The sequence below is a fragment of the Streptacidiphilus alkalitolerans genome, from assembly GCF_042511045.1.
GTDB lineage: Bacteria > Actinomycetota > Actinomycetes > Streptomycetales > Streptomycetaceae > Streptacidiphilus > Streptacidiphilus alkalitolerans.
The window spans coordinates 56589-512746 of record NZ_JBHEZX010000001.1 but is presented as its reverse complement, the minus strand read 5'-3'; the positions used below and the strand labels follow the sequence as shown (position 1 = coordinate 512746).

Below are 456158 nucleotides of genomic sequence, written 5' to 3'. Positions count from 1 at the left end.
GCTGATCTCCGGCACCGACATGGGCGCCCGGGTCGACCAGCACCGGGCCGTGATCGAGGCCGCCAAGGCGGCCGGGGTCGGCCTGATCGCCTACACCAGTGTGCTCGGCGCCGACGACGCCACCTTCGGCCTGGCCGACGACCACAAGGCCACCGAGGCGGTGCTGCGGGCCTCCGGTGTCCCGTTCGTCCTGCTCCGGCACGGCTGGTACACCGAGAACTACACCGCGCAGCTGGACACCTTCCTGCAGTACGGCGCGGTCACCGGGAGCAGCGGCGACGGCCGGGTCTCCACCGCCTCCCGCCGTGACTACGCCGAGGCGGCGGCGGCCGTGCTGACCACCGAGGGCCACGAGAACACGGTGTACGAGCTCAGCGGCGACACCGCCTGGAGCTTCAGCGAGCTCGCCGCCGAGATGGCCGCGCAGTCCGGCAAGCCGGTGGTCTACCAGGACGTGCCCGCCGACCAGCATGTGCGGATCCTGCTCGGCGCGGGGCTGCCGGAGCCGGTCGCCAGGATGCTGGTCGACGTGGACGCCGGCATCGGCCGCGGCGAACTGGCCGGCACCCCCGGTGACCTGGGCCGGCTGATCGGCCGCGGCACCACGCCGCTGGCCGACTCGGTGAAGGCCGCGCTGGAGTCCTGACCCGCGGGCCGGTGACCGGCACCTGCGCCATCCGGGGGAGCATGCAGCGCGGCAGAGGGGCACCGCCGGAAAGTCAGGTGATACTCCGAACCATGGAGTGGATCAAGCACCTGTTCAAGGAAAGCCCCGAGATCCAGCTGTTCGTCTGCCTGGCCCTCGGATTCGCCATCGGGCGGGTGAAGCTCTGGAAGATCTCACTCGGCGGTGTGGCCGGCACGCTGATCGTGGCGATCTTCGTCGGCACCATCGGGGTGGCCCTGGACTCCCAGGTGAAGAACATCGCCTTCGCGCTGTTCATCTTCACCCTCGGCTATATGAGCGGGCCCTCGTTCTTCGCCAGCCTGAACCGCAACAGCCTGCGCTACGCGGTGTTCACCGTGATCGAGGCGGTGGCCGTGCTCGCGGTCACCGCCGTGGCGACCGTCACCATGAACCTGGACCAGGGCACCGCGTCCGGGCTGATGGCCGGCGGGGCCACCGAGTCCGCGGTGGTCGGCACGGCCACCGACGCGATCGGTAAGCTGAACCTGCCGGCCAAGGAGATCTCCACGCTGCAGGCCAATGTCGGCACCGCCTACTCGATCTCCTACATCGTCGGACTGATCACCATCGTGCTGATGACCAGTCAGATCTTCCCCTCGCTGATGCGGATCGACATCCGCGAGGAGGCCGAGAAGCTCTGGGCCAAACTCGGCGGCGGCTCCACCGACGAGGGCTCCGCGCCCGCCCTGCCCGAGCTGGTCGGCCGCGCGCACATGGTCACCCACGCGGACGGCAGCACGGTCGGCCGGATCGAGCAGTCGATGGGCGAGGACGTCACCGTCGAGCGGCTGCGCCGCGGCGGTGAGGAGGTCGACCTGACGCCCGACACGGTGCTGGTGCTGGGCGACATCCTGCTGCTGGTCGGACGGCGCGAGTCGGTGCTGCCCGGCGACAAGCGGATCGGACCCGAGGTCTCGCCCACCACCGGCATGGACCTCGACCTGGACACCGCCGACGTGGTGCTCACCGCCAAGGAGGGCAGCGGGAAGACCATCGGCGAGCTGCGCACGATGATCCCGGTCGAGCAGCGCCACGGCGTGTTCCTGACCGGCATCACCAGGATGGACCACGCGCTGCCGATCCGGTCCGGCACCGTCGTCAACAACGGCGACACCATCCACCTCTCGGGCACCAAGCGGGACCTGGCCTCGTTCGTCCCCAAGGTGGGCTTCCGGATCGACCCCGGGGTCAAGGCGGACCTGGTCTTCATCTCCATCGGCATCGTCCTCGGCATGCTGATCGGCAAGATCACCATCAATCTGGGCAGCGTCCCGCTGTCGCTGGGCACCGGCGGCGGCTGCCTGCTGACCGGCCTGGTCTTCGGCTGGCTGCGGGCCAGGAACCCGAAGTACGGGCAGTACCACCCGGCCGCCGCCCAGGTGGTCAAGGACCTCGGCCTGGCCACCTTCATCTGCGCGGTCGGCCTCAGTTCAGGACCGCAGGCGGTCACCCTGATCAAGCAGTACGGGGTCTCGCTGGCGGTCGCCGGGCTGCTGGTCACCCTGATCCCGGCCTGCATCTCGATGTTCGTGGCCTGGAAGGTGATGAAGCTGCCGGCCCCGCTGGCCCTCGGCGCGGTCTGCGGGCAGCAGTGCAGCACCCCGGCGATCACCGCCGTGCAGACCGCCGCCGGGAACACCACCCCGCTGATGGCCTACACCATCGTCTACGCGCTCTCCAACGTGGTGCTGCCGCTGCTGGGCCCGGTGGTGGTGGCGATGACCGGGGCACTGGTGTGACCGGCGGGACGGGGCCCCGGCGGGAACGCGACAGGGCTGAACTGTCCACCGTAGTCGGGTCGGCCCCGGCCGCGAGCGAGTGCGCCGAAAATACCTCTCAATGAGTGCTGTCCGCGTGCGCACCGGGCGGTCGGGGCAAGGACCGGGCTAGCGTGCCACAGGTGACCTCCACGCCAGAGCGCGAAGGCGCTGCGGGCGAAAAGGCCCGGGGATACCCCCTGACCGCGACAGCGGGCCGTGACTACTGGCGTGCCTCCGGGCTGGACCGGGAACTGCGCGCCGTCAGCGCCCGGATCTCCGGCTACCGGGGCCGACGCCGGGTGGACCCGGTCCGGCTGCGGGCCGAGCTGAACCGCACCCTGTTCCAACTGGAGGACACCGAGCGGCAGTTGCGGGCCTGCCTGCGGGTGCTCGAGGTCCGCGCCGACCGGGCCGCGGAGACCGGCCGGGCGGCGCTGCGCCGGCTGGACACCGTCTGCCGGATCACCGCGCTGCTGGTGGATGAGCGCCAGGGCGGCGAGGCGGCGCTGCTGGACGGCGCGGTGCGGCTGCTCGCCGAGGAGTTCGGCGCCCGGGTCTCGGCCTTCCTGGCGGACGGGACGGTGGACGGCGCAGCGGGGGAGGAGGCACCGCACGAGGTCGCGACCGCCGGACGGGAGGGCGGTCTGCGGCAGGTGCTGACCGCTGCCGCGTCGGCCGCCGACCGGGTGCACCGGACCGGCCGGCCGCTGCTGCGGCCGGGAGCCGTGCTCGGCGTCCCGCTCTGCGCGGGCGGGCGGACGATCGGTTCGCTGATCATGCTCAGGTCGGACGACTTCGTCATCCAGGAGCTGGGCCTGGTCCAGGAGTTGGGCCGGCAGCTGGCCCTTGCCCTGTGGTCCGAGCGCCGGCGTCGGCAGCAGGCCGACGCGGCCCAGCTGCTGCAGTCCAGCCTGCTGCCCGCCGCGCTGCCGTCCGTCCCCGGCGTGCAGGTGGCGGCCGGCTACCTGCCGCCGCGCGGGGGCGCCGCCGTGGGCGGGGACTTCTACGACGTCTTCCCGGTCAGGGACGGCTGGGGCCTGCTGCTCGGCGACATCTGCGGCAAGGGGGAGGAGGCCGCCGCGGTGACCGCCGTGGTCCGGCACGGCACCCGGGCGCTCAGCGTCTGGGAGCCCTGCCCGGAGCGGGTGCTCGAACAGGTCGGCCAGGTGATGGCGCTGCAGAACACCACCGACCGCTTCGCCACTGCGGTCTTCGCCCGCCTGCGCTTCGAGCCGACCTGCGGTCCCGGCGCGGTCCGGCTCGGCGTGGCCAGCGCGGGGCACCTCCCCGCCGCCGTGGTCCGCGCCGACGGCGAGGTGTCCTTCCTCAAGGGCGGCGGCTGCCCGATCGGCATCGCCGGACTGTCCGAGGTCGCGGTCGAGGAAACCGTCCTGCAGGCGGGGGACGCGCTGCTGCTCTACTCCGACGGGGCCACCGAGGCCCGGGACCGGGAGGGGCGGTTCTTCGACGAGCGCGGGCTCGCGGCGGTGCTGGCGGAGACCGCCGGGATGTCGGCGGAGGCGCTGGTCCGGGCGGTGGAGCAGCGGGTACTCGACTTCGCCGGCGGTGCGCCGCAGGACGACATGGCGCTGCTGGCGGTCCGGGTGGACCCGGACCCGGCTGATCCGCAACCGGCTGATCCGAAACCGTTGGATCCGGGGTGACGGCGCGGCATAGGGTGGCGGGATGACCATCGAACGGGTCGGCCCGTCCGCCACCGCCGGAGAGCGCCGGATGCTGCGCGAATTCCTCGACTTCCACCGCGCCACGCTGGCGGTGAAGTGCGAGGGGCTGTCCGACGAGGACCTGCGCCGGCAGTCGATGCCGCCCTCCACGCTGTCGCTGCTCGGCCTGGTGCGGCACATGGCCGAGGTCGAACGCGCCTGGTTCCGCCGGGTGTTCGACGCCGAGGACGTGCCGCTGGTGTGGTCCGACGCGGGCGACTTCCAGGTGGCCTACGACGTCAGGGAGGCCGACGGCGCGCAGGCGTTCGACGCCTGGCAGGCGGAGGTGGCCCGGTCGCGGGAGATCGAGCGCGCGGCGGAGTCGCTGGACGTCACCGCCTGGAGCGAGAGGTGGGAGGAGGACGTCTCCTTGCGGATGGTGCTGCTGCACATGATCCACGAGTACGCCCGCCACAACGGCCACGCCGACTTCCTGCGCGAGGGCATCGACGGCGCGGTCGGGGTCTGATCCGGCCGGACCGGACCGCCGCCGTCAGTGGGCGGCCGTGGCCGCGTCGATCAGCAGCGCGGCGATGCCGCGGGCGGTGGCGGCGGCCCCGGGGTCGCGGTCCATCCGGGCCTTGAGGCCCGCGCCGTCGTAGAGCACCACCAGTTGCTGGGCCAGCTGGGCCGGGTCGGCCGCGCCCGCAGCCGTGCCGAGGTCGGTGAACAGCTCCCGCACCCAGCGCCGGACATCGTCGCTGACCTCGGTGATCGAGCTGTCCGGACGGGCCTCCGCGCTGGCGTTGGCGAAGGCGCAGCCCCGGTAGCCGGGCTCGGCGAAGGCCTCGCCCAGGGCGTCGAAGACGGCGAGCAACTGCTCCCGAGGCGTGTCGTGCCGGGCCACAGCCTCGGTCAGCCGGCGGCGGCGGAGCTCGTGCCGGACCGACAGATAGGCCCGGATCAGCTCGTCCTTGCTCCCGTAGGCGCTGTAGAGGGTCGCTTTGGCGACCCCGGCGCGCTCGATCACCCGGTCGATGCCGACGGTGTGGACGCCCTCCTCGTAGAAGAGCTCATTGGCAGCGGTCAGCAACCGCTCGCGGGCGGTGGGTCGCTCCGCTGTCGTCCTGGTAGCCATGACTTGACAGTACCAGACAGATCTGTCTACTGTCAGGGCTACTAGACAGACCGGTCTGACTGTGGCCCGGCCCTTGAAGCCGTTCGGCGAAAGAAGCCCTCCGATGTCCTCCGTGCCGACCTTCCCCGTCACCGACCCCTTCGTCCGCCGAAGCCGGCGGCTCCCCTCAGGTGTGGCCTTCTACCTCCAGGCGTCGATCGTGGTGGCCTTCCTCGCCGCCTCCAGTGCGCCGACCCCGCTCTATGCCGTCTACCAGGGCGAATGGGGCTTCTCGCCGATCACCACCACCGTGGTCTTCGGGGTCTACGCCCTGGCCGTGCTCGCCGCGCTACTCACCGTCGGATCGCTCTCCGACCACATCGGGCGGCGTCCGGTCCTGCTCACCGCGATCGCGCTGCAGGCCGTCGCCATGATCGTGCTGACCACGGCAGGCGGGGTCGACGAACTGCTGATCGCGCGGGTGGTCCAGGGCCTGTCGACCGGCGCGGCGGTCGGCGCGGTGGGCGCCGGGATGCTCGACCTGGACAAGGTCAAGGGCACCCTGGCCAACGCCGTCGCCCCGATGACCGGCACCGCCACCGGCGCGCTCGCCTCCGGACTGCTGGTCCAGTACCTGCCGGCCCCGACCCACCTGGTCTATCTGGCCATCCTCGCGGTGTTTGTGCTCCAGGGCGTCGGAGTGGCGCTGATGCGGGAGACCTCGGCGCCCAAGCCCGGCGCGCTCGCCTCGCTGCGCCCCCGCTTCGGCGTCCCGAAGGCGGCCCGCGGACCGCTGCTGCTGGCGGCGCCGGTGCTGGTCGCGGTCTGGGCCCTGGCCGGGCTCTACGGCTCGGTCATCCCCGCGGTGGTGCGCAGCGTGCTCGGCTCGAACTCGCTGCTGCTGGGCGGCCTGGCCCTGTTCGTCCTGGCCGGAAGCGGCGCGGTGACCGTACTGCTGCTGCGCAAGGCCGCGCCGGGACGGGTGATGCTGTTCGGCACGGTGGCGCTGATCGTCGGCGTGGGTGCCACCCTGCTCTCGGTCGACCACGGCTCGGCGGCCGGATTCTTCCTCGGGACGGCCGTGGCCGGGGCCGGCTTCGGCGGCGGCTTCCAGGGCGCGATCCGCACCGTGGTCCCGCTGGCCGCGCCGCACGAGCGGTCCGGGCTGCTGTCGACCATCTATGTGGTGTCCTACCTGGCCATGGGCCTGCCCGCGGTGATCGGCGGCTTCCTGGTGGTGCACGGCGGCGGCCTGCTGCCGACGACCCGGGAGTACGGCGTGGCGGTGATGGCGCTGGCCGCGGTCGCGCTGCTGGGCCTGGCCGTTCCGCGGCGCGGGGCCCGGTCGTCGGTGCTGGTGGCCGGCAATGTGCCCGCGGTGCGCGAGCCGGCCCCGGCCTCCGCCCCGGCCGCCCCGGCCGCCCGGGCGGAGTACGCCGAGCGCTGACGGTCCTTCAGGCGTCGATCGGGAAGGACGCCTGGAACGCCAGCCGCTGGTCGGCCCCGTCGCCGATGTGGGAGAGCAACTCGTCGAGGGCGAGGAACTCCTCCCACATCGGCTTTCCGCTTGCCCCGGCCAGTTGGGCCACGACCAGGTCCTCCAGTTCGGGGACCCGCTTGTTCTTCCAGACCTTGTCGGCGAGGCTGACCAGCAGGTCGTTCGGGCCGACGCCCGGTGCGGACCAGGACGCATGGGTCGCGGCGAAGCGCGCCAGCTCAGGGCTGAAGCCGTGCTCCAGCAGCAGGGCCTCCCCCGCCTCCTCGTGCGCCGAACCGGGGTCGGAGAGCTCGCCGCGGTGCACCGTCTTCCCGATGTCGTGCGTCGCCGCTCCGAAGAGCACCGCGTCACGGTCGAGGACCACACCGGGGTGGTGCTGTTCCACCCAGTCGACCAACTGGTGCGCGACATCGTGGACCGCGCGCAGATGGGCCGCGAGCCGCGGTGGACTGTCCAGCTCCGACAGCAGCACTGCGACCTGCTCGGGCAGCGGCAGCAGCGGCGGGTTGACGGTGTCGGCCAGGGCCTGCGACAGGGGGGTGTCGGTCTTCACCGCGCCAGGTTACCGACCGTGCGACGCGCCGGTTCGGGTTCCGCGTGGGCCGGACGCCTGCCTGCGACGATGTTGTCCGACCAGTGGCCGTGCACGACATCGCCCCAGGAGCCCGCAGATGACCATCGCCACCGACAAGCTCTCCGACCCGACTGTCCGTGCGCTGGTGGCGGCGATCAACGCCAATGACCGGGCGGCCTTCCTCGCCCTGCTCACTTCGGACGCGACCATGTCGGACGACGGGACGGACCGCGACCTCGCCGAGTGGATCGACCGTGAGATCTTCTCCGTCCACGGGCACATCGAGGTGCAGACCGAATCCGCCGGCGGGCAGGCCCTGGTCGCCGACTACCGCAATGACACCTGGGGCGAGATGCGCACCGCCTGGCGGTTCACCGTCGACGGCGGCAGGGTCAGCCGCTTCGAGACCGGCCAGGCCTGACCGCCCCGCGCCCGGCACAGCCGGAGACTCGGCTGTGCCGGGCGGGTCGTGGACCCCTCAATCCACGATGACGGTCGCGTGCAGCCGACGGGTGTGGTCGACCGCCCGGACCGGACCGGTGAGCGTGAGCGGGACGCTCAGCCGGGTGTCGGTGCTGGAGGCGGCGATGCCGAGTTCCAGCGCCCCGGGTTCGACGATGCGGTGGCCCTCGCGTCCGGTGAAGGAGGCGAGGTCGGCCGGAACGGTGACCCGGACCCGCGCCTGCTCGCCCGGCGCCAGCCGGATCCGCCGGTAGCCGATCAGCCGCTGCACCGGCTGCACCACCGAGGCCACCGGGTCGTGCAGATAGAGCTGCACGACCTCGCTCCCCTCCCGGTCGCCGCTGTTGCCCAGGGTGAATTCGAACCGGAACTCGCCGTCGGTGCCGGTGCTGCCCTGCTCCACCCGGAGGCCGGACCAGTCGAAGCTGGTGTAGCTCAGGCCGTGGCCGAAGCCGTAGGCCGCGGTGGGATCGGTGCTGGACACCTCGCCCGCCTGGGCCAGTCGGGCCGCCAGATAGCTGGACGGCTGCACTCCGGGTCGACCCGGGACGCTGACCGGCAGCTTCCCGGACGGGTTGACCCGTCCGCTGAGCACCCCGGCGACGGCCCGGGCACCCTCCTCGCCCGGGAAGAAGGACTGCACGATGCCGGCCGCCTCGTGCACCGCCCGGCCGAGGGCGTAGGGTCGGCCGGCCAGCAGGGTGACCACCACCGGCGTCCCGACGTCGAGCAGGGCGTCGAGCAACTGCTGCTGCACGCCCGGTAGTTCGAGCAGTTCGACGTCGCAGCCCTCGCCGCTGGTGCCCCGGCCGAAGAGCCCGGCGCGGTCGCCCAGGGCGAGCACCACGACGTCGGCGCCGCGGGCGAGTTCCACCGCCTCGGCGAAGCCGGAGGTGTCGGTCCCGTCGACTGCGGCCCCCGCCACCGCGACCAGCTCGCTGTCGGCCAACGCGGCAGCCAACTCCTTGGCCAGCGTCGGCAGTTCTATGCCGAGCGGGACATCGGGATGCTGGTCGCCGACATGGACCGGGAAGGCGTAGCAGCCGAGCAGGGCGCGCACGGTGTCCGCGTTGGGGCCGATCAGGGCGATCCGCTGACGGTTCGTCAGCGGCAGGGTGCCGTCGTTGCGCAGCAGCACCACGGCCTGTTCGGCGAGTTCCCGGGCCAGCGCCCGGTTCCCGGCGCGGTCGAGGTCGATGCTGCCCCGCAGTGCCTCCGGATCCTCCAGGTGCTCCGGGTCCCGACCGGCCAGCGCGGTCGGCACCGGGTCCCAGTCCGGGTCGAGCAGACCGAGTTGGGCCTTCTGCACCAGCACCCGGCGCAGCGCCCGGTCGATCAGCTGCTCCGGTACGGTGCCTGCGGCGACGGCGTCGAGCAGCGGCTGCCCGAAGGTCTTCACCGTGGGCAGTTCCACGTCGACGCCGCTGGCCAGGGCCAGTGCGGCGGCCTCGGACCAGTCCCCGGCCACGCCGTGCAGCAGCTTCAGGAAGGCGATGCCGAAGTAGTCGGCCACCACCGTGCCGGTGAAGCCCCAGGTGTCCCGGAGCAGCCCGGTGAGCAGGTCCGGGTCCGCCGCCGAGGGGAGCCCGTCGGTGTCGGTGTAGGCATGCATCACCGACCGTGGGCGGCCCTCGCGCAGCGCCATCTCGAACGGCGGCAGGATCACGTCGGCGCGTTCCCGCGGCCCCATGCTGACCGGGGCCAGATTGCGGCCGGCCCGGGACGCCGAGTACCCGGCGAAGTGCTTGAGCGTGGCGATGATCCCGGCCGACTCCAGGCCCTGCACATAGGCGGTGGCCACGGTGCCGACCAGGTACGGGTCCTCGCCGATGGTCTCCTCGACCCGGCCCCAGCGGGCGTCCCTGACCACGTCCAGCACCGGGGCGAGGCCCTGGTGGACGCCGACCGAGCGCATGTCCCGGCCGATCGCCGCCGCCATCGAGCGGACCAGGTCCGGATTGAAGGTCGCGCCCCAGGACAGCGGGACCGGGTAGGCGGTGGCGCCCCAGGCGGCGAAGCCGGCCAGGCACTCCTCGTGCGCCAGCGCCGGGATGCCGAAGCGGTTGGCTTCCACGATCCGGCGCTGGGTGCGCAGCAGCGACAGCGCGCCGAGCGCGGGGTCGACCGGGACGGTGCCGAACGGACGGGTCAACTGGCCGAGCCCGTACGGCAGTAGGGCGTCCAGGTCGACCGGTTCCTCCAAGTCGTGCTGGTGCGGCGCGACTTCGCCGCCCTCGTCGGAGGCGCCCACCCAGACGCCGACCAGTTGGGCGGTCTTCTCCGGCAGGGTCATCGCCCGGATCAGGGCGTCGGCCCGGGCGTCGGCGTCGAGTGTGGTGTCCTGCCAGAGCGGGGTCATCGGTTCTGTCCTCACTTTCCGCCGACCCCCATCAGGCCCTGGACCAGGGTCCTCCGGGCGAACAGGTAGACGATCAGGATCGGCAGCATGGACAGGACGACGGCGCTGAGCAGCCCGGGAGCGTCCACGCCGTGCTCGGTCTGGAAGTTGTAGAGGCCCAGGGTGATCACCTTGGTCGAGTCGGACTGGGTCAGTACCAGCGGGAAGAGGAAGCCGTTCCAGGCCTGCAGCGCGGAGAACACCACCACGGTGGAGATCCCGCCCTTGGACAGCGGCAGCACCAGTTGCAGGAACACCCGCCAGGGGGCGGCCCCGTCCACGGCCATCGCCTCGTAGAGCTCCGAGGTGATGTCCCGCATCGCGCCGGTCAGGATCAGGGTGCAGATGGGAAGGCAGAAGGCGGCGGTCGGAAGGATGATGCCGACCAGGTTGTCGTAGAGCCCGGCCTTGCTGATGACGTAGAACATCGGCACGATCACGGCCTGCGCCGGGATGGCGAGGCCGAGCAGGAAGGTCCGGAAGATGCCGGTCATGCTGCGGTTGCGGCTTCTGACGATGGCGTAGGCCAGCGGCGGCACCAGCAGCAGCACGATGCCCACCACGCAGGCGGTGACGATCAGGGTGTTGAGGAAGTCCTGCCCGAAACCGTTGGAGAAGTCGTCGAAGTAGTTCTGCAGGGTGAACTGCGAAGGGAAGGAGAGCGGCCCGCCGGTCGAGTAGTCGGACTGGGTCCGCACGGTGGTGATCAGCAGCACGTACAGCGGGAAGCCGACCAGGACCAGCCAGACCAGCGAGCCGAACCCGGCCAGGTAGTTGGGACGTCGGCGCATCAGAGTCCCTCCGCCGTGCTGCGCATCTTGTCGTAGCCGGACAGCCGGACCACGACCAGTGAGATCAGGGTGGAGATCACCACGAGCACCAGGGCGATGGCCGAGGCGCCGCCGAAGTCGAAGCCCTTGAAGGCCTGTTGGTACATGTAGTAGGCGCTGATGGTGGTGTCCGTACCCGGGCCGCCCTGGGTCAGGATCAGCACGGTGTCGAAGGTGGTCAGCCCGCCGACCACCATCAGGATCATCGAGGTGATGATGGTGTTGCGCAGCTGCGGCAGGGTGATGTGGAAGAACTGCCGGACCGTGCCGGCCCCGTCGATGGACGCGGCCTGGTAGAGCACCTGCGGGATGCCGCGGGCGCCGCCCTGGTAGATCAGGGTGTGCAGCGGCGTCCACTGCCAGGCGCCGACGAAGGCCAGCACGCCGATCGCCGAGCTCTGCGAGCCGAACAGGTTGCCGTCGCCGAACAGCCAGCTCGCCTCGGAGGGAACCCCGAAGTTGGGGTCGAGCAGCGCCCGCCACAGCACCGAGACCGCGGTCGCCGACAGCAGCAGCGGAACGAAGTAGATCGCGGACAGCACCGCGCGGTTGCGCTGGTGCCCGGCCGCCCAGACCCCGAGCAGGATGCTGATCGGGGTCTGGATCGCCACGCCGAGAGCGGTGAGCAGCAGGCTGAGCCACAGGCTCTTGATCATGACCGGGTCGTGCAGCAGCGCGGTCCAGTTGGACAGGCCGCTGTACTGCGGTGTGCCGAGCCCGTTCCAGGTGGTGAAGGAGAGCACGGCGACCAGGACGAGCGGGACGATCGCGAAGAGGGTGAAGAAGAGGGTGGCGGGTACCGCCCAGGCCAGGCCTGGGCGGGTGACCCCGATGCCGCTCCGGGCCGCGCGGCGGCGGGACGCCGCGGCGGGGACGGCGGTGGCGGTGCTGGTCATGTCTGCATCCGAACTCACGAGGTGGGCAGGCCCTGCATGGCCTTGATGAAGCCGTCCGCGTCGAGCTTGCCGTCGAAGAACTCCTGGACGGCGGTGTGCATCGCGGTGGTGGCGGCCGGCGGGTAGGCCTGGTCCCAGGAGAGCTGGAACGACGGCGCCTGCTTGACCAGGTTGTACTGGAAGTTCGAGTAGTCCGGGCTGGCCGAGGTGGACAGGAACTGCTGGGTGTTGGTGGTGGTCGGCAGGTTGCCGATGGCCAGCTGGGCCTTCACGAACTCGTCCGAGTACATGAGCTTGAGGAAGGCGGCGACCGCGTCGGGGTGCTTGGTCTTCTTCAGCACCGAGTAGAAGTTGTTGGTGTTGCCGACGATGTCGTTGGGGTCGCCCTGGCCGCCGGCGATGCTCGGGAAGGCGCTGTAGCCCAGGTCGGTCTTGGCGAAGTCGGGGCTGTTGGACTGCTGGGTGGAGTACTCCCACGAGCCCATCAGCTCGAAGGCCGCCTTGCCCTTGGCCAGCAGCGCGGGGGAGCCGCCGTCGGTGAACTTCACCGAGTCGAAGTTGCTGCCGAAGGCGCCCGCGTCGATCAGCTGCTTGAGGGTGCTGAGCGCCTTCTTGCTGCCGTCACTGGCCCAGGCGCTGGTGTCGCCGTTCAGGGCCTTCTGGAACACGTCCGGGCCGGCGATCCGGTCGAAGACGTACTCGAACCACATCAGCGTGGGCCACTGGTCGCCGCCGCCGAGCGCGATCGGGGTGACGCCCTTGGCCTTCAGCTTGGTCACATCGGCGAGCAGCTCGTCCCAGGTGGTGGGCGGGGTGACGCCGTCGGCGGCGAGGACCTTCTTGTTGGAGAACAGCAGCACCGGCTGGGTGCCGCGCATCGGGACGCCGTAGGACTTGCCGTCGATCACCGCGGTGTTGAACACCGACGGCAGGAAGTTGGCCTTCAGCGCCGGGTCCTTGGCGATGAAGTCGTCCAGCGGCAGCAGGAGGCCGGCCTTGACGAAGGGCGCGATGCTGCCGCCGCCCCAGTTGAAGAAGACGTCGGGGGCCTGCGGGGTGTTGATGATCGTCTGCAGCTTGGTCTGGTAGTCGGCGCCGGGGATGGTGTCCAGCACCGCCTTGACCTTGGAGGTCTTGTTGAAGGTGTTGACGATCTGCTTCTCCACGGTGTTGCCTGCGTCGCCGTAGACCAGGACGTGGATCGTCCCGGAGTCCGAGGCGGACGTGGTGCCGCCGCTGGACCCGCACGCGGCGGTCATGGCCATCACGAGTGCGGACGCCGCGGCGATCGCGCCGAGTCTGTTGCGGGACGCGCCATGACGGACAGCGGACAGAAGGGGTCTCATGGTCTGCCTCGATCGATTGTTTCGGAGATATTGCCGAATGTCGTGGGGAAATCTAGGTGCGCCCCCGGGGGGCGTCAAGGGGCTGGACCGCCCGGTCTCTCGACCCGGCACCCTGGTCAAGGGGCTACCATCCGTGCCGTGAGCTCTTCGGTGGCAAGGAATCCGCAGGCACGATCGACAGAGGAGGACCCGGTGACAGTGGCTGCGACGTTGGCCGAGATCGCACGCGAGGCGGGAGTTTCGGCGCCGACCGTTTCGAAAGTGCTGAACGGACGGGCCGATGTGGCACCCGCGACCCGGGAGCGGATCGAGGAGCTGCTGCGCCGGCACGGCTATCAGCGCCGCCGCGGCAACCAGTCCACGCAACTGCTCGAACTGGTCTTCCACGAGCTGGAGAGCTCCTGGGCGATGGAGGTCATCCGCGGCGTCGAGAACGTGGTCCGCGAGGAGGGGCTGACCGTGGTGCTCTCCGAGTCCTCGGGACGGCTGAGCCTCGGGCAGTCCTGGATGGAGGGGGTGCTGGCCCGGCGTCCGACCGGGGTGGTGCTCGTGCTCTCGGGCCTGGACCGCACCCAGCAGACACAGTTGACGAGCCGTAATATCCCGTTCGTGGTGATGGACCCGGCCGGCGACCCGGGGGAGGACGTGCCCGCGGTGGGCGCCACCAACTGGCACGGCGGCCTGGCCGCCACCCGGCACCTGCTGGAACTCGGCCACCGCCGGATCGCGGTGATCGCCGGTCCCAGCAAGATGATGTGCAGCCGGGCCCGGGTCGACGGCTACCGGGCCGCGCTGGAGACGGCCGGGATCGTCTTCGATCCCGGGCTGGTCCGCGAGGGAGACTTCCACCACGAGGCCGGATACACGGCCGGCCTGGAGCTGCTGCGGATGCGCGACCGTCCGACCGCCGTGTTCACCGGCAACGACCTGCAGGCCCTCGGCCTGTACGAGGCGGCCCGTGAGCAGGGGCTCCGCATTCCCGAGGAGCTGAGCGTGGTCGGTTTCGACGACCTCCCGCTGGCCCGCTGGGTCGGACCGCCGCTGACCACGGTGCGCCAGCCGCTGACCGAGATGGCCGAGGTGGCCGCGCGGATGGTGATCGACCTGGCCCGGGGCAACCGGCCCAGCACGCTCCGGGTGGACCTGGCCACCAGCCTGGTCGTGCGCAGCAGCACCGCCCCGCCGCAGACCGCGGGGTAGCGGGGCCCGGGAGCGAGGACCCGGGAGCGAGGACCCGGGGGCGAGGGGCGGGCTCCGGGCTCCGGGTGATCACTCCGTGCAGCTGTCGCCGTGCGGAGTGTTGACGACCCGTCGCGTCCGGCCTAGGGTCACCGCTGGCGTTCGACAGTCCGATCGAAACTTTCGGAGTAGCTGCCCCAGGCATTGTCATGCCCATGCGGGGTCCTGTCGCCGCGCCCGCACCACCGCACGTCCGCCTTCCGCATCCACCCTGAGGAAAGGACAACCACGGTGTCAATCGACCCACGCCGTACCCGCCGGGGCGCCCCCGGCCGTGCCCGGAAGGGCCTGCTCGCCGGAGCTGCCGCTCTCGCGGCCGGAGCACTCCTGGTCACCGGCCTGAGCGCGCAGGCCGGCGCGGCCGGTACCAGCCTGAAAGCCCTGGCCGAGGCCAAGGGCATCTACTTCGGTACCGCGCTGACGCAGGGCAATCTGAGCAACTCCGCGCTCACCGCGGTGGCCAGCAGCCAGTTCGACATGGTCACCCCGGGCAACGAGATGAAGTGGGACACCACCGAGCCCTCGAATGGAACTTACAATTTCGGGCCCGGCGATCAGATCCTCTCCTACGCCCAGGCGAACGGCATGCGGGTGCGCGGCCACAACCTGGTCTGGGACAGCCAGTTGCCGTCCTGGGTGAGCAGTCTGCCCAGCAACCAGGTGCAGGCCGCGATGGAGAGCCACATCACCACCGAGGTCACCCACTACAAGGGCAAGCTCTACGCCTGGGACGTGGTCAACGAGCCCTTCAACGAGGACGGCAGCCTCAAGCAGGACGCCTTCTACAAGGGGATGGGCAGCGGCTACATCGCCGACGCGCTGCGCACGGCGCACGCCGCCGACCCCACCGCCAAGCTCTACCTCAACGACTACAACATCGAGGGCACCGGGGCCAAGAGCAACGGCATGTACAGCCTGGTGCAGTCGCTGAAGTCGCAGGGCGTGCCGATCGACGGCGTGGGCTTCGAGAGCCACTTCATCCTCGGCCAGGTCCCCTCGACGATGCAGGCGAACATGCAGCGCTTCGCCGCACTGGGCGTGAACGTCGCGGTCACCGAACTGGACGACCGGATCCAACTGCCCGCCACCAGCGCCAACCTGGCCCAGCAGGCGAGTGACTACGCGACCGTGGTCAACGACTGCCTGGCCGTCAGCGGCTGCGTGGGGGTCTCCCAGTGGGGCGTCGGCGACGCCGACTCCTGGATCCCCGGCGCCTTCTCCGGCCAGGGCGCGGCGACCATGTACGACAACAACTACCAGCCCAAGCCCGCGTACAACGCGGTCGTCACCGCGCTCGGCGGCAGCAGCACCGCACCGCCGACGACCACTCCGCCCACCACGACCCCGCCGACCACCACGCCCCCGACCACCGCACCGCCCAGCACCGGCGCGGCCGGCTCCTGCCGGGTGACCGACGCGGTCAACGCGTGGAACACCGGCCTCACCGAGAACATCACCGTGACCAACACCGGCAGCACGGCGGTCAACGGCTGGTCACTGGTCTTCACCCTGGCCGGCGGCCAGACCATCACCTCCGGCTGGAACGCCGGCTACACCCCGTCCACCGGCCGGGTGACCGCCACCAACCTGAGCTACAACGGCACGCTGGCCGCCGGGGCCAGCACCAGCATCGGGTTCCAGGCCACGCACACCGGCAATGCCGCGGCCCCGAGCTCCTTCACCCTCAACGGCGTCACCTGCACCGGCTGAGCCGACAGCCACCAGCGGCGCACATCCGCACCGGGCCGCGTACCGGCCCGGTGCGGACGTGCGTCGGATGCGCGTCCGAGCGCGGCTAGCGGATGCCCGGGGTGGCGGACGGTGCGGTGCGCGTCGCGCCGGGGCTGCTGTCCTGCGTCGGGCGCCGGGTGTCGCGTGCCGCCACGCCGCCCGTGGTGCGCGGAGCCGCACTCGCGGTCGCGGTCGGGACCTGGGTGGCGGTCGGGGTCGGCCGGCCGGCCCTGCTCACGGTCGGCAGCGGACCCGGCGTCGGGCGGACGGTGCCCTGCGCCGAGTGCGACGGGGCCGGGGCGCCGGTCGCCGCCGGCGCCAGTGGCGGCACCGGCCGGACCGTGCTGGCCGGGGTTCCGGACAGCAGCAGCGGCGCCGCGATCGCCGCGGCGGCGGCGAGGGCCAGCCCGCCGCCGAGGGCGGTCCGTACCCGGCGCCGCCTGACCGCGCCGCGCCGAATGAGGTCGAACGAGCCGGGCCGCGCGGGCAGCGGTGTCTCGCCGCCCGGGCGCAGCAGCGTGACCAGCAGCTCGTCGTCGAGCCCGTCCGCTTCGTCGAACAGGTCGAACAGGTCCGTGGGCCGGTGCGGACCGCCGTTGCCGTCGGGGCTGTCGGGGCTGTCACCGTGTCCGATCAAGGCGTCCTCCCAGTCTGGCGCGCAGCAGTTCCCTGGCCGCGTGGAGATCGGCCTTCACCGTGTTCTCGTTCCGTTGCATCAGCATCGAGACCTCCCGGACCGGCAGGTCCGCGTAGTAGTAGAGCAGGACCGGCGTGCGCAGCCGCTCGGGCAGGGACTGCACCAGCAGCCGTACGCTGCCGTCCGGGTCCTCGCCCTGCCGCCGGACCACCGCCTCCGTGGTGGCGCGGCGCATCGCCCGGCGCTCGCGCTCCAGCTTTCGCCAGTGGTCGCGGACCAGGTTGGCCGCCGTGACATAGAGGAATCCGCGCGGCTCCTCCACCTTGGTCCAGCGCGCCCACAGGCGGGTGAACGCCTCGGAGGCGACCTCGTGGGCGGTGTCGTCGTCGTCGACCAGACGGCGGCACCAGCCCGCGAGGCGCGGATAGAGCGCGGCGAACAGCTCGGAGGCGTCGCTGTCGTTCGACCTGCTCAATGCGTGGTCCCCGCGGCGGGGGCGGCAAGGGAGGCGTACACCACCACATTGTCGAGGTAGCCGCTCCCGTCGCTGTTACGGGGGCCGCCGCAGGTGATGAGCCGCAGCTCGGGCCGGTCGACGTCGCCGTACACCGCGCTGGTGGGGAAGTGCGCCTTGGCGACGGTCTGCACCCGGTCCACGGTGAACGCGGCCGAGGCCCCGTCGGCCAGCCGGGCGACGATGCGGTCTCCCGGCCTGAGCCGGGACAGGTGCAGGAACACACCGTCCCCGTACTGGCCGACGGTCACATGCGCCAGGATCACCGAGGGACCGACCTGACCGGGCGTCGGCGACCCCTGGTACCAGCCGGCCGGGGCGTGCGCCTCGATCGGCGGCACCTGCACGCTTCCGTCCGCCGCCAGCCCCAGCTTGACCACCGGGGTGTCCACCCCGATGGCCGGGATCTCCAGCCGGACCGGGACGGAACGGGCGAGCGGACGCGGCGGCTTCGCCGGGGACGTGTTCCCGGACGCGCTGCCGGACGTGCTGGGCGGGGCCGCGGCGTTCACGTTCACGACCGGCTGAGGCGCAGTAGCGGAAGTTGATCCTCCGCTACTGGATCGGCAGCCGGCCAGCAGCAGGGCTGCGGCGACCAGGACGGTCAGCGGCCGAAGCAGACGTCCGGTTCCCTCGGTTGCTCCTGGCAAGGGTCAGCCCCGGACCTTGGACCTGCGGCGCAGCATGACCGCACCGACCGCGCCGAGCGCCGCGGCGCCCGCCGCCGAGCCGCCGATGACGGCGGTGTCACTGCCTCCGCCGCCGGCGACCGGCGGCACGCCGGTGTCCGGCGCACCCTGCGGCACGGCGGTGACCTGGCCGTCGCGGGCCGGCGCGGCGGTCGGCCGGGCGGACTGGGCCGGGGCGGCCGAGGTGGTGGCGGTCGGCGTCGGGGCGGGCCGGGCCGACGGCGTCGCGGTGGCGGCGACCGCGGGCGCCGCGGCGAGCAGCAGCGCGCCGCAGGCCACGGCGAGGGGGAGCAGGGGGTTTCGACGCATGGAGCAGCTTCTCTCTCCTCGGCCCGCCGTCACCGTGTGGCGGCGGGCACTGGTGTGAACGTGCGGAGAGACGAGGCAGCCCGGCGTCAGGTTGCAAAGGAATGGCAAAGCCTCAAGAGCTACGCGAATCCGACCACCGAGCGGGGCTCGTACGGCTGCTCCAGCTGCTTGACCTCGTCCTCCGTCAGCGTCAGCGACTCCGCCGCGATGGCGTCCTCGAGGTGCTCCGGCTTGGTCGCGCCGACGATGGGGGAGGTGACGACCGGATTGTGCAGCACCCAGGCCAGTGCGACCTGGGCCCGGGTGACGCCGCGGGCCTCGGCGACCCGGGTGACGGCGTCGACGATGGGACGGTCGTTCTCGCCGTACAGGGTGCGGCCGAACTCGTCCGTCTCGCTGCGGGCGCTGGTGGCGTCCCAGTCGCGGGTGAGCCGGCCGCGGGCCAGCGGGCTCCACGGGATCACGCCGATGCCCTGGTCCGCGCACAGCGGGAGCATCTCCCGCTCCTCCTCGCGGTTCAGCAGGTTGTAGTGGTTCTGCATGGTCGTGAAGCGGGTCCAGCCGTGCCGTTCGGCCAGGTAGAGGGCCTTGGAGAACTGCCAGGCGTACATCGAGCTCGCCCCGATGTAGCGGGCCTTCCCGGCCTTCACCACATCGTGCAGGGCTTCCAGGGTCTCCTCGATCGGGGTCCGGGCGTCCCAGCGGTGGATCTGGTAGAGGTCCACGTAGTCGGTGCCGAGGCGGCGCAGGCTGTTGTCGATCTCGCTCATGATCGCCTTGCGGGACAGCCCGCCCCCGTTCGGGCCCGGGCGCATCGTCCCGTGCACCTTGGTCGCCAGCACGATCTCGTCCCGCCGCCCGAAGTCGGCCAGGGCCCGCCCGACGATCTCCTCGCTGCTCCCGGCCGAGTACACATTGGCGGTGTCGAAGAAGTTGATCCCGGCCTCGATCGCCCGCCGGATGAACGGCCGGCTCCGCTCCTCGTCCAGGCTCCACGAGTGGTTCCCCCTGGCGGGATCGCCGTAGCTCATGCAGCCGAGGCAGATGCGGGAGACATCGAGACCGGTCGAGCCGAGCTTCACATACTTCATGGCTAAGAAGTCCTCAGGGTCGGAGGGCGCTGGTCAGGCGTGACGTTCCAGCACCGACCGTATGCCTGAGGAATCACCATGTCGACCGGGCCGCGGTCCGGAGCGGCGGTCCCGGCGGGGTAGCGTGGGCGGGGAGCGCCGGGAGGGTGTGTTGGGCGGAGTGCAGCGGGTGACGGCGCGGAACGCGCGGTTCCAGCAGTGGCAGGCGCTGCTGACGAACCGTAACAAGCGGTCGCGGGCACGGGAGTTCCTGGTGCAGGGGGTCCGGCCGATCACGCTGGCGCTGGAGCACGGCTGGCCGGTGCGGGTGCTGTTGTACGACGCGGAGCGGTCGCTGTCGCACTGGGCGGGCCAGTTACTGCGGGACAGCACCGGCGTCGAGCGGCTGGCGATGGCGCCCGAACTGCTGGCCGAGCTGGGTGAGAAGAACGAGACGCCGCCGGAACTGGTCGCGGTGGTGGGGATCCCGGCGGACGACCTGGACCGGATCACGGTCGGGGACGGCTTCCTCGGGGTGCTGTTCGACCGGCCGACCAGCCCCGGCAACATCGGGTCGATCATCCGCTCGGCCGACGCCTTCGGCGCGGACGGGCTGATCGTGACCGGCCACGCGGCCGACGTCTACGACCCCAAGTCGGTGCGGGCGAGCACGGGTTCGCTGTTCGCCCTGCCCGCCGTGCGGGTGCCGTCCCAGCGGGAGGTGGAGGTCTGGCTGGACCGGGAGCGGGCGGCGGGCCGTCCGGTCACCGTGGTCGGCACCGATGAGCACGGGGAGACCGCGCTCTACGACTTCGACTTCACCGGCGGGCCGGTGCTGCTGCTGATCGGCAATGAGACCACCGGGCTCAGCTCCGGCTGGCGCGAGCGCTGCGACCGCACGCTGAGCATCCCGATGTCCGGCAGCGCGAGTTCGCTGAACGCGGCCAACGCCGCCACCGCCGTGCTGTACGAGGCGGCGCGGCAACGGGCTTTGCAGGCAAGGGAGTCGGGACGGGTGGTGCTGCCCGGCCAGGCCGGTCAGGCTACCGGGCCGCACCACTGACGGAGGGTCAGTTCGGGACGGTGTCGGTGAAGTGGGTGCCGGCCGCGTAGTAGCCGTTGACCACGCTGGTCACGGCTGCCGGGGTGAGCGTGTTGGTGCTGTAGTAGACCCAGTTGACCTTCTCGTCCCAGGTGCGGGCGCCGTTGAAGGGCAGGTCGATGAACCACTCGTTGAAGTCGATGGTCATCTTCTCCCGCGGGTAGTACTTGCCGCTGCTGGAGAAGACCTGGGTGCCGTCGATGTAGTAGGTGACCGTCCCGCCGGAGACCGTCTCGACCAGGGTGTGCCAGCCCTGGAGGCTGCCGATGGTGTCGTTGGTGACCCGGTCGAAGGCGTCGGAGCTGTACCAGCTGGTGGTGTACATCGAGTTGGCCGGGCCGCCCCAGCCGCCGTTGGGCAGGTACTCGAAGTCGTCCTCGCTGTAGAGGGAGTCGTCCGGGGTGATGGTGTAGAAGGTCTCGTTGACGTGGTCGCCGTTCTGGCCGGTGGTCGGGGCGTCGTTGAAGTAGACCCGGGCGGCGTAGGTGCCCTCGAAGAACTTCCTGCCGGTGGTGTCGATCTCGGCCTGCTTGGTGCCGGCGCTGGTGCCGTCCGTGCTGGCGGTGAGGTCCATGACCTTGCCGCCCTGCGCGGTGGAGTCGCTGGGGAAGCTGAAGGTGCTGGCGGACCAGGTGTCCGCGACGCCCGGGCCGCCCGCGCCGGTGCGGATGGCCCAGCCGTGCGCGGCGATGTTCGGGTCGCTGGCGCCGGTGTAGTGGAAGTCGTCGAACAGCGCGGCGCCGGACGGTGGCGGCGAGGTGGGCGGGGGCGAGGTCGGGGGAGTGGTCGTGGGCGGAGCGGTGGTCGGGGGCGTGGTGGTCGGCGGGGCGGTCGGGTTGCCGCCCGGGGCGGTGCCGGAGACGATCGCGCCGTCGACCGAGACGGTCACCGCGGTGTTCGGGCCGTAGCTGGTCTGCCCGGCCTTGAACGAGTAGTCGTCGGCCTGGTTCACCGACTGCCAGTCCTGCCGCCACAGCCGGAGTTGCAGGTCCTGGGTGGAGGCGCCGGGGGCGAGCGTCCCCGCGCCGGAGCCGAAGTCGACCTCGAGGTAGTGGTCCGCGGTCGCGGTCGGGCTGGCCAGGGCGACCACGTGGCCGGTGACGTTGGAGCAGCCCACCACCGCCCAGGCGCAGGAGAACTGGTACGGCGAGCTGCCGTCCGCGGTGAAGTAGTAGCGGATCGCCACCCGGGACAGCGCCAGCGGTGAACTGCCGGTGTTGCTGACGGTGAACCAGGGCTCGGTCTCGTCGGCCGTGGCTCCACCGGTCGTGGTCTTGTACTGCAGCGCGACGGTCGGTGCCGCCGCCTGGGCGGTGCCGATCAGGCCGGCCGTGGTGAGGCCGCCGGCGACCAGACCGAGGGCGGCGATCAGGGCGGCCCTGCGGCGGGTGGGGCGCGCTGGGCGTTGCGAGGCATGCATGGGGGATCTCCTAGCCGTGACATTGGGGGCGTGGAGCAGCGGGTCGTGGAGCAGAGGGCAGCGGGCAGCGGCAGCTACGGTCCGTGAGCGTGGGGAGGTGGACCCGGCGGTGCCGGTGACCTGCTGCGTCGGGCACCGGACGCGGCTCCCAGCCTCCAGGGGGCTGGGCGACCGCGCCCGGCGCGATCGGATCGACGTGGCCTGCGGGACGCCGGTGGCACCCGGATTCGGTTGGTCAACTCCGAGAGAGCTAACCACCGGTTAAGTCTCAGGCCGGTCGGGGTCCAAGATGAGGCTCCGCCCGATTCTTGTCAAGGACTCAGTTACCGCAGGCCAGTTGGCAATGTTTACAACAATCGCACGGTTCGTCGGCGATCCGCTGATCCTGCATCAGGAGCCATTGACATGACCAAAGGTAAGGTGCCAGCATCTGGCCACACCACAGCGGGCCGGTTCGATCCGACCGTGCACCCCGCCCTGTCGAGGAGGAACGCCATGCACAGACGTACCTGGACCGCAGTCGCCGTAGGACTGGCACTGGCCTGCACTGTCACTGCCTGTAGCAGTGGCGGGGGCAGCGCGACCAAGGCCGGATCGGCCGGCACGGCCGGCTCCGCCAAGGCGAGGACGCTGACGGTCTGGTACATGGACGGGGACCTCTCCGACAAGGCCGTGGCCGCGATCAACGCGGCGTTCACCAAGGCCACCGGGGCGCAGGTGAAGGTCCAGATCCAGGAGTGGGACAACATCAACACCAAGCTGACCACCGCACTGGCCGGGGACAACCCGCCGGACGTGCTGGAGATCGGCAACACCGACGTCCCGATGTTCGCGGCCGGCGGCGGGCTCACCGACATCACCAGCCAGGTCCCGGACATGTCGGCGGGACAGACCTGGCTGCCCGGCCTGATCGGCCCGGCCACCGTCGACTCCAAGGTCTACGCCGCACCGCTGTTCGCCGGGAACCGGGCGGTGGTCTACAACAAGACCATCTGGGCCAAGGCCGGGGTCACCGCGCCGCCCACCAGTTTCGCCGAGTTCACCGCCGACCTGGACAAGGTCAAGGCGGCCAACCACGCCGCCGACTTCTCGGCGATCAACATGCCGGGCAAGTACTGGTACAGCGCGCTGCCCTTCGTCTGGGACGCCGGCGGCCAGATCGCCGTCAACAGCGGCGGCAAGTGGACCGGCGCACTGGATTCGCCCGCCGCGCAGCAGGGCCTGCAGGCCTGGAAGACCTTCCAGAACACCTACTCGGCCGCGTCCTCGCGCGACGTCAACGACCGTACCCCGGACCAGAACGCGCTGTTCGCCTCGGGCAAGACCTCGGCGATCGTGGTCACCTCGATCAACACCGCGGTCAAGGACAACCCGGCGATCAAGGACCAGATCGGCACCTTCCCGTTCCCCAGCACCACCCCCGGCAAGACCCAGCCGGTCTTCCTCGGCGGCTCCGACCTGGCCGTCGCGGCCAAGAGCAAGAACCAGGACCTGGGCCTCGCCTACCTCAAGGCCGCCACCAGCACCGCCGTGCAGACCAGCGCCATCGTCGGCATCGACGGCTGGACCCCGGCCTCCACCCAGTTGCTGGACCAGACCGTGTCCAGCCTGCCGCCGACCTCGCAGGCCTTCTTCACCGCCGCCAAGAACAGCGTGGCCACCCCGGCCACCCCGGGCTGGGGCACCATCGAGGCCGACGACTCGATCAACAGCTTCCTGGCCGACATCGCCACCGGGCGCAAGTCCCCGGCCGCCGCCGCCAAGGCCTTCGACGCGCACCTCGACCAGGCGCTCAACGCCACCCAGTGACCATGGCGACCGACACAGGGCTCGAACCCGAGCTGAACCCGGAACCCGCACCGACGCCGACGTCGACGTCGATGCCCACGTCGGCTCAAGCGCCGACCCCGGCGTCGACGTCCGGACGCCCACGAGTCCCGCGCCGGCCTGGCCGCTCCGCGCTGCCGTACGCCCTGCTGGCGCCGGCCGGGCTGATCCTGGCCCTGGTGATCGGCTATCCGCTGGTGCGGCTGGTGATCATCTCGCTGCAGGACTACGGCCTGCGCGCCCTGTTCACCGGCACCACCCCGTGGATCGGCCTGGCCAACTACCGGGCGGTCTGGAACGACGACCAACTGGTCCCGGTCCTGGTCCGCACGGTGGGGTTCTGCGCGGCCCTGGTGGTCGGGACGCTGGTCATCGGGATGCTCACGGCCCTGATGATGCGCGCCCTCGGACCCGGGCTGCGCACCGCCGTCACCCTGTCGCTGATCGCGGCCTGGGCGGTGCCCAACGTCGCGGCGACGCTGGTCTGGGAGTGGCTGTTCCAGCCCACCTACGGGGTGGTCAACTGGCTGCTCACCGAGGCCCGGGTGTTCGGCGACTTCCAGCAGCACAACTGGCTCTCCCAGTCGCTCTCGGCCTTCGGCGTGGTCTGGACCCTGGTGGTGTGGCAGTCGGTGCCGTTCGTGGCACTGACCCTCTACGCCGGGCTGACCCAGATCCCGGACGAGTACTACGAGGCGGCGGAACTGGACGGGGCCGGCTACTGGAGCCGGTTCCGGGTGATCACCGTGCCGTTCCTGCGGCCGATCCTGCTGCTGGTCGGGATCATGTCGGTGATCTGGGACTTCAACGTCTTCAACCAGATCTGGATCATGACCAAGGGAGGACCGGTCAACGGCACCACCACGCTGGGCATCTGGTCCTTCACCAAGGCGTTCGCCGGCCAGTCGTACGGGCAGGGCGCGGCCATCGCCGTGGTCTCGGTCCTGCTGCTGCTCAGCCTGACCGTCTACTACGTGCGCCGTCTGGTGCGGTCGGGAGAAGAACTGTGACGAGCCGTCAGACCACCGGAGCCAGGCGCGGACTGCTCAACATCGGCGCGGTGCTGTTCTGCGCGGTGTGGGCCTTCCCGGTCTACTGGATGCTCAACACCGCGTTCAAGCCGCAGGGCGACATCCTCAGCTCCACCCCGCACTTCCTGCCCTTCCCGTTCACCCTGGGCAACTTCTTCACCGCCGTGCGGCGCCCGCACTTCGGCACCGACCTGCTCAACAGCGCCCTGGTCACCTGCAGCGTGGTGGTGGTCGCCATCGGCCTGGCCTTCCTGGCGGCGACCGCGCTGACCCGGTTCCGCTTCCTGGGACGGCGCGGGTTCCTGATCATCGTGCTCGCGGTGCAGATGGTGCCGCAACCGGCCCTGGTCATCCCGCTGTTCCTCGGTCTGAAGAGCCTGCACATGCTCAACACCCTGATCGGCCTGTCGCTCACCTACACCGCGTTCGTACTGCCGCTGACGATCTGGGTGCTGCGCGGGTTCCTGCAGGGCGTCCCGGTCGAACTGGAGGAGGCGGCGATGGTGGACGGGGCCGGCAGGCTCACCGTCATCCGCCGGATCCTGCTGCCGCTGGTGATGCCGGGGGTGGTGGCGACCAGCGTGTTCGCCTTCATCACCGCCTGGAACGACTACACCTACGCCTACGTGATGATGGACGACCAGGCCAAGTACACGCTCCCGGTCTGGCTCGCCTCCTTCAGCACCGCCGTCGGCACCGACTACGGCGGGCTGATCGCCGCCACCAGCCTGTTCGCGATCCCGGTGATCGTGTTCTTCATGCTGGTGCAGCGCCGGCTGGTCGCCGGAATGACCGCGGGGGCCGTCAAGGGCTGATCCGTCCCGTGTCACCCGCGTTGAACGCCACCCCACCGTTGAACCGTGTCCCCGCCCCGGAAAGGCCACAGTGATCATCCCCCGCCCCGCCGCCGTCGAGCGGCACGCCGGCCGCTTCACCCTCGACCAGGGGGTGCGGCTGTCGGTCGGCCCCGGCGCCGAACGACCAGCCGCGCTGCTCAGGGAGTACTTCGGCGTCCAGAACGAGACCGGAGACGACACCGGAGGCGACACCGCAGGCGTGGACACGACGGCGCCGACGTCGACGATCCGGCTGGCCCTGGTCCCGAACCAGGCCGGCGGCCCGGAGCAGTACACCCTCACCGTCCGCCCCGAATCGGTGACCCTCACCGCGCCGACCGCGGCCGGACTGTTCCATGGAGTGCAGACACTCCGCCAGCTGCTGGAGGACGAACACCACTGGCCCGCACTCACTCTGACGGACCATCCGCTGCTGCCCTGGCGCGGCTTCATGCTCGACGTCTGCCGGCACTTCATGCCGCTGCCGTACCTGCGCCAGCTGGTCGACCGGATCGCCTTCCACAAACTCAACGTGCTGCACCTGCATCTGACGGATGATCAGGGCTGGCGGATGGAGATCGAAGGACACCCCCGGCTCACCGAGGTCGGCGCCTGGCGCACCGAGTCGATGGTCGGACCCGCCGGCAGCACCCGCTACGACGGTGTCCCGCACGGGGGTTACTACACCCAGCGCGAACTGCGCGACCTGGTCGAGTACGCCGCCGACCGGGGCGTCACCGTGGTCCCCGAGATCGAGATGCCGGGGCATGTCCGCGCCCTGCTGGCCGCCTACCCGGAGTTGGGCAACCATCCGGAGCACCCGCAGCCGGTGTGGACCGGGTGGGGCGTCAGCGAGGACATCCTCGGCGTCAGCGACGCGGCCCTCGACCTCTGCCGGGAGGTGCTGGACCAGGTGCGACAGGTGTTCCCTTCCGAGTACATCCACATCGGGGGGGAGGAGTGCCCGACCGTGCAGTGGGAGCGGAGCCCCGCCGCGCAGGACCGGGCAAGGGAGTTGGGGCTGGCCGAACCGGCCGAGCTGCGCAGTTGGTTCCTCAAGGAGATGCGGGACTTCCTCGCCACCCGGGGCCGGCGCAGCATCTGCTGGGACGAGAGCGGCCACGCGGTCGGCTCACTGCCGCGGGACATCACCGTGCTGCCGTGGCGCGACGCCGCCCACGGCGCGGAGGCGGTGCAGCGCGGACACCGGGTGATCATGGCCCCGCACCGTTTCACCTACCTGGACTACCAGCAGCACGACCACCCCGAGGAACCGCCGGGGCAGCCGGGCTACCGGGTCACCCTGGCCGACATCCACGCCTTCGACCCGCTCGACGGCGGCCTGCCGGTCTCCGACGGCGACAGCCCCGGAGTGCTGGGCGCGCAGGCGCAGTTGTGGACCGAGTTCGCGCCGACCCCGGCGCATGTCGACTACCTGCTGTTCCCCCGGCTCTGCGCGTTCGCCGAGGTGGCCTGGAGCGGGAACGGCGACTACACCGAGTTCCTGGGACGGCTGCAGCCGCACTACGCACGGCTGCGGGCGCTCGGCATCCGTCCCGCGGCGGTGGAGTGGACCGAGCGCCCCGAACTCGCTGGGAGAATGCAGCGGTGACCACCACCGACACCACCGATCCCGCCGACACTGCTGATGCCTCGCGACGTCCCACCGCCAAGCGGGACCGGGTCCGGCAGCACCTGCTCGACGTCATCGAGAACGCGGGACCCGGCACCGGCCTCGCCTCCGAACGGGACCTCGCCGAGGAGTTGGGGGTGTCCCGGCCCACCATCCGCGCCGCCATCGACGAACTGATCGGCAGCGGCCACCTGGTGCGCCAGTGGGGGCGCGGTACCTTCACCAGCCCGGAGAAGGTCACCCAGGAACTGAGCGACGGCCCCTCCGCCGCCTTCGCCGTCCCCCCGGCGGAGGGCGCGTGGACCAGCCGCGTGGTCGAGTTCCGTACCGCCGAGGCCGGACTGCGGGCGGCACGGCTGCTGATCGAACCGGACGAACCGGTGCTCCGGGTGGTCCGGCTGCGGCTGGTGGACGACGAGCCGATGTCGATCGAACGGCTGGAGCTCCCGGCGTTGCTGGTACCGGACCTGACCAGGGACGACATGGAGGACGGCAACTTCTACCGACTGCTGCGCGAGCGCTTCGAGATCGTCGTCTGCGACGCCGTGCAGACCCTGGAACCCGCGGTCGCCAACCCGGACCAGGCCGACCTGCTGGACATCCCGGTCTACGCCCCGATCCTCCAGGTCGAACGCACCACCAGGGACACCACCGGCCGCACCGTCGAATTCGCCCACGCCGTCTACCGCGGCGACCGCTACCGCATCACCTCCCACCTCCGCTTCGACACCACCTCGGGCTAGCGGAACTGTCCGGCCGACCTCCGGATAGGTAGTCTCGGCCCGTGATCGATCACGGGACAGCCCTGCCCCACTACCGCCTCCATATCGTGCCCGCGGTCGTGGCGTTGGCCAGCCCGACCTGGCAGCGCGAGGTGTGGTTGGATCCAGGGCGGTTCGAGGATCTCGACCACACCGTGCACGTGCTCTTCGACGACTTCTGCGATGCGGACAATCCGCTGCCCTGGCTGGGACAGTCCCTTCGCACCGAGGAGGAGGTCGAGCTGATGGCGCGTCTTGGTGCTGCGTACGGCGCTGTCCAGGACGCGGTCGGTGCCGACGCCCGTGACGAGGTCTACCTGGACGCGCCGGGCTGGTCCGCCGTGGTCGCCGCGGCAGCGCGGCTGGCCCAGGTACTGGTGTCCAATGACCAGAGGGCCCTGAGCAAGCTGCATGACGCCGGCCATCGTTGGCCGCCGCAGTAATGGAGCCGAGGCACACGCGGCCGTCGTGGTCTAATCGGCGGATGGTGATCGAGGAGGAGTTGGTTCGGCGTTGGCAGCGTGGCTGGAGCGCGGCGCGCGGGCTGGCTGCGGCGGACGAGGTCGAGGGCGGGCTGCGGATCAGGTGTGAGCAGCCCAGTCGGGAGGTCGAGGTGCTCGCGCTGCACGCGGACCAGGATCCCGGCTCCGTGGCCGGGCTGGCCGAGGATGTCGCGGCGGATCCGCTGTACAGCTGGCTGACCGTGCCGACCCACCACCCCGACCGGGTCGCCGCCACCGTCGAGGCGGCGGGCCTCCAGGTGCTGCTGCGGTCGGAGTCACTGATGCTCAGCGACCTTGCTCAGCACCCGAGTTGCCCGCTCGCCGCGCCCTACCGGAGCGAGCTGCGGCAGGACGGGCCGGTGCTCACGGTGACGCTGCACCACCCCGACTCGTCCGAGCCGGCCGCCCGCGGCACCGTCGCGGTGGTCGGCGCCGACGCGATCGCCGACCGGATCGAGACCGTGCCCGCCCACCGCCGCCGCGGCCTTGGCCGGGCGCTGATGAGCCTGCTGGTCGAGGCGGCCAGGACCGCAGGGGCGGAAACCGGCCTGCTGATCGCCAGCACCGAGGGCCGGCAGCTCTACACCTCCCTCGGCTGGCAGCACTACGCCGACGTGGTGGTCTCGCACGCGCCGGAGAAGCGCCCCGGCGGCGTCCGGGAGGGCTGACCATGGCGACGGTCCTGGTCGGGGACGCGGAGTTCGGCTACGACGAGGCGGGCAGCGGTCCCGCCGTGCTGCTGGTGCACGCCGGGCTGGCCGACCGGCGGATGTGGGACCACCAGTTCCGGGCCCTGTCCGCGGACCACCGGGTGATCCGCTACGACTGGCGCGGCTACGGCGGGTCCGCCGACGCCCGCGGCGAGGTCGCCCGGCACGAGGACCTGCTGGCGCTGATGGACGCGCTCGCCGTGGACCGGGCGGCGCTGGTCGGCTGCTCCTACGGCGGCGCGCACGCCCTGGACGCCGCGCTGGTCGCGCCCGACCGGGTGCGTGCGCTGGCCCTGGTCTGCTCCGGGCTGTCCGGCTACACCTGGTCCCCGGAGACGGTGGAGCTGATGCGGCGAGGCGTCCGGGCGGCGGTCCCGGCCGAGCGGCTGCGGGCCTATGCCGACCGTACGGCCGAGCGGGTGGATCCGGCCGACGTGGCGGCGGTCGCCGAAGCCAATGTCCGGCTGATGGTGGTCGGCCCGGACCGGGATCCGGCCGAACTGGACCCCGGCGTCCTGGAGCGGGCCCGGACCATGTGCCGCGGGGTGTTCGCCCGGGAGTGGAACGGCCCGGCCTTCACCGAGCGCGAGCCGCAGCGGCCGGCCCTGGGACGGCTGGCCGAGATCGGGGCGTCGACCCTGGTGGTCAACGGGCTGGCCGACCTGCCGGCGATCCAGGAGATCGCCGGAATCCTGGCCGGGGGCATCGCCGGCGCCCGCCGGATCGACCTCCCGGCGACCGGCCACCTGCCCCCGCTGGAGCGGCCGGAGCAGGTCACCGCGGCACTGGCGGACTTCCTGCGAGGACTCCCGCGATGACCGACGAAGGACTGATGACCGAGGAAGGGGTGCTGTCCGTCCTGGCCCTGCTGCGGGAGGCCGGGACGGAGGTCTGGGTCGGCGGGGGCTGGGGCATCGACGCCCTGCTGGGGCGGCAGACCCGTCCGCACCGCGACCTCGACCTGATGCACCGCCGGGAGCAGGAGCCGAGCGTGCTCGCGGCCCTCGCGGCGGCCGGGTTCACCGAGACGCTCGACTGGCGCCCGGTGCGTTTTGTGCTCACCCGTGCCGACGGCCGCGAGATCGACCTGCACCCGCTGGTCTTCGCCCCGGACGGCTCCGCGGAGCAGTCCTCGCTGGAGCCGGGCAAGCCGTTCCACTACCCGGCGCGCTGCTTCGTCACCGGGACGATCGCCGGCACGGCCGTGCCCTGCCTGTCGGCCGAGCAGCAGGTCTACTTCCACCAGGGCTACGAGCCGACCGAGCGGGACCGCCAGGACATGGCACGGCTGCGCGCGGCCTTCGGCGTGCAGACCCACTTCTGAGCCCTCCTTCTGGTATCAGGGCTCACGCGCGGGGCAGGGATCAGATGCACGAATCCGGACGAATGGATCGTGTCTGAGCCCTGAGAGGAGCGCGCCGCTATGCCCATCGCCAGCGTCAACCCCGCCACGGGGGAGACCCTCGAAACCTTTGAACCGCTGGACGCGGACGGCGTCGAGACCCGCGTGGCCCGTGCCGCGACCGCCTTCGCCGCCTACCGGACCACCGGTTTCGCCGAGCGCGCGGCGCTGCTCCGCGCCGCCGCCGACCTGCTGGAGGCCGAGCGCGACGACACGGCGCGGACCATGACCCTGGAGATGGGCAAGCCGGTCGGTCAGGCCGCCGCCGAGGTCGACAAGTGCGTCAAGACCATGCGCTGGTTCGCCGAGCGCGGGGCGGCGCTGCTCGCCGACGAGCGGATCGACACCGCCGACACCGCCGACGCCGGGGCGGAGGCCGCCGTGGCCCGCTACCGCCCGCTCGGCCCGGTACTGGCCGTGATGCCGTGGAACTTCCCGCTCTGGCAGGTGGTCCGCTTCGCCGCGCCCGCGCTGATGGCGGGCAATACCGCGCTGCTCAAGCACGCGTCCAACGTCCCGCGCACGGCGCTGCTGCTGGAACGGCTGTTCGCCCGCGCCGGATACCCGCAGGGCTGCTTCCAGACGCTGCTGGTGGCCTCGGACGCGATCGAGGCCGTGATCCGCGACCCCCGGGTGGTCGCGGTGACCCTCACCGGCAGCGAGGCGGCCGGACGCTCGGTGGCCGCGATCGCCGCCGACGAGGTCAAGAAGAGCGTGCTGGAGCTGGGCGGCAGCGATCCCTTCCTGGTGCTGCCCTCGGCGGACGTGGCCAGGGCGGCCAAGGTCGCGGTCACCGCCAGGGTGCAGAACAACGGCCAGTCCTGCATCGCGGCCAAGCGCTTCATCGTGCACGAGCAGGTCTACGAGGCCTTCGCGGCGGCGTTCGTGGAGGGGATGGCCGCGCTGCGGGTCGGCGACCCGCTGCGGCAGGGCACCGACGTGGGCCCGCTGTCCACCGAGAGCGGACGGGCCGACCTGGAGGAACTGGTCGACGACGCGCTGCGGCGCGGGGCCAAGGCCCAGTGCGGCGGACAGCGCCCGGCCGGGCTCGACGCCGGGTGGTACTACGAGCCGACGGTGCTCACCGGGATCACCCCGGAGATGCGGATCCACCGCGAGGAGTGCTTCGGCCCGGTCGCCACGCTCTACCGGGTCGCGAGCCTGGCCGAGGCGGTGCAGCTGGCCAATGGCACCCCGTTCGGCCTCAGCTCCAGCGCCTGGACCACCGACCGGGCCGAGCAGCTGGTGCTGGAGCGGGACCTGGAGGCCGGCGGCGTCTTCTTCAACGGCATGACCGCCTCGCACCCGGCGCTGCCCTTCGGCGGCGTCAAGCGCTCCGGCTTCGGCCGCGAGCTGTCCGGCCACGGCATCCGTGAGTTCTGCAACGTCACCACGCTCTGGTACGGACCGGGCTCGCACCTGCACAGCGAGGGCTGACCAGCCCCGGCCTAGCTCTCCGGGTCGTCGACGAGGTGCATGGCGGCTTCCTCCGCGGAGGCGGCGGAGCCGTCGATGCCCACGTCCGAGCCGATCATCCCGTCGTGCTCGTCGTGGGCGCCCTCGCCGGGGGCGACCAGGCGGCCGGAGCGGTGGCCGCCGACCTCGCCGTCGCGCAGCTCGCCGTCGGTGTCCGAGGTGTCGCCGAGGCCGTCGTCGTCCTCGTCCGCGTCGAAGGAGTCGTCCGGGACCTCCTCGGCCAGGCGCTGGTCCAGGCTCTCGCCGCGGTGCTGCTCGTCCGCGGTGATGCCGTAGTGCTCCACGCCGAGCGGCCGCTCCGGGGGCGAGTAGCCCTCGTCCAGGGCCTCGTCCACGCCGCGGTCGAGCAGGGTGTCCTCCGGGTCGAGGACCCCGGAGTCGTCGACCGTGTCCTCGCCGGGATCGGGCTGGTAGACGTCGTCACCCATGGTCTCGTCGCTCATGGCCATTTCTCCTTGCGGTGCGGTCGTGGTGGTGCGGTCGTGCGGTGGCTACTGGGTACCTCTGCCCCTTTTGGGATTATCGACTCCCCGTGCCCCGGTGCGTCCCATCTTCGCCCTGTCGATTGATTGCTGAGATTTAATCGGTATTTGCAAAGCTCTCCCTGTTTTTCTCTCGCTGGCGCAGACTGTGCATCGGTTCCGGCATCGGTTCTGACAACGGCACAGGGGGAGTCGCGTGGCGCGGAGACCGACCGGCGGAACGGCCCGCAGGGCGCTGCCGCCCGCTGTCCGCGGCTCAGTGCACCACGGTCTGGTGCTGGCCGCGACCGCGGTCACCGTGCTGCTGGCGAGTACCGTGCTGGCCGCGCTCGCCGCGCTGACCACCAGCTCCGTGGACGCCGGCGCCGCGGCCCGGCTGCTCGCGGACCCCAGGGCCGAGGTCGGGGTCAGCGCCACCTACGGCGCGGCCGGCCTCCCGGCCGCCGACCGGGCGGTGCGCGGCAGCCTCGCCGCGGTGTTCGGCAAGCTGCCGGAGCAGACCTACCTGGCCCTCTACGGCCTGGACCCCCTGGTCTCCAAGGACGCGGGCCCCGGCACGGCCGCCGCCCAGCTCCAGCTGCATCCGGCGGCGCTGCAGGGCGCCGCCGCCCACGCCCGGCTGGTCTCCGGCACCTGGCCGGACGGCGCCGCCGACCCGCCCGACGCGCGGTTCACGGCAGCCGCGACCGCATCCGCGCCCACGACCGAAGCAGCCGCAGAGGTCGCGGTGGATGCCGCGATCCCGCAGGCCCTGGCCGGACGGCTGCGGGCCGGCCCCGGCTCGCAGCTGAGGCTGGCGGACTCCCTGGGCCGGGCCGTCACCGTGCGGGTCACCGGCGTCTACGCCGCCACCGGGGCGCCCGGCTTCTGGCCCGGCGCGGTGGGCGCGGCCACGGACGGCGACACCAGGGCCGGAAGCCTCCTGGTGGTCTCCCCGGCCGCGCTGCTCGGCCAGGCCTCCTTCCGGGCGGAGGTCCAGGTCTCCTGGAGCGCCCTGCCGGATCTGGCCCGGCTGCGGGCCGACCAACTGCCGGGCCTGAGCCGACGGGTGGGCGACTTCTCGGCCAGCGACACCGGCAGCTCCGTGTTCCACGGGCAGCAGCCCCCGCTGGACCGCCTGGTGGCGGCCTCCTCGCTGGCGGACGCGGTGGACGAGCTGGCCGTGCCGATGGTGGTGGCCCGCTCCGCGCTCTACCTCCCGTCCGCACTGCTGGCCGTACTCGCGCTGGTGGCACTCATTCTGACGGCACGTCAACTCACGGCGCACCGGCGGGACGAGCTGGTGCTGCGGCAGACCAGGGGAGCCGGGACCGGGCGGCTGCTGGCAGCGGCGGCGGGGGAGTGGGCGGTGGTCGCGCTGCCGGCCGCGCTGGTGGCGCCGTTCCTGGCCGGGCCGTTGCTGCACGGGCTGCACACCACCGGCCTGGTGGTCGCCCAACCGCCCGCGGACGCCCTGGTCACCGCCGCCTGGGCGGCCGTGGCGCTGACCGTGCTGATCCACGCCGGGGCGACCCTGCTGCCGGTGCTGCTCGCGGTCACCGGGGGTGACGCGGTGTCCAGGCTGCGGTTGCGCGGAACGCGCGGCGCGGCAGCGCAGCGGATCGGCGCCGATCTGGCCCTGGCCGTGGTCGCCGTCCTCGGCTACCTCCAACTGGCCCACTACCGCACCACGGTGAGCAGCTCGGGGACGGACGGCGTGGCCGACGTGGACCCGGTGCTGGTGCTGGCACCCGCGGTGGCGACCCTGGCGGCGGCCCTGCTGCTGCTCCGACTGCTGCCCCCGGCCTCGTTCCTGCTCGACCGGTTCGGACGGTCCCGCCGTGGGCTGGTGCTGCCGCTGGCCGCCTGGCAGTTGGGACGGCGGTCGGCCCGCAACGCGGGCCCGGTGACGCTGATGTGCCTGGCCGTCGCGGTCGGCGCGCTGGCCACCACGGCGCTCGCCGGGTTGAACGAACTCGCCACCGACCAGGCCCGGTTCACGGTAGGCGCAGATGTGCGGGTGAGCCAGCAGGACGCCCTGAGCGCCCCGCCGGAGGCGCTGCGCAGCGCCTTGGCCGCGCTGCCCGGGGTCACCGCGGTCACCCCCGTCAGCGACACCTCCGCCAACAACGCCGACAGCCAACTCGACCAGATCGTCGGTATCGACACCCGGCCGCTCGGCAACGGCACGGCCCCGCCGCCGGTCCCGCTGCTGCGCTCCGACCTGGCCGGCCCCGGCTTCCAGGACCGGCTGGCCGCGCTGGGCAGCAGGACCCCGCCGGACGGCCTGGTGTTCACCGGACGCCCAAGCGCGCTGCGCCTGGACGAGACCCTGTCCAGCAGCGGCAACCCCGCGCCGCCCCAGCTGGCCCTGACCCTGGAGGACCCCGCCGGGATCGACTCCACGGTCACCGTCCAGCTCCCGCCGGCGGACGGGGCCCGGCACCTGGTGGAGGTGCCGCTGATCGTCCCCGGCGGTGGCGGGACGCGCAGTTATCCGCTGAAGCTGACCGGCATCTCGGTCCTGGTCCCCCCGGAGCAGCAGCGGGCCCGGCTGACCCTGACCATCCATCGGATCGGCGCGGTGGGGCCCGCGGCCTCCGCCGCCCCGACCTGGTACAGCACGCTGCCGACCGGGCTGATCTGGGCGGACCGCACGCTCCAGGCCGCCTACGCGGTCGAGGCGGACTGCACCGCCGACGACGGGTCCGGCGGCTCCTTCACCGTGCAGGGCCCGGCGGTCTGCGCCCTGCACCGCGGCGGCACCGACCTGCTCTCCGCAGAGATCGGCACCGCGCCGCACGACCGGCTGACCCAGGGCGGCACCGCCGCGCTGATCACGCCGGTCCTGGTGGGACCCCCCTTGATCGTCCCGGCACTGGGCGACACCGCGGCCATGGCGGAGGGGCAGCAGCAGGTGGGGGACGAGGTCGCGCTGGACCTCGGCGACGGCCATGCGCTGATGCTGCACATCGTCGGCACCATCGACGCGGTCCCCGGAACCGATCTGACCCAGGGTCACTATCTGGTGGACCAGCGGGCGTTGGCCGCCGCCGAGGCGGGGATCGGGGAGCCGCAGACCGCTCCGGTCAGCTGGTGGCTGAGCAGCAGTGAGCCGGAGGCGACCGCGGCGGCGGTGGCGCGCGATCCGTCGCTGGGGACGGCGCAGACGGTGGGCCAGGTGCGGGCGCACCTGCTGGACGACCCGTTCCGGGCCGGGATGCGGGCGGTGCTGGCGCTGTGCCGACTGCTGGCACCCGGCTTCGCGGTGATCGGCTTCACCGTCCACGCGGTGGTGACCACCCGGGAGCGGCGGCGGGAGTTCGCCCTGCTGCGGGCGATGGGGGTGCGCCGGGGCGGACTGTCCACGCTGCTGTGGGCGGAGCAGTTGAGCGTGGCCCTGTTCGCCCTGGTGCCGGGGGCGTTGCTGGGCACCGGACTGGCGGCGCTGGTGCTGCCGCTGGTGACGGTGGACGACACGGGGGCCGCGCCGTTCCCGTCCCTGGTGCTGACGGTGCCGTTCCCGCGGGTGGCCCTGACGGCGCTGCTGACGGCGGGGGCGATCTGCGTGGTGGTGATGTCCCTGGCGCGGTTGCTGGCGCGGGTGGACCTGGTACGGGTGCTGCGAGCGGGGGAGGGGACATGAGCGGGCCGGAGCCGACGCCCCGTCAGCAGGGCGGTGGTACGGGACCGGGCCGTGCTTCACGGCCGGGCGGTGGCACCCGGCGGACGAGGCCGTGGTTCGGCCTGGCGGTGCGGGAGGCACGGGGCGACGTCCCGCTGCTGGTCTGCCTGGCGCTGCTGGTGGCGGTGCTGACCGGGCTGAGCGCGCTGGTGCCGACCCTGGTCGCCGCGCGCCAGGACACCGCGCTGCGGCAGCGGATCGCCACCGCGCAGCAGGCCGCGCCGCTGATCACCCTCGGCGCGGCGGTGGTCCCGCCGGCGTTCGGGACGAACGACCCCTCGCAACTGCTGACCACGGGCCTGGCGGTGGCCGGCCCCCGGCTGGCCGCCGACGCGGCCCCCGCGCTGGCCAGGTCGCTGCACTACAGCAGGTCCGAAGTCGACTATGTCTTCGGCCAGTTGACGGACGGACCGGCCGCCCCCGATCCGCAGATCGCCAGCAGCGTGGGCGCGTTCTCCTATGTCAGTGACGGTCCGTCACATGTCCGGATGGTCGCCGGCGCCTATCCGGCGGCGGCCACCCGGTCCCGGGCGCCGACGCCGTTCGCCGTCTCCCAGGCCACCGCGCGGCTCCTCGGCCTGCGGGTGGGGCAGCCGGTCAGCGTGTTCTACGCCTCCGACGACGGTGTGGCCACGACCCGGATGGTGCTGTCCGGCATCTACCTCCCGAGGCTGACCGGCGACAGCTTCTGGAACGACCACGCCGCCCTGGACCGGCCGCAGCGGTACCCGCTGCAGACCAGCGGCCAGGACCAGGTCTCCTTCCACGCGCTGATCGGCGCGGACGGTCCGCTGCACCTGGCCGACGACGGGGTTCCGCTGCCGACGCTCAGCTGGCAGCTCCGGGTGACCCCGGACCGGGCCGCCGTGGCGCAGGCGGCGCAACTGCCGCACGCGCTGGCCGGCTACGGCAATGCGCTGCGTCGCGGACAGTGCCAGATCGCCGACGGCGATATCGACGTCGGCACTGCGGCCGAGCCGAGTTGCTTCGCCGGCGACTGGCCGGTGCTCGCCTTCACCTGGACCGACGGGCTCTCACCGGTGCTGGACTCGTTCGGCCTGGAGCGGCGGCAGGCGGACGCGGTGCAGTCGTTCGCGCTGGCCTCGGTCGGCAGTGTGCTGCTGGCCACGGTGTTCGTGGCGGTCCGGCTGCTGCTGCGGCGCCGCGAGGCGCAGCTGCGCTTGCAGCGGGCGCGGGGGGCCTCGGCGGCCGGCCTGGTCCTGCTGCGGTCGGTGGTGGCGACACCGCTGGTGGCGCTGGCAGCCGCCGCCGGGTGGGTGGTCGGCGAGCGCCTGGGCGAGACCGGCACCTCCGGGTCGCCGCAGCCGCTCTGGGCCTTCGGCTCGGCCGCCGCGGCCTGGCTGCTGCTGCCGCTGCTGACCTGGGGGGCGGTACGCGAACCCGCTCCGCGGCGGCGTCGGCCGCGCCGGGGCCGGGGTGGACGCGGAGCCGGGTTCGGGGCCGGGGCCAGTTTCGGGCGTCGGGAGGTACTGGAGGGCACCGCGCTGCTGCTGGCCGTGGCCGGGGTGGTGTCGCTGCGGCAGCGCGGCGCCGCGCCGACCCAGGGCGTGGACCTGTCGATGAGCGCCGTCCCGGTACTGGTGGCGGTGGTCGGGGTGCTGCTTCTGCTGCGGGTCTACCCGCTGCTGCTGCGGCTGCTCGCGGCCCGGGCCCGCCGGGGACGCGGGGTGCTGGCCTTCGTCGGCCTCGCCCGGGCCGGACGAGACGCGACGGCGACCGGGCTGGCCATGTTCGTGCTGGTGCTGACGCTGGGGACGGCGGTGTTCGGCGGGATGGTCGCGCGGACCGTCGCCGACGGGGTGACCACGGGGGCCGCCTGGAGCACCGGCGGCGACGCCGTGGTGACGAGCGGGGGTAACCCGGTGCCGACGGCGCTGCCCGCGTCCTCCCCGGTACGGGCGGTCGGCGAGCAGTCGCGCTCGCTCACCCTGACCGCCGACCGGGACGGGACGACGCTGTCCGGCGCGGTGCTGATCACGGTCGATGCGGCCCGGCTGGCGGTCGCGGAGCCCGGCTCACCACTGGCGAGAGCACTGCTCTCCAAAGCGAGCAGTGCTCCACTGAAGCGCCAGGACGGATCGGTCGAGATCCCGGTCCTGGCCGGTGCCGCCCTGCTCGCCAGGGAGCCCAGCGGCGACCTCACCGCGGCTGCCTTCACCAACACCGACCGGACCCACCGGGTACGGCTGCGTCCGACGGCACCGCTCGGCACCGCCCCGCTCCAGGACCCGGCCCTCGGCCCGCTCACCAGCACCCTCCCGCCCGGAACCCCGCTGCTGGTCGCCGACATCGCGGCAGAACGCTTCCTGGCCCCGCAGGCCGCGGGCGGCAGCGCGGTCCTGCTCTACGGCCACGGCTCCGCCGCGCTCCGCTCGGCGGGAAGCACCGCCCTGGGCGCCCTCGCCGAGGTCCGGCTGCGCGCCGACGTCCTGGCGGCAGCGAGGAACGACGGCCTGGTCAGCGAGCTGCGCCGGATCTACGCCCTGAGCACCGTGCTGACGGTCGGATTCGGACTGCTCGCGGTGGCCCTGGAGCTGGTGCTGACCGCGCGCGAGCGCGGCCGTACCAGCTCCTACCTGCGGACCCTGGGCCTCGGTTCGAGGCAGGCCGCGGCGCTGCAACTGCTGCAGCTGCTGCCGTTCGCCTGCGCGGCGGCGGTCGGCGGGGTACTGCTCGGCGTGGCCGAGCCCAGACTGCTGGGCCCCGCCCTGAACCTGCGCCAGTTCACCGGCGGCCCGGCCCAACCGGCCCTGCACACCGACTACCGCCTGACAGCGGCCCTGGGCCTGGGCCTGGCCCTGCTGGTCCTCGGCGCAGCAGTGCTGGAGACCCTGGTCTCCCGCTGGCGCCGGCTCGGGGCGGTGCTCAGACTGGGGGAGATCTGACCAGTCGTCATATCGCCTGGTGGGGTGGATCGATGGGCTTGCGGGCCTCGATCAGGAAGCGGGTGGTGTGAGCGACGAAGGGGCCCTCGGCGAGGATCTGCTTGTGGAGTTCCTCCAGTCGGTCCCGGTACTGGGCGACGGTGAACCCCGGCACCATCCAGATCACCTTGCGCAGGAAGTAGACCACCGCGCCGATGTCGAAGAACTCGGTCCGCAGCGACTCCGCGCGCAGATCCAGCACCTCCAGGCCGGCGGCCTCGGCCGCGCGGCGGGCGGCGTCCGGGTGGCGGCCGTTCCTGGACGCCTCGGGCTGCGGCCCGAGGAAGTACTCGACCACCTCGAACACACTCGCCGGGCCGACCTGCTGCGAGAAGTAGACGCCGCCGGGCCGCAGCACCCGGGCGATCTCGCTCCACCAGGTGGTCACCGGATGCCGGCTCACCACCAGGTCGAACGCCTCGTCGGCGAAGGGCAGCGGCGGCGTGTCGCCGGTGGCGACCACCACGGCGCCGCGCGGGTGCAGCAGCCGGGTGGCCTTGGCGATATTGGGCGGCCAGGACTCGGTGGCCACGGTGACCGGGGCCAGCGTCGGCGTCGACCCCGCCAGCACCTCGCCGCCGCCGGTCTCCAGGTCCAGCACGGCGGACGCCCGGGCGACCCGTGCGCCCATGGCCCGCTGGTAGCCCCAGGACGGGCGCTGCTCGGTGGCCCGCCCGTCCAACCAGGAGAAGTCCCAACCGTCCACGGAGACGGCCTCGGCCTCGGCGACGAGTTCGTCAAAGGTTCGCGACATGGCTCGAGCCTGGTCGGCGGCGGCGCGAACCGCCAGCGAATATCCCTTCGCGGATGCGAACGGCCCGGCCACCGGGGGAACCTCCGGTGGCCGGGCCGTGTCGACTTTCAGCTGGTCAGGGCAGGGGTGATCAGCTGCGGACCGAGGCGATGGCGGTGCCGAGCGCGTCCTTGATGCGCGGGCCCAGCCGGGCGAAGCCCAGCTCCTTCATCGCCGCGCGCAGCAGCTCGTCGTCGCTGCGCTTCACGCCGTCGCTGTCGATCCAGTCGACGACCGAGACCAGCTCCTCGGCGGAGTACGCGGTGACCGGGCGGCCCGGCGTGAACGCCGGCTTGCGCGGACGCCGGCCCTCGCCCACGGGCTCGCCTGCGGCGGGCTCGGGGGATGCGGGGGTGGCGGTGGCAGTCGGGGTGGCCTGGGCGGCGGGGGTGGCCTTGGCCTTGGCGGCGGCGGCCTTGGATGCCTTCGCCTTCGGCTTGGCCACGACGGGCGTGACAGGGGCGGCCGGCGCGACCTCAACCACAGCAGCTTCGGCGGCGACGGCCTCGACAGGCGCGGTCGCCTCAGCGGCGGTGACGACCTCAGCCTCGGCGAGGGTGACCGCCTCGGCCACGGCCTCAGCCTCAGCTTCGACCACGGCCTCTGCCTCAGCGACTACCTCGGCCTCGACCACGGCCTCAGCAACAGCCTCCGCCTCGGCGACGACCGCGGCCTCGGCGACGACCTCGGTTTCGCTGGGGGTGGTGACCTCGGTGATGGTCACCTCCTCCTCGCGCGGAGCGGGGACGAACCCCTGCGCGGGCGCCTCCACCGGGACGGGAGCCGCAGTCGCGGCCACAATCGCAGCAGCCTCGGCTTCGGCCTCCTCCGCGACGTCGACGTCCACGTCGCCGGCGCCCGCGCCCGCGGACTCCGCCTCCGCCTCCGCCTTGACGGAGTCGACCGCCCCGAACTCGCGCGCGACCGCCTCCGCCACGGCATCGGCGTCCGCCCGTGCCGCGGTCAGCTCCGCGACCAGCTCGCCGTAGCCCTGCTCCTCCAGTGCCGCGCGCAGCGCGTGCAGCGCGGGGAGGCGGTGCAGGGTGCCCTCGTCGGAGGCGAGCCGGTCGACCAGTCCGGTCAGCTCGTCCAGCGACAGCGCGGCCGGGTTGCTGTCGACCCGGAGCCGGCCCAGCTCGGCCAGCGCCGCGCAGGCGTCGTCCACGGCCTGGACCGCGGCGTCGAGGAACTCCAGGTCGGCGGGCAGGACCGGGCGGCTGCCGGTGGGCGACAGCGCCGCCCAGTCGGTGCGCTCCGAGGCCGCCGCGACCAGCGCCGCGTGCAGCGCGCTGCGGCGCGGGCGCTTGGCGAGGGCGAGGCCGCGTGCGGCCCGGCCCAGGTTGAGGCGCTGTCCCAGGGTCAGCTTCGCGTCCTGCGCCTTGCGCCACTTGCCGCTCGCGGTCGCCGCGGCGAAGGCGCCGAGCTGCTCGGACTCGTACGCCGCGGGCACCAGCACCTGGAGGGTGGAGCGGACCCGCAGCGTCAGCGCGAGCGCCTTGCCCACCGCGACGACGGTGTCGAGCTCGCCCAGGGTGGTGTCCTCGGCGAGGCGGTTCGCGGCCTCGCGGGTCGCCGGGAGGTCGCGTCCGCGCAGCTCGGCGAGGACGGTGGAGGCGGCGCGGGCCTCCTCGGGGCTGTCGACGGTGTCGACGGCCGCGTACCAGGCGTGGGTCTCGGCGGTGAGGGTGAAGCCGCCGAGGGAGGCGTAGTCGATCAGATTCTGGCGGGCGTCCGAGGATGCGTCACCGGTGCTGGCCGGTGTCGTGTCGGCGAGTGTCTGGATGTCGAGTGCGGTCATAGTGAAATCCGATTCGTGGCAGGGGGCGCTGCGGCGTCGGGTCGTGCGGAGCGCCTCAGGATTTGACCGTCCGGCGCGGTATTCCGTACGCGCGAGCGCCCACGATACGGGTGAGCCAGGCCGCTGTGCACGCACCCCCGGCTTCACCACGCGATGTGGCCCCCGGTCGGCCCAGTGCGACGGGCTGCGCACTGCCTGCGGAAACGTTCGCTCCGACCAGGGTGCCCTAGGCTGTTCGCGGCCGTCCGTTCCTTCTGCCGACGGCTGTGACCAGCACATCCGCCCCGTCCGGAAGTTCCCGAACCGTGTCAGAGAACCGCGCGTCCGCAGATCCGTCCGCAGGCCCGTCCGCAGACGGTGAGCTGCGGGCCGACTGCGCCAACTGCTTTGCGCTCTGCTGTGTTGCCCCGGCCTTCGCGGCCTCGGCGGACTTCGCGATCAACAAGAGCGCCGGTCAGGCCTGCCCGAATCTGCGGCAGGACTTCCGCTGCGGTATCCACACCGGGCTGCGGGAGAAGGGCTTTCGGGGCTGCACCGTCTACGACTGCTTCGGCGCGGGGCAGAAGGTCTCCCAAGTCACCTTCGGCGGCCAGGACTGGCGCCGGGCCCCGGACACGGCGCGGCAGATGTTCGAGGTCTTCCCGGTGATGCGGGACCTGCACGAACTGCTCCACTACCTCACCGAGGCGCTGCGCCTCCCGGCCGCCGCCGAGGTCCACAACGAGCTGCGCGCGGCCCTGGACCGGACCCGCGCGCTCACCCTGGAACGCCCCGAGGCACTGCACGGCACGGATGTGCCCGCGCTCCGTTCGGAGGTCAACGTGCTTCTGCTGCGGGCGAGCGAACTGACCCGCGCCGAGCCGAGGGTGAAGGGCCGAGGGAAGCGGAAGGACCACCGCGGGGCCGACCTGATCGGCGCCAAGCTGCGTTCCGCCGACCTTCGCGGCGCCAATCTGCGCGGTGCGTATCTGATCGGCGCCGACCTGCGGGACGCGGATCTGCGCGGGGCCGATGTGATCGGCGCGGACTTCCGCGGGACGGACATCAGGGGCGCGGATCTGACCGGTGCGCTGTTCCTGATCCAGTCCCAGGTGGACGCGGCGGTCGGCGACGCCGCGACCCGACTGCCGTCCGGACTCAGCCGCCCGACCCACTGGTGAAGCGCTTCGACAACATCAACAGTCCTGTCGTGCACGCGTCTTGACAGTCCATCGGCTACTGCCGGAGTCTCCATAACGGAGCAAAGGGGCTGCCCATGGAACGTACGGTCATGGTCACGGAGACGGCCAGGCCCACCCTCGCCGAGGTCGCCCGCAGGGCGGGTGTGTCCACGGCGACGGCGTCCCGTGTGCTCAACCGTTCGGCCAAGGTCAGCGCGGCTGCCCTGGCCAGGGTGGAGTCTGCGGTGACCGAGCTCGGATACGTACGGCACCGGGCCCACCATGCCCACAACGTCCCTGGTCGGGCTGCCGGTGCGATCGCGGTCGTGGTCTTCGAGGACATGATCCACTACCAGTCCGACCTCTTCTACTCGCGTCTGCTGCTCGGGGTCGAACGGGCACTCCAGTCCGCCGACCGGGAGTTGGTGGTGCTCACCGCCTCGCGCCGGTCGCAGCGGCCCACCCTGGTCCGCTACCTCTGCGGCGGCCATGTCGACGGCATCCTGCTGGTCGGCCCCTGGGGCGGCGACGCGCTGCCGCGGCTGATCCAGGCGGCGGGCGTGCCGGTGGTCTCGGTGGGCCGGTTCTCCGGCGCCGGCGACATCCCCAGCGTGGACGCGGACAACCACGGCGGCGCGGTGCTGGCAGTACGCCACCTGCTGAACTCCGGCCGGCGCGCGATCGGCACCATCGCCGGGCCGCCGGACATGGCGGTCGGCGCGGACCGGCTGGCCGGCTACCGCAGGGCGATCAGCGAGGCGGACACCCCGGTCCCGGTGCGCGAGGCCGTCGCCTACGGGGACTTCACCGTCGCCTCCGGCGAGCACGCGCTGCTCCGCCTGCTCGACCTGCGGCCCGACCTGGACGCGGTCTTCGCCGCCTCCGACCTGATGGCGGCCGGCGCGCTGCGCGCCCTGCACCGGTTGGGGATCTCGGTGCCGGACGGCGTGGCGGTGATCGGCTTCGACGACGACGCGGTGGCGCGGCGCACCCGGCCGCAACTGAGCACGGTGCGGCAGCCGGTGGAGGAGATGGGGGAACGGGCGGTGGCCGAGCTGCTGGCGGCGCCGGTCTCCGGGGCTGGAGCGGACGGAGTGACCGGGGCGGAGTCCGGTGAGCGGGTGGTGATGGCCACCCAGCTGCTGCTGCGGGAGTCGGGCTGATCCGGCCGGAGCGCATGTAGGTTTCACGGACCTTGACGCACTTCCGGTGCTGGGACCAGCGAAGCGCTTCCGCGCCGCCGGAAGCAGTGTTGACGTTCCGTCAGCAGGGTGGCTGCATGACTGCGCACGCGCCCCCACCCGCTGAGGAGTCCACCCGATGCTCCGTCCAGTCCTGCCCGCACGCCTGCGTCCGGATGCCCGTCCACGTTCCCGTCCCCGCTTCCGTCCCCTGGACCGTCCCGGTGCGCGGGGCCTTCGCTCCCGGCCGCTGCTCACCGCGCTGGCGGTGGCCGCCGCTGCGCTGGTTCCGGCCCTGGCCACCGTGGGCCTGGTCCCGGCGGCTGCCGCGCCCGCCGGACCCGCTGCCGCGACGGCCGCCAGCCAGCCCTACACCTGGAGCAATGTGCAGATCGGCGGCGGCGGCTTCGTCCCCGGGATCATCTTCAACCAGGGCAAGTCCGGCCTGGTGTATGCGCGGACGGACGTCGGCGGCGCCTATCGGCAGGATCCGACCAGCAAGAAGTGGATCCCGCTACTGGACTCGGTCGGGTGGAACGACTGGAACCTGACCGGTGTCGCCAGCCTGGCCACCGACGCCGTCGACCCGTCCCGGGTCTATGTCGCCGCAGGCAGTTACACCAACAGTTGGGACCCTGACAACGGCGCCATCCTCCGTTCCACCGACCAGGGCGCGACCTGGCAGCGCACCGTGCTCCCGTTCAAGGTCGGCGGCAATATGCCCGGGCGGGGGATGGGCGAGCGGCTCGCCATCGACCCCAACAACGACAAGGTGCTCTACTTCGGCGCCGAGAGCGGCAACGGGCTCTGGCGCAGCACGGACTACGGCGTGACCTGGGCCAAGGTCGGCTCCTTCCCGGACGCGGGCACGTACGCCCCCGACCCCACCGACACCTCCGGCTACCAGAGCGACACCGAGGGCGTGCTCTGGGAGGTCTTCGACAAGGGCAGCGGCACCGTCAACGGCGTGACGAAGACGGTGTTCGTCGGCGTCGCCGACAAGGCCCACAGCATCTACCGCTCCGACGACGGCGGCACCACCTGGACGGCCGTGGCCGGCCAGCCCACCGGCTTCCTCCCGCACCAGGCGGTCCTGGACGCGACGGGCGGCAACCTGTTCATCGCCTACAGCGACACCGGCGGTCCGTACGACGGTGCGCACGGCGACCTGTGGAAGTACGCCACCTCGACCGGGGTCTGGACCAACACCAGCCCGGTGCCGTCCAGCGACAGCAGCAACAACTACTTCGGCTACAGCGGACTCGCCATCGACCGCGAGCACCCCGGCACGCTGATGGTCACCGCCTACAGTTCCTGGTGGCCGGACACCCAGATCTGGCGCAGCACCGACAGCGGAGCCACCTGGAAGCCGTTCTGGTCCTACAACGGCTATCCGACCCGGGCCGACCAGTACACCCTGGACATCTCCTCGGTGCCCTGGCTGACCATGGGCGCCAACCCCTCGCCGCCCGAGGAGACGCCCAAACTGGGGTGGATGACCGAGGCGCTGGCGATCGACCCCTTCAACTCAAACCGGATGATGTTCGGCACCGGCGCCACCCTCTTCGGCAGTTCGGACCTGACCGACTTCGACGCCGGGAAGAAGATCAGCATCACCCCGGTGGTGCAGGGTCTGGAGGAGACCGCCGTCAACGACCTGATCAGCCCGCCGACCGGGGCACCGCTGCTGAGCGCCCTCGGCGACCTGGGCGGATTCCGGCACACCGATGTCACCGCGGTCCCGGCGAAGATCTTCTCCTCGCCCACCTTCACCACCTCCACCGCCATCGACTACGCCGAGACCACTCCCAGCGTCATCGTCAGGGTCGGTGACACCGCGTCAGGGTCGACCGACAAGCACATCGGCTACTCCACCGACGACGGCGCCGACTGGTTCGCTGCCTCCAGCGAGCCCAGCGGCGTCACCGGCGGCGGCACGGTCGCCCTGGCGTCCGACGGCAGCGCCACGGTGTGGAGCCCGGCCGGAGCAGGGGTCTACCACTCCACCGGGTACGGCAACGCCTGGACCGCGTCGACCGGGATCCCGGCGGGCGCGACGGTGTCCTCGGACCGCACCGACCCCAAGACCTTCTACGGCTTCTCGGCCGGGACCTTCTACCGCAGCACCGACGCCGGCGCGACCTTCACCGCCACGGCGGCGACCGGACTTCCGGCCACCGGCCCGGTCCGGTTCAAGGCACTGCCGGGGGTCAAGGGCGACATCTGGCTGGCCGGCGGCACCACCGGCACGGCGGCCGGCGCGACGTACGGGCTGTGGCACTCCACCAACGGCGGCGCGAGCTTCAGCAAGCTGACCGGGGTGGACGCGGCCGACACCATCGGCTTCGGCAAAGCCGCCCCCGGCAGCAGCTACCCGGCCCTCTACACCAGCGCCCAGATCGGTGGCGTGCGCGGCATCTACCGCTCGGACGACGCCGGCACGAGCTGGATCCGCATCAACGACGACCAGCACCAGTGGGGTTGGACCGGCGCCGCGATCACCGGTGACCCCCGGATCTACGGCCGGGTCTACGTCAGCACCAACGGCCGCGGCATCGTCTACGGCGACACGGCGGGCACCGCGACCGGCACACCGACCCCGACCCCGACGCCCACGCCGACCCCGACGCCCACCCCGACCGCCACCGCAACCCCGACGCCAACTCCCACCTCCACGCCCACGGTTGGTGCCTGCGAGGTCGACTACACCGTCAGCAGTCAGTGGGCCGGCGGCTTCGGTGCCAATGTCACCGTCGTCAACCATGCTGCGGCTGCGGTGAACGGGTGGACCGTCAGCTGGTCCTTCCCCAGCGGCCAGAAGATCACCCAGCTGTGGAACGGCAGTTACAGCCAGACCGGCGCCGCCGTCACCGTGGCCAACCTCTCCTACAACGCGGCGATCCCCGGCTCCGGCGGATCGGTCGCCTTCGGCTTCAACGGCAGTTGGACCACCGCCGACACCCCGCCGTCGGCTGCCACGCTCAACGGCACGGCGTGCACGGTGAAGACCGGCTGAGCCTGCTGCGGGAGTCCGCGCCCACGGCTGGGATGAGGCCCGTGGGCCGCGGACTCCCGTCAGGCGATCTGGGCGGCCTGGAGGCCCGCGTAGGGGCCGCCGTTGCGGAGCAGGCGGTCGTGCGGGCCGATCTCGGCGATCCGGCCGTCGTCCAGGACGACGATGCGGTCGGCGCCCTTGATGGTGGAGAGCCGGTGCGCGACCACAAAGACGGTGCGGCCCTGGATCAGCCGCCCCAGGGCCTGTTGGACCAGGGCCTCGGAACGGGAGTCCAGTGAGGAGGTGGCCTCGTCCAGGATCAGCACCCGGGGGTCGCGGATCAGCGCGCGGGCGATGGCCAGGCGCTGCTTCTGGCCGCCGGAGAGCCGGGCGCCGCGCTCGCCGACCACGGTGGCGAGTCCGTCCGGGAGCCGGTCGATGAACTCCAGCGCGTTGGCGTCCCGCAGGGCCGTGCGCACCCGCTCCTCGGGGACGTCGGTCAGGCCGTAGGTGACGTTCTCCTGGATGCTGCCCTCGAACAGGATCGACTCCTGCGGCACCACGGAGAGGAAGGTGCGGTAACTGCGCAGGTCCAGCGCCTCCATGTCCTGGCCGTCGAGCAGGATCCGGCCCTCGGTGGGGCGGAGGAAGCCGATCACCAGGTTGAGGACGGTGGACTTGCCCGCGCCCGAGCCGCCGACCAGCGCGATCGTCTCGCCGGCCCGTACGTCCAGGTCGAAGCCGGTGACGGACGGACGGTCGGCGCCGGGGTAGGTGTAGCCGACCTGCTGGAAGGTGACCCGGCCGCGGATCTCGGCGACCTCGGCCTTGCCCGCGTTGTCCTCCAGGTCGGGGGCCTCCAGCACCTCACCGGCCGAGCGGACCGAGGCCAGGCCCTTGCCGATGATCGGAGTGAGCGTCATCAGACTGGTGACGGAACTGGTCAGCGCGGTGAAGTAGGCGCTGAGCATCACGACTTGACCGGCCGTCACCGCGAACCAGCCGTAGTACGCGACCAGCGCAGAGCCGACCAGGCAGCCCACCCCGATGGTGTTCAGCAGGATCCAGGCGAGCGCCCCGAACAGGCCGTTGAGCAGGTCGAGGCGCAACCCGGCGGTGAGGACCGACCCGAGGGTCCGGTCGACCCGCTTCAGCGCGGTGCGCTCCAGGGCGTGGGCCCGGGTGATCGGGATCAGCGTGGTCATCTCGATGACACGGGACGAGAGTTGCTCCACCTGGCGGCGGAAGGTCTCGTTGTCGGTGCGCAGCCGTGCGCGCAGCCGCACCACCAGTGCGGCCGAGGCCGGCACCAGGACCAGGAACACCGGCAGGAAGAGGGGAGTCTGCACGCCGATCACCACCAGGCCGCCGAGCAGGGTCGCCACCGCGGCCAGGCCGTTGTCGGCGGTCTGCTGGGCGGCGGTCTCGATGCTCTCGACGTCCCGGATCACCTTGGCCTGCAGCACGCCCGCGCTGACCTGGGAGTGGTAGCCGATGGACAGCTGCTGCATCCGGTGGCACAGCGCCGAGCGCAGCCTGGTCCCGGTGCGGCGGATACTGCCGTGCATCCAGCGGACGTAGAGCAGGTGCATCGGCAGGTTGAGGGAGAGGATCACCAGCAGGACGCCGGCGTTCCACCAGAGCGCGGACACCGGCTTGTGCTGCACCACCACGTCGATGACATTGGCGGTGATCAGCGGCAGCAGCCAGACCGGCGTGTGCTTGGCGAAGTAGGCGGCGACGGCCTGCGCGAATTTGCGCCGGTCCGGTTCGAAGAGGTAGACGAGGGTGCGCAGCGGATGCTCGCCCCGGTAGCGGTGACTGAGCGGACCGTTGTGCGGACTGGTGGCGGAGGCCGAGGCCGATGCCATGGGACGGCTCCTGGGGAGGGAGGCGAGGTGGGGCGGGAACCATCCTTACAGCGGTTGATCAGTACCCGGAAGGGCGGCCGCCGGTCGTCTCACCCCCTGGTCCCCGCCCGCCGCCCTCCGCCCGCCCGCTACGGGATGAGCACCGTCTTGCCCACCGTGGCCCGGGAGGTGATCGCCTGGTGCGCGGCAGCCGCGTCGGCGAGCGGGAAGGTCCGTCCGACCAGCGGCTTCAGCCGTCCGTCGGCCGCTGCGGTCAGGGCCTCGCGGGTCTGCCGCAGCTGCTCCTGGGGGCTGCGCGGGCCGGTCGGCGGCCCGAAGTAGGCGGGGGTGAGGATGCCCCGCTCGGCCACCAGCGCCGGGTCGAGCACGGTCATCGCGCCGCTGGAGAAGCCGAAGATGACAAACCGTCCGCCCGGTGCCAGCAGGTCGAACGCCCGGCTTCCGGTCTCCCCGCCGACGGCGTCCAGGACCACGGTCACGCCCTCCGGCGCAGCCGCCCGTACCTGCGCGGGCCAGGTCTCGTCGGTGTAGTCGACGGCGGCGTCCGCGCCCAACTCCCTTACCAGCGCCAGCTTCTCCTCGCCGCGGGCGAGGCCGATGATCCGCTCGGCCCCGGCCGCTCGGGCGAGCTGGATCACCTGGGCGCCGACCGCGCCGGCGGCGGACTCGATCAGCACGGTGTCGCCCTTGCCGATGCCCGCGGTCTCGACCAGCCCGACCGCCGTCCGGCCGGTGCCGAGCAGGGCCACCGCCTCGGTGCTGGGCAGGTGCTCGGGCAGCGGGTGGGCCCCGGCGGCGGTCAGCACGGCCAGTTCGGCGTAGCCGCCCTGGGTCGCGGTCTGCCCGGCGACCCGGCGGCCGACCAGCTCCTGGTCCACCCCCGCGCCGACGGCCCGGACCACCCCGGCCACCTCGCGTCCCGGCGTCCAGGGCAGCCCGGCCGGGGCGACCGGCGAGATGCCCTGCAGCCGACCCGTCCTGACCTGGGTCTCGATGAACTGGATCCCTGCCGCTTCGACTTCGACCAGTACCTCGCCCGTCCCTGGGACGGGATCGGGCACCTCCTCGATCCGCAGCTGCTCCGGTCCGCCGAACTCCCGCACAACGATGGCACGCATGGGCGTGCCCCCTTTCCCCTGATCCACGATTCGCCTGTGCCCCCGACCGTATGCGGCCCACGCCGTCGGGACCTCGGACCAGGGGACTACGCCGCCTACGACTTTGGAACGGAGGCCAGGCGTCTGTATCCGGAATCTGTAACAGATCCGGGCGCTGTGTCCGGGAATCGCAACAATGCTCAAGGCAAGAGCGTAAAGCCAACTCTTACCGTGCATAGACGCAGAGTCGGGCCGTCGGCTTGGCGTACGCGAAGACACACGGGGGACCACCATGCGCAGCACCATGAGCAGTTGGAAGACCTATACCGGCGGGGCGGTGGCGATCGCCGCGCTCCTCACGTCCGCGGCCTGCAGCCCGGATGGTAAGAACAGCGGGGCGGGCGCCGCGGCGTCCACTTCCGCTACCGCTTCCGCGTCCTCGTCCGTCGAGCCGGTCACCGCGACGAGCAAGCCCAGTCCCACCGCCATAGCCGCCTGCAGCACGGCCGACCTCGCCTTCTCCGCCACCAGCGAGGACGACAAGGGCCAGCCCGTCCGGCACATCCTGCTCACCGCCACCAACACCGGCCGGACGACCTGCAACGTCTACCGCTACCCCTACGTCAAGCTCGGTTCCGATGCCCAGGGGCTGGTCCCGGTGATCAAGGACAGCAGCGACCCGATGGCGCTCTCCACCCTCGCTCCGGGCCAGAGCACCTACGCTGCGCTGCTCGCCACCGGCGGCCAGATGGACGAGTACGACGCACACACCCTCACCGTCGCGGTGCAGAGCGACAAGCTCGGCAGTCATGCGAGCAAGCCGGTCGACGTCGCCCTGCCCGGCGTCGACTCGCTGGCCGCCGACGACGGGCAGCGGGTCACCTACTGGATGACCGCCCAGGGCCTGGCGCTGCGCTTCATCATGTCCCGCTGACCGCGCGACCCGAGACCAGTTTGCGGGCCGCCACCTGGACCGGGTCCCACACCGGGCTGAACGGCGGGGCGTAGCCGAGGTCCAGCGAGACCACCTGGTCGACGGTCATGCCCGCGGTGAGGGCCACCGCGCCGATGTCCACCCGCTTGGCCGCGCCCTCGCGGCCGACGATCTGCAGGCCCAGCATCCGGCCGCTGCCCCGTTCGGCGATCATCTTCACCGTCATCGGGGCGGCGCCCGGGTAGTAGCCGGCCCGGCTGGTGGCCTCGATGACGGCCCGGTCGAAGCTCAGCCCGGCGGCGGTCGCCTCGCGCTCGCGCAGCCCGGTGCGGGCGATCTCCAGCTCGCAGACCTTGCTCACGGCGGTGCCGACGACGCCGGGGAAGGTCGCCCGGCCGCCGCCGATGTTGGTGCCGATCACCAGGCCGTGCTTGTTGGCGTGGGTGCCGAGCGCGATGTGCTGGTGCTGCCCCGAGACCAGGTTGAGCACCTCCACGCAGTCGCCGCCGGCCCAGATCCCCTCCGCGCCCTCCACCCGCATGGAGGAGTCGGTCCGCAGTCCGCCGGAGTCGCCCAGCGCCAGCCCGGCCGCCCGCGCCAGCGCCGTCCGGGGACGGACGCCGAGGCCGAGCACCACGACGTCGGCCGGGTGCTCGCCCACGGTGGTGAGCACGGCGCGGGGACGGCCGTCGGCGTTCAGCAGCACCTCCTTGGCCTCCGCGCCGGGGACGACCTCGATGCCCATGCCCTCCATCGCCACCCGGACCAGCCGGCCCATGTCGGGGTCCAGGGTGGCCATCGGCTCGGCCGAGCGGTGCACCACGGTCACCTGCAGCCCGCGCTGGATCATGGCCTCGGCCATCTCCACGCCGATGTAGCCGCCGCCGACCACGACCGCGCGGCGGACGTCCCGCCGCAGGGTCGCCAGCAGCGCGGCACCGTCCTCCAGCGTCTGCACCCCGTGCACGCCGGGCGCGTCGAAGCCGGGGAGCGGCGGGCGCAGCGGCTCGGCGCCGGTGGCGATGACCAACTGGTCGAAGCCGGTCCACTCCTCCGGCCCGCCGGAGCCGCCGTCACCGCTGGTCCCGCCGCCGCTGTCGCCGTCCGTGCGGCGGCTGCGGACCCGGCGCCGGTCGAGGTCGATCTCGGTCACCCGGGTGCGCAGCCGCAGGTCGATCCCGCGCTCGCGGTGCTCGGCCGGCGTCCGGGCGATCAGCGAGTCGCGGTCGGGGACCTGGCCACCCACCCAGTAGGGGATGCCGCAGGCGGAGTAGGAGGTGAAGTCCCCCTGCTCGAACGCGGTGATGCGCAGCTCGTCCGGGCCGCGCCTGCGGCGTGCCTGCGAGGCCGCCGACATTCCGGCGGCGTCCCCGCCGATGACCACCAGATGCTCCGTCACTCCGTACCGCCCCTGGTCCGATCGGCTGAAGACGCCCGGGCTTCCCCCGGACACCTCCGACCCTACCCAGGCGCGGCTGCACACCGCTCGCCCGCCCGCGGGCCGTCCCCCGGACGTATGCTGCCGTGCATGACCACGCGCTACGGGACCAGACCGACCATGAAGGACGTCGCGGCCCGGGCCGGCGTGGGCCTGAAGACGGTCTCGCGGGTCGTCAACGGCGAGGCGGGCGTCACCTCCGACATGACCGCGCGGGTCCAGGGTGCCATCGCCGAGCTGGGGTTCCGCCGCAACGACAGCGCCCGGCTGCTGCGCAAGGGCCGCACCGCCAGCGTCGGCCTGCTGCTGGAGGACATCGCCGACCCCTTCTCCGGCCAGCTCAGCCGCGCGGTCGAGGCGGTGGCCCGGGCGCACGGCTCGCTGCTGTTCACCGGGTCCAGCGGCGAGGAGGCCCGGCGCGAACAGGAACTCGCGCTGGCGTTCTGCGCCCGCCGGGTGGACGGCCTGGTGGTGGTCCCGGCCGGGGACGACCACCGCTACCTGCTGCCGGAGCTGGCCGCCGGGATCGCCGCCGTGTTCGTCGACCGCCCGGCCCAGCTGATCGACGCCGACGCCGTGCTCACCGACAACGTCGGGGGAGCGCGTGACGGGGTGGCGCACCTGATCCGCCACGGCCACCGCCGGATCGCCTTCCTCGGCGACCTCCCGCACATCCACACCGCGGCGGAACGCCTGAGCGGCTACCGGCAGGCGATGGCGGCGGCGGACCTCCCGGTGGACGAGGACTGGGTGGTGATGGCACCGACCGACCCGTCCGTCGTGGCCGCCTCGCTGGACCGGGTGACCGGCGGGCCGGCGCCGGTCACCGCGGTGCTCTGCGGCAACAACCGGATCACGCTGGGGGTGCTGCGCCGACTGCCGTCGATGGTCCGCCGCCCGGCGCTGGTCGGCTTCGACGACCTGGAGCTCGCCGACCTGCTGACCCCGGGGCTGACCGTGGTCGCCCAGGATCCGGCGGCGCTCGGCCGCGCCGCCGCCGAGCTGCTGTTCCACCGCCTGGAGGGCGACCACGCCGCGCCGCGCCGGGTGGTCCTCCCGGCGCGGCTGATCCCGCGCGGCTCCGGCGAGACCGCACCCTGACGGGCCGTCAATCCCGGTTCGCCCGGAGCTGTTTCGTTCAGCCCCGGTAGGTCTCCAGCAGGCGCAGCCAGACCTCGCTGATGGTCGGGTACGAGGGGACCGCGTGCCACAGCCGCGACAGCGGCACCTCCGCGGTGATCGCGATCGTCGCGGAGTGCAGCAGCTCGCTGACCGCCGCGCCGACGAAGGTCGCCCCGACCAGGACCTCCCGGTCCAGGTCGACGACGATCCGGGCGCGGCCCTGGTAGCCGTCCGCGTAGAGGCTGGCCCCGGCGACCCTGCCGATCTCGTAGTCCACCGCGCGCACCCGCAGCCCGGCCCGCTCCGCCTGCGCGGCGGTCAGGCCCACGGCGGCGACCTCCGGATCGGTGAACACCACCTGCGGGACGGAGGCGGCGTCGGACGTGGCGGTGTGGCTGCCCCAGGGCGTGGTGTCCAGCGGACGGCCGGCGGCGAGGGCGCCGATGGCGTCGCCGGTGATCCGACCCTGGTACTTGCCCTGGTGGGTCAGCAGGGCCCGGTGGTTGACGTCCCCCACCGCCCACAGCCAGCCGTCGGCCACGGCCGTCACCCGGCAGCTGTCGTCCACCTCCAGCCAACTGCCGGGCTTCAGGCCCACGGTGTCCAGCCCCAGGTCCTCGCTGCGGGGTGCGCGGCCGGTGGCGAACAGGATCTCGTCCACCTCCAACTCGCTGCCGTCGTTCAGGGTGAGGGTGACCGGCCCGTCCGGATCCGGGCGGTGCAGTTCGGTGACGGACGCCTCGGTGCGGACGTCCACGCCCGCCTCGGTGAGACCGGCGGTGACCAGGTCCCCGGCGAACGGTTCCAGGTTCGGCAGCAGGCCGGCGCCGCGCACCAGCAGGGTGACCTCGGAGCCGAGCGCGTTCCAGGCGGTGGCCATCTCCACCCCGACCACCCCGCCGCCGACCACCGCGAGCCGTTCCGGGACGACCGAGGACGAGGTGGCCTCGCGGCTGGTCCACGGCCCGGCCTCGGCGACGCCCGGCAGATCGGGCACCACGGCGCGGCTGCCGGTGGCCAGGACCACGGCATGACGTGCCGTCAGAAGGGTTTCGCTGCCGTCCGGTTGGGTCACCGTGACGCGGCGGGGGCCGTCCAGGCGGCCGTGGCCGCGGACCAGTTGCGCGCCGATGTCCTTGACCCATCCGGCCTGGCCGTCGTCCTTCCAGTGCGAGGTGAACGAGTCGCGCCGGGCCAGCACCGCGGCGGCGTCCAGCCGTCCGGTCACCGCCTCGCGCGCACCGGGCAGCCGGCGCGCCTCGGCCAGGGCGACGACGGGCCGCAGCAGCGCCTTGCTCGGCATGCAGGCCCAGTACGAGCACTCGCCGCCGACCAGCTCGCTCTCGACGAGGGCCACGGTCAGGCCGGCGGCGCGGGCCCGGTCCGCGACGTTCTCGCCGACCGGGCCAGCGCCGACGACGATCACGTCGTAGGCGGTGCCGTCCTTCTCCTGCGGAGTGCTCGTCATGTGCTTCCCGTCCTCTAGGCAGTAGGTCGATCCTGCCCGAGTTCCACTCCGCGCGCCCGGATTCCACGCGCCGGGCGGGCAAAAACGGGTCGCCCGGGTCCCGCTCGGTCGGTTGCCCCGGCCGGTTCAGTCGCCCAGGTGCGGGACCACGCGGTCCGCGAACAGGTGCAGGCTCTCCCAGCCGGCGTCCACCGGCAGGCCGCCGCAGAGCGGGTGCAGCAGCAGGGTCCCCATCGGGCCCTCGGCGCGGGCGATGGCCAGGCACTCGTCGGGGGTGAGGCAGGCGTAGATGCCCTCGGCGCGCAGCTGCTCCGGGGTGGTCGCGGTGCTGGCCATCGCGGAGGAGATGTCCGCGGTCTGCCAGTCGGCGTAGGTGCGGGCCTCGTGCAGGAAGCAGTGGCCGTACTCGGCCCACGCCTTGTCCGGGTCCTCGGTGCAGAGGACCATCGCGGTGCGCTCGGGGGGCAGCGTGGCGAAGCCGCCCTCCAGACCGGCCTCGGCGGCCAGCGTGTCGTAGTACTCGACCAGCTCCGGCAGGTAGGCGGCGGTGAAGAAGGGCAGCCCCAGCCGCACCGCCCGGCGCACCGCCGCGCGGGAGGACCCGCCGGCCATCAGGCCGGGGTGCGGCCGGGACAGCGGCGGCGGGGTGACCCGCACGGTCCGTCCCTGGTAGTCGAAGGGCTCGCCGGTCCAGGCCTTGAGCAGGGTCTCCAGCACATGGTCCTGGAGCTTGCCGCGCTGCTTCCAGTCCTTGCCGAGGGCGGTGTACTCCTCGGGGCGGTAGCCGAGCCCGGCGACCAGGGTCAGCCGTCCGCCGCTGAGATGGTCGAGGACGGCGACGTCCTCGGCCAGCCGCAGTGGCTCGTAGAGGGGGGTGAGCAGGGCGCAGATGATCACCCCGATCCGTTCGGTGGCCCCGAACACGGCCGCGGCGGTGGTCAGCGGGGACGGGCTCCAGCCGTCGTCGGCGCCGTGGTGCTCCTCCAGGGTGACCAGGTCGAACCCATGGCTGTCGGCGAAGGCCGCCATCTCGACGGTGGCGCGGTAGCGGGCGGACACCTCGCGGCGGTCGAGACCGGGGGTGACCTGGTTGAAGCGCAGGGTGGTGATGGTCATCGGGACCTACCTCCAGTAGCTGACGAAGCGTCAGATACCGGCATGCCTACCACCCCGGGGCGGCGACCTCAAGGCATGTGTACCGACCGCTACTCGGGGACGGTCGACGTCGTGGGCGGCGTCGTGGGCGGGGTCGCCGGTGCGTCCAACTCGCGGACGAGCAGGGTCGCGCCGGCCACCGCGCCCGGCATGGCGAACACGGCCACCAGCGGGATCAGGAACAGCAGCGCCAGCGGCACGCCGAAGCCCAGGGCCAGCGGCAGCCGGCCGCGCAGCTGGCGCACCCGCTGACGGAACGTCAACCCGCGGCGCTGGAAGGCGAGAGCGGTCAGCTGCTCGGCGAGGAAGAAGCCGGACACGCAGATCCCGACGGCCGGGACCACGGTCTGGCCCACCACCGGGATGAAGCTGAGCACAAACAGCACCAGGCCGATACCGGCCACCAGCAGCACCGAGGCGAGGGCGTCCCGCAGACCCCAGAGCAGTTGGCGCCACCAGGACATGCCGAGCGGGGGCGGTCCGCCGCCCTCTATCTCCTCGACCCGCTCCGAGAGCGACTCGTAGAACGGCTCCCCGATCAGCAGGGTCACCGCGGTGAAGGTGACCACGGCCAGCATCAGCCCGCCGCCGATCAGCAGCAGCGCGGTGACGTCCCGGACCAGCGAGCGCAGGCCCGAGGACCAGTGGTCGGCGAACGGGGTGAGCCAGTCGGCGAGGTCGCCGCCCCAGGTGATCAGCGCGGCGAGGGCGGCCAGGTAGAGCAGCAGCGAGACCAGGCCGGGCAGCAGCCCGAACCCCCACCAGCGGCCGTGCCGGGCGGCCCAGCGCTGGCCGTGCAGCAGGTGGCGGAAGCCTTGAATCAGTTGACGCATGGGAGGCAGTCTGACGTACGGCGCCGCACACGGATGATGGGGGTGCGGCCCGGATTCGGCGCGGCTTCGGTCAGCCGGCGGGTACGGCGGTCGCGTAGGCGGCCAACCCGGCCTCGGCACAGGCGCGTTCGATCGCGGCGGACGGGTACGGGGTGTCCCGGCTGTCCTGGCGCAGGCTGCGGTAGAAGCCGCCGGTGGCGAGGCCGACCGGGGCGAGCCGCTGCGCGGTGGCACGAAGCGGCTCGGGGAGGCGGCCGGGGTTGCCGCCGGCTCCGTACTCACGGACCAGCGCCTCCTGGTCACCGGTCTCCTCGATCGAGACCAGGGCGTTGAGCAGCCGGGCGGCCACGTACGAGCTGTCGTAGCTGCGGTGCCGGCGGAGGAAGTCGGCCTCGGCCCCGGTCAGGTCGAAGCGGTCGCTCAGGGCGAGGCCGAAGTCAGCGAGGTAGATCTGCTGACCGTCCGTCAGGACATTGTGGAAGTGCGCGTCGAAGTGCTGCAGCCCGCGGGAGTTCATGGTGTCGACGGCGGTGGTGAGCTCCCGCTCCACCATCGCGAAGGCAGCCGCTGCCGCCTCCCCGCCCTCGGCGAGCCGCGGCGGCAGCCAGTCCCCGAGCCGGTACGGGATGTGCTCCAGGAAGAGCACCACGCTCGCCGTCGACCCCTGGAGCGCTTCCAGCCGGGTGCGGACGGCCGGTGCGCCCTCCCAGTGCGCGACCAGGAAGTCGATTTCGTCCTGCTCCTGCCGGGTGGGCGGAGCGGCGGCGTCCTCGGTGAGCACCCGCCAGTGGTGCAGCAGCGGGAAGCCGTCGGCCTCGCCGGTCAGCACCCAGGTGGTGGTCATCAGCTGGGCCGCCAGTTCGCGCCAGGCCCCGAAACCGCTGGACCCCACCCCGTACTGGTAGAACATCGGGAGCCCGAACAGGTTCGCGGTGGAGCGGGCGTTCTCCGGGAGCCGTTCCAGCGCGGTCAGCCGCACCCGCTTGGCGAAGACCCGCACGCCCGCCACGTCCAGCTGCGCTACCGTCCCGCCGATGCCCCGGCCGAGCGGCACCGCCGCCTCCAGGCTGCTGCGCAGCTGCTCGTCGCTGAGCAGGGCGAGCTCGGTGGAGACGGCGCTGTGCTGGGCCAGGCGTACGGGTCGGGAGGACATGGTCGATCATGCTAGCCGCGGCGGGCGGGGTGCCAGGAGCGCGGGGTCACCAGAGCGAGGAGTGCGTCTCCATGTAGGACTTGGCCCGCTGCACCAGCTCGGGATCCGCGGCCGGGGCCTGGTCCGGATGGGTGTCGGCCCAGTGCTTGAGATAGGGGCAGAGCGGCACCACCGGGCGGCCCTCGGCCGCCACGGCGCGGTAGAACTCGACGGCGAGCCTGCCGCCGATGCCCTGGCCCTCGTGGGAGGGGTCGACCACCGTGTGCACGCCGACCCGGGCGGCGGGGGAGTCCCCCTCACCGTCCAGGAGGAAGTAGTCGATCCGTCCGGCCTGTCTGCCGTCGATCAGGACCTCCAGCAGGCTGCGGCCGTCGTCCTGCAACCGGGTGCCGTCCTTCTCCACGCTGTCCACGCTCTCCTCCTCAGCTCTGCCCCAGTCGCAGCACCGCGCCCAGGCGGCGCCCACGCGCGACGGCAGTCTCCACCACCGCCGCGCCGAGGACCAGCAGGGCCAGGCCGGCCCCCAGGGCCAGGGTAAGCCGGTAGTCGGTCCGTAGCGCGGGTTGGATCGGACCTCCGGTGAACTGACGCAGATTCAGCGCGTCGCCCATCAGCCGCGGCTCCAGCAGGCCGAGCAGCGTACCGCCGAGGGCGGCGGCCAGCGCGAGCGGAACCAGCTGCAGCAGGTGCAGCGTTCCCGCCGCCCGGTTGCCCAGGCCGAGGGTGCGCAGGAACGAGGTGGTGCGGCTGCGCTCGGCGGAGGTCAGCACCAGTTCCAGGGCCACCGCCAGCAGCCCGAACAGCACGGCCAGTGCGGTGCAGACGTGGTAGACGGTGCTGACGCCGTGGGTCAGGCCGTCCTGGCGCAGGGCGGCCAGCACCTCGGAGCGGACCTGGATCCGGGCCAGCGGGCCGAGCGCCTGCGCCCCGGCGGTCCGCAGTGCTGCGGCCGAGGCGTTGCCGGCCCCGGCGGCGGCGTGGAGCAGGACCACGGTGCTGCCGGAGGACTGCTGCGGCAGCAGTCGCTCGGCGGCGGCGGTGGTGAGCAGCAGCGGGGTGCCGGGGGCGAGCTGTGCGGTGATCGGACCGAGCAGCGGGTCGCGCAGCTCGGCCGCGGTGAGGGTGCCGGTCGGCTCCAGCTTGAGGTGGATACTGGGCTGCCCGTACGCCTGGAAGGACGCGGTGAAGCCGCCGCTGCGCTCCCGGGCCCGCAGCGCGGGGGTGGCCACGAACGGGAGCCGGTAGCTGCTGTCGGCGAGCTTCTGCGGAGCGGTGCTCAAGGACGAGAGCAGTGCTCTCGCAAGGGGTGAGCCGGGTGCGACCGCCGCCAACTGGCGCGGATCCAGGGTGATCACGGCGACCGGGGCGATCCCGGCCCCGTCGGCCTCGCCGACCAGGTTCAGGGTGTGCAACTGCTCGACGGCCGCGCGGATCCCGGTCCGCGCGTCCTGCTGCGCCCCCAGCGTCGGCGTGGTGTTGCCCACCGTCTGCGCGGAGGCGTCCGCGCCCGTGCTCCAGGCGGCGCCCGCCGCCGCGCCGTCCGTGATGGTCCGCTGCACCAGGCCGCCGAACACGGCCGTGCCCAGCGTCAGCACCAGGACGAACAGCGCCAGCCCGGTCGCCGAGGCGTCCCGCGCGGCCCGGGACAGGCCGACGAACGCCAGCAGCCCCGGTCCGCGCCGGGTCTGGCGCGCCAGCAGCCGCAGCACCAGCGGATACACCCGCAACAGCAGCAGCACCGCGGCCAGCGCCACCAGCACCGGTACCGCGCTCAGCTCCCCGTCCGCCCCCTGGCTCCGCAGTGCGAGCACACCCGCGACGGCCGCCAGCAGCACCGTCAGCTCCAGCACCAGCCGCCGGCCCCCGGTCGCCCCGCCCGAGGGACGGGAACTGCTCGGTGTACGCGGCTCCCGTACCGCGAACCAGGTCAGCAGCGGCACCAGTACCGCCGCGGTCACGGCGGCGGCCAGGGCGGGCAACGGCTGCGGGCTGCCGGAGGTTCCGGTCGGGGCCGGCCAGAGCCCGAGAGCCCAGCCGAGCAGCGCGCTGACCAGCACCACCGGCCAGGCCATCGCGCTGCGCAGCAGCACCAGCCGGGTGGCGGACGCGCCCCGGGCCCGCTGCAACCGCAGTTCCACCGCCCTGCGGCGCAGCAGCAGCCGCACCGCGACGGCGGCGGTGGCCAGCGCCACCGCCGCCAGCGAGGCGACGGCGAACGCGCCGACCGTCCTGGCCTGGTCGTCCTCGGCGGTGAAGGCGGCGAGCAGCGGGGTCAGTCCGTCCGACACCAGGAAGGCGCCGGTCTGCTGCTTGCCGACGTAGCAGGACGGGTTGCCGGTGTTCTGGTCGGTGCCCTTGCAGAGCGCCGCGTTGAGGCCGGCGCCGTAGTCGGCCAGCGGCCCGGTCAGCGCGCGGGCGCGGTCCACCGCGGCCCGGCCCGGGTCCGCGTGCAACTGCCAGGTCACCAGCGGGGCCGGCACTCCGGCCCGGGTCAGCAGGTCCGCGGTGTCGGCGCCGACCAGGCCGCGTGCGGCGAGCACCGTGCCCGATGTGTTCTGCTCCGGGTACTGCAGCGGCTGGACCAGCGAGGACTGGGCGTCCCAGAAGCCGTCGCCGGACTGCGTCGGCTGGAAGATCCCGCTGACGACCAGGGCCGTGTCGGCGGGCGGCTCCATCCCGAACTCGCTCTGGTTCACAAAGCGCAGGCTCAGTCGGCTGCCGGTCCGGACACCGAGCGCCTGCGCCGTGGCCTGGGACAGGGCGATCTGCGGCACGCCGCCGGAGGGGGTGCGGTCGGCCGGGGCACTGCCGCTGAGGTACTGCAGATGTCCTGCGGCATCCGGGAGGTGACTGATGGTCAATTTGGCTTCGGTGACCGTGCGGTCGGGTGGCCGGGGTGAACTGAGGCCGGCCGCCTCGTAGTCGTAGCTGCCGCCGGTGGCCAGGGGCACCACCGCGCCCGCGGGGCCGCCGAGCCGGCCGGTCAGCTGTCGGCCGGCGGCCAGCAGCGTGGACATCGGCAGCGCGGGTGCCACATGCGGGTCGTCGCTGGGCTCGGGGAAGACCGGCACGGTGCTCACGGTCAGCAGCGGGGCCTGGGCCTGAGCGGCGTCGATCCGCTGCCGCAGCGCCCGGTCCTCCTGCCGGCCGACCAGGGCCGGGCCCAGCGCGCACAGCGCCGTCAGCACGGCGACCAGCAGCGCCAGGCAGGCCAGCAGCGGCAGATCGCCGCGCGCCTCCCTGCGGACCAGCCGAAGCGTCACCGATCCGCCGCGCGCCGGTGTCGACTCCTCTTGCCGGCTCATCCGCCCTCTCCCGCCCGCAGCACTCGCACCAGGTCCACCCGGGCCAGCAGCCGGGCCAGCGCCATCACCACCACGCTGATCGCACCGGCCGTGACCAGCGCGGTCAGGCCGACCCTGGCCCAGGGCAGCACCACCCGCAGCGGCGGATACGGGGCCTGGCCGCTGTCGTCCACGGTGATCAGCGGCAGTACCGCCGCGGCCAGGGCCGTGCCCATCAACGCGCCGGGCACCACCGCGAACAGGGCGATGCTCAGCTGCTCCGCCCCCAGCAGCGTGGACAGCGTGCGGGAACGGATACCCATGGCTCTGAGCAGGGCGAACTCCCGCCGCCGCTCCCGGCTGGAGATCACCGCGTGGACCGTGAAGCCGACCACGGCGAAGCAGGGGGCGAGGATCCGGCTCAGTTCCAGCACCTTGCGCAGCCCGCTGCGGAAGGGGTCCGACCGCAACCCGGCGGCCACCTGGGCCTTGGTCTGCGCACTGCCCAACGCCGGCTGCCCGGCCACCGCGGCTGCCGTCCCGGCGCTGTCGCGGCTGGTCAGCCACCAGAACGCGGGGTCCTGCTGCTGCGCCCCGGTGACCGTCATGATCGAGGCCAACTGCCTTTGGTCGGCGACCAGATGACCCTGCCCCCGGCCCAGGCCCGGCAGCGAGTCCAGCTCGCCGACGATCCTGGCCGGCACCCCGCTGCCGGTGCCGAGGTCCAGGGTGGTGGTGCTGCCCACGGACAGGTGACTGTCCCTCAGCGCGAGCGCGTCGGCGCGCACCGGCAGCGGCGCGGGCTTGCCGGACGGGACCGCCACAAAGTCGAGGTGGCCGTTGGGCTGGGTGTCGACCGCGTCCATGCCGGGGAAGGCGCCCCCGTCGGCCGGGGTGCCCCGGAACCCGGTGCTGATACTGGTCCGCAGCAGGTCCGCGCCGCCGGTGGCGAGCGTGCACACGCCGGGGGTGCCGTAGTTGTAGCTGCCGGTGAGGCTGCCCTTGCAGGCACCGGCGGTGGCGCTGGCCGCATCGTCGGTGTGGTCGGCCCAGCTCTGGTTCGCGGCCAGGGCGGATGCCCAACTCACGTCGCTGGCACCGGCTCCGGTGGCCGTTCCGGTGGCCGATCCGATCCGGTGCAGGGCCAGGTCGAGCCGGGCCGGGTGCACATCGGGCTGGGGGAGGACGGTGATCGCGGTGACGGCCAGCGGATAGCTGCGGGTGTGGCCGCCGCTGAACGAGAGGTCCAGCGGGACCCGCACCGTGTGCCGGGCGCCGTCCGCGGCGGGAAGCAACGTCGACACCGTGCTGACCAGGCCGGACGCGTCCTGCACGGTCAACTCCAGACTCGGGGCCGCGGTGCTGCCGTCGCTGCGCAGCGTCTCGTCCAGCAGCAGCGCGGTCGGACGGCCGGGCAGCACGGCGCCGAAGGCGGCGGGGTCGGGCGTGGCCGGCGCGGGGCCGCCGATGGTGCCGACCACACTCTCGGTGGCGCCCCCCGGCACATTCGCCGTGGTCTCGGTCACCGGCGCCACCGACGTCACACCGGGCAGCGCGGCATAGGCGCTGCGCAGCACCGGGACCGGGTAGCTGCCGCTGCCGGTCGGGTCGGTCCTGACGTCCGCGCCGACGCTGAACGCGGCCTGGTCGGCGGCGAGTCCGTCCAGGCAGGCCAGGGCCGTGGTGGCGAGCGCGCTGACGGAGACGGCGAGGCACATCAGCACCACCGGTCCGGCATTGCGGGCCGAGCGCCGGCTCAGCTGCCATCCCGCCAGTGGCAGCACCAGGCCCCGGCTGCGGCGGCCGAAGAGGTCGAGCAGCCGGGAGGTCAGCGGCAGCAGCCGGAGCAGCAGCAGCGCGGCGGCCCCGCCGGCCAGCACCGGAACCAGCACCAGCACCGGGTCCACCGACAGCCCGCCGCCCGCGTTCGAGGCGACGATCGAGCGGTGCCGCCGCAACTCCAGATAGCCGAGCCCGGCGACGGCCAGTAGGGCCAGGTCGGCGCCCATCCGCTGCGCGGCGGCGGCCCGTGCCCCTCGGGCCGTCCGCAGCCGCAGCGGCGGCAGCACCGGCAGCAGCACGGACCCCCCGTACACCAGCAGGGTCAGCCCGACCGCGGCCCAGGCGGCCGGACCGAGCGCGTCGGGCTGGAACAGCCCGGCCAGGAACGGCGCGGCCACGGCGGCCGGGATGCCGGTGACCGCCCACTCGGCGGCGGCTCCGCGCAGCAGCCGTGCTGTGCCGGCGCCCCTGGCCTGCTGCAGCGCGAGTTCGCTGCGCCGGTGCACGGTGAGTTGACGTGCCGTCAGTACCAGTGCGGTGAGCGCGAGGGCGGCCAGCAGCGCGGTCGGCAGATAGAGCGCGGACCGGGCCACCACGGTCGGCACGGCCAGGGCGTCGATCGCCTGCGGCAGGCCGGAGACCACGGTCAGGCCGTCCAGCGGCGGCTGCTTTCCTTGGAACACCGAGAGGCCGGTCTGACTGCCGGAGAAGGCCCGGGCCCGGTCGTGCAGCCCGGCGAGGCGGCTCGCGTCGAGATGGGAGAAGTCGGGCTGCACACTCCAGTGCGCGATGAGCTGCCCGTTCAGGACGGCGCTGCCGTTCAGCGCGGCGGGGGAGACCACCAGCAGGTTCTGGTCCGTCCCACTGGCGCCGGACAGGTCGCCGGCCAGGCCCGGCCAGAACCCGGTCGCGCCGGTCGCCTGGTAGACACCGGCGATCCGCAGGGTCATGGTGCGGCTGAAGGCGTCCTGCAACTGCAGGGTGGAGCCGGGCTTCAGGCCGAGCCGCTGGGCCAGCGGCTGCGGCACGGCGGCGTCGACCGGGGCGGTGGACCCGGTCGCCACCCGGACGCCGGGCAGCGTGGTGAAGGCGTCGGCCGTGGCGTCGCCGACTCCGGCCGGCCATCGTCCCGCGACCAGGCGCCCGAAGGTGGCCGCGCTCTGCACGGCGATCGGGTGCAGCGCGGCGCCGCCCGGTCCCACCGCTCCGCCGGTGGCCCCGCCGACCCGGGTCACCGACACCGGCGAGGTGTCCAGCAGCCCGAGGTAGGTCCGCTGCGGCACGTCGCCGAAGACCCGTCCGGTGGCGGCCCGCACCGCGCGGTCGGCGGCGGCCATGCCCGGAGCCTGGAAGTTCGCGGTGACCAGCACCTGGGCGCCCGGTGTCGCGGCGAGCCGCTTGGCGGCCCCGTCGTTGACGGAGGTGCCCGCCAGGGCGGTGAGCGCGGCCAGCACCGCCCCGGAGAGCAGCACGGTCAGCGCGACGGCGGCGAGGATCAAGCCGTGGTGGGCCGAGCGCCGCACGGCGGTGGGCAGCCGGTGCCGACGGGGGTTGCGGGCAGGCGGACGCTGGTGCGGTGGTGGTGCGACGGCCGTAGCGACCACGTGGGTCCCCCCGTGGTCTGGATCATGGATTGGTCACGGTGCGTCACAGTCTTACTGGGCGTGGACAGTGGGTGCAAGGAATATCCGATATTGCCTCCGGTTCCGGAACCGGCTTTCGGGGGTGTCCGGGCGTCTTCCGGGCGCCTTCGGGACGTCCTCGGGGCGCCGCCCCGACTACACCGGCAGCCGCTTCAGCCACTCCAGTGACGTCAGCTTGACCGCGCTGTCCGGCGAGCCGTCCCACTCCGCCCGCAGCCCGGCCGCCGTCAGTTCGGCGACCACCTCGGCGCCGATCTCGGCGGGTGTCGGGCCGACGGTGCCGGGGTTGGCGGTGGTGGAGTCGGCGCCGCCGGGGTTGGCGAAGTGGCCGTAGGAGAGCCACAGCGGGCCGCCGTTCGCCGCGCCCTCGGTGGCCTGGCGATGGAAGAAGACATAACCCCGGGCGCCCTCGGGTGCCTCCGCGCCGATCTCGCCGCGTCCGCAGGAGCCGCAGCAGGCGAAGTTCATCCGCGCGGTCACCCCGCGCGCCTCGAGCGCGGCGAAGGCCGTCGCCAGCCGGTCCGGATCGGTGACCACCGGCCAGGACTCCTGCTGCTGCGCCCGCTCCTGCCACGGCCCGGCCACGATGCGGCTGGCCTGGTCCGTGCTGAGCTGCAGCTCCTCGGGATCGAAGTGCTCCTGGACGGCGCGCACCACGTCCCAGTAGCCCTCGAAGCCGCAGCGGATCAGCGACCGGGCGAACTCCTCCGCCTCGGCCCTGGCCGACTCCTCCAGCGCGGGCGTGGAGGTGAGGTCCAGCGGCGTCCAGTCCACCGCGGCGGCCCAGCCGTCCCCGTCCCCGACCCAGTCCAGGAACAGCTCGGCGACCCGTTCCGGGCTGCTCAGCTCGGCCCCGAAGTGCCGCTCCGGCGCGCCGTCCCGATGCTCGACCTCGTACACCCCGTCGTCCCGCCGCCAGGCCTGGACGAACACCTGGTTCTGGCGCGGATCGGCGTCCCGCTCGACGACGGCGTACCGGTTACCGTCCGTGCCCAGACCGGCGAGTACCGCTGCGAGCACGGCCTCGGTGGGGCCGGAGCGCACGTCCCCGTCCTCGGTGGTGAGCAGGATCGGCAGCGGAGTGGAGACGTCAGGTGCGGTGTCCATCCCTGCATCCTGCCAGCCCGGGCCGACAGCGACTGCGGATCCCGCCCCGGTCACCCTCCAGTCACCCTCTGGTGCTCGCGCCCGGTCGGGCTCAGCTGCACGGTGATGCGGCGATTGCCGGCCGTGGAGATCGTCAACCCGCCTCGGAAGGGGGCGCGGCAGCGGTAATGTCCGGAGGATGGGACGTGCACTGCTCCTGACCGGAACCGTGGGCGCGGGCAAGACGTCGGTGGCCGAGGCCGTCGGCGACCTGCTCGCGGAGGCGGAGGTCCCGCATGCCGTCATCGACCTCGACTGGCTCCGCCGCTCCTGGCCGGCGCCGCCGGGCGACCGCTTCAATGTCGCGATGGAGCTGCGGAATCTGCGCAGCGTCGCCCACAACTACCTGGAGGCCGGGGCGGACCGGCTGGTGCTGGCCGGTGTGGTCGAGACCGGGGAGCAGGTCCGGCAGTGCCATGACGCGGTCGGGGTCGACCTGACGGTATGTCGACTCAAGGTCGAGCTCGGAGTGGTCCAACGGCGGCTCGCCCGGCGGCACATGGGCGACCACGAGGCGCTGCGCCGACACCTGGACCGCTCGGGGGAGCTGGACCGGATCCTGGACGACGCCAAGGTCGCGGACGTCACCGTCACCACCACCTCCGGCACGCTGCGCGAGGTCGCGGCGGACGTGCTCGGCGCCGTCGGCTGGGAGTGACGGGACGGCAACGTCCCTTCGCGGGAGGCCCTGTGGCGGTCCGTCAGCTGGGTGGCCCGCCATATCGCCTCGAACAGAAGAGAGGTCGACAAATTGACCATAGGGAACATTCAAATGGATATGCAAGCTTCTTCCGGGGGCCCCCGGAACCCCTTGACTTGCGCCCGGCGTGAACTCTAAGGTTTGCAAGTAGATCGACGGCAAATTTTACCGCTGATTTCGTTTACGGAATCGGTGGTGGTTTCCCTTGCTCCTGTTCCATTGTGTGGAATAGGAGCCCGATCGAGCGGTAAGAGGCTGCCGGTCCTGGTCGGCGCGCAGATACGTCTGCCCGTCAGGGTCGGTTGGGCAGGTGCGTTCATCCCCCGGGCGCGCCAGGCAATTGCGCGCCGCCGCGCGCGGTTGCTGCCCCAAGTCGTCGTCATCTCGTATGCGCCCGCACCGCCCGGAATTCACCGCGGCGTGATTTGTCAGTATCGGACCGGCCCCCAGGGAGCCGGTGCCGGACGGCATGTGACGTGCACGATTGTCCCCGGTTGCCGCATCCTCCTATTGTGTCCGCATGATGGGGGCGCACAAACCGGTGGCCGGGATAAGCGGAGCGACGGGTATCGCATTCGGCGTGCGCGCACTCGAAATGGCGCGCACCCCGGCCGGACAGCAGACCCGGGCCCACGCGACCGACCTGTCGGCGAGCCCCGGACCTGCCGGGCAGCTGTCCCCGACCTGCCCCCGTCGGGACGAACTGACCACCGCAGACGCCGAACGACCACGGCCCACAGGGGGATTGTTGTGAAGCACTTGAAGAGCCTGCGTGAGTTCATCGACGAGCTGGAGAAGATCGGCGACGTCCAGACGATCGACAAGGAGGTCGACTGGAACCTGGAGGTCGGTGCGATCATCCGGCGGTGCTACGACCTGCGGGCCCCCGCACCGCTGTTCACCAACCTCACCGGCTACCAGGGCACCGGCTTCCGGCTGTTCGGCGCGCCCGGCGCTCTCAGCAGCTCGGAGTACCCGCTGGCCCGGATCGCCCTCGCCCTCGGCCTGCCGGCCGCCGCGACCGGGCAGCAGATCGTGGAGCAGCTGGTGGCCGCGCGTTCGAAGCCCGGGATCCCGCCGGTCGTCGTGCCGTCCGAAAGCGCGCCCTGCAAGGAGAACATCATGGTCGGTGACGCCATCGACCTGCTGGCGTTCCCGACGCCGCTGATCCACGGCAACGACGGCGGACGCTACATCCAGACCTACGGCATGAACATCGCCAAGACGCCCGACGGGTCCTGGACCAACTGGTCCGTCAACCGCATGATGATCGCGGGCAAGGACACCCTGGCCTGCCTGATCCCCGGCCCGCAGCATCTGGGTGTCATCCGGTCGAAGTGGACCGAGTTGGGCAAGCCGATGCCGATCGCCCTGGCCATCGGTGTGGAACCGGGCCTGCCGTTCGTCGGCGGCATGCCGCTGCCCGAGGGCGCCGACGAGTCGCACTTCCTCGGCGCACTGTTCGGCGAGGGCCTGGAACTGGTGCCCGCCGAGACCGTCGACCTGCTCGTCCCGGCCAGCGCCGAGATGGTCATCGAGGGCTACATCTCCCTGGACGAGACGGTGGTGGAAGGCCCGATGAACGAGTTCCCGGGCTACAACGCCACCGAGGCCTCCCCGAAGCAACTGTTCAAGGTCACCGCGATCACCTACCGGGACGGGGCCCTGCAGGCGATCGTCGCGGCCGGGCCGCCGGTCGAGGAGGACCACACCATCATCGGCACCACCAGCGCCGCGGAGATCCTCTACCTGCTGCGGGAAGCAGGACTGCCCGCAGCCTCGGCCTGGTACAACTTCGAGGCGGCCGTGCACTGGTTGACGGTGTCCGTCCGGCGCGACTGGCACGAGACCCTGGGGATCTCGTCCACCGAGCTGATCGACCGGATCGCCGGGGTCATCTTCGCCGGCAAGCCGTCGGTCAACGCGCCGAAGATCCTCGTGGTCGAGGACGACATCGACATCACCGACCTGAGCGAGGTCGTATGGGCGTTCGCCACCCGCTCCCACCCGGAGCGCGGGGAGTTCCACTTCCCCAACAAGCTCAGCATGCAACTCGCGGTCTACCTCTCCGAGGAGGAGTCGCACACGTTCAAGGCCGGAAAGGTCATCTACAACTGCCTGCTGGCCGACCTCTACCCGGCCGGCAGCCGCCCGGTGAAGGGCAGCTTCGAGAACGGCTGGCCGACCGAGATCCAGGAGCGCGTCCTGGCCAACTGGGGCGCGTACGGATTCTGAGCCCACGACAGTTTCCTTGGCTTTCGGGCGTGTTCGGGGGTGGGGCGCGCTATACAGAGGGGGCGTCACGTGACGTTGCGTGGACGTGATCGCCAGGGGGGTGGGTGCGGGATGTCGGGGAGTTCCGAGCGGATCTTCATCAGCTATGCGGGTCCGGACCGGGAGTGGGCCGAGTGGGTCGGCTGGCACCTGCAAGGGGCGGGCTGTCAGGTGGAGTTGGCCGCGTGGCACTGGGGTGCGGGGGATGACTTCGTCAAGAGGATGAGCCAGGCGCTGGCGAACGCGTCCGCGGTCGTCGCGCTGTTCTCGCCCGCGTACTTCGCCGCGGGGCGGTTCACCGAGGAGGAGTGGACGGCCGCGCTGGCCCGCAGGGACCGTCTCATCCCTGTGGTGATCAAGCCCCTGGAGGAGGGTGACCTGCCGCCGATCCTGGCCCCGCGGATCTGGCGCGAGCTGTACGGCCTGGACGAGACCACGGCGATCGCGACCCTGGTGGAGGCCGTACGCGGCCCCACGCCCCCCACCAGTGCCCCCGCCTTCCCGGGCGGCGGTCCCGCATCCACCGTGCCCGCGTCCGCCGCGGCTCCCCGCTTTCCGATCAACGCCGGGTTGCCGGCGGTATGGGACGTGCGGCGAGGCGATCCGCACTTCACCGGCCGTGAGTCGGTCCTTGATGATCTGCGCAGCAAGCTGCTGGCCGGGCGCCGTACTGCTCTCCAGGCGCTGCACGGGATGGGCGGTATCGGTAAGACGCAGGTGGCGCTGGAGTACGCGCACCGCTTCGCGGGTCAGTACGACGTGGTGTGGTGGGTGGATGCCGAGCAGGTCGAGCAGGTCCCGGTGCGGTATGCGGAACTGGCCGCGCGCCTGGGCGTGGCCAGGGCTGACGCGGGGGTCGAGGCCAACGCCCGTGCTGCGGTGCAGTCCCTGCGGGAGCGGGAGCGGTGGCTGATCATCCTGGACAATGCCGAGGACCCCAAGCAGGTGAAGGCCTGGGTGCCCGAGGGGCCCGGCCACGTCCTGGTCACCTCCCGCAACCCGGCCTGGACCACGATCCTGCCGGGCCTGCGCCTGGACGTGTTCTCCCGGGAGGACTCCGTCGCCTACCTGGCCAGCCGCCTGCCGGACCTGACAGCGGAGGACGCGGACACGCTGGCCGAGGCGCTGGGAGACCTCCCGCTGGCCCTGGCCCAAGCGGCCGGCGTCCTGGCCGAGGGCATGCCGCTGGAGCGCTACCGGGATCTCCTGGACAGCAACACGTCCCGTCTTCTGGCTCAAGGCGAAACCCCCGGGTACCAGACTTCCCTGGCGGCGACCGTCACCATTGCCACCGACCGCCTGCAGAGCGACCACTTGGACGCCTTGGCCCTGCTGCGGCTGGCGGCCTTCCTGGGCCCCGAACCGATCCCCACCGCCTGGCTGGCCGACGCACGGGCCCAACTCGCCACCATCCCGGGCGCCCCCGACGACTTCATGTGGCCGCAGACCGCTATTGCCCCGTTGGCGCGCTACGGCCTGGTCAGCGTGGGTCGCGGGACGATCCAGATCCACCGCCTCACCCAGGCCGTCCTACGCCACCAGATCGACCAGCATGACACCGACACGATCAGGGCCGATCTGGTGGCACTGCTGACCACCGCAGATCCCGGGGACCCCGACCTCCCCGGACTCTGGCCGCAATGGGCTCCGCTCACCTCACATCTCACCGTGGCCTGGCAGACGGTAGGCGACCAACCCGGGCTGCGACCGATCCTGATCCGAGCCGTGCACTACCTCGTACGCAGCGCCCAGCCGCAGGCGGCCCGCGAACTCGCCCAACCCCTGCATGCGACATGGTCTCATGCGCTGGGCGAGGACCACCTCGACACCTTGAGTGCTGCCTACATGCTGACCTGGGCACTCGACGGTCGCGGCGCCCACGCCGAGGCGCTTCCGCTCGTCCAGGACACGTTGGCGCGGCGTACGCGGGTGTTGGGCGAGGATCATCCCGACACGCTGCGCTCCGCTCACGACCTCGCCGCTACCCTGGGCAAGCTGGGTCAGCATGGCGAAGCGCGTCGTTTGGACGAGGATACGTTGGCGTGGCGTACGCGGGTACTGGGTGAGGACCACCTCGACACGCTGCGCTCCGCCAATAGCCTCGCCACCAGCCTGGGCGAGCTGGGTCAGCATGAAGAGGCGCGCCGTTTGGGCGAGGATGCGCTGGTGCGGCGTACGCGGGTGTTGGGCGAGGATCACCCCGACACCCTGCAATCTGCCCGCAGCCTCGCTGTCACCGTGGGCAAGCTCGGTCAAGACGGCGAGGCGTTCCGTATGCTCGAGGACACGTTGGCGCGGTACAAGCGGGTGTTGGGCGCGGATCATCCCGACACTCTGCGCTCTGCCCACAGCCTCGCCGTCGCCCTGGATCACCTGGATCGGCATGGCGAGGCGCGTCGTTTGGACGAGGACACGTTGGCGCGGCGTACGCGGGTGTTGGGCGAGGATCACCCCGACACCCTGGACTCCGCCCACAGCCTTGCCGTCACCCTGGGCAAGCTGGGTCAGCACGCCAAGGCGGAACAACTATTGCAGGACACTTGGCACCGCGTTCGGCGTGTCCTGGGGGATGCCGATCCACTTGCCGGTGCTGTTAGGGAAACTCTCGCCGCCACGCTTTTTGCGTTGGGTAAGCCGTTCAAGGCCCAAAAACTGTTGGCAGGTCCCAAGGGTGGCGGTAAAGGCAAACGCAAAGGTCATTAGGTGCGAAGGTCACTGCGCAGCAAGTTCCCCTGCCATAAGGTCATATGACGCTTCGTCAAAAGCAATGAGACGCACGGCCTGCACCGCGGTGGGAGTAGACCTGAGCGTGTGTACGGCGATTCGGGCGGCTTGCTCGGCTGGGTAGCCGTAGATGCCGGTGGCGATGGCGGGGAAGGCGATCGAGCTGGCGCCGAGTTGGTCGGCGACCTCGAGGCAGCGGCGGTAGCAGGAGGCGAGGAGTTCGGGCTCGCCGTGGTCGCCGCCCTCCCAGATCGGGCCTACGGTGTGGATCACGTGGGCGACCGGCGGCCAGAGGTCGAAGGCGGGTGTCGCCATCGCGTCGCCGGGTGCGCACGGGCCGAGAGCCGCACCGGCGCGGGCGAGTTGGGGGCCGGCTGCGCGGTGGATCGCACCGTCCACGCCTCGACCGCCCATCAGTGACTCGTTGGCGGCCGTGACGATGGCGTCGGTGCGTTCGCTGGTGATGTCACCCAGCACGACGGTGATGGTGGTCATGCGTCGATGATTCCATCCGGCCCGGGGGTTGGGGTGGATCGGCGGACGGGCGGCTCGGCGCCGGTTCAGCTGTCGGTCGTTGGGTCCGCCTCGGCTGCCGCCGGCTCCGACGCTGCCGCTGCCGCTGCCCCGGTCCCGGCACCCGTCCCGGCCCCTGCCCCGGCCCCCGCCGGTCGCTCCTGGAGGGGGAAGGCCATCAGGGTGATGCCGACCGGGGCGGTGCCCGGTGTGTGGGCGGGGCGGGCCGCGGCGTGGAGTTCGTCGGTGAGGGCGGCGAGGCGGGTGCGGATGTCGTGCCAGGTGGCCGGGTCGACCCAGAGCTCGCCGTCGGCGGTGACGCCCTCGCTGTCGGGCGCCCGGCGCGGAGCGCGCTCGCGCAGGGCGTGGGCGAGGGTCTCGGCGAGCAGCGGATTGGCGTCCCGCTGGTCGGAGAGCGGGGAGCCGTGGACGGTGCGGTAGCGGCGCTCCCTGCCGCCGCGGTGGGTCCGCTCCTCGGCCAGTTCGACCAGGCCTACGCCGTCGAGCCGACGCAGGTGCTGGCTGGCCAGGGCGTGCGAGACGTCGAGCTCGCGCGCGAGTTCGGCGGCGGACATCGGGCCCGGCCACATCAGCGTCAGCATCCGTAGCCGCAGCGGGTGGGCCAGGGCGCGCAGCACGGGATCGGTGTCCTTCACATCCGCCAGTAAACCGCATGGTGGGACGCCCGGCGCCGAGGAAGGGCTACCCCCAATCAAATGATTGGGAGTAGGGTGACGCCGTCACGCAGGGGGAGTCGGGGAGGAGGGGCCGGGACATGGCCTGGGGCACGGTGAAGGTCCTGCGGGACCGCAATGCGCGGATCTACCTCGGCGGGGTGATCGTCTCCGGGTTCGGCAACACCGCGATGTCGCTCGCCGCCGGAATCTGGATCAAGACCCTCACCGGTTCCAACAGCCTTGCCGCGCTGGTCGCTTGCTGCGCCTGGCTGCCCAGCCTGGCCGGTCCGGCGATCGGGACCCTGGCCGACCGGGTACGTCGCCGTCCGCTGCTGGTGCTCACCAACCTGGTGCTGGCCGTCGTCATGACCGCGCCGCTCGCGGTCCGTTCCGGCGGCACGGTCTGGGTGCTGTTCGTCGTGCTGACCCTGGTCGGCGCCGGCTCGGTGCTGACCGACGCCGCCGAGACCGCGCTGATGGCGGCGGCCGTCCCGGAGCGGCTGCGCGGGGACTTCAACGGCCTGGTCCGCACCGCGATCGAGAGCATGAAGCTGCTGGCCCCGCCCGCCGGGGCCGGCCTCTTCGCCGCGCTGGGCGGCCCTTCCGTGGCGCTGCTGGACGCGATCACCTTCGCGCTCGCCGGGGTGGCCTTCGCCCTGCTCCGCATCACCGAGATCACCGAGGCCACCGAGATCACTGAGGCCGAGAAGACCCGCGAACCGGTCGCGGACGGGCCGATGGAGACGCCGCCGGGACGGGCGGCCTGGTGGACGGAGACCGCTGCCGGGATCCGCTTCCTCTGCGGGCATCCGCTGCTGCGCGGGCTGGTCCTGGCGGCGGGGGCCGCGATGGTCGCGTCCAGCCTCAGTAGTACCGCGACCTTCGCCATGCTGGACGCGGGGCTGCACCGTTCGCCCGCCTTCGCCGGGGTGTTGACGCCGCTGCAGGGGCTGGGCTCGGTGGTGGCCGGGCTCGCGGCCGGGTCGCTGCTCCGCCGGGTGCCCGAACGGGCCTTTGTCGCGGCGGGGTTGCTGCTGTTCGCGCTGGGGGTGCTGGCCCGCGCGACACCATTCCTCCCGGTGGTGCTCGTGGGCCAGTTGGCGGTCGGCCTCGGCCTGCCCTGCCCGCTGATCGCCGCGATGACCGCGGTCCAGCGGGAGACTCCGCCGGAGTTCCTGGGCCGGGTCGCGGCCACCGCCAGCACCATGATGTTCGCCCCCACCGGCCTGGCGCTGCTGGTGGGTTCGGGCCTGGTCGCCGGCTTCGACTACCGGGTGCAGCTGGTCGCCGCCGCCGCGCTGGGCCTGTCGGCGGCGGCCGGGTTGCTCCGCGGGTCGGCCCGCTAAGCCGAGTGGGATGCAGGTGCGGCGGAGCCGGTGCGGGCCCCGGTGGCCGCGGTGGACGGGGCGGGCACCGGCTCGGACCAGTTGATGCGGTATTCGTACTGCCAGGCCATCTTCTCCGGCTTGACCAGCTTCATCGCCAGCGGCATCACCGCGTCCCGTACGACCCGTCCGACCGGGCCCGGCGTCTTGTTGCTGTTGGTGCGGGCGGCGGCCTTGATGATGCGTTCGACGCGCGGTCGGCGCAGTTGCTCATAGGCCGTCAGAGCCTGATGCTGCGGCAGGTCGCGCAGGCAGCGGGCGAGTTGGACCGCGCTCTCGATGGCGAGGGACGCGCCCTGCCCCGAGCTGGACGACGCGGCGTGGGCCGAGTCGCCGAGCAGCACCATGCGTCCGCGGTGCCAGACCGGGACCTCGGGCATGCTCTCCATCGGCCCGGTGATCAGCAGGTCGGCCGGGTCGGTGCGGCGCAGCAGGTCCAGCGCCGGGCTCCGGTCGTCGGCGAAGGCCGTTGTGAGCACTCGCAGCCACTCCTCCGCGCCCACGGCATGCGCCTCGGCGGCGGTCATCGGCTCGGTGCGGGGGAGGTTGGCGAACCATACGGCGGTGCCGTCCCGGTCCGAGCCGTCCCGGCGCGCGCCGTCTCGGCCCGTACCCTCCGGTTCTGTGGTCCACCAGCCGAAGAACGCCCGTTTGCCGAAGCTCATCAGTGTCCGGCCCTCGGTGGAGGCGAGCCCGCTGTCCCTGACCTGCGCGCCGAAGCTGACCAGGCCGGCGTAGCGGGGCTGCGGCGCGGCCGGGTCGATGATCGAGCGGACGGTGGAGTGGATCCCGTCCGCGCCGACCAGCAGGTCTGCGCCGGCGCTGCTGCCGTCGGCGAAGTGGGCGGTGACGCCCTCCCCGTCCTGTTCGGCGCGGACCAGGCGTTTGCCGTGGACGATGCCGACTCCGTTGGCCACGGCCTCGGCGTAGAGGGCGCGGTAGAGCTCGGTGCGCCAGACGAACTGCATCGGCGCGACGCCGGGCGGGGTGCCGAACTCGGCCAGCTGCTTGCCGTTCCAGCTGTGCAGGACGATCGCGGTCATCGGGCTGCCGATGTCGCGGACCAGGTCGGCGGTGCCGATCGCGTCGAGGGCGTTGAGGCCGTTGGGGGCGAGGGTGAGGCCGCCGCCGATGCCGTCGGCGGTGCTGTCGTACGCCTCGTAGACGGTCGCTTCGATACCGGCCCGGCGCAGGGCGAGGGCGGCGGTGGCACCGGCGATGCCGCCGCCGATGACCAGGGCGGTGCGGGTGCGGGGCTGGGGCTGGAGCGTCATCTGAGAAATCTCCTTGTTTCCTGCTTCGCGGGCTTCGATGAGTTGATAGTTGCAGTGAAACTAGTTGCTAGTCAACCAGTTTCTCTGTGGGTAGTATCGGGATCATGGCCACCACCACCGTTCGCAGCTCCCCGCTCGCCCTGACCGTGCTCGCCCTGCTGCACTACAAGCCGCTGCACCCCTACGGCGTCCAGCGGCTGATCCGACAGTGGGGCAAGGACCAGGTGGTCAACGTCAGCCAGCGGGCCGGCCTCTACCGGACGATCGAGCGGCTGCTCGCCGGCGGTCTGATCGCGGTCCGGGAGACCGGGCGCGACCAGCTCTACCCCGAGCGCACCGTCTACGAGGTCACCGAGGCCGGCCGGGAGACCGCCCGGGCCTGGCTGCTGGAGATGCTGGACACGCCCAAGCAGGAGTTCCCCGAGTTCCCCGCCGCCCTGTCGCATCTGCTGCTGCTCGAACCGGCGGAGATCGAGGACGCCCTCGCCCGCCGCGCGAGCGCCCTCACCGCGACCCTGGCCGGGCTGGAGGCGGGCCTGGAAGCGGCGGAGCAGCGGCAACTGCCGCGGATCACCGCGCTGGAGAGCGAATACCTGCGCGCCGTGACCGCCGCCGAGCTGGCCTGGGTCGAGGCGGTCGCCGAGGATCTCAGGGAAGGGCGGCTGACCTGGTCGAACGAACGACTCCTCGCCTTCGCGGAAGGCGGCTCCGAGGACGGCCCGAGCGACGACCCGAGCGACGACCCGGCCAACGACCCGAGCGACGGCCCGGACAACGACCCGAACCGCTCCGGGTAATTCGAACCCGGTTCGACAACCCTCGGCGAAACGACCACGTTTGAGTGACAATGCCGGGCAACGCCCGGTCCCCGGTGATAGATCTTCGGATTCGACGTCCGCGATCGTGGGGAGCCACGTATGTCAATCGACACAACCTCAGTGGCGCAGATGCTGCTTGACGCGCCCGCGGTTGTGGTGAGCGAGCACAGGCTCACCTTCGACGGCTTCGAGTACGTGGCGCGGGTCGCCCGGCAGGGGGCCGGAGTCACCGCGCCGCTGGTCATCCTGGGTGGTTCGTCCCAGGACCGTTTCTCCTGGGCCCGGCACGAGACCGCGCTGCTGCCGCTCTGCGACGTGATCACCGTCGACCTCCCCGGCTACGGTGAGGCGGACCCGCTGCCGGAGCGGTACGGCATGGACTTCCTGGCCGCCGCGACCCGGCACATGGTGGACGCGCTCGGCCTCGGCGAGATCAACCTCTTCGGCGGCTGCTTCGGCGGGGCGATCGCGCTGCGCTTCGCCCAGCACTACCCGGACGCGGTGGAGCGGCTGATCCTGGTCGGGATGACCACCTTCGTGCCGCCCGAGTACGAGCAGGCCGCGAACCGCTGGCTGGCGATGCTGGACCAGGGCGACTACGCGGCGATGGCGGAGGAGCTGGTGGTCCGCTTCATGGCTCCGCCCGGCACCGGGACGATCCGCCGCCACGCCGCGATCGGCCGGCTGATCCACCGCCAGTTCATGGAGCAGACGCCCCGTCAGTTCGGGATGGCCGTGGCCGACCACAACCGTCGGCTGATGCGCCACGAGTGGTACCGCCCCGAGCCGGTGCCGCCGGTCCCGGCGCTGGTGTTCACCGGCGAGCACGACTCGCTGACGCCGCCCCCGATGGGCCGTCACCTGGCCGCGCTGCTGCCCGGGGCGGCGTTCACCACCGTCCGCGACGCGGACCACCTGGTGCACATGGAGCGGATCGAGGAGTTCACCGATCTGCTCGGCCGCTTCCTGACGGACTGTCCGATCGACGATCTGCCCTACTGCAACGGCATGGAGTACCCGGGTTCCCCGGGCGCGGTCGACCTGCCCAGGTAGGTCAGCGGACCGGCGTTCGGTACGTCGATCGGGTGGAAGCCCAGCCGGTCGTAGAAGGCCCGCGCCTTGGTGTTGCTGGTGACCATGCCGAGGTGCACCGCGGGCACGCCCTTGGTCTGCAGCGCGGCCAGGAAGGCGGTCATCAGCTCCCGGCCGTGGCCGGCCCGCTGGTGTTCCGGCAGCAGGTCGATGTGCAGGTGGGCCGGGTAGGCGGCGAGCTCCGGCACCAGCATCCGTTCCGGCCAGTGCATCAGCCGGACCATCACCTCGCTGGGCGTGGACGGCTCGCCGGTCGGCGCCGGATAGCGGGCGGTCAGCGTCGGCAGCCACTCGGCCCGGAAGCGCTTGACGAAGGTCTCGGTGTCGGCGGTCCCCAGCACGTAGCCGACGGCCCGCTCGCCGTCGTCCACGACAAAGGTCAGGTCGGGTTCGAGCACCGCGTACGGCGCGGCGAAGATGCTCGGCATCAGCTGCAGGTCGGGGTAGACCTCCCGGGAGTCGCCGCCGCCATCGGCGGTGCGGACGCAGATGTCGTCCAGCGCGGCGCGGTCCTCGGGGCGGTAGGGGCGGACGGTGGGGCGGCTGTCTTGGCGCCCGGGGCGGTGGGTGGTGTCGGCCATGGGGTGATCGTGGTCCATCTGAGAGCGCTCTCACAAGGGTTTTGCGGAGCCGCTCGGCAGCGGACCGGGCATAGGGTGGTCGTCATGCCCTCACAGACCGCCCTGGACCTCCTCGGCTCCGGCAAGTACCTCCTGGTCACCACCTACCGCAAGGACGGTCGCACCGTCCCGACCCCGGTCTGGGCCGTCCGCGACGGGGATGCCCTGGGCATCTGGACCGTCGCCGACTCCGGCAAGGTGAAGCGCATCCGCAACCGCGGCGACGTGCTGCTCGCCCCCTGCGACGTCCGCGGCAACCGCAAGGGCGACGACGTCCCCGGCGTCGCCGAGATCCTCCCGGCCGAGGAGACCGGCCGCTACCGCGACCTGCTGAAGAAGAAGTACGGCCTGGTGGGCCGGCTCACCCTGCTGGGCAGCAGGCTGCGGCGCGGTGACACCGGCACCGTGGCGATCAGGATCACGCTCCGTTAGGAACCCGTCTGAGCGGACCCCGGCTCCGGCTTCAGCTCCGGCTTCGGTTCCGGGGCAGGAGCACGGCCACAGCTCATTTCGAGGGCGGGCTGTCCCAGGAGTAGAGGTCGGGCATGTTGTGCCTGCCGCCGGAGTTCTGGTTCTGGATCTCCGCGTCGGCCGTGTAGGACGTCCCGTCCTTGAAGACCACCTGGCAGCGCAGATGGGCGGTGGCTCCGCGCATGGTGTCGTGAACGTGGGGGGTGCAGGCCACCGAGGCGACCGGCCGGTGGTCCGTGTCGGTCATGTGGGAGGTCATCGCGTTCTGCAGCTCGACGTAGGCGTCCGTGCTCGACGACCCGCAACCGACCGCGCCCCCAGCCACAACGGCCGTCAGCGCGAGAAGCCCCGCACCCTGCCGCCCCAGGCGGGTCATACCCATCGCCACACTCCTCGGATTGATCGAAGAGCCAGAGCATAGTGGGGACGGAAACAGCGGGACAGCAGTGGCTCAGGCCCCCTGGCGCAGCGCCCGGTGCTGCGTGCGGGCCTGGGCCAGCTCGCTGCGCAGCTGTTCCAGCGGCCTGCCCGGCGGTCGGCCTCTGCCGCAGCAGGGATCGCGGTGGCAGGCGCAGTGGTTGGTGCAGTCGTAGGTGCCCGGAGCGGTGTCCCAGCGGGCGAGGACCTCCCGGGCGCGGTCGTCGCCGTGCCGGCCCACCAGCGGCCAGGCCCGGTTGGCGGCGCTGAGCACCGCCAGCTCCCAGCTGTCCTCGCAGTAGCCGCATACCGAGGGGACGGGTTCCGAGCAGGCCGCGAGGAACGCGCGTACCGCCTCGGCGGTGAGGGCGGGCAGCAGCCCGGAGTCGGCCTGGCGCCGCAGCAGGGCTGCGCCGTCGCTGCGACAGGCCGGGTCGTACCAGTGGATCAGCAGCGCCGCCGCCTCCAGGCACTCCTGGCCCGACCACAGCTGTGCCCGGCACAGCAGCTGGTCGTCGCCGCGGGTCTCGTGCCGGTGCGGCCTGCGGCGGACCTCCCAGTCCAGCAGGTAGCGCGGATCGCCTGCGCCGTCGTGCGGCTCGATCGGGAGTTCGTAGGTGCAGCTGTGCTCCGTGGTGGTGACCACCGGTACGGGTTCCTGCTCGACTGTCCCGTGGTCCGCGGTGTCGCGCAGCAGCCGGACCCGGACGACCGGCCGCAGCAGCGGCATCACCAGTCGCAGCACCGCTCCCTCGGCGGGAACCCCCGGCCGCACGCGCAGCAGCGACTGGCCGCCGTCCGCGCCGAGCGGGAGGTGCATCCCCTCCATGACGATCCGTTCCCCGTTACCCGCCACGAGATCCAGATTACCGTCGCCGGGCTGACCGAAGGTGTCGATCGGGCAGGTTCTGGTTCGACGTAGAGGTGAAGGCACAGTCCGACCGGCGCGACCCGCGCCGGACCTCGGTCCTGTGCGTCCACCAGCGCACCAGGAGAGCTGATATGACCGGCACCCGCCAGCCCGCCCAGTCCACCACGTCCTCCCCCTCCACCCTGTCTTCGCCCTCCACGCCGTCCTCCACCGCCCCGCCGAGCGTCCCCCGTGTCCGCCCGGCGTCCCGTCGCCGGGCCGGCGCCATCGGTGCCGCCGTCCTCGCCACGGCCGCGGTCTGGCTGGTCGCCGACGCCCTCGGCGCGGACTTCGTCCTGACCGACTCCACCGGCACCGCGACCATCTCCCTGCCCGTCACCGCCGTCTTCACCCTCGTCTTCGGGCTGCTCGGCTGGGGCGCCCTCGCCGCGCTGGAACGCTGGACCCGCCACGCCCCGCGGACTTGGCGCTGGCTCGCAGCGGCGGTCACCCTGCTCTCCCTGATCCCGCTCCTCGCCGAGCACGCCACCGGCGGCACCAAGGCCGCGCTGGCCCTGATCCACCTCACCGTCGCCGCCGTCCTCGTCCCGGCCCTGCCACGCACCACCGCGAGGCGTTGACGCCCGTGGCCAGCGACCGGAGCCGGCGCCGACCGCGGTAGCCGCCGCCCTACCGGCGGCCTGCCCGGCCGGGGTCGTGACGGTGGGCCGGACCTCCGAACAGCAGCTCCCTGGTCACGTCCCGGTTCACCCGGACGTGCTCCAGGGCGCAGGCCCGGGCCCGCTCCGGGTCGCCGGAGGCGATGGCGTGCAGCAGTTGGCGGTGCTCGCCCAGGAGCTGGTCCCAGTGCTCGTTCTGCCGGGTGAGCCGGCGCAGTCGGCCCTCCAGGGGCTCCAGCGCCGCCGCGAGCAGGCTGTTGTCCGCCATGGCCAGGATGCGGTCGTGGAAGCGGGTGTTGAGGTCGGTGATGTCCTCGGCCGCGCGCTTCCCGGTGGCCAGCGCGGCCTGGTCCAGCAGCTGTTCGAGCGAGCGCAGGTCGGCCGGGGTGGCCCGCTGCGCCGCGAGTCCGGCCGCGAACACCTCCAGCGCCTCCCGCAGCTCGAACAGCTCGTCCACGTCCTTGGGCGTCAACTCGCGGACCACGACCCGGCGCGGGGACAGGGCGACGACGAAGCCCTCGGCGGTCAGGGTGCGGATGGCCTCGCGCACCGGCACCCGGGACACGCCCATGGCCTCGGCCAGCTCGCGCTCGACCAGTCGGCTGCCGGGCGGCAACTGCCCGCTGACGATGCGTTCCCGCAGCTCGGCCTGCACTCGTTCGCGCACGGCGGCCAGCGGCTGCTGCGGGTCTGCTGCGGTGGCCACGGCCTGCTCCCGAGTACTCGTGATCGTCCGGCCCCAGCCTAGGGCCTGTCCGGCCCGGTCGGCCGACCGGTGGCCGTAACCCACAATTCACCGGGTGAACAAGGACGTAACACAAGGAGCGTTGCCCGCCCCCGCGCCGCGGTCCCATCCTCGGAGGGACAGCTTTGGTATACCAAGCATGCGTCCCCCAGGGAGGCGACCGTGACCGTCACGTCCACCACCGAGGTGCCCGGGAGACCGGAACTCGGGAACCCCGACCCCCGGCTCCACAACAGCGACCTCGCCCCCGCCGAGGAGCGCAACTGGAAGGTCTTCGACCTCTTCGCCATGTGGATGTCCGACGTCCACAACCTCGGCAACTACACCTTCGCCGCCGGGCTGCTGGTCCTCGGCATGAGCGCCTGGCAGATCTTCAGTTCGCTGCTGCTGGGCTTCGTGATCATCTACTTCGGCATGAACCTGATGGGCCGGATCGGCCAGACCACGGGCGTTCCCTTCCCGGTGGTGGCCAGGATCAGCTTCGGCGTCTGGGGCGCCAACATCCCCGCGCTGATCCGGGCCGTGATCGCGGTGATGTGGTACGGCATCCAGACCTATCTGGCCTCGGTCGCGGTCGACGTGCTGCTGCTCACCGCGGCGCCCGGCCTCACCTCCTGGACCCACCACAGCTTCCTCGGCCTGAACGCGCTCGGCTGGGTGTCCTTCCTGGTGCTCTGGGTGGCCCAGGCACTGATCATCAGCCGGGGCATGGAGTCCGTCCGCAAGTTCCAGGACTTCTGCGGGCCCGCGATCTGGCTGGTCATGGTCGCCCTGGCGATCTGGATCCTCAGCAAGGCGCACTGGAGCATCCCGCTCACCACCTCGTTGAAGCACGTCTCCACCGGTGAGCAGGTGCGGCAGTGGTTCGGGGCGGTCGGCCTGATCCTGTCCACCTACGGCACGCTGATGCTCAACTTCTGCGACTTCTCCCGCTTCGCGCCCGACCGGAAGACCGTCAAGCGCGGCAACTTCTGGGGCCTGCCGATCAATTCGACCGCCTTCGCGCTGCTGTCGGTGGTGGTGACGGCGGGCAGCCTGAAGGTCTTCGGACGTGCCATCACCGACCCGGCCGAGCTGATCGCCAAGGTCGGCAACACCGCGGTGCTGGTGATCGGCGCGCTGACGTTCGCCGTCGCCACCATGGGCGTCAACATCGTCGCCAACTTCGTCTCGCCCGCCTACGACCTGGCCAATGTCTGGCCCAAGCGGATCACCTTCAAGCGCGGCGGCATGATCAGCACGGTCGCCGCGCTGGTGGTGCTGCCGTGGAACCTGTTCTCCAACCCAACCGTGGTCAACTACTTCCTCGGCGGCCTCGGGGCCTTCCTCGGCCCGCTGTTCGGGATCATGATCGTGGACTACTACCTGGTCAAGCGGCGGGCGGTGGACGTCGCCCAGCTGTTCTCCGCCGACGAGAGCTCCCCGTACTACTACCGGAAGGGCTTCAACCCCAAGGCGGTGGCGGTGTTCGTGCCGACCGCGGCGATCAGTGCGGTGATCGCCCTGGTGCCGGCGTTCTCGCAGGCGGCGCCCTACTCCTGGTTCGTCGGCACGGCGGCCTCCGCGCTGCTGTACCGGCTGGTGGCGGGCGGCGGGACGGCTCCGGTTCCGGTCTCGGCTCCGTCCCAGGCTCCGTCCCAGGCTCCGGCCGAGGCCGGCTGAGCGGATGCGGATCCTGGTCACCAACTGCAACACCACCGAGGCGATGACCGAGGAGATCTGCCAGGGTGCCCGGAGAGCAGCCGCTCCGGGCACCCTGATCCACGGCCTCACCCCGAGCTGGGGTCCCGAGTCGGCCGAGGGCTGGCTGGACAGCTACCTCTCCGCCGCGGCCGTGCTCGACCTGCTCCGCGGCGAGGCGGAAGACGCCGCCGCGGGCGGCGAGCCGTTCCACGCCGTGGTGATGGCCGGGTTCGGCGAGCACGGCCGCGAGGGCGCGCGGGAGCTGCTGGACGTCCCGGTGGTCGACATCACCGAGGCCGCCGCCCATCTCGCCTGCCTGCTCGGCCGCCGCTACGCCGTGGTCACCACCCTGGACCGCACCCGCGGCCAGATCGAGGACAGCCTGCACACCGCCGGCGTGGCCGGGCACTGCGCCGCCGTGGTCGGCACCGGCCTCGGCGTGCTGGAACTGGACGACCGGAGCCGCTCGCTGGCCGCGATGGGCACGGCGGCCGGGCGGGCCCGCGCGGCGGGGGCGGAGGTGCTGGTCCTCGGCTGCGCCGGGATGAGCCAGTGGGCCGACGAGTTGGCGGCGCGCACCGGGATGCCGGTGGTGGACGGCGTGGCGGCGGCGGTCAAGCTGGCCGAGGCGCTGGTCGGGCTGGGGCTGAACACCAGCCGGGTCGGCTCCTACGGGCGTCCGCTGCCCAAACGGCGGCTCTGGTCCCGCCCGGAGGCGGCGCCGCCGGTGCCGGAGGCAGCGCCGCAACCGGCGGACTGACGCCGTCGCATGTGCCTTGACTTCTCTATGACAAGGTCCCAGCTTGGCATCTGACGTTCCGTCAGTTCTGATGTCCGGAGGACCCAGCCATGGACCCGACCAGCAGTCCTACCGCCCGCCCCACCCGCCGCGCGGTCCTCGGCGGCGCGGTCGGGGCGCTCGCGCTCGGCGCGGTGCAGTGGAAGCCGCTCGGCCGGATCCCGGCCGCCAGCGCTGCCACCACGCTGGCCCAGCCACCCGCCTTCCCGGCCGGGATCAGCCTCTACCAGCAGACCTTCCAGAACTGGTCGGAGGAGGTGACCGTCAACGGGCTGTGGAGCTGCGCCCCGGCCACCGCGCAGGACGTGGTCACCCTGGCCAACTGGGCGCACGCCCAGGGCTGGCGGCTGCGCCCGCTGGGCGGCGGCTACAGCTGGTCGCCGGTCGTGGTCGACCCCGGCACCCCGGCGGCGAACACCCTGCTGGTCGACTGCAGCCAGCACCTCACCGCCGTCACCGTCCACCCCGGATCGCCCGCCTCGGTCACCGCCCAGCCCGGCGTCACCATGGACACCTTCCTGGCCACCCTCAAGGCGGCCGGCTACGGCCTCACCGCCTTCCCGGTGCTGGGCGCGGCCACCCTCGGCGGCGTCCTCGCCACCGGCGGCCGGGGGACCGGCGTCCCGGCCGTGCACGAGACGCCGCTGCCGGGCCACGGCTACGGCTCGGTCGGGAACCTGGTGGTCAGCCTCACCGCGGTGGTCTGGGACAGCTCCGCCTCGGCCTATGTGCTGCGCACCTTCCAGCGCACCGATCCGCAGATCCAGGCGCTGCTCACCAACGTCGGCCGGGCCTTCGTCACCGAGGTGGTGCTGCGGGTGGGCGCGGACCAGCGGCTGCGCTGCCAGAGCTGGTTCAACGTCAGCGCCGCCAGCCTCTTCGCCCCGCCGGCCAGTGCCGGATCGCAGTCGCTGGCGAGCTATGTCAGCAGCTCGGGACGGGTGGTCTGCATCTGGTTCCCGTTCACCAGCTCGCCCTGGCTGCGGGTGTTCACGCCCTCGCCGAGCAAGCCGTGGACCAGCCGGGCCGTCAGCAGCCCCTACAACTACCCGTTCAACGACATCATCCCGAAGAACATCTCCGACCTGCTCTCGCAGATCATCGGCGGCAACGCCTCGGTCACCCCGACCTTCACCGGGGCGCAGATGGACGCCATCAGCGCCGGGCTGATCGCCACCGGCAGCTGGGACCTCTGGGGCTGGTCCGCCGACATGCTGTCCTACGTCCGGCCGACCACCCTGCGGATCACCTCCACCTGCTGGAACGTCATCACCAGCCGGGCCAATGTGCAGCGCGCGGTGAGCGAGTTCTTCGCCGCCTACAGCGGCAAGCTGGCCGCCTACCAGGCCCAGGGCCGCTTCCCGATGAACGGCCCGCTGGAGATCCGGGTCACCGGCCTGGACAACACCGCCGACTGCCAGGTCCCCGGCGCGCTGGGGGCACAGCTGTCCCCGCTGCGGCCCCGCCCGGACCACCCCGAGTGGGACACCGCCGTCTGGTTCGACATGACGACGATCCCGGTCACCCCGTACGCGCACCAGTTCAGCGGGGAGATGGAGGCCTGGATCCGGGGCAACTTCACCGGCTCCTACGGGCAGGTGCACGCCGAGTGGTCCAAGGAGTGGGCCAACACCCCGGCCGGGGCCTGGACCGACAGCGCGGTCATCGCCGGTGACATCCCCGACTCCTACCGGGCCGGCCAGGCGGCCGGCGACGGCTGGGACGCGGCGGTGGCGACGCTGAACGCGCTGGACCCGGGGCGGGTGTTCAGCAGCGCCTTCCTGGACTCGGTGCTGCGCTGAGGCTCGGCGCCTGGCCGAGGGCCGCCACACCGAGGGCGGCGGTGTCGGCGGCCAGGCCGGGCGCGGACGGCGGCGCCGCCGGAGCCGCCTCCGGCGCGGTCGGCTCCGGCGGGCACGGCTGTGCCAGCAGGCAGCGGTAGGTGGCCAGGGCGGTCCTGGCCTGGTGGTCCACCTGGCGGGCGACCGGGATCCAGGAGGCCCGCAGGTCGCTCACATAGGCGTGGCTGCGCCGGACCAGCATGGCGTCCAGCTCGGCGTGCAGCCGGACCGCGCGCGGGTCCGTCGCGCCGTCCAGGAGCTGCAGCAGCATCGCGGTCGCCCGGAGCGGGATGCGGTGCGCCAGGGCGTCGAGCGAGGAGATCCGGGCGCAGGTCAGCGGGGCGGGCGGGACGTCGGCCGGATGCCGGCGGGCCGGATCCCAGTCGTCGGCCAGGCCGGGGCAGACCTGGACGGCGCGTTCGGCGGCGCGCAGCAGCGGGCCGTCGCCCTTGGGCCCGACCGCGGCCGGTGCGAAGAAGGGTCGGCCCTGGTCCAGCAGCCGGGCCAGCTGGACTCCGCTGCGGCGCAGCGAGTCCGCGCTGCCGTGCAGGGCGGACCAGGCCGCCGGGTGCAGGGTCTGATCGCTCATCAGCGAGCTGCCCCACATCGGGACCTCGACCACCGCGGTGACCCCGCCGTAGCGGTGCGGGTAGTACCAGGTCGACTGGGCCGCGGTCTCGGACTGGCTGGCGAAGCCCTCGGGGACCCCGGGCGGCGGCATCACATAGATGCCGGGCCCCGGGCTGGGCCAGTACATGGCGTCGCAGCTGCCCACCGAGACCGGGATGCCCAACTCGGCCGCGGAGGCGGCGAAGGGGCGCGCGAGGCCGGGGATGTCGCGGGTGAGCTGGACCCAGCTGCCGTCCACGTCCGCGCCGTGCAGCGAGAACTGCAGGAACGGCCGCAGCTCGTGGATGAGGTCGGTCAGCGCGCGGGTCTCCGGCAGCGCCTCGCCGGGGGAGCGCAGCGACGGGGCCCACTCGGGCTGCTCGTCGGTGACCGGGCGGAAGAAGTGCCGGTGGTGGTCGTAGAGGCTGCGCCGCATCCGCAGGCCGCCCTCGTGCCGCAGCGCCCCGTCCGGGTCCAGGCAGAGCAGGAAGTTCCAGGCGACGGCGCCGGACCAGCCGCCCGGGGCGCCGGTGCCGAGGGTGCGGTCCTGCAGCACCCGTTCGGCCAGCGCGAGCACGGTCGCGCCGCCGAGCGGCTCATTGGCGTGCGGGACGGCGACGACCAGGACGTTGCGCCCCTCCGTGCCCGTCGACCGGCCGATCGACAGCAGTTCCAGCGGCCGTCCCTCCCGGGAGCTGCCGATCCGGCGCAGGCGACAGCGCCCGGGGTGGGCCGCCGCCAGCGCCCGCGCGGACCAGCTCACCTCCGCGACGGTCGGACAGCGGTCATGCAGGAGATGGTCATTGCCGCCGCGCACGATATGTCCGCCTCCCACTTTCAGGGCCATCCGCCTGATTCTGCCGCTTCAGAGGGGTGGTTTGCGAGGCTGTTGGCAACTGCAGAGGTGCCGCCCGGCGCGATAACGGGAGTGAAGTGGTTGATGAAGATCGTGAAAACCCGGTGAGGAGCAGTGGTAAAGACGGATGACACCACCCCGCACCCCAGGTCCGGCCGACCCTGCGCGGCGGGACGACCGGTCGCCGGGTCCGGGTCCAGGGCGTGGGCGGCGACGCCGCGGCGGGCCGGTACGATGAGAACCGGAGGCTCCTCCGCTGGGCCTTGACTCCAAGCGGATTCTCCTCCGCTTGCAGCCGAACCGCCCGTCCCGCATCGTCCCCGAGGAGCCACCGTGTCGGCCGCCGGACCCAGTACCGCCCGTCCGCTGCGCGCCGACGCCCAGCGCAACCGGGACCGGCTGCTCGCCGCCGCCGTCCAGGCCTTCTCCCAGGACGGTCCCGAGGCCACCCTGGACGCCATCGCCAAGCAGGCGGGCGTCGGCATCGGCACGCTCTACCGGCACTTCCCGACCCGCGAGGCCCTGGTCGAGGCCAGCTACCGGAACGAGCTCGGCCGGCTCTGCGACGCGGCCGGGGAACTGCTCCGCACCGAGCCGCCGGACCTGGCCGTCCGGGCCTGGATGGACCGCTTCGTCGCCTACATGACCACCAAGCGCGGGATGGCCGACGCCCTGCGCCTGGTCATCGCCTCCGGCGGCAACCCCTTCGCCCAGAGCCGGGACCGGATGCTCGCCGCGATCGGGGAGCTGCTCCGGGCCGGGGCCGAGGCCGGCGCGGTGCGCTCCGACGTGGACCCCGGCGATGTGCTCACCGGCCTCAGCGGGATCACCCTCGCGGCCGGCGACCCGTCCCAGCGGGACCAGGCCCGGCGCCTGCTCGACCTGTTGATGGACGGCCTGCGGTATCGGGCCTCCGCAGAACAGAACTGACGGGCCGTCGGCCCTTCTCTTCTCCGGACTTCCTGCCCACACTGCTGTCTGACGTTGCGTCAGTTAAGGGGTGCGCATGCTGTCGTTGCAGGAGCTGTCGGACCGGATCGAGATCCAGGACCTGCTGGTCCGCTACGCCCACGCCGTGGACACCCGCGAGTGGAAGCTGTTCGCCGAGCTCTTCACCGAGGACGCGGTGGTCGACTACACCGCCTTCGGCGGCCCGCGCGGCACGGTGGAGGAGGTCACCGCCTTCCTCTCCTCGGTGCTGCCGATGTTCTCAGCCACCCAGCACCTGGTCGCCAACAGCGCGGTCACCCTGGACGGCGACCGGGCCACCGCCCGCACCATGTGCCACAACCCGATGGCCCTCCCGGGCGAGGAGGGCGAAGCGGGCCTACTGCTGTGCGGCCTCTGGTACGTGGACGAACTCGTCCGCACGCCGGACGGCTGGAAGCTGCGCCGGCGCTCCGAGGACAAGGCCTACTCGATCGTCCTCAAGCCCCCGGAGGCATGAGGGCGGGCCGAGCGAGAAATCGGTCCTTCCGCCAGGGCATGATTCGCTGTCACACTCGCCTCGTGCCCGAATTCGACATGCTTGTCATCGGATCCGGCCCGGGGGGCCAGAAGGCTGCGATCGCTGCGGCCAAGCTCGGTCGCCGGGTCGCTGTCGTCGACCGTCCCGACACGGTCGGCGGCGTGTCCATCCATACCGGCACCATCCCCTCCAAGACCCTGCGCGAGGCGGTCCTCTACCTGACCGGCCTGACGCAGCGCGACCTCTACGGCCAGAGCTACCGGCTCAAGGACGAGATCACCGTCGCCGACCTGACCGCCCGCACCCAGCACGTGGTGGGCCGCGAGGTGGACGTCATCCGCAGCCAGCTCTCCCGCAACCAGGTCACCCTGCTGGCCGGCACCGGCCGGTTCACCGACGACCACACCGTCGCGATCCGGGACGCCACCGGCCAGGACCGGCTGGTCACGGCCGAGAACATCGTCATCGCCACCGGCACCCGCCCGGCCCGTCCGGGCCTGGTGGAGTTCGACGAGCGCACCATCCTCGACTCCGACAACGTCATCAACCTGGAGAAGGTCCCGCGGTCGATGGTGATCGTGGGGGCCGGGGTGATCGGCATCGAGTACGCCTCGATGTTCGCCGCCCTGGGCAGCAAGGTCACCGTGGTGGAGCAGCGCGACCGGATGCTCGACTTCTGCGACCTGGAGGTGGTCGAGTCGCTGAAGTACCACCTGCGCGACCTCGCGGTCACCTTCCGCTTCGGCGAGAAGGTCGCGGCCGTGGAACGGCATCCGCGCGGCACGCTGACCGTCCTGGAGAGCGGCAAGAAGATACCCGCCGACGCGGTCATGTACTCCGCGGGCCGCCAGGGCCTCACCGACGAGCTGGACCTGGCCAGGGCCGGCCTGACCGCCGACGCCCGCGGCCGGATCGAGGTGGACGAGCACTACCGCACGTCCGTCCCGCACATCTACGCCGTGGGCGACGTCATCGGCTTCCCGGCGCTGGCGGCCACCGCGATGGAGCAGGGGCGTACGGCGGCGTACCACGCCTGCGGCGAGCCGGTGCACCCGATGCTCGACCTGCAGCCGATCGGCATCTACACCATCCCGGAGATCAGCTACGTCGGCCGGACCGAGGACCAGCTGACCGACGAGAGCATCCCGTTCGAGGTGGGCGTGGCCCGCTACCGCGAGCTGGCCCGGGGCCAGATCATCGGCGACTCGCACGGCATGCTGAAGCTGCTGGTCTGCCCGGACACCCGCAAGCTGCACGGGGTGCACTGCTTCGGCACCGGGGCGACCGAGCTGATCCACATCGGGCAGGCCGTGATGGGCTGCGGCGGCACCGTCGACTACCTGGTCGACGCGGTCTTCAACTATCCGACCCTGGCCGAGTCCTACAAGGTCGCGGCGCTGGACGCGACCAACAAGATCCGGCAGATCGACCGGCTGCGCGACTGAGCGGCCCCCGGGGGCTGTCAGACCTTGGGCGACGGAAGTTCGCTGGGCTGGATCACGACCTGCCCGGTGCCCTGGAACGACAGCTCCCAGCCCTCGGTCGCGGTGCCGTGGCGGCGCAGCGCCTGGGTGTTGGAGCTCTGCGACTGGAGCTGCACGTCCAGGGCCGAGGACCAGGCCACCACGGCATCGGCGTCCGCCGAGGCGTACTGCTGCGGTCCGACCGGCAGCGCCAGCGGACGGCCCGAGGTCATCAGCACCACCTGGCCCGGGCCGGTCAGCTCCAGGCACCAGTTGCCGACCCCGGCGATCCGCTCGCCGCCCTCGATGTTGACGGTCCGCCACCTCACGGAGTGCTCCATGGCGAGGAGGTAGGCGCTGCTCAGGGTCAGCCGCTCGCCCTGCTGGAGCGTCAGCACGTGCAGGTGCTGGGCCAGGTTCGCCAGGAACACGGTGCCGGTTCCGGTGCAGCTCATGAGGAGGCCCTGCGCCCCGGCGGCGTGCTGCTGCATCCGGGCCTGGCCCGAGAACTGGCCGTGGCCCTGGTACTGCCCCGGTCCCACGTACTGGCGGGGCGTCTGCTGCTGGAGCAGTTGCCGCACCTCCTGCTCGTCCCTGCCGATCTCGGTGAAGGTCGCGCGGCCCTGGAAGGCGACCATCGAGCCGCTGCGGGCCAGCACCTCCCGGTGGCCGTCCAGGGCGACCCGCAGCATGTGGTCGTTCTGCAGGGTGAACACATCGGCGCCGGTGGCGGCGGTGTGGTGGAGCAGTGCGCTCTGCATCGGATCTGGTCCCCTTCTCCGGCCTCAGCCGCGGATCTTCAGCCGGTCGCCGGTGTCCTCGCTGGGCTGCACCACCACGAACCCGGTCCCCTTGAAGCCGATCTGGAGCGCCTCGCCGCTGCCCCGTCCGATCAGCGAGCCCATCTTGACGCTGCGGTGCGGGCGCAGCGCGAGGCCGCCGGACCAGGCGACCAGCGCGTCCGGGTCCACATAGGTCTCCGCCTCCGCGCAGTCCAGCACCACCGGCACCCCGTTGGTGCTGACCGCGACCCAGCCGGTCCCGGAGACCACGGCGTTGAAGAGACCGCCCCCGGCGGCCAGCGCCACGCCCTTGATCCGCTCCACCCGGCACTGGAGCTGGGCGTCCATGGCGAGCAGGTGCGCGCCGTTGACCGACAGCTCCTCCTCGGCCAGCCGCAGCACCAGCACGTCCGCGCCCTGGTCGGCGAGGTAGAGGTCGCCGTCGCCCTCCCAGGTCAGCAGCGGGCTGCGCTCGCCCGAGGCCCACTCGCCCATCGCCCGGCGCAGCGACTGGGTGACCGGCTGGTAGGCCAGGAAGCCGGTGTAGGCGACCATCGCCCCGGCCTTGGCGTGCACCGGGGTCCGGGTGTCCACCCTGACCCGGCACATCGCCGAGCCGTGGTTGGACATCCGGGCGTCGCCCGACTCCGGGGCGTACCCGGCCAGCAGTTGCCTCTGCACCGACGGAACCTCCTCGTACCTGGATGTCAGGCTTCGTACGGCTGGACGATGACGAAGTTCCCCGGGCCGCCGCGGAACTGCAGGGTGCAGGTCTCGGCGGAGCGGCCGGCGACCCCCGAGCGGCGGATCCGGACCGGTGCGGTGGTGATCACCTGGGAGCCCCTGGTCCAGGCGACCAGGGCGTTGATGTCCACCTGGGTCTCCGGGGCCGGTGTCACCTCCAGCACCACCGGGGTCCCGCTGGTCTTGACGACCAGGGTGCCGTGGCCGGAGAACTGGAGGGTGTGGAAGCCGCCGCCCGGCAGCCCCTCGCCCTCGATCCGGCGCACCTCGATGTCCAGGCCGGCGTCGAAGGCCAGGATGCGGTCCGCGCCCACGCACAGCGACTCGCCCTCCAGCCGCACCACGTGCAGCTGGGAGGCCCCGTCCGCGAGGAAGACCTGCCCGTCGCCGCGCACCCGCATCAGCTTGAGCTGCTGGCCGGTGAGGTTGCCGATGAGCTTGCGCAGCACGCCCGAACTCTCGTGGGAGAAGTCGGCCTCACCCTGGTAGGCCACCATGCTGCCCTGGAGGGCCAGCACCTCGGCGTTCTTGGCCAAGGTGAACCGCACCAGCTGCGGGTTCTGCTGGAGCCAGCCGGTCTGCTCCGGCAGCTCGGCGTACTTCAGCAGCGACACCCGCGCGCTGGCCGGCTCGGCGGCGGGGGCGGGTGCGGCGGCGACCACCGGTACAGGGGCGGCGGGTACAAGGGCGGGGGCGGGCGCGGCTGCGGGGTCCTCCTCCAGCACCTCCCCGCCGTAGTTCTCCAGCAGCGCCTGCAGGCCGCCGTCGAAGCCCTGCCCGACCGCGACGATGCTCCACGCGCCCGCGCGGCGGTAGACGTCGGCGAGCATCACCGCCCGCTCGGTGCTGAACTCCGTGCCGGTGAAGGAGTAGCGGACCACCTCCTGGCCGCCCGCCAGCAGCCGGACGTGGCCCGAGGAGACCTGGGCCATCGTGCCGTCGCCGTCCAGCGTCGCGGTGAGCGCCATCCGGTGCACCTGGGCCGGGACGGAGTCCAGCCGCAGCCGGAAACTGGCCTGGTCGCCGTCCTGCGGGGACAGCAGTTCGATCGCGTTCTCGGGCGACGCGGGCTGGTTGAAGAAGACGAAGTAGCGGTCGTCGCTCAGCCGCTCGTCGGCGTCGAGCCCGAACACGCTGAAGTCGAAGGCGACCCCCGGCGCGTCCAGGGTCACCCCCAACCGCAGTTCCGAGTCACCGGTCAACTCACTCAGCCGAACCCGCGCGCCCTTGGCCAGATCCCGGCTCATGACGTGACAACCCCTCCCGCGTACACCGACGGTGCCCGCACCTTATCCGACAGTTGGGACCGTCGGACCAGGTCCGACGGTTCCGCGGGAATTCTTCCGGCGCTGGTGTCGAGAGTGTCGCTGCGGCGCCGACCTCTCTGTGAAAGGCTCCCCACCAGGGGGACCGGTACCGCAGGGAGACACCCCATGAAGTTCATGCTGATGATCTACGCCAACCAGGAGACCTGGGACGGCCTCTCCGCCGAGGAGATGGGCAAGGGCATCGCCGAGCAGGACGCCTTCAACCGGACGTTCTTCGAGACCGGCGAGCTGATCAGCGCCTACGGGCTCGCCGACGCGGCGACCGCCCGTACCGTGCGGGTCAGGGCCGGCGCCGCGGCGGTGACCGACGGGCCGTACCTGGAGACCAAGGAGTACCTGGCCAGCTTCTGCCTGCTGGACTGCCAGGACGAGACCAGGGCGCTGGAGATCGCCGCGCGGATGCCCTTCGCCGCGTTCAACGCGGTCGAGGTGTGGCCGGTCATGCACGAGGCGGTACCGCAACTGTGACCTCGGAGCCCTCCGGGTCCGACCCGCGTGTCGAGGACCTGCTCAGGCGTGCCGCGCCGCAGGTCCTCGGCGCGTTGGCGCGCCGCTACGGCCAGTTCGACGCCTGCGAGGACGCGGTGCAGGAGGCGCTGCTCGCCGCGGCCACCCAGTGGCCGGAGAGCGGGGTGCCGGAGAATCCGCAGGGGTGGCTGCTCACCGTGGCCTCGCGGCGGCTGATCGACCAGATCCGCAGCGAGAGCGCCCGCCGGGACCGCGAGCAGCGGCTCGCCGCCGCGGTGCCCCCGGCCGAGCTGCTGGCCCCCGCGCCGGGGGAGCAGCCCGGGGCGGAGGAGCAGGACGACACGCTGACCGTGCTGTTCCTCTGCTGCCACCCGGTGCTGACCGTGCCCTCGCAGATCGCGCTGACCCTGCGCGCGGTCGGCGGCCTCTCCACGGCCGAGATCGGCCGGGCCTTCCTGGTCCCCGAGGCCACCATGGCGCAGCGGATCAGCCGGGCCAAGCAGAAGATCCGGGACGCCGGGGCCACCTTCACCATGCCCCCGCCGGAGGAGCGGGCCGAACGGCTGAAGGCGGTGCTGCACGTGCTCTACCTGATATTCAACGAGGGCTACAGCGCTTCCTCCGGCGACCGGCTGCAGCGCGGCGACCTCACCGCCGAGGCGGTCAGGGTGACCCGCCAGCTGCGCGCCTTGCTGCCCCGGGACGGCGAGGTGACCGGGCTGCTGGCGCTGATGCTGCTCACCGACGCGCGCCGGGCCGCCCGCAGCGACGACCGGGGCAATATCGTCCCGCTCGCCGAGCAGGACAGGTCGCGCTGGAACCGGGACCGGATCGCCGAGGGCGTCGACCTGCTCACCGGGGCACTGACCAGCACCCGGCTCGGCCCGTACCAGGTCCAGGCGGCGATCGCGGCGGTGCACGACGAGGCCCCGAGCGCGAAGGACACCGACTGGCCGCAGATCCTGGCGCTCTACGCGACCCTGGAGCAGCTCACGCCCAACCCGATGATCACGCTGAACCGGGTGGTCGCCCTGGCCGAGGTGCACGGCCCGCAGGCCGCGCTGGAGCTGCTGGCGACCCTGGACGGCGAACCCGCGCTGGCCCGGCACCACCGGCTGCACGCGGTACGGGCGCATCTGCTGGAGGCCGCGGGCGACCGCGACGCGGCCAGGGAGGCCTTCCGGCAGGCGGCCAGGCTCACCCTCAGCCTGCCGGAGCAGCGCTATCTGGACGCCAGGGCCCGCGCGCTGTCGGCCTCCGACCCGGGGACGCCCGGCAACTCGTAGCGGCTCAGGACTGGCCGGTGCCGGGGAGCGCCTGCTCCAGCGCCTCGCTGCCGTCCTCGGACGGCCGGCGCTGGGCCGGGACGTTGGACAGCGTGGCGACCGTCGCCGCCTCGGAGGCCGGGATCCGGCTTCCGCCGCGCAGCCGCCGGCTGACCCGGGCCGAGAACCGCAGCAGCGGGTCCGTGCCCCACAGGCCGAGCAGGGCCACGGTGGCGCCGGCCACGGCGTCCAGGAAGTAGTGGTTGGCGGTGCCCATCACCACCAGCGCGATCACCATCGGGTACACCAGGCCGAGCACCCGCACCGTCCGCGACCGCGCGTGCCGCCACAGCAGCACCCCGCACCACACCGCCCAGCCGACGTGCAGGCTCGGCATGGCCGCGAACTCGTTGGTGACGTCGCCGAGCCCCTTGGGGGTGCCGCCGCCCCCGCCCCACCAGCCGATATTGGCGTGCTCGGCCAGGGTGTCCACGAAGTCGTCGGCCGGGCCGAGCATCCGCGGCGGCGCGGTCGGGAAGGTGACGAAGCCCACCAGGCCGAGCATCGTGGTCAGGCCCAGCCAGGTGCGGGCCTGGCGGTAGTGGCCGCGGTGGTAGCGCCACAGCCAGAACAGCACCCCGACGGTCAGGATGTAGTGCAGCGTCGCGTACAGGTAGTCGGCGGGTATGCCGAGCCAGGCGTGGTCGTAGAAGGTGTGGTTCAGCCAGTGCTCGGGGCTCAGGTGCAGCCACCGCTCCAGCGAGAGGATGTCCCGGCCGTGCTGCATCGCCCGGCCCTCGGCCCCGTGCACCAGCAGTCGGCTGCCGTCGTACACGGCGTAGACCACCAGCAGTAGCTCCCAGCTCCAGGTCGTCTTCCAGCGCCAGTGGAACCTGCGCGGGCCCCGGGAGGGCGCAGGAGCGGAGTCGGCGGCCGCGGCGAAGGGGCGCGCCGGGGGCGCGCTCTCCCGCGAGTTCACCAGAGCTTCATCGGGGCCGGGAGGTACCGGCAGGTTGGTCGACACCGGGTCATCCTCTCCTGAGGTGCTTACGTGATTCACATCTGGGTGCTTGTTGCGAGCAAATCTTTACCTCATCCCTATCTGGATCTCTGCGCCATGATGAGGGTAGGAGCCCGTACGAGGACGGACGACGACGGACGACGAAGGAGCCACGCATGGTGCACGAGCGCGCCGGACAGCAGGCCCAGCCCACCGATCTGGTGGATGTGGCCCGACTGGTGACCTCGTACTACACGCTCACCCCGGACCTGGCCGACCCCGGCCAGCGGGTCGCCTTCGGCACCTCGGGGCACCGCGGCTCCTCCCTCAGCACCGCCTTCAACGAGGCCCATATCGCCGCGACCAGCCAGGCGGTCTGCGAGTACCGGGCCCGGCAGGGCACCACCGGTCCGCTGTTCCTGGGCATCGACCCGCACGCCCTGTCCGAGCCGGCCCAGGCCACCGCCCTCGAGGTACTGGCCGCCAACGGCGTCACCGTGCTGATCGACAGCCGGGACGGCTACACGCCCACCCCCGCCGTCTCGCACGCCATCGTCACCCACAACCGGGGCCGCACCGCCGACCTCGCCGACGGCATCGTGGTCACCCCCTCGCACAACCCGCCCGGCGACGGCGGCTTCAAGTACAACCCCCCGCACGGCGGCCCGGCCGACTCCGCCGCCACCTCCTGGATCCAGGACCGCGCCAACGACCTGATCGAGAAGGGGATGACGGAGGTCCGCCGGATCCCGTACTCCCGGGCCCTGGCCGCCGACACCACCGGGCGCTTCGACTTCCTCGGCTCCTACGTCGCCGACCTGCCCGCGGTGCTCGACCTGGACGCGGTCCGCTCGGCCGGGGTCCGGATCGGCGCGGACCCGCTCGGCGGCGCCTCGGTCGCCTACTGGGGCCGGATCGCCGAGCAGCACCGGCTCGACCTGACCGTGGTCAACCCCACCACCGACCCCACCTGGCGGTTCATGTCCCTGGACTGGGACGGCAAGATCCGGATGGACTGCTCCTCGCCGTACGCCATGGCCTCGCTGATCGACCAGCGGGCCGCCTACCAGGTCGCCACCGGCAACGACGCGGACGCGGACCGGCACGGCATCGTCACCCCGGACGCCGGGCTGATGAACCCCAACCACTACCTGGCCGTCGCCATCTCCTACCTCTACAGCCACCGGGACGGCTGGCCGCAGGGTGCGGGGATCGGCAAGACCCTGGTCTCCTCCTCGATGATCGACCGGGTCGCCGCCGACCTCGGCCGGACCCTGGTGGAGGTCCCGGTCGGCTTCAAGTGGTTCGTCGACGGCCTGGTGGACGGCACGGTCGCCTTCGGCGGCGAGGAGTCGGCCGGGGCGTCCTTCCTGCGCCGCGACGGCGGCACCTGGACCACCGACAAGGACGGCATCCTGCTGGCGCTGCTCGCCTCCGAGATCATCGCGGTGACCGGCCGCACCCCCTCCGAGCACTACGCCGACCTGACCGCCCGCTTCGGCGCCCCCGCCTACGCCAGGGTGGACGCCCCGGCCGACCGCGCGCAGAAGGCCGCCCTGGCGGCGCTCTCGCCGGAGCAGGTCACCGCGGGGGAGCTGGCCGGGGAGCCGATCACCGCGGTGCTCACTCGGGCGCCCGGCAATGACGCGGCCATCGGCGGCCTCAAGGTCTGCACCGAAAGCGCCTGGTTCGCGGCCCGTCCGTCCGGCACCGAGGACGTTTACAAGATCTACGCCGAGAGCTTCCAGGGCGAGGCCCACCTGGCCCGGGTCCAGGACGAGGCCCGCGCCCTGGTCGGCACCGTCCTGGGCTGAGCGGCCCGGTAGGTGCCGGACGCTCTAGGCTGTGTCCTCGCCGGCACGGCCTGAACAGGCGTGGGAACAAGGGGGAGTGGTCACGTGGAGATCGGACTGTCGGACGCGGTCGCGGCGGTGCGGGACGAACTGCTCGAGGCGGTGGCGCGCGGGGCGGGCCAGCCGATCGCGTTCGCGGTGGGCCCGGTGGAGATGGAGTTCGAGGTCGAGCTGCGGGCCGACGCCAGGGCCAAGGCCGGTTTCCGGGTGTGGGCCGTCACCGCGGAGGCCGAGGCCGGAGTGGCGCGCGGACGCACCCACCGGGTGAAGTTCCACCTGACGCCGAAGAGCCCGCAGGGCGGTGACCTGCTGGTGCACGGTGCCGCTCACCGCCCCGCGGGTCCGGGGGACCTGAGCGGTCGTCTGGAGGACTGACCGGTAGTCAGCTGCACGCGGACGGGGCATGGACGGTAGTGGAGCGGGCACGTGTGGTCGCGGTGCAGGGCGAGGGCGGGTCGGGCTCGGGGTATGTGGTCGGTCCTCGACTGGTCCTCACCTCGGCCCATGTCGTCGTCCGCCCCGGTGCCGCCGTGCGGCTGTTCCGGCCCGGGCGGGAGGCGCGGTTCGACGCCCGGGTGGTGTGGTGCGGGGAACCCGGCGGGCGTGACGACGCGGCTCTGGTCCACATCGGCTCGCCGGCCTGGGAGGCGTGGGCGGGAGGAGTCCGGTGGGGGCGGCTGGCCACCGACACACCGGGCCGGGCCGGTGAGACCTGGGGCGTGCCGGACGTGGCCCAGCGGGCCGGCCGGGCGGTGGAGGCCAGGCAACTGCTGGGCTCGGTGAACCCGGGCAGCGGTTTTGTCGCCAACCGGCACGTCCTGGACCTGGGCCAGCATCCGCCCGACTGGTCGACCGGGGGCTCCTCGCCCTGGGGCGGACTGTCCGGAGCCGCTCTGTTCTGCGGCGATCTGCTGACCGGCGTCATCGCCGCCGACCCCGCCCATTCGGCCCATGCGGCGCTGGAGGCGGTGCCGGCCTACGTCCTGCACCGTGACGCGGGCTTCCGCGCAGCCCTGGCGGCACACGGCGCCCATGCGGTGGCGCTGGAGGCGGTCGAGTTCCAGGAACTGGCGGAGACCGCGGAACTCAATCCGCCGGGCCTGCTGGGTTCCCCTGCGGCCCTGCTGCAGGCCGGGCGCCAGGTGGTGCCGTTCCACGGCCACGCCGGTCTGCTGGACCGGCTGCGGGCCTGGCGCGGGGCGAGCGGCTTCGGCGCCTGGCTGCTGCACGGTCCCGGTGGCCAGGGCAAGACCCGCCTGGCCCACCATATGGCCGCCGAACTGGCCGGCGAGGGCTGGGCGGTGCTGTGGCTGCGCGCCGACTCCGCGCTCCAGGACCTGGACGCTCTCCGGCAGGCGGCGAAACCGCTGCTGGTGGTGGTCGACTACGCCGAGACCCGTACCGCGCAGATCGCCGCGGTGCTGCAGGCCGTCGCCCGGCACCCCGGTACGACGGCCTTCAAGATGCTGCTGCTGGCGCGGACCGCCGGCGACTGGTGGAACAGCGCCCAGGCGACGTCCCGGATGACCGAGGACCTCCTGGACGGCACACCGGTGGTCGCGCTGCGGTCCCTGGAACCGGATCCGGCCACACGGGCCGAGGCCTACCGCAGGGCGGCCGAGGCCTTCGCCCGTGCCCTGCCGGGTGTCCGCGGACACCAGGGCACGCACTGGACCGCCCTGGCCGCGAACCTGCCCGCCCCGGTGGTCGACCGGGCCGGGCTGGACAACGCGCTCACCCTGCACATGGCGGCCCTGGCCGACCTGCTGGACGCCTACGACCACTCCGGCGCCGCGCCGGCGGCCCCGGCCGGGTCCTCCACCGAGGTGGAGGACCGCCTGCTGGTGCACGAGTACCGCTACTGGCAGCAGACGGCCGCCGCGCGCGGCATCAGCCCCGGGCTCACGGCCGGCACCCTCCAGGACGCGCTGGCCGCCGCGATGCTGTTGGGCGCGGCCGACCGTGAGCAGGCGGACCGGGTCCTGCGTGCGGTCGAGGCGCTGGCGGACCAGCCGCGCGACCGGCGGGACGCCGTGCTGGAGTGGATCGCCGCCCTGTACCCGCCGACGGCCGCCGGCCCCTGGGGCAGTCTGCAGCCCGACCGGCTCGCCGAGCGATTCATCGGACGCCGCCTCGAAGCGGACGCCTCGCTGGCGCACCGGCTCACACCGGGCTGCGACAAGGCGCAGGCAACCCGACTGCTGGCCGTCTTCAGTCGGGCCGCCGCCCACTCCGCCTTCTGCGGACGCCTCGACGCGGCGCTGACCGAGCTGTGCGTCCGCAACCGCGCGGTGCTCGCGCTGGCCGCCGTCGACACCGCCTCCCGGGCGGAGTACCCGGCTCCGCTGATCACCGCACTGCGGCTGATCACCGATGATCCCGGCATTCCGCTGCCCGATCTCCAGCGGCTCAGCGACCACCTGCCCGGATCGAGCCAGCGTCTCGCCGACTGGGCCGGCGACCTCACCAGATGTCTGACGAACCGTTACCGCGCCCTGCCCGAGGACGACCAGGACCGGCTGCCGGCCCTGGCCGGCAGCCTGAACAACCTGTCCATCCGGCTGGGGGCGCTGGGCCGGGTGGAGGAGGCACTGGCCGCCATCGACGAGGCGGTGCACATCCGGCGGGCGCTGGCCTTCGACCGCCCCCTGGTCCATCTGCCGGACCTGGCCGGGAGTCTGAACAACCTCGCCAACCGGCTGGGGGCGCTGGGGCGGGCGGAGGAGGCGCTGGCCGCGGTCGAGGAGGCGGTCCGGATCCGGCGGGTCGTGGTGGTCGACCGCCCGGACCTCCACCTTCCGGACCTGGCCGGCAGTCTGAACAACCTGGCCACCAGGCTGGGCGCGCTGGGGCGGGTGGAGGAGGGGCTGGCCGCCGTCGACGAGGCGGTCCGGATCCGGCGGGCGCTGGCGCACGCCCGCCCCGACCTCTACCTCCCCGACCTGGCGCGCAGTCTCAACAACCGGTCCAACCGGCTGACGGCGCTGGCACGGCACAAGGAGGCGCTCGAGGCCGTGGAGGAAGCGGTCGCCATCCGCCGGGTCCTGGCCGGGACCCGGCCCGATGCCTACCTTCCCGACCTGGCCGGCAGTCTGAACAACCTCTCCAACCGGCTGGGAGTGCTGGGCCGGGTGGAGGAGGGGCTCGCCGCCATCGAGGAGTCCGTCGCCGCGTACCGGGCGCTGGCTGTGGTCCGGCCCGACGCGCATCTCCCCGATCTCGCGCGGAGCCTGAGCAACCAGTCCAGCCGGTTGACCGCGGTGGGGCGTGAGCAGGAGGCGCTGGCGGTGATCGAGGAGGCGGTCGGCATCCGCCGTGCGCTGGCTCTGGCCCGCCCCGGCGCGTACCTCCCCGGGCTCGCGCGGAGCCTGGGCAGCCAGTCCAGCCGGTTGACCGCGGTGGGGCGTGAGCAGGAGGCGCTGGCGGTCGCCCAGGAGGCCCTGGGCATCCGCCGGGTCCTCGCCGGCGCCCGGCTCGGGCCGGACGGACCGCCCGCACCGCTGTAGCCGGCGTCAGCGCGGGGTGCCGTCCCCCTCGCCCGCGAGCAGGCGGCGGTGCAGTTCCGTGGTCATGGCGTGGATCGCCCGGGTCAGCTCGGTGTTGGTCTTCAGCTCGAGCTCCTGCTCCACGAAGTCGTGGTCGGCCTTGGCCTGCTGGAACGCCGCCTGGCGGTTCTGGCCGATCATGACGAAGGTGGAGAGGAAGATCGCCTCCAGCGAGACCACCAGGGTCAGCGTCGGCCAGGGGCTGCCCTCGACCAGGAGCATCCAGACCGCGAAGCCGACCGCGTGGATGTAGACGAAGAGCATCGAACCGGCGAACTTGGTGATGGCGTCGGCGATACGGACCTGCAGGTCCGCGGACTGCCGGGCGAGGTGGGCGTCGACCACGGGGTGGTGCAGGGGCTGCGGTGGCGACTGCGGCTGGGTCATGGGTCGGGCCTTCCCGGCGGGTCAGGGGCGGATGCTGCTTGACGAGGCATCATCCCTGATCCGGGGAGTCGGTGCGGACCCCGCCGTCCTTCCGCCGTCACGGCCTCGCAGCAGCGAGGCCAGGGCGGCGACCACGGCCATCGCGGCGGCGGCGATGAAGACGATGGTGAGGCCGTGGTGCAGCGGCCCGGAGATCAGGTGCGGGAAGAACTCGGTGCCGGTCAGGGTCGAGGCGTTGTGGGCCGGGAGGGTGTGCAGCACGCCGGAGGGCGCGAGCAGGTGGCCGACCGGGTTCTGACCGAGGAAGGCGGCGAACAGGGTGGATACCGGGGGCAGCGAGGACACCGTCCCGGCCACCCCGGCCGGCACGCCCTGGGCCTGCAGCCCCGAACTGAGGGTCTGCGGCAGGTCGCTGGCCAGTCCGGTGACCATCAGTGAGAAGAAGATGCCGATCGACAGCGACATCCCGGAGTTCTGGAAGGTCGCCCGCATGCCGGAGGCCGCACCGCGCCGCTCCGGCGGCACACTGCCCATGATCGCCGAGGTGTTGGGCGCGGAGAACATGCCCTGCCCGATGCCGTTGGCGAAGACGACCACCGCGAAGACCGGGTAGGAGAAGTCGACCGGCAGGAACAGCAGCCCCACGAACGAGCCGGCCATCAGCAGCAGCCCGCCGGTGGCGAAGGTCCTGGCCCCGAAGCGGTCCGAGAGGTAGCCGCTGATGGGACCGGAGATCAGGAACCCGGCGGTCAGCGGGATCAGCGCGATCCCGGCCCAGAGCGGGGTGTCCTCGTAGGCGTAGCCGTGCAGCGGCAGCCAGACCCCCTGCAGCCAGATGATCAGCATGAACTGCAGCCCGCCGCGCGCGATCGCGGTGAGCAGCGAGGCCGCGTTCCCGGCCGCGAAGGCGCGGATCTTGAACAGCCCCAGATGGAACATGGGCTCGGCCACCCGGGTCTCGACGATCGCGAAGACGACCAGCAGCCCGACCCCGGCTCCCAGCGCCGCGAGCACCGCCGGGTTGGTCCAGCCGGTCGGGTGGCCGCCGTAGGGCTGGATGCCGTAGGTGATCCCGGCCAGCAGCGCCAGCGCCCCGAAGGTGAAGGTGAGGTTCCCGGCCCAGTCGATGCCGGCCGGCCGGCTGGCGCCGATCTCACGGAGGCTGCGGTAGGACCAGAGGGTGCCGACGATGCCGATCGGCACATTGATCCAGAACACCGCCCGCCAGTCGACGGTGGCCAGCACCCCGCCCGCGATCAGGCCGAGGAACTGCCCGGAGAGCCCGGCGATCTGATTGACGCCCAGGGCCATCCCGCGCTGCTCGGCGGGGAAGGCGTCGGTGAGGATGGCGGCGGAGTTGGCCATCAGCATCGCGCCGCCGACGGCCTGCAGGATGCGGAAGCCGATCAGCCACAGCGCTCCGCCGGCCCCGTGCATCGGGTCGAGCGACAGCGCCAGCGAGGTGAGGCTGAAGACGGCGAAGCCCAGGTTGTAGATCCTGACCCGGCCGTAGATGTCGCCGAGCCGCCCGAGCGCGACCACCAGGACCGCGGTGACCAGCAGGTATCCCATGATCAGCCACAGCAGGTAGCTGATGTTCCCCGGTGCCAGCGGGTCGAGCCCGATGCCCCGGAAGATGGCGGGCATGGCGATGATCACGATGGAGGCGTCCAGCGTGGCCATGAAGACACCGAGGGTGGTGTTCGACAGAGCCACCCACTTGTAGCGCGGGCTCGGGGGCGACTGCGGCGAGGACTGCTTGGCTGTGGCACGCACTTCGCCATCCTAAGAACCTTAGTTGGCATAAGCAATAGTGCCCGGATGCCGGGCGGCCCCGGCGTCCGGTCCCGGAATGTCCGACCCCGGGTCTACGCTGAGCCGCGCCGAACGACGATCCGGGGGAGCAATGAGCACCGCACCGTACGATCCGCAGCGCCCCCACCCCGGCCGCCGCAGCCGCGAAGTGCTGCGGCGCGCCACCGAGCTGCGCGGCAGGGCCAGGAGCCTGCTGGCCGACCACGAGCAGGCCAGGAACGCCGTCGAACAGGCGGTCGGCCCGGTCCGGGGCGCCCTGGTCGGCGCCGCGCTCGAGAGCATGCCGGTGGCCGAACTGGCCAGGACCACCAGCGGACAGCTGCGGGTGGACGCGCTGGAGCAGGCCGGCCTCGGCAGCGTCGGCGCGGTCCTGCGCACCTCGCCGGAGGCGCTGCGCCGGCTGCCCGGCGTCAGCCGGCTCAGCGCTGACCAGGCCCTGGCCGCAGCCCAGCAACTGGCCGAGGCCGCCGGACACGCCATCAGCGTCACCCTGGACGTCGACCGCCAGGACGCCCCCTCCACCGCGCTGGTGCTCGCCCTGAACCGGCTGGTCGTCGCCGGACCGGACGCGGACCGGGCCCGCGAGGCCGCCACCCGGCTGGACCGGGCGATCACCGCACTGCTCGCCGAGGCCGCCCCGGCCCGCTCCCGGCTGCGGCACACCCTGGCCGGCAGCAGGCGGCGGACGCCCGCGCTGACCGCCGTCGCCGCGCTGCACACCCTGCTGGCCGAGGCCGCGGCGGACGAACTGCCGCTGCTGTTCAGCCAGGCCGGGGTGGACCTGCTGCGCCCGAGCCCGTCCCCGGCCGAGGCGTGGATCGACTTCGAGCTGCGCGCCGCCGACCACTACAGCGTGCTGGACCGGATCGGCGGACCCGACCCCGACCCCGAGGCCGCCACCGGGCACCTGCCGTCCGACCTGGTCGGCCGGATCAGCGGCCAGGAGCTGGACCGCTCCCAGCTGCGGGTCTCGCTGCGCGGCTACCAGGCCTTCGGCGCCCGCTTCGCGCTGGCCCGGCGGCGGGTGATCCTCGGCGACGAGATGGGCCTCGGCAAGACCGTCCAGGCCATCGCCGCGATGGCGCACCTCAGGGCCAGGGGCGGCACCCACTTCCTGGTGGTCTGCCCGACCGGGGTGATGGTCAACTGGATGCGCGAGCTGGAACGCCGCAGCGTGCTGCCCGCGGTCCGGGTCTACGGGGACGACCGCCAGGACGCGCTGCGGGCCTGGCAGCAGCACGGCGGCGTCGCCGTCACCAGCTACGGGATGCTGCGCTCGCTGCCGCGGCCGGAGCGGACGGCCGCTCTCGCCATGCTGGTCGTGGACGAGGCGCACCTGGTGAAGAACCCGAAGACGCAGCGCTCCCAGCAGGTCGCCGAATGGGCCGCCGGGGCCGAGCGGGTGCTGTTCCTCACCGGCACCGCGATGGAGAACCGGGTGGGTGAATTCACCTCGCTGGTCGCCCAGTTGGGCGTTCCGCCGGAACTGCTGCGCGACATCGGCGCGGTGGCCCGCGCGGACGACTTCCGCAAGGCCGTCGCCCCGGTCTACCTGCGCCGGAACCAGCAGGACGTGCTGGCCGAACTCCCGGGCACGGTACGGACGGACGAGTGGGCCGAGTTCTCCGCCGACGACCTGAGCGCCTACCGGGCCGCGGTCGAGTCCCGCAACTTCATGGCCATGCGCCGAGCTGCCTACCGGCACCCGGAGCAGTCGGCGAAACTGGTCCGGCTGCGCGAACTCGTGGCCGAGGCAGCGGCGGACGGGCTCAAGGTCATCGTCTTCTCCTCCTTCCACGACGTCCTCGCCGCCGTCGGCACCGCGCTGCGCGACCAGGGCACCCCCTTCTTCGGCCCGCTGGACGGAAGCACCCCGGCGCTGGACCGGCAGCGGCTGGTGGACGACTTCGGCGCCGCGCCGGGACATGCGGTGATGGTCAGTCAGATCCAGGTCGGGGGACTGGGGTTGAACATCCAGGCCGCCTCGGTGGTGATCCTCTGCGAGCCGCAGATCAAGCCCTCGCTGGAGAGCCAGGCGGTGGGCCGGGTGCACCGGATGGGCCAGGTGCGACGGGTGCGGGTGCACCGGCTGCTGGCGGCGGACAGCATGGACCAGCGGCTGGTGGAACTGCTCAACCGCAAGGAGCGGGCCTTCGACGCCTACGCCCGCCGCAGCGAACTCGCCGAGACCGAACCGGAGGCGCTGGACATCTCCGAGGAGTCGCTGGCCCGGCAGCTGGTCGAGGACGAGCTGCTCAGGCTGGCCGCCCCGGCATGAAGCCGGGGGCCCCTCCCGATGGAGGAGCCCCCGGCCGTCATCCGCGCACCGCTACGGGTTCACAGTGATCGTGAACGTCGAGGTGGTGTTCTGGATGTTGATGAAGTTGTTGCTCTCGGTGAGGTGGTTGAACACGGCGGTTCCGACCGCCGGTCCCTGGCCCGCCTCGGGCAGCTGGTTGGCCCAGATGCCGTAGCCGGACTTGGCGTTGTAGGCGTCGCCGCTCTGCTGCGCCCCGGTGATGGACACATTGGTGAAGATGGTGTCGGTGACCGGGTACTGGGCGGTGCTGCCGACGTAGTCGGTCTGGAACATGATGCCGGAGTAGGTCGGGTCGGTGATGTCCACGCTGTTGACCCGGATCCCCTGGAACGGCTGGGTGGCGGAGAAGACCCAGATGGCGGGGAAGACCTGCCCGCTCCAGAAGTGGCCGCCGTCGCGGACGAGGGAGACGTTCTGGATGGTGGTGGGCTGGGTCCCGAAGCCCTGGAAGGGATAGCCGAAGTTCAGCGAGCTGATGGTGATGCCCGCGTAGGTCAGCGTGTCCGCCACATAGAGGTTCTGCATGATGTTGTTCTCGCCGCCGTAGACGGCGATGCCGGCCGCGCGCCACGGGGTGACCGCGGTGAGGTTCTGGAAGGTGTTGTTGGTCAGGTCGGAGGAGTTGTGGTCCTGGGCGGCGAACAGCGCGAAGCTGTCGTCACCGGTGGACCTCGCCTCGTCATTGCTGACCAGGTTGCCCGAACTGCCGTTGGTGAGGTTGATGCCGTCCGCGAAGGTGTCGCGGATGCGCATGTTGGTGGCGGTCAGACCGGTGACGTGGGTGCCCCAGATGGCGACGACCGTGTGCTCGACCCAGATGTTGTCGATGGTCAGGTTGGACACGTCGGTCAGGTCGAAGACCTTGCCCGGGCCGTCGATCCGGGAGGTGTAGTTCCCGAAGAAGGCGAACCCGCTGAACGTCGACCCGTTGGCACTGGACTGGACCGAGAATCCGGCGTCGGTGTTGGCCTGGGTCTGGTCGGTGCTGAACTGGGTGTACCAGGGTCCGGCGCCGACGACCTTGATGGCCTTCTGGCCGACCTGGAACTTGCCGGTGGTCTGGTACTGCCCGGCGGGCAGGTAGACGCCGGTGTAGGTGCTGGAGTTGGCGACGGTGGTCAGGGCGTTCTGCACGTCCTGCTGGCCGAAGCCGGCCGGCACCAGGTACTTGGTCGGGTCCGGGTTGGCGACCGGGGCGACCTGCTCGGTGTTGATGTAGTCGATCGCGTACTGCGAGGTGTTGGCGGCGTCCTTCTGCAGCCGGATCACGCTGTTCGCGGGAACCGGGGTGTTCAGGATGACATGGGCCTCGTCGTAGATGTGGCGCGGTCCGGCGGCCGACGGGTCGTTGCCGGGCCCGGTCTCGGCCCCGTAGAGCCAGGCGTACTTGGAGTTGAGGGTGATGGTCTGGGCGAAGGTGCCGTTGACGTAGACGTCCAGGGTGGCGGTGGTGCCGCCGCCGCCCGCCGCGTCCGGGATGGAGAAGCGGGTGACCAGGGTGTTGGTCGGGTCGGTGGTGTTCCACTGGACGTAGGAGCCGGTGGAGTTGAGGGTGACGGCCTTGCGGCCGGAGGCCTCGCCGGCCAGGTCGCCGATGGTGCGGTTGGGACCGACCACGGCCGCCCCGCCGCCGATCATGCCGTCCTCGGCCTCATAGGAGTCGTAGGGCATGTTCGCCCCGCGGCCCACGAAGAACGAGGTGTCGGAGGTGTTGTTGCCCTGCTTGATCGGCAGTTCGTTGGCGTCCACGGCCACCTGCGTGTGCAGGGTGTACTTGCCGTTGGCCGCCGTCCAGGAGCCGAGCGCGACCGGGCCGCTGCTCGCGCCGGACGCCAGGCTGCCGGAGTAGCTGCCGGTCAGGGTCTTGACCACGCTGTTGTTGCTGTCGAGCAGGGTGAGTGTGATCGCGTGCGCCCCGGAGGCGGTGGCGACCGTGCCCTGGTTCTTCAGCGTGACGTTGAAGTTGACGGTATTGCCCGCGGCCGGGGTGCTGGGGGACCAGGTGACCGCGGAGGGCACCAGGTCCGAGCTCTGCACCGGGGTCACGACCAGGTTGGTCGGGTTGGTGTAGGAGTTGTTGGCGTCGTTCAGCTCGACGACCGTATTGGCCTCGTCGACCTTGGCGGTGAGCGCGTAGCTGCCGGCGCTCTGGGTGCCGATGCTCGCCGAGACGGTGCTGCTGGCACCGGCGGCCAGGGCGCCCACGGCGGCCGTGCCGACCTTGGTGGTGCCCAGGTAGAAGTTGACGTTGGTGGCGCCCGCAGCCGCGGTGCCGGTGTTCTTGACGGTGGCCGAGGCGGTGATCGAGTCGGTCTCGATCGGCGCGGTCGGCGTCCAGGAGGAGGCGGTGACCGTCAGGTCGGGGTTGGGCGCGGGCACGCCGATCACCTGGAACTCGGCGGCCTGGCCGCCGGGAGCACCGGTGTTGCTGGTGATCGACAGCTCCACGTCGGCGACCCGGGCGGTGACCGGGATGCTGACGGTGTTTCCGGTGGCCGGGTTGAAGGTGTACGCCGTCGCCGGCGAGATGCTGGTGAAGCCGGTCGCGCTCTGCTCACGGCCCAGCACCTGGATGGTCTGGGTGCGGGTGCCCCAGGAGGCGTCCGGGTTGAGCTTGACCACGATGGAGGACACGTCCGCGTTGGCACCCAACTGCACGGTGAGCTGCGAGGGGTAGGAGGCGCCCTCGAAGTACGTGGTCACATCGTTGTCGTTGGCGTTGGTGGCCACGAAGGTGAAGGTGGCCGGGGTGCCGGTGATCGGCTTGCCGATCGCCAGGTTGGTGCCGGGACCGCCGCCGCCGGAACCGGTGCGGGTGACGGTGTTGCTCGCGGCGGACTGGTTCCCGGCCGCGTCATGAGCCTTGACGTAGTACGAGACCGTGGCCGTGTCCGGCTGCGAGTCGGTGTAGGTCAGCCCGGTGACCGTGGTCGCCAGCGATCCGTTGCGGTAGATGTCGTAGCCGGTGACGCCCACGTTGTCGGTGGAAGCGGTCCAGCTCAGGGCGATCTGGCCGGAGGCCGGGGAGGTGTAGGCCAGGTTGCCGGGGGCGGTCGGCGGAGTGGTGTCCACCGGGGCGCTGCCGGTACGGGTCACGGTGTTGCTGTTGCCCGACTGGTTGCCCACCGCGTCATGGGCCCGCACGTAGTACGAGACCGTGGCGGTGTCCGGCTGCGAGTCGGTGTAGGTCAGCCCGGTCACCGTGGTGGCCAGCACGCCGTTGCGGTACAGGTCGTACCCGGTCACCCCGACATTGTCGGTGGACGCGTTCCAGGTCAGCTTGATCTGGCCGGAGGCGGGCGAGGTGTACGCAAGCCCGGTCGGCGCGGACGGCGGAGTGACATCGCCGCTGGTGGGCCCGTAGACCTCGAACTCCGAGATCTGACCGGCCGGCCACCCGGTGTTGGCGGTGATCAGCAGCCGCAGATAGCGCGTGGTGGCGGTGGGGACGGTGATGGTGACGGTATTGCCGGTGGACGGGTTGAAGCTGTAGCCCGCCGAGGCGACCAGGGTGGAGAAGTTGCTGTTGTCGGTGCTGCCCTGGACGGTCAGGGTCTCGGTCCTGGTCGCCCAGGAGCTGTCCGCCGGGAGCTTCAGCACCACCTGGTTGACGCTCACCGACGCGCCGAGGTCGACCTGCAGCCACTGCGGGAAGGCGTTGTTGGTGCTCTCCCAGTAGGTGGCCTGGTTGCCGTCGTTGGCGTTGCTCGCGGCATAGGTCTGGCTGACCCCGCTGGAGCTCATGGTCTTGCCCAGCGCCAGGTTGGCGGAGGTGCCGCCGCCGGTCGCCCCGTAGAGCTCCAGCTCGGACAGCTGCGCCGCCGCCCAGCCGGTGTTGGCGGTGATGTTGATCCGCAGGTAGCGGGTGCTGGTGGCACCGAAGTTGATGGTCACCGTGTTGCTGCTGTTGGGGTCGAAGGTGTACCCCGCCGAGGCCACGATGGTGGAGAAGGTCGATCCGTCGGTGCTGCCCTGCACGGACAGGGTCTCGGTCCGCGCCCCCCAGCCGGTCGGGAGCTTCAGCACGGCCTGGTTGACGGACGTGGCCGAACCCAGGTCGATCTGGGCCCACTGCGGGAACGCGCCGGTGCTCTCCCAGTAGCTGGCCTGGTTGCCGTCATTGAGGTTTCCGGTGACGTACTGGCCGTTGCTGCTGCTGGCGGTGGCGGTCTTGCCCAGGGCCAGGTTGGTCCCGGCGGCCGACGCCGGAAGCATGTTCAACACCGGGAGCATGGCGACGAGCATCCCGATCAGTGCCAGGACGGCCGTCCTGAGGCTCGGGGTTCTGGCTCTGTCATGACGTGTGCTGCGCTGACTGCTGCTGCTTGTGAGCATCCTCTTCCTCTGCTTCTGCGACTGCATGGAGGGCACGCCGGGTCGTCGGATCCGACCGTCGGGCGGTGCGCGGCAGTGTGCAGCTGAGAAAGACATCACGTGCCTCTCCGGGGTGGCGGAGTGAGCCGTAAATTGCAGACCGCATCTTGGCGATTACCGCCATGATGATAGATATTTGCAGCTACCGGGCAGGAAGTTACAGAGCCCCCATGGCGACGTCAATGGATCGCGCAGACTTCGCTGCACGGGCAATCGAGGGCATTGGCGACGCTGCAGGCCAAGGGAAGTGACACTCGGTCAGCTCGTTGCAGGCGATGCATACTGATCAAGCATCAGTACGTCGCCAAGTTGCGAAGCTCCGCCTAGGGGCGCAGCCGCGCCGTCGCCCCGGAGTTGGAGGCGGGCAGTGCGAAGCGCGCGGGGGCCTCGGCCTTGCCGAGGACCAGGTCGGCGGTGAGCCGTCCGATCAGCGGGGCGTACTTCCCGCCGTGCCCCGAGCAGGGCGACACGATCACCAGTGAACCGGCCCGGTCCAGCACGAAGTCGCCGCCGGGGGTGCTGGTCCGCAGGCTGGTGGCCGCCGCGAACGGCTCCGGGTCCAGCTCCGGCAGCCGCTGCCGTACGTATCCGCTGACGGCCTGGCGCGAGGCCGGGTCGACCACGCCGCTCCTGGTGCCGGCCGTGGTCACCCGGCCGTCGTCGAGCAGGCTGAGCTTGAACGCGCCCAGCACGCCGTCGGTGCCGCCGTCGGCCCCGGAGGGCAGGCCGAGCACCTGCTGTTCCCCCCGGTGGACAAAAACCGGCCAGCCCGGACGCGGGCCGGGCTGCTCGCGCCGGCGGAAGTGGAACACCTGCTGCTGGGTGACGGTGAGCGGCGGCAGTCGGACCGGGAGGCCGAGTTCCGGCAGCCAGGCCCCGGCGGCGACCACCACCAGCTCGGCCCGGACCGGTGCCGCGTCCAGGCCGGGACCGCGCAGCGCGACCTCTCCCGAGCGCAGCTGCTCGATCCGGGCCACCCTGACCCCGGTCCGCAGCTCGGCGCCATGGGCCACGGCCCGGCCCACGCAGGCGGCGACGGTGGCGTCGGGATCCAGCCAGCCGCCGTCCGGGTGGTACAGCACCGGGCCCGGGTCGAACCGCAGCTGCGGCCAGCGTTCGGCGGCCTCCTCGGCCGCCAGTAACTCGTGCGGCACCCCGGCCGCGCCCAGCCGTGCCGCCAGCCGGACCGGATCCCGTCGCGCGCCGAAGTCCAGCGCCCCGGTCCGGTGCCGCAGCCGCGTCCCGGCGTCCGCCTCCAGCTCCAGCCAGCAGGCCTCGGCCTGCCCGGAGAGCTCGACATAGAGGCTGTCGGCGCTGCTGCGGGCGTAGAGCTGCGAGCTGCCGTGCGAGCTGCCCTGCCGGTGCCCGGGGCGGTAGGCCTCGACCAGGGCGGTGGAGATCCCGCGCCGGGCCAGCTCCCAGGCGGTGGCCGCGCCGGCCAGGCCCGCGCCGATGACGGCGACCTGGTAGCGGTCGGCGGGGTCGCGGGCGGTCATGGCACCCCCAGGGCGGCCTGCTGGAAGGGCATCTGAACAACAGTCAGTCCGCACCAGTACAGCGCTGTCGTATTGCCGACAGATTTCCTGGAAGCAACCTCTTGGTCCGAGCCCGCCGAGTGCACCGGAATCCGAACGCCAGTGTCCGCTGATGCTCTGGTCATCGGTCTAGTTAGGAAGGGTTCTTGACAGTTCCTCGAATGCCCGCAACCCTCTACCCAACATCACTTAGTAAAACTCCCTAACTAACACTCGGCCACGGAGCGAAAGGCAAGACCCTCATGCCCAGCATGTTGAGAGGCACCTCCAAGAAGAGAGTCAGGGCGCTCGGCGTGACCGCCGTGGTCGCGTCCGCGCTGCTGGTCAGCGCCTGCGGGTCCGGCGGGTCCGCCGGCAAGGGCGGCGACAGTGCGGGCGGTGGCAAGCGCGGCGGGGTGCTGACCATCGCCAACGTCCAGGGCGGCCTGTGGACCTGCGCGTTCAACCCGTACAACAACTCGTCGAACTTCCTGTCGGCAGGCACCGTCTACGAGCCGCTGATGTTCGTCAACGCGCTGCAGAGCGACAAGACCACGCCGTGGCTGGCCACCAAGTTCGCCTGGAGCAACAACAACAAGACGCTGACCTTCACCATCAGGGACGGGGTGAAGTGGAGCGACGGCCAGCCGATGACGGCCGACGACGTGCTCTACACCTTCAACCTGCTGAAGGCGAACCCGGCGCTGGACCTCAACGCCATCTGGGCGGTGCTCTCCTCGGTCAAGAAGGTCGGCAGCGACCAGATCGCCGTGAACTTCAACTCGCCCGCGCTGCCGTACTTCTACTACATCGCCGACCAGGTCCCGATCGTCCCGCAGCACATCTGGTCCACCATCAAGGACCCGGTCTCCTACAAGGACGACAAGCCGATCGGCACCGGCCCGTACGTGATCAACCCCTGTACGCCGCAGAACATCACCTACACGGCCAACCCCAAGTACTGGCAGCCGGGCCTGCCGAAGGTCACCACGGTCAAGTACCCGGCCTACACCAGCAACGACCCGGCCAACAACCAGCTCGCCACCGGCCAGGCCCAGTGGGGAAGCCAGTTCATCCCCAACATCGACAAGTTCTACACGCAGCGCAGCAAGGACAACCACACCTGGTCGCCGCCGATCACCCAGGTCTCGCTGTTCCTCAACGAGAAGGTCGCCCCGCTGGACAACCCGGTGGTCCGCAAGGCCCTCGCCTACGCGACCGACCGGCAGAAGGCGTCCACCATCGGCGAGGGCGGCCAGGAGCCTCCCGGCCACCAGATAGGCGTCATCCCGGAGACCTACCCGGACTGGGTGGACCCCTCGGTCAAGGCGGACGACGACTACAGCTACAACCCGCAGAAGGCGGACCAGCTGCTGGAGGGCATCGGCGCCAGGAAGGGCCCCGACGGCATCTATGTGCTGAACGGCAAGAAGCTCAGCTTCTCGGTCGTCAACCAGGGCGACTACGGCGACTGGGTGGCCACCCTGCAGGTGGTCGCGCAGGGCATGAAGGCCGCCGGCATCGGGCTGACCATCGACAACCTCAGCTCCGACGCCTACGACAACAAGCTGTTCAACGGGACCTACGAGATCGGCTACTACGGCGAGACCGGCGGCCCCAACCCGTACTACGAGCTGCGCCAGTGGCTGTACTCCAAGAACAGCGCGCCGATCGGCAAGCCGGCCGCGACCAACTTCGAGCGCTACAGCAACCCGGCCGCCGACCAGCTGTTCGACCAGTACGCGGCGACCTCGGACCCGGCGCTGCAGAAGAACATCATCGGCCAGATCGAGAAGCTGATGATCAACGACGTCCCGGTGATCCCGGTGACTGAGTCGGTGGCCTGGTACCAGTACAACACCGCGAAGTTCTCCGGCTGGCCGACCAAGGCCGACCCCTACGCCGTCCCCGCGGCCTTCAGCTACCCCGACATCGGCCAGGTGCTGCTGCACCTCCAGCCCAAGTAACCAGAGAAACAAGAGAAGAGAGGTCCACAGGGTGAGATTTCTGATCCGCCGCCTGGGGTTCTTCGTGCTCACCCTGTGGGCCGCACTGACCATCAACTTCGCCATCCCGCACCTGCTGCCCGGCTCGCCGGTCACCGCGATGATGGCCCGCTACCACGGCCACCTCACCGGCAAGTCGCTGGAGGCGGTCGAGACCGCCCTCGGCATCAACACCCATGCCAGCCTGCTGTCGCAGTACTTCACCTACCTGGGGAACTGCGCCACGCTCAACTTCGGCACCTCGGTGCAGGAGTTCCCGGCCTCGGTCACCAGCATCGTCGGGGCGGCCATCCCCTGGACGCTGGGCCTGGTCGGGGTCACCACCGTGCTCGCTTTCCTGCTCGGGACCGGGATCGGCGCACTCGCCGCCTGGAAGCGCGGGAGCAGGCTGGACAGCTTCCTGCCGCCGCTGTTCGTGGTCGGCACCGGGCTGCCGTACTTCTGGGTCGCCATCGTCCTGATCATGGTGTTCGCCGACATCAACCCCTGGCTGCCGTCCGCCTTCGGCAGTGACAGCAGCTATGTCCAGGGCTGGAACAGTGACTTCATCGGCTCGGTGCTGCAGCACGCGATCCTGCCGGCCGTGTCGATCCTGATCACCTCGGTCGGCGTCTGGGTGCTGACCATGCGCAACACCATGGTCACCACCCTGGCCGAGGACTACATCCGGATGGCCAGGGCCAAGGGCCTGTCCGGCCGCCGGATCATGATCGACTACGCCGCCCGCAACTCGATCCTGCCGAACCTCACCGGGTTCGCCATGTCGCTCGGCTTCGTGGTCAGCGGCGCCGTGCTGGTCGAGTACGTCTTCGACTACCCCGGCGTGGGCTTCCAGCTGGTCCAGGCGGTGAACAACGAGGACTTCCCGGTCATGCAGTGCCTGTTCCTGGTGATCACGGTGGCCGTGCTGGTCTCGGTGCTGCTCGCCGACATCGCGACCGCCCTGCTCGACCCCCGAACCCGGAACGCCAGGTAGCTCCCCGCACGGGAGCCGCCGGCAGAGCGCGAGGTAACAACCCCTATGGCAACCCTGTTCAGAGCGATCCGGCACAACGGCAAAGCCGCCGCCGGACTGCTGATCCTGCTTCTCTTCGTGATCATGGCCGCCGTGCCCAACCTGATCGTGCCGGGCAATCCGGGCACCATCACCGACCAGGTCTCCCAGGGCAGTTCGGGCAAGCACCTGCTCGGGACCACCGCCCTCGGCCAGGACGTCCTGGTCCAGGTCGTACACGGGGCCCGACCGGCCCTGCTGATCGCCGTCGTGGCCGGCCTGCTGGCCACGGTGATCTCGGTGCTGATCGGCATCTCCGCCGCCTACCTCGGCGGCGCCTGGGACGACGGACTCAACCTGTTCACCGACGTGGTGCTGGTGATCCCGACCCTGCCGCTGGTGATCGTGATCGCCGGCTACTTCTCGCACCACAGCATCTTCGTCCTGGTGATCGCCCTGGTGGTGACCGGCTGGTCCTACGGGGCCCGCCAACTCCGGTCGCAGGCACTGTCCCTGCGCAACCGGGACTTCCTGGAGGCGGCCCGGGTCCGCGGCGAGCGCCGCTCGTACGTGATCTTCTTCGAGCTGCTGCCCAATATGACCTCGCTGATCGTCGCCAACTTCCTCGGTTCGGCGCTCTACTCCATCCTCACCGCCTCCGGCCTGGAGTTCCTCGGCCTGGGCGACACCAGCAACTCCGACTGGGGCACCATGCTCTACTGGGCGCAGAACCAGTCCGCGCTGCAGACCGGCCAGTACATCTGGGCGGTGGCCCCCGGGCTCTGCATCGCCCTGCTCGGCACCTCGTTCGCGCTGCTCAACAACGCCTTCGACGAGATCAGCAACCCCGCCCTGCGCCCGGTGAGGAGGCTCCGTGTCGCCGCGTCCTGACTCCCGTGACGTCCCGCTGCTGGACGTCCGCGACCTCACCGTCGAGTACGCCACCGCCAAGGGCTCCGCCCTGGCCGTGGACAAGGTCAGCTTCACCCTCCGCCGGGGCGAGTTCCTCGGCATCGTCGGCGAGTCCGGCTGCGGCAAGTCCACGCTGCTGTTCGGCATCGCCCAACTGCTCAGCCCGCCCGCCGGAATCACCGGCGGCAGCGTCGAGTTCAAGGGCCGCAACCTGGTCACCATGACCGAGAAGCAGCTCAACACGGTCCGCTGGTCCGAGCTCTCAGTGGTCATGCAGAGCGCCATGAACGCGCTCAACCCGGTCACCACCATCGGCGCCCAGTTCCGCGACGTGCTCAGGGCCCACAGCTACGACACTGATATCAACGCCCGCTCCCGGGAGGTGATGGAGCTGGTCGGCGTCGACCCGGTGCACCTCGGCAGCTACCCGCACCAGCTCTCCGGCGGAATGCGGCAGCGGGCGATGATCGCCATGGCGCTGCTGTTCACCCCCGACCTGATCATCATGGACGAGCCCACCTCGGCCCTGGACGTGGTGGCCCAGCGCTCGCTGATGGTGCAGATCAAGCAGCTGCAGCGGGAGTTGGGCTTCGCCATCATCTTCGTCACCCACGACATGTCGCTGGTCAGCCACTTCTCCGACCGGCTGATCGTGATGTACGGGGGGCAGATCGCCGAACTCGGGGACACCCGCACCGTGTTCGACACCCCCAGGCACCCCTACAGCCGGGGCTTGCTGGACGCCTTCCCGTCGATCCGCGGACCGCGCGTCCCGCTGCTCGGCATCCCCGGCTCCCCGCCCGACCTGGCCGAACTGCCCACCGGCTGCCGCTTCGCGGCCCGCTGCCCGCAGGCCATGCCCAGCTGCACCGAGGTGGAGCCCGCACTGTACGACGTCGACCAGGTCCTGGTGCGCTGCCTGCTGCACGCCCCGGACCGGGTCGGTTCGAAGGAGACCCCGGTATGAGCCAGCCGCAGCAGTCCTACCCGGTTCCGTTTCCGTCCCAGGTCCCCGACGATGTCCCGCTGCTCCGCACCGAGGGGCTGACCCGGCACTTCCAGATCGGCGGCATCTTCTCCAAGAAGAACCTGCACGCCGTCGACGGGGCCGAACTCAGCATCGGCCGGGGCGAGATCGTCGCCCTGGCCGGGGAGAGCGGCAGCGGCAAGTCCACCGTCGCCCGGCTGCTGGCCAAGGTGTACCGGCCGACCGCCGGCGAGATCTGGTTCGACGGCAAGCCGCTGTCCCAACTGCGCTCCCGCACAGATGTGCTGGCCTACCGCAGCCAGGCGCCGATGGTGTTCCAGGACCCGTTCAGCTCGATCAACCCGGTCTACCGGATCTCCCACGGCATCCTGCGCACCCTCAAGCTGCACCGCCCCGAGCTCAACGCCGAGCAGCGCACCGCGGAGGCCGAGCGCCTGCTCACCGTGGTCGGGCTGACCCCGGCCGACCAGTACCTGCAGAAGTTCCCGTACGAGATGAGCGGGGGACAGCGGCAGCGGATCGGCTTCGCCCAGGCGCTGGCGTCCAACCCCAAGCTGATCATCGCGGACGAGCCGGTCTCCATGCTGGACGTCTCGATCCGGATCGGCCTGCTCAACCTGATGACCGAGCTGCGGGACCGGCAGGGCGTCTCCTTCCTGTACATCACCCACGACCTGGCCAGCGCCCGCTACGCCGCGGACCGACTGATCGTCATGTACGCCGGGCACATCGTGGAGCAGGGGCCGATCGAGGAGATCCTGGCCGCGCCCAAGCACCCGTACACCCAGCTGCTGCTGGCCACCGTGCCCGACCCGCGCGCCCCGCTGGCCGACCTGGCGGGCGCCGACAAGGGGGAGCCGCCGAAGGTGGTCGACCCCCGTCCCGGCTGCCGGTTCCGGGCCCGCTGCCCGGTCGCCGTGGCCCAGTGCGCCACGGTCACCCCGGAGCTGCGGCTGCTGGGCGACCGGCACCAGGCCGCCTGCCACGTCGCCGTGCCCGGCTCGGCCGCCACCTCCGGCTCGGCCGCCACCTCCGGCTCGGCCGCCACCTCCGGCGCCGCGTTCGGCGCGACGTCCGGTGCTGCGTCCGGCGCGACGCCCGGCGCCAGGCCCGGCACGCCCCTCACCGCCCCCACCCGGGCCATACCGACTCCCAGGGACCCCGCATGAAGCTCACCATCGTCGGCGGAGGATCGACCTACACCCCGGAGCTGGTCGACGGAATCGCCCGGCTCCGCGACCGGCTGCCGGTCACCGAACTGGTGCTGGTCGACCCGGTAGCCGACCGGCTGGCCCTGGTCGGCGGCCTGGCCGCGCGGATCATGGCCGCCCAGGGCCACCCCGCCCCGGTCCGCTGGACCAGCGACCTCAAGGACGGCGTCGAGGGCGCCGGCGCGGTGCTGCTGCAACTGCGCATCGGCGGCCAGGCGGCCCGGCAGCGGGACGAGACCTGGCCGCTGGAGTGCGGCTGCGTCGGCCAGGAGACCACCGGCGCCGGCGGCCTGGCCAAGGCGCTGCGCACGGTCCCGGTGGTGCTGGACATCGCCGAGCAGGTGCGTCAGCACGCCGCCCCCGACGCCTGGATCATCGACTTCACCAACCCGGTCGGCATCGTCACCCGCGCCCTGCTGGACGCCGGCCACCGCGCCGTCGGGCTGTGCAACGTCGCCATCGGCTTCCAGCGCCGCTTCGCCGCCGGCGCCGGGGTCGCCCCCGAGCGGGTCGCCCTGGACCACTTCGGCCTGAACCACCTCACCTGGATCCGCGGCGTGCGGATCGACGGCGAGGAGGTGCTGCCGCAGCTGCTGGAGCAGCGTCTGGACGAACTGGCGGAGGAGATCGAACTGCCGTCCCCGCTGCTGCGGCGGCTCGGCGCGATCCCGTCCTACTACCTGCGCTACTACTACCAGCACGACGCGGTGGTGCAAGAGCAGCGCGGCGCCGAGACCAGGGGCGCCGCGGTGGCCGCGATGGAGCGTCAACTGCTGGCCATGTACGCCGATCCGGCCCTGGACCACAAACCCGAGCTGCTGGCCCAGCGCGGCGGGGCCTTCTACTCCGAGGCCGCGGTCAACCTGCTGGCCTCGCTGGTCGCCGACACCGGCGACGTCCAGGTCGCCAATGTGCGCAACAACGGCACCATGCCGTTCCTCGGCGACGACGCGGTCATCGAGGTCCCCGCCGTGATCGGGGCCGGCGGCGCGGTGCCGCTGCCGCTGGCCCCGGTCCCGGCCCGCTACGCCGGGCTGATCGCCCATGCCAGCGCCTACGAGGAACTGGCGCTCGACGCCGCACTGCACGGCGGCCGGGACCGGGTCTTCGATGCCCTGCTCACCCACCCACTGGTCGGCCAGTACGACCAGGCCGAGAAGCTCACCGACCTGCTGCTGCGCGAGAACAAGGACTACCTGGAGTGGATCTGACGCAGCATCACCACACGGGGGCTGCCGGCGGGGCGGGGGCTACGGGGGCCGGGAAGGGCCGTCTCCCCGCGGTGCTCGCCATCGACGGCGGCAACAGCAAGACCGACCTGGCCCTGATAGCCGACGACGGCAGCCTGCTCGCCAGCGTCCGCGGACCGGGTTCCACCGCCCCCAACGGCAGCACCCTCGCGCCCATGGTCGCCGCACTGGCCGCCAAGGCCGGATTGGACCCGGCCGCGGGCCCGATCGCCCGGCACACCTCCGCCTGCCTGGCCAACGTCGACCTGCCGGAGGAGGAGGCCGCGCTCTCGGCCCAACTCGCCGAACTGCGCTGGACGGACACCTCCCAGGTGCTCAACGACACCTTCGCGCTGCTCCGTTCGGGCACCCACCGCCCCTGGGGTGTCGCCGTGGTCTGCGGCGCGGGCATGAACTGCGCTGGCGTCGCCCCGGACGGCCGGACCGCCCGCTTCCTGGCCCTCGGCCACTTCACCGGCGACTGGGGCGGTGGCCGCTGGCTCGGCAGCGAGATCATGCACGCCGCGATGCGCGCCGAGGACGGACGCGGCCCGGAGACCCTGCTCCGGGAGCGGGTCGCCCGCTACTTCGGCGAGTCGACCATGCACGACGTGGCCGTCGCCGTGCACCAGGGTCGGCTGACCGACGAACAGGTGATCACCCTCACCCGGGTGCTGTTCACCGCCGCGGACGAGGGCGACCCGCTGTCGGTCGCCCTGGTGGACCGTCAGGCCGACGAGGTGTTCCTGATGGCCCGCTCGGTCCTGGACCGCCTCGACCTGGCCGGCACGGAGGTGGAGGTGGTCCTCGGCGGCGGCATCCTGGCCAGCGGGCACCCGCTGATCACCGAGGGTGTCGAGACCAGGCTCAAGGAGCACGCCCCGGCCGCGCTGCCCCGCTACGCCGACGTCCCCCCGGTCGCCGGCGCCGCCCTCCTGGGCCTGGACCACCTGGGCGCCCCGCCGGAAGCCCTGGCCCGCCTCCGCACCAACTACTGACCGGGGGTGGGTCGGGGTGCGGACCCCGCCGGGGGCACCCACGCGCGTGCGTTGACGGCGCCCGCCGTACCTCCGTTCCCCGGAACGGAGGTACGGCGGGCGCCGTCGGTTCACACCCGCCGCGCACGGAGCAGGGCACCGCCGCCGCGCCGCCGCTTCCGCCCCTGTGCCGGTCGCGGTCAGACCCGGCCGCGCTGGGTGCGCCGCCCGAAGGACCTGGCCGTGTGCACGACGCCGGCCGGCAGCACCGCGCCGAGCACCGCGCCGAGCAGCGGGGCGGAGAGCAGGGCCAGATCCTCCAGCACCTGGCCGACCGGGACCGCCTCGTCCGTGAACAGAAACGCCCAGGGCAGCACCCCCAGTGCTATGCCCAGAGCCCGCAGCCGGTCCGGACGCCGTGCTGCGAGCACCACCAGGACTGCGATCGCCACCGCCATCAACAGGTTGAGGCCCGCCGCGCCGGCCGGCGCGAAGGGCGCGGCCCCGGCGACGAACCGAGCCGGGTGCGCAGCCGCAGCGCGTGCGCCGCCAGGCTGGCGCGCTCGCGCAGCAGCGGAAGGCCGGAGAGCCCGGCCGTGGACAGCGGCTTGCTCGGCCCGGGGACGGTGACTGCATGACGGGACTGGACCCGGCCGCTGGATCCGGTTCTACCCGCGCCGCTACCGCGCCGCCTACGGCGACGAGATCGCCGAGGTCCACGCGCCGTACCGGCGACCGGACCCGGGCGCCGTACGCGCGGAGTGCGCGAGGCGCCGCTGCGCCTCCTCCACGGTCCGGCTCAACCGCTCGGTCTCGGCCACCAAGACGTCCCGGCCGGTGTCGGTAAGCACATAGCTGCGCCGCAGCCGACCGCCGACCCCGCGGAGCGTCGGCCAACGCGGTCAGCACAAGCCGCGTCGGCTCCGGGAGTTGACGTTCAGTTATAGCCCGAGCATGGGACGCCTTATCGACATATGTCGATGATCTGCCTATTCCCATCCCCAGCCGCCGCCACCACCCAACCGAACCGCGCCCCGAGCCCTCGCCCTGACCCGGTGACCCCGCGACCCCTTCTCGCCCCCGTTGCCGCCGGTACCCGCACGCCGATCGCGGCCGGTGTCGACGGCCTGTACGTGAGCCGTTCGGCGTTGATCATCTATTCCAGGACGGGAATACTCTCATTGCGGCATAGACGCAGTTGCCGCCGCCCCATAGCGTCGTTGGTGAGGCCGGGAAGCCCCGGACTCGACAAGGGGGTTGACCATGTCAGAGAAGACCGGCCTTACCCGGCTCACGGGGCTACTCGGCGGCCCGAACTGCGATGACGACGACTGCCCAAACGTGTACCGCACCGAAGCCGGGAGCTTCGTGGTCCAGGGCGCTGCCTTCGACGGCTTCCAGCCGCCGGACGGCGAAGGACTGGTGGAGATCCCCGAGCACACCCTGAGGGAGGCTGTCCGTGCTCTTGGATGGTGAGAGGTGGCGTGAGGTATTCGACGCCTTCGAGCACGATGCATGGCGCTTTGAGGCGCAACCAACCTACACCATGCCCAATGAGAGCGAGAGCCTTGCTCGCTTTCTTCGGGGAGACCCCAAACCTGTGGACCACAATGTGCGTTGGCACCGGCGAGTGCGTGCATACAGGGCTGCAGGGAGGACGGTAGGCCGAGTTCGGATGGTTCGGCGGCCATTGACGGACTATCAGCGCTACCAATTTGCATGGGGTATCCCTGGGAACATCGACGCAGGGGAAGACATCCGTATCCTGGATGCGACTCAAACCGATTACGGATTGCCGCTGACCGGCCGCGATTGGTGGATCTTCGACGACGCCACGGTCGTTGATCTCAATTTTCGCCCCGACGGAACACAGATCAGCCGTGAATTGCTTGAGTCTCCGGATATCTCCCAGTATCTTCGATGGCGGAGTGTTGCCATGGAGCACTCAGTACCTTTCGCACAGTATCTGAAAGAGAATGGGTGACGTTCGACCCCGACGAGCTGGGGCGCTCGAAGCAGGACCTGGCAGAAAGTCTGAGAGAACTGCGCAAGCGGGCTGGCCTCACCGGTGAGGGGCTAGCCCGCCTTTGCCATGTGTCGCAGTCCAAAATCTCGAAGATCGAGACCGGGAGGGTCACGCCGAATCTGACCGACGTGGAATGCATCCTCCGGGCTGTCGGCGCACCTGCGGAGCTGGTGGGGGAGATAACCGCGCTGGCCCGGCTTGCGTCCACGGAGTGGCAGGACAAGCGTTCCTCATGGCGCAGGGGAATTGAGAGACGCCAGGCTGAGCTGGCGGCGCTCGAAGCCGGTGCTACTCGGCTGCGATATTTTCTACCCGCCATGATTACCGGCCTCCTTGCTACTCCTGAATACATCCGGGCAAGCCTGGCCCATGCCCCGGGCGGCATCGCGGGCACGGTGGCACGCAAGATCGAACGTCAGGCAATTCTCTATGACGAGGGGAAGCACTTCACATTCATTCTCAGTGAGCAGGCAGTCAAATGGCCCATGTTGCCGGCGCGAGTCATGGCGGTCCAGGTCGACCGCCTCGTTTCATTGTCGCATCTGCCCAACATTGAGCTGGGGGTAATCCCGTACGGGGCCTTTTCTACTCGCGGCCCCATGAACACGTTCACCGTCTACGATGAGCGCCTCGCTACGGCGGAAACTTTCACGGGTCGGTTGGTGTTCCAGGATGCGCGCGATGTACGGCAGCATCTAGAAATATTCGCGCTTTTCGAGACTGTGACAGTCTTCGGCGACGCTGCCCGCGAATCCCTCGGTGAATGGGCGCGTACATATCGCGAGTGATCCTTTATGCAACCACAGGAATTATTGTGCTCGCCACCCGATTTCGCTTCTAGCCTTGGAGTAGCCGAAGGAATTGCAAGCTGACGGAGAGCGATATCCATGACGACGCAGCAGGATCTCCAGAACGACCCCTATCGGTTGGCTATTGTTGCCGCCGAACGGCTCCGTGCGGCGCTCGCCGTCCATGGCCTTGCGATTCCCTCGCTGCGGGGTGGGCATCCGGCCGTCAGCACGCCGATGGTGGAACTGGGCGGCTGCTCCGCCGACGTGGCTGAGGCCCTTGCCGCCGTGTTGGAGAGGGTGGACCCGGCGTGAGCGCAGACCCGCAGGGGGACAGCCACTCTCCGCCGGACTTCGACTACGGGTTTGCGCCCCGTGCCCCTCAGCCGGTCGGTGATTGCCCCATGTGTGCTGACCTGTCGGGCCGCAGGGCGAGTGCGAGGGCCGCGCACAACCTGAGCGCTGTCTCCGACATCAACGTCATGCTTCGAGGGCACCTCGGGACGCACGACAGGCGGAGGGCGAGCGCATGACGACGTCGGTCGTAACTGAGCACGCTCACGTGTTCTTCGACCGGGCGGCCCAGATGTGGGGCGTAGAGCACGGAGAACAGGACGCTTCTGGCTTCATCGGCCCCGAACAGCGCTGGTACAGCTTCAACAGCGCATACGACGACGCCGAGGCGATCAACCGGAAGCGGTTCGGCATGATTGGCGGCTGGTCGTTTGTGATCGGGGGACCCGGGTGGTCTGCCGGGCGCCCCCGGTGACAGCTGTCTCAGTCCAGGCAGAACTCGTTGCCTTCGGGGTCGGTCATCACGATGTGGCCCGCGCTCATCGGGGGAGCGGGCTCGTCGCGACGTACCCGGGTGGCGCCCAGGGCGACGAGGCGGGCGGACTCGGCTTCCAGCGCGGCCATCCGGGCCTCTCCCTGCAGGCCGGGAGCCGCACGGATGTCGAGGTGGACGCGGTTCTTGGCGACCTTGTCCTCCGGCACCTGCTGGAAGAACAGCCGTGGGCCGTGTCCGTCCGGGTCCTCGATGGCCGACCTAGTGTTGCGCTGCTCCTCCGGCACGCCGATCCGGGCGAGGAAGTCGTCCCACGCAGCCAGCGGGTCGGCACCCTCGGGCAGGTCGACTCCGGGCGGGCCGGGGTGGACGTAGCCCAGTACGTCGCGCCAGAAGGTCGACAGGGCCTGTGGGTCGCGGGCGTCGAAGGTGACCTGGAGGTGGCGGCTCATCAGTTGCTCCGTTCGTGGCGGGTGTCAGGTGAACGATCTCACCTGCCTGGGACACGGAGCTTCGACGGTAGAACAACGCACGTCGGCCCGGCGGGAACAGGGCCGCCGGGCCGACGCGGAACTGCGGTTGCGCTGAGGTGACGTTGAGTCAGACGACGATGCGGTCGAGGTTGGGGGCGCCGGCGGAGGGGTTGGAGAATTCGATGGTGTTGGTGTTGCCGGCGTTGAGTTGGACGGTGATGGTTTTGGTGACGACGGTGTTGTAGTCGGGGGTTTCGGGGAAGCTGACGGTCTGGTTGACGCCGTTGGCGGTGACGGTGGCGGTGCGGGCCTGGCCGACGCTCATGAAGTAGATGGTCAGGGTGTAGCTGCCGGCGGCGGGTTCGGTAATGCCGGTGAAGGTGGCGGTGCCGCCGTTGCCGAGGTAGCTGAGCTTCTTGCCGCCGCTGCAGTGGGCGCAGCTGGTGATCGTGGTGCCGCCGGCCAGGGTCGCCGCCTCAGCCTCGTAGGAGACATTGCCACCGGTCGGGGGCGTGGTGGTCGGCGGGGTGGTCGTGGGCGGAGCCGTGGTCGGCGGGGTGGTCGTCGGCGGGGTGGTGGTGGGGGGAGTCGTGGTCGGCGGGGCCGAGCTGTCGGTCGGGTTCCAGTAGTCGCCGGCCATCACGATGTAGACCAGGGTCTTGATGGTCTCGCCGAAGTAGCCGTCGCCGAACGGGTTGGTGGCGAGCTGGTTCCAGATCGCGTCGGTCCAGGCCTGGTCGCCCGCGGCCATCGCGGCCGGGCCGACCGAGTCGCCGGCCTCCTCCGCCTGGTCGCTGGTGGAGTAGGGGGTGCAGTCCAGCTTGGTGTGCGGGTAGACCTTCTGCGGGTTGCCGCCGGACTCGCCCTTCAGGCAGGCCGACTCCTTCTTCGCGGTCGCGTACGACGCGGAGGCGGTGCTGCTCCCGTACAGCAGGGCGTCGGTGCCCAGGTGCCACGGCACCCGGATGGAGTTGTAGCCGACGATGTTGTCCGGCTGGTCCTCCTGGAAGTTGGCCGCGGCCGGCTTGGGGCTGGTGGTGTTGGCGTTGCGGATGAAGTCCGACATCAGCCCGCCGGTGGCGGAGTACCCGGCGGTGAACTCGGTGATCAGCGACTCGGTCTTGTCGACGACCTTGTTCCAGTCGTGCGCGGTGTCGTACGCGGCGAAGGCCCGCAGGTGGTCGACCATGTAGTCGGACGGACGCGAGTCGTCGGCGTAGCTGTCGTCGTCCTCGGTCTTGAGATGGCCGTCCGAGGCGACGTCGTGGGCGTAGAAGTTCGCCAGCCAGGTCTTCGCGTCGGTGGTGTAGCCGCCCCACTGCTTGTCGGCCAGGATCAGCCCGTAGCCGATGTCGAGGTCGCCGTCGGTGGCGGCGTCGGGGGTGCCGCTGTCGGCGTACTTACAGGTCTTGCCGTCCAACGTCCACTGCATCAGGCCGTCGGCGTCCTCGTGGTCCTTCACCAGCTGCCACAGCCCGTTGAACTCGGTCTGCGCGGCGGCGTCGTAACCGGCCATCAGCGGCACGATGTTCATGCCGTAGCCCTGGCCCTCGGAGACCGGACCGTTGTTGGGTGAGTCGCCGTCACCCTTGGTCGAGACGTAGTACTCGTTCGAGGCGCAGCCCTTGACCAGGTACGTCGCCTTCCAGGAGTCGTACTCCTTCTCGACGGCGGCGTCCCTGCTCGCCTGCGAAGCGGTGGGGAGAACGCCGACCTTATACGTCACATGCGTGGGGAACGGAAACGCTGTCGTAGCCGCGCTCGCGGTCGGCCCCTCGATGGCGACGAATCCAAGCGTGGCAGTGGCGAGGGCGGCGACGCCGGCTATCGCCCGGGTGAGTCTCTTGGCCATGTGCGCGGGTGCTCCCTTGTCTGTGGGGGTGGGGAGTGCGTATTAAGTTAGGCAGGTTTCCTAACTCGCGTACGACAGTCAGGGTCTTCTCCTGAAGGGACCGTGTCAAGACAGTCGCGGCTCCCGGTGTCCCGGTGCCTGCGGCACCCCACAGGCGGGGCGCTAATGACCTGCGGCGACGCTGATGCGGTCACGGCGGAATCCGGCGGAGTCCGGAGGGTCCGGCGGCGTCCGGCCAAGGGCGCGGAACTGGCTACCCTCCCGCCGGGGGTGTGCCCAGCCCCGACGCCCCACGAGGCGGCCCCGCGCCGCACTCACCGCTAGGCCTCAACTGCGCACTCAATCACGGTAGTTGGCAGCCGTGCGGCGAGGAGTGGGGGCGCGGAACCGGCCTGCCTATCCCTCCTAATCCCTCCTATCCCTCCTCGACCTCCTGGTCGATGGCTTCGTTGGCGCGGTCGATCTCGGCCATGTGCTCCTCCGCCCAGTTCCGAAGCCCCGCAAGCGCGGCTTCCAAGGACAGTCCGAGTCCGGTGAGTCGGTAGAAGACCCGCGGCGGCACGGTCGGTTCGACCCGACGGGACACCAGCCCGTCGCGGGTCAGGCTTCGCAGCGTCACGGACAGCATCTTCTGCGACACGCCGGGCATCCGGCGTCTCAGCTCTGCGAAGCGCACCTCGTCCGGTGCGGCATCGGCGAGCGTTTTGACGGCCATGGACGTCCACTTCGTACCGATGCGGTCCAGCAGCTGCCGCGTCGGGCAGAGGGGATCGAACAGATCGCCGCGTGCCCCACGACCGGCGGCCCGGGCTCCTGGGGTGGTCACCTGCGGCTCACCACCTTCCCTGAAAGTGCCGTCTAGGAAGCGGCCGGACAGTTACCTATCGTTCTGTGGTCACCAATGGTAACCACTCGGAGGAGCCGTCATGCCCGTCACCACCGCACACCACCTGCGCCGCATCACGACGAACGGCGTCCAACTCAACGTCGCAATCGCCGGTGACGGCCCTGCGGTCCTCCTCTTGCACGGCTTCCCGCACACCTGGCAACTCTGGAGCGGCATCATGGGCCGACTGGCCGGACGGTACCGGGTCATCGCCCCGGACCTGCGAGGCTTCGGCGCCAGCGAGCGTGCCGTCGAGGGTTACGACGCAGGCACCCTGGCCGCCGACGCCGAAGGGCTGCTCGACGCACTCGGCGAGTCCTCGGCAGCGGTGGTCGGCATCGACGCGGGCTCCGCCCCCGCCGTCCTGCTGGCGCTGCGTCGGCCCGGCCTGGTCCGGCGCCTGGTTGTGATGGAGGCACTGCTTGGCCGCTTGCCCGGAGCCGAACACGTCGTCGCGGGCGGCGCCCCGTGGTGGTTCGGCTTCCACGCCGTCCCCGGCCTCGCCGAGACCGTCCTGGCCGGCAACGAGGCCCCGTACATCGACTGGTTCCTCGACTCGGGGACGCTCGGGCGAGGAGTGCCCGACGACATCCGTGCAGCCTTCGTTCACGCCTACACCGGGAGCGAGGCCCTGCGCTGTGCGTTCTCCTACTACCGGGCCCTGCCCACCAGCGCGCAGCAGATCCAGGACGCCGTCGCGACGGCTCGGCTGACCATGCCCACCATGGCCGTCGGCTCCCACCCCGTCGGCACCGGGCTCGAACGCCAACTCCGTCCCATAGCCGATGACCTGATCGGACACCATCTCCAGGACTGCGGCCACATCATCCCCCTCGACCGCCCCGACGCGTTGTTCGCGCTCCTTGCCCCGTTCCTGTCCGCCGATCTGCCGAAGTGACGGGAACGGGACCACGGCCGACTCCGCACGGCTTCCGCGTAGTTGGCTGCTGTGCGGCGGAGCCGCGAGACGGCGCCGGGGCCGCCTGTACGGTGAAGGCCGACCCCACCCGCGTTGCGTTGCCGGAGGAAACGCCCTCGGATGGCGCGGCGCCTATCTCACCGCGCCTACCTCACGGGGTCGGCCGGAGGCTCGGGTGGTCGGCCACGACGGTGCAGGAGCCGGGGGCGACCTCGGTGAAGCCCGCGTCGCGGACCATCGGCAGGTCCGTGGCGGCCAGCGCCGCCCACCGCTGTGCGTCCGCGGTGCGGACGGCGAGTGGGAAGCCGGCCTCGCGCCACGCGTCCCGCTGGTCGGGGGAGAGCGCCCACCAGGCGAGCTGCGCGCCGTGCCCGGCCTGGGCCATGGACTTGCCGGTGGACATCGGCACCTCCGGGTTGAACCACAGCACCGGGACGCCCGGGTCGGGCGCGGCCAGCGGCTCGGGGTCGTCCAACTCGGTGCCGGAGACCTGTAGCTTCGCCAGCTCCTTGGGCCAGCCGTCCAGCGGCACCGGCGGGAAGACCCGTACCTCGGCGGACTTCCCGGTCAGGGTGATGCCGGGCAGTTCCCCGGCCCTGCGCCACTCCCCGCCCCGGGCTCGGCGGACGACCTTGCGGATCCGGGCGTCCTGCCAGGCGTGCACGGCCTCCGCCCACTCCCCGTCCGGCTCGGTCGTCCGCGCGTCCGAGAGCAGGGTGAGGACGGCGCGGGCGGCCGTCTCCAGTGCGTCGGTGTGCGTGGGCGGGTCGATGCGCTCGATCCGTACCACCAGGGGCAGGACGAACTGGGGTGCGGCGTCACGGTCGGCCGCGCGGTCGGCGAAGGGGCTGCTGGTCACGTCCCCCATTCTCGCAGCCGCCCGAACCCCGGCCGGGTCCCGGCCCAGCTGCAGCCCCTCACAGCCCCACGATCAGCTGGATACAGATGATCTTCACCAGGATCGCCAGCGCGAACAGCGTCGAGTACCCGGTGTTGATCCGGCTGTCGCGGACCTGCGCGTTGGCGTGCGCCGTCAGGGCCGGGTTGCCGACGTAGCCGGCGAGCAGGCCCATGGCCCGCTCCCGGCTCTGTCCGAGCAGTCGGCAGACGACCAGCAGCAGCGAGTAGCTGAGCACCGCGCCGACCAGCAGCAGGGCCACCAGCTTCAGTCCGAACAGCGAGAAGGCATTCACCCGGAAGGCATAACCCGAGGTCAGCCCCACGATGGCGAGGAACAGCAGCAGGCCGATCTGACGCAGGGTGAGGTTGGCCCGGGTGGGCAGCGTCCAGACCAGCGGTCCGGTGCGGCGGCGCCAGCCGAGGAACATGCCCATCAGCAGCGGCCCGGCCGCCGCGCCGAGGGCGAGCTTGGTCGAGCCGACCGTGATCGAGGGGATGCCGATCAGAAAGCCCAGGCAGAGCCCGAGCCCCAGGCTGACCGCGCTCACCTCGCTCGCCGAGCCCTCCCTGTCGCCGAGGTAGCGGTTGATCTTCTCGGCCTCCCCGCGCGGAGCGACCACGCGGATCCGGTCGTCCAACTGCACCACCAGGTCGTCGTGCACCAGCAGGTCCACGTCCCCGCGCCGCAACCGGGACGCCTTCGCGCCGAAGCGTTCGCCGAGGCCGAGTTCCGCGACGGTGTGCCCGGCCAGCGCCGGGTTGGTGACCAGGATCCGGCGGTAGTCGACCTGTTCGCGGGTGTCCAGCAGGTGGTGCGCGGCGCGGGCGCCGAGGAACGCGACGCCGATGGCGACGTCCTCCTCGCCGCCGACCAGGACGACCTGCTCACCCGGGTGCAGCAGCTCCAGGTCGAGGGCGACCGCCGTCTGCCCGCCGACCGGCTGGTAGGCGCTGACCAGCAGCCGTCCGGCCGCCACGCCCGGCACCTGGCTCAGCCGCACGCCCCGCTCGACGACCACGGTGACGGTCGCCAGCCGGTCCGGCAGGCCGTTGCCCGGGTCCCTGCGGGCAGGCCACGGGCGACGCTTGGCCAGCACGGACAGGAAGAGGATGGTCACGATGATCGCCAGCGGGTAGCCGATGGCGTATCCCACCGCCGGTTGGGTCGGATCGTCGGATGCGGCCTGGGCGGCGGCCAGCCCGGGTGTGGTCGTCCCGATCCCGGCGTAGCCGCCGGCCAGGAAGGGTCCGCTGATCCCGAACAGGGCGTGGCCGCCCCAGCCCACCGCCAGCGCGGTGACGACCAGGGCGACGATCGCGCCCAGCATCACCGGCAACTGCCGTCCGACCTCGCGGAAGAAGGCGGGCCCTGACTCCAGGCCCACCGTGTAGACGTACAGGGCCAGCCCCTCCACCGACAGGGCGGTGGGGACGGCGGGTCCGACGCCCTTGTCGAGCGCGCCCACGGCCAGTCCGGCGAACAGGACCCCGGCGGCCCCCAGCCTGACCGGCCCGAACTTCACCAGCCCGAGCAGTGACCCGAGGGCGATCACCCCGAAGAGCGTCACATACGGGTAGTCGATGAGGAACTGACGCACGGTGCTGAAGCACCTCTTTCGCTCGTCCGGCGGACGCGGGCGTTGAGAAGCCAACCATCGGTACGAGCGCAGTGAGCGACGACACGGAGCGGCGCAGCCGAACGGAGCAGCGGCGTCATCCGTGCGCGGCGTCCCGCCGAGGAACGGTCGCGTTAGGGAGCGTCCACGTCAGGAGAAGCGTCCAGGCTAGGAAGCGGTTTCGCAGACCCAGTGCAGGGCTCCGGCCAGGTGCTGCCTGAAGTCCGGGTCCGCGTAGGCGGCGATGTGGTGGCCCAGCGAGGTGTAGAAGGACCGGCCGCCGTCCCGCGGCTCCTGGCACCACACCAGTGGATGGTCCGAACCCATCAACCCGCCCTGGTAGCGGCTCTCGTCCACCGACGCCAGGACGCGCACGCCCGCGTCGCGCGGGTTGCTGCGAAAGTCGTACCACTCGTCGTCCCAGGCCCACTGCTCGGGCAGGTGCGCGGTGGCCGGGTGGGTACGGTCCAGGACGGTGACCACGGCGGGCTGCGGCGCGGGGTGGCTGCGGAAGCGGGCGCCGAGGAGGGTGCCGTAGTAGGGCCAGTCGTACTCCGTCCCGGCGGCGGAGTGGATTCCGAGGAAGCCGCCACCGGTGGCGTGGAAGGACTCCAGCGCCTTGCGCCCGTCGTCGGTGAGCACCTCGCCGGTGGTGGAGAGGAAGACCACGGCGCGGTATCCGGCGAGGTTCTGCTCGCTGAAGGCGTCGGGGTCCTCGGTCGCGGTGAGCTCCAGCCCTGCGGCTGTGGCGAGTTGGCGCAGCGCCTCGATCCCGGCGGGGATGGAGTCGTGGCGGAAGCCTGCGGTCCGGGTGTGGAGCAGGACGCGGGGGAGGGGTGGCATGACAGGTCCCGTGGCTTGGAGAGCGCTCTCCAAGGGAGACTAGGTGGCGCCGGCCCGACCGGTCAAGACCGGGCCGTATGCCCGGTGCTCGCCCGAAGCGCGAGGCCGACCGGCAGAGTCAGAACACGAACGGCCCCGTGCCCGGTGGTTGCGGTGGTTGCGATGCCCACGGTCGCGGTTCCCGCAGCGGCGGTGCCCGCGCCGGCGGTTGCTTCCGCGACGTCGGGTCCTCCCGCCGCGGTGCTCGCGGCGCCGGCGCCCTCGGCCACCGCGGTGCGCTCCGTGCGCCGCGCCGCGCCTGCCGTGCGCGGCGTGTTCGCGGCGCCGTCAGCGCGACCCGCCGCGCCTGCCGCGATTCCGGTGCCAGCAGTGACCGCCGTGCCTGCCGGAACTCCTGTGCCTGCCTGGAACGCCACGCCTGCCGAGCCCCCAGTCGCCGCAACCGAGCCGCCCGCCGCCGCTCCCGCGCCGCCCGCCGCCGCTCCCGCGCCGCCCGCCGCCGCTCCCGCGCCGCCCGCGTCCCGATGCTCGCCCATGGCGAGGCGGATGGCCGCTGCGCCCATCTGTTCCAGCGGCATCCTGGCCGTCGTCAGAGCCGGGGCGAGGTCCGCCGCCAGCGGGATGTCGTCGAAACCGGCGACGGCGATCTCATCGGGGACGCTGATCCCGCGCTCCCGCAGTTCGGCCAGCACACCCACCGCGCACACGTCGGACAGCGCGAGGATCGCCTGCGGGCGCTCGGGCCCCGGCCCCCGACCCCGCCCTCGCGCGGAACCCGCCCCGGACCCCGGCCCCCGCTCCAGCAGTACCCCCGCCGCCCGGCGCCCGCCATCGCGGCTGAACTCGGCCTCGGCGACCCGCTCCTGACGTAGCGTGATCCCCTCCTCGGCGAGCGCTTCCCGTACTCCCGCGAGTCGTTCCGCGGAGACCCGGAACCTTGCGGGCCCGGTGACGACCGCGAGGTCGCGGTAGCCGGCGGCGAGCAGTTCGCGGGTGAGCGCCGCCGCGCCGCCGCGGTTGTCCGGGAGGACGGTGTCGTACCCGTCGCCGTGGTCAGTGACCGCGGCGACCACGCCGCCTTCGGCGCGGTAGGCCGCCAGCGCGGCGTCGATCGCGGCGGTGGCCGCCGGGTCGGTGTAGCCGGAGCCGGCCAGGACGATCGCCCGGACCCGCTGGGCGTGCAGCATCCGGATGCAGCGCAGCTCCGTCGCCGGGTCGCCGCCGGTGTTCAGCACCATGGTGAGCAGCCCGGCCTGGGCGGCCGTGTCCGTGGCGCCCTTGGCCAGCGCGCCGAAGTACGGGTCGGCGATGTCGTGCAGCAGCACGCCCACGGTCGCGGTGCTGGAGCGGGCGAGGGCCTGGGCCGGGGCGTTGGGCAGGTAGCCGAGCTCCTCGGCGCTGGCACGGACCCGTCCGGCGAGCGCGTCGCCGACGGTGCGGGCCGAGCCGTTGAGCGCGCGGGAGGCCGTGGCCAGGGACACCCCGGCATGGCGTGCCACTTCGCCCAGGGTCACTGCCATCGCCGCCCCACCTCCTGCTCTGTCACTCTGCCGATTTGTCGCTCTGCTGCTAGGCCGCTTTACCGCTCCGCCGCTTTACCGCTTCGCCGCTTCGCAACGCTGCCGCACCGCCGCCCGGCTCGCTCCACCGTCGGGGCAGGTTATCGCGCCGTCGCACGGCCTCCCCCTTGACCGACCTGCTGGAAGCGTCTAGGTTCACGCTCTGGAAAGCGCTTTCCATCAGCAGCCCACTCTACCGGAGGGACCACACCGATGACCCGTAGGACGATCGGTATCGCGATGAACGGCGTCACCGGGAGGATGGGCTACCGCCAGCACCTGCTGCGCTCGATCCTCGCGATCCGCGCCGACGGCGGCATCGACCTCGGCGGCGGCGAGGTGCTCTGGCCGGAGCCGATCCTGGTCGGACGGGACGAGCACCGGGTGCGCGCCATCGCCGAGCGGCACGGACTGGAGCGCTGGACCACTTCCCTGGACGACGCCCTCGCTGACCCGCTCACCGAGGTCTACTTCGACGCCCAGGTCACCCCGGCGCGGGAGAAGGCGCTGCGCGCCGCCATCGCCGCCGGCAAGCACGTCTACACCGAGAAGCCCACCGCCGAATCGCTCGACGGCGCGCTCGAACTGGCCCGGCTCGCCCGCGACGCCGGGGTCCGCACCGGCGCGGTCCAGGACAAGCTGTTCCTGCCCGGCCTGCTCAAGCTGAAGCGACTTGTCGACAGCGGCTTCTTCGGCCGGATCCTCTCCGTGCGCGGCGAGTTCGGATACTGGGTGTTCGAGGGCGACTGGCAGTCCGCCCAGCGGCCGTCCTGGAACTACCGCGCCGAGGACGGCGGCGGCATGATCCTCGACATGTTCCCGCACTGGCGCTACGTCCTGGACGAGATCATCGCCCCGGTCCGCTCGGTGTACGCGCACAGCACCACCCACATCCCGGTCCGCCACGACGAGCAGGGCGCCGAGTACCGGGCCACCGCCGACGACGCCGCCTACGGGATCTTCGAGCTCGACGGCGGGATCGTCGCCCAGATCAACTCCTCCTGGGCGGTCCGGGTCGACCGGGACGAGCTGGTGGAGTTCCAGGTGGACGGCACCGAGGGCAGCGCCGTCGCCGGGCTGCGCGAGTGCCGCTTCCAGCACCGGGCCGCCACCCCCAAGCCGGTCTGGAACCCCGACCTGCCGGCCACCGAGGACTTCCGCACCCAGTGGCAGCCGGTGCCCGACAACGGCGAGTTCGACAACGGCTTCCGGGCCCAGTGGGAACTGTTCCTGCGCCACGTCGTGACCGGCTCCCCGTACCGCTGGGACCTGCTCGAAGGCGCAAAGGGCGTGCAGCTGGCCGAGTTGGGCCTGCGCTCCGCCCGCGAGGGCCGCCGCCTGGACGTCCCGGCCCTGGAGCTCTGAGATATGACGATCCCTCAGCCGTTCACCTCCCGCACCGCCTACGCCGCCGCCCATGTCGTCGCCGACCCGGACGGGGGCAACGCGCCGGGCGCGCCGGCTGCCGTCGACTGGGACGCCACTCTCGCCTTCCGGCGCCACCTCTGGTCGTTGGGCTTCGGTGTCGCCGACGCGATGGACACCGCGCAGCGCGGCATGGGCCTGGACTGGGCCGCCACCAGTGAGTTGATCGCCCGCAGCGGGGCCGAGGCCGCGTCGGTCGGCGGCCTGCTGGCCTGCGGCGCCGGTACCGACCAACTCACCGGACTCAAACCCACCCTGACGGACATTCAGCATGCCTATGAGCAGCAGCTGGAGACCGTCGAGGCAGCCGGAGCCCGGGTCATCCTGATGGCCAGTCGCCAACTCGCCGCCACTGCAAGGGGTCCGGAGGACTACCACCGCGTCTACGGCGAGCTGCTGCGCCAGGCCCGCGAGCCGGTCATCCTGCACTGGCTCGGCGACATGTTCGACCCCGCCCTCGCCGGATACTGGGGATCGTCCGACCTGGACGCCGCCGCGGACAGCGTGCTGACGCTGATCAAGGAGCACGCCGACCGCATCGACGGCATCAAAGTCTCGCTGCTGGACGCCGACCGCGAGATCGCCCTGCGCCGCGCGCTGCCGCCGGGCGTCCGGCTCTACACCGGCGACGACTTCCACTACCCGGAGCTCATCCGGGGCGCGGACGGCCACCACAGCGACGCCCTGCTCGGTGTGTTCGACCCGATCGCCGTCCCGGCCGCCGCCGCGTTGCGCGCCCTGGACGCGGGCGATGTCGAACGCTATGACGCGCTGCTCGCACCCACCGTCCCGCTGGCCCGGCACCTCTTTGCCGCGCCGACCTTCCACTACAAAGCCGGCATCGTGTTCCTGGCCTGGCTGGCCGGGCACCAGCAGCACTTCAGCATGGTCGCGGGCGCGCAGAGCGGTCGCTCGGCGACCCACCTGGTCGAGCTGTACCGGCTCGCCGTGGCCGCAGGGGTGCTTCAGGACAAGGACGAGGACCTCGCCGCCGCCAGGCTGCGCCAATTCTCCGCCGTGACCGGGGTGACGGTATGAGCGGAATCCAGCGGCTCTCGCTGAACCAGATCACCACCCGCGGCTGGACCCTGGCCGAGGCCGCCCGGGGCTGTGCCGACGCCGGCATCCCGGCCATCGGCCTCTGGCGGGACAAGGTCGCCGAGGCCGGGGGCGCCGCCCGCGCGGCCGAGTTGGTGCGTGACGCCGGGCTGGTGGTCAGCAGCCTCTGCCGGGGCGGCTTCTTCACCGCGCCGCTCGGCAGCAGGGCCCGCACCGCCGCCCTGGACGACAACCGGAGTGCGATCGAGGAGGCCGCCGTCCTCGGCACGGACACCCTGGTGCTGGTCTGCGGCGGGCTGCCCGAGGGCAGCCGGGACCTCCCCGCCGCGCGCGAGCGGGTCCGCGACGCGCTCGCCGAGCTGGCCCCGTTCGCGGGCGCGCACGGGGTGCGGCTGGCGGTCGAACCGCTGCACCCCATGTTCTGCGCCGATCGGGCGGTGGTCTCCACCCTCGGCCAGGTCCTGGACCTGGCCGAGGAGTTCCCGGTGGAGCAGGTCGGCGTTGTCGTCGACAGCTACCACGTGTGGTGGGACCCGGAGTTGTACGCGCAGATCGCCCGGGCCGGTGCCCGGATCGCCGCCTACCAGGTCTGCGACTGGACGCTGCCGCTGCCGGCCGACGCCCTGCTCGGACGCGGCCATGTCGGCGACGGTGTGATCGACTTCCCGCCGCTCAGCCGCGCTGTGGCCGCCGCCGGGTACACCGGCTGGATCGAGGTGGAGCTGTTCAACCAGGACGTCTGGGACGCCCCGGGTGAACGGACCCTACGCGAAGTGATCGAGCGTCACCTCAAACACATAGCCGTCAGTTGAGGGGGTTCGTCGAAAGGACGGAATCGTTCAGCCGGCTGTTGATCCCGCCCATCAGGCCGCCCAGGGCGTTCGGGTCGAAGGCGACCGCCCGGGTCGGGGCGGGCGTGGAGGTCAAATCGATACCGCCGATACCCGAGCGGTATGTTCCCTGGCTCTTGACCGTTCCCCGCCCTGGTCACTACCGTCCTCGATTAATCAAGTAAAGAATGTTAACCAGCCGTTCGGCCCGGGTCGGGCGGCCCCTGAGGAGACCTGCATGGGATCGTCGGCTCGCCGAGCAGCGACAGCCGTGGCCGTGAGCGCCGGGCTCGCCGCCGCCGTCATACCGCTCACCAGCGCCCAGGCCGCGGCGGTCAGGGGCGAGCTGCGGACCGACCAGGTCGGCTACGCCAACCATGACACCAAGATCGCCTACCTGATGACCGGCGCGGCGGTGTCCGGCGAGACCTACCGGGTGCTGGACTCCCACGGCAGGACCGCCGCGAAGGGCCGGGTCGGCAAGGTCAGCCGCGGCTCCTGGAACGCCGCCTACCCGGACGTCTACCCGGTCGACTTCTCCCGGGTGACCCGGACCGGAACCTATCGGATCGTCACCAGTGGTCCGGTGAAGACCAGTTCGGACACCTTCAAGGTGGAGTCGGGCTCCGCGCTCTACGGCACCCTGGTCGCCGACGGGGTGAACTTCTACCAGAACCAGCGCGACGGCGCCCACGTCCTCAAGGGCCCGCTGAACCGCAAGCCGTCCCACCTCAACGACGCCCACGCCACCGTCTACAAGCTGCCTGCCTTCGACGAGAACAGCGACAACGGCGACATCATCAAGGGCTCCGGGCTGACGAAGGTCGCCGGGAGCAGCCCGGTGGACGTCACCGGCGGCTGGTTCGACGCCGGCGACTACCTCAAGTTCACCTTCACCACCGCCTACGCCGACGACCTGCTGTTCGCCTCCGCCCGGGCGCTGGGCCGGAACGCGCCCGCGTCGCTGAGCGCCGAGGCGCAGTTCGGCAACGACTGGCTGAACAAGATGTGGAACCCGGCCACCAAGACCCTCTACCTGCAGGTCGGCATCGGCAGCGGCAACGCCGCCGGCACCTTCTTCGGCGACCACGACCTGTGGCGGCTGCCGCAGGCCGACGACACCGACAACGCCGCCGCCGACCGCTACGCGGCGAAGAACCGCCCGGTCTTCGAGGCCGCGGCGCCCGGGGCGAAGATCTCCCCGGCCATCGCGGGCCGGGTCGCCGCCTCCTTCGCCCTGGCCTCCCAGGCCGACGCCGCGGCCGGACGTACGGCCAAGGCCAGGACCGAACTGGCCGACGCCACCTCCCTCTACGCCCAGGCGGACACCCACCCCAAGGGCGACCTGGTCTCCGCCGCGCCCAGCAGCTACTACCCCGAGTCCATCTGGCACGACGCGATGGAGCTGGGCGCGACCGAGATCACGCTGGCCGAGCAGGGCCTGCACCGGCCCCGCGCCGAGTACCGGACCTATCTGACCCAGGCCGCGACCTGGGCCAAGGACTACCTCGCCACCGACTCCGGCAAGGACACGCTCAACCTCTACGACGTCAGCGCGCTCGCCCACGCCGACCTGGCCACCGCGATCGGCCGGGCCGGCCGCCCGTCCGGGCTCGCGGTCACCCGCGCCGACCTGGTCGGCGACCTCAAGGCCCAGGTCGCCTCGGCGGCCAAGACCTCCAGCGCCGACATCTTCCGCGCCGGCGGCGACTACACCAACTTCGACGTCGACTCGCACAGCTTCGGCTTCATCTCCACCGAGGCCCTCTACCGCAAGGCCAGCGGCGACCGCAGCTACCAGGCGTTCGCCGGGGAGCAGCGGGCCTGGCTGCTCGGCGGCAACGCCTGGGGCACCAGCTTCATGGTCGGCGCCGGCACCACCTTCCCGAACTGCACCGGCTCGCAGATCCCCAACCTCTCCGGCTCGCTGAACGGCAAGGCCCCGCTGGACGTCGGCGCCGTGGTCAACGGCCCCAACAGCACCGACATCTTCAGCGACGGCCTGGGCGACCTCCAGGACGGCACCCGGAAGTGCGAGCAGGACGCCTTCACCGCCTTCACCGGCCACGGCAGCGAGTACGTGGACGACGTCCGCTCCTGGCAGACCAGCGAGGAGGCCCTGGACATGACCGGCAGCGCGATCCTCGCCGGCGCGCTGCAGTCCTCGGTGCGGTAGGAGAGCCCGGGCCTCACGCCTCCCGGGTCAGGTTGGACAGCTTGTCGGGGTTGGTCACGGCGTAGATGCCGCTGATCTGCTCCCCGTCCGGGGTCAGTTCCAGGACCATGGCCGCGACCGGTGAGTCCTCGCTGAACAGCACCGCCGACGGGTCGCCGTTGACCTGCCGGTAGCGGACGTCCATGCCGCCGGGACGGCGTGCCGCCCGGCGCGACAGCAGCCGGGCGACCAGCTCGCGCCCGTGCACCGGCCGCGGCCCGGCGGCCGGTGCCTTGCCCCCGCCGTCGACCCAGGCGGTGACGTCGGGGGCCAGCAGCCGCAGCAGCGCGTCCATGTCGCCGCCGAAGACCGCCGCGAGGAAGCGCTCGGTGACCTGCTGGCGCACTCCCGGGTCGGCCCGGTAGCGCGGCCGGCGGGCCTGGACGTGCTGCCGCGCCCGGTGTGCGAGCTGCCGTACGGCGGCCGGGCTGCGGTCGAGGATCTCGGCGATCTCGGTGTGCGGGTAGCCGAACACCTCGTTGAGCACGAACACCACCCGCTCCAGCGGGGTGAGCGTCTCCAGTACCACCAGCATCGCCAGCGACACCGCCTCGGCCCGTACTGCGGGATCCGGTTCGAGCGGGGTGGCCAGCGGCTCCGGCAGCCACGGTCCGACGTAGTCCTCGCGCCGCCGCCGGATCGCCTCCTGCCGGGCCAGCGCCCGGTTGACCGCGATCCGCACCAGGTACGCGCGCGGGTTGACGATCTCCTCGGCGCCGGGCGTCCCGAGGCGCGCGGCCCAGGCCAGCCAGGTCTCCTGCAGCACGTCCTCGGCGTCGGCGACGCTGCCGACCATGTTGTAGACGATCGAGAACAGCAGTTCCCGCTGCGCCAGGAACACCGCCGTCCCGGCGTCCCCCGCGTCCCCGGCGACCTCGCCGCTCACGCTCCCGCTCGCTGTCGCGTCCGACATCCCCTGCTCGCCTCCGTGGTCGGTCGTCGGCCTGTTCCGCCGCCTTCACCCCGTGAGAGCGAAGCAGACCCGCGGAGTGTGACATCGCCCCACCCGGATCCCGCTCAGGCCCGTGCCTCAGGCCCGTGCCTCAGGCCCCGCCGAGCCGGTGCCAGGCGCGGGCGCCCGCCGGGGCGGCCCAGCGGGCGACGGTGCCGCCGAAGCGCACGGCCTCGGCCAGCGCCGGGGCCGGGTCGTCCCGGCAGAGCCAGGCCCGCTCGGTGCCGCGCCGCGGCAGCAGGTCGGACGGCCGACGCCGCTGCTGCCAGGCCCAGACCGCGGCCGAGGGCAGGTCGAGCTGGCCCAGCGCGAAGCCCCGGGCCAGCCGCTGCGCCGTGCGCGGCACCGGACGGCCGGTCAGGTCCAGGTGCAGGGCGCGCACCACGTCCAGTCCGTCGACGGTCTCCATCAGCCGGAACTGCGCCCCGGTCCTGGGGTTGAAGTCGACCAGTTTGTACTGCCCGTCGCGCCGGTCGAGCCGCCAGTCCAGGTCGGCGACGCCGCGGTAGCCGACCCGGCGGCAGAACTCCGCCGCCTGCTCGGCGAGGACGGGGTTGGCCAGCGCCCGGGCCCGGGTGGTCACCCCGGCGTTCGGCGGCCAGGAGCGGATCTTGAGCCCGGTGAGGACGATCGGGGGGCCGCCGTCCGCCGCGCAGTAGAGGTGGGTGATCCAGTCCTCGGCCTGCCCGGCCGGGATGCACTCCTGCACCAGGACCGAGGGCGCGCTGCCCGGCGGACAGGCCGCCAGCAGCTCGCGCTCGTCGTGGACCACCGTGGTGTGCCCCACGGCGGGGGACCGCAGCCTGGTCCAGGCCGCCAGGTTCTTCAGCACCAGCGGATAGCCCCAGTCCCGGCCGATCGCCACCAGCGCCTCGTGGTCGCCCGGGGCCCGGGAGCGCGGCGTCGGCACGCCGTGCTCCAGGCAGAGCCGGTGCAGTGCCGCCTTGTCGGCCAGCCGCCGCGGCAGCCCGGTCGGTACCGGCGGCAGCAGGAAGTGCTCGGCCAGCCGGTCCGCGTGCTCGGCCAGCAGCAGCGCGGCCTCGTCGTCGGTGGGGACCGGGACGCTGCGGCGGCCGATGGACCGGCCGATCGCAAGCAGCAGCCGCACCAGCTCCTCGGGCTGTTCCAGCCCGGTGGTGGGGTGGACGAAGCGCCCGGCCGTGTAGCGGGACACCGCGGCCGGGGTGAGCCGGTCCTCCACCATCGCGTGCACGGGCACCCCGAGCCGGCCCAGCGTCCGCAGCACTCCGACCCCGCCGGCGTGCTGCGGGTAGCGGCCGACCTTGACCAGCAGGGCCGGAACCGTACGGTCCAGGCCGGGACCGGATCCACGCATGGCGACCTCGTTTTTTGCCCCGATAGGCGAGCTAATGTCCTTATTATCCTGGAACATGGTGTGCGTAGGGGGAAGACCCGCGTCGAGGAGGACCGCTGATGGCCGCGACCCGCTCCCAGGCAGTACCGGTCACTGTGATCGGCGCCGGGCCGTACGGTCTGGCCACCGCCGCGCACCTGCGGGCCCGCGGGGTGCCGCACCGGGTCTTCGGTGAGCCGATGGACAGTTGGCGCTCGCGGATGCCCGCCGGGATGTTCCTCAAGTCCACGCCCTCGGCCTCCAGCATCTCCGACCCCTCCGGCGCCTGCTCCCTGGACCGGTTCCGGGCCGCCGAGGGACGCCGCTCCCAGGGCGACCTGCACCCGGTCCCGCTGGACGAGTTCGTCCGCTACGGACTGTGGTTCCAGCAGCAGTGCGTCCCTGACCTGGAACGGACCGTGGTGCGCCGGATCGAGGCCAGGGCCGGGCAGTTCCAGGTCACCCTGGAGTCGGGCGAGGACTACATCAGCCGCTCGGTGGTGCTGGCCACCGGCCTCGGCCCCTTCGCCCACATCCCGCCGGAGCTGGCCGACCTGGCCCGGGAGGGCCTGGCCTCGCACCCGGCGGAGCACGCCGACCTGGGCCGCTTCGCCGGACAGCGGGTGGCGGTGGTCGGGGCCGGCCAGTCCGCCCTGGAGAGCGCCGCCCTGCTGCACGAGGCAGGCGCCGTGCCCACGGTGCTGGCCAGGACCCAGGAACTGCTGTTCGGCACACCCCCGAGCAGCGACCTCCCGGCCGAGCGCCCGCTCTCCCGACGCCTGGTCAAACCCGCCTCGCCGCTGGGCCCCGGCTGGTCGCTGCGGGCGTTCAGCGGCATACCCGGCAGCTACCGGCACCTGCCGGCGCCGGCCCGGGAGCACTTCCTGCGCACCGTGCTCGGCCCCTCCGGCGCCTGGTGGCTGCGGGACCGGGTGCACGGCCGGGTGGACGTGCTCACCGGCCGCTCGGTGCGCTCCGCGGTGCCCGCCGGCGGGGGCGCGCGGCTGACGCTGGCGGACCGGGACGGCGGCACCGCGGTGCTGGAGGCGGACCACGTCCTCTCCGCCACCGGCTACCGGGTCGACCTGGACCGGATGGAGCTGCTCGCCCCCGGCCTGCGCGGCGGGCTGTGGCGCAGCGGCCGGGCCCCGCACCTCTCCGCCGGGTTCGAGTCCTCGGTGTCCGGCCTGTACTTCACCGGCCTCCCGGCCGCGGCCACCTTCGGCCCGGTGCTGCGCTTCGTCTGCGGGACCGGCTTCGCCGCCGGACGGCTCAGCCGGGCCGTGGCGGCGCGCGGATGACCGTAGCGTCGGCGCCCGCGGTCGCGACCCGGTCCGCGGCACGGGACCGCTGGTACCCGCTCGCCGCGCGCACCGCGCTGCCGCTGGCCCTGCTGCTGTGGCTGCTCTCGCTGCGGCTGGTGGCCCCGCTGGACCGGATGGGGGACCTCGGCCTGCTCCAGGTGCTGCCGCCGCTGTACTGGGTGGCCGTACTGCTGCTCACCGTCGGCTTCGGCCTTGCCCTGTACGACCGCCGGGTGGCCCCGGGCTGGCTGGCCGGCTACGTACTGGGACTGGTCGCGGTCATCCACGCCACCCCGGCCCTGCTCTACCCCACCCTCCGCTACGCCTGGGCCTGGAAGCACCTCGCGGTGATCGACGCGATGCTGCGGCACGACGGCTCGGTGCCGCACGCCGGGGTGCTGGACATCTACAACCAGTGGCCGGGCTTCTTCATGCTGAACGGGCTGCTGCAGCGGGCCGCCGGGCTGCACTCGCTGCTCGGCCTGGCGTCCTGGACCCCGGCCCTGGTCAACGCCCTGCTGCTGGGCCCGCTGCTGCTGCTGTACCGGTCGGTCACCCGGGACCGGAAGCTGGTCTGGGGCGCGGCCTGGATCTTCTACGCCTGCTCCTGGGTGGGACAGGACTACTTCTCGCCCCAGGCCTTCGCCTTCCTGCTCTACGTGGTGGTGCTGGCCCTGGTGTTCCGGCAGCTGTCGGTTCGGCCGGAGTCCCCGGAGCGGGGCTGGGCGCCGACCCGGCTGCTGCTGGTCCTGGTGCTGGAGGCGGCGATCGCCTCCTCGCACCAGCTCACCCCGCTGATGCTGGTCAGCGTGCTCCTGGTGCTGTCGCTGCCGCGCCGCAACCGGCGGGTCACCCTGCCGCCGCTGGCCGGCGCGGTGGCGCTGATGCTGCTCTGGGACCTCACCGCGGCCCGTCCCTACATCACGGCCAATCTGAGCAGCTTCGGCACGGCGCTGCTCACCCCGGACGGCAACGCGGTCTCCGGGCTGGCCGGGCTCGGGGCCGCCGCGCCCGGCCAGGTCCTGCTGGCCTGGATCGACCGCGGCCTGTCCGCCACCGTCTTCCTGCTGGCCCTGCTCTGCCTGGTCCGACGGCCGTGGGTACGGCGCACCGGCCTTCCGCTGGCCATGTTCGCACCGCTGCCGCTGCTCGCCGCCAACAGCTACGGCGGGGAGATGATCTTCCGGGTCTATCTGTTCGCGCTGCCGGCCACCGCCTTTCTGATCGCCGCCCTGGCCCTGCAGCCCGGCCCCCGGCCGAGGCTTCGGGCGCTCGGCGCCCTCGGATTGGTGCTGACCCTGCTCTGCGGGCTGTTCTTCGGCTACTACGGGAAGGAGAAGATGAACCACTTCACCACCGCCGAGGTCGACGCCGCCCGCTACGTCACCGACAGCGCGCCGCCGGGGTCGGTGATCGTCGCACTCACCGCCAACGTCCCCGGCTTCTACCAGCACTACGACCAGCATGTGCTGGTCCAGCTGAGCCAGGAGGCACCCCAGGACACCGCGCTGCTGGTCCGCGATCCGCTGGCGGGCCTGCGGCTGGCGGTGGATCAGACGGGCCCGGGGGTGCCCGCGTATCTGATCCTCAGCCGGGGGCAGCAGGCCGAGTGCTACCTCACCGGGGTGCTTCCGGCGGACACCATGGCGCGGCTGCAGACCGAGGTCCAGGCGACCCCCGGCTTCGCCGAGGTCTACCGGAACCCGGACGCGGTGGTCTACCGGTTCGTCCCCTCGGCGGACGGTGCCCGATGAACGGGCAGTGGCGGCAGTGGCGGATCGGGGTCGGGCTCGGGCTGTCCGGGTGGGTCGCGCTGGCCGCGACCGCGCTGCCCGCCTCACCGGCGGTGCTCGGGTGGCTCCGGGTGCTGGTCGTCGCCTGCTTCCTGGTGGCCGGGCCGGGAGGGGCAGCGGTACGGGCGGCGGCCCGCGCCCCGGACCGCAGGGGGCGGGGGTGGGAGCGGCTGGAGGCCGCGGTGCTCACCGTGGCACTCAGCCTCTCGATCAGCGCGGTGGTCGCCGAAGGCTTCTCGCTGGCCCACGGCTTCAGCTCGGCGCGGGTGGTCGGCACGCTCGCCGCGGTCACGACGGCGCTGGCACTGCTCGGTCACCACCGGCCCCGGAGCCCGGGCCGGAGCCGACGCCCGGGGTCGGCCCCCACCGCCGAGAGCGGAGCCTCCGCGGCGGGAGCAGGGTCCGGCTGGCCCGCCGAGCCGGGCCCGGCCGGGCAGGCCAGGTGGGGGTGGCACCCCGGGGTCCCCCGGGCCGGGTGGCCTGGGTGGGGGCTGGCGCTTGGCGCCGGACCAGGGCCCCAGGCTGGCCCCGGGTCGCACCCCGGGCTGGGGCGGCGGCAGGCCGGGCAGACCAGGCGAGGGCTGGGGCCGCGCTTCGGGGTGGGGCGGGTCGGGCGGGGGGTGGCTGGGTTGGCGTTGTTGGTGACCGCTGCTGCCTGCGGAGGGCAGGGCGCCCCGGCGTCGTCCGGCCCGTCGTCCGGTTCGTCGAGATCCTCCGCCGCGTCGGCGCTGGCGCTGGCGTCGGCGCCGGCTGCGCCGGGGCCGTGGCACACGGTGTTCCAGGACGACTTCAATGGCACCGCCCTGGATTCGACGGCCTGGACCACCTGCTACGACTGGAATCTGCGCGGCTGCACCAACGGCGGGAACCACGAGCTGGAGTGGTACCAGCCCGGCCAGGTGACCGTCGGCGGCGGTCGGCTCAGCCTGACCGCGCAGCGCCGGACCACCGCCGGGTCCGACGGCCACAGCTACCCGTGGACCTCGGGGATGGTCTCCACCGGCCGGGACTCCTGGGACGCGACGCCCCGTCACACCTTCACCTACGGCTACTTCGCGGCGTCGATCCAGGTGCCCGCGGGCATGGGCCTGTTCCCGGCGTTCTGGATGATGCCGCAGACCCGCTCCGCCCCGCCCGAACTCGACATCGCCGAGTTCACCCGGGGCGCGCAGTCGGTCCTGATGACGGTGCACTGGGCCGGGGCCGGCGGCAGGGACGCCCACCTGAGCAAGCGCTACGGTCCTGTGGACTTCCCGGCCGGCTACCACGTCCTCGCGCTGGACTGGGAGCCGGACTCGCTGACCTGGTACGTCGACGGGGTGGCCCGGTTCACGACCACCGCGCACGTGCCGAAGGTGCCGATGGAGGTCCTGCTCGACCTCGCCGTGGGTTACCCGGAAGCGCCGCCCGCCTCGATGGACTCGGCCGTGATGAAGGTCGACTGGGTACGGGTCTGGCAGCGCTGAGGCCCAAGAGCAGCCGCGCCCCACATACGGGTCCGACCGGCCAGGTCAGTCCGTGGGCGGGCCGCCGACCGGCCGTCCCAGGCGGGCCCGGAGCCGGCGGTAGGCGCGCCAGCCCCTGGTCCGCAGCTGCTCCGGGAGCGGCGCCACCGGGGCGCCCCGGCCCTCGGTCCAGGCCCGGAACAGCTCCGGCGGGGTGTCGGCCCTGACCATCAGCCGGGAGATCCGCAGCGCGTGGTCGTTCGGCGAGCTGAAGGCGTAGCCGACCCCGCAGGCCGAGGACCAGCCGGCCTTCTGCACCTTGCGGCGCACCGAGGGGCTGGAGTAGCCGTGCGGGTAGGCGAACGCCTCCACCGGGTGGGACAGCAGCTGCTCCAGGTCCTGCTTGCAGCCCGCCACCTCGTCGCAGAGCCGTCGGCCGGACTGGGTGTCCAGCTGCGGATGGGTGCGGGTATGGCCGCCGATCTCGATCCCGCAGGCGTCCAGGGTGGCGATCTGACGCCAGTTCAGCATCGCGGCCGGGGGCAGCAGGCTGCCCCGGGGGGTGCCGCCCGGGGCGTGCACGGCGCCGGTGGTGACGTAGAGGGTGGCCGGCAGGTCGCGGTCGGCCAGGGCGGGGGCCACGGTCCAGTAGAAGTCGGCGAATCCGTCGTCGAAGGTGAGCACGGCGGAGCGCGGCGGCAGCGCCGGGCCGCCGCGCAGCGCGGCGACCAGGCGGCGCAGCGGCACCACGGTGAGCCCGGCGTCGGCGATCCGGTCCAGCTGCTCGGTGAAGACCCGCGGCGTCACCGTGAACGGCGCGATCCAGCCCGGTGGGTCCTCCACCACCGAGTGGTACAGAAAGACCGGTACCGGGTTCACGGCCCGCCTCCGGCGGCGCCGCGGAGCCGCCCGGCGGCGTAGCCGACCAGGGTGGTGCCGGCCCCGGTGACCAGCGCGGGCACGGTGCCGGCGGCGGTGCCCGAGCCCGGCCGCAGCCCGCGCAGCAGCGCCCGCGGCAGGGTCGAGCGCAGGTAGCCGCGCTCGCTGGCCAGCGCCGGTCCTGAGCCGGCGTGCCGGGCCACCGCGGCCTTGGAGAGGCCCTCGGCGTAGCAGCGGGAACGGAAGTAGGCCCAGCGGGTGCGGGCCGGCGGGACGTGGTGGCGGACCACCGCGGCCGGTTCGTAGAGCAGTACGCCGTCCGGCCTGCGGGCCGCGATCCGCAGGCACAGCTCGGTCTCCTCGCAGCCGAGCGGGCGGCTGCCGACCCGGCCGAGATCGGTGCGGAACCCGCCGGCGGCCAGCAGTTCGGCCCGGCGGAAGGACATATTGGCGCCGATGAAGTTGCGTACCGGGGACCGCTGTTCGGGCATGCCCCGGTAGCAGCAGCCGACCACCCAGTCGAACTCCGCCGGGAACCAGCCGGGTCGGCCGGACTCCCAGCGGGGCAGCACCAGGCCGCCGACCCCGAGCACCGCCGGGTCGCGGTAGCCGTCGAGCAGTCGGCCGCTCCAGTCCGGCTCGGCGGCGGCGTCGTCGTCCAGGAAGGCGACCAGCTCGCCCCGGGCGGCGGCGACCCCGGTGTTGCGGGCGCCGGAGAGCCCCCGGCGCTCCCGGTTGCCGAGCACCCGGACGCCGGGCAGGCGCAGCCGGGCCCGGGCGGCGAGTTCCGGGCAGTGGTCCACCACCAGCAGCAGCTCGTGCACCGGCCGGCGCTGGGCCCGGACCGAGGCGATGGCGGCCGACAGGTCCTCCCAGCGGTCCACGGTGTAGGCGCAGACGACCACGGAGAGCGTGGGTTCCGGGTTCATCGCGTACTCCTCTCCCGGGGCAGCCAGCGCGGCAGCGTCAGCAGCAGCGGCAGGCCGAGCAGGCACTCGGCGGCCAGCCAGGCGACGCCGACCCCGGTGACCCCGAGCAGCGGCAGCAGCCAGCCGCTCAGGCCGAGCACCAGCACGCACAGCGCGGCCTGCAGCGCCACCACCCAGGCCAGCCTGCGGCGGGCCCTGGCCACGTCGATGGCCACCCCCAGCAGCAGGTTGGGCAGCGCGGACAGGGCCAGCAGCCGCAGCAGCGCGGTGCCGTGCTCGGCGTACTGCGGGCCGAACAGGGCCAGCAGCCAGGGGGCCGACACCACCAGCAGCAGCGCTGCGGCGGCCAGCAGCACGGTGTTGTGGCGCAGCACCTTGCGTGCGTGCTCCTCCAGCCGCTCCGGCGCCCGGGCGGCCTCGACGATCAGCGAACTGCCCATGTTGTAGGCGACCAGGAAGAGCGTGTAGGCGATCACCCAGGCCAGCGAGAAGTACGCGCTGCCCTCGTCGCCGAGCTGGTTCAGCACCAGCAGCGGCACCACGTTGTACGCGGCGAGCCGGAACAGCGCGCCGACGTAGTCGGCCGCCGCGTAGCCGAGCAGCCGCTGCGGTCCGGCGGCGTCGCACCGGTCCCGCCGGTGTTCCGGCACGGCGTGCCGGAACAGGAAGACATTGGTGACCACCAGGGCCACCAGCAGCGCCCCGACCCAGGAGGCCAGGATGCCGGCGCCGAGCGCGAGGATGCCGCAGAGGGCCAGCAGCCCGGCCTTCACCGCGGCGAAGAGCGCGTTCTCGCCCAGCACCCAGCCGGTGCGGCGCAGCCCGGTCAGGGCTCCGTCCTGCAGTACGAAGATCGAGTAGCCGACCGCCCCGGCCACGAAGCAGACCGCGGGCACCGGTTCGCGCAGATAGCCGAGGCCGGGCGCGACCGCCGGCACCAGCAGCAGGAAGGCCACCGCCACCACGGTGCTGCACAGGGCGCTGGCGGCGTAGCAGCGCAGTGCCAGCCGCCCGGCGTGCCGTCCGGCCGCCGGGACGAAGCGCACCAGCACATCGGCCAGATTGAGCTGCCCGACCCCGGACAGCAGCATCACCGCCGAGAGCGCGGCGTAGCTGCGGCCCACCGTCGCGGTGTCGTACCAGTGGGTGGCGAGCACCCAGAAGGCCGCGCCGAGGGTCGCCGCGAGCAGCGAACTCAGGGTCAGCACATGGCCGTTGCGCAACAGCGGCCCGGCGTCCAGGGCCGCCCTGGCCCGGAGCAGGGCGCCGTGGCCGCGCGTCCGGAACGGCCCGGCCGGTGCCTCCACCCGTGTGGTCATCCGTACTCAACTCCCGTCCGGGGGACGGTGGGTGCGGTACCGGCTGCGCAGATAGCCGAGCGGCCCGTACAGCAGCCCCTGGACTTCGAGCAGGGTGAGCCGTCCGGACCAGCCGCCGTCCGGGCCAGCCGCTCCACGGCGCCGGGTGGCGGCGTAGTGCACGCCCCGGGGCAGCCGGCGGGCCAGCGCCGGCAGCATGCCCGGCTCGTTGGCGACCGCGGCGGCCAGGAAGGCGCCGAAGCCGGCGCCGTACCCGAACGCCTGCGCGGGCAGCGCGCCCCGGCTGCGGCTGGGACGGTGCCAGACGATCGCGTCCGGCTGGTAGGCCAGGGTGGCCCCGGCGACCAGGGTCCGGAAGAAGCCGAGCAGGTCGTCGCCGCCGCGGGCGGCGGTGCCGGTGCCGGTGGCCGGGTCGAAGCCGCCGATCCGGCGCAGCAGGGCGGTCCTGAACGCCATATTGGCCCCGGAGCCGAACCGGCCCGCGTTGAACGGGAACAGCGGGTCGCAGGGCGGGTCCGCCAGCGACCAGGCGCGGGCGGTGAAGCCCTTGTCGTAGCCGCCGTGCCGCTGCAGGTCGGCCTGGCCCCGGGTCTCCAGCTCGGCGGGCAGGATCAGCCCGGTGACGCAGCCGATCCGGTCGGAGGCGGCGAACGCCTCGGCGATCGCGGCCGGCCACTCCGGGTCGACCAGGGTGTCGTCGTCGGTGAAGGCGATGATCCGCCCGGTGGCCTCGGCCAGCGCGCGGTTGTGCGCCCGGGCCAGGCCGGCCACCGGCTCGCGCAGATAGCGCACCCGCCCCTGGTAGCGGCCGCGGACCAGCGCCTCGGCGCTGTCGTCGGCCGGGGCGTTGTCCACCACCAGCACCTCCAGGTGCGGATAGCCGGTGCGCAGCAGCGAGTCCAGGCAGTGCCGCAGCGCTCCGGCCCGGTTCCGGGTGGCGACCACCACGCTGATCGCGGGCGGGTCGCGCAGCACCCGGGCCCGGGGCAGCCGGCACGGGCGGGCCCCGGCCGCGTCGCCGCCGGGCAGTTCGCCGTCGGCGAGCTCACGGGCGGCCAGCTCGCGGGCGTCGGCGGCGCGGTGCCCGGCCACGGCGCCGGCCAGTTCGCGGTGCACGGCGTCGACCAGCGCCTGGCGCAATCCGGCGGCGTCGCCGGGTCGGCCGGTCACGGTGACCACTCCTAGCGGGTGCCCGTGCAGTCGCGCCAACGCCAGCACGCGCCCGTCCGGCTCGATCGGCCCCGGACCCCCGGGGGAGCGCAGCTCACCCGGTTCGTCCAGGTCCAGGTCGACCACCCGGACGGCGGTGTAAGGCGATTCGCGGGCGACGAGGCGGGGGCAGGCCGGTTCGGTGCGCCGGTCGTAGCCGTTCATCGCTCCGCCGCGGCAGCAGGCGCCGCGGACCGGGCGCCGGGGCGCTCGGCGAGCAGGGTCCGCAGCACCCGGCGGCCGTCGGAGACGGCGTGCAGGTGCGAGCGCCCGTTGCGGCGGGGGAGTTCGAGGCTCGGGACCTCGGCGATCCGCAGTCCCGAGCGCAGGGCGTGGGCCACCATCTCGGCCTCGATCTCGAACCCGGTGGAGCGCAGGTCGAGTTCGTCCAGGAAGCTGCGGCGGAAGGCGCAGTACCCGTAGCAGAGGTCGGTCAGCATGGTGTCGTAGAGCCGGTTGACCACGGTCAGCAGGGCCCGGTTGCCCAGCGAGCGGATCCGGGTGAGGTCGAGCGAGCCGCCGCCGGCCACGAACCGGGAGCCCTTGACGAAGTCGTAGCCGTTGTCGAGGAAGTGCAGGTAGTGCGGGATCTCGCCGGGCCACATGCTGCCGTCGGCGTCCAGCATGACCACGTACTCGCCGGTCGCCGCGCCGAAGCCGGTCCGCAGCGCGCTGCCCTTGCCCGGCCCGCGCTGCGGGACGCTGCGCACGGTCGGCAGGCAGTGCGCGGCCATCCGCAGGGTGGCGTCGCTGGAGTCGCCGTCGACCAGGATCACCTCGTCCACGCAGCGGGGGATCTGCTCGAAGACCCAGGGGATGTTGCGGGCCTCGTTGTGGGCCGGCACCACCAGGCTGACGGTGGGTCGGGTGCGCACCCGGTCGTCCTCGCGGCGCAGCGGATGCGCGTCGGGGCCGCGATCGGGGCCGCGGTCGGTGCTGCGGCGGCCGCCCGGGGCGTCCGGGCCCCGGCGGGTGCTGTCGGTGCCGATTCTGCGTTCGATTCGGGGCAGGGTGGAGCTCATGGCGAACGACCTCTCCGGAGGTGACGGGAGCGTCCGGTGCCACGGGCGCGCCGCGCGGGGCGAGGGCGCAGCGCGGACCACTCCCTCGGGAGGAAAGTTGAACGACCGACTGGGGCAGCGGGCCCCGGAGGGGCGGTCTGCCACGGACGTCAGGGACGCCGCTCGATCTCGGACGCCGAAGCGCCAACTGGGTACTGGCAAATGTGCGGTGCCAGGAATTCATCATCGGCGGATGCTCACGCAGAGTCAAGTTTTCATGGAAATTTCCTACTTATGTGATGAAATGCCTCATTCCAGCTACGGATTGCTACCGAGGGTAGCCGTCGGCGGCGATCCGGCGGGAGATCTCCTCCGGCCGCACCGGGCGGCCGTAGTACCAGCCCTGCGCCCAGTCGCAGCCCATCGCCCGCAGCCGCTCCGCATGGGCCGCGGTCTCCACCTCCTCGGCGGTGACCGTCAGTCCGAGCGTGTGCGCCAGCGAGACCACGGCGCCGACGATCCGCCAGCCCAGCGCCTCGTCCAGGGTCGGGTCGTGCAGGTCCGCCACGAAGGAGCCGGCGATCTTCAGCCCGGACACCGGCAGGTCCCGCAGGTAGGAGAGGTTGGACCAGCCGGTGCCGAAGTCGTCGACGGCGAGGGAGACCCCCATGTCGACCAGCGAGTGCAGGGTGTGCAGCGACTCGTCCTCGCGGCCCACCACGGCGCTCTCGGTGATCTCCAGCTGCAGCAGCCGCGGGTCAAGGCCGGTGCTGTGCAGGATCCGGGCGACATCGGGCACCAGGCCGGCGTTGCGGGTCTGCCGGACCGCCAGGTTGACGTTCATCTGCGGCGCGGCCGGGCCGAACCTGCGGGCCCACTCCGCCGCCTGGCCGCAGGCCTGCTCCAGCACCCAGCGGCCCAGCGGCATGATCACGCCGGTCTCCTCCGCGGTGGCCACGAACTCGTCCGGGCCCAGCACCCCCAGCTGCGGGTGCCGCCAGCGGACCAGCGCCTCGACCGCGACCAGCGAGCCGTCCGGCAGCGCGCAGAGCGGCTGGTAGTCGATGAAGAACTCGCCCCGGTCCAGCGCCGTCGGCATCCGCACCGACACCGCGTAGCGGTTGACGGCACGGGCGTTGCGGCCCGGGTCGAACAGGGTCCAGCGCCCGCGCCCCTCCTCCTTCGCCCGGTAGAGCGTCAGGTCCGCGGCGCGCACCGCGGCCATCGGGGTGGTGGTGGCCACCGTCCGCTCCAGCACGCCGACGCTGGCGCCGACCGAGAGCTGGTGGTCGCCGACCAGCACGGGTTTGGTCAGGGCGTCCAGCACCGTCCTGGCGACCGCCACCGCCTGCTGCTCCCCGCTGGAGTTCTCCAGCAGCACCACGAACTCGTCGCCGCCGAGCCGCGCCAGCAGATGGCCCATCGGCGCGAGCGCCGCGGCCAGCCGCTCGGCCACCGCGGCCAGCAGCTGGTCCCCGGCCTCGTGGCCGAGGCTGTCGTTGACCACCTTGAACCCGTCCAGGTCCACGTAGCAGAGCCCGATCCTGGCGCCCGGGGACGGGTCCTCGAAGAGCGCCTCCAGCCGCTCGAAGAACGCGGCCCGGTTGGGCAGGCCGGTCAGCGGGTCGTGGGTGGCCTGGTGCCGCAGCCGCTCCTGCAGCCGGTAGCGGTCGGTGATGTCCTCCAGCATCGCCACCTGGTACTTGGGCGCGCCGTCCTCGTCCCTGATCAGCGAGACGGTGAGGTGGGTCCAGACCACCTCGCCGTCGGCCCGGTAGTAGGGCTTGTCGAACTGGAACCGGTCCCGCTTGCCGCTGATCAGCTCCCCGTACGCCTCCCACACCCCCGGGGTGTCCTCCGGGTGCACCAGGTCGTCCACCCGGCGCCCCTCCAGGTCCTCGGGGCGCGCGCCGAACAGCTCCACCAGGGACGGGTTGACCTCCAGGATCCGGCCGTCGATGTCACCGATGCCGATGCCGATGGCGGCGCTCTCGAACAGGGCCCGGAACCGGGCCTCCGAGGCGTGCAGCGCCCGCTCCGCGCTCTCCCTGGCGGTGTCGGCGGCCAGCCTGATGCTCTCCTGCTCGTGCAGGGTCTGCTCGCGCAGCGCCCCGGCCCAGCCGGCCGCGAAGGCCCCGGCCAGGGCCGGCCCGCGGCCGTCGCCCAGCGGCGGCTCCTGCACGACGGCCACCAGCCGGGCGAACATGGCCGGGTCGGTGTAGTGGGCGTGCACCAGCACCGCCCCGGCCTCCTCGGCCGGGGCCGGGTCGAAGGGGTCGTCGTTCCTGGCCCGGTTCAGCAGCGCCGTGGTCCTGGCCGCCAGCCGCCGCCTGGTGCCGGTGGTGAGCGTGCCGCCGTGGCCGCTGTGCAGGAGTTCGGTCCACGCCCGGCAGAAGCGGTCGGCGGCGCCGGCCTCCGTGGGCGGGGAGGCGTTCACGGGCGGCGCCCCACGCCCACCAGTCCCGCCATCCGCTCCGGGTGCGGCTCCACCGCGTCCGGGTTCTCCGGGTGCCACTGGCCGAAGTAGACCACCCCGGGATCGACCAGGTCGAAGCCGTCGAACATCCCGGTGATCCGCTCCTTGCTGCGCATCGTCAGCGGGGTCGGGGTCCGCGCGTAGAGGTCCTGGTGCGGGCCGGCCTGGTCCGGGCGGCCCTCCAGGCCCGCGTGCGAGAGCACCAGGATGCTGCCCGGCGGCATGGCGGCGCGCAGCAGCCGGATGATCCGCTCCGGGTCCTCGGCGTCCGAGATGAAGTGCAGCACCGCGACCAGCAGCACCGCCACCGGCTCGCCCGCCCCCATCAGTGCGGCCACGGTCGGGTGGGCGAGCAGGTCCTCGGTGTCCCGCATGTCCGCCTGCACCACCTCGCTCAGCGGATCGTCCTTGAGCAGCAGCCGGCTGTGCGCGACCGCGACCGGGTCGCGGTCCACGTACACGACCCGGGCCTCGGGGGCGATCTCCCGGGCGATCTCGTGCACGGCGCCGAAGGTCGGGATGCCCGAGCCGATGTCCAGGAACCGGGTGACGCCCTGCTCGGCGACGTACTGCACGGCGCGGCGCAGGAAGGCCCGGTTGGCCCGCATGATCATCGGCAGCTCCGGCCAGAGCTCCATCGCCTTGCGGGCCATCTCCCGGTCCACCGCGAAGTTGTGCGACCCGCCCAGGTAGTAGTCGTACACCCGTGCCGCGTTCGGCTTGTCGAGATCCGTTCCCGCGGGCACCCACTTCGGTCGCGACATGGAGGTCCTCTTCGAGTTCCGGAAGCAGACAACGGCCAGTAAAAGCCTCCTACCCATCCATACCTCCTGCAACTCGCCGATCTCCGTCAACAGGCCCTACGCGGGGGCGAGGGTGTCGAGGGTGGTGAGTTCGGGCGGGGTGAGCTGGAGGGCGGCTGCGGCGAGGTTGGCGGTGAGGTGGTCCGGGTTGCCGGTGCCGGGGATGGCCAGGACGTGCGGGCCGCGCTGCAGCGTCCAGGCCAGCCGGACCTGGGCCGGGGTCGCGCCGTGGGCCTCGGCGACGGCGAGGATCTCCGGATGCTCGGCGGCGCTCGCGCCGTCCTCGCGGCCGGCGCCGGCGATGGCGAAGAACGGTACGAAGGCGACGCCCTGCTCGCCGCAGGTGCGCAGGAACGCGTCGGCCTCGGGCCGCCGCGAGTCGATGCTGTAGCGGTTCTGCACGCAGACCACCGGCGCGACGGCCTGGGCCTCGGCCAGGTGCTCGGGCCTGGCGTTGGAGATGCCGAGGTGGCGGATCAGCCCGGCCTCGCGCAGTTCGGCCAGCGCGCCGAAGTGCTCGGCGATCGGGCCGGGGCCCTTGAGCCGCAGGTTCACCACGTCGAGGTGGTCCCGGCCGAGCTGCCGCAGGTTCTCCTCGACCTGTCCGCGCAGCTGGTCCGGCGTGGCCCAATACCACGCCCCGGACGGGTCCCGGCCTGGGCCGACCTTGGTGGTGATCACCAGCCCGTCCGGGTACGGGCCGAGGGCCCGGTTGATCAGCTCATTGGCGGAGCGCAGCGACGAGAAGTAGAACGAGGCGGTGTCGATGTGGTTCACCCCGAGCTCGACCGCCCGGCGCAGCACGCCGATCACCCGTTCGCGGTCGCTGGGCGTGCCGACGTCGAAGGCCCCGCTGCCGGTCAGCCGCATCGCGCCGAAGCCGATCCGATGGACCGTCAGGTCCCCGAGCCGCCAGGTGCCGGACGCCGCCGCGGTGATCGTTTCTGAAGTCATGGGAGGGGAGTCTTCCACACCCGGGTGAGCGGGGATTCCTGTGAATTGGGCAAACGGGAGCTTTCGCTCAGCCCAAGGCTTGGCCAGATTTGTCCCACAATTAACCTCCTCGGGCGTTTCGCTCCCAGTCAGAGCTATCCCCTCCCCGCAGGCTCGGAGCATGGCGACAACCGCGACCCTCATCCCCGAAGTCACCCGTCCGCGCACCCGTACCGAGCCCCGCTACGCCCGGCCCGCACTGATACTGATCACCGCCGTCGCGGCGCTGCTGTTCGCCTGGGACATCGGGCAGAGCCAGTACCACCCCTTCTACGCCGACGCGGTGCGCAGCATGGCGGGCAGTTGGAAGGCGTTCGCCTACGGGTCGTTCGACCCGGGGAACACCATCACCCTGGACAAGCTGCCGGGCTTCCTCTGGCCGCAGGCGCTGTCCGCGCGCCTGTTCGGCTTCCACGCCTGGGCGCTGACGCTGCCTCAGGTGGTCGAGGGCGTGCTCAGCGTCCTGGTGCTGTACCGCGCGGTGCGGCGCTGGGCCGGGGTGGACGCGGGGCTGCTCGCGGCCGGGTTCCTGGCGCTGACGCCGGTGGTCGCCGGGCTGTTCCGGACCTCGGTCGAGGACCCGGCGTTCCTGCTGCTCCTGCTGCTCGCCGCCGACGCCACCCAGCGGGCCGCCCGCGAGGCGCGGCTGCGGACCCTGCTGATGGCCGGCGTCTGGGTCGGGCTGGCCTTCCAGGCGAAGATGCTGGAGGCCTTCGCGGTGCTGCCCGCGCTGGCGCTGGTGTACCTGGTGTCCGCGCCGACCGCGCTGCGGCGCAGGACCGTCCACCTCGCGCTGGCGGGGGCGGTGACCCTGGCGGTGTCCGCCTCCTGGATGCTGCTGGTCACGCTGACCCCGGCGGCCGACCGTCCCTATGTGGACGGCAGTACCAACAACTCCGCCGTGAGCATGGTGGTCGGCTACAACTTCCTGAACCGCTTCTCGGCGGTGGGTATGGACGCGGCCGACACCGGAAGCGTGTCGGCGGTGCAGGGCGGCGGCGGAGCCCACGGCGTGGCCCAGGGACACAGCGCGGGCCGGGCCCAGGCGCACGGGCGGACGGCGCAGCGGGCGGGCGGCTGGGGCGGCAGCGACGGCGGCTGGACCAAGCTGGTGGCCGGCCCGATGGCGGCCGAGGCCGGATGGTTCTACCCGCTGGCCCTGGCCGCCCTCGGCCTCGGGCTCTACCAGCGCCGCCGGATGCCCCGTACCGATCCGCTGCGGGCCGGGCTGCTGCTCTGGGGCAGCTGGTTCGCGGTGTTCTTCCTGGTGCTGAGCGCCGGGAGCGTCGGCGGCCACACCTACTACATGGGTGTCATCGCCGCCCCGCTGGCGGCGCTCGGCGGCGCCGGGACGGTCCTGCTCTGGCGCGCCTACCGCTCCGGCGGACGGACCGCCTGGGTGCTGCCGGCCACCGTCGCGGTGACGGCGGGCTGGGGCGCCTCGCTGGCCGCGGGCTACCCGGCCTTCCTGCCGCTGCTGGCGCCCGCGGCGCTGCTGCTCGGGCTGGCCTCGGTGGTCCTGCTGGGCCTGCCGCTGCTGCGCGGCAGGGGCATGGGCGGCGCCCGGGCCGGACTGGCGGTGGGCCTCGCGGCGATGCTGGTCGCCCCGGCGGCCTGGACCGCGTCCGTGCTCGACCCGGCCTACGGGCACTCGGCGATGGGCGCGGTCGGCCCGCCGGCCCGGCACCTGATGGGCTTTCTGCCGACGTCGGCGACCTCGGCGACGGCGGCGACGGGACGTCAGGGGGCCGCCCGCACGCCGGCCGCAGTCAACGCCTTCGCCTCCGCGATGCGCGCGTCCGGCACTCTGACGGACAGTCAGGAAGCGCTGCTCGCCTACACCCGGGCGCACCGGGACGGGGCCCGCTACCTCTTCGCCACCACCAACTGGGCCCTCGCCTCCCCTTACATCCTGGCGACCGGGGATCCGGTGCTCCCCATCGGCGGCTTCACCAACCAGGCCCCGTCGCCCACCCTGGGCGCGCTGCAGCGCGAGGTCGGGGCGGGGGCGCTGCGCTACGTCCTGCTCGGTGACGGGACGTCGGGCCTCTTCGGCGGGCGCCCGGCCGGTGGCTCCGCGACCACGGCTGCCGCACGGGCCACCGCCTGGGTCAGCGGCAGCTGCCAGCCGGTGCCGCCGAGCGCCTACGGCGGGGGAGTGGCCGGTACCAAGCTCTACCACTGCGTCTAGACAGCAGTGCGGGCGGCGGCTCCCGTTGGAGCCGTCGCCCGCACTGACGCAGGATCAGATCAACTGCCAGTCCGGCTTCGCCGCGTAGGTCGCGCGGAAGTAGTCGGCCAGCTTCAGCCCGGACGCCGCGGCCTCGTCGACGACTACGGTCGCGTGCGGGTGCAGTTGCAGCGCGGAGGCGGGGACCAGGGCGGAGAGCGGGCCCTCGACCGTCGCCGCCACGGCGTCGGCCTTGGCCTCGCCGGTGGCCAGCAGGACCAGGTGCCGGGCGTCCAGGATGGTGCCGATGCCCTGGGTGATGACGTGGTGCGGGACCTCGTCCAGGTTGTTGAAGAACCGGGCGTTGTCGACCCGGGTCTGCTGGGTCAGGGTCTTGATCCGGGTCCGGGAGGCCAGCGAGGAGCAGGGCTCGTTGAAGCCGATGTGGCCGTCAGTGCCGATGCCGAGCAGCTGCAGGTCCACGCCGCCGGCCTCGGCCAGCGCCCGGTCGTAGGCGAGGCAGGCGGCGGCGATGTCCTCGGCGCTGCCGTCCGGGCCCATGAACGAGGACTCGGTCAGGCCGAGCGGCTCGACCACCTCGCGCAGCACCACCGAGCGGTAGGACTCGGGGTGGCCCTGCGGCAGGCCGACGTACTCGTCCAGCTGGCAGATCCGGGCGCGGGTGACGTCCAGGGCGGTGTCGCGGGCCCGGGCGGCCAGGGCCTGGTAGATCGGCAGCGGAGTGGATCCGGTGGCCACGCCGAGCAGCGCGTCCGGCTTGCGGGTCAGCAGGTCGGCGATCGCCGCCGCGATGAGCTCGCCGCCTGCGGCGGCGTCGGGAACGATCACAATTTCCATGCTGGACCCATTCGTTCTGAGGTGCGTCTGATCAGCACATCGTGGTATAGACCAATTTAGCAGAAAGGGCCTGCCGCCCGCCGCTATGACCGTACCTCGGACACTTGTCCGCGCCCGTGAACTGATCGCCCGAGGTTTTCAGCCATCGCATTTTTGCCATGTCCTCTACCGATCTGTGAAACAAACCGTCACGCTGTTCACCAGACGCACATGCGGGCACACGTTGAGCACACATGAGGAGGGGGAGCGCCCATGGGCCGGAGGCCGCGTACGGCCGTCACGCTGCTACGGGCGCTCGCCAGCCTGGTCCTGCTGGCACTGCTGCTCCTTGCCCTGCCCATCACCCTGCTGTACGGGACGCTCGCGCTGGCGGGGCCGGGCGGGCTGCACCTTTCGGCCAGCCTGTCCGGCCTGCTCAGCGGGCCGGACCAGGGCCAGCTGGTGGTCTGGGTGCTGGCCGCGATCGGCTGGCTGGCCTGGGCGATGTTCGCGCTGAGCGTGCTGGTCGAGCTCGGGGCCCGGCTGCGCGGCGGGGCCGCGCGGCGGCTGCCCGCCCTCGGCTGGTCCCAGCGCGCCGCCGCGCTGCTGCTGGGCGCGGTGTTCGCGCTGCTGCCCGCCGCGGGCGCGTTCGCGGCGCCCTCGGTCGCCCCGCCCCCGGGGATCACCGCGCCGGCCTCCGCCCCCTCGGCTGCGACCACCGCCGAGGCGGCGGTGGCCCACCCCAGCTACACCGTGCGGGCGGCCCGGCCGGCCGAGACCCTGTGGACCATCGCCGAGCAGCAGCTCGGCAGCGGCGCACGCTGGAACGACATCGCCGCGCTCAACCAGGGCCGGGTGATGGACGCCAGGGGCACCGTGTTCCACCCGGACACGGCCCTCGCCCCCGGCTGGAAACTGCTGCTGCCGGCGTCGGCCGGGGGAGCGGAGACGGTCACCGTCCACCGCGGCGACACCTTGAGCGGCATCGCCGCCGCGCATCATGTGCACGGCGGCTGGGAGTCGGTGTACACCGCCAACCGGAAGGTGATCGGGGCGGACCCGGACGTGATCCAGCCGGGCGAGCGCCTGCGGCTGCCGGGCGCGGTCGCCGTACCGTCCCCGGCCAGGACCGTCGCCCCGGCCGAGCCGGTGCCTGCCGAGCCCGTGCCGTCCGTGCCGCAGCAACTGCTGCCGGATGCGCTCACCCCGGTCCCCTTACCCACCCCCGCGCACGCTGCTTCCGGCCCGCGCGCCGAGGCGTCCGACCCGGTGCTGCTGCCCGCCGCCATCGGCGCGGGCGCGCTGCTGGCGGCCGGCCTGGTCGCCCAGCTGACCCGCAGTCGGGTGCTGCAGCAGCGCCGCCGCCCGCCCAGACGCCGGGTCTCCATGCCCGGTGTCGAGGAGCAGCTGTACGAGACCTTCCTCCGGGCCATGGCCGACCCCGCCGGGCTCGACCTGCTCGACCGGACCCTGCGCACCCTCGGTATGGCCTGCCTGGACACCGACGCCGAACTGCCCGTGCTGGCCGCCGTCGCGCTGCGTCCCGGTGGGAGCGTCGACCTGCACCTGGTCGACCCCGCGCCCGCGATCGCCCCCTTCGTCGGCTCGGCCGACGGCCGGCTGTGGCGCTGCCACGCCCCCGACGCCGCGCTGCTCTCCGCCGAGCGGGCCCGTGACGTTCCGGCGCCCTACCCGGCCCTGGTCACCCTCGGCCGCACCGTCGACGGGGTGCACATCCTGGCCGACCTGGAGACCGTCCGGCACCTGCACCTGGACGGCTCCCCCGACGAGGTCGCCGCGGTGAGCCGGGCCCTGGTCGCCGAGCTGGCGGCCAGCCCGCTGGCCGGACGGATGAAGCTGATCACCCTCGGCAGCGCCGCCGCCCTGGTCGGCCGCCTGGTCCACGGCACGGACGGCGAACGGCTGGTGACCTGCGCCGGTCCGGAGCAGGCGCTGGCCGATCTGGAGAGACATCGCGGCCTGGTCGAGAAGACCCTGACCGACTGCGGAACCGAGCACCCGCGCGCGGCCCGCTCCCAGGGCGTCGCCGTCGATGCCTGGGCCCCGGCCCTGCTCTGCACCGACCAGATGGTGACACACAGTCAACTACTGGCGCTGGACCGGGTACTGGCCGGTCCCGAGCACCGCTGCGTCGCCGCCGTCACCCCCGCTGTGGCGGGGGCGCCCGGCTGGCACCTGGACGCCCGGCCCGGCCACCACCCGGTCGCCGCCGGACTCCCCTTCGCGGTGGAGCTGCAGCGGCTCGGCGAGGAGGAGTTCGCGGCGGCCATCGCCGTCCTCTCGGCCGCCCAGCAGCCCTCCGACCTGCCGGAACCGGCCTGGACCGACCACCGCCCGGACGAGCGGGAGCCGGAGCCCGACCCGGACGGCGATCCCTTTGTCATCCCGGTCCTCGCCTCCCACTCCCGCGCCACCGGCGGCGCCCCCGCCGCGTCGGCGACCTCGGTCCCGCTGCTGGCCGCGGACCTGCCCGGCGGTGGCGGCGGAGAGCGCGGCAGCGCCGGGCCGGGGAAGCACGGCGGCAGTCTGCTGCCGGTCCTCGGCGCCGGCCGTCGTGCGGCCGAGGCCGCCGGGTTCAGGTCGGGGAGCGCCGAGGCCGCGTTCCCGCCGCGGATCCTGATGCTCGGTCCGGTCCGGGTGATCGGCGCGGCCGGGCCGACCCCGGCCGACGCCGCCGAGACCAGCCGGCTCACCGCGGTGGCCGCGCTGCTGATCACCCACCCCGAGCCCGACCCCCGGCTGCTGGACGCGGTCCTCGACCCCGTCCCCTATGCCACCGACCGGCTGATGGCCGCCCGCAGCGCGCCCCGGGTCCGGATCGCGGCGATGGACCGGCTCCGCACGTGGCTGGGCGCGGGCCCTGACGGCACCCCGTGGCTCTCCGAGACCGCCTGGCGGCTGCACCACGCGGTCAGCTGCGACTGGACCGACTTCCAGGAGCTCTACCGGCTCGGCATGAACGCCCGGGGCCCGGCCGAGGACGCGGCCCTGCGGCGGGCCCTCGACCTGGTCCGCGGCGGCCCGTTCCTCGGGGCCCACCAGCTCTACCCCTGGGCCGAGCCGTTCCGCCAGGACATGATCTCGGCCGTCATCGACGCCTCGCACGAGCTGGCGAAGCGCTGCTTCGCGGCGGGCGACCTGCCCGGCTGCGAGGCCGCCCTGCACCGGGGCCTGGCCGCCGTCCCCGAGGCCGAGATCCTGCACCGGGGACTGATCCGCCTCTACAGCACCGCCGGGTACCGCGACCATGTCGCCGCGTCCATCACCCGGCTGGCCCAGGTCAACGACGCCCTGGGCTGCCTCGACTACGAACCGGAGACCCTCCAGCTGTTCAGCATGATCTCAAGCCGCCGCAGCAGACACTGACTGTCAGTCAGAAGGCAGAAGGAGCTATCGAGATGACCCTCGCCAACGGACGCCACCGCCGACCGCAACCCCCCGGTGCCGCAGGGACCACCCTGGCCAGAGCCGCGGGCGCGACCGCCGTCGGCGCCGCCGCGCTGCCGGTGCTGGCCTCGGGCCAGGCGCATGCCGCGTCCTCCTCGGTCTGGGACAAGGTCGCCGCCTGCGAGTCCAGCGGCGACTGGCACGTCAACACCGGCAACGGCTACTACGGCGGGCTGCAGTTCTCCGCGTCCACCTGGGCGGCCTACGGGGGCACCCACTACGCGGACACCGCCGACCGGGCCACCCAGGCCGAGCAGATCACCATCGCCCAGAAGGTGCTGAAGGGGCAGGGCGCCGGCGCCTGGCCGGTGTGCTCGGTACGGGCCGGGCTCACCCGCAGCAACGGCGCGGCGGCGGCGAAGCCGGCAGTCGCCAAGTCGACGAAGGCCAAGGCCCCGGCCAAGGCTCCGCTGAAGGCCAAGGCCCCGGTGAAGGCTCCGGTGAAGGCCGAGGCTCCGGCCAAGGGCCACGCCGTGGAGCACACCGTCCGCCACGGCGACACCCTCTCGGGCATCGCCGAGGCGCTGCGGATCCCCGGCGGCTGGGAGCCGCTCTACGCCGCCAATCGCCCCATCGTCGGCCCGAACCCGAACCTGATCCTCCCCGGCGAGCACCTGACCTGGCACAGCCCCGCCCCGGTCAGGACCGCCCCGGTCAGGACCGGGGCCAAGGCCGCCCCGGCGAAGCCCGCCGTGGCCAAGGCCAAGGCCAAGCCCAAGGCGGCGCCGGCCAAGGCCCATGCCTCGGCCGCCTTCGTCAAGCCGATCAGCGCCCACTACTGGATCTCCGAGGGCTACGGCGTGCCCGGCCCCTGGCAGGCCGGCCACCACACCGGCGTGGACATCGCGGTCCCGGTCGGCACCACCGTGCACGCGGTCGGCGCCGGCACCGTGGTCAAGGCCGAGTGGGGCGGCGACTACGGGAAGATGGTGATGGTCCGGCACGAGGACGGGCGCTACAGCCTCTACGCCCACCTCTCCAAGTTCGACGTCCACGCGGGCGAGCAGGTCTCGGCCGGGACGACCCTCGGCCTGTCCGGCGCGACCGGCAATGTCACCGGGCCGCACCTGCACTTCGAGGTCGACACCACCGAGAAGTACGGCTCCGACATCAACCCGCTGACCTGGCTGGCCGGACACGGCGTCTCGCTGACCTGACGGAGACGGGTCCGCTTCCCCGGCATCGCGTATCGTGATCGTCCTGCCTGCTCCTCCGGCCGCGGCGATACGCGTGCCGATCGGAAGGACGTCCTGTGCGGCCCCTGCTCGGACTGCTCGGTGTGCTGGTGGTCCTCGGCACGCTCTCCTCGGTGGTGCGGACCCTGGTGATCCCCCGGCCCTCCCGCTCCAGCTTCACCCGGGTGGTCAGCGGCGCCCTCTACATCCCGTTCCAGGCGGTCGCCGACCGCTGCCGCAGCGTCGAGCGCAAGGACAAGGTGCTCGCCCCGGCCGCGCCGCTGTCGCTGCTGCTGACGCTGGTCCTCTGGCTGGCGGCCTTCATGCTCGGCTACGCCCTGCTGGAGGCCGCGGTCAGCGATCTCGACGCCAAGGCGGCGATCGGCGAGGCCGGGTCCTCGCTGTTCACGCTCGGCTTCCTGAGCAGCCACCGCAGCGCCCTCACCGCGGTCGACTTCTGCGCGGCGGCGACCGGACCGATCGTGATCGCCCTGCAGATCGGCTATCTGCCCTCGCTCTACGCCGCCTACGCGAGCCGCGAGGCCGAGGTGACGCTGCTTCAGTCGCGGGCCGGCAGCCCGCCCTGGGGCCCGGAGATCCTGGCCCGCTACGCCCAGGCCGAACTGCTGGACTCGCTGCAGGGGCTGTTCGGCAACTGGGAGCGCTGGGCGGCGCAGGTCAACGAGAGCCACACCACCTACCCGGTGCTGATCCTGTTCCGCTCGGCCCGGTCCAGCCGCAACTGGCTGGTGTCGCTGCTGGCCGTGCTGGACGCGGGCGCGCTGCAGCTGGCGTTCAATCCGTCCAGCCCGCAGACCCAGGTGCGGATGGCGCTGCGGGCCGGCTTCGTCTGCCTGCGCGACCTGGCCGAGGTCCGCGGCATCGGCTACAACGCGGACCCCTCGCCCGAGGACCCGCTGGACCTCAGCTACGAGGACTTCCTCGCGGGCGTGGCCCGGATGCGGCAGCAGGGCTTCCCGATGGAGCGCACCCCGGAGCAGGCCTGGCCGGACTTCCGCGGCTGGCGGGTCAACTACGAGGCGCTGGCCTATCTACTGGCCCATCACATCGACGCGGTCCCGGCCGCCTGGTCCGGGCCGCGGCGGACCCCGTCGGTCATGATCACCCCGACCACCCCGCAGAACCGCCGTCCGGCGGCGCACTGACCCGGCGTCACGTCCGCCAGTCGGCTGCGACCAGCTCGGCGGCCACCAGCTCGGCCGCCCGCTGCGGATCGCCGCCGGCCCGTTCGAGCAGCGCGGCCGTGCTGTAGCGCAGGGTGGCGGCCGGGAGGCCGGAGCCGAGCTTCAGCCCGTGCTCGAAGCGGTCCTGGTAGAGGACCGGGTCGAACTCCGGGCAGAGCCGGTGCACCGCGTGCAGCAGCTCCCAGGCGTCCGCGTCCTGCCGCTCGCGCAGGGCCGGGTCGCAGGCGGCGACGGCCTCCGGCACGCCGAAGCTGTCCGGCTCGTACTCGTCGAGGTAGGGGAGCAGCTCGGATACGCCCAGGTACTGCGCCGCCGCGAAGGTGTGCCAGTGAGCTCCTTCGTCCGCGTGCAGCAGTTCGGCCACCAGCGGGACCGCCCGCAGGTCGTGCCGCCGGGCCAGTCCGCGGATGCCCTCCTCGCGGGCTTCGCCGTAGGGGTCCGTGGTCCGCTCCCAGAGCGCGGCCCGGATCTCCGCCGAGTCCACCTCCAGTTGGAAGCCGAGGACGAAGGCGGCCCAGTTGCGGACCTCGTCGTCCTCGTCCCGGGTCAGCCGGATCAAGGTGCGGACGGCGACCCCGTCCGGCTCGGGGCCGGTCAGCGGGGTGAACGAGTTGGGGACCATGACCCGCACCTCCGGATCCGGGTGCCAGGACAGCTCGGCCAGGACCGGGATCGAGCGCGGGTCGTCGAGGTACTCCAGGGCGCGGGCCAGCCGGGCCAGGACGCAGCCCTCCTGCTCCCGTCCGGCCAGTGCCACCAGCGCGGTCGCCGCCTCGGTGCGCACCTCGGCGTGCTGGTTGCCGGCGTCGCCGAGCAGGTCGCAGCCGGTCGCGCGGTCCTCCGGGTCCTCGGCGCCGAGCAGCTCGACCCCCAGCCGCAGCGCCTGCTGCGCGCTTGTCTCCATACGGGCAGTCTGAACGATCGTGAGTGCTGCCGCGCCTGGTTTTTGTGCGGAACATTCACGTCCGGGTAATAGATCGTCAACTGTCCCCACGCGGCGTGGTGTTAGGTGGGAGCATGTGCGACGCTACAGGGGTGGGCAGGGGGAGTACGGAGAGGCAGGGCAGGGTTGTGATGGAACTCGATGCTGCTGACGACATCGATCTGAACAACGGCGATCCGCGCGGGCTGTTCGCCGGCTACCTGGACGCGGTGGGGCAACGCCGCGAGCAGCCGTTCACCGCCTTCCGCGCCGGGGAGGTCGTCCTGCCGGACGGCGTGCTGCTCCCGGCCGACCCGGCCCTCCCGGTGTCGCCGGAGTTCCCGGCGTCCGGCCTGCCGACCGGGCGGCACCCGGTGTGGATCCGGGTCGAGCCGGACGCCCAGGGGGACCCCGTGGTGGTGCTGGCCGTCGTCCCGTTCGGGGAGCAGCCGGCCCTGCGCTGGGTCGCGGACCGGGGTCTGGACTGCCCGATCCGATCGGACCTGCTCTGCCTCGGCCCGGCCGCGGCCGATCCGCGCGCCCGGCAGCACCTGCTGGCGCTGGCCCGCCCGGAGATCGCCCGGCGCGGCCGGCGCCGTCCGGAGGCCGCCGGGCTGCCCGCGGTCACCCCGCTGCCCGGCGCCTTCCGCAAGGGCTGGCAGGTCCTCGCCGACCCCGTCACCGGCGCTGACCTGGTCGGGCTGCTCACCGCTGCCCGGCACGGGGTGCAGGCGATCGGCCGCGCCGCGGACGGCACCGTCGCGGCCTATGTGCTGGACCTGACCGGCTGAGCCGCTGACCGCCTGAGCCGCTGACCGCCTGACCGGTCAGGCCGGCAGGTCGGGCGCGTCGAGCACCGGCTGCACATGGATCGGCATGTTCAGCGGGCGTCCGCCCGGGCCGGGGGCGGTGGAGATGTAGGCGGCGAGTTCGTAGACCGACTCGGGCGACGGCAGGTCGACCACCCAGTAGCCGGCCAGGAACTCCTTGGTCTCGGAGAACGGGCCGTCGGTGACCAGCGGCTCGCCGCTGCTCCCGGCCCGGACGATCCTGGCCTTGTCCGGCATGTCCAGGCCCTGGGCGTCGATGAGCCGCCCGGTCTCGGAGATCCGCTTCTCGACGCCGCCCATGAAGGCGATGTGCGCCTGGAGCTCGTCCTTGGTCCAGTCGGTGATGGGCGGGAAGCCGGCCGACTCCTGGCTGAACTGCATCAGCAGCATGTACTTCATGGCGTGCTCCTCGGGTCCTGGTCTCGGGTGCGCCGGTGCTCCGGCGCCCTCGCCCATCAGTCGGAGCCGCACGCCGGTTCTCTACACGCCGACGGTAGTTCTTCGGGAGCAGTTCTCGGCGGAGGCGGCGGTCCGCGCTCCCGTGCGCCCCGGGCGGGCACCAGTGCGCTGAGATGGATAGATGACAATTGCATCTAATCTTGAGAAGGTTGTAGGCAGCAACCAGTGAAACGAGGACAAGCCCATGGCCGGCGATACCGCGCCCTCCCTGCCAGCCGCTGATCCGCATGCCGAGCACGGTCCCCGCTACAAGTGGATCGCGCTGTCCAACACCACGCTCGGCATGCTGATGGTGATGATCAATCAGTCGATCGTGCTGATCGCCCTGCCCGACATCTTCAAGGGCATCAAGCTCAATCCGCTCGACCCCCACAACACCAGCTACCTGCTGTGGATGATGATGGGGTTCATGGTGGTGACCGCCGTGCTGGTGGTCTCCTTCGGGCGGTTGGGCGACATGTTCGGCCGGGTCAGGATGTACAACCTCGGCTTCGCCCTGTTCACGGTCTGCTCCATCCTGCTCTCGCTCACCTGGGGCAGCGGCAGCCAGGCCGCCCTGTGGCTGATCGGCTGGCGCGTGGTCCAGGGCATCGGCGGTGCGCTGATCTTCGCCAACTCCACCGCGATCATCACCGACGCCTTCCCGGTCAACCAGCGCGGCACCGCGCTCGGCATCAACGTCATCGCCGGTATATCCGGCGGCTTCATCGGCCTGATGCTCGGCGGTGTGCTCGGCCCGGTCGGCTGGCGCTGGATCTTCCTGGTCTCGGTCCCGGTCGGCATCTTCGGCACCGTCTGGGCCTACCTCAAGCTCAAGGACACCGGCCACCGCAACCCGGCCAGGATGGACTGGTGGGGCAACCTCACCTTCGCCGTCGGCCTGATCGCGATCCTGGTCGGCATCACCTACGGCATCCAGCCCTACCACGGCGCCAGCACCGGCTGGGGCAACCCCTGGGTGATCGGCTCCATGGCCGGCGGGGTGATCGTGCTGGTCCTCTTCGGCTTCATCGAGACCAGGGTCGCCGAACCGCTGTTCAACCTCTCGCTGTTCCGGATCCGGGCCTTCGTCGCGGGCAACCTGGCCAGCCTGCTGACCGCGCTCGGCCGGGGCGGGCTGCAGTTCATCCTGATCATCTGGCTGCAGGGGATCTGGCTGCCGCTGCACGGCTACAGCTTCAGCAAGACCCCGCTCTGGGCCGGCATCTATATGATCCCGATGACGGTCGGCCTGCTGATCGCCGCGCCGATCTCCGGGCTGCTCTCGGACCGCTTCGGCTCCCGGCTGTTCACCGTCGCCGGGGCGCTGCTCAACGCGCTCAGCTTCGGCCTGCTGATGGTGCTGCCGGTGAACTTCTCCTACCCGGTCTTCGCGGTGATCCTGATGCTGAACGGCCTGGGCGCCGGCCTCTTCGCCTCGCCCAACCGCGCCGAGATCATGAACTCGGTGCCCGCCAACCGGCGCGGGGTCGGGGCCGGGATGACGGCGACCTTCCAGAACTCCGCCATGGTGCTCTCCATCGGCGTCTTCTTCAGCCTGATCGTGGTCGGCCTGTCGACCCATCTGCCCAGCGCCATGTACAGCGGTCTCGCCGCCCAGGGCGTGCCCGATGCGACGGCTCATCAGATCTCCCAACTGCCGCCGCTGGCCGTGCTGTTCGCCGCCTTCCTGGGCTACAACCCGATGCAGCAGCTGCTCGGCCCGCAGGTGCTGCAGAACCTCCCGTCGGGCAAGGCGGACTACCTGACCGGCCGCAGCTTCTTCCCGCACCTGATCACCGGCCCGTTCCAGGACGGCCTGGCCGTGGCCTTCTGGTTCGCCCTGGGCGCCTGCCTGATCGCCGCGGTGGCCTCGGCGCTGACCGGCGGCATCAAGCCGGTGCGGGCCGGGGTGCCGGACCAGCCCGAGGAGTTCCCCAGCCCGGCGGTCGGCGACGAGCCGGTCTCCGCGGCGGACGTCCGCGAGGCGCTGCGCGAGAACTGATCCGAAGGGGCCGGGGGCGTCCGCCCCCGGCCCCTGATCTCTGCTCCCCGGCTGCTGGGAGCGCTCCCGTGAGTTACTTCAATAATTGAACGCAGCAGCCCCTCTTGACGGCGTGTCAGCCCGCTGACTTCATGTCCTGTGAACGATTCGGCCCACCCGCTGAAAGGTTTGGTGCTCGTTTTCATGGTAGCGCTCCCAAAATTCAAGGCCGCGACCGCTGTCGCCGCCCTGCTGGCCGCCCTGCTGATCCCGTTCGCGGGAGCCGGTGGGGCGCAGGCCGCCGATACGACGACCTGCGCCCCGCAGGGGACCCTGCCGGTCAACAACGGCGAGTACACCCTGCAGGCCAATGAGTGGAACTCCAGCCTCCAGCAGTGCGTCACCTCCAGCGGCGGCACCGCCTGGTCGGTCAGCACCGCGAACTTCAACCTCGGCACCAGCGGCGCCCCCGCCACCTATCCGTCCCTCTACAAGGGCTGCCACTGGGGGGCCTGCACCACCGGCAGCAACCTCCCGATCCAGATCAGCAGCCTCGGCAGCGCCACCAGTTCCTGGAGCACGGTCCAACCGGCCTCCGGGGCGTACGACGTCGCCTACGACCTGTGGATCAACTCCACCCCGACCACCGCCGGCCAGCCGGACGGCACCGAGATCATGATCTGGCTGAACAGCCGGGGCGGGGTCCAGCCCTTCGGGTCGCAGACCGGGACCTCCAGCGCGGCCGGCCACAGCTGGAACGTGTGGACCGGGCAGCAGACCTCCTGGAAGATCATCTCCTATGTGCTCCAGGGCGGCGGCACCTCGTTCAGCAACCTGGACGTCAAGGCGCTGATCAACGACGCCGTCTCGCGCGGCTCGGTCAACCCCGCGCACTACCTGATCGACGCCGAGGCCGGCTTCGAGATCTGGCAGGGCGGCCAGGGGCTGGCCACCAGCAGCTTCTCCTTCAACGCCACCAGCGGCACCGGCGGCGGGGGAGGCGGCGACACCCAGCCGCCGACCGCGCCGTCCAACCTGGCGGTCAGCGGCACCACCAGCTCCTCGGCCGCGCTCAGCTGGACCGGCTCCACCGACAATGTCGGCGTCACCGGCTACAACGTCTACCGGGGCGGCACGCTGGTCGGCACGGCCACCGGCACCAGTTACACCGACACCGGGCTGAGCGCCTCCACCGGCTACAGCTACACGGTCAAGGCGGTCGACGCGGCCGGCAACCTCTCCGCCGCGTCCAACAGCGTCACCGCGACCACCCAGGCGGGCTCCGGGGGCGGCGGTTCCGGCAGCGGCTGCGCGGCCTCGCTGGCGGTCACCAACCAGTGGAACCCCGGCTTCACCGACACCGTCACCGTGACCAACCGGGGCACCAGCGCCACCCACGGCTGGACGGTGACCTGGACCTGGCCCAACGGCCAGCAGGAGACCAGCGCCTGGAACGCGGCGGTGAGCCAGTCGGGCAGCGCGGTCACCGCGACCAATCTGTCCTACAACGGCGCCGTCGCGCCGGGCGCCAGCACCACCTTCGGCGTCCAGGGCAGTTGGAGCGGCAGCAACGGCGTCCCCAGCCTGAGCTGCACGGCGAGCTGAGCCCGCCCGCGCTCAGGCGGTCAGCAGCGGACGGCGTGCCAGGGCTTCCGGCAGCAGATCGTGCTGGATCAGGAAGACTGCCACGTCGTCCGCCCGCGGCGACTTGGCGTGGCTCGGGCCGACCAGGTGGTCGGCCAGCCGTCCCAGCCATCCTGCGGTGGTGCCCGCGGCCGGGTCGGGGCCCGGCGCGCTGCCGACCCACTCCCTGACCGTGGCCAGCAGCCGTTCCAGCGAGGTGTCGATGTCCTCGTGCCGGGTCTCGATCAGCCCGTCGGTGTAGAGCAGCAGGGTCTCGCCGGGCGCCAGCACGGTCTCCGACTCCGGGTAGTACGCGGCCGGGTCCACCCCGAGCGGCGGGCCGCCGGGCAGGCCCAGCTCGACGGCGGTGCCCTGCCCCGCGTGGATCCTGGCCGGCTGCGGGTGGCCCGCCCGGGCCGCGCTGACCGCGCCGGTGGCGGGGTCGAGCGAGAGGTAGCAGCAGGTGGCGAAGAGGTCGGTGTCCAGCTCGGCCAGCAGGCGTCCGGTCCTGGCCAGCACCACGCCGGGGGAGTGCCCCTCGGCGGCGTAGGCGCGCAGGGCGATCCGCAGCTGGCCCATCACCGCCGAGGCCTCGATGCTGTGCCCCTGGACGTCGCCGACCACCAGGCCGACCCGTCCGTCCGGCAGTTGCAGCAGGTCGTACCAGTCCCCGCCGACGGCCATCCCGGTGGTGCCGGGGAGGTAGCGCACCGCGGTGCTGTGGTCCGGGACGGCCGGCAGCCGGCGCGGCAGCATGGCCCGCTGCAGCTCGGCGGCCCACTGGTGCTCGGTGTCGTAGAGCCGGGCCCGGGACAGCGAGTGGGCCAGGATGCCGGCCACGGCGGTGAACAGGGTGCGCTGGGCGTCGTCGAAGGACTTGGTGCCGGCGAAGCCGAAGAGGCAGGCGCCGCGCCAGCCGTCGGAGCCGGACAGCGGCAGTACCGCCCAGGAGCGGGTGGCCGAGGAGGCCGGCAGCTGGAGGCCCTCCAGGAAGAGCGGCTGCTCCTCCTGTATCGCGCGCCGCATCGCCTCCCCTGCGGCCTCGCGCAGCAGCGCGTCCGGCTCCGCCTCGATCAGCAGGTTCTCGGCGTTGAGCGCGGGCCTGGCGATGTCGGTCATCACCCGGGTCACATCGTCGACGCTGGCGGCCCGGGCCAGCGCGCGGGTGAGGGTGAGCAGGAAGGCGTCGGCCGGGCCGGCGGCGGGCTCCGGGGCTTCGGAGGGCGCGGCGGTTCCTTCGGAGCGGTCCGGCCGGCCGGCCTCGGCGCCCTCGTCGGTGCGGTCGAACATCAGGCCGAGGACCCGCTGCGGGCGTCCGTCCGGGCCGAGCAGCACCTCGCCGCGCTCCTCCAGCCGCCGGACGCTGCCGTCGGGGTGCACCACCTGGTAGCCGTAGCGGTACCGGCCGCCGCGCTCGATCACCTCGGCGACCGCGGCGGGCATCCGCGCCGAGTCGTCCGGGTGCAGGGCCTCCAGGAAGGCGGCGGCACGGCCCTCGACGTCCTCGGGGGCCGTGCCCAGCATCCGGCAGACGGCGTCGTCCCAGAGGACCTCTCCGCTGATCAGATTCCACTCAAAGGCACCTGCGCGGGCGGCGTGGGCCGCTGCGGCGAGTGGCGGGGTGTGGGCGGCGGGCAGTTGCTCGTGGGCCATTCCGCGACGTCTCCGAATGATCGGGTGAGGTATGCGCCAATTAGTCCGCTTTCTGGCGTTGTGTAAAGCATACGTAGGATATTCATAGGTTTGGTGTGGTTGTGTCCGGCCTCACGTGACCACGTTGATCGGCGGAGCGTCGCTGCCCGCCGCGCCCACCGGCACGTCCGGGTCGCGGAACCAGGACCCCTGCACCGCCCACTGGATCAGCATCAGCACCACGCCGAGCAGCAGCGAACCGATACCGATCACGGTCACCCCGCCGGTCTCGCCGAACAGCGGCAGGTTGATCGAGGTCTCGCCGTAGTTCGGGTCGGCATAGACGTCGAAGGCCGCGTAGCAGAAGAAGTACAGCAGCAGCAGGCCGCCGAGGCCCGGCAGCAGGCCCTTGAACACGAAGTTGCCGACGCTGCGGGTGAGCACCTTGCGGAAGTACCAGACGCAGGCGAAGCCGGTGAGGCCGTAGTAGAAGGCGATGCCGAGGCCGACCGAGGAGATCGAGTCGGAGAGCACATTGCCGCTGATCAGCACCAGCAGCACATAGAAGGCGATCGAGGCCAGGCCCATCCCCAGGGTGGACCAGGTGGGGGTCTGGAACCTGCGGTGCACCCGGGCGAACTGCGAGGGGATCGCCTTGTGGGCGGCCATCGAGAAGCTGGTGCGCGCGGTCGGCAGGATCGTGGTCTGGGTGGACGCGGCCGAGGAGGTCAGCACCATGAAGATCAGCAGCTTGGCCATGAACCAGCCGAGGCCCTTGTCGCCGAAGACCGCGTTGCCCAGCCCGGACAGCACGTCCCCGGCGTTGTCCGGGTTGCCCAGGCCGACCCCCTTGGTCCCGACGCCCGCGAAGGACTGCGCCGAGGTGGACACCAGCGCGTAGATGACCAGCAGCAGCACGGTGGAGATCACCGCCGCGCGTCCCGGTGTGCGCTCCTTGTCGGCGGTCTCCTCGTTGACCGAGACGGCGGTGTCCCAGCCCCAGTAGATGAACACGGCCAGCAGGATGCCGGAGGTGAGGGCGCTCGCGGTGGGCACGTTGAAGGGGTTGAACCAGGACCACGCGACATGCAGCGAACCGGCCGGCGCATTGCTCGAGTAGGCCTTGACCAGGGCGGTCACCGAGAAGATGGCCAGCATCAGCACCTCGACCCCGAGCAGCCAGCGCTGCAGCGCCGCCGAGATCTCGATGCCGACGTAGCAGATGGCCGTCATCACCGCGATCCACACCACGCCGGCCACCGTGGTCCAGGTGGTGCTGCTCGCCAGCCCGGGGAAGCCGATCAGCTGGAAGCCGTAGGAGCCGGCGATCTGGGCCAGGTTCGCCATCACGATGACGTCCGCGATGATGATGCCCCAGCCGCCCATCCAGCCGGTGCGGGGCCCGAAGGCGCGGGCGGCCCAGGTGAAGGTGGTGCCGCAGTCGGGGTCGACCTGGTTGAGCTCCTTGTAGGCGTAGGCGATCAGCAGCATCGGGATGAAGGCCAGGATGGTGATGATCGGCGCCTGCAGCCCGACCACCGCCACGATGAAGCCGAGGGTCGCCGCCAGGCTGTAGGCCGGGGCGGTGGAGGCCAGTCCGATGGCGATCGAGGAGAAGAGGCCGAGGGCGTTGCCCTTGAGGCCCTTCTCGCCCGAGCCGGAGCCGCTCGGAGCGGAGGAGGAGGCAGCGGAGGAGCCGGAGGGCGGTGCGGTGGGGGGTGTGCTCATCTCAGGATTCCCGGGCCTTTCACGGTCGGACCTGGAGCGCGTTGACGCGCCGCCATGGCCGGATGGTAGGGCGCGATGGCTGGTTTCCGACAGACTGACGGCGCGTCAAACGGTTGAATCTTCGCGGGTGTTTCCCGTTATGACTCCACCAGGCGGCGCAGCAGCGCCACCGAGTCGATCAGGGTCCGCTGCTCCTCCGGGTCGAGGTGGCTGCGGACGGCCTGAAGCAGCCAGTTCTCCTTGGCGGTCCTGATCTCGGCGAGCAGGGCCAGCCCGTTCTCGGTCGCGGCCATCACCACCTGGCGGCCGTCGGTGGGGTGCGGGCGGCGGTCGACCAGCCCCTGCTGCTCCAGTGCGCCGAGGGTGGCCCCCATCGACTGCGGGCGCACCCGCTCGGCCCGGGCCAGTGCGGCCGGGGTGTCCGGGCCCTCGGTCGCCAGCCGGTGCAGCACGGCGGCCTGGGACAGCGTCAGCGCGGCCCACTCGTGCGCGGCGCGCATCCGGCGCATCAGCTGACCGGTCAGCACCCGCAGCTCGGTGACCGCCTGGGACAACTGCTCTTCGTGGACCATGCGGCCACGCTATTACCCGTGTTGCCGCGGAGCCAGCCGCGCCCCGCACCGGACGGGGCCGGTACGGGGCGCAGCGGGTGCTGCCGGTGTGCTCCGGGTCAGATGACGCGGATGTTCTCGGCCTGCGGGCCCTTCTGGCCCTGCGCGATCTCGAACTCGACCTGCTGGCCCTCGAGCAGCTCGCGGTAGCCCTGGGCGTTGATGTTGGAGTAGTGGGCGAAGACGTCGGCGCCGCCGCCGTCCTGGGCGATGAAGCCGAAGCCCTTCTCCGAGTTGAACCACTTCACGGTGCCGGTTGCCATGCTGCTCCCTGTCAGGAGTTGGGGGCGTGCCTGATGCCCGCCCTCAGGGTTGAGGTGATCGCCCTGGTCCTCCGACTGGTGCACAGCACAACGCCCACGGCCAAGGACCGCGGGCACATGAGACTTCGGAACCACGACTGCTGCCGGGAAAGGTATCGGATATGCGTTCGCCTGGCTACGGTGAGCAGGCAACAGTATGGTCAACTCGGCTTAAACCGTGCCCTTTTAGCCATGCTTCGTCCGGATGGTGGGACGCCGGTGCCTTCGGTGTCGCGGCGGCCGTCCCGCAGCAGGTCGCGCCACTGCTCGACGCTCCAGTCGCCCGGGTGGGTGGTGCTGATGAAGTCCTCGACCACCTCCAGGAATCGGCGCGGATCGCTGTGGAACGGGAAGTGGCCCGCGCCTTCGAAGATCTCCAGCCGGCTGCCCGGCATCGCGGCATGGGCGTGGTAGGCGTGCCGCACCGGGACGACGCTGTCGCGCGACCCCCAGAGCAGCATCGTCGGCAGACCGCGGACCAGGTAGCAGCGGTCGAGCATGGTGACCACCTGGCCGCGCCAGTCCACCACCGCGCGCAGGGTGCGGATGAACGCGCTGCGGGCGGTGGCGTCGGGCAGCGCGTCCACCAGGTTGAGCAGGTCCGGGGCGTCCTGGCCGAGATCGGTGTTGAGCAGCCGCATCAGCTGGATGAAGAGGTGGGTCTGCAGCCGCGCGCCGGGCAGCTTGAGCGAGGACAGCATCAGGTCCGCGCCGGGCAGCGACACCGCCCGCAGCACCGGGTTGACCTCGCGCCCCACCCCGCCGGTGCTGACCAGCACCAGCCGCTCGGTGCGCTCGGGGAACTGGTACGCGAACTGCATCGCCACCCCGCCGCCGAGCGAGTGGCCGATCAGGGTGGCCCGTTCGATGCCCAGCACCCCGAGCAGGTCGCGCATGCCGTTGGCGTACGCGGCCACCGAGTAGTCGGCCCTGGGCTTGTCGGAGGCGCCGTGGCCGAGCAGGTCGGGGGCGATCACGGTGTGCTTCTCGGCCAGTCCGGGGATCAGCCCGGCCCAGGTGGCGGAGGAGTCGCCGATCCCGTGGATCAGCAGCACGGCCGGGCCCGACCCGGCGATCCGGTAGGCCCTGCGGTGGCCGTGGACCACGTGGTGGCGCAGTTCCAACAGCGCACCTCCTCCTGGTCCTTCGAGGGTAGGGCGGCCGTGTGGCCGGCGGTTACCGGCAGGTTTCGTCGCCGAGAAGACTAGTTGCGTCGGGCGGCGAGTTCGGCGAGGACCCGCTGGGTGTCGCGGTCGGGGAGGTCGCTGCTGCCGGTCTGCGGCGGGCGCGGGCCGGACTGGCGCCGGTGGTTGCGCTCCAGGGCGTAGGCGAGGACGAAGAGGAGGACGAGGGCTATCGCTGCTGTGGTCATGGCAGTAATTGTTCTCTCGTCTCGATCCTGCCAGAAGTGGCAGTAGAGCCCTATCTCCACTAAATCCTGCCAGCTATCCTGGCGGCATGCTGAAGACCGTTGCCGTGGTGCTCATCGACCTGACCGCGCCGTTCGAGTTCGGTGTGGTCTGCGAGGTGTTCGGGATCGACCGCACCGAGGACGGGGTGCCCTCGTTCGACTTCCGGGTCTGCGGCGAGCGGCCCGGGGAGCCGCTGCAGCTGAGCGTCGGCGCGCAGATCGTCCCCGGGCACGGCCTGGACGGCCTGCTGGACGCCGACCTGGTGGCCATCCCGGCCGCGGTGATCCGCGGCGAGTACCCGCCCGCGGTGCTGGACGCGGTACGGGCCGCCGCCGCGCGCGGCGCGACCATCCTGACCGTGTGCAGCGGCGCCTTCCTGCTCGGCGCGGCCGGGCTGCTGGACGGCCGCCGCTGCACCACCCACTGGCGCCACGCCGACGAGTTCGCCAAGCGCTTCCCCGAGGCGAAGCTCGACCCCGACGTGCTGTTCGTGGACGAGGGCAGCATCATCACCAGCGCCGGCACCGCCGCCGGGATCGACGCCTGCCTGCACCTGGTCCGGCGCGAGCTCGGCTCGGGCCCGGCCACGGTGATCGCCCGGCGGATGGTCGTCCCCCCGCAGCGGGACGGCGGCCAGCGGCAGTACATCGCCGTCCCGATCCCGGAGCGGGACGCCGACAGCCTGGAACCGCTGCTCGAATGGATGCTGGAGACCCTGGACACCGAGCACACCGTCGCCTCGCTGGCCCGCAGGGCGCAGCTGTCCACCCGGACGCTGGCCCGGCGCTTCGCCGCCGAGACCGGCACCACCCCGCAGCGCTGGCTCGCCTCGCAGCGGGTGGCGCAGGCCCGGCGGCTGCTGGAGGAGTCGACGCTGGGGGTGGACGAGATCGCCCGCTCCTGCGGCTTCGGGACCGCCGCGCTGCTGCGGCACCACTTCCGCCGGGCGGTCGGGGTCACCCCGATGGACTACCGCAGGGCGTTCACCCAGTGCTAGCGGGATTGTCGGACCCCCGGTGTTCAATGTCGGCATGGCCATCCGACCCACCCGCGCGCACAGCAACCCGGACGACTCCACGGTCGTCCGGGCCGAGGACTGGTACGGGCGCGAGCTCGCAGGCGACACCTACACCGGGTACAGCTTCCTGGACACCGACTGGACCGAGGTCAGCACCCAGGGCGCGGTCTTCAACGAGTGCACCTTCGCCGGGGTGAGCTTCAACGCCTCCCGGCACACCGGCGCGGCGTTCACCAACTGCACCTTCCGCGGCTGCGCCTTCTTCGACACCCGGTTCTCCGACTGCAAGCTGGTCGGCAGTCAGTTCCAGCGCTGCAGCTTCACCCTGTTCCAGGTCAGCGGCGGGGACTGGTCCTTCACCGGCCTGCCCGGCGCGGACCTGCGGCAGGCGAGCTTCGAGGACGTCCGGATGCGCGAGTGCGACCTCGGCGGCGCCCGGCTGGAGAAGGCCGTGCTGATCGGCTGCGACCTGTCCGGGGCGACGCTGCACGGCGCCAAGCTCGGCGGCGCGGACCTGCGCGGCAGCGACCTGTCCGCGCTGGACCCGCTGACCGCGGAGATCCGCGGCGCGATCATCGGCCTGGAGCAGGCCGCGCAGATCGCCACGGCGCTGGGCCTGCAGGTCCGCTGATTCCGGGCGGTTCGCTCGTAGCATCGCAGGCATGCGCACAGTCATCGCCGGAGGACACGGCCAGATCGCCCTGCACCTGGAAAGCCTGCTCGCCGCGCGCGGCGACACACCGGTCGGCCTGATCCGCGGCAGCGGGCAGCAGGAGGCCGACCTCCGCGCGGCCGGCGCCGAGCCGGTGGTCTGCGATCTGGAGAACGCCACGGTGGAGCAGGTCGCCGCGGTGCTCGCCGGGGCCGACGCGGCGGTGTTCGCCGCGGGCGCGGGGGCCGGCAGCGGCGCCGACCGCAAGGACACGGTGGACCGGGCCGCCGCCGTGCTGTTCGCCGACGCGGCCGAACGGGCCGGCGTGCGGCGCTTCGTGCTGCTCTCCTCGATGGGCGCCGACCGCGAGCCCCCGCCCGGCACCGACCCGGTCTTCGCCGCGTATCTGCGTGCCAAGGGCGCGGCCGACGCCGACCTGGCCGCCCGGCAGGCCCTGGACTGGACGATCCTGCGCCCCGGCCGCCTCACCGACGACCCGCCCACCGGCAGGGTGCTGCTGGCCGGGCGGACCGGACGCGGCAGCGTCACCCGGGCGGACGTGGCCGCGGTGATCGCCGCGCTGCTGGCCGCCCCGGCGACCAGCGGGCTCACCCTGGAACTCATCGCCGGGGACGTCCCGGTGGAGCAGGCCGTGGCCGAGGCGGGCGCCCAGCAGGGCTGACGGACAAGCGGCTTGACCGACCGTCAACCCCTGCGCACCTCCGCCGTCACCGAGTCGATGCGCAGCGGATGGCCCGGCTGGGTGGCCGGCCCGGGCTGCCCGCCGAGGGCGGCGGGCAGGCCGCCGCCGATCGCCAGGTCCAGGATCAGGAACATCCCGTGGTCCACGGCCCGGCTCCAGACCGCCGGGTCGATCCCGGCGGCCGACACCCGGTGGTACTCGCGGCCGTCCAGGTACCAGCGCACCTGCTCCGGGCTGGCCGAGCGGTCCACCTCCACGGCGTAGCGGTGGAAGCCGGTGCCGCAGGCCGGGCACGGCTGCTCGCCCGAGCCGAGGCCCTGCGGCTCCCGGCACGGGCCGCCCGCGACGGTCCCGCAGTGCAGCGTGCCGAAGACCGAGGGCCGTCCGTCCACCGACTCCATCACGTCCCACTCGCCGACCCCCGGCCAGCCGGTCCAACCGTTCCGCAGCGCGCCGCCGAGGGCCCAGAACGCGGGCCAGTAGCCGGCCGCCGCGGCGCCGCTGACGTCGGGCAGCTGGATCGACGCCTCGATCCGCAGCAGACCGCCGGGCGGCGCCGCCAGGTCGGCCCGGCGCGACTCGATCCGGCCCGAGGCCCAGCCGCCGTCGGCGGTCCTGGTCGGCAGGATCTCCAGCGCGCCCCTGCCGTCCAGCCGGACGTTGGCGGTGGAGTCGGTCATGGTCTCCACCTCGCCGGTGCCCCAGGCCGCCGCCGGGCAGCCCGGGTAGCAGGTGCCGAGGTCGGCCTTCCACAGCGCGCCTGACGGCCTGGCGCCGGCCGGACCGTTGAAGTCGTCCCGGAACAGCGGCGTCCACCCCGTACCGGTGCTGCCGCTGCCCGCCGGCACCGGCGCGAGCAGCGCGGCCATCCGCGCGGTCAGCACCACCGCCGCGACATCGGTGAGGTGCGCGCTGTCGCGGTAGAGCAGGATCCGGTCCCGTACCGCCGGGCAGTCCTGGCCGGTGCCGGGGCAGAGCACCGGGTTGAGGTCCAGCACCCGCACCCCCGGCTCCCGCCCGGCCGCGACGGCGTCCGCCAGCGGGTCGGGCAGCAGCGCCTGGGCGCGGGGGAAGTCGCAGTCACCGGGGTCGCTGCGGTGCCCGGACACGCAGGCGGGGATGTCCGTGCCCGGCACGGGGGTGTCCTTGAGGTAGACGATCGGCACGCCGAGCGCCCGCAGCGGCGTCAGTGTCTGCTCCCAGCCGGCGGCCAGCGCCTTGGCGTCGGCGGTGTAGCGGTTGAGCGAGGCGATGACGATCAGATCGGGCCGGGGCTCGGCCCGCAGCCGGTCCAGGGTTCCGGCCCGCCAGGTGTCGCACTCGGTGTAAGTACGGCCCAGCTGGGGGTTGCTGACGGTCAGTCGGGGCAGTGGGCAGCCCTGCTTGACCAACTCTTCCAGCGCCCAGTGCCGTTCGGCCGCGACCCCGAGCAGGGTGGAGAACCACTGGCCCGCGTGGGAGTCGCCGAGCAGCACGATCCGGTGGGTGCTGCCGGTGTCGCCGAACACGCAGTGCGCCGGGCTGACGGTGGCGGCGGGGGCGACCTCGCAGTCCCGGTCCGGCGGGAAGCTGTTCCTGGCCTGGATCGGGTTCGGCACCACCGGGCCGGTGACCGAGCCGCCGGTGCTGTGCTCCAGCAGCGAACTGCCCGAGGCCGCGCCGGGCGGGAGCCCGGCCAGGTCCACCGGGGTGCCGTTGCCCAGCAGCCGCAGGGTGCCGCTGCCGGCCACCAGGGCCAGCACCACCGGGATCACGACGGCGGCCAGACCCAGCGAGAGCCCGCGCCGGGGCAGCTCCGACACCACGGCCGAGCGCCGCAGCGGACGTTCGACCCAGCGCATGGCCGCGGCCGCGGGCAGCACGGCGGCCAGCGTCAGCGCGGCCTTCACCGGCCAGCCCAGCGGGCCGAACCGGGCCTGCGCCAGCACCAGGACCGGCCAGTGCCAGAGGTAGAGGTTGTAGGAGATCCGGCCGACCGCCCGCGGCCCGCGCAGCGCCAGCAGCCGTCCCACCCCGTAGCGCGGAGCGCCCTGCGCCTCGCCGTCCCGGTCGGGGGCCCCGGCCAGGATCACCGCCGCCGCGCCGAGCGTGGGCAGCAGCGCCGCCGTACCCGGGTACGGGGTCGCCGCGTCGTAGCGCACGCAGGCGTAGAGGATCGCCGCCGCGCCCGCCCAGCCGCAGACCGCCCGCAGCGGGCGCGGGCCCTTCAGCCGGCGCCAGGGCAGCAGCGCCAGCAGCGCGCCCACGCCGAACTGCCAGGCCCGGGACGGGGTGCCGAGGTAGGCCAGGGACACCGAGCCGCTGCTCCAGCGCAGGCAGAGCAGGAACGAGCCGGCCGTCGCGGCCGTGGTCGCGGCCAGCAGCACCAGCCGGGCCGGGCGCGGCCTTCGGGCGGCGACCAGCACAAGCAGCGCCACCAGCGGGGCCCAGACCAGGTAGAACTGCTCCTCCACGGCCAGCGACCAGAAGTGCAGCAGCGGGCTGGGATCGCGTCCGGCCGCCAGGTAGTCGGTCTGCTCGTTGATGAAGCGCCAGTTGGAGACGCTGAGCGCGGCGGCCAGGACGTCGTGGCAGAGGTCCGCCCGCCGCAGCGGGGCGACCAGCCACAGCCCCAGCGGCACCACCGCGACCAGGACCAGGGCGGCCGACGGCAGCAGCCGCCGGGCTCGGCGGGCGAAGAACTCGCCCAGCGCGATCCGCCCGGTGCCGAGCGCCTCGCGCAGCAGCAGCGAGGTGATCAGGTAGCCGGAGATGACGAAGAAGACATCCACCCCGACATAACCGCCGGCCAGGTGCGGAACCGAGGCGTGGAAGCCGAGGACGGCGAGCAGCGCGACGGCGCGCAGGCCCTCGATGTCAGGCCGGAACCCGGCCCGGCCGGGCCGCTCCGGGGACGGGGGCGTGGGCGGGGAGATGCTGGTCCGCGTGGGCGTGGGCGGGGCCGCGGTGGGAGACACGAGAGAGTGACCTTTCTGCCCCGGTCAGGGCAGCATCGGGTTGACCTGGCCGGAGGCCAGCACAGCGATCAGGACGAGCGAGGCGCTGAACGCCAGCGCCTCGGGCCAGCGCCGCGGCAGCACACCCGCGCGGCGCTCGACCGGGCGCAGCCGCGCGGCGCGCAGCCGGGGCGCACGCTGCGGCCACAGCTCCTTGAGCAGGTCGCGCAGCAGCGGCAGGCCGAGCTGACACTGCACCAGCAGGTAGAGCCCGAGGCCCCAGTTGGGCTGCCAGCCGTAGCGCGCCACGTCCCAGGCGATCCCGGCCGCCGCGGCCCCGTTGGAGGCGGCCACCCAGACCGCGGAGACGATCACCACCCGTCGGGCCAGCCCGCCCGGCCGGGCCTTCCCGGCCCCGGTCGGCACCCAGGCGGCGCTGCGTCCGCGCAGCACGTGCCAGAAGGCGGCGCCCGCCGCGATGCTCATCAGCAGGTTGGCCCGGATCACCTCGAGCCGCCAGCGGGTCCGGCTGACCCGGGGCAGCAGCACATGCCAGAGCCACAGCGGGGCCAGCATCGGCAGCACGTGCCAGGGCCGGATCTGCTCCGGGTACCAGAACATCATCACCAGCGGCGGGAGCGGCGCGGCGAAGGTGTTGACCACCATGGCCAGATAACCGACCACACCCTCGTAGAAGCACAGCCGCATCCGCCAGGGCGCGCCGGCCCGGTGCAGGTCACGGCCGCGCAGCAGGTGCAGATTGCCCATCGCCCAGCGGTACTGCTGGTTCACGAACGAGGCCAGGCTGTCCGGCGAGGTGCCCTTGGCGACCAGCACCGGGACGTAGAGGGTGCGGTAGCCCTGCCCGTACAGGCCGAGCCCGGTGTACAAGTCCTCGCTGTGGTCCAGCCGGGCGAAGCCGCCGGCGGCGTCCAGGGCCGTGCGCCGGTAGACGGCGTTGCTGCCGCAGCAGATCGCGGCGTCGCTGGCGTCCCTGGAGGGCTGGATCCAGCGGAAGAACCACTCCTGCGCGGATCCGGCGGCGCGCTGGATCCAGCCCATCTCGGCGGTGGTGTCGAAGCACTGCGGGCTCTGCACGATGCCGACCTCGGGGTCGGCGAAGTAGGGGAGCAGATGGCGCAGGGCGTCCGGGCGCGGGGCGAAGTCGGCGTCCAGGATGGCCACGTACTCGCCCTGACTGAGGGTCAGCGCGTGGTTGAGGTTCCCGGCCTTCTTCAGATGGCCGCGGTCCGGGCGGACCACGTAGCGGAAGCCGTGCTCGGCGGCCAGCTCGGCCACCTCGGCCCGGTCGGCGTCGTCCAGCACCCAGACCGTCAGCTGCCCGGGCCACTCGACCAGCGCGGCGGCGCGGTAGGCGTTGGCCAGCACGTCCAGCGGTTCGCCGCAGGTGGGGAGGTAGAGGTCGACGGAGGGGTGGTCGGCCGGCTGCCAGGCCCGGACCAGGACCTGGTGCGAGCGCAGGGTGAGCCGGCGCTGCCGCAGGCTGTTGGCCGAGGAGAGGCACAGCGCGACCAGGTTGAGCCCGAGCACGCCGAGGAAGGCCCAGAGGGCGGGGGTGCGCAGCGCGAAGGCGAACATGCTCGCCGCGGTGAGGGTGAAGGCCAGTGAGGTGCACAGCAGGACCCAGCGGCGCTGCGGTCCGAAGTACCAGTACAGCTCCTGATCGTCAGGAGGAGAAGGAAGATGATGCACGGTCATGCGGCGACCGTAACCTAGTGGTCTAGACCAAAGTGGTCTAGTCCACGAGCTGGAACAGTCGGCGGGGTGAACGTTCGGCAACGTGCGGCGGTTAGGGTGGCGATCACAGGTGTGGATCTCGGCAGGGGAGCGGACGCATGGCGAGCAGCAACGGCGTGACCAACTGGGCCGGGAACATCACTTTCACCGCGGACCGGCTGCAGCGTCCCGCTGACCTGGACGAACTGCGCCGCACGGTGGCCGCGGCCCGGTCGGTCCGGGTGCTCGGGACCGGCCACTCCTTCAACCGCGTCGCCGACACCGACGCCGGCGGCACCCTGCTCTCGCTGGCCGGCCTGCCGCCCCGGTACGAGGTCGACGCCGAGCGCTCCACCGTCACCGTCGCGGCCGGAATGCGCCACGCCCAGGTCGCGGAACTGCTCCAGGCGGACGGGCTCGCCCTGGCCAACCTGGCCTCGCTGCCGCACATCTCGGTCGCCGGAGCCGTCGCCACCGGCACCCACGGCTCGGGTGACGGCAACCAGGGCCTCGCCTCGGCCGTGGCCGCGCTGGAACTGGTCGGCCCGGACGGCGACCTGGTCCGGATCGCCCGCGGCGCGGAAGGCTTCGACGGCGCCCCGGTCCACCTCGGCGCACTGGGCGTGGTCACCGCGGTGACCCTGGACGTGGAGCCGACCTACCAGGTGTCCCAGTACGTCTACACCGGCCTGAGCCTGGACGCCCTCGCCGCGGACCCGGCGGCGGCGACCGGCGCGGGCTACAGCGTCAGCGTCTTCACCGACTGGCACGCACCGGAGGCCCGGCTCTGGCTCAAGCTCCGCGGCGACGGTGACGGTGGCGTCGGCGGTGACGGTGGCTCGGCCGTGCCGGAGCCGCCGCTGGGCGCCGTCCCGGCCGACCGTCCGCACCACCCCGTCCCCGGCGTCCCGGCCACCCACTGCACCGCCCAGCTCGGCGTCCCCGGCCCCTGGCACGAGCGGCTTCCGCACTTCCGGCCCGATTTCACCCCGAGCGCGGGCGCGGAGCTGCAGTCCGAGTTCCTGCTGCCGAGGACGGCCGCCGCGGCGGCCATCACCGCCCTGCGCGGCCTCGGCGACCGGATCGCGCCGGTGCTGCAGATCTCGGAGATGCGCACGGTCGCGGCGGACCGGCTCTGGCTCAGCCCCGCCTACGGCCGCGACTCGGTGGCCTTCCACTTCACCTGGGTCCCGGACGAGACGGTGGTGGCCCCGGTGCTGGCGGCGGTGGAGGCCGCGCTCGCCCCGCTGGGCGCGCGCCCGCACTGGGGAAAGCTGTTCACGGCGGGTGTCGGCGAGGTGGCGGCGCGGTACGAGCGCATCGCGGACTTCCGGAAGCTGGCGGCCGAGCTGGATCCGGCGGGCAAGTTCCAGAACGCGCTGGTGCGGGGCGTGCTGGCCGTCTGAGAGGACGGGGCGGGCCCCTTGCGTCGGGGTGGGCCCCTTGCGCCTGGGCTGGCTTGTCGCACATCATATATGAGACATCTGATATCAGCAGCCCTGCGACGATCCCGGGAGCCCTCCGCGTGTCCGACACCCTGCCCCGTCCCGGCTCGCTGCCGTCCCGTACCGAGGCGGTGCTCGACGCGATCCGGCACGCGATCCTGACCGGCGAGCTGAAGCCGGGACAGGCCCTGGTCGAGACCGAGTTGGCGGCCCGGCTCGGTGTGTCGAAGACCCCGGTGCGGGAGGCGCTGAAGACCCTGGCCGGATCCGGGCTCGTCGCCATGAGCCCCTACAAGGGGGCCGCCGTCCGGGAGTTGGACCAGGGGCTGGCCCGCTGCGTCTACGACATGCGGCTGCTGCTCGAACCCGACGCCGCCGCCCGTACCACCGCCGCCGCGGCCTCCGCCGAGGGGAGCCGCAGGTGGGAGGCGGCCGGAGCGGCGCTGGACCGGGCCGACCTCGCGGCCGACGCCGCCGACCGCTCCCTGGCCAACCGGGACTTCCACCGGGCGCTCTACTCGGGCTGCGGCAACCCGCTGCTGGTGAAGTCGCTGGACGAACTCCGGGACCAGACCGCGCTGGTGGCCGGTGCGACCTGGGCGACGGTGCCGTCCTGGGCGGACGAGGCCCGCGAGCACCGGGCCATCCTGGCCGCGGCCGAGGCCGGCGACCCGGAGCTGGTACGGGAATTGACGCACCGTCATATCAGTTCCTTCGTGGCCCGTTCGTTCACCGAGGGGGATGTCTGATGCTCGACACCGTGGTCGCGATACCCGTCACGCCGTTCGCCCCGGACGGCGGGGTCGACTGGGACGCCCACGCCGCCCTGATCGGCCGTCTGGTGGCCCACGGCATCAGCACCGTCACCGTCAACGGCAACACCGGCGAGTTCTACGCCCTCACCCCGTCCGAGGCCCGCCGCGCGGTCGAGTCCGCGGTGGCGGCCGTGGCGGCGGCCGGCGGCGGGGCGGAGGTTGTGGTCGGCGTCGGTCTGGACCTGCCGGGCGCGACGGCCGCGGCCCGGCACGCCGCCGGGGCGGGCGCGGGGGCGCTGATGATCCATCAACCGGTGCACCCCTACCGGTCCGCCGAGGGCTGGATCGACTACCACCGCGCCATCGCCGACGCGGCCCCCGGCCTGGGCGTGGTCCTCTACGTCAGGGACGAGCGGATCGGCGGCGCGGAAATCCGGGCCCTCGCCGACCGCTGCCCCAACCTGATCGGGGTGAAGTACGCCGTCCCGGACCCGGTCCGCTTCGCCTCGGTCGCCCGGGACACCCGGTCGGACCGGCTCGGCTGGGTGGCCGGGCTGGCCGAGCTCTCCGCCCCCGGGTACTGGGCCGCCGGTGCGACCGGCTTCACCTCGGGCCTGGTCAATGTGGTGCCCGAACTCTCACTGGCCCTGCTCTTCGCGCTCAGGGACGGCGACTACCCCGAGGCGATGCGGATCTGGGAGTCCGCCCGCGGCTTCGAGGAACTGCGGGCCGCCGACGCCGCCGCCGACAACGTCAGCGTGGTCAAGGAGGCGCTGGCCCAACTCGGGCTCTGCGACCGCGCGGTACGGCCGCCCTCGCGGCTGCTGCCCGGCCCGGTCAGGGCCCGGATCGCCGAGTCCCTCGCCGACTGGCAGAAGGAGGGGTGGCTGTGAGCGGCAAGCCCCTGCGCAGCGCGGCCTGGTTCGGCGACAGCGACGGCGGCGCCGAGGGTGGTGGCGGATCCGGGACCGGCGGCGGCCTGCGCGCCTTCAGCCACCGCTCGCGGATGCGCCAGCTCGGCTACCTCCCCGAGGAGCACCTCGGCAAGCCGGTCATCGCGATCCTCAACCCCTGGTCCGACATCAACCCCTGCCACATGCACCTGCGCGAACGCGCCGAGCAGGTCAAGCGCGGAGTCTGGCAGGCCGGAGGCTTCCCGCTGGAGTTCCCGGTCTCCACCCTCTCCGAGACCTTCCAGAAGCCCACCCCCATGCTCTACCGCAACCTCCTCGCCATGGAGACCGAGGAACTGCTCCGCTCCTACCCGGTCGACGGCGCGGTGCTGATGGGCGGCTGCGACAAGACCGTCCCCGCCCTGCTGATGGGCGCGGCCAGCGCCGGGCTGCCCGCCCTGGTCGTCCCGTCCGGGCCGATGCTGCGCGGCCACCACCGGGGGCGCACCCTCGGCAGCGGCACCGACCTGTGGGCCTACTGGGACGAGTACCGGGCCGGGCGGATCGACGAGTGCGAGATGTCCCAGCTCTCCTGCGGCCTGGCCCGCTCCCCGGGCCACTGCATGACCATGGGCACCGCCTCCACCATGACCGCGGCCGCCGAGGCCCTCGGCATGGCGCTGCCGGGTTCGTCCGCGATCCCCGCCGTCGACTCGGCGCACCACCGGATGGCCGCCGCGAGCGGACTCCGGATCGTCGAGCTGGTCCGCGAGGACACCACCCCGGCGGTGGTGATGACCCGCGAGGCCTTCGAGGACGCCGCCGCGACCGTGCTCGCGCTCGGCGGCTCCACCAACGCCCTGATCCACCTGATCGCCATGGCCGGACGGGTCGGCGTCCCGCTCTCGCTGGAGGACTTCGACGCCCTCGGCCGCCGGGTCCCGGTGCTCGCCGACGTCCGCCCGGTGGGGGAGTACCTGCTGGAGGACTTCTACTACGCCGGTGGACTCCCGGCCCTGCTACGGCAGTTGAGCACCGTGCCGGGCGCGCTGCACCCGGACCGTCCGACCGTGGCCGGCCGCCCGTTCGGCACCTACTACGCCGATGCGGAGACGACCGGGCCCGCGATCCGCACGCCCGGCAAGCCGGTCGCCGAGGAGGGCGGCGTCGCGGTGCTGCACGGCAACCTCGCCCCCGGCGGCGCGGTGATCAAGCACCTGGCCTCCAGCCCGGCGCTGCTGTGCCACACCGGACCCGCCGTGGTCTTCGACTCCTACGCCGAACTGCGCGCGGGCATCGACGACCCGGCGCTCGGCATCACCGCGGACAGCGTGCTGGTGCTGCGCGGCGCCGGCCCGCTCGGCGGCCCCGGCATGCCGGAGTACGGGATGCTGCCGATCCCCGCGTACCTGCTGGAGGCGGGGGTCACCGACCTGGTCCGGATCTCCGACGCCAGGATGAGCGGCACCAGCTACGGCACCTGCGTACTGCACATCGCCCCCGAGTCGCACGCGGGCGGCCCGCTGGCACTGGTCCGCAGCGGAGACCCGATCACCCTGGACGTGGGCCGGAGGCTGCTCCAACTGGAGGTCGAACCAGCCGAGTTGGAGCGCCGACGGAGGGCCTGGACGCCCCCGCCGCCGGTCTTCCGGCGCGGATACGGATCGCTCTACGCCGAGCATGTCACCCAGGCCGACGAGGGCTGCGACTTCGACTTCCTGGCCCACCCGGGGCGCGACCCCTTCCCGGACCCGCACTGACGGTCTCCTGCTCAGCCGGGCACGGACGAGGGTTCGGCACCCGCCGCCTGCTCGTCCCGTTCCTTCGGCAACTCGGTGCCCGGCGCGCTGCGCGAGGGCAGCAGCACCAGCGCCGCCCCCAGCGCCAGCCCCAGCGCGGGCAGCGCCGGGAACCGTCCGTCATGGGCGAAGCCCTGCACCGCGAACCGGGCCAGCGCCGCGACACTCGCCGCCAGGCCCAGCCAGAGCAGCAGCGGCTGGCGCACCTCCTGGTCCGGACGAGACCGAACGCCGACCCTGACCAGCAGCCGTTCCAGCGGCTGCAGCAGCGCCACGAGGCCGAGCAGGACCGCCGTGAGCAGCAGCAGCCAGGGCAGCCGGAGCGCCCACCAGGAGCCCGAGCCGTACCCCGGCTCGGGCGCGAGGCCGGTCAGGTAGAACACCGCCGCGACCACCAGCACCGGCAGCATGTGCCAGAGGTAGAGGGTCATGCTGGCCCCGCCGACCGGCCTGACGGTCCGCCACACCCGCTCGCGGGCCAGCCACCGCCGTACGGGGGCCGCCAGCAGCAGGCACACGCCGATCTGCGCCACCGCCCAGGACAGCATCGCCACTGACGGGGGATTGGTATTGCTGACGGTCTCGTCGCTGACCAGGATCAGGCTCAACGGGAAGGGCCCGAAGCCGACCAGGCCCGCGAACCCGGCCGCGCCCACCGCCGCCATCGCGGCGGGCAGTGCCCGGCCCCGGGTCAGCAGCCCGTCCTGCCAGCAGAACCCCAACTGGTAGGCCACGCCCCAGACCAGCACGTAGTCCAGCAGCCCGACGACCGGGGCGTGCGCGGCCAGCACCAGCACATCGATCAGCACGGCGACGGCCCCGAGGGCGAGCGGCACCCGCAGCCCCCATCGTCGATGGGCCGAGTGCAGCACCGGTGTCATCGCGCTGAGCAGCAGATACACCGGCAGGAACCAGAACTGCATCCCCATCGCCCAGCCCACCATCGACAGCGTCCCCGGGTCGACACCCACGCCCGAGCAGACCACCACCGCGAGCAGCACCAGCCCCGAGTACACCGCGGTCGGCAGCAGCAGCCGGACCGCGCGCCCCCGGATCCACGGCAGCGCCGCGCCCCCGGCGGACAGCTGCCGGGCCCAGGAACCGCCGGCCGCCGCGCCGCCGGCCAGGAAGAACAGCGGCATGATCTGGAAGCCCAGGGTCAGCCACTGCGTCCAGTGGACGGTGGCCAGCAGCTCGGGTGCGTCCAGGGTTCCGTCGGCCCGCCGCACCAGCCCGGTGATCAGCCAGTGGCCCAGCACCACCAGGCAGATCGCCAGGGCGCGCAGGAAGTCGACATAGCGGTCTCTGGTCATGCCGGGAATGCTGGCGCAGTCCTCTCCGCGGCGCGAGGGAAAACCGGATGCCGCAACCAATTCGTGCCCGTAACAATGGTCCATGCTCAACCACCACTGGCCGCTCTTCGGCCTCCACGTCCGCACACCCCGGCTGGAGCTGCGCCTCCCCGACGCCGAGGAGCTCGCCGAGCTGGGCGACCTCGCCGCCCGCGGCGTCCACGACCCGGCCCGGATGCCCTTCAACCACCCCTGGACCGACCTGCCCCCGGCGGAGCGGGCCCGCTCCGTACTCCAGTACTTCTGGCTGAGCCTGGGCAGGTGGACGGCCGAGGACTGGTCCCTGCTGCTGGGCGTGTTCCGGGACGGCACGATCGTCGGCCTGCAGGAGGTCTGCGCCAAGGACTTCGCCACCCTGCGCGAGGTCCGCACCGGCTCCTGGCTCGGCCTGGAACACCACGGCCAGGGCATCGGCACTGAGATGAGGGCAGCGGTGCTGCACCTCGCCTTCGCCGGACTGGGCGCGGAACAGGCCAGGTCAGGGGCCTTCTCCGACAACCCGGCCTCGCTCGCCGTCTCCCGCGGGCTCGGCTACCGACCGGACGGGATCCACCGCCTGGTCGTCCGCGGCGCCCCCGTCACCGAGCACCGGCTCCGACTGACCCGCGACCAGTGGGAGACCGGGCCCCAGCATGCCGAGGTGACGATCGACGGCCTGGCCCCCTGCCTGCCGCTGCTGGGTGCTTCCGCCTGATTGTTCGGCTTTTCGCAGGTGGGGGAGTGACGGAGGTTCTAATGTCGTCTACCGGACGGTTGGTGTACTGATGCGAGTGGTGGGGCGGGGCGGGTGGATTTTTTCGTCAGTCATGCGGGGGCGGACCGGGCCTGGGCGGAGTGGGTGGCCTGGCAGTTGCGCGAGGCCGGCTACCAGGTCGAGCTCGACTTCTGGGACTGGGCGGCCGGCGACAACTTCATCCTGAAGATGAACGACGCCCTGGCCGGCGATGCGCGGATGGTGGCCCTGTTCTCCCCCGCCTACTTCGAACGGACCCGCTTCACGACCGAGGAGTGGGCCGCCGTCCTGGCCGCGAAGCAGAAGATGGTCCCCGTTCGCATCGACGCCGTCAGCCCGGCGGCCACCCCTCCGCTGCTGCGCGCGCTGCTGGCCCCCAGCCTCTACGGGCTGGACGAGCCCGCCGCTGCGGCCGAACTGCTGCGCGCCGTCCGCGGCCCTGCTGCACCCGCCACGGCACCCGCCTTCCCGGGCACTACGACGCCGTCTGCGGGATCCGGCGGCGCGCGGCCCCGGTTCCCGAGCAGCACCGGCACACCCGAGGTATGGAACGTGCGGCTCCGCAACCCCCGTTTCACCGGGCGGGAGGAGACGGTCACCCACATCCGTGACGGCCTGCTGGGCGGGGGACACGTCCAGGCGTGGCACGGGCTGGGCGGGATCGGCAAGAGCCAGATCGCGGTGGAGTACGCCCACCGGTTCGCCAGCCAGTACGACCTGGTGTGGTGGATCGACGCCGAGCAGGCCGACCAACTCCCGGTCCACTACACCGAACTGGCCGCCCGCCTGGAGATCGACAAGCCCGAGGCCGGGGCCGACCAGAACGCGCGCATGCTGCTCGGGCACCTACGGACCCGCGAGCGCTGGCTGATCATCCTCGACAACGCCGAGAACCCGGAGACGATCGAGCCCTGGCTCCCTGGTGGACCTGGCCATGTGCTGATCACCTCCCGCAACCCCGCCTGGGGCACCCTCGTGCCCAGCATCGGCCTGGACGTCTTCACCCGCGCCGAGTCCCTGGCCTACCTCACCACCTGCCTGCCCACCCTCGCCCCCGGCCAGGCCGACGCACTCGCCGAGAGCCTCGGGGACCTCCCGCTCGCCCTTGCCCAGGCCGCCGGTGTACTCAACAGCGGGATGAGCGCCGAGCGTTACCAACATCTGCTCACCACCAAGACCGGTCAGATCCTGGCTTTGGGCAGTGCCCAGGGCTACCCGGCCCCGCTGGGCGCCTCCGTCGACATCGCCACCGCCCGTCTGACCGACGAGAACCCCGGCGCGCTTGCCTTGCTGCGGCTCGGTGCCTTTCTCGGCCCCGAACCCATTCCCACCGCTTGGCTGGAAGCCGCCCGCCCGCAGTTGTCCACCATCCCGGGCGACCCCGACGACCTGATGTGGCCGCATGCCGCCCTACAGCCGCTGGCCCGCTACGGCCTGGCCCGAGTCGACCACACCGCCTTCCAGATCCACCGCCTCACCCAGGCGGTCCTCAGCGATCAGACCAATGCGGACGACGCAGCGGCGATCCAGGCAGACGCCCTCGCCCTCCTGGAGACCGTGCAGCCGGAAGACCCCAAACTGCCTGCCAGCTGGCCCGCTTGGGCCGCCCTCAACGCCCATCTCGCAGCGCAGGGCCCTGTCGCCGCTGAAACGTCGGCACTGCGCGGGACCCTGCTCAATACCGTCCGTTACCTGATCCACAGCGGCCAACCGCAGGCCGCACACGATCTCGCCGACGCGCTCCACCGCGCCTGGTCAGGAACTGCGGGAACGGACGACCCCGACGCCCTCACAGCCGCGCAGTACATCGGCCACGCCACCTCCGACCTCGGCGACTTCACCAGCGCCCACGCCGTCATCGAGGACACCTTTGAGCGCCGCTGTCGCGTCCTGGGTGTGGACCACCCCGACACGCTCCACTCCGCCAACGACCTGGCGGTCATCCTGAGCCAACTCGGCACAAACGCCGAGGGTCGCCGCCGCATGCACGAGGAGACCTTGGCCCGGCGCCGCCGAATCCTGGGTGTGGACCATCCCGACACCCTCCACTCCGCCTATGGCCTGGCCAGCGCCGTGCACAGCATTGGCGGGTATGCGGAGGCCCGCCGCATGGACGAGGACACGTTGGCCCGGCGCCGCCGGGTTCTGGGTGAGGACCACCCTGACACCCTCCACTCCGCCTACAACTTGGCCTCCACCATGTATAGCCTTGGCTTGTACGCGGAGGTCTACCGCATTCACGAGGACACGTTGGCCCGGCGCCGCCGGGTCCTGGGCGTGGACCACCCCGACACGCTCCGATCCGCCCACGGCCTGGCTTCCACCGTGCACAGCCTTGGCGACTATGCGGAGGCCCGCCGCATGGACGAGGACACGTTGGCCCGGCGCCGCCGGGTCCTGGGTGAGGACCACCCCGACACGCTCCGATCCGCCCACGGCCTGGCTTCCACCGTGCACAGCCTTGGCGACCATGCGGGGGCCCGCCGTATGGCTGAGGACACGTTGGCCCGGCTCCGCCGGGTCCTGGGTGAGGACCACCCCGACACGCTCCGATCCGCCCACGGCCTGGCCGCCACCGTGCACAGGCTTGGCGACCATGCCGAGGCCCGCCGTATGGCTGAGGACACGTTGGCCCGGCGCCGCCGCGTCCTGGGTGAGGACCACCCCGACACGCTCGACAGCGTCCATGGCCTGGCGATCACCTTGGGGAGCCTCGGGAAGCACAGGGCGGCAGCGCAGCTCCTCAAGGACGCCCGCACCCGTATGCGTCGCTCTCTCGGCGACGACCACCCTCGCACCAAGGGCGTCACCGAGGACCTCGCACACGCGCTGATCGCTTCAGGCCAGCCGTTCGAAGCCCAGAAGCTGCTGGCTCCGCGCAAGCCCGCAGGCGGGAAGAAGGGCAAGTCCTCGAAGAAACGCCGTTGACGGCCGCCGGGACCCCGTCAGAGCCAGTCGCGGCGTCTGAAGACCAGGTAGAGCGCGCCGCACACCGCGGCCATCAGGCCGATGGCGAAGGGGTAGCCGAAGGCCCACTTCAGCTCCGGCATCTTGGTGAAGTTCATGCCGTAGACGGTGCCGATCAGGGTCGGGGCGAAGAGGATGGCGGCCCAGGAGGAGATCTTCTTGATCTCGTCGTTCTGGGCGTGGCCGGCCTCGGCCAGCAGCTTCATCTCCTCGTTCTGCGCCTGGGAGACCAGGGTCGCGTTCACGGTGAGGATGTTCTGCAGCATCTGCCGGAAGCCGTCGACCCGTTCGGCCGCGGTGGTGGCGTGGTCGGCGACGTCGCGCAGGTAGCGCTGGAGTTCCTCGTTGGTGCCGTACTTCAGGAAGCCGGCCTCCAGGTTCTTCATGATCTCCAGCAGCGGCCGGGTGGCCCGCTGGAACTCGATGACCTCGCGGGAGAGCTCGTAGATGCGCCGGGACACCTGCTTGTCGCCGCGGAACACCTCGGTCTCGATCTCGTCGATGTCGTGCTGCAGGCCGGCGATCACCGGGGCGTAGCCGTCCACGACCGCGTCCAGCACCGCGTACAGCACCGCCTCGGGGCCGAGCGCCAGCAGCTCCGGGTCGGCCTCCAGCCGCCGCCGGACGGCGGACAGGTCGGGGGACTGCGAGTGCCGGACGGTGATCACGAAGTCGGGGCCGACGAAGAGGTGGATCTCGCCGAAGTCGACCTCCTCCACGTCGTCCAGGTAGCGGGCGGCGCGCAGCACCACGAACAGGGTGTCGCCGTAACGTTCCAGCTTGGGCCGCTGGTGGGCGACGATGGCGTCCTCGACGGCCAGTTCGTGCAGGCCGAAGCGCTCGGCGGCCTGCAGCAGCTGCGCGGCGGCCGGGCGGAACAGGCCGATCCAGGCCAGGCTGCCGGGCTTGCCCGGGACCTGCTGGTAGATGTCCGAGAGGCTGGTCGGGGTGGCGATCCGGACGCCGTCCCGGTAGACCGCGGCGTCGACGATGGAGCGCTCCAGCGAGACCGGCTCGGAGCGGTGCTCCTGCTTGGGGTCCATCGAGTGCTCGGGGGCCGGGGCGGCGGCCGGGGCGGCGGGATCTGCCACTGGCCTGGTGAACGGCCGCTTGCTGGCACGGACAGCACGTACACGCCATTCGGACATGACTGGATACCTCCAGGGGTTGTCCGGTCACCCCCTGGAAACCCGTCGGACGCGTGCGGCGCCGACCGGCTCCGCGTCCGCGATCAGCCAGGGGCGATCAGCGTCGAGCGAGGCGGGGCAGGGGCGCGCAGCGGTACGGGAACCGGTGACCGGAAGGAGAGAGTGGGGGCCGGGGGCGGGTCCGACTTCGACCCGGACTACTGCTCTTCACCGCTCTCACCTCCTTGCTGCCGCGACCACTCGGGACACCAACTGGCGTCTCAGTCACAGCCAGTCTAGTCGGACGGGGCCTACATATGTGCCCACCGGGGTCAGTGCGGAAACATCCGGGGCGGACGCCAGGCCGGCAGTTCGTCCCGGAACGCCGCGATCACCGAACTGACCTGCCGCGTCAGCTCGGTGTGTTCCAGCAGGTGGAGGTAGAGGTTGCGCTCGGCCAGCCCCACCGCGTCGACCGTGAGGTACACCGCCATCAACGGATTGATGAACAGTTCGCTCCCGCGGTGCCGAGGCCGGACTCGTCGCCGCGCATCAGGATGTCGGTGCCGCCGTCCACCAGCACGATCGCGTCCACCCCGCCGAGACGGGCCGGCGAGCGCTCGCGCAGGGCGAGGGCCAGCGGCAGGCCCGCGTAGACGTCGAAGCCTCCGCCGGCCCCGGCGACGAGGATGCGGCGGGCGTCCCGCAGCCGGGTGAACAGGGGAGGTTCGTCGAGGGAGAACACCCGCCGGACCCTGGCGAAGGCCGGGCAGGAAAGGGGCGGGAATTCCGGGCCGGGGACTGACCTGGGGGTTCCCGGGGATTAATGGATGCGGGCTGATCACCGGGCTCTGCTACAGTTGAGGAACCGACGCGGGGTGGAGCAGCTCGGTAGCTCGCTGGGCTCATAACCCAGAGGTCGCAGGTTCAAATCCTGTCCCCGCTACTTGAACTCTGTAGGCCCGGCGTTCTCGCTGGGCCTGCAGAGTTTTGCGTGTGAGTCCGCTCACCCCCTGCGGAGAAGACTCTCCGCCGCCCCCTGGCTCGTTCTTGCGATCCTCCGCGCCCAGCGCTGCGGAGCTCTCCTCGAAGCGTGCCGCTACGAGGAAAGGTTCTCCGTGAACCATCGCACCAGCCGTTCAAACGACCAGCGCTCCGGTACCCGCTTCGGCCGTCCCGCCGGGACGAGCCCCCGCAGCGGAGCCGGAAGCAGCGCCGGCGGCCAGTTCCGGGGCCGTCCGGCCCAGGGCGCGCCGCGCCGCCGTACCAACACCGCCCCGCAGGGCGAGTTCGAGATGCCGGTCAGCATCACCCCGGCGCTGCCCGCGGTGACCAGCTTCGCCGAGCTGGACATGCCCAACGCCCTGCTCTCCACGCTGACCCGCGAGGGTGTCACCGAGCCGTTCCCGATCCAGGGCGCGACCCTCCCCAACACCCTGGCCGGACGCGACGTGCTCGGCCGCGGCCGGACCGGCTCCGGCAAGACGCTGGCCTTCGGCCTGGCGCTGCTGGCCCGCACCGCGGGCCGCCGGGCCGAGCCCAAGTGCCCGCTGGCGCTGGTGCTGGTCCCGACCCGCGAGCTGGCCCAGCAGGTCACCGACGCGCTCACCCCCTACGCCACCGCGGTGAACCTGCGGATCACCACGGTCGTCGGCGGCATGTCCATCGGCCGCCAGGCCGGCGCGCTGCGCCGCGGCGCCGAGGTGCTGATCGCCACCCCCGGCCGGCTCAAGGACCTGATCGACCGCGGCGACGCCCGGCTCGACCGGGTCGGCATCACCGTCCTGGACGAGGCCGACCAGATGGCCGACATGGGCTTCCTGCCCCAGGTCACGGCGCTGCTGGAGCAGGTCATCCCGAACGGCCAGACGATGCTGTTCTCGGCCACCCTGGACCGCAATGTGGACCGCCTGGTCCGCCGCTTCCTGACCGACCCGGTCACCCACTCGGTGGACCCGTCGGCCGGCACCATCACCACCATGGAGCACCACGTGCTCTACGTCTCGGACGCCGACAAGCGTGCCGTCGCCGTCGAGATCGGCGCCCGTGACGGCCGCGTGATCATGTTCATGGACACCAAGCACGCCACCGACAAGCTGGCGAAGGAGCTGCTCGCCAACGGCGTGCGCGCCGCCTCGCTGCACGGTGGCAAGTCGCAGCCCCAGCGCAACCGGGTCCTCGAGCAGTTCAAGGAGGGCCACATCACCGCGCTGGTCGCGACCAACGTGGCGGCCCGCGGCATCCACGTGGACAACCTCGACCTGGTCGTCAACATCGACCCGCCGACCGACCACAAGGACTACCTGCACCGCGGCGGCCGTACCGCCCGGGCCGGCGAGTCCGGCACCGTGGTCACCCTGGTGCTGTCCAACCAGCGCCGGGAGATGGCGCGGCTGATGGCCGACGCCGGGATCACCCCGAACAACGACCGGGTCTCCTCCGGCGGCGACGCCGAGCTGGCCCGGATCACCGGCGCCCGCAAGCCCAGCGGCGTGCCCGTGGTCATCGCCGCACCGGCCCCGGCGGTTCCCACCCAGAGCCCGCGTGGCCCGCGCGGCGGCGGTGGCGGCAACGGGGGTGGCAACGGCGGCAGCCGCGGCCGTCGTCCGCGCCGCCCGGCGTCGGGTGGCGCGCGTCCCACCCGTGCGGCCTGACCCGACCTGACGCTCGGACAACTCACGTAGTCGAAGGGCCCGGTACCGCTCCTGGTACCGGGCCCTTCGTCGCGCCGTCCCGACATGATTCCGGTGAATCCGGTAAGTCGCCTGTCAAGACAGCACGTTGCAGAACACGTGCTGCAACACGCAGGAAAGGAACGGCATGTCCACAGGATTGATCATTGTGATCGTGGTGGTGGCCGTCGTCGTGGTCGCCCTGATCGGGGTAGCGGTCGTGATGCCGCAGCAGCGCAGCCGCCGGCTTCAGCAGCAGTTCGGGTCCGAGTACCAACGAGCGGTCTCCGAGCACAGCGGCAATACCAAGGAAGCGGAGCAGGAGCTCTCGGAGCGGGTCAGCAGGACCCGCAAGCTGGACCTCCGCCCCCTGGACGCCGCCGCGCAGGAGCGCTACCTGGCCCACTGGACCACGCTGCAGGAGCAGTTCGTCGACGCCCCGGCCAAGGCCGTCATCGACGCCGACCACCTGCTCACCGAGGTGCTGCGGGACCGCGGCTACCCGGACGACGGCCAGGACCAGTACGCCGCGCTGTCGGTGCACCACGCCCGGGCCCTGGAGGGCTACCGGGTCTCGCGCGGTGCCGCCGAGCGGGCGGAGAAGGGCGACGCGACCACCGAGGAGCTCAGGGACGCCTTCGTACGGGCCCGCGAGACCTTCGACGAACTGGTCCGTGACGGTGACGGCGGCAGCCCCGTGCACGCCACCGCTGCCGCGCGTACGGACGAGCCGGTCAATGAGCCGGTCAACGGGACGACAGAGACCGCTGAGACCACCGAGAGGACGAACTGATGAGTGACCCCAGGTTTGCCGAGAACGACGAGGACCTCCAGAGCCGCACGCTGCGCGAGGACGACGAGCCCGAGCTGAACGCCGAGGACGACCCCCGCGCCCCCGCGGTGACGGAGGCGGCCGGCACCCCGCTCGACCGGGTCGACGAGGCCGACGAGGCCGGGAGCTACGACGACGACGTCGACCGTGACGCGCTGGCGGAGCGGACCGACGCCGACGACGACGCCGTCCTGGTGGGCGGCCCGGTCAGTGAGCAGGCCACCGACGGAACCCTGGGCAGCACCGGCACCGCCGGCAGCGCCGCGGGCTCCTTCGGCAGCACCGCCGGCACCGCCGGCACCACCGACGCCGACGACTCCGCCGGCCGGTTCTTCGAGGACTCGGTTTCGGAGAAGCTGCACGACCGCTGGCAGACCATCCAGATCGACTTCGTCGACGACCCGCGCAACGCCGTGGAGCAGGCCGAGTCGCTGGTCGAGCAGGTCTCCACGCAGCTGACCGAGGCGATAGCGGCCCGCCGCAGCGAACTGCACAGCCGTTGGAGCAAGGACGGCGGAAGCGTCAGCGCCGCGCACGACGACGGCGTCGCGACCGAGGACCTGCGTACCGCGCTGCAGGAGTACCGCCGGGTGCTCAACCAACTGCTCGCTGTCTGAGGACATCTGACGGCAGGACGAAGGCGGGGGCCCAGATCGATCGGGGCCCCCGCCTTCGTCCTGCCGGACCGTCAGTCGTAGTAGCGGCGCTCGCGGATGATCTCCTCGCTGTCGCCGAGGCCGATGCCCGTCGGCGGACGGCGGCGCCGGTACATGCCGGCGATGGTGACGACGCCGAGCAGTCCGGCGGCCATCAGGATCACCCCGACGACGGTGAGGTTCATCCCCGACACATGCCAGTTGACACCGAACGTCAGAATCGCGCCTATGGCGAAGACGCCGATGCATCCTCCAATACCCATGTCCCAGACTCCTCTTCGAACCGTCGCATCTCTCCGTATGCCGGAACCCGCGCCTACCCGTGATCCGCCGTCGGACACGCCTGCGCCGTCTTCCGTCGGCCCGGGTTCTGCTGCAGGATTCCGGTGGACGACTTCGTGCCCCGTCGGGTTTCGGCTACGGTGGGGAAGCTGTGGATCAGTGCGCAGACCGGCCGAGGACGAAAGAGGACAGATGGACCATGGAGGCGTCGGAGCGTCCGACTCCGGGAGTCGGCCGACCGTTCCGGTCAGCAGCGGCGACCGGTTCACCGTAGGACTGCGGACGCTGGACGGTGTCGCCGTGCTCACCCTGCACGGGGAGCTGGACCAGGACACCGCGCCTCCTCTCCGTGCGCTGCTGGACCAGGCGTTGGACGCCGGCCCCGGGCGGATCGTGGTCGACTGCGCGGAGTTGGAGTTCTGCGACTCGACCGGTCTGAACGTGCTGCTCGGTGCGCGGCTGCGGGCGGAGTCCGAGAACAGGATCATCGAGCTGGCCGGGCTGCGTTCCGCGGTGGCCCGGATGTTCGACATCACCGGGGCGTCGACGGTGTTCACCGTCCATGCCTCACTGGACGCGGCCCTGGCGGCCTCTTGACCGGGCTCCCGAGCAGGTGTTCAGCCCTGGCCCCGGGGCAGGAGGACAGCAGAGGCACAGTCGCAGCGGGTAGGCCGGCACGCGAGGTACAGCGGGGTGAGACGCCATGAGTACGACCCGTCCCCAGGGACCGGAGGGCGCTCCGGTGCGTCCGGGGCTGCCCCCGGGCGGCCAGACCAGGCGGCTCGCGCTGGCCGGGACCCGAGGTGTGGTCGGCCGCTGCCGTGACTTCACCCGGACGGCCCTGCACGACTGGAACTGGCTCCCGGCCCGCAACGACGAGCAGGAGGCGGTGGCCGAGGACGTGCTGCTGCTGGTCTCCGAGCTGGTCACCAACGCCTGCCTGCACGCGGGCGGCCCCAGCCAGCTGACGCTGCACTGCACCGACGAGCGGCTCCGGGTGGAGGTCTCCGACCACAGCACGGTCCCGCCGGTCCCGCGGACCCCGCACGAGGCGACCCGTCCGGGCGGACACGGTCTGCACATCGTGTCCCGGCTGGCCCTGGAATGGGGCACGGTCGTCCGGGAGGCCGACAAGACGGTGTGGCTGGAGGTCGGCTCGCCGCTCGTGGGCGGCTGAGCGGGGCCCGGCGCGGCGGGTCCGCCCGAGCGGGCCCGCCGAAGCCGCGGCGGACGGGCACCCCCCCGTAGTGCCCGCCGCTCGGCGCACGCGGGCGCGCACCAGGGGCTCATTCTGGTTGTGCTCGAACGGCCCCACCACCCCCGTCCGGTGGTCACCGCACCACCGACCGGGGGTGACCTGGGCGCCTGTCTGGATTCGCCCGGGCATTCGCGCTGGGGTACGGTCACGCGGAACTCCCTGGACGACGTCAGGACATCCCGTGGCTCCACCCCCAGTGCAGGAACCCGCGCAGGTCCCGGCGGTGCACGAGGCTGCCCGGGAGGCCGTGCCGGCCCTGATCCGGGTGGTGGTGGTCGACGACGAGGCGCTGATCCGGTCCGGGCTCGCGATGATCCTCAACACCGCCCCCGACATCGAGGTCGTCGCCACCTGCTCGGGCCTGGAGGCGCTGGCGGTGATCCAGCGGGACCGCCCGCAGGTGGTGCTGCTGGACATCAGGATGCCGGACGTGGACGGGCTCACCCTGCTGCGCCGGATCCGCGCGCTGCCGGACGGCCCCTATGTCGCCATGCTGACCACCTTCGACACCGACGAGTACCTGGACCGGGCGATCGGCCTCGGGGCCGGCGGGTTCCTGCTCAAGGACACCGAGCCGGAACTGCTGGCCCGCTCGGTGCGCGCGGTCGCCACCGGGGCGGGCTGCCTGTCCGCGCCGGTGCTGCGCCGGCTGCGCGAGAGCGCGCCGAAGGCCGGCCGGGGCGGCGACGAGGCGATCGGGGCGCTCTCCGAGCGGGAACGGCAGGTGCTCGGCTTCCTCGGTCACGGGCTCTCCAACATCGAGATCGGCGCCAGGATGCACCTGGGCGCGGCCACCGTGAAGGACTACGTCAGCGCGGTCCTGACCAAGCTCGGGGTGGCCAACCGGATCCAGGCCGCGGTCCTGGCCGAGCGCGCCGGGCTGATCGAATGAGCCGCCCGCGTTCCGGCTGGAACCCACGCCTGAACCCCCGGGCCGCCGTCGCCGAGCTGCCGCTGTGGCTGCGCCGGGGCGCGGTCACCCTGCTGCTGGTCGCCGCGTCCACGGTGGACGCCCTACTCAACTTCCCGCCCCCGCGCGACTGGACCTTCACCGTCTCGATCGTCGCCACGGCCGCCCTGCTGCTGCGCCGCCGCCTGCCCCGGACGGCCCTGCTGATCGTCCTGCCCGGCCTCTACGCGGGCACCGCCGCGGTCGCCGCGATGGCCGCGCTCTACTCGGTGGCCCGCACCCGCCGTCCGACCTGGCAGGTGTGGGGGGCGACCGCGCTGGTCGGGACCGGGATGTTCATCCCCTGGCCGCTCGGCGACTTCCCCAAGGAGAGCGCCAGCGACCAGGCCCAGAACCTGATCTACGCGGTGATGCTGGCGGCCGGGCCCGCCGCCCTCGGCCTGCTCGCCCGGACCCGGGAGGCGCTGTCGGAGCGGGTCGCCGAGCTGGCCGTGCTGCGCGACCAGGAGCGCGAGCTGCATGCCGAGACCGTGCTGGCCAGGGAGCGGGCCAGGATCGCCAGGGAGATGCACGACGTGGTCTCGCACCAGGCCGGGCTGATCGCGGTCCAGGCCGGGGCGCTGCAGGTGACCGCGGTCGACCCCGAGGTCAGGGCGACCGCGGCGACGCTGCGCGGGCTGGCGGTGGCGACCCTGGAGGAACTGCGCAGCATGATCCTGGTGCTGCGCGCCGCCGGCGCCGGGCCGACCGAGCTGGCCCCGCAGCCCAGGCTCAGCGACCTGGCCCGGCTGGTGGCGGAGTCCGAGGTGGCCGCGGTGCTGCGGATGCCGGAGCCGGGCTCCGCGGAGGCGCTCCCCGAGCCGGTGGAGCGGGCCGCGTACCGGACGGTGCAGGAGGCGCTGACCAATGTCCGCAAGCACGCCCCGGGGGCGAGGACCGAGGTGGCGCTGCGGGCCGAGGGCGACCGGCTGCTGGTCTCGGTGACCAACGGGCCGCCGCCGCGCGAGGTCCGCTCCTGGAAGGACCTCTCCGACCTGCCCGGCGGCGGGCACGGCATCGTCGGCCTGCGCGAGCGGGCCGCCCTGCTCGGCGGCACGCTGATGACCGGTCCGACCGCCGACGGCGGCTTCGGCGTCCTGCTGAGCCTCCCGGTGGCCGCCCCGCCCGAGGGCAGGTCTGCGGGATAGGCTCGCTTTTGTCCTGACGTATCTGCAGTGATGGCGTATCTGCAGTGATGTGGAATGGAGTCAACGCGATGTCCTCCGAGGGAACCCGTTCCGACCGGCTGCCGCTCGACCGCTCGCCGGAGTGGGCCGAGCTGGGGAAGCACCGGGCACAGCTGGGGGAGGTGCACCTGCGTGAGCTGTTCGCCGCCGACCCGCGGCGCGGCGAGCGCTACTCGCTGCAGGTGGGCGATCTCTACCTGGACTACTCCAAGCACCTGGTGACCGACGAGACGCTGGCGCTGCTGCGGCAGCTGGCCGCCGCACGCGGGGTGGCCGAGCTGCGGGACGCGATGTTCCGGGGCGAGAAGATCAACATCACCGAGCACCGCGCCGTGCTGCACACCGCGCTGCGCGCGCCGCGCGGTGCGGTGATCGAGGTCGACGGTGAGAACGTCGTTCCGGCCGTGCACGCGGTGCTGGACAAGATGGCGGCCTTCGCCGACCGGGTCCGCTCGGGCGAGTGGACCGGGCACACCGGCAAGCGGATCCGGAACATCGTCAACATCGGTATCGGCGGCTCGGACCTGGGCCCGGCGATGGCCTACGAGGCGCTGCGCTCCTTCACCGACCGCGAGCTGACCGTCCGTTTCGTCTCCAACGTGGACGGCGCGGACCTGCACGAGGCGGTCCGCGACCTGGACGCCGCGGAGACCCTGTTCATCGTCGCCTCCAAGACCTTCACCACCATCGAGACCATCACCAACGCCACCTCGGCCCGCAACTGGCTGCTCACCGAGCTGCACGCGGACAAGGACGCGGTCGCCAAGCACTTCGTCGCCCTGTCGACCAATGGACCCGGGGTCTCCGACTTCGGCATCGACGTCGCCAACATGTTCGAGTTCTGGGACTGGGTGGGTGGCCGCTACTCCTACGACTCCGCGATCGGCCTGTCGCTGATGCTGGCCATCGGCCCGGACGCGTTCCGGGAGATGCTGGCCGGCTTCCACCTGGTCGACGAACACTTCCGCACCGCGGCCCCTGAGGACAACGTCCCGCTGCTGCTGGGCCTGCTGGGCGTCTGGTACGGGGCGTTCTTCGACGCCCAGTCGCACGCGGTGCTGCCGTACTCGCACTACCTGTCCAAGTTCACCGCCTATCTGCAGCAGCTGGACATGGAGTCCAACGGCAAGTCGGTGGACCGGGAGGGGCAGCCGGTGCGCTGGCAGACCGGCCCGGTGGTCTGGGGCACCCCCGGCACCAACGGCCAGCACGCCTACTACCAGCTGATCCACCAGGGCACCAAGGTGATCCCGGCCGACCTGCTGGGCTTCGCCAAGCCGGTCGCCGACCTGCAGCCGGGCCTGGTCGCCCAGCACGATCTGCTGATGGCCAACCTGTTCGCCCAGGGCCAGGCGCTGGCCTTCGGCAAGACCCCGGAGGAGGTCGCGGCCGAGGGCGCCCCGGCCGAGCTGGTGCCGCACAAGACCTTCAAGGGCAACCACCCGACCACGACCATCCTGGCCGAGGAGCTCACCCCCTCGGTGCTGGGCCAGCTGATCGCCCTCTACGAGCACAAGGTGTTCGTCCAGGGCGCGATCTGGAACATCGACTCCTTCGACCAGTGGGGCGTGGAGCTCGGCAAGGTGCTGGCCAAGAAGATCGAGCCGGTGCTGGTCGACGGCGAAGGCCTGGACGCGCTGGACTCGTCCACCGCCGCGCTGGCCGGCCGCTACCGGACCCTGCGCGGGCGCTGACCCTCTATCAAGTGATGCCGTGTCACCAGGGCATCGCCACGCCGCCGTTGGGCCTGATGATCTGCCCGGTGACAAACCGGGCGGCGTCGCTGACCAGGTAGCGGACGGCGTGGGCGATGTCCTCCGGCTCGCCGATCATCCCCAGTGGGGACATCCGGCGCAGCGGACGCTCGGCGGCGGCCCGGGCGGCCTCGTCCACGCTGCCGTCGGGCAGCAGGTAGTGGCGCGCGGTCATCGCGGTGCGGACCAGGCCGGGTGCCACCGCGTTGACCCGCACCCCGAACCGGCCGACCTCGGCGGCGAGGTTCCTGGTCAGCTGAACCACGGCGGCCTTGGACACCGAGTAGCTCATGATCTCCGGCTGCGCGGTGTCCACCGCCCCCGAGGCGGTGTTGACGATGCTGCCGCCGCCGGCCGCGCTCATGATCCGGGCAGCGGCCTGGCAGCCGTGGAAGGTGCCCCTGAAGTTGACGTCCAGCACCGCGTCCAGGTCGGCGACCTCCACGTCCACCACCCGGCCGGTGCGGATGATCCCGGCGACGTTGCAGAGGATGTCGAGCCGGCCCTGCTCGTCCGCGGTGCTGCCGATCAGGGCGAACACGGCCGCCCGGTCGGTCACGTCCAGCGCGGCGGCGCTCGCGGCCTTGCCGATGCCGTCCGCGGTGGCGGTCGCGGCGGCCCCGTCGATGTCGGCGCAGACCACATAGGCGCCCGCGGCGGCGAGCTGCTGGGCGGTGGCCCGGCCGATGCCGCTGCCAGCGCCGGTGACCACGGCGACGCGTCCGGAGAGGTCGAACGGATCTGCTTGGCTCGTCATGGAATCAAGGGCTACCAGGATGACCTTGAAGGGGGAAGCGGTAGTACAGTTTCGTACTGACAAGTAACTTATCGAGGGGCGGCCCGCCGTGACCACAGCGGCAGAACCAGTGCAGGCGTCGGAGTTCGACCGCGGGACGGCGGTGCGGGCCCGCGAGGGCCGGGCGTCGGTCTACGACGCGGAGCTCGACGGCGGCTGGCGGATCGGCGGGGGCATCAACGGCGGGCTGCTGCTCGCCCTGGTCGGCAACGCGCTGCGGGCGGAGCTGGGCCGGGACGGCGGCCACGCCGACCCGCTGTCGGTGAGCGCCTACTACCTCTCCGCCGGGCGTCCTGGCCCGGCCGAGATCCGTACCGAGACGGTCCGCCGCGGGCGCAGCGTCAGCACCGGCGCAGCCTCGCTGCTGCAGACCGCCGAGGACGGCAGCCCCGTCGAGCGGCTGCGGGTGCTCGCCTCCTACGGCGACCTCTCCGCCGCCGAGGGCGACGTCCGGACCAGCGCCGTCCCGCCGGAGATGCCCCCGCCGGACCAGTGCATCAGCACCGAGCACGCACCTCCGGACTTCCTCACCCAGGCGGACCTGCTGCGTCGGCTGGACCTGCGGCTCGACCCGGCCTGCGTCGGCTGGGCGCTGGGCGAGCCGTCCGGCATCGGCCGGATCCAGGGCTGGCTGCGGCTCGCCGACGGCCGCGAGCCGGACCCGCTGATGCTGCTGCTCGCCGTGGACGCGCTGCCGCCGGTCACCTTCGACCTCGGCCTGATGGGCTGGACCCCCACCCTGGAGCTCACCGCCCACGTCCGGGCCCGTCCGGTGCCCGGCTGGCTCCGGGTGGTGCACTCCACCCGCAACCTGGCCGGCGGCTTCCTGGAGGAGGACGCCGAGGTCTGGGACGAGTCCGGCCGCCTGGTCGCCCAGTCCCGCCAACTCGCCGCGGTGCCGCGCACCGGCTGACCGCCGAGCCGGCTCTACCGCTGCGCGCTGTGCGCTGTGCGCGACCCGCCGGGGGTGGAGGTTTTCCCGGGCGGGCGGGTAGCGGCACAATGCACAGCGGTATCCCTGCGAGAAGGCGGTAACTCAGCGTGACCCCTCAGACTGCGTCCAGCCACAGCGCGTCCATCCAGCAGACCATCGCCGAGGAGCTCGGCGTCCGGGCCGGGCAGGTCCAGGCGGCGGTGGAACTGCTCGACGGCGGGGCGACCGTGCCCTTCATCGCCCGCTACCGCAAGGAGGCCACCGGCGAGCTGGACGACACCCAGCTGCGCAACCTGGAGGAGCGGCTGCGCTATCTGCGGGAGCTGGAGGAGCGCCGGGACGCGATCCTGGAGTCGATCCGCAGCCAGGGCAAGCTGGACGAGGCGCTGGAGGCGCAGATCCGGGCCGCCGACTCCAAGGCCCGGCTGGAGGACATCTACCTCCCCTACAAGCCCAAGCGCCGGACCAAGGCCCAGATCGCCCGGGAGAACGGCCTGCAGCCGCTGGCCGACCTGCTGCTGGCGGACCCGGCCCGGGACCCGCAGGCCGAGGCGGCCGGCTACCTGGGTGAGAACGTCCCCGACGCCGCCGCCGCGCTGGAGGGCGCCCGGGCGATCCTGGTCGAGCGCTTCGGCGAGGACGCCGACCTGCTCGGCGAGCTGCGCGAGCGGATGTGGGGGAGGGGCCGGCTCTCCGCCAAGGTCCGCGACGGCAAGGAGGAGGCCGGGGCGAAGTTCTCCGACTACTTCGACTTCGCCGAGCCCTTCACCAAGCTGCCCTCGCACCGGATCCTGGCGATGCTGCGCGGTGAGAAGGAGGACGTCCTCGACCTCACCCTGGAGCCCTACGCCGACGAGGCCGATGCCGAGGCCCCCGGCGGCTACGAGTCCCGGATCGCGCAGAAGTTCGAGATCGCCGACCGCGGCCGGGCCGGGGACCGCTGGCTGCTGGACACCGTCCGCTGGGCCTGGCGCACCCGGCTGCTGGTGCACCTGGGCATCGACCTGCGGCTGCGGCTGCGCACCGAGGCCGAGGACGAGGCGGTCCGGGTGTTCGCCGCCAACCTGCGCGACCTGCTGCTCGCCGCCCCGGCCGGGACCCGCGCCACGCTCGGCCTGGACCCCGGCTTCCGGACCGGCGTCAAGGTGGCGGTGGTGGACGCGACCGGCAAGGTGGTCGCCCACGACACCATCCACCCGCACGTCCCGGCCAACCGCTGGGACGAGTCGATCGCCACCCTCGCCAAGCTCTGCGCCGCGCACCGGGTCGACCTGATCGCCATCGGCAACGGCACCGCCTCCCGGGAGACCGACAAGCTGGCCGGGGACCTGATCAAGCGTCACCCGGAGCTCAAGCTGACCAAGGCCGTGGTCTCCGAGGCCGGCGCCTCGGTCTACTCCGCCTCCGCCTTCGCCTCGCAGGAGCTGCCGGACCTCAATGTCTCGATCCGCGGCGCGGTCTCCATCGCCCGCCGGCTGCAGGACCCGCTGGCCGAGCTGGTCAAGATCGACCCCAAGTCGATCGGCGTCGGCCAGTACCAGCACGACCTGTCCGAGGCCAAGCTGTCCCGTTCGCTGGACGCGGTGGTCGAGGACTGCGTCAACGGCGTCGGCGTGGACGTGAACACCGCCTCCGCACCGCTGCTGACCAGGGTGTCCGGCATCGGCGCCACCCTGGCCGAGAACATCGTGGCGCACCGCGACGCCAACGGCCCGTTCCGCAGCCGCCGGGCGATCAAGGACGTGGCCAGGCTCGGCCCCAAGGCGTTCGAGCAGTGCGCGGGCTTCCTGCGGATCCCCGGCGGCGACGACCCGCTGGACGCCTCCAGCGTCCACCCCGAGGCCTATCCGGTGGTCCGCCGGATCATCGCGGCCACCGGCGGCGAGCTGAAGACGCTGATCGGCAACGGCTCGGTGCTGCGCGGGCTGCGCCCGACCGACTTCGCGGACGAGCAGTTCGGTGTGCCGACCGTCACCGACATCCTGCGCGAGCTGGAGAAGCCGGGCCGCGACCCGCGCCCCGCCTTCCGCACGGCGGCGTTCAAGGAGGGCGTGGAGAAGCTCTCCGACCTGGAGCCGGGGATGCTGCTTGAGGGCACCGTCACCAATGTCGCGGCCTTCGGCGCCTTCGTCGACATCGGCGTGCACCAGGATGGCCTGGTCCATGTCTCGGCCCTGTCGCGGACCTTCGTCAAGGACCCGCGCGAGGTGGTGAAGTCCGGCGACATCGTCCGGGTGAAGGTGCTGGAGGTGGACATCCCGCGCAAGCGGATCTCGCTGACGCTCCGTCTGGACGACGAGGCCCAGCCGAAGCAGCCGCGCGAGCGCGGGCCGCGCCAGCCGCAGCAGCGCACGCCCCGGCCGCGCAACGAGAAGCCGGCCGGCGGCGGCGGTTCGGGCGGTTCGGGCAGCTCCGGGAACTCCAACAGCGCGATGGCGGACGCGCTGCGCAGGGCCGGTCTGACCCGCTGAACAGGCACTGTGCCATTGGTTGATGGCACAGTGCATCCTGGCGCGCCATTGGCCTGGTCGGCCGGTTCGGCGCTCGTACGATGATCTCAGGAAGCCCCGCCCGCTCCCCCGTGCGGAAGGGGCTTCCTGTCCATTTCAACGGCGTATCAGCCCCAGCGCAGCCACACCGCGGTGTCCGTCGGGAGCAGCGTCCCGTCCAGCGGGCCGCTGGCGAGCAGCACGCCGGCCCCGGACGGCAGGGCCACCGGTGTCGGGCCCAGGTTCACCACGCAGCGGAAGCCGCCCGGGCGGGTGAAGTCCAGTACCTCCTCGGCCGACGGCAGCCAGCTCATCGGGCCGTCGCCGAGCCCGGGCTCTGCCCGCCGCAGCCGCAGGACCTCCCGGTACAGCTCCAGGTGCGACCCGTACGCGCCGGACTCGGCGGCGGCGGTGAAGTCCTTCCAGGCGGTCGGCTGGACGTCCAGCCAGGGCGGGGCCTGCTCGGCGCCGAAGCCGAACGGCGGGCGGGTGCCGCTCCACGGGATCGGCACCCGGCAGCCGTCCCGGCCGCGGTCGACGCCGCCGGAGCGGAGCCAGGTCGGGTCCTGGCGCAGCTCGTCCGGGATGTCCTCGACCTCCCAGAGGCCCAGCTCGTCGCCCTGGTAGACGTACACCCCGCCGGGCAGCGCGCAGGTGAGCAGCGCGGCGGCGCGGGCCCGGCGGGTGCCGAGCTCCAGGTCCACCGGCTGGCCGAAGCGGCTGGCGCGGTCGAAGCCGTAGGTGGTGTCGACCCCGCCGTAGCGGGTGACATGGCGGGTGGTGTCGTGGTTGGACAGCACCCAGGTCGGCGGGGCGCCCACCGGGGCGTGCGAGGCCAGGGTGTCGTCGATCACCCCGCGCAGCTCCGCCGCGGCCCAGGCCGACTTCAGGAAGGCGAAGTTGAAGGCGGTCTGCAGCTCGTCCGGGCGCAGGTAGCGGGCGAAGCGGAGCGGGTCGTTCTCCCACAGCTCGGCCACGAACAACCGCTCGCCCGGGTAGGAGTCGGCCAGGGCCCGCCAGCTGCGGTAGATCTCATGGACGCCCTCCTGGTCCCGCCAGGGGTCGGGCTTCCCGTGGTGCCCGGCGGAGTCCGGCAGCCCGTCCTCCTTCACCAGGTGGTCGGTGACGTCGATCCGGAAGCCGTCCGCGCCGAGGTCCAGCCAGAACCGCAGGATCGACTCGAACTCGGCGCGGACGGCCGGGTTGTCCCAGTTCCAGTCGGGCTGCTCGGGCGCGAACATGTGCAGGTACCACTCGCCGTCGGGGCCTTCGGTGCGCTGCCAGGCGGGCCCGCCGAAGTGCGAACGCCAGTCGTTGGGCGGCAGTCGGCCGTCCTCGCCGAGGCCGGGACGGAAGTGGAACAGCGCCCGCTCCGGCGAGCCGGGGGCCGCCGCCAGCGCCGCCCGGAACCAGGGGTGCTGGTCCGAGCAGTGGTTCGGGACCAGGTCGACGATCAGCCGCAGCCCGGCCGCGTGGCACTCGGCGATCAGCTGCTCGGCCTCGGCCAGGGTGCCGAAGCGCGGGTCGATGTCCCGGTAGTCGGCGATGTCGTAGCCGCCGTCGGCCAGCGGGGAGACGTACCAGGGGGAGATCCACAGCGCGTCCACGCCCAGCTCCACCAGGTAGGGCAGGCGGCTGCGGATCCCGGCGATGTCGCCGGTGCCGTCGCCGTTGCCGTCGGCGAAGCTGCGCGGGTACACCTGGTACAGGGCCGCGCCGCGCCACCAGGGCTGGGATTCCGTCATGCTGTCCTCCGCTTCACTGTTCGGGGGCCCTGGTCGCCGGGCCCCCACCCACGCCCTACCCAGTGCCGTGCTGGTGCAACGTCGATCCGTCGCGTCCCTTGCGGACCTCCAACTGGACCGGGATCCGTCCGCGCAGGTCCCCGACATGGCTGACGATGCCCACCGCCCGGTCCCGCTCGCGCAGCCGGTCCAGTACGTCGAGCACGTCCTCCAGGGTGTCCTCGTCCAGTGAGCCGAAGCCCTCGTCGATGAACAGGGTGTCCAGCGGCATGCCCCCGGCCTCGTCGGTGACCACGTCGGCCAGGCCCAGCGCCAGCGCCAGCGAGGCGAAGAAGCTCTCCCCGCCGGAGAGGGTCGAGGTGTCCCGGCTGCGGCCGGTCCAGCCGTCCAGCACGCTCAGCCCGAGGCCGGAGCGGCCGGCCCCGCGGCTCCTGGCGTCGTTGTGGGCCAGGGTGTAGCGGCCCTGGGACATCACCTGGAGCCGGGCCCCGGCCGCCTCGGCGACCTGTTCCAGCCGCGCGGCCAGCACATAGGTCTCCAGCGACATCCGCAGGCTGTTGCTGCTGCTGGTGCCCGAGGCGAGGAAGGCCAGCTCGGAGACCCGGCGGTGGTCCGCGGCCAGCGGCGCCAGCCGGCGCAGCTCGGCGTGCAGGCCCGCGCTGAGCCGGTCCAGCGCGGCGCAGCGCTCCCGTGCGCCCTGGACCGCGGCGTAGGCGGAGCGCAGCGCCGCGTCGGCGCCGGCGAGCACGGCCCGGTCGGCGGCCGGATCGGCGGGCGGCAGCCGCACCGCGGCCAGCAGGTCCGGGTCGGCCAACTCCGCGCCGACCTGGGCCAGTTCGTCCCGATGGCGCTGCACCTCCGCGCGCAGCGAGGCCGTCTCGTGCGGCGGCAGCGCCGCCCGCGCGGCCTGCTCGGCATCACCGAAGCCCTCCCGCTCGGCCGCCTCGCGGAGCTCCCGGGCGGCCCGGGCCAGCGCCTCGGCCCCCGCCGCGGCCTCCCGTACGGCGGCCACGGCCTCGCCCAACCGCTCGGTGAGCGGGGTCAGCTGGCCGACCCGGTCCGCCACCGAGGCGGCCCCGGACCGGCCGCGCTCCAACTCCTCGGCCAGCCTGCCCTGCTCCAGGGCCAGCGCCTCCAGCCGCGCGGTACGGGCCGCGACCAGCTCGGCCGCCTGCCCGGCCGCCGCCGTCCGCAGGCCCTGCTCGTGCTCCAGCCGGTCCAGCTGCTCCCGGGCGCCGATCGCCTGCGCGGCCACCCGGCGGGCCTGCTGGTGCTCCGCCTCCAGCCGCTGCACCAAGGCCCGCAGCTCGGCGGCGCCGCCGTCCCCGGCGACGGCGGCCAGGGCGGCGGCCTCCTGCTCCAACTGCCCCAGCTCGGCCGCCGCCTGCTCGGTGCGCAGGGCCGCCTGGCGGTAGCCCTGCTCGGCGCGCTGCTCCTGCTCCACGGTCACCCGGCCGGGACCGGGCCGGGCCGGGGCAGGATGCTCGCCCGAACCGCAGACCGGGCAGGCCCGGCCGTCCGCCAGCCCCTCGGCCAGCTCGGCCGCCATCCCCTGCAGTCGACGTTCGCGCAGGTCGAGCCAGTCCTCGTGGGCTGCGGCAGCCGCCTCGCGGAGCCGCAGCTCGCGCTGCCGGGAGTCGGCCAGCCGCGCCTGCAGCGCCTCCGCCTGCTCGGCGGCGGCGCCGCGCCGCCGGGCCTCGCGCTGCTGCTCGTCCAGCTGGTCCGCCCGGACGGCGGCCTGCACCGCCTGGTCCAGCGCCGCCGCCGTGCGTTCCCGCTGGTCGGGCCAGTCGACGGCCAACCACTGCTCGGCCTCGGCCCGTTCCGTCTCGGCGTCCTCGCGCTCCGCCTCCAGCTGCCACCGCATCCGCTCGTTGCCGCGGTGCTGCTGCTCGGCGGCGAGCAGGGTGCGCAGCCCGCCGAGCTCCTCCCGGCGCTGCCGCTCGGCCGCCACCAGCTCGTCCAGACCGGCCGCGGCGTGGACGGCGGGCAGCGCGGCGCGGCTGCGGCGTTCCTGCTCCGCGAACCGGGCCTGCGCCTGCGCGGCCTCCCGGTGCAGCCGCAGCAGCGGCACCACCGCCTCGGCGCGCTGCGCCCGCTCCAGCCGTACCGTGGCCGCGCGCTGCTGTTCGGCCCGCTGGTCGAGATCACCCGCGCGCTGCACCGCCCGGCGGTGCCGCCGCTGCCGGTCGGCGATCACCTCCACCTCGCGGGCCCTGGCCTCGGCCAGCGCCCGGCGCTGCTCGGCCCCCTGCTGCCGGCACTCGGCCACGGCCTGCTCCTCACGGGCCCGCACCCGCAGCTGGGCGGCCCAGCCCAGGGCGTCCTGCTCCGGCGCGGCGGGGGGCGGGCTGTCCGTCCCGGCCGCCTGCCGCAGCCGCTCCAGCCGGGCGCCGACCTCGCCCAGTACCGCCTGGCAGGCCTTCTCGGTCTGCTGCCGACGCTCCGTCAGCCAGGCCTCGACCGCGCCGAACCGCGCCGTGTCGAACAGCCGCCCGAGCAGATCGGCCCGGTCGGGCGCGCTGGCGTGCAGGAACCGGGCGAACTCGCCCTGGGGGAGCAGCACCACCTGGCAGAACTGCTCCCGGCTCATCCCCAGCAGCTGCTGGACCTCGGCCCCCACCTCCTGGTGCGACTTGCTGCTCGGCCGCCACCCGGGCTCGCCGCCCGGCTCGGCGGACCACTCCCGCAGCAGGGTCTGCGCCTTCTCCACGGTGCTGCCGCTGCCGCGCTTCTTGGCCCGGGTCTGCTCGGGGCTGCGGGTGAGCTCCAGGCGGCGCCCGCCGAGCGTCAGCTCCAACCGCACCTCGGTCCTGACCTCGGCCGACGCATGGTCGCTGCGCAGCCTGGTCCGGGGCCGCTGGCCCGGGACCGCGCCGTAGAGCGCGTAGCAGACCGCGTCCAGCACACTGCTCTTGCCGGCCCCGGTCGCGCCCCGCAGCAGGAACAGCCCGCCGGACGCGAGCGCGTCGAAATCCACCGACTGGGTCCCGGCGAACGGCCCGAACGCGGTCATGGTGAGCGAGTGCAACCGCATCAGCCGACACCCCCGGCGACGCCCGCGCCCACGCCCGCTTCCGCGCTTGCGCCCACGCCCGCGGCCTCGACCGCCTCACGCAGCAGCTCCTGCTCCGCCCGGTCCGGGTCGCTGCCGCGCACGTGCCGGACGAAGCCGAGGGCGATCTCGGCGTCGCCCCGGCCCCTGGTCCGCGCCGCGTAGGAGGGAAGCCCGTCCCCGCTGCCGCCCTCCGGCTCGAAGGCCAGCTGCAGGGTGTGCGGAAAGCGGACCCTGAGCTGCTCCATCGCCCGCTCCGGGCGGCGGTTGTCGGTGAGCGTGGCCTGCACCCAGGCCGTCTCGTGCTGCTCCAGCGCCGGATCCCGCAGCAGCGATTCCAGCGTCCCGCGGATCCGGGCCAGCCGCCTCGGCACCGGGCAGTCGATCCGACGGGTCGTCAACTCCCCGGCCGGGCCCAGGTCGACCAGCCACATGCTCTTCCGGTGGTTCGCCTCGGAGAAGGAGTACGCCAGCGGCGAACCGCTGTAGCGCAGCCGCTCATGGACGATCTGACTGCCGTGCAGATGGCCGAGCGCCGCGTAGTCCACCCCGTCGAACACCGCCGCCGGGACGCTCGGCACCCCGCCCACGGCGATGTCCCGCTCGCTGTCGCTGACCTCGCCGCCGACCACGAACGCATGCGCCAGCACCACCGACCGGGTGCCCTCCGGGCGGGTCGCCAGATCCGCCCGGACCCGCTCCATCGCCGCGCCCAGCACCGCCGCATGGCTCACCGCCGCGGCCCCGAGCTCCCCGCCCGCCAGGACTGGCTCCAGGTACGGCACTCCGTAGACCGCGACCGGGCCGTGCTCGTCCGCGAGCAGCACCGGCTCGGCGCAGCGGGCCACCTCGGTCCGCAGATGCACCCCGGCCCGCTCGATCAGCCGGGCGGCGATCCCCAGCCGCCGGGCCGAGTCGTGGTTCCCGGCGATCAGCACCACCGGCACCCCCAGCTCGGCGAGCCGGTGCAGTATCCGGTCGAACAGCTCCACCGCGCCCAGACCGGGGATCGCCCGGTCGTACACATCCCCGGCCACCAGCACCGCGTCCACCCGCTCGACCCGCACGGTGTCGACCAGATGGTCCAGGAAGGCACGCTGGGCCGGCAGCAGGTCCTCCCGATGGAGGCTCCGCCCCAGATGCCAGTCGGAGGTGTGCAGTAGTCGCATAGCCCCCGACAGTAACAACGACCACTGACACGGCGGACCGGAACGCTTTCTTAGGAGTACAGTCCTAAGGGGTGTAGTCCTAAGAGATCGGAGCGGTGCGGATGGCCGGGCAAGGACAGCGGGTGGTGAAGCCGGACCATGTCTTCGACCGCGGGGCCGAATGGGCCGGGCTCGCCTCGTTCGCGGTCCGGGCGGTGCCCCGGGCGATGCTCGGGGTGGTCAGCGGCAGGCGGCGGATGGGCAAGACCTACCTGCTCCGGGCGCTCTGCGAGCAACTGGGCGGGTTCTACTTCGGCGCCACCGCGGCCACCGAGGGGGAGTCGCTCCGGCAACTGGGCGCGGCACTGGCCGGGCACGCCGGCTCCCGGGTGCCCTTCTCCTTCGCGACCTGGGACGATGCGGTCTCCTACCTGTTCGACCTGGCCGCACCCGACCGGGGCGGCGCTCCGCTGCTGGTGGTGCTCGACGAGTTCCCCTACCTGGCGAAGGCAGCACCGGAACTGCCCTCGCTGATTCAGCGGGAGATGGACCGCTACCAGGCCGAGCCGAGCCGGATGCGGCTGCTGCTCTGCGGATCGGCGATGTCCGTCATGGGCGGCCTGCTGGCGAGTACGGCGCCGCTGCGGGGACGGGCGCAGCTGGAACTGATCGTCCAACCGTTCGGCTATCGTTCCGCGGCCGAGTTCTGGGGGGTCGCCGACAGTCCCGAGCTCGCGGCCCGGCTGCATGCCGTGCTCGGCGGCACACCCGCCTACCGGCGGCAGTTCCTGGCCGAGGACGTGCCGGAGAGCCTGGACGACTTCGACGACTGGCTCTGCCGGACCGTCCTCTCCCCGCTGAGCCCGCTCTTCCGTGAGGCGCGCTACCTGCTCGCCGAGGAGGCCGACATCCGGGACACGGCGCTGTACCACTCGGTCCTGGCCGCGGTCGCCGAAGGCAACGCCACCCGGGGCGGGATCGCCGGCTACATCGGACGCAAGGCCGTGGACATCTCACACCCCCTCAACGTCCTGGAGGACAGCCGTCTGCTGGAGCGGGAGGCGGACGTGTTCCGGGCGGGCAAGTCGCACTACCGGATCACCGAGCCCCTGATCAACTTCTACGAGGCGGTGATGCGCCCGGCCTGGGCCCGCCTGGAGATCGGGCAGGCCCGTGAGGTCTGGGCGCAGTCCGCGGAGCGCTTCGCCGCGCAGGTGGCGGGCCCGCACTTCGAGGCGGTCTGCCGGGAGTACCTGCTCGGCCCCGGCGGCGCGCTGCTCGGCGGCTCCTTGGGTCGGGTGGGCAGCGGCATCGTGGTCGACCCCGCGGCGCGGAAGCAGATCCAGATCGACGCGGCCGTCGTCGAGGGCGGATCGGGCGGCGGCCGGGCGTCGGTGGCGCTGCTCGGGGAGGCGAAGTGGGGCACCGTGATGGGCCTCAACCACCTGGAGCGGCTGGCCCGGGCCCGTGACCTGCTGACCGAACGCGGTATGGACACCGGCGGCTGCGCACTCGCCTGCTTCAGCGCCGCGGGCTTCAGCGACGCCCTGCGCGCCCGGGCCGAGCGGGGGGATGTGCTTCTGCTGGGGCTCCGGGAGCTCTACGGTTGACGCCCATGGGACTCGACGGGGTGATGGACGGCTTCCGGGCTGAGGCGCGGGCGCTGGGGCGGGCGGTCGCGGGGCTGACCGGGGAGCAGTGGGGGCGGCCGACGGGGTGTGCGCCGTGGTCGGTGGCGGATCTGTTCGCGCACACCAGCGGGGCGGTCGACCGGCTGCCGGGGATGCTCGCCGAGCAGCCCCCGGAGCGGGCGGAGGTGTCCGCCGCGGACTACTACCGGCCGGACGCCCGCTTCTCGCCGGAGGTCAACGCGCTGCGGATCGCCGCCGCGCAGCAGCACCCGGGCGGCCCGGCCCTGGTCGAGGCGCTGCTGCTCGGCCCGGAGGGAGACCCGGCGCATCTGGCCGCCCTCGGCTGGGACCGGTCGGCCTTCCTCGCCAAGGCCACCGGACGCCTCCCGCTCAGCGCCGAGGAGTCGGCCACGGTCGACCGGCTGGGTCTCACCTGGTTGACCCTTGGCTGACTCCGTCGGGCTGCCCACCGAGCGCCTGCTGCTGCGCCGCCTCACCCCCGCCGACCTGGACCAACTCGCCGCGCTGCACGGCGACGCCGCCGTGATGCGGTTCATCGACGACGGACGGCCGGTGCCGCGCGAGCGGGTGGCGCGGGAGACCCTGCCCGGGCTGCTGGCCGAGTACGACCGGCTGCCCGAGGGAATGGGCTGCTGGGCGGCGGAGGAGACGCGGGGCGGCGCCTTCCTCGGCTGGTTCTCGCTGCGCCCGGCGGCCAGCCTCGGCCTGCGGACCGGGCCGGACGGCGGCATCGAGCTGGGCTACCGGCTGCGCCGAGCCGTCTGGGGCCGCGGCTACGCGACCGAGGGGGCCAGGGCCCTGGTCCGGCGGGCCTTCGCCGAGCTGGGGGTCGAGCGGCTGGTGGCGACCACGATGACGGTCAACACCGGGTCCCGCCGGGTGCTGGAGCGGGCCGGGCTGCGGCTGGTCCGCACCTTCTTCGAGGAGTGGCCGGACCCGATCGAGGGCGCCGAGCACGGCGACGTCGAGTACGCGCTCACCCGGGACGAGTGGAGCGCCCGGGGCTGAACCGAAGGCGCCGCCTGTCCTGCCCGGGGGGTGGCAGGACCGGCGGCGCCGGCATCGGGGGTGGGTCAGACCTTGGCGTCCCACTCGACCGCCGCGTCCACCGCGGCCTCCGCCTCCGCCTCGGCCTTCACCGCCGACGCGGCGGCGACGATCGCCGGGCGCCGCAGCCGGGTGAGGCCGAACAGGGCGACCGCCACGGTCAGCAGCAGCGCGCCGGCCGCGATGGCGAAGCTGGCGGTGAACTGGCTCTCGGCGGGCAGCGGCGGGACGCCCGCCGGCAGGCCCGCGATCAGCTTGGAGGCCAGCAGCGAGGTCACCACGGCGGAGGCGATGGAGCTGCCGACCGACCGGGAGATGGAGTTGATGCCGTTGGCGATGCCGGTCTGCTCCAGCGGCACGCTCGCCGCGATCAGCGCGGGCATGGAGGCGTAGCCGAAGGCGATGGCGATACCGGCCAGCATCCCGGCGATGATCACGTTCGGGGTGCTGCCGTGGCCCCAGGCCAGCCAGGCGAAGCCGGCCACGCCGACCAGGGCGCCGATGGCGAGGGTGTAGCGGGCGCCGATCCGGCGCACCAGGATGCCGCCGACCGGCGCGGCCACCAGCGAGACCAGCGCGCTGGGCAGCAGGTACTCCACCGAGGCCCGCAGCACCGACGCGGTGAAGCCGTACCCGGCCAGCCGCTCCGGCATCTGCACCAGGTAGGAGATGCCGATGAACTGGGCGAAGGAGGCGAAGCCGACGAACAGTCCGGCGACATTGGTGAAGGCGACCTGGCGGTGGGTGAACATCCGCATGTCGACCAGCGGGTTCTTGACCCTCAGCTCGACCAGCACCCACACCGCGGCCATGACCACCGCGCCGACGAAGCAGCCGATGATGCGGTCCGAGGACCAGCCCCAGGTGTGGCCCTGGGAGATGCCGAGCAGCAGCAGGACCAGGAAGACGGCCAGTGTGCTCGCGCCGAGGAAGTCGATCCGTCCGCCGGTGCGCTTGCCGCTGTCCGGGACCAGGAAGGCCACGGCCAGCAGGGCCAGCGCGGAGACGGCGGTGGAGAACCAGAACACCGAGTGGTAGTCCGGGTGCTGACCCTGCGTCAGCAGCCCGGTGACAACCAGCGAGAGCCCGCTGCCGAAGGCGAGGGTGCTGCTGACCAGGGCCATCGCGCCGTGCAGCTTCTGCGGCGGCACCTCGTCCCGGATCACCGACAGGGCCAGCGGGAAGATCGCGGTGGCGGAGCCCTGCAGCACCCGGCCGACGATCAGCAGGCCGAGCGAGGTGGTGCTCGCGGCCAGCACCGAACCGATGATCATGACCACCAGCACCGCGAGCAGCGTGCGCTTCTTGCCGTACTGGTCGCCGACCCGGCCCAGCAGCGGGGTGAACACGGCGGCGGAGAGCAGGGTGGCGGTGGTGACCCAGCTGACGCCCGCCGCGCCGGTGTGCAGGTCGGTGCCGAGCAGCGACAGGATCGGCACGACCTGGGTCTGCGCCATGGCGACGACCATGGCGGCGAGGCCGAGGGCGAGGATCAGGGGAGTGCTGCCGCGTCGTGCGGACGCGGCGGGCGTGGTCAGGGCGTGGCTCATGGGGTCAGCGGTCCTTCGGAAGGTTCATGCGCTGGATACTTTATGGCATCAAGCAATAGGGGAACCGTAAGCCCAGAAGGTTTATGTCGTCAAGTTAAAGGTTGAGGTCCATAAGTATTAGCTCCGCGGAGGCGGGGGCTGCTCCGGCTCCGGCGCGGCCCCGCGCCGGGACGGGGCCAGCTGGGCCAGCACGTCGCCGATCTCGCCGTGCACCCTGCGGTCCATCGCCAGCGCGAACTCCACGTCCACCACGGTCCTGGCCACCGGCCGGAGCCGGGCCAGGGTCTCGGCCAGCCGCGCGGTCTCGCCGGAGGTCAACCGCGACTCCAGCCGCCCCAGCAGCTGCTTGTTGATCAGCTCGACGAAGAGGTCGGCCAGCGCGTCCGCGCTGGCCCGCACCCCGAGCGCGGTCTCCAGTACGGCGGCCAGCGGGATCCCCTCGGCGACCAGCGCGGCCGAGGCGTCCAGCAGCCGGCGGCTGACATGGCTGACGACCTCGCCCTCGACCCGGACGTAGCCCAGGGCCCTCGCGGTCTCCAGGTTCGACGCGTCGGCCTGACCCGCGTACGCCGCGTCCAGCTCGGACAGGGTCATCGGCACCGGGGCCTCGTCGGACCAGGGGGCCGCGATCGCGCCCTCCAGGCCCAGCAGTTCGGCGACGTCCCGGCCGTCCTCCCAGGCGCTGAGCAGTTCGGCGATGCCGCCCAGGGTGTGCCCGCGTTCCAGCAGGTCGGCGATGATCCGCAGCCGGGCCAGGTGGTCCTCGGAGTACCAGGCGATCCGCCCCTCCCGCCGGGGCGCGGGCAGCAGCCGGCGCTCGCGGTAGAAGCGCAGGGTCCGCACCGGGATGCCGGCCTCCCTGGCCAGGTCCTCGGTACGGAACTCGCGCGCGGGACGCCGGGGCCCGGAGGCGGGTCCAGGGGCAGTGGTTTCGCTCACCCGAGCGAGCCTAGCCGCCTGAGTACGGGGCGCGGAGAAGCGGACGCGGTTGAGTACCTGTACTCATGCCGCCGCCGCGCCCGGGGCGGATCCTACGGACATGGCCAATCCTGTCAGACACAGCACCACCGCCGCCTACTACACCCAGGCAATCCTCTCCTTCGCCATCGCCGTGCTCGCCATGGGGATCGGCATCGCCTACCTGTCCGCCGACTCCTGGATCCGGGCCTTCCTCGGGCTCGGCCTCCTCTACGTGGTCACCTCCGCCTTCACCCTCGCCAAGGTCATCAGGGACCGCCAGGACGAGAACCAGGTGGTCTCCCGGGTGGACCAGGCCCGTCTTGACAAGCTGCTCGCCGAACACGACCCCTTCCGGGTCGACGCTCCCTGACACCGGACACAATGACCGCGTGACCGACGAACCGAACGTCCCCGAAGGCTGGGCCGGCGAGCTGCGGCGGCTGGAGCCCCCGGCCTGGCGCCGCCGCACCAGGGGTGAGCGCCGCTGGTCGGTGACCTGCGCGCTGCTGGTCGCCATCTGCGTCCAACTGGCGCTGCCGGCCCGGCTCACCCTCAGCCCGCACTGGATGCTGCCCGCGCTGGAACTGCTGCTGATGGCCGCGCTGCTGGTGGCCAACCCGCATCTGCGGATGGAGCGGCACACCCCGCTGCTGCGCACCCTCGGCCTGCTGCTGGCCGGTGCGGTCAGCGTCGCCAACGGCGGCTCGGCGGTGCTGCTGGTGCGCGACCTGGTGCAGGGCGGCTCCGGGATCACCGCCACCGCGCTGCTGACCGCCGGGGCGGGGGTCTGGCTGACGAACGTCATCGCCTTCAGCCTCTGGTACTGGGAGTGGGACCGCGGCGGCCCGGTCGCCCGGGCCCTGGGCACCCACACCTACCCGGACCTGTTGTTCCCGCAGATGCAGCAGCAGGGCGTGGCGCCCCCGGACTGGGAGCCGCTGTACCCGGACTACCTCTATGTCGCCTTCACCAACGCGACTGCCTTCAGCCCCACCGACACCATGCCGCTGTCGCGCTGGGCCAAGCTGCTGATGACCATGCAGTCGGTGGTCTCCCTGCTCACCCTGGTGCTGGTGGTCGCCCGCGCGGTCAACGTGCTGCAGTAGCGGCACCGGTGCAGGGCAGAACTCACATTCAGTGGAGCACAGTTGCTGCCTCCATGGGTGGAAATCGCGCATCCTCGCGTAATCGGGTGAACGCGCTGGGTAGCGTCCGCTGCGCCCGGTGGGTGCACTCCTGCCCCACCGGTCCGGTGACGGGACAGGCGGCGCGGAGCAATGGTCGGAATGACTGGCATGGGCGGCACGAATGAGCTCGGTTATGGCTGGCTCACCCCGGGACTCTCCTGGACCATGGCCGTCCTCGGTTCCGCCCTCGGCCTGCGCTGCATGGTCCGCGCCATCGCCGCGGACGGCCGCTCCCGGCGGAACTGGCTGCTCACCGGTGCCGCCGCGATCGGCGCCGGCATCTGGACCATGCACTTCATCGCGATGCTCGGCTTCACCGTCACCGGCACCGACATCCGCTACGACGTGCCGCTGACGCTGCTCAGCCTGCTGGTGGCGGTGCTCTTCGTCGGCGTCGGCGCGTTCGCCGTGGGGTACGGCAGGCACCGCAACCGCTCGCTGCTGCTCGGCGGCGTCACCACCGGGCTCGGCATCACCGCGATGCACTACCTCGGCATGGCCGCGCTGCGGCTGCACGGCACGGTCGGCTACCGCCCGGCGACCGTCGCGGTCTCCGCGGTGATCGCGATCGTGGCGGCCACCGCCGCGCTCTGGGCCGGACTGAACATCCGCGGCCCGCTGGCGGCCGGAGCCGCGTCGGTGGTGATGGGACTCGCCGTCAGCTCCATGCACTACACCGGGATGGCGGCGGTCGTCATCACCGTGCACCCGGGGCAGGACCCGCTGCCGGGCGTGACGGCGATCCAGTTCATCTTCCCGCTCGCGGTGGGGCTCGGCTCGGCCCTCTTCCTCACCTCGGCCTTCGTCGCCCTGTCGCCCACCACGCAGCCGCCCACGGCGCGTCGCGCCCCGCAGCAGCCCGCCTCGGCGCGCTGATCCGCAGCCCCGCAGGCTCCCAGCCCCCCAGTCCCGCAGACTCCCAGCAGCGAACGAGGTCGTGATGCGTTCACCCGGGGACCCCGCCCCCACCGGCCCGGACAGCCCTCCGCGTCCGCGCCCCGCCCACGCGGGCCCGCCCGCCGACGAGTTCGCCGCGCTGCAGGCGGGCCGACCCCCGGCCGCCGGCGCCGGACCGGTCCGCCCGCTGAGGGTGCGGCTGCGCCCCCGCACGGTCCGGGCCAGGGTGGTCGCCCTGCTCATGGTGCCGGTGGTGTCGCTGATGGCGCTCTGGGGGTTCGCCACCGTCACCAGCGCGCAGGACGTCGCCGCGCTGATCCGGCTGCGCCAGGTCAACGCCCTGCTGCTGACCCCGGTGGACGGCGTCGTCACCGCGACGCAGGCCGAGCGGACCGCCGCGGCGGTGGCCGCCGCCGCGCCCCGGGCCGACCGTACGGCCGCGCTGCGGGACCGCGGGCGCGCCACCGACGCGGCCCTGGCCACCCTGGACCACGACGTCGCCGTCGGTGCTGCGGAGATCAGCGGCCTCGGCAGCACGCTCCCGGGCCGGTTGGCCGCGCTGCGGACCGCCGCCGCCGGACTGCCGGCGCTGCGGGCCAGGACCGCCGCGGGCACGGCCGGCTGGCCGGAGGTCATGGCGGGCTACGGCGGCGTCGTGTCGGCGGCGTTCGGGGTCGACGGTGCGCTTGGCGGGGTCCGCGACAGCTCCGTCGGCTCCGACCCGCGGGTGCTGCTGGAGCTGGCCCGGGCCCGTGACCTGCTGGGCCGGGAGGACGCGGCGGTGCAGTCGGCGCTGGCGGCCGGGCGGATGACGGCGGGTCAGGACCAGGAGTTCACCGGTGCCGCCTACGGCCGCCAGGTGCTCACCGCGGCGGCGGTGCCCGACCTCCGCCCGGCGGACCGGGACGGCTACCTGGCCGTCGGGCGGAGCAGCGCGGCCACGACCCTGCTGGCCCTGGAACGGGCGGTACGGCGGTCGGGACCCGGCCAGGAGCTCGGGCGCACGGTGCCCGCCGGGCTCTGGGCCGACACCGCCGCGAGCCTGGAACACCGGTACGCCGCCGTGGAGTCGGCGGCGGGTGCCGGAGCCGCGGCCGGCGCGGACCCCTACCGGCTCGCGGTGTTCACCAGGAACGGCGCCGCGGTGCTGCTGGGCCTGCTGGCGGTACTGCTCTCGCTGCTGATCTCGGTACGGATCGGCCGCCGCCTGGTGGTCGAACTGGCCGAGCTGCGCAACTCCGCGCTCGACCTCGCCGACCGCCGGCTCCCCGAGTCCATCCGCCGGCTGCGCGCGGGGGAGGACGTGGACATCGACGCCGAGGCGCCGGACCGGGACCCGGGCGTGGACGAGCTCGGCCAGGTGGGCGCGGCCCTGCACACGGTGCAGCGGGCGGCCCTGCAGGCGGCGGTGGAACGGGCCGAGGTGCTGTCCGGGATCTCCGGGGTGTTCGTCAACCTGGCCCGGCGCAGCCAGGTCCTGGTGCACCGTCAGCTCGCGCTGCTCGACACGATGGAGCGCCGCACCGAGGACCCGGCCGAGCTGGAGGACCTGTTCCGGCTTGACCACCTCACCACCCGGATGCGCCGCCACGCCGAGGGCCTGATCATCCTCTCCGGGGCGGCTCCGGGCCGGGCCTGGCGCCGCTCCGTCCCGCTGCTTGACGTGGTGCGCTCGGCGGTGGCCGAGGTCGAGGAGTTCTCCCGGGTGGAGGTCCGCCCGCTGCCCCGGGTGTCGGTGGTCGGCACGGCCGTCGCGGACCTGGTCCACCTGGTCGCCGAGCTGGTCGAGAACGCCACCAGCTTCTCCCCGCCGCACACCAAGGTGCTGGTCAGCGGGGAGCGGGTGGGCGTCGGTTATGCGCTGGACATCGAGGACCGGGGCCTCGGCATGAGCAGCGGGGCGGTCGCGGAGGCCAACCGGAGGATCGCCGAGGGCCAGCAGGCGGACCTGTTCGACAGCAACCAGCTGGGCCTGTTCGTGGTGAGCCGGCTGGCCCGCAGGCACGGCGTCCGGGTGTCGCTGCGCACCTCCCCGTACGGGGGGACGACGGCGGTGCTGCTGCTGCCGATGTCGGTGCTGACGGTCGAGGAGCCGGACCGGACCGCGCCCGCTGCGGCGCCCTGGTCCGCCCCGCGCTCCGTCCCCCGGCAGGCCGCGCCCCGGTCCGTGCCGGACGCCGGACGGCGGGACGTCCCAAAGCTCGAACGCGCGGCCGAGCACGAGCCCGAACGGGCGGCCGAGCCGCAGCCCGCACCACGGCCCGCAGCACGGCCCGAGCCGGATCCGCGACCACAGCCGGAACCACAGCCGCACCCCGCCGCGGTCCGGACGGCCGACGCGGACGAGCTCCCGCGCCGGATCCGGCAGGCCAGCCTGGCCGCCCCGCTGCGCGAGGCCCCGGCGCCCGAACCCCGCCCCGGCGGGCGGGGCCGCGACCGCGTCCGCAGCCCGGAGAGCGCCCGCGCCACCATGTCCGCGATGGCCGACGGCTGGTCCCGCGGCCGTACCGACGACCTCGAGTGAAGGGAACACAGCCCATGGTCACCGCAACCCATCGGACCGGCGGACTCAACTGGCTGCTGGACGAGTTCGTCTCCGGCGTCACCGGCGTGAGGCACGCGGTGGTGCTCTCCGCCGACGGCCTCCCGCTGGGCGCCTCCGAGTCGCTCAGCCGCGAGGACGGCGAGCACCTCGCCGCCGTCGCCTCCGGCTTCCACAGCCTGGCCAGGGGCACCGGCCGCTACTTCGACGCGGGCCGGGTCCGGCAGACCATGGTGGAACTCGACGAGGGCTTCCTCTTCGTGGTCGCCGCCGGGGACGGCAGCTGCCTGACCGTGTTCAGCGAGGTGGAGGCCGATGTGGGCCTGGTCGCCTACGAGATGGCGCGACTGGTCCGGCAGGTCGGCGAGCACCTCTCCAGCCCGCCCCGGACCGGGCCGGGGCGGCCCGGCGCGGAGCCCGCCGCCGACCCGAAGGAGGAGTGACCCGGTGCAGCACGGCTCCGACCCCCACTGGTACGACGACGACGCCGGGCCGATGGTCCGGCTCTTCGCCCTGACCAGGGGCAGGACCAGGGGCAGCGGCGAGCTCTTCGACCTGATCGCCCTGATCTCCGCGGTCGCCCCGGGCGATACCGAGGCCTCCCACCGGGCGGACGGCCCGTTCACCTCCGCGGCCGGGCTCGCCCCCGAGGCGGTCGCCATCCTCGACCTCTGCCGTCCCCGGCCGCTGACCGTCGCGGAGGTCGCCGCGGACTGCGACCTGCCGGTCGGGGTGGTCCGGGTGCTGCTCGGCGACCTGTTCGACGCCGGCCTGATCCAGGTCGGCCGCCCGGTCCTGCCCGCCATGCTCCCGAACGAGCGCCTCCTCCGAGAAGTGATCCATGGCCTTCAAGCACTCTGACCAGCACACCGACCAGCATTCCGACCGGCACGCCGACCGCGGCTCCGGGCCCGGACTGACCCTGAAGATCCTGGTGGCGGGCGGCTTCGGCGTCGGCAAGACCACCCTGGTCGGCTCGGTGAGCGAGATACGTCCGCTGCGCACCGAGGAGCGCCTCACCGAGGCCGGCCGCGGGGTGGACGACACCGGGGGTGTGGAGCGCAAGACCACGACCACGGTCGCCATGGACTTCGGCCGGATCACCATCAGGGAGGACCTGTCGCTCTACCTGTTCGGCACACCCGGGCAGGACCGCTTCTGGTTCCTCTGGGACGAGTTGGCGTACGGGGCGCTCGGCGCGGTGGTGCTGGCCGACACCCGCAGGCTGGAGGACTGCTTCCCCTCGGTGGACTACTTCGAGCGGCGCTCGATCCCGTTCGTGGTCGCGGTCAACTGCTTCCACGGCTCGCGCCGCCACGCGGTGGAGAAGGTGGCCCGGGCGCTGGACCTCGACCCGGGGACACCGGTGCTGCTCTGCGACGCCAGGGACCGGGAGTCGGGGAAGAAAGTCCTGGTCACCCTGGTGGAGCACGCCAGCCGCCGACACGCGGCCCGGCTGCTGGCGTGACCCTCCACCGCGCGGTCGGCCCCCTGCGGTCAGCCCTGTGCGGCCTCGGCCTTGGCCGCCCGGCGGGCGGCCTTCTCGCCGGCCTCCCGCTCGTCCTCGGCCTCGGCGACCTCCAGGGTCGGCGCGGTGCCGCCCAGGTGCGCGGGCTGCCACCAGGCGTCGTCCGGGCCGCTGGGGGAGTCCGGGTAGGTGGTCTGGGCGCGGTCGAGCAGCTCGGTCATCGCCGCCCGCAGCCGCCGGGTGACCATCACCGGCCGGTCCTCGGGGGTGAGCCGAATCGGTTCGCCGATGATGATGGTGATCGGGGTGTGACGCCGGGTCAGCGTCTTGGGGCGGCCCTTGGTCCAGAGCCGCTGGGTGCCCCACACCGCCATCGGCAGCAGCGGGACCCCGGCGTCCGCGGCCATCCGGGCGGCGCCGGTCTTGAACTTCTTCAGGACGAAGGAGCGGCTGATCGTGGCCTCGGGGAAGACGCCGACCACCTCGCCGGCCCGGAGCGCCGCGACCGCGGTCTCGTAGGCGGGCTGGCCGTCCGAGCGGTCCACCGGGATGTGCTTCATGCCGCGCATCAGCGGTCCGGAGATCCGGTGCTTGAAGACGTCGTCCTTGGCCATGAAGCGGGTCTTCCGCTTGCCCGCCTTGAGCGCGCCCCAGCCGGCGAAGATGAAGTCCAGGTAGCTGACGTGGTTGCTGACCAGCACGGCACCGCCGGTGCGCGGGACGTTGTCCGCGCCAATGATCTCGATCTTCAGGTCCAGGGCGCGGAAAAGCGTTCGCGCGGTCCCGATGATGGGCGGGTACACGAGATCGGCCACGATCAGTCCTACTTCCCAGGGCTGTCGCCCGCTCCGACGGTATGTCGATGTATCGTCCCTCGCCCACGGTGCCGTGTCACTCCGGGTAGCACCAGCATTCGAGGGGCTGCGATCACATCGCCGGGGCCCACCCTACTGTTCGGACCTGAGCGGACCTACCGCCCGGCCGGACGCACCCGGTCCTCCCCCAGCCGGAGCATTAGGTAGACCTCGCAGCCGAGGCAGTAGCCGAAGGCCGCGTTGAGGAAGGCCGCCGCCAGCGCCAGGCCGGTCGCGGCGATGCCGAGCCAGGTCGTCCCGGTCAGGTAACCGAGCGTGCCGATCAGGGCGAAGCCGAAGCCGACCCCCTGGGCGAACCGCGGCGGCGCCGCGGCCTCCAGCTCGGTCGGCGGCTGCAGCCGGGGCCGGACGAGGGTCCGGTAGAGCCATCCGTAGGGCGAGCGGCCGAGCCCGGCGGCGGCGCCGAGGGCGAACACCACGGTCTGCGCGGCGAGCAGCCAGCCGCTGCCGGTGATCAGTACGACGGCCAGGACGATGCTGGTCAGGGTCGCGGCGAAGCGCGGGCCGCGCGGGTCCAGGGTGCCGGGGGCAGGGGAGGGCATGGGGGACTCCAAAGGGAAAAGGGGGAGGCTTCGGCGGTGCGGCGGCGGCGGGTCAGCGACAGCGCGAGGCCACGGCGCGGCACAGGTCGATGACCAGGCGCCGGGTGAGCACGGCACGGGGGCCGCCTCCGAAGGAGTCCATGCGGCGAATGGTACGCGCGCTTCGCCGCCGGGAGGGAGCATGCTTGATGGCATGACAGGACTGATCGTGTGCTTGGCGGTGCTGGCGCTCTCGGGCGGCTACGGACTGCTGCGGGCACAGCGCGGTGGGAGGTTGCGGGTGCGCGGGCGTGACGGCGGGGTACGGCTCAGCGCGCAGGATCTGGGCGTGCCGCTGGGGGAGCGGGCCACCCTGGTGCAGTTCTCCTCGGCCTTCTGCCAGCCCTGCCGGGCCACCAAGCGGGTGCTGGGCGAGGTGGCCGGCATGGTCGAGGGGGTGGCCCATGTCGAGATCGACGCCGAGTCCCAGCTGGAACTGGTGCGCAGGCTCGACATCCTGCGCACACCCACCGTGCTGGTGCTGGACGCGGACGGCGGCCTGGTGCGCCGCGCCGTGGGCCAGCCGCGCCGCGCCGACGTGATCGCCGCCCTGGGCGAGGCCGTCGCCTGAGCCCGCTGCCGTCAGGGCCGGTCAATAGGTGCAACGTCACAGTGACTCGGAGTTGCGGTGTGCTTCACGATGCCCTTGCGTAAGGGAGTATGGGGCGACGGCGGAGGCTCCGGCGGGGCGTAAGCTACTGACGGGTAGCAAGAACGCGGCTGCCTGTGTTTATGCTTCCGGAGGTTCCGGCGCCCAACGCGACAGTTGCCGGACGTGACCAGTACAGGAGACAGGCCGTGAGCTTGAGGATCGTTGTCTGTGTGAAGTACGTGCCCGATGCGACCGGTGACCGTCGCTTCGCCGACGACAACACGACCGATCGGGATTCCGTCGACGGGCTCCTGTCGGAGCTGGACGAGTACGGCGTGGAGCAGGCCCTGAAGATCGCCGAGGCTTCGGGCGACGCCGAGGTGACCGTGCTGACCGTGGGCCCCGACGACGCCAAGGACGCGCTGCGCAAGGCGCTGTCGATGGGCGCCGACAAGGCCGTCCATGTGAACGACGACGACATCCACGGCACCGATGTGATCGGCACCTCGGCGATTCTGGCCAAGGCGATCGAGAACACCGGCTACGACCTGGTGGTCTGCGGGATGGCCTCGACCGACGGCACCATGGGCGTGGTCCCGGCGCTGCTCGCCGAGCGGCTGGGCGTGCCGCAGGTCACCCTGCTGTCCGAGGTCAGCGTCGAGGGCGGCACGGTGAAGGGCCGCCGCGACGGCGACACCGCCACCGAGCTGCTGGAGGCCTCGCTCCCGGCCGTGGTCTCGGTGACCGACCAGTCCGGCGAGGCCCGCTACCCCTCCTTCAAGGGCATCATGGCCGCCAAGAAGAAGCCGGTGCAGTCGCTGGACCTGGACGACCTGGGCATCGAGGCGGACGAGGTCGGCCTCGGCGGCTCCTGGACCACGGTCGACAGCGCCACCGCCCGCCCGGCCCGCACCGCGGGCACGATCGTCAAGGACGAGGGCGAGGGCGGCAAGGCCCTGGCCGAGTTCCTCGCGTCGCAGAAGTTCATCTAGAGCCTCGTGCTCACCCCCATCCTTGATGACCACGAATGACTCTGGAGAGCTGAGCAATGGGTGAAGTCCTCGTCCTGGTCGACCACGTGGACGGTGCCGTCCGCAAGCCGACCCTTGAACTGCTGACGCTGGCCCGCCGGATCGGCGAGCCCTCGGCGGTCCTCCTCGGCGCCGGTTCCGCCGTCGCCGACCTGGCCGCCAAGCTCGGCGAGTACGGCGCCGCCAAGGTCTACGCCGCCGACGCCGCCGAGTTCGCCGACTACCTGGTCGTCCCCAAGGTGGACGCGCTGGAGCAGATCGCCAAGGCCGCCGGCACCCCGGCCGCCGTGCTGGTCACCTCCTCCGGCGAGGGCAAGGAGATCGCCGCCCGGCTGGCGCTGCGCCTCGGCTCCGGCGTGATCACCGACGCGGTGGACGTCAACGCCGGCGACAGCGGCCCGGTGGCCACCCAGGCCGCCTTCGCCGCCTCCTTCACCACCACCTCGCGGGTCTCCCGCGGCGTGCCGGTGATCACGGTCAAGCCGAACGCGACCGGCCCCGAGGCCGCGCCCGCCGCCGGTGCGGTCGAGACCGTCACGGTGGCCTTCGGAGCGGCGGCGACCGGCACCAAGGTCACCTCGCGCACCGCGCGGGTCTCCACCGGCCGCCCGGAGCTGACCGAGGCCGCGATCGTGGTCTCCGGTGGCCGCGGCGTCGGTGCGGCCGAGGGCTTCGGCGTGGTCGAGGAGCTGGCCGACTCGCTCGGCGCGGCGGTCGGTGCGAGCCGCGCGGCGGTCGACGCCGGGTGGTACCCGCACAGCAACCAGGTCGGCCAGACCGGCAAGCAGGTCTCGCCGCAGCTGTATGTCGCCAACGGGATCTCCGGTGCGATCCAGCACCGGGCCGGGATGCAGACCTCGAAGACCATCGTCGCGGTCAACAAGGACGCCGAGGCGCCGATCTTCGAGCTGGCCGACTTCGGTGTGGTCGGCGACCTGTTCAACGTCCTTCCGCAGCTGACCGCGGAGGTCAAGTCCCGCAAGGGGTAAGCGCGGTGAGGTGGGCGCGGGGAACCGCGGGGTTGACTGTGCACGTGGGTGCGTGGTTGGTCGCGCAGTTCCCCGCGCCCCTTTTGGTGGTGCCCGGTTGCGCTTTGCGGAAGGTGAACGGCTTTGCTGCTCAAGGCGTTTGACGGTGCGGGAGACAGTGCGGAGGCGGTGGTCGTCGACGGGGCGGGGCTGTCGCGGGAGCGGCTGCTCGGCGCCGCCGGGGCGGTGGCCGGGCGGATCGCGGGGGCTTCCGCGCTCGCGGTGCTGGCCCGGCCGACGGTCGAGACCGTGGTGGCCACGGTCGCCGGGCTGCTGGCCGGGGTGCCGGTGGTGCCGGTGCCGCCGGACGCCGGGCCCGGCGAGCGGGCGCACATCCTGCGCGACTCCGGCGCCCCGCTGCTCGCCGTGTCCGCCGCCGACCGGGACGCGGAGGCGTACGGGGCCCAGCTGCTGACGGTTGATCCGAGCGAGCGCGGCCAGGCCCCGGCCGAGCCGTCCGACGACAGCGGCACCGCCTTCGTGCTCTACACCTCGGGGACCACCGGTGCGCCCAAGGGCGTTGTGCTCAGCCGCCGGGCGATCGCCGCCGGGCTGGACGGGCTGGCCGAGGCCTGGGCCTGGACGCCGGAGGACACCCTGGTCCACGGCCTGCCGCTGTTCCATGTGCACGGCCTGATCCTGGGCGTGCTCGGACCGCTGCGGGTCGGCGGGCGGCTGCTGCACACCGGCCGTCCCACTCCGCAGGGCTACGCGGCGGCCGGGGGCAGCCTCTACTTCGGTGTGCCCACCGTCTGGTCCCGGATCGCCGCAGACGAGCCCGCGGCCAAGGCGCTGGCCTCGGCCCGGCTGCTGGTGTCCGGGAGCGCGCCGCTGCCGGTGCCGGTGTTCCAGCGGCTGCGCGAGCTGACCGGTCAGGCCCCGATCGAGCGCTACGGCATGACCGAGACCCTGATCACCCTCAGCACCCGCGCCGACGGCGAGCGCCGCCCCGGCAGCGTCGGCCTGCCGCTGCCGGGTGTCCGCACCCGGCTGGTCGCCGAGAACGGCGAGACCGTCCCGCACGACGCCGAGAGCCTGGGCGAGCTGCAGGTCAGCGGCCCGACCCTGAGCGACGGCTATCTGGGCCGCCCGGACGCCGACACCGGGACCAGGACCGCCGACGGCTGGTTCCGCACCGGGGACATCGCGGTGGTCGGACCGGACGGCTTCCACCGGATCGTCGGCCGCGCCTCGGTCGACCTGATCAAGAGCGGCGGTTTCCGGATCGGCGCGGGCGAGGTCGAGGCCGCCCTGCGGGACCACCCGGCGGTGCTGGACGCGGCCGTGGTCGGCGCCCCGGACACCGACCTGGGCCAGGTGGTCGTGGCCTTCGTGGTCCCCCGCGGACCGGTCACCGGGGAGCAGCTGACGGCCTTCGTCGCCGAGCGCCTCTCGGTCCACAAGCGCCCCCGCCGGGTGGTACTGGTGCCGGAGCTGCCGCGCAACGCGATGGGGAAGGTGCTCAAGCAGCTGCTGCTGCAGCAGTGCTGAACTGGACAGATGCCGCCGTCGCGGCCGAGACTTCCCGGCATGGACGAGATGGTGGCTGCCGTCGACATCGGCGGAACGAAGATCGCGGGCGCACTGGTCGACCGGCGCGGGCGGCTCACCGCCCAGTGCCAGCGGCCCACCCCGGCCGAGGCGGACGCCGAGAGCGTGCTCCAGGTGGTGACCGAGGTGCTGGACCGGCTGGCCGAGGCGCCGGGCTGGGCCGGGGTGCGCGGCGTGGGCATCGGCAGCGCGGGTCCTGTCGATGTGTCCAAGGGCGCGGTCAGCCCGGTCAACATCCCGGCCTGGCGCGATTTCCCGCTGGTGGACTCGGTCCGCGAGCACCTCGGCGGCGACCGGCTGCCGGTGCTGCTGACCGGCGACGGCCCGGCGATGACCGCGGCCGAGCACTGGCAGGGCGCGGCCCGGGGCTTCCGCAACGCCCTGTGCATGGTGGTGTCCACCGGGGTCGGCGGTGGCCTGGTGCTGGACGGCGCGCTCTACCCGGGGCCGAGCGGGAACGCCGGCCACATCGGCCACATCAGCGTGGAACTGGACGGTGACCCCTGTCCCTGCGGCTCCCGCGGCTGCGTCGAGGTGATGGCCGCGGGCCCGGCCATCGCCCGGCGGGCGCTGCGCCAGGGCTGGCGGCCGGACGCCTCGGGGGACACCAGCGCGGGCGCGGTGGCCGAGGCCGCACGCCGGGGCGACCCGGTCGCGCTGGCCTCGTTCGCCCGCGCCGCCCAGGCCCTCGCGGCGGGCATCGCCGGGACCGCGGCCCTGGTCGAGCTGGACGTGGTGGTCATCGGTGGCGGTGTCGCCAAGTCCGGCGAACTCCTCTTCGCCCCGCTGCGCGAGTCCCTCAGGGGTTATGCGACGCTGCCCTTCGTCCGCGACCTGGAACTGCGTCCGGCCCAGCTCGGGACCGATGCGGGCCTGGTCGGAGCCGCCGCCGCAGCAGCCCAGTGGCTGCGTCTCGACGGGTGGTTCTGACCGGGAGGCACCCTCGACGGCCTGCCGCCCCCTCTGCGTACGATGCTGCGAGTAGTCGGCGAACATGGGGGCGGCGTGTCACAAGGCAGTGCGATCGTCTGGGTCAATGGCGCGTTCGGCGCGGGGAAGACCAGCACAGCAAGGGAGTTGCAGGCGCTGATCCCCGGGAGCACGGTGTTCGACCCGGAGTCGGTCGGGGCCTACCTGGCCCATCTGCTGCCGCCGGAGGAGTTCGCCGCGGTCGCGGACTTCCAGGACCTGGTGGCCTGGCGCCGACTCGTCCCGGAGACCGCGGCGGCGCTGCTGGCCCAGCTGCCCGGCACGCTGATCGTCCCGATGACGCTGCTGCGCGAGGACTACCGGGACGAGATCTTCGGGGCGCTGGCCGCCCGCAGGATCGGGGTGCACCATCTGCTGCTGCACCTTGAGGAAACGATCCTGCGCAAACGCATCGAGGGCGACGACGCGGAGGGCCGGGCGGCCCAGTGGCGGCTCGACCACATCGACGCCTACCGGCGGGCCCGGGGCTGGCTGGCGCAGGACGCCGTGGCCGTGGACACCGCCGAGCTGACGCCGGCTCAGGCCGCCGCGCGGATCCTCGAGGTGGTCCGCTCCGGCACGGCCCGCTGCCGTATCGTCCAGGACCCGGTCTCCACCCGGGACACCCTGGCCGCGGCGGTGCTCTTCTTCGACGACCAGGACCGGGTGCTGCTGGTCGACCCGGTCTACAAGCCGGGCTGGGAGTTCCCCGGCGGCGTGGTAGAGGAGGGGGAGGCCCCGACCGCCGCCGCGGTCCGCGAGGTCGCCGAGGAACTGGGCTTCCGGCTCGACCCGGCCCGGCTGCGGCTGCTGGTCACCGACTGGGAGCCGCACCGGGGCCCGCGCTCGGGCGGTCTGCGGCTCGTCTTCGACGGCGGTCGGCTGACGGATCGTCAGCGGGCGGACCTGATCCTGCCGGACGCCGAACTGCGGGCCTGGCGCTTCGTCAGCGAGGCCGAGTCGGCCGAGCTGCTGCCGCTCAACAAGTGCAAACGGCTGGCCGCCGCCCTGCGGGCCCGCGCGGCGGGGGAGCAGCACTACCTCGAAGCCGGTGCCTCGGACCCGTTCTGACGGTCGGTCGGCAGGACGTCCAGGTGGGACTCGGCCCAGCTGCCGAGCGCCCCGAGGGCCGGGCCGAGGGCCTCGCCCGCCGCCGTCAGCCGGTAGTTGACGCCCAGCGGCGGCCCCGGCACGACCTCGCGCACCAGCAGGCCGGCCGCCGCCAGCTCGGTCAGCCGGTCGGACAGCATCCGCTCGCTGATGCCGGGGATGGAGCGCCGCAACTCGGCGAACCTGGCCTCGCCCTGCATCAGCACGGCCAGGACCAGTCCGGTCCACCGCTTGCCCAGCAGCGCGAAGACACGCGTCAGTGCTTCTCCCGCGCCACTGCATTCCTGTGCCATGAGCACCATGTTATCTGCTGCAGCTCCATAAGCAGCTATACATTAGTAAGCCACAATGCCACCCCGTCACGGAACCGGCAGGATGACCTTGTGCCCTTCACCTTCAGCCACCCTGCCGCCGTGCTCCCCCTGCTCTCCGGCGGCCGGGGCCGCGGACCGCTGATCGCGTCCGCGCTGGTCGCCGGGTCGCTCGCGCCCGACCTGCCGTTCTTCGCGGACAGCCTGCTCCCCGGCAGCTATGCCCTCGGCGGGACCACGCACCGGCTCTGGGCGGTCCCCACCGTGGACGTGGCCATCGCCGCCGGGCTGGCCGCGAGCTGGCACGGCCTGCTGCGCGAACCGCTGACGGCGCTGCTGCCGGCCCCCTGGGCCGACCGGGCCGACGCGCTCACCGCCCCGCGGCGCAAGCACTACGGCCGGTCGGACGCCGCCTGGTTCGCCGCCTCCGCCGCGATCGGCGCGGCCAGCCACCTGGGCTGGGACTCCTTCACCCACCACGGCCGGGCCGGAGTCCGCCGGTTCCCGGTGCTGAACCGCGAGGTCGGCGGTATGCCCGGCTACCTCGCGCTGCAGTGGAGCACCTCCGCCGTCGGCCTGGCCGTGCTCGCCGCCGCGGCGGCCCGCGCCCTGCGCGCCCCCGAGCAGGTCGAACCCCGGCCCGCCCTCCCGTCCAGGACCAGGCGCCGGGCCGTCGGCCTGCTCGCCGCGAGCGCCGCGGCCGGCGCGGTGCACCGCAGCCTGCGCGACCTGTCCGGCCGTCCCGGCGCGTCCGCCCTGGTCGCCGTGGCCTCCTTCGGCGGCGGCGCCGGGGCCCTGGCCGGGGCCGCCCTCTACGCGGCCGGCACCCGTTTGACGGACCGTCGCAGGCCCGCGGAACGGTCCATCCCGGAACGTCCCCCTAAGATGGGGAAGCGTGACGCAGAACCAGGGCCCCAGCGCCGACCAGCCCCCGTCCGAGGACGAGCTGACCAGCCATGAGTTGACACACGAGCTGAGCGGCATGTGGGACGTGGTGGTCGTCGGCGCGGGACCGGCCGGGGCCTCCGCCGCCCTCGCCGCCGCCTCCGCCATCACCGCCGCCGGACGCGCGCCCCGGGTGCTGCTGCTCGACAAGGCCGCCCCGCCCCGCTACAAGACCTGCGGCGGCGGCATCATCGGCCCGTCCCGGGACGCGCTGCCGCCCGGCTTCGTCCTGCCGCTCAGGGACCGGGTGCACGCCATCACCTTCTCCCTCGACGGCCGGCTGCAGCGCACCCGCCGCTCCAAGCGGATGCTGTTCGGCCTGGTCAACCGGGACGAGTTCGACCAGCAGCTGGTCCAGTGCGCGGAGAAGGCCGGCGCGGTGCTGGCCACCGGCGTCACCGTCACCGGCGTCCAGGAGAACACCGACGCCTCCGCCGTGCTCACCCTGCAGGACGGCCGCACCGTCACCGCCCTGGCCGTGGTCGGCGCGGACGGCAGCGCCGGACGCGTCGGCGCCCATGTCGGCGTCAGCTTCGACCAGGTGGACCTGGGCCTCGAGGCCGAGATCCCGGTGCCGCCCGCCGTGGCCGCCGCCTGGTCCGGACGGGTGCTGCTGGACTGGGGCGGGAAGATCCCCGGCTCCTACGGCTGGGTGTTCCCCAAGGGCGACAGCCTGACCGTCGGCGTCATCGCCGGCCGCGGCCAGGGCGCGGAGACCCGCGCCTACCTCAAGGAGTTCATCCGCAGGCTCGGCCTGTCCGGGTTCACCCCCTCGATCGAGTCGGGCCACCTCACCCGCTGCCGCTCCGAGGACTCCCCGCTCGCCAAGGGCCGGGTGCTGGTGGCCGGCGACGCCGCCGGGCTGCTGGAGCCGTGGACCCGCGAGGGCATCTCCTACGCGCTGCGCTCCGGGCGGCTCGCGGGGGAGTGGGCGGCGAAGCTCGCCGAGGCCGCCGACCCGACCGACGTCCGCCGGCAGGCCCTCAACTACGCCTTCGCCATCAAGGCGGGCCTCGGCGTGGAGATGCGCACCGGCCGCAAGCTGATGACCGCCTTCGAGCACCGCCCGCAGGCCTTCCACGTCGCCGCCGTGGGCCTGCGCCCGGCCTGGAAGGCCTTCGCCCGGGTGGTCCAGGGCCACACCACCTTCGCCGGGCTCACCCGCGAGCACGGGCTCGGCCGGCAGACCGTCGACCTGCTCACCCGCCGGTAGCGGGTACTCCCGGGGGAGTACCCGCGCCGACCCCGCCCGGCGGACGCCCCCTGCGGTCCCGATGACCTACCGTGCAGGGATGGACCACCCCCGAGCCCACCGCAGGCTGGTGCCGGTCGTCGTCGGCGTCGCCCTGATCCAGCTGGTCGGCACCCGCGCGGCCCAGCACGGCCAGCCGGACCGGCACCAACTGGACGCGTTCGGCTACGTCCTGCTGCTGCTCGGTCCGGCGCTGCTGCTGCTCCGCCACCGGTTCCCGCTGGCGGTCTGCCTGGGCACCACCGCGGTCGGCGTGGTCTACCTGCTCGCGGACTTCGCCTACGGCCCGATCCTGCTCAGCGTGGTGGTCGGCTTCGTGGGCGCGGTGCTGTCCGGCCACCGCAAGGGCGCCTGGCTCTCGCTGTCCGGCCTCTACCTGGTCCACCTGGTGCTGGCCCTGGCCACCGGCACCTTCCGCGGCTGGCAGGAACTCGGCCTGCTGGCCTGGCTGCTGCTCCTGGTACTGGCAGCCGAGGTGGTCCGGAACAAGTCCGAGCAGCGGGAACAGCGCCGCCAGGTCCGGGCCGAACGCGAGCAGCGGATCGCCGACGAGCAGCGGATGGCCATCGCCCGCGAGCTGCACGACGTGCTGGCCCACAGCATCTCGCTGATCAACATCCAGGCCGGGGTGGCCCTGGAACTGCTGGACGGTGACCCGGAGCAGGCCCGCAGCGCGCTCACCACCATCAAGCAGACCAGCAAGGAGGCCCTCGGCGAGGTCCGCCAGGTGCTCGGCACCCTGCGCACCCCCGCGCCCCGGGTGCCGGCCCCCACCCTGGACCGGCTGGGCGAACTCGTCACCCAGGCCCGCACCGCCGGACTCACCGTCACCCTGCGCACCCACCGCGCAGCCCGCCCGCTGCCCCCGGGTGTGGAACTGGCCGCCTTCCGGATCGTCCAGGAGGCGCTCACCAATGTCATCCGGCACTCCTCGGCCCGCACCGCCGAGGTCGACATCCACTACGGTTCCGCGCTCACCCTGGACATCCGCGACCCCGGCCCGCTCTCGGCCGCCGGCGGCCCGCGCGCGGGCGGCTCCGGCAGCGGCCTGACCGGGATGCGCGAACGCGTCGCCGCCCTCGGCGGCAGCGTCACCGCCGCGCCGGACGGCGCGGGCTTCCACGTCCACGCCGAGCTGCCCCTCACCACCCAGGAGCCCTGATGATCCGCGTCCTGCTCGCCGACGACCAACTCCTGGTCCGGGCCGGCTTCCGCTCGCTGCTCGACGCCCAGCCCGACATCGAGGTGGTGGCCGAGGCCGACGAAGGACAGTCGGCCGTCCGCCTCACCCGGGAACTGCGGCCCGACGTGGTCCTGATGGACATCCGGATGCCGGACCTCGACGGCCTGTCGGCCACCCGCCTGATCTCCGCCGACCCCGACCTCTCCGCCACCAAGGTGGTCGTCCTCACCACCTTCGAACTGGACGAGTACGTCTTCGAGGCGCTGCGCTGCGGCGCCGCCGGATTCCTGGTCAAGGACACCGAACCGGCCGAGCTGGTCCGCGCGGTCCGGGCGGTCCACAACGGCGACGGGCTGCTCTCGCCGGGGGTGACCCGCCGTCTGATCGCCGAGTTCGCCGCCCGCTCCAAGCAGCCCGAACAGTCCACGCCGCTGGCCCCGCTGACGGACCGTGAACGCGAGGTGGTCGCCCTGGTCGGCCTGGGACTCTCCAACCACGAGATCGCCGGACGGCTGGTGGTCAGCCCGCTCACCGCGAAGACCCACGTCAGCCGGGCCATGGTCAAGCTCGGCGCCCGCGACCGGGCCCAACTCGTGGTGCTGGCCTATGAGTCAGGCCTGGTCCGCCCCGGCTGGCTGGGCTGACGGCAGGGCGGCCCGCACCTGGTGCCAGCGCTCAAGCAGCACCGGCATCTCCTGCCTGAGGAAGGCGAAGAAGGCCAGCGACTCCCCGAGCCGGTGGCCCGCCGGGGTGTCCGCCCCGAGCACCTCCATGCCCTCGTTGAGGCTGCTCTCCCAGCGCGCCAGCACCTGGTCCCGGCGCAGCGCAGCCTCGTACCAGATGTCGTCGTAGACCCGGTAGCGCTCCCGCCGGGACCCCGGCTCGCGCTCCCGTCCGACCAGGTTCAGCTGGGCCAGATAGCGCACCGCCCCCGACACCGCGGCCGGGCTGACCCGCAGCAGTTCCCCGAGCTCGGCCGCGGTGAGCCGCCCGCTGTCGGCCGAGAGCAGGCCGACGAAGACCCGGGCCGGCATCGGCGGGAAGCCCGAGTCGCAGAGCACGGTGGCGAAGCGGTCGATGAAGGCGCGCAGAGCCTCCGGGTCGGATGCCATGCCGAGAGTCTATCCGTCATCATCAACTTCATAACCTTCATGGATTTGTGAAAAAGGTGTAGCGTCAGCGCCATGACGACGGCCATCTCCACAACGGGCCTGGTGAAGACCTTCGGCCGGACCCGGGCCCTGGACCGGCTCGACCTCACGGTCGCCCAGGGCGAGGTGCACGGCTTCCTCGGGCCCAACGGCGCAGGGAAGTCCACCACCCTGCGGGCCCTGCTCGGCCTGATCCGGGTGGACTCCGGCCGGGCCACCCTGCTCGGCGGCGACCCCTGGCGCGACTCGGTGGCCCTGCACCGCCGCCTCGCCTACGTCCCCGGCGACGTCACCCTGTGGCGCAACCTCACCGGCGGCGAGGTGATCGACCTGCTCGGCCGACTGCGCGGCGGCACCGACCCCCGCCGCCGCGCCGATTTGCTGGAACGCTTCGAGCTCGACCCCACCAAGAAGGGCCGCGCCTACTCCAAGGGGAACCGCCAGAAGGTCGCCCTGGTCGCCGCCTTCTGCTCCGACGTCGAACTGCTGATCCTGGACGAGCCCACCTCCGGACTCGACCCGCTGATGGAGGAGGTCTTCCGGACCTGCGTCGCCGAGGAACGCGACCGCGGCCGGACCGTCCTGCTCTCCAGCCACCTCCTCGACGAGGTCGAGGCGCTCTGCGACCGGGTCAGCATCATCAGAGCGGGACGCACCGTGGAGACCGGAACGCTGGCCGACCTGCGCCATCTGACCCGTACCTCGGTCGAGGCCGAACTGGCCGCGGAACCCCGTGGGCTGGACACCCTGCCCGGCCTGCACGACCTGTCCGTCGAGGGCACCCGGCTGCGCTGCCAGGTCGACGCCGAGCAGCTGGACGGCCTGCTCAGGGCCCTGCTCGCGGTGGGCGTACGGTCGCTGACGAGTCGTCCGCCGACCCTGGAAGAGCTGTTCCTGCGTCACTACCCGACCCCGGAGCGACCATGAGCCGGCTCACCGGCACCGCCACCCTGCTCCGGCTGGCCCTCCGCCGCGACCGGGTGATGCTCCCGGTCTGGCTCTACGCCTCGGTGGGCTCCCTGGCCGCCACCGCCGTCAGCTTCCGCAGGCTCTACCCCACCCCGGCCTCGCAGCAGGAGTTCGCCGCCACCGTCAACGCCACCGACTCGCTCCGCGCCGTCTACGGATCCGTCCACAGCGGCAGCATCGGCGGCCTCACCGCCTGGCGGATGGGCACCCTCGGCGGAGTCGTCGTCGCCCTGATGAGCTTCCTCCTGGTGATCCGGCACAGCCGCGCGGAGGAGGAGGCCGGACGCCTGGAACTGCTCGGCGCGGGCGCGACGGGCCGCACAGCGCCGCCGGCCGCGGCCGTCTCCACCGCCCTCCTCGGCAACACCCTGGTGGGCCTGCTGATGCCGCTGGTCCTGATCTCCCTCGGCGAGCCCGCAGCGGGCTCCTTCGCCTTCGGCCTGGCCGTGGCCTGCTGTGGGCTGGTGTTCACCGGCACCGCCGCGGTCGCGGCCCAGGTCTTCGAGACCGGCCGAGCCGCCAACGGCACCTGCGGAGCCCTGCTCGGCCTCGCCTTCCTGCTCCGCGCCGCAGATCCGAGCCTGTCACCGCTCGGCTGGATCGAAGAAGTCCACGCCTACGGCGGCGACCGCTGGTGGACCCTGGCCCCGCCCCTCGCCGCCGCGACCGCCCAACTCGCCCTGGCGTCCGCCCTGGTGGCCCGGCGCGACCTCGGCGCCGGCCTGCTCCCGCAGCGCCCCGGCCCGGCCCGGGCCGCCGACCGGCTGCGCAGCCCCGCCGCACTGGCCTGGCGGCTGCAGCGCGGGACCCTGCTCGGCTGGTCCCTCGGCTTCCTCACCGCCGGAACCGTCTTCGGCGGCCTGGCCGGCGGCGTGCGGAGCCTGGTCGGCGGCAGCACCCAGATGCTGCAGGTGATGCAGCGCCTCGGCGGCCGGCCGGGCGTCACCGACTCCTACCTGGCCACCATGGCCGGCCTGCTGGGCATGGCCGCAGCGGTCTACGCCGTCCAGGCGGTGCTCCGGCTCCGCAGCGAGGAGGCCGAAGGCCGCGCCGAACCCCTGCTCGCCACCCCGGTCTCCCGCCTCCGCTGGGCGGCCGGCCACCTCCTCCACCCCTCGCTCGGCTCCCTCGCGCTGCTGCTGGCCGGGGGCCTCGGCCTCTCCGCCGGCGCGGCCCTCAGCGGCGTCCCGCGCACCGCGCACCTGCTCGGCGGAACCCTGGCCCAGGCCCCCGCGGCCTGGCTGGCGGCAGCCGTGGCCCTCGCCCTGATCGGCCTGGCCCCCACCCGCACCCCACTGGCCTGGGGCCTGCTCGGCGCCGCCCTGCTGATTTCCTTCGTCGGCCCGGCCCTGAACGCCGGCCAGTGGCTGCTCGACCTCTCCCCGTTCACCCACGTCCCCGCCTTCTCGGTCCGGGCCGAACCCCTGCTCTGGCTCACCGCCCTGACCGCCGCCCTCACCCTCACCGGCCTCACCGCCCTCCAACGCCGCGACCTGACCTGACCTCACTTTGCGACGCGGTAATCTCACGCGCATGGAGCCGAACCCGAGGAGCCCGCGATGACCGACGACCCCCTTGTCCGTTACGAGGTCGACCGGGCGGTGGCCACCCTCACCCTGGACTCCCCGCGCAACCGCAACGCGCTCTCCTCCACCCTCGTCGCCCAACTCGAACAGGGCCTGGCCGACGCCGCCAAGGACCCCTCCGTCCGCGCCGTGGTGCTCACCCACACCGGCGGCACCTTCTGCGCGGGCGCGGACCTCTCCGAGGCCACCACCGGCGACCCCACCGCCAACCCCCGCCGCCTGGTCGCCGTGATGCGCGCCGTGATCGAACTGCCCAAGCCCGTCATCGCCCAGGTGGACGGCCACGTCCGGGCCGGCGGCCTGGGCCTGCTCGGCGCCTGCGACCTGGCCCTGGCCGGACCCAGCTCGACCTTCGCCTTCACCGAGGTCCGCCTCGGCCTCGCCCCCGCCGCGATCTCCCTCGCCCTGCTGCCCCGCCTCGACCCCCGCGGCGCCGCCCGCTGGTACCTCACCGGCTCGGTCTTCGACCCCGCCGAAGCCCAGCAGATCGGCCTGCTCACCCAGGCGCCCCCGGACACCGCCGAGGCCCTCGCCCCCCTCCTCGACGCCCTCCGACTGGCCTCCCCGCAGGGCCTCGCCGAGACCAAACGCCTGGTCACCGCCGAAGTCCTGCGCACCTTCGAGCGCGACGGCGAGTCCATGGTGGCCCAGTCGGCCCTGCTCTTCGGCTCCGACGAGGCCCGCGAGGGCATGCTCGCCTTCCTGGAACGCCGGCCGCCGCGGTGGGCCAGTTGATACTGCAGACCGTCACGGTCCCCTGGATCCCGGTGCGGCACCGCATGGACGTGGTGCTGACCCCGCGGATCCCCGAGGGCTACACCGTCACCACCGCCTTCGTCCTCGCCCTCGACGCCGACAACCGCACCCTGCTCACCCACGTCGACCGCCCCGACCGCGGCTGGGAAGTCCCCGGCGGCCACCTCGACCCCGGCGAATCCCCCCTGGACGCCGCCGTCCGGGAACTCGCCGAGGAAACCGGCCTCCACACGCCACCCCCGTCCCTCACCCCCCTGGGCGGCCTGCAGATCACCCTGCTGGAGGACCCACCCCCCACCTACACCTACCCCACCCACGCCTTCATGGCCTTCTACACCCTCCGCCTCCCCACCCGGGGCGAGGACACAACTCCCCACCCCACCTCCGAATGCACCCAAGCCGCCTGGTTCGACACCCCCCTACCCACCCCCACCGCCACCTGGCTCCCCCTCCACGCCACCCTCCTGGCGTGACCCGTCCAAGGGAGCCCGCCCCTGTTCGGATCTCCTGGCTCGCGAGAGATGATCTCCGCCCATACGTTTTGTGCAGCAGTGGTCACTCAACGTATCCATGGAGGTTTTCGTGCGTCGTTTCATACCTACGGCGGTCGCGGTGCTTGCCGCCGGGCTGAGCACTCTTGCGTTCGCTCCGGTCTCCCACGCTGCCGGACCCGTTCGAGCAGTCGCGGCCGTGTGCTCGATCACCACTCCTTCCGGCGATTGCTACTCAGCGGGTGAGTTCTGCAGCAAGGCCGAGTTGGGCCAGTCGACCACGGCGGCCGACGGCGAGGCGATCAGTTGTGTGCAGGACGGCCAGTACCACCGCTGGCTCGGCGGCAGCTCGACCACTGCCACGGGAACCGGGAGCACCACGACCGGGCAGAGCAGCACGTCCACGAGCGGGACGACGGCGGCCGTTCCGCTCGGCGGGATCGCCGCAGGCGGAGGCGGGCTGGCCCTGGCCGCGGACCGGCAGGCTGCCCCCACCCAGGACAGTGGCCCCGCGCTGCCCGCCGGTCTTGCGGCAGGTGCGCTCGCGGCTGGCCTCGGTGGCGTGCTCGCCGTGCGCAAGCGCCGCGCGGCTGACCGGCGCTGAATGTCCACCAGCATGAGCAGTGGTGGTTGCAGTCCGGCCGGTTGGCGTGTGGGACGGCAACCACCACTTCTGAGAGCCGTTCTCCGGCTCTGCGTTCGTCCGGGATTCTGGTTCGCCGTGGCGGCGGCCTGCGTCGCGTGGGGGCTCATTTCGGTGAGCACCATCTCGGGCACTCTCACCACCACGGCGGGATTGCCGCACCGACTGGTAGCGCCGCAGATCCCGGAAGGGGCCTTCGCCGCCGTCCCTGGGCCTGCACGAAGTGCCGCAGCGATCGCTGCACCCGTCCGGTTGCGGATCCCCGCCATCGGTGTGGACGCGAGCGTGGGCACTGTCACGATCAACCCGGCTGGAGCACTGAAGCCACCGCCCAGTGACACCAACGCCGGCTGGTGGCCCGGGAGCCCCTCGCCCGGCGCCGTCGGGGCCGCCGTGATCGTGGGTCACTTGGACTCCCGGACCGGACCGGCTGTGTTCGCCGGACTGTCCATGCTCAAGCCAGGTGACAATGTGCTGGTCCAGCACACCGACGGCAGCACGGCCGTCTTCCAGGTACGCCGTCTCGACGTCCTCCCCAAGTCCCGCTTCCCGACCGCAGAGGTGTACGGCCGCACAGCCAACGCCCAACTACGGCTCATCACCTGCGGCGGCACCTACGACCGCGTCACGCAGACCTACCTCAGCAACCTGGTCGTCTTCGCCGACCTCGTCTCCACGACGGCCACCGCCCCACGTTGGTGACGGGGTCAACCGACCCGGACGATCAGCTGAAGGGATCCAAACAGCCGGTTCAATAGGCCAGAGCCGTATCTGCCACGCAGGCCGGTACCTGTTCGCCGAACTATGTCACTACTTCACGCAGTTCTTGCAGGTGAGGGGGAAGTGGGGTGTTGACAGTCGGTCACTGACACACAAGGTTTCCGTCAGGGTGCCAGTCCCGGCGGGACGGCCTGCGGCGGCGCGCCTCGCGGATGACGCGAGTGGCATCACCGCCAGTGAGCCGTCCAGCAGTCCGCCTGAACCAACACCACCGGACTTCACGAAACTCTGAGCAGCTCAAGATGAAGCCACCGATCCCGGCAGGGCTGGTTCATGCCTGTGGCTTGTGTCTGGGGTCGGGTGCCTGCTGGATGACGGCCGACGACAGTTCGAAGAATTCCCTTTGATGCTGGCGAATCTTGTATGTAGCTCCCCGAAAATGGACAAGCCAGCCCGGTGCGCCTTGCGCACGGAAGGCGGTTCCGGACTCAATATCGAAGGCAGTGAGCGCCTCTTGAAGGCTGTCCACCACTGGCAGAATCTTGGCTGGACCGAGCAGCTTCACTCTTTCGGCGTTCGGAGTTACAGCACTCACGACCGCATGGATCTGGCCACACATCTCGTTTGCGGCGTCTGCCAGGTCCCTCTCCGACTGGTTCGCGTCGTTTGCAGCCTTCAGTTCGACCATGCGCTTCCACAGCCGCCTCCCCTCGCGCAATGCCCTGTCCACCTCCTGCAGGTAGGTGCTGTGTGCTTCCAGCCGCAGTGTCGCCAACCAGTGCTCATGCTCGATGACAGCTTGTCCCCGAACCTGCTTGTGCATCGTGCCGCGCGTCAGGAACCCGCCAATCCCAGTCGCCCCTATGCCCCCGGCCAGGCCCACCAAGATTGCCCAGGACTGATCCATGAGAATCGGCATGGCGGACGGATAGTCACTCCGCTGGCCCTTCGGTCAACTGTCCCGAGCGCGGACACAGAACCTAGGCCGGCGGTCCCGGCGGGACAGTCGGCGGCGTTGTCTGCGCCCGAATCGACTCGCGGATGATCTCCGCACTCTCGTGCCGCTCCGCCTGACGCTCTCCCGCGGCAATCCGCTGCCGTTCGGTCTCGGCCTCGATCTCCGCCTTACGAACGTCAGCGGACTTCGTGATCTTCGCTTTGACTACGATGTCGGCGGCCGTGGCGAAGGGGCAGCGGCGGCCAGACTCTCCAGGGCGGCCAAGTAGGTGGTCTTGCCAGATACGGATGACCCCAAGAGCCGGACTGCCACAGGGGCGTCAGACGAATCAGCCTCAGTACCCTGCTCAAGGGGTGTCTCGGGGGACTCGTCGGCCATGCAGCAAGGCGAGGCCCCAACCCGACACGCGCCCGGTCGATCGCGCTTCCGACGCAGTACCGTGGGCTGGTGGATGAGCTGCCAGCCCCGATGACGGGTATGACGATCAGCGTTCGGATGCGCCAGGACGTAGTGGTCGTCGATCCGAAGCGTTTTGTCGCTTCAGCCCGCGCGGCGTACCGCGAAACCTTCCCTGAAATCACCGAGGAGAGGGCGGCCGAGGACATCCGCGATGTCTACGATGCTGTGTGGGCTCTGCTGGATCGCTTCGGTCGACTCACAGCCGACACGCCGACGTCAACCGGACTCCCCGGCCAACGGATTCTGGACCGCCCAGACGGACTCTCACCCGCCGGCGAGCGCAGGCACATCGTGCTCAACGATCCGCAACCACTGCAGGACTACGGCTGCTTCATGCCCGAGGAGTACGACCCGTTCGCCATCCCGCCAGGGGTGTGACGGCGTCCACGGCGACAGGCCGTTTTGCAGGATCATTTATCCGAGAAGACATCGAACGTTCGTGCTGGCCATTGGCTGGGCAAAGACGAACGAGCACCTTGGTAGGAGCGCGGTTGTCGAGACCAATCCTCTGGCCCCCGTTGCCCTACCAGTTGACCACCTGCGAGCCAGTCGGCGTCACTTCGGCCTCTCTGGCGTGTGACTGCTACGTTCACCAGTACGGTGCAACCGCGGCGGGACGGCGTGCGCCGCACTACCCGTCCGACATGACGGACGCGGAGTGGTCCCAGGTCAGGGCGTCGATGCCGGTGCCAGCTTGGCAGGAGGGCCGGGGCGAGCGTCCGGAGTCCCATTACCACCGCGAGATAGTCGGCGCCGTGCGCTGCACCGTCGACAACGGGGGTAAGTGGCGGGCCCTGCCTGTCGACTATCCGTACTGGCGGGCGGTTTACGACTTCTTCCGCCGCTGGTCACGCCACGGCTATGTGCGCGAGTTCTACCAGCGCCTGCGGCATCTGGAGCGGATGCGCCAGGGGCGGGCCGCCGAGCCGGGCGCGGGCATCATGGCGCGCAGTCGGTGGACAGCTCGGAGACCTGCCCCGCTGCCACCTGTAGGAGGGACGGCAACAAACTGCGCGACGGACGCAAGCGCCAAGTCCTGACCGACACCGGCGGTCTGCTGCTGGAGGTCACCGTCACTGCGACGAACGTCCACGACTCGGTGGCCGCCCCGGAACTCATCGAGGCGTTCATGGCCGAGCCCGGGCGCCTGCTGAAACTCGTCTGGGCGGACAGTGCCTACCAGGGCCCGGTACTGGCCGAGGCGTTCGCCGCGCACGGGGTGTGGGCCGAGGTGGTCAGGCGACCGGACGGGACCGACGGGTTCGTCGTGTTGGCGCGCAGGCGGGCGGTCGAGCGCACACTGGTGGCTCTCGCGGGCCCGGCGACTGAACCGCGACCACGAGCGCCGACCCGACCACCACACACAGATCGTGTGGTGGGCCGGCCTGATCACCCTGACGCGGAAGCTGGCGAAAGAGCGCCTGCACTGGCCGGAGTTCCGGCCGCAGCGCCTGGACCCGCGGCTGGCCTGATGCCCCGCTCACGCAGCAACCCCCCGCCCGCCTGGAGCGCATAGGCATGGTGACGCACCTTGTCGTTCAACCGAGCCGCATCCCTGCCAAGCGCCAGGGTCAGCTCCTTCACCGTCACCAGCTCCGACGCGGCCAGCACCGTCTCGAACACCTGCCGATACGCGCCACTCAACGCGTCGGCGTCCAGCCCGGCTTGCCACTCCGGCGGCCGAGCGTCATAGCCTTCCCGCAGCACCGGACCCGCAGGCACCGCCTCGCCCACACGCACGGGCTCCTCCAGCATGACCGAAGCAGGTGACACTTCCTCACCTATCCGGCCCAGAAACGCTCCTTCAGCGAACATACGAGCCACCTCCTGGCGGGCGATCCGCGCACACCCCAGCCACTACCGGGCCGCTTCCGCCGGCACTTCGGCCTCCCGCAGCATCTCCAGCCAGGAATCCAGATCCCTCCGAGCCCGCGCCTCCCGGACCTCCAGCAACGCGATCACCGACGGCACCCGCACCTCCCCGACCAGGCCAACGCTCCCTACGCAGGCCGCCTGCGACCGGCCACCCCGACTCCATAGCCACTCGAAAGCTGCTGGCCATCGAGCTACGGACCGGTTCACCGCCACGCACTCAGCCCGGTAGGGCTCGGGGCAGTCAGGCATGAGCAATTGTCAAGACCTGTGGATGAGGCAGTTGCCTCGGTCCCGTGGGGTGGGGGCATGGACGGCGACGGGCTCTTCATGATCGGGGCTCAGGCCGGTAGGAGCGGGCTGACGGTCAAGACCATACGGTTTACTCCGACATCGGGATCGTGCCGTCGACCGACCGAAGCCGACTGGCTACCGGCTCTACGACACCACCGCGCTGGCACGCCTGGATCTGGTGCGCACGGTGCGGGCGGTGGCCAAACGGGGCTCGGCCGGGAGTCTGCGCATTGATCAAAGGCAGCAGCCAAGGGCTGTCCCGCAATGAAGGCGGCGCGTCTACGCCCCGTCGTCTCTCCACAGATGGCGTTCGTGGAGTCGACCGAAGCGGGCCTGGCCCGTAGTGAGGTCAACGAGGATCGGCCAGCAGTCGAGAAGCCGGTCCTGAACGTTCCGTGAGGCCAGGTATCTCACGGAGTTGTAGGGAGCGATCAGCAGGCCATGCTTGATCCGCACCCTGGAGGCGTCTACGGCCAGTTCGGGTTCGTTGCCGCGCCGGCTCTCTCGAAGCAGGGCAACGGCGACCCGAAGCGCCTCTTCCTGGTTCACGCCATCACTCCCCGTCCGCATAACATTCGCCCTGCACTGTAGTGGGGGCGGAACGCACGTCCCGAGTCCGGGACGGCCGTGGTCGCGAGGGCGCGGAGCAGTGGGATTCACGCTACGGCGAACTCGCCCTCGCTTTTTCCCACCCCTGCACGGGAGGGGGTGGGACGGGGCGGGGTGGTCGCGGCAGGGGCCGTCAAAGCGAGAAACGGATGTAGCGGCGTAGCAAGGGCACCTCGACTCCACGCCATCCGTTTCGCAGCAGGCCCCAGAGCGACTACCCCGACCCGGCACGCCCCCGACCCCGCGCACCCACCCGCGCCGCAGGCAAACCTGAACCCCGCACAGCGCAGCGCCCCGCGCCGCAGGCAAACCGAAACCCCGCACAGACCACGAACCCCACCTGTCCAAAAGATCAAGGCTCCGGTTACCGTCTACCCATGCCCACCCTCGCCGAGAAGCTCCGCGCAGCCACCCACCGCGCCACGACCTCGCTGGTCCACCGCGGCTGGCGCTGGCTCCAGGAGACCGGCTCGGTCAGCGCCGCCCGCCCCGGCAGCTACCGGTTCGGGGCCATCGGGGAGCACACCCGGCTGACCTTCCCCCTCGGCTCGGTCTTCAACGAGCGCTGGATCCACCTGGGCACCCACTGCATCATCGGCCAGGGCGTCTCCCTCTCCGCTGGCTTCCTCCCGGGCATCGACCTCGGCCCGTCGCCGATCATCCGCATCGGCAGCGGTTGCGTCATCGGCAAGGACAGCCACATCGTCGGCCACCATTCGATCACCATCGGCGACGACGTCTGGACCGGCCCCGGGGTCTACATCACCGACGAGAACCACTCCTACGACGACCCCGACCTGCCCATCGGCAAGCAGTGGCCCCGCAATGAGCCGGTCTGCATCGGCCCGGGCAGCTGGATCGGCACCGGGGCGGTGATCCTGCCGGGCGCCACCCTCGGACGGAACGTCGTCGTCGCCGCCAATGCCGTGGTCCGCGGCACCGTCCCGGACCACAGCATCGTCGCCGGCGCGCCCGCGCGCGTCGTCCGCCGCTACACCCCGGACGAGGGCTGGCAGCCGCCGATCCGCACGGTCGCACCGAAGCCGATCCCCGAGGGCATCACCCACGAGGAACTGGTCGCCCTGATCGGCTGGGACCTCCGCATCCCCAAGACCCCGACCCAAGAGGCAGACCCCATCGCCTAAAGACGACTACGCCGCCGCACGGCCAACGCCGCGACCCCGGCGAGCCCGGCCAGCAGCGCCACCGACAGCAGCGCCCGCGGCAGCCCCATCCCCTGCGCCAGGAACCCGATGATCGGCGGCCCCAGCACCATCCCCCCGTACCCGAGCATGGACGCCGTGGCCACGCCCTTGGGGCCGTTCAGTGCACCCGCCTGGTCGATCGCGAGCGGGAAGATGTTGGCCAGCCCCAGCCCCACCAGCAGGAACCCGCCCAGGGCCAGCGGCAGCCACGGGCTGAGCGCCGCGACCAGCATCCCGCCGCAGGCGATCCCGGCACCGGTGACCAGCACCCGGGTGGGTCCGAACCGCTCCACCAGCTTGGTGCCGCTGAGCCGTCCCGCGGTCATCGCCAGCGAGTACGCCGCGAAGCCCGCCGCCGCGACCGAGGCCGTGGCATGCAGGTCCGCGCTCAGGTGCAACGTCCCCCAGTCGGCGAGCGCGCCCTCCCCGTAGGCGTCACACAGCGCAACCAACCCGAGCAGCAGCACCAGCACAACAGAACCCCCGACCACCGCGCCGGCCTCCACCCCCGCCGCCCCGGAACCCCCGGCCTCCGCCCGAGGAACCCGCTCCCGCAGCAGCGGAACCCCCGCCGCCACCGACACCACAAGCCCGAACACTGCCAGCAGCCCCAGATGCTGAGCCGCCGTCAACTGCCCGGCCAGTAGCCCGCCCAGGCTCGCCCCGATCAACCCGCCCATGCTGTAGGCCGCGTGGAACGCCGGCATGACGGGACGTCGAATCGCCGCCACCAGGTCGACCGCCGCACTGTTGATGCCGACGTTCATTGCCCCGTACCCGGCCCCGAACAGCAGCAGCACACCGCCCAGCCCGACCACGGAGTGCACCTGCGCCGGCAGCGCCACCGCCGAGCACAGCACCACTGCCGAGACCGCGATCACCGGGTGGTTGCCGTAGCGCAGGCAGAGCCGTCCGACCGGACCCATGACCACCACCGCACCCGCCGAGACGCACAGCAGTGCCAGCCCCAACTGCCCGGCCGAGGCATGCACCTCCGCCTTGACCGCCGGGATCCGGACGACCCACCCGGCGAACAGAAACCCGTCCAGCGCGAAGAACGCGGTGAGCGCCACCCGAGCAGTGCTCCAACTCGAAACCCCGGTCCCCGCCGCCGCTCCACTCCTAGAAGAAGAAGACCCCACACCCACATCAGTTTTGTTTATTTGCGGCACAAAATCATAATAGAAGCGTGCAGCCAACCCACACAAGTCCCGATCGGGGCCGCGCCGCCCTAGGCCCGGCCCTCTCCCTGGTCCACACCGGCGCCGCGCCCACCCGCTCGGTGCTCACCGGCGCCCTCGGCGTCACCCGCGCCACCGCCGGGGCCATCACCGGCGAGCTCCAGGCGCTCCGCCTGATCACCGTGGACGCGAGACCCGCCGGCGGCACCAGGGGCAGGCCCTCGCACCGCCTCGCCGTCGACCCGTCGGGCCCGGTCGTCCTGGCCGCGCAGATCCACGCGGACGGCTTCAGCATCGCCCTGGCCACCCTCGGCGGCGTGCTCGACGGTCCGGAGGACTTCCCGCTGCCCGACCCCGCCACGCCGGAGCACGTGCTGCGCGCGGTCGTCGCCGAGGCGGCCCGCCGGATCGCCGCCGACCCGCGCCGCTGCGTCGGCCTCGGCCTGGCCGTGCCGACGCCCGTGGCGCTGCCCGAGCGGATCGCGGTCGCCGCGATGTACCTGGACTGGCCCTCCGGCACCCCGGTCGGCGAGCTGCTGGAACAGGAGTCCGCCGCCGCGGGCCTGCACCTCCCGGTCGACGTCGCCAATGACGCCAACCTGGCCGCCCTCGCCGAGCACCGCCACGGCGCCGGCCGAGGCGCCAAGCACCTGCTGTATGTGACCTCGGGCCACGCCGGCGTCGGCGGCGCCCTGGTCGTGGACGGCCGACTGCACACCGGCAGCGCCGGACTCGCCCTGGAGGTGGGCCAGGTGACGGTCGATCCGGACGGACGCCGCTGCCCCTGCGGCAACCGCGGCTGCCTGGACGTGGAGGCGGACCCGCCCGCGCTGCTCGCTGCCGCGGGGCGCGAACCCGACCCCGCGCGCCCGCTGCTGGACCAGGCCTGCGAGGTCCTGGCGGAGGCCGCCGCCGGACGCACCCGGGCCCGGGCCGCGGTCGAGCACGTCACCGACCGGCTCGGCCTCGGCATCGCCGCGGTGATCAACATCCTCAACCCGGACCGGGTGGTCCTCGGCGCGTTCCACAGCTCGCTGCTCGCCGCCGCGCCCGACCGGCTGACCCGGGTCGTGGCCGAGCGCTCCTACTGGGGGCGCAGCGGCCGGGTCCCGATCGCCGCCGCCGAACTCGACCGCTCCGAGCTGGCCGGCGCTGCCGAACTGGCCTGGACCCCGGTCCTCGCCGACCCCCTCACCGCGCTCACCTCGCCATAACCCCACCAACCTGGGGCCCCGCCCCTACGCCCCCGCCCCTACGCCCCCGGCCCTACGCCCCCGCCCCTACACCCCCGCCCCGCGCACATACGGCGTGGTCGTGCTCAACACCGAGAAGCCCAGCCGCTCCAGAATCGGTCGGCTCTGGTCCGAGGCGTCGACCTGCAGGTACCGGTAGCCGCGCTCCGCGGCGATCGCGGCCCGGTGGGCGACCAGCGCGCGGTAGATGCCCCGGCCGCGCCACCCCGGCGCGGTCCCGCCGCCCCACAAGCCGGCGAAGCCGGTGCCGGGGTGGAGTTCCATCCGCGCCCCGGACACCGGTTCGTCCCCGGCCATGGCGACGACCACGACCACCTGGTCGGGGGTCTCGGCGAGCTGGGCCACCAGCCGGTTCTTCGACCCGCCCATCTCCCGGCCGAACGCCAGCGTGTGCGCCCGCGCCACCAGGTCCACCCCGGCGGCGTCGGTCACCGGCACCAGCCGTACCCCCTCCGGCAGCTCCACCGCGTGGGCCAGCTGCTCCCGCACCTCGGCGACCATCAGCGCCTCCGTCGGCTCAGGGACGAAGCCGGCGGCCTTCAGCCGTTCCGGCAGATCGACCGGCAGGTCATGCGCATACAGTTTCCACTCGAACTCACGTCCCATCAGCCCGAAGTGCCGTACCTGCTCCGCGATCGCCGCGTCCGCCGTGTCCTGATTCAGGTCCGACCAGACCACCCCGTTCCAGTGGTCCGCCGAACCGCTCTGCCGGACCACCCCGCCCACCCGTTCGACCAGCGCCCCGGGGCCGTCGGGCCGCGCGTTCTCGCGCATCACACGGTCAAAGATCTCGCGTACTTCGTTCTTGTCCATTGGCGCCATCCCACCACCGGACTTCCGGAATCAACAACACGATTTCGGGGCCCGCGCGCAATCAGCGCACACCCCCGGCGCACACCCCGGCGCGCACCCCCGGCACACCACTGGGAAGTACACCCACCTGCCCCCGCATACCCCCGTGGGAGCAGGCCGGAAGCCCGCCCGGGCACGACGACCGCAGGCCGCGCAGAGGGGATTCTCGATACCAGGCAGTCATCACCAACGAGTCACCAACGAGTCATCAACGATTCATCGAGGAGCGCATCATGCACACAACCCTGCTGGCGGACGGCTGGCACGGCGGCCCCGGGCCGTGGATCCTGCTGGTGCCGCTGTTCTGGATCGCCGTCGCGGTGTTCGTCCGCAAGGTCGTCTTCCGGGGACGCGGCTGGGGCCGCCACTGGGACGCCGACCACGGCCCCGGCCCGGGCCAGGCCCGCGGCCCCTGGGCTGCCGCCGCCGGTTACGGACGGCAGGCCCCGGCGCCTTCGCCGATCGACACCCTCAACCGCCGCTACGCGGACGGTGTGATCGACGAACTCGAGTACCGCGAACGCTACGACCTGCTCAGCAGCGTCACCGGCGGCGTCACCGATGGCGTCACCGCCTCACGCACCGCCGCCGGGCCGGAGTCCGGCGGGCGTTAACCCGCCGCCGGCTCGAGTACCTCAACTTCCTTCAGTTTCACCGGGTCCGCCGACCAGGCCAGCCGCAACGGGCGTTCAGGGTCGGCGGCCCCGCCCACGGGCACCGCCGCAGGCTCGGCAGCCACCACAGCGGGCTCGGCGGGCTCCACTGCCACCGCCGGCTCCGGCGCCGGCACGGCCCGCAGCGCGAACCACACCACCTTGCCGGTCTGCTCCGCCTCCGCGCCCCACTCCTTGCTGATCGCGGCGACCAGCGCGAGCCCGCGCCCGCTGATCTCGTCGTCGTCGGGGCGCAGCAGCCGGGGGAGTGCCGCCCCGCCGTCGTGCACCTCGCAGCGCAGGCATCCGTCGGAGTAGGCGAGCCGCAGTACGCAGTCCGCGCCCGGTCCGACGTGCCGGTGCACATTGGAGAGCAGTTCGGTGACCCCGAGTTCGGTGAGGTCGCTCAACTCGCTGAGATTCCAGTGCCGTAGATGCGCGGCGACTATCCGGCGGACCACGGTCAGTCGCCGGGGTTCCGCGGTGAGGTGCAGTTCGTATTGCCGGTCATGCTCATTCACGCGTCGACTCCTCCGCCTTCGCTGGAGACCGACTCCGCGCCAACTCTGGGAACTGCGCGGAGTTACCACGTGGCTACGTTCCGAGATACCTACAGGGTCGCCCGCACGCGGCACATCCGCAACGCGTGGGCGGCCCAGCCGGTTGTCGGGGTCCATGCTGCTCGCTCCATGGCCCCAGCGTAACCATGCGGGCGCGGTGAGTAGCGGAACATGCGCCGCCGTATGGCATATTCCAAAGATTTCTAGGGAATGGAGGGCGGTTACGATGCGCCGGGATACGCCTTTGGCACGGAAATACAGGAATAAGGCAGACAGCAGCCATGAGAACCATCGATGTGGACCGTAGCGACGCCGACTACCGGAACTGGCTCAAGGAGGCCGTACGCAAGGTGCAGGCGGACGCGAACCGCTCCGCCGACACCCATCTGCTGCGCTTCCCGCTGCCGGAGGAGTGGGGGATCGACCTGTACCTCAAGGACGAGTCCACCCATCCCACCGGGAGCCTCAAGCACCGGCTGGCCCGTTCGCTGTTCCTCTACGCGCTGTGCAACGGCTGGGTGCGGCCCGGAAAGCCGGTGGTGGAGGCGTCCAGCGGGTCCACTGCCGTCTCCGAGGCGTACTTCGCGAAGCTGATCGGGGTCCCCTTCGTCGCGGTCATGCCGCGGACCACCAGCTGCGAGAAGATCAGCCTGATCGAGGCCCAGGGCGGCAGCTGCCACCTGGTGGACGACACTCGGACGCTGTACGCGGAGTCGGCCCGGCTGGCCGAGGAGTCCGGCGGCCACTACATGGACCAGTTCACCTATGCCGAGCGGGCCACCGACTGGCGCGGCAACAACAACATCGCCGAGTCGATCTACGCCCAGCTGCGGCTGGAGCGCTATCCCGTCCCGACCTGGATCGTGGCCACGGCCGGCACCGGCGGCACCTCGGCCACGCTGGCCCGCTACGTCCACTACACCCAGGTCGACACCAGGATCTGCGTCGCGGACCCGGAGAACTCCTGCTTCTTCGACGGCTGGGTCTCCGGCGACGCGGGGGTGACCTGCGACCGGGGCTCCCGGATCGAGGGCATCGGGCGGCCCAGGATGGAGCCCAGCTTCGTCCCTGGCGCGATCGACCGGATGATGAAGGTCCCGGACGCCGCCTCGATCGCCTCGGTCCGCGCGCTGGCGGCGGCGATGGGCCGCAAGCCCGGTGGCTCCACCGGGACCGGCCTGTGGAGCGCCTTCAAGATCATCTCGGAGATGCTGGCCGCGGGTGAGCACGGCAGCGTGGTCGGCCTGATCTGCGACCCGGGCGACCGCTACCTGGACAAGTACTACTCCGACGACTGGCTGGCCGCGCAGGGTCTGGACATCGCGCCCCACGCCGCCGTCATCGACGACTTCCTGGCCACCGGCGCCTGGAACGGATAATGACCCGGTGACCCCAGCCCCGGACCCACCCGAACCCGAACCCCGCACCCACTCCCGCAGGGTCGGACGCCGCCCCGGCGGAGCCGACACCCGGGGGACGGTGCTGGCGGCAGCCCGTGCGGAGTTCGCGGCGCACGGGTACCAGAAGGCCAGCATGCGCGGGATCGCCCGTGCGGCCGGGGTGGATCCGGCCCTGCTGCACCACTACTTCGGCAGCAAGGACCGGCTGTTCCTGGCGGTGCTGGACTTCCCGCTGGACCCGAGGGCCGTGGTCGGGCAGATCGTCGCGGGGGAGCGGAGCCAGGTGGGGGAGCGGATCGCCCGCTTCGTGCTGACCCTGTGGGATGACCCGGGGGTCCGCGACCGGCTGCTCGCGGTGCTGCGCGGCGCGGCCGGCAGCGAGGAGATCGCGGCGATGCTGCGCGGCTTCGTGGCCGGGGAACTGGTGGCCCGGATCGCCGAGGGCCTGGAGCTGCCGCAGCCGGAACTGCGGGTGGAGCTGGCGCTGTCGCAGATCATCGGCCTGGCGATGGCCCGCTATGTGATCGCGGTGGAGCCGGTCGCCTCCGCCCCGGCCGACGAACTGGTCCCGCTGCTCGGCCCCACGCTCCAGCGCTACCTGATCGGCGACTGACACCCCGTCCGAGGCTGTTCGTCCTTGACAGTGGCATCCTCCCGCCACAAAACTCATCGCATGATGAATTCTAAGGCGGCTAAGGCAGCTAAGGCAGCTCAGGCGGATCAGGCGGACCACCCGCCGGCCGTCGCCGTCCGCGGTCTGCGGGTGGTCCGCGGCGGCCGTCCGGTGCTGCACGAGCTCGATCTGACGGTCCCGGCCGGGTCGGTCACCGGTCTGCTGGGCCCCAGCGGCTGCGGCAAGACCACGCTGCTGCGCTCGGTGGTCGGGGTGCAGCGGATCTCCGCCGGTGCGGTGACCGTGCTCGGGCAGCCGGCCGGCAGCACCGGGCTGCGCTCGCGGGTCGGTTATGTGACCCAGGCGCCCTCCGTCTACACCGACCTCACCGTCGGCGAGAACCTCCGCTACTTCGCCGAGGTCCTGGGCGCGCCCAGGACCGACCCGGCCCGGGTCGCCGAACAGGTCGGGCTCGGCGACCGGCTGGAGCAGGCGGTGGGCAGCCTCTCCGGCGGCCAGCGGGCCCGGGTCTCGCTCGCCGCGGCCCTGCTCGGCGCGCCGGAACTGCTGATCCTGGACGAGCCCACGGTCGGTCTCGACCCGGTGCTGCGACGTGACCTCTGGGACCTCTTCCACCAGTTGGCCGCCACCGGCACCACCCTGCTGATCAGCAGTCATGTCATGGACGAGGCCACCCGTTGCACCCGGTTGCTGCTGATGCGGGAGGGCCGGCTGCTGGCCGACGACACGCCCGCGGCGCTGCTCGCCGCGACCGGGGCCGCCGACGTCGAGGCGGCCTTCCTGCACCTGGTCGGCGCGACTGCCCTTACTGCCACCGCTGACAACGACGGGACCGCCCGATGAGCCTCCGCCGTACCCTCGCCACCGCCCGCCGGGTGCTCGCCCAACTGCGGCACGACCCGCGGACCTTGGCGCTGCTGCTGGTCGTCCCCTGCATCCTGCTGGTCCTGCTCAAGTACGTCTTCGACGGCGAGCCCCAGGTGTTCGACCGGATCGGCGCACCGCTGCTGGGGATCTTCCCGATGATCGTGATGTTCCTGGTCGCCTCGGTCGCCACCCTGCGCGAGCGCACCACCGGCACGCTGGAGCGGCTGCTCACCATGCCGCTCGGCAAGGCAGACCTGCTGCTCGGCTATGCCCTCGCCTTCGGCCTGGTCGCCCTGGTCCAGGCGGCGGCCGTGTTCGGGCTGACCATCGGCCTGCTCGGCCTGCACATCGCCGGGCCGTCCTGGCTGCTCTTCACAGTGGCCCTCGCGGACGGCCTGCTCGGCACCGCCCTCGGCCTGTTCCTCTCCGCGTTCGCCGCCACCGAGTTCCAGGCGGTCCAGTTCCTCCCCGCCTTCCTGCTCCCGCAGCTGCTGCTGTGCGGTCTTTTCGCTCCCCGCGACTCGATGAACAGCGTGCTGCACGCCGTCTCCGACGTGCTGCCGATGTCCTATGCGGTGGACGCGATGAACAGGCTCACCAGCGAGTCCGGGGTCGGTGGCGCGATCCTGGCCGACCTCGGCGTCGTGGTCGGCTGCGTGCTGCTGGCGCTGGCCCTCGGCGCCGCCACCCTCCGCCGCCGCACCGCCTAGGGGCCGGTGCAGCGGGCGTCGAGGCGGGTCGCGGCGGCGCGGACCGAGCGGGCGATGCCGGGGCGGGCCAGCCGGACCGCGGCGCGGACGGTGAGGGCGGCGTCGATCGCCATGGTGAAGCGCAGCACGGTGCCGCCGTCGGCGGAGGGGGCGAGCAGCCACTCCTCCATCCAGGCCAGCAGTCCGGGGACGTTCGACTGCTCCACCCGGTAGACGAACCGGTGCGGGGCGTCCCAGATGACCACGCTCTCGACGAAGCGGCTGCCGCCGCGCAGCGTCACCGCCCGCCCGGCGCCCGGCCCGTACGGCGGCGGGCCGGTGTAGGCGGCGGAGCGGACCGCGGTGAACCAGAGCGGCCAGGTCGAGGCGTCCTCGGTCAGCTCGCGGAACACCTGGTCCGGCTTGGCCCGGAGCTGGGACACAAAGACCAGCCGGGTCGGCGCCAGCTCCAGGAACTCGGCGGTCACCGGACGCAGTCGCTTCGCCATGGACACCCCGTGCGCTGGGACGAAAGTCGGGACAAAAGCTGGGGCAACAGTAGTGTCGTGCAGTCTAATTGACGCCGGATCAGTCGGACAGGGGCACCCCGGGCACGGTCCCGGCGATGATCACCTCGCGGACCTGCTCCGACACCGCGGAGCGGATCTCCAGCGGCAGCCCGACATCGGTGACCAGGGTGTCGACCTCGTTCAGCGAGGCGAAGGTGGACAGGCCGACCGTGCCCCACTTGGTGTGGTCGGCGACCGCGACCACCCGCCGCGCGGAGGCGACGAAGCTGCGGTTGGTCTCGGCCTCGGCCAGGTTCGGGGTGGACAGGCCGGCCTCCAGCGAGATCCCGTGCGAGCCCAGGAACAGCAGGTCGAAGTGCAGCGAGCGGATCGCCCGGTCCGCGATCGGCCCGACCAGCGAGTCGGAGGGGGTGCGCACCCCGCCGGTCAGCACCACGGTGGCGGCCTGCGCGGGCGCGGTGCCGTGCCGCAGTGCGTTCTCGAAGACGTCGGCGACCCGGACCGAGTTGGTCACGATGGTCAGCCCCTCCACCTGGAGCAGGTGGTGCGCCAGGGCGAAGGTCGTGGTCCCGCCGGAGAGGGCCAGCGCGCTGCCGGGGGTGACCAGCCTGGCCGCCTCCCTGGCGATGTCCTCCTTGGCGGTCAGCTCCAGCGCCGACTTCGCCTCGAAGCCCGGCTCGTGGGTGCTGGCCTCCAGGACCGGCACGGCCCCGCCGTGGACCTTCTCCACCATGCCCTGCCGGGCCAGTGCGTCCAGATCCCGACGGACCGTCATGTCGGAGACGTTGAGCCGCCGGGTCAGTTCGTTGACCCGCACGCCCCCGCGCCGCCGGACCTCGTCCAGGATCAGGGCGCGCCGCTGCTCCGCCAGGAGATTGCTGTTCTCGGCCACCCGTGTGCTGCCTTTCCACGCCGCTGTTTCGGGGCCATCCTCGCACGCCGGTCCGGCCCGGACCATGCGCATCGAAGCTGTGCATCCTGCTGCGCACCGGACCGGAACGCGAGACCATGCCTCCGTTGCCGGTACCGCAGTTGTGGGTAGCGATGTGACAGAGGTGTCGAGCACAGGGGGACGGGCGATGCAGGAACAGAGCCGGGGCCAGGTCCAGCAGCAGGACGGCGACCGGGCGGCCGAGGCACCGGAGGCGGCCTCCGGCCTGGCCCTCGAACTGCTGGTGCACGGTGTCGGCGGGACCACGCCGCAGGACATGCTGGCCGATCCGCACCTGGTCCAGCTGACCGGCGACTCCGTGGCCGGAACCTATCGCCGCTGGCCCGACCGCGATGCCGAGGACAACCCCGAGCGCTACCGGGACGGCGCGGTCGAGGAGGCGTACTCCTGGGCCGGGCTCACCTCGGGATCGGCGGGCCGGGCGCTCTGGCTGCTGCTGCTGCCCTTCATGTTCGCCAACCTGGCCCACTGGATGCGTCCCCCGGCGCCGCGTACCGCGCGGGCCCAGGGCCTCTACGACATCGTGGTGCGGGTCATCGCCGCCAGTCTGACCGTGCTGCTCACCGCGGCCGCCTGCGAGGCCGCGCTCGACCTCACCGCCTGGCAGTGCGCCGGCACCGGGGCCTGCGCGGCGCACCACAGCTGGCTGGGCTTCCTCTCGGTCACCAGGGGCGAGTGGTGGAGCGAGCCGGGACGTCGGCTGACCCTCGCCGCGGTGGTGCCGCTGGCCCTGGTCGGGGCGCTCTGGTGGCTCTCCCACATGACCTGGACCAGCTACGAGGCGCAGCGCCCGGCGGACCCGCCGGACAGCAGCAGGGACGACGTGCCGCCGATGGAGATGCCCGGCTTCTGGTACGGGATGCGGCTGGTGCGCCGGCTGCGGATGGTCCATGTCGCGGTCGCCGTGCTCACCATCGTGCTGGCCCTGCTGATGCCGACGCTGCACTACGACCGGACGACGCACGGCCCGCTGGCGGTGCTGGGCTGGATCCTGGTCGGGGTTGCCGCCGTACTCGCGGTCGGGGCCGTGGCCGCGCTGGCCCGCAGCAGCCGCCGGGAGACGAAGCAGGACAACCGGCCCGACTCGCTCGCCATGCGCGGCCTGCACTGGGCCTCGCTGGCCCTGCTGCTGCCGACCGCGGTGTACGCGGGCTGGGCCCGCTCCGATTGGCAGTCCGGCGGCAGGCTCCCCGGCGCGGGCGGGGTCTTCGCCACGCTCTGCCTGCTGCAGCTCGCGCTGGTGCTGCTGCTCGTGGTCGCGGCGCTGCTGCTGCGCGCCGCCGGAAAGGCCGCGGGGGCGGGCCCGACGGCCGGGCTCAAGCCCGCACCGGAGACCCCGGTGGTGGTCCCGAGCCCGCGCGGCGCGGACGGCGGCGACGCGGACGGCGGCACTGCGAACGCCGCTGCCGCGCCGACGGACACTGCCTTCGGCGGCCCCGACGGCCCCGCTCTGCTCGGCCTGGCCGGACCGGCCACCGCCATGCTCGGGGTCGGCCTGGGCAACCTCTTCACGGCCGGCGCCACCGTCTGGGCGGCCCAGTGGCTGATGGGCAAGGGCACCCTCGGCGTCACCCTGCCCGGGCCGCCGCTGCTGCTGATCTGGCACAGCAGCGGGGTCCCGGTGCTGGCCGTGCTGCTGCTCCTGCCGCTGGTCTGGCTGGCGGTGCGGATGATGCTGCACAAGCAGGCGCTGAAGGCCCAGGTGAACGCCGCCTACCGGACCGGCGGGCACACCTCGCCGACCCGGACCGGGGAGATCGCCGGGGCCCTGGCCAAGGCCGGGCTGACCGACTCGGGCCCGGTCGTGATCGGGACGCTCGCCGCGCTCGCCTTCCTGCTCGCCGCCGTCTCCCTGGTCGGGGCGCTGGCCGGTGGCCGCACCCCGGCCCTGGCCGCGGCCGGCGAACCCACCCTGGTCAGCTATGCGGCGACCACGCTGCAGTCCGTCGGCAGCTGGCTGGTCGGGATGTTCGTGGTGGTGCTGGTGGCAGTCGGCCGGTCCGCCTACAAGCAGATCGCGACCCGGCGCACGGTCGGCGTGTTCTGGGACATCGGCACCTTCTGGCCGCGCGCGGCACACCCCTTCGCGCCCCCCTGCTACGCCGAACGCGCCGTGCCCGACCTGCACTGGCGGATCCGGACCTGGCTGCACGAGGACCCGGACCGGCGGCTGGTGCTCTCCGGGCACTCCCAGGGCACCGTCCTCGCCGCGGCGGCGGTCTGGCAGCTGGACCCGGCCACCCGCGAGCGGGTCGCGCTGCTCACCTACGGCTGCCCGCTGCGCCGCCTCTACGGGCGCTTCTTCCCCGGGTTCATGGGCCCGGAGGACCTGGTCCGGCTGCATACGGACGCCCCGTACTGGCGCAACCTGTTCCGGGTGACCGACCCGATCGGCGGTCCGGTCCGGGTCGCCGTGCCGCCCGGCGACCAGCCGGTGGACGCTCCGGCGCTGACCGACCCGCTGGTCTACGACCGGGACGAGCGGCACCCGCTGCCGGTCCCGATCAACGCCCACTCCGACTACCGCGCCGACCCGCGCTTCCTCATGGAGCGGGATGTGCTGCTGAGTCAGCTCTGACCGCATCCGCGGCGGCCCCGGCCGGGAGGTCCTCGGGCAGCAGCAGCTGCAGCTGCTCCGTGGTCAGTTCGGCGATCTGCGCCAGCCGGACCGCGTGCCGCTCCACCATGGTCTCGAAGACCTGGCGGGCGGTGCGGCCGTTGCCGAAGGAGGGCCCCCGGGGCAGTGACGCGTAGTGCCGCAGCAGCGCCGCCGCGGTCTCCTCGGACAGCTCGTACTCGTGCTCCTGGGCCTGCCGCCGGGTGATCTCCAGCAGCTCGGCGGCGGAGTAGTCGGGGAAGGTGACGGTGCGTGAGAACCGGGACGCCACACCGGGGTTGGAGGCCAGGAAGCGCTCCATCTCGGCGGTGTAGCCGGCCACGATGACCACCACCTCGTCGCGGTGGTCCTCCATCAGCTTGACCAGGGTGTCGATGGCCTCCCGGCCGAAGTCCCGGCCGCCGTCCTCCGGGGCCAGCGCGTAGGCCTCGTCGATGAACAGCACCCCGCCCAGCGAGCGCTGGAACACCTCGGAGGTGCGCTGCGCGGTGGAGCCGACGTGCTCGCCGACCAGGTCGAGCCGGGCCACCTCGACCAGGTGCCCGCGCTGCAGCACACCGAGCGCCGCCAGGATCTCGCCGTAGAGCCGGGCCACCGTGGTCTTGCCGGTGCCGGGGGAGCCGGTGAAGACCAGGTGCCGCCGCAGCGAGGGGGCCTTGAGGCCGGCCTGCTGCCGCCTGCGGCCCACCGAGATCAGGTCGATCAGGGTGCGCACCTCCTGCTTGACGGTGTCCAGGCCGATCAGCGTGTCCAGCTCGGCCAGCGACTCCTCGGCCGGACGGCAGTCCGGCAGCGGCGCGATGGTGGCGGAGCGCGGTTCGGGCACCCGGGCCGGGGCCTGTCCGGCGTTCGCGTTCGCGGTCGGATGCGCCGGGGCGGCGTCGCGCCAGGCGGACGCGGTGCTGCTCGCGGTGGCCCGCAGCGGCTCGGCCGGGGCCGGCGGCTTCACGTCGTCGGAGACGCAGTTGTCGACCACCGGTCCCGGCTCGGAGAACTCGAAGCCGCCGCGGGCGTTCTGCTCGGCCCGGCAGCGGGTGAGCACGGTGCGGCAGCCGTCGATCACATGGAAGCCGAAGCCCTTGCCCTGGACCGCCGTGCAGTCCTCGAAGGTGCCGCGCCCGCTGGTCGACACGTAGAACGCGGCCTCGCTGCTGCCGCGCACCCCGCAGTCGCGGAGCACCGGGTCGGCGCCCTTGGTGACGATCGCCCCGGTCGCCACGTCCGCGATCTCGCAGCCGGTCAGCAGGCCGCCGCTGTCGTGGTCGCGGAACCACAGGCCGACGTTGGCGTCCTGGATCCGGCCCCGGTCCATCCGCAGCGACGCGCCGCCGCTGACCGACACCGCGGTCTTCCTGACCTGGGCGAAGGAGCAGCCGACAGCTTCCGCGGCCGAGCCCCGGTCCAGTACGAACAGGGCGTCGGGGACGTCGTGGATCCGACAGTCCGTCAGTTTCACCCGGGCGCCGTCGATCACCCAGACCGCCGGGTAGTCGCCGGTGCTGTCCCGGATCTCGCAGTCCACCGCCTCCGCCGCCGAGCCGGTGTCCCACACCGACAGGCCGTTCTTGCCGAAGGAGCGCAGCACCGTCCGCTCCAGCAGCAGGGTGGAGCGTCCGCGCAGGTCGGCGCCGTTCTCCGGGACGTCGTGGATCCGGCTGTCGAGCAGTTCCAGCCGGGCCTCGCTGTCCAGGGCCAGGCCGTTGTCGGTGACCCGGTGCACCGCGCAGTCGGTCAGCCGCCCGTTGGAGCGGTCCTCGGCCTGGATGCCGTTGCCGTTGATCTCGTAGAACTCGCAGCCGAGCGCGTCCACCGCGCTGCCCTCGCCGGTCAGCACCAGTCCGGCGCCGGTGGCGTGGTGCACCCGGCAGCGCTCCAGCCGCGCGGTGGCGCCGCTGCGGACCACCACCCCGGTCTGGCCGGCGGCGATCACCTCGCACTCCTCGAACAGCGCCGCCGAGCCGTCGGCGACCCTGATGCCGAGGCCGCCGGGGTTGTCCACGGTGCAGCGCCGGACCGCGAAGGGGCCCGCGCCGCCGCGCACCTCGATGCCCACCGAGGACCGGGTGACGATCCGACAGTCCGTCAACTCGCCCGCCCCGGCGCCCGCGTCGATCAGCACCGCGGGGGCCGAGCCGTCCTGGCCCTCCAGGACCAGGCCGTGCACCGCGGCCGGCGCCAGCAGGGTCAGCGCGCTGCCCGCGGCCGGTTCGATCCGTACGGATCCCGGGCCCTCGGCGGCCCGGACGGTGAGCGGTTTGTCGACGACCACGTTCTCCCGGAACACCCCGGGGCCTATGGTCACCGTGTCCCCGGCCTCGGCCGCCGCCAGGGCCTCGCCCATCGTCGTGTACTCGCCGGAGCGCCGCCGCCATCGGGAAGCTCCGTCCAGCGTCACCCTAACCACGCCTGCTCCCATGGTGATTCGCTGCCCCCAGCTTCCTTGTGATGCCCCGCCCGGTGCGCCGCCCACGCTACTGCCTGCGGCACCCCGGCGCGCACCTCTCCCTTCCCAACGAGCCATCGCCCCCTCCCGTCACTCGGACGCGGGAACGAGCCTGGAGCGGGGTTCCGGGAGCGGCCCGGACTCCAGCACGGTGACCGGATCGCCGACCCGGAGTTCGCCCAGTTCGTCCGCCGGGCCGAGCGGGGTCATCTGCATGCCGAAGGCCAGCGAGTCGCCGAACCGCCGGTGCCGGGCCAGCGCCCGCAGCGGTTCCGGGCCGCGCCTCTCGCCGGTCTCCGGGTCCAGGGTGGTGATCACGCAGCGTCCGCACTGCTGCTCGACCCGGAACTCGGTGCCGCCGATCCTGATCCGCTTCCAGCCGGTCTCGGCCCAGGGTTCGGCGCCCTCGACCACCAGGTTGGCGCGGAACCGGCCCATCGGCAGCGGGGCGCCCTTGACCGGGTCGTCCGGGTGGTCGGCGGCGATGTGGGCGTTGAGGGCGTCCAGCGAGGCGGTGCTGGTGAGCAGCAGCGGATAGCCGTCGGCGAGGCTGGTCGGCACCGGCATCGGACGCCGCTCGGCCCGGTCCTGGAACACCAGCCGGAGCTCGGCCCCGAGCAGCCGGCTGAACCAGGCGGCGGCCTCCTCCCCGGCGTGCACGGCCTCAAAGCCGACGCCGAACAGGGTGACCGGCAGCAGCCGGTCCTGCTGTGGCCCGGCCTGCGGCTCGGCGACCGTCAGCGTCCCCGCGCCGGGCGCGGTGACCAGCAGCGTGCCGGGACGGGGGAGCGAGGGGGATATCTGCCCCAGCCGCGGATCCTCCCGCTGCGACACCATCTTCCCGGCGGCGTCCACCAGCATCCAGCGCCGGTCGCCCGCCAGGCCCCAGGGCTCGACCCGGACCCGGGCCAGCGGAACCGGGGCCAGGGACTTCACCGGGTGGATCCGAAGATCGGTGAGCAGCATCCGCCCATGGTGCCAGGCCGGCTTTCGAACAAAAAGCGGGGGCCGGTCAGCACCTGGCTGACCGGCCCCCCTGACCTGCTCGACTTCCCCCCGAGTGGTCCTGAACCTGCTCAGAACCCCTGGTAGCCACCTCGCTGCGGCTGCTGCGGGTACTGCTCCTGCGGCGGCACCGGACGCTGCACCGGGCGCAGCGGCGCGACGGGGGCGACCGGGCGCTGGGCGCCGAAGTTCTGGTATGCCGGGTTGGGCTGCGGCGGCGTCCCGTACTGCTCCGGGTAGCGCTGCGGCGGGACCCCGCCCTGCTGCGGGAACGCCTGCGGGAAGGGCTGCGGCGCGTACTGCGCGTACTGGGGCTGCGACTGCTGCGGCGGCTGCCCGAAGCTGGGGCTGCTCGGCCCGGGGCCGAGCGCCAGCCGCTGCACCGGCATGGCCGGGGCGCTGTAGCCGGGGTTGTAGGAGAACCCGGAGTCGTAGGCCGGGGGCAGCGCCGCCGGCACGTTGATCGGGGCGATCTGCGGGACGCCCCGCTCAGCCACCAGGCTGTCGTAGATCGGCGTGTCCGAAGCGAAGGACGGGGCGTAGTAGCCGACTCCGTCGTAGGCGCGAGGGGAGGTCATGACGCATACGGTAAGCCCACAATGTGCCTGCTGAGGAGACCGGAACGGAAGGTAGTTCGTGTGTTCTCAGCGGGCCTGGATCGACCAACCGGTCGAAAGTATGAAAAACGGTCAGATCACACCACTGACGCGTCAACAGCTCATACACCATCTTCACGCAACGTTAATAGAACGGAAGTTCCGCCTCCGGGTGGCTCGAGGCAGGCCGGGGCCGGTCTCATTCACCCGAACCGGCGGGCGCGCGCCGAGGGCCCGCGCCCGCCGTACCGGCTACTCCCCGGAGTCGCCCTCGCTGGCCTTGCCCGGTCCGGTCTCGTGCCGGGGCGGCTGGTTGTCGCGGCGCTTGAGGTAGCGCTCGAACTCCCTGGCGATCGCCTCGCCCGAGGCCTCCGGCAGCTCGGCCGTGTCCTTGGCCTCCTCCAACTGCTGGACGTACTCGGCGACCTCGCTGTCCTCGGCGGCGAGCTGGTCCACCCCGAGCTGCCAGGCCCGTGAGTCGTCCGGCAGCTCGCCCAGCGGGATCCGCACGTCCAGCAGGTCCTCGACCTTGTTCAGCAGCGCCAGGGTCGCCTTGGGGTTCGGCGGCTGCGCCACGTAGTGCGGCACCGCCGCCCAGAAGGTCACCGCGGGGATGCCGGCGTGCGCGCAGGCCTCCTGCAGCACCCCGACGATCCCGGTCGGGCCCTCGTACTTGCTCTCCTCCAGGTCCAGCGTGGTCGCCAGGTCCCCGTCCGAGGTCACCCCGCTGACCGGCACCGGACGGGTGTGCGGGGTGTCCCCGAGCAGCGCGCCCAGGATCACCACCATCTCCACGCCCAGCTCATGGGCGAAGCCCAGCAGCTCCTGGCAGAACGAGCGCCAGCGCATGCTGGGCTCGATCCCCCGGATCAGCACGATGTCGCGCGTCTTCGGCTCGGTCACCCGCACCACCGACAGCCTGGTCGTCGGCCAGGTGATCCGCCGTACCCCCTCGTCCATCCACACGGTCGGACGGTTGACCTGGAAGTCGTAGTAGTCCTCGGCGTCGAGCGCCGCGAAGACCTTGCCCTCCCAGATCTCGTCCAGATGTGCCACCGCGGACGACGCAGCGTCCCCGGCGTCGTTCCAGCCCTCGAACGCGGCCACCATGACCGGGTCGATGAGCTCGGGCATGTCCTCGAGCTCGATCACCCAGGGCCTCCCTCCACGCCTGCCGTGGAACAGCGAGTTCCACGGACTGTAAGTGCCCAAGCCTACGGCGAACCATGCCCGTACCGGCTCTTTTACGGGTTCGCCCAGTCGCGGTGGTAGGCCGCCCAGTCCGCCGGGGTGGCGGTGAAGTCCACGTACATGGCCACGCCGAACTTGGGCCGGCCCTCGTCGGCCAGCCGCACCCCGCGGATCGCGGCGGCCACGGTCTCGGCCGAGCCGTGGTGGTCCATGGTCGACTCGGTGTAGGCGGGCAGCCCGATCAGCAGGTCCACCGACGGGGGCACGGCCTGCAGCGCCAGCCGGGTCTGCTCCTCGATGTAACCGGTGAACAGGGCCTTCGTCGGCATTCCGCTGTCGTAGGCCATCACCGCGACTTGGTCGACCCGGTCGGCCACCTCGGTCAGATAGCCGGGGGACAGCCATTTCGGGTGATTTCCGACCAGCGTCCCGACCAGGTGCGCCCCCGGGACCGGGTCGGTCTGCGGGACCGAGACCGAGAGCACCCGGTGGCGCGCGTTGGTCAGCGCGTGGGCCCGGGAGAGCAGGTCGAGGAAGTGCGGATCGCCGGTGTGCAGCGGCTCCAGGTCGACGTGCACGCCGTCGAACCCGGCGTCCAGGACCTGGGCGAAGGAGGCCGTGATCCGGTCGGTCGAGGCCGCCAGATTCAGCCCGGGACCCTCGCCGTCCAGGATCTGGCCCAGCCAGGCCTGCACCCTGACCTGCGGCATCGCCTGGTGCAGCGCCCCGATCAGCCAGTGCGCCCGAGGGTAGAGGGCCGGGTCGAGCGAGCCGTCGAAGGCCAGCGGTCCGGTGTGCACGTAGAGGTCGCGGATCCCGCCGCCGCCCAGCTGCTCCGCCAGCGCGTCCACGTCGGCCTGGGTCTTCCGCCCGTCCACCCAGGCGTGGCCGAGCCACAGGGCGTCACCGCCGCGGCTCACCGCGTCCGCGCGCGGGGTCCCGGTCGAGTCCAGCAGCAGTCCGCCGCCCAGCCCGAGCGCCGAACCGGTGGCGGTGAGCAGCAGGACGCACAGCACCCGCACGGTCCACCTGCGCCACAACCGCCACTGCCGCACCCTCATGCACATCCCTCCCCTGTCCACCTTCCGGACTCGGCCCGGCGCCGATCGGTTCCCCGCTCCGGTGAGCGGGTCGGTCTAAGCTAGGCGACGCGCCACTCGCGCACCGTCGACAGCCGTCGCACCCAGGGAGCCAGCAGTATGACGACCACCCAGCAGTCCCGTGCCACAGCCCTCCGAGAGGCCCTGGCCACCAGGGTGGTGGTCGCCGATGGCGCCATGGGCACCATGCTGCAGGCGCAGGACCCGACGATGGACGACTTCCAGGGGCTCGAGGGCTGCAACGAGATCCTCAACGTCACCCGCCCGGACATCGTCCGCGGGGTGCACCGGGCGTACTTCGCGGTGGGCGTCGACTGCGTGGAGACCAACACCTTCGGGACCAACCTGTCGGCGCTGGGCGAGTACGACATCTCCGACCGGATCTTCGAACTGGCCGAGGCCGGGGCCAGGATCGCCCGCGAGGTCGCCGACGGCTACCAGGCCGAGGACGGCCGCCAGCGCTGGGTGCTGGGCTCGATGGGCCCCGGCACCAAGCTCCCCTCGCTGGGCCACCTGCCCTACGCGGAGGTCAAGGAGGGCTTCCGGCTGAACGCGGCCGGCCTGATCGCCGGCGGCGCGGACGCGCTGCTGGTGGAGACCAGCCAGGACCTGCTGCAGACCAAGGCCGCCACGCTTGGCGCCAAGCAGGCGCTGCGCGAGGCCGGGGTGGACCTGCCGGTGATCGTGCAGGTGACCGTGGAGACCACCGGCACCATGCTGCTGGGCTCGGAGATCGGCGCGGCGCTGACCGCGCTGGAGCCGCTGGGGATCGACCTGGTCGGCCTGAACTGCGCCACCGGCCCCGCCGAGATGAGCGAGCACCTGCGCTACCTGGCGAAGAACGCCCGGGTGGGCCTGTCCTGCATGCCCAACGCCGGCCTGCCGGTGCTCGGCAAGGACGGGGCGCACTACCCGCTCAGCCCGGTCGAACTGGCCGACGCGCACGAGGTCTTCACCCGCGAGTACGGCATCGGGCTGGTCGGCGGCTGCTGCGGCACCACCCCCGAGCACCTGCGGCAGGTGGTGGAGCGGGTGCAGGGCCACCCGGTGGTCCCGCGCGAGCCGCACCCGGAGGCCGCCGCCGCCTCGCTCTACCAGTCGGTGCCGTTCCGTCAGGACACCACCTACCTGGCGATCGGCGAGCGCACCAACTCCAACGGCTCGCGCAAGTTCCGCGACGCGATGCTGGCCGCGGACTGGCAGGGCTGCGTGGAGATCGCCCGCGAGCAGATCCGCGAGGGCGCCCACCTGCTCGACCTCTGCGTGGACTACGTCGGCCGGGACGGCGTGCAGGACATGAAGAAGCTGGCCTCGCTGCTGGCGACCGCGTCCACCCTGCCGATCGTGCTGGACTCCACCGAGCCGCAGGTGCTGCAGGCCGGCCTGGAGATGCTGGGCGGCCGGGCGGTGCTCAACTCGGTGAACTTCGAGGACGGCGACGCCGACGACTCCCGCTACGGCCGGATCGCGGCGCTGGCCAGGGAGCACGGCGCCGCGCTGATCGCGCTGACCATCGACGAGGAGGGCCAGGCCCGGACCCGGGAGAAGAAGGTCGAGGTGGCCGAGCGGCTGATCTCCGACCTGTGGACCCGGTTCGGCATCGAGGAGTCCTCGATCCTGGTCGACTGCCTGGCCTTCACCCTGGGCACCGGCCAGGAGGAGTCGCGCAGGGACGGCATCGAGACCATCGAGGCGATCCGCGAGCTCAAGCGGCGCCACCCGGCGGTGCAGACCACGCTGGGCCTGTCCAACATCTCCTTCGGCCTCAACCCGGCCGCCCGGATGGTGCTCAACTCGGTCTTCCTGAACGAGTGCGTGGAGGCCGGCCTGGACTCGGCGATCGTGCACGCCGCGAAGATCCTGCCGATGGCTCGGATCCCGGAGGAGCAGCGCGAGGTCGCCCTGGACCTGGTCCACGACCGCCGCCGCGAGGGCTACGACCCGCTGCAGCGCTTCCTGGAGCTGTTCGAGGGGGTCAGCGCCGCCTCGGTGCGGGCCGGCAAGGCCGAGGAGCTGGCCGCGCTGCCGCTGGAGGAGCGGCTGCAGCGCCGGATCGTGGACGGCGAGCGCAAGGGCCTGGAGGCGGACCTGGACCAGGCGCTGGCGGTGATGCCGGCCCTGGACATCGTCAACACCGTGCTGCTGGAGGGCATGAAGACGGTCGGCGAGCTGTTCGGCTCGGGCCAGATGCAGCTGCCGTTCGTGCTGCAGAGCGCCGAGGTGATGAAGGGCGCGGTGGCCTACCTGGAGCCGCACATGGAGAAGTCCGACGACGAGGGCAAGGGCACCATCGTGCTGGCCACGGTCAAGGGCGACGTCCACGACATCGGCAAGAACCTGGTCGACATCATCCTGTCCAACAACGGCTACACCGTGGTCAACCTGGGCATCAAGCAGCCGGTCTCGGCGATCCTGGACGCCGCGCAGGAGCACCGCGCGGACGTGATCGGGATGTCCGGGCTGCTGGTGAAGTCCACGGTGATCATGAAGGAGAACCTGCAGGAGCTGAACCAGCGCGGGATGGCCGCCGACTTCCCGGTCATCCTCGGCGGCGCGGCGCTGACCCGGGCCTATGTCGAGCAGGACCTGCACGAGATCTACGCGGGCGAGGTCCGCTACGCCCGGGACGCCTTCGAGGGGCTGCGGCTGATGGACGCGCTGATCGGGGTCAAGCGCGGGGTCCCCGGCGCGGTGCTGCCGGAGCTGAAGCAGCGCCGGCACGCCAAGGTGGAGGTCGAGGAGCCGGAGGAGAGCACCACCCGCTCCGACGTGGCGCTGGACAACCCGGTGCCCTCGCCGCCGTTCTGGGGCGACCGGGTGGTCAAGGGCATCGGCTTCGCCGACTACGCCTCCTGGCTGGACGAGGACGCCCTGTTCAAGGGCCAGTGGGGGCTGAAGGCGGCGCGGGCCGGGGGCCCGAGCTACGAGGAGCTGGTGGAGACCGAGGGCCGTCCCCGGCTGCGGATGTGGATGGACCGGCTGCAGACCGAGGGGCTGCTGGAGGCGGCCGTGGTCTACGGCTACTACCCGGCGGTCTCCCAGGGCAACAGCCTGGTGCTGCTGGGCGAGGACGGCGAGGAGCGGACCCGGTTCACCTTCCCGCGGCAGCGCCGCGGGCGGCGGCTGTGCCTGGCGGACTTCTTCCGCCCCGAGGAGTCGGGCGAGAAGGACGTGGTGGCGCTGCAGATCGTCACCATGGGCAACCGGATCGGCGCGGCCACCAAGGAGCTGTTCGAAGCCGACTCCTACCGTGACTACCTGGAGCTGCACGGCCTCTCGGTGCAGCTGGCCGAGGCGCTGGCCGAGTACTGGCACGCCCGGGTCCGGGCCGAGCTGGGCTTCTCCGGCGAGGACCCCAAGGACATGAAGGAGATGTTCGCACTGAAGTACCGGGGCGCGCGCTTCTCGCTGGGCTACGGGGCCTGCCCCGAGCTGGAGGACCGGGCGAAGATCGCCGACTTGCTCCGTCCGGAGCGGATCGGCGTCCAGCTCTCCGAGGAGTTCCAGCTGCATCCGGAGCAGTCCACCGACGCTATTGTGATCCACCACCCGGACGCCAAGTACTTCAACGCGCGTTAACCTGCGGTAATCCTGGGCGGGACATGCTTATCCTGGTCTGCCCCGCCCAGGAAAGCAGTGTGCCCGTGACGACTCTCACCACCATCTCCGCCGTCGACCGCGAGTCGACCGGCCTGCAGGCCGTGCTGCTGGACCTGGACGGCACGCTGGTGGACACCGAGGACTTCTGGTGGGAGGCCGAGTCCGGCCTGCTGGCCGACCTCGGCCACCCGCTGGACCCGGCCGAGCGGCAGGTGGTGGTCGGCGGGCCGATGAGCCGGGTGGTGGCGCACCTGCTCGCGGTCACCGGCGCTCCGCTGACCGCGGCGGAGTTCAGCCCGATGATCAACGATCGCTTCGCCGAGCTGGTCGGCCGCGGCGTCCCGGTCCGCCCCGGCGCCCTGGAGCTGCTGGACGCGCTGGCGGCGGCGGGCATCCCGACCGCGCTGGTGACCGCGTCGCACCGGCGGATCATCGACCTGGTGCTGCGGACCACGCTGGGCGCGCACCGCTTCGCCTTCTCGGTCGCCGGGGACGAGGTGGCGCGCACCAAGCCGCACCCGGACCCGTACCTGGTCGCCGCCGCCCGGCTGGGCGTGGACCCGGCGCGCTGCGTGGTGGTCGAGGACTCGCCGACCGGTGTGGCGTCGGGGGAGGCGGCGGGCTGCCGAATGGTCGTTGTGCCGTCCGTCACACCCGTCGGACCGGCTCCCGGGCGGACCGTGCTGGCCTCGTTGGAGCAGCTCGACGTGGCCCTTCTGCGGGCTCTGGTGCCGGCCGCGGAGGCCCTGGCTGACGGGCAGTCAAGGTAACTACCTGCTAACGCCAAATCGGTCATATCGCCATATTGTCTTTCAATATTGCGATCTTCACGGAACCCTGCGTCAGGGGTGCCTGTGAGTCGGCGGAATCGTATGGGACGCTACAGGCGACCGAACCCGTGCGCGCAATGTGCGACACCCCTCGCGGTGGTGTCCGCTGGCGTGCGCGGCACCCTCACGCCTCGCCGCCTCCGCCTCGCGGTCGACCCCGTCCAGGGGTGGTGGCGCGGTCGTACGACCTCCGGTTCCGGTGCCCACAGTGCCGGCCAGGATACGAAGGATGACATGTCTGCAGCGAAACGACTGGGGGCGCTCGGCAGCGTCGGCCTGCTCGCGATGACCGCCGCCTGCGGCTCCTCGGCCTCCGGCGGGGTCGCCGGGGTGCCCAAGACCACCATGAACATGGGCACGGTCAGCGCCTACACCAGTCTCGACCCGGCCGGCGCCTACGACGCCGGCTCCTGGATGGTGTTCTACAACGTCTACCAGGGTCTGCTGACCTACCTCCCGGGATCGACGGTCCCGACCCCCGACGCTGCCCAGAGCTGCAACTTCGTCGGCACCGACTACATGACCTACCACTGCTCGCTGATCAAGGGCCTGACCTTCTCCAACGGCGATCCGCTGGACGCGGCCGCGGTGAAGTACTCGATCGACCGGGTGCTCACCATCGGCTCCGAGACGCTGCCGGACAAGCAGCCCGCCGACAACGGCTCCGGCGTGAGCGTCCTGCTCAGCACCCTGAAGTCGGTCGAGGCCAACGGCAGCACCGACGTGACCTTCCACCTGAAGACCGCGGACGCCACCTTCCCGGATCGGCTGGCCTCGGGCGTCGGCGAGATCGTGGACCCCAAGGCGTACTCGGCGACCCGGGTGCTGCCGGGGGTGTCCGGCGCGGTGGTCGGCTCCGGCGTCTACAAGATCGACTCGGTGCAGACCAAGAAGGACGACACCGGCGCCGAGGTCCCCACCTCGGTCAAGCTGTCGCTCAACCCGAACTACAAGGGCGCGTACAGCAAGACCAAGCCGACCAACTCCGGTGTCACGCTGTCCTACTACGACTCCCCGGCGGACATCAGGGCGGCGCTGGACAGCGGGAAGATCGACCTGAACGCCAACAGCGACCTCGCCTCCAAGGACATCGTCAGCCTCGAGGGCGCACAGCAGCTGGGCAAGGGCCTCCAGGTCGTCGAGGGTGCGGGCAGCAACACCCGGATGATGGTCCTGAACACCAAGCTCGCCCCGTTCGACAACCTGGCGGTGCGCCAGGCCATCGCCAAGCTGATCGACCGCGACGCCATCGCCGCGACCTACCAGCACACGGTCACGCCGCTCTACTCGGTGATCCCGCAGGGCATCGGCGACCAGACCACGCCGTTCGAGGCCAGCCCGTACGACGTCAAGCCGCTGAAGGCGGCCGTGGTGCGGCAGTCGCTCAAGGGGGTCAGCCTCCCGATCAGCTTCAATCTGACCTACGCGGCCAACTCGGTCGGCGGCAACGCCGAGGCCGCGCAGATCAAGAAGACCCTGGAGGCCAGCGGCCTGTTCAAGGTCAACCTGACGTCGGTGGCCACCCTGGGCAAGATGATCCCGCTCTGGGCCGGCCACAAGCTGCCCGCCTCGCTGACCGGCTGGCAGCCCGACTACCCGGACCCGGACGACTACGTGTCCCCGTTCCTGGGCGTCAACAACACCTTCGGCAACGGCTACGCCCCGGCGAAGATCATGAAGGATCTGACCCCGCTCAGCCTGAAGCAGCCCAACCGCGCCGACGACTCCACGGCGAACACCTTCGCGACGATCCAGAAGCAGTTCGCCTATGACGCCGCGTACATCCCGCTGTGGCAGAACAAGCAGTACATCGTGACCCAGTCCGATGTCACCGGGGTCCCGCTGACCCTGGACCTGGCCGCGATCATGCGCTTCTGGATGATCGGCAAGAGCTGACCACCGGCAGCCCGGCGGAACGGCGGGGGCGGGACGGAGCACCGGCTCCGTCCCGCCCCCGCGCTGTCAGCCGTTGCCGGGGCGGACCAGCCCGCTCTCGTAGGCGAACACGGCCGCCTGCACCCGGTCCCGCAGCCCCAGCTTGGTCAGCACATGCCCGACATGGGTCTTCACCGTGGTCTCGCTGACGAAGAGCTCCCCGGCCACCTCGGCGTTGGACAGGCCCCGGGCGACCAGCTTCAGCACCTCCACCTCGCGCTCGGTCAGCGTCGCCAGCGAGGGCGGCGGGGCCTCCTCGCCGGAGGGCAGCCGCCCCGCGTACATGTCCAGCAGCCGCCGGGTGACGCTGGGCGCGAGCATCGCCGCGCCGTCGGCGACCACCCGGATCGCCTGCACCAGCTCCTCCGCCGGGACGTCCTTCAGCAGGAAGCCGCTGGCCCCGGCGCGCAGTGCCTCCACCACGTACTCGTCCAGGTCGAAGGTGGTCAGCACCAGCACCTTGGCCGGGCCGTCGCGGCCGGGCCCGGCGATCTGCCGGGTGGCCTCCACCCCGTCCATCCGCGGCATCCGGATGTCCATCAGCACCACGTCCGGCTGCAGCACCCGGACCTGGTCCAGCGCCTGCTGGCCGTCACCGGCCTCGCCGACCACCGCGATGTCCGTCTCGGCCTCCAGGATCATCCGGAAACCGGTACGGAGCAGCGGCTGGTCGTCGACCAGCAGCACTCGGATCGCCACAACTCGCTCCACTCGTCAGAGGTCTACAGGGAGAGGGTATGCCGGGGGAGTACCGCCGAAGGCCGGGCACAGGGCCTGGTACGAGCACCAGTCGCAGAGCCGGTTGCGGTTGGCCGGCCACTCGCCGGTGGCCAGCGCCCGCTGGATCGCCGCCCACAGCGCCAGCAGCTTCTGCTCCACCGCCTTGAGATCGGCCGGGTCCGGGTCGTAGGAGACGACCTGGCCGCCGCCGCCCAGGTAGACCAGCTGCAGCCGCCGCGGCACCACCCCGCGCAGCCGCCACAGCACCAGGGCGTAGAACTTCATCTGGAACATGGCCTTGCCCTCGTAGTCCCGGGCCGGTGCCTTGCCGGTCTTGTAGTCGACCACCCGGACCTCGCCGGTCGGCGCCACGTCCACCCGGTCCACGTAGCCGCGCAGCTTCAGCCCGGACTCCAGCTCGGTCTCCACGTAGAGCTCGCGCTCGGCCGGCTCCAGCCGGTTCGGGTCCTCCAGCCGGAACCAGCTGTCCAGCAGCGTCTCGGCGTCGGCCAGCCACCCGGCCAGCTCGGTCCCGTCCGCGTCGTCCGGGAACAGCTGGGACAGCTCAGGGCGCTTCTCCAGCAGCCGCTGCCACTCCGGGCGGAGCAGCGCCCTGGCCGCGTCGGGGGTGCGCTGCCCGGCCGGCGCGTCGAACAGCCGCTCCAGGACGGCGTGCACCACGGTGCCGCGGGTGGCGGCGGCGCTGGGCGGCTCCGGGATCCGGTCGATCACCCGCAGCCGGTAGAGCAGCGGGCAGGTCATGAAATCCCCCGCCCGGGAGGGCGAGAGCGCCACCGGCGCGGCGGCCGGGCGGACGGTGTCGGTCGGGTGCATGGGCCGACCCTAGCCCCAGGCACTGACAACCGGGCCGGGCACCGGCAACGCGCCGGTAGCCGCCGCTCACCGCGGGTAGGAATGACACGGGGACCGCGTAGCCTGACGCAAGGCCCGTCCGGGCGCAGCGCCGAGAGGGAGCCGCAGTGAGCGACAGCAAGGGGGACCGCCCGGCCGGGGCGCTGCTGATGGGCCGCCCGTTCGGCGTCCCGGTGTACGTCACCCCGGCCTGGTTCGTCATCGCCGCGCTGATCACCTGGACCTTCGGCGGCCAGATCGAGGTGCTGCTGCCCGGCCTCGGCCGGGCCCGCTACCTGGTGGCGCTGTTCTTCGCGGTGGCCTTCTACGGCTCGGTGCTGGTGCACGAGCTGGCCCACACCGTGGTCGCGCTGCGGCTGAGCCTGCCGGTGCGCCGGATCCAGCTGCAGTTCTTCGGCGGGGTCTCCGAGATCGAGAAGGACGCCGAGACCCCCGGGCGGGAGTTCTGGCTGGCCTTCGCAGGACCGCTGCTGTCCACGCTGCTCGGCGGGGTGTTCCTGCTGGCGCTGCTGCTGGTGCGGTCCGCCACGGTGCCAGGGGTGCTGCTGGCCGCGCTGATGCTCAGCAACTTCGTGGTGGCCGCCTTCAACCTGCTGCCGGGGATGCCGCTGGACGGCGGCCGGATGCTCCGCGCCGCCGTCTGGAAGGCCACCGGGCGGCCCATGGCGGGCACCCTGGCCGCCGCCTGGGCGGGCCGGGTGCTGGCGCTGGCGGTGCTGGTCGGCCTGCCGACCTGGGCCGCCTACCAGGGCGCGGCGCAGACCACGACCACCACCCTGATCGACGCGGTGCTCGGCGCGATGCTGGCCGCGATCATCTGGAACGGGGCCGGCAGCAGCCTGCGGATCGCCCGGCTGCGCGAACGGCTGCCCGAGCTCAGCGCCCGCGGCCTGGCCCGGCCGGCCGTGGAGGTCACCGCCGACACCCCCCTCGCCGAGGCGCTGCGGCAGCTGGAACAGGCGGGCGCACGGGCCCTGGTGGTGGTCGACGGCGCGGGCGTGCCGACCGCCCTGGTCCGCGAGCACATGGTCAGGACCATCCCCGAGCACCGCCGCCCCTGGACCGCCACCGGGGCGGTCTCCCGGGCCCTGGAACCGGGGCTGCGGATCGCCGCCGCCCTGGCCGGGGAGGAACTGCTGGACGTGCTCAGGGCCAACCCGGCCGCCGAGTACCTGGTCCTGGAGCCGGACGGGGCCACCCTCGGCGTGCTGGCCGCGGTCGACGTGGAGCAGGCCTTCGCGCTGGCCATGTCCGGGCAGCCGCCGATCCCCGCGGCGTCCGGCGCCTGAGCGGGTGGTCGGCGGGCCCTTCGGGCTCCTCTAGACTGATCCGCATGTCAGAACCGACCGGCGCCGCCCGCCGCCGTGGGCCCTTCCAGGTCGGGGACCAGGTCCAGCTCACCGACCCCAAGGGTCGCCACCACACCATCACCCTCGAGCCCGGCAAGGCGTTCCACACCCACAAGGGCGCCTTCCCGCACGACGAGCTGATCGGGGCCCCCGAGGGCTCCGTGGTGCGCACCACTGGGAACACCGCCTACCTCGCGCTGCGCCCCCTGCTCTCCGACTACGTCCTCTCCATGCCGCGCGGCGCCGCGGTGGTCTACCCCAAGGACGCGGGGCAGATCGTCACCATGGCCGACATCTTCCCCGGCGCCCGCGTGGTCGAGGCCGGGGTCGGCTCCGGCGCGCTCAGCTGCTCCCTGCTCCGCGCCGTGGGCGACAGCGGCTCGCTGTCCTCCTACGAGCGCCGCGAGGACTTCGCCGAGATCGCGAAGAACAACGTCGAGCGCTACTTCGGCAGCCCGCACCCGGCCTGGAAGCTCACCCTCGGCGACCTCCAGGACAACCTGGTGGAGACCGAGGTCGACCGCATGGTGCTGGACATGCTCGCCCCCTGGGAGTGCCTGGACGTGGCCGCCAAGGCCCTCGTCCCCGGCGGCGTCATCTGCTGCTACGTGGCCACCACCACCCAGCTGTCGCGCACCGTGGAGGCCCTGCGCGAGCACGGCAACTTCACCGAGCCGCAGTCCTGGGAGTCGATGGTCCGCAACTGGCACGTCGAGGGCCTGGCCGTGCGCCCGGACCACCGCATGATCGGCCACACCGGCTTCCTGCTCACCTCGCGCCGGCTCGCCGACGGGGTGGAGCCCCCGCTGCGCCGCCGCCGTCCCGCCAAGGGCGCCTACGGCGACGTGCAGGCCCCGGTCCCGCCGAAGACCGGCCGCTTCCTGAAGCTCGCCGAGGCCGGCGCCGACCTGGAGCAGGTGGCAGACCAGGACCAGGTCACCGACCAGGACCCCGCGCAGGACTGAACCGCCGTCAGACGCTGCCGCCCGTCCGGACCCCCGGGCGGGCGGCACTGTTTTCCGCTGTGGGAGGATGCTCCGGCACCGGGCCGCAGGCGGAAAGGCACCACCCATGGACCTCCCTCACACCCGCAGCGGACCCCGGTACTGGCTGGGCACGGCCGCCGCGCTCGGCGCCGTGGTCGCCGGGGCGATCGCGCTGGCCCCGGCCGGTGCCGCCGCCCCGGTCGCCGACGGTCCGCACGCCGTCCCGGCCGCCGGCGCCCCCGACCCGGCCGGGATCGCCCTCCCGCTGGACTGCGCCGGGCTGCCGACCAAGGTCACGTTGCGGTTCAGCGCCGACACCACCGGCAACGGCACGGTGGTCACCGTGGTGGCCGCGCACTGCGACGCGCAGAACGGCACCCCGCCGGACGGCCTCTTCGTCCTGGGCACCGGCCCGGACCGGAAGCCGCGGATCACGGCCACGCTGATCCGCCCCGGCCAGAACCTGACGGTGCGTAAGCTCGGCCTGCGCGCCGACGGCGCGATCCACGCCTCGGTCGACGGCTACTCCTCGCCGGACGCCCCCCGCTGCTGCCCCGATCTGCACGAGACGTACACCTGGACCCCGGGACCTGACGGCTACTCACGTACGGTGACAGTGCCGCTCTCGCAAGTGTGATGTTGATCACACGCTGCTGCTGCGGGTCAGTCGGCGTCCGGGCCGTACACCTCGACCAGGTCCCGGCTCCGGCGCACGTGGATGCAGTCCCCGGGGCACTCCTTGGCCGAATCCACCACGTCCTGAAGCAGCGTCAGCGGGACCGGCACCGTGGCGCCCGGCTCGGCCAGCAGCTGCTCGCCCTCGCCCCGGACGTACGCCAGGCCGTCGATGTCCAGCTCGAACACCTCGGGCGCGTACTGCACGCAGATGCCGTCCCCGGTGCACAGGTCCTGGTCGATCCACACCTCAAGAGGCTCGTCCTGCGAGGACATACCGCCCGCCGTTCCTGGTAGCGGGGCCACTGGGGGCGCGGCCCGTTATTCCTGCCATCGGTACAGAGCCGACGCCCTGCCCGGTCAACACGATCACTATTGACCCGATCGACTGTACAACTGGTCGCTTCCGGGCGTCATCGAGTGGGTATCCCAGTAACGAGGGGACGTGCGCAAGGGTGAAGATCAGACACACCCCTTCCGACTTTCTGATCTAGGGGTTCCAACGGGACACGGCGCGGGTAGGGTCGGGTCACGTTCAGCTCCCCGGAGGAGGTGAGGACCGTGGCAGCCCACGACGACGACTACACCCGCGGCGGCAGGCCCGCACGGGGTTCTGAGGAAGCCCTCAGTCAGGTTTCCTTTCTTGAGCAGGAGATCGCTGTCCTGCGCCGCAAGATCGCAGAGTCTCCGCGTCACGCGAGGATCCTCGAAGAGCGGGTCGTAGAACTCCAGACCAACCTGGCCGGGGTCACCGCTCAGAACGAGCGGCTGGCCTCCACCCTGAGGGAGGCCCGCGACCAGATCGTGGCCCTCAAGGAGGAGGTGGACCGGCTCGCCCAGCCGCCGGCCGGCTTCGGCACGTTCCTGACCGCCAACGAGGACGGCACCGCCGACATCTTCACCGGCGGCCGGAAGCTGAGGGTGAACGTCACCCCCAGCCTCGCCCTGGACGAGCTCACGCGCGGCCAGGAAGTCATGCTCAACGAGGCCCTCAACATCGTCGACGCGATGGAGTTCGAGAGCATCGGCGACATCGTCACCCTCAAGGAAGTCCTCGAGGACGGCGAACGGGCCCTGGTCACCGGGCACACCGACGAGGAGCGGGTGGTCCGGCTCGCCGAACCGCTGCTCGGCGTCAAGCTGCGCTCCGGCGACGCCCTGCTGCTGGAGCCCCGCTCGGGATACGTCTACGAAGTGGTGCCCAAGAGCGAGGTCGAGGACCTGGTCCTCGAAGAGGTCCCGGACATCGACTACGACCGGATCGGCGGTCTGGGCAGCCAGATCGAAATGATCCGGGACGCGGTCGAACTGCCCTACCTGCACGCCGAGCTCTTCAAGGAGTACGAGCTGCGCCCGCCCAAGGGCGTCCTGCTCTACGGCCCGCCCGGATGCGGTAAGACCCTGATCGCCAAGGCGGTCGCGAACTCCCTGGCCAAGAAGGTGGCGGAGGTCACCGGACAGCCCCAGGGGAAGAGCTACTTCCTCAACATCAAGGGCCCCGAGCTGCTCAACAAGTACGTCGGCGAGACCGAGCGGCAGATCCGCCTGGTCTTCCAGCGCGCTCGTGAGAAGGCCAGCGAGGGCACCCCGGTCATCGTCTTCTTCGACGAGATGGAGTCGCTGTTCCGCACCCGCGGATCCGGTGTCAGCTCGGACGTGGAGAACACCATCGTCCCGCAGCTGCTCGCCGAGATCGACGGGGTGGAGGGCCTGGAGAACGTCATCGTCATCGGCGCCTCCAACCGCGAGGACATGATCGACCCGGCGATCCTGCGGCCCGGCCGCCTGGACGTCAAGATCAAGATCGAGCGTCCGGACGCCGAGGCGGCCAAGGACATCTTCAGCAAGTACCTGAAGAACTCGCTGCCGCTGCACCCGGACGACCTCAAGGAGCACGGCTCCTCGGTGGACGGCACCATCGACGCCATGATCCAGGCGGTGGTGGAGCGGATGTACACCGAGACCGAGGAGAACCGCTTCCTGGAGGTCACCTACGCCAACGGTGACAAGGAGGTCCTGTACTTCAAGGACTTCAACTCCGGCGCGATGATCCAGAACATCGTGGACCGCTCGAAGAAGATGGCCATCAAGGACTTCCTCGACAAGGGCCAGCGCGGGCTCCGCGTCTCCCACCTGCTCGCCGCCTGCGTGGACGAGTTCAAGGAGAACGAGGACCTGCCCAACACCACCAACCCGGACGACTGGGCCCGCATCTCCGGCAAGAAGGGCGAGCGGATCGTCTTCATCCGCACGCTCGTCACCGGCAAGCAGGGCGCCGACTCCGGCCGCTCCATCGACACTGTCGCCAACACCGGGCAGTACCTCTGATGCAGTACTCGTAGGAGGGTCCGCCACCGTCCGGCTGCGGCTGTCGTCCGCAGCCGGACGGTTCGCGTCCGGAGACCTGTCCAGGACCGATCAGGAACAACTCCGGGCGGTGATCTCCCGGTTGTCAGTGCGCAGTTCTAGGCTCGGGTTACCGAACCGGGCCGACCGCGGGCGGTGAGTCGTCAGCGGCAGTTCGAAGGAGGGCCGCATGACTGTACGGCGCGTTATGGGAATCGAGACGGAGTACGGGATCTCCGTCCCGGGGCATCCCAACGCCAACGCCATGCTCACCTCGTCCCAGGTGGTCAACGCCTACGCGGCGGCGATGCACCGGGCGCGGCGGGCCCGCTGGGACTTCGAGGAGGAGAACCCGCTGCGCGACGCGCGGGGCTTCGACCTGGCCAGGGAGACCGCCGACGCCAGCCAGCTGACCGACGAGGACATCGGCCTCGCCAACATCATCCTCACCAACGGCGCCCGCTTCTACGTGGACCACGCCCACCCCGAGTACAGCTCGCCCGAGGTCACCAACCCCCGGGACGCGGTGCTCTGGGACAAGGCCGGCGAACGGATCATGGAGGAGGCGGCCAGCCGCGCGGCCCAGGTCCCCGGCGCGCTGCCGATCCACCTCTACAAGAACAACACCGACAACAAGGGCGCCTCCTACGGCACCCACGAGAACTACCTGATGAAGCGGTCGACCCCGTTCGCCGACATCGTCAGGCACCTCACCCCCTTCTTCGTCTCCCGCCAGGTCGTCACCGGCGCCGGCCGGGTCGGCATCAACCAGGACGGCTCGGTCGACGGCTTCCAGATCAGCCAGCGCGCCGACTACTTCGAGGTCGAGGTCGGCCTGGAGACCACGCTCAAGCGCCCGATCATCAACACCCGCGACGAACCCCACGCCGACGCCGAGAAGTACCGCAGGCTGCACGTCATCATCGGCGACGCCAACCTCTCCGAGGTCTCCACCTACCTGAAGCTGGGCACCACGGCGCTGGTGCTGTCCATGATCGAGGACGGCTTCATCAATGTGGACCTGGTGGTGGACCAGCCGGTGCGCACCCTGCACCGGGTCTCCCACGACCCCGACCTCGGCCACCTGCTCTCGCTGCGCAGCGGCCGGAAGATGACCGCGGTGCAGCTCCAGATGGAGTACTGCGAGCTGGCCCGCAAATACGTCGAGGACCGCTTCGGCGCCGACGCCGACGAGCAGACCAGGGACATCCTGGACCGCTGGGAGGACGTACTGGGCCGACTGGAGAGCGACCCGATGAGCCTGTCCCACCAGCTGGACTGGATCGCCAAGCGGGAACTGCTCGAGGGCTACCGCACCCGGGACGGCCTGGACTGGGACAACCCGCGGCTGCACCTGGTCGACCTGCAGTACGCCGACGTACGGGCCGAGAAGGGCCTCTACAACCGGCTGGCGCAGCGCGGGCGGATGGACAGGATCGTGGAGGAGGCGGACGTGCTGCGGGCCGCCCACAAGCCCCCGGAGGACACCCGCGCCTACTTCCGCGGCCGCTGTCTGGAGCAGTACGCCGACCATGTCGCCGCGGCCTCCTGGGACTCGGTCATCTTCGACCTGCCCGGCCGGGACTCGCTGCAGCGGGTCCCCACGCTGGAGCCGCTGCGCGGCACCCGCAAGCACGTCAAGGCGCTGCTGGACCGGTGCCGCACGGCGGAGGAGCTGGTGCGGGTGCTCTCGGGCGGGTGAGGGGCGGCTGAACGCCTGTCCGCTTCCGGCGTAACCGCTCCGTAGTCGTGTATCACTACGGGTGAACGCGGAGGCCGCTGGGCATCATCCCAGCAGCATCGAACGTTGAACCGGTGAAGCAACTGGACACGCAAAACGCGAGGCGATTGTCACCCCTCGTGTATAGGGTCTGACCAGCAGTGCCGAACACAACCGAGCGGGGTGAGGGACATGGCGACCAAGGACACTGGCGGCGGCCAGCAGCGGGCGAACCGCTCCTCCGAGGAGGTCGAGGAGACCGAGGTCGAGGCCAACGAGGCCTCCGACCTGAAGGAGCGCAAGGCAAAGCTCGACGACGACGTGGACGCGGTGCTCGACGACATCGACGAAATCCTCGAGTCCGATGCGGAGTCGTTTGTCCGCTCGTACGTACAAAAAGGCGGTCAGTGACCTTATGTCCGATTTGACCGATAAGGTCTGTCGGGACTGTGGTTCATCAAAGCCGGCCTCCGAATTCTGGAAGCGCGAGAAATCGCCGGACGGCCTGGCTCCGTACTGCCGCGCCTGCTTCAAGCGGCGGAATGCGGAGGCGGCCATGCGGAAATCTGCCCGGGAGGGCAGAGAGCGAAGCGTGCCCAAGCAACGGGAGGAACTGCCGGACGGATTCGGTCGTTGCCCGGACTGCGGCGAACTCAAGCCGCGCAGCGACTTTCCGCGCAACAAGCGGGTCAAGTCCGGCTACGCCACCTACTGCAAACCGTGTCACAACGCGCGGGGAGTGGAGACAAAACAACGGCTCCATGGCGGTACGCGGCACTATCACCTGATGCGTCGGTACGGCATCGGCGCAGCCGAGGTCGCTGCGATGGTCGAGGCTCAGATGGGGCTCTGTGCGATCTGTCTGACTCCTGGGCCGGAACATGTGGATCACGACCACAAAACGGGTAGGGTCCGAGCCATCCTGTGCTTCAACTGCAATGGCGGACTGGGGCAGTTCAAGGACCGGCCCGATCTGCTCCGGCGTGGGGCCGACTATCTGGAAGGGAACGTGTGGAAGCCAACACTCGTGGCACCGGGCGTCTACCGGCTGCCTTCTTGACGCCGGGTTCGTCGTCCTTCGTCGAATTCCTGGCGGACCACCAACCGGAGCTGCTGCCCGGGCGGCGCACGCTGCCGCCGGGGTACCAGCCGCTGGAGGCCCCGCACGGGACCACCATCGTCTCGGTGACCTTCGACGGCGGGGTGATCCTGGCCGGTGACCGGCGCGCCACCATGGGGAACCTGATCGCCCAGCGGGACATCGAGAAGGTGTTCCCCGCGGACGAGTACTCGGCCGTCGGCATCGCCGGCACCGCGGGCCTCGCCGTGGAGATGGTGCGGCTGTTCCAGCTCGAACTGGAGCACTACGAGAAGATCGAGGGCACCCAGCTCTCCCTGGAGGGCAAGGCCAACCGCCTGACCACCATGATCCGCGGCAACCTGGGCATGGCCATGCAGGGCCTGGCCGTGGTGCCGCTCTTCGCCGGCTACGACCTCGACCTCGGCCGGGGCCGGATCTTCAGCTACGACGTCACCGGCGGGCGCTCCGAGGAGCTCGGGTTCGCCGCCACCGGCTCGGGCTCGCTCTTCGCGAAGGGCTCGCTGAAGAAGCTGTACCGGCGCGACCTGACCGCCGAGCAGGCCACCACCGCCGTGGTCCAGGCGCTCTACGACGCCGCCGACGACGACTCCGCGACCGGCGGCCCGGACCTGACCCGGGGCATCTTCCCGATCGTCGGCATCATCACCGCGGACGGCTTCCGCCGCCTCCCGGACGACGAGGTCGGCGCGCTGGCCCGGAGCATCCTGGACCACCGCCTGGAGTTCCCCAACGGGCCGCAGGCCGGGCTGCTCTGACCCCCTTCCGCTTACTCACTCACTGACCCGACTGATCAGAAGGGGCGACCGCCGGTGTCGACGCCGTTCTACGTCTCACCCCAGCAGGCCATGGCCGACCGCGCGGAGTACGCCCGCAAGGGCATCGCGCGTGGCCGCAGCGTGGTCGTGCTCACCTACGCCGACGGCATCGTCTTCGTGGCTGAGAACACCTCCAGGGCGCTGCACAAGGTGTCCGAGATCTACGACCGCATCGCCTTCGCGGCGGTCGGCCGCTACAACGAGTTCGAGAACCTCCGCATCGGCGGCGTCCGCTACGCCGACCTGCGCGGGTACTCCTACGACCGCGCGGACGTGAACGCCCGCGGCCTGGCCAACGTCTACGCCCAGACCCTGGGCACGATCTTCTCCAGCACCGGCGAGAAGCCGTACGAGGTGGAGCTGATCGTGGCCGAGGTCGGCAAGGCCCCGGCCGACGACCAGATCTACCGGCTGACCCCCGACGGCTCGGTCGTCGACGAGCAGCACACGGTCGCGGTGGGCGGCAACTCCGAGTCCATCAGCACCTATCTCGAACAGCGCCACAGCGAGGGGCTGACCCTGCCCGAGGCGCTGAAGGTCGCGGTCGAGAGCCTGGCCCGGGACCCCAACGGGGGCCAGGCCCGCACCCTGACCCAGGATCAGCTGGAGGTCGCGGTGCTGGACCGCGGCCGCTGGCAGCAGCGGAAGTTCAAGCGCCTGGTGGGCGACCAGCTGGGCCGCCTGCTGGCCGGCGACGAGACCGCCGCCGGCGACCAGGAAGAGGCGCCGGAAGAGGGCTGAGCACCTGTTCAGCAGTCCTGCCCGCGGGGGCGCGGCCGGGGGCGACGGCCGGCCCGTCCCCGCCCCCTCCGCCGAACTGACGGTAGATCACGACGCTGGGACCGATTCGGTTTCGGACAGTGTCCCGCAGTGCACATCTTGAGTGAGGGCCGGCGAAGGGGAGAGACCATGGACCGCAGAATCTTCGGACTGGAGAACGAGTACGGCGTCACCTGCACCTTCCGGGGCCAGCGGCGGCTCTCACCGGACGAGGTGGCCCGCTACCTCTTCCGCCGGGTGGTCTCCTGGGGCCGCAGCAGCAACGTCTTCCTCCGCAACGGCGCCCGGCTCTACCTGGACGTCGGCTCGCACCCCGAGTACGCGACCCCCGAGTGCGACGACGTGGCCGAGCTGGTCACCCATGACAAGGCGGGGGAGCGGATCCTCGAGGGCCTGCTGGTGGACGCCGAGCGCCGGCTCCACGAGGAGGGCATCGCGGGCGACGTCTACCTCTTCAAGAACAACACCGACTCGGCCGGGAACTCCTACGGCTGCCATGAGAACTACCTGGTCGGACGGCACGGGGAGTTCTCCCGGCTGGCCGACATCCTGATCCCGTTCCTGGTCACCCGGCAGCTGATCTGCGGGGCCGGCAAGGTGCTGCAGACCCCGCGCGGCGCGGTCTACTGCGTCAGCCAGCGGGCGGAGCACATCTGGGAGGGCGTGAGCTCGGCCACCACCCGCTCGCGTCCGATCATCAACACCAGGGACGAGCCGCACGCCGACGCCGAGCGCTACCGCCGGCTGCATGTGATCGTCGGCGACTCCAACATGTCGGAGACCACCACCCTGCTCAAGGTGGGCGCGACCGACCTGGTGCTGAAGATGATCGAGGCCGGCACGGTGCTGCGGGACCTCACCCTGGAGAACCCGATCCGGGCGATCCGCGAGGTCAGCCACGACCTGACCGGATCCCGCCAGGTGCGGCTCGCCAACGGCCGGGAGGCCAGCGCGCTGGACATCCAGGAGGAGTACTTCACCAAGGCCAGCGAGTTCGCCGACGCCAAGGGCCTGCGCAGCGGCACCATCGCCCAGGTGCTCGAGCTGTGGGGCCGCACCCTGGAGGCGATCCGGGCGCAGGACTTCGCCAAGGTGGAGCGGGAGATCGACTGGGTGATGAAGTACCAGCTGATCGAGCGCTACCGGGAGAAGCACGGCATGAACATGTCGCACCCCAGGGTGGCCCAGATCGACCTGGCGTACCACGACATCCACCGCAAGCGCGGACTGTTCTACCTGCTGCAGAACCGCGGCCAGGCCGAGCGGACCACCAACGACCTCAAGATCTTCGAGGCCAAGTCGGTGCCCCCGCAGACCACCAGGGCCCGGCTGCGCGGCGACTTCATCCGCCGCGCCCAGGAGCAGCGCCGCGACTTCACCGTCGACTGGGTGCACCTGAAGCTGAACGACCAGGCGCAGCGGACCGTGCTCTGCAAGGACCCGTTCAGGTCGGTGGACGAACGTGTGGAGAAGCTGATTGCCGGTATGTAAGCCGCGCAGGGTGATAAATGTGACAACTCGGTCTCTGTGTCCGCTCGATTGGGGACACAGGGACCGAGCTACTTGCCGATCCTTCCGGATTAGGTCTTAGAGTGGCGAGGTCTGTCCGTCCGAACCGCTCCCACCGACCACATCGTCGGCAAGACCTCCTAAGGACCACCGTGCGCCGACTCGCCGCTGGGCTGCTCATCGTCCCGGCCCTGCTCCTGACCGGCTGCGGCAGCAGCTCCAAGGCCAAGTCCAACGACACTGCCGCGCCCAAGTCCTCGGCGTCCTCGTCCGCGACCCCGGCCCCCGTGCCGGTGCCGAAGGTCGTGGACACCACGACCAACCTGCCGAGCGTGACCGGGGCCTTCGGAGCGACCCCCAAGGTGACCATCCCCAGTACCAAGCCGGACGGCACGTTCATCGTGCACACGCTGAAGCAGGGGGCCGGCGCCAAGGTCACCTCCACCGACGTGGCGGTCACCAACTTCTCGGTGGTGGACTGGAACACCGGCAAGGCGATCAACACCGCCTACGCCAAGGACAGCGCCCCGCTGGTGCTGACCCTGTCGGCCGGTACGCTGCCCGCGCTGAGCGAGGCCGTGGTCGGGCACACCGAGGGCAGCCGGGTCGAGGTCGTGGCGCCCCCCGGTGCCGCCACCGGGCAGATGGACCCGTCCAACCTGACCCAGATGGGCGTCAACGCCAAGGACACCCTGGTGTTCGTGGTCGACATCAGCAAGAAGGTCGGCGCCAAGGACGACATCAGCGGCAAGCAGAGCCCGTCCCCGGCGAACATGCCCAGCGTGGTCGCCCCGGCCGGCAAGGCCGCCACCTTCACCATCCCGGACAGCACCCGCAAGCCCACCAAGCTGCTGACCTCGGTGCTGATCAAGGGGACCGGGCCGAAGGTGCTGTCCGGCCAGACCATCCTGGTCCAGTACACCGGCGCCACCCTCGCCGACGGCAAGGTCTTCGACTCCTCCTGGACCGACGCCGGCGTGATGGGCACGGTCATCGGCCAGGGCAAGGTCATCCCGGGCTGGGACCAGGGCCTGGTGGGCCAGACGGTCGGCAGCCGGGTGCTGCTCTCCATCCCCTCCGCGCTCGCCTACGGCGCCCAGGGCCAGAGCCCGATCCCGGCCAACGCCAACCTGGTCTTCGTCGTCGACATCCTCGGTGCGGCGTAACGTACTGTCCTGAACTGTCCGGTTCCGGGGACTGCCCCGGCCCAATGAGGAGAAGCAACCTTGAGCATCGAGAAGCCGGAGATCGACTTCCCGGGTGGCCAGCCGCCGGCCGAGCTGCAGATCAGGGACATCTGGGTGGGCGAAGGCGCGGAAGCCAAGCCCGGTCAGAACGTCAGCGTGCACTATGTCGGCGTGGCCTTCAGCACCGGTGAGGAGTTCGACGCCAGCTGGAACCGCGGCTCCGCGTTCCAGTTCCCGCTCGGTGGCGGTCGGGTCATCGCGGGCTGGGACCAGGGTGTCGCGGGCATGAAGGTCGGCGGCCGGCGCGAGCTGATCATCCCGCCGCACCTCGGCTACGGCGACCGCGGCGCCGGCGGCGCCATCAAGCCCGGCGAGACGCTGATCTTCGTGGTCGACCTGCTGGGCGTCTGACTGCCCGTCGGCCCCGGCGCACTGCCTCGGCGCGGCCCCGCCCCTACCACAGTCGTGGTGGGGCGGGGCCGCGCTTTTGCCGTCGGCCCCCGGACCGGTACGGTCGTGTCCGCCGGCCTATTCCGTGGTCGCGCACAGGGAAGGGTGTGCGATGCCCATCGCCAAGTCCGAGCGTCTGATGAACCTCGCGCTCTGTCTGATGAACACCAAGCGACCGCTGAGCAAGCGCGAGCTGCGGGACTCCATCGAGGCATACCGGGAAGCCGCGGACAGCGCCAGCGAGGACTCCTTCAACCGGATGTTCGAGCGCGACAAGGACGACCTGCGCGAACTCGGCCTGGTCATCGACGTGGACGAGAGCACCCTGGACGGCGAGCTCGGCTACCTGGCCCGGCGCGACCGCAACCGGCTCCCGGAGATCTCCCTGGACGCCGAGGAGGCCGCCGCGCTGAGCCTGGCCGCGGGCGTCTGGCGGCAGGCCCGGCTGGCCGGGGCGGCCAGCGGGGCGCTGCACAAGCTGCGGGCCGCCGGGGTGCTGGTGGACCAGGGCGCGGAGCCGCAGACCGGCGCCCTCGAGCCCAGGATCCCGGCCCGGGAGGCCGCCTTCGAGCCGCTGCTCGGCGCCGCCAGGGACCGCCGCCCGGTCACCTTCGCCTACCGGAAGTCCGGCGCCGCGCTGCCGGAGCCGCGCAGCGTGGAGCCCTGGGCGCTGGAGTGCTGGCACGGCCACTGGTACCTGGCCGGCTGGGACCGGGACCGCAAGGACGTCCGGGTGTTCCGGCTGAGCCGGATCATCGGCCGGGTCAAGGCCCGCAGCGACGCCTTCGGCGCCGAGGTGCCCGACCACGTCGACGTCCGGCAGCATGTGGCGCGGTTCGCGGGCGAGGGCGCGACGGCCACCGCCCGGATCCGGCTGCGCCGCGGCGCGGCCTTCCCGCTGCGCACCAAGGCGCTGCAGTCCGAGCCGGTCGACGCGGACTGGGACGAGCTGGAGATCCCCTACGGCCACGGCCTGGCCTCCGACCTCGGCGAGTTCGGCGCGGACGTGGTGGTGATCGGCCCGGCCGAGCTGCGGGCCGATGTCATCGCCAGCCTCAGCGCGGTGGCCGGCCGTACCGCGAGCACCAACGCGAGCACCACCGCGACCAAGGGAGCATCCGCGCTGTGAGCAATGCCATCGACCAGACCCGCCGGATGCTGTCCCTGGTCACCTATCTGCGCGAGCGCCCGGGCGCCCGGGTCGCCGACGTGGCCCGGGCCTTCGGCATCACCGAGCGCGAGCTGACCGGCGACCTCAGCGTGCTGCCGATGTGCGGGACCAGCTTCCGCGGCGGGGACCTGCTGGACATCGACACCGACGGCGAGCGGATCTGGTGGCACAACGCCGACGACGTGGCCCAGCCGCTCCGGCTGTCCTCGGACGAGGCGATCTCGCTGCTGGTCGCGGCCCGCGCGGTGGCCGGGCTGCCGGGCCTGCGGGAGCGGGACCGGGCCGCGCTGAGCCGCGCCGTGGTCAAGCTGGAGGCGGCGGCCGGGGACGCGGCCGAGGGCAGCGCCCGGGTCGGAGTGACCTTCGAGGCCGAGGGCAGCGTCTTCGCGGACGCGGACCGGGCCATCACCGAACGGCGCCGGCTGTGGCTGCGCTACTACTCCTCGGGCCGCGGCGAGATGACCGAGCGCGAGGTGGACCCGATCCGGCTGGTCACCGAGGGCCACACCTATCTGGAGGGCTGGTGCCGGCTGTCCGAGGACCGGCGGATCTTCCGGCTGGACCGGATCGCCGACATCGAGGTCCTGGACATCCCCTCCGACCCGCCGCCGCTGGAGTTGCGCGACCTCTCCCAGGGGCTGGTCCGCCCGGCCGACGACGACCCGCAGGTGGTGCTGGAGGTCGGCCCAGGCGGTCGCTGGGTCACCGAGTACTACAGCTACGAGGACGCGGTCGAGCTGCCGGACGGCGGCCTGCGGATCACCCTGCGCACGCCGGACCCGTCCGGACTGCTGCGGCTGGCGCTGCGGCTGGGCGCGGACGGGCGGATCACCGCGCCGGCCGAGCTGGCCGAGCGGGCCCGTTCCACCGCGGCCGACGCGCTGGCGCTGTACGGGGCGGCGGGCCCGGCGGACGGAGACGCGGCGTGAGCGTGCCGACCCGGTTCCGGGCGTCCTGCACCGACTGCCGTTCGACCTCCGAGCTGGAGCCGGAGGCGTTCCGGCTGGCGCTGGGCGGCAGCAGCGAGCGCACCTACTACTCCTTCACCTGCCCGTCCTGCGGCGCGGCGGTCCGCAAGCGGGCGGGGGAGCGGATCGTGGAGGCGCTGAGCGGCGCCGGGGTCCGCACCATGCGGCTCTGCCTGGTCCAGCAGCCGAGCACGGTGCCCTAGCATGCCGGACATGCCCTGGACCGTTCTCGCCGCTGTAAGCTTCTCCACCGCCGGGCTGCTGGTCCTGGCCGGGTGCGCCCTGCTGGTGCACCGGCAGGTGCTGGCGCTGTCCCGGCAGCTGGACGCGGGCGCGCGGCGGATCGCCGGGGCCGCGCGGGGCCTGGAGCAGGCAGGATCGCCCGTTGCCCGGAGGGCCGGAGAGTTGGCTCCCGGACGTATTCTTCCGTTCACCGAAGACGGATCCGGCTCCGCGTAGGATGAAGGTGAGGATCACCCGAAAGAATTCTGTACACCCGCTCTGGACCCTTCTGCAGGGCTGATGCGTATCATCAGCGCAGAGACCACGACGAAGAGGGACAACCATGCTCGAGAACCGCGGACTTGAACTGATCATCCTGGCGGTCGTCGTGCTGCTGCTCTTCGGAGCGAAGCGGCTCCCCGACTCCGCCCGTGCCCTCGGCAAGTCGCTGCGCATCCTGAAGTCCGAGGTGGGCGCGATGAAGTCGGACGACAAGGCCCCGCAGGACAAGGCCGCGACCGTTCCGGCCGAGCCGGTCGTCGTTCCCCGGACGATCCAGGCCGCCCCCGGCGAGGCCGCCACCGCCCGCCCGGTCGCCGAGCCCGTCGCCCAGCCGCAGCCCACCAACCAGGCCTGAGCCTGGCCGGGGCAGTGCCGCACCACCCCTCCATCCACCCACCTCGCAGGGACTGAAGCCGCACGGTGAGCGACACCACGCCGAAGGAAAACGAGGGGCGCATGCCCCTCTCGGACCACCTCCGGGAACTGCGGAACCGGCTGCTGATCGCACTCGCCGCGCTGCTGGTGACCACGATCATCGGCTGGGTGATCCACAACTGGCTGATCGACCAGCTCACCGGTCCTGCCTGCAGGATCAACGGTGTCTACGGCTACGGCCAGCGGACCCCGCAGTGCCACAACGGACTGCTGGTCAACAACGGTGTGCTCGCCCCGCTCTCCTTCAGCTTCAAGGTGTCGATGATGGCCGGGCTGGTCATGGCCAGCCCGGTGTGGACGTACCAGCTGTGGGCCTTCGTCGCCCCCGGGCTGTACAAGAAGGAGAAGAAGTACGGCCTGGGCTTCACCGCCGCCGCCGTGCCGCTGTTCCTGATCGGCGCCTACCTGGCCTACTGGATCTTCCCCAAGGCGCTGGCGATCCTGGTCAGCTTCAACCCGCCCGGCTTCTCGATCGCCTTCTCCGGTGCGGAGTTCCTGGACTTCTTCATCCGGATGGTGCTGGTCTTCGGGCTTTCGTTCGAACTGCCGCTGCTGCTGGTGGCGCTGAACTTCCTCGGCATCCTCAGCGCGGCCAAACTGCGCAGCTGGTGGCGCGGGATCATCTTCCTGATCTTCGTCTTCTCGGCCATCGCCACGCCCACCGGCGACCCGCTCACCATGAGTGTGCTGGCCCTGCCGATCTGCATCCTGTTCCTGATGGCCCTCGGTGTCTGCACGCTGAACGACCGGGCCCGGGCCAGGCGCCGCGCCGTCGAGGACCCGGACAGCCTGCTGGACGCCGACGTCGCCTCCACGCTGGACCTGTCCCCCTCCGAGGTCGCCTCCCCGAGCGAGCGTCCGGAACCGGTGTCCGCCGAGGAGTTCGCCCACGCCGAGCCGATGGTCTACCACCCCGACGAGGAGCCGGCCGCCGTACCCGGCGCCCGCGGCGAGCGCATGGACGACATCACCTGATCATCCGTTGAATCACCGGCGGATCGCGGGGGCGAACCGCCGGGAAAATCATTGGGTCAAGTGTCAGTCCCGGCGGGTAGCCTCTGGTGGAGATGCAGATCCACGATGACGCAGACCGAGGCACGCCCCACCGCGCTCCCGTGCGCCCGACCCGGGAGGAAGGTGCCGCGATGACCTCCGCAGCTCCTGATGACCACGCCGTTGACGAGCTCAGCCCTTCCGAGCGCTACGCCGCCTCCCGGCGACTCGCCAAGGAGCAGGCCACCGCCCTGTTCGCGTTCCGCGAGCTGTACGACTTCCCGCTGGACGGCTTCCAGATCGAGGCCTGCGAAGCGCTGGAGGCCGGCTCCGGCGTCCTGGTCGCCGCGCCCACCGGCTCGGGCAAGACCATCGTCGGCGAGTTCGCGGTGCACCTCGCCCTCGCCGAGGGCCGCAAGTGCTTCTACACCACGCCGATCAAGGCGCTGTCGAACCAGAAGTTCGCCGACCTGGTCAAGCGCTACGGCGCCGACAAGGTCGGCCTGCTGACCGGCGACAACACGGTCAACAGCGAGGCCCCGGTGGTGGTGATGACCACCGAGGTGCTGCGCAACATGCTCTACGCCGGCTCGCAGACCCTGAACGGCCTCGGCTACGTGGTCATGGACGAGGTGCACTACCTGGCCGACCGCTTCCGCGGCGCGGTCTGGGAGGAGGTCATCATCCACCTCCCCGAGTCGGTCACCCTGGTCTCGCTGTCGGCGACGGTCTCCAACGCCGAGGAGTTCGGCGACTGGCTGGACACCGTCCGCGGCGGCACCAAGGTCATCGTCTCCGAGCACCGCCCGGTCCCGCTCTGGCAGCACGTGCTGGCCGGGCACAAGATGTACGACCTGTTCACCACCCGGGTCGCCGAGGAGCGCGCCTCCGGGCGCAAGCGCGAGGGCGGCGGCCAGCGCGGCGGCGAGGCGGACGTCAACCCCGAGCTGGTCCGGCTGGCCCGCTCCGAGCAGGACCGCCGCGGCGCCGGCCGGGACCGCTTCGAGAAGCGCGGCCGGGGCCGCAGCATGCCGGCCGGCCGCCCCGGCCGCGCCTACACCCCGAGCCGGGCCGAGGTCATCGGCCGACTGGACGACGAGGGCCTGCTGCCCGCGATCACCTTCATCTTCAGCCGGGCCGGCTGCGAGGCCGCGGTGCAGCAGTGCCTGCACTCCGGGCTGCGGCTGAACAGCGACAAGGAGCGGGCCCAGGTCCGTGCCCTGGTCGAGTCCCGCACCGCCAGCATCCCGGACGAGGACCTGCACGTCCTCGGCTACTACGAGTGGGTGGACGCGCTGGAGCGCGGCGTCGCCGCGCACCACGCCGGGATGCTGCCGACCTTCAAGGAGATCGTCGAGGAGCTGTTCCTACGCGGCCTGGTCAAGGCGGTCTTCGCCACCGAGACGCTGGCGCTGGGCATCAACATGCCGGCCCGCTCGGTGGTGATGGAGAAGCTGGTCAAGTGGAACGGCGAGACCCACGCCGACGTCACCCCCGGCGAGTACACCCAGCTCACCGGGCGGGCCGGCCGGCGCGGCATCGACGTCGAGGGCCACGCGGTGGTGCTCTGGCAGCCCAACCTGGACCCGGCCGGGCTGGCCGGCCTCGCGGGCACCCGCACCTATCCGCTGAAGTCCTCGTTCAAGCCGTCCTACAACATGGCGGTGAACCTGGTCTCCCAGTTCGGCCGGCACAAGTCGCGGGAGCTGCTGGAGACCTCCTTCGCGCAGTTCCAGGCCGACCGCTCGGTGGTCGGCATCGCCCGGCAGGTGCAGCGCAACGAGGAGGGCCTGGAGGGCTACCGCGAGGCGATCAACTGCCACCTCGGCGACTTCCAGGAGTACGCCGACCTGCGCCGTGCGCTCAAGGACCGGGAGAACCAGCTGGCCCGCGAGGGCGCCAACCAGCGCCGGGCCAGCGCCGCGGACTCGCTGGAGAAGCTCCGGGCCGGCGATGTCATCCACGTCCCCACCGGGCGCTTCGCCGGGCTCGCGCTGGTGCTCGACCCGGGCATCCAGGCGGTGGGCCGGCACGGCAGCCGGCACGACCGGCAGGACCACAGCGAGGGGCCGCGCCCGGTGGTGCTGACCGCCGAACGGCAGGTCAAGCGGCTGGCGATGATCGACTTCCCGGTCCCGGTGGAGGCCATCGAGCGGGTCCGGATCCCGCGCAGCTTCAACCCGCGCAGCCCGCAGTCCCGGCGCGACCTGGCCTCGGCGCTGCGCTCCAAGGCCGGCCACATCGAGCCGGAGCGGATCCGCAGGGGGCGGGCCGCCGCGGCCGACGACCCGGAGATCACCCGGCTGCGCGCCGCGCTGCGGCAGCACCCCTGCCACGGCTGCGACGAGCGCGAGGACCACGCCCGCTGGGCCGAGCGCTACGAGCGGCTGCACCGGGACACCCAGCAGCTGGAACGCCGGATGAAGTCCCGCACCCACACCATCGCCCGCACCTTCGACCGGGTCTGCGCGCTGCTCACCGACCTCGGCTACCTGCGCGCCGACACCGTCACCGACGACGGCCGCCGACTGGCCCGGCTCTACGGCGAGCTGGACCTGCTGGCCTCCGAGTGCCTCCGCGAGGAGGTCTGGGAGGGCCTGTCCCCGGCCGAGCTGGCGGCCTGCGCCTCGGCGCTGGTGTACGAGTCGCGCCGGGCCGACGACGAGGGCGGCACGCCCAAGCTCCCGGACGGCAAGGCCCGGGAAGCACTGGGCGAGATGATCCGGCTCTGGGGCCACCTGGACGCGCTGGAGGAGCAGCACAAGCTCTCCACCGAGGACAACGTCGGCCAGCGCGAGCCCGACCTGGGCTTCGCCTGGACCGCGTTCCGCTGGGCCTCCGGCCACCAGCTGGACGCGGTGCTGCGGGAGGCCGACATGCCGGCCGGCGACTTCGTCCGCTGGACCCGTCAGCTGATCGACGTGCTCGGCCAGATCGCCAACGCCGCCCCCGAGAACGGCACCGTCCGCGCCACCGCCCGCAAGGCGGTGGACGGCATCCGCCGCGGCATCATCGCCTACTCCTCGGTCGGCTGAGCCACGCCCGCCGCGACCACGCCGGCGGGCGCCGCTGCGGTCAACCCCGCTGCGCGGTCAGGTAGGCACGCCAGCCGCCGTACCGGGTGATGTCGGGGGCGGCGGCCAGGGCGGCGGGTTCGCAGAGGAAGCCGGGGACGGTGCTGCCGTCCGCGAGCCGAACTCTGCCGAGGGTCATGGGTGACGGCAGGTCGGCGAGCAGCCGGCCCAGGCCTTCGGCGGGCAGTTCCCAGACCTCGGCCTCGATCGCCGCCCCGGCCCCGGCCCCTGCCGTCGCTCCGTCCGGAGCCACCCGGACCAGGCCGGGCTTCGGCGGGGTGGTCGGCAGCGCGTGCAGCCGGTACTCGGCGGCGGTGGCCGTGGCCGCGACCAGCCGCGCGCCCAGCGCCAGCAGCTGCGGGTTCAGCGGCTCCCCGCTGAGGTGCGCGCCCACCACGGCCAGCCGCACCGGGGCCGGCCGCTGCAGCAGCCGGGCGACCAGGCCGAGCCGCGCCTCGGTGTGCGGCCGTCCGATCAGCATCACCCCGAACGGCCCGCCGCTCCGCCCCGCCGTCGGCGGAACCGTCCCGGCCGGGACGGCCAGGGCGCACAGGCCGAAGAGGTTGGTGGAGTTGGTGTAGCGGCCGAGCCGGCTGTTGGTCCCCACCGGATCCGCGGCGACCTCGGCCAGGGTCGGGTGCCCGGGGGTGGTCGGCAGCAGCAGGGCGTCCGCCTCGCCGAGGCCGGCCAGCGCGGCGGCCCGCAGCCGGGCCAGTTCCTCCTGGTCGGCGTAGAGCCGGTGGGCCGGGATGTCGCGGGCCGCCGCGACGATCGCGGCGACCGTGGGGTCGAGACCCGCCTGCGGGCTGTCGGCGTGCTTGTCGACGAACGCGCCCACCGCGGCGTAGCGCTCGGCCACGAACGCGCCCTGGTAGAGCAGCTCGGCCGCCCGGCTGAACGGCTCCAGGTCCAGCGGCAGCAGTTCCGCGCCCGCGTCGGCGAGCCGCTGGACGGCCGCGGGCCAGGCCGCGTCCCAGCCCGGGTCCAGCTCGCCGAGCTGCTCCAGCGGCGGCACGGCGACCCGCCAGGGCCCGGGTCGGCGGGGCGGGGGCTCGGCCGGGCTGTCCAGCAGCAGGGCGTGGGCGCGTTCGGCCTGGTCCAGGGTGCGGGCGAAGACGCTGACGCAGTCCAGGCTGCGGCAGGCGGGGACCACCCCGGTGGTGGGGATGCTGCCATAGGTCGGCTTGAGGCCGACGATGCCGTTGAACGCGGCTGGGACCCGTCCGGAGCCGGCCGTGTCCGTGCCCAGGGCCAGGTCGGCGATGCCGAGCGCCACCGCCACCGCCGAGCCCGAGCTGGAGCCGCCGGAGACCAGTTCCGGGTCCAGGGCGTTGCGGACGGCGCCGTAGGGGCTGCGGGTGCCGACCAGGCCGGTGGCGAACTGGTCGAGGTTGGTGCTGCCGAGCACCACGGTCCCGGCGGCGCGGAGCCGGGCCACGGCCGGCGCGTCCTGCGCCGGGAGGTAGGCGTAGCCGGGGCAGGCGGCGGTGGTGGGCAGCCCGGCGACGTCGATGTTGCCCTTGACCGCCAGGACGGTCCCGGCCAGCGGCAGGACCTCCCCGGCGGCCAGCCGGGCGTCGACCGCCCGTGCGTCCGCCTCGGCCTCGGGCTGCGGGCGCAGCGCGATCCAGATCTCCGGGCGGGCGGCTTCGGCGTCGCGCCGGTAGGCGGCGCGTACCCGTGCGAGTGCGGGGCCCTCGGTCATGCGGCCTCCTCGGCCTGAGCAGGGACGGGTGCGAGCAGCAGCAGCGGCGACCCGGCCTCGACCTGGTCCCCGGCACGTACCAGGAGTCGTTCTACCACTCCGTCCTGAGGTGCCGTCAGCACCGATTCCATCTTCATCGCCTCCACCGCCATCAGCCGCTGCCCCCGGACCACCGGCTGCCCCGGTTCCACATCGACCTTCCAGACGCAGGCGGTGAACTCGGCCGTGAGCAGCGCGCCGCCCTCGGGGACGGTGACCGCCTCGCTCGGCTGGGCGGTGACCACCGCCGCCTCGGCCCGGTCGAACTCGCCGGCCTGCTCCCAGGCCTCCCGTTCGGCGCCGAAGGCCGCGCCCTGGGCGGCCCGGAAGGCGGCGATGCCGGCGGCGTTGTCCTCCAGGAAGCGCAGGTGGTCGGCGAGGGCGAACTCGCCCTCCTCGATCCGCAGCGGCAGCCGCCCGGCGGCCATGTCGGCGCGCATCTCCAGCAGTTCCTCCGCGCCGACCGGGTACCACCTGATCCGGTCGAAGAAGCGCAGCAGCCAGGGCTTGCCCGGTTCGAACGGGCCGCGCTGCTGCCAGCCGGACCAGACCTGCACGGTGCGGCCGACGAACTGGTAGCCGCCGGGCCCCTCCATCCCGTAGACGCAGAGGTACGCCCCGCCGATGCCGACCGAGTTCTCCGCGGTCCAGGTGCGGGCCGGGTTGTACTTGGTGGTGACCAGCCGGTGCCGGGGGTCCAGCGGGGTGGCGACCGGCGCGCCGAGGTAGACGTCGCCGAGGCCCAGCACCAGGTATTCGGCGTCGAACACGGTCCGCAGCACCTCGTCCACGCTGTCGAGGCCGTTGACCCGGCGGATGAACTCGATGTTCCAGGGGCACCAGGGCGCGTCGTCGCGCACCCCGGCCATGTAGCGGGCGATGGCCTCCCGGGTGGCCGGGTCGTCCCAGGACAGCGGCAGGTGCACGGTACGGGAGGGCACCCGCAGCTCCGGGGTCGGCGGCAGCCGCCGCTCGGCCTGCTGCACCAGCGGCAGCAGCACCGCCGGGGGCAGCACCGCCGGGTCGGTGTGGATCTGCAGCGAGCGGATCCCGGGGGTCAGGTCCAGCACCCCCGGCAGGTCCAGCGCGGCCAGCGCCTCGGCCAGGGCGTGCACCCGCATCCGCAGCGCCAGGTCGAGCTGCATCGGGCCGTACTCGACCAGCAGGTTGTCGTCGCCGCTGCGCCGGTAGCCGACGGCCGGGCGGTCGGCCGACTCCGGGGTGCGGGCCAGCACGCCGCCGTCGGTGATCGGGGCCCGGTCTTCGCCGTCCACGGTGGCGGGGCGGAACCGGACGCTGTCGCCGGGCCTGAGCTGGCCCAGCTTCCAGCGCTCGGTGCTGAGCACGGTGGCCGGGCAGACGAAGCCGCCGAGCGACGGTCCGTCAGGTCCGAGCAGGACCGGCATGTCACCGGTGTAGTCGACGGCGCCGACCGAGTACGGGGTGTCGTGGATGTTGGAGGGGTGCAGCCCGGCCTCGCCGCCGTCCCGGCGGGCCCAGTCCGGCTTGGGCCCGACCAGCCGGACGCCCGTGCGGGCGCTGTTGAAGTGCACCTTCCAGTCGGCCGCGTAGAAGGCGAGGATGTCCGCCTCGGTGAAGAACTCCGGTGCGGCGTGCGGTCCTTCGGCGGCGGCCAGGGACCAGGCGTGGGTGAACTCCGGCCGCTCGGCGGCCGGGACCGGTCCCGACGGCCCCTGTTCCGCTGCCCCGCCGGGCCGCAGCACGTCCCCGGCGCGCAGGGTCCGGCCGCCGTGGCCGCCGAAGCGGCCCAGGGTGAAGGTCGCGGCGCTGCCGAGGAAGTCGGGGACGTCCAGCCCGCCCGCCACCAGCAGGTAGCAGCGCAGCCCGGCCCCGTCCGGTGCGGCCAGGGCCAGTTCGGACCCGGCCGGGACGGTCAGCGGCTCCCACTGCGGCACGGGCGCGCCGTCCAGGGTGATCCGCGCCGGGGCGCCGGTGACGCAGACCACGGTCTCCGCGCCGAAGCGCAGCACGGGTCCCTCCAGGGTGCATTCCAGCCCGGGCGCGCCCTCGGGGTTGCCCAGCGCGCGGTTGCCGGCCCGGAACGAGCGGTCGTCCATCGGACCGCAGGGCGGCACGCCGACGTTCCAGTAGCCGGTGCGCCCGGGCCAGTCCTGGACCGTGGTCTGGGTGCCCGGGCGGAGCACCTCGATCCGGGGCCGGGGGTCGGTGACCGCGGCCAGGGTGGCGGTGCTGTGCACGGCCTCGCGGACCGGCGCGGCGGCGGTGGCGGCGCGCAGCAGGCCGAGGTTGGTCTCGATGCCGTCGACCCGGGTCCGCGCCAGCGCGGCGTCCAGCCGGTCCAGGGCGTCGGCGCGGTCCTCGCCGTGGGCGATCACCTTGGCCAGCATCGGGTCGTAGCTGGTGCCGACCTCGGTGCCGGTCTCCACCCAGGTGTCCACCCGGACGTCCTCCGGGAAGGAGACCCTGGTCAGCAGGCCCGCGCTGGGCCGGTGGCCGTGCTGCGGGTCCTCGGCGTAGACCCGGGCCTCGACGGCGTGGCCGCGCGGCGGTCCGATCTGGCGGACCACCGAGCGGTCGCCCCGGGCCAGCCGCAGCATCCACTCGACCAGGTCGACGCCGTGCACCGCCTCGGTGACCGGGTGCTCCACCTGCAGCCGGGTGTTCACCTCCAGGAACGACGCCTCCTCGCGGACCGCGTCGTAGACGTACTCGACGGTTCCGGCGGAGCGGTAGTCCACGGCGGCGCAGAGCGCCACGGCGGACTCGGCGAGCTGCTTGCGGACCGTGTCGGGCAGGCCGGGGGCCGGGGCCTCCTCGATCACCTTCTGGTTCCGGCGCTGCAGCGAGCAGTCCCGGTCGCCCAGGGTGACCACCCGTCCGGCGCCGTCGCCGAAGACCTGCACCTCGACGTGGCGGGCCCGTTCGACCAGCCGCTCCAGGAACATCCCGGCCCCGCTGAAGCTGGCCGCGGCCACCCGCCGGACGCTGTCCCAGGCCTCGGCCAGCTCGTCGGGGGAGTGGCAGGCCCGCATGCCGATGCCGCCGCCCCCGGCGGTGGCCTTGAGCATCACCGGATAGCCCAGCGCGCCCGCGGCGTCCAGCGCGGTAGGAAGGTCCGGCAGCAGCCCGGTGCCCGGCAGCAGCGGGACCCCGGCGGCCTCGGCGGCGGCCCTGGCGGTGTGCTTGGCGCCGAACACCTCCAGCTGCTCCGGGGTGGGGCCGACGAAGACCAGCCCGGCGGCCTCCACCCGGCGGGCGAAGCCGGCGTCCTCGGACAGGAAGCCGTAGCCGGGGTGGACCGCCCCGGCGCCGGTGTCCAGGGCGGCCTGCAGCACCAGGTCGGCGCGGAGGTAGCTGTCCTTGGCCGGGGCGGGTCCGAGCCGCACCGCCCGGTCGGCCAGCCGGACGTGCGGGGCGCCCCGGTCCGGGTCGGAGAACACCGCGACGGTGCGCAGCCCCAGCGTCCGGGCGGTGCGGATCACCCGGACCGCGATCTCGCCCCGGTTGGCGACCAGCAGTGTGTCAAAGGTCATCAGGATTCCCCGAGGTGACTGATGGTCATCCGGACCGGTGTCGGATCGAAGCCGTTGCAGGGGTTGTTGATCTGCGGGCAGTTGGAGACCAGTACCAGCACGTCGGTCTCGGCCCGCAGCGTCAGCGAGAGGCCCGGGGCGGAGAGGCCGTCCACGATGCCCAGGGTGCCGTCGGCCTCCACCGGCACGTTCATGTACCAGTTGACATTGGGCACCAGGTCGCGCTTGCCCAGACCCCAACGGGCGCCCTCGGCCAGGAAGTTCTCCACACAGGCGTGCTGCGGCCAGGTGTGGTGGCCGTAGCGCAGGGTGTTGGACTCCTTGCTGCAGGCGCCGCCGATGGTGTCGTGCCGGCCCACCTGGTCGGCGGTCACCGTCAGCAGCGGGGTGTGCTCGTTGGAGAGCAGCACGCTGCCGGTGGTCAGGAAGATCGAGCCCTGGGCCTGCAGGGTGTCGGCCGCGCTGTAGCGGACGGCGGTGTCGTGCAGGTCGTAGGCGAGGAAGTCGACGGCCTGGTTGCCGTGCAGGTCGGTGACGGTCAGCGTGTCGCCCCGGCGCAGCGCGGAGGACCAGGCCGCCCGGGCCGGTACGTCGACGGAAAGCGGTGCCATGTCAGATCCCCCTGGCGGCGCAGAACTCGGCGGTGTTGAGGTAGGCCCGGTGGGCCTCCGGCGTCGCGTCCCACCAGGGGTCGCCGGGGCCGGTGGCTGTGCCCGGCCAGGCGGTGACCTCCAGCGGGCCGCACCGGTACTCGGCCCGCGGGTCCAGCGGGTGCGGGACGTTGGCGACCAGGACGGTCAGCGGCTGCTCGGCCCGCAGCGTCAGCGCGGTGCCGGGGCCGGCCGGGCCGAGGTGCTCCAGCGCCCCGTCCGGGCCCACCCGCACCCCCTGGAACAGCGACAGCGAAGGCCCGAGGTCGCGCGGCCCGAGGCCGTTCTTGGCGGCGGCGAGCAGCAGCAGCTCCCGTCCGGCCGGGGAGGCCGACTGCGGGGTGCCGTCGCCGTAGCGGGCGGTGTTGCGGGCCAGGGTGGACGTCCCGCACAGCGCGTCGTGCCGCCCCGAACTGTCCTCGGTGACGGTGGCCAGCACCCGGCCCTGGTCGGAGAGCAGCAGGCTGCCCGCGCCCAGGTAGGCGTTCCACTGGACCTTGGTGGTGTCGGCGGTGTTCAGCCGCTCCCAGGGCCGGTCGGCGACATACAGCAGCAGATGGGCGCAGGCGTCGCCGGTGGGGTCGGCGAACCGCAGCGAGCTGCCGCGGGCCAGCACCTTGTGGCTGTAGTTGCCGCCGGGCACGGTCTCGGCCCAGACCAGCTCCTCGGCGGCCACGCCGGGCGGGGCGCCGGGCCGGTCCACGGCGGTGGCCTGGGCACGGGCGTGGTCCCGAGCGGCATAGGTGGTGCCGGTTGCCGAACGCACGGTCAGCCTCCAGGGGTGGGCGGTCGGTTACTGAATTTCTGTCGCTTGACAGAAATTAGGCCGCCGAGGCTTCACGCCGATTGCCCCGAGGTTTCCCCGCCGTAACGCCTCCCCGGGACGGTGTGCCAGGATCAGCAGATGTCCACCACCGCCGGCGCCGCTCCCGCGCCCCGCGCCCGGGTCGGCCGCCCCCGCGCCCAGGGGCCCGTCGCGGACGGCCTGGCCCCGCGCGACGGCGTCCTCGCCGCCGCCGCCGAACTGTTCACCCGGCACGGCTACGGGGCGACCACCACCAGGGCCATCGCCGAACGCGCCGGGTTGCGCCAGGCGTCGATGTACCACTACTTCGCCGGCAAGGAGGACATCCTCGCCGCGCTGCTGGAAGGCACCGTCCGCCCCTCGCTGGACCTCGCCCGGGCGCTGGTCGCGCACCCCTCGGCCACCGCCGAGGCCCGGCTCTGGGCGCTCTGCCGGGCGGACGTGGCGCTGCTCTGCGGCGGCCCGCACAACCTGGGCGCGCTCTACCTGCTGCCCGAGGTGGCCGCCGAGCGCTTCGCCGCGTTCCACCGGGTCCGGGCCGAGCTCAAGTCCTCCTACCGCGAGCTGCTGGCCGCGACGGACGCCGCGGCGGCGGTTCCCGCGGCCGAGCTGGAGCTCCGGGCCGACCTGGTGTTCGGGCTGATCGAGGGCGTGATCCTGATCCGGCGTCAGGACCCGGACCCCTCGGCCCCCGCCCTCGCCGTCGCGGCGGCCGACGGCGCGCTGCGCCTCTCCGGCACGCCCGAGCCGGTGCTCGCCGCCGCCGCGGCGCAGGGTGCCGCCCTGCTGGACACCCTGCGCGCGGGCTGACCGTGGCTCAGGCCCCGGCGCTCTTCCGCTTCGTCCGGTAGGCGACCAGGCCGAGCAGCAGCGCCCCGCCGAGGAACAGCAGGGTGAAGTACTGCAGGTACCAGTGGCCGCCCTGCGGGTCGTAGACCTCGGCGCGCGGCCAGGCCAGGTTGACCGCCATGGCCACCCCGTAGAGCACGGCCAGGACGTTGATCGGCAGGCCCCAGCGGCCCAGTGAGAACAGCGGGCGGCCGGTCTCGTCCGCGCCGGAGCGCCCGCCCAGCGGCACCCCGCGGAAGCGGCGCAGCAGCATCGGCCCGGTCACCATCGCGTAGGCGAGGTAGACCAGCACGATGCAGGTGGTGCCCAGGGCCAGGTAGACCGAGGCGGAGACCAGGCTCAGCGCCATCGCCGCCGCCGCGAGCACCCCGACCACCACGGCCGGCGCGTTCGGCGTACCGGTACGGGTGCCGACCGCGGCCAGCCGCCGGGAGGCGGGCAGCGCACCGTCCCTGGCCATGGAGAACACCATCCGGGCGCCTGCCGTCTGGATCGCCAGGGTGGCCACGCAGACCGCCACCGCGACGTCCAGCAGCAGCGCCCGGCCGACCCCGCTGCCGAGGCGGCTGGTCAGTACGTAGGACAGGCCCTGCCCGGCCAGGTTGCCGTCGGTCAGGCTGGGCGCGGCCAGCACCCCGCCCAGCAGCACCAGTCCGCCGCCGATCCCGGCCGCGGCCACCGCGCCGAGGATGGTGCGCGGCGCGGTACGGCTGGGGGAGCGGGTCTCCTCGGACATCTCGCCCGCGCTGTCGAAGCCGACCAGGACGTAGGCGGCGCTGAACGAGGCGATCAGGAACACCCCGAGGTAGCTGCCGCCGGCCTGCCCGGTGTGCAGCACCACGCCGGGGCCGCGCTCGGTGTGGGTGAACAGCAGCACCGCCATCAGCGCGATGCCGATCAGCTCGCAGGTCACCCCGACGCTGTTGATCAGCGACATCACCCGGATGTCGACCACGTTCACGATGGTGGTGGCGACCAGCAGCACCAGCCCGAGCAGCACCGCGTTCTCCGCGCCGCTGTGGGTGGTGGGCGAGGGGTCGCCGCCGACGAGCTGGAAGCCGGACCAGATCGCCGGCAGCACCACCTGCAGCGCCAGCGCCGCGGCCGAGACCACGACGATCTGCCCGATCACCATCAGCCAGCCGGCGAACCAGCCGAAGGCGGGGGTGCTCAGCCGGGTCGCCCACTGGTAGACGGCCCCCGAGATCGGGTAGCGGGCGGCCAGTTCGGCGAAGCAGGCGGCCACGGCGAGCTGGCCGACCAGCACCACCGGCCAGGTCCAGACGAAGGCGGCGCCGCCGAAGGAGAAGCCGAAGGCGAAGAACTGGAACACGGTGGTGAGCACCGAGATGAAGGAGAAGCCGGCCGCGAAGGAGGCGTAGCGGCCGAGTCTGCGGTGCAGCTCCTGGCGGTAGCCGAAGGCGGCCAGGGCGCCGGCGTCGCCGCCGGGGCCGGCGGTGTCCGGGGCTGGGGCCGGTGCGCTGAGGGTGCCGCTGGTGGTGCCGGGATCGGACATGGATGTCCCCTGTCGCTCTGAGGCGGTGCGCGGGTGCAACTGGACGGAGCGACAGGCGGGACGGGTCCGTGGCGGCGGACGTCGTGATTGGCAGTCAGAGAAGCGCCCGGGCGTTGCGTTCGCGCTAAGCGGGCGTTACGGCTGCGGAAACCGTGCGGCGCAACCCGTCCGACACGGCCGCGATATGGCGGGGAAACCTGGTGACCCTAATTTCTGTCGTGCGACAGGTATTAAGGCTCGACCCCGCGGGTCCCGGTGGCGGCCGGGGCCCGCTTCGCATGCCCCTTGTCCTGCCCGAGAGACGCGATATAGCGTGTTGACACCGCGACAGTCGCGTCCATATACTCGGGACCGGATAGTCGGACCCGAGGAGGGCGTGATGGCCGGACGAAAGATGAGCAACCCGCTCGCCCTCGCCGTCCTGGCGACCCTCCGCGAGCAGCCGCGCCATCCGTACGAGATCGCCCAGGTGCTCCGCTCCCGGCACAAGGAGCACAGCATCAAGATCAATTACGGTTCGCTCTACACCGTGGTGCAGAGCCTGGAGCGGCACGGGTTCATCGAGGCCGCGGCGGTCGAACGGGACGGCCGTAGGCCTGAGCGCACGCTCTACAGCCTCACCGGCTCCGGAGCCGTCGAACTGCACGACTGGCTGGCCGAACTGGTCGGTACCCCGGTCAAGGAGCACCCCCGCTTCGAGGCCGCGCTCTCGCTGATGGGGGTGCTGCCCCCGGACGAGGCCCGCAGACTGCTGGAGCAGCGGGTCGCCGAACTGGACGCCCGGGTGGCGGAGGGCCGCGAAGGCCTCGCGGAACTCCTCAAAACGCTGCCCCGGGTGTTCCTGGTGGAGTCCGAGTACAGCCTGGCCATGCTCGCCGCCGAGGCGGAGTGGACCCGTCAGCTGGTCAAGGACATGGCCGACGGCTCGCTCAGCGGAATCGACGGCTGGCGGCAGTTCCACGCCACCGGCCGGGCGCCGGAGGAGTGGCTCGCACTCGAAGAGGACTGACAACCGAAAAAAGAACCCCGCCCAGGTGCGACAACACCGGGCGGGGCCAGCAACCTCGGCACCGACTTGCGACAACAAGGCTCGGCACCTACGAGGCACTCTCACCGACCATCGTAGCCCGAGTCCCCAGTCGCTGATCAGCCGCGGAACGATCAACGAACGAAGGGACAGCACCACCATGACCAGCCCCGCCCCGCCCGCCACCAGGGCAGCGACCACCCGCACCCCCGCCGTCCAGGCCACCGAGCTGGTGAAGACCTACCAGGTCAAGGGCCGCAACGAGCCGGTCCGCGCGCTCGACGGCCTCAGCATCTCGGTCGAGCCCGGCATCGTCTTCGGGCTGCTCGGCCCCAACGGCGCCGGCAAGTCCACCACCGTCAAGATCCTCACCACCCTCGCCGCCGCCGACAGCGGCCACGCCGTCGTCGCCGGACACGACGTCGCCGCGGACCCGGCCCGGGTGCGCCGCTCCATCGGCGTGGTGGCCCAGCGCTCCGGCGCCGACCCGGTCGCCACCGGCCGGGAGAACCTGCTGCTGCAGGGCCGCCTCTACGGCATGCGCGGCGCCGAACTGAGCCGCCGCGCCGACGAGCTGCTCGGCCGGTTCGACCTGACCGACGCCGCCAAGCGCCAGGTCAAGACCTACTCCGGCGGGATGCAGCGACGCCTGGACGTGGCGCTCGGCCTGGTCCACCGCCCGCAGGTGCTGTTCCTGGACGAGCCCACCACCGGGCTCGACCCGGAGGCCCGCACCGCCATGTGGGAGGAGATCGCCCGGCTGGCCGGCGACGAGGGCCTGACCATCCTGCTCACCACGCACTACCTGGAGGAGGCCGACAAGCTGGCCGCCAGGCTCGCCATCGTCGACCGCGGCCGGATCGTCGCCGAGGGCAGCCCCGACGAGCTCAAGGGCGAACTGCACGGCGACGCCGTCCACGTCGAGCTGGTCCGGGCCCCGGCCGCCGACGCGCTGCCGGTGTACGAGGCGCTGGGCCGGGTGCCCGGCATCCGGGAGATCACCGTGGACGGACGCCGGGTCAGCGCCCGCGCCGACGACGGCGCCGCCGCCGTCCCCGCCGTCCTGGCCGCGCTGGACCAGGCCGGCAGCCCGGTCGCCGCCGTCACGGTGGCCCGCCCGTCCCTGGACGACGTCTACCTCCGCTACGCCGGACGCAGCTTCGCCGACGCCGAAGGAGGCACCCGATGAGCACCGCCGCAACTGTCCCCGCCACGTCCGCCGTCCCCTCGACCCGGCCCAGGCCGACCGAGGCCGTCGCCCAGACCTGGTACATGACGCAGCGCCAGTTCATGGCCTTCGCCCGGCAGCCCGCCTATCTGATCATCACTCTGATCCAGCCGGTGATCTGGCTGTTCCTGTTCGGCGCGCTGTTCCGCAAGGTGGTCGAACTGCCCGGCTTCGGCAGCGGCTCCTACCTCGACTACCTGGTCCCCGGCGTGATCGTGATGAGCGCGGTCTCCGCCAACATGTGGGCCGGGATGGGCACCCTGGAGGAGATCGAGCGCGGCACGCTCAACCGCTTCCTGATCACCCCGGTCCGCCGCAGCGCGCTGATGAACGCCAATGTGGTGGCCCAGTCGGTCACCACCGCGCTGCAGTCGGTGATCATCATCCTGCTGGGCTGGGCCGGCGGAGCGCACTACCCCGGCGGGGCGCTCGGGCTGCTGATCCTGGTCCTGGTGTCCTCCGCGCTGGGCACCATCTTCGGGGCCTTCTCCAACGCGCTGGGCATGCTGGTGCGCGAACGCGAGTCGATCATCGGCATCAACACCTTCCTGCTGCTGCCGCTGACCTTCCTCTCCTCGGCCTTCATGCCCTCCGGCCTGATGCCGCACTGGATGCAGGTGGTGGCCCGGTTCAACCCGGTCAACTGGGCGCTGGAGACCGGCCGCGCGGCGATGGCGGCCGACGCCGACTGGTGGTCCGTGCTCAGCCACGGCGGCTGGACGCTGCTGCTGGCCGCCTTCGCGGTCTGGCTGTCGCTGCGGACCTTCCGCTCCTACCAGAAGTCCGTCTGAGCCGGCGCGCTGCTGCTGTTGTTGTTCGTGTTGTTGTCGCTGTTGTCGGTGGCGAGGTTCTCGGCGGCACTGCTGAACAGCCCCACCACCAGGAACAGCACCACCAGGCCCTTGCCGAGACCGCTCAGCAGCAGCGGCCTGGTGGCCGACACCGCCTCGGGCGCCGTCCCGTAGGCGGTGTCGGCGTCGTCGCCGAAGATCCGCTTGGGGTAGGCGGAGGTGAGCAGCAGCAGGTAGGCACTGAGCCGCATGCTGTAGCGCAGCACCGCCGCCGTCGCCTCGAACAGCGGGCGCGGCATCCGGCCCAGCACCAGCACCACCAGCCAGACGATGATCGACACGGTGTACCAGCCCGCGGTGAGCAGGCCCTCCACGATCGCCGCGGGGATCACCAGGATCAGCCGGAAGAACACCGCGAGCCGGTTCAGCGGCCCCGGGTGCACCTCGACCTGCACCGGGTAGCCCTCCGGCCGGTGGTCCAGGGTGAACGGCGGATAGCGGTCCACCAGCAGCATGGCGCTCGCGCCCACCCGGGTCTGGTACCCGAGGAAACCGGTCAGGTACTGGGCCGCGAAGTCGGGCAGCCGACCGGTGAACAGCGCCCCGAACCAGCCGATGACCACCACGAAGAACGCCAGGATCCCCAGCAGCCACAGCGCGATGAACTGCGGGATCAGCAGCAGCCAGCGCAGCAGCACGGTGAGCCGCGACTGCGGCCCAGGCTCCGGGATGTCCAGGGCCGGCAGCCACTCCGCGGCCGGGCCCGGGCTCGGGATGGTGCTGGTCCAGCCGGTCTGTGCCATGCGGAGCGCTCCGTTCAGCGTGCTGACCCCCACTCAGGCCCAAGCCTCCCAGCGCCCCCGCCCCACCGCGCGCTGGACGCGGCGCATTGACCCACCCGGGTAGCCGGGGCTACTTCAGGAGGCGGGAGAGGCGGCGGTCGGCGAGGGGTTTGCCGTTGGTCTGGCAGGTGGGGCAGTACTGGAGCGAGGAGTCGCTGAAGGACACCTCGCGGATGGTGTCCCCGCAGACCGGGCAGGGTTCCCCGGTGCGGCCGTGGACCCGGAGCCCGCTCTTCTTCTCGGCCTTGAGGTCGCGCAGCGGGAGCCCGCGGGAGCGTTCGACCGCCTCCCGCAGCGTGCTGCCGATCGCGGCGTGGAGGCGGGCGGTCTCCTCCTCGGAGAGGTTGGCGGCGGGTTTGAACGGGGACATCCGGGCCGCGTGCAGGATCTCGTCGGAGTAGGCGTTGCCGATGCCGGCGATCACGCCCTGGTCCCGCAGCATGCCCTTGATCTGGCGGCGCTCCCGGTGCAGCAGCTCGGTGAAGGCCGCCAGGGTGAAGCTGTCGGCGAGCGGGTCGGGTCCGAGCCGGGCGATACCGGGCACCTGCTGCGGATCCCGGACCAGGTGGACGGCGAGGCGCTTCTGCGTGCCCGCCTCGGTGACGTCGAAGCCGGCGCCCTCGGGTTCGGCGAGACGTACCCGCAGCGCCAGCGGGCCCTTGCCCGGGCGCGGGGGCGCGGCCGGGAGCGCTTCGTTCCAGCGGATCCAGCCGGCCCTGGCCAGGTGGATGACCAGGTGTAGTTCGCTGGTGCCGCTCCCGGCGCCGGCCCCGGCATCCCGTCCGCCGGCGGTGAAGTCGAGGAACTTGCCGTGCCGGGTCACGCTTTCGAAGACCAGGCCCTCGAGCGCGCCGGGAGGGGGGTCGTAGGTCTTCAGGGCATGGACGGCCAGCGGGTACACCCGGGCGACGGAACGGCCGACGAGGTGCTCGGCCAGGAACCCGGTGAGGGACTCGACCTCCGGCAGTTCAGGCATGGCACCAAGTCTGCACCCTACGGGGCGGAGGGGTTCAGGTACTGCTGCGCCAGCCGCTTCGGTGCGCGGAGCAGCCAGGCCTCGACGATCAGCTCGCCGAGCTCGGTCGGGTCGATCCGGTCGAGCCGGACCAGGACCGCCGGGTAGCCGTCGAAGTGCGGGATGGTGAAGAAGACGTCCGGGTTCGAGGCGATCAGCGCCTGCCGTACTCCGGTGTCCGCGACCCGCGCGCCCAGGACCGGTCCGTCCGGGGCGGTGGCCCCGAGGGCTGTGAGGGCCTCGATGTCGGTGCGGCGGAGCGGGCGCTCCCAGACGAAGCTCTTGTCCTTCACCCACCAGTGGGCGTTTTCGCGCGACAGCCGTTCGCTCGTCTCCGGCAGTGCCAGCGCGAGCCCGCGTACGTCGTCCCAGGTGGCCACGGGAGGATTTTATCCGTTTTTCCCCCGCTCGGCGTGCGCCCGGCGGTGGGACCCCGGGGGTGCGGGGTCCCACCGCCGGGCTCCCGTCCGGCCCGGACCGAACGGGGCTCGGGGTGGGGGAGCGGGGGTCAGCGGGGATCAGCCGGGTCAGTGGGGGTCGCCGGCAGGGGTCAGGGCAGGTTCCACTTCTGGTTGGCGCCGCCGGTGCAGTCCCAGATCTCGGTCTGGGTGCCCGGCGTGGTGGACCAGCCGGTGTCGTCCAGGCACTTGTTCGACTGCGGGTTGTAGAGGGACCCGTTGGACTGCGGGATCCAGACCTGGGAGCCGGTGTTGTTGCAGTCGTACAGGTCGACCGGGGTGCCGTTGGCGGTGCCGGCCGCGTAGACGTCCAGGCACTTGCCCAGCACATGCAGGGTGGTGCCGGCCTGGACGAAGGTCCACTTCTGGGCGTTGGTGCCGTTGCAGGTGTAGACCTGGATCGGGTTGTAGTTGGCGGTGCTGGATGAGCGGTCGTCCAGGCACAGGCCGCCGTAGCCGGTGATCGCGCCGCCGGTCCCGGTGCCGCCGCCGCCACCGCCACCGCTGCCGGTGGTCGTGTACGCCGCGACGTAGCCGACGCTCATGGTGGCCCCCGAACTGGTGGAGCCGGTCGGGGTGGTGCAGTTGCAGACGCCGTTGGGGAAGCCGCCGCCGATGGCGAGGTCGAAGATGATCGACAGGTTGTGGTCGAACGCCTGCTGCCAGGTCGACGCGCCCACCTGGCTCTCGCTGACGCTGAAGTACTGGGCGCCGTCCAGGTACCAGGTGATGGTCTCGGCCGAGGTGTTGGTGCGGTCCAGGATCATCGAGTAGGTGTGGTAGCCGGTCTGGCAGCCGCCGCAGGCGCGGAGCCCGCTGCCGATGCCGTTGCCCTCGTTGCAGACGCCGCCCGGGTAGGTGCCGCAGTGGATGGTTCCGGCGACCTGGGAGAGGGCGTTGACGTCCTCCATGATGTCGATCTCGCCGTTCTCGGGCCACTGGCCCGGGCCCAGCATCCAGAAGGCGGGCCAGTAGCCGAGGCCGCTGCCCGGGTTGGGCTGCTGGATCGACGCGGTGACCTGCAGCTTGCCGCCGGCCGGGGCGCCCACGTTGGCGCTGGGGGTCTGGATCCGCCCCGAGGTCCAATTGCCGCCGTTGTTCAGCGCGGTGATGTCCAGGTGGCCGCTGCCGTCCAGGTGGACGTTGCTGGTCGAGTTGGTCATGGTCTCGATCTCACCGGTGCCGAAGTTGGAGCCGGGACCGGTGTCGTAGATCCAGTTCGAGGAGGACGGCGCGCTGCCGGAGCCTCCGGCGAAGCCGTCGCTGAACACGGTGGTCCAGCCCGAGGGCGCGCCGGGCACGGTCACCGCCTGCGCGCTGGACGGGAAGGCGGCGAAGACGGCCAGCAGGGCGGTGGCGAGCAGCGCCGCGCTCCGACGCCAGCGCCGGGCGATGGCGCGTGCGGACCGCCGCGTGGGTGGGGGTTTTACGGCAGGGGACAGGGACATCTACGGCTCCCGGGGACTCAGGCCGTGCGCTGTGGGGGTGCAGGGCCGCGCGTGGGGGTGGAGGGCGCGCCGACGTACTCCTGGCTGGGGCGGGCAGCGCGTGCCGATGGGTCTCTCGGCACTATGGCGCTTGGCATGAACATGGGTCAATAGTTGTGCCCAGCATGCTTTGTGCGACGCCTGCGGCTTCAATACCTGAAGCCGGCGGCCCGCCCCACGGCCCGTCAGCGGGGTCGGTCGAGCTCGGAGACTTCCTGGAGCAGCCCGTAGACGAAGCGGGCCCGGCGGTGGTGCAGGGTGCCCTCCGCGTCCGGAAGGGCGAACTGGCTGACCCAGCGCTGGGGCGCGTCCGCGGGCAGGTGCCTGACCTCGGGGGACAGCCGCTCCAGGTCGGTGACCACGTACTGCCACGGCGCCAGCTCGCCGGTCGCGGGTACGGCGGGCGGCTCCGTCCCCGGCGCCCGGACCAGCCATTCCTGCCAGACCCCGCGGTCGGGGCCCTCGACCGCCTCGAAGCGCAGCTCGGGCCACAGCGGCAGCGACCAGTGGTGCAGCAGGCAGGTCAGATCGCCGGTGCGCTGCTCGCGGACCGAGTCCTGCGGGCCCAGGACCGCGGTGTAGCGGGCCACCCCGCGCGGCGCCGTCCTGGACCGGACGAAGCGCTGCCAGTCGGCGTTGACCTGGCGCATGTCCATGGCCGAGCAGCCGAGTCCGCTGCGCGCCCGCTCCACCAGCCCCGGCTGGAAGTCGGCCATCCGCCGCAGCAGCACCAGCTGGAACTCCACCACCCCGAACCCCACCACCCCGAACCCCACCGTCACCGCCCCAGCATCCCATGGCCGGGAGCCCTGTCCTCTGGCAAAAGTTTTGCTAGATTAGTGGCATGAATGACATCGGCTCCGCCCCCGAGCAGGACCCGACCGTGTCCGTGTCGGTCTCCTTCCACGCGAGTGTCATCGACTCGGTCCGCGACCGTGTGGGCAAGCGCGGTGTGTCGCCGTATGTCGAGGCCGCAGTGCGTCGGCAGATCGAGCGTGACAACCTGCAGGCGCTGATCGAGGCGAATGAGGAGATCCACGGCCCGCTCACGCCGGAGGAGATCCGGGCGGCCCGGGAAGAGATCCATGGTGCGGCCTCGCGCGACGAGGTCGCGTGAGTGGGACCTGGGTGCTCGACAGCGAGGCCCTCTCCCTCTACCTGCGCGCCGATCGGAAGATGACCGCGCGGCTGGCGGTGGCCCTTCAGGACGACGTCCGGGTGGTGAGCGCCGCAGCCACCGTCGTCGAGGCCGACCACGCCGCGGTGCATCCGGCCAGGCTCGACTGGGCGTTGTCCCGGCTTGTGGTTGTTCCGCTGACCCTGGATCTGGCCAGGGCCGCGTCGAAGCTGTTGCGGAGCACGGGCCTGCACGGGCACAAGTACGCGATCGACGCCATGGTCGTCGCCACCGCCTTGGCCCTGCCCGACAGACCGGTGTCCGTGCTGACCTCGGACGTGGACGACATCGCCACCCTGCTCGGCGATCGGCTCGACCGGTCCGGCCCCGGGCGGGCCTTCAGTCCCGCGCAGGTCCGCGTCCTGCCGGTATGACGGTGGGCGCCCCTTCCCTGCCCGCCCAGTGGGACTTGGTGAAGGCGGCGGCGGAGTGGAGGGCGGCGTCGGCTTCGTCGACGAGGGCGGCGAAGCCCTGGAAGACGTGCGGGAGGCCGGGCCAGATCTGCAGGTCGACCTGGACGTCGTGGGCGCCGGCCCGGGCGGCCAGCCGTACCGCGTCGTCCAGCAGGATCTCGTGCGATCCGACCTGGATCAGCAGGGGCGGGAGGCCGGTCAGGTCGGCGAAGACCGGGCTGGCCAGCGGGGAGGCGGGGTCGGCCGGGCCGAGGTAGTCGCCGGCCCGGGTGCGCAGGCCCTGCGGGGTGAGCGCCGGATCGGCCTCGGCCTTGCCGGCCAGGCTGTCGCCGGTCAGGGTCAGGTCGGCCCAGGGGGAGAAGACGGCGGCCGAGGCGGGCTGCGGCAGGCCGGCGTCCTTGAGTGCGACCAGGGTCGCGACCACCAGTCCGCCGCCCGCAGACTCGCCGACGAAGGCGACGGCGGTGCTGGGGACGCCCTGGTCGAGCAGGGCGCGGTAGGCGGCCACGGCGTCGTCCACGGCGGCGGGGAAGGGGTGTTCGGGGGCGAGCCGGTAGTCCACGGAGACGGCCCGGGCGCCGGAGCGCCGGGCGACGTCGGCGGCCAGCCCGGCCGAGTCGGCGGCCGAGCCCAGGGCGTAGGCGCCACCGTGGAAGTAGAGCAGGACAAGTGACGGATCGTCACCGGGCGTCTCGACGGTGACCACGGGGACGCCGCCGAGCAGCCCCGGCTTGACCGAGACGTCCTCGGGCAGCGGTATGGACGCGATCATCTCGTGGAAGACGGCGCGCTGTTCGGCCACGTCGCCGCCGATGTCCAGCGGGCCGTGGCGGAGCAGGTCGTCGAGGGTCTGGCGCTGCTGCTGGGTCATGGTGATGCCGTTTCTGTTCAGAAGTGTCTGGATGCGCGGGGCCCGCGGTCAGCGCGGCGGGCCGACGATGACCTGGCCGTACAGGTCGGCGGCCTCGGCCATCCGGTCGCGGGAGATCTCGAAGCCCTCGGGGCGCGGGGTGGCCAGGTCGCGTCCCGCGTGGCGGAACATGCCCTCGATGCCGCCGGGGGTGCAGATCATCAGCAGGTCGGCGCGGTCGGAGGTGATCCGGTAGCCGTGCGGGACGTTCTTGGGCAGGTAGACGATGCCGCCCTCCGACAGCTCCATCTCCTCGCCGTCGGACCACACCAGCGCGCTGCCCTTGAGCAGCATGAAGACCTCGTCCTCACGGGTGTGCAGGTGGTACGGCGGGGCCTCGTCCTTGCTGACGGTGAAGCGTCCGACGGTCAACTGCCCGTCGGTGGCCGCGCTGTCGAGGAGGACGGCGAAGACGCCGCCGTCCAGCCATTCGAGCTTCTGCTGCTGGTCGGGCTGGGCGAGGTAGGCCATGCTCATGCTGGGCTCCTTCGAGTGGCGTAGTTGTGCATGCAGGGCGGTCGGCGGGAGGTCAGAGGGCGGGGAGCAGCAGGACCTTGCCCCGGATCAGCCCGGCCGCGCTGTGCTCGTGCACCTCGGCGGCCTGCGTCAGCGGGTACCTGCCGCTGACGTCGACCCTGAGCTCGCCGGCGTCGACCGCCTTGGCCAGGGCCGCCAGCCGGTTGGCGTCCGCCCGCAGCTGCATCCCGAGGGCCCGTACGCCCCGCTCCGGATCGGCGACGGCGGGGGTCGCGGTGCTGACGACGACTCCGCCCGGCCGGACCAGGCCGGTCAGCGCCGCCAGCTCCGCCTCGGAGGCCGACACCAGGTTGAGCACGACGTCGACCGGCTCGGTGAGCGCCTCGGCCGGGGTGGTCGCGGTGTAGTCGACGATCTGGTCCGCGCCGTCCGCGCCGACGGCGGCGGTGCTGCGCGGGCTCGCCGTGGCGATGACGAACGCCCCGGCCTGCTTGGCCAGTTGTACGGCGAAGCCGCCGACACCGCCGCCCGCGCCGTTGACCAGCAACCGCTGGCCTGCCTGCAGTTCCGCGTGTTCGAACAGCGCCTGCCAGGCGGTCAGCGCGGCGGCGGGCAGGGCCGCGGCGTCCGCCAGCGGGATCCCGGACGGCGCCGCCGCCAGTAGGTCGGCCGGAACCGCGACGAACTCGGCGGCGGCCCCGTCCAGCACCATCGGCAGGTAGCCGAACACCTGGTCCCCGAGCGCCCAGGCGGTCACCCCGTCGCCGAGCCGCACCACCGTTCCGGCGACGTCGATGCCGGGGACGTGGGGGAGGGCGACCGAGAAGACCTGCTGCAGGTAGCCGGCCCGGATCGCGGCGTCGACCGGGTTGAACGAGGTCGCCGCGACCTGGACCAGGACCTGGCCTGCGGCCGGCTCGGGCCGGGCGGCGTCCTCGTAGTGGAGCACGGTGGGGTCGCCGTACTGGTGGAAACGTACTGCCTTCATGGGAGCTCCTTCGACATATGTGCTGCGAATTCGAAGCACATGGGAACCATACGCCTGCTTCGAATTCGTAGCAAGTAGAATCTATGGCTATGGCCGACACTTCGTTCCTGGATCCCGGGCAGCTGGCTGCCTACTTCGCGCTGATGGAGGTCAGCAGCCTGCTTCAGCACGCCGTTGACCAGCAGCTTCGCGAGGACGGCGGGCTCAGCTACATCCAGTTCCAGATCCTCGCCACGCTCGGGGAGACCCCGGACGAGCCGCAGCGGATGACCGATGTCGCCGACCGGCTGGTGCACAGCCGCAGCGGGCTGACCTACCAGGTCACCCAGATGGCCAAGGCCGGGCTGCTGACCAGGGCGCCGTCCAGCGACGACGAGCGCAGCACCATGGTCAGCGCCACGCCGAAGGGGCAAGAGGTGCTGGCCCAGGTGTTCCCGGGCCATGTCGAGCTGGTCCGGCAGGTCCTGCTGGCACCGCTGACCAGGGCGGACATGGACGCGCTCAGCGACATCCTAGGGCGGGTCCGCGCGCATATGCGCGCCGACCCGCCCCGTTCCGCCGCCCCGCGCCGCAGATCCGCCCACGACAGATAAATCGACAGGACGATAAGCCGCCCTGTCGTCCCTCGTCGCCCCCTGCCGCGCGGCTACCCGCGCGGTTACCCGCGGAGCGCTGCCGCGATGCGGTCGCCGATCGACTTGTCGATGCTGGACCAGTACTGCAGCGCACGTTGCAGCACCGGTGCGGAGACGCCGTTGGCCAGGTGGCCGGCGACGTTGGAGACCAGGCGGTCGCGGGCCGCGTCGTCCAGCACCTCGCGCACCAGCGTGCCGGCCTGGCCCCAGTCGTCGTCCTCGCTGTGCAGCGGATACGCCTCGCGCACCATGCTGCCGGAGACGTCCCAGCCCAGCGGTTCGCCGAAGCGCGCGGTGTCGGCGGCCGGACCGCCGTACGAGTTCGGCGCGTACACCGGGCCGGTGCCGGACGCCTCGAAGCGCATCGGTCCGTCCTTGGCGTAGGAGTGCACCGGGACGTGCGGGCGGTTCGGCGGGAGCTGGGTGTAGTTCGGGCCGACCCGGTACCGGTGGGCGTCCGGGTAGGAGAAGATCCGGCCGAGCAGCATCTTGTCCGGCGAGACCCCGATGCCGGGCACCAGGTTGGAGGGCTCGAAGGCGGCCTGCTCGATGTGGACGTGGTAGTCGTCCGGGTTCCGGTCGAGCGTCATCCGGCCGACCTCGATCAGCGGGTAGTCGCTGTGCGGCCACACCTTGGTGAGGTCGAAGGGGTTGAACCGGTAGTTCCGGGCCTCGTCGAAGGGCATGACCTGCACCTTCAGCGTCCAGGAGGGGTGGTCGCCGCGCTCGATGGCCTGGTACAGGTCGCGCAGGTGGGCGTCCGGGTCCGCGCCGGCCAGCTGGTCGGCCTCGGCCTGGGTGAGGAAGTCGACGCCCTGGTCGGTGAGGAAGTGGTACTTGATCCAGAACTTCTCCCCGCCCGCGTTGGCCCACAGGAAGGTGTGCGATCCGTAGCCGTTCATATGGCGCCAGGTCTTCGGCACGCCCCGGTCGCCCATCAGCCAGGTGACCATGTGCGCCGACTCGGGCGACAGCGTCCAGAAGTCCCACTGCATGTCGTTGTCGCGCAGATGGGTGTCGGGACGGCGCTTCTGCGAGCGGATGAAGTCCTGGAACATCATCGGGTCGCGGACGAAGAAGACCGGGGTGTTGTTGCCGACCAGGTCGTAGTTGCCCTGCTCGGTGTAGAACTTCACGGCGAAGCCGCGCGGGTCGCGCCAGGTGTCCGGCGTCCCCAGCTCACCGGCGACGGTGGAGAAGCGGATCAGCAGGTCCGTCGTCCTCCCCGGCTGGAAGAGGTCGGCCTTGGTGTAGCGGCTGACGTCATGGGTCACCCGGAAGCTGCCGTAGGCGCCGCCGCCCTTGGCGTGCACCACCCGCTCCGGCACCCGTTCCCGGTTGAACTGGGCCATCTTCTCGATCAGGTAGTGGTCGTGCAGCAGGATCGGGCCGACCCCCCCCGCCGTCAGCGAGTCCGCGTCGCTCTCCACCGGGATGCCTGCGTTGGACGTCGTGTGCGGGACCACTGCGTCGGACATGAGGTGGCTCCTCCTGGGGACGGGGCAGCAGCTTCCGACTCAACCACCGGTCGATCACCCCGGCAACAGGGAGCCAGGTCGGACGCGGCGCTCAGCCCGACGGGGTGGCGACGGCGGCCAGGGTGTGCCGGTCGCAGCGGAGCAGCCGGTCCGCCGTCACATAGCCGTGGGCCGCGGTGATGCTGCGGTCGTAGCAGTCGCCGGTGTCGGTGCTGCCCAGGTAGTGCTCGGAGTCGGTGCCGTCGGCGGCCGTGGTGAGACCGCCGGTACGGGCCAGCACACCGGTGGCGTCGACCCGGTCGTCGGTGACTGCGGTCGGCAGCCAGCGGTTGCCGGAGCGCACGCTGTCGACCAGGACCCGGCCCTGGGAGACCGTCGCGGAGAGGGAGTAGTTGTCCCCGTCAGTGTAGAGCGGCACGTCGGAGTCCACGGTGACCGGGTACGACCAGGCGTGCCGCACGACGCTCGGCCGGGCGGCGCCGCGAGTGGCGCCGCGGCCGGTGCCGCGAGCGGTGTCATGACTGGTGGTCACGGTGGTGGCGCCGTACTCCTGCTGGGCCACCCGCTGCCGTTGCCCGCCCGAGGAGACGGCGTCGGTGTTGCGGTAGACGGCGTGCTGGGACACCGTGCTGACGACCCGTCCGTGCGAGGTCTGCAGCCAGCCGGAGGTCTGCCAGTCGCGCTGGGCGGTGGTCCTGACCTCGGTGGTGTCGCCGCCGACCGGGGTCTCGGTGGTGCTGACGGCGGGGGACAGGGTGAGGGTGTCGCCGCTGAGCGCGCCATGGGTGCGGGCGGCGCCGTGGTCGGTGTCCAGGAACAGCGTGCCGTCCACGGTCCAGGTGTCGGCGGCGCCGTAGGGGGTGAGGGTGAAGGTGTGCGGCTTGCCGTCGACCAGCTCGCCGGCGAACGGGGTCAGGTCGAGGTCGTAGGCCTGGGTGACGAACTGGTCCACGGCCGGGATCGGCCGCCACAGCGTCGGCACGATGCCGCCGGAGTAGACGACCGGGTACGGCTGGGCGATCCCGGCGGGCCGGCCGTCCACCGAGACCTGCACCTCGCGGTAGGCGCCGCCGCCGCACAGGTAGTCCGGATACCTGGCGGCGAGGTCGGACGGCACCGAGTCGAACCACTGCTCGTCGCAGCCGCCGCCCCGGGCGTAGACCTCCAGCTGGACGCCGGTGAGGTTGCGCGGCAGGGTGACCGTCTTCACCGCCGACTGCCCGGGGCCGAGCGAGTACCAGCCGGCCCCGGCCGGGTCGGAGGACAGCGGCAGCACCTGGTCGGCGGTGCGCGCGGCCGGGTGCTGCCGGTCGGCCTGGTAGTAGGTCAGGGTCAGCGTCATGCGGTAGACGCCGGTGTAGGTGGAGTTCACCACGTTGCCGAGCGAGACCGCGAGCGGCTGGGCGGTGCGCAGCAGCGGGATGTAGCTGCTGACGTCCTTCTCCAGGTGCCAGCTGATCCCGTCGGCGGTGGGTTCGGGCGTGCTGGTGCGCAGCACCTCGGCCCCGCCGATCCAGACCCCCGCGAGCCGGTCGTACTGGCGTCCCTGCACGGTGCCGGACCAGTCCAGCACCACCTTGGTCCAGGGGCCGGGGCAGCTCTCGGGCGGGGTGACCGTGCCGGTGTAGGGCGGTGAGCTGATGGTGTTGCCGAAGTCGTTCCGCATCACGGTCACCGTGCAGTGCGGCGTCGGCGGGCGGCTCACCGGGGGCAGCGCGGTGACCGGGTTCTGGTACCCGGTCTCGACCGGCGCGTCGGCGGCGGTCGCCGTCCCGGCCCCCGCGGTGCCCAGCGTTCCGAGCGCGGTCGCCAGCAGGACGGCGGCGCCGCCCAGTACTCCGAGTCTGTGCCGCAGGCCCCATGCGCGCATCCGAACGCCACCTCCGCCGATCATGACCAGGTCCTCGGAGGACCTTGCACCCAATGACGGTACATGCACAAGAGGCCCTCGGTCCCGATCGGCCCGAGGTGGCGTTCGGGAAGCCCCGTGGTCAGCCGCTGACGCTGGCCGTGCCGGTTTCGAGGTGGCCGGTGAGCCGGCGGGTCCAGCCGGCGTCGCTGCTGACGGTGACCGTGAAGTCGTACCAACCGTTCTGGTACGCAACGGCGTTGAAGTAGTCGGACACGGTCGCCCCGGCGGCGACCTGGTAGTGCCAGGGGCCGTCGGTGCGGTAGTTGGTCGAGGTGACGGTGAAGGTGACCGCGCTGGTGCCGGTGTTGGCCAGGTGGACGAACAGCGCCTGCTTGCCGGTGTCCGGGGCCGCCGCGTACGTCGTGGTCGCCTCACAGGTCTTGCCGGCCGCCGTGGTGTCCCCGGTGAAGCGGCGCAGGAAGCGGTTGGGGCCGACGCAGGTCAGGTCGTACTTGCCGTTGCCGTAGCCGCTGCCGACGTTGAAGTAGTCGATGGCGGTGCCGTCCGCGCCGGTCGAGGCGTTGTGCGGGGCGACCGTGTACTGCCACGGGCCGCCGCTGCGGTAGGCGTTGGCGTAGATCGAATAGTGCGCGTAACTCGTGGCCTGCGCACCCTGGTTGGCCATCCGGATCCAGACCAGGGTCTTGCCGCCGGAGTCGAACTCCAGGTGGTCGACCCAGGCGTTGGGCTGGTAGGGCAGCGCGCGGGCGGGCTTGCTGCCCGACTCCTGCGCGGGCAGCGCGTTGGTGGTGGGCCCCGGGTTGGGCAGCGGATCGCAGTTGGCCTGCCCGAAGACGGTGCTGGTGGCGGGGAGGGACGGTGCGCCGTAGACCGGGTTGCCGAAGTCGAAGGCGCCGGTGAGGTCGCCGCAGACCTGGCGGCGCCAGGCGGAGATGTTGTTGCAGACGGCCGGGGTGCCGAGGGCGGCGGTCCAGGTCTCCAGGAAGCGGATCACCGAGGTGTGGTCGTAGACCTGGGAGTCGACCCAGCCGCCGCGGGTCCACGGCGAGGCGATGATCATCGGCACCCGGAAGCCCAGGCCGATGTTGGTGCTGGAGTAGAACTCCCCGGCGGTCCCGGACACCGCGGCCGGCGGCGGGACGTGGTCGAAGAACCCGTCGTTCTCGTCGTAGTTGAGGAACAGCACGGTCGAGTTGAAGGTGGTCGGGTCGGCGGCGATGGCCTGCAGCACCAGGTTGACGAAGTGCGCGCCGTCGTTCGGCGGCCCGTCGGGGTGTTCGGAGAAGGCCTGGTTGGCGACCACCCAGGAGACCTGCGGCAGGGTGCCGGCCAGCGCGTCCGCCTTGATCGCGGCGGCGATGTCGTCGGGGGTGGAGCCGGTGGACGGGACCGAGCCCATGCCGCGCTGGTAGAGCGCGCTGCTGGTGCCGGCGTTGGCGAACTGCTTGAAGTAGGCCAAGGCGTTGTCGCCGTAGTTGTCGCTCGCGTTCTGGTAGACCTTCCAGCTGACCCCGGCGTTCTGCAGCGACTCGGCGTAGGTCTGCCAGCTCAGCCCGGACTCGTCGCCGCCGTCGTAGGCGGGGCCGCCCGCCGTCCCGGCCGGGTCGATCATGCCGGACCAGAGGTAGGTGCGGTTGGGGCCGGTCGCGCTCAGGATCGAGCAGTGGTAGGCGTCGCAGATGGTGTAGGCGTCGGCCAGCGCGTAGTGGAACGGGATGTCCGAGCGGTTGAGGTAGCCCATGGTGCGGTTGGTGCCCTTGGCGGAGATCCAGGAGTCCATCTTCCCGGCGTTCCAGGCCTTGTGCTGGGTCGACCAGGAGTGGTCAAGCGAGCCGTCGCACTGGGCGATCGTCTCCGCGGTCTGGCCGGAGGCGGGCGCGGTGCTGCTCATCTGCCAGGGGTACTGCCGGCCGCTGCCGTTGGGCTGGTTGAAGACGCTGCTGCCGCCAGAGAGCTGGATGGTGGCGCGGTCGCCGAAGCCGCGGACGCCCTTGAGGGTGCCGAAGTAGTGGTCGAAGCTGCGGTTCTCCTGCATCAGCACGACGACGTGTTTGACGTCGTTGATCGTCCCCGTGGCCGCGGCGGCGGCCTTGGGGGTGGCGCCGGGCAGGGCGTCGAGGCCGAGGACCGCGCCGAGTGCGGCGGCCGAGCCGAGAAAGGTACGACGGGTTACGGGCGCCACGTGAGTCCTCCGGAACGAGAGTGTTCGACGTGGGGACTATGGAGGGCGCAAGTGGCCTGATCCCCCGTCAAAGGTGACAGGGGCATGAAGTCGCGCCTACCGTTTGGACCAGACTCGTTATCCATCCGTTATCGACGGTCCTATGTGTTCGGCACATGCCATTTTCCCGGCAGGGCTCTTTGTTCCCATCAATCGCTGACAACGTCGTGCTCTGCCGGGCACTATGAAACGGAAGCATCTACGCCGCTTGCGAGGCCCTATGTCTGTCCGGACCATTTCCATGACGATGCCCGCAGCCGGGCCCTCCGAGGAGAACCGCGCCGCCGCCCTGCGGCACGAGTGCCCGACCTGTGGCCGCGCGCCCCGATCGGCCTGCATCACCGCCGGGGGAGCCCGGATGACCAACCCTCACATCCCCCGCCTCCGCCGCGCCGGCTGGACCGCGCCCCAGCCGTAGCAGACGGCGCCGTCCCGCAGGGGCTGGTGGTCCGGGTCGGCCGGGGCTCAGCCGGCGACGCGGAGGTAGTGGGCCCAGTAGCCCTGGAGCTCGCCGTAGGTGGTGGCGAGGCGGCGGAACTCGGGCTCGTCGACCGGGTGCCCGTAGGCACGGGCGGCGGCGCGGGAGAGTTCGCGGTCGTAGGCGATGTGCTCCATCCGGCCGAGGCCGCGGATCAGCAGGAACGACGCCGACCAGGGGCCGATTCCGGGCAGTTCGAGGATGCGCTCGCGGACCGCGTCGTAGTCGCCGCGGCGGAGGAAGTCCTCGTCCAGGTCCAGCCAGCGGAGGATCGAGCCGTGCAGGAAGCCGGCCTTGCGCCGGTTGCCGATCAGGGCGGTCAGCTCGTCCTCGTCCAGGGCCGCCAACTGCTCGGCGTCCGGGAACGCCCACAGCACCCGGCCGTCCAGTTCGATCCGGTTGCCGACGGCTTCCACCAGCGACTGCTTCATGGTCCTGGCCACCGGCATCGGGATGCGCTGGCACAGGATCGCCCAGCACAGCAGCTCGAACGGCGACGGGAATTTGACCTGGTGGTAGCCGCGCAGCCGGTCCGCCACCCGCCGGAACGCCGGGTCGTGCTGCGCGGCGGCGTGCAGCGGCGCCAGGTCGTCGTCCAGGCCGAGGTAGAAGCTCAGCCGGTCGGCGGCGGCGGTCGCCGTCCGGCTGTCGACGGGACCGTCCGCCGTCAGCTCGCAGTCCAGGCCGGTGTCGGTGCCTTCGGCTGCGGCGGTGAGCCGGGCGGCCAGCGTGGTGGAGTTCTCGCGCAGTGCGAGCGTGAGCTCCGCCCTGGCCGTGCCCTGCTGCCCGGTCATCGCCGGGAAGGAGCCGATGAAGGCGAGCGAGGCGCCGAAGTCGAAGGGCTGCCGCGCCGGGAGGCGCAGGGTGACGCTGGAGCGGTGCTGGACGGCGGTGTCGTTGCTGCTCATGGGACTGTCCTCCGTGGTCTCGGTGTCTGTCGGGGACTACGGTCCCGCTTAAACCTGACAACGTCCGTCAGGTTTTATGCTGGCTTCCCATGAAGGCCGACCGACTGCTCTCGATCATGCTGTTGCTGCAGACCCGGGGCCGGGTCACGGCCGTGGAACTGGCCGACCGGCTGGAGGTCTCGGTCCGCACCGTCTACCGGGACGTCGAGGCGCTCTCCACGGCCGGGGTGCCGGTGTGGACCGAGCGCGGACGCAACGGCGGCATCCGGCTGCTGGCGGGCTACCGCACCGACGTGACCGGGCTGACCAATGACGAGGCACGGGCGCTGTTCGTACTCACCGCGGACGGGACCCATGACGCGCTCGGTCTCGGCGGCGCCATCGACTCGGCCCTGCGCAAGGTCATGGCGGCCCTGCCGGCTCCCTACCGTGCGGACGCCGAACGCACCAGCGAACGCATCCTGGTCGACCCGGCCCGCTGGCGCACCGTCACCCCCGCTGCCGCGGGCGTCGAGCTGGCGGAGCTGCAGCAGGCCGTCTTCACCGACCGCCGCCTGGAACTGGCGTACCGTCACAGCGGCAGCGCCGAGCCGCGGGGCTACACCGTCGACCCCTACGGCCTGGTCAGCAAGGCCGGGGTCTGGTACCTGGTCGCCGACCGGGACGGTGAGCCGCAGCTGTTCCGGGCGGACCGGGTGCGCTCCGCGACGACCTCGGCCGAGCCGGTGCGCCGCCGCCGGGGCCAGGGCCTGAGCGAGGTCTGGTCCGTCCTCCGCGAACAGGTCGAGCGCGGCTCGGAGGAGGTGCTGGTCCGCTGCCTGGTCCGGTGCGCCCGGCTGGACATGTTCCTGCGGTTCCAGTCGGCCAACCTGCTCGGTCCGCCCGAGCAGCCGGCCCCCGACACCGACTGGACCGCGCTCGACCTGGGCTTCCCCGCCCTGCGCGCCGTCCGCGGCCTGCTGGTCCACGGCGCCGACGTCGAGATCCTCGACCCGCCCGAGGCCCGCACCGAACTCGCCACCGCGGCGGCCGAGGTAGCCGCCCTCTACCGTGGCTGACCGGTCACAGCTCGTTCACGTTGTCCAGGTCGTCCAGGCGTGGCCGTCGGCGGCGGGTCAGTGTCGACTGATCGTCACCCGGCTGATGTCGACCGGGAGCGTGGGGAAGCCGTCGCCGGGGCCGTTCTGGTCGTCCTCGCCGGCCGCGGCGATCTTCTGCAGGACGTTGAGCCCGCCGGTCACCCGGCCGAACGGGGTGTAGAGCGGCGGGAGTTTGGTGTCCTTCCAGACGAAGAAGATCTGGCTGCCGTTGGTGTTGGGACCGGCGTTGGCCATGGCCACGGTGCCGGCCGGATAGGTGGCGCCGGTCAGGTTCTCGTCGTTGAAGGAGTAGCCGGGGCCGCCGCTGCCGGTGCCGGTGGGGTCGCCGCACTGGAGCACGAAGATGCCCCTGGTGGTGAGCCGGTGGCAGTGGGTGCGGTCGTAGTAGCCGTGCGTGGCCAGGAAGCGGAAGGAGAAGGTGGTGCAGGGAGCCTGGGCGGTCAGCGCCTGAAAGGTGATCACACCCTGGCTGGTGCGGAGCCCGGCACTGTAGGGCTGGGCCGCCTTCGCGGCGTTGAAGACGGGGATGCCCTTGAAGCGGTCGGCCGGGACGGCCGGGACGAAGCCGCAGCCCGCGGGCGCGGAGGGGGTCGCGGCGGCGGCCGGGTGCGCCGCTCCTGCCTGCGGTTTCGTATCCGGGCCGACGCCCTGGGCCTGCGCTGCTCCGGCCAGGCCGAGGACCAGGGTGGCCGCGGCGGCGAGCAGTGTCCATTGCCGGTGCTTCATGGGCGGAACCTCCGTGGTGTTACGCGTTGTCATGTCCCTGTGGCCTTCCCCGGCCGGTGCCGGGCTATGCCTCCACTGACACCCCGTCATGAGGTGGCAGCGTCGCATCGGCATGTACCTCTGAGGGAATTGGTTCGATCCCGTGGGAGCCGCAGACTCGTGGCCATGACCAGTTACCGGATCCACACTGTCGACACTGCTCCCGAGGGCGCCAAGCAGCCGTTGATGCTCCTTCAGGAGGCGTTCGGGTTCATGCCCAACGGGGCCGGCCTGATGGCGAACTCCCCGGCACTGCTGAGCACCTTCTTCTCGGCGTTCGGCCACTTCCGGGGCAGCGGCACGTTCGGCCCGGACGAACGGCAGGTGCTGCTGCTGTCCAACGCGGTCGCCAACGGCTGCGCCTGGGCCGTCGCGTTCCACTCGCTGGAGGCGCTGGCGGACGGGGTCGAGCCGGCCGTGGTCGACGCGTTGCGACGCGGCGAGCTGCCCGCCGATCCGCGGATGGCGGCATTGTCCGCCACCACCCGGGCGTTCATCGGCAAGCGGGGCCACCTCGACGACGCGGACGTGACGGCGTTCACCGCAGCCGGCTTCACCGAGGGCCAGCTGTTCGAGGTGATCGCCGGCGCGGCGATCTCGACCACGACGAACTACGCCGCGAATGTCGCCCGGCCGCCACTGGAGCCGCCGGTGCGGCCGTACGCCTGGACCGAGGGGCACTGGGGAGGTGTCTGACGTCGGTTCCCTGCTGAAACACTGGCGCACCGCCCGGCGGCTGAGCCAGCTGGCCCTGGCCGCCGAGGCGGAGGTGTCGGTCCGGCACCTGTGCTTTCTGGAGACCGGGCGCGCGAAACCCAGCCGCGGCATGGTGCTCAGGCTCGCCGAGGTGCTGGACGTGCCGCTGCGCGAACGCAACACCCTGCTGCTCAGCGCCGGATTCTCGCCCGAGTACCCGGAGTCGGAACTCGACGCACCGGCGCTCACCGCCGTACGCGACGCGCTCGAAACCATCCTCGCCCAACAGGAGCCGTTTCCCGCCCTGGTGATGGACCGGAGCTGGGACATCCAGCACACCAACACCGCCGCCCGCCGCTTCTTCGCCCTGCTCCAGGACGGCCGGAGGACGACAGCGCCAGGACCCCCGAATGTGCTCCGCCGGATGTTCCATCCCGACGGTGTGCGGCGGCAGGTGACGAACTGGCCGGAGGTCGCCGAGGCCCTGGTCCGGCGTGCGCGCAGGGAAGCGATCGGAGGTGTCGCCGACGAACGCGCGCAGCGGATCCTTGACGAGGTGCTGGACTACCCCGACGTGCCGGCCTCGCTGCGGTCGATCGACCCGGCCACGCCGCTGCTGCCGATCGTGCCGATCCAGTACGCCCACGGCGACCGGCAGTTCGACTACTTCTCCACCGTGACCACCCTGGGCACACCGCAGGACGTGACGCTCCAGGAGTTGCGCATCGAGTGCTTCTTCCCGATGAACGACGCAACCCGGTCGCACGCGCTCCAACTCGCCGGGCCTCGATGAGTCGCTGCCTTCGATTAGTCTTGCGGGCATGCCTGATGTGTTTGCCGGAGTTCGCCTGCTCGGCCCGCCGGAAGTCGACGGCGAGTACATCGGATTGGGCGAGCACGAGATCGTGCACCTGCACGAGTACACCCGGATCTACGCCGTCCCCGGCCTCTACGAGCATGTGGTGCAGGAGCGGCTGCAGTGCCGTTCGCCGCAGGTCGCCGCCGCCGGCCTGCTGCGCGCGGTGGCCCGGCTCGGGCTCGAGCCGGGCTCGTTGACGGTCCTCGACGTCGGCGCCGGCACCGGAGCGGTCGGCGAACTCCTGCGTCAGGGCGGCGTGGCCCGGGTGGTCGGGGTCGACTCGCTGCCGGCGGCGCGCGAGGCGAGTCTGCGCGACCGGCCGGACGTCTACGCCGACTACCTGGTCGGCGACCTCTCGGACGAGGGCGACCTCTCGGACCAGGGCGCGTTCGACGGGGCACTGCGCCCGTATGTGTTCGGCGGCCTGGTGTCGGCCGGGGCGTTCGGTGGCGCCCACGCCACGCCGCAGGCCCTCAGGAACGCACTCGCGCTGCTGCCGCCCGGCGCTCCGGTGGCCTTCACGATCCACGAACGCTGGATGGACACGTCGGATCCGGACGGGTTCGGCGTCGCCGTCGAGCAGTTGGTGGCCGCCGGGGAACTCGTGCCGCTGGAACGCACCCGGTTCCAGCACCGGGTGACCACGACCGGCGACCCCGTCTTCTACCAGCTCATCACCGGCCGGACCGGATGAGCCACTGGATGAGCCGCCGGACGAGCCACCGGACGAGCTGACGATCGTGGTGCTCCGACGGGCGGAGCACCACGATCGCTGCGAGCACGGTCGCTCAGGTCACTGCACGACGGACCACACGAAGGTCGCCGAACCGGAGACCTGCGCCTGGTCGGTCGCGGTCACGGTCACCGTGTAGGTCCCCCTGGTACTGCTGGACCCGGAGACGGTGCCGTTGGACGCGATCGTGATGCCCGGCGGCAGCCCGGTCGCGGTGAAGGTGAGAGCGGCGGACGCCTTGGAGTCCACGGCCTGCATGGCGAAGGAGACCGCCGCGCCGGTCGGGCTGCTGTAGCCGAACGGGTTGACCACACCGACCGTCTCCGCGCCCGGCACACCCGAGTTCGGGGTGACGTTCGCGCTGACCGCGGTGTTGGCCAGGGAGACGCCGGAGGCCGAGGTCCCGGCGGCGACCTGCCCGGTCAGGGTCTGGGCCAGCGTGGTCGAACCGGTCAGCGGCAGGTTGTTGGACGCGTCCCCGACCTTGATCGAGTACGTGCCCGCCTGGGCCTCCCACTGGTTGTCCGTCGCCGACCAGGCGGCCAGGTCGTGGACGGTCAGCGGGAAGGTGACGGTGCTGCTCTGCCCGGGGTTGAGGGTGACCCGCTGGAAGCCGCTGAGCTGCTCCGGCGGGTCCTGGCTGGCGGCGGGGTCGCCGACGTACAGCTGCGCCACGTCCGTGCCGGCCACCGTGCCGGTGTTGGTGATCGTCGCGGTCGCGGTCGCCGTGCCGTTGGCGTTGAAGGCGCCGACATTGAGGTTGGAGAAGGAGAACTTGGTGTAGGAGAGCCCGAACCCGAACGGGAAGGCGGGCGCGATGTTCTGGGCCTGGTACCAGCGGTAGCCGATGTTCACGCCCTCGCTGAAGTTCACCCCGGTCGAGGTGCCCGGCCACTGCGCGGTGGTCTGCGCGGGGACCTGGCTGAGGCTGCCCGGGAAGGTGACCGGCAGCTTGCCGGACGGGTTGGCGGTGCCGAAGATCAGCGCGGCCATCGCGGCACCGGTCTCCTGCCCGCCGTACCAGTTCTCGAACACCCCGGCGACCGAGTTGAGCCACGGCATGACCACCGGCGAGCCGCTGTTGATCACCACGATGGTGTGCGGGTTCGCAGCGGCGACGTCCGCGATCAGCGTCTCGTCCGTGCTGGACAGGTTGAGCGTGGTCAGGTCGCTCTCCTCGCCCTCCGGCGCGTTGACGTAGATGATCGCGTCGGTGGCGGCCTGGGCCGCGGCCACGGCCTGCGGGATGTTCGCGGTGCCGTTGTCGTTGCCCTGGGTGTAGGTGACCTTGACGTTCGGTCCGGCCGCGTTCTGGATGCCGGTGATCGGCCAGATCGTATTGGAGCTGGTGACCGTGCCGCTGCCGCCGCCGGCGAGTTCGACCCCGGCGCCGCCGTCGGTGCCGATCACCGCGATCGACTCATTGCCGTTCGGGTTGAGCGGCAGGGTGCCGTTGTTCTTCAGCAGGACCGAGCCCTCCTCGCTGACCTGCAGCGCGGTCTGCTGGTGCGCCGCGGAGGTGACGGTGGCGGAGAGCGAGCCGGTCTGCGGGTTGTCGAACATCCCGAAGGCGAACATCTGGGTCAGGATCCGGGCGACGTTGGCGTTGAGCGTCGCCTGGCTCAGCGTGCCGGCCGTGAGGGCGGCGGACAGGGCGTCGGCGTCGGAGAACGGCATCGCCACGTCCATGCCGGCCACGGTCGACGGGACGCTGGAGTAGTCGGCGCCCCAGTCGGAGGTGATGTAGCCGCCGAAGTTCGCCTCCCCGTCCAGCCCCTTCTGCTGGATGTCGGCGTTCTGGCAGGAGGCGGCGCCGTTGACCACGGCGTAGGAGCACATCATCGCGGCCGGTGCGGACGTCTCGATGGACGACTCGAACGGCGCCAAGTAGAGCTCCTCAAGCGCTTTCTGACTGACCGTCTCCTTGTTGCTGCCGTTGGGGTACTGCTCCTGGTCGTAGGCCGCGGTGTGCTTGACCATGGCCATCACGTCCTGGCTCTGCAGGCCCTTGACCTCGGCCGAGGTGATCTGCCCGGCCAGGAACGGGTCCTCGCCGTAGGTCTCGTAGGTCCGTCCCCAGCGCGGGTCGCGCACCAGGTTGGTGGTCGGGCCGAGCGAGACGCTCACGCCCTTGCCGGCGAACTCGTTGCCGATCGCCGTGCCCTCCTGCTGGATCAGCGCCGGGTCCCAGGTCGCGGCGGCGTTCTCGCCGTCCGGGAAGGCGGTCACTCCGCCGGTCCCGTCACCGACCCCGTTCGGGCCGTCCTGCATATTGGTCGGCTTGATGCAGAGATTGGGGATGCCGGGGATGTGGCCGATGTAGTTGGAGGTGCCGTCACCGGCGACCAGGCTGAGTTCCTCCGACTGGTTCATGGTGTTGAGCACCTGCTGCACCCGCTGGGCGACCGGCGCGGTGGAGCCGACCCAGGAGCAGGTGCCGTTGCCGCCGTTGCCGTTGCCGCCGGTGACCGGGGCCACGGTGGTCAGGCCGTAGGCGTCGAACTCGAAGATCGAGTAGCCGAACTGGGTGGCCCGTGCGGTGCCGTACATCCGGAGGTAGCGGTCGGTCACCGAGACCGGGAAGGTCTGCTTACCGCCGGTACCGGTCGTGGTGGAGTAGACCGTGGTCCAGTTCGCATTGTCGTTGGACACCTGGATCTGGAACGCCGAGGCGTAGGCGTCCTCCCAGACCAGGCCCACGCTGCAGATCTGCTGCTGGGAACCGAGGTCGACCTCCAGCCACTGCGGGTCGGTGGCCGCGCTGGACCAGCGGGTGCCGGGGTCGCCGTCGGTGGCGTCGGGCGCCGGGTAGTCGGCGGCGTCCTGGGTCGAGGAGGCGGTGGTCGGCTGGTCCAGCGCGAGGTCCTGCGTGCCGCAGTACTCGGTCGGGCCGGTGCCGCCGCCCCCTCCGCCGCCGCCGCCCGAGCCCTGGGTGAAGGCCAGGTAGTGGAGGTTCCATCCGGCGGCGTCCTGGTCGACGGTGAGCGTCTGCTGACCGGCCGCCAGGGTGACGCTGGCGGTGACCGTGGCCCAGGCCTGGTAGCCGCCGGTGTTCGGCACGGCGACCGAGCCGGTGAGGTTGGTGCCGGCGGAGTTGACGATGTGCAGCGCGTCGGCGACCGCGCCCGGCGCGGCCACCCGGAGGCTCACGGTGTAGATCCCGGCCGTGGCCACCTGGACGGTGTACTTGAACCACTGCCCCGATCCGGTCCAGCCGAGGTTGTCGGCGCCGCCGGGCGGGGTGGTGTCCTGGGTGTCGGCGCTGGCCTCGAGGTCGACCCCGTCGGTGCGGTAGCCGTTCGCGGTGCCGTTGGCGGCGGTGACGTTGTAGGCCGTGCCCTGGCCGCCGGTGTCGTAGTTGGCCGCCTGGACCGTGCCCGGCACGGGAGCGGGCGTCCCGCCGAACGGCAGGTCACTGCCGGTGCCGCCGCCTCCGCCACCTCCGCCGCCACCCGAGCTGAGGGTGAAGGCGAGGTAGTGGAAGTTCCAGCCGTTGGAGTCCTGGTCGACGGTGAGCGTCTGCTGACCGGCCGTCAGGGCGATGCTGGCGGTGACCGTGGTCCAGGTCTCGTAACCGCCGGTGTTGGGGACGGCCACGGAGCCGGTGAGGTTGGTGCCAGAGGCATTGGCGATGTGCAGCGCGTCGGTGATCCCGTACGGCGAGGCCACCCGGAAGGCGACGCTGTAGGTTCCGGTGGTGGCGACGTTGACGGTGTACTTGAACCACTGTCCGGCCGCGGTCCAGCCCAGGTCGTCCGCGCCGCCGGCCGGGGTGGTGTCCAGGGTGTCGGCGGTGGCTTCGAGGTCCACCCCGTCGGTGCGGTAGCTGTTGGCACTGCCGTTGGTGGAGGCGACGTTGTAGGCGACCCCCTGGCCGCCGGTGTCGTAGTTGGCCGCCTGGATGGTGCCCGGCACGGCCGCCGCGGTGCCGCCGAAGGGGGCGCTGCCGGCGGCGTACGCCGCGGTGCGCACACCGGCGAGCGACAGCGCCAGCAGGGCCACCACGGTCAGCAGTGCGCGGAACGTGGGCCTAGGGCGGCGTGCTCTCCGATTGCCGCGTGCGGGCGGCAACGGGTGGGGGAGAAGCCTCATGCCTTGTCCGTACCTTCCTTGTTGATCGATCCGGCCATGGGTGGGACCGGGATGCCCAAGGACTCACCGGGTGTTGGCCGTGGTGGAGCCAGGGGCGGCGTCAGAAGGGATCGGCTGCGGGAAAGGTCGAGCAGCGGCGCGGCAGTGCGGCGGTGCGACTTCGCTGCCTTGCTGCCACGCCGCGTCAACTTCCCAGCGGCGTTTCGTAGTTGGTCAGTGGTGGGCCTGGCCCGGGGTGGGTGCGGGCCTGCGGGTGGGCATGCTTGTGGACGGCCCGACGGGGCCGGCGCGGCTGACGACTAAGCGGGAGAGCGCTCTCTCACCACAGTGGTTTATGGCACCCCCGAGGGCATGTCAAGCGGTGTGACAGCCGTTATGCCCGACAAGGTGACGTCGTGCTGGTCGGCAGCCAGGCGTCAACGGCCTTCACCAGCGCGTCGAGGCCGGTGAAGACGTGTCCGGCCATACCGAGGGTTTGGGCGGCGCGCACATTCTCCTCACGGTCGTCAATGAAGAGGAAGTCCGGGGGTGTTGCGCGCATGGCGCCGACGCAGTGCTGGAACGCGGCCGGGTCCGGCTTGGCGACCTTGATCCTCCCGGAGAGGGCGACGTGGTCGAGTCCGTGCAGCCAGGGCTGGGCCGCGCTGAAGGCGTCGGCGTGATCGGCGGGAATGTTGGACAGCACGGCGACCCGGGCGCGGCTGCGCAGGGACTGCACATAGGCGACCATGCGCTCGTCGACACGTGACCAGCTGTCGATGTCGGCAAGCCGCAGCTTCTCGGTCGTGCCGGTGTCGGCCGGGCGGGAGAGCTGCCGCAGCACCGCTGCCCAGTACTGCGGCGCGGACTGCTGTGCGGCGTCGTAGGGCGGGCGCAGGGCCCAGTAGGCCTCGGTGAAGGCGTCCGCGGGCGCGTGGCACTCGGCGGCCATCTCGGCCAGGGCGCCCGGGCGTTGCTGCAGGGCGATGACTCCGAAGAGGTCGAACAGTACGACCCGGCGGCCGGTCGACATGGGATTCCCTTCTGCTATACGGAGACTGACGAATAGTCAGGAGTGCTGCGCCAGCTCGGATCCGACCTCGACCTCGGGCTCGCGCCCGGTTCCGGTTCCTGTTCCGGAGCGGAGGATCCCGGCGGTCGCGGCGGCGATCACCAGGAGCAGCGCCGGGAACAGAAAGGTGTGGTTGAGATCCATGAGGCGGGTCATCCAGCCGATCACCGCCGGACCCGCGAGCATCCCGAGGTAACCGAGACCGGCCACCCGGGACACATTGGTACCGGCCGCGGCGGGGTCGGCGTGCCCGGCGGCGCTGAACAACTGGGGGACGCAACCGGACAGGCCGAGGCCGAACAGCGCCCAGCCCGCCAGAGCCATCCAGATCCAGGGCGAGAGAGCCACAGCGGTGATGCCGACGGCGCCCATGGCCGCGCCGTAGCGAAGGACGGCCGCCGGTCCGAACCGACGGGAGACGCGGTCGGCGAGCAGGCGTCCGATGGTCATCGTGACCGCGTAGGTGCCGTAGGCGAAGGCGGCGGTGTCCGCGGGCGCACCGAGTACGGTCTTCAGCTCCAGGGCGCTCCAGTCGTTGGCGACTCCCTCGCACAGCATGCACATCAGTGCCAGGGCGGCGAGGATCCAGATGCGGGCCGGAGGCGTGCGCCGTTTCACGTCCTGGCTGGCCGGGGGTGCCGTCGAGGCCGTCGTGGCAGGGGCGGCCGTCGTGGCCGGGGTGGTCGCCAGCAGGCTGCGGGCCGCCAGTAGGGCGATCACGATGCCGACTGCTCCGGCGACGCCGAGCGTCGTGGCGGGACTCACTCCGGCGCTGATGGCCCTCGCTCCGACGAGCGCCGCGATCACCCCGCCGACCGAGAAGGTGGCGTGGAAGGCCGACATGACGGGCCGGTTGTAGGCCTTCTCCACATGCACCGCATGGGTGTTCATGCTCACGTCGAGGCAGCCGTTGCCGAAGCCGAGGACAATCAGCGCGCCCGCCAGCGTCCAGGGGTCACGGGCCAGACCGGGCAGGACGAGGGCGGCACCGCACAGCACGCCGGCGGTGGGGACCACGATGCGCGTGCCGAGGCGGTCGGCCAGTCGGCCCGCGACCTGCATGCCGACGAAGGCGCCCAGGCCCAGCAGCACCAGCAGGCTTCCCAGCGTCGCGTTGCTGATTCCCACGCGTTGCTCGATGGCCGGGATCTGCACCAGCCACATGCCCATCAGGGTGCCGTTGAGGACGAAGTAGACGAAGGTCGCCACACGGGCGGCGCGAAGGGAAGGGCTCATGTGAACCACCATAACGAACATCTTGCGTGTTTGAAAGCTGTAGTTTTGAACGGCTTGCATGTTCGTTCTGGGTGGTGTTGAATCGCGGTATGAGCAACGCAGACCGGCACCGGCTGATCGCCCAGGCCGTCAAGGAGTCGGGCAGTGCCACGGTCCCGGAACTCGCCGAGCTGACCGGCGCCTCGGACATGACCATCCGGCGCGATCTGGACACGCTGGCCGCACAGGGTGCCCTGGAGCGCGTCCGCGGCGGCGCGCGCACCCTGCTGCTCAGGGGCGAGGAGCCGCCCTTCGCGCTGCGCGCCCACGAGGCGGCCGAGGAGAAGCGCCGGATCGCGTCCGAGGTGTCCCGGCTCATCGCCGACGGCGAGACCGTGCTGCTCGACAGCGGCACCACCTGCCTGGAGGTGGCCCGGCTGCTGCGTGGACGGCGGATCACCGTGATGCCGCTGTCGCTGCAGGCCATTCACGTGCTCAGCGACGCGTCAGGACCCACCACGTTGATGGTGCCGGGCGGACGGCCCCGTGCCGCCGAGGGCGCCCTGACCGGTCCTCTCACACTCGCCTCCCTGGCGGCGCTGCGCTTCGACACCGCGGTCGTCGGCTGCTGCGGCCTGAGCGCCGCCGAGGGCCTGACCGCCTACGACCTCGACGACGCGGCGGTTAAGAAGGCGATCATCACCTCCGCGCGCCGCATCATCGCCGCCACCGACGGCAGCAAGCTCGGCCACACCGCCCATGCCTACGTCGGCCCCTCGGCGCTGGTGCACACCCTGGTCACCGACGCCACCGCGCCCGCCGACGAGGTGGCGGCGCTCGAAGCACTCGGCACCGTCGTCACAACTGCCTGACGGTCGGCTGTTGCTGAGGTGGCGCCGAGATAGCGCCGGGGTGGTGCTGGGGTGGTGCTGAGGTGGCGTCAGCCCACGGCGTGCCGGGAGCGGCTCATCACGGCGATGCCGGCGGTCGCCACCAGACCGTACAGGACCGGTGCGAGGAATACGTGCGGCAGTCCCAGCAGGCTCACGCCGAGGCTGCCGGTCAACCCGCCCAGGGCGCTGGCGATCGCGGTCGAGCTCATGAAGACGGCCGAGGCCGTCGCGACGGCCTCGGGCAGCAGGCGCTGGGCGACGATGATGCCCAGGCCGGCGAACACTCCCCACACCCCGCCCATCAGGACCTGTCCCGCGAACATGCCGGCCGCGCTGCCGGTCAGTGCGAAGCACAGGTTCGCGCCGACGCCGAACGCGGCGCCGAGGACCATCAGGCGCATCATCCCGGTCCGCCGTGCGACGACCACCGCCAGTGGCATCAGCAGCAGTTCGATCAGGGGCTGGATGCCGATGACCGCGCCGCTGACCGCCGTCGGCAGGTGCAGGTCGTCATGCATATAGATCGTCAGATAGCCGTACTTGATCGGCTCTCCCGCGTAGACGAGCACATACAGGCCGGTGAAGGCGAGCAGCGGCAGCATGTCCCGCACCCCGACGCGCCGCCTGTCCGGAGCCCCGGCCGCTGTCGCGGGCTGCGCCCCGCCCGCCGCTTCGCCCGCCGCTTCGGCCTGGTGGGCCCCGGGCGGCGCCGCGCCCGCTGCCTCGGCCTGGGCCCCGGGCGGCGCCGCGTGGGCGCGTGCGAAGCCCATCGGGACGATCTGCGCCAGGGTGCACACCCCGGTGGCCACCAGCATCGCGCGCGGTCCCGCGGCGGTGGCCAGCAGCGAGCCCGCCACCGGGCCCACGATCCACCCGGCGGTCAGCGCCATCCGCACGACCGAGACCACCCCGTCGCCGCCCGGGTCGGCGGTGGCCTGCAGGTCATCGTGGACCGCGGCGAACAGCTGCGACCCGGCACCGCCGGCGAAGGCCAGGACCACGGCGCTGATCACGAACGGCATCCACACCTGGTCCGCCAGTGCCATCGCGCACCAGCCGAGGAACCCGGCCAGCGCGCACAGCCGGAACAGCCCCAGCCGCCGTCCGGTGCGGTCCGAGCGGGCGCCGATGAGGTAGCCGGCGACTGGGGCGGTGATGCTGGTGAGGTAGTACAGCCCGGCCGTGGTCAGCGAGACGTGCAGGTCATCGACCAGGAACAGGGTGATCTGCGGTGCGGCGGCCGAGGTCCCGAGCCCGGACAGGAACAGCGCCAGGGTCGCGCCGCGGTACAGCGGCGAGCCCCACACCGTGCGTATCGTGGAAGGAGCGGGCGCGACCTCGGCCGCGGCGAGTACAGGTGACAAGGCGGGTCCCCCGGAAGATCAGACGCAAGAGATCACACACCGTAGCCTCGAACAAAAAGAACATCAATAGTGTTCGTAAAGTTGTCTTTAGATCAGCCCGGATGTTTGCTCCCGCAGTCGCCGACCACGCCGCGCCGCTGGGTGTCGACGGGGGTCAGAGCTCGGCCGCGCGCGCCTTCAGGTCGGTCAAGGCCGCTGCGGCATGGACCGGGAACGGTTCGGCAGGGTCCGACCGCATCCAGCGTTCCACGGCGACGGAGAACGCGAGCATCCCCACTTCGGCCCCCAGACGGGCCGTCAACTCGTCTGCGCCCCGCTCGCGCAGGGCGGCACTGATCGACCTGGCGATCCGGGCGTGCTTGAGCAGTCCCCGCTCCTGTACTTCGCTGTTCGCCGCGACCACCAGCACGCGCTTGGCGGCCTTGCCGCGCTGCTGCGGGGTCATCGCGACCTCGGCTGCCGCGAACGCCGCCTGCAGGCACTCGATGAGCGTGGCATCCGGCGAGGCGGCGCGGATGCCGTCGGCGAACAGTTCGGCCAGCACGTCCTCGCCGCCGAACAGGACCTCCCGCTTGTCGGCGAAGTGACGGAAGAACGTGGCCCGGTTCAAGCCGGCGCGATCCGCGATCTGCGCGACGGTCGTTTCCTCGTACCCGTTCTCCGCGAACAGGTCCAACGCGGCGGCCTCCAGGCGCTCACGCGCGTCCGGTGCCCATCTGCTCATCGTCACAGCATAGGCGAGGCGAGGCGACCGAATCGCATCGCCGACGCGCGCAGTGATGCGACGGAGTCGCATGGTGAGGTACCGTTGATGCGACCGGATCGCATCAGCGCTCCGGCCGAGGTGTCGGCACCTCAGTGCCTCGGCGCCTCAGCGCCGCGCCTCCCTGCCTCAGTGCCGCGCATTCCCATCATCTGAAGCACAACCAAGGAGAAGCTCCATGCGCATCTTCGTCACCGGCGCTTCCGGCTGGATCGGCTCGGCCGTCGTCCCCGAACTCCTCGGTGCCGGCCACCAGGTCCTCGGCCTGGCCCGCTCGGACACCTCCGCCCAGGCGGTCGCCGACATGGGCGCCGAGGTGCTGCGCGGCGACCTGAACGACACCGACGTGCTGCGCGCCGGTGCCCTCGGCAGCGACGGTGTCATCCATCTGGCCTTCGTCGTGCCGAGCGTGACCGAGGCCGCGACCAGGACCGACGCCACGGCCATCGAGACGTTCGCCGCCTGCCTGGCCGGCTCGGGCAAGCCCCTGGTCGTCTCCGGCGCAACGCTCGTCACACCAGGCCGACCGGCGACCGAACGCGACGAACTCATCGCCGCCGGCCCCGTCGCGGCCCGCATCACCAATATGCGGGCCGCCCTCACGGCCGTGGAGAGGGGCGTGCGCAGCGCGCTGGTCATGCTGCCCCGGTCCGTGCACGGCCGGGGGGAACGCCACGGCTTCATCCCCCAACTCATCGCCGCAGCCCGGGCCAAGGGCGTCTGCGGCTACATCGGCGACGGGGCGGGGCGCTGGCCCGCTGTCCACGTGAAGGATGCCGCGCGTCTCTACCGGCTGGCCGTCGAGCAGGCCCCGGCCGGCGCGGTGCTCAACGCCGTCGGCGAGGAGGGCGTGCCCGTACGGGAGATCGCCGAGGCCATCGGCCGGCACCTGAACCTCCCCGCCCGGTCCCTGCCCGCCGAAGAATTCAGCGGCATGCTGGTGCGCCTCCTCAGCACCGACATGCCCGCGTCCAGCACCATCACCCAGGACCTCCTGGGCTGGAAGCCCACCCACCCCGGCCTCATCGAGGACATCGAACAGGGCCACTACTTCGTCTGATCGATGGCCACGGACGCCACCCTCGGCCAAGAACCGCTCCCCGGCCTGCTTTCCAGGCCGAGCGAGGGTGCCGAGGAAGCGCCGGGATTTCACCGGTTGGCCAGGGAGGAGGGAGGTCGCCGCGGCCTGGGCACGGCTGTTCCTGGCACATCAGGCCACCTGCGCGGATCGGCTCCGTTCAAGTCGGCGCAGTCGGACCAGGAGCGGCTGACCACCTCGTTGCCGGCACTCGCCTCGGGTGAGGCGGTGGGCCGTAAGATGAAGGTAGTCTCAACTTCACTGTTCCATGCGCGCCCACGACATGAATGATGGATTCCTCAACTCAGGGAGGGGTGAGCGCTGTGCCCGAGGCGCCTCAGCGTCCGCCGCTGCGCGCCGACGCCCGCCGCAACGTCGAGAAGCTGCGCCAGGCCGCGGCGGACGCCTTCTCCGAGCACGGGCTCGACACGCCGCTGGAGACGATCGCGAAGCTGGCGGGGGTGAGCGTCGGCACGATCTACAACCGCTTCGGCAGCCGCGACGCGCTTCTGGACCAGGTCGTCAACGAACTCGCCGACCGGCAGGTGCGCTCCGCGATGGCCATCGCGGACGGCACGGTGGGCAGCGCGTGGGAGAGGCTGCTGGCCTACGTCGAGGCCATCTGTCAGGCGCAGGTCGACGACCCGGCGTTCAACGACGCGTTCTCCCGCCGCTACCCCAACGCCCCAGCTCTCAAAGCGGTCTGTGACCAGTCCCTGGCCTTCGCCGCCGAGCTGGCCGCCGGCGCCCGCGCCGAGGGGGCCCTGCGCGAGGACGCCCGGGTGGACGACATCGCCCGCTTCTTTCAGGTCAACGGTGACCTCGTGCGCGCCGGGGACGACGCCGGCCGTCGCCGCGTCCTCGCCCTGCTCTTCGAGGGCCTGCGCGCCCGTACCGGTAGTCGCCCGCTGCCCGGCTGAACACGGGTGAGCCCCGCTGAACTCGGCTGAACCCGGCTCAGCCCGGCCAGGTCCGATGACCTGAGCCCGGCCGGGAACGACGAGGGTGTCGGTGTCGGCTCCGCCGAGGCGGGGCCGACACCGTCGTCGCGCACGACTACGCGGCGCGGGCGGCCTTCGCGGCAGCCTCGAACGCGTCGGCCCGCGACTGCTCGCCGAGTGGGGCCAGGTGCTCCAGGGCCGGGATGTGCGCGGCCAGCGTCAGGTCCGCGACGATGAAGGTCGGCTCCATCTCGAGGATCACCGACAGTACCGACTCGAGGTAGTTCAGCACGTGTTCGTGCGGCGCCCGGGGCGTGCCGGCGGCGTAGGAGCCGCCGCGGCTGGTCACCACCGTCACCGGTATGCCCTTCACCTTCGACTCCGGCGAGCCGGCGGTGCGGCCGAACAGGATCACCTGGTCCAGCCACGCCTTGAGGCTGGAAGGCACCGAGAAGTTGTACATCGGCGCGCCGATGACCACGGCGTCGGCCGCCTCCAGCTCCGCTATCAGGGCCAGGCGCTCGGCGAAGGCCCGAGCCTGCCCCTCGGAGTGCTCCGCCGGGTCGAGCGACCCGGCGGTGTGGGCGTCCGCGGTGATGTGCGGGACCGGTGCGGCGGCCAGGTCCCGGTAGATCACCTCGCCGTCCGGATGCTCCTCCAGCCACGCGCGGCGGAAGGCCTCGGTGACGGCCCGGGAGGTGGATTCCCGGCCCGTGAACGCGGACGAGTCGATGTGCAGCAGTGTCGCCATGGTGCAACTCCGAAGGGGGAGGGCGTGCGCGCCCTCCCGCCGCGGGCGGCGGGAGGGTCGCAGCAGATAACTTGAACCTATCCTCAACTTTAGCCTCAAGTTGAGGATAGGTTCAAGTTACTGTCGTGTGTCGAGACGGCACGCCAGGCGAAGTGCAGGGCGGACGGGTGCTCCGCCGGCACGCTGTGGCGGTACTGGGCCGTCAGTTCTTCGGGACACGTCTCCACGTAGTGCAGCAACAGTTCGCGGACCGCGCCCAGTTGAGTGCCGGTGAGGTCCGCGCCGTTGATCCCGGACGGAGCCGACCTGACGAAGCGCAGCCTGCGCCGGTCCACATCGGTGGTGGTGCGGCCGACGATGCCGAGGTCCACCGGTCGGGCCACTCCTCGGCGCGACGTCATGGATGACGGCCCGTTCGCGCAGGTCGGGCGACAGCCAGGAGTGGGTGTCCCTCGCTCGTCATCATGGTCGCATCGGCAGGGAAGGCGTAGCAGAGGCAGGGCGAACTCGACTGCACTGCAGTGATGTTGAATACGGCAGGCGTGAGGTCACCCTAGAGCGTTGCCGATGAGGACGGCGGCTGTGGGGAAGGCATCGGCGGCACCGGCTTGGCGGGCGGTGTCGGCGAGCCGTGTGGCGACAGCCTTCTTGTAGTCGCGTGCGTACTGGGACGCGGGGTGCTGGGGGGCGTGGAGTTCGCCGGCGGTGGCGATGTAGGGGCACAGGGGAGTGGTGGAGGGGATGTCGAAGGCGGCGAGGAGCCGTTCGCGGGGTGTGAGGTCAGTGCGGTCGAACGCGTTCGGCAGAACGGAGGGGTCGAACCGGCGCAGGTACTCGGTGACGAGTTCGCCCTTGTTGGCGAAGTGCTGATAGGCCGTGCGCTTGGACGCCTGCGCCTCCGCACAGAGCTGGTCCATGCCGGTGCGGTTGATGCCCTGCTCACGGAACAGTTCCTTGGACGCGCCGAGAATGCGCTCGCGGGCACCCCGGCCGCGGCACACAGTCGGAGGGGACCCGACCAGCCAGTGCGTCGGCGGCCACACGCTCGGACATCAGGCGCTGCGTGAGGTTGCGACTGTCCGATTGATCGTGGGTCAGGCTGAGGCGATGGATGCGCCCCCGACGTGGCCTGCGCACGGGCAAGCAAGATCAGCAGGCGATCGTCCGGACGGTCTCTCCTGCGGCGGCCACATTGGTTGGCGGCTCCTTGCAGGTGCACAAGAGGCCTCGTGGAACCCTTCCTGCTCGCAGCGCTGTCCACCGCGTGACGGATGGTTGGCGATCGGGCTCTGGGACAGCCTCGGTGATCAAAGCGGTGGCCCTCTGTCAGTGCTGGCCCGTAGCCTCGCGGGTGCGAACACCGACACCAGGGGGACCATCTTGCGCACCACCACGTCACGCCGCCTCACGCTTGCCACCGCGATCACGGTCGCGGCCAGTTTCGCGCTGGGCTCGGCCGCACACGCCAGCGACGCACTGCCCGCGCCTAGTGTCAGCTCCACGTACTTCCCAAGCGTGGGATCGGGCGGCACCGTCCCGCTCATGCGTACCCCCGGAACGGTGACGTTCACCGTGGGCGCGGGCACCACCGGGGATCCCGTCCGCTTCCAGTACGACCTCGACAGCGAGCTGCCGAACGTCGATGGCTCCACCGCCTCGCCGACCATGGCAGGCTCCGGCTCCGGGTGGGTTCCGATTGCCGCGGACGGCACCGCGACCGTCACCTTGGACCCCACCGAGTGGGACGACTGGATCGACGTGCGCACCGAGAACGCAGACGGCCAAACGTCCCAGTCCACCCGCTACATGTTCTTTACGACGTGGAACGGACCCGACGCCCGCGGCGACCTCAACGGTGACAAGCTCCCTGACCTCGTCGCCACCGGCAAGGACGGCAAGCTCTACATCCTCTACGGTCGTGGTGGCGGTGCCCTGCAAGCCGCCACCGCCTACGCCGACTCCGGAACCGACTGGGCATCCACTCTCATCGCTCAGAACGGTGACCTGGCAGCCGGCGACGGCTTCCAGGACATCCTGCGCATCAACTCCGCAGGGTACGCCGGCACCATGGTCAACAACGGCCTTGGCGACTTTGACCGCAGCTCCAGCGGCTGGTACCGAAGTGACGGCAACACTTGGGCCGGTACCACCCAGATCGCGCTCCTGGGCCCGGACACCGTCAGCGCCGGATCCGGCGGCGGAACCCTGCTCAGCGTGGAGAACGGGCAACTGCTCGACTGGCCCGGCTCGCGAAACGGCATTCTGGGCACGTCCACCGTCATCGACCGCACCTTCGGCACCGGCGCCACTCTGGTCGCCCCCGGCGATATGAACGGCGATGGCCACGGCGACTTCCTGGTGCGCCAGGACAACAACGGCAAGCTGTTCCTGGCGCCCAGCAACGCAGACGGCACCTTCGGCAGTTCCAGCACCTGGAACGAAATCGGCAAGCACTTCAAGGCCTCCGACTACCCGCTGCTGACCTCGCTCGGAGACGTCAACGGCGACGGACTGCCCGACCTGTACGCCGTCACCAGCGCCGGCACCCTCGTACTGTTCCCCGGCACCGCGACCGGCGGCTTCGGCCCCGCACAACCGATCGCCACCTCAGGCATCGACTGGAACCAGATCACCGCGATTGCCTGATCATCCCGCCTGACGGTGGGTCGCGTTCCAAAGGAGCGCGGCCCACCGTGCAGTCCCGCCCGCCGCTCTGCGGCCTCGGTCCCACCGGGGCTCCACCGCTGGGTGGGACCCGTTGGAGGTTCGTCGGGTCCGTCATCCTGGTCATCTGTCCTCCACCCGCCCCAGTCTGTCCGGTCGCTTGTTCCCTCAGGCGGTCGGACAACCGGGATCCCGGACCACACATGTCCACCCGCGAGTTCGAAGCCTCGTGCGTCCCGCCCATCTCGCCAGCGTCAGCAGTCGTGACATCGAGTTCGACCTGCCCGGCCTGGCAGCGCTCGCAGCCGGGAACGCCCCGGACATTGCGACGAACCCCTCCTCACGCACCCACCGGTTGCCCCATGGTGTGGACGTCACGATCTGGCCGGAGGCCGGCCCGTGAACTTCCACGAGACCGACAGCATCAGCAACCTCCACTCCGACCTGGTGTACGCGGGCATGCTCACCGGCGCCTGCGCCCTCGCTACCCGGCCCGGTCCGGCAGGGTTGGACCCTGCCTGGGCCGACCCGGCCCTGGAGGAATCCGGGCTCCTCCAGGACTGTTACCAGCGCTACGGTCCGCCTGTCACGGTTGAGAACGGGTCTGCTCTCAGCTCGACGGTCTGAGGTACGTGGTCCTCCCGTGAACTGCGCTCGCCATTCAGGCCGGTGGGAGAACCAATTGGCGGATCAGGAGGGCTCCAGACAGGCCGACGACCCGAAGTCCACCTCGGCGTTTGGCGCCCCCGACGTGGTTGACGCTGCGGATCAAGCACCGGCCTGGGTGAGGGTGTCGAGAAGGCGCTGTACTGGAGAAGTGAGGCCTCCAGCGCAGTACGGCCTCACCGGCGCGGGCTTCGAGGGTGGCGGGGTAGACCTGTCCATAGGCCCGCTCTCCACGATGGCGCATGGAGTGGTCCCCGCCGTCCCAGCCGAGGCCGAGCACTGGGCATCCGCCGAGGTTGATGGTGCCTGCGAGCAGTGGGTGGCTCCATCCGGCCCGGTGGAACAGATGGAAGTCGGTGTGGGCGTCGACGGAGACCATCAAGCCGTTACCGGGGCCTTCGCGGGTCCACGTCCGGAGTCGTTCGGTAACCGCCTCGGCCTCGGCCAGGGGGAGATCGAGCCATCCGTGCGGGCCGCACCGCTGGCGTGGTGCGGTACGCGGTCGCCGCCGAACTGGGCATGGACGGTGTCTTCGTACTTGCCCCAGTAGGTGACGTCCGCCGGGCCGTTGGTGGATTGGCCGTCCAGGCCGGTGAAGCCGTCCAGCGCCTGGGCGTCGCCGAGGACCATGCCGCACCGGTCGACCGGCAGGTCGCCGAGCTGCACGGGTTCGCCGTCGTCGCGGCCGGACCAGGGCAGGCTGAGGTCGACTTCCAGGACGGCGATCGTCGGTTCCCCGTCGAATGGTGACGCTGATGTCCGGGCCCGAACCTGCAGGGGCCGGTCTGCGGCGGCTGCTACGGCGACCGCCTCGCACATCCAAGCGGATGGCTCGGAGTCCTCGGGTCCGTGCAGGTGGCCGCCGCCGGCGGCTATTGCGGTCCGGGCCCGCTCGGACAGCGGGCGTCCGACCCGCGGCCAGTAGTCGATCCCGGCAGCCATTCCCAGCAAGAGCATCCCGGAGGGCGCTGTGACAGTGCCAAGGTCGATACCGGTCTCGGTCATCTGCCGATTGAACAGGCCCGGAACCGAAAGGATCAAGACGTCATCGTGTCTGAGATCCGTGTGGAGTGGTCCGCCGCAGGCATCATCCACCAGCTGAAACAGGTCCCTGCCGCCCCGCACGGAGCTTCGCCTTCGAGCAGGGCCATGCTCGGGTACGGATCACAAGCAGGGCAACCCGCGCTGACTCGGGGTCAGACACCTTGCCCACGCGGCCCTCTGCTCGGCCGGTAGTTGGGGTGCGCTCCCGCGCGGACTGTGGTCGCCGTCGCAGATCCAGATGTGCTCGTCCGGATCGAAGTGCCACGGAGCGGCTCCCCACATGGGGTGGCCGCTCAACAGGCGTCGTGCCAGCGTCTGGCAGTCCTGCGGGGCGCCATAGTGCTGGAGCGCGCTCACTACCGCCGCGGCGGCTTCATCGGTGATGCCCAGGTCGCCCAGTGCGGGCAGCAGGAGAAGTAGGCGTGCGTGCCTCTCGGTGACCCCGGCCGCACTCTCGGGGGCGTCGAGGATCGCGGCGAGTTCGGGCCAGCACAGCCCCGGCCCGATCCGGTCCTGGTCAGCGCTCGCCAGGACCAAGTCCCTCGCCCAGTCAGGGTGGGTGAGGAAGTAGTCGGCGGTCGTGCACTCCTCGCCGCTGTTGTAGTGCACGACGATCCGGTGGTCGCCGGCGAGGGGCACATGGAAGACCGGCCAGGCAGACTTGTCCTCCAGCCGTGCCAGCATCGCGTCAGCGTCCCCGCCATCCACGCCGAACTCCTCTGGGGACATGCCCTCGTAGAGGTCAGCCAGATGCGCCGGCCAGAACGTAGGATCGGCCAGCAGCGGAAGGCCGTCGACGACCGGAGACACGCGGTACCAAGTCCGATCCATCACAATGCCGCGATTGTCGCGCAGGTCAGCATTGCCACAGGAAGGCGGCCTCTGTGCAGGGCTCGCAAGCGAACGCGAACGCGGTACCGCCACCGCCGAAGTTCATCGCCGTGCTGTGCTCCGGTCCCTCTTCCAGCTGGGCGATCAGTTCCATGGACTGGGTGCAGCGTGGGCACTGGGGCGTCTCGTCATCCTGCAGCCAGTCGGCCTGGCCGCCGAGCTGTCCCAGGACATCCCGCAGCCCGTTTCCGCTCCGGTCGCCCCAACTCTCGCGTGCGCTGCCGTAGTCGGATCCTGGTATCGACACCAACGTCACGGCATTGACGGTGCCGAGGCGCAGCGTGCCCTCGTCGTCCTCGTGGGGTGCGGCCATCGGCCGCAGATCGCCGACCGGGAACAACAAAGCCCGGTTGCCGCCGAGGGTCGGGCTCCACTCGTCGCACATGCCGGGGTCGTTCTGGCACATGAAGATCGCCATGGTTCGGGCGGTTCGGGAGCTGACCTGGCTGGTGGGGCGAACCAGGTCATCCAGGGCGATCTGAGCCAGGAACTGCATTGACCCCTCGCACGTCGCACAGGTGGGCCATGGCGTCCCCGCCGGTGCCAACGGTGTCCCGCCGGTGCGAGTGACCAGTGCTTCCGGCTCACCGGCGCCCGCGTACGTCATCAGCATCGTCATGGAAACGGACCCTACGGCAGCCCACCGACACCCGCGGCCCGGCCCGGGACCTGGGCAGGGCTACTCTCGGACGATGTCGAATCGCGCGGTAGCTGCTGGAGTCGGTCTTGCGCGGGTGATGGCGCACTGCGGGGGTAGTACGGAGATGGCCGTGCACTATCTGTCAGGAGCCATTGCCTCTGCCCCTGAGGAGCCTGAGCCCTATACGGTGCTCAGTGAACTGTGGAGCGACAAGCGGTCGGAGTTGGCCGAAGTGGTCCAGGCAGCCGACTCCTTGAGGACGGTCCTGGCGCGGTCGTACGTCAACTTTCTCGAAGGCGACATGGCTGGCGCGGTGCTGGCGCTCGGCTCGGTCACTGGTGCCCGGCCCGACGTCTCTTGGGCCAAAGCGCCCTGGTTCTCCGATGCAGAATTCCTTGGTGTGGTGAGCGCCGACGCGCTGGCCGAGGCCGCTATGCGGACCATGGAACGTGGCCATGACCTGGACACCGACATCATGCGCGAGCGGTTCCAGCCCTGGATCCATGCCATAGACACGGTCTCCGTACGGGAGCCGCTGCCGGAGGCTATGGCGCGGATGGCGATCCTGCTGCGGGCCTGCGGCCTCACCGACGCCTCGTTCGCCCTCTGCGACCGAGCGGACTCTGTCGAGCGGGTCATGCTGACCGAAGTCGTCCGAGCGGGCACGTGGCGCAGGCTCGGTGATCCCGAGAAGACCGCTGCGGCGTTTGAGCGAGCCCTTGGGCTCGACCCGGCCAACTGGTCGCTGTATCTCGACCTGGCCGACCTGCGAGCCGAGCAGGGCGACTTCGCGACCGCGGTCCAGTTGACCGCTCAGGGATTGGAGCACGAAGCAGCCGAGCCCACGCTTCGCGCGGCCGGGGCCGCCTATCGCGCACGGCTCACCGGCTCGCCGGCGGCGCTGCGCGAACTCATCGACCTGGTGCCGCAGCTTGCGAACGACTCGTACCGGGCGCTACTGGTCAAACACGCCTGCGCCGGTCCTTCCCTGCCGGAGGAACTGCTGGCCGAGGCCCGCAGCGTTCAGAACAGCTGATCAACAGCTCGACGGCTGCCTGGCAACCACCGGCCTCACGCTGGGGACTGACGTGACTCATTCATCCTCCCAGTTCGCGTAGTCGCCCATCGCCACGTCGTCGCACAAGGTTTCCCACAACCCGTTGTCCGCGAGTGCGGTGTCATCGAGGGCAGCGAGGAGTCGGCGAAGCTCGTCCGCCACCTCCTGGAAATTTTCCTCCTGGTCTTCCTGGTAGAACGGGAAGCAGGCGATCGTGGCCGCGACGCACTGGTGCAAGGCTCCGAGGTCCCTGTTCACATGCCAGGCAGTCGCGGACCCGATCTTCGGGATCTGTACTACGTGACGCGAAGTCACATCGACGCCGAGCCGACCGAACAGGCCGCTGGACCCAAAGACGACCAACCCGCTCGCACCGATTCCGTCCAGGAGCGTCGCCTCGCCCAGCGGTTGGTACTCATAACCGATCAGCCCTGCCGGGACGCCGACTTCCCGCAGATCGGCGGCGATCTCACTCGGTGACATGGGAGTGGTACAGGCGCTCGCAGTGCGGGACCGTGCCCTTCTCATTCCTGGGCGAGGCGTCGTACTCGGCAACGATTCGGGTTACGGCGGGTTCGGCGGCGGACTTCGTCACTCCAGGCCCGCCAGTCACAAGAGCCTCAAACCAGGTCAAGCACGGGGCACTTCGGACCCCGCCGCTCCATGGCTGCCGGCCCCCATTCCTTTTCATCCGAGGAACGCTTGCCCTTATAGGCGGGCTACGATCTCTTCGTCTATTAGGGCTGTTATAGAGGTCCGCTGGGAGCCGCCGCCTTCCACATGGGCGGTTACGGTCACCACCGCTTCCTTGTCCGGGGAGATTATGCAGAGCTGGCCGTAGAGGCCTGCCATTTTGTACGTCTTTTCCCCGAGGGTGCACCAGACGCCGAGACCGTAACTGTCTGAGAGGCGGAAGCCTTCGGCTGTTGGGTCCTTCATGGTCGGAACGGTTTCAGTCGCGATTCGAGCGCAGTATTCGGCGGGGACCAGCTGGCGGCCTTCGTGGCGGCCCTCGTCGAGCAGGAGGCGGCCGAAGCGGGCCAGTTCGGACGTCCTCAGGTGGAGGGCGCTCTCCGCTACCGGATGGCCGAGGGGGCAGGTGTGCCACTGGGGATTGTGGATGGCCAGCGGGGTGAAGAGGCGGGGCAGCAGGTAATCGCGGACGTTGGCGCCGGTCGCGGCGCGCAGGGCGCGGGCCGCTATGTACGGGCCGATGCCGGTGTACCTGAAATACGTGCCGGGTTCGTGCGCGAGCGGGGTCGCGAAGAAGTCAGCGGCGAGGTCCGGGACTACGACGGGGTCGTAGGCGGACCAGGAGTATGGGCTGCCGGACGTCATCGTGAGCAAGTGCCGGAGCGTGACCTGGTCGAGGCGGGGCGCGGCAGAGCCGGCCAACTCGGGGTAGTACTTGAGGGCGGGGTCGTCCAGGGCGAGGCGGCCTTCGGCTTCGGCGATGCCAAGCGCTACGGACGTAAAGGTCTTCGAGACCGACCGCACATCGACCCGGTCGTCCGAGCGGAGCCTGCGTTCGACCGGCTCGGCACCGCGGCGGTAGATGTGCACTCCGTAGAGTTCCATGCCCTCTCGTTCGGCGGACCGGACCAGGGCGTCGATGAGTTCTCGCATGGCGGGGAGCCTAATGGCGGGGTCTGACATTCGCGGGTTGTGCAGGGAGACTTCGCCAGCGCAATCCAGTTGACCGCCGAGGGATTGGAGCACGCAGCGGCAGTCCACGCTTCGCGCGGCCGGGGGCGCCCATCGTGCAAGGCTCACCGGCTCACCGGCTCGCCGGCGGCGCTGCGTGAACTCATCGACCTGGTGCCGCAACTACCGAGCGACTCGTACCGGGCGCCGCTGGTCAAACACGCGTGGGTCGGTCCTTCCCTGCTGGAGGAACTGCTGGACGAGGCCCGCAGCGTTCAGAACAGCTCACCCGAATTGCTGGACGAATGGCCGTTGTCGACAAGATCGTGTCACGAGCGCTGCGACTTGGCGTCGGCGAGGGTGTCGAGGAGGCGTTTGATGGGGGTGGCGAGGCCCCAGCGGTCGGAGAGTTCTTCGAGGGTGATGGGGTCGAGGGGTTCGGTGGGGAGGGTGGGGTCGAAGGTGGGGAGGGGGATGTCGGTGGCGACGCTGACGACGGTGGGGGCGACGGCGAGGTAGGCGGCGCCCTCGATGAGGCGTTTGCGCTGCGCCGGGGTGAGTTTGCTGTCGAGGTCGACGGCGGCGGCTTGGATGCCGGCGAGGTCGCCGTACTGGGCGATCAGCTTGGTGGCGGTCTTCTCGCCGATGCCGACGACGCCGGGGAGGCCGTCGCTGGGGTCGCCGCGGAGGACGGCGAAGTCGACGTACTGGGAGCCGGTCACGCCGTATTTCTCGACCAGTAGGGCTTCGTCGGTCAGTTGGAGCGAGCCCACACCCTTGATGGGGTAGAGCACCCGCACCCGGCGGGCGTCGTCCACCAGTTGGAACAGGTCACGGTCGCCGGTGACGATGTCGACCGGGGCGGGGTGGTGGGTGGCCAGGGTGCCGATGACGTCGTCGGCCTCGTAGTCGGGGACGCCGATGCGGGCGATGCCGAGGGCGTCCAGGACCGCGGCGATCACCGGGACCTGGGGTGACAGGGTGTCCGGGACCTCCTCCTGGCCCTCGGTCGTGGGTTCGGCGGCGAGCCGGTGGGTCTTGTAGGTGGGGATCAGGTCCACCCGCCACTGCGGGCGCCAGTCGGCGTCCCAGCAGGCGACCAGGTGGTCCGGGGCGTGGTCCTGGACCAGCCGGGTGATGAACTCCAGCAGTCCGCGGACGGCGTTGACCGGCTGCCCGTCCGGGGAGCGGACCGAGTCGGGCACGCCGAAGTAGGCGCGGAAGTAGAGGCTGGCGGTGTCCAGCAGCATCAGCCGGGGCGCGGTCGCGGCGGGGCCCGGGCCGGGGGCTGCGGTGGAGGTCGCGGGCGGGGTTGCGGTCATGCTCCGCATCATGCCGTACAGGTACGACAACGGCGCATATTGGCGTTTCTTGACAGTGTTTCGGGTGCGCACCAAGCTGAGGCGCTGGCACCTCACCCCGCGCACCCCGCGCACCCCGCGCACCCCGCGCACCCCGCGCACCCCGCGCACCCCGCGCACCCCGCGCACCCCGCGCACCCGCTCACCGCTCACCGCTCACCCGCTCACGCAGCTCACTTCAGGAGGGCCGGATGGCCTGGACCGCCGCCGACGTACCCGACCAGACGGGTCGGACCGTGCTCGTCACGGGTGCCAACACCGGCCTCGGTCTGGAGACCGCCACCGTGCTGGCCCGGCGCGGCGCCACGGTCGTCCTCGCCTGCCGCAACCCGGTGAAGGCCAAGGCGGCGGCGGTACGGATCGGCGGCAGCACCGAGCTGCTGGCCCTGGACCTCGCCTCGCTGGCCTCGGTACGGGAGGCCGCCGCCGAGGCGCACGAGCGCTTCGACCACCTGGACCTGCTGATTAACAACGCCGGTGTGATGGTCCCGCCACACCGGCGCACCGTCGACGGTTTCGAGCTCCAGTTCGGCACCAACCACCTGGGCCACTTCGCCCTCACCGGGCTGCTGCTCGACCTGCTGGCCGGCACCGAGGGTTCCCGGGTGGTCGTGCTCAGCAGCCTGGCCCACAAGTTGGCCAGGGGTGGGCTCGACTTCGACGACCTTCAGTCGGAGCGGCGGTACAGCCGGGTGGGCGCCTACAACCAGTCCAAGCTGGCCAACCTGATGTTCATGTACGCCCTGCAGCGGCGCCTCGCCGCTTCGGACACCGCCAGGACCATTGCCCTCGCCGCCCACCCCGGCCTCACCTCGACCGAGCTGGGACGCCATCTGCCGGCGCCAGTCCGGCCGCTGTACGCCCTCGGGGCCGACTCGGTCCTGCAGTCGCCGGCCCTTGGCGCGCTGCCGACGCTGCGTGCCGCCACCGACCCGCGGGCGATGGGCGCCCACTACTACGGTCCTGACGGACCGTTCGAGACGCGCGGCTTCCCCGTGCTCAAGGCCTCGATCGCCGCGGCCCACAGTCAGGCCGCCCAGGAGCGCCTGTGGGCGGTCTCGGAGGGCCTGACCGGGGTGACCTACGACCTGCGGAGTGTCTGACCGGGACTGGTGAGAGCTGACCTGGACTGGTGAGAGCTGAACGGGACTGGTCAGACCAGGTCGGGGCGGCGCCACTCCTCGTCCAGCACGTGGTGGGCGAGGAAGGCCAGCACCGTGGCGTACCAGAGCCGGGAGTTGTTGGGCTTGAGGATCCAGTGGCCCTCGTCCGGGTAGTAGAGGAACTTCGCCGGGACGCCGAAGCGCACCAGGTCGGTCCACAGGCCGAGGCCCTCGCCGATCGGCACCCGGTAGTCCCGGTCGCCGTGGACCACCAGCATGGGCGTGCGGATCTCGGCCGCGTGCAGATGAGGTGACATGTCGTCATAGCGCTCTGTGGTCTTCAGGATGTCGCCGCACATGCGCCGCCAGTAATGCGGGGCGTCGGTGGTGCCGGCGAAGCTGTGCAGGTTCCACAGGCTGGCGTGGCTGACGATGGCCTTGAAGCGGTCGGTCCTGGTGGCGATCACATTGGCCATGTAGCCGCCGAAGGAGCCGCCCAGCATCGCCGTTCGCGCCGGGTCCAGGTCCGGCCGGCGCAGGGCGGCGTCGGTGAGGGCCAGGACGTCGCGGTAGGGGTTGCCGGCCCAGTCGCCCCAGCCGCGCCGGTGCATCTCCTGGCCGTAGCCCGTGGACAGCGCCGGGTCGGGCAGCAGCACCGCGTATCCCGCCGCGGCGGCGACCCACGGGTTCCAGCGCCAGGTCCAGGCGTTCCAGCTGTTCTGCGGGCCGCCGTGGACCCAGAGCAGCAGCGGTGCCGGTGCGTCGGCGTCGGCTCCGTCCGGCAGCACCAGCCAGGAGCGCAGCGCGGTGCCGTCCTCCGCGGTGGTGGTCACCTCGGTCAGCGAGCCGGGGAGAGCGCCGACCGGCGCGGGGGTGAGCAGGGCGACCGGCTCCTGGTCGGCGGTGGCGCTGTCGAGCCGGACCGGGGTGGGCGGGGAGTCGACGGAGGAGCGCAGCGCGAACAGCGCGGTGCCGTCCGGGGAGACGGCCAGGTGGGTGTAGGTGCCCTCGGCGGTGAGGCGGGTCACGGTGCCGTCGGCGGTGTCGAGGCGGAAGACCGGGCCGCGCCCGCGCTGGTCGGCGGTGAAGAACAGGGCGTCGCCGACGGGGGACGGGACGACCGCGTCCGGCCAGAGGTCGAACCCGGGCAGCAGGTCGCGGCCCTGGCCCTGGCCCTGGTCGACCGTCAGGTCGAAGGAGCAGAGGGTGATGTCGCCGCTGTCCTCCCAGCTGGACCTGGACTCGCGCAGGCAGAACAGGGTGCGGCCGTCGGCGGCGAACACCGGGGCGTCGAACTCCGCGTCCGGCAGTGCGATCAGGCGCAGTCGCTTGCCGGTGGCGGCATCGATGACGGCGACCCCGGCCCGGAGCTCGTCCGGGGTGTCGCCGAGGAGGACGGTGCAGGCGAGCAGGGACCCGTCGGGGGAGAGCGCCGGGGCCGCCCCGTGCACGCTGACGGTTCCGCAGTCCACCGGCGTCGGTTCCTCCCTCTGCCCGGTCGCCCCGGTCGCCCCGGCCAACCCGGCCACGTCGTCCGAGCCCCCCGGCAGGGTCAGGGCGAAGGCGTGCGGGACACCGGGGCCGAGGTCGTGGTCCCAGAAGCGAACCATCGCCTCCTCGTGCAGGATCGCGCTGACCTTGGCGTCCTTCCTGGCCTTGCGCAGGGCCGCGTCGCTCTCGGCGTCCTCGGCCCCGGGGAGCAGCGAGGCGATCAGGGCGATCCGCTCGGACTGCCGGGCCACCGCGAACTCGTCCACCCCGCCCGGGCGGCCGAGCAGCCTGACCGCCTCGCCGCCGTCGGCCGGCAGGGCCCACAGCGCGGAGTCGCCGTCCTCGGGGGCGTCCTTGGGCGGGTCGGCGTCGGGGCGGGCGGAGAGGAAGAGCAGGGTGCCGTCCGGCCGGAACGCGGGCGCGGACTCGCCCTTGGCGGAGCGGGTGAGCCGACGCGAGGGACGCTGCCCGGCCGGGTCGACCTCCCACAGCGCGGTGATGTATCTGGTTCCCTCGGCCGCGAGTTCGGCGACCGCCACGACCAGGCGGTCACCGCCGGGGGAGAGCGCCAGCGAGGAGATCCGGGGCAGGGCGATGAACGTCCCCAGGTCGTGGAAGGCAGTGGCAGGTGCGGTGGCGGGTCCAGTGGCAGGCGCGGGCGGAGATGCGGCGGGGGCGGTGGTGTCGTCAGGCATGGCCCTCATCCTGGAGCACAGGCTGTGTACGCACCAGGGTCCTCGGCGAGCTCGCGCCGATTCAGCGCGGCCTGCACCAGGGCCTGGGCCAGCCGGAGGTCCGTGCCCTGCTCGGGGTGCCACTGGACGGCGAGGGCGAGTCCGCCGGGGGCCTCGACCGGGAGTTCGACCGCCTCGACGGTGCCGTCGGGGTGGTACGCGCCGGCGATCAGGCCCGCGCCCAGGCGGTGCACGGCCTGGTGGTGGTAGGTGGGGACGTCCAGGGTCGCGGTTCCGAGCAGGGAGGCGAGCCGGGTGCCCGGAACCGGGGTGACCGGGTGCGCGGCGTAGGCGCCCCGGGTGGGGGAGTGGCCCGCATGGCCGACGACCTCGGGGAGGTGCTGGACCAGGTCGCCGCCGCAGGCCACATTGAGCAGCTGCATGCCCCGGCAGATGCCCAGCAGCGGCACCCCCTGCTCCAGCGCGGCGGCGATCAGCGCCAGTTCCCAGGCGTCCCGCTCCGGGCCCGGCGGGTCCGTGCGCGGGTCGTGCTCCGCGCCGTAGCGGCGCGGGTCCACGTCCGGGCCGCCGCTGACGACCAGTCCGCCGAGCCGTGACACCACGTCGGCGGCGACGGACGGATCGTCCGGCGGCAGCATCGCGGCGATCCCGCCGGACTGCTGGACCAGGGCGCAGTACTGGACCGGCAGCAGGGCGGCCTGCTGCTCGGTCCAGACGCCCCAGCCGGCCGGGACGAGGTAGGTGGTGACACCGATGAGCGGACGGAACATGGAGCCGGCCTCCCTGAGGCATGAGGGATCAAAGGAGTCGAAGGGATCGGGGGATCATTGACGGGCCGTCAGGCCAGGAAGCCGCGGAGCAGGGCCGCGGTGCCGGCCAGGTGCTCGCGCATCACCGCGCGGGCCCGGTCGGGGTCGCCGCCGAGGATCGCGGCGACCAGTTCCCGGTGCTGCCGTTCGCTGTGTTCGAGGTTGGGTGGCAGCAGCGGGATGCCGCCGAGCAGGTCGTTGACGGTGGCGCGGACGGCGGCGTACTGGCCGGCCACGGAGGCCGAGCCGCAGAGTTCGGCGACCGCCAGGTGCAGCCTGGTGTCCTGGCGGCGGTAGTCGGCGAGCGGGGCGGCGGCGGTCGCGGCGAGGCAGTCGCGCAGCCGCTGCGCGTCCGCGCCGGTCGGCGGGCGTGCGGCGCAGAGTTCGGCGGCGCCGACCTCCAGCACCTCCCGGAACAGCAGGGTGTCCTCCAGCCGGTCGCCGAGCAGTTCGGCGCGCCGTCGCAGCTCGCTACCGTCGGCCGTGGCAGGGTCGGTGAGCGGGTCCAGGCCGGGGCGCCGGACGAAGGCCCCGCCGTAGCGTCCGCGGCGTACCTCGAGCAGCCCGGTGTCCTGGAGGACCTTGAGCGCCTCGCGCAGGGTCACCCGGCTGACCTGGAGCCGTTCCGCGAGGTCCCGTTCCGGGGGCAGCCGCTCGCCCTCGGGCACCAGTCCGAGCCGGATCAGCTGCAGCAGCCGCTGGACCGTTTCCTCAAAGGTGTTCCCCGAACGCACCGGTCGCAGCACCGCGGCCAGCGGATCAGCTTCTGCAGCCTCTGTCATCGAGCCCCCTTCCCTTTCAATGGTACAAGGACATACCTTTAACTCGCTCGGCAGCCCACAGCGCCACCGTAGAGGCCAAGGCAGCCATCCCAGAGGCCAGGCAGCCATCGCAGAGGCCAAGGCAACCGCACTCGGAGGCAACCCCGTGACCACACGTCAACCCCCGCTCAGCGTTCCTGAGCTGCGCCGTCTGATCCAGGACGGGGTCATCCACACCGTGGCCGTGGCCTTCACCGACATGCAGGGCAGGCTGCAGGGCAAGCGCTTCGCCGCCGGGTTCTTCCTGGACGACGTGCTCGCCCACGGCAGCGAGGGCTGCGCCTACCTGCTGGCGGTGGACGTGGAGCTCAACACCGTCGACGGCTACCCGATGGCGTCCTGGGACACCGGCTACGGGGACTTCGCGATGATCCCCGACCTGGACACCCTGCGGCTGACCCCGTGGCAGCCCGGAACCGCCCTGGTCACCGCCGACCTGGCCTGGCTGGACGGCAGCCCGGTCCCCGCCTCGCCGCGGCAGATCCTGCGGCGCCAGCTCGACCGCCTGGCCGAGCACGGCCTCAGCGCCTGGGCGGGCACCGAGCTGGAGTTCATCGTCTTCAAGGACACCTACGAGGAAGCCTGGAGCACCGGCTACCGCGCGCTCACCCCGGCGAACCAGTACAACGCCGACTACTCGCTCCTCGCCACCGCCAGGATCGAGCCGCTGCTGGCCCGGATCCGCAATGAGATGGGCGCGGCCGGGATGGTGGTCGAGTCCGCCAAGGGCGAGTGCAACCTCGGCCAGCACGAGATCGCCTTCCGCTACGACGAGGCGCTGACCACCTGCGACCAGCACAGCGTCTACAAGACCGGGGCCAAGGAGATCGCCGCCCAGCAGGGGCAGTCGCTGACCTTCATGGCCAAGTACAACGAGCGCGAGGGCAACAGCTGCCATGTGCACCTGTCGCTGCGCGACGCCGACGGCCGACCGGCCTTCGCCGGGGCGGACGGGGGGATGGCGCCGCTGATGCGGCACTTCCTGGCCGGCCAGCTGGCCGCGATGCGCGAGCTGACCCTGCTCTACGCGCCCAACATCAACTCCTACAAGCGCTTCCGGCCCGGCTCCTTCGCCCCCACCGCCGTGGCCTGGGGCCGGGACAATCGCACCTGCTCGCTGCGGGTGGTCGGCCACGGCCCCTCACTGCGCTTCGAGAACCGCGCGCCCGGAGGGGACGTCAACCCCTACCTCGCCGTGGCCGCGATGATCGCCGGCGGGCTGCACGGCATCGAGCAGGAGCTGGAGCTGCCGGAGCCGTGCACCGGCAACGCCTACGAGGCCGACTACGAGCACCTCCCGAGCACCCTGCGCGAGGCCGCCGCGCTCTGGTCCGGCAGCAAGCTGGCCGAGGACGCCTTCGGCAGCGACGTGGTCCAGCACTACCTGCGGATGGCCGAGGTCGAGCAGGACGCCTACGACACCGCCGTCACCGACTGGGAGCGTTTCCGCTCCTTCGAACGAATGTGAGCCCGCGTCAGATGACCCCGCAGACGGCCGACGAGCCGCTGATCGTCCTCAATCCCGCCACCGAGGAGGTGATCGCCACCGTCCCGGCCACCACCCCGGCCGAGGTGGACGCCGCCGTGTCCCGGGCCGCCAAGGCCCAGCAGGGCTGGGCCGCGCTGGCCCCCGGCGACCGGGCCCGGCTGCTGCGCCGCTTCGCCGACGCCGTGGACGGCGCGGTCGAGGAACTGGCCCTGCTGGAGCTGCGCGAGGCCGGGCACACCCTCGGCAACGCCCGCTGGGAGGCCGGCAATGTCCGCGACCTGCTGGAGTACGCGGCCGGTGGGATCGAACGGCTGACCGGTCGGCAGATCCCGGTGGCCGGCGGCCTGGACGTCACCTTCCACGAGCCGCTGGGCGTGGTCGCGGTCATCGCGCCCTGGAACTTCCCGATGCCGATCGCCGGCTGGGGTTTCGCCCCCGCCCTGGCGGCCGGCAACGCGGTGCTGCTCAAACCGGCCGAGACCACCCCGCTCACCGCGCTGCGGCTGGCCGAACTGGCCCTGGCCGCCGGGCTGCCCGAGGGGCTGTTCCAGGTGCTGCCCGGGCACGGCCCGGTGACCGGGCGGGCCCTGGTCGACCACCCCGGCGTGCGGAAGGTGGTCTTCACCGGCTCCACCGCGGTCGGCAAGGAGATCATGGCCCGCTGCGCCGGGCAGCTGAAGCGGGTCACCCTGGAACTCGGCGGCAAGAGCCCCAACCTGGTCTTCGCCGACGCCGACCTGACCCGCGCCGCCGCCACCGCGCCGATGGCCTTCCTCGACAACGCCGGACAGGACTGCTGCGCCCGGACCAGGATCCTGGTCCAGCGCGAGGTCTACCAGGACTTCCTGTCCCTGCTCGGCCCGGCCCTCGCCGCGGTCAGGGTCGGCGACCCGGCCGACCCGGCCACCGAGATGGGCCCGCTGATCTCGGCGGCCCAACGGGAGCGGGTGCGCGGCTTCCTGACGGACGATCAGCAGGTGGTGGCCCGGGGTGACGCCCCGTCGGGGCCCGGCTTCTGGTTCCCGCCCACCCTGCTCGCCCCCGAGGACCCCGACAGCCGCGCCGCCACCGAGGAGATCTTCGGCCCGGTCGCGGTGGTCCTCCCGTTCACCGACGAGGCGGACGCGCTGCGGCTGGCCAACGGCACCCGCTACGGCCTGTCCGGGTCCATCTGGACCCGGGACCTGGGCCGGGCGCTGCGGCTGGCCCGCGGCGTCAACGCGGGCAACCTCTCGGTCAACTCGCACAGCTCGGTCCGCTACTGGACGCCCTTCGGCGGCTTCGGCGAGTCCGGGCTCGGCCGCGAGCTGGGACCGGACGCCCTCACCCACTTCACCGAGACCAAGAACGTCTTCTTCAGCACCGAGGAGTAGCTCGCTCATGACCACCCCTGAGAGCATCTGCCGCCGCCTGGTCGGCCGTACCGCCGTGATCACCGGCGCCGGCAGCGGCATCGGCCTCGCCACCGCCCACCGGCTGGCGAGCGAGGGCGCGAACGTCGTCTGCGGCGACGTCGACGAGACGGCGGGCAAGGCCGCCGCCGAGGCGGTCGGCGGGCTGTTCGTGCAGGTCGACGTCACCGCCGCGGACCAGGTCGAGGCGCTGTTCAAGGCCGCGTACGACACCTACGGCAGCGTCGACATCGCCTTCAACAACGCCGGCATCTCGCCGCCCGACGACGACTCCATCCTCACCACCGGACTCGACGCCTGGCGCCGGGTCCAGGAGGTCAACCTGACCTCGGTCTTCCTCTGCTGCAAGGCCGCCCTCCCCTACATGCAGCGCCAGGGCCGGGGCTCGATCATCAACACCGCCAGCTTCGTCGCGGTGATGGGCGCGGCGACCTCGCAGATCTCCTACACCGCGTCCAAGGGCGGGGTACTGGCGATGTCCCGGGAGCTGGGCGTCCAGTTCGCCCGGGAGGGCATCAGGGTCAACGCGCTCTGCCCGGGGCCGGTCGACACCCCGCTGCTGCGCGAGCTGTTCGCCAAGGACCCGGAGCGCGCCGCCCGCCGACTCGTCCACATCCCGCTGGGCCGCTTCGCCCGTCCCGAGGAGATCGCCGCCGCGGTGGCCTTCCTGGCCAGTGACGACTCCTCGTTCATGACCGCCAACGAGTTCCTGGTGGACGGCGGCATCGGCGGCGCCTATGTGACCCCGCTGTAGGCCGTCCGGGCACGGGACGTGCCGTCGGCCCCCGGTGGCAGCCGCGCGTGGGCGCGGGCAGCACCGGGGGCCGCAGGATGAGGACGCCGGCTTCCTTCCGCACCTCATTCTCAGCTGATCCTCAGGGCCGGTTGATCGCACGCTTATCGAATTGGCCGTAGATTGCCGCTGTGAGTACGACGACCCCGGCCGGCTGGTACCCGGACCCCAAGCCCATTGACCCCGCCCACCCCGGTCAGCGCTGGTGGAACGGCTCCGAATGGACCGTCAGCACCAAGCCCGACGAGGTGCTGACGATCGGACCCGTGCCGACCAAACGCGCCCGCCCCCGGCGGGCCACCGTGCTGGCCGGAACCGTGGCGGCCCTGCTCGGCCTCGGCGTCGGCAGCCTGACCACCTATCTGATCATGGACGGACGGCACTCGACCACAACGTCCTCCCCCTCGCCCTCCCAGCGCTTCAACCAGGGCGGCGCCCCCTTCGGCGAAGGCGGCTCCGGCGGCAGCGGCGGCGGCTCAGGCGGCACCGGCGGCGGCTCCGGCGGAACGGGCGGCTCCGGCGGCGCTCCGGGCGGCAGCGGGGGCAGCTCCGGCGGCAGCGGCGGACTGGGCGGCGCCAGCAGCACCACCGCCTACGACGTCGTGGACGGCCTCTCCCTCCCCATCCCCAGCGGGTGGACCGGCGGTACCACCGACGACGGCCACGCGGGCCTCGCGATAGGCCAGTACACCTGCGCCCAGTCCTCCAGCAGCACCTGCACCCTCGGCGGTGCCAATACCGAGACCCTCAAGGCCTCGGTCGGCGACGGGGCCGAGGCCGCCGCCAAGGCGGACATCGCCGGCGCCGTGAAGGAGGCGTACGGGGACATCACCGGCCACCAGCAGCTGGAGTCCCAGGCGGTGACCGTGGCCGGCCGCTCCGGCTACCTGATCCGCTGGAAGATCGACGCCAAGGTCGGCAACAGCGGCACGGTGGAGACCGTGGTCTTCCCGACCAGCGACAACAAGAGCCTGGTGGCCCTGCACATGGGCTTCGACACGGCCGCCAAGGCCCCGGACGTCTCGCTGATGGACACCATCGTCTCCGGGATCAAGGACGCCGACACCGCCAATCTGAGCGGGGGCGGCACCGGCAGCACCGGCAGCAACTCCTGACGAACCGTCCGAACGCAGGGCGCCCCCGCCGGATCCGGCGGGGGCGCCCTGCGTTCACAGGCCACAGGCGGGTCAGAGGTCAGAGGAAGGTCCGGCCCTCGCCCCGGTAGGTCGGCACCGTCTCCACGATCCGGTCGCCCTCGACCAGCCGCAGCTCGGCGAAGCGCTCGCACAGCTCCCCGGCCTTGGCGTGCCGGAACCACACCTTGTCGCCGATCAGCAGGTCGTCCGCGGCCGAGCCCAGCAGCGGGGTCTGCACCTCGCCGGCGCCCTCCTGCGGGTCGTAGCGCAGCCCCTCCGGCAGGTAGGGGACCGGGGAGCGGTCCGCCCCGGCCGCGCCGGAGGCCGGGTAGCCGCCGCCGAGCACCGTCACCACACCGACGCCGGGACGCCGTACCACCGGCTGCGCGAACAGCGCGGCCGGACGGCCGTGGAAGGAGCGGTAGTTGTCGAACAGCCGGGGGACGTAGAGCCCGGACCCGGCCGCGACCTCGGTCACCGAGTCCTCGGCCACGGTGCTCTCCACACTGCCGGTGCCGCCGCCGTTGACGTACTCCAGGTCGGCGACCCGGCGTACCGCGGCCACCACGTCGGCCCGGCGCTGCGCCAGCTCGGCGCGTGCCGTGCGCTGCATCACCTGGATCATCCGGGAGCGGAACGGCCGCCCGGCGATGCGGTCGCCGACCCCGGCGATATGCCCCTCGTAAGCCATCAGGCCGACCACCCGGAAGCCGGGACGCTGCTGCACCAGACCGGCGAACGCGGCCAGCGCCTCGGGCGTGCGCAGCGGGGAGCGCCGCGCGCCGACCCGGACCCGGCCGCCGAACAACTGCAGCGCGGTATCCAGCTCCAGGCAGACCCGGATCTCCTCGGTGCCTTCGCCGCGGGCCGCGTCGATCAGGTCGAGCTGCGCCGGGTCGTCCAGCAGCACCGAGATCGCCCCGGCCAGCTTGGGGTCGGCGGCCAGCTCGGCGTAGCCGGCCCGGTCGGCGGAGGGGTAGGCGAGCAGGATGTCGTCGAAGCCGGCCCGGGCCAGCCAGATCGACTCGGCCAGGGTGAAGCTCATGATCCCCCGGAAGCCGTCCATCCGGAGCACCCGCTCCAGCAGGGCCCGGCAGCGCACCGACTTGCTGGCGACCCGGATCGGCTTGCCGACCGCGCGCCGGACCAGGTCCTCCGCGTTGGCGTCGAAGGCTTCGAGGTCCACGATCGCCACCGGCGCGTCGAGGTGGGCGGTGGCGCGGTCGTAGCGCGTGCGGTCTGCGGAGGGTGTCACCATGCCGGAAGACTGCCACATCGTGGCTACCTGTCGGTAGGGGAGACTGGGAATCGGCTCATGTTCAACGGCCCGGTCACCACGGCTCAGCCACCACGGCTCAGCCTGGGAGCAGCGCTTCCGCGGCGGCCTTGGCGACCGATTCGATCAGGTCGATGCCCTGGTCCATGGTGGGGTTGCCGTCCGAGAGCACCGAGATCAGCAGCTGGTGGCCGTCGCGGTCGACCCGGCCGGTGCTGTTGACCACCCAGAGCCCGGTCGTGGAGCGCGGCAGCCAGCCGTTCTTCAGTTCGTAGTCGTCGCTGGTGGCGGCGGCGCTGACGCCCCAGCGCTGGTCGCTCTCGACCTGGCTCAGCAGGCCTTGGATATAGGCCCGGGAGGCGGTGCTGAGCAGCGAGGAGCTGGTGAACACCTGGCGCAGCAGGGTCACCTGGTCGGCGGCCGTGGTGGTGGTCACACCCCAGAGGATGCCCTCCCCGCTGTGGGTGGAGGTCATCCCGAAACGCTTGTTCGCGGCATCCATGCCCGGTGCCTTGCCGAGGGTGGTGTAGAGGCTGTCGGCGGCGGCGTTGTCGCTGTGCTCGATCATCTTGGTGGCGAGCGCCTGCTCCGCCGCCGTCAGCTCAGTGCCCTTGTCCTGGTCCTCCAGCAGCAGGGTGGCCAGCACGTCCAGCTTGGCGATGCTGGCGCAGGCGAAGCCGTGGCCGGCGCCGCCGTAGTCGAGCGTCCGGCCGGTGGTCAGGTCGGTCACCGCGACCGAGGTCGCGCCCGCGGCCCGGGACACCGCGTCCCTGAGGGTGTCGGTGCCGGCCACCGAGGCTGCCTTGGTGGCCTTCGCGGTGGGCTTCCTGGCCGGCTCGGTGGCGGTGGCGCTGGGCTTCGCGGACGCTGTGCCGCCGCTTCCGCCGCTGGGCTGCACCGAGGGCGACAGCCCGTCCGAGGAGGACACTGCCGTACCGGCCGGGGCGGACTGGTTGAGCAGGACGGCGGTCAGCACGGCCACCGCCGTCACCCCGACCACCGCGTAGAGGATGCCGGCCCGAGACCTGCTGCGGGGTTTGGCGCGACGGCGACGGCCCCGGCTTCTCTTCGACATAGGTACGCACACTATGGATCAGCTCTCTGGAATGGGTGGGAAAATCATGAGAATCCCCTGGAAAGATCGGCACAGAGGTTGCCTCGCGGCATATGTGCCGGTGCGGCTCCGCCGTCGGCGGTCCGGCGGGCCGGGCCCGAGCGACTAGGCTCGCCGGGTGCAGCGTAAGAACATCCCCGACCCGGGGTTCTCGGGTGACGACGGCTCGGCGGACCCCCGGCTCGCGGAGGCCCTGTCCCGGTACGTGGAGCAGCCCTCGGCGGCGGGCGAGCAGGAGCTCCTGGAAGCCCTGGTCGGCGCCCGGCTGATGGTCCCGATCGTGGCCATCCTCGGCGAGGCCGAGACCGGCGCCGACGGACTGACCCACGAGAAGTCCAGCGACATGGCCGTCCCCACCGTGCGGCTGCCGGACGGCCGCAGCGGACTGCCCGCCTTCACCTCCCTGGACGCGCTGGCCCGTTGGCGCGCCGACGCCCGCCCCGCGCCGGTCCCGGCCGCGCAGGCGGTCCGGGCGGCCTGGTCCGAGCAGGCCGACGCGCTGCTGGTGGACCTGGCCGGTCCCGCCTTCTACGAGCTCTCCGGAGCGGCCATGCGCGCCGTGGCCGAGGGCAGGGCCAGGATCGACCCGCTGCACGATCCCGAGGTCGCCGAGGCGGTCCGCACCGTGCTGGCCCAGCACCCGGCCGTACTGCGTGCTCATCTGCTGCCCAGCCGGGAGCAGCAGACCGACGCGCTGCTGGCGCTGATCCCCGACCCGGCCGCGGACCCGGCGGTGCTCGGGCCCTCGGTCCAGCGGCTGGCCGCCGCACTGGCCGCCGACGAACTGCTGCGGATCCGGCTGGACCGGGGCCTGGACCTCGCCGTCGTCCCCGCGTCGGCCGCCGAACCGGCCCAGCCGCTCTACGCCCGCTGACGCCGGGTCAGGGGTGCTCGGCTGCCGCGGCTAACTCGGCTGGCCGAGCACCCCTGCCGCCGCCTTGGCGACCGACTCGATCAGGTCGACCCCCTGGTCCATGGTGGGGTTGCCGTCCGAGACCACCGAGATCAGCAGCTGGTGGCCGTCGCGGTCGACCTGGCCGGTGCTGTTGATCACCCAGAGCCCGGTGCTGGAGCGGGGCAGCCAGCCGTTCTTCAGCTCAAAGCTGTCGCTGGTACCGGCGGCGCCGACCCCCCAGCGCTGGTCGCTCTCGACCTGGCTCAGCAGGCCCTGGATGTAGGCCCGGGAGGCGGCGCTGAGCAGCGAGGAGTCGGTGAACACCTGGCGCAGCAGGGTCAGCTGGTCCGCGGCCGTGGTGGTGGTCAGCCCCCAGTAGTCGTCGCTGCCGCCGTGGGTGGCGGTGAGCCCGAACCGCTTGTTCGCGGCGTCCAGGCCGGTGTGCGCGCCGATCGCGGTGTAGAGGCTGTTCGCGGCGTCGTTGTCGCTGTGCTCGATCATGCTGGTGGCCAGCGTGCGCTGGGACGAGGTGAGCGACCCGCCCCGGTCCTGGGCCTGCAGCAGCAGGGTGGCCAGGATGTCCAGCTTGGCGATGCTGGCGGTGACGAAGGCGTGCCCCTGCGCGCCGTAGTCCACCGAGGCGCCGGTAGTGAGATCCACGGCGGCGACCGAGACCTGGCCGTGCGCCTGCGCGACTGCTGCCTTGAGCGCGTCCATGCCTGCTTCCGAGGGAGTGTCCGAGGGGGTCGGAGCGGCCGAGGCGGCAGCCGGGCGGCTCGGTGTCGCGGTCGCGGACGGCGACGCGGCGGGTGCCGAGGCCGGCGCGGAGGCCGAAGCCGGCGCGGAGGCCGATATCGCGGCGTGCGCGGAGCCGCGGTGCGCCAGCAGCGCCGTCGTGTCGGACACCGCCAGCACCCCGGCCACCGCACAGACGATCGCGGTCCTGCTTCTGCTCCACATGACCGGTCACGCTAGGCACCGTTCCTCTGACCGGGCTGAGAGGAAGATAGAGACTGCCTGGGAACGGCCGTGGCCGGCTCAGCCGTAGACGGGCCCGGTGAACTTCTCGCCGGGGCCGGTGCCCGGGGCGTCCGGGACCAGCGAGGCCTCGCGGAAGGCGAGCTGCAGCGACTTCAGGCCGTCCCGCAGCGGGGCGGCGTGGTAGGTGCTGAGGTCAGGCGCGGCGGCGGTGAGCAGCCCGGCCAGCGCGTTGATCAGCTTCCTGGCCTCGTCCAGGTCCTTGTGCTTCTCGCCGTCCTCGGCCAGCCCGAGGTTGACCGCCGCCGCGCTCAGCAGGTGCACGGCCGTGGTGGTGATCAGTTCCACCGCCGGGACGTCGGCGATGTCGCGGGTCAGGTCGTCGAGGTCGGGGCTGTCGGGCTGGCTGCTCATGGGTACTCGTCTCAACCTGTCGTGCGTGGATGTCGTGGATGTCTGTCCGAAGTCTGCCCGATCCGCCCCGGACGCGGGAATTCTGCGCTACGCCCGAACGCTGCTATGCTCGGACACTGACCGGCCAGGTCGTCATGCCCGTGGGGCAGGACGCCAGGCCCGCAAGTGGAGGCTCCCTCCCACCCGCATCGACCCCCGGGTCGTCGGGTTCCGGTCCGGTGGTTCACGGCTCGTCCAGCGTGACACCACCCAGCGCGTTTCGCGGACATTGTGCTCCGCGGCAGCGTGCCCGGTTTCCGTGGAGCCCCGCCTGTGTGTCATGCGGGGCTTTTTTCGTGCCCGCGGTGCGGCGCCCGGCGCGCCGGATCCACCGCGGTACGAATGAAGTCCTGTGTGGCGGTAAACCAGTCCGCATAACGCGACTGCCGCCGGCAGTCGCGAGGTGCAACCGAGGAGGATCCATCAGCACTGAGCCCCGCATCAACGACCGGATTCGCGTCCCTGAGGTGCGACTCGTCGGTCCCAGTGGCGAGCAGGTCGGCATCGTGCCGCTTGCCAAGGCCCTGGAACTTGCGCAGGAGTACGACCTGGATCTGGTCGAGGTCGCGGCGACCGCCCGGCCGCCGGTGTGCAAGCTCATGGACTACGGCAAGTTCAAGTACGAGTCCGCCATGAAGGCCCGTGAGGCGCGCAAGAACCAGGCGCACACGGTCATCAAGGAGATGAAGCTCCGGCCGAAGATCGACCCGCACGACTACGACACCAAGAAGGGTCACGTCGTCCGGTTCCTCAAGCAGGGTGACAAGGTCAAGATCACGATCATGTTCCGCGGTCGTGAGCAGTCCCGCCCCGAGCTCGGCTTCCGGCTGTTGCAGCGCCTCGCGTCGGACGTGGAGGAGTTGGGCTTCATCGAGTCCAACCCGAAGCAGGACGGCCGAAACATGATCATGGTGCTCGGCCCGCACAAGAAGAAGACCGAGGCCATGGCCGAGGCCCGTGAGGTCGCCGCCATCCGCAAGGCCGAGCGCCAGGGGCGTCCGGCCAGGGATGACGAGTCCGACGAGGCCGAGGCGGCCCCGGTGGCCGAGCAGGCCGCCGAGACCGACGAAGCCCCCGAGGCCGACGCCCCGCAGGAGCTCGACGAAGCCACGGAGGCGGCCGACGAGGCCGCTGCCGAGGCCGACGTCGCCCCCGCGGACGCCGAGGCCCCGGACACCCAGGAGGTGGCGGCCAGCTAGGCTGCCACGTCCGCCCGGCCCCCCGGCATCCGCCGGAGGGCACAGGAGATCCACAGCGCTCCCGCTCGCGCCCCGGCGCACGGGCGGGAGCGGACCGACGAGGAGAGTACGGCGACATGCCGAAGAACAAGACGCACTCCGGTGCCAGCAAGCGCTTCAAGATCACTGGCTCCGGCAAGGTGCTGCGTCAGCGCGCCGGCCGTCGTCACTACCTCGAGCACAAGGCGTCCACGCTGACCCGTCGCCTGGCCGGCACGGTCGAGGTGTCCCCGGCTGACGCCAAGAAGGTCAAGAAGCTTCTCAAGAAGTGACCCTGCGCCACGCGCAGCTGACCCCTCGATCCATTCGTAACCGGACCGCGTGAGACTTACCGCGGTCCTCACCAAGGAGTAACAACGTGGCACGCGTCAAGCGGGCAGTAAACGCCCACAAGAAGCGCAGGGTCGTCCTCGAGCGCGCCAGCGGCTACCGCGGCCAGCGCTCGCGGCTGTACCGCAAGGCGAAGGAGCAGCTGCTGCACTCCTTCACCTACAACTACAACGACCGGAAGAAGCGCAAGGGCGACTTCCGCCAGCTGTGGATCCAGCGCATCAACGCCGCGGCGCGTGCGAACGGCATGACGTACAACCGGCTGATCCAGGGCCTGAAGCTCGCCAACGTCGAGATCGACCGGAAGATGCTGGCCGAGCTGGCCGTGCACGACGCCGGTGCCTTCGCCACGCTGGTCGAGGTCGCGCAGAAGGCCCTCCCGGCCGATGTGAACGCGCCCCGCGGCGCCGTCGCCGTCGACGCCGCCTGAGTCTGAGGCCGACTCCGTCGCCGCAGCTGTGAACTGGACCCGCAGGGGATGAAGCCCCTGCGGGTCCAGTGCTGTTTCCAGCCCAGCCACCCGGCTCCAGCCCCTACCGTTGCCCTTGCGAAGTGCGAAGTGAGAACCGCGATGCCCCAGCAGCCGTCCCCCGAGCTCACCTCGCTGCGCTCGCCCCGGGTCAGCGCCGCCCGCCGACTCTCCCGCCGCGCCCAGCGCGGCAAGGAGCGCCGCTTCGTCGCCGAGGGCCCGCAGGCCGTCCGCGAGGCCGTGGCCCACGGGACGCTCCCCGGCGGTGAGCACGCGGTGGTCGAGATCTACACCACCTTCGAGGCCGCCGAGCGCCACGCCGGGCTGCTGGACGACGCCCGGGCGGCCCGGGTCCCGGTGCTCACCGCGACCGACGAGGTGATCGAGGCGATCTGCCAGACGGTGACCCCGCAGGGCATCGCCGCCGTCTGCCGCTTCGTCGACACCGGCTTCGAGCAGCTGCTGGCCGCGGGGCCGCGGCTGGTCGCGGTGCTGGCCAACGTGCGCGACCCCGGCAACGCCGGGACGGTGCTGCGCACGGCGGACGCGGCCGGGGCGGACGCGGTGGTGCTCACCGACGCCTCGGTCGACCTCTACAACCCCAAGGCGGTCCGGGCCTCGGTCGGCAGCCTCTACCACCTGCCGGTGGCGGTCGGGGTGCCGGTCGAGCAGGCGGTCAAGGGCCTGCGCGCGGCCGGGGTGCGGATCCTGGCCGCGGACGGCGCGGGCGACCGCGACCTGGACGCCGAGCTGGACGACGGCACCCTGGGCGGGCCCACCGCCTGGGTCTTCGGCAACGAGGCCTGGGGTCTGCCCGAGGCCACCCGGGCGCTGGCGGACCAGGTGGTGCGGGTGCCGATCCACGGCCACGCCGAGAGCCTGAACCTCGCCACCGCCGCGGCCGTCTGCCTCTACGCCTCCGCGCGCGCCCAACGCGCCCCCGGCGGGTGCCGCGAGCAGCCCCGGATTCGCTAGGGTGGCTGCCTGAAAGCCCGGAGGGAGGGCGGCCATGACCGACACGCAGCAGGCCCGCGTGGTCGTGCCGCCTGCGCTGCGCAGGGGGGACGCGAGCGGCGGCTCCGGCTGGCTCGACCCCGAGGACCTGCCGGACGGCCTGGTCGTGGCGGACGCCGAGCAGCGGGTGGTCTGCTTCAACGCGGCCGCCGCCCGGATCAGCGGGATCAGCGCCGCCTCCGCGCTGGGCCGGACCCTGGCCGAGGCGCTGCCGCTGGAGGACCTGGAGGGCCGCCGCTGGTGGCCGCTCACCGACCCCTACGGCGGCCTGCGGATACGGACCCGGCAGCCCGAGCGCAACCTGCTGCTGCCCGGCGGCCGGGAGGTGCTGGTCTCGGCCCGCTACCTGCGGGCCGGCGGCGGCACGGGACCGGTCCAGCGGGTGGTGGTCACCCTGCGCGGCACCGAGGCCAGGCGGCGTACCGAGCGCAGCCACGCCGAGCTGATCGCCACCGTCGCCCATGAGCTGCGCAGCCCGCTGACCAGCGTCAAGGGCTTCACCGCGACCCTGCTGCAGAAGTGGGAGCGGTTCACCGACGACCAGAAGAAGCTGATGCTGGAGACCGTCGACGCGGACGCCAACCGGGTCACCCGGCTGATCGCCGAGCTGCTCGACATCTCCAGGATCGACGCCGGACGGCTGGAGATCCGGCGGCAGAAGGTCGACCTCCCGACGGCGGTCCGGCGCCATGTCGACGGCAAGATCGCGGCCGGAACCGCCCCCGAGCGCTTTGTGATCCGGGTGCACGAGCCGCTGCCGCCGCTCTGGGCCGACGCCGACAAGGTCGACCAGGTGCTGGGCAACCTGCTGGAAAACGCGGTGCGGCACGGTGAGGGAACTGTCACCATCGAGGTCAGGCCCGAGCAGGCGGTCCTCGCCTCCGGCCAGCGACGGGAGGTGATCGCGGTGACGGTCAGCGACCAGGGCCCGGGCATCCCCGAAGAATCGATCCCGCGGGTCTTCACCCGCTTCTGGCGCGGCAGCAAGCGCGGCGGCACCGGCCTCGGCCTCTACATCGTCAAGGGCATCGTCGAGGCCCACGGCGGCAGCATCGCGGTGGACCGGGTCCCCGAGGGCGGCGCCAGGTTCCGATTTACGCTGCCCGCGGGCATTCCGGAGTTCATGCTCTGAGCTGCGCGGGCGTCGCCACTTCAGAACCTCAGTAGACTCGTCCATTGGCATCGTGCGATGCCGCATGTCCGCACGATCCACGCAGGAGCACGGGAAGAGAGAGATGTCCGCACCGAACAAGTCCTACGACCCGGTCGAGGTCGAGGCATTGAAGCCGGAAGAGATCGAGCGTCTGCGGGACGAGGCCCTGGCCGCGTTCGCCGCCGCCGCCGACCTCGCCGCGCTGCAGGAGGCCAAGGTCGCCCACACCGGCGACCGCTCCCCGCTCTCGCTGGCCAACCGCGAGATCGGCGCCCTGCCCCCGCAGGCCAAGGCCGAGGCCGGCAAGCGGGTCGGCCAGGCCCGCGGCGCCGTCAACAAGGCCCTGGCCGAGCGCCGGGTCGAGCTGGAGGCGGAGCGCGACACCCGCGTGCTGACCGAGGAGGCGGTGGATGTCACCCTCCCCTACGACCGCGCCGCGCGCGGCGGCCGGCACCCGCTGACCACGCTCTCCGAGCGGCTCGGCGACATCTTCACCTCCATGGGCTACGCCATCGCCGAGGGCCCCGAGGTCGAGGCCGAGTGGCTAAACTTCGACGCCCTGAACATGGGCCCTGACCACCCGGCGCGCTCCACCCAGGACACCTTCTTCCTCAAGGACGCCGCCGGCGAGCTCACCGACGGGGTGGTCCTGCGGACGCACACCTCGGGCGTGCAGATCCGCTCGATGCTGGCCGCGTCCGAGCCGCCGATCTATGTGATCTGCCCGGGCCGGGTGTTCCGCTCGGACGAGCTGGACGCCACCCACACCCCGGTCTTCAGCCAGATCGAGCTGCTGGCCGTGGACGAGGGCCTGACCATGGCGGACCTCAAGGGCACCCTGGACCACATGGTGGTGTCGCTGTTCGGCGAGGGCATGACGACGCGGCTGCGTCCCAACTACTTCCCCTTCACCGAGCCGTCCGCCGAGATGGACATGGTGTGCTTCTCCTGCCGCGGCGAGTCCGTCGGCAACCCGGACCGCCCCTGCCGCACCTGCTCCTCCGAGGGCTGGATCGAGCTGGGCGGCTGCGGGATGGTCAACCCCCGGGTGCTGATCGCCTGCGGGATCGACCCCAACCGGTACAGCGGCTTCGCGTTCGGCTTCGGCATCGAGCGACTGCTGATGTTCCGCCACAACGTCGAAGACATGCGAGACATCGTGGAGGGTGACATCCGTTTCACCCTTCCGTTCGGGATGGAGATCTGATGCGCGTCCCGCTTTCCTGGCTGCGGGAGTACGTCGACCTGCCGGCCGGTGAGACCGGCCGCGACCTGGCCACCCGCCTGGTCCGGGCCGGCCTGGAGGTCGAGACGGTCGAGCAGCTCGGCGCGGACCTCAAGGGCCCGCTGGTGGTCGGCAAGGTCCTCGCGATCGAGGAGCTGACCGGGTTCAAGAAGCCGATCCGCTACTGCCAGGTCGACGTCGGCGCCGCCAACGGCACCGGCGAGCCGCAGAACATCGTCTGCGGCGCTCGGAACTTCGAGGTCGGCGACAAGGTCGTGGTGGTGCTGCCCGGCGCCGTGCTGCCAGGACCGTTCCCGATCGCCGCCCGGCAGACCTACGGCCACACCTCCGAGGGCATGATCTGCTCGGCCCGCGAGCTGGGCATGGGCGACGACCATGACGGCATCATCGTGCTGCCGCCGGAGTTCGAGCCCGGCACCGACGCGATCGAGCTGCTGGAGCTGGTCGACGAGGTGCTCGACATCGCCGTCACCGCCGACCGCGGCTACTGCCTGTCGGTGCGCGGAGTCGCCCGCGAGGCCGCCATCGCCTACGGGCTGCCGCTGAGCGACCCGGCGCTGCTGGACGTGCCGCCGGCCAACTCCTACGGCCCGCTGGTCAAGGTCGAGGACCCGGTCGGCTGCGACCGCTTCGTCGCCCGCGGCGTGGTCGGCATCGAGCCGACCGCGCTGTCCCCGCTGTGGCTGCAGCGCCGGATCCAGAAGGCCGGGATGCGCCCCATCTCGCTGGCCGTGGACATCACCAACTACGTGATGCTGGAGCTCGGCCAGCCGCTGCACGCCTACGACCGGAGCCGGATCGACGGCGCCATCACGGTCCGCCGCGCCCTGGCCGGCGAGAAGCTGCGCACCCTGGACGGGGTGGACCGCACCCTCGACGCCGAGGACCTGCTGATCTGCGACAACTCCGGGCCGATCGGCCTGGCCGGGGTCATGGGCGGCGCGGGCACCGAGATCGCCACCGCGTTCTACGACCCGGAGACCGGCCGGGTCCACGGCACCACCGAGGTGGTGATCGAGGCCGCGCACTTCGACCCGATCGCCATCGCCCGCAGCGTGCGCCGGCACAAGCTGCCCTCCGAGGCCGCCAAGCGCTTCGAGCGCGGCGTGGACCCGGAGGCCGGCAAGGCCGCCGCCCAGCGCGCCGTGGACCTGCTGGTCGCGGTCGCCGGCGGCACCGCGGAGGCCGGGGTCACCGACATCGCCGCCGCGCACCCGCTGCACAGCATCACCATCTCCGCCGACCACCCCGACCGGGTGGCCGGCCAGGTGTACGGGCGGGAGACCGTGGTCCGCCGGCTGCAGGAGGTCGGCTGCCACGTGGTGGGCGGCGACGTGCTGGTGGTCACCCCGCCGAGCTGGCGGCCTGACCTCACCGACCCCAACGACCTCGCCGAGGAGGTCATCCGCCTCGAAGGCTACGAGGAGCTGCCCTCCACGCTGCCGCAGGTCCCGGCCGGGCGCGGGCTCACCGACGCCCAGCGGCTGCGCCGCAGGACCGGCCTGGCGCTGGCCGGCGCCGGTTACGTCGAGGTGCTGAACTACCCGTTCCTCGGCGTGCCGGAGCTGGACGCGCTCGGTCTGGACCCGGACGACGACCGGCGCAGGACGGTCGAGCTGGCCAACCCCATCTCGGACGAGGCCCCGGCGCTGCGCACCACGCTGCTGCCGGGCCTGCTCGCCGCGCTGCGCCGGAACACCGGCCGGGGCGCCACGGACGTGGCGCTGTTCGAGCAGGGCCTGGTCTTCCGGGTCGACGGCACCGAGGAGAAGGCGCTGTTCCAGGCCCCCCGGCTGCCGGTCGACCGCCGTCCCACCGACGAGGAGATCGCGCTGCTCAACGCCGCGCTGCCGCGTCAGCCGCACCGGGTCGCCACCGTGCTCGCGGGCAACCGCGAGCCGGACGGCTGGTGGGGCAAGGGCCGCGCCGCGACCTGGGCCGACGCGGTCGAGTCGGCCCGTACCGTGGCCGAGGCGGCCGGGGTGGAGCTGACGGTGCGCCAGGACCAGCACGCCCCCTGGCACCCGGGCCGCTGCGCCGCGCTCTACGTCGGCGACCGGCTGGTCGGCCACGCCGGCGAGCTGCACCCCCGGGTGGTCAAGGCGCTGCACCTGCCCGAGCGCAGCTGCGCGATGGAGCTGGACGTCGACCTGCTCACGGCCGACGGCGTGCGCCAGGTCGAGGGCCCGAAGATCTCCGGCTTCCCGGTCGCCACCCAGGACGTCGCCCTGGTGGTGGACGCCTCGGTGCCGGCCGCCGAGGTCGAGCGGGCGCTGCGGTCCGGCGCGGGTCCGCTGCTGGAGTCGCTGCGGCTGTTCGACGTCTACACCGGCGAGCAGGTGGGCCCGGACAAGAAGTCGCTGGCCTACGCCCTGCGCTTCCGCGCCGCCGACCGCACCCTGACCGCGGAGGAGGCAAGCGCGGCCCGCGGGGCCGCCATCGCCGAGGCCGTGGCCCGTACCGGCGCGGCGCTGCGCGGCTGACGCCGGCTCAGCGGTTCCGACGGCGGCCCGCCGTCCCCTGCACGGGGGGCGGCGGGCCGCCTTCGGTTTGAGCGGGCGCCGGGAGCGACAGGATCAAGGACACAGAGCTCTGCGCTCCGTCCGTGTTCCAGGAGGTCGAACGCCACCATGCCCGACGCACCCATACGCCTGTCACGTGAGGTCCGCGAAGCCGTGGAGCGGGGGCGTCCCGTGGTCGCCCTGGAGTCGACGATCATCTCGCACGGGCTGCCGCGGCCCCGCAACCTGGCGGTGGCGCAGGAACTGGAGGCCGTGGTCAGGGACGGCGGGGCGGTGCCGGCCACGATCGCGGTACTGGACGGGGTGGCCCGGGTCGGGCTGGGCAAGGGCGGCCTGGAACGGATCGCCCAGGACGAGGGGATGCGCAAGCTCGGCTTCCGCGACCTGGCCCCCGCGGTCGCGCTGGGCGCCAGCGGGGCGACGACGGTGTCCGCGACCGCCTTCCTGGCCCACGCGGCCGGGATCGCGGTGTTCGCCACCGGCGGCCTCGGCGGCGTCCACCGCGACTGGGTGACCCTCCAGGACGAGTCGGCGGACCTGGGGCTGCTGGCCCGGGTGCCGATCACCGTGGTCTGCGCCGGGGTGAAGTCGATCCTGGACGTGCCCGCGACTCTGCAGCGCCTGGAGACCCTGAACGTGGGCGTGGTCGGCTACCGCACCGGCGAGTTCCCCGGCTTCTACCTGAGCAGTTCCGGACTGCCGGTCGACTGGACCCTGGACAGCCCCGCGCAGGTAGCGGCGCTGATGCGGGCCCGCTGGCAGCTGAACACCGACCTCACCGCGCTGATCGTCGCCAACCCGGTCGCTGAGCAGCAGCAGCTGGACCCGGCGCTGCACGACCGGGTCCTGGCCGAGGCGCTGAGCGCCGCCGCCCGGGACGGGATCACCGGGCAGGCGGTCACCCCGTACCTGCTCGGCTATCTGGTGGAGCACACCGGCGGGGCCTCGCTGGAGGCCAACCTCGCGGCCGTGCGCGGCAATGTCGCGCTGGCCACGGAGATCGCCCGCAGCGTCGCCGCGCTGCGCTGATGGCTCCCGGCGAGCCGACTCCCGGCACCGCTCTTCTGGTGGTCGGCGACCTGGTCACCGACGTGGTCGCGCTGCACGGCAAGCCGCTCACCCCGGACACCGACACCACCGCCCGGATCTCGGTGCGGCCGGGCGGCTCGGCCGCCAATACCGCCGCCTGGGCCGCGGCGGCCGGGGGAGCGGAGGTCCGGCTGCTGGCCAGGGTCGGCGCCGACTCGGCGGACTGGCACCGGGAGGTGCTGCAGCGGACCGGCGTGCGTCCCAGCCTGCGGGTGGACCGGGAGCGGCCGACCGCGGTGGTGATCTCCCTGGTCAACGGCGCGGGGGAGCGCACCTTTGTCACCGACCGGGGCGCGAGCGGCGCGCTGGGCCCGGCCGACTGGGCGGACACCCTGCTGGAGCGGGTGGGGCGGTTGCACCTCTCCGGTTATCTGCTGTTCGGCGCCGAGGGGCGCGCACTCGCGGCGCACGCCGTGGTCCGGGCGGCGGCCCGGGGGATCGGCGTCAGCGTGGACCCGGCCTCGGTCGGCTTCCTGCGCGAGTACGGCCCGTCCCGCTTCCTCGACCTGCTGGGCGGGGTCGACCTGCTGCTGCCCAATCTGGCAGAGGCGCGGGTGCTCACCGGGGCGGACGACCCGGAGCAGGCCGCGCGCGGGCTGAGCGCCCGGTGCCACTGCCTGGTCGTGCTGAAGCTCGGCGCGGCCGGTGCGCTGCTGGCCGACCACGGCAGCCTGCTCGGCGCGGTCCCCGCCGCACCGGCGACCGCACTGGACAGCACCGGCGCGGGGGACGCCTTCGCGGGTGCCTTCCTCGCCGCGCTGCTGGCCGGGGCGGCGCCGCTGGAGGCAGCGGGCGAGGGCTGCCGCAGCGGTGCCCGCGCCGTCGGCCAGGTCGGCGGCAGGCCCGAGCCGGCCCAGGCCTGATCCGGCCCGGGCCTGACCGCGTTTCAGACCTGGACCGCCCAGGCCAGGACGGAGCGGTTCAGGGTCGCGTGGAAGCCGCCGCGCTGCGACAGGTCGCGCTGCTCGGCGATCAGCTCGGCGGCCCGACGCTCGGTCAGCCGACCGGCCGCGCAGGCCCGTTCGGCCGCGCGGCGGAGCGAGATGACCAGGTCGAGCTCCTCCAGGGTGCGGTAGACCGCGAGCTCGACCTCGATCCGGACCGAGCCGAAGCCCGCGTCGACCAGCAGCCGACGCAGCTGGCGGCCGATGGCGCGCTGCGCGATCTGCGTGCCGACCTGGGCGGTCACCGCGGCGGCGGCCTCCGGGTCGGCGGAGGCGAGGGTGAACGAGGCCCAGTCCGGCTCGCTGACGCCCAGGGTGCCGCCGGGACGCAGCACCCGGCGGGCCTCGGCCAGCACCGCGGCCGGATCGGCGACGTGCTGCAGCACCCGTTCGATCCGGCAGGCGTCGAACGCGCCGTCGCGGAACGGGAGCCGGGCGCCGTCGGCCCGGGCCAGCCGGGCCGGGAGGTCCTGGTCGGTCAGCCGGGAGCGGCTGGCGTGCAGCATCACCGCGCTGGTGTCGACGCCCACGGCCAGTATCCCGTCCTCCTCCAGGTGGGCCAGCTCGTGGCCGGCCCCGCAGCCGAGGTCGAGCACCCGGTCGCCGGGGCCCACCGGGAGCCCCTGCCGGAGCCGCTGCTTGGGGGAGTGCAGGCCGCTGTGGGCCTGGTCGAGGTAGTCGATGAGGTCCTGCGGACGCGGGCTGGCGTCGACGTCGGAGAAGGTGCTCATGGCGGAATCCTCAGCGGGGGCCCAGGCGGTCGGCCCTCGCGGGGCTGCTTCCCGGTGGTCGTTCCCACCCTGTGCCCGCCAGTCGCGTTGCGGGCCATTCTGCCGGATCGGAGGCGGAACGCGGGACAGGAGCGAGAAGCTTTCGCTATCCTTGAGTCCGCAAGTATCTACACCTGGAGAGAAGGGCGGACCCCGTGGCCGAGCCGATGAGCCGGGCGCTGGAAGCGTCGCTGCGGCTGGTGCGCGCCCAGGCGGCGCTGGTGAAGCGGTTCGACTCCCGGCTGTCCGGGCTGCACGGGGTCAGCTTCGCCGACCTGATGGTGCTGATCCAGCTGGGGCGGGCGCCCGGCGGCCGGATGCGGCGGGTGGACCTGGCGGCAGCGCTGGGGCTCTCCGCGTCCGGGGTCACCCGCGGCCTGATCCCGCTGGAGCGGATCGGCCTGGTCGTCCGCGAGCCCGATCCGCGCGACGCCCGGGTCGCCTACGCCGCGCTGACCGCGACCGGACGGGAGCGGCTGGCCGAGATGCTGACCGCCGCAGAGGAGTGCGCGGCCGAGGTCTTCGCCGGCCAGCTCTGGGACGGCGGCGGCCTCGGCCAGCTCTCCGAGCTGCTGGCGGCGCTGTCCGGCAAGGAATCGGCGGGGCTCTGGCGTGGTTGAGACAGGCGGCTGGCAGCTGCTGGACCTGCTCCTGGGCGGGTGGGGTTGGCATGAGCGAGAGGCGGAGCGGGTGGTGGCGGCGAAGGCAGGACTGGCCGAGGTGACCGCGCTGGACTACCTCACCCCGCTGCGCAGCGGCGGCTCCGTCCCCGGCATCGTGGAGACCGACGACCTGGGCACCTATGTGGTGAAGTTCTGCGGCGCGGCGCAGGGCCGCAAGGCGCTGGTCGCCGAGCTGATCGTCGGGGAGCTGGGACGGCGGCTCGGGCTGCCGGTCCCCGAGCTGGTGCTGGTCCGCTTCGACCCGCTGGTCGCGGAGCAGGAGCCGGACCCGGAGGTGCAGGACATCCTGCGGGCCAGCGCGGGCCTCAACCTGGGCATGGACTTCCTGCCCGGAGCCCAGGACTTCGCCCCGCGGCAGCTGCCGCCGCAGCTCGCGGTGACCCCGGCCGAGGCCGGACGGGTGGTCTGGTTCGACGCCCTGGTCGGCAATGTCGACCGGACCGTGCACAGCCCCAACCTGATGGTGTGGCACCGCAGGCTCTGGCTGATCGACCACGGCGCCGCGCTGATCTTCCACCACCGCTGGTCCGGCGCGCGGGACGCGGTGGCCCGGCGCTACCCGATGACCGACCACGCGCTAGGCGCCTTCGCCCCTGACGTCGCCGCCGCCGACGCCGCGCTGGCGCCCCTGGTCACCGCGGAGCTGCTCGGCGAGGTGGTCGGACTGGTCCCGGACGAGTGGCTGGCGGACGAGCCCGGCTTTGACTCGCCGGAGCAGCAGCGGCAGGCGTACACGGCCCATCTGGCGGCCCGCGCGGCCCGCTCGCAGGCGTGGCTGCCGGAGGGCTTCGCCGACGCCGAGGAGCTGGCCCGGGCCGAGGCCGCGCGGGTCGCCGCCACCCTGGCCGGGCGTCCGGCCTGGCTGCAGCACGTCAGGGCAGGCTAGGTTCGGGCCCATGCGGATCTGTGTGCTGGGAGCGGGAGCGGTCGGCGGGTTCATCGGGGCGCGGCTGGCGGCGGCGGGAGTGGAGACCTCGGCGCTGGCGCGCGGGGAGACCCTGGCCTCGCTGCGCAAGCACGGCTGGCGGCTGCAGCAGCAGGACGGCCTGCTCACCGCACCGGTCCTGGCCAGCGACGACGCGGCCGAACTTGGCGTCCAGGACGTGGTGGTGCTCGCGGTCAAGGCCCATGCGCTGCCCTCCGCCCTGCCCGCGCTGACCGGGCTGATCGGCCCGGACACCGCCGTGGTGGCCGCGATGAACGGCGTGCCCTGGTGGTTCTTCGAGGGCTTCGGCGGCCCCTGCGAGGGGCGCCGGCTGGCCAGTGTGGACCCGGACGGGCGGATCGCCGCCGCCGTGCCGGCCCGCAGTACCGTCGGCTGCGTGGTCCACCTCAGCGCCAGCACCTCGGAACCGGGCCTGGTACAACACCACGGCGGGACCCGGCTGATCCTCGGCGAGCCGGACACCAGCGACTCGGCGCGGGTCCGTGAACTGGCGGCGCTGCTGGGCACGGCCGGGTTCCAGGCCGAGGTGTCCACCGAGATCCAGCGCCAGGTCTGGTACAAGCTCTGGGGCAACATGACCATGAACCCGGTCTCGGTGCTCACCGGGGCGACCGCGGACCTGATCCTGGACGACGAGCTGGTGATGGCCTTCTGCCATGCCGCGATGCAGGAGGCCTCCGAGATCGGCGGCCGGATCGGCTGCCCGGTGGCCGAGCGCCCCGAGGACCGCAGCCAGGTCACCCGCAGGCTCGGCCTCAGCCGGACCTCGATGCTCCAGGACGCCGAGGCCGGACGTCCGATCGAACTGGACGCGCTGGTGGGGGCGGTGCGCGAGATCGGCGCGCTGGTCGGCGTGCCGACCCCGCACATCGACGCCCTGCTCGGGCTGACCAGGCTCGGCGCCCGGGTCCGGGGCCTGTACTGACGGTCCGTCGGCACCCCGGCGGTCCGGTTGTTAGCGGCCCCGCTTCCCGGGTAGGCGCAGCGCAGACGTCAACCAGGACGAAGACCCGGATGGGGTGTGCGAGTCATGTTGCTGCTCGGACTGCTGATCGTGGCGGCTGCGGTCGCCTTTGGAATCGTGGTGATCGCCGACAATCTCGGTGGGGGTCCCCACTACTCGGTGGGTCTCTTCGACCACCACCTCGCCACAGTGAACACCCAAGGCGCGTTCCTGGCCGGGATCGCGCTGACACTGCTGTTCTGCCTGGGGCTGCTGATGCTGACGGCGGGCGCCCGGCGTGAGCGCCGGCGCAGCTCCGAACTGCGCGCCGCCCGGCGTGAGCGCAGGGCCGCGGCCAAGGCCGACCGCCGCGCGGCCACCGACAACGGTCCCGCCACAGTCGTCGACACCACCGAGCCGGTGGCGGAGGACGACACGGTCAGCGGCCCGGTGCTGACCAAGCAGCGGCGTGGCCCGAACCTCTTCAGCAGCCACTGAGCCCCCCTACCCGTCCCCGCGGTGCGTATGTGACCGCAGGGACGGGGTAGGCGGTAGCTATGACTGAGGCACTGGTGGAGAACGACCCCGGGCGCATCCACCCGGACGACATGGCGGCGATCGTGGCCGCCCTCGACGGCATCGACGTCAGCGCGCAGCCGACCAGGGAGCATCCGGCCGAGAGCCCGGAAGCCTGGACGCTGTGCCTGCACTGGCTGCAGAAGGGCCCGGTGTCCTCGGACACCGAGGCGGCCCTCCCGGCGGTACTGACCCGGATCCGCGAGCACTACACGACCCACGGCCGGACCCCGCCGGCCCAGCTCGACCTGCACGGCCCGGACGGCGGCGTGGTGCTGTCCCTCAGCGCGGGCTAGCAGCCGGAGCCGGACGGTGTCTCAGTGCGGGATGGCGTTGATGACCTCGTGCGCCCCCTGCCGCAGCAGCGTCGCGGCCACCGAGGTGCCGAGGGCGTGCGCGTTGCGGTCCCACTCGTGCGCGTCCAGCACGGTCTTCCCGTCCGGGCTGAACACCCGGGCGCGGAGCGACAGCCTGCCGTCGAACTCGGTGGTCGCGAAGGCCGCGATGGGGGAGTTGCAGTGGCCCTGGAGCACATGCAGCAGCATCCGCTCGGCGGTGGTCTGCCGGTAGGTCTCCGCGTCGTTGAGCGCGCTGACGGCCTCGATGGACCGCTGGTCCTCGGCGCGGCACTGCAGCACCAGGGTGCCGGAGCCGACTGCGGGCATCATCTGCTCCACGTCGAGGACCTGGCTGATCCGGTGGCTCAGGCCGATCCGCTCCAGGCCGGAGACGGCCAGCAGCACCGCGTCCACCTCGCCCGCGTCCAGCTTCGCCAGTCGGCTGTTGGCGTTGCCGCGGAACGGCACCGGCTCCAACTGCGGGTACCGCTGTGCCAGTTGGGCCACCCGGCGGACCGACGAGGTGCCGATCCTGGTCCCCGGCGGCAGCTCGGCCAGGGTCAGTCCGCCCGGGTGCCCGGCCGGGAGCACCAGCGCGTCCCGCAGGTCGTCCCGCTTCAGGTAGGCCGCGAACACCGTCCCGGCCGGGACCGGGCGGTCGCCAGGGACGTCCTTGACGCAGTGCACGGCCAGGTCGACGGCGCCGGACAGCAGCGCCTCGTCGATCTCCCGGGTGAACGCGCCCTTCCCGCCGAGCTCCACCAGCGCCCCCGACCAGCGGTCGCCCGAGGTGGTGAACGGCACCACCTCGGTGACGATGCCGGGATGCGCGGCGGCGAGCTCGGCCCGCACCCGCTCGACCTGGGCCAGGGACATCGGCGAGGACCGGGCCCCGATACGGATCAACTGAGGGTCTGACATGGCCTCAGCGTAGAGGGTGCACCCGCCGGTTCGGGAATCGGCAAGTGGGGAGGGGTAGCCGTCGGTCCGTCAGTACTGGTAGAAGCCCCGGCCGGACTTGCGGCCGAGCAGCCCGGCGTCGACCATGCGCTGGAGCAGCGGGGGCGCGGAGAAGAGCGGCTCCTTGTACTCGTGGTACATCGACTCGGCGATGGAGACGATGGTGTCCAGGCCGATCAGGTCGCACAGCCGCAGCGGGCCCATCGGGTGGGCGCAGCCGGCCTCCATGCCCTTGTCGATGTCCTCGGCCGTGGCCACGCCGGACTCGAACATCCGGACGGCGGAGAGCAGGTAGGGCACCAGCAGGGCGTTGACCACGAAGCCGGCCCGGTCGCGGGCCCGGATCGGCTCCTTGGCCAGCACCTCGCGGGCGAAGGCCTCGGCCCGGGCCACGGTCTCGGCGGAGGTGGTGAGGGTGGGGATGATCTCGACCAGCTTCTGCACCGGGGCCGGGTTGAAGAAGTGGATGCCAAGCACCTGCTCCGGGCGCGAGGTCGCCGAGGCGAGCTTGACGATCGGGATGGAGGAGGTGTTGGAGGCCAGGACCGCATCCCGCCGCTCCACCACCTGGTCGAGCCGCTGGAAGATGGCGGTCTTGACGTCCTCGCGCTCGGCCACCGCCTCGATCACCAGGTCGCGGTCGGCGAAGTCGGCGAGGTCGGTGGTGAAGGAGATCCGGGACAGCGCCTGGTCCCGGTCGGCCTCGGCCAGCTTGCCGCGCCGCACGGCGGTGTCCAGCGAGCCGGTGAGCCGGGTGCGGCCGAGTTCGAGGGCCTCGCCGTTGGCCTCGGAGACCTTGACCTCGAGTCCGGCACGCGCGAAGACCTCAGCGATCCCCGACCCCATCAGGCCGCAGCCGACGACCCCTACCCGCACGATGTCGTTCACGTCACTGTCCTTCGTCCGTGGTCACCGACCGGACCGAATGATCAGTCGGTGAATCTGCCGAGCCGACGTTACCGCCACCGGTTCAGCGTGTCCGAGCCCCGGGGCGACCTGCGGCGTTCAAGAATGGCACTTCGGCCGGGTGCGGTGTGCCACCGCCCTCCCCACCTCGGCGCTCCTCGGCGGTGAAGGAGCCTGCCATGACGCTGCGGACGCTCGAAGGACAGGTCGCCCTGGTCACCGGCGCGGGCCGGGGCATCGGCCGGGAGATCGCGCTGGGCCTGGCCGAAGAGGGGATGAACCTGGGCATCCTGGGGCGGCACCGGGAGACCCTGGCCGACACTCTGCGGGTCTGCGTCCGGCACGGTGTGAAATGCGTCGCAGTCGCCGCCGACGTGGCCAACTTCGGCGCGGTGCGCGAGGCGGTCCGCAGCATCGAGCGCGACCTCGGCCCGATCGACCTGGTGGTCAACAACGCGGGGCAGGTCGACCGGGCCGAGGTGCCGCTGTGGCAGGCGGACCCGGAGCAGTGGTGGTCCGTGGTGGAGACCAATCTGCGCGGCCCGTTCCATCTGCTGCGGACCGTGCTGCCCGGCATGGTGGAGCGGCGGCGCGGACGCGTGGTCAACCTCAACTCCGGGTTCTTCGCGCTGCGCCCGGAATGGCGCTACTCGGCCTACGCCACCTCCAAGGCGGCGCTGCTGCGGCTGAGCGACAATGTCGCCGGCCCGCTCCGTCCGCACGGGGTGACCGTCCTCGACCTCAGCCCCGGTGTCGTCGCCACCGGGATGACGGCGGCCATGCCGATGTTCGCGGACACGGTGGACTGGGGAAGCATCCCCCTGCTGGTCTCCGCCGTGGTGGACACGGGACGCGGCCGTCTCGACCCGCTGCACGGACGGTTCCTGCACCTCGGCCGGGACGACATCGGCGAGCTGCTGGCCCAGGCCGGGGCGGTCGGCGGGCTCGACGACGGTGTGCCGCGGTAAGCCGATTGCATGGATGTGCCTTCCTTCGTATAGTTATCCCGAGGCGGAGGAGGAGTCATGGTTGTCCCGGCCAAGGCGTTCAGAGCAGCGGTGGCAGGAGCGAGCGGATACGCGGGCGGCGAAGTGCTGCGCCTGCTGCTGGCGCACCCGCGGATCGAGATCGGCGCGCTCACCGGCGGTTCCAATGCCGGGACCCGGCTCGGCGAACTGCAGCCGCACCTGCTGCCGCTCGCCGACCGCGTGCTGCAGCCCACCGGGCCGGAGACGCTGGCCGGCCACGACGTGGTCTTCCTCGGCCTGCCGCACGGCCAGTCCGCCGCCGTCGCCGAGCAGTTGGGCGAGGAGGTGCTGATCGTCGACTGCGGCGCCGACTTCCGGCTCAAGGACCCGGTGGACTGGGAGACCTTCTACGGCTCCCCGCACGCCGGCACCTGGCCGTACGGGCTGCCCGAGCTGCCCGGCGCCCGTGACGCCCTCAAGGGCAGCAGGCGGATCGCCGTCCCCGGCTGCTACCCCACCGCGGTCACCCTCGCGCTGATCCCCGCGTACGCCGCCGGGCTGGCCGAGCCCGAGGTGGTGGTGGTCGCCGCGTCCGGCACCTCAGGGGCCGGCAAGGCCGCCAAGACCCACCTGCTCGGCAGCGAGGTGATGGGCAGCATGAGCCCCTACGGCGTCGGCGGCGTGCACCGGCACACCCCCGAGATGACGCAGAACCTCTCCCAGGCGGCCGGCGAGCGGGTCGCGGTGTCCTTCACCCCGACCCTCGCGCCGATGTCCCGGGGCATCCTCGCCACCTGCAGCGTCAAGGCCCGACCCGGCGTCACCGCCGAGCAGGTCAGGGCCGCCTACAGCAGTGCCTACGCGGCCGAGCCCTTTGTGCACCTGCTGCCCGAGGGCCGCTGGCCGTCCACCTCCGCCGTCCTCGGCTCCAACCACACCCTGGTCCAGGTCGCCCTGGACCGGAGCGTCGGCCGGATCACCGTGGTCAGCGCCATCGACAACCTGACCAAGGGCACCGCGGGCGGTGCCGTCCAGAGCATGAACATCGCCCTCGGCCTCCCCGAGGAGCTCGGCCTTCCGCAGACTGGAGTCGCACCGTGACCAGCCCCCATCCCACCGCAAGCGCGCCCGCGGGCACCGGTGTCACGGCGGCCGGGGGGTTCCGCGCGGCCGGGGTGACCGCCGGGATCAAGGTCTCCGGCACCCCGGACCTGGCCCTGGTGGTCAACGACGGCCCGTCCCTGGCCGCCGCCGGGGTGTTCACCTCGAACCGGGTCAAGGCCGCCCCGGTGCACTGGTCCGAGCAGGTGCTCAAGGACGGCCAGGTCTCCGCGGTCATCCTCAACTCCGGTGGCGCCAACGCCTGTACCGGTCCGCTCGGCTTCCAGGACACCCACGCCACCGCGGAGAAGGTGGCCGACACCCTCGGCCTCAACGCGGCCGAGGTGGCCGTCGCCTCCACCGGGCTGATCGGCCTGCGGCTGCCCATGGACAAGCTGCTGCCCGGGGTCGAGCTGGCCGCCGCCGAGCTCAGCACCGACGGCGGCCGGGCCGCCGCGATCGCCATCAAGACCACCGACACCGTGGAGAAGACCGCCGAGGTCGCCCACCCCGACGGCTGGACCGTCGGCGGCATGGCCAAGGGCGCGGGCATGCTCGCCCCCGGCCTTGCCACCATGCTGGTCGTGCTCACCACCGACGCCGCGGTGGAGCCCGCCGCCCTGGACGCCGCGCTGCGCGCCGCCACCCGGACCACCTTCGACCGGGTCGACTCCGACGGCTGCATGTCCACCAATGACACCGTGCTGCTGCTGGCCTCCGCCGCGAGCGGGGTGGCCCCGGAGCAGGACGCGTTCGCCGAGGCGGTCCGCGCCGTCTGCACCGACCTCGCGCTGCAGCTCATCGGCGACGCCGAGGGCGCGAGCAAGGACGTCAGGATCGACGTGGTCAACGCCGCCACCGAGGACGAGGCGGTGGACGTCGCCCGCAGCATCGCCCGCAACAACCTGCTCAAGTGCGCCATCCACGGCGAGGACCCCAACTGGGGCCGGGTGCTCTCCGCCATCGGCACCACCAGCGCGGCCTTCGACCCGGACGCGCTCGACGTCGCCATCAACGGCGTCTGGGTCTGCCGGGGCGGCAGCGTCGGCGACGACCGCGACCTGGTCAGCATGAAGGACCGTCAGGTGGTGATCACCGCCGACCTGCACGCCGGATCCGCGTCGGCGACGGTCTGGACCAACGACCTCACCGCCGACTACGTCCACGAGAACAGCGCCTACTCCAGCTGAAGGGCAGTACGGCCGTGCACATCGCACCCAAGGGCGAACAGGCCCGCAACAACACCGCACTGCCCAAGGCGCTCACCCTGATCGAGGCGCTGCCCTGGCTGGAGCGCTTCCACGGCAAGACCGTCGTCATCAAGTTCGGCGGCAACGCCATGATCGACGAGTCGCTCAAGGCCGCCTTCGCCCAGGACGTCGTCTTCCTCCGCTACGCCGGGCTGCGCCCGGTCATCGTGCACGGCGGCGGCCCGCAGATCAGCGCCCAGCTGGAGAAGCTCGGCCTGACCTCCACCTTCACCGCCGGGCTCCGGGTGACCACCCCGGAGACCATGAACGTGGTCCGGATGGTGCTCGCCGGACAGGTCCAGCGGGAGCTGGTCGGGCTGCTCAACGAGCACGGCCCGTTCGCGGTCGGGATGACCGGCGAGGACGCCCACACCATGACCGCGGTCAAGCGCTACGCCGACGTGGACGGCGAGCAGGTGGACATCGGCCTGGTCGGCGACATCGCCCATGTCGAGCCCGGCGCGGTCAACGCCCTGCTCGACAACGGCCGGATCCCGGTGATCTCCTCGATCGCCCGCGGCAGTGACGGCGGCGTCTACAACATCAACGCCGACACCGCCGCCGCCGCGATGGCGGTGGCCCTGAACGCCGAGATGCTGGTGGTCCTCACCGACGTCGAGGGCCTCTACGCCGACTGGCCGGCCAGCGACGACGTGATCAGCCAGCTCAGCACCACCGAGCTGGAGAAGATGCTGCCGTCCCTGGCCAGCGGGATGCTCCCGAAGATGGAGGGCTGCCTGCGCGCCGTCCGGGAGGGGGTCGGCACCGCGCGGGTGCTCGACGGCCGGGTCCAGCACAGCCTGCTGCTGGAGATCTTCACCGACGAGGGCATCGGCACCATGGTGGTGCCGGACCCCGAGGCCGACACCGAAACGATCATCACAGGGGGGCTCGCATGACCAGCAACCAGGAACTCACCGCGCGGTGGCAGCACACGCTGATGAACAACTTCGGCACCCCGCGCATCCCGCTGGTCCGCGGCGAGGGGGTGCACCTCTGGGACGCCGACGGCAAGCGCTACACCGACTACCTCGGCGGCATCGCCGTCAACGCCCTGGGCACCGCCCACCCGGCGATCGTCGCGGCGGTGACCGAGCAGATCAGCACCCTGGGCCACATCTCCAACTTCTTCCTGACCGAGCCCACCGTGCGGCTGGCCGAGCGGCTGGTCGCCCTGTCCGGACGCGCGCAGGCCCGGGTCTACTTCTCCAACTCCGGCGCCGAGGCCAACGAGGCGGCCTTCAAGATCGGGCGGCTGACCGGCCGCACCCACATGGTCTCCGCCCACGGCGGCTTCCACGGCCGGACCATGGGCGCGCTCGCGCTCACCGCCCAGCCCGGCAAGCAGGACCCGTTCCGCCCGCTGCCCGGCGACGTCAGCCACGTCCCCTTCGGCGACACCGAGGCGCTGCGCGCCGCGGTCACCACCGACACCGCGCTGGTGATACTGGAGCCGATCCAGGGCGAGAACGGCGTGGTCGTCCCGCCCGCCGACTACCTGCTCGCGGCCCGGGAGATCACCCGGGCCACCGGCACCCTGCTGGTCCTGGACGAGATCCAGACCGGCATCGGCCGCACCGGCCACTGGTACGCCCACCAGGCGTTCCAGGACGTCGACCCGGATGTGGTCACCCTGGCCAAGGGCCTCGGCGGCGGGCTGCCGATCGGCGCGACCATCGCCTTCGGCGACGCCGCCGAACTGCTGCACCCGGGCCACCACGGCAGCACCTTCTCCGGCAACCCGGTGGTCTGCGCCGCCGCCAACGCGGTGCTGGACACCATCGAGCGCGAAGGGCTGCTGGACCAGGTCGGCAAGGTCGGCGAACGGCTCCGCAGCGGGATCGAGGCGATCGGCGACCCGCTGGTCCAGCAGGTCAGGGGCGCCGGGCTGCTGCTCGGCATCGTGCTCACCGCGCCGGTCGCGGCGCAGGTCCAGGCCGCGGCGCAGCGGGCCGGCTTCCTGGTCAACGCCGCCGTCCCTGATACCGTCCGACTCGCCCCGCCGCTCATCCTCACCGAGCGCGACGTGGACGCCTTCCTGGCCGTCCTGCCCGGCATCCTGCGATCCGTACGAGAGGCTGACTGACCGTCATGGCCGACCACCAGCCCGCTCCGCCCACGGGTCCGCTGTTCCAGCTGCCGCAGACACGGACAGCACGGCACCGGCGGATCGTGGACCTGCTGACTCGCCAGCCGATCCGCTCGCAGAGCCAACTGGCGAAGCTGCTCGCGGACGACGGGCTCGCGGTCACCCAGGCCACGCTCTCCCGCGACCTGGACGAGCTGGGCGCGGTCAAGATCCGCAACCAGTACGGCACCCTGATCTACGCCGTCCCGGCGGAGGGCGGGGACCGCACCCCGCAGGCGCCGATGGGGGAGTCGGCCAATGAGAGCCGGCTCGCCCGGCTCGCCTCCGAGCTGATGGTCTCCGCCACCGCCTCCGGCAACCTGGTGGTGCTGCGGACCCCGCCCGGGGCCGCCCAGTTCCTGGCCTCCGCCATCGACCAGTCCGGCATCCACGAGATAATCGGCACCATCGCCGGTGACGACACCGTGCTGCTGATCACCCGCGACCCGTCCGGCGGCCAGGCCCTGACGGACCATCTGCTGCACCTGGCCCAATCCTGAGCAGAGGCGCACACCGCTCCGCCGTACGGTTCGGAGCCGGTTGGCATTCCATGCGGAGTAGTGCATAATTATACCTGTCGCTGCATGGTTGCCCGCGTCCCGCGTGAGCACTGTTGATGAGGGAGAAAGACATGGCTGAGCGCGTCGTACTTGCCTACTCGGGCGGTCTGGACACGTCGGTGTGTATCGGTTGGATCGCCGAGGAGACCGGCGCCGAGGTCATCGCCGTGGCGGTGGACGTCGGCCAGGGCGGCGAGGACCTGGACGCGATCCGGCAGCGCGCGCTGGACTGCGGCGCGGTCGAGGCCGAGGTCGCCGACGCCCGCCAGGAGTTCGCGGACGAGTACTGCCTCCCCGCCATCAAGGCCAACGCGCTCTACCAGGGCCAGTACCCGCTGGTGTCGGCGCTGTCCCGGCCGGTCATCGTCAAGCACCTGGTCGCCGCGGCGCAGAAGCACGGCGCGAGCACGGTCGCCCACGGCTGCACCGGCAAGGGCAACGACCAGGTCCGGTTCGAGGTCGGGATCAACTCGCTGGCCCCCGGCCTCAAGTGCATCGCCCCGGTCCGCGACTACGCGATGACCCGCGACAAGGCGATCGCCTTCGCCGAGGCCAAGAACCTCCCCATCGTCACCACCAAGAAGAACCCGTACTCGATCGACCAGAACGTCTTCGGCCGCGCCGTCGAGACCGGCTTCCTCGAGGACATCTGGAACGCCCCGATCGAGGACGTCTACGAGTACACCCAGAACCCGGCCGATCCCCGCGAGGCCGACGAGGTGGTCATCTCCTTCGAGGCCGGCGTCCCGGTGGCCATCGACGGCCGCAAGGTGACCGTGCTGCAGGCCATCGAGGAGCTGAACAAGCGGGCCGGCGCCCAGGGCATCGGCCGGCTGGACATGGTCGAGGACCGGCTGGTCGGCATCAAGTCCCGGGAGATCTACGAGGCCCCCGGCGCGATCGCGCTGATCACCGCGCACCAGGCGCTGGAGAACGTCACCGTCGAGCGCGAACTCGCCCGCTACAAGCGGCAGGTGGAGCAGCGCTGGGCCGAGCTGGTCTACGACGGCCTGTGGTTCTCGCCGCTGAAGCGCGCGCTGGACGGCTTCGTCAACGAGGCCAACCAGAGTGTCAGCGGCGACATCCGGATGGTGCTGCACGGCGGCAGGGCGGTCGTGAACGGCCGGGCCTCGCAGAAGTCGCTGTACGACTTCAACCTCGCCACCTACGACACCGGCGACACCTTCGACCAGTCGCTGTCCAAGGGCTTCATCGAGATCTTCGGGATGTCCTCGAAGATCGCCGCCAAGCGCGACCTCCAGGGCTGAGCGGACATGAGCACCGAGAACCTCCGCCTCTGGGGAGCGCGCTTCGCCGACGGCCCGTCGGAGGCGCTGGCCAGGCTGTCCGCCTCGGTCCACTTCGACTGGCGGCTGGCCCCCTACGACATCGCCGGGTCCAGGGCCCACGCCAGGGTCCTGCACAAGGCCGGCCACCTCACCGAGGACGAGCTGGCCCGGATGCTGGCGGGCCTGGACCTGCTGCTCGCCGATGTCGAGTCGGGCGCCTTCACCGGCACCGTCGCCGACGAGGACGTGCACACCGCCCTGGAACGCGGCCTGCTGGAGCGCCTCGGCGCGGACCTCGGCGGAAAGCTGCGGGCCGGGCGGTCGCGCAACGACCAGATCGCCACCCTCGGTCGGCTGTACCTCAGGGACCACGCCCGCACCATCGGCGGCCTGCTGCTCGACCTCCAGGAGGCCCTGGTCGGCCTGGCCGAGGCCCACCCGAACACGGCCATGCCGGGCCGGACCCACCTGCAGCACGCGCAGCCGGTGCTGTTCGCGCACCACGTCCTCGCCCACGTCCAGGCGCTGAGCCGGGACGCCGAGCGGCTGCGCCAGTGGGACACCAGGACCGCCGTGTCCGCCTACGGCTCCGGCGCCCTGGCCGGCTCCTCGCTGGGCCTGGACCCGGAGTTCGTGGCCGCCCAACTGGGCTTCGAGGGCGGCTCCGCCGCCAACTCGATCGACGGCACCGCCTCCCGCGACTACGTGGCGGAGTTCGCCTTCATCACGGCGATGATCGGCATCAACCTCTCCCGCATCGCGGAGGAGGTGATCATCTGGAACACCCGGGAGTTCGGCTTCATCACCCTGCACGACGCCTTCTCCACCGGCTCCTCGATCATGCCGCAGAAGAAGAACCCGGACATCGCCGAGCTGGCCCGCGGCAAGTCCGGCCGCCTGATCGGCAATCTGACCGGGCTGCTGGCCACCCTCAAGGCGCTGCCGCTGGCCTACAACCGGGATCTGCAGGAGGACAAGGAGCCGGTCTTCGACTCCTGCGACACCCTGGAGGTGCTGCTCCCGGCCTTCACCGGGATGATGGCCACGCTCACCGTGCACGAGGAGCGCCTGGAGGAACTGGCCCCGGCCGGGTTCTCGCTGGCCACCGACATCGCCGAATGGCTGGTCAAGCAGGGCACCCCGTTCCGGGTGGCGCACGAGGTGGCCGGCGCCTGCGTCAAGTTCTGCGAGCCGCGCGGGCTGGAGCTGTCGGATCTGACGGACGAGCAGTTCGCCCAGATCTCACCGACGCTGACGCCCGAGGTGCGCGAGGTGCTCACCGTCCACGGCGCGATCGCCTCCCGCGACGGCCGCGGCGGCACCGCGCCCTCCGCGGTGGCCGTGCAACTCGCCGAGGTCAAGGCGGATCTGGCGGTCCAACAGGAGTGGGCCGAGGCCGCGCGCTGACCCACCGTCAGGGTGGCTGCCCCCCGGGGCAGCCACCACCCGACTCAGGCCGCCCTGGGGAGATCGTCGGCTGCCGCCGCGGCAGCGGCCCGGCTGGCCAGGGCCTTGGCCTTGGTCGCGTACATATCGACGTACTCCTGCCCGGAGAGGGCCAGGATCGCCGCCATGATCTCGTCCGTCACCGCGCGGAGCACAAAGCGGTCCTCCTCCATGCCCGCGTAGCGGGAGAAGTCCAGGGCGGGGCCGAAGCGCACCTCGGGCCGCGGGCCGAGCTTCCACAGCAGCCGCCCGCTGGGCTGGACCAGGTCCGTGCCGATCACACCCACCGGCACCACCGGGACCCCACTGGCCAGCGCCAGCCGGGCCACCCCGGTACGGCCCCGGTGCAGCCGGCCGTCGGGGGAGCGGGTGCCCTCCGGGTAGATGCCGAACAGCTTGCCCTCGCGCAGCGTCCGCAGCCCGGTGTCGATCGCCGCGACCGAGGCCCGTCCGCCGCTCCGGTCGACCGGAACCGCCCCGGCGCCGGTGAAGAACCAGGCCATCAGCCGGCCCTTCAGCCCGGTGCCGGTGAAGTACTCGGCCTTGGCCACATAGTGCACCTGCTGCGGGGCGAGCAGCGGTACGAAGATCGAGTCACAGAACGACAGGTGGTTCGGCGCGATGATGGCCGCCCCCTGCGCCGGCACATGCTCCAGGCCGGTCACCCGCGGCCGGTAGAGCAGCCGCACCAGCGGGCCGATGAGCACATGTTTGAGCAGCACGTAGAACACGCTGGATTCCTCCGTCGGCGGCCATCGGGGGGCGGTACTCCCTGACGTTAGCGGTCCGGTGTTACCCGGAGGAACGCCGACTGACGTGGCGTCGGTTACATTCCGTTGATCGCTCGGTTACGGCGGGGTGTGCTCGGGATGGCGCCCGGTGTCACCCGTGCGGGTGGTGCGGCGGAGCATCCGGATCCGGGGCCGGGCGCGGCGGCGTCCTGACGGGCAACTGCTCAGCCCCCGTCACCGCCCGTCAGCCCGCTTGCGCTGGAGTGCCCTTGAGACCTACCGCCGCCGACCCCTCGCTGCGTCCCGCCTTCCTCGGCCTGCTCCGCGCCCTGGCCGCCAGCCGCGCCCTCGACCCGGAGGACCTGGAGCAGCGGGTCTGGCTGCGCGCCGCGTCGGAGCCGCGGGCCTCCCGGCCCGAGGCCCGGCTCCGGGCGCTGACCCTGCAGGAGTTCCACCGGGCCGCGACGGAGGAGCAGGAGTACGCGGAGGGCCTGCGGATCTGCGCCGACCGGGTCTCCGGCGGCGTCGGCGAGGACGGGCGGTCGGCCGATCCGGAGTCGCTCGCCCTCGCCGCCGAGCGGGCGCGGGAACTGCGTGCCACCGTGGCCCGGCTGCCGTCCCGCTGTCCGGCCCTGGTGGCGGCGCTGCTGGAGTCGCCCGCCTTCAGCTACCGCGAGCTGGCCGAGGAACTGGCGATGCCCCGCGGAAGCATCGGCCCCACCCGCTCCCGCTGCCTCGGCTGTCTGCGGCGACTGCTCCGCCCTGGACACGCCGGTTGAACTCGATGGTTGAGAGGGGTGAACGAATGGGTAGTGGGCTTTAAACGTACGCCCGGCTCCGGCACTTCTCGGTCGGAGCCGACCCACCTCCGGTCAGGGCAACCCGGTCGCATCCCCTCATCCTCGCGGCCGGGGTACACAAGAAAGGGAGGAATGCGCGCATGGGCATGAGCGTGACCACCTCGATCGCCACCGAGGACGAAGCAGAACGGATTCTCAAGCTCCAGTACCTTTGCTACCAGAGCGAGGCAGAGCTGTACGGGGACTGGGCCATCGAGCCCCTCACCCAGACCCTGGACAGCCTGCGGACCGAGCTCAAGGAGCGGCACGTCCTGGTGGCCCGGCTGGGTGACGAGGTCGTCGGCAGCGTCCGCGGCTGGGTCGACAGCGACGGGGTGGGCCGGATAGGCCGGCTCTGCGTGCACCCCCGGATGCAGCGGCACGGCCTGGGCACCCGACTGGTGCGCGGCATGGAGCAGGCGCTGGCCTCCGGCGACTCCCCGGTCCAGGCGTACCGCCTGTTCACCGGGCACCGCAGCCTCGGCAACCTCCGCCTCTACCAGCGTCTCGGCTACCGGCAGACGGAGGTCGAGGAGGTCAGCGGCAGCCTCAGCTTCATCGGCATGGAGAAGCAGGTGGAGCACCTCGCCGCCAGCGCGTGACCCGCTGCCCGACCGCTGCACGCAGCTATCGCCCCGGCCCGGCCGTCGACGGACGGCGGAACCGGGGCGATACGCCTGTCCGGGTGATTTCCGCCGCTCCGCCCGGGTTTGATCCCGGCCCAGGAACAACCCGAGGGGTGACGGCGGCCCCCTTCCTGCAGCATGATCGTTCCATCAGCCCCGCCGAGGAGCGGCGACAGGCAGGAGCCCGGTGATGACGTCCACCTTCCCCGACATCTCGATCAGTACGGATCGACTGGTGCTACGGGCGTTCGAACCGGAGGACGTGCCCGCGCTGACCGACCTGATGGGCGACGAACTGGTCCGCACCTGGACCACCGTGCCGCTGTCCTACACGGCCGAGGACGCCCGCAGCTGGATCGCCCTCGGCGCCCCGGCCGAGCGGGCCCAGGGCCGCGGCATCGTGCTGGCCGTCCATGAGTTCCTGACCCAGCGCCTGGTCGGCTGGGTCCGGCTGCGCCGCACCGACTGGCGGCTGCGCTGCACCGAGGCCACCGTGGTCACCGGCCCCTGGGCGCGCGGCGAGGGCTACGCCGCCGAGGCGCTGCTCGGGGTGGCCCACTGGCTCTTCGAGGACCAGAAGTTCGAACGCCTGGAACTGCGCACCGCCGCCGGCAACACCGCGGCCCAGCAGGTGGCCCAGAAGATCGGCTGCATCAGCGAGGGCGTGCTGCGCAGCGCCTGGATCGTCCGCGGCACCGAAGCGGCGGGACAGCAGCGCAGCGACCTGATCCTGTGGAGCCTGCTGCCGGAAGACCTGGACGGCCTCGCTCCGAACTGGTGACCGGACCCGATACGCTCGCCCGGCGTAGTCACTCCAATCATCCGGAAAGCATCCGGACGCACGATTCAGGGAAAGTGGGGGAGCAGCCTCGATGGCTGACCGGGTCACGGTGATCGGCTGGGACGGTTCGCCGCTCTCGCAGACAGCACAGTCCGCGCTGGACGCGGCGACACTTGTCGCGGGCGGCACCTACCAGTTGCAGAACCTGAAAATCCCCGCCGGGGCCGACCGGATGGCGCTGGGCAGCGTCGAACTCGTCGCCCGCAGGGTGGCCGACCACCGCGGGGCGGCCGTGGTCGTCGCCGAGGGCGACCCCGGCTTCTTCGGCGTGGTGCGGGCCCTGCGCAAGCCCGAGCACGGCCTGGAGCTCGAGGTCCTGCCGGCGGTCTCCTCGGTCGCGGCGGCCTTCGCCCGGGCCGGGATGCCCTGGGACGACGCCCTGGTCGTCAGCACCCATGGACGCGGCCTCCGACGGGCCGTCAACGTCTGCCGGGCCCACCCCAAGGTCGCCGTGCTCACCGCACCCGGCGCGGGTCCGTCCGAACTCGCCCTGATGATGCGTGATGTGCACCGGACCTTCGTGGTCTGCGAGGCGCTCGGCACCCCGGACGAGGACGTCACCGTGCTCACCTCGGACCGGGTCCCGGACCACCTCTGGCGCGACCCCAATGTGGTGCTGGTGGTCGGCGGCAGCCCGCGCGAGCCGGTCCCGGCCTCCGGCTGGCTGGCCGGACGCCCGCTGGACTTCCCCGGCCCCGACCGCGGCTGGGCCTTCGAGGCCGAGCCCGGCAGCGCCCGCGGCTACGGCGAACTGCCCGCCGCGGTAAGGGCGCTGGTCCTGGCCCGGATCGGCCCGCGCCCCGGCGACCTGCTCTGGGACATCGGCGCGGGCACCGGCGCCATCGCCCTGGACGCGGCCAGGGCCGGCGCCGCCGTCATCGCCGTGGACCGGGACGAGGACGCCTGCACTCGGCTCGACGCCGACGCCCGGCGCCACGGCGTCGAACTGCAGACCGTGCACGGCACGGCCCCGGCCGCGCTGGCCGACCTCCCGGAGCCGGACGTGGTCCTGGTCCGCGGCGGCGCGGAGATCCTGCGCGACTGCCTCGGCCGCCGCCCGGAGCGCGTGGTGGTGCTCCCCGGCACCCTGCAGCAGGCCGAGGAGGCCCGCCGGGTCTTCGCCGAGGTCGGCTACACCATGGACGGCACGCTGCTGCATGCCTCCCCACTGGTCGAGCAGGCGCTGCGGCCCTCCGCACCGGTGTTCGTGCTGTGGGGAAACCGCTGATCCCGCAGGTCGGCCGGAACTCCGTCACCGCCTTGCCGCTGCCCGCTGTTCGAGACTGCCGCCCAGGCTGTCGTGGGCGGCCGGTAGGCTGACGCCTGGTTCTCGCGAGCCGGTGGCGTGTTCTTCGAACGTGGCGCAGGCCACACCTGGAGTGTGCGGACTGGTTCGCATCCGGGCCGGACGGACCGGGAGAATGCCGGTACGTCCGGGGCGATCGTGCCGGTTGCCCCGGTTCAGTCGTTGTTGTTGGGAGCAGACCGGTGCCTGCCGGTCCGTCACAGCGAGGCGAGGACCGGAACGATAGGTGCTGCGGTCCTTGATCGCGCCGCCAAGGACGCCACGCGGCCCTGGAAGGAGCCAGTGACATGAGCGATACCGGCCACGTCCCCACGGGGGGGCTGACCGAGCCGACGCTCGCGACAACCGGTGCGGAGCCGAGTCCGCTCGGGGCGACGCCCCCGGGTGGCGAGCAGCCGGCCCGGGATCCCTTCGGCACCGACTCGTCCCAGGGGCAGAACCAGGTCTACGCACAGGGTTACGACGCTCAGGGTTATGAACCACAGGGTTATGACGCACAGGGGTACGAATCCCAGGGATTCCCGGCCCAGGGCTACGACCAGGCGCAGGCTCCGGTCCGTCCCGCTTACACCTTCCTCGACCAGCCCGACGGGCTCGACGAGGAGGACGAGGACGAACTGCTGATGCCTGGTCCGGCCGGATCGTGGAGCGAGCCCGCGCAGCGTGAGACGCCGGCCGAGGCCTATGCGCCTGCGCCGCCTCCGCCGGCCGGGGAGCCGATCCCGCCGTCCTGGCCCACCCTCACCCCGCCGGCCCCCGCGCCGGTCCCGGTCGCCGAGGCCCCGGCCCCCGCGCCCGCCCCGGCCCCGGCGGCCCCGACCCCTGAGCCCGAGCCCGCTCCGGAGCCGGTGGTACGGAACCCGGTCGCGCCGGTGGCCGAGCAGGCCCCGCCGCAGCCGGCCGTGGCCGCCCCGCGCCGTCCGCTGCACGCGGGCCCGCCCATTCCCGACCCCTCGCTGATGACCGGCCAGGTCCCGGTCCGCTCGCTGGCCGACCGCGGCCCCTCGGCGCACGGCGACTCCCCGTTCACCGTCCCGGCCCCGCCGACCCCGCCCTACGGCGTGCCCTCGGCGGGCACCGCCCAGCATCCCGGCCCCGAATACCTGGACCAGCCCTCCGGCGCCGGATCGGCGCTGCGTACCGCGGTCGAGCCCGCGCAGATCACCGAGGCAGAACCAGCGCCTCCGCAGGCTCCGCAGCCTGCTGCCGCAGAGGCGCCGATGTCACCGACCGTCCCGCTGCAGATGCCCTCGCCCGAGAGCACCCTCGGCGCGAACGCGGCTGCCGCCGCACCGCTGGCGACCCCGGCCGTGGCCCCCGAGCCCGAGCCCGTCGCTGCTGCTCCCGCGCCTGAGCCCGTCGTGGCCGAGCCTGCGCCGGAGCCCGCGCCCGTCCCCGTGGTCGAGCCCGTGGCTGAGCCCGTGGTGGAGGCTGCGCCGCAGGCCGAGGCCGCCATTCCCGCGCAGAGCGCGCCGCACGATGCCGGATCGAGCCGGATCTCGGCCTTCATGGCGCCTCCGATGCCGCAGCGCTTCACTCTTCCCGAGGAGCCGGTAGCCCTCGTAGCCCCGGTGGCCGAGGTCGAGGCTCCGGTGCCGGCCGCCGTGCTCCCCGTTGCGGAAACGGTTCCTGACGCACCCGCGGCTGCTGCCGCGGCCCCGGTCCAGCAGCCCGCTGCCCCGGAGGCCCCGGTCCTGGAACAGCCGGTCCTGGAACAGCCGGAGGAGGAGCCGCAGGTCGGCGAGGCGCAGAGCTTCGAGCCCGAGCAGACCTCGCTGGGAACCGGTCAGCTGACCGTCCCCGCCGAGCCGCACTCCCCGGCCCCTGAGGCAGAGCCGGAAGCCGCGGCGCAGCCCGAGGCAGAGCCCGAGGCGGAACTGCAGCCGGCACCTCAGCCGCAGCCGCAGCCCGAGCCGGACGCTCCCGAGCGTCGCGTGCTGGTCGTGGACGGCAGCGGAACAGCGGCCGAAGCCCAGGTCCTGCCGGAACCCCTGCCGGAATCCGAGCCCCTCGCAGTTCCGGTACCCCAGCCCGTCAGGGAGCCCTCCGTGCAGCCCGTCGCCGAACCACCCGCCGAGTCCTTCCCCGCCGTCGCCGACTCCCCGGAGGCCGTGGAGATCCCTGGGCCCCGGACCGATCCCGCCCCCGCCTACGACGACGAGATGCGGGAGGCCGTCCACCGGGTGATGCGCGAGCGCCGCGACATCCGCAACGGCTTCCGCCCCGACCCGATCCCGCACGAGGTACTGATCCGGGTGCTGGAGGCGGCCCACACCGCCCCCAGCGTCGGCTACTCCCAGCCCTGGGACTTCGTGGTGATCCGCTCCGCGAAGACCCGGGCCCGGATGCACGAACTGGCGGAGCGTCAGCGCGAGGCCTACGCGGCGTCACTTCCCAAGGGCCGGGCCAAGCAGTTCAAGGAACTGAAGATCGAGGCCATCGTCGAGACCCCGGTCAACATCGTGGTCACCGCCGACCGCACCCGCGGCGGCCGGCACACCCTGGGCCGGCACACCCAGCCGCAGATGGCCCCCTACTCGGCCGCCCTCGCGGTGGAGAACCTCTGGCTCGCTGCCCGCGCCGAGGGCCTCGGCGTCGGCTGGGTCAGCTTCTTCGACGAGCAGGAGATGATCCGCGAGCTCGGCCTGCCCGAGCACCTGGACGTCGTCGCCTACCTCTGCGTCGGCTACGTCAACGAGTTCCCCACCGAACCCGAACTGGCGCAGGCCGGCTGGGCGAAGAAGCGCCCGTTGTCCTGGGTGGTCCACGAGGAGACCTACGGCCGGCGCGCGCTGCCCGGCGAGGAGCCGCACAGCGTCCTGCAGGAGACCCTGCGCGGGATCAGGCCGCTGGACGCCAAGGCGCTCGGCGAGGCCTGGGACCGGCAGAAGCGGATGACCAAACCGGCCGGATCGCTCGGCATGCTGGAGATAATCTCCGCGCAGCTGTGCGGGCTCTCCCGGAAGTGCCCGCCGCCGATCCCCGAGCCCGCCTGCGTGGCGGTCTTCGCCGGGGACCACGGGGTGCACGCCCAGGGCGTCACCCACTGGCCGCAGGAGGTCACCGCCCAGATGGTGGCGAACTTCCTGTCCGGCGGCGCGGTCGTCAACGCCTTCGCCGCCCAGGTCGGCGCCGAGGTCTGCGTCGTGGACGTCGGTGTGGCCACCGAGCTGCCCCCGGCCATCGACTCGGGCCGCACCACCGGCCTGCTGCCCCGCAAGATCCGGCTCGGCACCGCGGACATGACCGTCGAACCGGCGATGACCCGCGAGGAGGCCCTACGCGCGGTCGAGGTCGGCATCGAGACCGCCCGCGACCTGGTCGCGGCCGGCAACAAGGCGCTGGTCACCGGCGACATGGGCATCGCCAACACCACTGCCGCCGCCGCGCTGATCTGCGTCTTCACCGGCGAGGACCCGGCGGTGGTGACCGGTCGCGGCACCGGCATCGACGACGAGACCCACGCCCGCAAGATCTCCGTCATCCGCACCGCGCTCGACCTGCACCGCCCCGACGCCGCCGACCCCATCGGCGTACTCGCCGCGGTCGGCGGCTTGGAGCATGCGGCTCTCGCCGGCTTCATGCTCGGTGCGGCGAGTCTCCGCACCCCGGTGATTCTTGACGGCGTGGCGGCGGGGGCGGCGGCGCTGGTGGCCAAGGCCATCGCGCCGGAGGTGCTGGCCGCGTGCGTGGCCGGCCATCGCTCGGCCGAGCCCGGCCACAAGGCCGCACTCGCGAAGCTGGGGCTGCGCCCGCTGATCGACCTGGATTTGCGGCTGGGGGAGGGGACGGGTGCGTTGTTGGCCCTTCCGCTGGTTCAGTCCGCTGCGCGGGCTATGCATGACGTTGCTACGTTCGACTCAGCCGGGGTGACCGAGAAGCACTGACGCTCGGCACCGTCGTGGTTGCTGTTCGCGCGCGCTTTTAATCAAGCACAGCCCCGCGCCCCTGAGGGGTTGCAACTGACGGCAAGTTGCACCCCCTAGGGGCGCGGGGAACTGCGCGAACGGCAACCACAAACCACCCGCACATCGACGCACCACAGGAGTCACCCGGATGCCCGACGCCACCACACCGCCGTACCCCGTCGGGCTGCTCCTGCAAGACCGTCGTGTCGTCGTCCTCGGCGGCGGCACCGTCGCCCAACGCCGCCTCCCCGCGCTCATCGCCACCGGCGCGGACCTGCACCTGATAGCCCCGGAGACCACCCCCGCCGTCCAGGCCATGGCCGACGCCGGTGAGCTGACCTGGCACCGCCGCCGCTACGCCGCAGGCGACCTCGCCGGGGCCTGGTACGCCCTGGCGGCCACCGACGACCCGGCTGCGAACGCCGCCGCCTCCGCCGAGGCCGAGGCGAACCGCGTCTTCTGCTCCCGCAGCGACGACGCCTCGGCGGCCACCGCCTGGACCCCCGCCACCGGGCGTCAGGACGGCACCACCGTCGCCGTCCTGTCCGGCGACCCCCGCCGTTCCGCTGCTCTGCGCGACGCCGTGGTCAACGGCCTGCGGGACGGCAGCCTCGCCGCCGCCCACCACCGCGGCCGGACCCCCGGGGTGGCCCTGGTCGGTGGCGGTCCCGGCGACCCGGACCTGATCACCGTCCGCGGCCGACGCCTGCTCGCCGAGGCCGACGTGGTCATCGCCGACCGGCTCGCCCCGCGCGAACTGCTGGAGCAGCTGCCGCCGCATGTCGAGGTCATCGACGCGTCCAAGATCCCCTACGGCCGGTTCATGGCCCAGGAGGCGATCAACGACGCCCTGATCCAGCACGCCAGGGCCGGGAAGTTCGTGGTGCGGCTCAAGGGCGGCGACCCCTACGTCTTCGGCCGCGGCATGGAGGAGCTGATCGCCTGCACCGAGGCGGGTGTCCCGGTCACCGTCGTGCCCGGCATCTCCAGCTCGATCAGCGTGCCCGCCGCCGCCGGGATCCCGGTGACCCATCGCGGGGTCACCCATGAGTTCAGCGTGATCTCCGGCCATGTCGCGCCCGAGGACCCGCGCTCCCTGGTCGACTGGGACGCCGCCGCCAGGATGCGCGGCACCCTGGTGCTGCTGATGGCGGTGGAGCGGATCGGCGCCATCTCCGCCGCCCTGGTCGCCGGGGGCCGCAGCCCGGAGACCCCGGTCGCCGTGGTCCAGGAGGGCACCACCGCCGCCCAGCGCCGGGTGGACGCCACCCTCGGCACCGTCGCCGCCGTGGTCGAGGCCGAGCAGATCCGGCCCCCGGCCGTGATCGTGATCGGTGCTGTCGTCGCCTTGGCACACCGGGCCTGACAGGGCAGGATCGACACCGTGGCCGAGCTCATCACGATCGAAGACCCGCAGGACCCCCGTCTACGCGACTTCGTCGCCCTGACCGACGTCGAGCTGCGGCGCCGGCGCGAGCCCGAGGAGGGCCTCTTCATCGCCGAGGGCGAGAAGGTGATCCGGCGTGCCCGCCAGTCCGGCTACCGGATGCGCTCGATGCTGCTGTCGTCCAAGTGGATCGATGTGATGCGCGATGTCATCGACGAGGTCCCGGCGCCGGTGTACGCGGTCGCGCCGGAGCTGGCCGAGCAGGTCACCGGCTACCACGTGCACCGCGGCGCCATCGCGTCGATGCAGCGCAAGCCGCTGCCGGAGGTGGACGAGCTGCTGAGCACCGGCCGCCGGATCGCGGTGCTGGAGGGCCTGACCGACCACGCCAACATCGGTGCGGTCTACCGCAGCGCCGCGGCGCTCGGGGTGGACGCGCTGCTGCTGTCGCCCGACTGCGCCGACCCGCTCTACCGACGCGCCGTCAAGGTGTCGATGGGGGCGGTCTTCACCGTCCCCTACGCGGTCCTGGAATCCTGGCCGCAGGATCTGGAGAAGGTCCGCCGGGCCGGGTACGACATCCTGGCGCTGACCCCGCACCATGACGCGGTCCCGCTGTCCGAGGTGTCCGAGGAGCGGCTGCGGCGGTGCGCGGTAATGCTCGGGTCGGAGGGCCACGGGCTCTCGCCGGAGGCGCTGCGGGCCGCCGACGAGTGGGTCAGGATCCCGATGTCGCACGGCATCGACTCGCTCAACATCGCCGCCGCGGCGGCCATCTCCTTCTACGCCCTGGCCGAGCAGGCCAAGGACTGAGCCGCACCGGCGGGCCTCAGCCCTGCTGGCCCGCGACGGTGCCGGTGCCCGGCCAGGTCTCGCTCATCGTCCCGTTGGCGAGCGGGACGTAGCGGGTGGTGCTGGCGGGGCGGTTCCCGGACGCGGCGGTGTGCTCCTCGCGGAGGACCGCGCCGTCGGCGATCTGCCAGCTCCCGGTGGCCTGCGGGTCGCCGGTGGAGGAGTGCGAGGCCAGCAGAACCGGTTCTGCACCCGCGGTGGGCGACAGCCCGAACAGCTCCACCAGATCCTCGGGGACGGTTCCGTCCCGACGTGTCAGCACCACGACCGCGGCTGCCGCGCCCCGGTAGCGGGCCGGCAGCACCGCGGTCAGCGACACCGGCGCCGCCGTGTCCGACGGCGAGGAGCGGCCGTTCCTCAGCAGCACGGTCGAACCGTCGCTGGGGTCGGTGTAGCCGCGGTCGGCCCAGTCCGGGCTGACCTCGCCCGCCGCGGTGGGCACGCCGATCAGCCCCTGCCCGGCCGCCGCCGCGGCGGCCACGGCGGAGTGGCTGGCCGCGGGCACCGGCGCGACGGTGACCGGGCTCTGCCGCTGACCGTGGGCGTTGCGGTCCTCGCAGCCCTGGGCGGTGGCGATGGCCAGCGCCGCCACCACGGTGACGGTGACAAAAACGATCAGCCGCTGGCGCAGCATACGCCGCCGCGAGGGCGTGGCGGCGGGGCGGCCCGGGGGCCGTGCCCCCGGCGGCGGGGTGCGCTGGCCCTGCGGCCGGGTCTGCTGCGGGGCGGTCGGCGGGGGAGTGGACGGCTGCGGCTCCCGCATGGTCGGGGGCATCGGCCGCCGTCCGGCCGGGCGGCCGACGACGGGCCGTCCCACCGGTCGCGCGCCGGCCCGTTCGCCGCCGGTCCGCTCGCCGGTCCGCCCGTCCGTGCGGCTGCCGAGTCCTCCGCCCGGGCGCTCGCCCGGCCGCTGCGGCGGACGCTGCCGCTCCGCGGCACCGGTCCTGACCCGGGAGGCCGCGGACTGCGTGGGCTGGTGCGGGCGGGGCAGCTGGCTCAGCCCGATGGCCGTTCCACGGGCCGTCAGTTCCCGCAGCCGGTCGTGCAGCTGAACGGTCGTCGGCCGGTCCGCGGCCTCCTTCGCCAGACAGGCCCGGATCACCTGGACCAGGGCCCCCGGCACGTCCGTCAGATCGGGCTCCTCGTGCACCACCCGGTAGAGCATCACCTCGGAGCTGCCTGAGCCGAACGGCGAGTCGCCGGTCGCCGCGTAGGCCAGCGTGGTGCCCAGCGCGAACACGTCCGTCGCGCTGGTCACCGCGATGCCGCGGACCTGCTCGGGGGCCAGGAAGCCGGGCGAGCCGACCGCCGTGCCGACGTGGGTCAGCGTGCTGGCGCCGGTGGACCAGGCGATGCCGAAGTCGATGATGCGCGGGCCCTTGGGCGACAGCAGGATGTTGGACGGCTTCAGGTCCCGGTGCACCACCCCGGCCTCGTGCACGTGCACCAGGCCGTCGGCCAGCGCCGCGCCGATCGCGGTCACCTCCGGCCAGGGCAGCGGCCCCTCGTCGCCGACCCGCTTGTAGAGCGAGGGCCCGGGTACGTAGGAGGTCGCCAGCCAGGGCCGTTCGGCGTCGATGTCCGAGGCCACCAGCCGGGCGATGCAACCGCCCCTGATCCGCGCCGCCGCCGAGACCTCGCGGGCGAAGCGGGTGCGGAACTCCTGGTCCTCGGCCAGCTCCGAGCGGATCAGCTTGAGCGCGACCTTCTGGCCCTTGCGGTCCGAGCCCAGGTAGACCACGCCCATGCCGCCCGAACCGAGCCGTCGGTGCAGGCGATAGGGGCCGACGACTCGCGGATCCTCCCGCCGGAGCCGCATCATCGCCACATTTCCGTCCCGCCGTCAGGTCCCCGTGCGGGGGCGTGTTCTGCTTGCCAGCCGACAGCTTACGGACTGGTGTGGGCGGTGTGCTGATACGCAACGCCTGGGAGGTCCGTGGGATTGTCTGACTTCCCGTCGGCGGGCCCCTCGGACCGCCCCGGCGGGCCTGCTCGGGCCCTCCTCCTGACCTACTCCTGACCTGCGCTTCCCCGGTCCGCTCGGGGGTGGTCTCAGGGGTGTCCCTGATGCCCTCCTTACGCGCTCTCCGTCTCCGGTAGTAGTACCCCGGTACCGCGGTCCTCCTTCCGGATGCCGTCCGGACGGTCCCGGGGCATGACGCCGGGGAAGGGTCCTGACCGTAGTTTTGTTATCAGCGGTGGGCGGGCGCAGCTCGTCCCCCGAGGTACACCGCCCACCGCGACCAGCTTCTGCAGCCCGGCAGCGGGACGAGCAGGTATTTCAGACGCGCAGGACCAGACGAGAGTGGGAACCAGGCCATGTCCGTGTACACGGGAGGACCCGTACGACGCCGTCGCCCGTCCGTGCGCCCCGGCGAGACCAGGAACCCGCTGGTGGCCCTCGCCATCGCGCTGCCCGTCGCCGCGCTGCTGGCCTTCGCCTTCGGCGGCTGGTCGCAGTTCGCGGTGCAGGCCAGCTCGGTGGTGCACCTGATGGGACGCTGACCGGCGTCCCCCTCATACTGCGGCGTCGTGCCCGGACTGTCGGTGAGGGCAGCCCGGGCACGGCGATCGCGCCCCTGCCCCCTGCGGAGCGGTAACCGTACGAAGAAGGCCCGTCCACCTGGACGGGCCTTCAACTGCTGTGCGCGATACTGGGATTGAACCAGTGACCTCTTCCGTGTCAGGGAAGCGCTCTCCCGCTGAGCTAATCGCGCGGGACGTACCGATTGTGCGTGCGCGATACTGGGATTGAACCAGTGACCTCTTCCGTGTCAGGGAAGCGCTCTCCCGCTGAGCTAATCGCGCGGGACCTACGGATCTTGCGTGCGCGATACTGGGATTGAACCAGTGACCTCTTCCGTGTCAGGGAAGCGCTCTCCCGCTGAGCTAATCGCGCGGGTGCTCCGGGCGGCGAGCCGCACGAAGCGTCGATCTTGTTGAGGTGGAGACGGGATTTGAACCCGTGTACACGGCTTTGCAGGCCGTTGCCTCGCCTCTCGGCCACTCCACCGAGTGAGAGCCCACCTGCAACTCTCATCCGAGCGGATGACGGGATTCGAACCCGCGACCCTCACCTTGGCAAGGTGATGCTCTACCACTGAGCCACATCCGCGTGATCTCCATGTCGCTTCCCGCCTGTTTCCGGCGGTCCGCTTCCTGGCGACGTGTTGAACTTTAGCGGATTCCGGGCCCAGCTCAAATTCCGTTCCCCGGGGGAGTGCCGCCACCACCCCCGCGATGACCTGCGATGCCAGTCCGCACAGGCGTTTTCCCTGCCCACAACCTAGACTCCGACGCGCGGCGACCCCGCGCTTTCCGCACAGAATCACGAGTGAACAGTGACCCGCTCCCTTCCTCAGCTCACTCCGATGGCCCGGTTCGACGGCCGGATCGCCTCGGGGCTGCTCGATGTCACCGACGACCCGGCGGCGCTGGACAGCGCCGGATTCTGGGCCGTCGTCGCCGACTTCGAAGGCCGGATCACCTGTGCCCGCTTCGCCCACGTCCGCCGCGCGCAGACCCCCGGGACCGGGGCCGAGGGCTGGCGCGGTCCGGCCCGTAGCGCCTGGAGCAGCTCGCTGGACCGGGCCGGCTACACCGCCGGGGTCCGCCGGATCCGCGAGCACATCGCCGCGGGCGAGGTGTACCAGGCCAACCTCTGCCGGGTGCTCTCCGCGCCGCTCCCCGACCCGGTCCACGGCGCCGACGTTGACGCCCTCACCACCCGGCTCGCGCACGGCAACCCGGCCCCCTACGCCGGCACGGTCCGGCTGCCGGAGCACGGGGTGGAGGTCGCCACCGCCTCGCCCGAGCTGTTCCTGGAACGCCGCGGCACCCGGATCGGCTCAGGGCCGATCAAGGGCACCGGCCGCACCGAGGACGACCTGCTGGCCAAGGACTACGCCGAGAACGTGATGATCGTCGACCTGGTCCGCAACGACCTCGGCCGGGTCTGCGCCACCGGCAGCGTCACCGTCCCCGACCTGTGCGCGGTGGAGAAGCACCCCGGCCTGGTCCACCTGGTCTCCACGGTCGAGGGGGAGCTCCGCCCCGGCCTCGGCTGGCCCGCGCTGCTGGACGCGGCCTTCCCGCCCGGCTCGGTCACCGGGGCGCCCAAGTCCAGCTCGCTGCGGATCATCCGGGCGCTGGAGACGGTCCCGCGCGGCCCCTACTGCGGGGCGCTCGGCTGGGTGGACGCGGACCGCGGCGAGGCCAGGCTCGCGGTCGGCATCCGCACCTTCTGGATCGACCGGGACGACCCGTCCGGCCCGCAGGTGCGCTTCGGCACCGGGGCCGGGATCACCTGGGGCTCCGATCCGGAACGGGAATGGGACGAGACAGAGCTGAAGGCAGCACGCCTGCTCGCGGTAGCGTCTGACCCATCACAGCGGTAACGACTCACAGCGGTAACGACGAAGGAGCACATCGTGCGGATCTGGGTCAACGGTGCGCTGCAGGACGCTGCCGAGGCCAATGTCTCGGTGCTCGACCACGGGATCACCGTGGGGGACGGGATCTTCGAGACGGTGAAGGCCCTCGACGGAGTGCCCTTCGCCCTCGGCCGCCACCTCGACCGGCTGGAGCGCTCGGCCCGCGGCCTCGGCCTGCCGGCGCCGGACCGCGAGCTGGTCCGGCGGGCCTGCGCCGAGGTGCTCGCCGCCAATCCGATGCCGCTCGGCCGGCTGCGGATCACCTACACTGGCGGTCTCGCCCCGCTCGGCTCGGACCGCGGCGACAGCGGCACCACCCTGGTGGTCGCCCTCGGCGCGACCACCCGCCGCCCCGACGCCGCCGCGATCGTCACCGTCCCGTGGACCCGCAACGAGCACAGCGCGGTGGCCGGGCTGAAGACCACCTCCTACGCCGAGAACGTGGTCGCCCTGGCCCGGGCGCACGAGTACGGCGCCGCCGAGGCGGTCTTCGGCAACACCGCGGGCCGGCTCTGCGAGGGCACCGGGTCCAATGTCTTCGTGGTCCTGGACGGACGTCTGCTCACCCCGCCGCTCACCTCCGGCTGCCTGGCCGGGGTGACCCGGGCGCTGGTGCTGCAGTGGCTCGACGCCGAGGAGGCGGACCTGCCGCTCTCGGCGCTGGAGGAGGCCGAGGAGATCTTCCTGACCGGCACCCTGCGCGACATCCAGGGCGTCTCCCGGGTCGACGACCGCGAGCTGCCCGGCGCGCCCGGGCCGGTCACCGTCAAGGCCATGGCCGTCTTCGCCGACCGCGCCGCCGCCGACCTGGAGCCGTGAGCCCGATGACCACGACGATCCGCCCGTCCGGTCCGGAGACGGCCACCCCCGGCGGCGGGCGCAGCCGCGGCTACGACGTGTGCGTCAACGGCCGGGTGGTGGGCGGGCTGACCCTCAGCGCGGACGGCGGCGCGGGGCCGCGCAGCGGCGGGATCAGCGGGCTGGCGGTCGACCGGCGCGACCGGGGCCGCGGCCGGGGCATCATCGCCGTTCTCGCCGCCGAGGAGGTGCTGCGCTCCTGGGGCTGTACCAGGGCCGAGGCCAGGGTGCCGGCCGGCCTCGGCGAGGAGGCCGGGCTCGGCCTGGCCCGCACCCTGGGCTACACCCTGCGCTCCACCCATATGCGCAAGGCCCTCCCCGACCAGCCCCCGCCGCTGCCCGAGGGCAGCACCGGCCGCCCGCTGCGCGCGGACGAGTACGGCTCCTGGCTCGCCGCCGAGACCCAGGGCTACCTCGGCGAGCTGGTCGCCCACGGCCTCAGCTTCGAGGAGGCCGGCGCCAAGGCCTACGCGGACCACGCCGAGTTGCTGCCGCAGGGCCTGGACACCCCCGACACGGTGCTCTCGTTGCTGGAGAGCGGAGACGCCGGACCGGTCGGCAGCATCTGGGTGCACACCCGCTTCCGCGAGCTGCCGGACGGCACCCCGCTCGCCTGGGTGTTCGACATCGTCGTGGACGAGGCGCAGCGCGGTCGCGGCCACGGGCGGGCGCTGATGCTGCTGGCCGAGCGCGAGTGCCTGGCCCGCGGGGTCGGGCAGCTCGGCCTCAACGTCTTCGCCGACAACCGCACCGCGCAGCGGCTCTACGCCTCGCTCGGCTACACGCCCTTCCTGCACGTGCTGCACAAGGCGCTGTAGGGCAAGCCGCGGCGGTCAGGGGCCGAGCAGCCCGATGATCTGCTCGCGCAGGCCGTCCTGGCTCTTTCCGCCGTCGAGGCGCTTCCCGGCGACGACATAGGTGGGGGTCCCGGTCACGCCGATGGCCTGGCCCTCGGCGTGGTCGGCGTCGACCGCCAGCATGTGCCGTCCGTCGATCAGCGCGGTGTCCAGCTCCTCGGCGTCCAGGCCGAGCTCCCGGGCGACGTCCACCAGCAGCGCCTCGCCGCGGCGTCCCAGTTCCCCGGTCCTGGCCAGCACCGCCTCGACATAGGGCCAGCCCTGTCCCTGGGCGAACGCCTCCTCGGCGGCCTGGGCGGCGGCCAGGGCGTGCTTGTGCTTCTCCAGCGGGAAGTGCCGCAGCACGATCTCCAGCCGGTCGCCGTAGGCCGCGCGCAGCGCGCGGACGTCGTCCAGGGCGGTCGCACAGTCCGGGCACTGCAGCTCGCACCAGTACTCGACCCGGGGGAGGGGGCTGGGGAGGGAACTATCGCTCATGCCCGTCAGTCTCCCATTACAGGCACCATGGGAGGGAACCGCAGCGAAGGAGCAGTGGGCCGATGACCGCGATCGTATGCATGGCACTCACAGCAGCCGGACTGGTGATCGCCGTGCTGCGCGGCGTCCGCGGGCGCTTCCGCTCGGCGCTGCGCTGGGGCGCCGTGGCGCTGGTGCCGGTCGGGCTGTACCTGACCGGGCTGATCACCGTGTTCCGCCGGATCGGCAGTGCGCTCGGCAGCTGGGGCACCCACCTGGTGTTCGACCCGAAGATCTGGACCGGCGTGGTGCTGCTCGGCGTGGCGGTCCTGGTGCTGCTCGCCACCGGCGTCGGCCGGGGCCGCCGCGCCCCGAAGGCGGGGAAGGCGGAGAAGCCGGCGGCGGTGCCCGGCGGCAGTGTCCCTGCCGTTGCGGCCAAGCGGCAGTCCGCCGCCGACCTCGGGGACTTCTCCGACATCGAGGAGATCCTCAAGCGCCGCGGCATCTAGCCGGTCGGCAGCTAGCCCCGCAGGGCGGTGGCCAGGGCGTCCGGAGCCTCGGCCGCCGTCCGCTGGCGGGCCCGGTAGGCGGCCACGTGCATCCGGTTGCCGCAGGTGCGGCTGTCGCAGTAGCGGCGTGAGCGGTTGCGGGACAGGTCCACGAAGACCCGGGCGCAGTCGGGGGCCTCGCAGTGCCGCAGCCGCTCCCGCTCGCCGGCCACCACGATGAAGGCCAGCGCCATCCCGGCCTCCACCGCCAGGTGGTCCGCCAGCGCCGCGCAGGGCGCGAAGAAGTGCATGTGCCAGTCGTGGCCGTCGTGGTTGGTCAGCCGGGGCGTGCTGCCCGCCTTCGCCACCAGGGTGTTCACCAGTTCGGCAGCCTCCGGGGTGGAGTCGGCCAGGAACACCGCCCGGAACTGGGTGCGGACCAGCCGCACCGCCTCCAGGTCGGCCGTCGTCAGCGTGCCCACCTCGCTGATCTCATGGCGGATCACGAAGTCGCGCAACGCCGCCAGATCCGGCAGGCCCTCCTGCTCCGCCGCCTCCGGCGCGGTGTTCAGCAGGTCCACGAGTACGTCGAGAGCGCACTGCGTGTCATGGGTGATCAGCACGTGGGACTCCCTGTGGCGTACGGCCCGGTTGGCGGCGACTCTACCGTTGCCGGGGCCGCCCATGCGTGAGCCGCCGCAGTCCGGTTGTGGACTGCGGCGGCTCACTTGGCACGGTGTCAGCGGAGTGCTGCGGTGTGGCTGTTCCGTGCCCCCGAGTAGCACGGCTGCGCACGGTCGAAGGGATGGAGTGGTTCAGTTCTCGGCGAGGATGTGCGACAGCTCCCGGTCGAGGTCGAAGTGGCGGTGCTCGGTACCCGGGGGCACCGCGGCATCCGTTCGCTTGAGGAAGGACTCCAGCGCACGCGCCGGGGCTTCCAGTAGGGCTTCTCCTTCCGGAGAGCTCAGGGCGATGCAGACGACTCCCTGCCCGTGACTGCGGGACGGCCAGACTCGGACGTCGCCGGTTCCGGTCGGCCGGTGCAGCCCCTCCGCGAGGAGGTCTCGGGCGAACACCCAGTCGACGGTTTCGTCGGCGCCGGTGTGGAAGGTGGCATGCACGGCATAGGGGTCGGCGGTGTCGTAGCGCAGGCCCGCGGGGACGGGCAGTGACGACTCGCTCGACACGATAAGGCGCAGGTGCAGCTCGCAGCTGACCGTGGTGTTCATAAGCGCCAAGGCCTTTCGCTCAGTGTGCGCTCGGGGATCGCACGTCGGCGAACGGACCATCCCACCTCCGCGACCGGTGTAAACCCGTCTGTCCCGATTAGTACGCACCTGGTACCCCTTACGGCGCAGCAGTCACTGCAGTCACAGGGATAACGCGACAGCACCACAAAGCCGGTCGCCGGTGACATATGACAGTCGAGAACCGGTCATCGCCGGAGGTCAGGAGCACGCTGTCGGATGCGGTAAAGTTTTCCACGAAGCAGCGCAGGAAACATCCGCGCGATTAGCTCAGTGGGAGAGCGCTCCGTTCACACCGGAGAGGTCGCTGGTTCGAACCCAGCATTGCGCACCGCCGAAGAAGCCCCGCAGGTCACTGACCTGCGGGGCTTCTTCGTAGGGACAGCCCTCGGCGGCGCTCCGAAAGGTGGTTGGGAGACCCGCGGGGGCGATGCTAGTGTTCTTCCTGTTGCCCGCGCGATTAGCTCAGTGGGAGAGCGCTCCGTTCACACCGGAGAGGTCGCTGGTTCGAACCCAGCATTGCGCACCGGAACAGCGGAAGGCCCCTCGATCGAGGGGCCTTCCGCGTTTAAGTTGAGGGTCGAGGGGTCAGGCGGCCTGGTCCACCTGCCGCCGCAGCGGCCAGGAGGTGTCGACCAGCTCCGGCGACCCGCTCCTGGTGAACCACTGCTGCAGCCCCCGCGCCTGCGCCGCGTGCCACACGGCCTGCCGCAGGTGCAGCTCCGCCGGGGTCAGCGCGCCGAGCGTGCTCCCGAAGCGGGCGCCGATCGCCCGGACCAGGCCCAGCGCCGCGGTGGCGTCCGCCGCGGCGTCGTGCGCCGTGCCCAGGTCCACCCCGTAGTGCGCGCACAGGTCGGTCAGGGTGCGCCGGCCCTTGCGGTAGCGGTCCAGGTGCTTGTCCAGCACCCGGGGGTCCAGCACCAGCAGCGGTGCGCTGGCCGCGTACTGCGCCAGCGAGGTGCCCCGGTGCCGGCGCAGTTCGCGGTCCAGCAGGGTCAGGTCGTAGGGGGCGTTCATGATGACCAGGGGCAGTCCCGCCCTGGCGGTTTCGGCCAGGGCCCGCGCGACCTCCTCCACCACCACCCGCGGCGGGCGTCCGTTCCGCCGCGCCCACTCGTCGGTGAGGCCGTGCACCTCGGTCGCCCCGGCCGGGATCGGCAGCCCCGGATCGGCCACCCACTCCCGCCGCCGCACCGGCCCGTCGGCGGTGTCCTGGAGCACCAGCGCCGCCGTCACGATCCGGTCGTGCTCGACGTCCACGCCCGTGGTCTCGGTGTCGAAGGAGGCCATCGGCCCCTCGTACCAGAACGTCATCGTGGCCTCCCCGCCAGTAGTGACAATCAGGTGATACCCGGTCACCCACCGCATTCAACCCCGCCGCGAACTGCGGATTCCCGCAGGCCCGTTTCGCGGTGCATCCGGGCGGAGACAACAGAGATGACGGCCCGTCCGGTCCGGACCGAGGGCCGCCGGTCGACGGGGAAGACGGCGGCGATGGCGCTGATACAACCCGAACCGGCCACGCCACCCGAGGGGTGGAGCGGCGCCGGTCCGGGGCAACCGATGCGAGGTCAACTCGCGGTCACCTCCTGCATGGAGACGCTCCAAGTGGGATATCTGCACGCGGTCGCCGCAGCGGCCGGCTGCGCGCTGTCCTCGCCCTTTCCCGACAACGGGATCGACTGGCACGTCAGCCACGGCAGCGCGGAGCACACCGAGGACGACGAGGCCACCATCAAGGTCCAGCTCAAGTGCACCTACCAGATCGCGCCCAGGCCGCCCGGGCCGTTCTTCAGCTTCACCCTCGACAACGACCACCTCCGCAAGCTCGCCCACAGCCGGGTCGCCGTCCACAAGATCCTGGTCGTGATGCTGGTTCCCAGGGAGGTCGACCAGTGGCTGGCGGCCGGCCCGGACCGGCTCGAAGTGCGGCACTGCTGCTACTGGGTCAACCTGGCGGGACAGTCGGTGACCGGGAAGCGCAGGACGAATGTCCGGATCCCGACGGAGCAGGTCTTCGACGATCGCTCGCTGTGCGCCATCATGGCGCGAGTGGGAGCGGGCGAACGTCCTTGAGCGCCATTCCAGGACCGACTCACGACCACTCCAGCCGGGAGGAATGACGTGACAGCCATGCGGCGCGACGCCCGACCAGAGGCCCTGGGTGCGATGGGCCGCGACGCCGTCAGGGCCCGCGGGCTGCGCTCCTCCCGGTCCGAGGACGGCACCCTCCCGGATCCGGGCCGGGTCGACCCCGGCGTCCTCAGCACCCTGCTCGCCCGGCACGGCTGGGTCCGCCGCGGCGGAGCGCAGGGCCACTACACCCGCTGGATCCCGCCCGACGACCTGGAGCCCGACACCAGCCTGCTGATCCCGGCCGACCGCAGCTTCGACGACAGCGCCGACCTGCTCGACGACGCCGTCGCCGCGCTCTCCCGCTCCGGCGTCCCCTCGGCCCGGGCCATCCTGGCCGCGCTGCTGGTCCCCGGCGACGAGATCCACTGGCGCCGCGACATCCCCGGCGTCGGCGGGGCCGTCCCCTGGGGCGCCGAGGAGGAACTGCACGCGGCGGCCAGGGCGATGCTCTCCGCCGCGGCCAAGGCCGCGCACTCCCGGGCGGCCTACTTCGGCGCCCGGCTGGACAGCTACGCCGCCGAGTTCCTGGAGCGGGTGCTGGTGGTCGCCCCCGGCACCGGGGCCGGGCTGCTCACCGCCTACACCGCGGCCCCGGACGACCGCGCGGCCACGGTCACCCTGGTCCGGGCGCTGGAGGTGACCCGGGACGCCATCGACCTGCAGCGGGCCACCGGACGTCCGGACGCCTTCGACGACGGGGTGCGGCTCGGGATCAGCCGGGAGCTGATCGGCTCGCTGGTGCAGCTGGTCCGGGGCAGCGAGGGCGCGGAGATCGCGCTGTCCTGGGCCGCCTCGGTCGGCCCCCCGCGCGACTTCGTCAACCGGCGGCTGCTGCTGGAGTTCAGCCCCGGCGACCTGCCGGTGCTGGAGGCGGCGGCCGAGCGCCTGGAGCACAGCGAACCCGCCGTCGCGGTGGAGCTGACCGGCGCGGTGGTCCGGCTGAAACGACAGGTCCCCGGCGGCGAGGGCCAGATCCGGCTGCGGGTGCTGACCGGCGCGGACGTGGACGAGGTCAGGATCCGGCTCGGCGAGGAGGACTACCGGACGGCGGTGGAGTCCCACCTGGCCGGCGTCCCGGTGCGGCTGCGGGGCCGGCTCGAACGGAAGGGCGGCTTCCGCAGGCTCAGCGACCCGGCCGGGGTCGAGCCGGTGGAACTGGACGCGGCCGAGCGGGACCGCATGCTCAAGACTCTGCGGCTGCGGGCCGGGTACGCCCCCGGGCCCGGCGAGGACGAGCGGTAACCCGGGGCGTAATGCCTGCGCGAGCACCTCCGGACTCTCGGTACCATCGTGATCGCAGCAGTAGCTGCTCAGGAGATAGCCGAGAGTCAGGAGAGTCCGGTGTCGGACGTCCGTGTGGTCATCAGTCGCGAACCCGATCGGGAAGAGCGCGTGGTGACGACGGGCACCACGGCGGCGGACCTGTTCCCCGGCGAGCGCGCGGTCATCGCGGCCCGGGTCGGCGGCGAGCTCAAGGACCTGGCCTACATCCTCGCCGAGGGCGACGAGGTCGAGCCGGTCGCGATCGACAGCGCCGACGGCCTGTCGATCCTGCGCCACTCCACCGCGCACATCATGGCGCAGGCCGTGCAGGCGCTGTTCCCCGAGGCCAAGCTGGGCATCGGCCCGCCGGTCAAGGACGGCTTCTACTACGACTTCGACGTCGAGCGGCCGTTCACCCCCGAGGACCTCAAGGCCATCGAGAAGAAGATGACCGAGATCATCAAGCGGGGCCAGAAGTTCTCCCGCCGGGTGGTCACCGACGAGGACGCGCGCGAGGAACTCAAGGACGAGCCCTACAAGTTGGAGCTGATCGGGCTCAAGGGCGGCGCCACCGGCGAGGACGGCGCGGATGTCGAGGTGGGCGGCGGCGAGCTGACCATCTACGACAACCTGGACCCGAAGAGCGGCGAGCTGTGCTGGCGCGACCTGTGCCGCGGCCCGCACCTGCCGTCCGCCCGGATCCCGGCCTTCAAGCTGATGCGCAACGCCGCGGCGTACTGGCGCGGCAGCGAGAAGAACCCGATGCTGCAGCGCATCTACGGCACCGCCTGGGCCACCAAGGACGACCTCAAGGCGCACCTGGACTTCCTGGAGGAGGCCGCCAAGCGCGACCACCGCAAGCTGGGCAGCGAGCTGGACCTGTTCTCCATCCCGGACGAGATCGGCTCCGGCCTGGCGGTGTTCCACCCCAAGGGCGGCATCATGCGCCGCACCATGGAGGACTACTCGCGCAAGCGGCACGAGGAGGCGGGCTACGAGTTCGTCTACACCCCGCACGCGACCAAGGGTGCGCTGTTCGAGAAGTCGGGCCACCTGGACTGGTACGCCGACGGCATGTACCCGCCGATGCAGCTCGACGAGGGCGTGGACTACTACCTCAAGCCCATGAACTGCCCGATGCACAACCTGATCTTCGACGCGCGGGGCCGCTCCTACCGCGAGCTGCCGCTGCGGCTGTTCGAGTTCGGCACGGTCTACCGCTACGAGAAGTCCGGTGTGGTGCACGGCCTGACCCGGGCCCGCGGCTTCACCCAGGACGACGCGCACATCTACTGCACCAAGGAGCAGATGGCGGACGAGCTCGACTCGACCCTCACCTTTGTGCTGGACCTGCTGCGCGACTACGGGCTCACCGACTTCTACCTGGAGCTCTCCACCAAGGACCCCGAGAAGTTCGTCGGCACCGACGAGGCATGGGAGGAGGCGACCGAGACCCTGCGCAAGGTCGCCGAGAAGCAGGGCCTCCCGCTCACCCCCGACCCGGGCGGCGCGGCCTTCTACGGCCCGAAGATCTCGGTCCAGGCCCGGGACGCGATCGGCCGCACCTGGCAGATGTCCACGGTGCAGCTGGACTTCAACCTGCCGGAGCGCTTCGACCTGCAGTACACCGCGGCGGACGGCTCACGGCAGCGTCCGGTCATGATCCACCGCGCGCTGTTCGGCTCGATCGAGCGGTTCTTCGCGGTGCTGCTGGAGCACTACGCCGGTGCGATGCCGCCGTGGCTCGCCCCGGTCCAGGCCGTCGGCATCCCGATCGGTGACGCCCACGTCGAGTACCTGCAGGAGTTCGCCGCCGAGGCCAAGGCCAAGGGCCTGCGGGTGGACGTGGACGCCTCCTCCGAGCGGATGCAGAAGAAGATCCGCAATCAGCAGAAGCTGAAGGTGCCGTTCATGATCATCGCCGGTGACGAGGACGTCGCCAACGGCGCCGTCAGCTTCCGCTACCGCAACGGCGAGCAGAAGAACGGCATCCCGAAGGCCGAGGCGCTCGCGGAGATCCTGGACGCGGTGGAGCGCCGGGTCCAGGTCTGAGCCGGACCCCGCGCACGCGGGGATGTCGGGGGCGGTCCTCTCAAGGGCCGCCCCTCCGCCTATGCTGATCGTTATGACGACGGAGCCGGAGCAGCAGGACGGGGTGGGCACCCCGGATGCGTTTGACCGCCTGTGGACGCCCCATCGGATGGCGTACATCAAGGGTGAGAACAAGCCGACCGGCCCGGAGCCGACGGACGGCTGTCCGTTCTGTGCGATCCCGGCGATGTCGGACGAGGACGGTCTGATCGTCCGCCGGGCGGACCACGCCTATGCGGTGCTCAACCTGTACCCCTACAACTCCGGCCACCTGATGGCGGTCCCGTACCGGCATGTCGCCGACTACACCGAGTTGACGCCGGAGGAGACCGCCGATGTCGCCGCGCTGACCAAGCAGGCGATGACCGCGCTGCGTGCTGCCTCCGGGGCGCAGGGCTTCAACATCGGGCTGAACCAGGGCCATGTGGCCGGCGCCGGCATCGCCGCCCATCTGCACCAGCACGTGGTGCCCCGCTGGGGCGGCGACACCAACTTCATGCCGATCATCGGGCAGACCCGGATCCTGCCCCAGGTGCTGGCGGACACCCGCAAGGTGCTGGTGGACGCCTGGCCCGAGGCGTAACCCGCTACCGCCTCCGCTACATGTCGTACTCGTCGACCTTGGTCGGGCGCACGCCCTGCACTTCGGAGCCCAGCATCTGCGAGCGGTTCTTGAAGCGGTCGACGTCCACGTCGTGGTCCGCCAGGACCTGCATCGTCGCCTGGTGGACCGCGCGCAGGACCGGGGTGGCGACCCGGAGCGCGTCGTCGGCCATGAAGCGGTGGGTCCAGGGCTTGTTGGCCCAGGCCGAGCGAAGGCCGAACGGCTCGGGGAGCTTCAGGGTGCCGCCGAGCCAGTCGAGTATCGGCTGGCCCCAGGGCCAGGTGAAGGGGGCCCGCACGGTCAGCCGGACCACCTCGTCCGGGGTCATGATGGGCAGGTGGACCGTGCGCTCCTCCCAGGGCTTGCCGGTCTTGGCGACCGACTTCTCCTTGGGCTTGGCCTTCTTGTCGAACATGGTCGCCATCGGCCCGATGGCGTAGCCGGTCACCTCGACCCGCAGGGTCTGGTGCAGCAGGGTGACGTTGGTGAGCAGGGTGACCACCAACTGGCCCTCCCACAGCACGAACTGGGCGCCGAGGTAGTGCCGCGGGCCGTTGCCGAAGGTCTGCCGGTTGGCCAGTTCGGTTATCGCCGAGGTCCGCATCCTGGTGCCGTCCATCCGGTCGGCGCCGAAGGGGCGGCTGATCTCGTCGGCGCCCTCCGGGATCGCCTGCACCACCCAGTGGTTGACCGACATCTGCGGGATGCCGCTGTCGGCCATGCTGCTGCGGGACATCTGCTTGAGGTTGTCCTCGATCTTCCGGACCACGTCCCAGGGGTGGAACGGGCGGATCTCGTCCACCCCCTCGCGTGGGTCGAGCTGCTCGGCGAGCTGCCAGGCCCCCCAGCGCCGCCCCATGCCGAGTATCCCCTTGGCCCCGGCGTAGTGGACCACGTTGGTGTCCTGCTCCTCGACCAGGGCCTCCAGCGACTTGCGCAGTTGCTCGGCCCTGGCGTCGGCGGGGCCGATCGGCACGGCGTCGCGGACGATCGGGCCCACCCCGCTGCCGTCGAGCACGGCGTTCCAGCGCTCGCGCAGCTGCTCCGCCGCGCGCAGGCAGAACCGCTGGGCGACGAACCAGCCGGCCACCGGGACCAGCATCATCACCCGGACGTAGAGCCCGGCGTAGCCGTGGGCGAAGGGCCGCCAGGCGAACAGCACGGTGAGCAGCACCGCCACCGCCAGCGCGGCGCCCCCGTAGACGGAGCGGCGTTCGGGGGCGCTGCGGCGGCGCACCTCGAAGGCGGCGAGCCAGAGCAGGGTGCCGGGCAGGAACAGGAAGCCGGCGATGAACGCGACGGCGGTGAGCCGCTTGTCGCGCTCGCGCCGCAGCGACCCGGCCGCCACGCAGTGCTCCACCACCAGCCGGGCGTCGGTGCCGAAGGAGGGCACCAGCGGCTTGCGGCCCGCGTTGAGGGTGCGCTTGATCACCGCCCGGGAGAACGCCTCGCCGAGGGTGGGGGAGAACAGGCCGGTGCGGCCGGCCTTGTGGTTGGTGCTCTCGTCGGTGTCGGTCAGGTCACTGACGGCGCCGTCCCGGTAGGCGAGGGAGGCGAGCGCGGCGGTGGCCGCGGTGTGCGGCGCGTCCGTGCGCGGGATCTGCGGCCAGACCACTGCGGTCCCCTCCCGACGGTCGTCCCGGTGGGATGGCTCCCCCGGCGTGATTCTCCCCCCGAACCGCACTGATCATCCGCTGAGCGGGTGTCAGGAAGCCGGAGCAGCCAGGGTATCGCTGTCGATCATCCGCCGTCAGGTGTCCTTCGCAAATCAGGCCGTCACGGCTCAGTGGGCGGGGGTGGGGGCGGTCCTGGCCGCCACCGCGTCCGGCATCGGCTCGTGCCGGACGTAGCTGCGGGTGAAGTCGCCCGCGCCGTGCGACAGCGAGCGGAGGTCCACGGCGTAGCGGACGATCTCCAGCTCCGGCACCTCGGCCCGGACCAGGGTCCGCCCGGTGCCCACCGGTTCCGTCCCCTGCACCCGGCCGCGGCGGCCGGACAGGTCGCTGAGCACCGCGCCCACGTACTCGTCGGCGACCAGGACCCCGAGCTCGGCGACCGGCTCCAGCAGCCGTACCCCGGTCTCGGCGGCGGCCTCGCGCAGCGCCAGCGCGCCCGCGGTCTGGAACGCGGCGTCGGAGGAGTCGACCGAGTGGGCCTTGCCGTCGACCAGGCTGACCCTGATGTCCACCACCGGGTAGCCGGCGCTGACGCCCCGGGCCAGCTGGGCCCTGACCCCCTTCTCCACCGAGGGGATGAACTGCCGGGGCACCGATCCGCCGACGATCCGGTCGACGAACTCGAAGCCGGCGCCGGTGGGCAGCGGTTCCACCTCGATCTCGCAGATCGCGAACTGCCCGTGCCCGCCGGACTGCTTGACGTGCCGTCCGCGCCCGCGGGCCGGACCGGCGAAGGTCTCCCGCAGCGGCACCAGGTACGGGACCGGGTCGACCTGGACGCCGTAGCGGGTGCGCAGCCGCTCCAGCAGCAGGTCGGCGTGGGCCTCGCCGAGGCACCAGAGCACCAGTTGCCGGGTGTCCGGGTTCTGCTCCAGCCGCAGCGCCGGGTCCTCGGCGACCAGCTTGGCCAGGCCCTGCGAGAGCTTGTCCTCGTCGGTCTTGCTGTGGGCCTCGACGGCGACCGGCAGCAACGGCTCCGGCATCGACCAGGCGGCCACCAGCAGCGGTTCGGCGGGGGCGGAGAGGGTGTCGCCGGTCTGCGCGCGGGCGAGCTTGGCGACGCAGACGATGTCCCCGGCGACGGCCCGGGCGACCTGGCGCTGGGTCCGGCCGAAGGGGGAGGACAGCGCGCCGACCCGCTCGTCCACGTCGTGGTCCTGGTGGCCCCGGTCGGTGAGGCCGTGTCCGGACACATGGACCGGCTGGTCCGGGTGCAGCGTCCCGGAGAAGACCCGGACCAGGCTGAGCCGGCCGACGTAGGGGTCGCCGCTGGTCTTGACCACCTCGGCGGCGAGCGGCCCGTCGGCGTCGCAGCTGAGCGGCGGACGGGACCCGCCGTCGGGGGTGGTGGCCTCGGGCAGCGGGCGTTCGGCGGGGGCGGGGAAGGCGGCGGTGACCAGTTCCAGCAGCTCGACGCTGCCCAGGCCCTCGCGGGAGCCGTCGAGCGGCAGCGCGGAGGCCAGCACCGGGTGGAACGCGCCCCTGGCGACCGCGCGTTCGAGGTCGTCGACCAGGGTCTTGCTGTCGATCTCCTCGCCGGCCAGGTAGCGGTCCATCAGGGCCTCGTCCTCGCTCTCGGCGATGACGGCCTCGATCAGCCGGTCCCTGGCCTCGGCGGCGGCCCCGCGCAGTTCGGCGTCGGGGGCCTGCTCGACCCGGTGCCCGTCGGCGTAGTCGAAGCAGCTGCCGCTGAGCAGTCCGAGCAGCCCGGAGATCCTCGGGGCCCCGTCAGGACCGGCCGGGCCGTGGTTCAGCGGCAGGTAGAGCGGCAGCACGGCTTCGGGGTTGTCGCCGCCGAAGGCGGTGCGGCAGAGCTCGACGGTGGCGGCGAAGTCGGCCTGCGGTGCGTCGAGCTTGGTGACGACCAGGGCCCGGGGCATACCGACCGCGGCGCACTCCTCCCACAGCATCCTGGTCGCGCCGTCGATGCCGTCGGTGGCGGGGACGACGAACAGGGCGGCGTCGGCGGCCCGCAGCCCGGCCCGCAGCTCGCCGGTGAAGTCCGCGTAGCCGGGGGTGTCCAGCAGGTTGATCCTGGTCCCGGAGTGCTCCAGCGGCACCAGCGAGAGCTGGACCGAGCGCTGCTGCCGGTGCTCGATGTCGTCGTAGTCGGAGACGGTGGTGCCGTCCTGGACCCGGCCGGCCCTGGTGAGCGCCCCGGTGGCCAGGGCCAGGCTCTCGGTGAGGGTGGTCTTTCCGGCGCCGCTGTGGCCGACCAGCACCACGTTGCGAATCGGCTGGTCGGCCGCCGGAGCCCTGCCGGCGGCTCCCGGGTGTCCGTTGGTCCTGTTCTCGCCCATGGCGATCTCCTCCCGCGCACACTCCAATGTCGGCCACGGGGGACCGCGCAGAGTGGGTGGAGGGTCACCCGCGGTGATGGTGAGCTTGGCACCAGCACGCGCCCAGGTCCATAGCCTACGCGCGGGCGGCGTGCCCGGCCCGTGGCCGTGCCGCCGCCACGGATACGATGTCCCAGCCTGGGGCCGCCGCTGGTTCCTCGTCGTCAGCAGAGCCAGATCGGAGCGGTCGGAAGGCCCATGCTCAACAAATACGCCCGAGCTTTCTTCACCAAGGTGCTCACCCCCTTCGCCACCTTCCTGCTGCGGATCGGGGTCAGCCCGGACGCGGTCACCCTGGTCGGGACGGCCGGGGTGGTGGCGGGTGCGCTGGTGTTCTTCCCCCGGGGCAGCTTCTTCTGGGGCACCCTGGTGATCACCGCCTTTGTCTTCTCCGACCTGGTCGACGGCAATATGGCCCGGCAGGCCGGCACCTCCAGCGTCTGGGGCGCCTTCCTCGACTCCACCCTGGACCGGGTCGCCGACTCGGCGGTCTTCGGCGGCATCGCCCTCTGGTACGCGGGCAAGGGCGACAACCTGCTGCTCTGCGCGGTGGCGGTGTTCTGCCTGGCCAGCGGCCAGGTGGTGTCCTACACCAAGGCCAGGGCCGAGAGCCTCGGCCTGAAGTGCGACGTCCAGGGGCTGGTGGAGCGGGCCGAACGGCTGGTGGTGACGCTGGTCCTGGCCGGCCTCTCCGGGCTGCACCAGTTCGGCGTCCCGTACATCGACTGGCTGCTGCCGATCGCGCTGTGGCTGATCGCGGTGGGCAGTCTGGTCACCGTGTTCCAGCGGGTGGTCACGGTGCGCCGGGAGGCCGCCGAGGCCGTCGCGGCCGGTGCGGGCCGACTGTGAGCGGATTCAGCGACAACCTCACCTACACCGCCTACGCGGCGGGCTGGGCCGCGGTGAAGCGGCTGCCCGAGCCCGCCGCCAACGCCCTGTTCCAGCGGATCGGGGACCAGGTCTGGAAGCGGCGCGGCAAGGGCGTGCTGCGGCTCGAGGCCAATCTGCGCCGGGTCCGCCCGGAGGCCACCGACGCCGAGATCGCCGAGCTGGGCCGGGCCGGGATGCGCAGCTACCTGCGCTACTGGTGCGAGTCCTTCCGGATGCCGGTGTGGAGCCGGGAGCGGGTGCAGGCCTCGTTCGAGCCCGAGTTCATCGAACGCCTGGACCAGGCCATGGCCTCCGGCCGGGGCGCGGTGCTGGCCCTGCCGCACATGGGCAACTGGGACCTGGCCGGCGCCTGGGTGGTGGTCCGCGGCTACCCCTTCGCCACCGTCGCCGAGCGGCTCAAGCCGGAGAAGCTCTTCGACCGCTTCGTCGCCTACCGCGAGGGCCTGGGCATGGAGGTGCTGCCGCTGACCGGCGGCGCCAACACCCTGGCCACGCTGGCCAAGCGGCTGCGCGCGGGCGGGCTGGTCTGCCTGGTCGGCGACCGCGACCTGTCCGCCTCCGGGGTGGACGTCAGCTTCATGGGCGAGGCCGCCAGGATGCCTGCCGGACCGGCCGTGCTGGCAGTGCAGACCGGTGCGGCGCTGCTCCCGGTGACCCTCTGGTACGACGGCACCCCGGTGATGAAGGGCCGGGTCCACGAGGAGGTCGCCGTCCCGGAGACCGGCAGCAAGCGGGAGAAGGCGGCGACGATGACCCAGGCGCTCGCCGACGTCTGGTCCGAGGGCGTGCGCGAGCACCCGCAGGACTGGCACATGCTGCAGCGGTTCTGGCTGGCCGACGTGGACCAGGACCGGCTCGCCCCGAGCACCCAGGCCGCCCCGGCCGAGGCAGCCCCAGAGGAGACAGTGCAGTGAGGATCGGCATCGTCTGCCCGTACGCCTGGGACGTCCCGGGCGGCGTCCAGTTCCACGTCAGGGACCTGGCCGAGCACCTGATCCGGCTGGGCCACCACGTCTCCGTGCTGGCCCCGGCGGACGAGAACCTGCCGGTGCCGCCGTACGTGGTCGCCGCGGGCCGTGCGGTGCCGGTGCCCTACAACGGCTCGGTGGCCCGGCTGAGCTTCGGCTTCCTCTCCGCCGCGCGGGTGCGCCGCTGGCTGCACGACGGCCACTTCGACGTGCTGCACCTGCACGAGCCGGTCACCCCCAGCCTGTCGATACTGGCCTGCTGGGCCGCCAGCGGCCCGATCGTGGCGACCTTCCACACCTCCAACCCGCGCTCCCGCGCCATGATCGCCGCCGAGCCGCTGATGCAGCCCGCGCTGGAGAAGATCAGCGCCCGGATCGCGGTCAGCGAGTACGCCCGGCGCACCCTGGTCGAGCACTTCGGCGGCGACGCCGTGGTCATCCCCAACGGCGTCGACGTCGGCTTCTTCGCGGACGCCGAGCCGCGTCCGGAGTGGAGCGGCGGCACCATCGGCTTCGTCGGCCGGATCAACGAGCCCCGCAAGGGCCTGCCGACGCTGCTGGAGGCACTGCCCCGGATCATCGCCGCCCGCCCCGACGTCCGGCTGCTGGTGGCCGGCAAGGGTGACGAGGAGGAGGCGGTCAAGGGCCTTCCGCCGCAGGTCAGGGCCAGGATCGAGTTCCTCGGCATGGTCACCGACCAGGAGAAGGCCAGCCTGCTGCGCAGCGTCGACCTCTATGTCGCGCCGAACACCGGCGGCGAGAGCTTCGGCATCATCCTGGTCGAGGCCATGTCGGCCGGCGCCCCGGTGCTGGCCAGCGACCTGGACGCGTTCCGGCAGGTGCTGGACGGGGGAGCGGCGGGCGAGCTGTTCCCGGTCGAGGACGCCGACGCGCTGGCCGGGGCCGCGATCCGGCTGCTCGGCGACCCGGCGCGGCTGGCTGCGCTGCGCGAGTCCGGCTCCCGGCACGTCCGCCGCTTCGACTGGGAGACCGTCGGCGCGGACATCCTCTCCGTCTACGAGACCGTCACCACCGGTGCCGCCGCGATCGTCGACGCCGAACCGTCCGACAACGGCGGCTGGCGCGCCCGCTTCGGCCTGGCCCGCGACGCCACCCCCTGATCCGGCCCTAAGGTAGGCGCTCGTGAGCATCTGGATCTGGGTCGTCATCGCCGTCGTCGTCATCGGCCTCTACCTCAGCTGGACCGCCGGGCGGCTCGACCGGCTGCACGCGCGGATCGACGCCGCCCGGGCCGGCCTCGACGCCCAGCTGCTCCGGCGTTCGGCGACCACGCTGGAGCTGGCGACCTCGACCCGGCTCGACCCCGCCTCCTCGATCGTGCTCTACCAGGCCGCCCACGCCGCCCGTACCGCGGACGAGGAGCAGCGCGAGGTGGCCGAGAGTGAGCTGAGCCAGGCGCTGCGGGCGGTGTTCGGGGCGCCCGAGCAGGTCGACGAGCTGCGGGCGCTGACCGGCGGCGAGGACATCGTGGCCGACCTGGCCTCGGCCGCGCGCCGGGTGCCGATGGCCCGCACCTTCCACAACGACTCGGTCCGGGCCGCCCGCGCGGTGCGCAGGCACCGGGTGGTGCGGATGTTCCGACTGGCCGGGCACGCCCCGTTCCCGCTGACCTTCGAAATGGACGACGAGGCCCCGGCCGCGCTGACCCCGGCGTGACACGCACCACTGCGGAGTGTCCGCCCAGTGCCAGGTGGACCAGGTGGAGCATCGGTTAGGGTCGTGACGGGCCTACCATTGGGCTTATCGCACCACCATGTCCGTGTCTTCAGTGAGGTCATACGTGTCCACCAACACCCCCGCCCCCACCAGCAGCCCCGCGGTCGGAACCGCCCGCGTCAAGCGCGGCATGGCCGAGCAGCTCAAGGGCGGCGTGATCATGGACGTCGTCAACGCCGAGCAGGCGAAGATCGCCGAGGACGCCGGCGCCGTGGCGGTCATGGCCCTGGAGCGGGTCCCCGCCGACATCCGCAAGGACGGCGGCGTGGCCCGGATGTCCGACCCGGACATGATCGACGGCATCATCAGCGCGGTCTCCATCCCGGTCATGGCCAAGTCCCGGATCGGCCACATCGTCGAGGCCCAGATCCTGCAGTCGCTCGGGGTCGACTACATCGACGAGTCCGAGGTGCTGACCCCGGCCGACGAGGTCAACCACAGCGACAAGTGGGCCTTCACCACCCCCTTCGTCTGCGGCGCCACCAACCTGGGCGAGGCGCTGCGCCGGATCGCCGAGGGCGCGGCCATGATCCGCTCCAAGGGCGAGGCCGGCACCGGCAACGTGGTCGAGGCCGTGCGCCACATGCGGCAGATCCGCGGCGACATCGGCAAGCTGCGCGCCCTGGACAACAACGAGCTCTACGCCGCCGCCAAGGAGCTCCGCGCCCCGTACGAGCTGGTCGCCGAGGTCGCCGCGCTGGGCAAGCTCCCGGTCGTGCTGTTCTCCGCGGGCGGCGTGGCCACCCCGGCCGACGCCGCGCTGATGATGCACCTCGGCGCCGAGGGCGTCTTCGTCGGCTCCGGCATCTTCAAGTCCGGCGACCCGGCCAAGCGCGCCGAGGCCATCGTCAAGGCCACCACCTTCTGGGACGACCCCAAGGTGATCGCGGACGTCTCGCGCGGCCTGGGCGAGGCCATGGTCGGCATCAACTGCGACACCCTCCCCGAGACCGAGCGCTACGCCAACCGCGGCTGGTAGTACGCACCGAGGGTGGGGAGTGCGGCCCTCGGGCCCGCACTCCCCACCTTCCTCGTTTCCCCTTGCATCCCCTTGCTGACGTTCCACCGATCCCCTCGAAGAGGTTCCCGCTGTGACCAGTTCCCCCGTCATCGGTGTGCTCGCGCTGCAGGGCGACGTGCGGGAGCACGCGCTGGCCCTGGCCGAGGCGGACGCGGTGGCCCGCCCGGTCCGCCGCCCCGAGGAGCTGGCGGAGATCGACGCGCTGGTCATCCCAGGCGGCGAGTCCACCACCATGTCCAAGCTGGCGCTGATCTTCGGCCTGATGGACCCGCTGCGGGCCCGGGTCGCCGCCGGGATGCCGGTCTACGGCTCCTGCGCCGGCATGATCATGCTGGCCGACAAGATCCTGGACGGCCGGGACGACCAGCAGAGCGTCGGCGGCATCGACATGACCGTGCGCCGCAACGCCTTCGGCCGGCAGAACGAGTCCTTCGAGCAGGACGTCGACTTCCGCGGCCTGGACGGCGGCCCGGTGCACGGGATCTTCATCAGGGCTCCCTGGGTCGAGTCGGTCGGCGAGGGCGTGGAGGTGCTGGCGGACCTGGGCGACCAGCGGATCGTCGCGGTCCGGCAGCGGAACCTGCTGGCCACGTCGTTCCATCCGGAGCTGAGCGGGGACAGCCGGGTGCACCGGTACTTCGTGGACATGGTCCGCGACGCGGGGTGACCATTGGCGCCACGGGCGACGGTAGGATCTCCCCTGTTCATTTCTTTGGTGTTGTGTATTGAAGGAGCTACTCGATGTCCGGCCACTCCAAATGGGCTACCACCAAGCACAAGAAGGCCGTCGTCGACGCCAAGCGCGGCAAGCTCTTCGCCAAGATGATCAAAAACATCGAGGTCGCGGCCAGGACCGGCGGCGGCGACCCGGCCGGTAACCCGACGCTCTACGACGCCATCCAGAAGGCCAAGAAGAGCTCGGTCCCGATCGACAACATCAACCGCGCGGTCAAGCGCGGCTCCGGGGCCGAGGCCGGCGGCGCGGACTACTCCACGATCATGTACGAGGGCTACGGCCCCAACGGCGTCGCGGTGCTGATCGAGTGTCTGACCGACAACCGCAACCGCGCCGCCTCCGACGTCCGGGTGGCGATGACCCGCAACGGCGGCTCGATGGCGGACCCGGGCTCGGTGTCGTACATGTTCACCCGCAAGGGCGTCATCGTCGTCGCCAAGGGCGACAAGCTGGACGAGGACACCGTGCTGGACGCGGTGCTGGACGCGGGCGCCGAAGAGGTGAACGACCTCGGCGAGAACTTCGAGGTCATCAGCGAGGCCACCGACATGGTCGCGGTCCGCACCGCGCTGCAGGACGCCGGGATCGACTACGACTCGGCCGACGCGAGCTTCGTCCCCAGCGTGCAGGTCGAGTTGGACGCCGACGGCGCCCGCAAGATCTTCCGGCTGATCGACGCGCTCGAGGACAGCGACGACGTGCAGAACGTCTTCGCCAACTTCGACCTCTCCGCCGAGGTCGTCGCCGAGCTGGACGAGGAAGACTAGCGCCTGCCGCATCGCCGCCCGGCACCCCCTGCGGGTGCCGGGCGGCGGCATGTCCGGGGGCGGGTTGTCGGCGGTGAACGATAGCCTCACCACGGACTGTTCCTTTTTGGTCCGTTCCAAGGAGAGGCTGGGCACGTGCGCGTACTGGGGGTGGATCCCGGCCTGACCCGCTGCGGCGTCGGCGTGGTCGACGGCGCGCCCGGACGCCCGCTGGCGATGGTGGCCTGCGGCGTGGTCCGCACCCCCGCCGAGAGCGAGGTGGCGCAGCGGCTGCTGCAGATCGAGCAGGGGCTGGAGCTGTGGTTCGACCAGTACCGGCCCGAACTCGTGGCGGTGGAGCGGGTGTTCGCCCAGCACAACGTCCGCACCGTGATGGGCACCGCGCAGGCCAGCGCGGTCGCCATGCTCTGCGCCACCCGCCGCGGCATCCCGGTCACCCTGCACACCCCCAGCGAGGTGAAGGCCGCCGTCACCGGCAACGGCCGCGCCGACAAGGCGCAGGTCGGCGCCATGGTCACCCGGCTGCTGCGGCTGGACGCGCCGCCGAAGCCGGCCGACGCCGCCGACGCCCTCGCGCTCGCCATCTGCCACATCTGGCGCGGAGCGGCCACCGACCGCATCGCCGCCGCCGTCGCCCGCACCAGCGGTCCGGGCGCCCGTCCCAAGGAGTACCGCCGATGATCGCTTTCGTCAGTGGCCCGGTGGCCGCCCTCGGCCCGGCCTCGGCCGTGATCGAGGTCGGCGGCGTCGGCATGCTGGTGCAGTGCGCCCCCGCCGTGCTGGCCACGCTGCGGGTCGGCGAACCCGCCCGGCTGGCCACCTTCCTGGTGGTCCGCGAGGACTCGCTCACCCTCTACGGCTTCGCCGACGACGACGAGCGGCAGACCTTCGAACTGCTGCAGACCGCCAGCGGCATCGGCCCCAAGGTGGCCCAGGCGATGCTCGCCGTGCACAGCCCGGACGCGCTGCGGATCGCGATCCAGCGCGGCGACGCCAAGGCGCTCACCGCCGTGCCCGGGATCGGCCCCAAGGGCGCCCAGAAGCTGCTGATCGAGCTCAAGGACCGGCTCGGCGCCCCCACCGGCGTCGCGGCCCCCCGGCAGCGCGCCCTCGCCGCCGGGCCCGCCCCCTGGACCGAGCAGCTGCACGCCGCCCTGGTCGGCCTGGGCTTCGCCCCGCGCGAGGCCGAGGACGCCGTGGTCGCGGTCACCCCCGAGGCCGAGGCCCAGGACAAGCCCGACATCTCGGCCCTGCTGCGCAGCGCCCTCCGTACCCGCAACCGCACTCGCTGAGGACTGCCATGAGCGTGTATGACGAATCCTCATCTCCCGTCTCCACCGCGGCGGACGGCGAGGACCGCGCGGTCGAGGCCGCGCTGCGCCCCAAGGACCTGGACGAGTTCATCGGCCAGGAGCGGGTCCGCGAGCAGCTCTCGCTGGTGCTCCAGGCCGCCCGGCACCGTTCGGCCACACCGGACCACGTGCTGCTCAGCGGTCCGCCCGGACTGGGCAAGACCACCCTGTCGATGATCATCGCGGCGGAGATGAACGCCCCGATCCGGATCACCTCGGGGCCCGCCATCCAGCACGCGGGCGACCTCGCCGCGATCCTCTCCTCGCTCACCGAGGGCGAGGTGCTGTTCCTGGACGAGATCCACCGGATGTCCCGGCCGGCCGAGGAGATGCTCTACATGGCCATGGAGGACTTCCGGGTCGACGTCATCGTCGGCAAGGGTCCCGGGGCCACCGCCATCCCGCTGGAGCTGCCGCCGTTCACCCTGGTCGGCGCGACCACCAGGGCGGGCCTGCTGCCGCCCCCGCTGCGCGACCGCTTCGGCTTCACCGGCCACATGGAGTTCTACGCCCCGGTCGAACTGGAGCGGGTGATCCACCGCTCGGCCCGGCTGCTCGACGTCAGGATCGACGCGGACGCGGCGGCCGAGATCGCCGGGCGCTCCCGCGGCACCCCCCGGATCGCCAACCGGCTGCTGCGCCGGGTCCGCGACTTCGCGCAGGTCAGGCATGACGGGATGGTCACCAAGGAGATCGCCGCCGCCGCCCTGGCGGTCTACGAGGTGGACGCCCGCGGCCTGGACCGGCTGGACCGCGCGGTGCTGCACGCGCTGCTGAAACTGTTCGGCGGAGGCCCGGTCGGCCTGTCCACCCTCGCCGTCGCGGTGGGGGAGGAGAGCGAGACGGTGGAGGAGGTGGCCGAGCCCTTCCTGGTCCGCGAGGGCCTGCTGGCCCGCACCCCCAGGGGCCGGATCGCCACCGCCGCCGCCTGGGAGCACCTCGGCCTCACGCCCCCGCAGGGCCCTCCGCACACGTCTCTCCCGGCCCAGCAGGAGCTTTTCGCGCCCCGTTCCGAGGAATGATCCGACGAACGGCAGTGCGAGGTACTCGCGCTTCCAGGAACCCGGATGACATGCTCTACGTTGTCCGTCCACGGCGGGTCGCCTAGACTCCGCCGGTGCCACCCCTATAAACGTGGCAGTCCGCCCCCCATGACAGGCCGCTCCCCCTGCGGCCTCGCAAAGGATCCGTCAGTCATGAGTTCCTCCTCTCTCCTCATCGTCGCAGTCGTCATGTTCGGGGCCATGTTCATGATGACCCGCTCTGCGAAGAAGAAGCAGCAGCAGGCAAGCGAGATGCGCAACAAGATGGAGCCGGGTTCCGGCATCCGCACCATCGGCGGTATGTACGCCCTGGTCAAGGCCGTGAACGACGACTCGGTCGAGCTCGAGGTCGCCCCCGGCGTGCACGCCATCTATGCGAAGAACGCCATCGCGGTGGTGCTGGACGGCGCCGAGTACAACCGGATCGTCCACGGCGATGTCGAGGACGATGAGGTCGAGGACGACGACGCGGCCGAGGGCGAGCCGCTCACCGCGGACGAGGCAGCAACGCCGATCGGCTTCGACAAGGCCCCCAGCCTGGAGAAGCCCGCAGACGCCGCCGAGTCCCCCGAGGACGAGGCCGTCGCTGTGGCCGAGGCCGAGACCGAGGCCGCCGCGGCTGCCGAGGAGCCCGCCGCAGACAAGGGCGTCACCGCCAAGTAGCCTGCCCCCAACGGCAGACGTTCCGGGGGCTCCGCCTCCGGTCGGCTTCACCCCGACCGCTGCGTCGTGGCCGTGCCCACCCCCTGTCCGCCGGACCTCCGGCGGTGGTGGCGCGTCCCACCCACGGCATGGACAGAGAGAATCGAGAAGGTGGCATCACCGAAATCCCGTCCGCGTGACGGATACCCAGGGCGTGCGCTGAGCCTGATCCTGGTGATCACGGCAGCCCTGGTGGGCATCATGTTCGCCACCGGGAACACCACCCCGCACCTCGGCATCGACCTCGCGGGCGGCACGAGCATCACGCTCACGGCCTCGCCGCCCCCCGGTGCCCCCAAGAGTGCGGTCAACGGTGCCAGCCTCAGCGAGGCGCAGCAGATCATGGAGAAGCGCGTCAACGCCTTCGGTGTCTCCGAGGCCACGGTGCAGACCCAGGGCGGCAACACGCTCCTGGTGACCATCCCCAAGGGCACGGACCCCACCAAGATCGAGGACGAGATCAGCAAGACCGCGCTGATGTACTTCAGGCCGGTCCTCGCCATCGCGCCCTCGGGTGTGGTCGCCTCGCCGGCCCCCTCCTCCTCGGCGTCGTCCTCGGCCTCCTCCTCGTCCAGCGCCACGCCGCCCGCTGCCAAGGCGCCCTCCTCGACCGCGACCCCGTCCGCGGGCAAGACCCAGGGCGACGCGCTCACCCGGGACCTGACCGCCGCCTCGGCCACCGCCACCGCCACCGCGGCCGGCAAGGCCTCGGCCACGCCGAACAGCACCGCTTCGGCCGTCCCGTCGGGTTCGGCCAGCAGCGCGCCGGTCGACACCTCCTCGCTGACCCAGGGCACCGTCCCGGCCGACCTGACGGCGGCGTTCGCGAAGCTGGACTGCTCCGACAAGAAGCAGCAGTCGACCGACTTCCAGACGTCCAACAGCAAGGACGCCGTCGCCTGCGACGCGACCTCGACCAGCGGCGTCTACTACAAGTACGCGCTCGGCCCGGTCGCGGTGGCCGGCACCGACATCAGCAGCGCCTCCTCCGGCCTCAGCCAGCAGACCGGCCAGTGGCAGGTCAACCTGAGCTTCAACGGCCACGGCTCGCAGGCCTTCGCCACCACCACGGCGACCCTGTCCAAGAACACCGCGCCGCAGAACCAGTTCGCCATCGTGCTGGACGGCCAGGTGCAGTCCGCTCCCTCGGTCTCCTCCTCCATCGTCGGCGGACAGGCCGAGATCAGCGGCAGCTTCGACCAGAAGTCCGCGAGCGACCTGGCCACCGTGCTGAACGCCGGCGCGCTGCCGCTCAAGCTCACCACCCAGGACACCACCACGGTCTCGCCCGAGCTCGGCAGCAGCCAGCTCACCGCCGGCCTGGTCTCCGGTGCCATCGGCCTCGCCCTGGTGGTGCTGTACTCGATGCTCTACTACCGCGGCCTCGGCCTGGTGGCCATCGCCGGCCTGGCGGTCTCCGCCGTGCTCACGTACTCGATCATGTGCCTGCTCGGGGCGTCGATCGGGTTCGCGCTGAACCTGCCGGCGGTCTGCGGTGCCATCGTCGCCATCGGCATCACCGCGGACTCCTTCGTCGTCTACTTCGAGAGAATCCGCGACGAACTGCGGCACGGCACTTCGCTGCGCCCGTCGGTGCAGCGGGCCTGGCCCAAGGCCCGGCGTACCATCCTGGTGGCGGACTTCGTGTCCTTCCTGGCCGCCGCGGTGCTGTACTTCTTCACCGTCGGCAAGGTGCAGGGCTTCGCGTTCACGCTGGGCCTGACCACCCTGCTGGACGTGGTGGTGATCTTCCTCTTCACCAAGCCGCTGATCAGCCTGCTGGCCCGCCGCAGGTTCTTCGCGGACGGCCACCCCATGTCGGGGCTCGACCCCAAGCGCCTCGGTGTGCGTCCTCCGCTGCGCGGTGGCCGCAGGCCGCTCCCCGCCACCCCGAAGGAGGTCTGAGCAGATGTCGCGTTTCGGCAACATCGGCCACCGGCTGTACACCGGTGAGGCCGGCATCGACTTCGTCGGCCGGCGCAAGATCTGGGTCGCCATCTCCGGCGTCATCCTGCTCGCCGCCGTCCTCGGCCTCGGCCTCCGCGGGCTGAACCTCGGCATCGAGTTCAAGGGCGGTGACATCTACACGATCACCAAGCCCGGGCTCACCATCAGCCAGGCCCAGACCGTGGCCAACGGGATCACCGGGGACGGCACCGCGCTGGTCCAGTCGTCCAACGGCACCGGCGGCAAGCAGATCACGATCCAGATCAACACCGACGAGCACGTGAACAAGCAGGACGCCGTCTCCAAGCTGTCCTCCGCGCTGGGCATCTCCGCCGACAAGATCAGCACCCAGTCGATCGGCGCCAGCTGGGGCAAGGACATCAGCAAGAAGGCCCTCTACGGTCTGATCGCCTTCATGATCCTGGTGACCCTCTACCTCGCCGTCGCCTTCGAGTGGCGGCTCGCCGTCGCCGCCCTGGTGGCGCTGCTGCACGACCTGGTGATCACCATCGGCGTGTACGCGCTGCTGGGCTTCACCGTCACCTCGGGAACGGTGATCGGCTTCCTGACCGTGCTCGGCTACTCGCTGTACGACACGGTCGTGGTTTTCGACGGCCTCAAGGACGCGACCAAGTCGCTCGGCAGCCAGACCAGGCTGACCTACAGCGACGCGGCCAACCGCTCGCTCAACGGCACCCTGGTCCGGTCGATCAACACCACCATCCTGGCGCTGCTGCCGGTCGCCGCGCTGCTGTTCATCGGCGGCGGCCTGCTGGGCGCGGGCACGCTCAACGACATCTCGCTGGCGCTGTTCGTCGGCCTCAGCGCCGGTGCCTACTCCTCGATCTGCGTGGCCACCCCGCTGGTGGCCTGGCTCAAGGAGAAGGAGCCGGAGAACATCGCTCTCGCGAAGAAGGTCACCCTGCGCCGCGCCGCCGACGCCAAGGCCGAGGCGGCCGGTCTCAAGGTCGCCACGGACGACGACCCGGAGGACTCGGACGGCTACGAGGACAACGTCCCCGTCGGCAGCAGCAGTGGCAGCGGCACGGTGACGTCGACCGGCGTCCGGCGCCAGCCGAGCAACCGCAGCCGCAGTGACCGCCGGTCCACCGGCAAGCGCAAGTGAGCGAGAGGCAGTAAACGGTATGAGCGCCGACGACCTGGCCGCACGGCTGGCCGCGCGGATCCGCGACATCCCCGACTACCCCAAGCCCGGGGTGGTCTTCAAGGACATCGCCCCGCTGCTGGCCGACGCCGAGGGGTTCGCGGCCCTGGTCGACCACCTGGCGGCCCGCGCCAAGGCCCTGGGTGCGACCAAGGTCGTCGGGCTCGAGGCCCGCGGCTTCATCCTGGCGGCCCCGGCCGCCTACGCCGCGGGTGCGGGCTTCGTCCCGGTCCGCAAGGAGGGCAAGCTCCCCGGGGAGCTGCACCGCCAGCCCTACGACCTGGAGTACGGCTCCGCGGTCATAGAGGTCCAGCAGGACGCCTTCACGCCCGGTGAGCGGGTCCTGGTCGTCGACGACGTGCTCGCCACCGGCGGCACCGTGGAGGCGTCCCTGGACCTGGTCAGGCGGGCCGGAGCGGAGCTGGCCGGGGTGGTCGTGCTGATGGAGCTCGGCTTCCTCGGCGGCCGTGAGCGCCTCGCCGCCCATCTGGGCGACGCACCACTGGAAGCGATCATCTCGATCTGATCGGTCTGGGCGCGGCGGTCCGCAGGGGACCGCGGCGTACTTGGGGCGGGTCGCCGGTACTCCGGCGGCCCGCCCCCAGCCATGCCCGGGGATCGGCCGTCGGCCCAGCTCGGTACCATGGGGATCCGCAGTCACTCGCATCGAGGAGAGCACTTGCCGGAAGAGGTCGTGCCCACCGCTGCCAACGCGCAGGACGGCGCCCCCGCCGCAACCCCGGCCGTGAGGACCCCGGCCGTCAAGGCCGTCGGGACTCCGGTCGTCAAAGAGCCGGCGCCGGGCCCGCGCCCCGCCGTGCCTCCGTCCAACCGCGTCCGGAACCGGCTGGCGCGTCTCGGCGGGCAGCGCAGCAGCACGCTCAACCCGGTGCTCGAACCCCTCTTCCGGATCGTCCGCGGCAACGACCCCAAGGCCGACCTGGTCACCCTGGAGCGGGCGTACCAGATCGCCGAGCGCTGGCACCGGGGCCAGAAGCGCAAGAGCGGCGACCCGTACATCACCCATCCGCTGGCCGTCGCGACCATCCTGGCCGAGCTGGGCATGGACACCGCCACGCTGATGGCCGGGCTGCTGCACGACACCGTCGAGGACACCGACTACGGCCTGGAGACGCTGCGCCGCGACTTCGGCGACACCGTCGCCATGCTGGTCGACGGCGTGACCAAGCTGGACAAGGTCAAGTTCGGCGAGGCGGCCCAGGCCGAGACCGTGCGCAAGATGGTCGTCGCCATGGCCAAGGACCCCCGGGTGCTGGTCATCAAGCTGGCCGACCGGCTGCACAACATGCGCACCATGCGCTACCTCAAGCGCGAGAAGCAGGAGAAGAAGGCCAGGGAGACCCTGGAGATCTACGCCCCGCTGGCGCACCGGCTGGGCATGAACACCATCAAGTGGGAGCTGGAGGACCTCGCCTTCGCGATCCTCTACCCCAAGATGTACGACGAGATCGTCCGCCTGGTCGCCGAGCGCGCCCCCAAGCGGGACGAGTACCTCAGCACGGTCACCGACCAGGTCATCGGCGACTTCCGGGCGGCCAGGATCAAGGCGACGGTCACCGGGCGGCCGAAGCACTACTACAGCGTCTACCAGAAGATGATCGTGCGCGGCCGCGACTTCGCCGAGATCTACGACCTGGTGGGCATCCGGGTCCTGGTCGACTCGGTCCGCGACTGCTACGCGGCGCTGGGCACCATCCACGCGCGGTGGAACCCGGTGCCGGGGCGGTTCAAGGACTACATCGCCATGCCCAAGTTCAACATGTACCAGTCGCTGCACACCACGGTGATCGGCCCCGGCGGCAAGCCGGTCGAGCTGCAGATCCGCACCTTCGACATGCACCGCCGCGCCGAGTACGGCATCGCCGCGCACTGGAAGTACAAGCAGCAGGCGGTGGCCGGCGCCTCCAAGGTCCGCACCGACACCCCCACCGGCAAGGGCGGCAAGGCCGACACCGTCAATGAGATGGCCTGGCTGCGGCAGCTGCTGGACTGGCAGAAGGAGACCGAGGACCCCAGCGAGTTCCTGGAGTCGCTGCGCTTCGACCTCTCCAACAACGAGGTCTTCGTGTTCACCCCCAAGGGCGACGTGATAGCGCTGCCGGCCGGGGCGACCCCGGTCGACTTCGCCTACGCCGTCCACACCGAGGTGGGCCACCGGACCATAGGGGCACGGGTCAACGGGCGGCTGGTGCCGCTGGAGAGCACCCTCGACAACGGCGACCTGGTGGAGGTCTTCACCTCCAAGGCCGCCAACGCCGCGCCGTCCCGGGACTGGCTGGGCTTCGTCAAGTCGCCCCGGGCCCGCAACAAGATCCGGGCCTGGTTCTCCAAGGAGCGCCGCGAGGAGGCGATCGAGCAGGGCAAGGAGGCGATCACCCGGGCCATGCGCAAGCAGGGCCTGCCGCTGCAGCGCATCCTCACCGGCGACTCCCTGGTCACCCTGGCGCACGAGATGCGCTACCCGGACATCTCCTCGCTCTACGCCGCGATCGGCGAGGGCCATGTCTCCGCGCAGACCATCGTGCAGAAGCTGGTCCAGGCCCTCGGCGGCGAGGAGGGCGCGACCGAGGACATCGCCGAGACCACCACCCCGTCCCCGAGCAGCGGGCGCCGCAACCGGCGGTCCGCGGCCGACCCCGGGGTGGTCGTCAAGGGCGTCGCCGACGTCTGGGTCAAGCTGTCCCGTTGCTGCACACCGGTGCCGGGCGACCCCATCGTCGGCTTCATCACCCGCGGCAACGGGGTCTCGGTGCACCGCGCCGACTGCGTCAACGTGGACGCGCTGGCGCAGCAGCAGGAACGCATGGTCGAGGTCGAGTGGGCGCCGACCCAGTCCTCGGTGTTCCTGGTCGCGATCCAGGTCGAGGCGCTGGACCGGTCCCGGCTGCTCTCCGACGTCACCCGGGTGCTGTCCGACCAGCACGTCAACATCCTGTCGGCGGCGGTGCAGACCTCGCGGGACCGGGTGGCGATGAGCCGCTTCACCTTCGAGATGGGCGACCCCAAGCACCTCGGCCACGTCCTCAAGGCCGTCCGCGGCGTCGAGGGCGTCTACGACGTCTACCGGGTCACCTCGGCCCGCCCCAAGTAGCAGCGCACGCGAGGAGGGGCCCCACCGGACGCCGGTGGGGCCCCTCCTCGGCCGGTTCTAGCCGCCGAACTCCTGCAGGCCCTTCAGAGCCTGGTCGAGCAGCTCACGGCGGCCCTCCAGCTCCTTCTCCAGCTTCGCCACGCGCCCGCTGTCGTTCTTGGCGCGGGCCGCCTCGATCTGCTTCTCCAGCTTGTCCACGGCCGCCTGCAGCAGGCCGGTCATGCCCTGCGCACGGGCCCGGGCCTCCGGGTTGCTGCGCTGCCACTCGGCGTCCTCGGACTCGCGGATGGCACGGTCCACGCTGTGCAGCCGGGCCTCCAGCTTCGGCCGGTTGTCCCGCGGGACGTGGCCGATCTCCTCCCAGCGCTCGCTGATGCTGCGGTAGGACGCCTTCACGGCCTTCAGGTCGGTGATCGGCAGCAGTGCCTCGGCCTCGACCAGCAGGGCCTCCTTGAGCTTCTGGTTCTCCCGCTCCTCGGCGTCGCGCTCGTCGAACACCGACGAGCGGGCCTGGAAGAACACGTCCTGCGCGCCCCGGAACCGGGCCCACAGCTCGTCCTCGGCCTCGCGCTGGGCCCGGCCCGCCGCCTTCCAGTCCGCCATCAGCTCGCGGTAGCGGGCGGCCGTGGCGCCCCAGTCGGTCGAGCCGGACAGCGACTCGGCCTCCTTGGCCAGCTTCTCCTTCACCTGGCGGGCCTCGTCGCGCTGCAGGTCCAGCGTGGCGAAGTGGGCCTTGCGGCGCTTGGAGAAGGTCGAGCGGGCGTGCGAGAACCGGTGCCACAGCTCGTCGTCGGACTTGCGGTCGAGCCTGGGCAGGCCCTTCCAGGTGTCCACCAGGGCCCGCAGCCGGTCGCCGGCCTCGCGCCACTGGGTGGACTCGGCGAGCTGCTCGGCCTCCGCGACCAGCACCTCCTTGGCGGCCTTGGCCTCGTCCTGGGCCTTCGCCCGGGCCGCCTTCCGCTCCTCGCGGCGGCTGTCCACCTCGCCGACCAGCGCCTCCAGGCGCGTCGCCAGCGCGGCCAGGTCACCGACCGCATGGCCCTCGGTCACCTGGGCCTTCAGATGGTCGATCGCGGTCATCGCGTCCTTCGCCGCCAGGTCCGTGCTGCGGACCCGACGCTCCAGCAGGCCGATCTCGACGGCGATTCCCTCGTACTTCCGGGTGAAGTAGGCGAGAGCCTCGTCGGGGGACCCCGCCTGCCACGAGCCGACGACGCGTTCGCCCTCGGCCGTCCGCACGTAGACGGTCCCCTCGTCGTCGACACGGCCCCACGGGTCGCTGGTCACAGCGCCTCCTCGCATATGGCGGCCCTTCGTCCGGGGACGAGGGCCGCCTTCCACAGTTCATTGTCCGGCCGGGCATCAGCTTCGCCGCCGGGTCAGGGCACCCTACAAGACGCCAACATAGGCGACCGGCACCGGTGCTGTCCGTATCCCGGCGGCGAAAACTGCCTCAGCGCGCCGCCAGTCGGCGGTCAGCCCTTCTTGACGGTCACCGTGTTCATCACCACGGTCTGCAGCGGGTGGCCGTCACCTGTGGCGTTGGCGTTGTCCGTGCCGGCCGCGGCGATCTTCGTCAAGGTGTCAAGACCGCCGGTGATGGTGCCGAACGGGGTGTAGCTGGCCGGCAGCTGGCTGTCCTTGTAGACCAGGAAGAACTGGCTGCCGTTGGTGTTCGGACCCGAGTTCGCCATGGCGACCGTGCCGGCCGGGTAGGTGCCGCCCTTGATCGCCGGGGCGGTCAGGTTCTCGTCCTTGATGGTGTAGCCCGGGGTGCCCGATCCCGTGCCGGTCGGGTCGCCGCACTGCAGCACGCTCAGGCCGCCGGTGGTGAGCCGGTGGCAGCTGACGTGGTCGAAGTAGTGCTGCGAGGCCAGGAACGCGAACGAGTTGACCGTGTGCGGGGCCGCCGCCGCGTCCAGCTTCAGGGTGATCGGGCCGCAGTTGGTGCTCAGCGTGGCCGTGTAGGTCGCGGTGGTGGAGATGCTCATGGCCGGCTCGGTCTTCCACTGCTTGGTGCCCGGCTTGCCCGCCGCCGGGGTGCTGCAGCCGGCCAGGTGGGCCGACCCGGCCTTCGGCCCGGCGCTCGCCGAGGAGCTGGGGGCGGCCGAGGCGGACGCCGTCGGGGACTTGGCCGCGGCCTTCTTGTGGCCGGTCCCGGCCACCGCCCAGGTGCCGGCGCCGATGCCCGCCACCACGACCACGATGGCGCCCACGATCGCGGTCCGCTTACGGGCCCGGGAGACGGCCTGCGCCCGCTTCTGGGCCTGGCGCTCGTACTTCAGCCGCTCCAGCTCCCGCCGCCGCTTCTCCTTGTCCTTCGGGAGGGGCTTGCTTGGCCTGTCGTTGGGTGCCACCGACCGTCACTCCTTCATGTCCGACACGTTCGCCACACCGAGCCGGTGGGGGATCTTCGTACCCGTTGGGCGCTCAGTGTAGGGATGGAATCTGTAAGCCGACCGTCAGCCCCACCCGTGGGCCGGGTGACAACGGGTTCGCGATCGTCCCATCCCCGCCGGTAGGCTGCCAGCATCTTCCGCCGTACATAAGGAATCACGTGTTCATCGCCGGTTTCCCCGCAGGGGCCTGGGGCACCAACTGCTACCTGGTCGCCCCCGCGGCCGGCGAGGAGTGCGTCATCGTCGACCCGGGCCACCAGGCCACCGCCGGGGTCGAGGACGCGGTCCGCGAGCACGGGCTGAAGCCGGTCGCCGTCGTCCTCACCCACGGGCACATCGACCACGTCGCCTCGGTCGTGCCGATCTGCGGCGCCCGCGGCATCCCGGCCTGGATCCACCCCGAGGACCGCTACATGCTCGCCGACCCGGAGAAGGCGCTCGGCCGCGCCCTGGGCGCCCAGCTGCTGGGCGAGCTGACCGTGGGCGAGCCCGACGACGTCCGGATCCTCACCGACGGCAGCGTGCTGGACCTCGCCGGGCTGCGGCTCACCGTCGACCACGCCCCCGGCCATACCGGGGGGTCGGTGACCTTCAGGACCCCCGCCGCACCGGACCTCCCCCCGGTGCTCTTCTCGGGAGACCTGCTGTTCGCCGGCTCCGTAGGACGTTCGGATCTCCCCGGAGGCGACCCCGACGCCCTGCTGCGGTCGCTGGCCCGGGTGTGCCTGCCGCTCCAGGACGAGACCGTGGTCCTCTCCGGACACGGCCCCCAGACCACCATCGGCCGCGAGCGCGCCACCAACCCGTACCTGCTCCAGGTCGCGGGAGCAGCCGCAGCCGAGCCCGGCGCACCCCGCCGGGGACTCTGAATTCGAGACGAGACGTGAGTAGCTCCTTCCAGGCCCCCCGGGGCACGTACGACATCCTGCCCGCCACCGCCGCGACCGTGCTCGCGGTGCGCGAGGCCCTGGCCGCGCCGCTGCGCCGGGCCGGGTACGGCTACATCGAGACCCCGGTCTTCGAGGACGTCAAGCTCTTCTCGCGCGGCGTCGGCGAGTCCACCGACATCGTCAGCAAGGAGATGTTCACCCTCACCAGGCGCAGCGACGAGGACCTGGCGCTGCGCCCCGAGGGCACCGCCTCGGTGCTCCGCGCCACCCTGGAAGCCAATCTGCACCGGATCGGCAACCTCCCGGTCAAGCTCTGGTACAGCGGCTCGCAGTACCGCTACGAGAAGCCGCAGAAGGGCCGCTACCGCCAGTTCTGGCAGGTCGGCGCTGAGGCCATCGGCGCGGAGGACCCGGCGCTCGACGCCGAGCTGGTCATCCTCGCCCACGACGCCTACCGTTCGCTCGGGCTGCGGGACTTCCGCATCCTGCTGAACAGCCTGGGCGACAAGACCTGCCGTCCGGTCTACCGGGCCGCGCTGCAGGAGTTCCTCGGCGGCCTCGACCTGGACGAGGAGACGGTGCGCCGCGCCGCGATCAACCCGCTGCGGGTGCTCGACGACAAGCGGCCCGAGGTGGCCAAGCAGCTCGTCGGCGCCCCCCGGCTGCGCGACTACCTCTGCGAGGACTGCAAGGCGTACCACGAGCGGGTCCGCGAGCTGCTCACGGCGGCCGGGGTCGGCTTCGAGGACGACGACAAGCTGGTCCGCGGGCTCGACTACTACACCCGCACCACCTTCGAGTTCGTGCACGACGGCCTCGGCGCGCAGTCGGCGGTCGGCGGCGGCGGCCGTTACGACGGACTGTCGGAGATGATCGGCGGCCCCGCGCTGCCGTCCGTGGGCTGGGCCCTTGGCGTGGACCGCACCGTGCTCGCGCTGGAGGCCGAGGGCATCGAACTGCCGGGCCCGGCCGGCACCGACGTCTTCGCCGTGCCGCTCGGCGACGAGGCCCGGCGGGTGCTCTTCGGCGCGGTGACCGAACTCCGCCGCGAGGGGCTCTCCGCGGACATCGTCTACGGCCCCAAGGGCCTCAAGGCCGCGATGAAGGCCGCCGACCGCTCCGGCGCGCGGTACGCGGTCGTCGCCGGGGAGCGGGACCTCGCCGAGAACCTGGTACAGCTCAAGGACCTCACCAGCGGAGACCAGACCCCGGTCGCCCTGGACGCACTCGTCACCACCCTGAAGGAGAAGCTGAAGTGATCCGCAGCCATGAAGCCGGCACGCTCCGCCCGGAGCACGCCGGCACCACCGTGACCCTCGCAGGCTGGGTCGCCCGCCGCCGCGACCACGGCGGTGTCGCCTTCATCGACCTGCGGGACGCCTCCGGCACCGTCCAGGTCGTGGTCCGCGACCTGGAGGCGGTCTCCGAGCTGCGCTCCGAGTGGTGCGTCAAGATCGTCGGCGAGGTCCGGGTTCGCCCCGAGGGCAACGCCAACACCGAGATCCCGACCGGCGAGGTCGAGGTCGTGGTCAACGAGCTCACCGTGCTGTCCGAGTCCGCCGCGCTGCCGTTCCAGGTCGCGGAGTACGAGCCGGGCTCGGTGAACGAGGAGGTCCGGCTCCGCTACCGCTACCTCGACCTGCGCCGCGAGGGTCCGGCGAAGGCGCTGCGGCTGCGGTCCAAGGCCACCAACATCATCCGCACGGTGATGGAGGAGAACGACTACCTCGACATCGAGACCCCGTACCTGACCCGCTCCACGCCCGAGGGCGCCCGCGACTTCCTGGTGCCGGTCCGGCTCCAGCCGGGCCACTGGTACGCCCTGCCGCAGTCGCCGCAGCTGTTCAAGCAGCTGCTGATGGTGGCCGGGATGGAGCGCTACTACCAGATCGCCCGCTGCTTCCGCGACGAGGACTTCCGCGCCGACCGGCAGCCCGAGTTCACCCAGCTCGACATCGAGGCCTCGTTCGTGGACCAGGAGGACATCCTGGCCCTCGGCGAGAAGCTCATCGCCCGGATCTGGGGCGAGGTCCACGACTACGACGTCCAGCTCCCGCTGCCGCGGCTGACCTACGCGGACGCCATGTCCCGCTACGGCTCGGACAAGCCCGACGTCCGCTTCGGCAACGAACTCACGGACCTGACCGAGTACTTCGCGGGCACCGAGTTCCGGGTCTTCCAGGCCCCCTACGTCGGCGCGGTGGTCATGCCCGGCGGCGCCTCGCAGCCGCGCAAGCAGCTGGACGCCTGGCAGGACTGGGCCAAGGCCCGCGGCGCCCGCGGCCTCGCCTACATCCTGGTGGACGAGGACGGCTCGCTGCGCGGCCCGGTCGCCAAGAACCTCTCCGAGGCCCACCTGGCCGGGCTGGCCGAGGCGGCCGGCGCAAAGCCCGGCGACGCGGTCTTCTTCGCGGCCGGCAAGCGCACCGCCTCGCAGGAGCTGCTGGGCGCCGCCCGGCTGGAGATCGGCCGCCGCTGCGACCTGATCGACGAGTCGAAGTGGGCCTTCCTCTGGGTGGTCGACTTCCCGATGTTCGAGCCGATCGAGGACGACAAGGGCGAGTTCCAGGGCTGGCACGCGGTGCACCACCCCTTCACCGCCCCCACCGCCGAGTCGATGGACACCTTCGACAAGGACCCGGGCAACGCCCTCTCCAACGCCTACGACCTGGTCCTCAACGGCTCGGAGATCGGCGGCGGCTCGATCCGTATCCACCAGAAGGACGTCCAGAAGCGCGCCTTCGACGCGATCGGCCTGTCGGCGGAGGAGGCGGAGTCGCAGTTCGGCTTCCTGCTCACCGCCTTCGACTTCGGCCCCCCGCCGCACGGCGGCATCGCCCTCGGCCTGGACCGCCTGGTCGCCCTGCTGGGCGGCTACGACACCATCCGCGACGTGATGGCTTTCCCCAAGACCAGCACCGGCGGCGACCCGCTGACCGGCGCCCCGACCCCGATCACCGCGCAGCAGCGCAAGGAGGCCGGCGTCGACGCCAAGCCCAAGTCGGAGCAGCCGGAAGCCTGACCCCGCGCCCGACACAGCTGCCCGCCGCAGACGGTCTGCGGCGGGCAGCTGTGTCACAGGCGCTGTGTCACAAACGGCCCAGGTAGCCGTTGTTGACGAGCCAGAGGACGTTGAGGGGGGTGGGGGCGCCCGGGACGAGCGTGGCGTCGAGCTGGTACTGCCAGCCCAGGCCGGGCTGGCCGAACCAGGGGGCGATCGGGCCGGCGTCCACGGTGAAGGGCTTGAGGACGCGGTAGTCGCGGTAGTTGCAGCTCGCCGCCGGGGTGCTGTCCAGGCTGGACGGGGGGATGGAGCGGGCGGCGTAGGGGAGCCCCTCCGGGGCGAGGAAGGAGCCGTACTCGCTGCCGTAGCGGTCGATGTCGGTGCCCGGGCGCAGGGTCTGCGTGGTCTCGATCGGCCGGCCGCCCGGGGTGAGCAGGTAGCCGTTGTCCGGCGGGTAGATCCAGCCGGGGGAGCCGGAGTTGGCGGTCGGGCTGTAGTACGTGGCCAGCAGCGCGCTCTCGCTGAGGCTGCCGGAGCGGTGGTAGCCGAGGAGTTCCAGGCCCACCCGGCCGAGCAGCGGCAGCTGCGCCGGGCCGAGCCGGGAGTCGTTGTCGTGGAAGGCGGCGGAGCACTGGTCCAGCGGGGTGCCGGAGCTGAGCGCGGGAGCCGCGCCGGGCGCGGTGCCCGCTGCCTGGGCGCTGCCCGCGCCGAGCGCGGTGCCGAGGAGCAGCGCGCCCGCTGCGATGAGTGCTGCCGCGGTCCGTCGGATGTGCAAGGGTCCCCCTGGGTCGGGATGGTCCGGATCGGTGACTGGTTGTGTGCGTACGGTGACCATCCAAGAGGGTCTGCCGCTGTGCAGTCAAGAGCGCACGCGGGTGCGGAGCGCATAGGGTCGGGGGTATGGAACCGGACCTCTTCACCGCCGCCGCGGAGGAACGCCAGGCGCAGGAGCCCACGCGCTCGCCGCTGGCGGTGCGGATGCGGCCGCGGACCCTGGACGAGGTGGCCGGGCAGCGGCGGCTGCTGAACCCCGGCTCGCCGCTGCGGCGGCTGGTGGCGGGGGCCGGCGGCCCGGCCGCGACCTCGTCGGTGATCCTCTGGGGGCCGCCGGGGACCGGGAAGACCACCCTGGCGTATGTGATCAGCCAGGCCACCGAGCGGCGGTTCGTGGAGCTGTCCGCGATCACCGCCGGGGTGAAGGAGGTCCGCGCGGTCATCGACTCGGCCCGCCGGGAGATGGGCGGCTCGGGCCGGGAGACCATGCTGTTCCTGGACGAGATCCACCGCTTCTCCAAGGCGCAGCAGGACTCGCTGCTGCCCGCGGTGGAGAACCGCTGGATCACCCTGGTCGCCGCGACCACGGAGAACCCCTTCTTCTCGGTGATCTCCCCGCTGCTGTCCCGGTCGCTGCTGCTGACCCTGGAGTCGCTGACCGAGGACGACATCCGGGAGCTGCTGCGCCGCGCGGTGGGCGACGAACGCGGTCTGGCCGGGGCGGTGACCCTGGCGGAGGACGCCGAGGACCACCTGGTCCGGATCGCCGGCGGGGACGCCCGCAAGGCGCTGACCGCGCTGGAGGCCGCCGCCGGGACCGCGCTGGAGCTCGGCGAGTCCGAGGTCGCCCTGGAGACGGTCGAGCAGGCCGTGGACAAGGCGGCGGTGCGCTACGACCGGGACGGCGACCAGCACTACGACGTGGCCAGCGCGCTGATCAAGTCGATCCGGGGCAGCGACGTCGACGCCGCGCTGCACTACCTGGCGCGGATGATCGAGGCGGGGGAGGACCCCCGGTTCATCGCCCGCCGGCTGATGATCTCGGCCAGCGAGGACATCGGCCTGGCCGACCCGCACGCGCTGCCGATCGCGGTCGCGGCGGCCCAGGCGGTGGCGATGATCGGCTTCCCCGAGGCGTCGCTGACGCTGTCGCACGCGGTGATCGCGCTGGCGCTCGCGCCCAAGTCCAACGCCGCGACGGTCGCCATCGGCGAGGCGCTGGCGGACGTGCGGAAGGGCCTGGCCGGCCCGGTGCCCTCGCACCTGCGGGACGGGCACTACGCGGGGGCGAAGAAGCTCGGCCACGCCCAGGGCTATGTCTACCCGCACGACCTGCCGGACGGGGTCGCCGCCCAGCAGTACGCCCCGGACGCGGTGCACGGGCGGACGTACTACCGTCCGACCAGGCGCGGCGGGGAGTCGCGCTACGCGGACATCGTCGACTGGGTGCGCGGCAAACTGCGTGGTCAGTAGCAGCCTGCGGCGTCCGTTAGGATGGTCCGAAGCGAGATGTCCCGTGCCCGGACGCGAGTCCGGCGTCACCAGCGGGACGTCATACAGGGAGCCGCCGCGGTACCGGGCGGTTCCAGGAGCGTCGCGCACCTTCGGGTGTCGCGTGCAGCCCACCACCTCCCGAGGCGGTGGGCCTGTGTCGTGTGCTGCACATTGTGCCCGGTTCCGGTGACTGGCTGTCCCGGACCGCGAGAGGCGACCTCCTTCAACAGTGGTGAGCCAGTTTCCATTCAAAGGAGTTCGGTTCGTGACGAACCAGAAGCGCCCCAAGGTCAAGATTGCCCGTGCGCTGGGCATTCCGCTGACCCCGAAGTCCGTCAAGTACTTCGAGGCCCGCCCCTACCCGCCCGGCCAGCACGGCCGTGGGCGCAAGCAGAACTCGGACTACAAGGTCCGTCTGGTCGAGAAGCAGCGCCTGCGCGCTCAGTACGACCTGAGCGAGACCCAGATGGCCCGCGCGTTCGACCGTGCCCGCAAGGTCGAGGGCAAGACCGGCGAGGCGCTGATCAGCGAGCTGGAGACCCGTCTGGACTCCCTGGTGCTGCGTTCGGGCATCGCCCGCACCATCTACCAGGCCCGCCAGATGGTCGTCCACGGCCACATCGAGGTGAACGGCAGCAAGGTCAACCGTCCCTCGTTCCAGCTGAAGCCCGGCTTCGTGGTGACGGTCCGTGACCGTTCCAAGGAGAAGACCCCGTTCCAGGTCGCCCGTGAGGGTGGCAACGCGGGTGAGGGTGCGACCGTGAAGTACCTCGAGGTCAACCTGAAGGCCCTGGCCTTCCGTCTGGACCGCGCGCCGCAGCGTCGCGAGGTTCCGGTCATCTGCGACGAGCAGCTCGTCGTCGAGTACTACTCGCGTTGATCCGCGGGTAGCTCCCGCTGGGCCCCTGCCGTCCTCGGACGGCAGGGGCCCAGTGCGTTCTACGCGTCCGCCGGGGCCGGGCTGCGCGGGCAGCTGGGGACCGGGCGGGGGCCGGGTACGCCGCCGTCGGGGGTGGCGCCGCCGCCGGATCCGCCGGCGCTCTGCAGCGCGCGGGCGACCGCCGCGTCCAGGTCGAGCAGGGTGCCCCGGCGGAACGACTCGGCCGCGTCCTGCTCCGGCAGTTCGGCCAGCACCCGCACCTCGCAGGCCAGGTGGGCGGCGTTGAAGCTGCGGGAGCCGAACAGCGGGACGCCGACCGAGCGCCAGATGCTGTGCGCCGCGCCCTGCAGCAGCCGGGCCTCGCCCAGGTCGCCGGCCGTGCCGTCGTCGGCGGGTTCGGTGGCCAGCAGCGCCAGCACCTCGATCCCCAGCACCACCCCGACCAGGTCCCGGAAGCCGTGGCTCAGCCGCACGCACTCCCGGGCGTGCCGCCGGGCGCTGCGCAGGTCGCCGCCGATCCATTCCGAGTAGGCGACGGCGAAAAGGCCGTAGGCGTAGGCCCACTGCTCGCCGAACTCCTCGCAGATGTCCCGCACCTTGGACATCCAGACCTCACCGCCCGCGGTGTCGCCCTGGAAGATCATGGCCAGGCCGAGTTCGAACATGGCCATCACCACATTGCTGTTGAGCTCGCCGAGCTTCTCGTAGTGCCACAGCGCCTCCTCGAACAGCTCGGCCGCGCGCGGGAGTTCATCGCCGATCAGGGCGGCGCAGCCCTGCCGGTGCACCGCGTAGGCGAGCGCCCGGTCGTCCCCGGTCTCCAGGGCCTGGCGGCGGCACTCCTCCAGCGCGGGACGGGCCCGGACCAGGTCGCCCTGCAGGGTGGCCATGTAGCCGGTCACCCACAGCGCCTTGGCCCGCGCCTCGGTGGGTTCGCCGGACAGCGCCAGTGCCCGGTCCAGCCAGTGCCGGCCCTCGCTGAGGTGCCCGCAGCCGACCCAGAAGTACCAGAGCGTCCCGGCCAGGAACAGGCCGAGCTGCTCCTCGCCGGGCTCGGTGAGGCAGTAGTCAAGGGCGACCCGCAGATTGGCGTGCGCGCGGTGGGTGCGGTCGCCGGTCTGGGCCTGTCTCGCGCTGAACCACTCGATCTCGCCCCAGGTGGCCAGCCCGAGGTACCAGTCGCGGTGGCGGCGGCGCAGCCGCTGCTCGTCCGCGGCCTCGCGCAGCCAGCGCGCCCCGTACTCGCGCAGGGTGTCCAGCAGCCGGTAGCGCACCCCGCCCTGTTCGCCGCCCCGGCCGGCGTCGGCCTCGTCGCCCGCGCCGTCGTCGGGCAGGACGTCCCGGATCACGATGGACTTGGCGACGAGCTCGGACAGCAGGTCCAGCACGTCGTCGGCGGGCAGCCCGTCCCCGGAGCAGACGTACTCGGCGGCGTCCAGGTCGAAGCCCCCGGCGAAGACCGAGATCCGGGCCCAGAGCAGCCGCTCGGCGGGTGTGCACAGCTCATGGCTCCAGCCGACGGCGGTGCGCATGGTCTGGTGCCGGGGGAGCGCGGTGCGGGCGCCGCCGGTGAGGATCCGGAAGCGGTCGTCCAGCCGCTCGGTGATCTGCTCGACCGAGAGCACCCGCAGCCGTCCGGCCGCCAGCTCCAGGGCCAGCGGGATCCCGTCCAGGCGGCGGCACAGCGCGGCGACCGCCTCGGCGTTGGCGGGGGTGAGCCGGAATCCCGGCAGCACCGCCGCGGCCCGCTGGACGAAGAGCTGCACCGCCTGCGCCTCGGGGCTGTCCGCCGGCAGCGGCGGCACCTGCAGCAGGTGCTCGCCCGGCACGCCCAGCGGCTGCCGTCCGGTGGCCAGCACCCGCAGCCCGGGGACGGCGGCCAGCAGTTGGGCGACCAGCGTCGCGGCGGCGTCCACCAGGTGTTCGAAGCCGTCCAGGACCAGCAGCAGCTCGCGCTCGCGCAACTGCTCGACCAAGACCTCGACCGGCGGGCGGGCGGTGCCGTCGGTCAGCCGCAGCGCCTCGGTGACGGCGTGTCCGAGCAGGGCCGGATCGCTGACGAGGGAGCACTCCACCACCCAGGCGCCGTCGTTCGGCCCGGTCGCGGCGAGGGCCGCCGCGCGCAGGCCGAGCCGGCTCTTGCCGACTCCGCCGGGGCCGACCACGGTGACCAGCCGGGCACTGCTCAACAACCGCTGAGCCTCGGCCAGTTCGGTGGACCGGCCGACGAAGGCGGTGGTCTCGGCCGGGAGGTTCCCGCGGGCACTGCTGGACATCGATCCCCCTGTGGGCGTACGAGGGCACTCCCCCCGTTCGGTCTAACGAGCGGTCGCGCCGGTCGGTTACGTACCGGTTCGTGCCTGGCGGTCGGTCCGGCGGGGCCCCTCGGGACGACGGTAGTGCGGGCCGCGGCGCCGGGTGGTGCGGTCCGAGGAGAGGGGCCCGGCGCGATAGGGTTCCTGCACGTGGCGCACACAGCGGCGCGGACCGTGGTAAGGCCGCGGGAACGATGGGCGAGCGAGGGAGCCAAGGTGTCCGGTGGAGAGGTCGCGGGCCTCGTCGTCGCCGTGTTCTGGGCGGTGCTGGTCACCCTGCTCGCGGTCGTCCTGGTCCGGCTCGCCGCCGCGCTGCGCGAGGCCACCGCCCTGGTCGCCGCGGTCGCCGACCGCACCGTGCCGCTGCTGGACGAGGCCGCCGAGACCCTGCGCGCCGCCAACGACCAGCTGGCCCGGGTGGACGAGATCACCGCCAACGTCCAGGACGCCGCCGCCAACGCCAACGCGCTCTCCTCCACCGTGGCCGCCACCCTCGGCGGCCCGCTGGTCAAGCTCTCCGCGTTCAGCTACGGCGTGCGCAGCGCGGTCGCCAAGCAGCGCTCCGCCGGGCAGCCCGAACGGCACATCCCGCACCAGACCGAGCGTGAGCTGATCGCCCGGATGGTCAGGGCCGAGGTGCGGTCCGCCACGGCGCGGCGCGGCGTCTTCGCCCGACTGCTCAAGAAGGGCTGAGGCCGATGCGCCGGATGTTCTGGATGGCGGTGGGCGCGGGCGCGACCGTGTGGACCTACCACAAGGCCCAGCAGGTCGCCCGCAGCATCACCCCGGGCAGCCTGGCCGACAGCGCCGCCCGCGGCGCGGTCGACCTCGGCGGAGCCGTACGCTCCTTCGCGGGCGAGGTGCGCGCCGGAATGCTGCAGCGCGAGCTGGAGCTCAACCGCGAACTCGGCCTGGACGGCAGTGTGCTGGCCACCGGGTCGGACGCGCCGGTACTGCGCGGACAGGTGCGGAGACGGGTGGAGATCCAGCCCGCCGCGCCCGCTACTACTTCTACTGATATCACCCCGTACAACCGGAATGAGGACCTGTAATGGAGTCGGCTGAGATCCGCCGCCGCTGGCTGCGATTCTTCGAGGAGCGCGGCCACACCGTGGTCCCCTCGGCGTCGCTGATCGCAGACGACCCGACGCTGCTGCTGGTCCCGGCCGGCATGGTGCCGTTCAAGCCCTACTTCCTCGGCGAGGTCAAGCCGCCCTTCAAGCGCGCCACCAGCGTGCAGAAGTGCGTCCGCACCCCGGACATCGAGGAGGTCGGCAAGACCACCCGGCACGGCACCTTCTTCCAGATGTGCGGCAACTTCTCCTTCGGCGACTACTTCAAGGAGGGGGCGATCCGCTACGCGTGGGACATGCTCACCTCCTCGGTCGAGGACGGCGGCTACGGCCTGGAGCCGGACAAGCTCTGGATCACCGTCTACCTGGACGACGACGAGGCCGAGACGATCTGGCGCGAGAAGATCGGCGTCCCGGCCGAGCGGATCCAGCGGCTGGGCAAGAAGGACAACTTCTGGTCCATGGGCGTCCCCGGACCCTGCGGCCCCTGCTCCGAGATCAACTACGACCGCGGCCCGGAGTTCGGCGCCGAGGGCGGCCCGGCCGTCAACGACGAGCGCTACGTGGAGATCTGGAACCTGGTCTTCATGCAGTACGAGCGCGGCGCGGGCGACGGCAAGGAGGACTTCCCGATCCTGGGCGACCTCCCGGCCCAGAACATCGACACCGGCCTCGGCCTGGAACGCCTCGCGATGATCCTGCAGGGCGTGCAGAACATGTACGAGACCGACACCCTGCGCGTGGTGATCGACAAGGCCACCGAGCTGACCGGGGTCCAGTACGGCGCGGCCCACGGCTCGGACGTGTCGCTGCGCGTGGTCGCCGACCACATGCGCACCTCGGTGATGCTGATCGGCGACGGGGTCACCCCCGGCAACGAGGGCCGCGGTTACGTACTGCGCCGGATCATGCGCCGTGCGATCCGCAACATGCGGCTGCTCGGCGCCCCGGGCCCGGTGGTCGGCGAGCTGGTCGACACCGTCATCAGCACCATGGGCCGGCAGTACCCGGAGCTGGAGACCGACCGCAAGCGGATCGAGACGGTCGCCCTGGGCGAGGAGGCCAGCTTCAACCAGACCCTGAAGGCCGGCACCGCGATCCTGGAGACCGCGGTGGGCGACACCCGCTCGGCCGGCAGCACCGTGCTGTCCGGGGACAAGGCGTTCCAGCTGCACGACACCTACGGCTTCCCGTTCGACCTGACTCTGGAGATGGCCGCCGAGCAGGGCGTCTCGGTGGACGAGGACGGCTTCCGCCGTCTGATGAAGGAGCAGCGGGACCGGGCCAAGGCCGACGCCAGGGCCAAGAAGACCGGCCACACCGATGTGACGGCCTACCGCGAGGTGGCCGACCGCTCCGGCACCACCGACTTCACCGGCTACGCCTCCACCCTGGGCGAGGCCAGCGTGGTCGGCCTGCTGGTGGACGGGGTGCCGGCGCCGGCCGCGACCGAGGGCGACGAGGTCGAGGTCATCCTAGACCGCACCCCCTTCTACGCCGAGGGCGGCGGCCAGCTCGCCGACCACGGCCGGATCCGGTTCGACTCCGGCGCGGTGGTCGAGGTCCGCGACGTGCAGCAGCCGGTCAAGGGCCTGACCGTGCACAAGGGCAGCGTGCTGGTCGGCGAGGTCGTCCTCGGCGCCGCCGCGCACGCCCAGGTGGACGCGGACCGCCGCCGCGCGGTGTCCAGGGCCCACTCGGCCACCCACCTGACCCACCAGGCGCTGCGCGACGCGCTGGGCCCGACCGCCGCCCAGGCCGGTTCGGAGAACGCCCCCGGCCGCTTCCGCTTCGACTTCGGCTCGCCGACCGCCATCCCCGGCTCGGTGCTGACCGATGTCGAGCAGAAGATCAACGAGGTGCTGGCCCGCGAACTGGACGTCACCGCCGAGATCCTGACCATGGACGAGGCCCGCAAGCAGGGCGCCATCGCCATGTTCGGCGAGAAGTACGGCGACGCGGTGCGGGTGGTCAGCATCGGCGACTACTCCAAGGAGCTGTGCGGCGGCACCCATGTGGCCAACACCGCCCAGCTGGGCCTGGTGAAGCTGCTCGGCGAGTCCTCGATCGGCGCGGGTGTGCGCCGGGTCGAGGCGCTGGTCGGCGTGGACGCGTACAAGTTCCTGGCGCGTGAGCACACCGTGGTCTCGCAGCTGACCGAGCTGGTCAAGGGCCGTCCCGAGGAGCTCCCGGAGAAGATCGCCGGGATGCTCGGCAAGCTCAAGGAGGCGGAGAAGGAGATCGACCGCTTCCGCGCCGAGAAGGTGCTGCAGGCCGCGGCCGGTCTGGCCGCCCAGGCCGAGGACCTGGCCGGCACCGCGCTGGTGGCCGCCCGGGTGCCTGACGGTACGTCGGCCGACGACCTGCGCAAGCTGGTGCTGGACGTGCGGGCCCGGCTCGCCGCGGCCGGCGGCGACCGTCCCGCGGTGGTCGCGGTGTTCAGCGTGGTGAACGGCCGTCCGCTGACCGTGATCGCCACCAATGAGGCGGCCCGCGGTCGCGGGATCAAGGCCGGCGCGCTGGTCCGCACCGCGGCCAAGACCCTCGGCGGGGGCGGCGGCGGCAAGGACGACGTGGCCCAGGGCGGCGGCACCGACCCGTCCGCGGTGGACCGGGCCGTCGCCGCGGTGCGCGACGAGGTCGGTCGGGCGTGAGCGGCGCACCCGCCCAGGGGCCGGGCTTCCGGCGCGGGCGGCGGATCGGCGTGGACGTGGGCGACGCCCGGATCGGGGTGGCCTCCAGCGACCCGGACGGGATGCTCGCCACCCCGGTCGAGACCGTGCCGGCCGGGGGGAAGTCCCTGGCCAGGCTGGTCGCGCTGGCCGAGGAGTACCAGGTGGTCGAGGTGGTGGTCGGCCTTCCCCGTTCGATGAACGGGGGCGAGGGCCCGGCCGCCGCCAAGGTCCGCCGCTACGCGGGCGAGCTGGCGGCCCGGCTGGCCGCGGGACCGGCGCCGGTCCCGGTGCGGCTGGTGGACGAGCGGATGTCCACGGTCACCGCGGCCCAGGGGCTGCGGGCCGCGGGGCGGAACTCCAAGAAGGGACGCTCCGTGATCGACCAGGCCGCCGCCGTGGTGATCCTGCAGAGCGCGCTGGAGCGGGAGAAGTCGACCGGTCGCCCGCCCGGGCAGCCTGTCGACCCGTCAGGCGTTGGGCCGGAGGGGTGACCTAGGTCATACGATCGGCGCGGTGCCGCCTTCTCAAGCGGAGGAATCGGATGATTTGTCCTATTGCGGCACGGGGCCCGTGGTGCCTTAGGGTAACGTTCCGCTTCACGGCGAGCTGATGGCACGCCGGTTCGATCGTCGGCGGGGAGGTCCCGTCCGACCGGAGGGGATGCCGGTCGCCACGTCGTCCAAGGGGAAGCATGACCGACCAGGGCCGGGGCTACGGAACCGAACCATGGAGCCAGGGGCAGCCGCAACAGGGCGGCCCCGGTCCCCACACGGGCTCCGTCGGATACCCGCAGCAGCCGCCGCCCGGGTGGCGCGGTCCGCAGGCGTCCCAGGACCCGTACGGGACCGGGCAGTACCCGGTGCAGCAGCCGGGCTATCCCCAGCAGCCCGGATACCAGCAGCCCGGCTATCCCCAGCAGGGCTATCCGCAGCCGCAGCAGCCGGGGTACCCGCAGCCCCAGCAGCCCGGCTACCCGCAGCAGGGATATCCCCAGCAGCCCCAGCCCCAGCCGCAGCAACCCCGGCAGCCCCAGCCGCAGCAGCCCGCCCCCGGGCCCGTGCTGGGCCCGGACGGGATCGACTGGGAGGCCGAGGCCGCCGCCCTGGAGGCGGAGCAGCAGTCCTACCCGGAGCCGGCCGAGGAAGCGCCGGTCTACCAGGAGCAGCGGCAGCCCGCCCCGCACGAGGACGGCGACGCCGAGGAGGAGTACCAGCCCTTCCTCGCCGCCGAGGACGACAGCCGCTCCGGCGAGCGCCGCCGCAAGCAGCAGGGCCGCAGCGAGCGCAAGCGCAGCAGCGGCGCCTGCCTGGGCATCTCGCTGCTGATCCTGGCCATGCTCGGCGGCATCGGCTACTTCGGCTACGGCGAGTACCAGAAGCACTTCGGGCCCCCGGCCGACTACACCGGCGCGGGCACCGGATCGGTGTCGGTCATCGTCAAGGACGGCGACGTGGGCACCAACATCGGCCAGACCCTGAAGGCCGACGGCGTGGTCGCCAGCGTGCAGGCGTTCGTCAACGCCTACAACGACAACTCCAAGGCGCAGGGCATCCAGCCCGGGGCCTACACCATGCCGCTGAAGATGTCCGCGGCCAACGCGGTGGACTACCTGGTGAAGGCCAACGGCGGCGACGCGCTGATCATCCCCGAGGGCATGCAGGCCGCCAAGATCTACCCGCTGATCGACACCAAGCTGGGCCTGGCCAAGGGCGCCACCGCGGCGGCGGCCAAGGCCGACGTGGCCAAGCTGGGCCTGCCCGCCTTCGCCCACGGCAATATCGAGGGCTTCCTCTGGCCGGCCCGCTACTCGGTCTCCAAGGGCATGAAGCCGGACGACATGCTGAAGCAGATGGTGGCCACCGCGACCGCCAAGTTCGACGCGCTCGGGATGAACTCCGGCGCCTCGGCGGTGAAGCTGAGCTCCGGCTACCAGGTGCTGATCGAGGCGAGCATCCTGCAGGCCGAGGGCAACAACCAGAAGGACTTCGGGAAGATCGCCCGGGTCCTCTACAACCGCCTCAACACCCAGGACACCCAGGGCAAGCTGCAGTTGGACACCACCCTGCAGTACGCGCTGAAGAGCACCCACTTCACCAACGCCCAGAAGGACGGCGACAGCGCGGGCGGCTACAACACCTACATCAACAAGGGGCTGCCGCCCGGCCCGATCAGCAACCCCGGTGACGCGGCGGTGCAGGCGGTGCTCAACCCGACGCCGGGGAACTGGGCCTACTTCATCGCCATGACGCCCAGCAACACCCAGTTCACCGAGACCTTCGACCAGTTCAAGGGCTATGTGAAGCAGTACTGCACCGCGCACCACCAGGGCTTCGACCCGGTCGCCGGGGCGTGCACCTGATGCGCGTCGCCGTGCTGGGGTCGCCGGTGGCCCACTCGCTGTCCCCGGTGCTGCACCGGGCCGCCTACGCGGCGCTGGGGCTGACCGAGTGGCGCTACGACCGCTTCGAGGTGGACGAGGCCGGGCTGCCCGGGTTCCTGGAACAGCTGGACGTGGCCGGCCAGGGCTGGTCCGGACTCTCGCTGACCATGCCGCTGAAGCGGGTGGTGATCCCGCTGCTGGACCAGGTCAGCGAGCTGGCGCTGGCCGTGGACGCGGTGAACACGGTGTGCTTCACCGCCGACGGCCGGCGCACCGGGGACAACACCGACGTCCCCGGCCTGGTCGCCGCGCTGCGCGAGCGCGGGGTGGCCGAGGTCGACTCGGCCGCGGTGCTGGGCGCGGGCGCCACCGCCTCCTCGGCGCTGGCCGCCCTCGGGCAGGTCTGCACCGGGGAGATCACCGCCTATGTCCGCGGCCCGGAGCGGGCCGCGCAGATGCGGGACCTGGGCGACCGGATCGGCGTCAAGGTGGCCACCGCCCCCTGGGAGCGGGCGGCGGAGGCCTTCCGCACCCCGCTGACCGTCTCCACCACCCCGGTCGGCGCCACCGACCACCTCGCCGACGCGGTGCCGCCGTCGCCCGGGGCGCTGTTCGACGTGCTGTACCACCCCTGGCCGACCGCGCTGGCCGCCGCCTGGTCGCGGCGCGGCGGCACCGTGCTCGGCGGTCTGGACCTGCTGGTGCACCAGGCGGTGCTGCAGTGCCAGCTGTTCACCGGCGTCACCCCGGCCCCGCTCGCCGCGATGCGCGCCGCAGGTCAGGCGGCTCTGGCGGGGTGATTCCGGCGCTTCCGCGGCGCGTCCGGAAGCTGGACAATTCTGAGCTGCGGCACCCGGCGTGGGAGGATCGAACCCGACCTGTCCGGATCTTTGAGGAGCACCGTTGGGTACCTTGCGCTGGCTTACGGCGGGGGAGTCGCACGGCCCCGCACTCGTGGCGACGCTGGAGGGCCTCCCGGCCGGCGTCCCGATCACCACCGCGGCGGTCGCGGACGCGCTGGCGCGGCGGCGGCTCGGCTACGGGCGCGGCGCCCGGATGAAGTTCGAGCAGGACCAGGTCACCTTCCTCGGCGGGGTCCGGCACGGCCTGACCATGGGCAGCCCGGTCGCGGTGATGGTCGGCAACACCGAGTGGCCCAAGTGGGAGCAGGTCATGTCGGCCGACCCGGTCGACCCGGAGATCCTGGGCGGGCTGGCTCGCAACGAGGCGCTGACCCGTCCCCGCCCCGGCCACGCCGACCTCGCCGGGATGCAGAAGTACTCGCTGGACGAGGCCCGGCCGATCCTGGAGCGCGCCAGCGCCAGGGAGACGGCGGCCAGGGTCGCCCTCGGCGCGGTGGCCCGCTCCTACCTCAGGGAGACCTGCGGCATCGAGCTGGTCTCGCACGTGGTCGAGCTCGGCGCCGCCAAGGCCCCGGCCGGGGTGGTCCCGGTCCCCGCCGACGAGGCCCGCCTGGACGAGGACCCGGTGCGCTGCCTGGACGCGGACGCCGCCAAGCGGATGGTCGCCGAGATCGATCAGGCCCACAAGGACGGCGACACCCTCGGCGGGGTGGTCGAGGTGCTGGCCTACGGCGTCCCGGTCGGCCTCGGCTCGCACGTGCACTGGGACCGCCGCCTCGACGCGCGGCTGGCCGCCGCGCTGATGGGGATCCAGGCGATCAAGGGCGTCGAGGTCGGCGACGGCTTCGAGCTGGCCCGGGTGCCGGGCTCCAAGGCCCACGACGAGATCGTGCCCGGACCGGACGGGGTGCGCCGCACCTCGGGCCGCTCCGGCGGCACCGAGGGCGGGCTCTCCACCGGCGAGCTGCTCCGGGTCCGGGCCGCGATGAAGCCCATCGCCACCGTCCCGCGCGCCCTGGCCACCATCGACGTGCGCACCGGCGCCGTCGCCAAGGCACACCACCAGCGCTCCGACGTCTGCGCGGTCCCGGCCGCCGGGATCGTGGCCGAGGCCATGGTCGCGCTGGTGCTGGCCGACGCCGTCAACGAGAAGTTCGGCGGCGACAACGTCAGCGAGACCCGGCGCAACGTCCAGGGGTACCTCGACCACCTGATCGTCCGATGAGCGCGGTCAGGTCCGGGCCCGCGGCGGTGCTGGTCGGCCCGCCCGGCTCCGGCAAGTCCACCGTCGGCGCGCTGCTGGCGGCCCGGCTCGGCGTGGTCCTGCGCGACACCGACGCCGACATCGTGGCCCTGAGCGGCAAGCCGATCGCCGACATCTTTGTGGACGAGGGCGAGGCCCACTTCCGCGCGCTGGAGGCGGAGGCGGTGCGGGCCGCCCTGTCCGAGCACCAGGGGGTGCTGTCGCTCGGCGGCGGCGCGGTGCTGCGCGAGCAGACCCGGGCGCTGCTGGACGGCCACGCGGTGGTGTTCCTGGACGTCACCCTGCACGACGCGGTGAAGCGGGTCGGCCTGGACGCCCCGCGTCCGCTGCTGATCGGCAACCCCCGGGCCCGCTGGCGCGAACTGATGGAGCAGCGCCGCCCGCTGTACACCGAGGTCGCCCGCGCCGTGGTGGCCACCGACGGCCTGACGCCCGATCAGGTGGCCGAGGCCGTCCTCAACGCCCTTGAGCTGGAGAAGGCATGACGGAGACTCACCCCACCGCGGGGCAGGACACCAAAAGGATCCGGGTCGGCGGCACGGCCGGCACCGCGCCGTACGACGTGCTGCTCGGCCACCAGCTGCTCGGCGAGCTGGCCGGACTGATCGGGACGGCCGCCCAGCGGGTCGCCGTGGTGCACCCGGAGGCGCTGGCCGCGACCGGTGAGGCGATCAGGGACGACCTGGCCGCGCAGGGCTACCAGGCCATCGCGCTGCAGGTGCCCAACGCGGAGGAGGCCAAGTCCGCCGAGGTCGCCGCGTACTGCTGGTCGGTGCTGGCGCAGACCGGCTTCACCCGGACCGATGTGATCGTCGCCGTGGGCGGCGGGGCCACCACCGACCTGGCCGGCTTCGTGGCCGCGTCCTGGCTGCGCGGGATCCGCTGGATCGCCATGCCGACCACGCTGCTCGGCATGGTCGACGCGGCCGTCGGCGGCAAGACCGGCATCAACATCGCCGAGGGCAAGAACCTGGTCGGCGCCTTCCACCCGCCGGCCGGGGTGCTGGCCGACCTGGCCACGCTGGAGTCGCTGCCGCGCCACGACTACATCAGCGGGCTGGCCGAGGTGATCAAGACCGGCTTCATCGCCGACCCGGTGATCCTGGACCTGGTCGAGTCCGACCCGGAGGCCGCGACCACCCCGGCCGGGCCGCACACCGCCGAGCTGATCGAACGCTCCATCAAGGTCAAGGCCGAGGTGGTCTCCGGCGACCTCAAGGAGTCCGGCCGCCGGGAGATCCTCAACTACGGCCACACCCTGGCGCATGCCATCGAGCGCAATGAGCGCTACAAGTGGCGGCACGGCGCGGCGGTCAGCGTGGGCATGGTCTTCGCCGCCGAACTCGGGCGGCTGGCCGGGCGGTTGGACGACGCCACGGCCGACCGGCACAAAGCGGTGCTGGCCTCGGTCGGCCTGCCGCTGACCTACCAGGCGGACGCCTGGCCCAAGCTGCTGGAGACGATGAAGCTGGACAAGAAGTCCCGCGCCGACATGCTGCGCTTCATCGTCCTGGACGGCCTGGCCAAGCCGACCGTGCTGGAGGCCCCGGACCCGACCCTGCTGGTCGCCGCCTACGCCGAGGTCGCCAAGTGAGCACTCCCCAGCGGGTGCTGGTGCTGAACGGCCCCAACCTGGGCCGTCTCGGCAGCCGCGAGCCCGATGTCTACGGCTCCACCTCCTACGCCGGACTGGTCGAGCGCTGCACCGCGCTCGGCAAGGAGCTGGGCCTGGAGGTCGAGGTCCGCGAGACCAACGACGAGGGGGAGATGATCCGCTGGCTGCACGAGGCGGCCGACGGCAAGCTGCCGGTGGTGATCAACCCCGGCGCCTTCACCCACTACTCGTACGGGATGCGGGACGCGGCCTCGCAGCGCACCGCGCCGCTGATCGAGGTGCACATCTCCAACCCGCACACCAGGGAGGAGTTCCGGCACACCTCGGTGATCTCCGCGGTGGCCTCCGGCACCATCGCCGGATTCGGGATCGGCTCCTACGAGTTGGCATTGCGCGCTCTGGTTTGAGGGCATCAGCACGGTAGGGTCTGGCCAGCACAGGGAGCGGTACGGCAGGAGGTGGGCGCGGTGAGCGACGGGCACTACCCGGGCAGTCTGCCCGAGCCCACGCCCGGACCGCCCCGGGCCACCCTGCAACTGCGCGCCGTCCCGGAGAGCGCCGCCACCGGCCACTTCGCCATGCCCGACGCGCCGCCGCCGGGTGCGGCGCAGCCGCACCCCCAGCCGCAGGGCCCGGTCGCGGTGCTGCTGATCGGCCCGGCCGGGGCCGGCAAGACCTCGGTCGCCCGGTACTGGGCCGACCACCGGGGCAGCCCGACCGCGCACATCAGCCTGGACGACGTCCGCGAGTGGGTCAGGGCCGGTTTCGCCAACCCGCAGGAGGGCTGGAACGACCAGTCCGAGGCCCAGTACCGGCTGGCCCGCCGCACCTGCGGCTTCGCCGCCCGCAACTACCTCGCCAACGGCATCTCCTGCATCATCGACGACGCGGTCTTCCCCGACCGCCCGGCGATCGGCCTCGGCGGCTGGAAGCGCCACGTCGGCCCGGCCCTGCTGCCGGTGGTGCTGCTGCCTGGCCTGGACGTGGTGCTGGCCCGCAACGCCGAGCGGTCCGGCGTCCGCCGGCTGGCGGACGAGGAGGTGGCCCGGATCCACGGCAGGATGGCCGGCTGGTACGGCTCCGGGCTGACCATCATCGACAACTCCCGGCTGGACGTCGCCGGCACCGCCGCCGCGCTGGACCAGGTGGTCGCCCGCAGCCTGGCCCACCCGCTGCCCTGGTAGCCGCTGCCCTGGTAGCGGCCGGGCCGCTGGCGTCCCCCCGGGTGGGCCCCGCCGAGCGGCGGCTTCCGGCGGCGGTACCTACGCTCGGAGCATGGCCGACGTGCACGCAGAACGCCGCGACCGGCTCCGCGGGCGGTGCAGCGCCGCGGGGCTGGACGCCGCCCTGGTCACCCGCCCGGCGAACCTCCGCTGGCTGACCGGCTCCGCCGAGCCGCGGGCGCTGCTGCTCACCCGGGACGCGGCGCTGGTCGACGCGGCCGTCCCGACCCCCGTGGCGGAGCCGGACGGCGGGCTGAGCCCGGTGCCGGTGCCGCCCGGCGCCGACCCGGCCGTGGTGCTGGCCGCCCACCGCACCGGCGGCGCGCTCGGGGTGGAGGAGCACGACCTCACCGTCACCCGGCACCGCGCCGTGGTCGCCGCCGCCGGGGCCGGGCAGGTCAGGGACCTGGGCCTGGCAGTGGAGCAACTGCGCACGGTCAAGGACGAGGGCGAGATCGGCTTTCTGCGGATCGCCGGGGAGATCGCCGACCAGGCCCTGGGCGAGCTGCTGGAGTCGATCATGGTCGGCCGGACCGAACGGCATCTGGCGATGGAGCTGGAGCGCCGGATGATCGACCACGGCGCGGACGGCTCCGCCTTCCCGGTCCGGGTCGGCGCCGGGGACCACTCCGGCCGCCCCGACCACGTGCCCGGCGACCGCAGGGTCGAGGACGGGGAGTTCCTGACGGTGGCGCTGGGCGCCTGCTACCGCGGCTACCGCGCCGCGGTGACCCGTACCTTTGTGATCGGCCTCAGCCCGGCCGACTGGCAGGCCGAGCTGCACCGCCAGGTCTTCGCGGCCCAGCGCGCGGCGCGCGAGGCGCTGGCGGTCGGCAGCGGCTGCGACGCGGCCGACCTGGCCGCGCGGAAGGTCCTCGACGCGGCCGGGATCGAACCGCAGCGGGCCCGGGAACACGGGGCCGGCGAGGGGGTGGGAGGGGGTGTCGGACTCGAGATCGGGGAGGAGCCGCATCTGGGTCCCCAGGAGTTGGGTAAGCTTGACAATCGTGTGCCGGTAACCGTCGGCGTCGGGGTGTGCATCCCTGGCAGGGGCGGGGTCCGGATCGAGGACACGCTCGTCGTGCGACCGTCCGTGGACGGTGGCCCCGAGCTGCTCACCATAACCACCAAGGAGCTCCTCGCCCTGTGACCCCCTCGGGTCCGCGGACACCGCCCTCTTGGTGCTGGGACCCGTTCCTTGACAGACAGCGATATATCACAGGAGTTAGTGCGACCGTGGCTTCCACCAACGACCTCAAGAACGGCATGGTGCTCAAGCTCGACAATGGCCAGCTCTGGTCCGTCGTCGAGTTCCAGCACGTCAAGCCCGGCAAGGGCCCGGCCTTCGTGCGCACCAAGCTCAAGCACGTGCTGTCCGGCAAGGTCGTCGACAAGACCTTCAACGCCGGCGTGAAGGTCGATACGGCCAGTGTCGACAAGCGCGGGATGCAGTTCTCGTACAAGGACGGCGAGGACTTCGTGTTCATGGACATGGACACCTACGACCAGATCACCATCAGCCCGGCGGTGCTCGGCGACAACGCCAACTACCTGCTCGAGGGCTTCGAGGCCACCGTCGCCATGTACGAGGGCGCGCCGCTGTACGTCGAGCTGCCGACCTCGGTCGAGCTGGTCATCGAGTACACCGAGCCCGGCGTCCAGGGCGACCGCTCCACCGGCGGCACCAAGCCCGCGCGCCTGGAGACCGGCCACGAGATCGGCGTCCCGCTGTTCATCGTCACCGGTGAGAAGATCAAGGTCGACACCCGCACCGGCGACTACCTCGGCCGGGTGAACAGCTAACCGTGTCCACCGCACGCAACAAGGCCCGCACCCGCGCCTTCCAGATCCTCTTCGAGGCGGACCACCGGGGCGTCTCCCCGCTGTCCGTCCTCGCGGACTGGGTGCGCCGCGCGCGCACCCCGGACGAGGGCACACCGCAGGTCAGCGAGTACACGATGGAGCTGGTCGAGGGCTACACCCAGTACGCCGCCCGGATCGACGACCTGCTCTCCACCTACGCGGTGGGCTGGACGCTGGACCGGATGCCCATCGTGGACCGCAATGTGCTGCGCCTGGGCGCGTACGAGCTGATCTGGGTGGACAGCGTCCCCGACGCGGTCGTCCTGGACGAGGCGGTCCAGATCGCCAAGGAGTTCTCCACCGACGACTCCCCGGCGTTCGTCAACGGACTGCTGGCCCGGCTGCTGGACCTCAAGCCCTCGCTGCGCGCGACCCGCGACTGACGACGGCACCGCGAAGGCCCGGCG

Annotated in this window: 399 protein-coding genes, 8 tRNA genes, 4 pseudogenes and 1 riboswitch (1 of these 412 only partly in view); of the genes and pseudogenes, 250 read left to right on the top strand and 161 right to left on the bottom strand. The window is 72.2% G+C overall.

The annotated features are described in order from the left end of the window. From ACEZDG_RS02310 to ACEZDG_RS02295, 4 genes are all read left to right on the top strand, one after another. A protein-coding gene (locus tag ACEZDG_RS02310) for an SDR family oxidoreductase (protein ID WP_380501631.1) crosses the window boundary here: on the top strand, window positions 1–646 show its 3' portion. 212 nt of this gene lie to the left of the window's left edge; 646 of the gene's 858 nt are visible here — the last part of the coding sequence; the start codon falls outside the window, past its left edge; its stop codon occupies window positions 644–646. Between the two features lie 92 nt (window positions 647–738). Next, complete coding sequence (gene aspT / locus ACEZDG_RS02305) at window positions 739–2427, top strand: aspartate-alanine antiporter (RefSeq protein WP_380501629.1); 1689 nt, start codon at window positions 739–741, stop codon at window positions 2425–2427. A 161-nt stretch (window positions 2428–2588) separates the two neighbouring features. Then, window positions 2589–4112 carry a PP2C family protein-serine/threonine phosphatase gene (locus tag ACEZDG_RS02300; protein WP_380501627.1) on the top strand — a complete coding sequence of 508 codons (1524 nt, stop codon included), beginning with the start codon at window positions 2589–2591 and terminating at the stop codon, window positions 4110–4112. A 22-nt stretch (window positions 4113–4134) separates the two neighbouring features. Next, window positions 4135–4641 carry a DinB family protein gene (locus ACEZDG_RS02295; RefSeq protein ID WP_380501625.1) on the top strand — a complete coding sequence of 169 codons (507 nt, stop codon included), beginning with the start codon at window positions 4135–4137 and terminating at the stop codon, window positions 4639–4641. A gap of 24 nt (window positions 4642–4665) precedes the next feature. On the opposite strand, the gene ACEZDG_RS02290 is transcribed toward ACEZDG_RS02295, so the two are convergent. Further along, window positions 4666–5250 (bottom strand): TetR/AcrR family transcriptional regulator, encoded by a 585-nt coding sequence (locus tag ACEZDG_RS02290; RefSeq protein WP_380501623.1) that lies wholly within the window; start codon window positions 5248–5250, stop codon window positions 4666–4668. Window positions 5251–5353: 103 nt separating this feature from the next. Between ACEZDG_RS02290 and ACEZDG_RS02285 the strand changes: the two genes are divergently transcribed. Continuing rightward, entirely contained in the window at window positions 5354–6676 is a 1323-nt protein-coding gene (locus ACEZDG_RS02285) for an MFS transporter (protein WP_380501621.1), read from the top strand. Between the two features lie 7 nt (window positions 6677–6683). Here the strand turns inward: ACEZDG_RS02285 and ACEZDG_RS02280 are convergent, their stop codons facing one another. Then, on the bottom strand, window positions 6684–7280 hold the full coding sequence (locus ACEZDG_RS02280) for an HD domain-containing protein (protein ID WP_380501619.1): 597 nt from the start codon (window positions 7278–7280) through the stop codon (window positions 6684–6686). Window positions 7281–7398: 118 nt separating this feature from the next. Here ACEZDG_RS02280 and ACEZDG_RS02275 point away from each other — a divergent pair, with 118 nt between their 5' ends. Continuing rightward, complete coding sequence (locus ACEZDG_RS02275) at window positions 7399–7722, top strand: nuclear transport factor 2 family protein (protein ID WP_380501617.1); 324 nt, start codon at window positions 7399–7401, stop codon at window positions 7720–7722. Window positions 7723–7779: 57 nt separating this feature from the next. Here ACEZDG_RS02275 and ACEZDG_RS02270 read toward each other — a convergent pair whose 3' ends face one another. The 4 genes from ACEZDG_RS02270 to ACEZDG_RS02255 are packed head-to-tail and all read right to left on the bottom strand — an operon-like array spanning window position 7780 to window position 13152. Further along, window positions 7780–10122 (bottom strand): beta-xylosidase/alpha-l-arabinosidase, encoded by a 2343-nt coding sequence (locus tag ACEZDG_RS02270; protein WP_380501616.1) that lies wholly within the window; start codon window positions 10120–10122, stop codon window positions 7780–7782. A gap of 11 nt (window positions 10123–10133) precedes the next feature. Continuing rightward, a complete protein-coding gene (locus ACEZDG_RS02265) occupies window positions 10134–10952 on the bottom strand; it encodes a carbohydrate ABC transporter permease (protein ID WP_380501615.1) in 819 nt (272 codons plus the stop codon). After that, entirely contained in the window at window positions 10952–11887 is a 936-nt protein-coding gene (locus tag ACEZDG_RS02260) for a carbohydrate ABC transporter permease (RefSeq protein ID WP_380501612.1), read from the bottom strand. The genes ACEZDG_RS02265 and ACEZDG_RS02260 overlap by 1 nt, the downstream gene beginning before the upstream one ends. A 14-nt stretch (window positions 11888–11901) precedes the next feature. Then, on the bottom strand, window positions 11902–13152 hold the full coding sequence (locus ACEZDG_RS02255; RefSeq protein WP_380502228.1) for an ABC transporter substrate-binding protein: 1251 nt from the start codon (window positions 13150–13152) through the stop codon (window positions 11902–11904). Between the two features lie 231 nt (window positions 13153–13383). On the opposite strand from ACEZDG_RS02255, the gene ACEZDG_RS02250 reads away from it, so the two are divergent. Both ACEZDG_RS02250 and ACEZDG_RS02245 read left to right on the top strand, forming a co-directional pair. After that, window positions 13384–14433, top strand: a complete 1050-nt coding sequence (locus ACEZDG_RS02250; RefSeq protein ID WP_380502226.1) for a LacI family DNA-binding transcriptional regulator — start codon at window positions 13384–13386, stop codon at window positions 14431–14433. A 276-nt stretch (window positions 14434–14709) separates the two neighbouring features. After that, window positions 14710–16182: an endo-1,4-beta-xylanase gene (locus ACEZDG_RS02245; RefSeq protein ID WP_415860276.1), complete on the top strand. Its 1473-nt coding sequence runs from the start codon at window positions 14710–14712 to the stop codon at window positions 16180–16182. A gap of 85 nt (window positions 16183–16267) precedes the next feature. Here the strand turns inward: ACEZDG_RS02245 and ACEZDG_RS02240 are convergent, their stop codons facing one another. The 5 genes from ACEZDG_RS02240 to ACEZDG_RS02220 form a co-directional block, all read right to left on the bottom strand. Further along, window positions 16268–16840, bottom strand: coding sequence for a hypothetical protein (locus tag ACEZDG_RS02240; protein WP_380501608.1), 573 nt, complete (start codon window positions 16838–16840; stop codon window positions 16268–16270). Then, window positions 16824–17315, bottom strand: coding sequence for an RNA polymerase sigma factor (locus ACEZDG_RS02235; RefSeq protein WP_380501606.1), 492 nt, complete (start codon window positions 17313–17315; stop codon window positions 16824–16826). Before ACEZDG_RS02235 ends, ACEZDG_RS02240 begins: the two co-directional genes overlap by 17 nt. Beyond that, window positions 17312–17962, bottom strand: a complete 651-nt coding sequence (locus tag ACEZDG_RS02230) for a class F sortase (protein WP_380502224.1) — start codon at window positions 17960–17962, stop codon at window positions 17312–17314. The genes ACEZDG_RS02235 and ACEZDG_RS02230 overlap by 4 nt, the downstream gene beginning before the upstream one ends. 45 nt (window positions 17963–18007) lie before the next feature. After that, window positions 18008–18352, bottom strand: a complete 345-nt coding sequence (locus ACEZDG_RS02225) for a sortase-dependent protein (RefSeq protein WP_380501604.1) — start codon at window positions 18350–18352, stop codon at window positions 18008–18010. A gap of 119 nt (window positions 18353–18471) precedes the next feature. Next, complete coding sequence (locus ACEZDG_RS02220; protein ID WP_380501602.1) at window positions 18472–19443, bottom strand: aldo/keto reductase; 972 nt, start codon at window positions 19441–19443, stop codon at window positions 18472–18474. A 151-nt stretch (window positions 19444–19594) separates the two neighbouring features. On the opposite strand from ACEZDG_RS02220, the gene ACEZDG_RS02215 reads away from it, so the two are divergent. Further along, window positions 19595–20485: a TrmH family RNA methyltransferase gene (locus ACEZDG_RS02215; protein WP_380501600.1), complete on the top strand. Its 891-nt coding sequence runs from the start codon at window positions 19595–19597 to the stop codon at window positions 20483–20485. A gap of 7 nt (window positions 20486–20492) precedes the next feature. On the opposite strand, the gene ACEZDG_RS02210 is transcribed toward ACEZDG_RS02215, so the two are convergent. After that, on the bottom strand, window positions 20493–21944 hold the full coding sequence (locus tag ACEZDG_RS02210; protein ID WP_380501598.1) for a cellulose binding domain-containing protein: 1452 nt from the start codon (window positions 21942–21944) through the stop codon (window positions 20493–20495). A 495-nt stretch (window positions 21945–22439) separates the two neighbouring features. On the opposite strand from ACEZDG_RS02210, the gene ACEZDG_RS02205 reads away from it, so the two are divergent. The 10 genes from ACEZDG_RS02205 to ACEZDG_RS02160 all read left to right on the top strand — a co-directional run bounded on the left by ACEZDG_RS02205 (window position 22440) and on the right by ACEZDG_RS02160 (window position 32084). Further along, window positions 22440–23753: an extracellular solute-binding protein gene (locus tag ACEZDG_RS02205; protein ID WP_380501596.1), complete on the top strand. Its 1314-nt coding sequence runs from the start codon at window positions 22440–22442 to the stop codon at window positions 23751–23753. A gap of 2 nt (window positions 23754–23755) precedes the next feature. Next, window positions 23756–24781, top strand: coding sequence for a carbohydrate ABC transporter permease (locus ACEZDG_RS02200; RefSeq protein WP_380501594.1), 1026 nt, complete (start codon window positions 23756–23758; stop codon window positions 24779–24781). After that, window positions 24778–25617 (top strand): carbohydrate ABC transporter permease, encoded by an 840-nt coding sequence (locus tag ACEZDG_RS02195; RefSeq protein WP_380501592.1) that lies wholly within the window; start codon window positions 24778–24780, stop codon window positions 25615–25617. Before ACEZDG_RS02200 ends, ACEZDG_RS02195 begins: the two co-directional genes overlap by 4 nt. A gap of 70 nt (window positions 25618–25687) precedes the next feature. Next, window positions 25688–27250 (top strand): beta-N-acetylhexosaminidase, encoded by a 1563-nt coding sequence (locus ACEZDG_RS02190; RefSeq protein ID WP_380501590.1) that lies wholly within the window; start codon window positions 25688–25690, stop codon window positions 27248–27250. Beyond that, on the top strand, window positions 27247–28014 hold the full coding sequence (locus ACEZDG_RS02185; protein ID WP_380501588.1) for a GntR family transcriptional regulator: 768 nt from the start codon (window positions 27247–27249) through the stop codon (window positions 28012–28014). Before ACEZDG_RS02190 ends, ACEZDG_RS02185 begins: the two co-directional genes overlap by 4 nt. Before the next feature lie 41 nt (window positions 28015–28055). Continuing rightward, window positions 28056–28475 carry an SCO4402 family protein gene (locus tag ACEZDG_RS02180; protein ID WP_380501586.1) on the top strand — a complete coding sequence of 140 codons (420 nt, stop codon included), beginning with the start codon at window positions 28056–28058 and terminating at the stop codon, window positions 28473–28475. 41 nt (window positions 28476–28516) lie between these two features. Then, complete coding sequence (locus tag ACEZDG_RS02175) at window positions 28517–29203, top strand: GNAT family N-acetyltransferase (RefSeq protein ID WP_380501584.1); 687 nt, start codon at window positions 28517–28519, stop codon at window positions 29201–29203. A 2-nt stretch (window positions 29204–29205) separates the two neighbouring features. Further along, window positions 29206–30063, top strand: a complete 858-nt coding sequence (locus ACEZDG_RS02170; protein WP_380501582.1) for an alpha/beta fold hydrolase — start codon at window positions 29206–29208, stop codon at window positions 30061–30063. 14 nt (window positions 30064–30077) lie between these two features. After that, window positions 30078–30569: a nucleotidyltransferase domain-containing protein gene (locus tag ACEZDG_RS02165; protein ID WP_380502222.1), complete on the top strand. Its 492-nt coding sequence runs from the start codon at window positions 30078–30080 to the stop codon at window positions 30567–30569. A 99-nt stretch (window positions 30570–30668) separates the two neighbouring features. Then, a complete protein-coding gene (locus ACEZDG_RS02160; protein ID WP_380501580.1) occupies window positions 30669–32084 on the top strand; it encodes an NADP-dependent succinic semialdehyde dehydrogenase in 1416 nt (471 codons plus the stop codon). Between the two features lie 11 nt (window positions 32085–32095). Here ACEZDG_RS02160 and ACEZDG_RS02155 read toward each other — a convergent pair whose 3' ends face one another. After that, window positions 32096–32566 carry a DUF5709 domain-containing protein gene (locus ACEZDG_RS02155; protein ID WP_380501578.1) on the bottom strand — a complete coding sequence of 157 codons (471 nt, stop codon included), beginning with the start codon at window positions 32564–32566 and terminating at the stop codon, window positions 32096–32098. Window positions 32567–32801: 235 nt separating this feature from the next. Between ACEZDG_RS02155 and ACEZDG_RS02150 the strand changes: the two genes are divergently transcribed. Further along, window positions 32802–36230, top strand: a complete 3429-nt coding sequence (locus tag ACEZDG_RS02150) for an ABC transporter permease (RefSeq protein WP_380501576.1) — start codon at window positions 32802–32804, stop codon at window positions 36228–36230. Next, window positions 36227–39175, top strand: coding sequence for a hypothetical protein (locus ACEZDG_RS02145; protein WP_380501574.1), 2949 nt, complete (start codon window positions 36227–36229; stop codon window positions 39173–39175). Before ACEZDG_RS02150 ends, ACEZDG_RS02145 begins: the two co-directional genes overlap by 4 nt. Before the next feature lie 7 nt (window positions 39176–39182). Here the strand turns inward: ACEZDG_RS02145 and ACEZDG_RS02140 are convergent, their stop codons facing one another. Both ACEZDG_RS02140 and ACEZDG_RS02135 read right to left on the bottom strand, forming a co-directional pair. After that, entirely contained in the window at window positions 39183–39968 is a 786-nt protein-coding gene (locus ACEZDG_RS02140; RefSeq protein WP_380501572.1) for a class I SAM-dependent methyltransferase, read from the bottom strand. Window positions 39969–40098: 130 nt separating this feature from the next. Then, window positions 40099–41805, bottom strand: a complete 1707-nt coding sequence (locus tag ACEZDG_RS02135; protein WP_380501570.1) for a hypothetical protein — start codon at window positions 41803–41805, stop codon at window positions 40099–40101. Between the two features lie 305 nt (window positions 41806–42110). On the opposite strand from ACEZDG_RS02135, the gene ACEZDG_RS02130 reads away from it, so the two are divergent. From ACEZDG_RS02130 to ACEZDG_RS02120, 3 genes are all read left to right on the top strand, one after another. Further along, window positions 42111–42965: a pentapeptide repeat-containing protein gene (locus tag ACEZDG_RS02130; protein WP_380501568.1), complete on the top strand. Its 855-nt coding sequence runs from the start codon at window positions 42111–42113 to the stop codon at window positions 42963–42965. Window positions 42966–43060: 95 nt separating this feature from the next. Then, window positions 43061–44128, top strand: a complete 1068-nt coding sequence (locus ACEZDG_RS02125) for a LacI family DNA-binding transcriptional regulator (protein ID WP_380501566.1) — start codon at window positions 43061–43063, stop codon at window positions 44126–44128. Between the two features lie 157 nt (window positions 44129–44285). After that, window positions 44286–47162: a cellulose binding domain-containing protein gene (locus ACEZDG_RS02120; protein ID WP_380501564.1), complete on the top strand. Its 2877-nt coding sequence runs from the start codon at window positions 44286–44288 to the stop codon at window positions 47160–47162. Window positions 47163–47221: 59 nt separating this feature from the next. On the opposite strand, the gene ACEZDG_RS02115 is transcribed toward ACEZDG_RS02120, so the two are convergent. Next, the gene (locus tag ACEZDG_RS02115) at window positions 47222–49012 is read right to left on the bottom strand and encodes an ABC transporter ATP-binding protein (protein ID WP_380501562.1); all 1791 of its coding nucleotides are present in this window, start codon (window positions 49010–49012) and stop codon (window positions 47222–47224) included. A gap of 128 nt (window positions 49013–49140) precedes the next feature. After that, complete coding sequence (locus ACEZDG_RS02110; protein WP_380501560.1) at window positions 49141–50130, bottom strand: zinc-binding dehydrogenase; 990 nt, start codon at window positions 50128–50130, stop codon at window positions 49141–49143. 271 nt (window positions 50131–50401) lie between these two features. Between ACEZDG_RS02110 and ACEZDG_RS02105 the strand changes: the two genes are divergently transcribed. Next, window positions 50402–51043 (top strand): DUF4232 domain-containing protein, encoded by a 642-nt coding sequence (locus tag ACEZDG_RS02105; protein ID WP_380501558.1) that lies wholly within the window; start codon window positions 50402–50404, stop codon window positions 51041–51043. Here the strand turns inward: ACEZDG_RS02105 and ACEZDG_RS02100 are convergent. Beyond that, window positions 51030–52442: an FAD-dependent oxidoreductase gene (locus ACEZDG_RS02100; protein ID WP_380501556.1), complete on the bottom strand. Its 1413-nt coding sequence runs from the start codon at window positions 52440–52442 to the stop codon at window positions 51030–51032. The genes ACEZDG_RS02105 and ACEZDG_RS02100 overlap by 14 nt on opposite strands. A gap of 129 nt (window positions 52443–52571) precedes the next feature. Between ACEZDG_RS02100 and ACEZDG_RS02095 the strand changes: the two genes are divergently transcribed. Next, entirely contained in the window at window positions 52572–53582 is a 1011-nt protein-coding gene (locus ACEZDG_RS02095) for a LacI family DNA-binding transcriptional regulator (protein ID WP_380501554.1), read from the top strand. Between the two features lie 37 nt (window positions 53583–53619). Here ACEZDG_RS02095 and ACEZDG_RS02090 read toward each other — a convergent pair whose 3' ends face one another. From ACEZDG_RS02090 to ACEZDG_RS02055, 8 genes are all read right to left on the bottom strand, one after another. Next, window positions 53620–55071, bottom strand: coding sequence for a dihydrolipoyl dehydrogenase family protein (locus ACEZDG_RS02090; protein ID WP_380501552.1), 1452 nt, complete (start codon window positions 55069–55071; stop codon window positions 53620–53622). Between the two features lie 126 nt (window positions 55072–55197). Further along, window positions 55198–56187, bottom strand: coding sequence for an LLM class flavin-dependent oxidoreductase (locus ACEZDG_RS02085; protein ID WP_380501550.1), 990 nt, complete (start codon window positions 56185–56187; stop codon window positions 55198–55200). 89 nt (window positions 56188–56276) lie between these two features. Continuing rightward, window positions 56277–57059, bottom strand: coding sequence for an EI24 domain-containing protein (locus ACEZDG_RS02080; RefSeq protein ID WP_380501548.1), 783 nt, complete (start codon window positions 57057–57059; stop codon window positions 56277–56279). A gap of 70 nt (window positions 57060–57129) precedes the next feature. After that, window positions 57130–58212, bottom strand: a complete 1083-nt coding sequence (locus ACEZDG_RS02075; protein ID WP_380501546.1) for a protein kinase family protein — start codon at window positions 58210–58212, stop codon at window positions 57130–57132. 46 nt (window positions 58213–58258) lie between these two features. Continuing rightward, window positions 58259–58624: a GNAT family N-acetyltransferase gene (locus tag ACEZDG_RS02070; RefSeq protein WP_380501544.1), complete on the bottom strand. Its 366-nt coding sequence runs from the start codon at window positions 58622–58624 to the stop codon at window positions 58259–58261. Window positions 58625–58634: 10 nt separating this feature from the next. After that, the gene (locus ACEZDG_RS02065; protein WP_380501542.1) at window positions 58635–61517 is read right to left on the bottom strand and encodes a hypothetical protein; all 2883 of its coding nucleotides are present in this window, start codon (window positions 61515–61517) and stop codon (window positions 58635–58637) included. Further along, a complete protein-coding gene (locus ACEZDG_RS02060) occupies window positions 61514–64882 on the bottom strand; it encodes an ABC transporter permease (RefSeq protein ID WP_380501540.1) in 3369 nt (1122 codons plus the stop codon). Before ACEZDG_RS02060 ends, ACEZDG_RS02065 begins: the two co-directional genes overlap by 4 nt. Before the next feature lie 174 nt (window positions 64883–65056). Beyond that, entirely contained in the window at window positions 65057–66028 is a 972-nt protein-coding gene (locus ACEZDG_RS02055) for a DUF6891 domain-containing protein (RefSeq protein WP_380501538.1), read from the bottom strand. Window positions 66029–66206: 178 nt separating this feature from the next. Between ACEZDG_RS02055 and ACEZDG_RS02050 the strand changes: the two genes are divergently transcribed. From ACEZDG_RS02050 to fxsT (ACEZDG_RS02040), 3 genes are all read left to right on the top strand, one after another. Then, window positions 66207–66725 carry an adenylyl-sulfate kinase gene (locus tag ACEZDG_RS02050; protein ID WP_380501536.1) on the top strand — a complete coding sequence of 173 codons (519 nt, stop codon included), beginning with the start codon at window positions 66207–66209 and terminating at the stop codon, window positions 66723–66725. 792 nt (window positions 66726–67517) lie between these two features. Then, window positions 67518–69002 carry a UbiD family decarboxylase gene (locus ACEZDG_RS02045; RefSeq protein WP_380501534.1) on the top strand — a complete coding sequence of 495 codons (1485 nt, stop codon included), beginning with the start codon at window positions 67518–67520 and terminating at the stop codon, window positions 69000–69002. A gap of 111 nt (window positions 69003–69113) precedes the next feature. After that, on the top strand, window positions 69114–71744 hold the full coding sequence (fxsT, locus tag ACEZDG_RS02040) for an FxSxx-COOH system tetratricopeptide repeat protein (RefSeq protein WP_380501532.1): 2631 nt from the start codon (window positions 69114–69116) through the stop codon (window positions 71742–71744). A gap of 9 nt (window positions 71745–71753) precedes the next feature. Here fxsT (ACEZDG_RS02040) and ACEZDG_RS02035 read toward each other — a convergent pair whose 3' ends face one another. Both ACEZDG_RS02035 and ACEZDG_RS02030 read right to left on the bottom strand, forming a co-directional pair. Next, the gene (locus ACEZDG_RS02035) at window positions 71754–72260 is read right to left on the bottom strand and encodes a macro domain-containing protein (RefSeq protein WP_380501530.1); all 507 of its coding nucleotides are present in this window, start codon (window positions 72258–72260) and stop codon (window positions 71754–71756) included. Window positions 72261–72325: 65 nt separating this feature from the next. Further along, a complete protein-coding gene (locus ACEZDG_RS02030; protein WP_380501528.1) occupies window positions 72326–72934 on the bottom strand; it encodes an ArsR/SmtB family transcription factor in 609 nt (202 codons plus the stop codon). A gap of 119 nt (window positions 72935–73053) precedes the next feature. On the opposite strand from ACEZDG_RS02030, the gene ACEZDG_RS02025 reads away from it, so the two are divergent. After that, entirely contained in the window at window positions 73054–74301 is a 1248-nt protein-coding gene (locus tag ACEZDG_RS02025; RefSeq protein WP_380501526.1) for an MFS transporter, read from the top strand. Here ACEZDG_RS02025 and ACEZDG_RS02020 read toward each other — a convergent pair. Further along, window positions 74298–75614, bottom strand: coding sequence for an FAD-dependent monooxygenase (locus ACEZDG_RS02020; RefSeq protein WP_380501524.1), 1317 nt, complete (start codon window positions 75612–75614; stop codon window positions 74298–74300). The genes ACEZDG_RS02025 and ACEZDG_RS02020 overlap by 4 nt on opposite strands. Window positions 75615–75718: 104 nt before the next feature. Between ACEZDG_RS02020 and ACEZDG_RS02015 the strand changes: the two genes are divergently transcribed. Continuing rightward, window positions 75719–76411 (top strand): PadR family transcriptional regulator, encoded by a 693-nt coding sequence (locus tag ACEZDG_RS02015; RefSeq protein WP_380501522.1) that lies wholly within the window; start codon window positions 75719–75721, stop codon window positions 76409–76411. Window positions 76412–76531: 120 nt separating this feature from the next. Continuing rightward, window positions 76532–77485, top strand: coding sequence for an alpha/beta fold hydrolase (locus tag ACEZDG_RS02010; RefSeq protein WP_380501520.1), 954 nt, complete (start codon window positions 76532–76534; stop codon window positions 77483–77485). Here the strand turns inward: ACEZDG_RS02010 and ACEZDG_RS02005 are convergent. Then, window positions 77428–78105 (bottom strand): GNAT family N-acetyltransferase, encoded by a 678-nt coding sequence (locus ACEZDG_RS02005; protein ID WP_380501518.1) that lies wholly within the window; start codon window positions 78103–78105, stop codon window positions 77428–77430. The two genes, ACEZDG_RS02010 and ACEZDG_RS02005, sit on opposite strands and share 58 nt — an antisense overlap. An 84-nt stretch (window positions 78106–78189) precedes the next feature. On the opposite strand from ACEZDG_RS02005, the gene ACEZDG_RS02000 reads away from it, so the two are divergent. After that, entirely contained in the window at window positions 78190–78576 is a 387-nt protein-coding gene (locus ACEZDG_RS02000; protein ID WP_380501516.1) for a PPOX class F420-dependent oxidoreductase, read from the top strand. Between the two features lie 73 nt (window positions 78577–78649). Here the strand turns inward: ACEZDG_RS02000 and ACEZDG_RS01995 are convergent, their stop codons facing one another. After that, on the bottom strand, window positions 78650–78997 hold the full coding sequence (locus tag ACEZDG_RS01995) for a hypothetical protein (protein WP_380501514.1): 348 nt from the start codon (window positions 78995–78997) through the stop codon (window positions 78650–78652). Window positions 78998–79066: 69 nt separating this feature from the next. Continuing rightward, window positions 79067–79888 (bottom strand): hypothetical protein, encoded by an 822-nt coding sequence (locus tag ACEZDG_RS01990; RefSeq protein WP_380501512.1) that lies wholly within the window; start codon window positions 79886–79888, stop codon window positions 79067–79069. 146 nt (window positions 79889–80034) lie between these two features. Between ACEZDG_RS01990 and ACEZDG_RS01985 the strand changes: the two genes are divergently transcribed. Further along, entirely contained in the window at window positions 80035–80523 is a 489-nt protein-coding gene (locus tag ACEZDG_RS01985; RefSeq protein ID WP_380501510.1) for a DUF6069 family protein, read from the top strand. Window positions 80524–80572: 49 nt separating this feature from the next. Here the strand turns inward: ACEZDG_RS01985 and ACEZDG_RS01980 are convergent, their stop codons facing one another. After that, on the bottom strand, window positions 80573–81268 hold the full coding sequence (locus ACEZDG_RS01980) for a GntR family transcriptional regulator (RefSeq protein ID WP_380501508.1): 696 nt from the start codon (window positions 81266–81268) through the stop codon (window positions 80573–80575). 201 nt (window positions 81269–81469) lie between these two features. On the opposite strand from ACEZDG_RS01980, the gene ACEZDG_RS01975 reads away from it, so the two are divergent. The 3 genes from ACEZDG_RS01975 to ACEZDG_RS01965 all read left to right on the top strand — a co-directional run bounded on the left by ACEZDG_RS01975 (window position 81470) and on the right by ACEZDG_RS01965 (window position 85591). Further along, entirely contained in the window at window positions 81470–82969 is a 1500-nt protein-coding gene (locus ACEZDG_RS01975) for an NCS1 family nucleobase:cation symporter-1 (RefSeq protein WP_380501506.1), read from the top strand. A 4-nt stretch (window positions 82970–82973) separates the two neighbouring features. Beyond that, on the top strand, window positions 82974–83750 hold the full coding sequence (locus tag ACEZDG_RS01970; protein WP_380501504.1) for an aspartate/glutamate racemase family protein: 777 nt from the start codon (window positions 82974–82976) through the stop codon (window positions 83748–83750). Window positions 83751–83839: 89 nt separating this feature from the next. Further along, on the top strand, window positions 83840–85591 hold the full coding sequence (locus ACEZDG_RS01965) for a cholesterol oxidase substrate-binding domain-containing protein (RefSeq protein WP_380501502.1): 1752 nt from the start codon (window positions 83840–83842) through the stop codon (window positions 85589–85591). On the opposite strand, the gene ACEZDG_RS01960 is transcribed toward ACEZDG_RS01965, so the two are convergent. Continuing rightward, the gene (locus ACEZDG_RS01960; RefSeq protein ID WP_380501500.1) at window positions 85557–87002 is read right to left on the bottom strand and encodes a M14 family zinc carboxypeptidase; all 1446 of its coding nucleotides are present in this window, start codon (window positions 87000–87002) and stop codon (window positions 85557–85559) included. The two genes, ACEZDG_RS01965 and ACEZDG_RS01960, sit on opposite strands and share 35 nt — an antisense overlap. A gap of 426 nt (window positions 87003–87428) precedes the next feature. On the opposite strand from ACEZDG_RS01960, the gene ACEZDG_RS01955 reads away from it, so the two are divergent. The 3 genes from ACEZDG_RS01955 (at window position 87429) to sthA (ending at window position 90008) form a co-directional block, all read left to right on the top strand. After that, entirely contained in the window at window positions 87429–88025 is a 597-nt protein-coding gene (locus ACEZDG_RS01955; protein WP_380501498.1) for a TetR/AcrR family transcriptional regulator, read from the top strand. 76 nt (window positions 88026–88101) lie between these two features. Beyond that, entirely contained in the window at window positions 88102–88542 is a 441-nt protein-coding gene (locus tag ACEZDG_RS01950) for a nuclear transport factor 2 family protein (protein WP_380501496.1), read from the top strand. Window positions 88543–88604: 62 nt separating this feature from the next. Beyond that, a complete protein-coding gene (gene sthA, locus ACEZDG_RS01945) occupies window positions 88605–90008 on the top strand; it encodes a Si-specific NAD(P)(+) transhydrogenase (RefSeq protein WP_380501494.1) in 1404 nt (467 codons plus the stop codon). A 17-nt stretch (window positions 90009–90025) separates the two neighbouring features. Here sthA and ACEZDG_RS01940 read toward each other — a convergent pair whose 3' ends face one another. From ACEZDG_RS01940 to ACEZDG_RS01930, 3 genes are read right to left on the bottom strand one after another with little or no spacing between them, the layout of a single operon-like run. Next, a complete protein-coding gene (locus ACEZDG_RS01940) occupies window positions 90026–90787 on the bottom strand; it encodes an AIM24 family protein (protein ID WP_380501492.1) in 762 nt (253 codons plus the stop codon). Between the two features lie 24 nt (window positions 90788–90811). After that, a complete protein-coding gene (locus ACEZDG_RS01935; protein WP_380501490.1) occupies window positions 90812–91489 on the bottom strand; it encodes an AIM24 family protein in 678 nt (225 codons plus the stop codon). Between the two features lie 26 nt (window positions 91490–91515). Then, window positions 91516–92799, bottom strand: coding sequence for a TerD family protein (locus tag ACEZDG_RS01930; RefSeq protein WP_380501488.1), 1284 nt, complete (start codon window positions 92797–92799; stop codon window positions 91516–91518). Window positions 92800–92985: 186 nt separating this feature from the next. Between ACEZDG_RS01930 and ACEZDG_RS01925 the strand changes: the two genes are divergently transcribed. Then, window positions 92986–93348: a YciI family protein gene (locus ACEZDG_RS01925; RefSeq protein ID WP_380501486.1), complete on the top strand. Its 363-nt coding sequence runs from the start codon at window positions 92986–92988 to the stop codon at window positions 93346–93348. Then, window positions 93345–94634 carry an RNA polymerase sigma factor gene (locus ACEZDG_RS01920; RefSeq protein WP_380501484.1) on the top strand — a complete coding sequence of 430 codons (1290 nt, stop codon included), beginning with the start codon at window positions 93345–93347 and terminating at the stop codon, window positions 94632–94634. The genes ACEZDG_RS01925 and ACEZDG_RS01920 overlap by 4 nt, the downstream gene beginning before the upstream one ends. A gap of 4 nt (window positions 94635–94638) precedes the next feature. Here the strand turns inward: ACEZDG_RS01920 and ACEZDG_RS01915 are convergent, their stop codons facing one another. Next, window positions 94639–95592, bottom strand: a complete 954-nt coding sequence (locus ACEZDG_RS01915) for a phosphatase PAP2 family protein (protein WP_380501482.1) — start codon at window positions 95590–95592, stop codon at window positions 94639–94641. A gap of 197 nt (window positions 95593–95789) precedes the next feature. Between ACEZDG_RS01915 and pgm the strand changes: the two genes are divergently transcribed. The 3 genes from pgm to ACEZDG_RS01900 all read left to right on the top strand — a co-directional run bounded on the left by pgm (window position 95790) and on the right by ACEZDG_RS01900 (window position 100972). Continuing rightward, entirely contained in the window at window positions 95790–97427 is a 1638-nt protein-coding gene (gene pgm / locus ACEZDG_RS01910) for a phosphoglucomutase (alpha-D-glucose-1,6-bisphosphate-dependent) (protein ID WP_380501480.1), read from the top strand. Between the two features lie 84 nt (window positions 97428–97511). Then, window positions 97512–97841 (top strand): trypco2 family protein, encoded by a 330-nt coding sequence (locus ACEZDG_RS01905; protein ID WP_380501478.1) that lies wholly within the window; start codon window positions 97512–97514, stop codon window positions 97839–97841. Between the two features lie 38 nt (window positions 97842–97879). Then, complete coding sequence (locus tag ACEZDG_RS01900) at window positions 97880–100972, top strand: tetratricopeptide repeat protein (RefSeq protein WP_380501476.1); 3093 nt, start codon at window positions 97880–97882, stop codon at window positions 100970–100972. A gap of 6 nt (window positions 100973–100978) precedes the next feature. On the opposite strand, the gene ACEZDG_RS01895 is transcribed toward ACEZDG_RS01900, so the two are convergent. Beyond that, window positions 100979–101398 (bottom strand): DUF1003 domain-containing protein, encoded by a 420-nt coding sequence (locus ACEZDG_RS01895; RefSeq protein ID WP_380501474.1) that lies wholly within the window; start codon window positions 101396–101398, stop codon window positions 100979–100981. 21 nt (window positions 101399–101419) lie between these two features. Next, window positions 101420–103081: an MFS transporter gene (locus ACEZDG_RS01890; protein WP_380502220.1), complete on the bottom strand. Its 1662-nt coding sequence runs from the start codon at window positions 103079–103081 to the stop codon at window positions 101420–101422. Window positions 103082–103304: 223 nt separating this feature from the next. Between ACEZDG_RS01890 and ACEZDG_RS01885 the strand changes: the two genes are divergently transcribed. Further along, window positions 103305–105491 carry a DEAD/DEAH box helicase gene (locus ACEZDG_RS01885; RefSeq protein ID WP_380501472.1) on the top strand — a complete coding sequence of 729 codons (2187 nt, stop codon included), beginning with the start codon at window positions 103305–103307 and terminating at the stop codon, window positions 105489–105491. A 51-nt stretch (window positions 105492–105542) separates the two neighbouring features. Here the strand turns inward: ACEZDG_RS01885 and ACEZDG_RS01880 are convergent, their stop codons facing one another. Together ACEZDG_RS01880 and ACEZDG_RS01875 are read right to left on the bottom strand one after the other, a co-directional pair. Next, window positions 105543–109766 carry a galactose-binding domain-containing protein gene (locus ACEZDG_RS01880; RefSeq protein WP_380501471.1) on the bottom strand — a complete coding sequence of 1408 codons (4224 nt, stop codon included), beginning with the start codon at window positions 109764–109766 and terminating at the stop codon, window positions 105543–105545. A 464-nt stretch (window positions 109767–110230) separates the two neighbouring features. Beyond that, on the bottom strand, window positions 110231–111403 hold the full coding sequence (locus ACEZDG_RS01875) for an FAD-dependent oxidoreductase (protein WP_380501469.1): 1173 nt from the start codon (window positions 111401–111403) through the stop codon (window positions 110231–110233). A 290-nt stretch (window positions 111404–111693) separates the two neighbouring features. On the opposite strand from ACEZDG_RS01875, the gene ACEZDG_RS01870 reads away from it, so the two are divergent. The 7 genes from ACEZDG_RS01870 to ACEZDG_RS01840 all read left to right on the top strand — a co-directional run bounded on the left by ACEZDG_RS01870 (window position 111694) and on the right by ACEZDG_RS01840 (window position 119759). After that, window positions 111694–113388: an ABC transporter substrate-binding protein gene (locus tag ACEZDG_RS01870; protein ID WP_380501467.1), complete on the top strand. Its 1695-nt coding sequence runs from the start codon at window positions 111694–111696 to the stop codon at window positions 113386–113388. 31 nt (window positions 113389–113419) lie between these two features. Then, the gene (locus tag ACEZDG_RS01865; RefSeq protein ID WP_380501465.1) at window positions 113420–114403 is read left to right on the top strand and encodes an ABC transporter permease; all 984 of its coding nucleotides are present in this window, start codon (window positions 113420–113422) and stop codon (window positions 114401–114403) included. Between the two features lie 45 nt (window positions 114404–114448). Next, window positions 114449–115312 (top strand): ABC transporter permease, encoded by an 864-nt coding sequence (locus tag ACEZDG_RS01860; RefSeq protein WP_380501463.1) that lies wholly within the window; start codon window positions 114449–114451, stop codon window positions 115310–115312. Next, the gene (locus tag ACEZDG_RS01855; RefSeq protein WP_380501461.1) at window positions 115296–116300 is read left to right on the top strand and encodes an ABC transporter ATP-binding protein; all 1005 of its coding nucleotides are present in this window, start codon (window positions 115296–115298) and stop codon (window positions 116298–116300) included. Before ACEZDG_RS01860 ends, ACEZDG_RS01855 begins: the two co-directional genes overlap by 17 nt. Next, a complete protein-coding gene (locus ACEZDG_RS01850; protein ID WP_380501459.1) occupies window positions 116297–117490 on the top strand; it encodes an ABC transporter ATP-binding protein in 1194 nt (397 codons plus the stop codon). The genes ACEZDG_RS01855 and ACEZDG_RS01850 overlap by 4 nt, the downstream gene beginning before the upstream one ends. Further along, on the top strand, window positions 117487–118743 hold the full coding sequence (locus ACEZDG_RS01845) for a 6-phospho-beta-glucosidase (RefSeq protein WP_380501457.1): 1257 nt from the start codon (window positions 117487–117489) through the stop codon (window positions 118741–118743). The genes ACEZDG_RS01850 and ACEZDG_RS01845 overlap by 4 nt, the downstream gene beginning before the upstream one ends. A gap of 71 nt (window positions 118744–118814) precedes the next feature. Next, window positions 118815–119759, top strand: coding sequence for an N-acetylglucosamine kinase (locus ACEZDG_RS01840; protein WP_380501455.1), 945 nt, complete (start codon window positions 118815–118817; stop codon window positions 119757–119759). A gap of 179 nt (window positions 119760–119938) precedes the next feature. Here the strand turns inward: ACEZDG_RS01840 and ACEZDG_RS01835 are convergent, their stop codons facing one another. Next, entirely contained in the window at window positions 119939–120190 is a 252-nt protein-coding gene (locus ACEZDG_RS01835; RefSeq protein ID WP_380501453.1) for a hypothetical protein, read from the bottom strand. An 811-nt stretch (window positions 120191–121001) separates the two neighbouring features. On the opposite strand from ACEZDG_RS01835, the gene ACEZDG_RS01830 reads away from it, so the two are divergent. The 5 genes from ACEZDG_RS01830 (at window position 121002) to ACEZDG_RS01810 (ending at window position 123321) form a co-directional block, all read left to right on the top strand. Further along, window positions 121002–121214: a hypothetical protein gene (locus tag ACEZDG_RS01830; protein ID WP_380501451.1), complete on the top strand. Its 213-nt coding sequence runs from the start codon at window positions 121002–121004 to the stop codon at window positions 121212–121214. Further along, window positions 121198–121722, top strand: a complete 525-nt coding sequence (locus ACEZDG_RS01825) for a DUF6879 family protein (protein ID WP_380501449.1) — start codon at window positions 121198–121200, stop codon at window positions 121720–121722. Before ACEZDG_RS01830 ends, ACEZDG_RS01825 begins: the two co-directional genes overlap by 17 nt. Continuing rightward, window positions 121719–122552, top strand: a complete 834-nt coding sequence (locus ACEZDG_RS01820; protein ID WP_380501447.1) for a helix-turn-helix domain-containing protein — start codon at window positions 121719–121721, stop codon at window positions 122550–122552. The genes ACEZDG_RS01825 and ACEZDG_RS01820 overlap by 4 nt, the downstream gene beginning before the upstream one ends. Before the next feature lie 99 nt (window positions 122553–122651). Next, window positions 122652–122867 carry a hypothetical protein gene (locus ACEZDG_RS01815; protein ID WP_380501445.1) on the top strand — a complete coding sequence of 72 codons (216 nt, stop codon included), beginning with the start codon at window positions 122652–122654 and terminating at the stop codon, window positions 122865–122867. A 214-nt stretch (window positions 122868–123081) separates the two neighbouring features. Further along, entirely contained in the window at window positions 123082–123321 is a 240-nt protein-coding gene (locus tag ACEZDG_RS01810) for a hypothetical protein (RefSeq protein WP_380501443.1), read from the top strand. An 8-nt stretch (window positions 123322–123329) separates the two neighbouring features. Here the strand turns inward: ACEZDG_RS01810 and ACEZDG_RS01805 are convergent, their stop codons facing one another. From ACEZDG_RS01805 to ACEZDG_RS01795, 3 genes are all read right to left on the bottom strand, one after another. Further along, a complete protein-coding gene (locus ACEZDG_RS01805) occupies window positions 123330–123791 on the bottom strand; it encodes a VOC family protein (protein WP_380501441.1) in 462 nt (153 codons plus the stop codon). Between the two features lie 148 nt (window positions 123792–123939). Beyond that, the gene (locus ACEZDG_RS01800; RefSeq protein WP_380501439.1) at window positions 123940–125664 is read right to left on the bottom strand and encodes a glycosyl hydrolase family 8; all 1725 of its coding nucleotides are present in this window, start codon (window positions 125662–125664) and stop codon (window positions 123940–123942) included. Window positions 125665–126079: 415 nt separating this feature from the next. Further along, on the bottom strand, window positions 126080–126490 hold the full coding sequence (locus ACEZDG_RS01795; RefSeq protein ID WP_380501437.1) for a winged helix-turn-helix transcriptional regulator: 411 nt from the start codon (window positions 126488–126490) through the stop codon (window positions 126080–126082). A gap of 100 nt (window positions 126491–126590) precedes the next feature. Between ACEZDG_RS01795 and ACEZDG_RS01790 the strand changes: the two genes are divergently transcribed. After that, the gene (locus tag ACEZDG_RS01790) at window positions 126591–127448 is read left to right on the top strand and encodes an alpha/beta fold hydrolase (protein WP_380501435.1); all 858 of its coding nucleotides are present in this window, start codon (window positions 126591–126593) and stop codon (window positions 127446–127448) included. Between the two features lie 172 nt (window positions 127449–127620). Here the strand turns inward: ACEZDG_RS01790 and ACEZDG_RS01785 are convergent, their stop codons facing one another. The 4 genes from ACEZDG_RS01785 to ACEZDG_RS01770 all read right to left on the bottom strand — a co-directional run bounded on the left by ACEZDG_RS01785 (window position 127621) and on the right by ACEZDG_RS01770 (window position 132348). Then, window positions 127621–128337, bottom strand: a complete 717-nt coding sequence (locus ACEZDG_RS01785; protein WP_380501433.1) for a peptidyl-tRNA hydrolase — start codon at window positions 128335–128337, stop codon at window positions 127621–127623. A gap of 49 nt (window positions 128338–128386) precedes the next feature. Next, complete coding sequence (locus tag ACEZDG_RS01780; RefSeq protein ID WP_380501431.1) at window positions 128387–129967, bottom strand: aspartate:alanine exchanger family transporter; 1581 nt, start codon at window positions 129965–129967, stop codon at window positions 128387–128389. A gap of 186 nt (window positions 129968–130153) precedes the next feature. Then, complete coding sequence (locus ACEZDG_RS01775) at window positions 130154–130828, bottom strand: ThuA domain-containing protein (RefSeq protein WP_380501429.1); 675 nt, start codon at window positions 130826–130828, stop codon at window positions 130154–130156. 62 nt (window positions 130829–130890) lie between these two features. After that, window positions 130891–132348 (bottom strand): LacI family DNA-binding transcriptional regulator, encoded by a 1458-nt coding sequence (locus ACEZDG_RS01770; RefSeq protein WP_380501427.1) that lies wholly within the window; start codon window positions 132346–132348, stop codon window positions 130891–130893. 252 nt (window positions 132349–132600) lie between these two features. On the opposite strand from ACEZDG_RS01770, the gene ACEZDG_RS01765 reads away from it, so the two are divergent. The 3 genes from ACEZDG_RS01765 to ACEZDG_RS01755 are packed head-to-tail and all read left to right on the top strand — an operon-like array spanning window position 132601 to window position 135683. After that, window positions 132601–133752, top strand: a complete 1152-nt coding sequence (locus tag ACEZDG_RS01765) for a Gfo/Idh/MocA family protein (RefSeq protein ID WP_380501425.1) — start codon at window positions 132601–132603, stop codon at window positions 133750–133752. Between the two features lie 3 nt (window positions 133753–133755). Then, window positions 133756–134850, top strand: coding sequence for a dihydrodipicolinate synthase family protein (locus tag ACEZDG_RS01760; protein WP_380501423.1), 1095 nt, complete (start codon window positions 133756–133758; stop codon window positions 134848–134850). Continuing rightward, window positions 134847–135683 carry a sugar phosphate isomerase/epimerase family protein gene (locus tag ACEZDG_RS01755; RefSeq protein WP_380501421.1) on the top strand — a complete coding sequence of 279 codons (837 nt, stop codon included), beginning with the start codon at window positions 134847–134849 and terminating at the stop codon, window positions 135681–135683. Before ACEZDG_RS01760 ends, ACEZDG_RS01755 begins: the two co-directional genes overlap by 4 nt. Here the strand turns inward: ACEZDG_RS01755 and ACEZDG_RS01750 are convergent. Next, the gene (locus ACEZDG_RS01750) at window positions 135676–135798 is read right to left on the bottom strand and encodes a hypothetical protein (protein ID WP_380501419.1); all 123 of its coding nucleotides are present in this window, start codon (window positions 135796–135798) and stop codon (window positions 135676–135678) included. The two genes, ACEZDG_RS01755 and ACEZDG_RS01750, sit on opposite strands and share 8 nt — an antisense overlap. Window positions 135799–135939: 141 nt before the next feature. On the opposite strand from ACEZDG_RS01750, the gene ACEZDG_RS01745 reads away from it, so the two are divergent. Continuing rightward, window positions 135940–137877, top strand: coding sequence for a glycoside hydrolase family 9 protein (locus ACEZDG_RS01745; protein WP_380501417.1), 1938 nt, complete (start codon window positions 135940–135942; stop codon window positions 137875–137877). Window positions 137878–137890: 13 nt separating this feature from the next. Here the strand turns inward: ACEZDG_RS01745 and sigJ are convergent, their stop codons facing one another. Further along, window positions 137891–138829, bottom strand: coding sequence for an RNA polymerase sigma factor SigJ (gene sigJ / locus ACEZDG_RS01740; RefSeq protein ID WP_380501415.1), 939 nt, complete (start codon window positions 138827–138829; stop codon window positions 137891–137893). 130 nt (window positions 138830–138959) lie between these two features. Continuing rightward, the gene (locus ACEZDG_RS01735; RefSeq protein WP_380501413.1) at window positions 138960–140204 is read right to left on the bottom strand and encodes a carboxylate--amine ligase; all 1245 of its coding nucleotides are present in this window, start codon (window positions 140202–140204) and stop codon (window positions 138960–138962) included. A 98-nt stretch (window positions 140205–140302) separates the two neighbouring features. On the opposite strand from ACEZDG_RS01735, the gene ACEZDG_RS01730 reads away from it, so the two are divergent. The 3 genes from ACEZDG_RS01730 to ACEZDG_RS01720 are packed head-to-tail and all read left to right on the top strand — an operon-like array spanning window position 140303 to window position 144785. Beyond that, a complete protein-coding gene (locus ACEZDG_RS01730; protein WP_380501411.1) occupies window positions 140303–141523 on the top strand; it encodes an NAD(P)-binding domain-containing protein in 1221 nt (406 codons plus the stop codon). Then, a complete protein-coding gene (locus ACEZDG_RS01725) occupies window positions 141520–143280 on the top strand; it encodes a glycosyltransferase (protein WP_380501409.1) in 1761 nt (586 codons plus the stop codon). Before ACEZDG_RS01730 ends, ACEZDG_RS01725 begins: the two co-directional genes overlap by 4 nt. Then, entirely contained in the window at window positions 143277–144785 is a 1509-nt protein-coding gene (locus ACEZDG_RS01720) for a glycoside hydrolase family 16 protein (RefSeq protein ID WP_380501407.1), read from the top strand. Before ACEZDG_RS01725 ends, ACEZDG_RS01720 begins: the two co-directional genes overlap by 4 nt. Before the next feature lie 45 nt (window positions 144786–144830). Here the strand turns inward: ACEZDG_RS01720 and ACEZDG_RS01715 are convergent, their stop codons facing one another. From ACEZDG_RS01715 to ACEZDG_RS01680, 8 genes are all read right to left on the bottom strand, one after another. Then, window positions 144831–145643, bottom strand: a complete 813-nt coding sequence (locus ACEZDG_RS01715; protein WP_380501405.1) for a polysaccharide deacetylase family protein — start codon at window positions 145641–145643, stop codon at window positions 144831–144833. Further along, complete coding sequence (locus ACEZDG_RS01710; RefSeq protein WP_380501402.1) at window positions 145640–146572, bottom strand: glycosyltransferase family 2 protein; 933 nt, start codon at window positions 146570–146572, stop codon at window positions 145640–145642. Before ACEZDG_RS01710 ends, ACEZDG_RS01715 begins: the two co-directional genes overlap by 4 nt. Further along, window positions 146569–147891 carry a lipopolysaccharide biosynthesis protein gene (locus tag ACEZDG_RS01705; protein WP_380501400.1) on the bottom strand — a complete coding sequence of 441 codons (1323 nt, stop codon included), beginning with the start codon at window positions 147889–147891 and terminating at the stop codon, window positions 146569–146571. Before ACEZDG_RS01705 ends, ACEZDG_RS01710 begins: the two co-directional genes overlap by 4 nt. A gap of 6 nt (window positions 147892–147897) precedes the next feature. Beyond that, the gene (locus tag ACEZDG_RS01700; RefSeq protein WP_380501398.1) at window positions 147898–149265 is read right to left on the bottom strand and encodes a glycosyltransferase family 2 protein; all 1368 of its coding nucleotides are present in this window, start codon (window positions 149263–149265) and stop codon (window positions 147898–147900) included. After that, the gene (locus ACEZDG_RS01695; protein ID WP_380501396.1) at window positions 149262–150122 is read right to left on the bottom strand and encodes a glycosyltransferase family 2 protein; all 861 of its coding nucleotides are present in this window, start codon (window positions 150120–150122) and stop codon (window positions 149262–149264) included. Before ACEZDG_RS01695 ends, ACEZDG_RS01700 begins: the two co-directional genes overlap by 4 nt. A gap of 307 nt (window positions 150123–150429) precedes the next feature. After that, window positions 150430–152538, bottom strand: a complete 2109-nt coding sequence (locus ACEZDG_RS01690; RefSeq protein ID WP_380501394.1) for a putative bifunctional diguanylate cyclase/phosphodiesterase — start codon at window positions 152536–152538, stop codon at window positions 150430–150432. Beyond that, on the bottom strand, window positions 152535–153341 hold the full coding sequence (locus tag ACEZDG_RS01685) for an SAM-dependent methyltransferase (RefSeq protein ID WP_380501392.1): 807 nt from the start codon (window positions 153339–153341) through the stop codon (window positions 152535–152537). The genes ACEZDG_RS01690 and ACEZDG_RS01685 overlap by 4 nt, the downstream gene beginning before the upstream one ends. Window positions 153342–153437: 96 nt before the next feature. After that, window positions 153438–154334 carry an oxidoreductase gene (locus ACEZDG_RS01680; RefSeq protein WP_380501390.1) on the bottom strand — a complete coding sequence of 299 codons (897 nt, stop codon included), beginning with the start codon at window positions 154332–154334 and terminating at the stop codon, window positions 153438–153440. Window positions 154335–154494: 160 nt separating this feature from the next. Between ACEZDG_RS01680 and ACEZDG_RS01675 the strand changes: the two genes are divergently transcribed. Next, on the top strand, window positions 154495–156564 hold the full coding sequence (locus ACEZDG_RS01675) for an ArnT family glycosyltransferase (protein ID WP_380501388.1): 2070 nt from the start codon (window positions 154495–154497) through the stop codon (window positions 156562–156564). Between the two features lie 54 nt (window positions 156565–156618). Here the strand turns inward: ACEZDG_RS01675 and nagB are convergent, their stop codons facing one another. Then, window positions 156619–157401 (bottom strand): glucosamine-6-phosphate deaminase, encoded by a 783-nt coding sequence (nagB, locus tag ACEZDG_RS01670; RefSeq protein ID WP_380501386.1) that lies wholly within the window; start codon window positions 157399–157401, stop codon window positions 156619–156621. A 252-nt stretch (window positions 157402–157653) separates the two neighbouring features. Here nagB and ACEZDG_RS01665 point away from each other — a divergent pair, with 252 nt between their 5' ends. From ACEZDG_RS01665 to ACEZDG_RS01655, 3 genes are all read left to right on the top strand, one after another. Next, window positions 157654–160767 (top strand): LysM peptidoglycan-binding domain-containing protein, encoded by a 3114-nt coding sequence (locus ACEZDG_RS01665; protein ID WP_380501384.1) that lies wholly within the window; start codon window positions 157654–157656, stop codon window positions 160765–160767. A gap of 32 nt (window positions 160768–160799) precedes the next feature. Next, window positions 160800–162005, top strand: coding sequence for a transglycosylase family protein (locus tag ACEZDG_RS01660; RefSeq protein ID WP_380501382.1), 1206 nt, complete (start codon window positions 160800–160802; stop codon window positions 162003–162005). Window positions 162006–162100: 95 nt separating this feature from the next. Further along, window positions 162101–163189, top strand: a complete 1089-nt coding sequence (locus ACEZDG_RS01655; protein WP_380501380.1) for a hypothetical protein — start codon at window positions 162101–162103, stop codon at window positions 163187–163189. A gap of 7 nt (window positions 163190–163196) precedes the next feature. Here ACEZDG_RS01655 and ACEZDG_RS01650 read toward each other — a convergent pair whose 3' ends face one another. After that, window positions 163197–164132 (bottom strand): HEAT repeat domain-containing protein, encoded by a 936-nt coding sequence (locus tag ACEZDG_RS01650; RefSeq protein ID WP_380501378.1) that lies wholly within the window; start codon window positions 164130–164132, stop codon window positions 163197–163199. A 170-nt stretch (window positions 164133–164302) separates the two neighbouring features. Between ACEZDG_RS01650 and ACEZDG_RS01645 the strand changes: the two genes are divergently transcribed. Beyond that, the gene (locus ACEZDG_RS01645) at window positions 164303–164941 is read left to right on the top strand and encodes a hypothetical protein (RefSeq protein WP_380501376.1); all 639 of its coding nucleotides are present in this window, start codon (window positions 164303–164305) and stop codon (window positions 164939–164941) included. Between the two features lie 36 nt (window positions 164942–164977). Here the strand turns inward: ACEZDG_RS01645 and ACEZDG_RS01640 are convergent, their stop codons facing one another. Further along, window positions 164978–165379, bottom strand: a complete 402-nt coding sequence (locus ACEZDG_RS01640; protein ID WP_380501374.1) for a YciI family protein — start codon at window positions 165377–165379, stop codon at window positions 164978–164980. 244 nt (window positions 165380–165623) lie between these two features. Here ACEZDG_RS01640 and ACEZDG_RS01635 point away from each other — a divergent pair, with 244 nt between their 5' ends. Further along, on the top strand, window positions 165624–167423 hold the full coding sequence (locus tag ACEZDG_RS01635; RefSeq protein WP_380501372.1) for an MFS transporter: 1800 nt from the start codon (window positions 165624–165626) through the stop codon (window positions 167421–167423). Between the two features lie 183 nt (window positions 167424–167606). Continuing rightward, entirely contained in the window at window positions 167607–169007 is a 1401-nt protein-coding gene (locus tag ACEZDG_RS01630; protein WP_380501370.1) for a GH12 family glycosyl hydrolase domain-containing protein, read from the top strand. 12 nt (window positions 169008–169019) lie between these two features. Here the strand turns inward: ACEZDG_RS01630 and ACEZDG_RS01625 are convergent, their stop codons facing one another. From ACEZDG_RS01625 to ACEZDG_RS01600, 6 genes are all read right to left on the bottom strand, one after another. Continuing rightward, window positions 169020–170678, bottom strand: a complete 1659-nt coding sequence (locus ACEZDG_RS01625; protein ID WP_380501368.1) for a SpoIIE family protein phosphatase — start codon at window positions 170676–170678, stop codon at window positions 169020–169022. 111 nt (window positions 170679–170789) lie between these two features. Beyond that, the gene (locus ACEZDG_RS01620; protein WP_380501366.1) at window positions 170790–172385 is read right to left on the bottom strand and encodes an APC family permease; all 1596 of its coding nucleotides are present in this window, start codon (window positions 172383–172385) and stop codon (window positions 170790–170792) included. 137 nt (window positions 172386–172522) lie between these two features. Then, window positions 172523–172957 carry a MarR family winged helix-turn-helix transcriptional regulator gene (locus tag ACEZDG_RS01615; protein WP_380501364.1) on the bottom strand — a complete coding sequence of 145 codons (435 nt, stop codon included), beginning with the start codon at window positions 172955–172957 and terminating at the stop codon, window positions 172523–172525. A gap of 98 nt (window positions 172958–173055) precedes the next feature. Further along, a complete protein-coding gene (locus tag ACEZDG_RS01610) occupies window positions 173056–173259 on the bottom strand; it encodes a cold-shock protein (RefSeq protein WP_380501362.1) in 204 nt (67 codons plus the stop codon). A gap of 200 nt (window positions 173260–173459) precedes the next feature. Beyond that, window positions 173460–174422, bottom strand: a complete 963-nt coding sequence (locus ACEZDG_RS01605; RefSeq protein WP_380501360.1) for an alpha/beta fold hydrolase — start codon at window positions 174420–174422, stop codon at window positions 173460–173462. A gap of 80 nt (window positions 174423–174502) precedes the next feature. Further along, on the bottom strand, window positions 174503–174670 hold the full coding sequence (locus ACEZDG_RS01600) for a hypothetical protein (protein ID WP_380501358.1): 168 nt from the start codon (window positions 174668–174670) through the stop codon (window positions 174503–174505). Between the two features lie 86 nt (window positions 174671–174756). Here ACEZDG_RS01600 and ACEZDG_RS01595 point away from each other — a divergent pair, with 86 nt between their 5' ends. The 3 genes from ACEZDG_RS01595 to ACEZDG_RS01585 are packed head-to-tail and all read left to right on the top strand — an operon-like array spanning window position 174757 to window position 177062. After that, window positions 174757–175707, top strand: a complete 951-nt coding sequence (locus ACEZDG_RS01595) for a helix-turn-helix domain-containing protein (protein ID WP_380501356.1) — start codon at window positions 174757–174759, stop codon at window positions 175705–175707. A 34-nt stretch (window positions 175708–175741) separates the two neighbouring features. After that, window positions 175742–176359 carry a pentapeptide repeat-containing protein gene (locus ACEZDG_RS01590; RefSeq protein ID WP_380501354.1) on the top strand — a complete coding sequence of 206 codons (618 nt, stop codon included), beginning with the start codon at window positions 175742–175744 and terminating at the stop codon, window positions 176357–176359. A gap of 31 nt (window positions 176360–176390) precedes the next feature. Next, window positions 176391–177062 carry an NAD(P)H-binding protein gene (locus ACEZDG_RS01585; protein WP_380501351.1) on the top strand — a complete coding sequence of 224 codons (672 nt, stop codon included), beginning with the start codon at window positions 176391–176393 and terminating at the stop codon, window positions 177060–177062. Window positions 177063–177085: 23 nt separating this feature from the next. Here ACEZDG_RS01585 and ACEZDG_RS01580 read toward each other — a convergent pair whose 3' ends face one another. After that, window positions 177086–180040: an SGNH hydrolase domain-containing protein gene (locus ACEZDG_RS01580; protein WP_380501349.1), complete on the bottom strand. Its 2955-nt coding sequence runs from the start codon at window positions 180038–180040 to the stop codon at window positions 177086–177088. Window positions 180041–180064: 24 nt separating this feature from the next. Next, complete coding sequence (locus ACEZDG_RS01575) at window positions 180065–181738, bottom strand: glycosyltransferase family 2 protein (protein WP_380501347.1); 1674 nt, start codon at window positions 181736–181738, stop codon at window positions 180065–180067. A gap of 137 nt (window positions 181739–181875) precedes the next feature. Here ACEZDG_RS01575 and ACEZDG_RS01570 point away from each other — a divergent pair, with 137 nt between their 5' ends. The 4 genes from ACEZDG_RS01570 to ACEZDG_RS01555 all read left to right on the top strand — a co-directional run bounded on the left by ACEZDG_RS01570 (window position 181876) and on the right by ACEZDG_RS01555 (window position 186609). Beyond that, window positions 181876–183162, top strand: a complete 1287-nt coding sequence (locus tag ACEZDG_RS01570) for an FAD-binding protein (protein ID WP_380501345.1) — start codon at window positions 181876–181878, stop codon at window positions 183160–183162. Window positions 183163–183281: 119 nt separating this feature from the next. After that, entirely contained in the window at window positions 183282–183950 is a 669-nt protein-coding gene (locus ACEZDG_RS01565; protein WP_380501343.1) for a GntR family transcriptional regulator, read from the top strand. After that, window positions 183950–184849 carry a dihydrodipicolinate synthase family protein gene (locus ACEZDG_RS01560; protein ID WP_380501341.1) on the top strand — a complete coding sequence of 300 codons (900 nt, stop codon included), beginning with the start codon at window positions 183950–183952 and terminating at the stop codon, window positions 184847–184849. The genes ACEZDG_RS01565 and ACEZDG_RS01560 overlap by 1 nt, the downstream gene beginning before the upstream one ends. Beyond that, window positions 184846–186609, top strand: coding sequence for an IlvD/Edd family dehydratase (locus tag ACEZDG_RS01555; protein WP_380501339.1), 1764 nt, complete (start codon window positions 184846–184848; stop codon window positions 186607–186609). The genes ACEZDG_RS01560 and ACEZDG_RS01555 overlap by 4 nt, the downstream gene beginning before the upstream one ends. A gap of 11 nt (window positions 186610–186620) precedes the next feature. Here ACEZDG_RS01555 and ACEZDG_RS01550 read toward each other — a convergent pair whose 3' ends face one another. Next, window positions 186621–187961 carry an acyltransferase family protein gene (locus ACEZDG_RS01550; protein WP_380501337.1) on the bottom strand — a complete coding sequence of 447 codons (1341 nt, stop codon included), beginning with the start codon at window positions 187959–187961 and terminating at the stop codon, window positions 186621–186623. Between the two features lie 82 nt (window positions 187962–188043). Between ACEZDG_RS01550 and ACEZDG_RS01545 the strand changes: the two genes are divergently transcribed. Then, window positions 188044–188694, top strand: a complete 651-nt coding sequence (locus tag ACEZDG_RS01545; RefSeq protein ID WP_380501335.1) for a GNAT family N-acetyltransferase — start codon at window positions 188044–188046, stop codon at window positions 188692–188694. A gap of 93 nt (window positions 188695–188787) precedes the next feature. Beyond that, window positions 188788–191661: an FxSxx-COOH system tetratricopeptide repeat protein gene (fxsT, locus tag ACEZDG_RS01540; RefSeq protein WP_380501333.1), complete on the top strand. Its 2874-nt coding sequence runs from the start codon at window positions 188788–188790 to the stop codon at window positions 191659–191661. A gap of 17 nt (window positions 191662–191678) precedes the next feature. Here fxsT (ACEZDG_RS01540) and ACEZDG_RS01535 read toward each other — a convergent pair whose 3' ends face one another. Together ACEZDG_RS01535 and ACEZDG_RS01530 are read right to left on the bottom strand one after the other, a co-directional pair. Further along, the gene (locus ACEZDG_RS01535; protein WP_380501331.1) at window positions 191679–192848 is read right to left on the bottom strand and encodes a magnesium and cobalt transport protein CorA; all 1170 of its coding nucleotides are present in this window, start codon (window positions 192846–192848) and stop codon (window positions 191679–191681) included. Window positions 192849–193159: 311 nt separating this feature from the next. Further along, window positions 193160–193572: pseudogene (locus ACEZDG_RS01530) on the bottom strand (hypothetical protein). Between the two features lie 127 nt (window positions 193573–193699). On the opposite strand from ACEZDG_RS01530, the gene ACEZDG_RS01525 reads away from it, so the two are divergent. The 4 genes from ACEZDG_RS01525 to ACEZDG_RS01510 all read left to right on the top strand — a co-directional run bounded on the left by ACEZDG_RS01525 (window position 193700) and on the right by ACEZDG_RS01510 (window position 196948). Then, window positions 193700–193773 (top strand) — tRNA-Met (locus ACEZDG_RS01525). Between the two features lie 172 nt (window positions 193774–193945). Next, window positions 193946–195481, top strand: coding sequence for a DEAD/DEAH box helicase (locus ACEZDG_RS01520; protein WP_380501329.1), 1536 nt, complete (start codon window positions 193946–193948; stop codon window positions 195479–195481). Window positions 195482–195647: 166 nt separating this feature from the next. Next, window positions 195648–196292: a hypothetical protein gene (locus ACEZDG_RS01515; RefSeq protein ID WP_380501327.1), complete on the top strand. Its 645-nt coding sequence runs from the start codon at window positions 195648–195650 to the stop codon at window positions 196290–196292. Beyond that, window positions 196292–196948 carry a hypothetical protein gene (locus ACEZDG_RS01510; protein WP_380501325.1) on the top strand — a complete coding sequence of 219 codons (657 nt, stop codon included), beginning with the start codon at window positions 196292–196294 and terminating at the stop codon, window positions 196946–196948. The genes ACEZDG_RS01515 and ACEZDG_RS01510 overlap by 1 nt, the downstream gene beginning before the upstream one ends. A gap of 71 nt (window positions 196949–197019) precedes the next feature. Here the strand turns inward: ACEZDG_RS01510 and ACEZDG_RS01505 are convergent, their stop codons facing one another. Continuing rightward, entirely contained in the window at window positions 197020–197250 is a 231-nt protein-coding gene (locus ACEZDG_RS01505) for a DUF6458 family protein (RefSeq protein WP_380501323.1), read from the bottom strand. A 211-nt stretch (window positions 197251–197461) separates the two neighbouring features. On the opposite strand from ACEZDG_RS01505, the gene ACEZDG_RS01500 reads away from it, so the two are divergent. From ACEZDG_RS01500 to pgi, 5 genes are all read left to right on the top strand, one after another. Continuing rightward, window positions 197462–197866, top strand: coding sequence for an STAS domain-containing protein (locus ACEZDG_RS01500; RefSeq protein ID WP_380501321.1), 405 nt, complete (start codon window positions 197462–197464; stop codon window positions 197864–197866). 106 nt (window positions 197867–197972) lie between these two features. Next, complete coding sequence (locus tag ACEZDG_RS01495; protein WP_380501319.1) at window positions 197973–198446, top strand: ATP-binding protein; 474 nt, start codon at window positions 197973–197975, stop codon at window positions 198444–198446. Between the two features lie 337 nt (window positions 198447–198783). After that, window positions 198784–199419: a response regulator gene (locus ACEZDG_RS01490; RefSeq protein WP_380502218.1), complete on the top strand. Its 636-nt coding sequence runs from the start codon at window positions 198784–198786 to the stop codon at window positions 199417–199419. Next, a complete protein-coding gene (locus ACEZDG_RS01485) occupies window positions 199416–200624 on the top strand; it encodes a sensor histidine kinase (protein ID WP_380501317.1) in 1209 nt (402 codons plus the stop codon). The genes ACEZDG_RS01490 and ACEZDG_RS01485 overlap by 4 nt, the downstream gene beginning before the upstream one ends. A gap of 68 nt (window positions 200625–200692) precedes the next feature. Further along, the gene (gene pgi, locus ACEZDG_RS01480; RefSeq protein ID WP_380501315.1) at window positions 200693–202357 is read left to right on the top strand and encodes a glucose-6-phosphate isomerase; all 1665 of its coding nucleotides are present in this window, start codon (window positions 200693–200695) and stop codon (window positions 202355–202357) included. A gap of 22 nt (window positions 202358–202379) precedes the next feature. On the opposite strand, the gene ACEZDG_RS01475 is transcribed toward pgi, so the two are convergent. Beyond that, window positions 202380–203174: an SDR family NAD(P)-dependent oxidoreductase gene (locus ACEZDG_RS01475; RefSeq protein WP_380501313.1), complete on the bottom strand. Its 795-nt coding sequence runs from the start codon at window positions 203172–203174 to the stop codon at window positions 202380–202382. Window positions 203175–203262: 88 nt separating this feature from the next. Here ACEZDG_RS01475 and ACEZDG_RS01470 point away from each other — a divergent pair, with 88 nt between their 5' ends. Together ACEZDG_RS01470 and ACEZDG_RS01465 are read left to right on the top strand one after the other, a co-directional pair. Next, window positions 203263–204126 (top strand): thioesterase family protein, encoded by an 864-nt coding sequence (locus tag ACEZDG_RS01470; protein ID WP_380501311.1) that lies wholly within the window; start codon window positions 203263–203265, stop codon window positions 204124–204126. 128 nt (window positions 204127–204254) lie between these two features. Then, entirely contained in the window at window positions 204255–206618 is a 2364-nt protein-coding gene (locus ACEZDG_RS01465; RefSeq protein ID WP_380501309.1) for a Tex family protein, read from the top strand. A gap of 146 nt (window positions 206619–206764) precedes the next feature. Here ACEZDG_RS01465 and ACEZDG_RS01460 read toward each other — a convergent pair whose 3' ends face one another. Genes ACEZDG_RS01460 through ACEZDG_RS01450 form a run of 3 tightly spaced genes read right to left on the bottom strand, consistent with a single transcriptional unit; the run spans window position 206765 to window position 212605 of the window. After that, window positions 206765–208381 (bottom strand): glycoside hydrolase family 13 protein, encoded by a 1617-nt coding sequence (locus ACEZDG_RS01460; RefSeq protein ID WP_380501307.1) that lies wholly within the window; start codon window positions 208379–208381, stop codon window positions 206765–206767. A 55-nt stretch (window positions 208382–208436) separates the two neighbouring features. Continuing rightward, entirely contained in the window at window positions 208437–211418 is a 2982-nt protein-coding gene (locus ACEZDG_RS01455) for an AAA family ATPase (RefSeq protein ID WP_380501305.1), read from the bottom strand. Next, complete coding sequence (locus tag ACEZDG_RS01450) at window positions 211418–212605, bottom strand: exonuclease SbcCD subunit D (RefSeq protein ID WP_380501303.1); 1188 nt, start codon at window positions 212603–212605, stop codon at window positions 211418–211420. The genes ACEZDG_RS01455 and ACEZDG_RS01450 overlap by 1 nt, the downstream gene beginning before the upstream one ends. Before the next feature lie 101 nt (window positions 212606–212706). Here ACEZDG_RS01450 and ACEZDG_RS01445 point away from each other — a divergent pair, with 101 nt between their 5' ends. From ACEZDG_RS01445 to ACEZDG_RS01435, 3 genes are read left to right on the top strand one after another with little or no spacing between them, the layout of a single operon-like run. Beyond that, on the top strand, window positions 212707–214194 hold the full coding sequence (locus tag ACEZDG_RS01445; protein ID WP_380501301.1) for an AAA family ATPase: 1488 nt from the start codon (window positions 212707–212709) through the stop codon (window positions 214192–214194). Window positions 214195–214199: 5 nt separating this feature from the next. Then, entirely contained in the window at window positions 214200–214667 is a 468-nt protein-coding gene (locus tag ACEZDG_RS01440; RefSeq protein ID WP_380501299.1) for a maleylpyruvate isomerase N-terminal domain-containing protein, read from the top strand. After that, a complete protein-coding gene (locus tag ACEZDG_RS01435; RefSeq protein WP_380501297.1) occupies window positions 214660–215244 on the top strand; it encodes a GNAT family N-acetyltransferase in 585 nt (194 codons plus the stop codon). Before ACEZDG_RS01440 ends, ACEZDG_RS01435 begins: the two co-directional genes overlap by 8 nt. Before the next feature lie 65 nt (window positions 215245–215309). Here the strand turns inward: ACEZDG_RS01435 and ACEZDG_RS01430 are convergent, their stop codons facing one another. Continuing rightward, window positions 215310–216833, bottom strand: a complete 1524-nt coding sequence (locus tag ACEZDG_RS01430; RefSeq protein WP_380501295.1) for an MFS transporter — start codon at window positions 216831–216833, stop codon at window positions 215310–215312. Between the two features lie 117 nt (window positions 216834–216950). Then, window positions 216951–217772 carry a MerR family transcriptional regulator gene (locus ACEZDG_RS01425; RefSeq protein WP_380501293.1) on the bottom strand — a complete coding sequence of 274 codons (822 nt, stop codon included), beginning with the start codon at window positions 217770–217772 and terminating at the stop codon, window positions 216951–216953. A 100-nt stretch (window positions 217773–217872) separates the two neighbouring features. On the opposite strand from ACEZDG_RS01425, the gene ACEZDG_RS01420 reads away from it, so the two are divergent. From ACEZDG_RS01420 to ACEZDG_RS01390, 7 genes are all read left to right on the top strand, one after another. Beyond that, window positions 217873–218163 carry a YiaA/YiaB family inner membrane protein gene (locus ACEZDG_RS01420; protein WP_380501291.1) on the top strand — a complete coding sequence of 97 codons (291 nt, stop codon included), beginning with the start codon at window positions 217873–217875 and terminating at the stop codon, window positions 218161–218163. Between the two features lie 19 nt (window positions 218164–218182). Next, window positions 218183–218899 (top strand): hypothetical protein, encoded by a 717-nt coding sequence (locus ACEZDG_RS01415; RefSeq protein WP_380501289.1) that lies wholly within the window; start codon window positions 218183–218185, stop codon window positions 218897–218899. A 189-nt stretch (window positions 218900–219088) separates the two neighbouring features. Next, the gene (locus tag ACEZDG_RS01410) at window positions 219089–219856 is read left to right on the top strand and encodes an MHYT domain-containing protein (protein ID WP_380501287.1); all 768 of its coding nucleotides are present in this window, start codon (window positions 219089–219091) and stop codon (window positions 219854–219856) included. Between the two features lie 64 nt (window positions 219857–219920). Further along, window positions 219921–222401 (top strand): nitrate- and nitrite sensing domain-containing protein, encoded by a 2481-nt coding sequence (locus tag ACEZDG_RS01405; protein ID WP_380501285.1) that lies wholly within the window; start codon window positions 219921–219923, stop codon window positions 222399–222401. Window positions 222402–222415: 14 nt separating this feature from the next. Further along, window positions 222416–222862 (top strand): roadblock/LC7 domain-containing protein, encoded by a 447-nt coding sequence (locus tag ACEZDG_RS01400; RefSeq protein ID WP_380501283.1) that lies wholly within the window; start codon window positions 222416–222418, stop codon window positions 222860–222862. 4 nt (window positions 222863–222866) lie between these two features. Then, window positions 222867–223280: a DUF742 domain-containing protein gene (locus ACEZDG_RS01395; protein ID WP_380501281.1), complete on the top strand. Its 414-nt coding sequence runs from the start codon at window positions 222867–222869 to the stop codon at window positions 223278–223280. Further along, complete coding sequence (locus ACEZDG_RS01390) at window positions 223261–223887, top strand: GTP-binding protein (protein WP_380501279.1); 627 nt, start codon at window positions 223261–223263, stop codon at window positions 223885–223887. Before ACEZDG_RS01395 ends, ACEZDG_RS01390 begins: the two co-directional genes overlap by 20 nt. A gap of 29 nt (window positions 223888–223916) precedes the next feature. Here the strand turns inward: ACEZDG_RS01390 and ACEZDG_RS01385 are convergent, their stop codons facing one another. Together ACEZDG_RS01385 and ACEZDG_RS01380 are read right to left on the bottom strand one after the other, a co-directional pair. After that, on the bottom strand, window positions 223917–224702 hold the full coding sequence (locus ACEZDG_RS01385; protein WP_380501277.1) for a lysophospholipid acyltransferase family protein: 786 nt from the start codon (window positions 224700–224702) through the stop codon (window positions 223917–223919). A gap of 155 nt (window positions 224703–224857) precedes the next feature. After that, window positions 224858–225304 carry a DUF4395 domain-containing protein gene (locus tag ACEZDG_RS01380; protein WP_380501275.1) on the bottom strand — a complete coding sequence of 149 codons (447 nt, stop codon included), beginning with the start codon at window positions 225302–225304 and terminating at the stop codon, window positions 224858–224860. A 193-nt stretch (window positions 225305–225497) separates the two neighbouring features. Here ACEZDG_RS01380 and ACEZDG_RS01375 point away from each other — a divergent pair, with 193 nt between their 5' ends. From ACEZDG_RS01375 to ACEZDG_RS01350, 6 genes are all read left to right on the top strand, one after another. Continuing rightward, window positions 225498–225914 carry a thioredoxin family protein gene (locus ACEZDG_RS01375; protein WP_380501273.1) on the top strand — a complete coding sequence of 139 codons (417 nt, stop codon included), beginning with the start codon at window positions 225498–225500 and terminating at the stop codon, window positions 225912–225914. Between the two features lie 227 nt (window positions 225915–226141). Next, the gene (locus tag ACEZDG_RS01370; RefSeq protein ID WP_380501271.1) at window positions 226142–226927 is read left to right on the top strand and encodes an electron transfer flavoprotein subunit beta/FixA family protein; all 786 of its coding nucleotides are present in this window, start codon (window positions 226142–226144) and stop codon (window positions 226925–226927) included. A gap of 56 nt (window positions 226928–226983) precedes the next feature. Next, complete coding sequence (locus ACEZDG_RS01365; protein ID WP_380501269.1) at window positions 226984–227955, top strand: electron transfer flavoprotein subunit alpha/FixB family protein; 972 nt, start codon at window positions 226984–226986, stop codon at window positions 227953–227955. Between the two features lie 126 nt (window positions 227956–228081). Further along, window positions 228082–229485 carry an acyl-CoA synthetase gene (locus ACEZDG_RS01360; RefSeq protein ID WP_380502216.1) on the top strand — a complete coding sequence of 468 codons (1404 nt, stop codon included), beginning with the start codon at window positions 228082–228084 and terminating at the stop codon, window positions 229483–229485. Between the two features lie 39 nt (window positions 229486–229524). After that, entirely contained in the window at window positions 229525–230475 is a 951-nt protein-coding gene (locus ACEZDG_RS01355; RefSeq protein WP_380501267.1) for an ROK family protein, read from the top strand. 75 nt (window positions 230476–230550) lie between these two features. Beyond that, a complete protein-coding gene (locus ACEZDG_RS01350) occupies window positions 230551–231585 on the top strand; it encodes an NUDIX domain-containing protein (protein WP_380501265.1) in 1035 nt (344 codons plus the stop codon). Here the strand turns inward: ACEZDG_RS01350 and ACEZDG_RS01345 are convergent. Next, window positions 231552–231917 (bottom strand): winged helix-turn-helix transcriptional regulator, encoded by a 366-nt coding sequence (locus tag ACEZDG_RS01345; RefSeq protein WP_380501263.1) that lies wholly within the window; start codon window positions 231915–231917, stop codon window positions 231552–231554. The genes ACEZDG_RS01350 and ACEZDG_RS01345 overlap by 34 nt on opposite strands. 90 nt (window positions 231918–232007) lie before the next feature. On the opposite strand from ACEZDG_RS01345, the gene ACEZDG_RS01340 reads away from it, so the two are divergent. The 4 genes from ACEZDG_RS01340 to ACEZDG_RS01325 all read left to right on the top strand — a co-directional run bounded on the left by ACEZDG_RS01340 (window position 232008) and on the right by ACEZDG_RS01325 (window position 235959). After that, a complete protein-coding gene (locus ACEZDG_RS01340) occupies window positions 232008–232895 on the top strand; it encodes a DUF4184 family protein (RefSeq protein WP_380501261.1) in 888 nt (295 codons plus the stop codon). 22 nt (window positions 232896–232917) lie between these two features. Further along, the gene (locus ACEZDG_RS01335) at window positions 232918–234093 is read left to right on the top strand and encodes a geranylgeranyl reductase family protein (RefSeq protein WP_380502214.1); all 1176 of its coding nucleotides are present in this window, start codon (window positions 232918–232920) and stop codon (window positions 234091–234093) included. A gap of 79 nt (window positions 234094–234172) precedes the next feature. Beyond that, entirely contained in the window at window positions 234173–235294 is a 1122-nt protein-coding gene (locus tag ACEZDG_RS01330; RefSeq protein WP_380501259.1) for a sensor histidine kinase, read from the top strand. Continuing rightward, window positions 235294–235959 (top strand): response regulator, encoded by a 666-nt coding sequence (locus tag ACEZDG_RS01325; RefSeq protein WP_380501257.1) that lies wholly within the window; start codon window positions 235294–235296, stop codon window positions 235957–235959. The genes ACEZDG_RS01330 and ACEZDG_RS01325 overlap by 1 nt, the downstream gene beginning before the upstream one ends. Here the strand turns inward: ACEZDG_RS01325 and ACEZDG_RS01320 are convergent. Continuing rightward, window positions 235927–236427 (bottom strand): GbsR/MarR family transcriptional regulator, encoded by a 501-nt coding sequence (locus ACEZDG_RS01320; RefSeq protein WP_380501255.1) that lies wholly within the window; start codon window positions 236425–236427, stop codon window positions 235927–235929. The two genes, ACEZDG_RS01325 and ACEZDG_RS01320, sit on opposite strands and share 33 nt — an antisense overlap. A 72-nt stretch (window positions 236428–236499) precedes the next feature. On the opposite strand from ACEZDG_RS01320, the gene ACEZDG_RS01315 reads away from it, so the two are divergent. From ACEZDG_RS01315 to ACEZDG_RS01290, 6 genes are all read left to right on the top strand, one after another. Further along, the gene (locus tag ACEZDG_RS01315; RefSeq protein WP_380501253.1) at window positions 236500–237393 is read left to right on the top strand and encodes an ABC transporter ATP-binding protein; all 894 of its coding nucleotides are present in this window, start codon (window positions 236500–236502) and stop codon (window positions 237391–237393) included. Then, the gene (locus tag ACEZDG_RS01310) at window positions 237390–238937 is read left to right on the top strand and encodes an ABC transporter permease (RefSeq protein ID WP_380501251.1); all 1548 of its coding nucleotides are present in this window, start codon (window positions 237390–237392) and stop codon (window positions 238935–238937) included. The genes ACEZDG_RS01315 and ACEZDG_RS01310 overlap by 4 nt, the downstream gene beginning before the upstream one ends. 57 nt (window positions 238938–238994) lie before the next feature. After that, the gene (locus ACEZDG_RS01305; protein ID WP_380501249.1) at window positions 238995–239756 is read left to right on the top strand and encodes an enoyl-CoA hydratase family protein; all 762 of its coding nucleotides are present in this window, start codon (window positions 238995–238997) and stop codon (window positions 239754–239756) included. After that, window positions 239753–240250 carry an NUDIX hydrolase gene (locus ACEZDG_RS01300; RefSeq protein ID WP_380501247.1) on the top strand — a complete coding sequence of 166 codons (498 nt, stop codon included), beginning with the start codon at window positions 239753–239755 and terminating at the stop codon, window positions 240248–240250. The genes ACEZDG_RS01305 and ACEZDG_RS01300 overlap by 4 nt, the downstream gene beginning before the upstream one ends. 217 nt (window positions 240251–240467) lie before the next feature. After that, on the top strand, window positions 240468–240872 hold the full coding sequence (locus tag ACEZDG_RS01295) for a hypothetical protein (RefSeq protein ID WP_380501245.1): 405 nt from the start codon (window positions 240468–240470) through the stop codon (window positions 240870–240872). Further along, a complete protein-coding gene (locus tag ACEZDG_RS01290; protein WP_380501243.1) occupies window positions 240873–241613 on the top strand; it encodes a class F sortase in 741 nt (246 codons plus the stop codon). It begins immediately after the preceding gene. Between the two features lie 349 nt (window positions 241614–241962). Here the strand turns inward: ACEZDG_RS01290 and ACEZDG_RS01285 are convergent, their stop codons facing one another. Further along, complete coding sequence (locus tag ACEZDG_RS01285; protein WP_380501241.1) at window positions 241963–242550, bottom strand: hypothetical protein; 588 nt, start codon at window positions 242548–242550, stop codon at window positions 241963–241965. A 486-nt stretch (window positions 242551–243036) separates the two neighbouring features. Here ACEZDG_RS01285 and ACEZDG_RS01280 point away from each other — a divergent pair, with 486 nt between their 5' ends. The 3 genes and pseudogenes from ACEZDG_RS01280 to ACEZDG_RS01270 form a co-directional block, all read left to right on the top strand. After that, window positions 243037–243426: a hypothetical protein gene (locus ACEZDG_RS01280; RefSeq protein WP_380501239.1), complete on the top strand. Its 390-nt coding sequence runs from the start codon at window positions 243037–243039 to the stop codon at window positions 243424–243426. Window positions 243427–243692: 266 nt separating this feature from the next. Next, a complete protein-coding gene (locus ACEZDG_RS01275; RefSeq protein WP_380501237.1) occupies window positions 243693–244088 on the top strand; it encodes a transposase in 396 nt (131 codons plus the stop codon). Then, window positions 244004–244210 (top strand): annotated as a pseudogene (locus ACEZDG_RS01270) (transposase); the annotation flags it as partial. The gene ACEZDG_RS01275 and the pseudogene ACEZDG_RS01270, both read left to right, overlap by 85 nt. A 227-nt stretch (window positions 244211–244437) precedes the next feature. Here the strand turns inward: ACEZDG_RS01270 and ACEZDG_RS01265 are convergent. Beyond that, window positions 244438–244863 carry a hypothetical protein gene (locus ACEZDG_RS01265; RefSeq protein WP_380502255.1) on the bottom strand — a complete coding sequence of 142 codons (426 nt, stop codon included), beginning with the start codon at window positions 244861–244863 and terminating at the stop codon, window positions 244438–244440. A gap of 366 nt (window positions 244864–245229) precedes the next feature. Here ACEZDG_RS01265 and ACEZDG_RS01260 point away from each other — a divergent pair. Further along, a pseudogene (locus ACEZDG_RS01260) lies at window positions 245230–245407 on the top strand (MerR family DNA-binding transcriptional regulator); the annotation flags it as partial. Between the two features lie 86 nt (window positions 245408–245493). On the opposite strand, the gene ACEZDG_RS01255 reads toward ACEZDG_RS01260, so the two are convergent. Beyond that, complete coding sequence (locus ACEZDG_RS01255) at window positions 245494–245763, bottom strand: hypothetical protein (RefSeq protein WP_380501235.1); 270 nt, start codon at window positions 245761–245763, stop codon at window positions 245494–245496. A 437-nt stretch (window positions 245764–246200) separates the two neighbouring features. Here ACEZDG_RS01255 and ACEZDG_RS01250 point away from each other — a divergent pair, with 437 nt between their 5' ends. Then, window positions 246201–246968: an acyltransferase gene (locus ACEZDG_RS01250; RefSeq protein WP_380501233.1), complete on the top strand. Its 768-nt coding sequence runs from the start codon at window positions 246201–246203 to the stop codon at window positions 246966–246968. Here the strand turns inward: ACEZDG_RS01250 and ACEZDG_RS01245 are convergent. Beyond that, window positions 246965–248200 carry an MFS transporter gene (locus ACEZDG_RS01245; RefSeq protein WP_380502212.1) on the bottom strand — a complete coding sequence of 412 codons (1236 nt, stop codon included), beginning with the start codon at window positions 248198–248200 and terminating at the stop codon, window positions 246965–246967. The genes ACEZDG_RS01250 and ACEZDG_RS01245 overlap by 4 nt on opposite strands. Window positions 248201–248217: 17 nt before the next feature. Here ACEZDG_RS01245 and ACEZDG_RS01240 point away from each other — a divergent pair, with 17 nt between their 5' ends. After that, complete coding sequence (locus ACEZDG_RS01240) at window positions 248218–249423, top strand: ROK family protein (protein WP_380501231.1); 1206 nt, start codon at window positions 248218–248220, stop codon at window positions 249421–249423. Between the two features lie 66 nt (window positions 249424–249489). On the opposite strand, the gene ACEZDG_RS01235 is transcribed toward ACEZDG_RS01240, so the two are convergent. After that, window positions 249490–250275 (bottom strand): GNAT family N-acetyltransferase, encoded by a 786-nt coding sequence (locus ACEZDG_RS01235; RefSeq protein ID WP_380501229.1) that lies wholly within the window; start codon window positions 250273–250275, stop codon window positions 249490–249492. A gap of 272 nt (window positions 250276–250547) precedes the next feature. Here ACEZDG_RS01235 and ACEZDG_RS01230 point away from each other — a divergent pair, with 272 nt between their 5' ends. Next, window positions 250548–250928, top strand: coding sequence for an SHOCT domain-containing protein (locus tag ACEZDG_RS01230; RefSeq protein WP_380501227.1), 381 nt, complete (start codon window positions 250548–250550; stop codon window positions 250926–250928). Here ACEZDG_RS01230 and ACEZDG_RS01225 read toward each other — a convergent pair. Continuing rightward, complete coding sequence (locus ACEZDG_RS01225; protein ID WP_380501226.1) at window positions 250925–251488, bottom strand: ATP-binding protein; 564 nt, start codon at window positions 251486–251488, stop codon at window positions 250925–250927. The genes ACEZDG_RS01230 and ACEZDG_RS01225 overlap by 4 nt on opposite strands. A gap of 320 nt (window positions 251489–251808) precedes the next feature. Here ACEZDG_RS01225 and ACEZDG_RS01220 point away from each other — a divergent pair, with 320 nt between their 5' ends. From ACEZDG_RS01220 to ACEZDG_RS01205, 4 genes are read left to right on the top strand one after another with little or no spacing between them, the layout of a single operon-like run. Further along, window positions 251809–252906, top strand: a complete 1098-nt coding sequence (locus ACEZDG_RS01220; protein WP_380501225.1) for a PLP-dependent cysteine synthase family protein — start codon at window positions 251809–251811, stop codon at window positions 252904–252906. Window positions 252907–252913: 7 nt separating this feature from the next. Further along, window positions 252914–253540, top strand: a complete 627-nt coding sequence (locus tag ACEZDG_RS01215; RefSeq protein ID WP_380501223.1) for a TetR/AcrR family transcriptional regulator — start codon at window positions 252914–252916, stop codon at window positions 253538–253540. Between the two features lie 60 nt (window positions 253541–253600). Further along, complete coding sequence (locus tag ACEZDG_RS01210) at window positions 253601–254404, top strand: ABC transporter ATP-binding protein (RefSeq protein WP_380501221.1); 804 nt, start codon at window positions 253601–253603, stop codon at window positions 254402–254404. After that, on the top strand, window positions 254401–255138 hold the full coding sequence (locus tag ACEZDG_RS01205) for an ABC transporter permease (RefSeq protein ID WP_380501219.1): 738 nt from the start codon (window positions 254401–254403) through the stop codon (window positions 255136–255138). The genes ACEZDG_RS01210 and ACEZDG_RS01205 overlap by 4 nt, the downstream gene beginning before the upstream one ends. On the opposite strand, the gene ACEZDG_RS01200 is transcribed toward ACEZDG_RS01205, so the two are convergent. Both ACEZDG_RS01200 and ACEZDG_RS01195 read right to left on the bottom strand, forming a co-directional pair. After that, window positions 255135–255626, bottom strand: a complete 492-nt coding sequence (locus tag ACEZDG_RS01200) for an SRPBCC family protein (protein ID WP_380501217.1) — start codon at window positions 255624–255626, stop codon at window positions 255135–255137. The genes ACEZDG_RS01205 and ACEZDG_RS01200 overlap by 4 nt on opposite strands. A 79-nt stretch (window positions 255627–255705) precedes the next feature. Continuing rightward, complete coding sequence (locus ACEZDG_RS01195) at window positions 255706–256539, bottom strand: DeoR/GlpR family DNA-binding transcription regulator (protein ID WP_380501215.1); 834 nt, start codon at window positions 256537–256539, stop codon at window positions 255706–255708. A gap of 187 nt (window positions 256540–256726) precedes the next feature. Here ACEZDG_RS01195 and ACEZDG_RS01190 point away from each other — a divergent pair, with 187 nt between their 5' ends. Further along, a complete protein-coding gene (locus ACEZDG_RS01190; RefSeq protein WP_380501213.1) occupies window positions 256727–259177 on the top strand; it encodes a hypothetical protein in 2451 nt (816 codons plus the stop codon). Here ACEZDG_RS01190 and ACEZDG_RS01185 read toward each other — a convergent pair. The 5 genes from ACEZDG_RS01185 to ACEZDG_RS01165 form a co-directional block, all read right to left on the bottom strand. Continuing rightward, window positions 259143–261632, bottom strand: a complete 2490-nt coding sequence (locus ACEZDG_RS01185; RefSeq protein WP_380501211.1) for a right-handed parallel beta-helix repeat-containing protein — start codon at window positions 261630–261632, stop codon at window positions 259143–259145. The genes ACEZDG_RS01190 and ACEZDG_RS01185 overlap by 35 nt on opposite strands. Window positions 261633–261749: 117 nt before the next feature. Next, window positions 261750–262625 (bottom strand): MOSC domain-containing protein, encoded by an 876-nt coding sequence (locus ACEZDG_RS01180; protein WP_380501209.1) that lies wholly within the window; start codon window positions 262623–262625, stop codon window positions 261750–261752. 110 nt (window positions 262626–262735) lie between these two features. Continuing rightward, window positions 262736–263242: a DUF6643 family protein gene (locus tag ACEZDG_RS01175; protein WP_380501207.1), complete on the bottom strand. Its 507-nt coding sequence runs from the start codon at window positions 263240–263242 to the stop codon at window positions 262736–262738. Between the two features lie 270 nt (window positions 263243–263512). Continuing rightward, the gene (locus ACEZDG_RS01170) at window positions 263513–264412 is read right to left on the bottom strand and encodes a PAC2 family protein (protein ID WP_380501206.1); all 900 of its coding nucleotides are present in this window, start codon (window positions 264410–264412) and stop codon (window positions 263513–263515) included. A 92-nt stretch (window positions 264413–264504) separates the two neighbouring features. After that, a complete protein-coding gene (locus ACEZDG_RS01165) occupies window positions 264505–265512 on the bottom strand; it encodes a hypothetical protein (RefSeq protein WP_380501204.1) in 1008 nt (335 codons plus the stop codon). A 138-nt stretch (window positions 265513–265650) separates the two neighbouring features. Between ACEZDG_RS01165 and metH the strand changes: the two genes are divergently transcribed. The 3 genes from metH (at window position 265651) to ACEZDG_RS01150 (ending at window position 271877) form a co-directional block, all read left to right on the top strand. Further along, window positions 265651–269130 carry a methionine synthase gene (gene metH / locus ACEZDG_RS01160; protein WP_380501202.1) on the top strand — a complete coding sequence of 1160 codons (3480 nt, stop codon included), beginning with the start codon at window positions 265651–265653 and terminating at the stop codon, window positions 269128–269130. Between the two features lie 23 nt (window positions 269131–269153). Further along, a complete protein-coding gene (locus tag ACEZDG_RS01155) occupies window positions 269154–269921 on the top strand; it encodes an HAD family hydrolase (protein WP_380501200.1) in 768 nt (255 codons plus the stop codon). Between the two features lie 294 nt (window positions 269922–270215). Further along, a complete protein-coding gene (locus ACEZDG_RS01150; RefSeq protein ID WP_380501198.1) occupies window positions 270216–271877 on the top strand; it encodes an ABC transporter substrate-binding protein in 1662 nt (553 codons plus the stop codon). Between the two features lie 66 nt (window positions 271878–271943). On the opposite strand, the gene ACEZDG_RS01145 is transcribed toward ACEZDG_RS01150, so the two are convergent. Beyond that, window positions 271944–272615 carry a response regulator gene (locus ACEZDG_RS01145; RefSeq protein ID WP_380501196.1) on the bottom strand — a complete coding sequence of 224 codons (672 nt, stop codon included), beginning with the start codon at window positions 272613–272615 and terminating at the stop codon, window positions 271944–271946. Window positions 272616–272630: 15 nt separating this feature from the next. Then, window positions 272631–273470, bottom strand: a complete 840-nt coding sequence (locus ACEZDG_RS01140; protein WP_380501194.1) for a RecB family exonuclease — start codon at window positions 273468–273470, stop codon at window positions 272631–272633. A 146-nt stretch (window positions 273471–273616) separates the two neighbouring features. Between ACEZDG_RS01140 and ACEZDG_RS01135 the strand changes: the two genes are divergently transcribed. The 3 genes from ACEZDG_RS01135 (at window position 273617) to ACEZDG_RS01125 (ending at window position 276481) form a co-directional block, all read left to right on the top strand. After that, on the top strand, window positions 273617–274798 hold the full coding sequence (locus tag ACEZDG_RS01135; RefSeq protein WP_380501192.1) for a site-2 protease family protein: 1182 nt from the start codon (window positions 273617–273619) through the stop codon (window positions 274796–274798). Between the two features lie 44 nt (window positions 274799–274842). Beyond that, entirely contained in the window at window positions 274843–275823 is a 981-nt protein-coding gene (locus tag ACEZDG_RS01130) for a tRNA (adenine-N1)-methyltransferase (RefSeq protein WP_380501190.1), read from the top strand. Window positions 275824–275929: 106 nt separating this feature from the next. Further along, a complete protein-coding gene (locus ACEZDG_RS01125; RefSeq protein ID WP_380501188.1) occupies window positions 275930–276481 on the top strand; it encodes a hypothetical protein in 552 nt (183 codons plus the stop codon). A 26-nt stretch (window positions 276482–276507) separates the two neighbouring features. Here ACEZDG_RS01125 and ACEZDG_RS01120 read toward each other — a convergent pair whose 3' ends face one another. Further along, the gene (locus ACEZDG_RS01120) at window positions 276508–276795 is read right to left on the bottom strand and encodes a ferredoxin (RefSeq protein ID WP_380501186.1); all 288 of its coding nucleotides are present in this window, start codon (window positions 276793–276795) and stop codon (window positions 276508–276510) included. Between the two features lie 285 nt (window positions 276796–277080). Here ACEZDG_RS01120 and arc point away from each other — a divergent pair, with 285 nt between their 5' ends. From arc to ACEZDG_RS01040, 16 genes are all read left to right on the top strand, one after another. Next, complete coding sequence (arc, locus tag ACEZDG_RS01115) at window positions 277081–278847, top strand: proteasome ATPase (RefSeq protein ID WP_380501184.1); 1767 nt, start codon at window positions 277081–277083, stop codon at window positions 278845–278847. Between the two features lie 208 nt (window positions 278848–279055). Then, window positions 279056–280567 carry a depupylase/deamidase Dop gene (dop, locus tag ACEZDG_RS01110; protein ID WP_380501182.1) on the top strand — a complete coding sequence of 504 codons (1512 nt, stop codon included), beginning with the start codon at window positions 279056–279058 and terminating at the stop codon, window positions 280565–280567. A 210-nt stretch (window positions 280568–280777) separates the two neighbouring features. Beyond that, window positions 280778–280996: a ubiquitin-like protein Pup gene (locus ACEZDG_RS01105; protein WP_030260902.1), complete on the top strand. Its 219-nt coding sequence runs from the start codon at window positions 280778–280780 to the stop codon at window positions 280994–280996. 4 nt (window positions 280997–281000) lie between these two features. After that, window positions 281001–281645, top strand: a complete 645-nt coding sequence (locus ACEZDG_RS01100; RefSeq protein ID WP_380501180.1) for an endonuclease VII domain-containing protein — start codon at window positions 281001–281003, stop codon at window positions 281643–281645. Further along, on the top strand, window positions 281597–282442 hold the full coding sequence (gene prcB, locus ACEZDG_RS01095; protein WP_380501178.1) for a proteasome subunit beta: 846 nt from the start codon (window positions 281597–281599) through the stop codon (window positions 282440–282442). Before ACEZDG_RS01100 ends, prcB begins: the two co-directional genes overlap by 49 nt. Window positions 282443–282496: 54 nt before the next feature. Continuing rightward, window positions 282497–283243: a proteasome subunit alpha gene (gene prcA / locus ACEZDG_RS01090; RefSeq protein WP_380501176.1), complete on the top strand. Its 747-nt coding sequence runs from the start codon at window positions 282497–282499 to the stop codon at window positions 283241–283243. A 168-nt stretch (window positions 283244–283411) separates the two neighbouring features. After that, the gene (pafA, locus tag ACEZDG_RS01085) at window positions 283412–284773 is read left to right on the top strand and encodes a Pup--protein ligase (protein ID WP_380501174.1); all 1362 of its coding nucleotides are present in this window, start codon (window positions 283412–283414) and stop codon (window positions 284771–284773) included. A 170-nt stretch (window positions 284774–284943) separates the two neighbouring features. After that, window positions 284944–285957, top strand: a complete 1014-nt coding sequence (locus ACEZDG_RS01080; protein ID WP_380501172.1) for an FKBP-type peptidyl-prolyl cis-trans isomerase — start codon at window positions 284944–284946, stop codon at window positions 285955–285957. A 60-nt stretch (window positions 285958–286017) separates the two neighbouring features. Then, window positions 286018–286389 carry an FKBP-type peptidyl-prolyl cis-trans isomerase gene (locus tag ACEZDG_RS01075; RefSeq protein WP_380501170.1) on the top strand — a complete coding sequence of 124 codons (372 nt, stop codon included), beginning with the start codon at window positions 286018–286020 and terminating at the stop codon, window positions 286387–286389. Between the two features lie 151 nt (window positions 286390–286540). Further along, window positions 286541–287557, top strand: coding sequence for a helix-turn-helix transcriptional regulator (locus ACEZDG_RS01070; protein ID WP_380501168.1), 1017 nt, complete (start codon window positions 286541–286543; stop codon window positions 287555–287557). A gap of 26 nt (window positions 287558–287583) precedes the next feature. Further along, on the top strand, window positions 287584–288528 hold the full coding sequence (locus ACEZDG_RS01065) for a helix-turn-helix transcriptional regulator (protein WP_380502210.1): 945 nt from the start codon (window positions 287584–287586) through the stop codon (window positions 288526–288528). After that, a complete protein-coding gene (locus tag ACEZDG_RS01060; RefSeq protein ID WP_380501166.1) occupies window positions 288525–288770 on the top strand; it encodes a hypothetical protein in 246 nt (81 codons plus the stop codon). Before ACEZDG_RS01065 ends, ACEZDG_RS01060 begins: the two co-directional genes overlap by 4 nt. Before the next feature lie 10 nt (window positions 288771–288780). Beyond that, window positions 288781–289026: a hypothetical protein gene (locus tag ACEZDG_RS01055; RefSeq protein WP_380501164.1), complete on the top strand. Its 246-nt coding sequence runs from the start codon at window positions 288781–288783 to the stop codon at window positions 289024–289026. 106 nt (window positions 289027–289132) lie between these two features. After that, entirely contained in the window at window positions 289133–289426 is a 294-nt protein-coding gene (tatA, locus tag ACEZDG_RS01050) for a Sec-independent protein translocase subunit TatA (RefSeq protein WP_380501162.1), read from the top strand. Window positions 289427–289527: 101 nt separating this feature from the next. After that, the gene (tatC, locus tag ACEZDG_RS01045; RefSeq protein ID WP_380501160.1) at window positions 289528–290481 is read left to right on the top strand and encodes a twin-arginine translocase subunit TatC; all 954 of its coding nucleotides are present in this window, start codon (window positions 289528–289530) and stop codon (window positions 290479–290481) included. Between the two features lie 170 nt (window positions 290482–290651). Then, window positions 290652–293534 carry a DEAD/DEAH box helicase gene (locus tag ACEZDG_RS01040; protein ID WP_380501158.1) on the top strand — a complete coding sequence of 961 codons (2883 nt, stop codon included), beginning with the start codon at window positions 290652–290654 and terminating at the stop codon, window positions 293532–293534. Window positions 293535–293574: 40 nt separating this feature from the next. Here the strand turns inward: ACEZDG_RS01040 and ACEZDG_RS01035 are convergent, their stop codons facing one another. Genes ACEZDG_RS01035 through ACEZDG_RS01020 form a run of 4 tightly spaced genes read right to left on the bottom strand, consistent with a single transcriptional unit; the run spans window position 293575 to window position 300248 of the window. Beyond that, window positions 293575–295278, bottom strand: a complete 1704-nt coding sequence (locus tag ACEZDG_RS01035; RefSeq protein WP_380501156.1) for an allophanate hydrolase — start codon at window positions 295276–295278, stop codon at window positions 293575–293577. Further along, on the bottom strand, window positions 295275–298832 hold the full coding sequence (locus tag ACEZDG_RS01030; RefSeq protein WP_380501154.1) for a 5-oxoprolinase/urea amidolyase family protein: 3558 nt from the start codon (window positions 298830–298832) through the stop codon (window positions 295275–295277). Before ACEZDG_RS01030 ends, ACEZDG_RS01035 begins: the two co-directional genes overlap by 4 nt. Then, window positions 298832–299443 (bottom strand): urea amidolyase associated protein UAAP2, encoded by a 612-nt coding sequence (locus ACEZDG_RS01025; RefSeq protein ID WP_380501152.1) that lies wholly within the window; start codon window positions 299441–299443, stop codon window positions 298832–298834. The genes ACEZDG_RS01030 and ACEZDG_RS01025 overlap by 1 nt, the downstream gene beginning before the upstream one ends. A gap of 1 nt (window position 299444) precedes the next feature. Next, on the bottom strand, window positions 299445–300248 hold the full coding sequence (locus ACEZDG_RS01020) for an urea amidolyase associated protein UAAP1 (RefSeq protein ID WP_380501150.1): 804 nt from the start codon (window positions 300246–300248) through the stop codon (window positions 299445–299447). A 138-nt stretch (window positions 300249–300386) separates the two neighbouring features. On the opposite strand from ACEZDG_RS01020, the gene ACEZDG_RS01015 reads away from it, so the two are divergent. Then, window positions 300387–301097, top strand: coding sequence for a TetR/AcrR family transcriptional regulator (locus tag ACEZDG_RS01015; protein WP_380501148.1), 711 nt, complete (start codon window positions 300387–300389; stop codon window positions 301095–301097). 7 nt (window positions 301098–301104) lie between these two features. On the opposite strand, the gene ACEZDG_RS01010 is transcribed toward ACEZDG_RS01015, so the two are convergent. Continuing rightward, window positions 301105–302652, bottom strand: a complete 1548-nt coding sequence (locus ACEZDG_RS01010; protein ID WP_380501146.1) for an amino acid permease — start codon at window positions 302650–302652, stop codon at window positions 301105–301107. A gap of 379 nt (window positions 302653–303031) precedes the next feature. On the opposite strand from ACEZDG_RS01010, the gene ACEZDG_RS01005 reads away from it, so the two are divergent. The 3 genes from ACEZDG_RS01005 (at window position 303032) to ACEZDG_RS00995 (ending at window position 305698) form a co-directional block, all read left to right on the top strand. Beyond that, window positions 303032–303661, top strand: coding sequence for a PadR family transcriptional regulator (locus ACEZDG_RS01005; RefSeq protein WP_380501144.1), 630 nt, complete (start codon window positions 303032–303034; stop codon window positions 303659–303661). Between the two features lie 178 nt (window positions 303662–303839). Further along, the gene (locus ACEZDG_RS01000; RefSeq protein WP_380501142.1) at window positions 303840–304868 is read left to right on the top strand and encodes an ATP-binding cassette domain-containing protein; all 1029 of its coding nucleotides are present in this window, start codon (window positions 303840–303842) and stop codon (window positions 304866–304868) included. An 83-nt stretch (window positions 304869–304951) separates the two neighbouring features. Further along, window positions 304952–305698: an ABC transporter permease gene (locus ACEZDG_RS00995; protein WP_380502208.1), complete on the top strand. Its 747-nt coding sequence runs from the start codon at window positions 304952–304954 to the stop codon at window positions 305696–305698. Here ACEZDG_RS00995 and ACEZDG_RS00990 read toward each other — a convergent pair. The 5 genes from ACEZDG_RS00990 to ACEZDG_RS00970 all read right to left on the bottom strand — a co-directional run bounded on the left by ACEZDG_RS00990 (window position 305680) and on the right by ACEZDG_RS00970 (window position 310282). Beyond that, window positions 305680–306501, bottom strand: coding sequence for a DUF4389 domain-containing protein (locus tag ACEZDG_RS00990; RefSeq protein WP_380501140.1), 822 nt, complete (start codon window positions 306499–306501; stop codon window positions 305680–305682). The genes ACEZDG_RS00995 and ACEZDG_RS00990 overlap by 19 nt on opposite strands. A gap of 109 nt (window positions 306502–306610) precedes the next feature. After that, window positions 306611–307516 (bottom strand): Fpg/Nei family DNA glycosylase, encoded by a 906-nt coding sequence (locus tag ACEZDG_RS00985; RefSeq protein WP_380501138.1) that lies wholly within the window; start codon window positions 307514–307516, stop codon window positions 306611–306613. Between the two features lie 17 nt (window positions 307517–307533). Continuing rightward, window positions 307534–307935: an MmcQ/YjbR family DNA-binding protein gene (locus ACEZDG_RS00980; RefSeq protein ID WP_380501136.1), complete on the bottom strand. Its 402-nt coding sequence runs from the start codon at window positions 307933–307935 to the stop codon at window positions 307534–307536. A gap of 170 nt (window positions 307936–308105) precedes the next feature. Next, the gene (locus ACEZDG_RS00975) at window positions 308106–309461 is read right to left on the bottom strand and encodes a ricin-type beta-trefoil lectin domain protein (protein ID WP_380501134.1); all 1356 of its coding nucleotides are present in this window, start codon (window positions 309459–309461) and stop codon (window positions 308106–308108) included. A 224-nt stretch (window positions 309462–309685) separates the two neighbouring features. Continuing rightward, the gene (locus ACEZDG_RS00970; RefSeq protein WP_380501132.1) at window positions 309686–310282 is read right to left on the bottom strand and encodes a hypothetical protein; all 597 of its coding nucleotides are present in this window, start codon (window positions 310280–310282) and stop codon (window positions 309686–309688) included. Between the two features lie 62 nt (window positions 310283–310344). On the opposite strand from ACEZDG_RS00970, the gene ACEZDG_RS00965 reads away from it, so the two are divergent. Both ACEZDG_RS00965 and ACEZDG_RS00960 read left to right on the top strand, forming a co-directional pair. Beyond that, window positions 310345–310617: a hypothetical protein gene (locus ACEZDG_RS00965; protein WP_380501130.1), complete on the top strand. Its 273-nt coding sequence runs from the start codon at window positions 310345–310347 to the stop codon at window positions 310615–310617. Then, window positions 310614–311051: a type II toxin-antitoxin system VapC family toxin gene (locus ACEZDG_RS00960; RefSeq protein ID WP_380501128.1), complete on the top strand. Its 438-nt coding sequence runs from the start codon at window positions 310614–310616 to the stop codon at window positions 311049–311051. Before ACEZDG_RS00965 ends, ACEZDG_RS00960 begins: the two co-directional genes overlap by 4 nt. On the opposite strand, the gene ACEZDG_RS00955 is transcribed toward ACEZDG_RS00960, so the two are convergent. Genes ACEZDG_RS00955 through ACEZDG_RS00945 form a run of 3 tightly spaced genes read right to left on the bottom strand, consistent with a single transcriptional unit; the run spans window position 311017 to window position 313465 of the window. Further along, complete coding sequence (locus tag ACEZDG_RS00955) at window positions 311017–311961, bottom strand: alpha/beta hydrolase (RefSeq protein ID WP_380501126.1); 945 nt, start codon at window positions 311959–311961, stop codon at window positions 311017–311019. The genes ACEZDG_RS00960 and ACEZDG_RS00955 overlap by 35 nt on opposite strands. A gap of 48 nt (window positions 311962–312009) precedes the next feature. Further along, window positions 312010–312477, bottom strand: coding sequence for a cupin domain-containing protein (locus tag ACEZDG_RS00950; protein WP_380501124.1), 468 nt, complete (start codon window positions 312475–312477; stop codon window positions 312010–312012). 52 nt (window positions 312478–312529) lie between these two features. Continuing rightward, window positions 312530–313465, bottom strand: a complete 936-nt coding sequence (locus ACEZDG_RS00945; RefSeq protein ID WP_380501122.1) for an NADP-dependent oxidoreductase — start codon at window positions 313463–313465, stop codon at window positions 312530–312532. Between the two features lie 89 nt (window positions 313466–313554). Here ACEZDG_RS00945 and ACEZDG_RS00940 point away from each other — a divergent pair, with 89 nt between their 5' ends. Continuing rightward, a complete protein-coding gene (locus ACEZDG_RS00940; protein ID WP_380501120.1) occupies window positions 313555–314058 on the top strand; it encodes a MarR family winged helix-turn-helix transcriptional regulator in 504 nt (167 codons plus the stop codon). Window positions 314059–314123: 65 nt separating this feature from the next. Here ACEZDG_RS00940 and ACEZDG_RS00935 read toward each other — a convergent pair whose 3' ends face one another. The 3 genes from ACEZDG_RS00935 to ACEZDG_RS00925 form a co-directional block, all read right to left on the bottom strand. Further along, window positions 314124–315578, bottom strand: a complete 1455-nt coding sequence (locus ACEZDG_RS00935; protein WP_380501118.1) for a catalase — start codon at window positions 315576–315578, stop codon at window positions 314124–314126. Window positions 315579–315669: 91 nt separating this feature from the next. Continuing rightward, window positions 315670–317448: a peptide-N4-asparagine amidase gene (locus ACEZDG_RS00930; protein ID WP_380501116.1), complete on the bottom strand. Its 1779-nt coding sequence runs from the start codon at window positions 317446–317448 to the stop codon at window positions 315670–315672. A 121-nt stretch (window positions 317449–317569) separates the two neighbouring features. Further along, window positions 317570–319633, bottom strand: a complete 2064-nt coding sequence (locus tag ACEZDG_RS00925; RefSeq protein WP_380501114.1) for a phosphocholine-specific phospholipase C — start codon at window positions 319631–319633, stop codon at window positions 317570–317572. A gap of 223 nt (window positions 319634–319856) precedes the next feature. Here ACEZDG_RS00925 and ACEZDG_RS37860 point away from each other — a divergent pair, with 223 nt between their 5' ends. Then, window positions 319857–320090: a zinc finger domain-containing protein gene (locus ACEZDG_RS37860; RefSeq protein WP_449341726.1), complete on the top strand. Its 234-nt coding sequence runs from the start codon at window positions 319857–319859 to the stop codon at window positions 320088–320090. 47 nt (window positions 320091–320137) lie between these two features. Here the strand turns inward: ACEZDG_RS37860 and ACEZDG_RS00920 are convergent, their stop codons facing one another. Further along, window positions 320138–321058: a DNA-3-methyladenine glycosylase family protein gene (locus ACEZDG_RS00920; protein WP_380501112.1), complete on the bottom strand. Its 921-nt coding sequence runs from the start codon at window positions 321056–321058 to the stop codon at window positions 320138–320140. Between the two features lie 89 nt (window positions 321059–321147). On the opposite strand from ACEZDG_RS00920, the gene ACEZDG_RS00915 reads away from it, so the two are divergent. Then, window positions 321148–322116, top strand: coding sequence for a helix-turn-helix transcriptional regulator (locus tag ACEZDG_RS00915; RefSeq protein WP_380501110.1), 969 nt, complete (start codon window positions 321148–321150; stop codon window positions 322114–322116). A gap of 57 nt (window positions 322117–322173) precedes the next feature. On the opposite strand, the gene ACEZDG_RS00910 is transcribed toward ACEZDG_RS00915, so the two are convergent. After that, complete coding sequence (locus ACEZDG_RS00910) at window positions 322174–322884, bottom strand: peptidylprolyl isomerase (protein WP_380501108.1); 711 nt, start codon at window positions 322882–322884, stop codon at window positions 322174–322176. A 165-nt stretch (window positions 322885–323049) separates the two neighbouring features. Between ACEZDG_RS00910 and ACEZDG_RS00905 the strand changes: the two genes are divergently transcribed. From ACEZDG_RS00905 to ACEZDG_RS00895, 3 genes are read left to right on the top strand one after another with little or no spacing between them, the layout of a single operon-like run. Beyond that, window positions 323050–323619, top strand: a complete 570-nt coding sequence (locus ACEZDG_RS00905) for a carboxymuconolactone decarboxylase family protein (RefSeq protein ID WP_380501106.1) — start codon at window positions 323050–323052, stop codon at window positions 323617–323619. Then, window positions 323612–324412, top strand: a complete 801-nt coding sequence (locus tag ACEZDG_RS00900) for a helix-turn-helix domain-containing protein (RefSeq protein WP_380501104.1) — start codon at window positions 323612–323614, stop codon at window positions 324410–324412. Before ACEZDG_RS00905 ends, ACEZDG_RS00900 begins: the two co-directional genes overlap by 8 nt. A 28-nt stretch (window positions 324413–324440) precedes the next feature. After that, window positions 324441–325172 carry a class I SAM-dependent DNA methyltransferase gene (locus ACEZDG_RS00895; RefSeq protein WP_380501102.1) on the top strand — a complete coding sequence of 244 codons (732 nt, stop codon included), beginning with the start codon at window positions 324441–324443 and terminating at the stop codon, window positions 325170–325172. Window positions 325173–325271: 99 nt separating this feature from the next. On the opposite strand, the gene ACEZDG_RS00890 is transcribed toward ACEZDG_RS00895, so the two are convergent. The 3 genes from ACEZDG_RS00890 to ACEZDG_RS00880 form a co-directional block, all read right to left on the bottom strand. Continuing rightward, window positions 325272–329216, bottom strand: coding sequence for a glycoside hydrolase family 3 C-terminal domain-containing protein (locus ACEZDG_RS00890; RefSeq protein WP_380501100.1), 3945 nt, complete (start codon window positions 329214–329216; stop codon window positions 325272–325274). Window positions 329217–329676: 460 nt separating this feature from the next. After that, on the bottom strand, window positions 329677–330315 hold the full coding sequence (locus tag ACEZDG_RS00885) for an HAD family hydrolase (protein WP_380501098.1): 639 nt from the start codon (window positions 330313–330315) through the stop codon (window positions 329677–329679). A gap of 36 nt (window positions 330316–330351) precedes the next feature. After that, the gene (locus ACEZDG_RS00880; RefSeq protein WP_380501096.1) at window positions 330352–331590 is read right to left on the bottom strand and encodes an MFS transporter; all 1239 of its coding nucleotides are present in this window, start codon (window positions 331588–331590) and stop codon (window positions 330352–330354) included. Between the two features lie 89 nt (window positions 331591–331679). On the opposite strand from ACEZDG_RS00880, the gene ACEZDG_RS00875 reads away from it, so the two are divergent. Further along, complete coding sequence (locus tag ACEZDG_RS00875) at window positions 331680–332441, top strand: DeoR/GlpR family DNA-binding transcription regulator (protein WP_380501094.1); 762 nt, start codon at window positions 331680–331682, stop codon at window positions 332439–332441. Window positions 332442–332509: 68 nt separating this feature from the next. Here the strand turns inward: ACEZDG_RS00875 and ACEZDG_RS00870 are convergent, their stop codons facing one another. Continuing rightward, complete coding sequence (locus tag ACEZDG_RS00870) at window positions 332510–333826, bottom strand: MFS transporter (protein WP_380501092.1); 1317 nt, start codon at window positions 333824–333826, stop codon at window positions 332510–332512. 154 nt (window positions 333827–333980) lie between these two features. Then, complete coding sequence (locus ACEZDG_RS00865; RefSeq protein WP_380501090.1) at window positions 333981–334550, bottom strand: TetR/AcrR family transcriptional regulator; 570 nt, start codon at window positions 334548–334550, stop codon at window positions 333981–333983. Between the two features lie 217 nt (window positions 334551–334767). Between ACEZDG_RS00865 and ACEZDG_RS00860 the strand changes: the two genes are divergently transcribed. Further along, the gene (locus ACEZDG_RS00860; protein ID WP_380501088.1) at window positions 334768–335649 is read left to right on the top strand and encodes an SDR family oxidoreductase; all 882 of its coding nucleotides are present in this window, start codon (window positions 334768–334770) and stop codon (window positions 335647–335649) included. Between the two features lie 332 nt (window positions 335650–335981). After that, window positions 335982–336587, top strand: coding sequence for a TetR/AcrR family transcriptional regulator (locus ACEZDG_RS00855; RefSeq protein ID WP_380501086.1), 606 nt, complete (start codon window positions 335982–335984; stop codon window positions 336585–336587). Window positions 336588–336723: 136 nt separating this feature from the next. Here the strand turns inward: ACEZDG_RS00855 and ACEZDG_RS00850 are convergent, their stop codons facing one another. The 3 genes from ACEZDG_RS00850 to ACEZDG_RS00840 form a co-directional block, all read right to left on the bottom strand. Further along, window positions 336724–337359 carry an FMN-dependent NADH-azoreductase gene (locus ACEZDG_RS00850; RefSeq protein WP_380501084.1) on the bottom strand — a complete coding sequence of 212 codons (636 nt, stop codon included), beginning with the start codon at window positions 337357–337359 and terminating at the stop codon, window positions 336724–336726. Between the two features lie 95 nt (window positions 337360–337454). Further along, window positions 337455–337730 carry a hypothetical protein gene (locus tag ACEZDG_RS00845; protein ID WP_380501082.1) on the bottom strand — a complete coding sequence of 92 codons (276 nt, stop codon included), beginning with the start codon at window positions 337728–337730 and terminating at the stop codon, window positions 337455–337457. Between the two features lie 177 nt (window positions 337731–337907). Beyond that, entirely contained in the window at window positions 337908–338360 is a 453-nt protein-coding gene (locus tag ACEZDG_RS00840; protein WP_380501081.1) for a TetR/AcrR family transcriptional regulator, read from the bottom strand. A 274-nt stretch (window positions 338361–338634) separates the two neighbouring features. On the opposite strand from ACEZDG_RS00840, the gene ACEZDG_RS00835 reads away from it, so the two are divergent. Beyond that, complete coding sequence (locus ACEZDG_RS00835; RefSeq protein WP_380501079.1) at window positions 338635–340005, top strand: FG-GAP repeat domain-containing protein; 1371 nt, start codon at window positions 338635–338637, stop codon at window positions 340003–340005. Window positions 340006–341067: 1062 nt separating this feature from the next. Here ACEZDG_RS00835 and ACEZDG_RS00830 read toward each other — a convergent pair. The 3 genes from ACEZDG_RS00830 to ACEZDG_RS00820 all read right to left on the bottom strand — a co-directional run bounded on the left by ACEZDG_RS00830 (window position 341068) and on the right by ACEZDG_RS00820 (window position 343243). Continuing rightward, window positions 341068–341730, bottom strand: a complete 663-nt coding sequence (locus ACEZDG_RS00830) for a hypothetical protein (protein ID WP_380501077.1) — start codon at window positions 341728–341730, stop codon at window positions 341068–341070. A 123-nt stretch (window positions 341731–341853) separates the two neighbouring features. Continuing rightward, the gene (locus tag ACEZDG_RS00825; RefSeq protein WP_380501075.1) at window positions 341854–342543 is read right to left on the bottom strand and encodes a hypothetical protein; all 690 of its coding nucleotides are present in this window, start codon (window positions 342541–342543) and stop codon (window positions 341854–341856) included. Window positions 342544–342589: 46 nt separating this feature from the next. Further along, the gene (locus ACEZDG_RS00820; protein WP_380501073.1) at window positions 342590–343243 is read right to left on the bottom strand and encodes a hypothetical protein; all 654 of its coding nucleotides are present in this window, start codon (window positions 343241–343243) and stop codon (window positions 342590–342592) included. A gap of 145 nt (window positions 343244–343388) precedes the next feature. Here ACEZDG_RS00820 and ACEZDG_RS00815 point away from each other — a divergent pair, with 145 nt between their 5' ends. Then, window positions 343389–344300, top strand: a complete 912-nt coding sequence (locus tag ACEZDG_RS00815; protein ID WP_380501071.1) for a tetratricopeptide repeat protein — start codon at window positions 343389–343391, stop codon at window positions 344298–344300. A gap of 57 nt (window positions 344301–344357) precedes the next feature. On the opposite strand, the gene ACEZDG_RS00810 is transcribed toward ACEZDG_RS00815, so the two are convergent. The 3 genes from ACEZDG_RS00810 to ACEZDG_RS00800 all read right to left on the bottom strand — a co-directional run bounded on the left by ACEZDG_RS00810 (window position 344358) and on the right by ACEZDG_RS00800 (window position 347287). Next, window positions 344358–344804, bottom strand: coding sequence for an SUKH-4 family immunity protein (locus tag ACEZDG_RS00810; RefSeq protein WP_380501069.1), 447 nt, complete (start codon window positions 344802–344804; stop codon window positions 344358–344360). A 225-nt stretch (window positions 344805–345029) separates the two neighbouring features. Then, complete coding sequence (locus ACEZDG_RS00805; protein ID WP_380501067.1) at window positions 345030–345947, bottom strand: serine hydrolase domain-containing protein; 918 nt, start codon at window positions 345945–345947, stop codon at window positions 345030–345032. Between the two features lie 347 nt (window positions 345948–346294). After that, window positions 346295–347287 (bottom strand): 5'-3' exonuclease, encoded by a 993-nt coding sequence (locus ACEZDG_RS00800; RefSeq protein WP_380501065.1) that lies wholly within the window; start codon window positions 347285–347287, stop codon window positions 346295–346297. Between the two features lie 230 nt (window positions 347288–347517). Between ACEZDG_RS00800 and ACEZDG_RS00795 the strand changes: the two genes are divergently transcribed. After that, window positions 347518–348429, top strand: coding sequence for an oxidoreductase (locus ACEZDG_RS00795; RefSeq protein WP_380501063.1), 912 nt, complete (start codon window positions 347518–347520; stop codon window positions 348427–348429). 50 nt (window positions 348430–348479) lie between these two features. Here ACEZDG_RS00795 and ACEZDG_RS00790 read toward each other — a convergent pair whose 3' ends face one another. The 3 genes from ACEZDG_RS00790 to ACEZDG_RS00780 all read right to left on the bottom strand — a co-directional run bounded on the left by ACEZDG_RS00790 (window position 348480) and on the right by ACEZDG_RS00780 (window position 352206). Beyond that, complete coding sequence (locus ACEZDG_RS00790; protein WP_380501061.1) at window positions 348480–350615, bottom strand: S9 family peptidase; 2136 nt, start codon at window positions 350613–350615, stop codon at window positions 348480–348482. A gap of 5 nt (window positions 350616–350620) precedes the next feature. Continuing rightward, window positions 350621–351385 carry a gamma-glutamyl-gamma-aminobutyrate hydrolase family protein gene (locus ACEZDG_RS00785; protein ID WP_380501059.1) on the bottom strand — a complete coding sequence of 255 codons (765 nt, stop codon included), beginning with the start codon at window positions 351383–351385 and terminating at the stop codon, window positions 350621–350623. Window positions 351386–351453: 68 nt separating this feature from the next. After that, on the bottom strand, window positions 351454–352206 hold the full coding sequence (locus ACEZDG_RS00780) for a FadR/GntR family transcriptional regulator (RefSeq protein ID WP_380501057.1): 753 nt from the start codon (window positions 352204–352206) through the stop codon (window positions 351454–351456). Window positions 352207–352351: 145 nt separating this feature from the next. Here ACEZDG_RS00780 and ACEZDG_RS00775 point away from each other — a divergent pair, with 145 nt between their 5' ends. The 4 genes from ACEZDG_RS00775 (at window position 352352) to ACEZDG_RS00760 (ending at window position 357054) form a co-directional block, all read left to right on the top strand. Continuing rightward, on the top strand, window positions 352352–353713 hold the full coding sequence (locus tag ACEZDG_RS00775) for a glutamine synthetase family protein (RefSeq protein WP_380501055.1): 1362 nt from the start codon (window positions 352352–352354) through the stop codon (window positions 353711–353713). Between the two features lie 11 nt (window positions 353714–353724). Next, on the top strand, window positions 353725–355107 hold the full coding sequence (locus ACEZDG_RS00770) for an aldehyde dehydrogenase family protein (protein WP_380501053.1): 1383 nt from the start codon (window positions 353725–353727) through the stop codon (window positions 355105–355107). 7 nt (window positions 355108–355114) lie between these two features. Beyond that, window positions 355115–355900: a 3-oxoacyl-ACP reductase gene (locus ACEZDG_RS00765; RefSeq protein ID WP_380501051.1), complete on the top strand. Its 786-nt coding sequence runs from the start codon at window positions 355115–355117 to the stop codon at window positions 355898–355900. Window positions 355901–356070: 170 nt separating this feature from the next. Continuing rightward, the gene (locus ACEZDG_RS00760) at window positions 356071–357054 is read left to right on the top strand and encodes a DUF2510 domain-containing protein (RefSeq protein ID WP_380501049.1); all 984 of its coding nucleotides are present in this window, start codon (window positions 356071–356073) and stop codon (window positions 357052–357054) included. 79 nt (window positions 357055–357133) lie between these two features. Here ACEZDG_RS00760 and ACEZDG_RS00755 read toward each other — a convergent pair whose 3' ends face one another. Both ACEZDG_RS00755 and ACEZDG_RS00750 read right to left on the bottom strand, forming a co-directional pair. Continuing rightward, entirely contained in the window at window positions 357134–358333 is a 1200-nt protein-coding gene (locus tag ACEZDG_RS00755) for an amino acid deaminase/aldolase (protein WP_380501047.1), read from the bottom strand. A 97-nt stretch (window positions 358334–358430) separates the two neighbouring features. After that, entirely contained in the window at window positions 358431–359426 is a 996-nt protein-coding gene (locus ACEZDG_RS00750; RefSeq protein WP_380501045.1) for a serine hydrolase, read from the bottom strand. Between the two features lie 157 nt (window positions 359427–359583). Between ACEZDG_RS00750 and ACEZDG_RS00745 the strand changes: the two genes are divergently transcribed. Further along, window positions 359584–360339, top strand: coding sequence for an SseB family protein (locus ACEZDG_RS00745; RefSeq protein WP_380501043.1), 756 nt, complete (start codon window positions 359584–359586; stop codon window positions 360337–360339). 30 nt (window positions 360340–360369) lie between these two features. Here the strand turns inward: ACEZDG_RS00745 and ACEZDG_RS00740 are convergent, their stop codons facing one another. Both ACEZDG_RS00740 and ACEZDG_RS00735 read right to left on the bottom strand, forming a co-directional pair. Continuing rightward, a complete protein-coding gene (locus tag ACEZDG_RS00740) occupies window positions 360370–361320 on the bottom strand; it encodes a serine hydrolase (RefSeq protein WP_380501041.1) in 951 nt (316 codons plus the stop codon). 78 nt (window positions 361321–361398) lie between these two features. Continuing rightward, window positions 361399–361752: a DUF1844 domain-containing protein gene (locus ACEZDG_RS00735; RefSeq protein WP_380501039.1), complete on the bottom strand. Its 354-nt coding sequence runs from the start codon at window positions 361750–361752 to the stop codon at window positions 361399–361401. 422 nt (window positions 361753–362174) lie between these two features. Here ACEZDG_RS00735 and infC point away from each other — a divergent pair, with 422 nt between their 5' ends. The 9 genes from infC to ACEZDG_RS00690 all read left to right on the top strand — a co-directional run bounded on the left by infC (window position 362175) and on the right by ACEZDG_RS00690 (window position 371715). Next, window positions 362175–362990 (top strand): translation initiation factor IF-3, encoded by an 816-nt coding sequence (infC, locus tag ACEZDG_RS00730; protein ID WP_380502206.1) that lies wholly within the window; start codon window positions 362175–362177, stop codon window positions 362988–362990. A gap of 116 nt (window positions 362991–363106) precedes the next feature. Next, window positions 363107–363301, top strand: a complete 195-nt coding sequence (gene rpmI, locus ACEZDG_RS00725) for a 50S ribosomal protein L35 (protein ID WP_123503106.1) — start codon at window positions 363107–363109, stop codon at window positions 363299–363301. A gap of 86 nt (window positions 363302–363387) precedes the next feature. Further along, window positions 363388–363789 (top strand): 50S ribosomal protein L20, encoded by a 402-nt coding sequence (rplT, locus tag ACEZDG_RS00720; protein ID WP_380501037.1) that lies wholly within the window; start codon window positions 363388–363390, stop codon window positions 363787–363789. Window positions 363790–363930: 141 nt separating this feature from the next. Continuing rightward, entirely contained in the window at window positions 363931–364803 is an 873-nt protein-coding gene (locus ACEZDG_RS00715) for a TrmH family RNA methyltransferase (RefSeq protein ID WP_380501035.1), read from the top strand. A gap of 34 nt (window positions 364804–364837) precedes the next feature. Continuing rightward, window positions 364838–365974, top strand: a complete 1137-nt coding sequence (locus tag ACEZDG_RS00710) for a sensor histidine kinase (protein ID WP_380501033.1) — start codon at window positions 364838–364840, stop codon at window positions 365972–365974. A 103-nt stretch (window positions 365975–366077) separates the two neighbouring features. Continuing rightward, window positions 366078–367202, top strand: a complete 1125-nt coding sequence (gene pheS, locus ACEZDG_RS00705; protein ID WP_380501031.1) for a phenylalanine--tRNA ligase subunit alpha — start codon at window positions 366078–366080, stop codon at window positions 367200–367202. Next, on the top strand, window positions 367202–369724 hold the full coding sequence (gene pheT / locus ACEZDG_RS00700) for a phenylalanine--tRNA ligase subunit beta (RefSeq protein ID WP_380501029.1): 2523 nt from the start codon (window positions 367202–367204) through the stop codon (window positions 369722–369724). The genes pheS and pheT overlap by 1 nt, the downstream gene beginning before the upstream one ends. 147 nt (window positions 369725–369871) lie before the next feature. Beyond that, the gene (locus ACEZDG_RS00695) at window positions 369872–370792 is read left to right on the top strand and encodes a pseudouridine-5'-phosphate glycosidase (RefSeq protein WP_380501027.1); all 921 of its coding nucleotides are present in this window, start codon (window positions 369872–369874) and stop codon (window positions 370790–370792) included. Next, a complete protein-coding gene (locus ACEZDG_RS00690; protein ID WP_380501025.1) occupies window positions 370792–371715 on the top strand; it encodes a carbohydrate kinase family protein in 924 nt (307 codons plus the stop codon). The genes ACEZDG_RS00695 and ACEZDG_RS00690 overlap by 1 nt, the downstream gene beginning before the upstream one ends. Before the next feature lie 23 nt (window positions 371716–371738). On the opposite strand, the gene ACEZDG_RS00685 is transcribed toward ACEZDG_RS00690, so the two are convergent. After that, entirely contained in the window at window positions 371739–372527 is a 789-nt protein-coding gene (locus ACEZDG_RS00685; protein WP_380501023.1) for a methyltransferase domain-containing protein, read from the bottom strand. Between the two features lie 12 nt (window positions 372528–372539). Next, window positions 372540–372616, bottom strand: a riboswitch (ZMP/ZTP riboswitch). Window positions 372617–372721: 105 nt separating this feature from the next. Here ACEZDG_RS00685 and ACEZDG_RS00680 point away from each other — a divergent pair. The 5 genes from ACEZDG_RS00680 (at window position 372722) to ACEZDG_RS00660 (ending at window position 376010) form a co-directional block, all read left to right on the top strand. Next, on the top strand, window positions 372722–373186 hold the full coding sequence (locus ACEZDG_RS00680) for a MarR family winged helix-turn-helix transcriptional regulator (RefSeq protein ID WP_380501021.1): 465 nt from the start codon (window positions 372722–372724) through the stop codon (window positions 373184–373186). Window positions 373187–373277: 91 nt separating this feature from the next. After that, window positions 373278–374135: a HipA family kinase gene (locus ACEZDG_RS00675; RefSeq protein WP_380502204.1), complete on the top strand. Its 858-nt coding sequence runs from the start codon at window positions 373278–373280 to the stop codon at window positions 374133–374135. 10 nt (window positions 374136–374145) lie between these two features. Then, the gene (locus tag ACEZDG_RS00670) at window positions 374146–375120 is read left to right on the top strand and encodes a 2-dehydropantoate 2-reductase (protein ID WP_380501019.1); all 975 of its coding nucleotides are present in this window, start codon (window positions 374146–374148) and stop codon (window positions 375118–375120) included. A 105-nt stretch (window positions 375121–375225) separates the two neighbouring features. Then, entirely contained in the window at window positions 375226–375636 is a 411-nt protein-coding gene (locus ACEZDG_RS00665) for a hypothetical protein (RefSeq protein WP_380501017.1), read from the top strand. Window positions 375637–375695: 59 nt separating this feature from the next. Then, the gene (locus tag ACEZDG_RS00660) at window positions 375696–376010 is read left to right on the top strand and encodes a hypothetical protein (protein WP_380501015.1); all 315 of its coding nucleotides are present in this window, start codon (window positions 375696–375698) and stop codon (window positions 376008–376010) included. A 21-nt stretch (window positions 376011–376031) separates the two neighbouring features. On the opposite strand, the gene hemC is transcribed toward ACEZDG_RS00660, so the two are convergent. Further along, entirely contained in the window at window positions 376032–376973 is a 942-nt protein-coding gene (gene hemC / locus ACEZDG_RS00655) for a hydroxymethylbilane synthase (protein WP_380501013.1), read from the bottom strand. 69 nt (window positions 376974–377042) lie between these two features. Beyond that, on the bottom strand, window positions 377043–377900 hold the full coding sequence (locus ACEZDG_RS00650; RefSeq protein ID WP_380501011.1) for a 3-hydroxybutyryl-CoA dehydrogenase: 858 nt from the start codon (window positions 377898–377900) through the stop codon (window positions 377043–377045). Between the two features lie 197 nt (window positions 377901–378097). Here ACEZDG_RS00650 and ACEZDG_RS00645 point away from each other — a divergent pair, with 197 nt between their 5' ends. The 8 genes from ACEZDG_RS00645 to argH all read left to right on the top strand — a co-directional run bounded on the left by ACEZDG_RS00645 (window position 378098) and on the right by argH (window position 386621). Beyond that, window positions 378098–378886, top strand: a complete 789-nt coding sequence (locus tag ACEZDG_RS00645; RefSeq protein WP_380501009.1) for an SDR family NAD(P)-dependent oxidoreductase — start codon at window positions 378098–378100, stop codon at window positions 378884–378886. Between the two features lie 57 nt (window positions 378887–378943). Continuing rightward, complete coding sequence (gene argC / locus ACEZDG_RS00640; protein ID WP_380501007.1) at window positions 378944–379987, top strand: N-acetyl-gamma-glutamyl-phosphate reductase; 1044 nt, start codon at window positions 378944–378946, stop codon at window positions 379985–379987. Next, on the top strand, window positions 379984–381177 hold the full coding sequence (gene argJ / locus ACEZDG_RS00635; RefSeq protein ID WP_380501005.1) for a bifunctional glutamate N-acetyltransferase/amino-acid acetyltransferase ArgJ: 1194 nt from the start codon (window positions 379984–379986) through the stop codon (window positions 381175–381177). Before argC ends, argJ begins: the two co-directional genes overlap by 4 nt. Before the next feature lie 14 nt (window positions 381178–381191). Then, the gene (gene argB, locus ACEZDG_RS00630) at window positions 381192–382136 is read left to right on the top strand and encodes an acetylglutamate kinase (protein WP_380501003.1); all 945 of its coding nucleotides are present in this window, start codon (window positions 381192–381194) and stop codon (window positions 382134–382136) included. Next, window positions 382133–383323: an acetylornithine transaminase gene (locus tag ACEZDG_RS00625; RefSeq protein WP_380501001.1), complete on the top strand. Its 1191-nt coding sequence runs from the start codon at window positions 382133–382135 to the stop codon at window positions 383321–383323. Before argB ends, ACEZDG_RS00625 begins: the two co-directional genes overlap by 4 nt. Before the next feature lie 5 nt (window positions 383324–383328). After that, window positions 383329–383865 (top strand): arginine repressor, encoded by a 537-nt coding sequence (locus ACEZDG_RS00620; RefSeq protein WP_380500999.1) that lies wholly within the window; start codon window positions 383329–383331, stop codon window positions 383863–383865. Window positions 383866–383996: 131 nt separating this feature from the next. Further along, window positions 383997–385193 (top strand): argininosuccinate synthase, encoded by a 1197-nt coding sequence (locus tag ACEZDG_RS00615; protein ID WP_380500997.1) that lies wholly within the window; start codon window positions 383997–383999, stop codon window positions 385191–385193. A 6-nt stretch (window positions 385194–385199) separates the two neighbouring features. Further along, the gene (gene argH / locus ACEZDG_RS00610; RefSeq protein ID WP_380500995.1) at window positions 385200–386621 is read left to right on the top strand and encodes an argininosuccinate lyase; all 1422 of its coding nucleotides are present in this window, start codon (window positions 385200–385202) and stop codon (window positions 386619–386621) included. Between the two features lie 44 nt (window positions 386622–386665). On the opposite strand, the gene ACEZDG_RS00605 is transcribed toward argH, so the two are convergent. Continuing rightward, window positions 386666–387391 carry a lysophospholipid acyltransferase family protein gene (locus ACEZDG_RS00605; RefSeq protein ID WP_380500993.1) on the bottom strand — a complete coding sequence of 242 codons (726 nt, stop codon included), beginning with the start codon at window positions 387389–387391 and terminating at the stop codon, window positions 386666–386668. A 269-nt stretch (window positions 387392–387660) separates the two neighbouring features. Between ACEZDG_RS00605 and ACEZDG_RS00600 the strand changes: the two genes are divergently transcribed. The 7 genes from ACEZDG_RS00600 (at window position 387661) to ACEZDG_RS00570 (ending at window position 397111) form a co-directional block, all read left to right on the top strand. Beyond that, on the top strand, window positions 387661–388170 hold the full coding sequence (locus ACEZDG_RS00600; RefSeq protein WP_380500991.1) for a sigma-70 family RNA polymerase sigma factor: 510 nt from the start codon (window positions 387661–387663) through the stop codon (window positions 388168–388170). Between the two features lie 161 nt (window positions 388171–388331). Then, window positions 388332–388832, top strand: a complete 501-nt coding sequence (locus tag ACEZDG_RS00595) for a GNAT family N-acetyltransferase (protein WP_380500989.1) — start codon at window positions 388332–388334, stop codon at window positions 388830–388832. A gap of 214 nt (window positions 388833–389046) precedes the next feature. Next, on the top strand, window positions 389047–389637 hold the full coding sequence (locus tag ACEZDG_RS00590; RefSeq protein WP_380500987.1) for a GNAT family N-acetyltransferase: 591 nt from the start codon (window positions 389047–389049) through the stop codon (window positions 389635–389637). Window positions 389638–389728: 91 nt separating this feature from the next. Beyond that, on the top strand, window positions 389729–390925 hold the full coding sequence (cbiE, locus tag ACEZDG_RS00585; protein WP_380500985.1) for a precorrin-6y C5,15-methyltransferase (decarboxylating) subunit CbiE: 1197 nt from the start codon (window positions 389729–389731) through the stop codon (window positions 390923–390925). A 365-nt stretch (window positions 390926–391290) separates the two neighbouring features. Beyond that, window positions 391291–394890, top strand: a complete 3600-nt coding sequence (cobT, locus tag ACEZDG_RS00580; protein ID WP_380500983.1) for a nicotinate-nucleotide--dimethylbenzimidazole phosphoribosyltransferase — start codon at window positions 391291–391293, stop codon at window positions 394888–394890. Window positions 394891–395059: 169 nt separating this feature from the next. Then, window positions 395060–396277, top strand: a complete 1218-nt coding sequence (cobA, locus tag ACEZDG_RS00575) for a uroporphyrinogen-III C-methyltransferase (protein ID WP_380500981.1) — start codon at window positions 395060–395062, stop codon at window positions 396275–396277. 18 nt (window positions 396278–396295) lie between these two features. Continuing rightward, complete coding sequence (locus ACEZDG_RS00570) at window positions 396296–397111, top strand: TrmH family RNA methyltransferase (protein ID WP_380500979.1); 816 nt, start codon at window positions 396296–396298, stop codon at window positions 397109–397111. A gap of 592 nt (window positions 397112–397703) precedes the next feature. Here the strand turns inward: ACEZDG_RS00570 and ACEZDG_RS00565 are convergent. After that, window positions 397704–398978, bottom strand: a pseudogene (locus tag ACEZDG_RS00565) (protein kinase domain-containing protein); the annotation flags it as partial. Between the two features lie 491 nt (window positions 398979–399469). Here ACEZDG_RS00565 and ACEZDG_RS00560 point away from each other — a divergent pair. Beyond that, a complete protein-coding gene (locus tag ACEZDG_RS00560) occupies window positions 399470–399655 on the top strand; it encodes a hypothetical protein (protein ID WP_380500977.1) in 186 nt (61 codons plus the stop codon). Window positions 399656–399795: 140 nt separating this feature from the next. Here the strand turns inward: ACEZDG_RS00560 and ACEZDG_RS00555 are convergent. From ACEZDG_RS00555 to ACEZDG_RS00535, 5 genes are all read right to left on the bottom strand, one after another. Then, window positions 399796–399867, bottom strand: a tRNA-Val gene (locus ACEZDG_RS00555). Window positions 399868–399886: 19 nt separating this feature from the next. Next, a tRNA-Val gene (locus ACEZDG_RS00550) sits at window positions 399887–399958 on the bottom strand. 19 nt (window positions 399959–399977) lie between these two features. After that, window positions 399978–400049: transfer RNA gene (locus ACEZDG_RS00545), tRNA-Val, on the bottom strand. A 43-nt stretch (window positions 400050–400092) separates the two neighbouring features. Continuing rightward, window positions 400093–400163: transfer RNA gene (locus tag ACEZDG_RS00540), tRNA-Cys, on the bottom strand. A gap of 30 nt (window positions 400164–400193) precedes the next feature. After that, a tRNA-Gly gene (locus ACEZDG_RS00535) sits at window positions 400194–400265 on the bottom strand. Between the two features lie 256 nt (window positions 400266–400521). On the opposite strand from ACEZDG_RS00535, the gene ACEZDG_RS00530 reads away from it, so the two are divergent. From ACEZDG_RS00530 to ACEZDG_RS00520, 3 genes are read left to right on the top strand one after another with little or no spacing between them, the layout of a single operon-like run. After that, a complete protein-coding gene (locus ACEZDG_RS00530) occupies window positions 400522–401547 on the top strand; it encodes a chorismate-binding protein (RefSeq protein ID WP_380500975.1) in 1026 nt (341 codons plus the stop codon). Between the two features lie 33 nt (window positions 401548–401580). After that, on the top strand, window positions 401581–402402 hold the full coding sequence (locus ACEZDG_RS00525; RefSeq protein ID WP_380500973.1) for an aminotransferase class IV: 822 nt from the start codon (window positions 401581–401583) through the stop codon (window positions 402400–402402). A 5-nt stretch (window positions 402403–402407) separates the two neighbouring features. Beyond that, window positions 402408–403259, top strand: a complete 852-nt coding sequence (locus ACEZDG_RS00520; RefSeq protein ID WP_380500971.1) for a GNAT family N-acetyltransferase — start codon at window positions 402408–402410, stop codon at window positions 403257–403259. 15 nt (window positions 403260–403274) lie between these two features. On the opposite strand, the gene ACEZDG_RS00515 is transcribed toward ACEZDG_RS00520, so the two are convergent. Next, a complete protein-coding gene (locus tag ACEZDG_RS00515) occupies window positions 403275–403775 on the bottom strand; it encodes a DsbA family protein (RefSeq protein ID WP_380500969.1) in 501 nt (166 codons plus the stop codon). A gap of 62 nt (window positions 403776–403837) precedes the next feature. On the opposite strand from ACEZDG_RS00515, the gene ACEZDG_RS00510 reads away from it, so the two are divergent. Next, window positions 403838–404263, top strand: coding sequence for a hypothetical protein (locus tag ACEZDG_RS00510; protein ID WP_380500967.1), 426 nt, complete (start codon window positions 403838–403840; stop codon window positions 404261–404263). A gap of 11 nt (window positions 404264–404274) precedes the next feature. Here ACEZDG_RS00510 and ACEZDG_RS00505 read toward each other — a convergent pair whose 3' ends face one another. Then, window positions 404275–404865 (bottom strand): CGNR zinc finger domain-containing protein, encoded by a 591-nt coding sequence (locus ACEZDG_RS00505; RefSeq protein ID WP_380500965.1) that lies wholly within the window; start codon window positions 404863–404865, stop codon window positions 404275–404277. A gap of 192 nt (window positions 404866–405057) precedes the next feature. Next, complete coding sequence (locus ACEZDG_RS00500; RefSeq protein ID WP_030248700.1) at window positions 405058–405471, bottom strand: SsgA family sporulation/cell division regulator; 414 nt, start codon at window positions 405469–405471, stop codon at window positions 405058–405060. 277 nt (window positions 405472–405748) lie between these two features. Between ACEZDG_RS00500 and ACEZDG_RS00495 the strand changes: the two genes are divergently transcribed. Both ACEZDG_RS00495 and ACEZDG_RS00490 read left to right on the top strand, forming a co-directional pair. Continuing rightward, window positions 405749–405820: transfer RNA gene (locus ACEZDG_RS00495), tRNA-Val, on the top strand. A 123-nt stretch (window positions 405821–405943) separates the two neighbouring features. Then, window positions 405944–406015: transfer RNA gene (locus tag ACEZDG_RS00490), tRNA-Val, on the top strand. A gap of 62 nt (window positions 406016–406077) precedes the next feature. On the opposite strand, the gene ACEZDG_RS00485 is transcribed toward ACEZDG_RS00490, so the two are convergent. Next, entirely contained in the window at window positions 406078–406803 is a 726-nt protein-coding gene (locus tag ACEZDG_RS00485) for a 3'-5' exonuclease (protein ID WP_380500962.1), read from the bottom strand. A 180-nt stretch (window positions 406804–406983) separates the two neighbouring features. On the opposite strand from ACEZDG_RS00485, the gene ACEZDG_RS00480 reads away from it, so the two are divergent. The 4 genes from ACEZDG_RS00480 (at window position 406984) to ACEZDG_RS00465 (ending at window position 411562) form a co-directional block, all read left to right on the top strand. Then, window positions 406984–407565 (top strand): DUF4365 domain-containing protein, encoded by a 582-nt coding sequence (locus ACEZDG_RS00480; protein ID WP_380502202.1) that lies wholly within the window; start codon window positions 406984–406986, stop codon window positions 407563–407565. Between the two features lie 57 nt (window positions 407566–407622). Then, a complete protein-coding gene (locus ACEZDG_RS00475) occupies window positions 407623–408867 on the top strand; it encodes a hypothetical protein (protein ID WP_380502200.1) in 1245 nt (414 codons plus the stop codon). 99 nt (window positions 408868–408966) lie between these two features. Continuing rightward, entirely contained in the window at window positions 408967–410940 is a 1974-nt protein-coding gene (gene thrS / locus ACEZDG_RS00470; protein ID WP_380500960.1) for a threonine--tRNA ligase, read from the top strand. Between the two features lie 61 nt (window positions 410941–411001). Then, the gene (locus tag ACEZDG_RS00465; protein WP_380500958.1) at window positions 411002–411562 is read left to right on the top strand and encodes an HIT family protein; all 561 of its coding nucleotides are present in this window, start codon (window positions 411002–411004) and stop codon (window positions 411560–411562) included. A 16-nt stretch (window positions 411563–411578) separates the two neighbouring features. Here ACEZDG_RS00465 and ACEZDG_RS00460 read toward each other — a convergent pair whose 3' ends face one another. Both ACEZDG_RS00460 and ACEZDG_RS00455 read right to left on the bottom strand, forming a co-directional pair. Continuing rightward, the gene (locus ACEZDG_RS00460) at window positions 411579–413198 is read right to left on the bottom strand and encodes a hypothetical protein (protein WP_380500956.1); all 1620 of its coding nucleotides are present in this window, start codon (window positions 413196–413198) and stop codon (window positions 411579–411581) included. Window positions 413199–413366: 168 nt separating this feature from the next. After that, window positions 413367–415559, bottom strand: a complete 2193-nt coding sequence (locus tag ACEZDG_RS00455; protein ID WP_380500954.1) for an elongation factor G-like protein EF-G2 — start codon at window positions 415557–415559, stop codon at window positions 413367–413369. Between the two features lie 237 nt (window positions 415560–415796). Here ACEZDG_RS00455 and pgsA point away from each other — a divergent pair, with 237 nt between their 5' ends. The 15 genes from pgsA (at window position 415797) to ACEZDG_RS00380 (ending at window position 431039) form a co-directional block, all read left to right on the top strand. Next, window positions 415797–416447 (top strand): phosphatidylinositol phosphate synthase, encoded by a 651-nt coding sequence (gene pgsA, locus ACEZDG_RS00450; protein WP_380500952.1) that lies wholly within the window; start codon window positions 415797–415799, stop codon window positions 416445–416447. After that, window positions 416444–417403 carry a phosphatidylinositol mannoside acyltransferase gene (locus ACEZDG_RS00445; protein WP_380500950.1) on the top strand — a complete coding sequence of 320 codons (960 nt, stop codon included), beginning with the start codon at window positions 416444–416446 and terminating at the stop codon, window positions 417401–417403. Before pgsA ends, ACEZDG_RS00445 begins: the two co-directional genes overlap by 4 nt. Continuing rightward, the gene (locus tag ACEZDG_RS00440) at window positions 417400–418578 is read left to right on the top strand and encodes a glycosyltransferase family 4 protein (protein WP_380500948.1); all 1179 of its coding nucleotides are present in this window, start codon (window positions 417400–417402) and stop codon (window positions 418576–418578) included. Before ACEZDG_RS00445 ends, ACEZDG_RS00440 begins: the two co-directional genes overlap by 4 nt. Window positions 418579–418600: 22 nt before the next feature. Next, window positions 418601–419134 (top strand): hypothetical protein, encoded by a 534-nt coding sequence (locus ACEZDG_RS00435; RefSeq protein WP_380500946.1) that lies wholly within the window; start codon window positions 418601–418603, stop codon window positions 419132–419134. 124 nt (window positions 419135–419258) lie between these two features. After that, window positions 419259–420173 (top strand): pyridoxal 5'-phosphate synthase lyase subunit PdxS, encoded by a 915-nt coding sequence (pdxS, locus tag ACEZDG_RS00430; protein WP_380500944.1) that lies wholly within the window; start codon window positions 419259–419261, stop codon window positions 420171–420173. A 112-nt stretch (window positions 420174–420285) separates the two neighbouring features. Further along, on the top strand, window positions 420286–420882 hold the full coding sequence (gene pdxT, locus ACEZDG_RS00425) for a pyridoxal 5'-phosphate synthase glutaminase subunit PdxT (protein ID WP_380500942.1): 597 nt from the start codon (window positions 420286–420288) through the stop codon (window positions 420880–420882). 74 nt (window positions 420883–420956) lie between these two features. Next, complete coding sequence (locus ACEZDG_RS00420; RefSeq protein WP_380500940.1) at window positions 420957–421718, top strand: YebC/PmpR family DNA-binding transcriptional regulator; 762 nt, start codon at window positions 420957–420959, stop codon at window positions 421716–421718. A 135-nt stretch (window positions 421719–421853) separates the two neighbouring features. Then, complete coding sequence (gene ruvC / locus ACEZDG_RS00415) at window positions 421854–422399, top strand: crossover junction endodeoxyribonuclease RuvC (protein WP_380500938.1); 546 nt, start codon at window positions 421854–421856, stop codon at window positions 422397–422399. Beyond that, window positions 422396–423010 (top strand): Holliday junction branch migration protein RuvA, encoded by a 615-nt coding sequence (gene ruvA, locus ACEZDG_RS00410; RefSeq protein ID WP_380500936.1) that lies wholly within the window; start codon window positions 422396–422398, stop codon window positions 423008–423010. The genes ruvC and ruvA overlap by 4 nt, the downstream gene beginning before the upstream one ends. A gap of 8 nt (window positions 423011–423018) precedes the next feature. Further along, on the top strand, window positions 423019–424092 hold the full coding sequence (ruvB, locus tag ACEZDG_RS00405) for a Holliday junction branch migration DNA helicase RuvB (protein WP_380500934.1): 1074 nt from the start codon (window positions 423019–423021) through the stop codon (window positions 424090–424092). Window positions 424093–424266: 174 nt separating this feature from the next. Next, the gene (gene yajC / locus ACEZDG_RS00400) at window positions 424267–424776 is read left to right on the top strand and encodes a preprotein translocase subunit YajC (RefSeq protein ID WP_380500932.1); all 510 of its coding nucleotides are present in this window, start codon (window positions 424267–424269) and stop codon (window positions 424774–424776) included. Window positions 424777–424989: 213 nt separating this feature from the next. Next, entirely contained in the window at window positions 424990–426720 is a 1731-nt protein-coding gene (gene secD / locus ACEZDG_RS00395) for a protein translocase subunit SecD (RefSeq protein ID WP_380500930.1), read from the top strand. 4 nt (window positions 426721–426724) lie between these two features. Then, window positions 426725–427888, top strand: a complete 1164-nt coding sequence (gene secF, locus ACEZDG_RS00390) for a protein translocase subunit SecF (protein ID WP_380500928.1) — start codon at window positions 426725–426727, stop codon at window positions 427886–427888. 19 nt (window positions 427889–427907) lie between these two features. Next, the gene (locus ACEZDG_RS00385) at window positions 427908–428453 is read left to right on the top strand and encodes an adenine phosphoribosyltransferase (RefSeq protein ID WP_380500926.1); all 546 of its coding nucleotides are present in this window, start codon (window positions 427908–427910) and stop codon (window positions 428451–428453) included. 117 nt (window positions 428454–428570) lie between these two features. Continuing rightward, the gene (locus tag ACEZDG_RS00380; RefSeq protein WP_380500924.1) at window positions 428571–431039 is read left to right on the top strand and encodes a RelA/SpoT family protein; all 2469 of its coding nucleotides are present in this window, start codon (window positions 428571–428573) and stop codon (window positions 431037–431039) included. 57 nt (window positions 431040–431096) lie between these two features. Here the strand turns inward: ACEZDG_RS00380 and ACEZDG_RS00375 are convergent, their stop codons facing one another. Beyond that, window positions 431097–432326: a DUF349 domain-containing protein gene (locus ACEZDG_RS00375; RefSeq protein WP_380500922.1), complete on the bottom strand. Its 1230-nt coding sequence runs from the start codon at window positions 432324–432326 to the stop codon at window positions 431097–431099. Window positions 432327–432514: 188 nt separating this feature from the next. Beyond that, window positions 432515–433396 (bottom strand): peptidylprolyl isomerase, encoded by an 882-nt coding sequence (locus tag ACEZDG_RS00370; protein WP_380500920.1) that lies wholly within the window; start codon window positions 433394–433396, stop codon window positions 432515–432517. 200 nt (window positions 433397–433596) lie between these two features. Here ACEZDG_RS00370 and ACEZDG_RS00365 point away from each other — a divergent pair, with 200 nt between their 5' ends. The 3 genes from ACEZDG_RS00365 to aspS are packed head-to-tail and all read left to right on the top strand — an operon-like array spanning window position 433597 to window position 437350. Continuing rightward, window positions 433597–434307 carry an MBL fold metallo-hydrolase gene (locus ACEZDG_RS00365; RefSeq protein ID WP_380500918.1) on the top strand — a complete coding sequence of 237 codons (711 nt, stop codon included), beginning with the start codon at window positions 433597–433599 and terminating at the stop codon, window positions 434305–434307. Between the two features lie 14 nt (window positions 434308–434321). Beyond that, entirely contained in the window at window positions 434322–435587 is a 1266-nt protein-coding gene (gene hisS / locus ACEZDG_RS00360) for a histidine--tRNA ligase (protein ID WP_380500916.1), read from the top strand. After that, entirely contained in the window at window positions 435584–437350 is a 1767-nt protein-coding gene (gene aspS / locus ACEZDG_RS00355) for an aspartate--tRNA ligase (RefSeq protein ID WP_380500914.1), read from the top strand. Before hisS ends, aspS begins: the two co-directional genes overlap by 4 nt. A gap of 67 nt (window positions 437351–437417) precedes the next feature. On the opposite strand, the gene ACEZDG_RS00350 is transcribed toward aspS, so the two are convergent. Further along, complete coding sequence (locus ACEZDG_RS00350) at window positions 437418–438107, bottom strand: TNT domain-containing protein (RefSeq protein ID WP_380500912.1); 690 nt, start codon at window positions 438105–438107, stop codon at window positions 437418–437420. A gap of 125 nt (window positions 438108–438232) precedes the next feature. Between ACEZDG_RS00350 and ACEZDG_RS00345 the strand changes: the two genes are divergently transcribed. Together ACEZDG_RS00345 and rpsD are read left to right on the top strand one after the other, a co-directional pair. After that, window positions 438233–439579 carry a replication-associated recombination protein A gene (locus ACEZDG_RS00345; RefSeq protein WP_380500910.1) on the top strand — a complete coding sequence of 449 codons (1347 nt, stop codon included), beginning with the start codon at window positions 438233–438235 and terminating at the stop codon, window positions 439577–439579. A 286-nt stretch (window positions 439580–439865) separates the two neighbouring features. Further along, complete coding sequence (gene rpsD, locus ACEZDG_RS00340; RefSeq protein WP_380500908.1) at window positions 439866–440480, top strand: 30S ribosomal protein S4; 615 nt, start codon at window positions 439866–439868, stop codon at window positions 440478–440480. 59 nt (window positions 440481–440539) lie between these two features. Here rpsD and ACEZDG_RS00335 read toward each other — a convergent pair whose 3' ends face one another. Then, a complete protein-coding gene (locus tag ACEZDG_RS00335; protein ID WP_380500906.1) occupies window positions 440540–442756 on the bottom strand; it encodes an ATP-binding protein in 2217 nt (738 codons plus the stop codon). Window positions 442757–443011: 255 nt separating this feature from the next. Between ACEZDG_RS00335 and ACEZDG_RS00330 the strand changes: the two genes are divergently transcribed. The 14 genes from ACEZDG_RS00330 (at window position 443012) to nusB (ending at window position 456134) form a co-directional block, all read left to right on the top strand. Next, window positions 443012–443488: a DUF948 domain-containing protein gene (locus ACEZDG_RS00330; RefSeq protein WP_380500904.1), complete on the top strand. Its 477-nt coding sequence runs from the start codon at window positions 443012–443014 to the stop codon at window positions 443486–443488. A 5-nt stretch (window positions 443489–443493) separates the two neighbouring features. Next, window positions 443494–443847, top strand: coding sequence for a hypothetical protein (locus ACEZDG_RS00325; RefSeq protein WP_380500902.1), 354 nt, complete (start codon window positions 443494–443496; stop codon window positions 443845–443847). Next, window positions 443847–446522, top strand: a complete 2676-nt coding sequence (gene alaS, locus ACEZDG_RS00320) for an alanine--tRNA ligase (protein ID WP_380500900.1) — start codon at window positions 443847–443849, stop codon at window positions 446520–446522. The genes ACEZDG_RS00325 and alaS overlap by 1 nt, the downstream gene beginning before the upstream one ends. Beyond that, window positions 446519–447034, top strand: coding sequence for a Holliday junction resolvase RuvX (ruvX, locus tag ACEZDG_RS00315; RefSeq protein WP_380500898.1), 516 nt, complete (start codon window positions 446519–446521; stop codon window positions 447032–447034). The genes alaS and ruvX overlap by 4 nt, the downstream gene beginning before the upstream one ends. Window positions 447035–447234: 200 nt before the next feature. Further along, entirely contained in the window at window positions 447235–448902 is a 1668-nt protein-coding gene (mltG, locus tag ACEZDG_RS00310; RefSeq protein WP_380500896.1) for an endolytic transglycosylase MltG, read from the top strand. Further along, window positions 448902–449723 carry a shikimate dehydrogenase gene (locus tag ACEZDG_RS00305; RefSeq protein WP_380500894.1) on the top strand — a complete coding sequence of 274 codons (822 nt, stop codon included), beginning with the start codon at window positions 448902–448904 and terminating at the stop codon, window positions 449721–449723. The genes mltG and ACEZDG_RS00305 overlap by 1 nt, the downstream gene beginning before the upstream one ends. A 103-nt stretch (window positions 449724–449826) precedes the next feature. Then, the gene (gene aroC, locus ACEZDG_RS00300) at window positions 449827–451011 is read left to right on the top strand and encodes a chorismate synthase (protein WP_380500892.1); all 1185 of its coding nucleotides are present in this window, start codon (window positions 449827–449829) and stop codon (window positions 451009–451011) included. After that, window positions 451008–451535: a shikimate kinase gene (locus ACEZDG_RS00295; RefSeq protein WP_380500890.1), complete on the top strand. Its 528-nt coding sequence runs from the start codon at window positions 451008–451010 to the stop codon at window positions 451533–451535. Before aroC ends, ACEZDG_RS00295 begins: the two co-directional genes overlap by 4 nt. Continuing rightward, window positions 451532–452644: a 3-dehydroquinate synthase gene (gene aroB / locus ACEZDG_RS00290; protein WP_380500889.1), complete on the top strand. Its 1113-nt coding sequence runs from the start codon at window positions 451532–451534 to the stop codon at window positions 452642–452644. The genes ACEZDG_RS00295 and aroB overlap by 4 nt, the downstream gene beginning before the upstream one ends. Then, complete coding sequence (aroQ, locus tag ACEZDG_RS00285) at window positions 452641–453072, top strand: type II 3-dehydroquinate dehydratase (RefSeq protein WP_380500886.1); 432 nt, start codon at window positions 452641–452643, stop codon at window positions 453070–453072. Before aroB ends, aroQ begins: the two co-directional genes overlap by 4 nt. 60 nt (window positions 453073–453132) lie before the next feature. Then, window positions 453133–453849, top strand: coding sequence for an AAA family ATPase (locus ACEZDG_RS00280; protein WP_380500884.1), 717 nt, complete (start codon window positions 453133–453135; stop codon window positions 453847–453849). 91 nt (window positions 453850–453940) lie between these two features. Beyond that, complete coding sequence (locus ACEZDG_RS00275; RefSeq protein WP_380500882.1) at window positions 453941–455038, top strand: M24 family metallopeptidase; 1098 nt, start codon at window positions 453941–453943, stop codon at window positions 455036–455038. 86 nt (window positions 455039–455124) lie between these two features. Beyond that, the gene (gene efp / locus ACEZDG_RS00270) at window positions 455125–455691 is read left to right on the top strand and encodes an elongation factor P (RefSeq protein WP_380500880.1); all 567 of its coding nucleotides are present in this window, start codon (window positions 455125–455127) and stop codon (window positions 455689–455691) included. A gap of 2 nt (window positions 455692–455693) precedes the next feature. Next, a complete protein-coding gene (nusB, locus tag ACEZDG_RS00265; RefSeq protein ID WP_380500878.1) occupies window positions 455694–456134 on the top strand; it encodes a transcription antitermination factor NusB in 441 nt (146 codons plus the stop codon). Window positions 456135–456158: the final 24 nt, after the last annotated feature.

Coding starts and splice junctions, on each gene's coding strand:
- ACEZDG_RS00690 (WP_380501025.1), top strand. CDS start 370,792: ATGGCTCCCGGCGAGCCGACTCCCGGCACCGCTCTTCTGGTGGTCGGC.
- ACEZDG_RS00805 (WP_380501067.1), bottom strand. CDS start 345,947: ATGCGAGAACTCATCGACGCCCTGGTCCGGTCCGCCGAACGAGAGGGC.
- ACEZDG_RS01725 (WP_380501409.1), top strand. CDS start 141,520: ATGACCGTAGCGTCGGCGCCCGCGGTCGCGACCCGGTCCGCGGCACGG.
- ACEZDG_RS01320 (WP_380501255.1), bottom strand. CDS start 236,427: ATGGCATCCGACCCGGAGGCTCTGCGCGCCTTCATCGACCGCTTCGCC.
- ACEZDG_RS01925 (WP_380501486.1), top strand. CDS start 92,986: ATGAAGTTCATGCTGATGATCTACGCCAACCAGGAGACCTGGGACGGC.
- ACEZDG_RS01125 (WP_380501188.1), top strand. CDS start 275,930: ATGGACCTCCCTCACACCCGCAGCGGACCCCGGTACTGGCTGGGCACG.
- ACEZDG_RS00920 (WP_380501112.1), bottom strand. CDS start 321,058: ATGAGCAGCAACGACACCGCCGTCCAGCACCGCTCCAGCGTCACCCTG.
- pgi (WP_380501315.1), top strand. CDS start 200,693: ATGTCCTCCGAGGGAACCCGTTCCGACCGGCTGCCGCTCGACCGCTCG.
- ACEZDG_RS01895 (WP_380501474.1), bottom strand. CDS start 101,398: ATGACCCAGCCGCAGTCGCCACCGCAGCCCCTGCACCACCCCGTGGTC.
- ACEZDG_RS00295 (WP_380500890.1), top strand. CDS start 451,008: ATGAGCGCGGTCAGGTCCGGGCCCGCGGCGGTGCTGGTCGGCCCGCCC.
- ACEZDG_RS02145 (WP_380501574.1), top strand. CDS start 36,227: ATGAGCGGGCCGGAGCCGACGCCCCGTCAGCAGGGCGGTGGTACGGGA.
- ACEZDG_RS00940 (WP_380501120.1), top strand. CDS start 313,555: ATGGCCGACACTTCGTTCCTGGATCCCGGGCAGCTGGCTGCCTACTTC.
- ACEZDG_RS01445 (WP_380501301.1), top strand. CDS start 212,707: ATGGCCGGGCAAGGACAGCGGGTGGTGAAGCCGGACCATGTCTTCGAC.
- ACEZDG_RS02260 (WP_380501612.1), bottom strand. CDS start 11,887: ATGACCAGCACCGCCACCGCCGTCCCCGCCGCGGCGTCCCGCCGCCGC.
- ACEZDG_RS01600 (WP_380501358.1), bottom strand. CDS start 174,670: ATGACCACAGCAGCGATAGCCCTCGTCCTCCTCTTCGTCCTCGCCTAC.
- ACEZDG_RS00465 (WP_380500958.1), top strand. CDS start 411,002: ATGCTGATCGTTATGACGACGGAGCCGGAGCAGCAGGACGGGGTGGGC.
- ACEZDG_RS01070 (WP_380501168.1), top strand. CDS start 286,541: ATGCCCATCGCCAAGTCCGAGCGTCTGATGAACCTCGCGCTCTGTCTG.
- ACEZDG_RS01640 (WP_380501374.1), bottom strand. CDS start 165,379: ATGAAGTACATGCTGCTGATGCAGTTCAGCCAGGAGTCGGCCGGCTTC.
- ACEZDG_RS01290 (WP_380501243.1), top strand. CDS start 240,873: ATGTCCACCAGCATGAGCAGTGGTGGTTGCAGTCCGGCCGGTTGGCGT.
- ACEZDG_RS02205 (WP_380501596.1), top strand. CDS start 22,440: ATGCACAGACGTACCTGGACCGCAGTCGCCGTAGGACTGGCACTGGCC.
- ACEZDG_RS02295 (WP_380501625.1), top strand. CDS start 4,135: ATGACCATCGAACGGGTCGGCCCGTCCGCCACCGCCGGAGAGCGCCGG.
- ACEZDG_RS02155 (WP_380501578.1), bottom strand. CDS start 32,566: ATGAGCGACGAGACCATGGGTGACGACGTCTACCAGCCCGATCCCGGC.
- ACEZDG_RS02010 (WP_380501520.1), top strand. CDS start 76,532: ATGTCAATCGACACAACCTCAGTGGCGCAGATGCTGCTTGACGCGCCC.
- ACEZDG_RS01235 (WP_380501229.1), bottom strand. CDS start 250,275: ATGGACAAGAACGAAGTACGCGAGATCTTTGACCGTGTGATGCGCGAG.
- ACEZDG_RS00595 (WP_380500989.1), top strand. CDS start 388,332: ATGGGCATGAGCGTGACCACCTCGATCGCCACCGAGGACGAAGCAGAA.
- ACEZDG_RS00895 (WP_380501102.1), top strand. CDS start 324,441: ATGCCTGATGTGTTTGCCGGAGTTCGCCTGCTCGGCCCGCCGGAAGTC.
- ACEZDG_RS01100 (WP_380501180.1), top strand. CDS start 281,001: ATGTCCGATTTGACCGATAAGGTCTGTCGGGACTGTGGTTCATCAAAG.
- ruvB (WP_380500934.1), top strand. CDS start 423,019: ATGAGCGTGTATGACGAATCCTCATCTCCCGTCTCCACCGCGGCGGAC.
- ACEZDG_RS01485 (WP_380501317.1), top strand. CDS start 199,416: ATGAGCCGCCCGCGTTCCGGCTGGAACCCACGCCTGAACCCCCGGGCC.
- ACEZDG_RS01250 (WP_380501233.1), top strand. CDS start 246,201: ATGCCCACCCTCGCCGAGAAGCTCCGCGCAGCCACCCACCGCGCCACG.
- ACEZDG_RS01815 (WP_380501445.1), top strand. CDS start 122,652: ATGACGACGCAGCAGGATCTCCAGAACGACCCCTATCGGTTGGCTATT.
- ACEZDG_RS00275 (WP_380500882.1), top strand. CDS start 453,941: ATGGCCGACGTGCACGCAGAACGCCGCGACCGGCTCCGCGGGCGGTGC.
- cobA (WP_380500981.1), top strand. CDS start 395,060: ATGCCCGACGCCACCACACCGCCGTACCCCGTCGGGCTGCTCCTGCAA.
- ACEZDG_RS02165 (WP_380502222.1), top strand. CDS start 30,078: ATGACCGAGGAAGGGGTGCTGTCCGTCCTGGCCCTGCTGCGGGAGGCC.
- ACEZDG_RS01285 (WP_380501241.1), bottom strand. CDS start 242,550: ATGCCGATTCTCATGGATCAGTCCTGGGCAATCTTGGTGGGCCTGGCC.
- ACEZDG_RS01505 (WP_380501323.1), bottom strand. CDS start 197,250: ATGGGTATTGGAGGATGCATCGGCGTCTTCGCCATAGGCGCGATTCTG.
- hemC (WP_380501013.1), bottom strand. CDS start 376,973: ATGTCAGACCCTCAGTTGATCCGTATCGGGGCCCGGTCCTCGCCGATG.
- ACEZDG_RS01150 (WP_380501198.1), top strand. CDS start 270,216: ATGTCTGCAGCGAAACGACTGGGGGCGCTCGGCAGCGTCGGCCTGCTC.
- ACEZDG_RS00670 (WP_380501019.1), top strand. CDS start 374,146: ATGCGGATCTGTGTGCTGGGAGCGGGAGCGGTCGGCGGGTTCATCGGG.
- ACEZDG_RS01735 (WP_380501413.1), bottom strand. CDS start 140,204: ATGCGTGGATCCGGTCCCGGCCTGGACCGTACGGTTCCGGCCCTGCTG.
- ACEZDG_RS00935 (WP_380501118.1), bottom strand. CDS start 315,578: ATGTCCGACGCAGTGGTCCCGCACACGACGTCCAACGCAGGCATCCCG.
- ACEZDG_RS01380 (WP_380501275.1), bottom strand. CDS start 225,304: ATGCCCTCCCCTGCCCCCGGCACCCTGGACCCGCGCGGCCCGCGCTTC.
- ACEZDG_RS01420 (WP_380501291.1), top strand. CDS start 217,873: ATGGCCAATCCTGTCAGACACAGCACCACCGCCGCCTACTACACCCAG.
- yajC (WP_380500932.1), top strand. CDS start 424,267: ATGAGTTCCTCCTCTCTCCTCATCGTCGCAGTCGTCATGTTCGGGGCC.
- ACEZDG_RS01405 (WP_380501285.1), top strand. CDS start 219,921: ATGCGTTCACCCGGGGACCCCGCCCCCACCGGCCCGGACAGCCCTCCG.
- ACEZDG_RS00325 (WP_380500902.1), top strand. CDS start 443,494: ATGCGCCGGATGTTCTGGATGGCGGTGGGCGCGGGCGCGACCGTGTGG.
- ACEZDG_RS00955 (WP_380501126.1), bottom strand. CDS start 311,961: ATGACCCAGCAGCAGCGCCAGACCCTCGACGACCTGCTCCGCCACGGC.
- ACEZDG_RS00625 (WP_380501001.1), top strand. CDS start 382,133: ATGACCAGCAACCAGGAACTCACCGCGCGGTGGCAGCACACGCTGATG.
- ACEZDG_RS02000 (WP_380501516.1), top strand. CDS start 78,190: ATGCCCTCACAGACCGCCCTGGACCTCCTCGGCTCCGGCAAGTACCTC.
- ACEZDG_RS00620 (WP_380500999.1), top strand. CDS start 383,329: ATGGCCGACCACCAGCCCGCTCCGCCCACGGGTCCGCTGTTCCAGCTG.
- ACEZDG_RS01660 (WP_380501382.1), top strand. CDS start 160,800: ATGACCCTCGCCAACGGACGCCACCGCCGACCGCAACCCCCCGGTGCC.
- ACEZDG_RS02220 (WP_380501602.1), bottom strand. CDS start 19,443: ATGAAGTATGTGAAGCTCGGCTCGACCGGTCTCGATGTCTCCCGCATC.
- ACEZDG_RS02270 (WP_380501616.1), bottom strand. CDS start 10,122: ATGACCCCGCTCTGGCAGGACACCACACTCGACGCCGACGCCCGGGCC.
- ACEZDG_RS01120 (WP_380501186.1), bottom strand. CDS start 276,795: ATGTCCTCGCAGGACGAGCCTCTTGAGGTGTGGATCGACCAGGACCTG.
- ACEZDG_RS01880 (WP_380501471.1), bottom strand. CDS start 109,766: ATGCTCCCGGTGTTGAACATGCTTCCGGCGTCGGCCGCCGGGACCAAC.
- ACEZDG_RS01590 (WP_380501354.1), top strand. CDS start 175,742: ATGGCCATCCGACCCACCCGCGCGCACAGCAACCCGGACGACTCCACG.
- ACEZDG_RS00645 (WP_380501009.1), top strand. CDS start 378,098: ATGACGCTGCGGACGCTCGAAGGACAGGTCGCCCTGGTCACCGGCGCG.
- sigJ (WP_380501415.1), bottom strand. CDS start 138,829: ATGTCGGACGCGACAGCGAGCGGGAGCGTGAGCGGCGAGGTCGCCGGG.
- ACEZDG_RS01000 (WP_380501142.1), top strand. CDS start 303,840: ATGACCAGCCCCGCCCCGCCCGCCACCAGGGCAGCGACCACCCGCACC.
- ACEZDG_RS01680 (WP_380501390.1), bottom strand. CDS start 154,334: ATGACTTCAGAAACGATCACCGCGGCGGCGTCCGGCACCTGGCGGCTC.
- cobT (WP_380500983.1), top strand. CDS start 391,291: ATGAGCGATACCGGCCACGTCCCCACGGGGGGGCTGACCGAGCCGACG.
- ACEZDG_RS00985 (WP_380501138.1), bottom strand. CDS start 307,516: ATGCCTGAACTGCCGGAGGTCGAGTCCCTCACCGGGTTCCTGGCCGAG.
- ACEZDG_RS00755 (WP_380501047.1), bottom strand. CDS start 358,333: ATGGTGACACCCTCCGCAGACCGCACGCGCTACGACCGCGCCACCGCC.
- ACEZDG_RS01595 (WP_380501356.1), top strand. CDS start 174,757: ATGCTGAAGACCGTTGCCGTGGTGCTCATCGACCTGACCGCGCCGTTC.
- rpmI (WP_123503106.1), top strand. CDS start 363,107: ATGCCGAAGAACAAGACGCACTCCGGTGCCAGCAAGCGCTTCAAGATC.
- ACEZDG_RS02105 (WP_380501558.1), top strand. CDS start 50,402: ATGCGCAGCACCATGAGCAGTTGGAAGACCTATACCGGCGGGGCGGTG.
- ACEZDG_RS00810 (WP_380501069.1), bottom strand. CDS start 344,804: ATGTCACCGAGTGAGATCGCCGCCGATCTGCGGGAAGTCGGCGTCCCG.
- ACEZDG_RS00950 (WP_380501124.1), bottom strand. CDS start 312,477: ATGAGCATGGCCTACCTCGCCCAGCCCGACCAGCAGCAGAAGCTCGAA.
- ACEZDG_RS00790 (WP_380501061.1), bottom strand. CDS start 350,615: ATGCCTGACGACACCACCGCCCCCGCCGCATCTCCGCCCGCGCCTGCC.
- ACEZDG_RS01940 (WP_380501492.1), bottom strand. CDS start 90,787: ATGCAGAGCGCACTGCTCCACCACACCGCCGCCACCGGCGCCGATGTG.
- ACEZDG_RS02090 (WP_380501552.1), bottom strand. CDS start 55,071: ATGACGAGCACTCCGCAGGAGAAGGACGGCACCGCCTACGACGTGATC.
- ACEZDG_RS02035 (WP_380501530.1), bottom strand. CDS start 72,260: ATGACCACCATCACCGTCGTGCTGGGTGACATCACCAGCGAACGCACC.
- ACEZDG_RS01390 (WP_380501279.1), top strand. CDS start 223,261: ATGGCCTTCAAGCACTCTGACCAGCACACCGACCAGCATTCCGACCGG.
- ACEZDG_RS00685 (WP_380501023.1), bottom strand. CDS start 372,527: ATGAGCACCTTCTCCGACGTCGACGCCAGCCCGCGTCCGCAGGACCTC.
- ACEZDG_RS02080 (WP_380501548.1), bottom strand. CDS start 57,059: ATGCGTCAACTGATTCAAGGCTTCCGCCACCTGCTGCACGGCCAGCGC.
- ACEZDG_RS01175 (WP_380501207.1), bottom strand. CDS start 263,242: ATGACCTCCCCTCGCGCCTACGACGGAGTCGGCTACTACGCCCCGTCC.
- ACEZDG_RS01850 (WP_380501459.1), top strand. CDS start 116,297: ATGAGCCAGCCGCAGCAGTCCTACCCGGTTCCGTTTCCGTCCCAGGTC.
- ACEZDG_RS00780 (WP_380501057.1), bottom strand. CDS start 352,206: ATGACAGAGGCTGCAGAAGCTGATCCGCTGGCCGCGGTGCTGCGACCG.
- ACEZDG_RS01185 (WP_380501211.1), bottom strand. CDS start 261,632: ATGGGAGCAGGCGTGGTTAGGGTGACGCTGGACGGAGCTTCCCGATGG.
- ACEZDG_RS01210 (WP_380501221.1), top strand. CDS start 253,601: ATGATGAATTCTAAGGCGGCTAAGGCAGCTAAGGCAGCTCAGGCGGAT.
- ACEZDG_RS00515 (WP_380500969.1), bottom strand. CDS start 403,775: ATGAGCGATAGTTCCCTCCCCAGCCCCCTCCCCCGGGTCGAGTACTGG.
- ACEZDG_RS01500 (WP_380501321.1), top strand. CDS start 197,462: ATGGACCATGGAGGCGTCGGAGCGTCCGACTCCGGGAGTCGGCCGACC.
- ACEZDG_RS00710 (WP_380501033.1), top strand. CDS start 364,838: ATGACCGACACGCAGCAGGCCCGCGTGGTCGTGCCGCCTGCGCTGCGC.
- ACEZDG_RS01155 (WP_380501200.1), top strand. CDS start 269,154: ATGCTTATCCTGGTCTGCCCCGCCCAGGAAAGCAGTGTGCCCGTGACG.
- ACEZDG_RS02120 (WP_380501564.1), top strand. CDS start 44,286: ATGCTCCGTCCAGTCCTGCCCGCACGCCTGCGTCCGGATGCCCGTCCA.
- ACEZDG_RS01745 (WP_380501417.1), top strand. CDS start 135,940: ATGGGATCGTCGGCTCGCCGAGCAGCGACAGCCGTGGCCGTGAGCGCC.
- ACEZDG_RS01550 (WP_380501337.1), bottom strand. CDS start 187,961: ATGACCAGAGACCGCTATGTCGACTTCCTGCGCGCCCTGGCGATCTGC.
- ACEZDG_RS01165 (WP_380501204.1), bottom strand. CDS start 265,512: ATGAGGGTGCGGCAGTGGCGGTTGTGGCGCAGGTGGACCGTGCGGGTG.
- ACEZDG_RS01720 (WP_380501407.1), top strand. CDS start 143,277: ATGAACGGGCAGTGGCGGCAGTGGCGGATCGGGGTCGGGCTCGGGCTG.
- ACEZDG_RS00770 (WP_380501053.1), top strand. CDS start 353,725: ATGACCCCGCAGACGGCCGACGAGCCGCTGATCGTCCTCAATCCCGCC.
- ACEZDG_RS01345 (WP_380501263.1), bottom strand. CDS start 231,917: ATGGCACAGGAATGCAGTGGCGCGGGAGAAGCACTGACGCGTGTCTTC.
- ACEZDG_RS00385 (WP_380500926.1), top strand. CDS start 427,908: ATGAGCGCCGACGACCTGGCCGCACGGCTGGCCGCGCGGATCCGCGAC.
- ACEZDG_RS01710 (WP_380501402.1), bottom strand. CDS start 146,572: ATGAACCCGGAACCCACGCTCTCCGTGGTCGTCTGCGCCTACACCGTG.
- ACEZDG_RS02275 (WP_380501617.1), top strand. CDS start 7,399: ATGACCATCGCCACCGACAAGCTCTCCGACCCGACTGTCCGTGCGCTG.
- ACEZDG_RS01620 (WP_380501366.1), bottom strand. CDS start 172,385: ATGAGCACACCCCCCACCGCACCGCCCTCCGGCTCCTCCGCTGCCTCC.
- aroB (WP_380500889.1), top strand. CDS start 451,532: ATGACGGAGACTCACCCCACCGCGGGGCAGGACACCAAAAGGATCCGG.
- ACEZDG_RS02175 (WP_380501584.1), top strand. CDS start 28,517: ATGGTGATCGAGGAGGAGTTGGTTCGGCGTTGGCAGCGTGGCTGGAGC.
- pgsA (WP_380500952.1), top strand. CDS start 415,797: ATGCTCAACAAATACGCCCGAGCTTTCTTCACCAAGGTGCTCACCCCC.
- mltG (WP_380500896.1), top strand. CDS start 447,235: ATGACCGACCAGGGCCGGGGCTACGGAACCGAACCATGGAGCCAGGGG.
- ACEZDG_RS01410 (WP_380501287.1), top strand. CDS start 219,089: ATGGGCGGCACGAATGAGCTCGGTTATGGCTGGCTCACCCCGGGACTC.
- ACEZDG_RS00800 (WP_380501065.1), bottom strand. CDS start 347,287: ATGACCGCAACCCCGCCCGCGACCTCCACCGCAGCCCCCGGCCCGGGC.
- ACEZDG_RS01275 (WP_380501237.1), top strand. CDS start 243,693: ATGACGGACGCGGAGTGGTCCCAGGTCAGGGCGTCGATGCCGGTGCCA.
- ACEZDG_RS01685 (WP_380501392.1), bottom strand. CDS start 153,341: ATGTCGCGACCGAAGTGGGTGCCCGCGGGAACGGATCTCGACAAGCCG.
- ACEZDG_RS00995 (WP_380502208.1), top strand. CDS start 304,952: ATGACGCAGCGCCAGTTCATGGCCTTCGCCCGGCAGCCCGCCTATCTG.
- ACEZDG_RS01015 (WP_380501148.1), top strand. CDS start 300,387: ATGTCCACCACCGCCGGCGCCGCTCCCGCGCCCCGCGCCCGGGTCGGC.
- ACEZDG_RS01985 (WP_380501510.1), top strand. CDS start 80,035: ATGACCGGCACCCGCCAGCCCGCCCAGTCCACCACGTCCTCCCCCTCC.
- ACEZDG_RS00965 (WP_380501130.1), top strand. CDS start 310,345: ATGAATGACATCGGCTCCGCCCCCGAGCAGGACCCGACCGTGTCCGTG.
- ACEZDG_RS02210 (WP_380501598.1), bottom strand. CDS start 21,944: ATGCATGCCTCGCAACGCCCAGCGCGCCCCACCCGCCGCAGGGCCGCC.
- ACEZDG_RS01005 (WP_380501144.1), top strand. CDS start 303,032: ATGGCCGGACGAAAGATGAGCAACCCGCTCGCCCTCGCCGTCCTGGCG.
- ACEZDG_RS01700 (WP_380501398.1), bottom strand. CDS start 149,265: ATGAACGGCTACGACCGGCGCACCGAACCGGCCTGCCCCCGCCTCGTC.
- ACEZDG_RS01180 (WP_380501209.1), bottom strand. CDS start 262,625: ATGCTGCTCACCGATCTTCGGATCCACCCGGTGAAGTCCCTGGCCCCG.
- ACEZDG_RS00735 (WP_380501039.1), bottom strand. CDS start 361,752: ATGAGCAGCCAGCCCGACAGCCCCGACCTCGACGACCTGACCCGCGAC.
- ACEZDG_RS02075 (WP_380501546.1), bottom strand. CDS start 58,212: ATGTCCTCCCGACCCGTACGCCTGGCCCAGCACAGCGCCGTCTCCACC.
- ACEZDG_RS02115 (WP_380501562.1), bottom strand. CDS start 49,012: ATGGCATCGGCCTCGGCCTCCGCCACCAGTCCGCACAACGGTCCGCTC.
- ACEZDG_RS01205 (WP_380501219.1), top strand. CDS start 254,401: ATGAGCCTCCGCCGTACCCTCGCCACCGCCCGCCGGGTGCTCGCCCAA.
- ACEZDG_RS01890 (WP_380502220.1), bottom strand. CDS start 103,081: ATGGCCACGCTGGACGCCTCCATCGTGATCATCGCCATGCCCGCCATC.
- ACEZDG_RS00765 (WP_380501051.1), top strand. CDS start 355,115: ATGACCACCCCTGAGAGCATCTGCCGCCGCCTGGTCGGCCGTACCGCC.
- ACEZDG_RS02005 (WP_380501518.1), bottom strand. CDS start 78,105: ATGGCCGACACCACCCACCGCCCCGGGCGCCAAGACAGCCGCCCCACC.
- ACEZDG_RS01305 (WP_380501249.1), top strand. CDS start 238,995: ATGACCGACGACCCCCTTGTCCGTTACGAGGTCGACCGGGCGGTGGCC.
- ACEZDG_RS01950 (WP_380501496.1), top strand. CDS start 88,102: ATGCTGTCGTTGCAGGAGCTGTCGGACCGGATCGAGATCCAGGACCTG.
- ACEZDG_RS02265 (WP_380501615.1), bottom strand. CDS start 10,952: ATGCGCCGACGTCCCAACTACCTGGCCGGGTTCGGCTCGCTGGTCTGG.
- ACEZDG_RS00875 (WP_380501094.1), top strand. CDS start 331,680: ATGAGCAACGCAGACCGGCACCGGCTGATCGCCCAGGCCGTCAAGGAG.
- ACEZDG_RS01755 (WP_380501421.1), top strand. CDS start 134,847: ATGAGCGGAATCCAGCGGCTCTCGCTGAACCAGATCACCACCCGCGGC.
- ACEZDG_RS00905 (WP_380501106.1), top strand. CDS start 323,050: ATGACCAGTTACCGGATCCACACTGTCGACACTGCTCCCGAGGGCGCC.
- ACEZDG_RS01610 (WP_380501362.1), bottom strand. CDS start 173,259: ATGGCAACCGGCACCGTGAAGTGGTTCAACTCGGAGAAGGGCTTCGGC.
- metH (WP_380501202.1), top strand. CDS start 265,651: ATGACGACCACCCAGCAGTCCCGTGCCACAGCCCTCCGAGAGGCCCTG.
- ACEZDG_RS02255 (WP_380502228.1), bottom strand. CDS start 13,152: ATGGCCATGACCGCCGCGTGCGGGTCCAGCGGCGGCACCACGTCCGCC.
- ACEZDG_RS01570 (WP_380501345.1), top strand. CDS start 181,876: ATGGCGAGCAGCAACGGCGTGACCAACTGGGCCGGGAACATCACTTTC.
- ACEZDG_RS01625 (WP_380501368.1), bottom strand. CDS start 170,678: ATGGCCCACGAGCAACTGCCCGCCGCCCACACCCCGCCACTCGCCGCA.
- ACEZDG_RS01695 (WP_380501396.1), bottom strand. CDS start 150,122: ATGAGCTCCACCCTGCCCCGAATCGAACGCAGAATCGGCACCGACAGC.
- ACEZDG_RS01885 (WP_380501472.1), top strand. CDS start 103,305: ATGAGCACCGCACCGTACGATCCGCAGCGCCCCCACCCCGGCCGCCGC.
- ACEZDG_RS00380 (WP_380500924.1), top strand. CDS start 428,571: ATGGGGATCCGCAGTCACTCGCATCGAGGAGAGCACTTGCCGGAAGAG.
- ACEZDG_RS01995 (WP_380501514.1), bottom strand. CDS start 78,997: ATGGGTATGACCCGCCTGGGGCGGCAGGGTGCGGGGCTTCTCGCGCTG.
- ACEZDG_RS01030 (WP_380501154.1), bottom strand. CDS start 298,832: ATGACCTTTGACACACTGCTGGTCGCCAACCGGGGCGAGATCGCGGTC.
- ACEZDG_RS01440 (WP_380501299.1), top strand. CDS start 214,200: ATGGGACTCGACGGGGTGATGGACGGCTTCCGGGCTGAGGCGCGGGCG.
- ACEZDG_RS02285 (WP_380501621.1), top strand. CDS start 5,354: ATGTCCTCCGTGCCGACCTTCCCCGTCACCGACCCCTTCGTCCGCCGA.
- ACEZDG_RS01870 (WP_380501467.1), top strand. CDS start 111,694: ATGTTGAGAGGCACCTCCAAGAAGAGAGTCAGGGCGCTCGGCGTGACC.
- pheS (WP_380501031.1), top strand. CDS start 366,078: ATGTCCGCACCGAACAAGTCCTACGACCCGGTCGAGGTCGAGGCATTG.
- ACEZDG_RS00335 (WP_380500906.1), bottom strand. CDS start 442,756: ATGTCCAGCAGTGCCCGCGGGAACCTCCCGGCCGAGACCACCGCCTTC.
- ACEZDG_RS00665 (WP_380501017.1), top strand. CDS start 375,226: ATGTTGCTGCTCGGACTGCTGATCGTGGCGGCTGCGGTCGCCTTTGGA.
- ACEZDG_RS02065 (WP_380501542.1), bottom strand. CDS start 61,517: ATGAGCCGGCAAGAGGAGTCGACACCGGCGCGCGGCGGATCGGTGACG.
- ACEZDG_RS00560 (WP_380500977.1), top strand. CDS start 399,470: ATGTCCGTGTACACGGGAGGACCCGTACGACGCCGTCGCCCGTCCGTG.
- ACEZDG_RS00510 (WP_380500967.1), top strand. CDS start 403,838: ATGACCGCGATCGTATGCATGGCACTCACAGCAGCCGGACTGGTGATC.
- ACEZDG_RS01140 (WP_380501194.1), bottom strand. CDS start 273,470: ATGCACCCGACCGACACCGTCCGCCCGGCCGCCGCGCCGGTGGCGCTC.
- ACEZDG_RS00715 (WP_380501035.1), top strand. CDS start 363,931: ATGCCCCAGCAGCCGTCCCCCGAGCTCACCTCGCTGCGCTCGCCCCGG.
- argH (WP_380500995.1), top strand. CDS start 385,200: ATGAGCACCGAGAACCTCCGCCTCTGGGGAGCGCGCTTCGCCGACGGC.
- ACEZDG_RS01190 (WP_380501213.1), top strand. CDS start 256,727: ATGCAGGAACAGAGCCGGGGCCAGGTCCAGCAGCAGGACGGCGACCGG.
- ACEZDG_RS01630 (WP_380501370.1), top strand. CDS start 167,607: ATGGTAGCGCTCCCAAAATTCAAGGCCGCGACCGCTGTCGCCGCCCTG.
- ACEZDG_RS01810 (WP_380501443.1), top strand. CDS start 123,082: ATGACGACGTCGGTCGTAACTGAGCACGCTCACGTGTTCTTCGACCGG.
- ACEZDG_RS01355 (WP_380501267.1), top strand. CDS start 229,525: ATGGACGAGATGGTGGCTGCCGTCGACATCGGCGGAACGAAGATCGCG.
- ACEZDG_RS01770 (WP_380501427.1), bottom strand. CDS start 132,348: ATGGCAGTGACCCTGGGCGAAGTGGCACGCCATGCCGGGGTGTCCCTG.
- ACEZDG_RS00590 (WP_380500987.1), top strand. CDS start 389,047: ATGACGTCCACCTTCCCCGACATCTCGATCAGTACGGATCGACTGGTG.
- ACEZDG_RS00305 (WP_380500894.1), top strand. CDS start 448,902: ATGCGCGTCGCCGTGCTGGGGTCGCCGGTGGCCCACTCGCTGTCCCCG.
- ACEZDG_RS01775 (WP_380501429.1), bottom strand. CDS start 130,828: ATGCCACCCCTCCCCCGCGTCCTGCTCCACACCCGGACCGCAGGCTTC.
- ACEZDG_RS02135 (WP_380501570.1), bottom strand. CDS start 41,805: ATGACCGCACTCGACATCCAGACACTCGCCGACACGACACCGGCCAGC.
- ACEZDG_RS01930 (WP_380501488.1), bottom strand. CDS start 92,799: ATGAGCCGGGATCTGGCCAAGGGCGCGCGGGTTCGGCTGAGTGAGTTG.
- ACEZDG_RS01650 (WP_380501378.1), bottom strand. CDS start 164,132: ATGGAGACAAGCGCGCAGCAGGCGCTGCGGCTGGGGGTCGAGCTGCTC.
- ACEZDG_RS00915 (WP_380501110.1), top strand. CDS start 321,148: ATGAAGGCCGACCGACTGCTCTCGATCATGCTGTTGCTGCAGACCCGG.
- ACEZDG_RS01310 (WP_380501251.1), top strand. CDS start 237,390: ATGAGCCGGCTCACCGGCACCGCCACCCTGCTCCGGCTGGCCCTCCGC.
- ACEZDG_RS01575 (WP_380501347.1), bottom strand. CDS start 181,738: ATGACCGTGCATCATCTTCCTTCTCCTCCTGACGATCAGGAGCTGTAC.
- ACEZDG_RS01375 (WP_380501273.1), top strand. CDS start 225,498: ATGACAGGACTGATCGTGTGCTTGGCGGTGCTGGCGCTCTCGGGCGGC.
- alaS (WP_380500900.1), top strand. CDS start 443,847: ATGGAGTCGGCTGAGATCCGCCGCCGCTGGCTGCGATTCTTCGAGGAG.
- ACEZDG_RS01200 (WP_380501217.1), bottom strand. CDS start 255,626: ATGGCGAAGCGACTGCGTCCGGTGACCGCCGAGTTCCTGGAGCTGGCG.
- ACEZDG_RS00795 (WP_380501063.1), top strand. CDS start 347,518: ATGGCCTGGACCGCCGCCGACGTACCCGACCAGACGGGTCGGACCGTG.
- ACEZDG_RS01730 (WP_380501411.1), top strand. CDS start 140,303: ATGGCCGCGACCCGCTCCCAGGCAGTACCGGTCACTGTGATCGGCGCC.
- secF (WP_380500928.1), top strand. CDS start 426,725: ATGTCGCGTTTCGGCAACATCGGCCACCGGCTGTACACCGGTGAGGCC.
- ACEZDG_RS00945 (WP_380501122.1), bottom strand. CDS start 313,465: ATGAAGGCAGTACGTTTCCACCAGTACGGCGACCCCACCGTGCTCCAC.
- ruvA (WP_380500936.1), top strand. CDS start 422,396: ATGATCGCTTTCGTCAGTGGCCCGGTGGCCGCCCTCGGCCCGGCCTCG.
- ACEZDG_RS01105 (WP_030260902.1), top strand. CDS start 280,778: ATGGCGACCAAGGACACTGGCGGCGGCCAGCAGCGGGCGAACCGCTCC.
- ACEZDG_RS01545 (WP_380501335.1), top strand. CDS start 188,044: ATGCTCAACCACCACTGGCCGCTCTTCGGCCTCCACGTCCGCACACCC.
- ACEZDG_RS00485 (WP_380500962.1), bottom strand. CDS start 406,803: ATGACGTTCTGGTACGAGGGGCCGATGGCCTCCTTCGACACCGAGACC.
- ACEZDG_RS01495 (WP_380501319.1), top strand. CDS start 197,973: ATGAGTACGACCCGTCCCCAGGGACCGGAGGGCGCTCCGGTGCGTCCG.
- ACEZDG_RS01035 (WP_380501156.1), bottom strand. CDS start 295,278: ATGACCGAGGGCCCCGCACTCGCACGGGTACGCGCCGCCTACCGGCGC.
- ACEZDG_RS01365 (WP_380501269.1), top strand. CDS start 226,984: ATGGGTGAAGTCCTCGTCCTGGTCGACCACGTGGACGGTGCCGTCCGC.
- tatA (WP_380501162.1), top strand. CDS start 289,133: ATGCTCGAGAACCGCGGACTTGAACTGATCATCCTGGCGGTCGTCGTG.
- ACEZDG_RS01635 (WP_380501372.1), top strand. CDS start 165,624: ATGGCCGGCGATACCGCGCCCTCCCTGCCAGCCGCTGATCCGCATGCC.
- ACEZDG_RS01845 (WP_380501457.1), top strand. CDS start 117,487: ATGAAGCTCACCATCGTCGGCGGAGGATCGACCTACACCCCGGAGCTG.
- ACEZDG_RS00530 (WP_380500975.1), top strand. CDS start 400,522: ATGGCCCGGTTCGACGGCCGGATCGCCTCGGGGCTGCTCGATGTCACC.
- ACEZDG_RS02125 (WP_380501566.1), top strand. CDS start 43,061: ATGGAACGTACGGTCATGGTCACGGAGACGGCCAGGCCCACCCTCGCC.
- ACEZDG_RS01560 (WP_380501341.1), top strand. CDS start 183,950: ATGCTCGACACCGTGGTCGCGATACCCGTCACGCCGTTCGCCCCGGAC.
- ACEZDG_RS00910 (WP_380501108.1), bottom strand. CDS start 322,884: ATGAAGCACCGGCAATGGACACTGCTCGCCGCCGCGGCCACCCTGGTC.
- ACEZDG_RS01800 (WP_380501439.1), bottom strand. CDS start 125,664: ATGGCCAAGAGACTCACCCGGGCGATAGCCGGCGTCGCCGCCCTCGCC.
- ACEZDG_RS00885 (WP_380501098.1), bottom strand. CDS start 330,315: ATGTCGACCGGCCGCCGGGTCGTACTGTTCGACCTCTTCGGAGTCATC.
- ACEZDG_RS01460 (WP_380501307.1), bottom strand. CDS start 208,381: ATGACGGAATCCCAGCCCTGGTGGCGCGGCGCGGCCCTGTACCAGGTG.
- tatC (WP_380501160.1), top strand. CDS start 289,528: ATGCCCCTCTCGGACCACCTCCGGGAACTGCGGAACCGGCTGCTGATC.
- pafA (WP_380501174.1), top strand. CDS start 283,412: ATGGACCGCAGAATCTTCGGACTGGAGAACGAGTACGGCGTCACCTGC.
- ACEZDG_RS01265 (WP_380502255.1), bottom strand. CDS start 244,863: ATGTTCGCTGAAGGAGCGTTTCTGGGCCGGATAGGTGAGGAAGTGTCA.
- ACEZDG_RS00975 (WP_380501134.1), bottom strand. CDS start 309,461: ATGTCCCTGTCCCCTGCCGTAAAACCCCCACCCACGCGGCGGTCCGCA.
- ACEZDG_RS00880 (WP_380501096.1), bottom strand. CDS start 331,590: ATGAGCCCTTCCCTTCGCGCCGCCCGTGTGGCGACCTTCGTCTACTTC.
- ACEZDG_RS00865 (WP_380501090.1), bottom strand. CDS start 334,550: ATGAGCAGATGGGCACCGGACGCGCGTGAGCGCCTGGAGGCCGCCGCG.
- ACEZDG_RS00785 (WP_380501059.1), bottom strand. CDS start 351,385: ATGTTCCGTCCGCTCATCGGTGTCACCACCTACCTCGTCCCGGCCGGC.
- ACEZDG_RS00860 (WP_380501088.1), top strand. CDS start 334,768: ATGCGCATCTTCGTCACCGGCGCTTCCGGCTGGATCGGCTCGGCCGTC.
- pgm (WP_380501480.1), top strand. CDS start 95,790: ATGGTGCACGAGCGCGCCGGACAGCAGGCCCAGCCCACCGATCTGGTG.
- ACEZDG_RS01230 (WP_380501227.1), top strand. CDS start 250,548: ATGCACACAACCCTGCTGGCGGACGGCTGGCACGGCGGCCCCGGGCCG.
- ACEZDG_RS00345 (WP_380500910.1), top strand. CDS start 438,233: ATGGAACCGGACCTCTTCACCGCCGCCGCGGAGGAACGCCAGGCGCAG.
- ACEZDG_RS01515 (WP_380501327.1), top strand. CDS start 195,648: ATGTCCACAGGATTGATCATTGTGATCGTGGTGGTGGCCGTCGTCGTG.
- ACEZDG_RS01455 (WP_380501305.1), bottom strand. CDS start 211,418: ATGCGGTTGCACTCGCTCACCATGACCGCGTTCGGGCCGTTCGCCGGG.
- ACEZDG_RS01585 (WP_380501351.1), top strand. CDS start 176,391: ATGCGCACAGTCATCGCCGGAGGACACGGCCAGATCGCCCTGCACCTG.
- ACEZDG_RS01860 (WP_380501463.1), top strand. CDS start 114,449: ATGGCAACCCTGTTCAGAGCGATCCGGCACAACGGCAAAGCCGCCGCC.
- ACEZDG_RS01785 (WP_380501433.1), bottom strand. CDS start 128,337: ATGGGGGACGTGACCAGCAGCCCCTTCGCCGACCGCGCGGCCGACCGT.
- ACEZDG_RS00455 (WP_380500954.1), bottom strand. CDS start 415,559: ATGGGCGAGAACAGGACCAACGGACACCCGGGAGCCGCCGGCAGGGCT.
- ACEZDG_RS01220 (WP_380501225.1), top strand. CDS start 251,809: ATGAGAACCATCGATGTGGACCGTAGCGACGCCGACTACCGGAACTGG.
- ACEZDG_RS01970 (WP_380501504.1), top strand. CDS start 82,974: ATGCGGATCCTGGTCACCAACTGCAACACCACCGAGGCGATGACCGAG.
- dop (WP_380501182.1), top strand. CDS start 279,056: ATGACTGTACGGCGCGTTATGGGAATCGAGACGGAGTACGGGATCTCC.
- ACEZDG_RS02160 (WP_380501580.1), top strand. CDS start 30,669: ATGCCCATCGCCAGCGTCAACCCCGCCACGGGGGAGACCCTCGAAACC.
- ACEZDG_RS01475 (WP_380501313.1), bottom strand. CDS start 203,174: ATGACGAGCCAAGCAGATCCGTTCGACCTCTCCGGACGCGTCGCCGTG.
- ACEZDG_RS00740 (WP_380501041.1), bottom strand. CDS start 361,320: ATGTGGAGCAGAAGCAGGACCGCGATCGTCTGTGCGGTGGCCGGGGTG.
- ACEZDG_RS00420 (WP_380500940.1), top strand. CDS start 420,957: ATGTCCGGCCACTCCAAATGGGCTACCACCAAGCACAAGAAGGCCGTC.
- ACEZDG_RS02025 (WP_380501526.1), top strand. CDS start 73,054: ATGGCCTGGGGCACGGTGAAGGTCCTGCGGGACCGCAATGCGCGGATC.
- nagB (WP_380501386.1), bottom strand. CDS start 157,401: ATGGAAATTGTGATCGTTCCCGACGCCGCCGCAGGCGGCGAGCTCATC.
- ACEZDG_RS02085 (WP_380501550.1), bottom strand. CDS start 56,187: ATGACCATCACCACCCTGCGCTTCAACCAGGTCACCCCCGGTCTCGAC.
- ACEZDG_RS02200 (WP_380501594.1), top strand. CDS start 23,756: ATGGCGACCGACACAGGGCTCGAACCCGAGCTGAACCCGGAACCCGCA.
- fxsT (WP_380501532.1), top strand. CDS start 69,114: ATGTCGGGGAGTTCCGAGCGGATCTTCATCAGCTATGCGGGTCCGGAC.
- ACEZDG_RS01535 (WP_380501331.1), bottom strand. CDS start 192,848: ATGTCCGAATGGCGTGTACGTGCTGTCCGTGCCAGCAAGCGGCCGTTC.
- ACEZDG_RS01065 (WP_380502210.1), top strand. CDS start 287,584: ATGCTGTCCCTGGTCACCTATCTGCGCGAGCGCCCGGGCGCCCGGGTC.
- ACEZDG_RS00815 (WP_380501071.1), top strand. CDS start 343,389: ATGGCCGTGCACTATCTGTCAGGAGCCATTGCCTCTGCCCCTGAGGAG.
- ACEZDG_RS01055 (WP_380501164.1), top strand. CDS start 288,781: ATGCCCTGGACCGTTCTCGCCGCTGTAAGCTTCTCCACCGCCGGGCTG.
- ACEZDG_RS01315 (WP_380501253.1), top strand. CDS start 236,500: ATGACGACGGCCATCTCCACAACGGGCCTGGTGAAGACCTTCGGCCGG.
- ACEZDG_RS01615 (WP_380501364.1), bottom strand. CDS start 172,957: ATGGTCCACGAAGAGCAGTTGTCCCAGGCGGTCACCGAGCTGCGGGTG.
- ACEZDG_RS00990 (WP_380501140.1), bottom strand. CDS start 306,501: ATGGCACAGACCGGCTGGACCAGCACCATCCCGAGCCCGGGCCCGGCC.
- ACEZDG_RS02110 (WP_380501560.1), bottom strand. CDS start 50,130: ATGCGTGCCATCGTTGTGCGGGAGTTCGGCGGACCGGAGCAGCTGCGG.
- ACEZDG_RS01130 (WP_380501190.1), top strand. CDS start 274,843: ATGTCAGAACCGACCGGCGCCGCCCGCCGCCGTGGGCCCTTCCAGGTC.
- ACEZDG_RS37860 (WP_449341726.1), top strand. CDS start 319,857: ATGAAACGGAAGCATCTACGCCGCTTGCGAGGCCCTATGTCTGTCCGG.
- ACEZDG_RS02020 (WP_380501524.1), bottom strand. CDS start 75,614: ATGACGCTCCAGCCCCAGCCCCGCACCCGCACCGCCCTGGTCATCGGC.
- ACEZDG_RS01330 (WP_380501259.1), top strand. CDS start 234,173: ATGGACCACCCCCGAGCCCACCGCAGGCTGGTGCCGGTCGTCGTCGGC.
- ACEZDG_RS01400 (WP_380501283.1), top strand. CDS start 222,416: ATGGTCACCGCAACCCATCGGACCGGCGGACTCAACTGGCTGCTGGAC.
- ACEZDG_RS00520 (WP_380500971.1), top strand. CDS start 402,408: ATGACCACGACGATCCGCCCGTCCGGTCCGGAGACGGCCACCCCCGGC.
- cbiE (WP_380500985.1), top strand. CDS start 389,729: ATGGCTGACCGGGTCACGGTGATCGGCTGGGACGGTTCGCCGCTCTCG.
- ACEZDG_RS00850 (WP_380501084.1), bottom strand. CDS start 337,359: ATGGCGACACTGCTGCACATCGACTCGTCCGCGTTCACGGGCCGGGAA.
- ACEZDG_RS02095 (WP_380501554.1), top strand. CDS start 52,572: ATGACCACGCGCTACGGGACCAGACCGACCATGAAGGACGTCGCGGCC.
- ACEZDG_RS00615 (WP_380500997.1), top strand. CDS start 383,997: ATGGCTGAGCGCGTCGTACTTGCCTACTCGGGCGGTCTGGACACGTCG.
- ACEZDG_RS01805 (WP_380501441.1), bottom strand. CDS start 123,791: ATGAGCCGCCACCTCCAGGTCACCTTCGACGCCCGCGACCCACAGGCC.
- ACEZDG_RS02225 (WP_380501604.1), bottom strand. CDS start 18,352: ATGCGTCGAAACCCCCTGCTCCCCCTCGCCGTGGCCTGCGGCGCGCTG.
- ACEZDG_RS01830 (WP_380501451.1), top strand. CDS start 121,002: ATGTCAGAGAAGACCGGCCTTACCCGGCTCACGGGGCTACTCGGCGGC.
- ACEZDG_RS02015 (WP_380501522.1), top strand. CDS start 75,719: ATGGCCACCACCACCGTTCGCAGCTCCCCGCTCGCCCTGACCGTGCTC.
- ACEZDG_RS01025 (WP_380501152.1), bottom strand. CDS start 299,443: ATGGCACCGCTTTCCGTCGACGTACCGGCCCGGGCGGCCTGGTCCTCC.
- ACEZDG_RS01040 (WP_380501158.1), top strand. CDS start 290,652: ATGACCTCCGCAGCTCCTGATGACCACGCCGTTGACGAGCTCAGCCCT.
- ACEZDG_RS01665 (WP_380501384.1), top strand. CDS start 157,654: ATGGGCCGGAGGCCGCGTACGGCCGTCACGCTGCTACGGGCGCTCGCC.
- ACEZDG_RS02140 (WP_380501572.1), bottom strand. CDS start 39,968: ATGTCGCGAACCTTTGACGAACTCGTCGCCGAGGCCGAGGCCGTCTCC.
- ACEZDG_RS01965 (WP_380501502.1), top strand. CDS start 83,840: ATGGACCCGACCAGCAGTCCTACCGCCCGCCCCACCCGCCGCGCGGTC.
- ACEZDG_RS00930 (WP_380501116.1), bottom strand. CDS start 317,448: ATGCGCGCATGGGGCCTGCGGCACAGACTCGGAGTACTGGGCGGCGCC.
- ACEZDG_RS00750 (WP_380501045.1), bottom strand. CDS start 359,426: ATGTCGAAGAGAAGCCGGGGCCGTCGCCGTCGCGCCAAACCCCGCAGC.
- ACEZDG_RS00500 (WP_030248700.1), bottom strand. CDS start 405,471: ATGAACACCACGGTCAGCTGCGAGCTGCACCTGCGCCTTATCGTGTCG.
- ACEZDG_RS00660 (WP_380501015.1), top strand. CDS start 375,696: ATGACTGAGGCACTGGTGGAGAACGACCCCGGGCGCATCCACCCGGAC.
- ACEZDG_RS01430 (WP_380501295.1), bottom strand. CDS start 216,833: ATGAGCCACGCCCTGACCACGCCCGCCGCGTCCGCACGACGCGGCAGC.
- ACEZDG_RS01325 (WP_380501257.1), top strand. CDS start 235,294: ATGATCCGCGTCCTGCTCGCCGACGACCAACTCCTGGTCCGGGCCGGC.
- ACEZDG_RS00820 (WP_380501073.1), bottom strand. CDS start 343,243: ATGACGATGCTGATGACGTACGCGGGCGCCGGTGAGCCGGAAGCACTG.
- ACEZDG_RS01790 (WP_380501435.1), top strand. CDS start 126,591: ATGCCCGTCACCACCGCACACCACCTGCGCCGCATCACGACGAACGGC.
- ACEZDG_RS01010 (WP_380501146.1), bottom strand. CDS start 302,652: ATGTCCGATCCCGGCACCACCAGCGGCACCCTCAGCGCACCGGCCCCA.
- ACEZDG_RS01335 (WP_380502214.1), top strand. CDS start 232,918: ATGTGGGACGTGGTGGTCGTCGGCGCGGGACCGGCCGGGGCCTCCGCC.
- ACEZDG_RS00695 (WP_380501027.1), top strand. CDS start 369,872: ATGCCCGACGCACCCATACGCCTGTCACGTGAGGTCCGCGAAGCCGTG.
- ACEZDG_RS01765 (WP_380501425.1), top strand. CDS start 132,601: ATGACCCGTAGGACGATCGGTATCGCGATGAACGGCGTCACCGGGAGG.
- ACEZDG_RS00475 (WP_380502200.1), top strand. CDS start 407,623: ATGCGGCGCGACGCCCGACCAGAGGCCCTGGGTGCGATGGGCCGCGAC.
- ACEZDG_RS01675 (WP_380501388.1), top strand. CDS start 154,495: ATGGCGACAACCGCGACCCTCATCCCCGAAGTCACCCGTCCGCGCACC.
- ACEZDG_RS01875 (WP_380501469.1), bottom strand. CDS start 111,403: ATGACCGCCCGCGACCCCGCCGACCGCTACCAGGTCGCCGTCATCGGC.
- ACEZDG_RS01705 (WP_380501400.1), bottom strand. CDS start 147,891: ATGACCACACGGGTGGAGGCACCGGCCGGGCCGTTCCGGACGCGCGGC.
- ACEZDG_RS00480 (WP_380502202.1), top strand. CDS start 406,984: ATGGCGCTGATACAACCCGAACCGGCCACGCCACCCGAGGGGTGGAGC.
- aspT (WP_380501629.1), top strand. CDS start 739: ATGGAGTGGATCAAGCACCTGTTCAAGGAAAGCCCCGAGATCCAGCTG.
- ACEZDG_RS01450 (WP_380501303.1), bottom strand. CDS start 212,605: ATGCGACTACTGCACACCTCCGACTGGCATCTGGGGCGGAGCCTCCAT.
- ACEZDG_RS01645 (WP_380501376.1), top strand. CDS start 164,303: ATGGAACTCGATGCTGCTGACGACATCGATCTGAACAACGGCGATCCG.
- ACEZDG_RS02050 (WP_380501536.1), top strand. CDS start 66,207: ATGGGACGTGCACTGCTCCTGACCGGAACCGTGGGCGCGGGCAAGACG.
- ACEZDG_RS02055 (WP_380501538.1), bottom strand. CDS start 66,028: ATGGACACCGCACCTGACGTCTCCACTCCGCTGCCGATCCTGCTCACC.
- ACEZDG_RS01760 (WP_380501423.1), top strand. CDS start 133,756: ATGACGATCCCTCAGCCGTTCACCTCCCGCACCGCCTACGCCGCCGCC.
- ACEZDG_RS02170 (WP_380501582.1), top strand. CDS start 29,206: ATGGCGACGGTCCTGGTCGGGGACGCGGAGTTCGGCTACGACGAGGCG.
- pheT (WP_380501029.1), top strand. CDS start 367,202: ATGCGCGTCCCGCTTTCCTGGCTGCGGGAGTACGTCGACCTGCCGGCC.
- ACEZDG_RS02290 (WP_380501623.1), bottom strand. CDS start 5,250: ATGGCTACCAGGACGACAGCGGAGCGACCCACCGCCCGCGAGCGGTTG.
- argC (WP_380501007.1), top strand. CDS start 378,944: ATGGTTGTCCCGGCCAAGGCGTTCAGAGCAGCGGTGGCAGGAGCGAGC.
- ACEZDG_RS01510 (WP_380501325.1), top strand. CDS start 196,292: ATGAGTGACCCCAGGTTTGCCGAGAACGACGAGGACCTCCAGAGCCGC.